The organism is Cupriavidus sp. WKF15, assembly GCF_029278605.1.
Classification (GTDB): Bacteria; Pseudomonadota; Gammaproteobacteria; order Burkholderiales; family Burkholderiaceae; genus Cupriavidus.
Genome location: NZ_CP119573.1, coordinates 678,177 through 1,131,954 on the forward strand (window position 1 = coordinate 678,177; position 453,778 = coordinate 1,131,954).

Consider the following 453,778-nt stretch of genomic DNA (forward strand, 5'->3'; position numbering starts at 1 on the left):
CAAGCATCCCTATGTGTCGCTCTACACGGGACGGGGCTGCAAATCCCGATGCACGTTCTGCCTGTGGCCGCACACGGTCGGGGGGCATCGCTATCGCACGCGTTCGGTCGAGAATGTTCTCGAAGAGGTGAAGTGGATCCGGGACAACATGCCCGAGATCAAGGAGATCATGTTTGACGACGATACCTTCACCGACCTCAGGCCGAGAGCGGAAGAGATCGCCCGCGGCCTTGGCAAGCTGGGCGTGACGTGGTCGTGCAATGCCAAGGCGAACGTGCCTTACTCAACCCTCAAGGTAATGAAGGAGAACGGCTTGCGGCTCCTCCTCGTCGGCTACGAATCCGGCGACGACAAGATTCTCGTCAACGTCAAAAAGGGCCTGCGCACCGATATGGCGCGCCAGTTCAGCGACGATTGCCGCAAACTCGGCATCAAGATCCACGGCACGTTCATTCTCGGGCTTCCCGGCGAGACGCACGAAACGATCAAGAAGACGATCGAGTACGCGAAAGAGATCAACCCCCACACCATCCAGGTGTCGCTCGCGGCGCCCTATCCGGGTACGGTCCTTCACAAGCAGGCGGTCGAGAACGGATGGCTGAATGACAGCAAGGTCATCACCCTCCTCAATGACTCCGGCACCCAGGCTTCGACCATCGGCTATCCGCACCTGTCGCGCGAAGAGATCTATCTTGGCGTGGAGGAATTCTACAAGCGGTTTTATTTCAGGCCATCGAAGATCTGGGAAATCGTGCGCGAGATGCTGATGAGCTGGGACATGATGAAGCGGCGCTTGCAGGAAGGCGTGGAGTTCTTCAAGTTTCTGCGCGCCCGCAAGGCATGAGGCAGCCGTGGCCGGGCGGCACAAGTTGCGGGCCGCCCGGCTGACGCGGGCACCGCGCCGGTCGTCGTGTCGCCGGTAGAATCGGGGCTTTGACCGCCGGGCGGCGCGCCCGGCACGCGCCGGAACCGTACGTGCCCTTCATCCTGCTCGGCCTCGCCCTCATTGGTGCCCTGATCTACGGCTATGTCCGTCTCTACCATGCCGTCGCCGCCGCGTTCGGCGCCCTTGCCGGAGCCGGCGCCGTCGCGCTCGGCGTAGCGCTGCTGGCCGCACTGGTCGCCGACGGCGTGCGGCGCTGGCGTGCCGTCCATGGCGTGCGCATCGGCGGCGAGCGCATCCTGTCGCTCGATGGCGCCTGGGGCAGCCTGCGCGTCGATGCGGAGCGCAAGCTCGGCACGGTGGCAGTGGGCGAGGCCCAATCGCGCTTCATCTTCGCGGACATCGCCGGCGCCGAGCCGGTCGCGGATGCGGGCGCCTGGGCGTTGGCCCTGCGGCTCGAGCACAATGCCCGGCCGCTTTGGCAAATCCCCATGCCCACGCGCACCCGCGCGCGGCGCTGGGCCAAGATCCTCGCGCTCGCGGCGCAGCAGAAGCTCTGACGAAAGCGGGCCCGGCTGGCCCATGGCGGCGCCCCGCGCCCCATTCCCGCAAAACCGCTGGCCTGCGGCGCCGACTCCGTTTAAGATTGCGCGATTATCGAACAAAGCAAGACACAATGGAGACTACCCGCCCCCTCGGCATCGGCCAGGCCCAGGCCGATACGGTCCGCGTTGCCCGCCCCCAGTCCGACCTGCTCGGCAGTTTCTCCGGCGACCCGAACTTCATGCTGTCGCTCGCGCGCGGCCTGACCGTGCTGGAAGCGTTTTCCGAGCGCAAGCGCCCGCTGACGATCTCGCAGGTGGCGCAGCGCACGCAGCTGTCGCGCGCGTCGGTGCGCCGCTGCCTGTACACGCTCGAGCAGCTCGGCTACGTGAGCCAGCAGGACGGGCAGTTCGCGCTGCGCCCGCGCGTGCTGCACCTGGGGCATGCGTATTTCTCGTCGACGTCGATGGTGTCGCTGTCGCAGCCGATCCTCGACAACCTGAGCGCGCGCATCCACGAAACCTGCACGCTGGCCATCCTGGACGGCACCGACATCCTGTACCTGGTGCGCTCGGAAGTGCAGCGCGTGGTCAACTATTCGCTCGGCATGGGCAGCCGGCTGCCGGCCTATTGCACGTCCAACGGGCGCCTGCTGCTCGCGCACCAGCCGGCGTCGGTGCTCGACGGCTTCTTCGAGCATGCGGAACTGCGGCCGCGCACGCTGCAGACCAAGGTGTCGCGCCAGGAACTGGAGAGCTGCTTCGAGCGCGCCCGGGAACTGGACTACGTGATCGTCGATGAAGAGCTGGAACCGGGCCTGCGCGCAATCGCGGTGCCGGTGCGGTCGGCCGCCGGCATCGTGCTGGCAGGCATCAGCGTAAGCGTGCGCGCCGCCAAGGTGACGGAGGCCGAGATGGTGACGCGCCTGCTGCCGCCGATGCGCGAAGCCGCCGCGGCCATCGGGCGGCTCATTACGTCGTGATTACGTCCTGATCACGGCGTGAACAGCCGGGCCGGGCTCGGCATGGCCTCGGTCAGGCCGAAATCCGCGATGCGCTGCGGCAGCGGCCGGCCCTGCGCGCAAACCGTGGCGCCTCAGCCGCGGTGCGCAAGCTCCAGCGAGAACACCAGCCGCTGCAGGAAGTTCTCCATGCGGCCGTCCGGGTTCACGAAGGCGCAGCCGTAATGATGGATGGCGCTGTCGTCGTTGCCGACCAGCCAGTGCCCGACGACCTGGAGGTCGATGTCGACCTTGCCCAGCTCGCGGAAGTCCAGCCGGCAGCGGCTCACCATGGTGCCGACCGGCAGCCGGTCCTCGCCCACGGTCTTGGAGCGCAGGCCCACGCCAGAGAGCGACAGGTCGGCGACATCAAGGGCCAGCACGCTGTTGTCCGGGTTGCGGATTTCGCAGCGGTAGCCTTTGGTCACCAGCGTGCGGGCGCGGAAATGGCGGCGGCGCTGGAAATGGTAGAGCTTCTCGGGAAACTCCACGACGAAGGCAGGGCCCTCCTCGTAGCGTGTGGCCGCCGGGCGGCCGACCATGAAGTTGACCGGCACGCCGCGCAACAGGCCCGAGAACGCGTTCTCGTCCGAGGTCATCAGCGCCTGGCGCTCGGCATCGGCATTGCACCAGTCGAAGATGAAGGTGCGGCTGACCGGATCGATGTGCAGGACCGAGGTCACGAACTGATGGCCGGTGCGCGTGCGCACCGTGATCAGGCACTTCTGCCAGGACAGGTCGCGCAGCACCGTGCCAATCTGCGAGGTGTGGGTCAGGCGGTAGCGCTCGTCGGGCTGCGCCGCGCCCGCCTGCGCATCGATTTCGTCTTGCGCGCCGGAACCGGCTTGGGTGGACTCGGAAGAATCTTGGAGGCTCATGAAATCACGCAACATCAGAATGGCAGCGCCGCACGTGGCAAGGCAGGCGTCGCGGCAAGATCGGCTTGCGCCCGAGCGCCGCATATTAAGGGGACGCTGCATTCGACGGCAAGACTCATGGCATGGGCTTCGGCATTCTGTGGCAAAACTTGAGCACAGACTTTTGAGGGGTAGCGTTCGCGCCGCTTTCGCGCTGCGGCGGGCGGATTCCGCTCACGCAGAAACGGGTACGCCAGGCACGATATAAGCGTCATCGGGGGCCGTGAGCGGCCACGCGCCTATCGCCGCATGCGTGGCACCGTGCCGGTCAAGGCGGCTCTCGAACAGGACGAAGCGCCGCGCCTGCCAGGACGGTACGGCAAGCTCGCGGTGCGCGGCGACCCAGTCGCGCAGCATGGCATCAGGGACCGTGGGGCGGCACCGCGCGAGTGTCAGGTGTGCCCGGAACTGCCGCCGTTCGGGCGCGATGCCCGCGGTCTGCAGGGCATCGGTCATGGCCGCATAGAGCGCGTCAAGCGCGGGACAGGGCGCAAGGCCGGCCCACAGCACGCTGCCCTGCTGACCGCGGAAGCGCCCGGCACCGGCTACGCGCATCGAGAAATCCGCTGCGTGCACCGTGCCGAGCGCGGCGGTAATGCGCTCGGTCTGCCCAGCCTCGCATTCGCCCAGGAAGCGCAAGGTCAGGTGCACCTGCGCCACGGGCGTGGGGCGGATACCGCTTGCCGCCGGGACGAGCCCGACCAGATGCGCCGCCACCGGCGGCGGCGTTTCCACGGCGATGAACAGGCGGGCCACGCCGGCTGCGCTGCCGCGCTAGGCGAGGGCGAGCGCCGACTGCTGCATGATCGGCAGGCGAGCCGCCGCAGCGTGGCTTTCGAGCCGCAGCAAGGCGCGCTTGCGGTCGGTACCGCCGGCATACCCGGTCAGGTCGCCGTCCGCGCCCAGCACGCGGTGGCATGGCACGATCACCGACAGCGGATTGCGCCCCACCGCGCCGCCGACTGCCCGCACGTGGCCATGCGGCAGTTCGAGCTGCCGCGTCAGCTGGCCGTAGGACACCGTCGCGCCGAACGGAATGGTGCGCAGCGCCTCCCACACACGTAGCTGGAAGGCGGTGCCAGCCGGGCGCATCGGCACCGAGAACGCTTCGAGCTTGCCGTCGAAGTAGGCCGCGATCTGCGCGGCCGTCTCGTCGAACACGCGCCCGGCGCTTGCGGGCGTTGCCCCGGGCTGCGCGTCGCGCGGATAGTACTTCTGCCCTTCGAAATAGACGCCCGTCAGGAAGCTGCCATCCGCGCGCAGCAGCATGGCCCCGAGCGGGCTGTCGATCAGGCGGTAGCTGGTCATGTCGTCACCTCGGTATCGGAATTGGCAGGAGTCATGTCCGCCAAAGGTATCACCGCGCCATCGCCCTGCGCTTTCATCGCTTCATAGCGATGCCACAGGTGGACGGCCGCGTACGCGCGCCATGGCGCCCATTGCGCGGTGCGTGCCTGCATGGCGCGTACGGTATTCACGCCGAGCACCTTGCGCAGCGCGTAGTCGGTACCCGGGAACGCGTCGGGCCACCCTAGCGCGCGCATGGCGACGTACTGCGCGGTCCAGTCGCCGATCCCGTCGATCTCGCGCAGCACGGCCACGGTCTGTTCGGGCGCCGCGTGCGGCTCCAGCGGCAAGGCACCACTGGCGACCCGCTGCGCGAGCGCGCGCAGCGTGCGCGCCTTGCCCGGCGACACGCCTGCGCCGGCCAGGGCTGCATCGGACAGCGCGGCCAGCGCTGCGGCCGACGGAAAGCCATGCTGCAACGGCACGCACCCGCCGATGGGCATGGCCGGCGCCGGCAAGGCCTCTCCCGCCACCTGCGCCAGCCGTGCCAGGATGCGCCGTGCCTGCACCACAGGAATCACCTGGCCGATCACGGCGCGTACCGCGATCTCGAAGCCGTCGACACTGCCCGGCAGGCGCATGCCCGGCACGTCGCCAGCCAGCTCGCCAAGATGGCGGTCGACGATGTCGGGCCGGCAGCCCAGGTCGCACAGGCGCCGCACCTTGCCCAGGGTCTGCGGAATCACGCGCGCGAGCGAGGCCGACACGGTGACGCGCAGCACCATCCGCCCGGGCACATGGTCCAGCCGCAGCCAGCCGCGGTGCGCGACGCCGCCGCTTTCCACCGCGAGCGTGCGGGCATAGGCGCCATCGCGCACTTGTTCGATGCCATCCACCGCGCGCACGGCCAGGAAACCCAGCAGCGCCTCCCACGCCAGCGGCGGCCGGTAGCCCAGCTCGAATACCAGCCGGTCGGCCACGCCTTCGGACGTGCGCTTGCGCAAGGCCATCGGCGTCAGGCCGTAGCGGGTGCGCAGCACGTCGTTGAAGCGCCGCACGCTGCCGAAACCCGCTGCCAGCGCCACTTCGGTCACGGGCAGCACGGTGTCCGTCAACAGCCGCTTGGCCAGCAACAGGCGCTGCGTCTGCACGTACTCCAGCACCGACACGCCGAACTGCGCGGTGAACAGGCGGTGCAGGTGGCGTTCGGTCACGCCGATGCGCGCGGCCAGCGCGGCCACGCCGGCATCGGCCATGAAGCCCTCGTCGATCAGCGTGGCGGCGGCCTGCGCGAGACGGCCGGAAAGATCGGCCAGCCCGTGCCCGGGCGCCAGTTCGGGACGGCAGCGCAGGCACGGACGGAAGCCTTGCTTTTCCGCCGCTGCGGCGCTTTCGTAGAAGGTGCAGTTCTCGCGTTTCGGGGTACGCACCGCGCACACGGGCCGGCAATAGATGCCCGTGGATGACACGCCGACGAAGAAGCGGCCGTCGAAGCGCCGGTCGTGCGAGGCCACGGCCTTGTAGCAGGTATCGGGATCGAGTTCCATGCAGGCATGCTACCGCTTCGGGCACGCGCGCACCCGCCGGATTCGGACATTCCCCTGTGGCCAGCGACCGTGCCATGGTGCACAGTCTGAGCCACGGAGTCCGGCTAGAATCACCAGCCTGCGATGTTTCCCGGAGATTCCATGCGCCCAGCCAAACCGCTCCCGCTGACCTGCTCGCTCGCGCTCGCGGGCCTGCTATGGCTGGGCCTGCCGGCGGCGGCCACGGCGGCGCCGGTGGCTTCGGCCGCTTTGGCGCAGGCGGGCGCAAGCGCGGCCGAGGTCACCTCGGTCGAGGGCATCACCGAGTTCCGGCTCCCCAACGGCCTGCGCATCGTGCTGGCGCCCGATGCGGCCAAGCCGACCACCACGGTCAACATGACCTATCTGGTCGGCAGCCGCCACGAGAACTACGGCGAAACCGGCATGGCGCACCTGCTCGAACACTTGCTGTTCAAGGGCACGCCTGCGCTGCCGGGCAAGGCCATCCCGACCGAGTTCGCGCGGCGCGGCATGTCCTCCAACGGGACCACGGCACAGGACCGCACCAACTATTTCGAGACCTTCACCGCCAGCGACGACAACCTCGACTGGGCGCTGCGCATGGAGGCGGACCGCATGGTCAACAGCTTCATCTCGCGCGCGGACCTGGACAGCGAGATGACCGTCGTGCGCAACGAGATGGAGATGGGCGAGAACAGTCCCGCCCGCATGCTGATCCAGCAGATGATGGCCGCCTCGTACCGCTGGCATAACTATGGCAAGGCGCCGATCGGCGCGCGCAGCGACGTGGAGCAGGTCAGCATCGACAACCTGCGCGCGTTCTACCGCCGCTACTACCAGCCCGACAACGCGGTGCTGGTGGTGGCCGGCAAGTTCGATCCGGCCTGGACGCTCGCGCGCATCGAGCGCTATTTCGGCCCGATCGCGCGCCCGGCGCGCGTGTTGCCACCCGAGCATACCGTGGAGCCAGCGCAGGAAGGCGCGAAAGAACTGGTCGTGATGCGGCCCGGCGACAGCGGGCTGGTAGCGGCGCAGTACCACGTCAGCCCCGGTGCCCACCCCGACGCGACAGCGCTGTCGATGCTGACCATCATCCTTGGCGACACGCCCGGCGGGCGCCTGTACAAGGCGCTGGTGGAACAGAAGAAGGCCACCTCGGTCGGCACCTCGTTCAGCGCGATGAAAGACCCGGGCACGCTGCTGTTCATGGCCGAAACCGCGAAGGACCAGCCGATGGCGCCGGCACGCGCGGCGCTGATCACGCAGGTCGAGGGCTTCGCCGAAGCGCCGGTGACGCCCGAAGAGCTGGAACGTGCGCGCGTGCGCATGCGCAATGCCTACGAGCACTACATGAACGACCCGGGCGCGCTCGGCATTGCGCTGTCGGAGGCCATTGCCAAGGGCGACTGGCGCCTGTTCCTGATCGCACGCGACCGCATCGAGACCGTGACGCTCGAAGACGTGCAGCGCGTCGCGCTCAATTACTTCCAGGCGTCGAACCGCACGGTCGGGCTGTTCCTGCCGCAGGACAAGCCGCCGCGTGCGCAGATTCCCGAGACTCCGGACGTGGCCGCGCAGGTGCGCGGCTACCAGGGCAAGCCGGCGCTGGCGGCAGTGCCGGCGTTTGACCCGAGCCCGGCCAATATCGAAGCCCATACGCGGCGCCAGACCCTTGCCAACGGCATGCAGCTGGCGCTGCTGCCCAAGCCCACGCGCGGCGGCGTGGTCAATGGCACGCTGATCCTGCGCATGGGCGATGTGCAGAGCCTGCAGGGCCTGACCACGGTGGGCAGCCTGACGGCATCGATGCTCAAGCGCGGTACCGGCACCATGGACCGCCTGCAGCTTGCCGACCGCATCGAAGCCCTGCGTGCGCGCGTCATGATCTCGGGCGGCTCCGAGCGCGTCATCGTAAGCTTCGAGACCCGGCGCGAGCAACTGCCCGAACTGCTGGCGCTGGTGCGCGACATGCTGCGCACGCCAAGCTTCCCGCAGGCCGAGTTCGACACGCTGCGCAACACCACCATTGCCGAGATCGAAAGCGTGCGCCGGCAGCCGGGCGTGATGGCCTCCGACGCGCTGGGCCGCCATGGCGATCCCTACCCCGCCGGCGACCCGCGCCACGCGTCCACCTTCGACGAGAGCATTGCCGCGCTCAAGGCCGCCACGCTGGACCAGGTGCGCGATTTCCACGCGCGCTTCTATGGCGCCGCCAATGCGCAGCTCAGCCTGGTGGGCGACTTCGACGCCGACGCGGCCACCGCCCAGGCGGGCGAGCTGTTTGGCGACTGGCGCGCGCAGCAGCCGTTTGCGCGCGTGGACAGGCCCTTCGTGCCGATTGCCGCGGCGGACTTCACACTGGCCACGCCCGGCAAGGCCAACGCGGTCTACCTGGCAGCCGAGCCGATCGACCTGACCAGTGACCAACCCGACTACGCGCTGATGCTGATCGCCAACCGCGTGTTCGGCGGCGGCTCGCTGCGCAGCCGCCTGGCCGACCGCCTGCGGCAGAAGGAGGGACTCAGCTATGGCGCATCGAGCTGGGTCAATGTGGGCGCGCTGGACCGCGCCGGCCGCTTCGGCCTGCAGGCGCAATATGCCCCGCGGAACCTGGAACGCCTGCAGCGTGCCGTGGCCGAGGAACTGGAGCGCTTCGTGCGCGACGGCATCAGCGCCCCTGAACTGTCCGAAGCCGTCAGCGGCATCCTGCAGCAGGGCATGGTCAGCCGCAGCAGCGACAGCGCGCTGGCCGACGCGCTGGCCAACCAGCTTTACCTGGGCCGCACCATGGCCTACACGGAGGAGCTGGAGGCACGCCTGCGCGCAGCCACGCCCGAAGCGGTCAACGCCGTGATCCGCAAGTACGTGCAACCGTCCGGGCTGTCGCAGGTCTACGCGGGAGATTTCGGTGCCGTACCGGCTCCCGACGGGGCCGCAGCGGGCGAGGCGCCGGCCGCGCGTCCATAGCCACTGTCACGCAAGCGAAAAGGAGACAGGCCAGAATGGGCCGACGCGCCAGCATCCGGGCGCCGGAACCAGGCACGCCCCTTGCCGTGCCCTGGCGTTGACTGTATATTCGTACAGTATAAGTAGAGACAAGAGGTGTGGATGTCAAACGTGCGGGCTGGCAGCAAGGCGGAGGCGCTCCGGCTTCTCGCCGCGGAAGGAGTGCTGGCGCTGGAGCTGGACTACGAGACCGGATGGCAGGACGCCGTCGAACTCGGCAGGCTCGGGGAAAAGCGCGGCATCAAGGTGCAGTATCGCGGCCAGGAAAGTGTCGCCGTACGCTCGCGCGAAGCGCTGATCGAGGGCCTCGCCAAGGTCAAGCCAACGTTCCGGCAACGTAACCTTTACTGTCAGTTTGACCTCGGCACGCTGACGGACCACGAATTGCTCGACCTCGAAGCCAAGGCCACGCGGCTCGGCGACTACATTCTTGCCGGACACCTGCTGCGGGACGTGGACAGCGTCTGGCCCGCCGAATAACGCCCGGGCGCCGGATCCCGCCGGATCCGAATCCCCCCAAAAACAGGCATGCCGCCAATTGGAATTGGCGGCATGTTTCCTTTATGGCGTTCCGGGCGTGTTCAGTGCCAGATGCGCGCGGCATTGGCCCAGCGCGCGGCGGCCGACTGCGCCAGCGCGCTGCCTGCCACGTCGTGGGCTGCGGCTGCGCCGGAGGTTCCCGCCAGCTGCAGCGCGGTGTGCCATAACACCGCCGACACCAGCGTCTGGCAGTGGCGCCGCTCGCCATGGGCGAGTGCCAGCAGGCGCTCATTGCCGTCGATCACGATAAGGCGGTCCCCGGCCTGCGGCCGCATTTCCAGCGCATACAGGTGGTCGCATTCGCAATGCATGCGCCCGCCGCTGACCGCCACCACGATCGCCCCGGGCAGGGCGATGCCGCTGTCGTGCACGTCTTCACGCAGGCGTTCCAGGTGCGCATGCGCGCGCGGATCGCGCGCTGCCGCCAGGTCGCCGGGCATGGCGCTGAGCGCCATCAGCTCGGCTGGCGACACCGCCAGCGTGTAAGCCGGGAAGTCCGGCCGGTAGGTGGCCACCACGGCGCGCAGGCGACGCGCGCCGCGGCCATCCGGAAGGCTGCCCATGTCGCGTCCCGCTGCCGTGACTGCCATCAGTCGCGCAGCAGGTGCTTGGCAATGATGAGCTGCTGGATCTGCGTGGTGCCTTCGTACAGGCGCAGCAGGCGCACGTCGCGATAGAAGCGCTCGGCCTTGTACTCGGCGATGTAGCCGGCGCCGCCATGGATCTGCACCGCGCGGTCGGCAATGCGGCCCACCATTTCGGTACAGAACATCTTGGTGCACGAGGCCAGCATGCTGACTTCGGGATCGCTCTTGCCGGCCGGCTTGGCGTCATAGCGCTGCGCGCAGTCGCGCATCATCGACAAGCCCGCGTACAGCTCGGCCTGGCTGTCGGCCAGCATACCCTGGATCAGCTGGAAGTCGCCGATCGGCTTGCCGAACTGCTTGCGTTCCTTGGCATAGGCCACGGCGTCGGTAATCAGGCGGTGCGCCATGCCGCAAGCCAGTGCCGAAAGGTGCAGGCGGCCGCGGTCGAGCACTTTCATCGCGGTCTTGAAACCGACGCCGGGCACGCCGCCGATGATGTTGGCGGCCGGCACGCGCGCATTCTCCAGCACCACGTCGCAGGTCTTGGTGCCGCGCTGGCCCATCTTCTTGTCCGGCTTGCCCAGCGAGATGCCCGGGGTGTCGGCCGGCACGATGAACGACGAGATGCCCGACGCACCAGGGCCGCCCGTACGCGCCATCAGCGTGAAGGCGCCCGCGCGTGGCGCGTTGGTGATGAAGCGCTTGGTGCCGTTGATGACGTAGTGGTCACCATCGAGCTCCGCCTTGGTCTGCAGCGAGGCCGCATCGGAACCGGCGTTCGGCTCGGTCAGCGCGAACGAGATGATCAGCTCGCCGCTGGCGATCTTCGGCAGGTAAGCCTGCTTCTGCGCTTCGGTGCCATCCATGAGGATGCCCTGCGAGCCGATGCCGACATTGGTGCCGAACACCGAACGGAAGGCGAAGGCGGTGTGGCCCAGGTCGTACACTACATCGCATTCCTGCGACATCGACAGGCCGATGCCGCCGTAGTTTTCCGGAATGGAGATGCCGAACAGACCCATTTCCTTCATGTCGGCGACGATCTCGGCCGGCACGTCGTCGATCTCTTCGAGCGTGTCTTCGGCCGGCTTCAGGCGTTCGTCGATGAAGCGCTGCACCGAAGCGCGCAGCAGGGCGAAGGATTCTTGGTCAAGGGCCATGGCGGTTCTCCAGTCAAGCCAGTTCGACAGTATGGGCGCAATGGTACGCGCGCCACCTGGTTTGACAATCCATCAGATATTGGACAGATGCGTCAATAAAATTTGACACTCAGGCCCGTATGATCATTAGCAGGCCTGCCACGCCGGTGATGAGGGCTGCAAGCGCGTCGCCGGCGATCATCCCGCCGCCGACCAGCGAAGCGGTGCTCATGTCCTCGGGCATGGACCGGCTGGGGCCGCGCGGGCCGAACCGCGCGGTGAGGCCCGCCACAAGGCCGCCCGCCGCCATCCACGCCGCGGCGGGCAGATTGACGAATCCGCCGAACGACGAGGCGTAGGGAGACGGCAGTAGCACAGCTTCCAGCGCGAAATCGACCGCCCCGCCCGTTCTGCCCGACCGCGCAAAGCGCTGGTACCCTGCATGCGCACGCAGCGCCTTGCGCAGCACTTCCGTCACCAGGCCAATCGCCAACCCGATGACGACGGCAAGGTGCTGGTAGCCACGCGCTTCGGCCAGCCCGCGCAGCACGCCGACAATCTTGTAGGTCATCGCGGAGGTCCAGCGCGCCGGCTGCTGGTCGGCCGCGAGCGTGGTCTGGTCCAGCGCCAGCACCGGATAGGCCTGCAGGAGCAGCCGCGCGAGCGCCACGGCCAGCAGTGCGCCGACGATGATCCCGGCCACCTGGTAGCCGAACTGCACCATGCGGCTGCTGCCGAGGCGCCAGCCGGTGGAACGGTCCTGTTGCATGTCGCAGGCCTCGGCCGTGGACACCAGCAGCACTGTCGCGGCGATCAGGCCGACATGCGGCGCGCGCAGCCCCGCTGCCGCCATCAGGATCACGCACAGCACGAACGCCGACGAGATCGGGTTCTGGTCCACCATGCCTACCGAAATGCCGTTGACCAGCGCGAACACCAGCACCAGCAGCACTGCCATCAGCTGGAAGCCCAGCGGCTGCCCGAACCAGGCCACGCCCGCCACCACCACCGCCGCGCCCCAAAGCAGCACCCATGCCGCCACCCAGCGCATGCCGGGCCCGCTGGCTTGCCGCGCCGCGGGCGCCGCTGCGCTGCGCCACTGTCGCCACGCACGTGCCAGCAGCAGCGAGACGTCGACCACGGCCGCGCCCATGATCATGCCCAGCGCAATCAGGAAAGTGATCTTGCGAAACGGCTCGCCCGGCGCCAGCCAGCCGATCGAGACGAAGTATGGCGTCATGGCCCAGCCCGCGAGGCCACCTGTCAAGGCCGCGATGCCGATGCGCGCGCCCACGATCATCCCGGCCCCCATGGTCGAGGCCGACACATCGAGCGCCGCCAGCGGCGCCAGCCGGGCCACCCAGAGGCCGCTGGCCAGCCCCACCGCCATGCCCCCGGCCAGGCGCGACACGGAACGGCGCAACAGCAGCGGATCGGTCAGCGCGCGCAGGATATTGGCCACCGCCAGGCCGGACGGAAAGGTCAGCTGCATGCGGTCGACCAGCAGCGGCGTATAGAGCATGCCGACGCCGACGCCATACATGCCGATGCACAGCATGTATGCCATCAGCTGCCACAGCGGCGGCTGCGCCAGCCCGAGCCAGCTCATCGCCTGGATCACCACGGCCATGCCGCTCATGCCGGCCACCGATGCCGCCGCGGTCTGGATGTAGTTGGCGCCGTGCCGGCCCGCGGCCCCGTAGCCGCAGGTCACCACCGAGCCAAGGATGCCGGCCAGCACCTGCCCGCCCACGAAGAAGCCGAGCGAGAAGTTCATGTAGGCCGCGGCGATCCCGCCCAGCGGCCCAAGCACCAGCATGCCCGCCGCGCCGAGCAGCAGGTGGTATTGCCAGCTTCCGGGCGCGGGCAGCCAGGGCAGGCGGGGAGCGGCTTCTGATGGGGCGGAAGGCATGGTGGACGGGCGGGTTGCCGGACAAGTGCTTCAGGCAAAGCATAGGCGAGAGACCGGTCCGCCGGGGTTTACACTAGTTTCGTGCGCAACTATTTTGTCGATATAGTTGCGCATACAACTACATCGCAGAGCTTGTCCATGCCAGACCTTTCCGCCCCTGCCAGCGCGGCAATGCCCGCGCCGCCCGCCGTCGAAGCGCGGCCGTGGCCGTCTTCCGTACCGGTGCTGATCGCCGGTGGCGGCCCGGTTGGCCTTGCGCTGAGCGCCCTGCTCGCGCGGCAAGGCATCGCCTCGCTCGTGGTGGAGGCCGACGACGGCTACTGCGCGGGCAGCCGCGCCATCTGCATGTCGCGCCGCTCGCTGGAGATCCTCGGCTGGGTGGGCGCCGACCAGGCCACCGTCGGCAAGGGCCTGCCCTGGGTCGGCGGACGCAGCTACTACCGCGATACCGAAGTGTTGCACTTCAGCATGCCGAGCGAACCCGGCAAGCGCTTCGCGCCGATGGTCAACATCCAGCAGTACTACCTGGAGGCCTTCGCCCACCAGGCCGCGCTGGCCTGCGGCCCGCTCGCCGACGTGCGCTTCGGCGCGCGCGTGGCGGCCGTGCGCCAGGACGCCGACGGTGTCAGCGTGGACATCGAGACCGCGCAGGGCATCCGGCAGGTCCGCGCCCGGTGGCTGGTGGCCTGCGACGGCGGCCGCAGCACCGTGCGCGAACAGCTTGGCCTGCGCATGGAAGGCACACAGTATGAAGGGCGCTACGTGATCGTCGATATCGTGCAGAAGACGCGGCGCGACGTCGAGCGGCTGGCGTGGTTCGATCCGCCGTCGAATCCCGGCTCGACCATCCTGATGCACCGCCAGCCCGACGACGTCTGGCGCATCGACTACCAGATCCGCGACGATGAGGATCCGGTCGAAGCCGTCAAACCCGAGAACGTGCTGCCGCGCGTGCAGAGCCACCTCGACATGATCGGCGAGACCGAGCCGTGGGAACCGCTGTGGATCTCGATCTACAACGCCAAGTGCCTGACGCTCGGTGCGTACCGGCACGGCCGCGTGCTGTTCGCCGGCGATGCGGCACACCTGGTGCCGATCTTCGGTGTGCGCGGGCTCAATTCCGGACTGGACGATGCCGGCAACCTCGCCTGGAAGCTCGCCTGGGTCATCCATGGCCGCGCCGACGCCGCGCTGCTCGATTCCTACTCGACCGAGCGTGTCCATGCCACGCGGCAGAACATCGCCTACGGTGCCAAGAGCACAGAGTTCATGGCGCCGCCCAACTTCGCCTTCAGCCTGATGCGCGAGGCCACGCTGCGCCTCGCGCTCGATCAACCCGCGGTACGCTCGCTGATCAACCCGCGCCAGTCGGCACCCATCGCCTATACAGGCTCGGCGCTCAACGGCCCGACCGACTTCGGCGACGACTGCCCCGGCGCGGCGCCGGGCATGCCCGCGCCGGAAGCGCGCCTGAGTGAAGGGCACCTGACTGCAAGCTTCGGCCAATGCTTCACGCTGCTGTGGTTCGGCGATGGTGCGCCCGTGCCGGACGAACTGACGGCCCTGGTGCAGGCGCATGCCACGAACCTGCAGCTTCGCGTGATCGTTCCCGCCGGCGGTGCGCCGCAGCCCGGCGCATTGGCTGATCTCGACGGCCACGCCCTCGCGCGCTATGGCGCGCAAGCCGGCACGCTGTACGTGATCCGTCCGGACGGCTATGTGCTGGCGCGCTGGCGCGCTCCGCAACCGGAGCCGCTCCGCACCGTCCTCGCCCGCTTCCTGCAAACCCCCGCTGACAGAGCCCGCCATGCAAGCTGAAGAACTCGACCTCGCCTACACCCGCCTCTGCGAAGCCATGGCCGGTGTCGGCCAGGACAAGGCGCCGCTGCTGCTCGCCATGGTCTGCCTGGCCTGATAAGCCGCCAGGACGCACTGGCCCCGGTGCTCGACCTGATCGAAACGGCCGAGGCGCGGGTGTAAAGTCCCGTTTCCCTGCCCGGATCCGATATGAAAGCCCTGCCCCGCCTGGACCAGTTCCTGACCTACCGCCTGCACCAGGTCAACAAGCTCAGCGACAAGGACAGCGCCTACGCCTACCTTGAGCAGTGCGGCCTGCTGCTCAGCGAAGGCCGCTGCCTGGCCGCCATCGGCGCGTTCGCGCCGCTGTCAGTCAATGCGCTCGCGCAGAAAGCCAACCTGACCAAGGGCCAGGCCAGCCGCTCGGCGCAGGCGCTGGTGGAGCGCGGACTGGTCAGCAAGTCCGCGAGCGCGGCCGACGGCCGCGGCGTGGTGCTGGCACTGACGCCGCAGGGCAAGCCGCTGTACCGCCAGGCCATCACGATGATCGCCAGGCGCAACGACGAAATCTTCGGCTGCCTGAGCGAGGCGGAGCAGGCGCAGCTGGGGAACCTGCTCGACAAGCTGGTTGCCCACGCCACGCGGGACGACCAGCCCGAAGACGCTTAACGCCTCAGCCCATCCACGTGCGCGCGCGCCCCATCGCGCCGCGCGGCCTCGGCCACCTCGTTGCTCACCACGGTCTGCCCGATCGGTGCCAGCGCGATGCCGGCCAGCTTCAGGTGCTGGATGGCGAACGGAATGCCGATGATGGTCACGAAGCAGGCAATGGCCGACATGACATGGCCGATCGCCAGCCAGATCCCTGCAAAGACGAACCACAGCACGTTGCCGACCATGCCGAGTGCGCCGGTGCCGATGTCGTCGCGCTGGTTCAGTTCGCGCCGGCTGATCGCCTGCTTGCCGAACGGAAAGAACGTGAAGCTGCCGATCACGAAGCAGGCCTTGCCCCATGGAATGCCAATGATCGAGCAGAAGGCCAGCAGTCCTGCGAGCCACCAGGCCAGCCCCATGAGGACGCCGCCAAGGATGAACCAGAGGAAATTGCCGATCGCGCGCATGCGGGGATTCCGGAAGTGAAGGAGAACTCGATGATACGCGCCGGCAAAAGCGTACCTGTTTCTGCGTGCCTGGCAACAGCGGCAAGGCGCCCGGGATTTCAGCCGCAAATCGCTACGCCGGAAAGCGCAAACGCCACCTGTCCCTGACGCGCGACGCCACGAAGCGTACCTGTTTCTGCATGCGTACCCGTTTCTGCGGGCATGATTCCCGGCCAGGCGTACCCGTTTCTGCGTGCCGGCACGCAAGGCGCATCGGCGCTAGAATGTGCGCCTCTTTGCCTTTTCCGCCGTCGCCGCCCCACGCGGCAGTCCTCCTGCAGTCTCCCCGTCATGAAGCCCGTCCTGATTGTCCTGAACCCGATGTCGCCCCAACACCTCGCCAGCATTGGCGAGCGATTCACCGTGCACTACGCGCCAGACGCCGCCAAGCGCGCCGACGCCGTGGCCACGCACGGCGGCACGACGCGGGCGGTGCTCACGATCGGCTCGATCGGCCTGACAGCGGCCGAGATCGACGCCATGCCGCAGCTGGAGCTTATCTGCGCGCTCGGCGCCGGCTTCGAGAACATCGCGCGCGAACATGCGCGTGCGCGCGGCATCGCAGTGGCCAACGGGGCCGGCACCAATGACAGCTGCGTGGCCGACCACGCCATGGCGCTGCTGCTGGCCACGGTGCGCGGGGTGCCGCAACTGGACACCGACACACGCGCCGGCCACTGGCGCGACGCGCTGCCGCTGCGCCCGAACTTCTCGGGCAAGCGCATGGGCATCGTCGGACTGGGCACCATCGGCCGGCGCATCGCGCGGCGTGGCGAAGGGTTCGACCTGGAGATCGGCTATCACAACCGCATGGCGCGTCCCGACGCGCCGTACCGCTATTTCGACAGCGTGACGGCGCTGGCGCTGTGGGCCGACTACCTTGTCATCGCAACGCCCGGCGGCGCCGGCACGCGTCACCTGGTGAACGCCGGCGTGCTGGCCGCGCTGGGTGCGTCGGGCTTTCTCGTCAATATCGCGCGGGGCAGCGTGGTCGACACTGCCGCGCTCGCGCAGGCGCTGCATGCCGGTACGGTCGGCGGTGCCGGCCTGGATGTCTATGAAAGCGAACCGGCCCCGCCCACGGTGCTGCTGGACTGCCCGAACGTGGTGTTGACCCCGCACATGGCCGGCTGGTCGCCTGAAGCGATCCAGGCCTCGGTGGACCAGTTCCTCGAAAATGCCCGCCGCCACTTTGCCGGCGAGCCGCTGCTGACGCCGGTCTGAAGCGCCTGCCGGCTCAGGCGGCGGGGAAGGTCACGCGCACGCGCAGTCCCGGCGCCGCATCCTCCAGCGCCACTCGGGCGCCATGCGACTGCGCGATCTCGGCGACGATGGCCAGGCCCAGCCCGCTGCCGCCGGTCGGCGCTTCGGGCAAGCGGTAGAAGCGATCGAATACGCGCACGCGCTCGGCCGCCGGAATGCCCGGCCCGTTGTCGCTGACCACCAGCTCCACCTCGTGGCTGCCGGTTGGGTGCCGGACCTGCACGTCGACGCGGCTACCGCGCGGGATGTACGCCAGTGCGTTGTCGATCAGGTTCGTCAGCAGGATGCGCAGGGCATCGGCGTCGCCGCGTATACGGATGGGGCCGCTGTCGGCGTCCATCCCCAGGTCAATTTCGCGGTCGAGCGCGGCCTGCGCCATGTCGGCCACCACCCCGGCGGCCACGCCGGGCAAGTCCAGCGGCTCGTGCGGCAGCGTCACCGCGCCGGGTTCCTGGCGCGCCAGCGTCAGCAACTGCGCCACCAGGTGGGTCAGGCGCTCCAGGCCCTGGCGCAGCTTGCCGAGCGCTTCGCGCCGGGCCTGCGGATCTTCGGCGCGCTCCACCAGTTGCGCCTGCAGCTGCAACGCCGCCAGCGGCGTACGCAGCGCGTGCGCGGCATCGGCCACGAACGCGCGCTGGGTGTCCAGCGCATGCGACAGGCGCGCCAGGAGCTGGTCGAGTGCGGCGCTGAGCGGCGCGATCTCATCAGGCATCGGACGCACGGCCAGCGGCGCGAGCGAGCTGGCGTCGCGGGCCCGCACTTCGGTGGCGATCTCGCGCAACGGCCGCAGGCCGCGGCCTACCGCCATCCATACCAGCCAGGCCAGCAACGGCAGCAGGAGCAACAGCGGCGCCACGGTACGCAGCGCCATGCGCGCGGCCAGCGTGCGCCGCGCGCTCATGGGCTGCGCGATCTGCACCACGGCCGGACCCAGCTGCATGCTGTAGAGCCGCCATTCGCCTTCGCCGGTCGTGACATTGGAGAAGCCCAGTTCCGCCCGCGCCGGCAGGGCCGGATGCGCGTGCGAGAGGTACAGGCTGCGGCCCGAGCCGTCCCAGATATGGATGACCACATCTTCGTCCGCGTGCAGCAGGTCGACACCGGCCCCGCCCTCGACCAGGAACGGCGGCGCCACCGGGTCGGCGAACTGGCTCGGCAGCGCGGCCGCGACCTGCTTCATCTGGTAGTCGAACAGGGCATTGGCTTCCTGGCGGGCCTGCCCGTAGATCAGCACGGTCGCCATGGCGATGCCGACGAGCAGGCCGGCGGCCAGCCACCACAGCAGGGTTCGCTGGATCGAACGCATCAGTGTCCTGCTTCCTCTTCGAGCCGCGGCACGACATAGCCCACGCCGCGGATATTGCGGATCAGCGCGGCGCCGAACTTCTTGCGCAGCGCGTGGATATAGACCTCCACCGTGTTGCTGCCCACTTCGTCATCCCAGCCGTACAAGCGCTCCTGCAACTGCGCCACCGACCAGACCTTGCCCGGGCGCGCCAACAGCGCCGACAGCAGCGAGAATTCGCGCGCGGACAGCCGTACCGGCTCGCCGTTCAGTGTCACTTCCCGTGTCGCCGGATTGAGCGAAATGGTGCCGTAGCTGAGGACCGGCTCGGCCCGTCCTTCGGCGCGGCGCGCCAGCGCGTGCATGCGCGCGGCCAGTTCCTGCAGGTCGAACGGCTTGACGAGGTAATCGTCCGCGCCCGCATTGAGCCCGGCCACGCGGTCCGCCACCGCGTCGCGCGCGGTCAGGATCAGCACCGGCGTAGACACGCCGCGCGCGCGCAGGGCACGCAGCACGTCCAGGCCCGAACGGCGCGGCAGCCCCAGGTCGAGCAGGACCAGGTCATAGCAGGCAGCGTCTCCCGGCCCGCCCGCGGGGGTGGCGGCAGCGAGGCCGGCCTCTCCATCCTGCACCCAGTCCACGGCAAACCCTTCCTGGCGCAGCGCGAGCTTCACGCTGTCGCCGATCATGGCATCGTCTTCCACCAGCAATACGCGCATGTCTTATCCGGTCTGTGGCCGGCCGGCATGAAGCGCATCGGCCAGCGCGCGCGCCAACCCTGGCAGCGCGGGATAGCTGGCGGTGACCACGTACACCGGCAGCTTGTCGAGATAGCCCTGCAAGCGGCCCTTGGCAACGAAACGCGTGCTGAACGCGGACGCCTGCAGCGCTGGCACGAAGCGCGGCAGGATGCCGCCGCCGAGGTACACGCCGCCGAGCGCGCCCAGCACCAGCGCCACATCCGCCGCGACCGAGCCGAGCAGGCCGAAGAATACCGCCATGGTGCGCTCGCAGAGCGGATCGTGGCGCTCGAACGCCCCCGCCGTGACCTGCTCCGGCGTCAGCGGCGCAGCCACGGGCGTACCCGTTTCTGCGGACAGCGCGGCATGGATATGCGACAGGCCCATGCCCGACAAAAGCCGCTCCGCCGACACGCGCCCGAAGGTACGTTGTGCGGCGTGCCAGGCAATCCATTCGTCGTCGGTCACCGGCATCAGTTCGATATGGCCACCCTCTCCGGCCAGTGCCACCGCGACTCCGGCTGCGGACGGCACCAGTCCCGATACGCCAAGCCCGGTGCCGGGCCCCACCAACGCGCGGGGCGCGGTGGCCACGCCCTGGCCAGGCCGCACTTGCACAAGATCGTTCGCGCCGAGGTAAGGCAAGGCCAGCGCCAGCGACGTGAAGTCATTGAGGGCCACCAGCCGCTCCAAGCCCACCGCCTGCCGCGTGGCCTCGATCGAAAAAGCCCAGTCGTGGTTGGTCAGGCGCACCTGGTCGCCCGTGACCGGGTTGGCCAGGCCGATGGCCGCGTAGCGCGGCAGCGCAGCCCCCGCTGCACGCAGCCCGTCGAGGTAGTGGCGCATGGCCGCCTCCAGCGACGCATGGTCGGCCACCTTCAGCGCGGTCACCGTGCCGATCTGCATCGGCGCGGTTTCGAGCGCGAAGCGCACGTTGGTGCCACCCACGTCGCCAAGCAGGCGCGGATAGGTGTCGTCGGCGGGCACGGCGGGAGCAGTCATGGCATCGATCACGCGCGGAAGATATCGAAGCCGCGCCGCTGGTTGGCCAGCACGATGCTGACCGGCAAGGCCGGCGTGGGACCCTGCCTGGCGCGGTCCAGCACTTTGGCCTTCTGCGCGCCGGCGACCGCCAGGAACGACCGCTCGGCGGCCAGCAGCGCGGCCAGGTTCAGCGTTACGCGGACATGGGGCGCGCTCGACGGATGGGTGAGCAGGTAGCCGGGCGTGGGGTCGCTCAGCGCGGCTTGCAGCTCCGGTGCGTCGGGAAAGAGCGACGCGGTATGACCGTCCTCGCCCATGCCCAGGACGATCACGTCGGGCTGGCGGTACGCCTGGTTCAGGCGCGCCACCGCGCGCTCGGGGTCGGCAACCTCCGCGGCGTCGGCGATCAGCGGCACGAAGGCGGCGCTTGCCGCTGCCTCGCGCAGCAAGTGCGCGCGGACGAGCCCGCTGTTGCTGTCGGGATGGTCCGGCGGCACCACGCGCTCGTCGACCAGCGTGACGGTCACCGCCTCCCAGCGCACGGGCCGGTAGCGCAGGCGCTCGAACATCGGCACCGGCGAGCGTCCGCCCGATACCGCGAGCACGGCCCAGCCGTTGGCGCGGATCGCCAGGTCCAGCGCATGGCCGATGGAGATCGCCAGCGCTTCGGCCTGGTCCATCAACGTTGCGTGTTCGAAATCGCGCATGGTCGTGTCTCCGCCTCAGGCTTCCTCATGCCACAGCGCGTCGTCGCGCGACATCAGCGCCGACGAGGCGGCCGGGCCCCACGTGCCGGCGGTATACGGCTTGGGCGGCACGTTGCTCTCTTCCCAGGTGTCGAGGATCGGCTCGACCCAGCGCCACGCCTGCACCTGCTCGTCACGCCGCACGAACAGGCCCAGCCGGCCGCGGATCACGTCGAGCAGCAGGCGTTCATAGGCGCCGGCGCGGCGCACCTTGAACGAGTTGGCAAAATCGAGATCGAGCGAGGTCGGCGTCAGCTCCAGCGTGTCGCCGGGCTGCTTGACCAGGAAGTACAGCCGGATGCTCTCTTCCGGCTGCAGCTGGATCACCAGCCGGTTCTGCGGCGACAGCGTCAGCGGGCGCGGAAAGATGGCATGCGGCACATCGCGGAAATGGACCACGATCTCGGCCACGCGCGACTGCATGCGCTTGCCGGTGCGCAGGTAGAACGGCACCCCTTCCCAGCGCCAGTTGGCGATCTCGGCCTTGATCGCGACGAAGGTCTCGGTACGGCTGTCGGCGGCGATGCCCTTCTCGTCGAGGTAGCCTGCCACCGGCTTGCCGCCGATGGCCCCGGCCCGGTACTGGCCGCGCACGGTCTTCTCCGCAACCTGCTGCGGCGTGATCGGCTTGAGCGCCTTGAGGATCTTGATCTTCTCGTCGCGGATGGCGTCTTCCGACAGGCTCGCCGGCGGCTCCATGGCCACCATGCACAGCAGCTGCAGCAGGTGGTTCTGCACCATGTCGCGCAGCGCGCCGGTCCGGTCGTAGAAATCGCCACGCGTCTCGACGCCAAGCTCCTCGGCGATGGTGATCTGCACGTCCTGGACCCATTCGCGGCGCCACAGCGGCTCGAACAGCGCATTGCCGAAACGGATCGCCATCAGGTTCTGCACCGACTCCTTGCCGAGGTAGTGGTCGATGCGATAGATCTGGTCCTCGGCGAAGAACTTCGCCACGGCGGCGTTGATCGCCTCCGACGATTCGAGGTCATGTCCCAGCGGCTTTTCCAGCACGATGCGCACATTGGGCGTGTTCAGCCCGGTGCGCGCGAGCTGTTCGCAGATCGGCACGAACAGGTGCGGCGCCGTGGCCAGGTAGCACACCACCACTTCAGGATGGCGCGCCAGCACCTTCTCCGCGAGCGCGTCGAAGTGCGCCGGCACGCGTGCATCGGCCTGCACGTAGCAGATGCGCGCCAGGAATGCGGCCCATGAGTCAGGCGGTGCACGGGCCAGGCCCGGGCGCACGCCCTGCTCTAGCGAATCCAGGTAATCCTGCTGGCTGATCGGCTGGCTGCCCGTAGCCAGGATGCGCGCCTGCGGATGCAGCAGCCCGGCATGATGGGCTTCGAAAAGGGATGGCAACAGCTTGCGCCGGGCCAGGTCGCCGGTGCCGCCGAACAGCACCATGTCGAAATCAGGCATGCTCACCGTGGACTCCTTGAAGGATGGCGGTCAGAACACTGCGAGCGCTGCACTGCCCGATGCGGCCTCATGGATTGAGTGTCTGCCCGCGGCGCATAAGTTCCGGGCAGTTTACGTGAGTCGCCGCCGCTTGGCGAGGCGCGCAGGCCACAAGCGTACCCGTTTCTGCGTGCCCGGAGTCCGCCCCGCACGGCGTGCAGCGTGCCGCGAAGTGCGCTAGGCTGGAAGCAATCCCGCAGGAGAAACCTATGCCACGTCACCCAGTGCTCGAACGGGTCACGGCCCGCATCATCGCGCGCAGCGGCCCTTCCCGGCAGGCCTACCTTGACCGTACCCACGCCATGGCGGGACAGAAGGTCGAGCGCGCCCAGCTTTCCTGTACCAACCTCGCGCACGCCATGGCGGCCATGCCGGACCAGGCCAAGATCCGGCTCAAGGCCGACGAAAGGCCGAACCTCGCCATCGTCTCGGCCTATAACGACATGCTCTCGGCGCACCAGCCGCTCGCGGCCTTTCCGCAATGGCTCAAGGAAGCCGCGCTCGAGGCCGGTGGCACCGCGCAGTTCGCCGGCGGCACACCGGCCATGTGCGACGGCGTGACCCAGGGCCAGGACGGCATGGACCTGTCGCTGTTCTCGCGCGATGTGATCGCGCTGGCAACGGCGGTGGCGCTGTCGCACCAGATGTTCGACGGCGCGCTGTACCTGGGCGTGTGCGACAAGATCGTGCCGGGGCTGGTGATGGGCGCCCTGTCGTTTGGTCACCTGCCTGCCGTGTTCGTGCCCGGCGGCCCGATGACCACCGGCATGAGTAACGATGAGAAGGCACATGTGCGCCAGCTCTACGCCGAAGGCAAGATCGGCCGCAAGGAGCTGCTCGAAGCCGAGACACGTTCCTACCACGGCCCCGGCACCTGCACCTTCTACGGCACGGCGAACTCCAACCAGATGCTGATGGAGATGATGGGGCTGCATCTGCCGGGCACCGCCTTCGTCAACCCGAACACGCCGCTGCGCGAGGCGCTCACGCGCGAATCGGCCCGGCAGGCGCTGCGCCTGGTGCACGGCGGCGAACGGTATACGCCCGTTGCCGACGTGCTCGACGAGCGCGCCTTCGTCAACGGCGTGGTCGGCCTGCTGGCCACTGGCGGCTCGACCAACCATACGCTGCACCTGATCGCCATGGCGCGCGTGGCCGGCATCGTGCTGACGTGGGACGACTTCGACGAACTGTCGGCGGCGGTGCCGCTGCTCGCGCGCGTCTACCCGAACGGCAAGGCCGACGTGAACCAGTTCCAGGCGGCGGGCGGGCTGTCGGTCGTGATCCGCGGGCTGCTCGAACTGGGCCTGCTGCATGACGACGTGACGACGGTGGTCGGCCGCGGGCTGGAGGCCTACACGCGCGAACCGGTGCTGCGCGACGGCAAGCTGGAATGGACCGACGGGCCGGCCGCCACGCTCGATGACACCATCGTGCGCGGCGCCGCGCAGCCATTCCTGCCGGACGGCGGCATCAAGCTGCTCGACGGCAAGCTTGGGCGCGCGGTCATCAAGACCTCGGCGGTGAAGCCGGAGCACCAGGTGGTGGAAGCGCCCGCGATCGTGTTCGCGCACCAGGACGACGTGATCGCCGCGTTCAAGCGTGGCGAACTGGAGCGCGATTTCGTTGCGGTACTCCCATGGCAGGGACCCGCGTCATGTGGCATGCCCGAGCTGCACAAGCTCACGCCGACACTGACGGTGCTGCAGGACCGCGGCTTCCATGTCGCGCTGGTGACCGACGGACGCATGTCCGGCGCCTCGGGCAAGGTGCCCGCGGCCATCCACGTCTGTCCAGAAGCGCTCAACGGCGGCGGCATCGCGCGCGTGCGCACCGGCGACATGGTGCGCGTCGACGCGCCCGCCGGCGTACTGACCGTGCTGGTGCCCGACGCCGAGTGGAACGCGCGCCAGCCCGACCGGCCCGACCTCAGTGCCAACCGTCACGGCGTGGGCCGCGACCTGTTCGCGGCGTTCCGCCGCCACGTCAGCGAGGCCGAAGCCGGGGCCTGCACGCTGTTCGCGGATGAGGACGCGCGCATCTAGAACCCATTTCAGAATGAGGAAGGGGCGCGAAGGCTGTTGCCGGGCCGCAGGGCTAGGCGTGGCCGACGCCGCGTGGTCATTCCACGCAAGGAGGCCACAACGACGCCATGCGGCCCGGCAACAGCCTTCCCTTCGGGTTCCATCCAGGCGTGGCGCACGCGTCGTTGCGGGCCTTGACCTTGGAATGACCAAGGCCGGCGGCCCACGCCTAGCCTGCGCCACGCCTGGATGGAACGCGTCCCCTTCCTCATTCTGAAATGGGTTCTTAGCCCGTGCGCCGCAATGGGTTCGCGCGGGGATCCGGCGTCGCAGCGGGCGGCGTAGTCACCGGCGTTGCGCCCGGATCCGGCATGCGCACCTCCTGGATCGGCACGGCGATCTTGCATCCGGCATCCTCGAGCACATGCTTGATGCGCTCATAGAATGCGTATCGCACCGCCCAGTAGTGTTCGTTGGAAGTCCAGCAGCGCAGGTTCAGCGTGATGCCCTGCTGCGTGTAGTTGACCACCATGGCCTCTGCCTTCGGCTCGGGCAGCAGGCGCGGCTCTTCGGACAGCAGCGTGCGCAGCGCGTCGAGCCCCTTGTGCATGTCGCTGCCGAACGCCACGGTGGTCTCGATGTCCATGCGGCGCGTGGGATTCTCGCTGTAGTTCGTGATGGCGCTGCCCCACAGCTTGCCGTTCGGCACGCGCAGGCAGACCCCGTCCGCCGTGGTCAGCTCGGTCATGAACAGGCCGGTCTCGCGCACCGTGCCGGCGACGCCCTGGGCGTCGATGTACTGCCCCACGCGGAACGGCCGCAGCAGCACGAGCATGATGCCGGCGGCAATATTCTGCAGCGTACCCTGCAGCGCCAGGCCGATCGCCAGGCCGGCGGCGCCGAGCATCGCGATGATGCTCGCGGTCTGGACGCCAAACTGCGACAGCACCAGCACGATGGTCAGCACGCGAATCGTCCACTGTAGCGCATTGGCAAGCAGCGGACGCATGGTCTCGTCCACATGGGTACGGCCGAGCGCGCGCTGGATCGCCGCGGCAGCACGCCCCGACAGCCACCAGCCCGCGCTGAGGATCAGCAGGGCGGCGATGCAGTTCATCCCCTGGTGCACGGCCAGCTGCACGAGGTAGTTCCAGGCGGTCTCGATCCTGTTGGCGTCGATGTTCCAGTTCATCAAAAGCGGCTCCTGGTTGTGGGGCGTACCCGTTTCTGCGTGCGTAGGCCGGCATGGGCGCATCGGTGCGAACACCGCGGCGAAGTTAGGAACTGGCCTCTTGATCGCACCTCAATGTCAGATATTCACTGACAAACGGCGCAATTACATAAGCTTTCACTACCCTTAGGAGGACAGATGTAAAGGGATTTGGTTTCCGCCCCCGCCACCAGCGGCGGGCATGATCAACGCGTGCGGGCGGCGCGCCATGCGCCGGGCGTGATGCCGAACGCAGTACGGAAGCGATTGTTGAAATGACTCGCCGAGGCGAAGCCGGCGCGCGCTGCCACCTCGTTCAAGGGCAGGCGTGTGTCGTCCAGCAGCCGCATGGCGCGCTGAAGCCGCGCGCGCAGGATCCACGCATGCGGCGGCATGCCGAAGCTCACACGGAACATACGTGCGAAGTGGTATTCCGACAGCCCTGCCAACGCGGCCAGCTCGCCGAGCGTCGGGTTCTGTTCCGGATGGGCCTCGATCCAGTCGCGCACCGTGCGGCGCGATATGGCCGACAGGCCGCCGCGCCAGTCGGCGCCCGGCCGGTGCGAAGCATGGCTGAGCAGCAGGTGGGTGACGGCGTCGTGGGCGAGCGCGTTGCCGGTCATGCGCGTGTCGGGCGCCTGCCAGTCGAGCGCGGCCAGACGCTGGCCGAGCGCGAACAGGTATGGATCCTGGGCGAAGGTCAGGTCGCGCAGTTTCAGGCCGCGCGGCTCGCGGTCCAGCAGCCTGATGCAGTGCCAGGCTACGTATTCGGGGTCGAAGTAGAGGTGCAGAAAGCGCTGCGTGCCGCCCACGTGCCAGCGCGATTCATGATCGGCGGGCAACAGGCACAGACGGCCCGGAGCGCCAAGATTGCCAGGCTGGTCGAGCCGGTACGTGGAGTGGCCGCCTTCCAGGTATACCGATAGCGTGTGATGCCCCGGCTGCGCATACGCAGTGTTGTCGTGCCGGTTGCGCCACAGTGCCAGGCCCAGTCCGTCACCGAGCGCGGTGGCGCGCTCCAGGGACGCACGCGAGTCCGTCAGCGCATTGAACACCGCATGGTGTCGCAGCGGATCGGTCGCGCTGTAGAGGCTGGTGTCAGGGGCGGCCATGGGCGTCAGGAAAGTGTCCGGTGACTATACGCGATCCCCGGAAGCGCCGCCGCCAAGCCCTGCGTTCGTACGCAGAAACGGGTACGCTCGCGCCCCGGCACTCAGGCCGGGTGATCGTGCAGGCGGTCGCGCCGGGCCAGTGCCGGGAACAGGCGCATCCACAGCGCCACCACCAGCAGGGTGCCCACGCCGCCGAGAATCACCGCACCGATCGGGCCCATCAATGCGGCCGTCACGCCGGATTCGAACTCGCCAAGCTGGTTGGAAGCGCCGATGAAGACCGAGTTGACGGCGCCGACGCGCCCGCGCATGTCATCGGGCGTATCGAGCTGGACCAGCGTCGAGCGCACCACCACGCTGATCATGTCGGACGCGCCGAGCACGACCAGCGCGGCCATCGACAAAGGCAGCCAGTGCGACACGCCGAACACCAGCGTGGCCGCGCCGAACACCGCCACGGCGCCGAACATCACCTTGCCCGCGCGGCGGTTGAGCGGATGCCGGGCCAGCCATAACGCCGTCACCAGCGCGCCGACGGCAGGCGACGAACGCAGCAGCCCCAAACCCCACGGGCCGGTATGCAGGATGTCGCGCGCATAGATCGGCAGCAGCGCCGTCGCGCCGCCGAGCAGCACCGCGAACAGGTCCAGCGAGATCGCGCCAAGCAGCACCGGCCGGCTGCGGATGTAGGCAAACCCCGCAAACAGCGTCTTCACGCTCACCGGCGCGGTTAGCCGCTGCACGGGCTGGCGCAGGGTCAGGCCGGTGACCAGCACGGCGGCTACCGCGAACAGCGTGGCGCTCAGTGCGTACACGACCCCCGGGCCCGCGACATAGGCAAAGCCGCCGATGGCCGGGCCGATGATGATGGCGGCCTGGCCCGCCGAACTGGCCAGCGCCACGGCGCGCGGCAACTGGCGCGGCGTCACCACGCTCGGCAACAGCGCCTGCAGCGTCGGCGTCTCGAACGCGCGCGTGGCACCGATCAGCGCGACGAACAGGAAGATGTGTTCGGGGTTGATCCGCCCCGAGAGGCTCGCCACGGCCATAGCCACGGCGATCAGCGCTTCAAGCGCCTGGCAGGTCCGCACGATGCGCCGGCGGTCGAAACGGTCCGCCACATGGCCCGACATCAGGATCAGCACCACCGAGGGCAGGAACTGCACCAGGCCCACCAGCCCAAGCATGAACGCGTCGCGCGTCAGGTCGTACATCTGCCACCCGACCGCCACGGTGAAGATCTGGTAGCCAATGGTGGTGCACAGGCGCGCGAACCAGAAACGGCGGAACGAGGGGTTGCCAAAGACGCTGTCGGGCGCTTCGGCAATAGTGGCGGCAGGGGAAGACATGGGCGGGAGATCGCCGGCGGCAGGCCGGTCACGGCAACGACACAAGGTGCCGCTTCAGGCGGTCGCGCACGGCCCGCCACGGCAAAACCGTCATTCTACGGCCGGCCACGCGACTGCGTGCATGCAACTGCCGACATTCGCACACGAAATTCTGAACGCTGTTCGGCGGCAGTTCCGGCAAAGCAAAACGGCCCGCATGGCTGCGGGCCGTTTTGCTTTCGAATGGGCAGGCGTCAGACGATCTCGCGCGTTTCCATGAACTGCACGTTCGGGAACTTCTCCTGCGTGAGCCGCAGGTTGACCATGCTCGGCGCCAGGTAGACGTGATCGCCGGCGCCATCGAGCGCCACGTTGTGGCCGGCCTTGGCGATCAGCTTCTCGATCTCGGCCGGCTCGCCCCGGAGCCAGCGCGCGGTCGCGCATTCATGCGATTCGAAAATGGCATCGACGCCGTACTCATGCTCGAGCCGGTGCGCCACCACGTCGAACTGCAGGATGCCGACCGCGCCCAGCACCAGGTCGTTGGACGCGAGCGGGCGGAACATCTGCGTGGCGCCCTCTTCCGCGAGCTGCTGCAACCCCTTCTGCAGCTGCTTGACCTTGAGCGGGTTGTTCAGCCGCGCGCGGCGGAAGAATTCCGGCGCGAACGACGGGATGCCCGTGAACTTGAGGGGCTCGCCCTCGGTGAAGACATCGCCCAGGCGGATGGTGCCGTGGTTCGGCACGCCGATGATGTCGCCCGCGTAGGCCTCTTCCGTGGTGTTGCGGTCCTGCGCCATGAACGTGATGGCGTTGTTGATCGCCACGGTCTTGCCCTGCGACACGTGCAGCAGCTTCATGCCCCGCTCGAAGCGGCCCGAGCAGACGCGCACGAAGGCAATGCGGTCGCGATGGCGCGGGTCCATATTGGCCTGGATCTTGAACACGAAACCGGTGAACTTGGCTTCTTGCGGCCCGACCACGCGCGTTTCGGTGTTGCGTGCGAGCGGCGGCGGCGACAGCTGGCACAGCGCGTTCAGCAGCGACTGCACGCCAAAGTTGTTGATCGCCGAACCGAAATAGACCGGCGTCTGCTTGCCCGCCAGGAACGCGTCCTTGTCGAAGGTGTGGGAAGCGCCGCGCACCAGTTCGATCTCCAGGCGCAGCTCGTCGGCCTGGCTGCCGAGGATGCGGTCCAGCTCGGGGTTGTCGAGCCCGTCGAGGATGGCCGCGGTGCCCTTGTCGCCGTGCGGGTCGAACAGTTGCACCTTGTCGTCGATCAGGTGGTACACGCCGCGGAAGGCCTTGCCCATGCCGATCGGCCAGGTCATCGGCGCGCACTGGATCTGCAGCACCTCCTCGATCTCGTCGAGCAGTTCGATCGGCGAGCGGCCTTCGCGGTCGAGCTTGTTGATGAAGGTGAGGATGGGCGTGTCGCGCAGGCGGCAGACGTTGAGCAGCTTGATGGTCTGCGCTTCCACGCCGTTGACCGAGTCGATCACCATCACGGCCGAGTCGACCGCGGTCAGCGTGCGGTAGGTGTCTTCGGAGAAGTCCTCGTGGCCCGGCGTGTCGAGCAGGTTGACGATGTTCTCTTCGGCCTTGCCCTCGGCAGCCTCGCGGCGGTAAGGGAACTGCATCACCGACGAGGTCACCGAAATGCCGCGCTGCTTCTCCAGCTCCATCCAGTCCGAAGTGGCATGGCGGTCGGCCTTGCGCGCGCGCACTTCGCCGGCCACCTGGATCGCGCCGCCGAACCACAGCAGCTTCTCGGTCAGCGTGGTCTTGCCCGCGTCAGGGTGGGAAATGATGGCAAAGGTGCGTCGACGCGCAATTTCGGATACGAGCGAGCTCACGGCAGCGGATAGGAATCGGGAGGATTGCAGGGCCCGGCATGCGGGGGCCGGCCGGGCAACGGCAAGGACCGCACGCGGGCGGTCGGGCCGGCACTGCGGGCACGCACGAAAGGGAATGGGGCGCTATTTTACCGGTTCGCCGCCCGGCCCGGGAAACGCATCCGCCTGCTGGCCACGCAGGCTGCCGAACTGCAGTGCGTACTGGCGAGTGAGTTCCGCACCGAAGAAAAAGATCTGTGCCGAGTAGTACACCCAGAGCATCAGCGCCACAACCGAACCCGCCGCACCGTAGGACGACGCCACGGCGCTGTTGCCCAGGTAGATGCCGATCAGGCGCTTGCCGACCGAAAACAGCAGGGCGGTGATGATCGCGCCCATGGTGACGTCACGCCAGGCAATGCGGGCATTGGGCAGCATCTTGAAGATCACGGCGAACAGCGCCGTCACCACGGCGAACGAAAAACCTGTGGAAAGCGCGTCCGCGACCGGCGAGAACCAGGATTGCGTCCACAACTGTCCCCAGAAACGATCCACCACGGCCAGCGCGGCGTTGACGATCAGCGATACGAGCAGCATCAACGCCAGCACCAGCACCAGGCTGAACGAGAGCAGGCGCGAGCGCAGCAACTGCTGCCAGCCCGCGGTGGGCGGCACGGGCACGTGCCAGATGTCATCCAGGCTGCTTTTGAGCTCGGCAAAGGCGCTGGTCGCGCCGACAAAGAGGATGCCGGTCGCGATCATGGCCGCCACGCCGCTGCCGCCGGCACGATGCGTGGCTGCCAGGATGCCCTGGATCGCGCTGGCGCCCTGCTCGCCGACCAGGCCCTGGATCTGCTCGAAAATCTCACCGCGCGCCGCCTCGGCGCCGAAGAACAGGCCCGCGATCGAGATCACCAGCACCAGGATCGGAGCCAGCGAAAACAGCATGTAGAAGGACAGCGCGGCGCCCTTGCTGGCCGCGCGGTGGACGAACCAGGATTGCACGGCAGCCGTGACCACGCGGACCGTACGCTGGCCGGTGTGGCGGTCAGGCAGGTAGCGCCGCATGCCCGAGGACGTACGGGATGCATGACCGCCGGGGTCGCGATTCTGGTCATCTGGCAGGTTATGTTCTTCGGCAGCCATGCTCGGGAAACCTTCGCAGCACTACGGACAGAACGCCGCGTCCGCGGCACCGCTCTGTGCCTGGCGCAGCGGACGCGGCCCCTGCGTTCATGATACTGCGCATCGGCGCGCCTTACCGAGCCGGGGCGCCGTCCGCGGAGGGGCCGGGCCGACCTGCTACAGTAAGACAAGGCACGCCTGCCAGCGCCTGTAACGGGCGCCTGCGCCGCAAGGGCTGCGAAAGGAGGCAATGTGATCCACATCCCACCGGGGCGGTCCCTGGCCGCCATCCTGCTGCTTGGACTGAGCCTGGGGGCAGGCGGGTGCGAGCGCAGCCAGCCCGGCCCCAAGCCGATTTCCGGCACCGCAGCGAGCGGCGCCAGCCAATCTCCGGCACCAGCGCAATCCCCGGCACCGGCACGCTGAGCAGGCTTGACCGGGTGGCAAGGCGGGCCGCAAAGCGTACCCGTTTCTGCGTGCCTCGGGTGGCGGCAGGGGTGTAACGCGGGCACTGCCCTGTATCAGCCCTGCAACCGTGCCGGAATCGCCGCGCGTGGACCCTGCGGCCAGTCGATGCCGCACAGGGCGCGGCATTGCGGCATGTGAGTCATACGCACGCTGGCAGCCGCGATGCATGATGTGGGACGCAGGCGTTGCAGCAGCGTAACCAATTCGTCGCCGGCCGCGACGCGGTCCTGTCGGGAGCCCCGCTCACTTGCCTGAAAGCCGCATAGAACAAGCGTTTGCGGCCATTGGCACACTTGTCGCTCTCTGTCCGAAAGGGAGTCGTAAGAAGCCGTAGCGCAATTGCTCACAGATGCAGGAGGGGCCCAGCCATGCGTCATCCGCCAGCACGCATGACGGCACGCCGGCGCTCACACCGGTTGGCGGGACCGCCACCGTCCGTCATGGACCTGTTGTCGTCGCCGCTGCTGCCATATCCGCGATTGCCCGTGCAGCCCGCATCGCCCTGCGCGCTGTGGAGCCGGGCGCTTGCGGTGGCGGCATATCGACGCCGGACGGGACACTAGACCAGGCCACGGCGCGCAGCCCGAGCAGCGCCCAAGCCAGCAGGAACTTGTGCTCCGTCCCCCGGCGGGCACTTTTTTCCACCAAGGGAGGAGCCACCCATGAAAGCCGGATATCTTGCCGCCGCCCTGGCTCTGTTCTCGACCAGCGCCGCCGCGGCCAGCTATGCCTATTTCGACCGGCCCGATAACGCCAGCGCCGACTCGCATGCCGCCGTCAGCAATGACATCTACGTGCGCGGCTTCGGCTGGGCGTGGGGCGAACTGCAGTTCAAGCAGGACCCGGGCGCCGCGACGCCGAGTGAGCGGCAGGCACACGATGGCCTGGACCGCCGCGACACGGCGCCCGGCCGCCACAACAACGGCGGCAGCAATGCACAGCCGCGCAATACGCGCGGCAAGATCAGCATGAACCTGGCGGCCACGTCGGTTGCGGGGCCGCAAGACACGACCGGACCGGGCCATCCGCCACGCGCGCCGGTCACCACTGTTGTGCGCTGACGTGCCGCAGGGCACGGGGAAGGGGGAACCGGCGAGCGGACGTCGCCAGTTCCCCTTTCCCTGGAGCGCCTGAGGCGCGCGACCGTTGCCGAGCGACCGTTAGTGCGACGGGTTCCGGGCTACTCGCCCGCGGGCGGCTGGGTTTCCACGCGGATGTTGTGCTTGTGCATGAGCCGGTATAGCGTCACGCGCGACACGTTCAGCTCGCGCGCGGCCGGCACGACGTGGAAGCCGTGGCTGGCCATGACGCTGCGGATCGCCTCGCGCTCGGCTTCTTCGCGAATGGCATCGAGCGTCTTGCGCGGCAACTCCGTTCCGCCGAGCAGCTGCAGGTCCTCCGCCGTGATCTTGCGGTTGTCGGTCATGACGATGGCACGCCGCACCCGGTTGATCAGCTCGCGCACATTGCCCGGCCACGCGTACTGCATCATCGCCTGCGTAGCGCATGGGGAGAATCCGCGGATGCGCCGGTGCGCCTCGTGCCCATGGTCGGCCAGCACGGCATTGGCCAGCAGCAGGATGTCCTCGCCGCGCTCGCGCAGCGCCGGGATGGTCAGCGTCAGCACGCACAGGCGGTGGAACAGATCCGAGCGGAAGCGGCCATCGCCCTGCGCCGCCACCAGGTCCACGTGCGTGGCCGAGATGATGCGCAGGTCCAGCGGAATGGACTGGTGTCCGCCCAGCCGGGTAATGGTGCCCTGCTGCAGAAAGCGCAACAGCGCGACCTGGCTTTCGAGCGGGAGGTCACCGATCTCATCGAGGAACAACGTGCCGCCCTGTGCCTGCTCGATCCAGCCGATCTTGCGCTGGTTCGCGCCGGTGAAGGCGCCCTTCTCGTAGCCGAACAGTTCCGACTGCACCAGGTGCGACGGGATGGCGCCGCAGTTGATCGCGACGAACGGCCCCTTGCGCCGGCTCGAGGCCTCGTGAATAGCCTGGGCCGCGAGTTCCTTGCCTGTGCCCGACTCGCCCGAAATGAATACCGGCGCTTCGTTATGCGCGACTTTTGCCAGCGAACGGAACATGGCGCGCATCGGCGCGCATTCCCCGATCATGGTGCCGTGCGGCGCCATCTCTGTGGTGCGCCCGTGATGCAGGCAGGCCATGCCGTGCGCATGCTTGAGTGTGTACAGCAGTTCGTCGTGCGAAAACGGCGTACGCACGTAGTCGACACAGTAATCCCGGATCAGGCGGCGAATGCGCTGGTCGGCCAGCCGCGCGTCGCTGGTGATCGCCACCCACGACACGTGCAGGTGTTGCAGGCCCTGCTCCAGCTGCACGAGTTCGGCATCGCTGTATTCGTCCTGCAGGTCGATCACGCCCGCCATGGGGGCGCTCCCGCGCACGATGCGCTCCAGGTCGCGCACCTGATGGATGCGGCGCACGTCCCAGCCCGGGCCGAACTGGGCAGCGGTAAAACCAAAATCCTCATGACGCGACACGACCACGACCTGCGCAGCGCGTGCCGGCGCCTTGCACAGTCGGTCCATAACGATCTCCCGGACGTTGGGCTTATTGTTCATCCCGGTTTCCCGGCGTATCGGCTCCGGCCCTCCCGGCCGGTGCGCTCGCCGCGGACTCGACGTCGGTATCACGAACTGGACTGACTGCGCGCTTGCTCGTCCATGACAGCGAGAGCATCGCTGCCCAGGTGCAGCTGCTCCTGGAGACGGCGTCGGACAGCATCGCGCTCGCGCATCAGCTCGACGCGCGGCGCCTCGGGTGCCTGCCCGGAATACTGGTAGTAGAGGACCTTGTAGGTCTGCTGGCTCAGGATCCATTCCTGCAGCAGCTCGCGCTGGCGGACAAGCTCCGCCTCAAGCAGCCGGTGGCGCCGCAGCAGGTTCTCTACGGCCAGGCGCGCACTCGAGGACAACTCGCCTTCCTCAAGCAATAAGGTCACATCGGACACGGCCGCGCCGTCATGACGGTGCTTGCGGCTCGATGATTCACCTGCGGCTTCTCCCAGTACAGCCCAGGTGCGATGCATGGAACGACTGGCGGACTCGCTGATGGGCCCGATGGCGGGTCGCCGGATTTCTCCTGCGGTCATGATCTGATCCCCGTTGTACAACACCCCCGGCACTACACGTTCGCGTTTACCACTCTTCTGTGTTGAAATTGTTTTTCGCTTGGCGCACATGTGTCCGCGCGCTCTGCTTTGTCTTCGTGGTGGCGATGCCGTATTGCATTACGGTCTGATCGGATGCGTCCCACAACGGGCAGACTTGCCGAAGTTGTATCACGGCGCTCGTCGGCGCCTTCCCCGAATGAACCGGAGTCGAGAAGGGGCGCGTCACGCGCGCCCCCTCTTTGCCACGCCTATAGTTCAGTGCATTTGCATCGGTTTGTCCAGCCCCGAGTGGGGGATGTCCGACCAAACTCATGCCGGACTCATCCTTTGGGATGATGCGCACGAGAAGCGCCCCAGCGTCCTCATCCTGGGCGGCCCGGTGGTTCTGTGGCAATGTAATCGGGCCGCAACTACCCGCAGAAACGGGTACGCTAATTGCCCTCGCGTACGCAGAATTGGGTACGCGACAGAGCCGCAGCAAGCATTCCGGACAGGTAGCGTCTGCGGCCCTGCCGGTATCAGTGCCCAGGCAGATAGTAGAACTTGAAGATAAACACGGCGGCGATGATCCACACCATCATCGGCACTTGACGGGCGCGGCCGGTCAGCAGCTTGAGCACCGCATAGGTGATGAAGCCAAATGCCACGCCGTTGGCCACCGAATACGTAAACGGCATGCCGAGCGCTGTCAGCACGGCAGGCACCACTTCGGTCACGTCGTTCCAGTCAATATCGAGCAGTTCGCGCAGCATCAGGCAAGACACATAGAGCAAAGCCGGCGCGGTGGCATAGCCGGGCACCGTACCGGCCAGCGGCGCGATGAACAGGCAGGCCAGGAACAGGAACGCGACGGTCACCGCGGTAAGGCCGGTGCGTCCGCCGGCCTGCACGCCCGACGCGCTTTCGATATAGGCCGTGGTCGACGACGTGCCCAGGAACGAGCCCGCCATGATGGCGGTGCTATCGGCCATTAGCGCCTTGTTGAGGCGGTCCATGCGTCCGGCCTTGAGCAATCCCGCACGATTGGCAACGCCCATCAGCGTGCCGGTGGCATCGAACAGCTCTACCAGGAAGAAGACCAGCACCACATTCACGATGCCGATCGACAACGCCGCGGACACATCAAGCTTGAACAGGGTCGGGCTGATCGACGGCGGTGCGGAAAACACGCCGTGGAACGTATTGCCCGCGAAAAGGAAGCTCAGCACCGTGGTCAGCAGGATGCCGATCAGGATGGCGCCCTTCACCTTCAGCTGATCCAGCGAAACAATGACGAAGAAGCCGACAATCGCGAGTACGGCCGACGGCTGATGCAGGTCGCCGATGGTCACAAGCGTGGCCGGGCTGGCGGTGACGATGCCCGCGTTCTTGAGCGCGACGATAGCCAGGAACAGACCAATGCCCGCCGTGATGGCCACGCGAATCGAATGCGGAATGCCATTGACGATCATTTCACGCACGCGGAACAGCGTCACCAGCAGGAACAGGCAGCCGGAGATGAGCACGGCGCCAAGCGCGGCTTGCCAGGCGAAGCCCATGCCCTTTACCACGGTATACGCGAAGTACGCATTCAGGCCCATGCCCGGCGCCATGGCGATCGGGTAGTTGGCGTAGAAGCCCATGATCAGCGTGCCGATCGCAGCAGCCACGCAGGTGGCCACGAAGACCGCATCCTTGGGCATGCCGGCATCCCCCAGGATCGAAGGGTTCACGAAGATGATGTACGCCATCGTGAGAAACGTGGTCATTCCCGCGAGGACTTCCGTGCGGACGTCCGTCTGGTGCTCGGACAAGCTGAAAAGCCGCTCCAGCAGGGAGGGCGCGGACTGGCTGATGGCGGGGCCACCCGCCTTGGAGGCGGGTTCCGGTATCGACATGGGAGGTCTCCTGACAGTCTATCGTTACGGCGTCGACGTGCTGCTTGTGCAAGGGGGCACCGGGGCCGGAGTTGCCGTGGCCGTGACTCCGGCCAGCGCGGCCCGTAGTTTGCGGCAAGCCTACTCTGGTGCAGATTGGACGCACATGTGTCTGCGCCGACGCATGAACGACATGCAAAAGGCGTGATGATCCCACAGCGGCAGAATGTGAGGCCAGCCCCGGCTACGGGCCATCCCGAGCTTGACGGTGGCATCGAACCCCCGTATAAATCGGTCTAGATTCAAGCGACGAGGCAACAGTTCATTCGTTAGCCACCGTCTGGTACTTCGGTTGTCCATGGTGTCCTTTCCTTGAGTTCCGTCTAGAGTGGCGCATGCGCCATTCGCTTCTTTTATTTTTTCTGGAAAGCAAATCATGCAAACCGGTATCGTCAAATGGTTCAACGACGCCAAGGGCTTCGGCTTCATCAAGCCGGACGCAGGCGGTGACGACCTCTTCGCCCACTTCTCGGAAATCCGCTCGGAGGGTTTCAAGTCGCTGCAGGAAAACCAGCGTGTGTCGTTCGAAGTCAAGAACGGCCCGAAGGGTCTGCAAGCTGCGAACATCACCCCGCTGTAAGCAGGCACGCGGCGCGTCCAGCGCGCCACGATAAGAAACCCGCCCCTGTGGCGGGTTTTTTTGTGCCCGGAGACGGCCTAGACCCGCCGCCGGCGCCTTTTTCTCCTCTTTCCCGCCAGGCCCCGGACCGGACAGAACTCCCATCTGTCCTAGCGAAATCCTCCGACTGACGGATTCCGCAGAAACGGGTACGCCCTTTCCCATCTCAAAGCTGCCTTAGACGAGGTACTGCAGCGCACAACGCAGAAATGGGTACGCTCCGCGGATCTTTCGTCCGCAGAAACAGGTACGCATTGCCCTTAGCCGATTGCAGGCCCCAATGCCCGGCGCGCAGAAACGGGTACGCATGGGACGAAGATCGCTCCGGACTGGAATCTCCCAGCGTCGCGTAGACGCCTCAGACTCATGCGCCAACGCGCCTCCTTCTGCCCGCAGAAATGGGTACGCGCTTTGCTGCGGCGCGGAATTTCCACATCGAAAGCCCCTTCATTGAGCGCTTCGCAGAATTGGGTACGCCTAATCCGGGGTGTTTTCGTGCCCGTGTGCGCAGAAATGGGTACGCCACGCAGTCGAAGTGGAAAGGATCACTGCCTATCCCAGAACCTGCAACGGCAAGTCGCGCGCAGAAACGGGTACGCACTCGCTATCGAGACAAGATTACGTATACGTCTAAATGTGAGCGCTAGCTTTTACTACATATGGCATTTATAATGGACATTGCGCGAAGGATACTGAAGCAAGGGCGTAGTACCCAACGCAGAAACGGGTACGCAGAGGCGGAACGGAACCGCGCCTGTCTACGCAGAAATGGGTACGCAGACGTCGAACAGGCTGCGGGCCAGGCAATCGCAGAAACGGGTACGCCGCAGAATCAGGTACGCTGAGGCGCCCGACAGCCCCAAAAGAGGCCGAACGCAGAATCAGGTACGCTTTGCCCGCGGACGACGCAGAAATGGGTACGGTTGGGGCGAGAAAGCCGACAGGGATACCCGGGGGGCGAACCCGTTTCTGCGTGAATAACTCGGAGAAGTATACGCAGCAGCGCCTCTTAATGCACATCGCGCCACTTTCATCGCAGAAATTGGTACGCGGCGGTGGCCTCTTGCTGTGGAAAAGCCTGTGGGAACAACAAGTTATCCACGCAGAATCCGGTTCGGCCCCTGCGCTGAAACGGGTTCGGCATTGCGCAGAATCAGGTTCAGCGGTTCGCAGAATCGAGTACGGTTGCCCGCAGATTCGGGTTCGCACGCAGTCAAAATCTGTTTTGAAATCAAGGCCCTGAACGCTCCGTATACGGTTTACAAGTAGTTAACCCGTATCGGTATCGTTTACTTGTAGCCAAGGACTGGCCATCCGTGGACAACCCTCCCGGGTTGCCCACCGAGCGCCAGCCTTTCCTCAACCAGGTAAACACGGCACCTCAAACCAGTCGGCATTCACGTAAACGCCGCAGGAAACGTATACGTACCCGTTTCTGCGTGACAAGGTTTACGGCTTCGCGTACAAAGGCGGGTAATTCGAAGCACGCTAATATGCCCATCAAACGCACCCCGGTCGCCGCGGGGGATCGCTCCGTCCTGGATATGGATGGAGAACCATCCCGCATCATTGTTCCCGGTAACGAGAACAGCCTGGTTCCGTCCGAGAAATTCCAACGTCTGTTCGACGAGGCGCAAGCCATGGAACGCGAGGACGCCTGGCAAAGTGGCGAAGTCGGCTTTCTCAGCCGCGCCAGCGTTCAGGTAACGCTGCCGTATCGCGCGCCGAAGGGTGCGCCGCCGGTATGGACACGTACCAGCGGCAACATTTCGTTGATGATCCAGCCTGGCTACTTCACGCAGCAGCGTTCTGAGCGCGCCAGCAACGGCCGGCAGAAACTCGTTTCCGAAACGGTCTCGCTGGGCTATCCGTATGGCTCGTACCCGCGCCTGATGCTTGCATGGATCGGCAAGGAAATCATGGCCAAGAAGAAGCGCGGAGAGTTCACCGGAACGGTGGAAGACCGACGCATCTCGCTGGGCAATTCCTTGTCGGAGTTCATGTACAACCTTGGCATTCCGATGGCGACGGGTGGCAAGCGCGGCACCATGACGCTGGTCCGGCAGCAGATGATCCGCCTGTTCTCGGCCACCATCGCAATTGTCCAGAACAAATCCACGCCGAGCCAGAACCAGAACAGCAACCACGAGCCGCTGTCAATCGACCGCGTCGGTTACCTGCTGGCCGACCAGCTGTCAACGTGGTGGGATCCGATGCAGCCTGGGCAAGGCTCTATGTTCGAGAGCTTCGTGGTGCTCTCCGAGCCGTTCTTCAACGAACTGGTGAATCGCCCGGTACCGGTCGACATGCGGGCGCTGAAGGCACTGAAACAGTCGCCCTTTGCCCTCGACGTTTACTCGTGGCTGACGTACCGCTTCTTTACGATCCAGCGGCGTACAGAGATTCCGTGGGAAGCCTTGCAAATGCAGTTCGGCACGGAGACCGAGAGCGAGCGGAAGTTCCGGGCGCTGTTCCGCAAGGCACTCAAGGATGTGCTGGTGGTCTATCCCGGCGCCAAGGTCGATGCGGACTCCTCCAAGGCACTGATCCTGCAGCCATCCAGAACCAGCGTCCGCAAGCTGGGCTGAGCCCGGCACCCGGCGACAAAAAAGGCAAGCGCGCGGCTTGCCTTTTTTGCTTTCGGGCGATGGCCACGCAGCAAGCTGCGTGGCGCACGCTCATCAGGCGGGTTTGATGGCCGATGCCTGCAGACCCTTCGGGCCTTGCTTGACCTCAAAGGTCACGCGTTGACCATCCTTCAGCGTCTTGAAGCCAGCGCCCTGGATCTCGGAGAAGTGCGCGAACAGATCCGCACCGCCGTCGTCGGGGGTGATGAAGCCAAAGCCCTTGGTCTCGTTGAACCACTTGACCGTACCGGTTGCCATAGGAATTTCCTTTCGAAGCAAGTTCTTGTACACCACGCAAACAACCGTTCAAGCACGTTGAATTCTCGTAGATACCGAACGGAAGCCGACGAGGTTGACACGACTTGACTCGACTGTAGGGCGCATCATAACCAGATTTGTCCTGGTCTGTCATGTGCGCCGTAAAGCGCACTACAAATACTTTAGGCGGACTGTCTGCCGCATTTCAAGCAGAAATATCAAACATTGGCGGATTTGCGCTTTGTGACGGAAGATGTCTTCTTTGGAAAAGTTACATATTTTTAAAGATTTAGAATTGGGTTGATGCCCCACCGGGATTTGGCTAAAGTGACGCCTAAAGTTAATCGCGCTTTCAGCGCTGAAAGAGAGGTCCTCGTGGCAGCAAAAATCATCACGGTCTTCAACCAGAAAGGCGGGTGCGGCAAGACTACGGTGAGCATGCATCTGGCCGGAACTCTGGGCCTGCGCGGCGCCCGGTCCATGCTGGTCGATATGGACGAGCAGGGCACGGCGACACGATGGGCGGCCCAGGCCATTGATGAGCGTCCCTTTCCGGCCTCGGTTATCGGTCTGGCACCCTCCGGTGGTGCCATGCATCGGGAAGTCCGTAAATTTGTGCAGGACTATGACTACATCGTCGTCGACTGCCCGCCGGCCGTACATTCTGCGGCGCCATCCAGTGCCCTGCTGATTTCAGACCTGGCCATCATCCCCGTGGTACCCTCGCCGCCCGACCTGTGGGCCGCCGTGGCAGCGAAGACGCTGGCGCAGCATGCACAGGTCCAGAACGAGACGTTGCTGATCCGCGTGATGGCGAACATGGTGCAACGGCGCGTGTCGATCGCGCGCCAGGCGATCGAGATCCTTGGCGACGATGGCGAAGTTCCGCTACTGAATTCCATGATTGGATCGCGATCGGCATTCCGCGAATGTCAGGCGATCGGATGCACCGTCCATGGCGTTGCTGGCGCGCGCGAAGCCGTGCAGGAGGTCGACATGATGGTCGATGAAGTGTTGTCTTTGATTGAGCATTAAGGCATGGCTACCAAACTCAAGAGCCTGAAGGCTGGCATGCTGGCCGGAATGGCGGCCGAAAAGAGCCGCAGCGATTCTCTGGACCGCTTTGCACGGGCGGAGGCGGCGATCTCACAGCATCCGAACGGCCTGCTGCAGGCGCGCCAGCAGGAACAGGCACCGTCTTTCAGCGCTGAAAGTGCGGAAACCGAGAGTTCCCGCCCGCTGGTCCGGATTCTCCTGACCCACCTGCATGACAATCCGCTCAACGCGCGCAGGATCTATGACCCTGCCGTGGTGCAAGAGCGCGCTGCGTCAATTGCCACGCACGGGCAGAAGACACCGGGCCTGGCCGCGCCGGATCCGTCCCGTCCCGGCCACTACATCCTGATCGATGGCCACTATCGCAAGCGAGCCCTGGCGTCTGCCGGCAAGCTGGAGATGGAGTGCTTTGTCGAGAATGATCTCAGTGATCTGGATTTCTACCGCTTGTCGTTCATGCTCAACGAGCAGCGGTCGGACCAGTCGGCGCTCGACAACGCGATTGCCTGGCGCCAGCTGCTGGACGAAGGCAAGGTCCAGAAGGAAGAGGATATCTGCGAACTGACCGGCATCTCCGCCGGCACGGTGAACAAGACGCTCGCCTTGCTGCGGCTGCCGGAATCGGTGCTCGGCGTCATGCGCGAGCGACCGAACGCCATTGGTATCGCCGCCGGCTATGAACTGACGCTCTACTTCAAGCTCGCTGGCGAAGATCGCACGCGGGAGCTGGCGACACGCATCATGACCGACGGCTTGTCCAGCCGCGAAGTGGAATCGATCCGCAAGCAGGCGCAGGAGGGCAAGTCGCGCAAGGTGAAGGAAATCAGTCGCCAGTACAAGATTCGTACGGACGGCGGCCAGCTGCTCGGTACCATCAAAGAGTGGGACTCCGGCCGGGTCATGCTTGACGTACAACTCAGCGATCGCAGTGCGCGCGAGGCGCTGGTCGAAGCGCTCAAGACGCGCTTTGGGCTCGACAAGACGCTGCTCTGAGACGGCCGGGCCGCGAGGCCGCCGAGGTCTCACGCATAGGGCGGGGCGGTATGACGGCCCTTGCTCGCGCGGGATTCACGCCGCTGCGGACCGGATCTGCCTGGGCGTGAATGCCGGCAATGTCATTGCCCGCGTCCTCACATAGGCCTTCCATGCAGCCCTCAACAGCTGATCAAGACCACTGGCTCCATAGCCCGCACCGTGGCCCGCGAGGCGCTTTGCGGCGCCACGCCGGGTAGGTGGGTAGTCTGTCGGTCCCAGGAGCGCCGCACCGGAAGGAGGGGAGGCGGTCAGGCCCCGCCGTACCCAATGCTTGCGCAACGATGCGAGTGTATCCGGCGCAATGACGCGGGGTCGCGCCTTTGGGCCATTCCACTGCAGGCAATCTTCAGCGGCATCTATTTGCAAGCCTTCACAGGAAATGCCGGCAAGTTCGCTGAGCCTGAATCCATCCCGGATCAGCAGGCCAGCCGCGAACGCCGCCTGCCACTTCGCCTCTTCCTGCTTGCCCAACCAGTCCAGGAAACCGTCAATGTCGCTGCGCGAGAGCACGCCGCGCCCATCCGACTCGCCGGATGCAACATCGACCGCCGCGGCATCGACAACATTGACGTTTCCCTCGATAAATCCCGCCTTCGACAGCCACGTGAGCAATGCACGAACGACGCGCAGTGCCGCTGTCCGCGAGCTGACACCTAATGGACCCTCGAACGGGCGCCAGTGCACACGATCCCGTGGGCTTGCCGGCCCGCACCAGAACGCGGCTGGCTCAGGAGCCTGCAGGAACGCCGCATAAGTTCGCAGCGATTCCCCGGTTATCTCGGCCAGACGCAGCTGCTCTCGCGCCAGCCAGAGCAGCAACCGTTCAGCTTCCTTCCGGTAACTGGTGCGCGTGTGCGGCGAACGCGGCTTGGCATCCAGCCATTGCCGCACGAGTTCCAGATCGGATTGCCCGGCATCCGGTGACGCGCGCGTGGCGAGAGGGGGTAGCATCAGCTCGAGCGGGACCGGATACGCCATCTGAGGACCAAGGGGCAACGGGACCATGGTGGGGCGCCGGGAGGCTTCGGACGGCGCGATGATATAGGTCCCGATAAGTGCCTTGTTGTTATCTTTTTGAGGGTCACGCTGGGCAATCAGCCATCTCGTAATGACTTCCGCCGACTTCGGGCCGATCCGCGGTACCGCCCGCCACCAACTGCTGCCGCGCGCATTAGCCAACCCGGCGAGATCGGAAATCTTGTGGATGCCCGCGGCCGTGAGGCGGCGGGCCAGATTGGGGCCAAACCACAGTCCGACTTCGTGCCCCGACGACGGCCGGCCTTGTCCCAATCCTTCCAGCGAGGAGAGGGCATCGACCCGGCGGGTCATGCCGACGTCGGACCGCCCCCGCAGCGCCTCGAACATCTCGGCGATCTCGGGACGGTCATGCTGCAAGGCAAACTGTACGAGACGATCTCGTAGCCCCAGGATGCGCGCGATTGCCTGGTGCTCTGTCAGCACATCGTCATCGTCCGGATCCGACAGATAGCGGTTGGCGATGTCGACCGGACGCATGCCTTGCGCGTACGCGCGCACCACAGCGAATTCCGTCCGGGTCAGCTTGGTGGCGGCAGAAGCGCCGTGGTCTTCACTCATCGCTGGTTCTTACGTAAGTGACTGAACTATAACAACTTTATTCAAAGTGGATTTCGAGCAGGGCACTTTTGCGGCGCCAAAGTTAATGTAAATTATTTTTGTGCAAGTCACCACACTTTATTGCCTGCACCTGTAGCAATTGCCGGGCGAACCCCGCAGGATCTTTCACTGATTTCCACTTCCACCCTCAGCGCGAGCCACTCCGGGTGGAAAATTGCGACTTGCTTGACGCCCATTGGCGCACGCAGAAATGGGTACGCTTCCGCTAGGCGGCTTCCGTGCCTTGGCGCGCGGCTGGCAAAGGGATGTGTCTATCCTGATCATCTACGCGGCAGACAGTGTGGCTATGCCCTGTGCCGTCTTCAGGCCGTTCGTCGACCACGAAGACGCGTTTTTGCCTACTTTTGCCGCTCGGGCAAAAGTAGGTCGCCGGCTGCGCCGGCGAAACAGCCGCGCTTGCCAAGCACAGCAGCCCCAATCACGCCGGAGGCAACGCTGTTATGCGCAGCATGTTGGTTCAGGCGGCAAGTCCCACTTCATCCAGCACCAATTCAAGCTGAGCCTTCAGCACCCGAGCAGGCAGAACACGTTGAAGCTTGCGCGATGACGGCGACAAGTGTTGCGCGTTGCCGATCGTGATTCGATAGGACGGTTAGCATTCCTTTGCGGACCACCACCATACCTCCCACGTATCAACCCAATACCCAATCAGTGTTGGACGATCCGCGCGGCACTTGTCTATCCTCGGTGCGCGCCCCCGGCACGAAACGGCAGCGGGATGCGCCCTAGGGGCCGGCCAGCATGTCGGCGTCCCGCAGAAGAACACACCCGGAACGGAGACAAGCAGGCCCCCGCGCCTTCACCACCCCATGCAAGAACCCCTAACCTTCCCCGCCCAAAGCCAGGCGGACCGCGCCCGCAGCGCATGGTCCCTGTCCGCCATCATGGCCGGCTTCCTCGCCGTGCTGATCTCCTATTCCGGCCCGCTGGTGATCTTCTTGCAGGCGGCGCACGCGGCCAACCTGCCGGCCGACATGGTCACGTCCTGGGTGTGGGGCATTTCAATCGGCGCAGGCGTGTCGGGTTTGCTGCTGAGCGGGTGGCTCAAGGTGCCGGTCGTCACGGCATGGTCCGCACCCGGGACGGCGCTGCTGGTGACACTGTTCCCGCAACTGAGCCTGGCGGATGCCGTGGGCGCCTACTTGAGCGCCGCGGCCATCCTGTTCGTGATCGGGATCTCGGGCAGCTTCGACTGGCTGGTGCAACGCATTCCGCGCGGCATCGCGGCGGGCATGATGGCGGGCATCCTGTTCCAGTTTGGAGCAGGCGCATTCAAGGCTGCAGCGACCCTGCCGCTGCTGGCGGGCGTGATGATCGTGACCTACCTCGTGTGCCGGCGCTGGCTGCAGCGCTACTGCATGATCGTGGTGCTAGCGGTTGGTGTCGCGGTGGCCGCGATGCTGGGGCTCACGCATGCGGGCGACCTTCACCTGGCGCTGGCCAGTCCGGTCTTCACCGCGCCGCACTGGTCGCTCGGCGCCACGCTGAGCCTGGCCATCCCGCTTGTGATCGTCAGCCTCACTGGGCAGTTCCTGCCCGGCATGGCGATCCTGCACCTGTCGGGGTACCGCACCCCGGCGCGGCCCATTCTTGCGGTCACCAGCCTCGCCAGCGCGGCGGTCGCGTGCTTCGGCGGCATCACCATCGTGACGGCGGCCATTACCGCCGCGCTATGCACGGGCAAGGACGCGCATGAAGACCCCGCGCGCCGCTATGTGGCCGGCCTCGCCAACGGAGTGTTCTACCTCGTCGGCGGCACGTTCGCGGGCACCATCGTGCTGCTGTTCGATGCGCTGCCGCACGCCTTCGTCGCGGTGCTTGCGGGGCTGGCGCTGGTCGGCGCCATCATGTCCAACGTGATGGAGGCCATCACGCAGGACGATCACCGCGAGGCGTCGGTCATCACGTTCCTGGCCACGGCATCGGGCATGATCATGTTCGGCCTGGGCTCTGCCTTCTGGGGAATCGTGATTGGCAGCGTGGCCTGGCTCATCCTGCATTCGAAACGACGCCAGGCACAGGGCGCAGCCCCGCAAAAGGACGGGATCGGATCAAGGCCGTCTCCTGCCACGCCACGCGCCGCGGCGTCGGCGAACCCAACCCCGGCCACGGAGGACCGGGCGCAATTCTGATCTCCATTGCTCGCCCGCCAGCCCCGACGGGCAAGTGGCTTCTTGAAGACATCTGCCGCTTCCTGGATGACCCCCTCTTCAGCGGGGGGTGGCACGGCGGCGCAAGTCTGCCTACCCCGACCGGGGGGATCCCCTTTCACGGGATTCACGTCTAGAAGCCACGGTTGCTCCACGGCGCACACATTTACGCGCCTGCTACTCCACATACGACCTTGCGCGCGGCAACGTTTCGCGGACCGCGCGCATCATGAGAATTGATGATGGGGAAAACCCGGCGGTGCTGGTCATGTCTTGCTTTCGTCAAGACCGTTTCATATGCTGGTTACCAGAGTTACGTTTTCTTACATCTGAATTCAATGGCGTCTAAGAGCGCCATGCGGGTTGATAAGCGTCGGACAGACGCAAACGGGGCGATTCGACACCTCCAAGGGAAGGGACCTTCAGCCGGACGGACGGGAACACTGATGGCGCTGGAGCTCTGCCGGATCGTAGGGAGAATGCAAGTCGCAGGATAGCGAGGCATTTTCCGACCGCAAGGGCGGGTTGTTGCAGGGCTCGCGCTTGCCGCTACAAGAAAAGAGAGCGGCCATGGCCACAATCCTCTTGATCGAGCCTCATCCACTGCTGCGCCTGGGGCTGCGCCATCTGCTGGCGCAAGCACATATTCCCGGGGACCTGATCGATATCGATCCGCTGGCTCCCATTGAATCCGATCTCTGGCTGCATGACGCCGACCTGCTGGTGTTCGGACTGCCGTCCGAACACGGCAACGGCTGCCCGCAGCTCGCCGAGGTGTGCGAGCGCCTGGCGCCGCAGCGCGTGCTCGTGCTGGCCGAATCACCAGCCGCCGTGCTCGCCACTGCCGCATTGCCCGAGTCCGTGCGCGGCTGCATGCACAAGCACAGCAGCGCTGCGGCGCTGGACGCCGCGGTGCGCCTGGTGCTGGCCGGCGGCGAGTGCTTTCCGTCCCGCATCCAGATGGAAAGCGCGCCCGCTGCCATGAGCGACGCGCTGGTGGAGCATGCCATGCTGTCCGACCCGGCGGCGGCCGACGAGGACCGCAACGTCGTGGCACTGCAACGTGGCCATGGTGTCCTGGCCATGGCGGCGACGCTCCGCGACGATCCGGCACAGCCAGCACCGCGCGCTTTGGCGCCGACGCATGCAGGTACCTACGAAACGCCATCGGCCGGCGCGCACCTGCTCAACATCACCGAGCGGCAGTACGAGGTGCTCGCGCTGCTGGCGCGCGGCTACCCGATCAAGACCGTCAGCCGGATCCTCAATATCTCCGTTGCCACGGCCAAGACGCACGCGTGTACGCTCTACCAGCGGCTGCATGTGCGCAACAAGGGCGAAGCGGTTTACGTCGCGCTGCAGCGCGGGGCCACGCTCAACTGGGCCGGTCCGCCATCGGCTGGCCAGTTGCAGGTCGCTGCGGGCGCGGGCATGGCAGCGGCATAGCGCTGACGGGCGGGCTCTCCTCCGTCTGGCGAGCCTGGCTCATCCAAAAGCATGAGGCGGACGTAGCGGCAGGTTGCTACGTTCCCAGTAAAGGCACCGGCAGGTACATGTGCGCAGCAGCGAGGCATGAGCGCAGCCTGCCCCGGTTCTCCAACGGTGGTATTGCTTTCGCGGCCAGGCCCGCCGCCCCGTACCGTCAATGTCGACCTATCTGATTGCCAGCAACGAAGTGATGTGCCGGGTCCTGGCCCGCCGACTGCAGACGCTCAGCCTGCCCGAGCCGATCCGCTGGCGCGCGCCGCAATGGCTCGACGAAGCCGATGCGTCCATGCCCGACGAGCAAGCCGAAGACCCTGCCGATCTCGCGCTGCTCGATTGCAGCGGTGTCGAAGGCGATCAACGGACGCTGCTCGACCGCCTGCACGCCAGGCTGGCGCCGCGGCGCTGGCTGGTGATCTCCGACCGGCTCGATGCCTCGCTCATGCTGCACGCCGCGCTGCTCGGTGCGAGCGGTTGCCTCGCGGCGCCGGCATCGCCCGAACTCGTGTGCGCCGCCACGGCGCTCGTCTGGGCCGGCGGGCAGTGTTTTCCGCGCACCGCGCTCACGGTGGCGGGCGGCACGCCGCTGTCCTCCCTCGTTTGTCCGGTGGGGACTACGGCCACCGGATGAGGGCAATCCGCGCGCTGCGCGGCTATGCTTGATTTGCCTGCGACAGAAGCTGGTCCCGCTTCAGAGGCCGCCGCCGCGGGGGTGCTAGGGGGTCGTATGGACTGCGGTCTGGAATTCCTTGTCGTGCGCGGCTTCGCCGTGCGCGAAGGGCGAGGCAAGTGGGCATGTTGCTTCGAAATCCGGCTGGCTACGCAGAGCGATGAACCGCTGTTGTACCGCGGTGAATTGCATGGCCGGCAATTTGATTGCGAAGTGGCCGCGGCCGAGGCCGCCCGCGAAGCCGGCGAGCGCGAGGCACGGTTGCGCGTGGAAAGCCTGAAGGCACTTATCATCGCCCAGCACCGGCACAGGCTGCCGCCAACGTTCGTGCCCTGAACCACTGGCGCACGCGCCGCGTGCGCTCCTGTTTATAGCGACTGAAGCCGCGTGCGCGAGGCTGCCGCACTGCCTTGCGACCGGCCTGATGGGACTTCCCGGCGCGTCCGGCACGCCAAAAAAGAAGCCCGCCGACCGGGGGACCATGCGGGCTTTGAACCGTGCAAGGCCCGAAGTGCGCTTGCACGTCCCATCGACGATAGGCAATTGCCATCCCGGCCTCCATCCGCCAGAAGCACCATGCGTGCGGTACCGCGCGCATGGTACTCATCCATGCTTCATCCATGACGGCGGATAGGTCCTGCGCGCTGCGCGAGCCGCCGCGCGCAGGACTGCGCAACTCTGTGCGCCGCCCAACAGACTGGCGGGAACACGGCGCGCAATGATCGGCAGCACGACCGGTCATGAGGCACGGACACGGTCGGGGGAAGGCGCGCAGGACAGGAGGAGGAGATGCACAGACAATCGAACTGCCGGCGCGCTGGCGCTCGCAGTCCTGGCTGTGCGCGCCCGCAAACGCAAAGTCTTGGCACGCGCGGAGGCCAACAGTGTACGGCGACACGAAGATGCGTGGGCGTGGCGGTCCGGGATTGCGCGGTGGAAATCCGGTCTGGTCGCACGTGAACTGCCACGTCGACCTATGGATTGAACTGCTGCATGGCCTGGACCTGCCGCCGGTAGCTGTGCTGCCTTGCACCGTCAGGCAGGCGTTTGAAGCGGACCATTTCACGCAATGCCGGATACCCGAGGCCGATCTCGAGCGGCTGTTCGGCCTGAACATCCATGCGTTGACGTTGTACGACTCGCTCGAGAACCACGTGGCTGCGCAGACCAGCCGCGGCAACATCGTGGTGATGGAAGTCGACAGCAGCCAGCTGCCGCCAGCGCCGGGAACGGCCTACCATCGCCAGCGGACGCTTTCGTGCATCGGCATCGACGTGATGATCCCCGATGCGCTGGCCGTGGGGTATTTCCACTCCGACGGGTATCACACCGCCAGCGGCGAAGACTACACCACGCTCTTTGGCCGGGCGCCTGGCGCACGCAACCCGGATGTCCAGCTCTTCGCCCACGCCGACGTGGTGCGCCGCAATCCATGCACGTACAGCGACGCGTCGTTGCTGCAGGCTTCGCTGGAACTGTTTCGCTTTCACCTGACGAACCGCCCGTCAGACAATCCGGTCAGCACCTTCCGCGCCGCGTTCCCCGAACATCTCGAGCGCCTGATGGCGCGCGGCGAACCCGGCTTCCATCACTATGCGGCCGGTGTACTGCGCCAGCTCGGCGCCAATTTCGAACTGCTCGCGCGCTACCTGCGCTGGCTGGTCATGCAAGGCGAGCAGGTGCCCGACAAGACAGCCGAGGCCTGCTACACCATGGCATCGGAGGCGATGGTCATGCAGTTCCGGCTGATGCGCGCGGTGATCAGCCGCAAGCCGGACACGTGCGAGGATTGCCTGGACCAGCTCGAAGCCTCTTACCAGGCGTGCGTGCCCGTGCTCGCGCGGCATTTCGCGGGGAGCAAGGCGTGACGGTGGCCGTCGTCGCGCGCGCGCACGACGATGCCCGGCTGCCTCGCGTCTTGCGCGTGTCGGGCGACTGGTCATGGCTGGAAACGCTGCCCGGCGCCGCGGACAGCCCGGCCTGCCTGGACGAGCGCGCGGCCTGGCTGCCGGCCCCGGTGCCGGGTACCGTGGCCGACGCCATGCGCGTATCGGGCCGCTGGCGGGATGCCGTGCCCGCCGCCGTGCATCGGCACGATTACTGGTACCGCCTGCGTTTCGCCGCGACCGGGCGCCGGCTGCTGCGCCTGCGGGGCCTGGCTGGTGCGGCGCAGGCATGGGTGAACGGGCGGCCGATCGGCACACCGCAGGCACTGTGCGACGCGTGCGATGCGGAGGTGGACCTGGCTGGCATCAATACCCTGCACCTGTGCTTCCGGGCCAGCGTACCGCGGCTGCACGCGGCGCGCGGCACGCTGTGCTGGCGCGTGGCACCGGCGTTCCAGACGGCGCGTGTCATCGGGCATGCGGCGGCCGAGGGCCCGCCACTGCACGCCGTGGGTTTGCTGCAGCCAGTCGAGATGCTTGAACTCGGCGGCGGCGATGTCCTGGCCGATGCAGCGGTGGACCTCTCTGCCCGGATCGAGCCTGACGCGGGCAGGGTGTCCATGCGCCTGCACTTGCATGGCGAGGCACCGGCGCAGGGGCGACTGAGCCTCCGCGGTGCGGATGGGATTGTCCTCGCACCGCTCTTGCGCAAGGATGCGTTCACGCTGTCGGGCGACGTGCGGCTGGACCATCCCAGGCTCTGGTGGCCCCATACGCATGGCCAACCGGCGCGGTATCGCGTCCTGGCCGAAGCCGGCGGGCAAGTGCTCGATTGCGGGCGGATCGCGTTGCGCAGCGTGCGGGGCGACAGGCATGGAAGCGATCCGCTGCTGCGCATCAACGATGTGCCGGTGTTCTGCCGTGGCGCGCGCCTGGACGCCGGCGAACTGGCCGCGCTCGCATCCTCGCCGCTGGCCACCCGCCATTGGCTGCGTCTTGCGCGCAGTGCCGGCATGAACGTGCTGTATCTCGATCGCGATAGCGCACCGCCCGCGGATCTGCTCAGCGCCTGCGACGCGGCCGGCGTGCTGCTCTGGCGAGACGGCATGAACCTGCCCGATGCGGCATGGTTGCCCGAGATCGCGGGCGTGCCATGCGCGCGCACGCTCGATGCGCTCGGCTTGTCGCACGCGCCTGGCGATCCGTGCTGGAAGGCCGGCGTATGGCATCCGCGCGGCACGCTATGGGATGCCGAGGACGTCCGCGATCGCTACCTGCTCACGCTGTATGGCGTGGATCCGCCGCACCTGCGCCGCAGTGATCCGCAACGCTATCTGCGCCTGTCGCGCGCGCTCGCCGCGGAACTGGCCAGTGATTTCATCGCTGGTTGCCGCCGTGAAGGCGGCGGGTCCGGACTGGCGCTGGTACCGGCGCTGCGCGATGTGTCGCTTGCCAACGGCACGGGTGTCGTGGATGTGCAGGGCCGGCCCAAGTCGGCCTGGCATGCGATGCGTGCCGCGTGCCGCCCGCTGCAGGTCCTGCTCGGGTCCGACGCCGCGGGCCGGATCCGTGCCGACCTGATGAACGAGACCGCGGGTGCGCGGGACCTTTGCCTGAGGGTTTGCTGGATCGCACACGGCAGTCAGGTTCGCGCCGAGTCCGGGCAGGTGCTGCGGCTTGGCGCACATCAGTCGCTCACGCTGATGCCGCACCCGCCGCACGGCGGATCGCCCGAAGCGGGCGACGTCGTGCTGGCCACGCTGTCGGATGCCCGCAGCGGCGAGCCGCTCAGCCAGGCCGCGCATCTGCCGGACCGCCGCGCCGAAGCGCTGCCGCAGGCGGGCCTGCACGCCGAAGTCCTGCAAGACGCGGGTCAATGGTGGCTCGAAATATCGGCCGCGCGTTTCGCGCGCTGGGTGCACATCGAGGATCATGTGCTGCAGCCGGCGCAGGACTGGTTCCACCTCGCGCCTGGCGCGCGAACCCGCATCCGCCTTTTGCATGAAGGCGGCCAAACGTCTCAACCCGGAGTCATGCCCGCCGGCAAGGTGTGGGCGCTGAACCAGGACGATCCCGCCAGCTACGCCGCGTAGCGGCACTACTCACGCGTCCGCGTGCGCGCAGGCAGGCGCCGCGAGCGCGCTGCCTTGCATGTCCGCTTTCCGGCCGACCTACCAATGGATGACGGCGCACCAGCCGTCTGCCTACTGTCCGACCGGCGATCCATAGCGCTAAATACAGACATCAGGCCGGATGCATTGCCGCATGGTTCGGGGCCGCGGCAGTCCGGCTGAGGGGAGACGAATGCAAAGCGCAGGCCTGGCGGGACGGGCCGGCGGCAGACCGGTCCGGTGCGGCCGGGCCCCGTGGCAGACCGGCGGGGCGGGCGATACCGGCAGGTGGATTCTTGCCCGGATACGGGATGGGACAGGGGGTACGAAAATGATCGCGCATCGCTCGGATCTGAATGCCAACTATCTGCTCAATGCATTGCCGCGCAGCGAATGGGAATCGCTGGCGCAGTACGTCGAGCTGGTGCGCCTGCGTGCCGGCGAGTTGCTGACGGATTCGGGGCAACGCATCGTCCATGTGTACTTCCCGACCACGTCGGTGGTGTCGCTGCTGTCCCTGCTGGAAGACGGTGCCACCGTGGAGATTGCTGCGGTCGGCAACGAAGGCCTGGTGGGCGTGCCCGTAGTCACCGGCGGCGACACCATGCCATGCCGCGTGGAAGTGCGCAGCCCGGGCCTGGCCTACCGCATCCCCGCGCGCCTGCTGCGCAGCGAACTGCCGCGCACGCCGACGCTGCAACGGATCACGCTGCTCTATGTGCAGGCCATGCTGACGCAGATCGCGCAGACCGCCGCCTGCAACCGGCACCATTCCCTGAACAAGCAACTGTGCCGCTGGCTGCTGCTGGCGGTGGATCGCCTGAGCTCGAACGAGCTGGCGATCACGCAGCAGGTCATCGCCAACATGCTCGGCGTGCGCCGCGAAGGCGTGACCGAAGCCGCCGGCAAGCTCGAAGACCTCGGCCTGATCCATCACAGCCGTGGCCATATCACGGTGCTGGATCGCTGCGGGCTCGAAAAGCATTCCTGCGAGTGCTACAAGCTGGTCAAGCGCGAATACGACCGCCTGCTGCCAGCGCTGGCGCATGCCTGACGCTGGCAAACGCGCCTGAGCAAGCCTGGCCGGCGCCGCAGCGCATGCTGCGGGTCCGGCCTTCATCGCTTTGAGGAGCAGTGTCCGTGACCAGACTTTCATATGCCGGTGCACCGGCCGACCGGGAGATCCCCCGGCGTGAAGCGCCGCAAGCGCAAGCCTTGCAGGCACGGGCGCTGCTGGATCATATGGGATGGATCGTCGCCGCGGGCGTGGCTGGCGCCGCAATCGGCGGCGCAGTGGCGCTGTCGTCGCCGCCCGAATACCGTGTCCAGGCGCTCGTGCAGGCGGACGGCAAGGATGGCGCCGCGCGCAATGCCGGGCAGGCGCAGCCGGGCGCGCCGCTCGATGCCGGCCTGCTGCGCAGCCGCGCGGTGGTGGCGCCGGTGGTCGAACAACTGCACCTGGACATCAGCGCGAAGCCGGTGCGCGCGCCCTTGCTCGGCGCGCTGGTCGAGCGCTGGTCGACGCCGGGCCAGCCGCGCGGCACCTTTCTCGGCTACGCGTGGGGTGGCGAGCGGCTCCTGCTGGACCGCCTGGCGGTGCCGGAGCGGCTGGTGGACCAGCCCATGCAGTTCGAGGTGCTGCCGGATGGCGGCTACCGCATCCGCTACCAGGACACCACGCTCGTCGAAGGCGTGGCCGGCGAGAATGCCGCCGGCAACGGCGTGGAACTGCGCGTGGCGCGCATCGAAGCCGCGCCCGGCACCCGCTTCCTGCTCACGCGCCATGACCCGGCACGCACCGCCGACGCGATCCGGCAAGACCTTGCCGTCGAGAGCGAAAGCACTGACGGCGGCGGCAGCACGGTCCGCGTCGCCTGGCAGTACCCGGTCCCGGAGATCGCCGCCGCGCTGGTCAACGGCGTGACGCGCGCCTACATCAACGGCCAGGCGGCCCAGCGCCGCGGCGACGCCGCCGACTCGCTTGCCTTCCTGAGCGGCGAATTGCCGCGCGTGCAGGCCGAGCTGGCGCGCGCCGAGGAGGCGCAAAGCCGCTATCGCGCCCGCACCGGTTCGATGCAACCCAGCCGTGATGCGCAATCGTTCCTGAACAGCAGCATGGAGTACCAGCGCCAGATCACCGCGCTCAGGATGGAACGCACCAAGCTGTTGCAGCGCTTCACCACGGATGCGAATGAGGTGAAGACCGTAGACAGCCAGATCCAGCAAATGACGCGCGATCGCGCGGAGATCGATGCCCGCATGCAGAGCCTCTCGGCCTCGGAGCGCGAGTCGGTGGCGCTGGCGCGCGACGTCAAGGTGGCAGAGGACATGTACATGACGCTGCGCAAGAAGGTCGAGCAGTTGTCGCTGATGCGCTCGGACAATTCCAGCCAGATGCGCCTGATCGACAAGGCCATTGCCCCGGCGCGCCCGGTCGGGCCGGGGGCGTGGCCATTCGTGTCGGGCGGCATGCTGCTCGGGCTGTGCCTTGGCGTGGCCGGCGTCGGCGTGCGCCAGCGCCTGAAGCCCTCGGTGGCCACCTCCAACGATGCCGAGGAGCGGCTTGGCATTGCCATGCTCGGCGATGTCGCCTTCAGTGACGAACAGGCGGCACTCGAACGCGAAATCGACGCCAAGCGGCGCCTTGGCATTGCCGCGGGCTTTGCCTTGCACGCGAACGGCCGCCTCGAGGCCCCGCGCGCGGGCACCGCGCTGGTCGATGCATCGGTCGCCGATCCGGCGGACAGCGACTATGCGGAAAGCGAACGGCTTCTCAGGCAGGGGCTGCATGATCATTTCCTGCTCGCCCGGCGCGCGCCGCACTCGCTCGCCGTGGAAGGGCTGCGCAGCTTGCGCGCGGCGCTGCATTTCTCGCTGCGTTCGGCAACTGACGGCGTGGTGGCCGTCACCAGCCCCGCGGTGGGCGCGGGCAAGACGTTCTCCGCGGTCAACCTCGCGGTGCTGTTCGCGGAAGCCGGCCAGCGCGTGCTCCTCGTCGATGCGGACCTGCGCCGTGGAAAAGTCGCCGACTGGTTCGACCAGCCCGCTGAAGGCGGGCTGGCCGAAGTCCTGGCCGGCCGTCTGGCGATTGCCGAGGCCGTCCGCCCGACCGTGATCAGCGGCCTGTTCATTCTCACCCACGGCCAGACGCCGCCCAACCCGTCCGAGCTGCTGATGCTGCCGACACTGGCGGACAACCTGCGCCGCTGCGCGGCCCGCTTCGACCTGGTCATCGTCGACACGCCGCCGGTGATGGCGGTTGCGGACGCGATGCTGATCGCCAGCCTGGCGGGGTCGACGCTGCTGGTCATTCGCGCCGACGTCACGCCGGCGGACCAGGTGAACGAAACCCTCAAGCGGCTGGCCCGCGCGGATGCGCGCCTGGCTGGCGGGATTCTCAATGGCGTGGTGCAACGGCGCAGTAACCGGGCGGATTTCGACAGCATCAATCCGTATCTGGGGATGCCGTTGCCACCGGCCGAGCCGAAGCATCCGGCGCTGGTGCAGGCGAATGCGCCAGGGAAATCCTGAACGGCAGCACGCGCGGCGTACCTGTTTCTGCGTGCCCGCCGTTCGCGTCCCGATCGTGGAAATGCGCTGCAGTCCTGGCTGGATTGGGTGCCGCCGGCCAGGCTGCCATCTCCGGACTGATTCCCGGGACTGACTCTCGCGACGGATCGCTGCATCGGGCCGTCGAGTCGACGCGCGAGCCGGCGTCACGAATGCCCGCAAGGCTGCGCTCGCCGCGCGTCGCTCCAGGCGTGGGCGCCTCTTCGATGGAACGGTCTTGGCTGCGAATTTCCGCACGGCACTCGCTGGCGCGCCAAATGGCAGACCGCGGTTGCTTTGCCGGGCAGGATGCCGGCGTCACTCAGGCCATGCTGGAGCGCAGTCCGATGACGCCGGGCCTTGACAGCCGGAACGAGGGGCTGGCTGCGGCCGCAGGACGGCGGGCAGCGCGTCCCGGCGGCAGGGCGCGCACGGTCGCTATTGCGCGAACCGGATATGTGCGCCGACGTCGTTGTTCGCGGCGTTGGCACCAGCGCCGACCCTGATGGTGTAGTTCCCACCGGTGAGGTCTGTCGTGATCGAGTTGTTCATCAACGTAGAAGCCTTGATTACGCCGACAACGGATCTCGAGCCGAAGCTGTTGCGCGGATAGGAAAGCTTGTTTTCAGAGAAGCTGGCAACCCCGGCGGAAATATTCGGATACGGGTCGCCGAATCCCGGCTTGTGCGTGCTGATGAACGTATTGCCCTCGATGACAATTCTTGCCCCGGCATCGATCGCCTGAAGTCCGACGCCACTGCTCCTGATCGTATTCTTTCTGACGATCGTGTTGACGGTTTTCATGTCGCCAACGCCCTCCGAATAGGCAGGGTAAACGCCGCCGTCCGCAGTGTCGATATCGTTGTTTTCAATGACGGATCCGGGCGCCGACAAGATGACCACGTAAGGATTCTTGGTTCCGGCCGGGCCGACAATCTGCGAGTTTCTGATTGTGACATTCTCGGTGTTCCTGCCGTTGTCGCCACCGACGAATTGCGAGCCCTTGTTATTCAGGAAGCGACAGGCATCGAAGACTATGTTTCCTGTTCGCGCGGTCACGCCATCCGCCGGCGTGCCATCGGGCTCGATATCTACCCCCGCGGCGGGAGCGTGGGTCGGGTAGGAGCCGCCGGTAATACCGGTGTTGCGGAACGAGGAGTTGGTGATCCGGAAGGATCTTGCCTGCATGATGCTCATGCCCTGGCGGGCATTGTTGTACGAATCGACATCGTGGATGGTGCCGTTGAGGTCGGCGGTGAACTCTCCGCCTATAAACAGGCCATCGCAGGCAAAGTGATGGACCTTCAGGTGGCTGAGCTCATAGTTGGAACTCGCGTTCGTCTGGATCCCCTGTGACGACGTTTCACTCAATGATTCGCCTCTCGGCGCAGGTGGCCGCGACATCTTGTCGACGTTGCCGTAGATCTCCAGGCCCGAGACCTTGAAATTGCTGGAATTCCTGAACTCGAACCCGAGCTGGTGCTTGTAGGAATACCAGGATCCGCCATGGTTGTAATCGTTGGTGATCGTGAAGTCCCCCTTGAAGGAAACCACCGATCCCGTACAGCCGATCAGGCTGAAGTTGCTCGCTTTCAGGAACTGGACATTCCTGATCTTGTTCGCCTCGGGACCGCCGGTGACGGCGTAGCGATTGATGTAGTAAGTCCCTTTGGGAAAATAGATGATCTGGCGCCTGGAAAATCTGCGATTGGTAATCTCTGACGCCATCCGCTGGAAGGCAACATAGTCGTCGGTGCTGCCATCTCCCCGGGCCCCGTAGGCGGTGATGGCCTTAACTGTGGCGCCAGGATAGGCGTTCTTCTCGGCGGTCAGAAGCGGGCACGGATCCGAGGCCGCGGAAGCGCTCATGGCGCTCGCCGTCGGGGCAGGGCCGGAGGCTGCCGTTACTGCGCTGGATATGGCGCCGGATGGGGCGCCGGATGGGGCGCCAGAACCCTGCCGGCTCTCATTCAGGCTTCTGGCCGACACCTGGAATCCAGTCTGCGGAAAGTTCGAAAGCAGCGGAAAGGAACAGCCAGCAACGACAGTGACGAAAAGCCAGAGTCGGCTCGACGTCTTTCGATTCTGCGATGGCGTGATCTTCATCTCGGATCCTGTTCAGCTATAAGGCGTACGCGCATGGTCGTGGCGACGGCAACAAGCCAGGCCTCCGGTCCGGTATTGGACAGGGTCAGGCCCGCAACCATTGATTGGCAGACCAGCGATATTTTCGGGCCCGGTCAAGGTCGCCCGATGCTCTTCAGGCCCGCCTTGCCGGTTTTGCGGGCTTTGCCGGCTTCGAGCTGTACTCACCGAGGTACCGGTATTTGCCGAAGTAGTAATGCGACCGGTACCAGCGGCCTTCGATGCGCAGACCATTGAGCAGTACGCCCTTGACCTCGGCGCCGCTCTGCCGGATCGCCCGCTGGGATGCCTGCAGTTCGCGTACAGTGCTCTTCTCGGCGAATGCCACCAGGAAGACGGCGGCGGCCTTGCTGGCCAGGATGCCGGCGTCGGTGGCGGCCAGGATGGGCGGGGTATCGATCAGGACCAGGTCGTAGCGCGTCGTCAGCATGGCGAGCAGGCTCTCCATCGCCGGGCTGAGCAGGACATCGGTCGCGTGCGGCGGCTCGCTGCCCGTCGAGATAAAGTCCAGACCCGGTGCCACTTCCCTTTGCACGACCTGATCAAACGGCGCGCCCAGCAGCAGTTCGGTCAGGCCGGGCGTGCGCTGGACCCCGAAGCGGCGATGCAGCGACCCGCGACGCAGGTCGGCGTCGATCAGCAGCACACGCCGGCCGCTGGCAGCGATCGTAGCGAAATTCGCGCAGATGAAGGACTTGCCGATGCCCGGGGCGGGCCCCGTAATGAGCACGGTCCGGCTCTTGTTGCCGGCCAGCGTGAACTGCAAAGCGGTGCGGAAGCTGCGCAGGGTTTCCGCCACGGGATCGTCCGGCTGTCGCCGCACCAGCACGTCGCCGGCGCCTTTCCTCTGCGTCTGTGCTTCCTGCAGCGAAAACGGGACCGTTGCATAGACGACCATGCCCGTTCTCCGCTCGATCTCGTCGGCGTCGCCTACGCCACCGTTGAAGCTGTGGCGCATGACGACCGCCGCGACGCCGGCGAAGAGGCCGACCACGACCGCAAGCGTGGCGATGACTTCACGGTTGGGGCGAATCGGGTTGACCGGCACTTCCGCCGAGTCCACCAGACGGGAGGTGCCAACCTTGCTGGCCTTCATCAGCCTGAGTTGCTGGATGTCGTTCAGCAGCGACTGCAGCATGTCGGAACTGACCTTTACGTCGCGCATCAGGCGCAGCACGTTCTGCTCGACATCCGGCAGCTTCTGGATGCGCCCCGACAGACCGTTGATCTGGGCGTTGACGCTCGCGATCTGGCTGTCAATCAGCGAGATGATCGGATGGTTGGGCGTGAAGCGTGCGTCCAGCTCCTGCCGTTTGGCCCGAAGCTCTTGCAGCTTGGCCTGGAGCTGGACCGACTGGTTCAGCATCAGCCTGGATTCCTCCGGCAGGTCAACGGTGCCGCGCTGGTTGCGCATGGCGTTGTAACGGCTCTCGGCCGTCTCGACCTGCTGCTTGAGCGCGGGCAGCTGCTGTTCCAGGAAACTCAGCGACTTCTCTGCTTCAGCGGCCTTGCGCAGCACGTTCTGCTCGACATAGGCGTTGCCGATTTCATTGAGCGTGGCGGCAGTCATTGACGGGTCGCTGCCTTCCAGCGCGACGCCGATCACGCCGCTTTGCCTGCCGCGCTCAAGAATCACGAGCTTGCCTTGCAAGCGCGAGATGGCCGTGCTGCGCGGCAGCCGGCGCAGCTCGAACCTGGTGCCGCTACGCGCATCGAGTTCCTTGACCAGCAGGCGGACGGGACCGGCCGGCGTACCGACGGAAAGGGGCTCGCCGACCTTGCCGCTGCCATGGACGTCACCGGCGTTGATCGACACCGAATAGCCTCCATCGCCGGCCGCTGTCAGCTGGATCGTGCGGCCTTCCAGCGACGCAGGCACGTCCAGCACCGGCACGGTGATCGATTCGCTTCCCCACGCGAAGCCGCCCCAACCGAAAAGACCCGGCTTGGACAGTTCCCGGTTAAAGCGCGTGACGCTCTCTCCGATCAGCGGAAAGTAGCGCGGCTTTGCCTCGATATCGAGATTCAAGGCTTCGACGGCTTTGCCAACCACCATCCGGGAGCGCACCAATTCCATCTCCGCCGAAGCCGCCGGCTTGAGATCCAGCCCCGGCGACATCGAGGTGGACAGCTTGCTTGCACCGCCCGCAGGTTGCCCATTCTGCTCCTCCACCTGGAGCACGATGTCCGTGCGGTAGACCGGCGCGGCGATCAGTGCGTAGAGCAAGCCCAGTGCGACGACGATGACGGCGGTGCCGAGGAACGACCAGCGGTACCGGACCAGAATATCGACATAGGCGGTCAGGTCGGCAGACTCGACCTGCTCGACCGGCTCGTCGGTCGCGTCATCCTGCTTGGTGATGATTCTCATGTCGGCCCCCTGTGACTGTCGTCGACGCAACGGCGTCCTTCGGTTCCAATAGCGACGACCAGGCTGAGATTCCCTGCTTGATCATTTCCAGGACAATGCCGAACATCTGCTGCGAGCTTTGGTACGGGTCGGGCACATCGAGATTCATGCCTTCGCACAGCCTGAAGGTCTTGCCGCGCGACTGCGGAAAGCGTTGCTCGAGCGTCTCGCGCTGGAAGCTTTCCATGACCAGTACCAGCTCGGCCGATTCCACCAGGGTGCTGTCGACGGCGCGGGCACGGTGGCCGGCAAGATTGCAGCCCTCGTTGGCCAGCAAGCGCACGGCGCGCGGATCGGCGGCGGCGCCGACCGGCGGCTCGAGCCCGGCCGAGGTCACTTCGAAGCCGGGCAGGGCGCGGTTGAGCAGGACGGCTGCCATCGGGCTACGGCAGACATTGCCGAGGCAGACGACGAGGATGGTTCTGGGCATGCCTGCGTCACTCACTTGATCGTCGCCGCGGTGCCGACCAGGGACGTGGATGGCAGCAGCAGGTTCATCACGCGGCTCCAGCGGACCAGGTCGCGGGCGTCGACATAGACCACGTCCTTCGGCTCCAGCTCGAAGCCTTCGGCAATGGCCAGTGCCGCCGGCGATGACCCGTCGAGGTGGAAAACCTTAGGTTCACCGTCCGAGGCCTTGCGAATGACGAAGATCTGTTCCGCATTGGCCGTGCCCGGATTGACGCCGCCTGCATCACCCAACGCCTCGTTCAGCGTCATGCGGCCGTTGCGCATCAGCAGCGACGTTGGCCTTCCCACTTCGCCGGTCACGAAGATCTTGTTGTCCTCGCGCTGTTCCACGCGCACGATGTCGCCGGAGCGCAACATGATGCGGGCCGGATCGATGCCCTGGGACAGCAGCGCGGGAATATTGACGTACCAGCTGCGTTCACCGCGGGTTACCCGCACGCGGCTGTTGTCCCCGGTGGTATTCAGCACGCCCCCGGCGCGATTGAGCGCCTCGACCAGCGTCATCGGCGCATCGTCGATGGCGAGCATGCCGGGTGTCCGGACTTCCCCGTCGACGTAGACACGCTGGCTGCGATAGCCGAGCACGCGCACGGTCATCTGGGGATCCCGCACGACGCGCGAGAGGATGCGAGCGGTTTCGTCGCGCACCTGGACGGCGGTCTTGCCGGCGACCCTGAGCGTGCCGGCATAGGGAAACTGGATGTCTCCCTGCGCACCCACCACATAGCCCGGCAGGTTGGAGCCACCGGTCGACGCGGGAATCTCGAAGCTCGCGGCGGGGCTGTAGGTCTGGGTCGGGAAGACCAGCTCCGGATGATCCCAGACCACCACCGAGATGATGTCGCCCGGGCCGATCCGGTAAGGCTGCGGCACGCCATACAGCTCTTCGACGTGCTCGTTGGTGGGTTTGATCTTGGTGCGCAGTTCGCGCACGAGGTCGAGCGTGATCGGCGTCACGTTGGGCACCGCGTCGGGGCCGACCGCCTTGACCGGCGCCTTGCTGTCGAAGACCATGCCCGGGGAGGCGGCACAGGCCGTCAGCAGCGCGGTGGTCAACAGGGGCAGCAGGGAGGCTGCGGCGCTGCGGCACCTCGCCATGCTTGTGGGCTGGATGGCACGGTTGCGGAGTGGACTCACGGCGATCTCCTCGCAAAGCGGGCAGGCACAAGACCCGGAACTACGCCCACGATGCATTCATCGTAGGCAGGCCGGCTGAAAGGCTCGGTGCGCTGTCACACATTGTCTTCAGGCGGGGGAGCCTCCTGCCATGTGGAAGCGAAAGCGACACGGCATGGACGGCTGTTCTCCCCCATCGGGAGGGGACGGCCATCTGGACGATGCTGCCGCCCCCGGGCAACGCAGTATCCTGCGGGAACACACGGCCGGGCGCGGCCACGTGTCGGGCCACTCGACTGAGCATAGGCCATCGTCTGGGAGATCCGTCCTGGCAAGGTGCGCGGCAGTGTGCGGGGGACAACAGTGGGTGCGGAGGCCGGGCTGCCAGAATGCCTAGAATCGATGCGGGGATCCAGCGAGCCGGGCACCGGCGCCAGGCGTGGTGGCGGGGACTGAATCTTCCGCGCCAGGAACCGCCATCAAGGCGAGGCGCAGCGCTGGCAATACGCGCGGTCACAGGTAGCAAAAGCGGTATGGCCGGGCCATGCAACGATGCCGGCGCCATTTTGACCGCGTTTCCAACGAAGACTGGCACGCCTGGCGATGACAGGCCGCAAGGCAGGCCCGACGGCTATGCCGGCGATGACGTTACCAATCTTCTTTCCGGGGAGTCCTGGCATGCGTATGCAGATCGCCCGCAATGTGCTCTGGCTGGTTTTCGAGCGTGGTCTGCAGGTGCTGTTTGGCATCGCGAGCGTGGCAATGATCGCACGCGCCGTTGGTCCTGAAGGCTTTGCGGAGTTCCAGTACGCACAATCGCTGGTGCTGATCGCGTCGGCGTTCGCCCTTATCTGCGGCAATGAAGTGGTCATCCCGCGCCTGGTGGCCGACCAGGCGCCAGACGCGCAGCACAGGCTCCTGGCCCACGTGTTTGGCTTGCGCGAGATTGCCGCAGTGGTTGGCTATGTGCTGGTGGCGGTGGTCGTGGCGATGACGGAGGAGGACAAAGTCATCGTCCTGGTCGTCATCATCATCGGCATTCCCATTCTGATGCGCGAGCCCTTTGGCGCGGTCCGGTCATGGCTGCAGTCTCGGACCGACAGCCGCCCGGCTGTGGTCTACGGCATGGCCGGCCTCGTGTTCCGAATGGTGGCGGTCGCGGCGCTCTACCTGGCCGGCATGAATTCCGTGCCGGCCTTTGCCTGGGTGATCGCCGTGGAGTCCGTGCTGTACGCGGCACTGCTGGCGCGCTACTACCGGCAGCGCAGTCCGCGCGGCACGGTGGACTTTGACTGGTCTCTTGCCCGGATGCTGTTGCGCGACGGCACCGTGTTCTGGATGAGCACGATGCTGATGCTGTGCGCGAAGCGCGTCGACCAGCTCCTGCTCAAGCCGCACATTTCCCTGTTCGAGCTGGGCAGCTATGCCGCGTCCATGCAGATTCTGGACAATTTCATGATGCTCAGCGCGATCATCGCCAGCTCGGTGGCGCCGATGATGATCTATGCGCAGCCGACCCTGGCCCTGGTACGCCGCAACGTGCTGCGCGTCACTGCCGGCATGGTTGCGCTGGGCGTGGCCGGGGGCATCCTGATCGCCTACTGCGCGCCATGGATCATTGCGTTGATCTACGGCGCTCACTACGAGGCCGCAGTGACGCTGTTGCGCCTTTCCGCGATGGCATCCGGCCTGGTGTTTGCCGACGCCGCGTTGTCGTTGCTGGTGATCTACCTGCGCCGGCCGAACTGGCTGGTGGAGAAATGGCTGCTGGTGCTTTTCACCATGGTCGTGGTGGACCTCATCGCAATCCCGCGGTACGGTGCCCAGGGCGCGGTCTATGGCTATATCGCGGGCAACGCGGTAGCGGTGATTGCCGGCATCGGCTTCTTCATCCGCTGCCGCGAGCCGGTCGCGGTGGAGCAGGCGGCGTGACTTGCCGGCGCCTGTCACGGTGCCGCGGCGCACGCCTGGCTTGAATGTGAAAGGCCCCAGGAACGTTGACCATGGAATACGCATCTTCCGCGTGGCATGTCATCAGCGCGACGCTCGTACTGCTGGTGGGAGCGCAGGTGACGCTGGTCCTCTGCCGCAAGTTCGGTACCGGGCCGAAGTGGGGGCTCTTTCTCTACCTGTGGCACACGATTTTCTGCGTCTTCTACGCGAAACTGGAGATGGACGAGCGTAGCGACGCGACGGACTATTTCGATGCTTCGCTGTCCCCGTCGCCGGAGTTTTCCATCGGCACGCACGCGGTGAGCTACTTCACGCATATCTTCTCCAGTTACCTCGGCCTCTCATACCTCGGGGTGTTCTTCGTCTTCAACATATTCGGGGTCATCGGCCTGCTGGCGTTCGACGCGGTGTTGCACAGGGTCACCCGGGACCGGAGCAGGTTTCTGCAGTGGCTGGCCATCGTGATCGTGCTGATGCCGTCGATCAGCTTCTGGAGCACAGCCATCGGCAAGGATGGCGTTGCCTTCATGGCGACCAGTCTTGCGTTGTGGGCGAGCATGTCGATGCCGCGCCGCAGCCTGGTGATGGTCATCGCCGTTGCCGCGATGTTTGTCGTGCGCCCGCACATCGCGGCAGTGATGATCGTGGCGCTGGCTGCCTCGATGCTGATCTCGTCCAGGATGTCCCTGAAATGGCGTGTCCTTCTGGCCGGCGCTGCATTGTCCGCCGCTGCGGCGGTTGTACCGTTCGCCATGCATTATGCCGGCCTGGCCGATGGAGCGGACGCAGCCACCATCGAGCAGTACATCCAGACGCGCCAGGGATTTAACCAGCAGGGCGGCGGCGGCGTCGACATCTCCGGCATGTCGCTGCCGATGCAGCTTTTCACCTATGTGTTTCGGCCTCTGCCGGTAGAGGCCCGCGACGTCTTCGGCCTTGCCGCGTCGATGGACAACATGGTGCTGCTGCTGCTCGCCACGCTTGCCATCTGGGGCGCAATCCGGCGGCGGGGAAGCCGCGTAGTGCTGAAGAACCGGCTGTTTCTCTGGATATACTGCTGCGGCACGTCGGTGATCCTTGCCACGACAACAGCGAATCTGGGAATTTCCGTGCGGCAAAAGTGGATGTTCGTGCCGATGCTGGTCTGCCTGCTGATTTGCAGCGTCAGAGAAAGACGGGCCGGGCGCAGTGTGTCCGGCGAGTTCCAGTCGCTGGGAACCCATTTCAAAATGAGGAAAGGGCGCGAAGGCTGACGCCGGGCCGCAGGGCTGCGGCGTGACCGACGCCGCGTGGTCATTGCACGCAATCCAGCCGCAACGAAGCCATGCGGCCCGGCATCAGCCTTCCTTTCGGGTTCCATCCGGAAACGGGTTCTTACGGGTAGGCCGTGGCGTGGTGCGGGGCGCGCTCATACCCGGCATTGTCCAGTCAGGGCAGGACTGCCCTGACGCCTGCGCGGCCTTTCGCGATTTGTTTCTTTGCCGCCATGCCCGCGTGTCTTCGTGCGAGCCGAAGCCCGTGGTTCTCCGTTCCTGCCGCACTCGCCTCTCACAGATGAACGGACCACGGTGACTTGGCGGGCTGCGCCTTTGCCTTTGTATCAAACCGGCGATTGATGCATCTGCGCATTGGCTTCTCGATGGCGAAATGCAGCAGGATCGCAACGCCTACCGTCAGTGCCAGCAGCAGCGTTGCCTGCACGGCCGCCGGCAGGGCGGTCAGGCCTGGCAGCTGCCTGCGCGCGAACGCGAACATGTACTGGGGAATGCGCTGCACAATGTAGAGGCAGTAGGAGACTTCACCTAGGAACACGAGGCTGCGCAGCGACAGGGCGCGAGTGAGCACGTCGTTTTTGTAGGAGAGGGAGAACACCAGCCCGGCTGCACCGGCTACGAACAGCGTATCCACTCCCACCGCGACGCCGGTTGCGCAGACCGCGAGCGACACCAGCGCGCCCCAGGCGTAGCCACCATGATCAGGCACGGCTTCACGCAGTCGGCAGAGCAGCACACCCAGCATGAATTCCGGGACCAGCCGGGCCACGCCCCCGCTGAGCGACAGATGGTCGGGCGACGCCGCTTCCACTGCGGCCAGCACCACCAGGGCCACGCAGCCTGCCAGGAGGATGCGGATCCTGCTGAAGCGCGGCGCCGCCAGGAGAAAGAGCGGGAAGAACACATAGGCGAACCATTCGGCGCTGACTGACCATCCGACATCGTTCCAGCCGTTTCCCCCGGCATACCGCCACGCGCTCAGCATGAACAGTTCCAGCAAGAAATCCGGCGCCCGGTAGCCGCTGGTCCCCACAATCTGCGTGTGCAGGGCATAGTCGCGGACCAGGACCGCAGCGGCGAACGCCAGCAGGCAGACCAGGTATACCGGGTAGATGCGGGCGATCCGGGCCACGATGAACCGCTTCAGGTTCAATGGCTGGCCAGGCGCCGGATCGTAGTTGTAGGCGAGGATGAAGCCGCTCAGGATAAAGAAACCGTCGACACCCAGATAGCCGTGGTCGAAGTAGGTGCTGGTGAAGCCGATATGGAAGAACGCGCCTTCCGGTCCATAGACGGTGAAATAGTGTCTGCACAATACCCATAACGCCAGGAAAAGCCGCAGGCTCGTGAGGGGTTTGAACTGGTTCATCGCAGCCTCCTGCATTGTTCAGGACCGAAGCCGCCTGGCGGCCGGCACGGCGAGGCCTCCGCCCGCATCGCTTCGGTTCCCTGCACCATCGTTGCCGCACGCGGGCCCTGGCAGCGCCGGCGGATGACCTCGTTACGGGCGCGCAGTCCTATTCCTATTCGGCCGGGCTTTTCACGCCCTGGAAGGCTGGCGGCGGATGCAGCTGCGCGTCAGCGCCGCCTTCGGCAAGGACCTGCGGCGCGCCCTGCGGCTGGAAGGCGCGGCTGCCGCCCTCCGCGGCATGGCGCAGCCTGATATGCCGCGCGATGCAGGGCGCGGCATATTTGGCGCCATAGACGAAGCGCAACGCCGGGCCGAAGCTCATGGCCGCCGCGGGCCCCGTGATGTAGAGCCCTGGCACGGCGGATTCGAAGTGGCCCGACAGTTCGGGCCAGCCATCGACCAGTGACAGCGCCTGGATGATCTCCGGCGACAGGAAGGCGTGCTTGGCCACGTCGACCCTGAAGCCGGTGGCCGCGACGACGTGGTCCCCGGTAACGGTGGCCGGACCGTCGCCGCCGGTCACCTGCAGCACGACCCCGCTCTTGTGAACGCTGACGTGCTCGACCGAAGTGTTCATCGACAACTCGACCTTGCCGACTACGCGGTCGCGCAGCCACCACGCGCCGGAGGGTCCGAACGAGGTTTCGGCGATGCGCCTGCGCAGCCGCTGCCCTGCGGCCCGGAACAGATATGGAAATTCCGACAGGACGTACGGATACCAGCCCTGAGCCAACCCGCCTTCGGGACTCAGCATCCGCGAGATCAGGCTGCGGCCGACATCGGGATCCTTGTTCCAGGTAATGGTGTCGCCCCGGATCAGCACGCGGACATGCGCGCCCAGTTCGTTGAACAGTGCCGCCAGCCCAAGGGCGGATTGTCCGCCGCCAACGATGACGATGCGCTTGCCACGGGCCCACGACAGGCTGCCGAATACACCGGAGTGCACGACACCCGGGCTGGGCAACCCCTGCAGTACCGCTGGCATGTACTCGAACCCCTTGAGCCCGAGGGCAACCACCGCACGTCGGGCAATCAGGCAGCTGCCGTCGCTCAGTGACAGGCGAAAGCAACCGTCCTGGCGGCGCAACTCCGTAACTTCCACCGGGCGCACGTGGCCGACCAGCTGCGACTGGAACCAGAGTCCATACTCGATGAATCGTTCAAGCGGCAGGCGCATCCCGATCGGGGCATACGGCAAGTGCATGCGACGGCTGTAGTCCTCCAGCCGGTAGCCGGCACGGGGTGCGTACAGGTCGGAGGCGAAGGCCTCCGAACGCATGAGCATCCCGGGAGGCATGAAATTGCGCCACGCAAACATCGGCTCGCCGAGCACCTGGTGGGGCACGCCAATGTCGCTGAGGTGGGCTGAAATCGACAGTCCGTAGGGGCCGGCCCCGATAATCGCGGTGTCTGTGGTCGAGATCATTGCTGTTCCTGTTGGACCTGGTCGCGGCGCGTGGAAGGAAACCAGCCGTTCCACTGATGAAGGAAGCGGTCGAGCGGCCGGTTCAGGCAGTAGTGACGGATGGCCGGAAGCGGGTCGTCCCAGCGGAAATAGCCATCGAAGGTGCGGGCATCAAGCGGCACCAGGCCGGCCGGGGCCCGACGGATGAAGGTTGCGCGCCAGACCGCGGGGGGCGAGGCCGCGACTGCCGGCAGTTCGGGCAGGCCCAGTTCATGCCGGTACGCCGCGAGCGGGATATTGACCCCGCACAGCGTGGCGATTTCCTCCTGCCAGTCGATCCGTCCTACGGTAGGCTCGATCATCACGAAGCGCCGGTGGTTGTCGTCCCACTTGTATTCCATGCTGCCCATGCCCTCGAAGCCGGCGCACCTGGCGAAGTCCAGCGTGATCCGCTCCAGCTCCGCGTGGGCTTCCGGCGCGGCGACACATACGGCGGTACTGCCGACGTCCGGTGGCCAGCAGGCCAGCTTCCTGCCCGTGAATGCCGCCGCGGTCATGCCGTTCCTGCCGCGGTAGAAGAGCGTGAAATAGATATTGCTCTGCGTGCCTTCGATCCATTCCTGCGCCACGATGCCACCGGGCGTGCGCAGCATGGCGCGGGCGTGGGCCTGGCCCTCGGGCAGCGTTTCCACGCGGACTGCCCGCTCCTTGTTCCCGCTCAGCGCCTGGCGCTTGTCGTCGGGTTTGAGCACGCAGGGAAAGCGCAAGCCAGATAGCATGGACACGTCGAGCTGTCCGTTCATGATGACGGTGCGTGGCACCGGGAAGCTGTTTGCTTCGGCAAAGCAATGGAAGGCCGCCTTGCTGCTGAGCATGCGCACGCCTTGCGCCGACGGCATCCGAAACCGGTACCAGGCCGACAGCTCATCCCGGTTTTCCGAGACGCTGTGGACGGCATCCTCGTCGGTCAGGAACAATACCGGCCGCTGGCCGAGACGCCGGGCCAGCGCGATCATGTCTTCGGTGAAGTCGCGGCCCACGAAGCTGCGAACGATATGCCGGCGGGCATGACGCGACCAGAATGCCGGCGTGCCGTGTCTTGTGTCCACGACGACGACGGGAATGCCGTTGCCTGACAGCGAGCGTACCAATCCAAGCCCGCCGAGTTCGCCGCCGACGACTACGGCCACGGTTTTCTCTGCCGGATCCATCATGCTATTCATCATGATTTCTGGGAAGCGGTAGGCCTTGCACTGCGGCCGGATGGCCGAAAAGGGCAAGAACGGAGCTCGCAAGGTCCAGACGCTCCTGCCTGTCCCGTCGGCACAGGTACCGGGGCTGCGTACCAGACCGACAATGGCAATGTAGATTTGTGCACACGGGTTATCCGTACGGAGACACACACACGCCGCTTCAAGGGGGCACCACGGTCCTGCCTTCGGCACCGGTGCACCGGGTCAGCGCTTTCAGGCTACATCGAAGCCCGCGGGCTTTCCGTACGGGGGCATACACACTCCCGGTTTCCGGCACCGCCGCGCTGCAGCCGGGACCATCGGACGCGGGCCTGTTACCTACCGATGGATGATTCCGCCTAGGCCAAAAGGCTACTGTCGGCGCTGCGCGTCCTGGCGCCAAATGCCGGAAGTGATATTGCGCCCTATCGCCGGGGAGAAAGCCATGTCCTGTCTGTCAACAGGGGCCGCCACGGGAGAGACCCTCGTCATTGTGGTTACCTCGCGCGAGCCCGCGGGTTGGGAGCGGTCCGTGACGCAGCGTCTGCAAGGCTCGGGCACATGCCGGCTAATCGTGCGCACGCTGGATGCAATGAATGATCCGGACGAAGTGCGCGCAGCGGCTGGTGCAGCGCAGGCGCCGCCAATGCGCGCGCCCGTGACCGCCATCGTCGACCTCACCGGCCGCCTGGATACCGACTGGCACCACTACGCCACTGAGGGCATGTGGCGCCTTTGCGACCAGCGCGGGCTTGCTCCGGGCGATCCGCACCACGGGCTGGAGACACATGCCAGTGGTGCGGGCATCCACCTGCAGCTGGTGGCGTGGACGCCGTCGCGCGTGTTGATCGTCGATACCGCGTCCGGCTATGCCGAACCCTGTGAAAAAATCAGTTCTGAACGGCTTGCCGTCATGAGCGCGTCGCTGCTCATCGGTGCCCTGCGTGAAATCCGTGCCCTCGGCGGCCTGAGAGGGCGCCAGCCATGGGAGCCGCGCCGCGGCCGCGTGCCGGCATGGCGGCGCCTGCTCTGGCGCATGCGCGCCGTGGCCGGTCACGCTGCCATCCAGCTCAAGGGATTTCTTCTGGTCGAGCAATGGATGGTGGGCGTCGTCGACATGGCGCTTGCTGACGCGGTGCGCGCGCAGCAGCTGCCGGTGCGATGGCTCGGCAAGCGCGAGCCGTCGTACTGCTGGGCGGATCCGTTCGGGGTGCCCGGCAGGCAGGACGAGATCTATTGCGAGGAGTTCGATCTGCGGCACGGCCTTGGCCGCATCGTCAGGCTGACCCTGGATGCGCACGACGTGCCGTCCCGCGCCGGGGACGTCGATCTTGGTCTGCCCGGGCACCTGTCGTTTCCGTATCTTTTCCGCCACGACGGGGCGCTGTATTGCGTGGCGGAGTCGTCGCAGAGCCGGCGCTGCGTGCTGAACCGCCAGGACGAGACCGGAGGCTGGCAGCAGGTCGCGGTGCTTCTGGAAGACGTCGCAGCGGTCGACCCGACCATCTTCGAGCATGACGGCCGCTTCTGGCTGCTCTACACAGACGTTCAGATGGGGCAGTTCGACAACGTATGCCTGTGCTATGCCGACCACCTGCTCGGGCCCTGGCAGCCACACCCGCAGAACCCGGTCAAGTTCGACCACGGCTCGGCGCGCGCGGCCGGGTCGGTTGTGCGCGACGCAGGGCAACTGCTGCGCGTGGCGCAGGTCTGCAAGAGCGGCTACGGGCAGGCCATCGCAGTCAACCGCATTGTGCATTGCACGCCGGAGTTCTATCGGGAGGAGACGGTGGGGATCGTCAGCCCGAAGGGGGACCGCGTCAACCCGGACGGACTGCATACCATGTCGGACTGGGGCGACCGTACCGTGGTGGACGGCAAGCGCCACCTCTTCCACGCAGGGGTGCTGTGGCACCGGATCGTGGCGCGCGTCGCGCGCGCCTTGCGCCTGCCTGCGCCTACTCGAACCCCATCTCGCGCAGCATCGCGCCATTGACCTTGTGCACGTCATACTTGGTCTCGGCGATCTGGCGCGAGCGTTGGCCCATGCGCACCACCTTTTCCCAGTCCTCGATCAGCTGCAGCATGGCCAGCTCCAGCGCGCCGACGGACTTGACCGGCACCAGGATGCCATTGTCGCCGTCAACCACAGTCTCGCGGCAGCCCGGCGCATCCGTGGTGATAATGGGCCGTCCCATCGCCATGGCTTCCAGCACGGAGCGCGGTGTGCCTTCACCGTAGGAGGGCAGCACGTAGACGTTGCAGCGGGCGATGGCCGGGCGCACGTCCGACAGGCGGCCAAGGAAGTCGACCGTCCCGTCGGCGATCCATGCGTCCAGTTCATCCTGTGCGATGGCATTGGGACCGGTGTCGATCCAGCCCACCAGGCTGAAGCGGGCGTTGGCGCCACGCGCCCGGATGCGGCGCGCGGCCTCTGCATACTCGCGCACGCCCTTGTCGCCCAGGAGGCGGGCGATCAGCAGAAAGTGCGGACCGTCGGCAGGCAGCGGCGCGGCCTGGAAGCTCGCGACGTCCACGCCGGAGCCATTGACGATGCACGAGCGCTTGCCGGCCGGCAGGATCTCCGAGCGGCGGAACAGCGCCTCATCGTCGGGATTCTGGAAAAAGGTCGTATGCGCACGCCTGAGCGCCAGCGCGTAAAGCCGCTGTACCAGCGCGCGCAGCCTGCTTTGCTCACTGCCTTCACGGAAGGCATAGCCAAGCCCCGTGATCAGCGCGAAACGGCGCGGCACGCGCGCCAGCCACGCTGCCAGCAAGCCATAGATCACCGGCTTGATGGTATAGCTCATGACGCAGTCGGGGCGGATCCTGCGCATCAGGCGATGCAGCGCGAGCAGGGTGCGCGCATCGGCCAGCGGGTTCATGCCGGTACGCTCGAGCGCGACGTCATGCACGATCACGCCGCGCGATTCCAACGCGGTGCGCGCTGGGTCTCCCGCCGGCAGGCCGGGCGCGGCCACATGCATTTCCACCCCTTTTTCCTGCAATGCCGCGATGAGCGGGCCGCGAAACGTAATCAGCGACTCGCCGAAGCTGGCGATCATCAGGAAGCGCATGCCAGGCTCCGGTCAGGCGCGGCCGCGTTCACCGGCTCCGGCGACGTCCCGTGCGAACGCTCGTTCTCCAGCCATGCCTGGAACATGAGCACGCACCACAATGAATGCTGCCAGTTGCGCCGTCCGCAAAGATGCTCGGCCCACCGGCTGCGGACCGGCTCCGGATTCAGGTAGCCCTGCTGCCGCAGACGCCGGTCATCCAGGAGATCCTCGGCCCAGTCGCGCAGCGGCCCGCGCAGCCAGGTGTCGATCGGAATGCCGAAGCCCATCTTCGGGCGCTCGATCAGGGAGGCCGGCACATAGCGGTCGAGTACCCTGCGCAGGACCCATTTGGTCGTGTAGCCGCGGGCATCCCTGCGCAACTTGTACGCCAGCGGCAGGCGCCAGGCGAATTCGACCACGCGGTGGTCGAGGAAGGGCACGCGCGTCTCGAGGCTGTGACGCATGGCCGCGCGGTCTACCTTGGCCAGGATGTCGTCCGGCAGGTAGGTCAGCAGGTCCAGCGCCATCATGCGCTCCACCTCGGCCAGTGCGCCGAAGGACTGCGCGGCGCTGTCCAGCAGTGTGGCGGGCTCCATGCCGCCGATGACGAGCCTGTCGGGGCGGGACCACTGGGACACCATGCCGCGGTACAGCTCGGCCCCCGAACGCGCGGCCATGACGCCGGCCCCTTTGTGGATTTTCTCGCCCACACTGAACCAGCGCGAGGCGACGGGGAACGAGGCCGCGATCCGATCGATGCGGTGCGGAGAGAGGCGCGTCAGTCCCCAGGCGGCGGCGGCCCGCATCGGGCTGGGAATGCGCGCGAGACGCTGCCACAGCTCGGCCGTGATCTGGTAGCGGTTATAGCCGCCGAACAGCTCGTCGCCGGCGTCGCCGGACAGCGATACGGTGACGTGCCGCCGCGCCAGTTCGCTGACCAGCAGGGTTGGGATCTGCGATGAATCGGCGAACGGCTCATCATAGGTCGCGGGCAGCCCCGGGATGACTGCCATCGCGTGTTCCGGCGTGACGTACAGCTCCGTGTGGTCGGTGCCAAGATGCCGTGCCACGGCCTTCGCGTGCGCGGCTTCACTGTAATCCGAGCCGTGAAAGCCAATGGTGAACGTGCGGATCGCCTGCGATGACTGGGACTGCATCAGCGCCGCGACCGTCGAGGAGTCGATGCCACCGGAAAGAAAGGCGCCCAGCGGCACGTCCGCCATCATCTGGCGCTTGACGGCGTCGCGCAGCAGCCGTTCCAGGCTGTCGACCGCTTCCCCGGCATCTCCGGTGAAAGGATTGCGCACGCCATCCAGCACCACCGCGGCGCCGGACCAGTAGGGCCGCAGCGCGGGTTCGGGGGCGCGCATCGAGACCGTGAGCAGGTGCCCCGGCAGCAGCTTGGCGACGCCCTGGTAGATCGAATGGCCGCCGCCCACATTGTTGTGGCGCATATACAGGCACAGCGCATCCCGGTCGATGCGGCCCTCGAACGACGGGTGCGGCCGCAGCGCCTTGAGTTCCGATCCGAACAGAAAGGTACGGGCGCTGCCTGTGGCCTGCCAGCCATAGTAGAGCGGCTTTTCGCCGAGCCGGTCCCGGGCCAGCGTGAGCGTGCCGGTGTGCCGGTCCCACAATGCGAATGCGAACATGCCCACAGCCAGCCTGACGGTGGCGTCGACGCCCCAGGCGTCGATGCCGGCCAGCAGCGTTTCGGTGTCGGAGTGACCCCGCCACCGGGGCGCGGCGCCCGCGCGCTCCAGCTCGGCGCGGATCTCCAGGTGGTTGTAGATCTCGCCGTTGAACGCAATCACGTGGCGGCCGCTGGCAGCGGTCATCGGCTGATGTCCGGCCGCCGAGAGATCGACAATCGCCAGGCGCCGGTGGGCCATGCCGAAGGGCTTGTCCGGGTCGCACCAGATATCGCCGTGGTCTGGCCCGCGGTGGCGAATCTGGCTGGCCATGTTGCTCAGCACGGTTGCCCGGCCGGCCAGAGTGTCCGGCAAGCCGCCGAGGAATCCTGCGAATCCGCACATGCTGTTTTTCCGGTTGCGCTCAGGCGCTAAGCGCCTGTTGCCTCTGCACGTACCAATGCATCGCCTCGGTCAAGCCCTCGCGGATGCGGTGAGTGGGCACGTATCCCAGCCGGCGTTGTGCCTTGCCGATGTCGGCCTGGCTGTGGCGCACGTCGCCGGCCCGGAAGGCGCGGTAGACCGGCCCGGTGTCGGCGGCGATACCGTAGGGCCGCAGCCCGTCCCGAAGCAGCTCGAACAGCGTGGTCAGGGTCGTGCGGTCGCCTACCGCGACGTTGTAAACCTGGCTGTCTGCCTCGCGGCTTTCGCTGGTCGCGGCAAGCAGGTTGACCTGCACGGCGTTCGCGACGTAACAGAAGTCGCGGCTGGTTTCTCCGTCGCCGTTGATATAGACGGCTTCGCGCCGCAACAGGGCTGCGATCCATGCCGGAATCACGGCGGCATAGGCGCCGTTGGGATCCTGGCGCGGCCCGAACACGTTGAAGTAGCGCAGGCCAATGGCATGCACGCCGTAGCAGCGGTGGAAGACATCGGCATAGAGCTCGTTGGCGTACTTCGTGACCGCGTAGGGGCTCAGCGGCTTGCCGATGCGGTCCTCCACCTTCGGCAGGCCCGGGTGGTCGCCGTAGGTGCTGCTGCTTGCCGCATAGACGAAGGTCTTGACCTGCGCGTCGCGGGCGGCGACCAGCATGTTCAGGAACCCGCTGATATTGACGCTGTGGGTCGCGACGGGATCTTCCAGGCTGCGGGGCACGGAGCCGAGCGCCGCCTGATGCAGCACGAAGTCCACCGGATACGGCCCGGCGGCGGCTCCCTTGCGCCCGGGCAGGCCAAACAGCATCGCGCTGCGGCAATGCTCCGGGTTGCGGATGTCGCCTTCGATGAACTGGAAGTTCTGCCACTGCCGGGGCGACACCAGTGCCTCGACTTCGCCAAGGTTGCGGCGGTGCCCGGTGGAAAAGTTGTCCAGGCCGACAACGCGCTGGTCCAGGCGCAACAGTGCTTCCAGAAGGTTGCTGCCGATGAAGCCGGCGACGCCGGTGACGAGCCATGTGCGCGGCGTGGCAGCCAGGCGAGACTTGAGGTGCGTATAGACGTTGTCTTGCATGAAACAGTTTCCCGTTACGCAGGTTCCAGAGGGCGTGCCTGGCTACAGGCGTCCGTCGACGTCGCTCCTCGGCAGGATGCCCTTCACGTCGAACAGGACCGCATGCTGCTTGCCGAAGGCCTTGATCGCCCGCACGCCCATGGTGACGAACTGGTGGTGTGCGACCGCCAGCACGATGGCGTCATATTGGTCGAGCCGGGGGGCCTCGCGCAGGCAAGACAGGCCGTACTCGCGCTCGGCGTCCTCGACATTGATCCACGGGTCATAGACGTCGACCTGTGCGTTGTAGCCACGCAGCGTTGTCACGATGTCAACTGCCTTGGTATTGCGCACGTCCGGACAGTTCTCCTTGAAGGTCAGGCCGAGCACCAGGACGCGGCTGTCGAGCACCGGAATGCCCCGGCGCAGCATCAGCTTCACCACTTCATCGGCCACGTGGATCGCCATCTTGTCATTGATACGCCGGCCGGCAAGGATGACCTGCGGGTGATAGCCGACCTCCTGCGCCTTGTGTGTCAGATAGTAGGGATCGACCCCTATGCAGTGCCCGCCGACCAGGCCGGGACGGAACGGCAGGAAGTTCCACTTGGTGCCGGCGGCCCGCAGCACTTCGAGCGTATCGATGCCCAGCTTGTGGAACAGCAGGCTGAGTTCGTTCATCAGCGCGATGTTCACGTCGCGCTGGGTATTCTCGATGACCTTCGCGGCCTCCGCCACGCGGATGCTGCTGGCCCGGTGCGTGCCGGCCACGATGATCTTCCCGTAAAGCTTGTCGATGGCCTCGCTCGCCTCGGGCGTGCTGCCGCTGGTGACTTTGCGGATATCCGGCAGCCGGTGCTCCTTGTCGCCGGGGTTGATGCGCTCCGGGCTGTATCCGCAGAAGAAGTCCACGTTGAATTTCAGGCCGCTGTGCCGCTCCAGCACCGGTACGCAGATTTCCTCGGTGGCGCCCGGGTAGACGGTCGACTCGTAGATCACCACGGCACCCGGCGCCATTGCCCTGGCCGCGGTCTCGCTCGCCAGGATCAGCGGCATCAGGTCGGGGCGCTTGGCCCTGTCCACCGGCGTTGGCACGGTCACGATAAAGACCTGGCAGGCCTTCAGCGCTTCGGGATCGCTGCTGTAGTGCAGGTGGTGCGCGCTGCGCAGTTCGTCCGGACCGACCTCGAGTGTGGCGTCGTGGCCGGCGCGCAGTGCTTCGATGCGTGCGGCATTGATGTCGAAGCCCAGCACCGGCTGCTGCTTGCCGAATTCCACCGCGAGCGGCAGGCCGACGTAGCCCAGACCAATGATGGCGACTTGTGCGTGGGTTAAGTCCATGACCGTGATCTTCCGGGTTGGCGAGCCTGTCGGCGCAGGCAAGCGAGGACAGGCTCGTCGAAATTATCTTGCGCCGGCAGCACGCCGTGCGCGGGGGTTCGTGTCTTGGCGTACACAAGCCGCGTACCCGTGGCGCCCGGGCGTGCGGCGGCTGTGCCGCCCGTGTCATGCCATGCCGGCTTCGCTTGTGCCGGTCTCGCCCGTCTCGCCCGATATGCCGCACAGGAGCCGTTCCCAGCGCGTGGCGATCTCGCCTGGCGCGAACCTGTGTACGTGCCGGCGACCCGCCTCGGCCAAGCGTTTGGCCAGCTCGGGACTGGCGATCACCGCCGCGATGCCGCGCGCGAGGGCGGCGGCGTCGTCGACCGGACTGATCCGGGCGTTTTCATCGTCGGTGAGCATGGCCCTCACGCCCGTCTCGCAGTCGGTCGCGACGATTGGCAGGCCGTACGCCATCGCCTCCACCAGCACCAGCGGGAAGCCTTCATATCGCGAGCTCAGGCACAGTAAGGCGGCGTCCCGGTACACCGACTCGATATCGCTGCGTGCCGGCTCCAGGCGCACACAGGCCTGCAGGCCGAGCCGGTCACGCAGTTGCGTCAGCGGTTCGAGCAGCTCGCCACTGCCCACGATCCGCAGCCGCCAGTCAGGAAAAGATTTCGCGATGGGCACCCACGCCTGCAACAGCACGTCGAAGCCTTTGACCTCGGTCAGGCGGCCTACTGCAACCGCGGTCCGGGACGTGCGCACAGCGGGCTTGGCGGGAATGGGAAATGCCAGGGTATTGGGGATGACCTCGATGTTCTCGCAGTGCAGGTTGCGTACCCATTTGTCGCGATCCAGGTCGGTCAGCACCACGATCCGCCGGCAGGTGCGCGCGCTCAGGCGGCGGGCAAGGCGGCGCACCGGAAGACCCAGGTCCTGGTCGAAGTTGCAGTGCTCCCAGGCAATGCGGTGCACGCCAAGGCCCAGGCATGCCGGCAGGGTGAACAGTGTCAGCAGCGGGTCGACCTCCACCAGCAAGGTAATGCCATGCTGCCTGACGTAGCGGCGAATGCGCGCGACGGTCTGCAGGAAGTGCGTGCGAAACGAGGGCCGCTTGTCAAACAGCGCGTCATGCCGCACCGCGGGGTCGAGCGCAAAGCAGCTATGCGCGTCGCAAAGACTGAGAATGCGGATAGGGTGGCCGCGCCTGGCCAGTGCATTGGCAATGGTAGCCGTCATGCGCTCCGCGCCGCCGAACGCGCCCAGCGTGCCGGTCACGAAGCAGATCGCCGGACCCTTCGTGGTACTGGCTTGCTGATGCCGGCCCGGACTACCGGTATCGCGCTGTTGCATCGGTGGTCTCCACGTGTGGCAACTTGCGGAACAGGACACCCGGGTACGCTATCGCGGCGGGAAGCCGGCATCCGTTCGGCGCCGAACGCAGGCCCGCGCCCGCGCAATCACTGGCAGCGCGCGGTGGCATCGAGCGACTCCATGTGGGTGGCCGCATTGCTGCGGGAGTGTGCCGCGTATAGCTGCAGCCATGCGCGGGCGATGACTTCAATGCTGAACCCGGAAGCGATGTGCTGACGCCGGGCTGCTTCGTCCGCCGCGTCACCACGCCCGCGCGCAAGGGCAGCGCGCATGGCGCTTGCCAGCGCGGCCGTATTCGCGCGTGGGACCAGGCTGGCGGCATTGCCCATCAGCGCCGCGACCCCGGCGGCGTCGGTGGCCACGACCGGGCAGCCGCACGCCAGTGCTTCGCCCACCACCAGCGGCATGCCTTCGATCCGTGACGACAGCACGAACAGGTCCGCGGCGTTCAGCAGCGCCGGCACGTCCCGGCGCATGCCGAGCAACCGTACCTGGCCGCCCAGCCCGTATCCGGCGATCAGCCCTGCCATGGTCTCGCGCAACGGCCCGTCGCCGGCGATCATCAGCAACGTACCGCGCGCGGGAGGCATCTGCGCGAAGGCGTCGATCAGGTCCGCGTGCGCCTTCTCCCATACGAGCCGGCCCACGTTAAGGATGAACCGGTCGTCCGGGCGCAGGCCAAGCGCGGCGCGTGTGGTGGCCCGGGCCTGCGCGCACGGGCGGTAGCGGGCGGTATCGATACCGTTGGGGACCACGATGATCCGCTGTGCGGGCGCCGCGCGGGCCGCGATCATCGCCTGACGGCCTTCTTCGCTGACGTGGGTGGTGAGATCCGACCAGCGGTCGGTGAGGCGGTAGGCCAGCATGCGCAGCGCACCGCCCTGGAAAAAGCTGTGTGCCGTGCAGACGGTGATCGGCACGGGGCACACGCGCGTCAGCATGCGGGCAAACAGGTTGGCGTGAATCATGTGGGCATGGATGATGTCCGGGCGCCATCGCGACACAAAGCGCCGAACCTGCACGAGCGCGGCCAACAACGCCACTGGCGTCTTGTGCATCTTCAGCATCAAGGTTTCAACGCCTTCCGGAAGCGCCACCTCCCTGCCCGGCAGCAGGCTGATCACCGAAACCGCGTGTCCCAGCGACACGTACTGCCGCGCCAGTGCGGCCACCTGCTGTTCCGCGCCACCGAGCTGCAGACAGGTGATGAGCAGCGTAATGCGCATAGGCCTGGCCTGCGTCGCGCGTAGGCTCGGATCCATTCTGGCTCCTTGACGGTGTTGAGGCCGGTGTTGAGGCCGCTGTTGAGGCAGTAGCCGGCACGCTAGCGCTGCGCGTGCGCGGCATCTGTTCGGCGTCGAACGCAGGCCGCAGCACCGCGCCACGCGCGGCCCGCGAACGTTCTGTGGTGCAAGGCACGTTCCGGCCGCCTCGGACGCTTCTCAGGGTCGCGCGAATCAGGTTACATATCCCAGTAGACGACTCACGCGGGGTGAATGGATCATGAAGCGCGCTCTCGATGTTGTCATCGCGTTGGTGGCCCTGGTGGTGCTGGCGCTGCCCCTTCTGATCGTGGTGGCGCTCGTTCGCAGCAAACTTGGCAGTCCGGTTTTCTTCCGGCAAACGCGTGCCGGTCTCAACGGCAAACCGATTGAAGTCATCAAGTTCCGCACCATGACCGACGAGCGTGGCGCCGATGGCGAATTGCTGCCCGATACCGAGCGCATCACGCCGTTTGGCTGGGTCATCCGGCGCACCAGCATCGATGAACTCCCCGAGTTGTGGTGCGTGCTGAAGGGCGACATGAGCCTGGTCGGGCCGCGCCCCTTGCTGATGGAGTATCTGCCGTTCTATACGGCCGAACAGGCACGGCGGCTGCTGGTCAAGCCAGGCATCAGCGGATGGGCGCAGGTCAACGGGCGCAACTCGTTGAGCTGGGAAGAGAAATTCAGGCTCGACGTATGGTATGTGGACCACCAGTCGATCTGGCTGGACATCCGCATCCTGTGGCGCACGATCGGCACGGTGCTCGCCAAGGAGGACATCAGCGCCGCCGGCGAGGTATCGGCAACCCGCTTCGACGTCGACATGAGCCGCAAAGCGCAATAGGCGATCCGGCCAACGCCGCACCCTCGAGGATTGGCAATGCTCAATACCGGATTTTCCCCGTGGCCGAGCTTCAGCCGCGAAGAGGCCCAGGCAGTCCAGCGCGTACTGCTCTCGAACCGCGTCAACTACTGGACCGGTACCGAGTGCCGCGAATTCGAACAGGAGTTCGCCGCGTGGTGCGGCGCGGCGCATGCCATTACGCTGGCAAATGGCACGCTGGCGCTCGACGTCGCACTGCAGGCGCTTGGCATCGGGCCGGGTGACGAGGTCGTTGTCACGCCACGCACCTTCCTTGCCAGCGTCTCATGCGTGGTCAACGCGGGCGCTACGCCGGTGTTCGCGGACGTCGATCGCGACAGCGGCAATATCAGTGCCCGCACCATCGCCGCCGTCGTCACGCCTCGCACGCGGGCGATCATCTGCGTGCACCTGGCTGGCCTGCCTTGCGACATGGAGCCCATCATGGCCCTGGCGCGCGGGCACGGTCTCAAGGTGATCGAAGACTGCGCGCAGGCGCACGGTGCCGTCTACAAGGGACGGATGGTCGGAACCATCGGCCACATCGGGGCTTGGTCGTTTTGCCAGGACAAGATCATGACCACAGGTGGCGAGGGCGGCATGGTCACCACCGACGATCCGGTCTTGTGGTCGCGCATGTGGTCATACAAGGATCATGGCAAAAGCTGGGAAGCCGTGTACGACCGCTCGCATCCGCCAGGCTTTCGCTGGGTCCATGACTCCTTTGGCACCAACTGGCGCATGACCGAGATGCAGGCAGCGATCGGGCGCGTGCAACTGCGCCGCATGGCTGGCTGGCATGCCAGGCGTTGCGCAAACGCGCTGGCATTGTCGGAAGTGCTTGGCGCGTGCGATGCCCTGCACGTGCCGCTGCCACCGGCCGGCGTGGAGCATGCCTGGTACAAGTTCTACGCCTACGTGCGGCCCGAGCGCCTCGCCGAGGGCTGGAGCCGCGACAGCATCATGGCTGCCATCAATGCAGCCGGAGTGCCTTGCTATTCGGGCATTTGCGCCGAGGTCTATCTGGAAAGAGCGTTCGACGGCACCGGATGGCGGCCGGCCGAGCGCTTGCCGGCAGCGCGTACGCTCGGCGAGACCAGCCTGATGTTCCTCGTGCATCCGACGCTGACCGATGAAGAAGTGCGCATGACCGCGCAGGCGGTGCGAAGCGTGATGCGACAGGCAACGCGCGCGGCGGCGTGATGGCGAGATGGCGACATTCCTGTGGGACCACTACCTCTACTTCGGCGAAAGCCGCCTGGCATTGCCGTTGGCCGCCTGGATCGCAGTCTGTTTCGTCGTCGCGGGGCAAGGCTGGCGCGCGTTGCGCTGGACGGCATCGTTTGCCATCGGCGGGGGGCTGATGCTGGCGGCCAAGGCCGCATTCAGCTACACCGGCTGGTCGCTGCCATCGATCGGCGTCTACAGTGCCAGTGGACACGCGATGCTGACGGCGGCGGTGTATCCGGTGTTGCTGACGCTGCTGGGCTCGGTGCTGGGCAGGTACACCGCCTGGCTCGGACTGGCGACGGGGGTCGGGCTGGCCTTGTTCATGCCCGTGGTGCTGGTGACCGATTTTCATCACACGGTCGGCGAGTCGCTCGTCGGGTTGGGTGTCGGCTTTGCCGTTGCCGCGGTGACGCTGTGGCGCTGGCGACCGGTCGGCTTCACTCACGTCGGCGTGACCGTGGCCGTGCTGGTGCCGGCGGCGCTCCTGTTTGATCCGCGCGACGCGGCCGATGACATGCTGGGCGCCATGCGTAGTCGCGTGGTGAAGTGGACCGGCGCCACCGGAGAGTACTGGCGCAGCATCGATCCGGATCCGGCTACGGGAAAGCGGGTCGTCTCGATCGAATTCATGAGGCTGGAAGACTCGTCAGTCCGGTGCAGCCATCGGGGCCATCACCGTCCGCACATGGCTGATTGCCGTGTCACCGAGCTGGGAGCGAGTGCGCGGGCATCGCGACGCAGTCTGCAGGCAGCCACGCGATGCGGTGCGTCCGGAGGGCCCGCCCGCGACGGCGCATCGGGTGCGCACGGCGTCAGCCCGGAGGGCATGGGATGACAGCCGTGAAGCCCGCTGCCGAGTTCGGTTCGTTCTTCCATCTCGATCCTGCCATTCCGCTCGGCGGCGAGCCCTGGCTGCGCCCGGGCGACCTGCTCGCCGGCACCGGACGCGACGCGCTGCGCGCCATTGTGGCGCAAGGGCGCTCGCGCGGCTGGCGGCGCCTGCACGCGCCCAGCTACTACTGCCACGCGGTGCTGGACGACATCGCGCGCGACATCGACGTACGCCTGTATCCGCACGCCCCGTTCGGCGGCCCGGCGCAGCTCTCGCTGGCCGACGACGAGGCGGCGCTCGTGCCCGAATATTTCGGCCTGCGGGCCGGGGTTGACGTGCAGGGCGGCAGCGTCCTGCTCGACCGCTCGCACGATCTGCTGGCCACCTGGTCTTATGCCCGTACGCCGGACTATGTGTTCGCGTCGCTACGGAAGACCTTGCCGGTGCCCGACGGCGGCCTGGTGCGTGCGCTGGCCGGGCAGCCGTTTCCACACGCGCTGGCGCCCACGGCGGCGCATGCGCGCGCCGCCGCCGGCATGGCCGCCGCAATGGCGATGAAGGCGGCTTACCTGGCAGGCTTGCCGGTTGCCAAGGCCGCCTACCTCGCGCTGGCCGGCGAGGCCGAGGCCGCGCTTCGGGGCGATGGCGAGATCTCGGGGCCGACCGCGCTCACGCGCGCGCTGGCATCCGTTGCCGACCTCGGCCGGATGCGGCAGCGCCGGCGCGACAACCTGGCGCTGCTGGGCCAGTGTCTGGCCGGTTTGCCCGCCGAGCTGCAATGGCGGGAAACGCCGGCTTTCGGCATCCTGCTGTGCAGCGATGCCGCGGCACGCGAGCGCCTCCGGCAAGGGCTGATCCGCGCGGACGTGTTCACTGCGGCGCTGTGGCCCATGACATGGTCCGGCGTTCCGCAAAGCGATCGTCTGCTGTCGGAGCGCATCCTGGTCCTGCATGCCGATTACCGCTACAGCGCCCGCGATATCGCGCGCCTCGGCGAGATCATCCTGCGCATTGTCGCCAACGCCGATACATCCGATGAGGACCGATGATGATGAGGACCCATGTGCTGGAGACCTCCAGCACCGAATGGCTTGAGGTACTGGCCCGTTGCCGGCACGACAGCCACCACACGCCGGGATGGCTGCGCGCGTCGGAGCATCAGGACAGCGGCAAGGCGTTCGCGCTGCATGCCACGGACGGCAGTCATGAGCTGTTCGTGCCGCTGCTGCGCCGTGACATCGACGGCGCGGACTGGGATGCGAACTCGCCCTACGGGTATGCCGGCCCGCTCGTCAGCGACGACGCGCCCGCCTCGTTCGTGGACGCGGCGATGTCGGCGGCCATGGCACTGCTGCGCGAGCAGGGCTGCGTCTCGTGCTTTATCCGGCTGAATCCGCTGCTCAACGCGGCGTGGCACAGCACCATCGGCACGCTGCTCGAGCATGGCATGACGGTGTCGATCGACCTGTCCAAGAGCGAGGCCGAACATTGGAAGGAAACGACGCACGGTCACCGGCTGGACATTGCCAAGGCCACGCGCGCCGGTGTCACGGTCCGCCTGGACGAGACCCTGGAGACGCTGCCTCATTTCATCCGCCTCTACAACGGCTCCATGGACCGCTTGCGCGCCGACGGCTACTACTACTTCAACGACGACTACTACCGCACCCTGGCCCGCGAACTCGGCGATCGGCTGCGGCTGTTCGTGGCCGAGGAAGATGGCGTCATCATCGGCGGCAAGACGGTTACGGTGTCCGAATCCGCCGGCATCGTGCAAAGCCACCTGATCGGTGTCGACACGCGCTACATGCATCGGCAGCCCAGCAAGATTCTGATGCACGCGATCCGGCAGTGGGGGCGTGAGCGCGGCCACCGGTGTTACCACCTCGGCGGAGGCCTCGGCGGATCGGCTGAGGATTCCCTGTTCCGTTTCAAACGCGGGTACTCGCCGAATACGCACGTATTCCGCACGCAGCGGATCGTGGTGAATCCCGCCCGGTACCTGGCACTGTGCGGCGGCGAGCCCTCGACGCTGCAGGACCTGAGCGGATTCTTCCCTGCTTACCGCCGCACATAAGGCAAGCAGGGCAGAGCAGGGCAGAGCGGATAAATGGGCTCGGCGGCGAACGACGGCGGCTGCCTTCAGGCGGCTGTCACGCAGGTCGAAGCAGCAGCTCCGAAACCGCGGGCTGTGCCGGCTCAACGCCGGTTGCCCGCCTCCGACGGGCCTAGCGCCGGGGACGCGACCCGGCGCAGCACGGCCTTCCGGGGCACTCTGGCGTCATCCTGCGCGTCCTGGCTGGCCTGGCTGCCCTGAGCGGCTTCGACGGGCACGGCACGGAGCCGCGCGCGCCCGGGTTCGTCCAGGGACGTGTACGGGGCGTACTCCGGCACGATCGCCTGCAGCGCCATCTGGATCCGCAGTTCGTCGCGGCCTTCGCAGGCCGCATGGAGCCGGATCAGCCTCTCGTGCAGTTCCTCTTCTTCCAGGCTTGGCTCCTGCGAGCGCATGATGCGCTCATGGTCACTCGGCGCGACATTGCCGCCGATCAGCAGTTCCTCGTAGAGTTTCTCTCCCGGCCGCAGGCCGACGAACTTGATCTCGATGTCTCCGTTGGGGTTCTTGGCGTTGCGTTCCACCAGGCCAGCCATCTCGATCATCGTCCTGGCCAGGTCAATGATGCGCACCGGCTGTCCCATATCCAGCACGAAGACCTCGCCGCCGCGCGCCATTGCGCCCGCCTGGATCACCAACTGCGAGGCCTCGGGGATCAGCATGAAGAAGCGGATGACATCGGGGTGCGTGATGGTGATCGGTCCGCCTGCTTCTATCTGGCTGCGGAACAGCGGAACCACAGAGCCGGAAGACCCGAGCACATTGCCGAAGCGGACCATCGAGAAAACCGTGCGCGTGCCGGGGCGCGCCGCGGCGGCCTGGAAGATCAGCTCCGCGATGCGCTTGCTGGTGCCCATCACGTTGGTGGGGCGCACAGCCTTGTCGGTCGAGATCAGGACACAGGTCCGCACGCCGAAGCGGTCGGCCATGTTGACGATGGTCTGCGCGCCCAGCACGTTGTTGCGAATGCCTTCGGGCATGTTGCCTTCGACCAGCGGGACATGCTTGTAGGCGGCCGCATGATAGATCGTATCGACCTGTTGGCCCTGCATGGCGGCGGCCACGGCCTTGGCGTCGCACACCGAGCCGATGCGCGCCATCAGCGGCACCTCGGGGAAGGCCCGGCGCAGATCTTGCTCCACCATGTAAAGCGCCCATTCGGAATGGTCGAACAGAATGAGCTTGCGGGGCTGCTGCGTGGCGACCTGGCGGCACAGCTCGCTGCCGATGGAGCCGCCCGCGCCGGTCACCATGACGACCTTGCGGTGCGTGCACTTGGCAAACAGTGCCTCGCGCGGCGGCACGGCGGGCCGGCCGAGCAGGTCCTCGACCTTGACCTCGCGGATCGACTGCATGGTGATCTTGCGGTCCACCAGCTCCAGCAGCGTGGGCAGCGTACGAACGCTCACGGCGTATCGGTGCAGCTTGTCCAGGATTCGCTTGCGCTGCTCCGGCGACAGGGATGGAACCGCCAGCACGACTTCGTCGATGTTCAGCCTCTGCAGCTGCGCTCTCATGCGCGACGTGTGGTACACCGTCAGGTCCGCGAACGTGTGATTGTCGAGCGACTGGTCGTCGTCGAAGAAACAGATGGCCTCGTGGTCGACGCTGGCGCGCATGGCGTTCACGAGCTGGAAGCCGGCCTCGCCGGCACCGAAGATGCCCACGCGCCGGATCGCACGCCCGCGGGGGTTGCGCCACAGTTCGCTGCGCCGCAGGATGGCACGGATCAGGAAGCGCGAGATCACCACATAGGCGAACGCGATGAACCAGTAGATCAGAAGGCCGGCGCGCGGCAGCCGGCTGTCATTGATGAGGAAGGACACGCCGTAGGTCAGCCCGACCATGGCGGCCATGCTGACGCCGGCGGCCCACAGCACCTTGAGGTCGATGTACCGCAACACGGTCCGGTACAGGCCGCTGAACGAGAATACGGGGATCGTGCAGGCCGCGATGAACAGCGGCGGCCAGATGCCGTACTGCACGATCAGCTCGCGGTTGCCGGCGCGCAGCAGCAGGGCCAGCGCGAAGCACAGCGGCAGGGCCAGCAGATCGCCCGTCATCATCAGCGCGATCTTCAGGCGCCGCGGGAGGGAGGTCAGATTCAAGGCGCGCAGGCTTGTCATGGCCGGGCTCCCCGCAATATCAACGCGGCCGGACCCGCCGCCGTGGTCGCTGCAACCCGCATGCCGCACGGACCGCGGCCGGCGGGATCCTTCCCGAGCATCCACATCGGTGTTTCCATTGCACGGCTCTTCTTCCGTTCCGAAGGTGCGGACGCCAGGCAGCGACCGGCTGTCATGCCGATCGCTACCACTCCACGCAGCAACGCCGCATGCATCCGCCTCGCCAAGGTACCGTGTCTGCAGGGCCCGGCACAATCCGGCTACGTGCGCTGCCGAACGTGGATTGGCGTCACATCCCCGGCGCTGGCGAGAGGGCGCTCTGCCTGCGCGGCTAATCGCGTGGAAACGGCATGCGGACGCCGGCCTGGAGACCGCCGTGGCCGGCGCCGCCGGATGCGTCCGGCCGCCGTCGCAGATGCCGCCACAGCCGCTGCGCGGTGGCACAGAACGGCGCAACGCCGCGCCACCCGGCCTGATGCAGCTGATGGGCAAGCTGGTGTGGCAAGGCGAACGCCAGGAACAGCACGGCCTTGCCCCGCCGGTGCTGGCTGTGGCCATAGCGCCAGAAGGTCACGTACAGGCGCGATGCCTCGCAAGCCGCCGCCGGCTCGTCGCGCGCCGGTGGTGTGGCGTGCCGGTTCACGGCGCTTGGCATCAGTTCGATGCGGCAATGGCACTCGTACACGGCGCGGCCCGCCAGGTCGATCTCGTCATAGCCCGCTGCCAGGTCTTCGTCGAACGCAATCTGATCGAACAGCGCGCGCGGAAACACCGTGCTGTGCAGCACCACTGAGCAAAGGCGCTCGCCATAGCGGTAATCGAGCGCGGGCCGGCCCAGGAAGGTCGGCTTGCGCGGCCTGCCTCGCTCTGCGCCGCACAGGTCGGTGCCGGTGAGGATCAGCGGCGCTGCCGGCGCACCGGCGCTTGCCTGGTGAATATGATCATCCGCGATCCGCTCGCTCATCTGCTGCAGGAATGTCAGTCCAAGCAGCGTGCGATCGTCCAGGATGAGGACGTGCGTGCCGGTCGCCGCGCGCACGGCGCGGTTGCGATTGGCCGCACATGCGCGCCGTGGTCCTTCCAGGTACGTGACATCGGGAAACTCGCCGCGCATCATCTCGCGGGTTTCGTAGTTGCTGCTGTCATCGGAGACGATGAGCTGTTGCGGCGGCGTGGTGGATTGCGCGACGGACTGCAGCGTCTGCCGCAGGCCATCCGGATTGTCGCGCGTGCAGACGCACACGGAAAACGTGGGCAGGAAAGTGCTGGCAGGCATGGCTGACCCCCTCGGTCCCCCGGGGCAGCACCGGCCCGTCTTTTCATGCGGGCTCGGCGCGTACAGTGGCGTTCAGATCGTCGGGCTCGCGCCCTCGTAGACGGCCGCATCACCGTGGCACGCGACCACGGGCCGCATGCTGCTGTCGCGCGTCACGCGCTCGTCGCCACTCACCCATTCGAGCGTGGCGCCGCGCTGCAAGGCGGCGTAGACGGCTTCACCCTTGTTGCGTACCTTGAGGCGCTGGTAGAGCGTGCAGGCATGGCTCTTCACCGTGGCCACGGAGATGTTCAGCATGCGGCTGACCGTCTTGATCGGATAGCCGCGCGCCAGCAGCACCAGCACCTCATACTGGCGCGGCGTGATCTTGAGCATCTCGGCTTCGTCGTAGCTCGGTTCGGCCTCGGCAAGCGGTTCGGCCGGGCGTGCGTTGCCCGACAAGGGCAGGCCAGGCTTGAGTCCGGTGAGATCGCGTACCGCAACGCTGCTGCGCAACGCGCTGCGCGGCGCGCTCGCACATGTGGCAAGCGAAAGCTGTTCGGGCGCTGCAGCGGCCGGCAGCGGCGCGGCGGATGCGAGCGATTGCGTGACCGGCAGGGCCGGGCGCGATGCCGACGGCAGCGTGCCGGTCTCCGCGCTGAACAGCAGGCCTTGCACGGAGGAAACCGCGAGCCGGATGGCGGCCTCGATGACTGCCAGCGATGCCGATTTGGGCAGACATCCACATACGCCACGCGCGCTGTCCGCATCAGGCATGTGCAGCGGCAACTGATCGGCGAGGATCAGGATGCGCTGGGGCGAGAGCATCTCGCGGGCGACCTGCAGTTGCGACCATCCGATGCGTGTGTCGGCGGGCATGCCGAAGACCAGCAGGTCCGCGTCGTGCGGGACATTGTCGTGCCGCCCGAGCTCTTCAGGCGCGAGCGCTGCGACGTGACCGGAATCCTGGACGTTCTCGAGCATCTGCAACAGCCCGAGACGGAGCAGAGGATGCTCCTCGATCAGCAAGGCATTCATGTTTCACTCCCCGTTACTCGGGAGGGAATGCGGGTGCTTTGCGTATGGGGAGGCATTGCATGGCAGGCGGACGCGCGCTATCTGCGGCCCGCTGACTGCCCTGACCCCCCGTGCTTCCATGTCCGGCCTGTCCCATTCTCTGCTCGGAACTTGTCGGCGGCTGGAAGATGACCCGAACCCGAACCCGAAACTTGCTCGCTCCAAAATCGGCTTAAAACCATCTTATGGGGTGGTGGTATGGATTGCAAGCAAGGCTAATCGGCAGGAAACGAAGTGGGAATGAAGCAGGCTTCATAATACCGGCCCAAAATCCCTCCATTTGGCGGGACCATGTGGTGAGAGCGACATGCCAGCTAGCGCTAGCGACCGTATCACAACTGAGACATCACTTGGCAAAATGGTTGCAGGCATGCAACCGATCTGATTATTCCGGGGCTTGCTGTGCCGGTTTTATAACCCCTTCGGGGGGTAATAGAAAATCAATGGCCATTTAGTGACGCAATTATGAAACGTCCTTCCTTGAATGCGTTTCTGAATATCTGCGGTGCTTGATGCGCATCGCCGGACACGCGATCTAGTGCTTCTGGATGAGGCGATTTGCCACCTCGGGATGAGGCCGGAGCAGCGTGCGGCACGGCTGCTTCGGCGACTTGCCACCAACCTGGCGGCCCTCGTCAGTCGGACCGGGCCAGCAGGCCCCATGTCTCAGCGCTCAGCGCTCAGCGCGCCCAGTAGCCGGGTCGCATGACCCAGCCGCGCGGGCTCTGCACCCAGCGATCCGGCACATAGCGGTACCCGGGGCGCTGCGCCTGCCAATAGCCGGCGCGCCAGTCGTAGTGGCCACCACGGGAGACCCAGTGGCCGGGTACCCATGCCTGGCCCGGCCGTGCGGGCGGGCGCGGCTCGTAGCGCGGCGGCGGCGGGTGGCCATAGGCGTAGGCACCGGGACCGTCGTGGGCTTGTGCGGGCGTGAGCAGGCCGAAGGCGCTTGCGGCGGCGAGGACGGCTGCGGCGAGAAGGAGCTGGCGTTTCATCTTGGTTCTCCTGGTGTCGGGGTTGGCGGACCGGGCGGTATCGATCAGTAGCGGTCGTGGTAGTAGTGGTAGCGAGGCGGCGGACCGCCACGCGGCGGTACGACGATGCAGGCGGAAAGCAGCGCTGCGGTGGTGGACAGGAGGACGGCCAGGCAGAGGGCGCGATTCATGTCGGGCTCCGGATCGTTTGTGTTGAACACGGCTTCAATGTAGCGACGCGACCCCGCACTGGGTGCTTGCACTTGTAAGCCTGTCTCACATGACGCATGCGTGGCGCGGCGCCCGGGACTGCTTCGGGGTGTCGCCGGAAAAGCCTGGTGGCACAAGGGCTTGCCGGCGGCGTGCGGGTCTGGCCGACAAGGCTGCCAAGTCCGTGCAAGGGATAATGCGGCGTTACATCGGAAATAGATTTCGCAAAGGATCTTGGCGCGGCCCGCCTTTGCGGCGAGGCCTGCCTGCCAGGGGGGCGGCTGCGCAGCGTACGCAGAATTGGGTACGCTGGGCCCTTCGTGCCTCACGTTGGCGCAACCTTTCCCTGGTCCGGTGCCGCGCATGGCAGGGAAGGCGTCAGGGCGGTGGCACAAAGCTTGCGCCGGTTGCGGCGTTCCCGGAACGTTGCTTACCGCCACACCCCGGTCAACCAAGCAGGAGGCGTCATGCCGGTCGTGCTCATCGTGCTGGCCCTGCGTATCGTGCAGGGGATGACGCCAGCGGCGGGCGCGCTGTTCGCGCTGCCACCAGGCAACGAGCCCGATCCGGCCGATGTCAGCGCGGTCATCGAGCAGGCCATGCCGCATTGAGCGGCGGACCGGCGGCGTGCGGTGTCATTCCGGGACACTCCCTCCACCCGACAACGGAGAAGTCATGAATCGCAGCGATGTTACCGACCTCATCATCGAAGCCAAGGTCAGGCGCGGCATCACCTGGGCCCAGGTGGCCGAGCGCGTGGGCAAGAGCAAGGAATGGACAACTGCCGCCTGCCTCGGGCAGATGGTGTTCGACGAGGCCGGCGCGCGCGCCGTGATGGAAATCTTCGATCTGCCGCCCGAGGCCGAGCCCTGGCTGCGCACGGTGCCCTACAAGGGCTCGCTGCCGACGCAGGTGCCCACCGATCCGCTGATCTACCGCTTCTATGAGCTGATCAGCGTCTATGGCACCACGTTCAAGGCCTTGATCCATGAGGAGTTCGGTGATGGCATCATGAGCGCGATCGATTTCCGCATGGACCTGCGGCGCGAGCCCGACCCCAATGGCGACCGCGTGCACATCGAGATGTCGGGCAAGTTCCTGCCGTACAAGACCTATTGAGCGGCCGGCTACGCCGGACGGGCCGCGACGCCGGCCATGGACCTGGCGTAGCGCGCGGGATCCAGGCGCATGGTGAGTGCCGCCACGAATGCCACGCAGCCAAGGTGGTACCGCCATCCCGCCGCGAAATCGCCGGTGTGCGAGTGCAATGCCGCGGTGATCCACGGCGCCAGCGAGGCCAGCAGGAAGCCGCCGCCCTGCATCAGTGCGCTCAGGGCGCCCGCGCCGTCGGGGTCCGGCAAGTGGTCAAGGGCCACGACCAGGTACAGCGCAAAGCAGCCGCCCAGTCCCGCGCCGCCGATGGCAGCCCAGGCGTAAGGCGACCATTCGGGCCACAGTGCCAGGCCGGCAAAGCCTGCGGCCTGCATGGCCAATGCCGCGGCCATCCACGCGCGGCGGTCCTGGCGGCTGGCTGCAAGCGTTGGCAGAAGCAGCGCGGCAGCGGCCTGGGCCACCGCCATCACCGCCACCAGGCTGCCGCTGCGCGCCACGCTCCAGCCATGCTGCTGGTAGAACGGCGCCAGCCATGCCACGAGCGAGGCATAGCCGCCATTCATGGCGCCGAAGCAGGCCATCAGCATCCAGGTGCGGCGGCGGCGCAGCAACTGGCTGGCCGGCCGGTGTACGGCGCGCGCTGCCGGCAAGGCCGCGGCCGCTGCCGGGAGGGCCCGCCAGGCCAGGCCAAGCGCTGCCGCGGCCGGCAGCGCCCACCAGGCCAGGCTCTGCTGCCACGAACCGGACAGGTCCGCGATCAGCGGGGCAAGTTGCGCCCCGAGCGCGCCACCGCCCATCAGCGCCGCCGAATACACGCCCATGACCGGGGCCACGCGCCGTGGGAATTCCTGCTTGATGATGCCGGGGTACGCTGCCTGCACCACGGCCACGCCAAGACCGCACAGGGCCGCGGTGGCGACCAGGAATGCGCCGTCCATGGCGAGGGCGCGCAGCGCCGATCCCGCGCAGAGCATGGCCAGCGCGGCCAGCACGGCGCGGCGCGCCCCCAACCGATGGCGGATGGCCGGTGCGGCAAACGCGCCGGCACCCATCAGCAGCATGGGCAGCAGCGTCAGCCATGCCATGCCTTCATAGTCCAGGCCGGTGCCCGCACGGATGGTGGCGGCCAGCGGGCCGACGGCGGTCAGGAACGGCCGCAGGTTCAGGCCGATCGCCACGACCGCGGCCAGGATCAGCCAGCGCGGCGGCGCATGGCGCGGTACGTCGAACGGCATGCCGTCAACCGCGCGGCGGGCGCGCACCGTAAAGCTCCACGGCGGAGATATCCACGCGCACCCGTTGCATCGGCAGCGGCGGCGGCACCAGGGGCAGGCGCAGGGCCCGGTAAGCGGCTTCGCTCGACAGGCCATAGGGGGCGGCGTCGTCATTGTCGAAGGCGTAGTAGACGGCCTGCACGCCGGCCATCGTCATCGCCGCAAGGCACATCGAGCACGGATGTCCGCTGGCGTAGACCACGCTGCCGCGCAGGTCCGGGCGGCCCAGCTTGCGCGCGGCGGCACGCACGGCTTCCATCTCGGCATGCGTGGTGGGGTCGTGGCTGTGGATGATGTCGTTGACGCCAGTCGCCACGACGTCGCCGTCGATGGCGAGCACGGCGCCGAAGGGGCGGCCGCCGCGGTCCCGATTGGTCAGGGCCAGGCCGACCGCCTCGCGCATGAGTTGTTCGTGGGTTGCCATAGCGTAGATAAAGTAAGCGCCGGCTTACAGCGGAGGCGCACTGCAAGGGCAGCCTGCGGCAAGGTGGCGGAACCAGGGGAAGCCGACAATCTACGCCGTGCCTTGGCGATTGGGAAATTAAATGATGAAATCCACGGTAGTGGAAATCCAAATACCTGATCGCCGTGCATGACGCCTGCCTGGACCCCGCGCTGTTGCAGAGCTTTGTCGCCGTTGCCGAAAGCGGCAGCTTCACGCGTGCGGCGCAGCGCGTCCACCTGACCCAGTCGACCGTCAGCCAGCAGGTGCGGCGCCTCGAAGATCAGCTCGGTTGCGAACTGCTTGATCGGAGTGGCCGCTACGTCACCACTACACCCGAAGGCGAGCGGCTGCTGGGCTACGCGCGGCGCCTGCAGCAGTTAATGACGGAGGCCGTGGAGCAGGTGCGCCAGATCTCAGGCCAGGGCGAGATCCGGCTGGGCGTGCCGGAGGACTTTGCGGCGCAGCCGCTGACCGCGGTACTGGCCGGGTTTGCTGATACCTGGCCGGGCATCCGGCTGGAGGTGACGAGCGGACTCAGCCATGAGCTCTGGCAACGCTTCCAGGATGGCGAACTGGACCTGGCGCTGGTCAAGCAGCGCGTCGGCCATGCGCCCGGCGTGGCATGCTGGCCGGAGCCGCTGGCGTGGATCGACAGCCGCACGCGCCCGGCCGTGGCGCGCGACCCCGTGCCGCTGGTGGCCTTCCCGAGCGGCGGCCTTTACCGGGGCGAGATGACGCACGCGCTCGACGCCAGCGGACGCCGCTGGCGCATCGGCTTCGTCAGCGCCAGCCTGGCCAGCATCAGCGCGGCCGTGGCGGACGGCCTCGGCATCAGCCTGCTGCCGCGCCGGCTGGCATCGGCGCCGCATCGCCTGCTCGACGACCAGCCGTGGCTGGGCACGGTGCCGGCCATCGAACTTACCTTGCATGCCCAGCCGGAGCCTTCCGCCGCCGCGCGCGACATGATGGAGCGCCTGGTCGCGCTGTGCGACCAGGCCATGGGCGTGAACGCGGCGCCGCTTAGCTGAAGAGTTCGCGGAAATACTGCGTGCAGGTGCCGGCCTGGCGGAAGGTGTAGGGCAGCTCGGCCATGGCGGCGGCTTCGAGCGAGCCGAACGGAATGTCCGGGTCGTTGTCGAGGCGGGCAAGGTCTTGTTCCGTGCTGGTCGGGTGCTGCGAAGTCATGTCAGGCTCACTGGTGGCGCGGCCGTACCGGCCGCCTCGAAGGTCCTGGCGGGGGTGCCGCCTGACAAGCATCCTAGCGGACATGGCCGCGTCGATCAGCCTGCCGCAGCGCAACACACTGTTGCCACCATGCTTCCAATGCGCAGCGGCTCCATGCCGGGGGAGCGCGATGCCCCGGACGGACTATAGTGGCTGAGGGGTTTCCGTCCCACCCCATGTGCGCACCATGCGCCCACCACGCCGACCCTCCTGCAGGAGCGTGCCATGCCAATGCCGCCGTGCTTTGCCGACCGACGTGAGGCCGGCCTCTACCTGGGGCGCCACCTGGCCGAACTCGGTGTCGGCCAGCCGCGCGATGGCGAAGCCGCCCTGGTGCTCGCGCTGCCGCGCGGCGGCGTGCCGGTGGCGTACGAAGTGGCGCGTGCCATCGGCGCCCGGCTCGACGTGCTGCTGGTACGCAAGATCGGCGCGCCGGGCTATCCTGAGCTGGCGCTGGGCGCGGTCGTGGAAGGCGATGCCGGACGTGACCCGCACACTGTGGTCAACGACGATCCATGGGTGCAGCGCACCGTCGAAAGCGGAGCCTTCGCTGCCGAACGCGGGCGCCAGATCGACGAGATCGTGCGGCGCCAGCAGCGTTACCGTAACGGCGCGCCGTTGCCGCGCCTGGCCGGGCGCACGGTGATCGTCGTCGATGATGGCGTGGCGACCGGCGCCACTATGCGGGCCGCGCTCGAAGGCGTGCGCATGGCAGGCGCCGCGGAGGTGATCGCCGCCGTGCCGGTGGGATCCGCCGACGGCCTGGCCAGCCTGCAGGCCGCCGCCGACCGGGTCATCTGCCTGAACACGCCGGCGAACTTCGGCGCGGTTGGCGCCTTCTACCTGGACTTCACCCAGACCAGCGACGACGAAGCCCTGGCGCTGCTGCGCGACGCGGCGACATAGCCTGCGTGAGCGCCAGACCGGCGCGTCAGCCGCGTGCCAGCCTGGATTTCAGGTGCGGGATCAGGCCGCCCGCGTCCAGGACCTCGCGCAGGAACGGCGGCACCGGTTCGCAGGCGACTGTGGTGCCATCGTCCAGCCGCAGCACGGCGTGTTCCAGGTCCACCCAGGCCTGCGCGCCATCCGCCAGGCGGCTGGTGTCCGCACAGACCAGCACCGCCAGGCCCAGGTTGATGGCATTGCGGTAGAAGAGCCCGCCAAACGACGGCGCCACCACGGCCCGTACGCCCAGGTGACGCAGCGCCTGCGGCGCCTGCTCGCGCGAAGAGCCGATGCCGAAGTTGGCGCCTGCTACCACCACATCGCCCGGACGCACGTGACCTGGGAAATCCGGGCGCAGGCTTGCGAGGCAATGCGCGGCAAGGACTTCCGGCGCCGCCTTCATCAGTACCGCCGGGGCCATGGCGTCGGTGTCGATGTTGTCGCCGAAGCGCCAGATGCGGCCGGCGCGCGCGGGAACGGAAGGTTCGGTCATGCGGAAATCCTGGTTCAGAGCAGGGTACGGGGGTCGGTGATGCGCCCGGTTACGGCGCTGGCCGCCACCGTCAGCGGCGAGCCGAGCCAGACGGCGCTGCCGGCGTCCCCCATGCGCCCGGAGAAATTGCGCGCCGTCGAGGCAATGGCGCGGCTGCCCGCGGGGAAGCGCGCGGCGCCATAGCCGGCGCAGGCGCCGCAGGCATTGGGGAGCAGTTCGGCGCCGGCCTCGGCCAGGATGGCAAGCGTGCCTTCGCGCTGCGCCTGCTGCTGGTCGCGCGCGGAGGCGGGTGCCACCTGCAGGCTGACGCCCGGCGCCACGCGCCGCCCGCGCAGGACCTGCGCGGCCATGCGCAGGTCGTCGAGCTTGGCGCCGGTACAGGCGCCCAGGTAGGCGATCTGCACGGCCTCGCCGGCGGCCTGGTCTACCGGCGCGCTGTTGGCTGGCGAATGGGGTGCCGCCACCTGCGGCGCCAGGGCGCCGGCATCGAAGCGATGGGTGGCCAGCAGCGCTGCGCCGGCATCGGTGCGCCAGTGTTCGAGGTCGATGTCAGCCAGGGTCTGTGCCGGAACGCCTGCGGCGGCGAGCCAGTCCAGCGTGACGGCATCGGGCGCTACCAGCCCGGTCTGTGCGCCAAGCTCCGCACTCATATTGGCCAGTGTCATGCGTTCGTGCATGGAAAGCGCCGCCACGGCGCTGCCTGCGTACTCGATGGCTTCGTAGCGGCCGCCGCCCAGCCCCAGCCGCGCGCACAGGAACAGCATCATGTCCTTGGCGCAGACGCCGGGTGCCAGCGCGCCGTCCCATTGCAGCCGGATGGTCTGCGGCACGCGCAGCCAGATTTCGCCCGTGGCCAGCACGCCGGCCATCTCGGTGGCGCCCACGCCGAACATGTAGGCGCCGAACGCGCCGCCGGTCGGGCTGTGGCTGTCGCCGCCGACGATCAGCCGGCCGGGCAGCACATGGCCATGCTCGGGCAGCACGACGTGGCAAATGCCCTCGCCGTCGATCAGGTGTGCGCCGCTGCGGCGCGTCCAGTCGCGCGTGAAGTGCAGGATCGCTTCGGCGGCCGGGTCGCTGGCCGGGACGAAATGGTCGGTCACCACCACGTAGCGCGACGGGTCCCACACGGTCGCGCCAAGGGTTTCCAGCAACGGCGCAACACGGCGCGGACCGCTGGAGTCGTGCGACATCGCAAGGTCGACCCGGCATATCGCCAGCGCGCCCGGTTCGACATGTTCCTGCCCGGCCGCGCGTGCCACCAGCTTCTGGGCCAGCGTGGCGGGACGGGGGGACGCGGATACCGCAGCCACGTTCATTCCGGGGTGGCTCCCGAATACTTCACCACCGCGGCCCAGCGCTTCACGTCCTGCTTTACGAACGCGCCAAACGATTCCGGCGTGGTGCCGAGCGGCTGGGCGCCGTCCGCTTCCAGCCGTTTGCGCACGGCTGGTGTCTCCAGGCCCTTGTGGGCAGCCTGGTAGAGGGCCTGGGTCACGTCCGCCGGCAGCCCGGCCGGGCCGAACAGGCCGAACCAGGCGCTGGACTCGAAGCCCTTGACGGTGGCGCCGATCGGCGCGGCGCCGGGAAACTGCGGCAGCGGCGCAGGGCTGGACACGCCCAGTACCTTGAGCTTGCCCGCGCGCACATGCGGCAGGACATTGAGCGTGCTGGCGAACATCAGGTCGCACTGCCCGGAGAGCAGGTCCGTGATGGCCGGCGCGGTGCCCTTGTACGGGATGTTCACGATGTAGGTATGCGTCATCATCTTGAACATATCGCCTGCCAGGTGCACCGACGAACCGACCGAGCCGATGGCGAAGTTCAGCTTGCCGGGCTGCGAGTGCGCCAGCTGGATCAGTTCGGGCACGTTGTTGGCGGCCAGCCGCGGGTTTGCCACGAGCACGCTGGGCACCGTGGCCACCAGCGTGACGGGCGTGAAGTCATTGACCGGATCGAAGGGCAGCTTCTTGTAGAGCGTCGCATTGATGGTATGGCTGGTGAAGCTCATCAGCAGCGTGGAACCATCGGGCGTGCTCTTGGCGACCAGGTCGGCGGCGATGTTGCCGCCGGCGCCCGGGCGATTCTCGACCACGACCGGCTGCCCCAGCTGGTGGGACATTTCCTGGGCGATCGTGCGGGCCAGCGTGTCGGTGGTGCCGCCGGCCGGTGCGCCGACCAGGATGCGGATGGCCTTGCCGCCGGCGATCTGCGCATAAGCCGCCATCGGGACTGCCCACAGCGCCAGCACACAGGCACCTGCGGCGCCGAGAAGGCGCACGCTCAGGGAACGTCGGCGGGGCGGCGTGCGCGGACGGAACGACGGCATGACGGCAGCTCCTTGCGGAAAGTGATCACGAGTGCGCAGTATCGCCCGGGATCACGCCGCGTGGGCCATCCCGTTGCCGAGACAGGCCGTTCACGGGGCCGCGATGACTGGATGTCAGTCCCGCAGGCCGGGACGGGTTTCGTTCTCCACCCAGACGTTGGTGCTGTCGTCACCGGCCGGGGACAGCTCCATGCGGTACTCGTAGCGATCCGGCCGGTACTGCCCGAGCAGGAACTGGATCGGGCGGCCGTCGACGTCCTTGACCACGCGCCGGACTGCCAGCAAGGCACCGCCAACCGGTACGTCGAGCAGCGGAGCGACCACCACGTCGGCCAGGCGCGCCGACAGGACCTGGCTGGCGCGGCCAAGGCGCACGCCGCTGCCTTCCAGCAGGCGCAGCACCGGCTGCTCCTCGAGCGCCTTGCGTGTGATCCGGCGGCCCAGTTCGGCGGGCAGGTAGACCGTGATATGCGAGAGGGGCCGGTTGCGGTAGTGCCGCACGCGGATGATCTTCACCACCGGATCGCCGGGCGAGAGGTCAAGCGCCTCGGCCACTTCCGGGGTGGCGTGGACCTCGTCGATCGAGATCACCTTCACGGCCGTCTTCTGGCCCATGTCGATGATATTGTCGAGCAGGCTGGCGCTGCGCTCTTCGGTCGTCGCGACCGGCTTGACCGGGTGCGGGTTGACGAACGTTCCGAGCCCGCGGTGCCGGCGCACCAGCCCTTCCTGGACCAGCCGGTCGAAAACCCGACGCATGGTCACGCGCGACGCGTGGAATTGTTTGGCCAGGTCAATTTCGCCCGGCAGCGGTCCCTGGCCGAAGCGGCCTTCGACGATCTGCTGGCGCAGTACCACGTAAATCTGGTGATACAGGGGAACGACGGCTTCGCTCATGGTTTCGCTTGCGGGGATATGACAAGTCTGTAATGCCTCTAATGTACTGTAAATCAGACATAAGTCCTAGATAGAGCGTGCAATGAGCGGATTTCGGTACGGCGTGGCGGGAGATCTGTTGCAACGGTGCACCTGTGCCTGGCAAGCCTGGCTCCCGGCGCTCGCTTGAAGCGGCAATGTCTGCCCTGCGCCGCTGCCACAGGGCTTCGCGGCATGCGGCCCCAAGGCGATATCTGACGTGCCGCCACCCCCGGCAAGGACAACCGGCCAGTGCATCGCCGGCCACCCTGTTTCAGGGCCGATACGCACTCAGGCGCATCGGACATTTCCCGAGCGTTTCACTAACTCATTGAGAAATATGAGGTTCTGTCAATGTGCGAAAACCCACCAAGCAGGCAGGCGGGACTCCGTGTCACAGCGGTGTGACATGTCGCTTGCGATGCACTGTAGCGAATGCGGGGAAGGATCGTCCAAGGTACCCGAAAGTTCCGGGGAAATGTCTGGCAACGCCTTGTCCGGCAAGGGATTGCCCATTCGAGTGCAGAAGCTGGCACCGATTATGCGCAAGGGAAGTCTGGTTTGGCGCTGTGCCGGACCGAACCTCTGGCCATCGTTCGGGATGAGCGTTGGCGGAGGCTGAGCCGCAGTGTGAAATTCTCCTGGGAGCTTCATATGAAAAAGACTTTACTAGCGTCGGCGATCGCCCTGGCCTTCGGCTTTGGCAGCCAAGCAATGGCGAACCCCACAACTACCGCGGGCGATAGTGGCACGACCAACACGCAGAACGCGACTGCCAACTCGACCCAGGGCGGTGGCGGTGCCCAGGCGAATGAGAATTCACGTTCGGTGAATGTGAACGTGAGTGGCAATACCACTACCAGGACGTCGAACCGGACTTCGAACCGGACCATCAGCCGCGCTGATCAGGACATGACCGGTTATGGCAATGCCGCCGCCGCGAATGGCGGCACTGCCCAGGCCAACTTCTCGAATTCATTCAACCACAGCAAGGCGCTGGCGGTCAGCAGGCTGCAAGGATACGTTTCCAATAACTCGTTTGCCGGCGTGGGCAACCAGGCCTGGAACACCGGCACTACCAGTGCTGGCACAGGCGGAGCCGGCGGCGCCGGCACCGGTGGAGCCGCTACTGGCGGTACTGGTGGGCACGGTACTGGCGGAAATGGCGGCAACGGCGGCAATGGCGGAAACGGTGGCAGTGGCGGTAGCGGCGGCCTGAATGGCAGTGCCACGGCCGGAAACGTGACCAATGGCAGCGCTACGGCGGGCACCGGTGGTGCCGGTGGAGCAGCAAGCGGTACGGGCGGTGGCGGTGGCAGCGCGACCTCGCACGGCGGTAACACGCTAAGTGCGGCAGGCAGCAGTGGTGCCGGCGGCGGCAGCGCAGGTTCCACGGGTGGCGGTGCTTTGAGCGCATCCCTCGGGGCTGGTGGCCGCGGCGGTAGCGCCCTTGGCGCAAGCGTCGGCTTGGGCGGTGGCGCCGGTTCGGCGGGTGGTGGCTCCACGGCATCCAGTGGTGCGGGTACGGGCAGCTCTGCGGGTTCGGGCGCCGGCGGCGGAGCGGGTGCAACCGGTGGTGCGGGCGGCGCGGGTAGCTCGAGTGGCACGGGCGGCGCCGGCGGTGCTGGCAACGCATCGGCAGGCGCAACCGGCGGCGGAGCGGGCGCAACCGGTGGTGCTGGCGGCGCGGGCGGTGCAGCGACGGCTAGCGGCACAGGCGGCGCTTCCACCAGCAATGCCGGCGCTGGCGGCGCACAGGCGAGCATTGGCGGCACTGGCGGCGCCGGCGGTACCGCCACCAACGGCAGCGCTTCCAGCACAGCCTCCAACGGCAGCGGCGGCGCTGGTGCTGCGGGCGCGGCAGGTGCTGTAGGCGCTACCGGCGGTGCCGGTGGTGTCGGCAACGGCGCTACTGGTACTGGCGGCACTGGTGGTACCGGCAATGGTGCGGTTGGCGGTGTCGGCGGTGCTGGCGGATATATCCAAGTGAGTGCCGGCTCGTTCCAGATGCAAAACGTCATGACCAGCGTGGGTCAGACGGCTGCTGGCATCATGATCGCCACGCAGAACAACGGTGCCGGGTCGATGGTGCAGCACAGCGTCAACATGCAGGCCAACCTGAATGTCGGCAAGTGAGGTCTGAGCGGCGCGGTCCGGCCTGTTGTACGCATGGCAGGCCGGATGGCGCCGGTGAATGGCTTCACGCGGCCAGGAGCTGGTATCGCCGGGGTGCGGTTCGCGCCGGAATGATGCCAGTCCCCTGGTAAGTCAGCCTGTGAGTATCGCCGTGACCGGCCGGATGGGGACCGGTCGCGGCGAGCAACAAGGAGACGCACCATGCGAGCGATTCGCACCGCAGTCGCCGTCCTGGCGACAGCATTCGTGGCTTGGCCGTTCGCGCAAGCCAATGCGGATCCGATGGCGGACGCTGCCTCCGCGGCAGCGCAGGCCAGCGGGGCCGGCGCTGCCGGCATAGGAACAGCAGCCGTTGCAAAGACGGATTTGGGCATGGGTGCCAAAAGCAATCCGTTCGGCGCGAGCGCAGTGGCGATTGCGAGTGACAAGCTTGATGGCGTGCGTGGCGGCGCGGAACTGGTCGTCAACGACATGCGCCTGCACGGCACGGTCGCGGATAACAGCGTCGTCAACCCGATATCCGGCAACAATATCGTCTCGGACGGCGCGTTCGCCAGTGCGGCCGGCATACCGACCGCCATCCAGAACAGCGGCAACGCCGTGCTGATCCAGAACGCGACCATCATCAACGTCCAGTTCAAGTGATGACGATGTTTCGACGGGTGCTGGGGGCCATACCGTTTCTGCTGGCATTGAGCGGGACGTCGCCCGCGCTGGCGGACCGTGTCGCGATATACGGGCCGGTTGGCGAATACTACAGCGTGCCGGTGACCAGTCTGCGCGAGGCGCGCTTCAAGACTACGGTCCGGCAGCAATACGATTTCAGTTGCGGGTCAGCGGCGATAGCGACGCTGCTGACCTTCCAGTACGGCGAACCCATGACCGAAGAGCTGGCATTCGCCAACATGTTCGTCAATGGCGACCAGGACAAGATCCGGCGAGAAGGCTTTTCCCTGCTGGACATGAAGCGTTTCCTGGAATCGCGGGGCTATCTGGCCGACGGCTATGAGCTGCCCCTGTCCAAGCTCGAGGAAACGCAGATCCCCGCGATCGTGCTGATCTCCGAAAGCGGCTACCACCACTTCGTGGTCGTCAAGGGGGTCAAGGGCGACCGCGTGCTGATCGGCGATCCCGCACGCGGCACGCGCGCCATTTCGCGCGAGCATTTCGAGAGCATCTGGGAGAGCCAGTTGCTCTTCGTGATCCATAACCGTACCGAACGGGCGCGGTTCAATCTTGCGGCCGACTGGCGCGTCGCGCCAATGGGCCCTTACTGGATGGGAGTCAACCGGGACAGCTTGTTCTTCACCGTCATGCCAAAGCATGGCGCCAGCGATTTCTGAGGAACACATCATGCTCGAGACATCCGCCTCATTCCCCGGCCCGGCCGCAAGCCGATGCGGCACGGCGGGGCAGGCCACCGTAGTGTTGCTGCTCGGCGCTGGCATGGCCTATGCCGGTACCGTGCATGCTGCCGAACCATCCGTGCCGGACCCGCTCGATGCGGGCGCAGTCCCGGCGCAGGCAGCGCTCGCCCGCGGCGACGACGCACAGCCGGACAACCCTGTTGCAGCCGCGCGCGGCAGCATGGCGGGCTGGAAGCCCGTCGCCCGGGAACAGCTCGAAGAAATGCGGGGCGGGTTTGACGCTGGCGGGCTGCAGGTTTCGTTCGGCATCGAACGCGCGGTTTATATCAACGGTGCCCTGGTGGTGGCGACCAGCCTTAATATTCCGGATGTGGGCAGGATCACGACGGACCAGGCCGCCCGCCTGGCCTCGACCCTTGGGCCATCGATCGTCAGCGCGGTTCAGGGCGCGACCAATAGTTCGGTGGCCGCGGCGGCCGGCGCGGGCGCCAGTGCAGACGGAAGTGCCGGCAGCGCCGGCGCCACGGCCACTGCCAGTGCGGCCGGTGCCAGCAGTAGCTCGGCCGGAAGCCCGGGGGCGAGTTCTTTGGCGACCGGCGCGGCCGGTGCATCGGGCTCGCCTGTGACGACGATCGCCACCAGTACAGGCCAGGTCATCACCAATGGGGCGATGACCATTATCCAGAACGGTCCGGGCAATACTGCGAACGTGGGAGCGCTGGCGGGATCAGCGGGCACCGTCATCCAGAACTCGTTGAACAACCAGAGCATCCGGAGCGTGATGACAATCGACGCAGGCGTAAATACACTGCAGGCGTTCCGGTCACAGCTGGCCAATACAGCGCTGAACAGCGCGTTGCTGCGGGCAGCCAGCATGAGGTAGTCGTAGCGAAGGCATGGCGCAGTGCAGGTAGCGGACTCCTGCCTAATCAGTCCGCCGTCCGGGGGAGGATAGACGTCATGAATAAGCGGTCGATGCAGAGCATCCGGAACGCTGGATGCTCGACGTTGCTATTGGTCGGAGGGCTGGCACAGGCCCAGACCTCTCCAGATGCAGGGCCATCGCCTGCTCCGGGCATCGAAGCCCTGCAACACCAGTTGACCGAGCAACAGGGCCAACTGGAAGCCATGAAGCGGGCGCTGGCCGAGCAGGACGCTGTCATTAAGGAACTGCGCAGCGTCATCGGCGACGATGTCCTGGCAAGAAAGCGCGGCGGCGCGGGGCCCGGCATCACGGGTGGGGACAATGCGACCAATGCCGCGACAGCCGCGGCAGCCTCCAGCGCCGCGCAGGGTGCCCCCAATCCCGTCAATACGCCCCAGCAGGTTGTGGGCCAGCCGCAGCAGGCTCCCGTGCAAGCCCAGCAGGGGCAGCAACCCCAGCAGGGCCAGCCGCAACAGGGGGAGTCGGCGGACTCGCAGGTGGCCGGTGTGGACGAGCCCGTGGGCCGCCCGCCCGAGCGTGAGACGCGGCCGCCCGAAATCGCGCCGATCACCGACCAGCCCGGCGTGCTGACAGGCGAAGGCAAGCTGGTGGTGGAACCAGGCTTCCAGTACGGCTATTCATCCAATAACCGCGTAGCGCTGGTCGGCTACACGGTGATTCCCGCCATCCTGATCGGGCTTGTCGACGTGCGCGAAGTCAAGACCACGACCTACCTGGCGTCTGTGGCGTTGCGCTACGGCATCACCAAGCGACTGGAAATTGAAGCGAAGGTGCCATACGTCCACAGCTCCGGCTCCACAGTCAGCCGTGAGATATTCACGGGCACGGCGGTCGACAATGTCTTCAACGCAGCTGGCAGCGGTCTTGGCGACGTGGAAGCAACTCTGCGTTACCAGCTCAACTACGGCAATGAAAAGATGCCGTACTTCATTGGCTGGCTGCGCTACAAGTCCAACACTGGCAAGGATCCGTTCGAGGTCGTCACCGATTGCGTGACGCGCTGCGTCGGCAACGCGACTGGCACGGGCCTGCCACTGGGGCTGCCGACCGGCACGGGCTTCCAGGCCATCCAGCCGGGCGTCACGTGGCTGTTGCCGACCGACCCGGCGGTGTTCTTCGGCACCTTCAGCTACCTGCACAACTTCGCGCGCGACAACGTCAGCCGTACCGTGCTCAACGGCGACAAGGAGTTCCTGGGCAAGATCGCCCCCGGGGACATCTTCGAGTTCAGCTTCGGCATGGGCCTGGCGCTCAACGAGCATGCCTCGTTCTCGATCGGCTACGACCAGGCCATCATCTGGCCGACCAAGCAGAACGGTCAGACGGTGCCGGGCTCGGTGCGCGTGACGCAGGGCACGCTGCTGGTGGGCTATTCCTATCGCTTCAACAACCGCTACACGCTGAACCTCTCGGTGGGCGCGGGCCTCACGCGCGATACGCCTGATCTGCAGGTCAATGTACGTCTGCCGATCACATTCTGACGCGCGACCCAGGGCGCTTGTGACGCGTGCGACGGACGCGCGCGTCACATCGCCAGACCCGGCGGGAAAGCTGTCTTGCACTCACCGCATGAACGGCGTACAAAGAAACAACCCCCGTCCCACAGACGGTATCCCCACTTCCGGGACGGCCTGAAAAAGGAGACAGACATGCGCAAACGCATCTTCTGGTTGTTGCCCGATCTGGTCAGTGCCCGACGCACCATGGACGACCTGCTCCTGGCCCGCGTCGAGAACAGCCACATCCATTTCGTGGCGCGCGACGGGGCCGACATGACAGGCCTGCATGAAGCCAACCTGTTCCAGACTTCCGACATCATCCACGCCGCAGAAATGGGGCTGATGGTGGGTGGCGGCGTGGGTCTGGTGGCCGGTGCGGTCGTAGCCATGTTCCCGATCGTCAGCGACACTCCGCAGTGGGGGCTGGTTGGCGTGCTGGCCGTGCTCGGCGCGGTATTCGGTGCCTGGTCTGCGAGCATGATCGGCAGCTCGGCGCCCAACAGCCGCCTGCGCGCGTTCGAGAAGGACATCGAAGCGGGCAAGATCCTGCTGATGGTCGACGTGCCGCGCGGCCGTGTCGAGGAAGTCGAAATGCTGCTGCAGAAGGCCCATCCGGAAGCCGCGTTTGCCGGCCTGGATCCGGCCGTGCCGGCCTTCCCCTGACGCCTCCCGTCCTGCCGCGCCGAACGTAAGCGACAGTCCTTCCGCGCCTTCGCGGCGCGCCTCGATGCGCGTTTGCACGCGCGTCCCTGCATCACACCTGCACCGGGAGCCGGTGAAGGTGTGATGCCGCAGCAACACCCCCTGATCCGCCGTTTGCCCCGATACCCTGCTTCGGGTAATTTGCGAAACGTTGCGTCGACGCCGTCCGCGTGATTCACCTGCCGGAGGCGCCGGCGACAGCGACGCTACAACGAGAGCACGCCATCAAGGCGGGAGGGGTCAGGATGATGAAGGCAACATGGTTTGCGTGCGGCATGCTGGCCGCCACGCTGGGGTTCGCCGCGCCGGCGGCATTCGCGGAGCAGGGTGTCAGCAAGACCGCGATTCGCATCGGGCAATCGGCTGGCGTGAGCGGCCCGGTCGCAGGTTCGGTCAAGGAGCAGATCGAAGGCGCGCAGGTCTACCTGCGCGCGGTCAATGCAAACGGCGGCGTCGCGGGACGCCGTATCGAGCTGGTCACGCTGGACGACGGCTTTGACGCGAAGCGCACGCCGGACAATGTGCGCAAGCTGCTGCAGGACGAGAAGGTCTTTGCGCTGTTCATGGTGCGCGGCACGCCGCAGAACGAAAGCATCCTGCCGATCATCGCGGCCGAGAAGGTGCCGCTGGTGGCGCCGCTGACCGGAGCGATCACGCTGCACCGCCCGGTCAACCGCTACGTCTTCAACGTGCGGGCCAAGTACCAGGATGAAGTCGCGCGCGCGATCAACCACCTGGCGACCTCGGGCATGACGCGCATCGCCATCGTCTATGCCAGCGACGGGTTCGGCAAGGACGTATTCGAGGGCTTCAACGTTGCGCTGCAGGCGCGCGGCGTGCAACCGGCCGCGTCCGCCAGCTTTGCCCGGCCGATGGGCGACATCACGCAGCAGGTGGCGGCGGTGAACAAGGCCGATCCGCAGGCGGTGCTGGTGATCGGCTCGGGTTCGGAGGCCGCGCGCGTGATCCGCGATATGCGCAAGGCCGGCAGCCAGGCGCAGTTCGTCACGCTGTCGAACAACGCAGCCGACTCCTTCATCAAGGAACTCGGCCCGGATGCCCGCGGGCTCATCATCACGCAGGTCGTACCGGGCATGAACTCGAGCCAGATGTCACTGGCCAGCGAGTACCGCAACCTGGCGCGGCAGCAGAACGTGGACCCGAGCAACGCCGGCATGGAGGGCTTCATGTCCGCGAAGGTACTGGTGGAAGGGCTGCGCCGCGCGGGCCCCGACCTGACCCGCGAGCGCCTGGTCGCGGCGCTCGAGAACCTGCGCGACTACGACCTGGGCGGCATTCTCATCAGCTACAGCCCGGCCCGCCACACGGGGTCGTCCTTTGTCGAGATGTCGATCGTCTCGTCGACGGGCAAGCTGATCCGCTGAGTGGCCCTGGCGGGGCGTACCCGTTTCTGCGTGGTGCTCCGCCTGCCTTGCAGGCCGCGCCAGAAGGGCCGCGGCAGCATGGCCAAAGCCCCTGAAGCGTACCCGATTCTGCGTGCGCTCAGCCCCGGCGCCGGCCGTATTGCTCACGCAGGCAATCGATCATGGCCGCCGCCGCGGCCGAGTCGCCACGCTCGCGCAGCCGCACCAGGCAGATATCCCTGACCAGAGACGGCATCTGCAGCGGCCGGATAGCCAACCCCTCGCGCTGGAACTGGAACAGGGCCAGCGACGGCACCACGCTCACGCCAAGCCCGGCTTGCACGAGGGCGGCGACCGTGGCCAGGTGTTCCACTTCCATCACGCTGCTGAGCTTCAGCGGATGCAGCGCGGCATCCAGGTGCTGGCGCACGCTGCTGGTCCGCGACAGGTGGATGAAGGGCTGGCCCGCCAGCATCTGCGGCGTGATGCGGCGCTTGCGCGCCAGCGCGTGCGTCGCCGGGCAGACCAGGTGGAAGGTGTCGTGCACGAGCGGCTCGACGCTCAGGTCGTCGTCCTGGGCCGGCGCCGGGGCCAGCGCAAAGTCGGCGCGGCCGCGCCGGACCATATCGATGCAGCCGTCGGCCAGCTGGTCGAAGAGCTCCAGCGCAATGCCCGGGTAGCGCTGGCGGAAGGCCGCCAGCAATGGCGGCAGGTCGCCGCCGGCAATCGACGGCAGCGCCGCGATGCTGACGCGGCCCTTGCGGCGCTCGGCGTGGGCGCGCAGGTCTTCGAACGCGGCTTCGAAATCGGCCAGCAGGCGCCGCGCGGTTTCCTCGAAGCGCACGCCGTCGGCGCTCAGCTCGACGTGCCGCGTGGTGCGTTCGAACAGGCGGCTGCCGGCCTGCTCTTCCAGGGTCTGGACCAGCGCGCTGAACGCCGACTGCGACAGGTGGCACGCACGCGCGGCGCGCGTGAAGTTGCGATGAGTGGCCAGCGCCACGAAGGCGCGCAGGTGCTTGACGGAGAGATTCATGGCGGTCCCGCCAGATTCATCTGATAAATCACTAGATTAATCCAAATAATCCATTTTTTGGTTGATTGAAGCGGCCCTAGAATGACCTGGAACACCGATTCAACCGCCCCAGACACCATGACCGCTCCCTTGCTGATCGGCTCCGGCGCCGGCTTCTCCGGCGACCGCACCGATGCCGCCCTGCCCGTCGTGCGCACCCTGATCGCGGCCGGCGGACCCGCCGCGCTGATCTTCGAGACGCTGGCCGAACGCACGCTGGCGCTGGCGCAGCTGGCCCGGCGCAGCGACCCCGCGGCTGGCTACGAGCCGTTGCTCGATGCCTTGCTGACGCCCGTGCTCGGACTCTGCCTGGCCAATCGCATTCCGATCATCGGCAACTTTGGCGCGGCCAATCCGCGCGGCGCGGCGGCGCGGGTGCGCCAGCTTGCGCAGGAGCTTGGGTTGCCGGCGCCGCGCGTGGCCGTGGTGGAGGGCGATGACCTGTCGCACGCGGCAGGCCGCGCGCTGTTGCGCGATATCGTCGGGCCCGGTTTTCCCGAGACGCGCTTCGTCTGCGCCAATGCATATATCGGCGCACGCGGCATTGCCGATGCGCTGCAGGCTGGTGCGCAGGTGGTGGTCTGCGGCCGCGTGGCGGATCCTGCGCTGGCGGTGGGCCCGGCCATGGCGCACTTCGGCTGGTCCTGGCAGGACTGGGACCGGCTCGCGGCGGCCACCATGGCAGGGCATCTGCTCGAGTGCGGCGCGCAGGTCACCGGCGGCTACTTCGCCGATCCCGGCAGGAAGGACGTGCCGGACGTCCATGCCGTGGGCTTCCCGATCGCGCAGTTGGACGAAGCCGGCGCCATCGAGATCTTCAAGGCCGCAGGTACCGGCGGCTGCGTGGACCTGCGCACGGTCAAGGAGCAGTTGCTGTACGAGGTCCACGACCCCGCAGCGTACCTGACGCCTGACGTGGTGGCCGATATCAGCGCGGTGACGGTCGCGCAACTCGGCCCCGATCGCGTCGCGGTGCGCAATGTGCGCGGCCATGCGCGGCCGGAGCAGCTCAAGGCCAACCTGTTTTTCCAAGGCGGCTGGATGGCGGAAGGCGAGATCTCCTACGCAGGCCCGAATGCGGCAGCGCGCGCGCGCCTGGCCGCCGATATCGTGCGCCGGCGCATGGCGCTGCTCGGGCATGACGTGCCCATCCGCTTCGACCTGATCGGCGTGCTCAGCGTGCTCGCCGACGATGCCGGCCGGATGCTGGCGCAACCGGGCCCGCACGAAGCCGCCGCCGAGGACGTGCGCCTGCGCGCCGCGCTGGCGCATGAGGACGCCGCGGTCGCGCAGGCACTGCTGCGCGAGGTCAATGCGCTGTATACGTGCGGCCCGGCAGGCGGCGGCGGCGTGCGCACGGCACAGCGCGCGCGGCTTAACGCAATGTCCTGCCTGGTCCCGCGTGATGCGGTGACGCCGGGCCATACCTTCATCGACTGAGCGGAGTCCCGACATGACCGCCACTGCAACGCTCTACCAGTTCGCCCACGGACGCACCGGCGACAAGGGCAACCGTTCCAACATCAGCGTGATTGCCTATGACGCCCGCGATTTCGGTCACCTGGTCGAACACGTGACCGAGGACGCCGTGCGCGCGCTGTTCCGCGACCGCCAGCCGACAGCTGTCACGCGCTATCTCGTGCCGTCGCTGCAGGCGATGAACTTCGTCATCGACGGCGTGCTCGACGGCGGCGTCAACGACGCCCTGAATCTCGACGCGCATGGCAAGGCGCTGTCGTTCCGCGTGTTGCAGTTGCAGATCCCGTTGCCGCCGCGGCTGGCCGCGCCGGCCACCTGAGCACAAGCTTGCACGCTTCTACATCCGATAAGACCCCTCAACAGGAGACACTTATGCCTGGCATCCACAGGATCCTTACCGCTGCCGTATTCGCCCTGTCCGCGCTGCCCGCGGCGCAGGCGCTCGCCGAGTATCCCGACAAGCCGATCCGCTTCGTCGTGCCATTTGCGGCCGGCAGCGCGACCGACCAGCTGGCCCGCGCGATCGGGCAGGCCGTGACCGTGGACAGCAAGGTCACCGTGGTGGTGGACAACAAGCCCGGCGCCAACGGCTTCATTGCCGCCACCGATGTCGCCAAGGCCAGCGCCGACGGGTATACGGTGCTGATCACCACCAACACCACGCACGCCGCCAACGAGCACCTGTTCCACAAGCTGCCGTATGACCCGGTCAAGGACTACACGCCGGTGACGGCGCTGGGCCGCGGCGGCCAGATCATGGTCGTGAACCCGCAGCTGCCGGCCAAGACCGTGGGCGAGTTCATCGCGCTGGCGAAGAAGCAGCCAGGCAAGCTCAGCTTCGGCAGCGGCAGTTCGTCGTCGCGCATCGCCGGCGAGCTGTTCCAGCAGATGGCGCATGTCGAGCTGCTGCACGTGCCTTACAAGAGCAACCCGCTGGCCGTGACCGACCTGCTCGGCAACCAGATCCAGATGATGATCACCGATACCGCCACCGGCCTGCCGCAGGTCAAGAGCGGCAAGCTGCGCGCGCTCGGGGTATCGGGCAAGACCCGCTCGCCACTGGCGCCCGATGTCCCGACCATCGACGAGGCGGGTGTCAAGGGCTATGAGATGAGCTACTGGTTCGCGGCGTACGCGCCGGCCGGCACGCCGCCCGCGGTGGTCAACAAGCTCAATGCCATGCTGGTGAAGGCCGCGCGCAGCGACACCGCCGCGAGCTTCTACCAGGGCACCGGCACGGAAGTGTTTACGAGCACGCCGGCGGAGCTGGCCCGCTTCCAGCAGCAGGAATCGGCCAAATGGGGCCGCATCATCAAGGCCGCGAATATCCAGCCTGAATAACGGAAACGCGGATTGCGCCTGCAACGGGGCCATCGGCCCCGTTTGACTTACGCAGAAGTAGGTACGCTTTTGCACTGGGGCTAACCGCTGGCCCTTGTCGCGCCTTAAGATACGCGTTCGGCTGGCTGCCGCGGCAAAACTTCCGCGACAGCCCGGCCATGCCAGCCGCTTGCCCCGAGAACGCGAATCAAAACAGGAGCGTGACATGAAGCCGCCGAATGCCTTGACCCATCGACTTGCCGGTGCCCTCGTTGCCGGGGCGGCCCTGGTTGGCACGTTGTTGCCACCTATCTTGCCCGCCGCGCATGCCGCGCCGCCGGCGCAGGTCAGGACGCAGGCGCCGGGGTACTACCGCATGATGGTGGGCCAGTTCGAGGTGACGGCACTCTACGACGGCTACATCGACCTGGATCCGAAACTCTTCAAGTACACCAGTGCGCGCGAAATGCAGCGCCTGCTGGCGCGCAGTTTCGTGGCATCGACACCCGGCATGCAGACGGCTGTCAATGCCTATGTGGTGAATACCGGCAGCCATCTCGTGCTGGTCGATACCGGCGCTGCGGGCTGCTTCGGGCCGACGCTGGGCCAGGTCGTCACCAACCTGCGCGCGGCCGGTTACGAGCCGGCGCAGGTCGACACCGTGCTCCTTACGCACCTGCACGGAGACCATGCCTGCGGCCTCGTTTCCGGCGGGCAGGCGGTGTTTCCCAACGCCACGGTATACGCCGACAAGGCCGACGCCAGCTACTGGCTTGGCGATGCCAACGCCGCCGCGGCCGGCAAGGACAGCCAGGCGCTGTTCGGCATGGCGCGCGATGCCGTGGCGCCATACCAGGCCGCCAGCCGCTTCCGCACCTTTGACGCGGTCACGGGTACGGAGCCGGTGCCGGGTGTGCGCACGGTAGCCGCCTACGGCCACACGCCGGGGCATACCGGCTACCTGTTTACCTCGGGCAAGGACAGCCTGCTGCTGTGGGGCGACATCGTCCACAACCATGCGGTGCAGTTCCGCCGGCCTTCCGTGTCGATCGAGTTCGATGTCGACAGCCACGCCGCGGCGATCACGCGCAACCGGATCCTGGCCGATGCGGCAAAGGGCAGGTTGTGGGTCGGCGGCGCGCACCTGCCGTTTCCGGGCCTTGGCCACGTGCGCCGGGACACGGCCGGCTATGAGTGGGTGCCGGTGGAGTTTGGCCCGATCCGAGAGGACAGGCTTGCACCGCAGCGCTAATTCAGGTTCGTGACGTAGCTGGCAAGGTTGCGGATATCGTCATCGCTCAGGTTGCGCGAGACGCTGGTCATATTGCCCGCGTCATTGGTGCGCCGCCTGGCGCGGAAATCTTCGAGCTGCTTGACGATATAGGCGTAGTGCTGCCCCGCCACGCGCGGGATCTCGTTCTGGCCCGAGAACCCGCCAAGGTGGCACATGGTACACAGCACCTCCTCGGCTTTCTTGCGCCCCGCATCGACGCGCGCGGCGTCGACCTTGTAAGTGGAAGGCAGCGGCTTCTGCGCAGCGAAATAGTCGGCCAGGTCCTGCATGTCCTCGCGCGAGAGTTTCGCGGCCACTGGCGACATATCCGAGTTGCTGCGGCGGCCTTCCTTGAAGTCGCGCAACTGCAGGTATATGTAGCGGGAATTCTGGCCGGCCAGCTGCGGGTGGGCCGGATCGGTCGAGTTGCCTTGCGGACCGTGGCAGGTCACGCACACCTGGGCCTTGGCTTGTCCGGCGGCGGCGTCCGCGCGGGCCAGGCCGCTCATGCCGCCGGGGCACAGCAGCAGGCCCAGCGCCAGCAGCAGCCCTGACGGGAGGCTGCGGCGCGCTGGGATCAGGCATGAGATGACGCGTTGCCCGCGTTGGGCGTTATTGCACTGCAAAGACGAAGATGCTGTTGCCGCGCTTGAAGTCGATCTGGGTATTGCCGCCCGCGGCGACGGCGATGTATTGCTTGCCGCCGACCATGTAGGACACCGCCGGCGCATTGACACCCGCACCGCACTGGTACTCCCACAGCTTCTTGCCCGTCGCCGCGTCAAAGGCGCGGAACAGGCCATTGCCCTCGCCGTTGAACACCAGGCCGCCCGCGGTGGCCAGCACGCCTCCGATCAGCGGCTGATCGGTCTTGAAGTCCCACTTCACCTTGCCCGTATCGATATTGACGGCCGACAGCTTGCCCCACTGCTGCTCGCTCGGGATCGTCTTGAAGGCGCCGCCGAGCCACAGCTTGCCACCGGGATACGGCACGTCTTCAACCTGGTATGTCATCGGCTGGTGCAGGTTGGCCGCATAGGCGAGGCGCAACTTCGGGTTGAACGCCATCGGCGACCATTCGACGCCGCCATTGGCGCCGGGCAGCATGCGCGCGCCAGCCGGCGTCGGCAGCGTCCACATGTTTTCCTGCGGCACCATGGCTTCCGAGAAGCGGATCAGGCGCCCGTCGCGGCGATCATGCACATAGACGTGACCGGTCTTGCCGCCGTGGATCACGCCGGGAATCATGGCACCCTTCTCGTCGCGCACGTCGACCAGGATCGGTGGGCTGACCGCATCGAGGTCCCAGACGTCATGGGCGATATATTGCGAGTGCCACTTGTAGGCGCCGGTGTCGAGATCGATGGCGACCATGGAGTCCGTGTACAGGTTGTCGCCCGGACGGATGGCGCCGTACAAGTCAGGCGACGGGTTGCCCACGACGAAGATCACGAGCTTGTTGGCGCGGTCCACGGCGGGCGCCATCCACACGCCGCCGCCCAGCGTCTTGTAGAAGCCGCCGCCCTTGTCGGCCAGCATCTTCTTTTCGGCGGCGATATCGCGCTTCATGTCGCGGCCGGTCGCGTCCTTGGTGGCCCAGACACCTTCATGGCCCTTCTCGGGAATCGTGTAGAAGGTCCACAAGAGCTTGCCGTCGTTGGCGCTGAACGCCTTGACGAAGCCGCGGATGCCATATTCGCCGCCATTGGTGCCGATCAGCACCTTGTCGTCGATGACGACCGGCGCCATGGTTTCCGAATAGCCCAGTTCAGGATCGGCGATCTGCGTCTCCCAGAGCAACTTGCCGGTCTTCGCATCGAGCGAGACCAGCTTGGAATCGAGCGTGCCCATGTAGAGACGGTCGCCGCTGATCGCCACGCCGCGGTTGTTCGGGCCGCAGCAGAAGGTCGTGACCGGCCCCATTTTGTGCTTGTAGTGCCAGAACTCCTTGCCGGTCACCGCGTCGATGGCGTAGACGTGGTTATAAGACGTGGTGAGGAACATCACGCCGTTGACGACGATCGGCGCGGTCTCCATCGACTCCATCACGGCGGTCTGGAACACGAACGCGGGCCGCAGCCTGGCAACATTCTTCGTGTTGATCTGGCTGCCGGCGTAGTAGCGCGTCTGGCCGTACGAGCCGTTGGAATGCAGCCAGTCGTTGCTGTTGGTCAGCGCGCCGTCGAGCTGTGCCTGGGTGACGGGACGCAGCGCGCCGGACATTGGCGATCCCGGGGTGGTCGCGCCGCCCTGGATCTCTTCGGCGCCGTGCGCGGCGGAGGCAACCAGGGTCAGGAACAGCAGGGAAAGGGCATGCCGGGAGAGACGAGGGACAGAGAGCATGGGACGCTCCTTTTTCGATTTTTGTAGCCCCGGCGCGCCTGTCTCGTGCGCCGGTCGACGGCGCTCAGTCGGACATCAGCGCGGCGCACAAACTAGCCCGGCCGCGCAACGAAGTGGTCCGAGGTGAGGGCAGTATAGGTAAGAATGTGCACAAGACAACCAATAACGCGCGGGGTTATGCGCCGCGGGTGCAAGTCGCGCAATCCTCCCTGCATTGCAGCATTTCACGCTGCGCTTGAATTTGGCTCTTCGCTGGAGGGAGATGATGGGTTGTCGTGCTTGGCAGGCGCCGCTGTTTCGCCGGCTACGCCGGCGAAACAGCGTCGCCTGGCGGCTGGCCATCAACGATGCACTTCTTGTTTTCGAGCGGCTTTGGTTTCGCGATGCTTGGTTGCCCGTTCGAGCCTGCTACGCATAGTGATTCAGAACCAGTGCCTGCGATAACCGGCTTGTGTACGATCCCCATGTAGGGCTCGGGTACAGCGTTCCAATAGCGTCAGTGGTAGGACGCCTACGGCTGCGCTGCGCGCGCGTCCTAGTCGGTCTGCGACGGGCATCGTCGTCGCCCGTGCCAACGGTTCGGTTTCTCTGCTTCGCTGTGGCGCGGTTTGCCTGCGGCCTGGGTGCTCAGACTAGGGCTCTGCGCGTAGCGCAGCCGAAGGCGATTACACGATGTCGGTTGCAGCAGGGACCACGGACAGTTTCGGGGCTCGTTCAATCATTGCTTGAAAGCCTACCGGCGGGACCTATCCGGAAATTTGTGTACGAGGCATATCATGAGAGGTAATGACCATGGATATGCCGATGAAGAAGAAACGTACGGTGGCGTCTCAGGCAGCGGCCCGCGGGCCGCTGCCTGCCTTGCCTGACGGCTTGCTTGATGAGTTGGTTAAAGGGCCGATGACGCCCGGCGAGGTCCAGGATCTGATGCTGGCGTTCAACAAGGCCATCATCGAGCGGGCGATGAGCGCCGAGATGAGCATGCATTTGGGCTACAAGCCAGGCGAGCCCAAGCCGGCCGAGCAGTCCAATGCGCGTAACGGTCTGAGCGGCAAGACCGTGATCACCGACCGCGGCCCGGTGCGGGTCGAACTGCCACGCGACCGCGATGGCAGTTTCGATCCGGTTCTGATCCCGAAGCACGAACGGCGCTTTACCGGCTTCGATGAGCGCATTATCGCCATGTACGCGCGCGGCATGAGCGTGCGCGAGATCCAGGCGTTTCTGGCCGAGAGCTACGGCACCGAAGTCTCCCCGGACTTCATCAGCTCGGTCACCGACGAGGTCATGGCCGAGACCATCGCCTGGCAGAACCGTCCGCTTGAGGCCATGTACCCGGTCGTGTTCTTCGACGCGTTGCGGGTCAAGATCCGCAGTGACGGCATCGTCAGCAATAAGGCCGTGTATCTGGCATTGGGAATCCAGGCAGATGGCCAGCGCGACGTGCTGGGCCTGTGGGTCGAGCAGACCGAAGGCGCCAAGTTCTGGCTCAAGGTCTTCAATGAACTCAAGAACCGAGGCTGCCAGGACATCCTGATCGCAGTGGTCGACGGCCTCAAGGGGTTGACGGAGGCCGTTGCCACGGCCTATCCCCGCACGACGGTGCAGACCTGCATTGTGCATTTGATCCGCAACAGCCTGGAATACGCCAACTATAAGGACCGCAAGGTGCTGGCACAGGCGCTGCGTCCGATCTACAGCGCGGCCAGCGAACAAGAGGCCGGGCAGGCGCTGCAGGACTTCGCCGACGGCCCGTGGGGAGCCAAGTACCCGATGATCGTGCAGTCGTGGCGACGCGCCTGGGAGCACGTCATACCGTTCTTCGTGTTCCCGCCCGACATCCGGCGTGTGATCTACACCACGAATGCCATTGAGAGCTTGAACATGCAGTTGCGCAAGATCATCAAGACCCGGGGCCACTTCCCTTCGGATGAAGCTGCGATCAAGTTGCTGTGGCTGGCGCTGCGCAACGTGCTGACCAAGTCCGTTCGCACGACCTATGACTGGAAGTCCGCCATGAATCAGTTTGCTATTCTGTATGGCGAGCGATTTACTGCCGCTCGAAGCTGACAGAATTCAAAACCGCCTCGCACACAAAAATACGGACAGGCCCTACCGGCGGACGCGCACCACGCGGCAGGCAGCCAGGCACACTCTGAAGCCCATCCCCGTACAACACCCGCAGCACACTACGATCAATATTCGCCCGCTAGGGCAAGTAAACGCGCTTTTTGGTTACTTTTTGTCGCTCGGACAAAAAGTGACTCGCCGGCTACGCCGGCGAAACAGCGGCGCCTGCCAAGCACAACAACCTCAACCTCAACCCCAACCCCAACCCCAACCCCAACCCCAACCCCAACACCAACACCAACCCCATCCCCACAACCCAGCAATGAACCTTGAATTTGTGCTTTGCGCACACCAAACTTAGCGGCAGCCGCACCGGCCGCAGCCGCAAGGAGCCGCAGATGAACCGCGCAGTGCAGAGAGTTTCCATGATGGGGCTGTGCCTGCTCGGGGCACTGTGCCTGCAGGCAACCGTCCGGGCCGAGGACGACGTCAGCCTGAATGCCCGGCTGCTGGCTTCAGCCCGCGCCGGCGACGAGGCCGGCGTGCGCAGCGCGCTGCAACAAGGCGCCGCGGTCGATTCGCGCAACCGGATCGGCGACACCGCGCTGATTACCGCCGCCAAGCGCGGGCTGACCGGCATGGCGCGCACGCTGGTCGATCACGGCGCCAATGTCAGCCAGCCCAACCTCCAGGGCGTCACGCCGCTGATGGCGGCAGCGTTTGGCGGCTACCCGGACATCACCGCGATGCTGCTGGAGCGCCACGCCGACCTCAACGCGACCGACCGCATCAGCAAGACGGCCATGGTCTACGCCGCCGGGCAGGGGCAGGTGGCGGTGGTGAAGCAATTGCTCGATGCCGGCGTGGACGTCAACGCGCGCTATCAGCATGGGCTCACGGCGCTGATGTGGGCCGCCGGCTACGACAAGAGCGAGGTCGTGCAGCTGCTGCTGGCGCGCGGCGCCGATGCCGCCCTGCAGGACGACCGCGGGCTGACCGCGCGCGCCATTGCCGACCAGGCAGGCGCCAAAGCCGCGGCGGCCGTCATGGCTGCGCGCCCGTAGCGGCCCGGCAGCATGGCGTGTCAGGGTGCGTCGATCGAACCGACGCTCTTCGGATAGGTCACGACACCCCACGCGAGCGGCACCCCGTCGACCTGCTGCACCGGCTGGTAGCTGCGCGCGTCGAACACCTGCACGGCATTGGAACGCCCGCACGCCACCAGCAGGCGCGCGTCGTCGGGCGTGAAGCTGAAGTGCCAGCAGCGCTTGCCCACGGCGATATCGGCCAGCGGCGCGTAGCTCTGGCCGTCGAAGACCTGCAGCGTGTCAGCGCGCGAAGCCGCCACGAACACGCGGGCGCCGCTGCGGTCGAAGGTGATGCCATAGGGTCCGGTGCGCGTGGGTACGGTGCGCAGCACGCGGTAGTCGTCGGCGGCCAGTACCAGGAATGCGTTGGCAGATTCCAGCGTCACCACATAGCGGCTGCCGTCGGGACTCGCGCGGATGCCGCGCGGACGCGAACCGGCAGGCATTGGCAGGCGTTGCAGCTGCCGGCCGCTCGCCTTCTCGTAGACGGTGACCGTGTCGTCGCCTTCATTGGTGACCAGCATCAGCTGCCCGTCGCGCGAGAACTCGATGCCCTCGGTTTCCAGGCCGCTGCGGATGGTGCGCGCCACGCGCCAGGTGCGCAGGTCGACCACGGCGATTTCGGCCGGCAGCGGCTTGTCGTCGTCGTGCTTGCCGGCGTCCTTGGGAGCTGTCGGTGTGCCAGGCTTCCCCGGTGGGCCCGGCCGTTCGCCGGGCTCGTATGTGACGAAGGCCTGATCGCCGGCCACGCGCACGAACTCCGGGTTCTGGCCGATCGGCACGCGCTTCACCTCCTTGCCGGCGGCTACGTCGATCACGGACATGTCGCCGCTTTCCTTGTTTGCCGTCAGCAGGTATTTGCCGTCCGCGGTAAGCCCGAGCCCGCGCGGTCCCTTGCCCGCGATGACCGGGCCTGGCAGGCGTTCCATGCGCTCCAGGTCGATTACGGCAATGCCGCCGCTCTCGGAGGACACATAGGCCTGCGCCGCGCGGGCCTGGCCCGTCGTGGCCAGCAGGGCGGCAAGCGCCAGCAGTGCGGCGGCACGCATGGAGGGGGATGTCGATGTCATGGCGGCTCCTCTAAGCAAAATCGAGACGACACCGGCGCGTCAGCGTCCGTCCCACTCGTAGCGAACGCCAACCAGGAACAGGCGCGGCGCGCCGGGCGCGACAAAGCGCTCCACCGGAACCGCGGCGCCAGGCTGCAGCAGCGTTCCACCCGGGAACAGGTTGTAGCCGGCCTGGCCATAGGTGGCGTAGCGCCGGTCGAACACATTGTCGATGCGGCCGTAGACCTGCCAGCGTGGCGAGAACTGCCAGCTCGCGCGCAGGTTCAGCAGCAGGTACCCGCCAGTATCGGACAGGCCCGGGTTCTGCGCACTCAGCGCACCGTCCTCGTTGCCGGCGACAGGCCGCGACGATGACACCAGCAGGTCGCCGCCCACGCTCAGCGTTGCCGTGGCGCGCCAGTCGGCGCCGAGCCTGAAGCTATGCAGTGGGATGCCCGCCATGCGGGTGCCGGGCCGCACCATCACGGGCGCGGCGAACGGTGTATGCAGTGCGCCCTGTGCCTGGTAGGTGGCCTGTGTATAGCTGTAGCCCGCGCGCAGGGTAAGGCGTCCGAGGCGCTGGCGCAGGCCCAGCTCCACCCCCTGGTTGCGGGTCTTGGGGAAATTGGAGAAAAAGCCCAGCGGGCTGAACGGGGAGCGCTGGAACAGGATGTCGTCGCGATTATCGCTACGGTACAGCGCCAGCGACACCTCGGTGGCATCGGCCGGCTGCCAGCGGCCGCCGAACTCCAGCGTGCGCGTGACCACCTGCCGCAGAAACGGGTCCGCCTGCAGGCCGGTGGGCAACTGGCAGGCGTTGGCGGGATCGGCGCAACCGAGTTCGATGGCCGTCGGCATGCGCGTTCCCTGAGAAGCCGAGCCGAACACCACGAGCCGGTCCAGCAGCCGATGCGTCAGTCCAAGGGACGGATTGAGCCGCGAGTACGTGAAGCCTTCATCCGATTGCGTGGGCAGACTGAGCAGCGTATGGCGGCGGCCCTGGTTCCAGCGAGCCGCCAACGTCAGGAAGGTCCCTTCGAGCAAGCGGATGGTGTCGGTGGCGAACAGTCCGACAGTGCTGTCGCGCCCGTCCAGCGCGGCCCGGGTGACTACCGGCGCGCCGGCATCGGCCACGGCATTGCGTGCATCGTCAAAGCTCGCTTGCTGCGTGGTCTGCGTGTAGTGCGACCGGTTCAGGTCGAGCGCCGCACCCAGCGCGAAGCGGTGCGTGTCGCCGTCATGCGACCATTGCATCGATGCGCCATAGCTGGTCTCTCGCACCGTGGCGCTGTTGAGCACGGCATTGGCCGGCGCATCGCCGGCCTCGCATTGCGCGCTGCCGCCCTGGCCCTGGCCCTGGCAGTCGAGTACGGTGTCGAGGTAGGCGTCGCTGATGTCGCCGCTGTTGGCGCGGGTGCGGGTCTGGCGCAGGTAGAGCGTCAGCTGCAGCTGGTCCTGCGCGTTGAACTGGTGCGCGCCATTGAGTGCCACTTGCAGCGACCGCGACCGCGTCACGTCAGGCGCGGTGTAGATGGCGCGGCGGTCGGCGGCATAGAGGCTGTCCGGCGCCAGGCCATTGCCGGTCAGCCTGCTGTTGCTGCCCAGCACGCTCACGTTCCACTGTGTGCCGCTGGTGGAGCGGCCCAGCTTGAAGAAAAGGTTGCCCAGGTCGCTGTCGGAACGGTCGCGCCAGCCGTCCTCGCGCCATCCGGTGCCTGCCATATAGGCATGCCAGCCGTCACCGAGCGCCTTGCCGGCGCTGACATCGAGCCGCGCACGACCGTAGCTGCCGACGCTCAGGTCGGCTTCCACCCCGGGGTGGGTCTCGCCGGACTTGGTCTGCAGCGCGATCGCGCCGCCCAGCGTATTGAGCCCATAGAGCGGATTGCTGCCCGGCACCAGCGTAATGGTGCTGAGCGCGGCCTCGGGGATGGCGGCCCAGTGGATCACGTCGCCCAGCGCCGCGTTCTGACGCACGCCGTCCAGGTACAGCGACAGTCCCTGCGCTGACCCGAGCGTGGGGGAAAGCCGGTAGCCGCGATAGAGAATGTCCTGGGCGAACGGATTGCCCTGTGCGTCGTTGACGACCACGCCGGTCATGGTCTCTGCCAGGAAGGCTGGCAGGCTGGGTGCCTTCACGCGTTCCAGGTCGCCGTCTGTCGCGGTTTGCGCATTGCCGGCAAAGGCCTGGCGCTCAATGGTGAAGCCCGGCAGCGGGGTAGGCGCCACGACGGTGACTTCACGCAGGTTGTGGACCTGGTCGGCCGCCGCTACGTTGTTGTCTTGCTGCGCTGCCGCAGGCCATGACGCAGGCATTGCCAGGGCACCCAGGCAAGGCACGATCCCGAGCGGACGAGTACGGCAATGGCATCGGGCCATGGAGTTCCCTGTCGCGCTGCGTCGCGCGGGCATCGGTTGCGGGCTGGACGTGGATGACTGCGAGTGGCGCAAATGCTACCTAATCTAGTTCAGGGGGCAGGTACTGCCAAGTTGCGGTGGCTGTCGGTCCGCTGTTTTTTGCCTAGAGTTTTCAGGCGGCCTCGGGTTGCGCCCGGTTGCCGCGTCCCGACTCGCGAATCAGGAGGAATCGCCGATGCCGACCACCGAAACTGATGTCGATCCCGGCCGCCGTCGCCTGCTTGGCGCCGCTGCCACCGCCATGCTCGCCCTGTCCGTGCCGAACCTCGGCGCGTGCGCGCAGGGCGGCGGTGCCGGCGGCGGGCAGCCGGTGCGGATCGGCGTGATCGGCTCGGGGCGGATCGGCGGGACGATCGGGGGCTTGTGGGTGAAATCGGGCCATCCGGTGTTGTTCTCCTCGCGGCATCCCGAGTCGCTGAAGACGCTGGTCGACGAACTGGGTCCGCTGGCGCGCGCGGGCACGGTGGCCGACGCCCTGGCATTCTCGGACGTGCTGTTCCTGGCCACGCCTTACAAGGCGCTGCCGGAACTTGGCCAGGAGAACCCCGGCGCCTGGCGGGGCAAAATCGTGCTGGATGCGACCAATGCCTTCGCCCAGCGGGACGGCGCCATTGCCGACGAGGCACAGCGCAACGGCATCGGCATCACCACGAGCAAATACCTGGCGGGTGCGCGCGTGGTGCGCGCGTTCAATTTCATGGGCGCGACCAACTTCGCCAGGGAACACCATCGCGAAGGCGAACGCATCGCCGTGCCGATTGCCGGCGATGACCCGGCCGCGTTGCGCGTGGCGCAGCAGCTCGTGCGCGATGCGGGGTTTGAACCGGTGGTGGTGGGGCCGTTGGCCAGCGCGGACAAGTTCGCGCCCGGCGGGCCGCTGTTCCGTCAGATCGGCAGCGTGGAGGAAATGCGCAGGAAGATGGAGGCGCAGTAGGCGAGGCGCCGCCTGGGTTGGCAGGCCGCGGCGACGAGGGCTCAGGGCCGGCGGCGCTCCATGGCCACCATCGATGGCGTGAAGCCAAGCTGGCCGAAGAATGCGGCTTCGGACGAGCGCGCCGCGCGCAATACCCACGTGATGTCGGGGTCGTTGCCCATGACCTGGCGTACCAGCGCCCGCCCGATGCCCTGGCGGCGATGACTGGGCGCGACCACCACCATGGACAGGAAGCCATCGGACACATCATCGCAAAGCGCGCGCGCGAAGCCGATGATTTCGCCCTTGTCGACGGCCACGACCACGTGCTGCGAATTGGCGACAAGGCGGGCGAAGCGCTCGGCGCTGCCTACGCGGTTGTTCCAGCCGTTGGCGATCAGTAGCTGCCTGGCGGCTTCGACCTCTCCAGGCAACAGATTACGGATTTCCATCGGCGGCTCCCCTAGCAATGCAGCAAAGCATGTACGGCCCTCGCCGCCCCCTGCCAGGGATGCCGCGAGTCGAGTACGGCACGGGAAACCCGGCCGCGCAATTGGCGGAGTGTAGCGAGCGGGGACAGACACGTCAATTTGCCGGCGCACTTACGCGCTGGCCACGCCGCCGGCGCTGCAGCGCGGTATCATGGCTTCCATGAACGCCCCGATCTTCTCCTCTGCCCACCCGGCCGATCAGTTGGCCGAATTTTCCGACGCCGATGCGGCGCTGGCACGGATTCGCGAGATCTACAACGCTTCGGTCGCCGCCGTGCGCGCGCGCTTCGACGCGTTCGCCAGCGGCAAGCCGCTGCCGTCGGCGGCCCACGCGTGCTACCCGTACCTGGGCATCTCCGTGAATATCGAGACCATGGTGACCGACAGCCGGCCGTCATGGGGCACGGTGGCCTATCCGGGTGTCTATGGCACCACGGTGACGCGCCCGGACCTGCTTGCCGATTACTATCGCGACCAGATCGAGCGGCTGATGCGCTACCACCGCGTGCCCGTGGTGGTGGGCCTGAGCCGGCGGCCGATCCCGTTGCCGTTCGTGATCGAGGCTTCCACGACCGACATCAGCTACACCCAGGCGCGCGAACTCGAAGTGTCCTTCGTGCTGCCGGAACTGAGCCGCATCGACGATTCCATTGCCAACGGCACGTTCGAGCCGGTGCCGGGCGAAGCGTGGCCGCTGTCGCTGTTCCCGGCCGAGCGCGTGGACCTGGCCTTGCAGCGCCTGTACCACTACACCGGCACCGCGCCACAGCATTTCCAGCGCTTTGTGCTGTTCACCAACTACCAGCGCTACGTGGACGAATTCATCGCGCTCGGCCGCTCGCTGATGGCCAGCAGCGACGGCGGCGGCTATGCGCGCTTCGTCGAACCTGGCGACGTGGTGCAGGAGCTTGGCGCCGCCGAGCCCGACGACGCCGCCCGCCCGCGCGCATTGCCGCAGATGCCGGCCTATCATCTGGTGCGGGACGACAAGCTGGGCGTGACGCTGGTCAACATCGGCGTGGGCCCGTCCAATGCCAAGACCATGACCGACCACCTGGCCGTGCTGCGTCCGCACTGCTGGATGATGGTGGGCCATTGCGGCGGCCTGCGGCGCTCGCAGCAGCTTGGCGACTATGTGCTCGCCCACGCCTATGTGCGTGACGACCACGTGCTGGACCACGACTTGCCGCCGTGGGTGCCGGTGCCGCCGATCGCGGAGATCCAGGTGGCGCTGCAGGAGGCGGTGGCGCGCGTGACCGGCCTGTCCGGCGGCGAGATGAAGACGCGCATGCGCACGGGCACGGTGGTGTCGACCGATGATCGCAACTGGGAGCTGAAGTCCAAGGCGCTATATGCGCGCTTCAACCAGTCGCGCGCGATTGCCATCGACATGGAAAGCGCGACCGTGGCAGCCAACGGCTTCCGCCTGCGCGTGCCCTATGGCACCTTGCTGTGCGTCTCGGACAAGCCCCTGCACGGCGAGCTGAAGCTGCGCGGCATGGCCAATGCGTTCTATCGCCAGCGAGTCAGCCAGCATATGACCATCGGGCTGGAGGCGGTTCGCATCCTGCGCGAGAACGGCGTCGAGCAATTGCATTCGCGCAAGCTGCGGAGCTTCGACGAGCCGGCATTCCGTTGAATGACTGGCCGGCCCTGTCCGGCGGACATCGCAGCGATAAACGAAAAAGGCCAGCGCCCGATGCGCTGGCCTTTTTCGTTGGGGCAGGGCCCGCTCAGAACCGGTAGCCCACGCCCATGCTGAACAGCCATGGGTCCAGGTTGACCTTGGAGACATTGACGCCGCCGGCCTTCACGTTGCTGGCCAGCCAGACCTTCTTGACGTCGGCGTTCAGGAACCAGTTCTTGGTCAGCTTGTAGTCCATGCCGATCTGCAGGGCGGGTGCCACGCTCCAGTTGTCGAGCTGCAGCGTATTGCCGGCAATGTCGGCGCCCCAGATGCGCGTGAAGTTCAGGCCCGCGCCCACGTATGGCCGGAAGGTGCCTTCCGGCAGGAAGTGGTACTGCACCAGCAGCGTCGGCGGCAGGTGCTTGAAGGTGCCGATCTTGTTGCCATTGAGGTAGACGTCCTGCTTCTGCGGCACGGTGAGCACCAGTTCCGCGGCGATATTGCGCGTGAAGAAGTAGGTGACGTCGAGTTCGGGGATCCACTTGTTGTTGACCGTGATCGCGTCCGACGGTACGCCCAGCGCGGGAATGGCATCCGACTTGTCGGCCATGTCGAGGTAGGTGGCGCGCAGGCGCACCATCCAGTTGCCCTGGGTCTCGCCATCGGCGGCGATGGCGGGCGTGGAAACGGCGCCGAACATGGCAAGCGCGGCGATAGCGGTGCTGGCGACCCGGGTCCGGAGAGAGATCTTGTTCATGGTCTATTGCTTTGGTCTGGTAAGAAATCGCAGCCAGTTTGGCCGAGCGGCCCCGGCAGGACATTGACCGAAGACAAGCCAGACCCTATCGGCAGTAGGGTCGTCGCAATGGCGCCACAGCGCGGCATGCGCAGTGCGGGCTGGCCCTGGCTGCCCACGATGCGCCTTCTAAATACATGCGGATTTATTCGTGGCGCGGCTGCAGGGCTCGCCTTAACCTTTGCGTCATGCCGCGGTCGCGGCTGGTTCCAGGCATGTCGTGGGCGTCCGCAAGGGCGTCTTTCCGGGTGTGTCCCGTGGGGGCGGGACACACCGGTTTTCTTTCGTCCTTCGCCGGATTGCGGGAATAGAGAAGAGTTGGAGTTTGACGTGCTTGGCGGGCGCCGCTGTTTCGCCGGCGTAGCCGGCGACTTACTCTTTAGCGACAAAAGGGTAAGCAGAAAAGCGCGTCGCCTGGCGGCTGGCCATCAACGATGCGCTCCTTGTTTTCAAGCGGCTTTGGTCTCGCGAAGCTTGGTTGCCCGTTCGGACCTGCTACGCATAGTGATTCAGAACCAGTGCCTGCGATAACCGGCTCTTGTACGATCCCCATGTAGGGCTCGGGTACAGCGTTCCAATAGCGTCAGCGTGGGACGCCTACGGCTGCGCTGCGCGCATGTCCTAGTCGGTCGGCCACCGGCATCAACGTCGCTGGCGCGGCGCTTCTTCCCTTCGCCGTTTCGGTTTTCGGTTCTTCGGTTTTCTCACTGAGCCGCGCGCAGCGCAGCCGTAGGCGTCCCACCGATGGCGCGGTTAGGAGGGGCCACCAAGTAATCCGGGTTCGCTCATCTGACGCGTCTATCCTGATCATCTACGCGGCAGGCAGTCTGGCTATGCCCTGTACCGTCTTCACCACCTCAGGCCGTTCGTCGACCACGAAGACGCGATTTTGCCTACTCTTGCCGCTCGGGCAAAAGTAGGTCGCCGGCTACGCCGGCGAAACAGCAGCGCCTGCCAAGCACGACAACCCCATCATTACCCATTCCCCACAATCCGGCGAAGAACTTTTTTTTCCGGTCTCGTGCTGCGCCCCCATCGAGCCCGGTGGCGATGCACCTCGTTCCTCACCAAGCCCATTGTCCTGATCGACACCGTTGCCAGCCATGGCTCCGGGAATGTCCTCTGAGCCGAAGGAACGGGATGGTTGTCGCTCCCTGTGACCCTCAATCGCGCAGAACGCGTCCCCTGCGGGCGCAGCTCTAGGCCAAAGGATGAAGGTTCGCCATATATGTACGGCGGCGCTCAATCGTCTGGCCGGTACAGCGCCGTCGCCGTTGCGCATAGGCTGGTAGCTCGGGAAAAACAGCACATGACAATGAAGGAATCATCATGAAGTCTGGAACCTGGCTTAGCGGGCTCGTATGCGCGGCGGCGGCATTCCTCGTAGCGGCGTGCGGGGGAGGGGGCGGAGGGGGCTCGGGCGGTGCGACGCCAGCGGCGGCGCCTGCCGTCAACTACGCGGCAAAACTGAACATTACCTCGGCCGAGGTTGGCGTTGGCCGTACGGTGACCGTCAGCGCGGTGGCCGTCGACAGCAATGGCAACGACGTGACAGCCTCGACCAGCTTCGCCTGGACTTCAGTCGATACCGCCGTGGCCTCCGTCGTGGGCAGCACGGCTACGGTCGGCAACGCTGTGGTCACCGGCGTCAATCCCGGTACGACCAGCGTGCAGGTGGTGGCCACGGTCAGGGCCGCGGACAATTCCACGGTGCAACTGCCGGTGCAGTCCGCGACCATTACCGTGGTCCCGGCCTCGGCCACGACCTATAGCCTGTCGGTCCCGAACACCTCGTTATCGATGACCGACGGCCAGACGCTGCCGGTCAAGGTAGCGCTGGTCGACAACAACGGCAACGACGCATCGGCAAGCGGCAGCGGCTGGACCTGGTCCAGCAGCGGCACCGCGGTACAGGTCACGCCGAACCTGAACAGCGCGACGCTCAAGGCCAGCAACAGCTCCACGACTGCGGCCGCCACGGCCAGCGTGTCGGTGTCGGTGACGGCCCCGGATGGCCGTCTGCTCGGCGGCGTGATCTTCGTCACCGTGCAGAAGAATGGCACCGCGACGTACCGGGTGGTCACCTCGCAGTACGGCGAGCCGGTCAATGCGCTGCAAGTGCTCAGCACCTATCCGGCCAGGTTCAGCGCGCGCGTGCTGCGCAACGACGACCAGGACGTGACCGCGGACTTCGACGGTACCTGGACATACGTGCCGACGTCGTCGAGCCTGTCGGCTGCGCAAGACGCGGGTACGCATGACGTGACGGTCAGCACCAGCCTCGCCAAGGGTGTCGGTCCGGTGCAGGGCACGCTCACGGTGACGGCGGTCAGCACCAGGTTGGCGGCAAGGCCCACGGCCAGCCTGAGCGTGGTGGAGAACCCCGAATGGGCGCTGATGCCTGATGTCCAGCAGCCGCTTACGCTGCTGATGATGATCCCCACGCCCATCCCGGTCACCGTCGGCCTCAAGCACTTCGGCGACGACCAGCCTTCGAGCGCCTGCGCCGGCTGGACCTGGATCCCCGCCGGACCGGTCACGTTGTCGCCCGGCACCGCTGACAACCAGAAGGTCGTGTCACCGACGGCCACCGGCGACTTCACGCTGACCGTCAGTTGCACCAAGGTCTCGGACGGCAAGCTGATGACTGCGAAGCTGGTCGGTACCGTCAAGTAGCGAGAACGCGGGCTTGTCGTCCCGCGGCCCGGAACGCCCTCCGCAGGAGGGCGTTCTGCGCTTCCGGCGTAACGGAGGGAGTGGCGTGGATGCCAAGCGTACCCGTTTCTGCGTGCTTGCCAGGCAGCCGTCCCGGCGCCTTTTCGTTGGCATCGCCACGTGCGCTTCTATGTGCCTGCGGAACGCGAGAACATGCAGGCTTGGCCCGCCGCAGGGTGGCAAGCGTACCCATTTCTGCGTGCAGGGGCGCAATGGATCCAGCCCGCTTATGACGCGCGCAATATGGGTCTATGGGGGTACATGCACGAGGTGCAGAGGGCGGTCGCGGACGCGACCAAAGGGTACGAGCGTACCCGTTTCTGCGTGGAGATCCGAAGTGGGAAAGCAGGCGGCAGAGCGCCCGAATCAGCGCTTGCGCACCAGCCGGATGACCTGCTCGGCGGGTTTGTCCGGCGTACCCTGGGGGCTTGCGGTGTTGGAGGCGCACGTATTGCAGCCGCCGTCATCGCAGCCGCTGGCGCAGCCGGCCGCGGCCTGCGGGGCCAGCCGGCGCACCAGGCCCGCGCGCCAGCCGGTGGCGGACGCGCCGCCAAGATACGCGGCCAGCACGGCCTTGATGCGTTCGCGCGTGCGCGGCGCGTAGCGGGCCGCCACCGACACCGCGCATGCCAGCACGATCAGCGGGACCAGCAGGGATTCGACGGCGTGGTAGAGGCTCATGGCGTCAGCTGAACAGCAGGGCGACGCGGTAGGTAATGAACGCGGCCAGGTATCCCAGGCCGGCCAGGTAGGCCGCCGAAGCCGCCATCACCTTCCACGAGTTGGTCTCGCGGCGGATCACCGCCAGCGTGGAAATGCATTGCGGCGCGAACACGTACCAGGCCAGCAGCGCCAGCGCCGTCGCCAGCGACCACTGCTGGGCGATCATCGGGGCAAGCTGCGCCGTCACTGCGTCTTCGCTGCCGGACAGTGCGTAAACCGTCGCCAGCGCGCCCACGGCCACCTCGCGCGCGGCAAGGCCCGGCACCAGCGCAATGCAGATCTGCCAGTTGAAGCCCACCGGCGCGAAGACATGCTCCAGCGCCTTGCCGATCATGCCCGCAAAGCTGTAGTCGATGGCGGGGCCCGTCGCGCCTGCCGGCGGAGCCGGGAACGTGGCAAGGAACCACAGCAGCACGGTCAGCGCCAGGATCACCCTGCCGACGCGTGCCAGGAAGATACGGGCACGTTCCCACAGCCCCAGTGCCACGTCGCGCGGGTTGGGAATGCGGTACGACGGCAGCTCCATCAGCAGCGGATGGTCGGTGCGATCGTGGCGGAAATACTTGAGCGCGTAGGCCACCGCCAGCGCGCTCACAATGCCTGCGACATAGAGTGCGAACAGCACCAGCCCCTGCAGATTGAACAGGCCCATTACCGTGCGTTGCGGGATGAATGCGCCAATCAGCAGCGCATAGACCGGCAGCCTCGCCGAGCAGGTCATCAGCGGCGCCACGAGGATCGTGGTGAGCCGGTCGCGCGGATCCTGGATGGTACGCGTGGCCATGATCCCCGGGATCGCGCACGCGAAGCTCGACAGCAGCGGAATGAAGGAGCGGCCCGACAGCCCCGCGCCCATCATCAGCCGGTCCAGCAGGAAGGCCGCGCGCGGCAGGTAGCCCGATTCCTCCAGCGTCAGGATGAACAGGAACAGGATCAGGATCTGCGGCAGGAACACCACCACGCTGCCCAGGCCGGCGATCAGGCCGTCGACCAGCAGGCTCTTGAGCATGCCGTCCGGCAGGTGCGTGCCGACGATCTCGCCGAACCAGTGCACGCCGGCTTCGATGCCGTCCATCAGCGGCGCGGCCCACGAGAACACCGCCTGGAACATCAGGAACAGCAGTACGGCCAGCAGCAGCAGCCCCAGCACCGGATGCAGCACGATGCGATCGAGCTGGTCGTCCAGCGCGGCGGTACGCGCGGGCATCGACACGGCGGCCTGGAGCAGCCGGTTGACCTCGGCATGCACGTCGAGGTCGTCGGCTGGCGGCAATGCCGGCGGTGCGGGCGGCAGCGCACCATCGAGCACGCTGAGCAGCGCCGCGGCGCCTTCGCGCTTGATCGCCACGGTCTGCACGACCGGCACGCCAAGCGTGGCCGCGAGCTTGTCGCGGTCGATATGAATGCCGCGTCTCGCAGCCGCATCGCTCATATTGAGCACCACCACCATGGGCAGGCCCAGGCGGCGCAGCTCCAGCACGAACCGCAGGTGCAGGCGCAGGTTGGTGGCGTCGACCACCGAGACCAGCAAGTCGGGTTTCGGCTCGCCGGGGCGCTTGCCCATGCAGATGTCGCGAGTGATGGCCTCGTCGAGGCTCGCCGCATGCAGGCTGTACGCGCCCGGCAGGTCCAGGATGCGGACCTGCCGGCCGGCCGGCGAGACGAAGAAGCCTTCCTTGCGTTCCACCGTCACGCCGGCATAGTTCGCCACCTTCTGACGACTGCCCGTCAGGCGGTTGAACAGCGCGGTCTTGCCGCAGTTGGGATTGCCCACCAGCGCAATACGCAAGGCGGAAGAAGAGGGAGCTGCAGACATAGTCGAGGGAGAACTCAGGCGCTGCGTTGGGCAGCCTTGGTATCAGGCTGGCCGGCGGCCTCGCTGGCCGGCGCAATGCTGGTAACGGTGGCGCTGACGACTTCGACGCCGATGCGCGCTGCCTCGGAGCGCCGCAGCGCGAAGCGCGTGAAGCCGACCTGCGCGACGAGCGGGTCCATGCCGAAGGGGCCAAAGGCGATCACTTGCACCTGTTCGCCAGGAACGAAGCCGAGTTCGCGCAGGCGGCGCGCAACGGGGTCGCCGGGCGTGGCATCGTCCACCGATTGCACTACGGCGGGCGTGCGCCGTGGAAGTTCAGACAACTGCATCATGCTTCCAGTCGGAAGGCACGGACTGCTGCCGAGCACACGGCGCATTCCCGCCAGGGTACGTAAATGAAAATCGTTTTCATTGTATCTCAATTCCACGGCAGCAATGCCATTCCGGCGGACGGGGCGGGCACATTCCGTAGATTTGCCAGTACGCGCAAAGCCGCTATTTTGCCTTGCCGGCTCAGCTAGTGGGACGGGCTTGTGCGTACTTCCGCTTGCCTGCCACAGCCTTGCTTATGCGGGATGCTTGTCCTGTTGATTACTGCATTTGTGTTATTGGTGAGACAAGGCCCCGGCGTTAAGCTGCTCTTACGCTGAACACCCCGTTCCACGCGTACTTCACAAGCCACCAGCCTTTGGGCAGGTGGCTTTTTTCTTTGCGGGGCGAAATCAGTTCAGGGCCTGCGCCGCCTGCGTCGCAGTGGCCGCGCGCACCATCGCCACGAAATGGTCCCGGGCCGGGTGGTCCGGCGCGGCCTTCCATGCGCAGTAGACCTCGGACGGCACCTCCGCCGCGTCCGCCAGCGGCCGGAACGCCGCTCCGGCCATGCCGGATCTTGCCAGTGCGGCCGGCACGACGGCCACGCCCATCCCTTGCGACACCAGTGACACCACCGACAGCCAGTGACGGACCTCGTGCCGGATCTGCGGATAGAAGCCGCGCGCGGCGCACATCTCGAAAATCCGGCTGTAGTAGTCCGGCGACGCCTTGCGCGAGAACAGCACGAACGGCTCGGCGCGCAGGGCGGCCAGCGCCACTTCGGCCTGTGCCGCCAGCGCATGGTCCTGCGGCAGGCAGCAGACAAAGGGCTCGCGATGGACCAGCACGGCGCCGAGTTCGTCTGGCAGGCGTCCCGTGTGGACGAAGCCGGCGTCGAGTTCATCATGCAACAGGGCGTCGATCTGTTCCTGCGAGTTGAGTTCGGTCAGCGCCACCTGAATACCCGGAAAGCTCGCCTGGAAGTCGTGCAGGTGCTGCGGCAAGCCCCGGTACAGCATCGACCCGACAAAGCCCACGCGCAGCCGCCCGACCGCGCCGGCCTCGATGTCGCGCGCCAGCACGCGTGCCGCCTCGGCCTGCGCCAGCAGCGCCGTGGCCGATTCGCGAAAGGCCCGCCCGGCCGCCGTCAGCCGCACGCCCCGGCTGTCGCGCTCGAACAACCTGGCGCCGACCGAGGCCTCGAGCTGCTGGATATTGAGCGACAGCGGCGGCTGCGAGATGGACAGCCGTTTGGCCGCGCGGCCGAAGTGCAACTCCTCGGCCAGGACCAGGAAGTAGCGCAGGTGTCGGAATTCCATGCCGATACAAAAAACATATTGATCAAGCCAATTTTAGAATTAGACGCGAATCCATGGGAGTCCAATAATGGCGCAAACAGGTCCGCGGCTGGACGGCGGATCAGGCCCATCCAGGAGACCTTCTATGACCAGTCCTGTGCGTCATACCGCACCCCAAGCCCAATCCATTGCATCGCAGGCTGAGCACCCGGTACCGGATCGCCAGGGCGGCAGCCTCTATACCGCCGACCCGGACCTGCGCGCGCTGCTGCCGCTTTACCTGCCGGCGGACCTGCTGAATGTCCTGCAGCCGCACCTGGAGCGCATGGGCGAACTGGCCGGCGGCGTGTTGGACGAGTTGGCAATGATCGCCGACCAGAACCCGCCCACGCTGACCCACCGCACCCGCAGCGGCATCGACCAGCAACTGGTGCACAAGCATCCCGCCTACGTGGAACTGGAGCGCGTGGCGTTCTCCGAGTTCGGCCTGGCCGCGGTCTCGCACCGCGCCGGCGTGTTCGGCTGGGACAATCCAATGCCGCCGGCGGCTAAGTACGCGCTCACGTATATGCTCGTTCAGGCGGAATTTGGCCTGTGCTGCCCGCTGTCGATGACCGACTCGCTCACGCGCACGCTGCGCAAGTTCGGCGATCCGGCGCTGGTCGAGCGCTTCCTGCCCAACCTGACCACGCAGGTCTTTGAAGACCTGTTCCAGGGCGCGATGTTCATGACCGAGCAGGGCGCGGGCTCCGATGTGGCCGCCACCGCCACACGCGCGGTACGCGACCCGCAGGCCGAAGGCGGCTGGCGCCTGATCGGCGACAAGTGGTTCTGCTCCAACCCCGACGCCGCGCTGGCGATGGTGCTGGCACGCGTGGAAGACGAAGCCGGCAACGCCGTGCCCGGTCACAAGGGCGTGTCGCTGTTCCTGCTGCCGCGCAAGTTGTCCGATGGCAGCGACAACCGCTACCGCATCATCCGGCTCAAGGACAAGCTCGGCACGCGCTCGATGGCCAGCGGCGAGATCCGGCTGGAAGGCGCCAGCGCGTATCTCGTCGGCGAGCCGGGGCGCGGCTTCGTGCAGATGGCCGACATGATCAACAACTCGCGCCTGTCCAACGGCGTACGCGCCGCCGGCCTGATGCGCCGCGCGCTGACCGAGGGCCTGTTCATCGCCCGCGAGCGCAAGGCCTTCGGCAAGCGCCTCGAAGACATGCCGCTGATGCGTCGCCAGCTCCTCAAGCTGACGCTGCCCACCGAGCAGGCGCGCACCATGGTGTTCCAGACCGCCGAAGCGCTGCGCCGCGCCGATGCCGGCGAAGCGGACGCTTACCCGCTCATGCGTATCCTGACGCCGCTGATCAAGTTCCGCGCCTGCCGTGACGCGCGCAAGGTCACTGGCGACGCCATGGAGATCCGCGGCGGCTGCGGCTATATCGAGGAATGGAGCGACCCGCGCCTGGTGCGCGATGCCCACCTCGGCTCGATCTGGGAAGGCACCAGCAATATCGTCGCGCTGGACGTGCTGCGCGCCATCCGCCGCGAAGGCTCGCTGCCGGCGCTGCGTGCGCACCTGGCAGGCCTGCTGGCCGACACGCCGCTGCATGCCACGGCCCGCGCCACCTTCGAGTCCGCCATCGAGCGCGCCGCTGCCTTTGCCGCGAGCGCGGCCGAAGCCGGCGCCGACGGCGACCTGCTGGCCCGCCAGGCGGCCTCGGGCCTGTACCACGTCACTACCGCCGTGGCGATGGCCTGGGAAGCCGGGCGCATCGGCTCGGTACGCCGCATGCGGCTGGCGCAACTGGTGCTGCGTCACCGCGTGCTGCCGCAGGACCCGCTGTCCGCGCAGGCCGAGCCGGAATGGCTGGCCGAAACCGTCGCGCCGCCGGCCGATGGCGTGGTGCGTGCCGCCGGCGCGGTGGATCAGGTCAACGTGTTCTGACCTTTTCCTGAACTTCCAAAATCCTTAGCCCCTGACGGCACCGCCAAACGGTGCTGTCCACCGCATTGCCCGACGTTCGCCCGGGGCAATGCGAGACGACTCATACCAGGAGACAAGCCATGCAATTCTGGCACCGCATCGCGGCGATCGCCGCCTGCACGCTGTGCGTCAGCGCCACCCCCGCCTTCGCGCAGAAGGACTATCCCTCCAAGCCGATCATGATGGTCGTGACCTATCCGCCGGGCGGTCCCACCGACGCCATGGCGCGCACGCTGGCCGCGGCCCTCAAGACCAGCCTGGGCCAGCCCGTGGTGGTCGAGAACCGCGCCGGTGCCGGCGGCAATATCGGCGCCGAAGCCGTCGCGCGTGCCGAGCCGGATGGCTACACGCTGATGTTCGGCACCTCGGCGCCGCTCGCCATCAACGTCAGCCTCTACCGCAAGATCAACTACGACCCGGTCAAGAGCTTCGCGCCCGTGATCCAGATCGGCCAGCTGCCGAATGTGCTGGTGGTCAACCCAAGCGTGCCGGCAAAGAACGTCGGCGAGCTGATTGCCTATGGCAAGGCGCATCCGGGCAAGCTGAGCTACGCCTCGTCGGGCAATGGCGCGTCGTCGCACCTGGCGGGGGTGCTGTTCAACAACCTCGCGGGGACCGATTTCCAGCATGTGCCATACAAGGGTACGGGGCCGGCGCTCAATGACCTGCTCGGCGGACAGGTCAGCATGACCTTCACCGACGTGCTGACCGCGCTGCCGTTCATCAAGAGCGGCAAGGTGCGTGCGCTCGGCGTGACCACCAAGGCGCGTTCGCAGGCATTGCCCGATGTGCCGACGGTTGCGGAGCAGGGCGTGCCCGGCTTCGACGTATCGGTGTTCTTCGGCGTCGTAGTGCCGGCCGGCACGCCCGCACCGGTGATCGCCAAGCTGAACCACGCCTTCGCCGAAGCCCTGCAGAAGCCTGACGTGCGCAAGACCCTGCAGGCGCAGGGCCTGGAGTTCGCACCGTCCACCACGCCCGAGCAGCTCGGCGGTTTCGTGAAGTCCGAAGTCACCAAGTGGCGCACCGTCGTGCAGAAGTCCGGCGCGCAACTCGACTGACAAGGAGCCATGTCATGACGCAATCCAAGACGGGCGCGCTGGCCGGCATCCGCGTGGTCGACCTGTCGCGCATCCTGGGCGGCCCGTTCTGCGGCCAGATCCTCGGTGACCACGGCGCCGACGTGCTGAAGATCGAACCGCCGCAGGGCGACGACACGCGTACCTGGGGCCCTCCGTTCAGGGACGGCGTAGCGTCGTACTACTTCGGGCTGAACCGCAACAAGCGCGTGATGAAGCTCGACCTCACTGCCGAGACGGACCGCGGCGTGCTGCTCGCGCTGCTCGAAGACGCGGACGTGCTGGTCGAGAATTTCAAGACCGGCACCATGGAGAAATGGGGGCTCGGCTATGACACGTTGTCGGCTCGCTTCCCGCGGCTGGTGCATTGCCGCGTCTCCGGTTTCGGCGCGGATGGTCCGCTTGGCGGTTTGCCTGGCTATGACGCCGCCGTGCAGGCCATGGCTGGTCTCATGAGCATCAATGGCGAAGCGGATGGCGCCGCCTTGCGCGTCGGGCTGCCTGTCGTCGATATGGTGACCGGCATGAACGCCGCGCTCGGCGTGCTGCTGGCGCTGCAGGAGCGCGAGCGCAGCGGGCGCGGGCAGTTCGTTGAAGCGGCGCTCTATGACTCCGGCCTGTCGCTGCTGCATCCGCATGCGGCGAACTGGTTCATGAATGGCAAGACGCCGGTGCGTACCGGGAATGCGCACCCGAACATCTATCCGTACGACACTGTTGCCACGGGCACGGATCCGATCTTCCTTGCCGTTGGCAATGACCGGCAGTTCCGCATCCTGTGCGAGTACTTGCAGGTGCCTGCATTGGCGGATGACGAGCGTTATGCCACGGCTGGCGCGCGCTCGGTCAATCGCGTTGCCTTGAAGGCGGAGCTGGAAGCGCGGATGCGTGAGCTGGACGGCAAGGTCCTGGCCGATACGCTGGTGGCCGCGGGCGTGCCGTGCGCGCCGGTGCTGTCGGTGCCCGACGCGTTGCAGCATCCGCATACCATGCATCGCGAGATGGTTGTGGAGATGGAAGGCGGCTATCGCGGACTGGGCGCACCCGTGAAGCTGAGCCGGACGCCGGCGACGTATCGGTTTGCCCCGCTGACGGAAGGAGACCAGTTCCTGCCGAAGGAGGATTGAAGTGAACAGGGGGCGCTGTGGACCTATCCGGAAATTTGTGTACGAGGCATATCATGAGAGGTAATGACCATGGATATGCCGATGAAGAAGAAACGTACGGTGGCGTCTCAGGCAGCGGCCCGCGGGCCGCTGCCTGCCTTGCCTGACGGCTTGCTTGATGAGTTGGTTAAAGGGCCGATGACGCCCGGCGAGGTCCAGGATCTGATGCTGGCGTTCAACAAGGCCATCATCGAGCGGGCGATGAGCGCCGAGATGAGCATGCATTTGGGCTACAAGCCAGGCGAGCCCAAGCCGGCCGAGCAGTCCAATGCGCGTAACGGTCTGAGCGGCAAGACCGTGATCACCGACCGCGGCCCGGTGCGGGTCGAACTGCCACGCGACCGCGATGGCAGTTTCGATCCGGTTCTGATCCCGAAGCACGAACGGCGCTTTACCGGCTTCGATGAGCGCATTATCGCCATGTACGCGCGCGGCATGAGCGTGCGCGAGATCCAGGCGTTTCTGGCCGAGAGCTACGGCACCGAAGTCTCCCCGGACTTCATCAGCTCGGTCACCGACGAGGTCATGGCCGAGACCATCGCCTGGCAGAACCGTCCGCTTGAGGCCATGTACCCGGTCGTGTTCTTCGACGCGTTGCGGGTCAAGATCCGCAGTGACGGCATCGTCAGCAATAAGGCCGTGTATCTGGCATTGGGAATCCAGGCAGATGGCCAGCGCGACGTGCTGGGCCTGTGGGTCGAGCAGACCGAAGGCGCCAAGTTCTGGCTCAAGGTCTTCAATGAACTCAAGAACCGAGGCTGCCAGGACATCCTGATCGCAGTGGTCGACGGCCTCAAGGGGTTGACGGAGGCCGTTGCCACGGCCTATCCCCGCACGACGGTGCAGACCTGCATTGTGCATTTGATCCGCAACAGCCTGGAATACGCCAACTATAAGGACCGCAAGGTGCTGGCACAGGCGCTGCGTCCGATCTACAGCGCGGCCAGCGAACAAGAGGCCGGGCAGGCGCTGCAGGACTTCGCCGACGGCCCGTGGGGAGCCAAGTACCCGATGATCGTGCAGTCGTGGCGACGCGCCTGGGAGCACGTCATACCGTTCTTCGTGTTCCCGCCCGACATCCGGCGTGTGATCTACACCACGAATGCCATTGAGAGCTTGAACATGCAGTTGCGCAAGATCATCAAGACCCGGGGCCACTTCCCTTCGGATGAAGCTGCGATCAAGTTGCTGTGGCTGGCGCTGCGCAACGTGCTGACCAAGTCCGTTCGCACGACCTATGACTGGAAGTCCGCCATGAATCAGTTTGCTATTCTGTATGGCGAGCGATTTACTGCCGCTCGAAGCTGACAGAATTCAAAACCGCCTCGCACACAAAAATACGGACAGGCCCGGCGCTGTCCACGGCTGCATGGATCGCATAGATGGCACCCCTGAATCAAGCTCACTGCGTCTTGAGGTCCGCAAACAGTACCGATGCCACGCTACCGAGCCGCGCGAAGCGCAGCCGAAGGCGATGATGCGATATCGGTGTTAGCAGGCGGCCACCGCTACATGGGGATCGTACAAAAGCCGGTTATCGCAGGCACAGGTTCTGACTCACTATGCGTAGCAGGTCTGAACAATAGCCAAGCCTCGCGAGACCAAAGCCGCTCGAGCCATAGAAGCGCATCGTTGATGGCCAGCCGCCAGGCGACGCGTTCTTTGCCTACTTTCTGTCGCTCGGACAGAAAGTAGGTCGCCGGCTACGCCGGCGAAACAGCAGCGCCCGCCAGGCACCAAAACCTTCAAAACAACGTATACCCCCCATCAATCACAAACGTATCCCCCGTGTGATACGCAGAAGCCGAACTCATCAGATACACCGCAATCCCGGCGAAATCAGACCCCTCCCCCCATCGCCGCATCGGCACGCGCTTCCCGACCATTTCCTGAAACGTCGCATTGGCCTGCGCATTGCTGGTCATCTCAGTCTTGATCCACCCCGGCAGCACGGAGTGCGCGCGAATCCCCTGCCGCGCATATTCCACCGCAAGCCCGCGCATCATGGAAATCAGCCCGCCCTTGGTCGCCGCGTAATGCTCATTGCGCGCAGCACCCTCAATGGCCGCAACCGAGGCGGTGCCAACCAGCACCCCGCCATCTCCCTGCAAGAGCAACTGCCGGGCCGCCGCGCGCAGCGTAAAAAACGCCCCATCCAGATTGACCCGCAGCACGCGGTGCCAATCCTCCGTACCCATTTCTTCGAAGCGCGTGCCACGCGCCGAGACCCCGGCATTGGCGAAACAGCCGTCGATGCGACCCAACGCGGCGAGCGTGCCATCCATGGCAGCGGCGACGGAAGATTCATTGCCGACATCGCAGATCGCGGTATGAACCTTGCGTCCATACTGCGCCAGCCGCTCGGCGGCGGCGGCATTCTTCTGCGCATTAGTGCCCCAGATCGCGACATCGGCGCCGGCCTGGGCCATGCCCTCGGCCATGCCGAGGCCGATGCCGCCATTACCGCCGGTCACCAGGGCCACCTTGCCCGTGAGGTCGAAGGGAGTGAAAGGCATGATCTGTCTCCTGTGAGGATGGATGAGCCCGGCCCTTGTCTGCGGGCGGATCAGATCATGCTAAGAGGCCGCCTTGCCGGCGGGCATCGTCGGATACGACGAAACCCGCCCGCGGCCGGAGAGGCTTAGCCCGGGATCATCCCCGGCAGCACATAGGCCTGGACCACGGTGATGATGCCGATGATCACCGCGAACAGCAGGCTGTGCCTGACGGTGAAGCGGAACAGTTCCGACTCCTTGCCCACCAGCCCGGTCGCCGCGCAGGCCACCGCGATCGATTGCGGCGAGATCATCTTGGCCGTCACGCCGCCCGTGGTGTTGGCCGCCACCAGCAGCGTGTCGGACACGCCGATCTGGTGCGCCGTGGTGTTCTGCAGCGAGCAGAACAGCGCGTTCGACGACGTATCCGAGCCCGTCAGGAACACACCCAGCCAGCCCAGGAACGGCGAGAAGAATGGGAAGGCCGCGCCCGTACCCGCCAGCAGCAGCGCCAGCGTGGAAGACATGCCCGAGTAGTTGGCCACGAACGCAAACGCGAGCACCAGGCCAATCGACAGGATCGGGCGCGCCAGTTCCACCAGCGTCTCGCCGAAGGTCGACACCAGGTCGCGCGGCTTCATGCGCAGCAGCACGGCCGAAATCAGCGCGGTCAGCAGGATGGCGGTGCCGACGGCCGACAGCAGGTCGAGCTTGAGCACGGCTTCATACGGCTTGGGCGATGCAACGATCGGCGCGGCCTTGATGACCAGCTGGTCCAGCCCCGGCACCTTGAACTTCAGCACCGTGCCCGCCAGCGCGCCATTGCCCGCGAACAGCGCCTTGAACGGCTGCAGGCTCCACACCGTGACGATGGCCGTCAGGATGCCGAATGGCGCCCACGCACGGATCGTCTGCGCAGCGGTGTAGGGCGACTTGCGGTTGCCACCGGTCTGCACACCGTTGCTGAAGCCGCCGCCACCAAACGCCGACATCGCCATGGTGCCGCCGCCCACATTGCCGCCCGCGCGTTGCGAGGCGGTGCGCGGCTTCCACACCTTCAGGAACGCCGCCAGCGACACCATGCTGACCAGCGCCGAGGTGATATCCGGCAGCTCAGGCCCGATATGGTTCGACGTGAAGTACTGCGTCACGGCAAAGCTGCCACCCGTCACCAGCGCCGCCGGCCATGTTTCGCGCACGCCCTTGGCGCCATCCATCATGAACACCAGCCAGAACGGCACCGCCAGCGACAGCAGCGGAAGCTGGCGGCCAGCCATCGCGCCGATGTGCATGGCGTCGATGCCCGTCACCTGCCCGGCCACGATGATGGGAATGCCCATCGCACCGAAGGCCACCGGCGCGGTGTTGGCGATCAGGCAAAGCCCTGCTGCATAGAGCGGATTGAAGCCCAGCCCGACCAGCAGCGCTGCCGTAATGGCCACGGGGGCGCCGAAGCCGGCCGCGCCTTCCAGGAACGCGCCGAACGCGAAGCCGATCAGCAGCATCTGCAGGCGCTGGTCATCGGTGATCGACAGCACCGAAGCGCGGATGACGTCGAACTGCCCGGTCTTGACCACGATCTTGTACAGGAACACCGCGGTCACGATGATCCATGCAATCGGCCACAAACCATAGGCAAAGCCGAATCCCGCTGCCGCCAGCGCCTGCTGCGCCGGCATGCCGTAGGCGAAGATCGCCACGGCCAGTGAAAGCAGCAGCGTCACTGCTGCCGCGACATGGCCCTTCAGGCGGAAGACCGCCAGGGCTACGAAGAAAAACAGAATGGGAATGGCTGCCGCCAGGGCGGACAGCCACAGGCTGCCCAGCGGCGTGTAGATCTGAGTCCAGGGTTGCATGCTCGGTCTCCTACTTCAGTGGTGTTTCGGGTGTTGTTTGTTGTTCGGCGCCCTGGCCGACCCGTCTGTCGCGACGGTGTCATCGCTCTCCGGCAGGCGGGAGAGCGATGGAGCCTGCCGGTTTCTTACTCCGGCTGGCCTTTTTCCTTCAGCAGATCCGACAAGCTTCGCGCCGCAGGCGTCAGTGGCGTGCGATGCTGCGTCCACCCCATCTGCTTCGCCGGTGTCAGCGCACGCAGGCGCGTCGCTGCCCAGCGGAACATGCGGTAAGCCTTCGGATGCGAGAACGCCCCGCTCCAGAAGCGCCAGATCAGGTGCTCGCCGCGGCTGTACTTGGCGCCCTGGCCACGCAGCGGATGAGCGACCTGCTCCTGCGGGTCGCGGTTGGCTTCCGTGCGCAGGCGCACCAGCAGTTGCGGGATCGGGATGCGCACCGGGCAGACCTCGCCACATGCGCCGCACAGGCTCGATGCGGTGGGCAGGTCGGCAGTCGCCTCCAGCCCCAGCAGGTGCGGCGAGATGATCTTGCCGATCGGTCCCGGATACGTCGTGCCATAGGCATGGCCACCGATGCGCGTATAGACCGGGCAATGGTTCATGCACGCGCCGCAGCGGATGCACTGCAGCGTCGCGCGCAACTGCGCGTCGGCATAGGCCTGCGTGCGCCCGTTGTCGAGCAGCACCAGGTGGACCTCGCGCGGGCCATCGCGTTCGCCTTCGCGGCGCGGGCCGGAGATCAGGTTGAAGTAGGTCGTGATGGCCTGGCCCGTGGCCGAGCGCGTCAGCAGGCTCGACAGCGGCACGATATGTTCAAGCCGCGCCACCACCTTCTCCATGCCCATGATGGCGATGTGCACGTCCGGCACCGTGGTCGACAGGCGCCCGTTGCCTTCGTTCTCCACCAGCCACAGCGTGCCCGTATCCGCCGCCGCGAAATTCACGCCGGACAGGCCGATATCCGCCTCGACGAACGCCTGGCGCAAGGCGCGGCGGCCGGTCTGGATCAGCGCGTCCACATCTTCGGTATAGGGCGTGTCGGGGATGTGCTGCTCGAACAGCGTGGCGATATCGCCCTTGGTCTTGTGGATCGCCGGCATGACGATGTGCGAGGGCTTCTCGCCGGCAAGCTGGACGATGTACTCGCCCATGTCCGACTCGATGCAGTCCACCCCGCGCTCGGCCAGGTAATGGTTGAGCTCGATTTCCTCGCTGGCCATCGACTTGCCCTTGATCACGCGGCGTGCCTGCTTCGATGCGGCAATGCGGTGGATGATCGCGTTGGCCTCGTCGGCGGTCTCGGCCCAGTGCACCTGCACGCCGGCGGCGGTCAGGTTGCCTTCGAGCTGCACCAGCAGGTCGGGCAGGTTGGCCAGCGCGTGCTGGCGGATCGCCTCGCCAAGATCGCGCAGGTGTTCCAGTTCGTCGGCATCCGGGAACTGCGACCGGCGCTTGCCCTGCAGGAAATCCATCGCGCCGCGGAAGCTCTGGCGCAGCTTGGGATCGTCCAGCGCCTCGCGGGCGCGTGCCTTGAAGTCCTGGGACGGGACGAAGTGCAGCGTGCTTTCGCTCATGCCTGGCTCCCCGCGTTGCTGTCATCGACAATCACCACCCAGAGCTGGCGCGGACCATGCGCGCCGTAGGCCAGGGTTTGCTGGATATCAGAAGTCTTGGAGGGGCCCGACACCATCACCAGGTTCGTGGGCATGCCATCGCGCCAGCGTTCGGCGCGCGCGGCCGTGTGCAGGTCCGCATGCAGCGTGGAGGCATGCACCAGCGCCACATGCAGCGGCGGCACCAGCGACACCGTGCGGGGCGAGCCGGCGTCCGGCGCCAGGATCAGCGTGCCGGTGGCGGCAATGCCGGAGCGCGCGACCGTGAAGCCGGCATCGACCGTATCGAACAGCTCGGCCTTCCACTGCTCGATCGGACGGTCATAGCCGATGGCGTCGACGTGCGTCGGCAAGGCCTGCTTCAGCGCTGCGCCCGCGGCTTGCGACGGGTCCAGCAGCAGGCGCCGCACGCCGGCATGCGCGAGCTTCTCCGCGAGCAGCGCGGGCCATGCCGAAGCCGTGGTGCGCCAGACCTCGGCGTGCGAGGCCTCCAGCCCGGCCTGCATCGACGCAATGCGTGCCTCGAGCCCGTTTGCAGCGGGTGCGCGTTCGGCGTAGTGCGCGTCGATGCGGCCATCGATTTCCGCCGTGGTGGTGGCACGGGTTGCCGGCGCGGCGGCGCGCAGCCGGCCCAGCATGCGTTCGCGTGCGGTGAGCGCGGTCATGCGGCACCTCCGGTACGGCGCCACAGGAAACTGGCAAGGTGTTCGACCTCCAGCGGCGCGCCGTCATGCGCGGCCGTGTGGCCGATATTGAGCAGGCAGCCGCAATCGGCCGATACCAGCCGGTTGCAGCCCGTGGCGCAGGCCGAAGCGACCTTGTCGCGCACCATCGCGCCGGAGATATCCGGATGCTTGAGCGAGAACGTGCCGCCAAAGCCGCAGCATTCGGATTCACGCTCGTGTTCCAAGCGCGTCACGCCGGGCAAGGCATCGACCATCGCCACGCCATGGGCGCGCGTACCCATTTCTCGACGGGCGCCGCACGAGGTATGAAGCACGATGCGCTCTGCCGCGTGACCGCCCGGCAGTGCCTGGCTGAAGTCGACCTTGAGCACGTGCAGCAGGAATTCGGTGAGTTCGTAGATACGCTCGGCCAGCGCGCGGGCCTTGGGGCCGGCGACGGGGTCGTCGGCAAACAGCTGCGGCCAGTGGTGCCGCATCATGCCGGCGCAGGAGCCGGACGGGACGATGACGGGCCACGGCTCGCCGAACAGATCCAGCTGGGCGCGTGCCACGTCGCGGGCCTGGTCGGGAGTGCCGCTGCTGTAGGCCGGTTGTCCGCAGCAGCTCTGCGCGCGCGGAAAGTGCACGGTCAGCCCTTCGCGCTCAAGCAGCCGCACGGCGTCAAGGCCGGCCTGTGGCACGAACAGGTCGACCAGGCAGGTCGCAAACAGGTAGACCTGCGCGGGGGCAGTGGTGGGGTATTGCCTGTCCTTCATGTCTCGCTCCGCACGCGCTGGAATCGCACGTTCGGGCGCATAATTCCCGCTTCCGCGCTACAGTACAAATTGGTTGGACCACTTTGCGTGGGGATCACATCGGCCAACGCCGACGCTCAGGGCAAGTCAGGAAGGGAAAACGAGATGGCAACAGGGACGCAATTGCACGCAGGCGGGCGCGGACGCGTCGAGGCGGTCATGCGGCGCATGGAAACCGCCTTGCTCGACGGCACCTGGCCCGCGGGCGCACGGTTGCCTGCCGAGCGCGTACTGGCCGAGCAATACGACGTGGCGCGCAATACCGTGCGCGAAGCCATCCAGCGCCTGGCAGCGCGCGGGCTGCTGCAAAGCCGGCGCGGCGCCGGCGTCTACGTGACCGACAAGTTGCGCTCGGGCATCGCCTCGCCGTGGGGCCAGCTGGTGGCCGACCATCCGGCGCTGCGCGATGACATCCTGGAATTCCGCCGCGTGCTGGAAGGCGCCACCGCCTACTTCGCCGCGTTGCGCGGCAGCGATGAAGACCGTGAACGCATCCGTGGCCTGATGGCGGAACTCGAACGCGCGCGCATGGCTGACGACAAGCAGGCCGAGGCGGAGGCCGACACCCGCCTGCACGATGCCATCGCGCAGGCCTCGCACAACACCATGTTCCTGCACCTGCATACCAGCGTCATCAGCATGCTGCGCGAACACATCACCATCAGCGGCACCGGGCTGCGCGAAGAGGGCGAGGCTACTTCAGCGCTCCTGCTGCTGCAGCACCGCACGGTGTGCGACGCCATCTGCGCGCGCCGGCCGGAAGAGGCGCGCACGGCCATGCAGACGCATATCGATTTTGTACGGACGTGGGTGGAGAGCGGAGGCGGGGCGGATAAGGGGATGGATTAGCCGGCAGAAACGCCGCACGAAGCGAAGCCACATGGACATGCGGGAGAGCGGCTAAAGCCGTGCGTCGTACAGCCACTTCCGAATCTTCGTGGCCTTGATCTTCCTGGCGTCCGGGTGGCCGGGGTTGATGAGCACGTTCGTTTCTTCCGGGACGATTACCGACGGGACCACCAACAATGCGCTCTTCCCCAGGGCAAGCCACTCGTCCCCGGCGTCGAGGCTCACCTTGCCAGCGGGTTCCGCATCCCAGCCTACGGCCGGCTTGAACGTCAGGCGCCCATCCCACACTTCATCCGGCACCTCGATCCGCACCAGATAGCGGTTGAGCGGGAGACCGTCATCGATCAGATGCACAACGGTCTCGAGGCATGCCAGCGCGATATTGGTCGACGTGTATGCCACGGCATTGCCCTTGCGATTCCACCGTCCGCCCGAGACCTTGGCCCCGGTGCCGCTCAGGTCATGGGCCTCGTAGGTCGGCGTATCCGTGCGCGATCAAGCCCGGGATCACACCAGGCCGGCGTTAGACAGCTCACGCTTCAAATAGGCATAGAAGATCGGCCCCGCAATCACGCCCGGAATGCCATACAGCGTCTCCATCAGCAGCATCACGATCAGCAGCTCCCAGGCGGCCGCCTGGATGCGTGCGCCGATGATGCGGGCGTTCAGGAAATACTCGAGCTTGTGGATCACCACCAGGTAGAACAGCGACGCCACCGCAATCGGCAGCGACACCGACAGTGATGCCACCACGATGGCTGTGTTCGAAATCAGGTTGCCCAGCACCGGCAGCAGCCCGACCACGAAGGTAATGACCACCAGCGTTTTCGACAGCGGCAGGTGCACGCCGAACAAGGGCATCACCACCAGCAGGTAGATCGCCGTCAGGATCGTATTGATGGTCGAGATCTGGATCTGCGCGAAGATGAACTGCGCAGAAGCCTGCTGCAGCGAACGGGCCCGCGACACCAGCGCCGTCGCCAGCGGTCGGCGGTTGGGGCGCGACACTGCGCGGTAGAGTGCCACCATCGCGCCGATGATCATGCCGATGATGATATGCAGCAGCGTGCGCAGGACCTCCGCCCCCAGCTTCTGCGCCATCTGCGCGTGTTCGCGCAGCCAGTGGATCAGGGTGTTGGCCAGTTCTTCGACGGTACTTGGCAGTGCGCCGCTGACCCAGTTGGGCAATTGGCCGCGGGACTGATCGATGATGTCCGCGACGTGGTCCAGCAGCGCGTCCAGCGTGCCCTCGCCGCTGACGAAGCGCACCAGCGCCCAGATGCCGAGCGACAGCGCTACCAGGATCACGAGTGACAGGATGGCGACTGCCAGGGCGTCGTGCCGCTGGTTCAGGCGCTTCAGGCGTGGGGCCAGGACGTCGACCAGCGAGTACAGCAGCAGGCCGGAGAGCAGGGCGGCGACAAGATTGGCCTGGAGCACCGTCCACAACGCCAGGGCGGTGAGGAGGTAAGAGGCGCCGACCACGGTGAACCAGGCTGCGGGGAGCAGGCGGGGGGTGGGGGGCGGGGGTTGGTGAGGCATCTGGCTCTCCGGCGTATGTGTTGCCCCTGCGGCATTCGGCGGACTTGGTGCGCGAGGCTGCTGGCGGGAGCGCTGGAGGTTGATTTTCGGGGCTAGATTGAGACTAGGCAAGCACCTCGATATGTCGCTGATCGTTTCCAGCCATGAAAGGACAAGTGGCATGGCTAGACTATCCGCCATTGTCGGGAAGAGCCGACTGCTCACGGCAAACGACCGAGCGCATAGACCTTGCGCTTTACCAGCTTCCGTAGTGCCGGACGACACCCCGCCAGAACGCGTCCGCATCCTTGGCAAGGGTTGTCTGTCCCGCCTTGGGAGTCGCGTTCGCCGCCGCCTGTACCATGACCAGCTTCAATTCGGGATCGATCAGGATCATCTGGCCGTACACACCGAGCAGGGCAAAGCGCCGTTTCTCGCCGGGGAATATCCAGAACTGGTAACCATAGCCATAATAGGCAGTTGCCTTGCCGGGCCGGAATGCTTCCGGAATTCGCCGCGAATCCGTGCTATCCAGCAAATATTCCCTCGGCACAATCTGCCTCTGTTGCGGATCATCCGGGCGGACACCGTTGTTCGCCAGGACAATGCCCAAGCGCCCATAGTCCCGTAGTGTTGCATTGAAGTTCCCCGCCGCCCGCTCCATCCCTGTACCATCGGCCCGCCAAAGCGCGGAGTTTTCCGCCCCGATGGGCTGCCACAGGCGCGGCGTCAGGTATTCGCTGAGCGTCATGCCTGTGGCGCGATGCACGACTGTTGCGAGAATATCGGTCTCGGCACTCGAATAAGAGAATCGCGTGCCTTGAGGCGCCTCCCGCTCGGTGATGAGCCTGGCGGCTGCCTCCGCACCCTCGCGTTGAGCCGCCCGGGCAAAGCGCGCCAGATCGTCGTGGCCGTCGTAGTTCTCGGTGAAGCGCACCCCCGACGACATGCGCAACAGGTTGCGGATCGTGGTGCCGCCGTACAGCGTGCCGGCCAGCTTGGGGGCGTAGCGTTCGGCGAGATCATCCAGCGAGTCGATTTTTCCTTCCTGGAGCGCAAAGCCCACTGCCAGGGAGGTAATCGACTTGGCCATCGAATTGGACAGAAACCGCTGCGACGGCTGACGGTCATACTGATACCGCTCCACCTGAATCACGCCATCCTTGATAATCAACAGGCCCATGATTCGTTGGCGAGCCAGATAGTCGTCAATCGTCAGCCGTTTGAGATGATCGACGTCCCAGCGGATGGACGGTTCGCTGTCGCTGCGCGACAGAACCATCGGCGCGACGCTTGGGGCAAGCACATTCATCTTGATGCCCGAAATGTCACCCAGCGCGGAAAACGAGCCCACCCTGACGGACTCGTCGTAGGAGAAATTCCCAAGTGTTCCGAGCGGATATCCCTTGGCTTTACCTAGCCTGTCTTCGTCAGGCGCGGCGTTCGCCGAGTTTGCGAGCGCGACCACAAACAGGGCAACGGCAAATTTTTGGTTCATCGCTGAATTGCGGGGCGGGTTGGGGGGAAATTTTATGTATAGAGGGGATTCATTGTGCTTGGCGGGGGCGTTTTTCGCTAGCGTCCCCGGGGCTGCGGTGATGATTGGGGCGTCGCCCTTGGCAGACGCTGCTGTTTCGCCGGCGTAGCCGGCGACCTACTTCTTGTCCGAGCGACAAGAAGTAGGCAAGAAGCGCGTCGCCTGGCGGCTGGCCATCAACGATGCGCTCCTTGTTTTCAAGCGGCTTTGGTCTCGCGATGCTTGGTGCTCAGTTCAAGCCGATGCCGTGCGACAACACCTCGTGCGCCCACTTCACCGCCTCGCGTGCCGGCGCCTCGCCCGTCGACTCTACGCGTTGCGCGAGCCTGAGCACCCGGTCGCGGATACCAGCCACTTCGTCGCGAAGGGCTGAATCGTCGACGCCGCCGAGGTATTCCCGGGCGCAACTTACGATGCCACCGGCATTGATGAGGAAATCGGGCGCGTAGAAGATGCCGCGCCGATGCAGGGTGTCACCTTCGGCCAGTGAAGCGAGCTGGTTGTTTGCGCCGCCGGCGATGATCTGGAAGCGGCAGCTTTCGGCCACGGCCGGGGTGATGACGGCACCCAGCGCACAAGGAGCAAATACGTCGACATCCGCGCCCGTGATGGCTTCCGGCGATACGACGCGTGCGCCAAATTGCTGTTGCGCCTGCGTCGTGCGCCCGGCGTCAATATCCGCCACGGTCAAGGTCGCGCCCGCCTCATGGAGGCGGCGGCAGAGTTCCCAGCCTACCGAGCCCAGTCCCTGGACGGCCACGGACAGCCCCGCGAGCGACTTGCGGTCCAGGCGGTACTGCGCCGCCGCCTGAATACCGACGAACACGCCGTAAGCCGTCCACGGCGAGGGGTTGCCACCGAATCCGCCGTCGCGCGGCATGCCGCTGACGTAGCCGGTCTCGGCCTGGACAGCGCGCATGTCGTCCACCGTCGTGCCCACATCTTCAGCCGTGATATAGCTGCCTCGCAGCGACTCCACCATGCGGCCGAATGCGCGGAAGAGCTGCTGGCGGTCCGTCTGCGCCGGCGAGCGCAGGATCACGGCCTTGCCGCCGCCGAACGGCAGCCCGGCGAGCGCGTTCTTGTAGGCCATGCCCTGCGACAGGCGCAGGGCGTCGGACAGCGCCTCGGTCTCGGCGGAATAGGCCCAGTACCGGCAGCCGCCGAAGGCGGGGCCCAGCCTCGTGTTGTAGATGGCGATGATGGCCTGCAGGCCGGATTGCGGATCCGTGGCGAGCGTCACGCGCTCGTGGGACAGGCCTTCGCCGGTGCCGAACAGGCGGACAGCGGCTGCGTGGGTACGATCGTTCAACTTCTTCTCCATGACGTGTGGAATGCAAAGCTGTAGCTCTGCCTTCCTTGGCACACCGCCTGGGTTGCAGTGCGGTGCGGCTTTGATGGGCGCGGAGCCCCCATCGTGTTCGGCTTTGGGCGATTGTGTCGCGCCAGCGCCGGGTTGGCATCTTACCGAGATCCTAGGTACGGAAGGGGCTGGGGTTTTCGCTTACTCCAAGGTCGGCCTCGACATCCATTCACCCGTTCTTGACTTGGCAAACGGTGGCGTCCATGTAGGCGCTTACGGCCGGCCCTGCGTGCTACCTGGCGCTACCGTGCAGCACCGCGTTGCGGCGCGCGTACAGGAAGTAGACCGACAGCCCGATCCCGAGCCAGGTGAGGAAGGCGATCCAGGTCAGCGCTTGAAGGTGCGCCATCAGGAACAGGCAGAAGCCCACCGATAGCAGCGGAACCACCGGCACGCCGGGACAGCGGAAGGCCCTCTTCAGTTCGGGACGGGTCCGGCGCAGCACCAGCACCGCGATCGAGATCAGCGTGAAGGCGGAGAGCGTGCCGATATTGATCAACTCGGCCAGCACATTGAGCGGCACAAAGGCGGCGATCATCGCGAACACGATGCCGACGGTCCAGGTGGCAAAGAACGGCGTGGCGTGCAACGGGTGCACCGACGACAGCTTGGCGGGCAACAGTCCGTCGCGCGACATGGCAAAGATCACGCGAGTCTGGCCAAAGGTCATTACCAGGATCACTGTGGTCATGCCGAGAATAGCGCCCAGGTCGACAAAGCCGGCCACCCAGTTCTGTCCTGCGTACTGCAACACCAGGGACACGGGATGGTCGATGCCGGCGAACTTGGCGAAGGGGACGACGCCAGTCATGATCGCCGCGACTATCACGTATAGCACTGTGCAGACCGCCAGCGAGCCGATGATACCCACGGGCAGGTCGCGATGCGGATTTCGCACTTCCTCGGCGGCCGAGGTCACCGCATCGAAACCGATGAAGGCGAAGAAAACCAGCGCTGCCGCATTGAAGATGCCGGATACCCCGAACGGCGCGAATGGCTGCCAGTTGGCCGGCTTGACATGCCAGACGCCGACCGCGATGAACAGCACCACCACCGCAATCTTGATCGCCACCATCACGTTATTGAGTCGGGCCGACTCCCGCACGCCGCAGGACACCACCCAAGTGGTGATTAACATGATCAGGAAAGCCGGCAGGTTGAACAAGGTGTGCACGCCTGGCACCGCCCCCGGCGCTGCCGTCAGCGCCGCCGGTAAATGCAGGCCGAAACCCGCCGCCAGCGACTGGAAGTATCCCGACCAGCCCACCGACACCGCCGAGGTAGCCAGGCCGTATTCGAGCAGAAGGTCCCAGCCGATCATCCAGGCGATGATCTCGCCCAGAGTCGCGTAGCTATAGGTATAGATCGATCCCGACACCGGGATGGCGGAGGCGAACTCGGCATAGCACAGCGCGGCGAAGCCGCAGGCCATGGCCGCAATGACGAAAGACACGGTCAGCGCCGGGCCGGCGGTCAAAGCGCCGGTGCCGGTCAGCACGAAGATGCCGGTGCCGATAATGGCGCCGATGCCCATCAGCACGAGGTCCATCGGACCCAGCACCTTCTTCAGGCCGCCAACGTGGCGGTCCGCCAGCATGGCGTCAATGTCTTTGGTTCGGAACAAGCTCATACAGGGGTCTCCTTCATGTGCTGCCGAGCGATCGCACGGGCCCACGCCGGGGATGGCGACGAGTCATGCGGGCGCGATGGCATCCGGGGAGCGTGCTGCCGGATCGGCGGCACGGCTTGCCGGCACGCAGGTCGCGCACCGGTCCCGGTATTTGTGGGAATTACCCGGACCGCTCAGGCCGCGGGGACAGACATCAAACCGAAACAACGCGGCGCATACGGTCCTCCGATTCCTTGCACGCCGCTGATATCAAACACGCCGGTCTCAATCGACGTGATGAACCCATCCGAGCGGGGCGACGATACGCGGCCAAGGCTTCGCGCAAGTTGGCGATAGTGAGGTAATCACGATGTCTGTCTCCGCATGTTTCTATTGTTCGGGGGAGTGTAGGAAGCGCCCGCGCCATCGTAAAATCAAAAAATCCAAGACCTGATATCCTCAAAACGAATAGCGTAAGGCTCCGATCTGAATGCAGGGTTCACCCTTCCATAGCGAGGATCGTTTGCGGCTTCTCGGAAAGTAATGCGGGCTTGGGACTCCGCCCCCCGCTTACTGCTGCAGTTGTGCTTGAGCCAGGCTGACAATCCGCAGCGCTTCTGAAAAGACGCCATCAAGATTCTTCCCGCTCTCAGTATTGGGTCGGACCTTCAGGGGCGTCGCTTGTCACCTAAAATATTGTCAAGGTGTCACGTAACCTGGCACGCCGCCAACGCGAACTTCTGGAGACCGTTAGAACCACGTCACAATCACTGATGGGTGGTCTATGGTGCTATCACTTCGCTATTTTGGAGTCTTGGGATTCTGCGCTTTGTTCACGGCTTGCGGACAGATTCCGACCAAGCATGCTGCGTGCAGAGCTGATTCCTGTCGCCCTCGGCACGAGCACGAGATGTTGCAATCCGGTGAGGCGTCGTGGTATTCGGCAACGTTCCAGGGGCATTCGACCGCAAACGGTGAACGCTACGATGGCGGCGCATTGACTGCCGCCCATCGAACATTGCCGCTCGGCAGCTATGTGCGCGTCAGATCGTTGGCTACCGGAAAGTCGGTTGTGGTTCGCATCAACGATCGTGGACCATACGTCAAAGGCCGGATTATCGATCTCTCTTACGCTGCGGCGGAAGCCTTGGGTTTGCCAGACGCGCGGTCGATGCGCGTGCAGATTGAACGTTGATTGTCTGCTTTGGGCGGCCGTTTTCTGTCATTCGTATTAGGGCGCGTTACACATCGCCCCATAACACGTTAGGGCCTCACAGACAGCACTGACCTCAACCGAAGGACCGAACGATGACGAAATACCTTATCTCCTTTCCTGGAAGGGCGATGAAAGTCCTCGCCGAGGACTTTGCCCCCGTGGGCGAAGCTGCGCGCGAGGTCGTGCGCGAGGCGAAGGCTGCAGGCGTGTACGTGTTCGGTGGTGGTATCAATGAGGATGTCGCACCACTCATGGTCGCCGCAGACGGCACGGTCACAAACGAAACCTATCCCCAGACGAAGGAGTTCGACGGCGGCTTCTGTGTCCTGCAGCTCCCATCGCGCGAAGCCGCCATCCTGTGGGCTGCAAAGATCGCAAAAGCTTGCCGCTGCTCGCAGGAACTCCGCGAGTTTGGGTATGACCCCGAGAGCTGACGGGCAGGGTCCGTACCCGCTGCGATCGATGACACGGCACCAGCGCACCCGTGGGCGGGTGGCCGACGTCAGAGTCCGGCCAGGAAGCGACGTGCGATGTCGCCCCGACCGTGCCATTCAGACGACCGCTTCGCCACCGAGCGGCACAAGCGCGCGCGTGTTCTACGTTCCGGATATGCACTGGTCTGACTTGGGGTTAGCGAAGCGTGCGGCCATGCAACACGGCGAACACATTATCGAAGGCCAAGTCGCAGGTGAATCGCTGGCCGGTCTTTGATGGCAAACGCGGAAGCCCTTCTTCGGAATAGAACTTACGTGCAGACGCATACTCCTGACGAAAGACAGAAGTGCGGCCTATGGCCGCAAAGCGGTGCGTCTTAAGGTGGATTGCTTCGTGGATGGCTTTGGCCGAGGCTCGCTACTTCCCTTCGTCCGGCACGTTGTACATCTCGCGTAGCTGGCTAGCGAACGGGCGGATCGCCTCCAGGCATGCGGCGCTGTTGTCGCCTTCCATGGTTGACAGACTCCAGTTGCAGCCGCTGGCATCCGCGGCATGCCAGAACACGTCGCCAAAGCAAGCGCCCTCGCATTCCGAGAATTTTGCCTGTTCCGCACGAAGCATGGCGCGCAGTTCGGCCTTGTTCTTGACCTGTCTTGACATGGTGTCTCCCCTTTCTCTTTCGATCTGAGCCTGTGGCATGGCCGACGGGCTACCTCGCCTTGACGGAGGTGGACATGCCGTCGATCGCGTCCCTGGCTGATGACAAGGCCAGCGCGATGGCAGCATGCGGGGCGCTGGCAAAATGCTGGATCATGGGTGGCAGCCGTCTGCGGGATCCCATTCCTGTACTCACCTGCGTGATCGTTACGGTAGCGAGGAAGCGCGGCTGAACCAGGTCGCCGCCGAGGACCGCACCGGGGGCGTGACGCACCCTTGCAGATACCCTGAAGCCTTTGTAGATTGCGTTGTTCTGAGACATGTTGGTCTCCTTTCAACGTTGAGCATACGCGGATATGCCTTGATGTGTCCGATTTACATTCGGTGACAAGGTAGCAATGTCATCGCGAGCCTTTGCCTCTCCGTAGTCCAGCGCCGCATCGACGCTGTGAAAGTAGTCGGTGCCGTCGATGAGATCGAAGGAATGTGCGCTGGGAAGATCGCCTCTGATGGGCCGGCAATCCGTACGAGCAAGCGAGTAGCGCACTACGTAGCCAACCGCTCCGGCCAACTGGGTGGGACCGTGGTGTTGCTCCGCTTCGATCAACACTTCATATTCACCAATCGTGGCGCGTCGTTGCATATCTGACCTCCGCTCTCGGCCTCCGCTCATTCATCCGGCCCAAGAATAACGTCCACGGCGGCCCGTCCTGCCAGCTCCGCCACCAGGTAAACCCAACGTCTGGAGTACGGCCCGCCAAAGACTTTGATTCGCTTGCCAATCGCTGCAACGCCTGGCGGACTCATGGGTCCCTCAACCTGGAACCAGACGTCGAACATGTCCTTGGACGCCAGATTGAGATCGACATGGATATCGAACCCACGGTACTCCGTCACGCGATCCATAGCCATCTTCAACCTTCCAGGAGGAGTGAGTTTTTCAACGTAATACCACGACCAGTAGGGATTGAAGTTGATGTGAGTCCGGAGCAGTAGGATCCAACCATAGGTACGTGGGGATTCGGCCGCCAAACTTCTTTCTCGCTCAGGCCGCGCAACATACGTTTCCGGGGACGCATCGGCACGGCCGATCCGAAGCGGCAGTCATAGCCATCTGAAATTCGGCATCAGGTCACTATGCTCGTCGACCCCGACGCCGCCCAGTTCGTTGATGATCTCCTTCAGGGCTTCCTTCGATCGCGAATCGCAACTGGCGATCATCAGCAACTGGCCCGGTGCCATTTGCGCATTCTGCCGCCACAGTGCAAGGCGGCCAATCCTGGCGCCAACCAATCCGCCGACCCACCATCCGATCATCGCGCCAAGCATGACAGCACCAACATACGCAACGGCAGTGGCACTGGCGCCGGCGGAAACGCCGTATCTGAAGATGACAAGCGCGCCGACGATCGCGCCGACGAAGATTCCTGTGATCGCCGCCTCTTCGCGGTACGTGGTCTGACCGACGTCGATCCTCGGCAGTCCGTCGACGGGCTGATTGTCGCGCTGGACAAACCACGGCCCTGCGACGAGTGTCGGGGTACCGGCCAGATCGCCCAGTCGCGCTTGTGCAAGTCGCGCGGTGGCCTTGTCTCTCAGACTGAAATACAGCAGCGTACGCATGAAATTACCTCACGCAATCTCAGTTTCCATTTCCGGCGAGCCGGCGGATGCTTGCTTGATGGCTGCGGCCCATGCTCCTGATGGCCCTGGTGCGGGTGCAGGACGGTGACCGCAGGTCTGGCCAGCCTTCGTTGACAGCACGATCCCAGTCAATCAGCAGCATATTTGCCTGATGCCACCGGGACGCTGCCAATCGCATGACTCCGAATCGCTGGGTGTTTCCCTTCGGCGGCCTGCCCATCGGGCGGTCGCGTAGAAGGCGTGTGACATGTATGGCCCGGTAAGTGGTCTCTGCAGATTCTTTCGGCACGATATGTTCCTTCATCGCTTGCCAGGCTGAAATAGTGATGGCAGTGTTGAAAAATGGTCACCGTTATGGGCACCGATCTTCCATTGCCAGCGGGTAATCATCTCCACCCATATCGCATTGCTGGAAATCGTTACGGCATCGTCATCACGATGAGAGCACGGCTCCGCCAGTCTGAAACGCGGAAGCGCAGGAGCAAAGGCGGAGACCAGCTTCGCGAATGGTCTTGCGGAGAAGAGTCTCCCTCGCCAGACATCGGTTGCATCAATCCCGGCGAATGACTGACTGACTTGACTACTGGGGGACTGGGCGAACGGCGGTCGCCGCGCGGCATCTTGCATGAATTTTCCAGGGATCCCCGTGAGTGACTTCAGGAGTCACCAGTCCTAAGACGTCATCGAGGGGGAAGGCCCGGAAACGAGTGATAGGCGAACCAGAAGCACCTGGCTACTGAAACGCTGCTCCTATCAGTATAGGGGGGCGATGCACACCGTCCTAACCCGCTTACAAATTGATCAGGCAGGCGCTGCGTCGCACCTGCGGTGCCCGCTGATGCAGACCTTTCGCCCGCTTCCGGCGCTACACTGAAATGGTGGCCAGAGCCGTTCACGCGGCCGGCACCATTTCCGCCCCCATGTCGACACAAGGTCAGCAATGAACCGTCTTAGGTACTCGGTGAACCTGTCCTATGAGATCCTGGATCCCACAGGAGACTTTCTGTTGATTGTCGAAGCTGCGAAGACCGCAAGACAGTCCGTTGTCTCCGAGCGTCTGGCGCTCACGCCACCGGTTGAAGCCGATCGGTACACGGATCCACTCTGCAACCGCCTGCTCAGGATACGTGCGAACAAGGGCCCGCTGGCCATCCGCTATGAAGCTGTGGTGGACATCGATCATCGCCTGGACGATGGTATGTCACTCACGGAGGTACCCGTCGCCGAACTCCCCTTCGATGTCCTTTCGTACCTCGCACCGAGCCGGTATTGCGAATCCGACCGCATGATGGAGTTCGCCATGCGCGAGTTTGGCGGCATGCGCCCCGGCTATTCGCGCGTGTATGCGATTCGGGAGTGGGTGCGCAACCATGTGCGCTTTCTTTCGCGATCCACCAATGAGCGCACCTCGGCGATCGATACGATTGTCGAGCGCACTGGCGTATGCCGGGATTTTTCCCACCTGATGATCGCGATCTGCCGCGCCCTGAGTATTCCCGCCCGTATGTCCAGCAGCGTGGACTATGGCGCGGACCCCGCCATGGGTGCGCCGGACTTTCACGCGGTGGTCGAGGTGTTCCTGTCGGGCGGATGGTACCTGCTCGACCCCTCGGGGGTATCCATTCCGACTGGCCTGCTGCGCATCGGCACCGGCCGCGATGCCGCCGACATTCCGTTTGCCGCCATATTCGGCAAGGTCGAGTCGAAGCGGCCCTTTATCGAAATCCAGCCAATGGCCGACCCGGCTGCCGGGATTGGCCTGCCGCTCGCAACGACAAGCGCCATCTCCACCTGGTAAGCGGCATTAGCGCGCTTCGCCTTTCATCCCTTCCATTTCCATGGCGGCGTTCCAATCCTCGTATGCCGCAATCGGTTCCATGGCCTCGTCGACGAACGATGACGCGCGTTCCGCGGCAGCCGACGGCCCCAGAAGAACATCCTCCCGATCACCATCCTCGGCCTTCGGCGGCAGCAACATGTCTTCGAGCATCCCGCGTAGTTCCGGGATATCCCATGGCTTGCCAAACCTCGTTTTTCTGTTCTGATAGTGGCGAACCTCCGAGTCTTGCTCGGCGGTAGGTGGCAGAACTCGGAATGTAGGGCCTGTGTCGGGTTGGATCATGGTGTGCCTCCCTCATCGGTCGGCATTCGTTGAATGCAGAGGTATCGCCCCCGGTCATGCCGACGGCTTCGCGCTACCGTCTCACGGACACTGTTCTGATGCAGCTTCCAGCCCCTATGCGGCGCAGTGTTATCGAGCAAAAATGCACAGAGGTGGTCCCGTGGGCGTGTGTGTTTCATTGCTGGACACCTCACCTAAAACGCTGATGTTGCCAGTCTCTGCCGCCTCTGGCATGGATGACTATGGGTTCTGTCCTACATGCGCCGTGTCGTTGGGCGCACGTTGCTAGGCAGGCCGCCAGGCAGTTATCTCACCCAGCCCGTTGTCCGGCACGCGACCAATTCCCTTCAGGGAGACGTCTATGCAACGTCCTATCCTTAGGGGGATTCAGTCGGGAGACGTCACGTGCTTGACGTTAAGACGGAGCTTCGGGATCTCGAAATGAGCACCCGGCATATCACTGAGGGACGCCAACGCATTCGCCGCCAGATTGCCCTTGTACGAGAGTTGCGCGCGGACGGTCATGACGTCGCCATGGCACTCCAGCTCTTGGACGCTCTGCGAGGCTCAGTGTCTGCCCAGCGAGAGCATCGAGCGCTGATCGTGAAGGTGCTAAATGACCATTCCAGACTGCGGCTTGGCGTTGCGCTAGCCGAGGGGGCGTTCGAGCCTGCGCCCAGGCGGAGATAACACAGACTCCACCGGGGGAGCCTAGCGAATCACTCCGCCCATCGATTTCCCGTACTGAGCGTGCCCATACGGTCTACTCAGACTCGGCGACATCGCTGACGACACCAGCGTTTGTACCATCTGGCGTTCTCTGTCGAGAAGGGTCGCCTTGGTCCCTTATGGTAACCATCCTGATCCCGAGCGGATTCCGACATAGGGCCATCTATCGTTCGGCGGGGAACTGCAACGTCTAGACGGTGCTGGGCGGACGCTTGCCTCGTGACCGTTGTAGCTTGAAATCCGCCGTTGGGACGGCGACGGGTCGAATGGCCGCAAGGGGTCGCAGATTCACGGCTGGCATCTGACCGCGACCGACCAGTTCCGGCGTTCGCCGGCGAGCGTGGGCTGACACTCAAGCGTCAGCTCGCGACAAACTGCAGACGTCGGCCGCTGTCTATCTCCCGCATCAGTTCCCTGGTTTTAGATGCTCATGCTCAGTACCGTTCCGCACGAATGAGCGAGGAGTCTAGCCTTGTGTTGCCTAGACCACTAAAGCAACGTCGGGGAACTCTTATGCTTGAAAAGTCCATTCAGGGCTTCAAGCAAGGAGGATGATCATGCGCATGCTTCTCAACATACGAATTCCCCACGAGCCATTTAATGCCTTCGTGCGCGAAGGCACCATTGGGGAAGTGATGGCGAGGATACTAGAAGAAACAAAGCCGGAAGCCGCCTATTTCACCGAGCAAAACGGAACACGCGGAGCCATCCTCGTCGTCAACCTCGATGAGCCGTCGCAGATTCCTGCGCTCGCAGAGCCGTGGTTTCTAATGTTCAACGCCGACTGCGAGTTTCGCGTAGTGATGGCTCCGGAAGACCTGAAGAAAGCCGGGTTAGAGAATCTCGGATCGAAGTGGAAATAGCAAGAGTTGGGGAGTTGCATGAGTCTAATTAGGTGGACGACCGTTAGTTAGGAGTTATCTCCCTCGAAGCGGTGACAGATCGAAGGCTCGGAGCGGGGCGGCAAGCGACTAGCGGCCGCCCTAATGGCCAAGGGCACTGCCCGGCCATGAGCCGTCGCTCGTCAGCACGTCGTAAGGACATTCCGACGTCAATTCAGCCTCGCTAGCGGCCATTGCACTCCGGAAGACGGAAGCCGCTTCCTAGCTCAGACCTTCGTGGAGGCTGCTACCCACGACGCGGTAGACGCACAGCAAACGCAGTCTCTGCCTGGTCGGACCGAACCTCAATTGATCCCTGATGGGCTTTGGCAATTTCGCTCGCAATATAGAGCCCGAGCCCGAGGCCGCGCGGGTTGTTGTCTTCCTGATTTGGGCCTCTGCGCAGCGGCTCGAAAATCCGGTCCAGCGTCAGCCGGTCAATGGCAGGACCGCTGTTGATAACCTCTAGACAGACTTCCGCATCGAGACCGGTGACTGCAATGCGGACCGGCTTGTCCGGCGCGCCGTACGCTATCGCATTGAGCACCAGATTTGAAATCAGTTGCTGCAGGCGCACGCCGTCCCAAACACCCAGTAGGTCGCCGCTTACCTCAAGATCGATGCGGCGGTCTGGATTGGCGGCACGCAACTGGTCTACGGTATCGCCAACCAGGTTAGCCAGGTCGACTTCATCAGGCGCGATGTTGATGCCCAAGCCGAGTTTCGTTCGGTTGAAATCGCACAGATCATCCAAAAGCGCGTTCATGCTGGCACCGCTTCGAATCAGTCGGGTTGCCGCTTCTGATACCTTCTCCCCGGCGTTCAGCGCGGCCAGGTATTTAGCGGTCATCTGGATGGTCTGGAGGGGACTTCGCATATCGTGCCCAAGCATGCCGAGCAGCAGATTGCGAGACTGCTCTACCTCCGCATCGAAAAAATCCACCGATTCTGCGATTGCCTGATCGATCGCTTCGTTGAACCGGACCATGTCGTCCAAGTCGTCGGCGACCAACTGAAATTCGTCTAGCCACAAGCGCAGCACGCTGGCGCGAAGAGCGCGGTACTCGGCAACCAGTTGGTTAATGCTGAAGCCACCACGCGCCCGCATGACGGCGTGCGTCTGCGCTGCAGTTTCCGGCGCGTCGGGCAGTGTGGGGGCCCGCCCCAGTGACTTTTCGCGCTGAGCGTCCCTCGTTTGTGAGGTTGATAGATCCTTGGCAATGGCCTGCAGGATCTGCGGTGCGCTGTCGCGTAGGGCGAGAGAGTTCAGGCACGTGCAGCCGGCAGCAACGTGGTGGCAAAGGCCTCCCATTCCGCCAAAATGTGCTCCATGTCCCGCAAAATGAAATCAGCTAATCGCATGGCAACCAAGAGGAATTGAAGACCTACATTTCAGCAGAATAGGAGTTTGGCTCCTGCTGAGGCAACGTCGCCACTTAGGCACACGGTCATTACCTCATGAAGTGATGGAATCTTGGGGAAAAGCCTAGGAACGAAATCAGTGCGACTGCTCTAAATTCTTCCTGGATTTGTGCGGCGCAGCAATCGAGGGCCGGCCTCCCGAAGCCATCCCAACCGGACTGTGTGGTGCGCGAGGCATGCCCTCGCGACCAGGCCCATGCGGACCCAGCGACGCATTCCAGAGTGGCCAGCGCTTGACATCTCGGCCGGCGCGAACTTTGCTTGTGATAGGAAGCGGCTCTCCAGTTATCGCCCATGTCCTTGCAGACGCCCCCGGCCCGTACCTGGGCCCTCCACTGCACCCTCTTTCGGGGGCAGACGCCGCCGCGCGCCTGCCTGTACCTGCTCGCGGACCTGCGCCGGGGCGTCGCGCTGTCGGCCATACTGGCCGAGCAGCCGCTAGGTGGTGCCTTGGCCGCATGGCTGGAGGCGGCCGCGATCGGCAGGCCCCCGCCACGGGCGCTGCAGTCGACCGAGCTGCCTTCGGAGCAAGACCGGCGGGCTCTTTTCGCCTGGATTATGGCCTACGACGTTGTTCTAGAGCCGCAGAATCTGGGTGGGCGTTTCTGGAAGCCAGTTGATCAACTCTTGCAGTCGGCGTGGGAAAGCCTTGGTCTGGCGCCCGGCGCAGTCGGCGAGATGCCGACTTGGTCCGGCGCGCAGCAGGGGCTGGACCGCTGGTTTCGCGTACATTGCCAGCACCTCAGCGGAGTGTGACCGCGTGCAGGAGGCGTCTGCGATATTGGCGACCCGATGGTGGGGGTGGCGGTAGCCGCTGCAGGTCCTGAGCACCCGGCGGGGGCCGCATCCGGTGGAAGCAACAGCGGTGAAAGAGATGTTCAAGGAAGCGCGGGTGCGCAACATGTGGGCAGAGACCGGCCACCACCTGTCACTCGCAATTCGAAACTTAACGACCAGAGTGCGCCAGACATCGGTCGCTGACCGCCTCAGCGAAGTGCCTTTCACGATCACCATTCATCGGGCCACTAGACACTTGGCTCTCATGAGGTAATCAGAGCATTGGCTCAGAATCGCCCCCTCGAAATCAGGGATGCCATGTCGTAGGCCGGACGGTCTGATCCCGGGAGCCGGAAATTGCATAGGACACTTCCTTTCCGGCGGCCAGCATCAGATCCACATACTCCGCCAACTTATCTCGCGTCAGCCGACTAATGGGCCCTGAGATGCAAAGAGCCCCGGCCAAAGTCCAATTGATTCCGAACACCGGGACAGCCAGGCTCGAAACTTCAGGCTCCCGTTCGCCCATTGAAATGAAATAACCATCTTTGCGAATGGCCTCGTATGGCTCGCCGCTTTCGCCTGCGAATGCCCGCAACACTCTGCCCGGCGCTCCGGTGAGAGGAAGCCTTTCCCCGACGCGCACGTGGTGCCGCACCGCGCCCGGTCCTTCGACTCGCACCAGGCAGGCCCGAGTGTCTCCCTCCCGGACATAAAAGGCCGCGCTTTCGCGTGTTTCGTAGGTAATTCGCCTGAGCACGGGCTCCACCGTTTCATTCACGCGAAACGCAGCCTGATAGCGCGCGCCCAGCCATCCTGCGGCCGCTCCGAGGCGCCATTGGCCATCTTCGCGTTGGACCAGGTACTCGCTTTGCGCCAGTGTCCGCGCCGTGCGCAGCACGGTCGATTTGCCCATCCCGACCCGTCGGCTCAACTCCGACAGGGTCAACGAAGCGTCATCGGCAGAGAAGGCCTCGAGAATTTGCAAGGCACGGGTGACCGCGATGATTGTGTCTTTATCCGCACCTTCCGGCACCTGTTCCGGCTGAGCATTCCGTTTCATGGCACATGTTCCGCTATGGACAACGCAATTGTATAGCACGGAACAGCCATCTATAGTCAAGGCACAAATACAAGGCTTCGATTGGAGACACCCTTGAAGATCATCCTTCGCGTTCTGGCCGCCTGCACCATGGCTGCAGTGCCTGGCCTTCCTGCGTATGCCGCAGACACCTATCCGGCCAAGCCCATTCGCCTGATCGTTCCCTTCCCACCGGGCGGCGCGCCGGATACCTTCTCGCGCGAAATTGGCCAACAACTGAGCCGGGATCTGAAGTGGACCATCATCATCGACAACAAGCCAGGTGCTGGCGGCAATCTCGGCGTCGAGGCTGCGGCAAAAGCGTCGCCTGACGGCTACACGCTGGTATTCGGCCAGACCAGCAATCTTGCCATCAACCCGTCGTTGTACAAGAAGCTGCCGTATGACCCAGCGAAAGATCTGACGCCCATCGGCTTGATTGCCTCCGCACCTCTCGCGATTGTTGCCAACAACAGTTCACCATACAAGAACCTGGCCGACGTGCTTGCCGCCGCGAAAGCCAAGCCAGGCACGGTAACGTTCGGCACGCCGGGCAATGGTACGGTCGCACACCTCGCCATGGAACTCCTGCAGAAGCAGGCCGGTGTGAAGATGCAGCATATTCCATACAAGGGTGCATCGCAGGCTCTCACCGACGTTTTGAGTGGCCAGGTAGAAATCTATATTGGCTCCGTCCCTACGGTGATGGGTCAAATCAAGACGGGCAAGTTGCGCGGAATCGCTGTGACCTCTGCGAAGCGTTCGCCGCAATTGCCTAACACGCCCACCGTAGCGGAAGCCGGCGTGAAGCAATTTGACGCGGACACATGGTTCGGCCTGCTTGCACCCGCCGGCACCCCGGCACCCGTCGTCGCAAGACTCAACGCTGAATTGAATCGAGTACTCCAGGTCCCGGCCGTTCGTTCCAAGATCGAGGCGGAAGGCGGACAGGTCTTGGGCGGTAGTACCGCAGCATTTGCAGGCCTATTGCAAAAGGATCTTGCTCGCTGGCGAGTCGTGGTCAGAGACTCGGGCGCGACCATCGATTAACGCCTCGGCGCGCGCCCGCGCGCCGGATTCCACTTTCGCAGTTTCACAATCCGTCGGTTGGCTTGCCAACTGCGCGGCTGGATTCACTCGCAGATTTTAGGAGCAACTATGTCGGCAACCCAACAACTCCCTGATGTCATCCGTGATTTCGAACGCGTTTCGTCCGATATCGTCAAGCAGGCGTCCGAGTACGCGTCTTCGATCTTCGCCGATGTAGCGGGACGCCGCGGCGGCCTGCACGGGCGGATCGCACCACTGAGCCAAAAAAGCAAGTTCTGCGGTCCGGCTGTCACCGTGGAAGTTCGCCCGGGCGATAACCTCATGATTCACGCCGCCATGGCGCTAGCTCAACCAGGCGACGTCATTCTCGTCGATGGCAAAGGCGACCAAAGCAGCGCGCTGATGGGCGCAATCATGGTTAATCAGTGCATTGCACTCGGTGTCGCGGCCGTCGTCCTGGACGCCGCTGCGCGTGATGCCGAAGAGATCATCGAGACTGGCTTCCCGATGTACTCTGTAGGACTGAATCCCAACGGGCCTACCAAATTCGTACCCGGCCGCGTGAATCATCCGATTCAATGTGGCGGCGTTACGGTGCGCCCGGGAGACCTGGTCATCGGCGATGCAGACGGCGTGGTCGTCATCGAGCGCGAAAAAGCCCCGGCTCTGATTGAGGAGGCTGCAAAGAAGGTAGCGGCGGAGCGCAAACGCATCGAAGGTATCAAGTCTGGCGAAGCACTGCGACCATCCTGGCTGGATGATGCCCTGCGTGCCGCAGGTGTCCTGAAGGCTGGGGAAACGCTGTGAGTACGCCGGACAAGCCCGTAATCGTCGTGACCGCGGCGAACATTGCGCCACAGGCAGTCGCGCTGCTGTCCGACTTCGAACTGGTCTATGCAGGAAAAGCGGCAACCGAAGAAGAGACCGCAGAACTTTGCCGGCGTTACGCGCCTGTGGCTATCATCGTCCGCACAAGCAAGGTCGGCGCCATGGCGCTCGACGCGGCGCCGTCGATTCGCGTCCTGTCAAAGCACGGAAGTGGCATCGACAACATCGACCAGGAAGCTGCGAAGGCTCGTGGCGTCAAAATCGTGGCCGCGACAGGCGCAAATGCGGCAGCAGTGGCCGAACAAGCGCTGGCGCTAATGCTAGCCTGCGCAAAATCGGTGGTGAGCCTAGACCAGCGCACACGCAACGGCCATTGGGACAAATCGACGCATCAAAGCCTCGAACTGAAGGGGCGCACGCTCGGACTTGTAGGCCTGGGGGCGATCGGCCGACGTTTCGCACAGATGGCGAATGCCATGGACATGAAGGTCATTGGATATGACCCTTATGCCACCGATCTGCCGGCGAAAATCGAGCACGTCAGCCTCGACACGATCTGGCGAAATTCGGACGTCATATCGTTCCATTGTCCACTGACCACCGAGAATCGAGGACTCCTCAACGCGGATAACCTGGCCAAATGTAAGGATGGCGTTATCGTCGTCAACACCGCGCGCGGTGGACTCATTGAAGAAGGCGCGCTTCTGGCAGCGGTTGAGAGCGGCAAAGTGGCCGCAGCAGGCCTGGATTCGTTGCAGCAAGAACCGCCGCCCGCCGATCATCCCTTCTTCAGAAACAGCAAGTTCATCATCAGCCCGCACATCGGCGGCGTAACGAGCGATGCCTTCGTCAACATGGGTGTTGCCGCCGCGACAAACGTACTGGCTGAACTCTTTAAGCAGGGGTAAGGAGCCGACATGAGCGAGGCATCCCAGCGCCGGTGGCAGCGGAAGCCGGCCGGCAGCAATTGGGGCGAATTTGGACCGAACGACCAGCGCGGACGCATGAACCTGGTGGATCGCGCCAAGGTACTGCAAGGCGTCGCAGAGGTACGCGAAGGCATTACGTTCTGCCTTTCGCTTCCCCTCGATTACCCCGGCGGCCAAACTATGAACATGCGTCGGCAGCCACCGCGGCGCTTCGCAGTCCTTCGGGATGGAAAGAGCGCCGGGCAGCAGGGTTTCTGCTGGTCGTACCGTTCCGAGGATCCCGATCTGACGGACGTGGTCAATGACGATGTCGTGCTCATGAGCCTGCAGTATTCAACGCAGTGGGACAGCCTTGCACACGTAGGCAGTCATTTCGATGCCGACGGTGACGGCAGCGACGAAGCTGTCTTCTACAACGGCTTTCGGGCCGGCGAGGACATCAGAGCCGGTGTCGAGACTCAAGCGCCCGAGGCGTGGGCAAGATACGAAAACCCGGAAGCCGGAGCGTTGAGTATCGCCGTCCTTGCTGAGCACGGTGCCCAAGGCCGCGGCGTCATGATCGACATCGAGCGCCACATTGGGCGTAAACGACAGGCTGTCGGCTACGACCAGCTCATGCGCATTCTGGAAGCAGATAACGTAACCGTCGAGTCGGGTGATATGGTCTGCCTCCATACCGGGTTCGCCGACACATTGTTATCGATGAACAAGTCGCCCGATCTCAAGGTACTCCACGAATCCGGCACCGGACTGGATGGCTACGACGCGAAGCTGCTCAATTGGATCACCGACTCGCGCCTGGCATGCCTGCTGGCAGACAACCCCGCCGTGGAGCTGGTTGTGCCGAAACCGCTGACGCCTTCCCCCATTCGCGGGCCAAGATTGCCGCTGCATGAACATTGCCTGTTCAAGAATGGCATTCACCTCGGCGAGCTGTGGCATTTGACACCATTGGCATACTGGCTGCGCGAGAACAATCGTAGCCGCTTCCTGCTGACCGCGCCACCTCTGCGCCTTCCCGGCGCAGTAGGTTCGCCGGCGACCCCGATCGCGACGGTCTAGTACACAACTACAACATTCTGGAGACGAGAAAATGTTCAAGTCCGTTACCGGCGCCATTGCCGGCCTCACACTGCTGTGCGCCACCACGTGTGCCAGCGCCGCCTATCCCGATCATCCAATCCGTCTCGTCGTTCCGTATCCCGCAGGCGGCGCTGCCGACACGGTCGCCCGCATCGTAGCTGCGCCTCTGGGTACCAAGCTGGGTCAGACCATTGTCGTAGACAACCGCCCCGGTGCAAGCGGTGTGATCGGTGCCGGCGCGGTCGCCAAGGCTGCGCCGGACGGCTACACCCTGCTACTGGATGCTACGGCTCACTCGGTCAACCCTAGTCTGCAACCGAAGCTTCCTTACGATACCGCGAAGGACTTTGCCCCCATCTCCCTGGTGGTACTAGTGCCAAACCTTTTAGTGGTTCCTCCAAACTCTCCATTCAACTCGCCCAAGGATATCGTGGCGCGCGCAAAGGCTACGCCTGGAAAGCTCACCTATGCGTCCGCGGGCTCCGGCACCGCACAGCATCTGGCAGCAGAGCTGTTCCGTCAACAGTCTGGACTGACTATGCTTCACGTTCCCTACAAAGGGGGTGCACCAGCCTTGAGTGACTTGATGGGTGGCCAGGTGGACATGATGTTCAGCAACATGGCAGCGTCTTACCCACTGGTCTCTGGCAAGAAGTTGAAGGTACTGGCGACCACAGGCGCAAAGCGCTCCACCACGTTGCCCGATGTACCCACCATCTCGGAATCCGGACTTCCCGGCTACCAGGTGTATGAGTGGAATGGCTTGTTCGCGCCTGCTGGCACATCTGCGGAAATCATAGAAAAGATCAACAAGGCAACAATCGAAGTCTTGGCACAACCCGCAATCAAGGAACGTCTCGCGGCAATCGGCGCGGAGGCTTCTGGTGATAAGCCACAAGAATTTCGAAAGTTCCTTGATGCGGAGCGCGCAAAATGGGCGACAGTCATTAAACAGGGCAATATTCGCCCGGAATGATGTTGGGTCTGGAGAACGTACTGCGCGGAGTGTCGATGGCCGCTACGTAGGTCCTTACGGCCATTGGCATCGCCGTGCCAACGGCCGAGAAGGTCGGTAGCGGACCGCGGTAGCTGCTGTGGCCAAAACAACTGTTGACCTCCTTGCGCCGACCGATTTCACGACCTCCGCCGCGCTAGCGATAGACGAGCACGGGAATCTTGCTGTGAGTCAGTACCTTCAACGTCTCGCTCCCGATCAGGATCCCCTGCACGCCGCGCCGCCCATGAGACGCCATCACAATCAAGTCGCAGCCCTTGTCTTCGGCCGTCTTGATAATGGCCTCATAGGGATGATCGCTAGCGACATAGGTAGTCTGACAATCCACGCCGCTAGCGCGGGCTTCTCGCGCAAGACTATCCAGATACTGGGTCGCAACCTTCAGTGCCTCGTTTGCATACTCCTCGCGGGTATTCGCCAACATTTCAACGTGATAGCTCATCAGATGGTAGTCCGGACAGACGCGCACCGCGGTGACGCGGGCTCCCATCTCTCTCGTCAATGCGATTCCCTTGTGGAAGGCCGATTCGGCCAAGGGTGAGCCATCGACTGCCAGCAGAAGATGTTTGAACATGTCGTCCTCCTCGCCTGCCGCGCGCTAGAACGAAATGCCGCTCGGCTGCGCTACGGCCAATCCGAGCGACAGAGCATGGAGAGCAGGAGCCACGGTAACGACGTACCGACTGTCTCCGAACGCCCACCATCTGACTCGAGTATAGGTGGCGAGATGGGCACGTCAACGCGCGACGGATCCCCCTTGACAATGCTCGATACCGCAATGCAGCAAGCCCGAATCTGAAACGTAAGGTGCCGCTGCGTCCTGATTTTGGTTTGCTGGCTGGTACACGCGGCAGTAGAATTTTTGCGGACCACGCTGCTCTTTCTCCGGCATCAGACAACTCGCGTACCGGATACGAATTCGCCAAATGCCCGTGCAGCCTCCGATTCATTTGAACGGGGTAACCAATGAGGGAAGCCATGTACCAGCAGACATACGATCCACTCGGGAACGTGTTTCTTTCCACAGCGGTGGCAGCGATTCCAATCCTTGTGCTGCTGTACTTCATCGCCCTGCATCGGCATCGTGACCCGCACGGCAACGTGCACCTCGGCATCTCCGCACCCTATGCGGCGTTCTATGGCGTCATCGCGGCCTTCCTGGTTTCCTGCATCGTCTTCAGGATGCCGCTTGCCTCGGCGGCATCAGCGTTTGCGCTCGGATCCCTCTCCGGCTTCCTGGGAATCATCTGGATCGTTCTCGCCGCAATGTTCCTGTACACGATGACGGTGGTAACCGGCAAGTTCGAGATTGTGAAGGAGTCCATCATCCATATCTCGTTCGATCGGCGGCTGCAGTGCGTGCTGATTGCGTTTTCATTCGGGGCGATCATCGAGGGAACCTCGGGCTTCGGGACACCCGTGGCAATCGCCGGTGCGGTGATGGTGGGCCTGGGATTCAAGCCCTTCCAGTCCGCTGTCCTGAATCTCTTGGCCAATACCGCGCCCGTCGCGTGGGGCGCGATTGGCACGCCGATCGTCACGCTGGCGGCGGTGAGCGGGCTGGACCAAGTCACGCTGTCTGCCATGGCCGGCCGCCAACTGCCTTTTGTCTCGATCCTGGTCCCCTTCTGGCTTGTTGCCACGTTCGTGAAGATGGAAGGCGGCACCTGGAAGGAGGCATTCGAAGTGTGGCCGGCAGCGCTGTGCGCGGGGGCATCGTTCGCCGTCATGCAGTGGTTCGCGTCAGGGACCAACGAGTTCCACCTGATGACGGACGTGGTCTCCGGCGTGTTTTCGGTCATCTGCACCGCACTCTTTCTGCGCTTTGCCTGGCATCCGAAGACACGCTTCCTGCTCAGGGCCGAGCGCGAGGCGCTGGCCGCGGCCGGTAAGGCCAGTGCGACAGCCCCGGCCGACAACACCGAATGGAAGTACGCTTACACGACACGCGAGACAGTCTATGCGTGGCTGCCCTGGGTGATCCTGATCCTTTGCTGTGCCATCTGGGGCATGCCAGAGTTCAAGAAGTACCTGAATAACCTTTTCTCCTCGGTCACGTTCTCTACGACATTGCTCGGCTCACCTTTCTCAGGGACGCTCTCGCTACCCGTCTGGGACATGCCTGCGCTGCACAACCTGGTGCAGAGGATGCCGCCGGTGGCGCCAGTCAATGCCAAGCCGGAGGTGGCAAGGTTCACCATCAACTGGCTCTCTGCCGCCGGGACCGGGGTGTTCGTCGCGGCGATCCTGTCCGGCCTGGTCCTCGGGCTCAGTGCGGCACAATGGAAGGCGGCCTTCCGCCAGACCCTCCAGCGCATGAAGATTCCAGTCCTGGTGATCGCACAAGTCCTCGGACTCGGGTTCCTGACGCGGTACGCCGGTACGGACGCCGTGCTCGGCCTCGCGTTCACCGGCGCCGGCTTCCTGTATCCCTTCTTTGCCGCCTACCTTGGCTGGCTCGGCGTCTTCCTGACGGGCTCCGACACGGCTTCCAATGCCCTATTCGGCAGCCTGCAGCGAATCACTGCCCAGCAACTCAACTTGAACCCGATCCTGATCGTTGCCACGAACTCGACCGGCGGCGTGATGGGGAAAATGATCGACGCGCAGTCCATCATGGTGGCCTGCGCGGCATGCTATGACGAACCAGAGGAGAGGTCGCATGCGCTTGGACCAATCTTCCGCACCATTTTCTGGCACTCCATCGTCGGAGCCGCGGTGATTGGCCTGATAGCGCTTCTGCAAGCCTATATCTTCCCAGGGATTATTCCGGTAGCACCACTCGGCAAATGAAACGTAAGGAGCAGATTCGGCAAAGGCCAGCCCGCGCCCCGTTATCGGGTCGCATTCACATTTTCGGAAGTAACCTGCCGACGAGCGGGCGCGGCCAGTCTCGGGCATCGCCCGCCGCCGGCGTCAGCCCTTCCCCAGGATTGTCACTGCCTTGTTCGCATCGTCGAGCGAGTCCACCGACACGTAGGCGACAAGCAGATCGAATCGGCCGCGCTGCTGGTGCCAGAAGTCGCCGAGGCAGCGGTGGTGCCAGTGGCCGACGAAGTCAAGGGGAAGGTTCCCGACCTCTATGTCTCGCTCAAGCCGGGACTGGCGCCCTCCCAAAAGATCGCGAACAAGGTCGCGGCCTCGGTGTCCCAGATCGGCGCGATTGCGCGTCCGCATCGCGTCGTCATTGTTCCTGACATGCCCAAGACACGCTCAGGCAAGATCATGCGCCGCGTGCTGGCGGCGATCTCCAACCACCAGGATCCAGGTGACGTGTCAACGCTTGCCAATCCGGAGATTGTAGAGAAGATCAGGGACCTGACGACCTTGTCGTAGAACGGAAGCACATGAAGACCGTGGCGAGGAGTACGCATGGACGCACCTCCTATCGGCTGGCTGAGTACGGCCATCTTCTGCCGGTCACCAAAGAACTGAGTTGGACATTCAACAGTCGGCTTCGATCGGTAAGCGGACGTCCGGTGGCCGGGCATGTATCTCAAGGGATCGGCCTTTGCGGTTGTTCGCCCTCGATGGGCCCCCGACCACGGAGAATGTCTGCTTCCAGGTCAGCTCATTGCTCGCGAGATGACCGATCCATGGAATCGCAATTCGATGCGACCACCGTTTGCTGGATTGCCTACTGTATAACCCGATCCGCGCGCTTGAGCACCTCAGGCGAAACCGTCACGCCGATTTCGCGCGCCGTTTTCAGGTTCACGATGAGCTCATAGCGCTTCACCGTCTCCACGGATAGAGCGCCAGGTTTGGCGCCCTTCAGCACCTTGTCCACGTAAGCTGCCATGTGCCGGATTGCCTCGGTTTGGCTTGCTCCATAGGAGACGAGTCCCCCAGCCGCTACCCTAGACGGGGCAAATAGGGTGGGGAGTCGATTCTTCGCTGCCAGATCCACGACTTCCTTCGCGTGAACGCCCAGTATCGGTTCCTCAAGTACCAGCAAAGCATCCGCATGTTGCTGCTTGATGGCGGCGAACGCTCCTTCCAGATCCGGATTCGGTCCTGCCACTCTGAGTCGCTGCGGCTGCAACTCGAGCGTCCGTGCTTGTCCCTCGGCCGCGTTAATCAAAGCCTCGGAGACGCCTTGATCTCCCAGGATCGCCACACGCTTGAGCCCGGGGACAACTTGCTTTAGAAGTTCGAGCTGTTTCGTAGCTTGCTGCGGGTCAAAGGATGTAACGCCGGTGAGATTTCCGCCAGGTCGCTCCAGATTTGGTACGAGGTGGTCCGCCACCGGATCGACTACGACCGAGAACACTATTGGGATGTCGGTAACCGATTTCTTGGCCGCGCGCGCCGTTACGGCACCTGTCACGGCAAGGACATCGATTTTAAGGCCCACCAGCTCGGAAAAAATTTCAGGGAACCGCTCATAGTGCCCCTCAGCGAATCGCGGCTCGATGACGATGTTCTTCCCGTCGATGTAGCCTAAATCGGCAAGACCTTGCCGGAATGCGTCGAAGAGGGGTAGGGAACGGCCCTGGGGTGCGAGAAACCCAACTCGCGGGATTTTAGCGGGCTGCTGTGCTTCCGAAGGTGGGAGTACGAAACTCAAACTCAGCGTAAGAACCGTGAGCATTCGCTTCAACATTCGAACCTCCTTGTCGAAGGAATTGCCAGCAAAGGCGAGTCGCCGCAAACGACGTCGCGGCGGCAGGAGGAACAAGAGACCATGAAACGATACGCCTGAGTTTGGTCTGCGGTCAATGCGAGGGTAGGTTTCATCCGCGTGAACCGAGTCAGCGGCGGTCGCACGGTTTGATAGGACTTTCCGCTTTCCGCTACCCCACCCATCAATTGCTGTCGGTACTTGGCAGCAGAGTTCGCTGCATCGGAATAATGCTGCTTATGAGGAGGTTTTCATTCTCATCGAAAAAGGTTTGCCGACACGAGTTTCACTCAAAACCTGTCATCGCTGCCATGAGTGGCCAAAGGACTGCAGAGGATCGACTCCGGGCATAGGGCGCTCAACCGGTTGAATCCACACCGACGACTTGCCGCCGGGCAGGAAGCCATGGACGACCGTTGGACGCCGCAAGCCGCCGTTAATGTGGAGGAGGCTGGAACGGCGGTCGTGGGTCGGACTCTGCCCCTCGCCATCTATTGACGACACCCTCCCGCGCAAATCGTGAGGGCGCGTACTATCAAGCTATTTACTTCCCCGCCAACGCGGGGAATTGCGGGTTCGTCACAACCTGCTTGAGCAGTTCCTGCACGGCGGGGCCGAAGGCATCTGCCACGTTCTTGCACGCGCCGGCAGCGGTCCAACTCGTGTCGAACGGATACTTGACAGAGACCTTATAGCCCTTGTCGGCAGTCGACTTCACGGCCATCGTGATCTGCCAGTACGCCGGGGACACCGAGCTGAAACTCAGTTCTTCGATGCGCCCGTCGATCGGCGCACCTTTCACGTCATAGGCTTGAGCCATCAGGAGTTCTTCCTGGAACGCATCCTTGATGTACTGCGATGGTGTCTTGCCCGGCGCCACCTTTACCGGACCATTCAGGCGGCACAAGGGGCTCTCATCGACGCCCGGCGCAAGACCGACCTCGGCGACGCTGACCTTCTTCGGCTGAAGGCTTTGCTGGATGGCAATGACATTGGCGGCGGACGCCTTGTAGGGAATCGAGTTCGTGGTCTCGCAACCAGTCAATACGATGCCACTGGCGAGAATGGTAGCAACCAGCGCAATTCTGCTTTGATTCATATATCCCTTCGCATGTGTTAAAGGCTCGACGGTATGCGTGCCCGCTACGATAAACGGATAGCAGCCAGGATTCCCTAATCCCACCTTAGAGGGGGCGACGCTGCATTCTTCGTATGCCGAAGCCTGGAGCGCCGCAATGCGAAGTTTCCTATCGACGCTTTCCAAACCGATAGCCAAACTTCCCCAGTCATCGCATCACCGATGACCGGGTGTGGCAACCCGAACCGCTCCGATCGACGCCTATCGTGTATGGTTTTTTCGTACACGCTCGCCTCATCAATCCATGGCGGGCCGGATGGGGCAGCCGCAAGGCTGGCCGGTTTTTCGATCGGAGCACCGGCATTGCCACCCCCGTTATCAGGCCCGCCACCCCTCATGTCGCAATGACGGGATGGCCTCTCAACTGCATTTCAGGAGGTCACAATGTCCACCGGCAATACCACAGCGCGCAGTCATCTCACCCCAACCCCAGCGTCGACTTCCCTCGACCTCTCGTCCGCCCTGAACCGCCTCAGCGCCAGCCTCTCCAGCATCCTCTTCCTTCTCGAAGTCCAAAGCGATCACTCGGAAGAAATCCACGGCACCCACTGCCTGCTGGTCATGGTCAAATCCCAGCTCGATCAGCTCTCGGCCGAAGTTTGCTTGGTTGACTGATTTGGCAGTGCGAACCATCGGCACAATTCGCACTGCCGATGGTTCGCCCGATGCGGTTGCAGCCGGGTCCCGATCCGGTCATCCCGTCGCCAGCTTCTTCCCGTTCACCGCAATCTCCTTCCTGAACAACTCCGCCATAGTCTCCGCCGCCAACGACAGCGGCGTATCCCGCAGCGTCAGAATCCCCAGCGTGATCGGCGGCAACGGCATCCGCAACGGCACCCGACTGACTTGCTGCGCATAGGGTTCCACGCCGAGCAGGCCGGCCGGACAGGAAAGCAGCGCATCGCTGCGCGTCATCAGGTTCCAGCTCACGCCAAAGGTATTGGCCTTGATGATGCGTGTCGGCACCGGAATACCCGCCTCCCGCAACTGGTCGAGCATATAGGTGTGGTGACTGCCCGGCGACAAGTGCATCAACCATTCGCAATCGAGCAGTTCTTCCCATTCGGTCGCGTGTTCGAGCGGATGGCCACGGCGGCAGGCGACCATGATCTCCAGCGTCTGCAGCGGCTCGAAGGTGAACTCGCTGCCGATGGCCTGCTGTCCCGGCGCGGCGACGGCAAAGTCGACGGTGCCATCGCGCAGCGCGGGCAGTACCAGCGGCATCATGCCTTCTTCCAGCGTGAGCTCGGCCAGCGGCATGCGCTTGCGGAAGGCGCGGATCACGTCGGGCAGCAGGCTCAGGAAGACCATCGGCGTGACCGCTACCGATACGTGCGCCTGCTTGCCGCCCTGCAACTGGCGGATGTCCTGCCGTGCCAGGGCAAGCTGCGCCTGCGCCAGCCGCGCCCGCAGGGTGAGTTGGTGACCGCATTCGGTCAGCGTCACGCCGCGCGAGCTGCGCACGATCAGCGGCGCATCCAGGTCCTGTTCCAGTTCCCGGATGGCCTTGGTAATGGCGGCCTGGCTCAGGTACAGGCTGCGTGCCGCGCCGCGGATGCTGCCGGTCTCCACCAGGCTCAGCCATGCCTTCAGGTGATGGTCCTTCACGTTGTCTCCCTCGCTTCCCGTTCCGTGAGCCGGGATGTCTTGCGCTTGCTGGCGATGTGACGACAACCCTGAGTTGTCACCATCAAGAATTTAGCGTCTTTTGGCTTTCATTCTATCTGCGTAGCCTTGTTGCGAAACCCATGCCAATGCAAAGAAAACAGCGAGGAGACACATGGAGAAGACGCGCACCCCGACAGAACGACCGGTCGTCACCCGTTTCGCAGTACGGGCAATGGCCGCCCTGGCGATATCAGCCCTATGCACCGCGCCGCTGCTGGCCCGGGCCGAGTGGCCGGAGCGGCCGCTCAAGATGGTGGTGCCCTACGCGGCCGGCGCGGGCGCGGACGTGGCGCTGCGCCCGATCGCCGAGGCGATGGGCCGCGAACTGGGCAAGCCGGTGGTGGTCGACAACCGGCCCAGCGCCGGCGGTATCGTCGGGACCCAGCTGGTGGCCACGTCCGCTGCCGACGGTTACACCATCGGCTACGGCAATATGGTCACGCTGGCCGTCAACCGCACCTTTTACACCAAGCTTCCCTACGATCCGGAAAGGGATCTCGCGCCGATTGGCCTGGCCATCGGCAACGCCTATGTGCTGGTGGCGCGCAAGGACCTGCCGGCCAACAACCTTGCCGAGCTAATCGCATACGCGAAGCAACGCCCCGGCAAGGTGGTGATGGGGTCGCTGGGCATCGGCTCGGGCGCTCACCTGGCGGGTGAGCTGGTGCAGGGCAGTACCGGCATCAAGATGCTGCACGTGCCCTACAAGAGCGGCGCGCAGGCACTGGGCGACATGGTCAACGGCCAGGTCGATGTGATGTTCGACAACGTCTCGGGCATCCAGCAGTTCATTGCCGGCAAGCAGATCAAGGCGCTGGCCGTGACCAGCCTGCAGCGCGTGCCGGTGCTGCCGCAGGTGCCCACCATGGACGAGAGCGGCATCAAGGGCTTCGATGTGGTGGCCTGGGGCGGGCTGGTGGCGCCGGCGGGCACGCCCATGCCCGTCATCCGCAAGCTCAACGCCGCGCTCAACAGGGCCCTGGCAGATCCCGCCGTGGTCAAGGCGAATGCCGCGCTGTCGATCGAGGCCATGCCCTCGACGCCCGAGGCGTTCACCAGCCTGATCCGCAGCGAGGTGCCCCGCTGGGGCGCCACCGTCAAGCGCGCCGGCATCAAGGCCGACTGATTGCACGCTTGCCGCCGCGCCGGACCGGCGCAGGCGTCATCGAATCCATCACATCCACAACCACAACGGACCATTCATGAGCAACGAACTGTGGCGCCTGAGCGCCGTCGATCTCGCCCGGCATATCGCCTCCCGTGAAATCTCGTGCCGCGAGGCGGCGGCAAGCTGCCTGGCGCGGCTGGACGACGTCAACCCCCGCCTCAACGCGGTGGTCGAGGTGCTGGCCGACGAAGCCCTGCACGCCGCCGCCGAGGCTGATGCCATGCTGGCACGCGGCGAGCCGGTGGGCCCGCTGCACGGCGTGCCCGTGACGATCAAGGTGAACGTGGACCAGGCGGGGCGCGCCACGACCAATGGCGTAGCGGCCTACCGCAGCACCGTGGCCACTGCCGACAGCCCGGTGGTCGCCAACCTGCGCAAGGCGGGAGCCATCATCATCGGCCGCAACAATACGCCGGCGTTCTCGATGCGCTGGTTCACCGACAACGCCCCGCACGGCCGCACGCTCAATCCCTACGACGCCACGCGTACGCCCGGCGGCTCCAGCGGCGGCGCGGCGGCAGCGGTGGCGGCCGGCATCGGCCCGCTCGCGCACGGCAACGACCAGGGCGGATCGATCCGCTATCCCGCCTATGCCTGCGGCGTGGCAGGCCTGCGGCCGAGCTTCGGGCGGGTGCCGGCGTTCAACCCGTCCCAGTCGCGGGAGCGCACCATCGGCATGCACATGACCTCGGTGCAGGGGCCGCTCGCGCGCAGCGTGGCGGACCTGCGCCTGGCGCTGGCGGCGATGTCCGCGGGCGATGCCAGGGACCCATGGTGGACGCCCGCGCCGCTGGATGCCGCGCAGCCGGCCAATGCCCATCAGGCGGGTACAAGAGTCGCAGTATGCACCTCGCTGCCGGGCTACCGCGCCGACCCCGAGGTCGCCGCGGCGGTCGCGCAGGCGGCACGGTGGCTGGAACAGGCCGGTTATACGGTCGAGGAAGCCGCCCCGCCGCGCTTCACCGAGGTAACGGAGCTGTGGCTGGCACTCACCATGAACGAGACCAAGGCCAGCGTACGGCAAGCCGTAGAGAACGATGGCGATGACGCGATCTGCCGTGCCTTCGGCAGCATGTACCGGCTGGCCCCGGATCTGGATCTCGTGGGCTATATGGACGCGCTGGCCCTGCGCTCCAATCTGCTGCGCGACTGGCAACTCTTTCTTGCGCAATATCCGCTGCTGCTGATGCCGGTCTCGTGGCAGCGCCCGTTCGCGGTCGACGCGGACCAGCAGGGCGATGCCGCCATGCGCGAAATCCTGGATGCGCAAAGCCCGCTGCTGGCGCCGGCCATGCTCGGCCTGCCGGGCTTGTCGGTGCCGACCGGCATGGCAGGCAGCACGCCGATGGGTGTGCAACTGGTGGCGGGGCGCTTCCAGGAGGCGCTTTGCCTGGCGGCTGGCGAGGCCATCGAACGGCGCGCAGGCTGGTCCGGGCTGGCTGAGATGCGGGCGTAACCGGTCCTGATCGAGGGAGCGCTCTGTGTTCGGGCGGCATCGGATGTGTTGATGGGGATGCGGCGCAGCCATTGATCGGGCGCTTGGCTCCGCCGCGGCCTTCTCCTATACATTCAGATGTTGCCGCGCAGGAGGTGCCCATGCCGCTCGTTGTCCGACCTGCAAACGCTGATGAACTGGTACGCGCCGAGGAGCTTGTTACCCGCAGCATCAACGACCTGACCGTCCGCCACGGTTTCGGGCCGATTGCCACGTCGCGGTCTCCGGATTTCCAGGCGTTCTGTCTCAGGGACGATCCACGCGGCGTGTGGCTGGCCGAGGACGATGGCGAGATTGCCGGCTTTGCGCTGAGCTGGGTTTCCGATCGGCTCTGGTTCCTGGCCGAACTGTTCGTTGCTCCCGGCAGGCAAGGACAGGGAGTCGGCAACGCGCTGCTGGACCGCACCATGCAGCATGCGAGCCAGGCCGGCGCGACCGAAAAGTGCCTGATCACCTTCGCCTTCAACGTTGTGTCCCAGGGCCTGTACGTGCGGCACGGCTTGCTGCCGCGCGTGTCCATCCTTTTGTGCACCGCCGAACGTGAGTCATTGGTGCGCCACGCGCAGGATCCCGCGCTTCGCACGACGCCCATCCAAAACACGGCTGCCGATTTCGAGATGCTGCGCGGTCTCGATTTTGCAACGCTGGGTGTTTCGCGAGAGAAGCACCACCGGTACCTGCTCGCTAATCCCATGGTGGAAGGCATATTCTTCGAAGACGGCGGCGAGCGCGTCGGCTACGCATACGTTGCCGCGACGGGCCACATCGGCCCGTTGGCGGTCATGCATGCGCCCGCGATGCCCGGCGCGTTCCGGGCGGCGCTGGCGATGGCCATCGCCAAGGGTGCCCCGCAGATCTCCGTGTTCGTTCCCGGGACGAGCGAAGCCCTGGCGATCGCAGCGAGCCAGGGAATGCGATTCACGCTGCCGATGGTGCTGATGTCGTGGCGCGAATTCGGCGACTGGACGCGCTATCTCCCGCGGAACCCCGGCTTCATGTGAGGCGGCATTAGCAGCAACTACAGAGCAGGAGTGGCGCGTCGGTCGTCGAACGTCTCTCGAGCAGTTCAACTCGCAACCCGTGGGAGTAACAGGCATGGTCGCAGTCAAATTCGACGATCTTTCCATGGCTTTGGACTTCGTTAGTTCTGCTGCGCCAATGGATCACAACGCGTATGTCTCACTCGATACCGGTCAAGTCTATTGGACTTCCGATTTCGACGACGACTTCGACGACGAGATTCCTGACGACCTTGAAACTTCGGACCGCTACCTTCGCATAAAAACGAGCTCGATCTTGGAAGAAATCTCGCCCTCCGATTTGTCGCACAAGAGTTGCCTGAGTGTTATGAACAGGTTGAAGCATTCTTCCGACGGTCACGCGCTTACGCTTGCTTCAAAGATATGCTGGCGCGCAAAGGCATTCTCGAACGCTGGTATTCGTTTGAAGCCGACTCTGTCGAAAGAGCGCTGAGGCAATGGTGTGCTGAGAACGGTCTGGAGATTCTGGAGTCGTAGCGCCAGTTAGACATAACGCAATGCGGAGCACGCACGCGCCGCCCAGTACGCACCTACTTTAAGCCAAGCGTGAACGGAAGCAGCAGCGCATTCACCAAGAGCAAGCCATAGGCGATCACCATGGCCGCCGGGATGGCGGATTTTGGTCCATCATATGTGCGAGCGCTACGGCGCGTCCACAGGAATCCCGCGCCCATGCCCAGGATGGCAAGGCCGGAAAACAGACTCTCCAGCACAAGCGTGGCCGGACGCAGATTGCCCGGGCTACTGTCGACGCTCTTTGCAGAGCGGCGGGCATCCGCTCCCCAGTCAGCCGGTCTTTCAGAGACGGCGGCGGCGATCGGGCGAGCGGGCTCGATGGGCACTGGCTTGACCGGCGTGACAAGCGGCTCAGTCAACGTCGGCGCTTCCTGGGCGTGCTGTGTCGGCGTAGTAGCCGGCGCCGGCTCACGCCTGACCGGGTCTGGTGTAGCCGTAGCGGCGGGGTGCGGTGAGGCCGGCCGGCCCGGTGTGTTCCGCATTGCATCCCGGTCCCGCCAGAACTTGGCGAACATGCTTTCCAGGCAGCGTGCCGAGTCGCAGGCATCACGCCGCGCGCGCCATGCCGCAATGTCAGCGTCCTGAAGGGTGCCTTTGCGCAACATCCGCTGCTGCTCGGCGTAGATACGCTCGTAGCGCCCCGACAGCGTGGCAGAGTCGCAGATCAGGTGGTGCTGCTGGCGCGTGCGCGGGCGGGCGCCGTCGGTGGCAAGCGTGCATCTTGTTCCGGCGCCTTCCGGGTCCTCGCAGTGAACCGAAGATCCCCCGGCAGGTGACTTACAGGCAATGTCCGAGGCCCGCGCGCCGCTGACAGCGGCAAGGCCAATGGCGAAGCCAATGGCAACCATCGCGGCCACGCGCGCTATGACCCTCTTCATGTTGATTCCCCATCGAAGCGGCCCGAGGCTTCCAAGCTAGTCAAAAGTCGTCGGCTACCCAAGTACGCATTGCAATGCGCGTGGGGTAGGACACTTACTGCTGGTTCATCGAGGGAAAAATGCTCGCTGTCCGTCTCTTGCCGGCGCAATCCGGCATGTGTGGCGGGCCTGTCGATGTGACGTCCAGGCTGGCCATGGACTTACCCGCATTTAGTGCAGAGTAATCCTTGCCCGCAGTGAGCAGGAATGTTCGGATCACTTGGCCAGCCAACCGGGGACTTTGATCGCGCAGGCAAATTGGTCCTGCGCGTACTAGCTTCTACGGATCTCGTTAATCTCTGCGGCCTCGAGCTCCGCGCTGAATTCCCCATCCCTGGTAGCAATCAATGCCTTCGGCGCCAGGGGAATCAGCGGCAGGATCAGCGCGTACACCACCGTGGTTGCGATCACGCAGTAGGTAAATCCGTGCGTCGCGTCGCTATTGTAGATCCAGGATCCCAACAGATCGCCGGCGCGCGCCGAGAGCGCCAGAACGCCATCCACCAGCATCATCAGGGTTCCTTGCAGGCCCGGCGGACAGGACCGGATCGCTAGATCGAAGTACGCCGCCGTGGCGATACCGCCCATCAATCCTATCGGCGCCGCCAGGACAAGGGCGAGATCGGCCGAATGAATGAATGCCAGCGGAATCATCTGTGGTATCGCGATGATCGTTCCCCACCACAGCAGCTTGTCCAGCGATACCCGCTTGCACAGATAGCCATACAGCAAGAACGTTGGAACGAAGGCGGCGGCAAAGATGCCGTTGTAGTACGAGTAAATCGCATCCGACGCATGCAGCGTATTGCTCAGGTAGAACTGCAGCGGCGTGGCCGCGCCCGGCGCAAAATTCCATAGAAGGCAGATGAGAACCGCCGGGTAGACGGCCTTATGCTTTGCCAGCCGCCTGACATTCCCCAAGAAATCCGTGCTGCTGGCCTGCGGCTTCTCATAGAGATGGCCGAAGACCGAAGCGGGCTTCCATAGTGCCAGCACGGCAATCAACAGATTGAGCGACGCGACAAGGAAGAAGGCGTCCTTCGCGGCAAGATGGTCGGACACATAGCCGGAGGCCAACGCGCCAGCAACAACCGGAACGGAGCTGATCACATTCAACAGGGCGCTCAGGCGTCCGGACATGAGCTTTTCCTGGCCAACCAGGGCGACCAGCCCCTGGTACGCCGCGGCGACAAACCTGGACGAGACCATGGCCAGCATCATGCCGGCGAGCAGTCCGGCATATGAGAAGCCTGAAAACGCCATCCAGGCGAGTGCGGCCGCGGTCGCGGGAGCGAAGATCAGGAAGAAGCCGCGATCCCGCAATCCCAGCGGGTTCCATTGGTCACGCGCCAGGCCAAAGGCGAATGCCACGTACACGGGGATGCCCGTCAGCAGGCGGAATGTGGAGATCTGCGTCGCCGTCGCATGCAACTGGTTCTTGAGTATGTAAGAAGCCTGAATATCGATCAGGGCGCCGCCCGGCGTAGCCAGATAGATGAACAGGGTCATCCAGCCGAAGTACTGCAGGGTCCGGTAGCTGCCTTCAGCACCATTGCGACCGGAATCTGCGGGCATGTTCATATTCTCCGGACTGTCGGCGTGCCGGCCCGTGCTAGGCGAGCCACCCCAAGGCATCGGCGAGCGAGAGCACGGTTGTGCGTGAATCGAATGCCGTTGAAAAAAGATGATCGTGCACGACCTGGTCCGGGTCGTAGCAGCAGTCCTTGACGGTGAGCAAGCGGAAGTCCGCATCACTCGCATACGCGACCGACGACAGCACAACACCGGTCGACGCAATGCCCGCCATGATCAGCGTATCGATCCCCTGGGCGGAGAGCCTCACCTGCAGGTCGGTGCCAAAGAACACGCTGGCACGATGCGCGATGATGAGAGGCTCCGTGGCCTGCCGGCCGAGTTCCGGCGAGATCTGGTCGTCGACGAAAAGCCCCAGCTCCTTGATCCCCTGTCCGTTCCGGTTCAACGGGCTGACTTCCGGGTAGCCCGGACTGAAGTGGATCTTGGCGAAATAGACGCTGACGCCCCTTGCCCGTGCGGCGTCGCACAGTCTGCGCGTATTGGAGAGCAGGGTGGGGGCGACTGACGGGAATAGCGCCATGATGTCGGTCTGGTAGTGCATGACCACCAGGGCGGTTTGCGCCGGAACCAATGCCGGCAGCTGCGTGGTCACACCGCGCGTATCGGCGGCGCTTTCCATGTCCTGTTGATGGGCTGCCGAATCGACGGGGCGAAGTTCAACGGGTGGCGACATAGGGCTTCCGATGAAGAGTGACGATCGACTCTACCATGGCGTGACCCCGGCTCTCCGTCTGTTCGGAAAATAGTGCCGCGGCGCGGCATTGGAATACTCCGGCCCCTTGCAAAGGACTTCTTGCCATCCGGCCAGTTAGGGAGGGCCTTGCACTGCAGCCACTGCGCGCCGTGGCATAGCCTTTGTTGGCCTGGAGCTGGCGCGTTCGATCCGCCTCAACGCCGAGCTGTGGGCGAGGGAGATGACCCCTAATGCAAATGCCGCAACTTCTCCGGATTGCGCACCACATAAATCGCCGCGATCTTGCCGTCCTCAATCTCCAGCGCCGTCGTTTGCAACTCTCCATCCGACTCCAGCGTGACAAAGCCAGGCAGGCCATTGATAAACACCGCGCGCACGAAGGTCGAGCCCAGCTTCTGAAAGAGCTTCGACAGCTGCGCATGCACGCGCATCACCTCGTCGAAGCCAAGCACAGGGTGGCCGATTGCCGGGCGCTTGCCGCCGCCGTCCGCATGCAGGCTCACGTCGGCGGCCAGCATGGCGCCGAGCGCGCTCATGTCGCCGCTGCGTGATGCGTCGAAGAACGCCTTGGCGAGTTCGAGACCACGCTCCTTTTCGACCTGGAAACGCGGGCGCGATTCCCGTACATGGGTACGCGCCCGCGCCGCGAGCTGGCGGCACGCGGCCGGCTCGCGCTGGATGGTCTTGGCGACTTCGTCGAACTCCAGCCCGAAGACATCGTGCAGCAGGAACGCCGCGCGCTCGAGCGGCGACAGGCGTTCGAGCGCTAGCATCAGCGGCAGCGTGACGTCTTCCTGCTCGTCTTCCTCGAGCACGGGATCGGGCAGCCACGGCCCGATGTAGGTCTCGCGCTGGTGCCGCGCGGACTTGAGCTGGTCCAGGCACATCCGCATGACCATGCGGCGCAGGAACGCCTCGGCCACGCGCACCTCGGCGCGTTCGGCGTTCACCCAGCGGATATAGGCGTCCTGCACGATGTCCTCGGCATCCGCGACGGAACCGAGCATCCGGTACGCGACCCGGATCAGCTTGCGCCGCAGCGGCTCGAAGCTCGCCGCGGCATCCGTGAGGTTGGCGTCCGTCATCCGGCAAAGGCCTTGGCCGCCGCCTTCGCCGCCGCCGGATCGACCCACAGGCCGAAGCCGACCGCGAGGCGGTTCCAGCCGTTGATGACATTGATCATGAGCGTGAGCTTCACCTGCTCTTCCCTGGAAAAATGGTCATTGAGCGCCGTGCGGGCGCTGTCGAGCGCATGGCCTTCGGACAAGCGGGTCAGCGCCTCTGTCCAGCCGAGCGCCGCACGTTCGCGGTCGGTGTAGCAAGGCGCCTCGCGCCAGGCGGACAGCAGGTAAAGGCGCTGCTCGGTTTCGCCCCTCTCGCGGGCGTCCGCGGCATGCATGTTAATGCAGTTCGCGCAGGCGTTTATCTGCGAGGCGCGCACTTCGACCAGCGAGACAAGGCTCGGCTCAAGGCTGCCCGCCACGGCGAGCGATGTGCCCATCCAGGACTTCATCTGGGCGGGGGCGGCGGCAAACGGGTCGAGCTTGGCAGTCATGTTGAATCTCCTTTCAAGGGTTACGACGACATGACGAGCCAGCCCCCGCGGGTGTGACATCGGCGAAGAAATATTTTTCCGGACCCCACTTTTCCCCTCTTCAGGGCGGTCGGATTCGATGGCCGGCACCATCGGCCGTCGCGTTTTGGGCGGGAACCGGCTCGAACCGGCGCAAGACGCCGCGCGTGCCGCCAGCTAGCGGGGCAGGGACTCCTGCAAGCCAAGCAGGTTCTGCGGCGCTACGCGGATCAGCCCGCCCCGCGGGCTGTCGATATCGGCGATCAGCGCGAGCGAAAGCGCCACCGTCAGGGGCATGATCAGAAGCAGCCCGATCCGCGCCCGCGCGGTCCTGGCCCCGTAGCCCTGCATTACGCTGCTGAACACGGCGATGGCGATCATCAAGCCCCAGGCCGCCACCGGAATGCGGTTTCGCCATGCCGCTTCCGCATACCCTTGCGAGTTGATCACGTCATTCATGCCGCCGACCACCAGCCCGGTGATCGGGGTTGGCGTCTTCCGCGCGGCGTCGCGCGTGACCTTCCACATCTCGTCTTGCAGCTGGGCGGTGGCGGCGCCGATTTCCTGCAAGTCCTGTCCGCCGCGCGCCACGTAGTAGCGAATGCGTTGGTCCAGATAGCGGGCCAGCAGTTTCCTGGCCTTGTCGCCGCTTTCCGGCTCCATCAGGTCGGCCCGAAGGTATTCGGTGCCGATAGCGTTGGCTTCCTCTTCTTCCAGGTTCTTGCGTTGGTCGTAGCGCCCCACCGCCATCGACAAGGTAAAGCCGATCAGCAGGGCCAGCAGTGTCAGCGTGGCGCCCTGGACGATGCTGAAGTCTTCGCGGCTTTCGTCGGCAATGGGCCTGATGCGGCGCAGCACCAGCGCGCCGGCAGCCGTAGCCATGGCCAGCAGGACCAGCAACAGGACGAAGAGGATGGCCGGATATCGCAAGAGCTGGCTCATATCAACCCAGAAGGAGGAAGGCGTGAGCCGGACTTTCACGGCGAGGCGGGAACGAACCGGCTCCGCAATGCGGCACGGTCATTCTATGGACACTCGCTTCGGCCAGGGCGGTGCCACGAAAATTTTCAGTGTCAAAGCTAAGTTGAAATGTCCGGGCGCCAGCAAAGTTGAAATGTCCGGTTGTCCGGCGTCTTTTCAGCTTGTTTGTTCAGTCTTTTGAGGTTCCCGTAGGGCGGTGGTGCTGGCCTGACACGACGGAGTCCAGCTCAGGGTGGGGCTGTCATTCCAGCAGGGCGGATTTGAATTCCCAGGAGTAAGCGGAAATCAGTTCTCAGTTCCGTTAAGCGGCCACGGTTGCTGCTGTAAGCGTTTTAGCGCTTCCAACATGTCGTTCTGATCCAGCGAGCGCTGTGACTTCTTGCCTGGCGGTCGCCCACGCTTGCGGACAACGCCTTCGGTGGCAGGCAAAGAGAGAGATCGCGTGTTGTCGCGTTTCTCCTGAACGTACTGCGCCAGTTGCAATACGTGCCCCAGCCGCTTGTTATCCACGATTGCCCCCTGATCGACTTCCGACAGCTTGTCGTAGATGGTGTAGGGCAGGGCGACGCCATTCGCGCGTGGCTCGATCCTGCCGTCGGGGTAGTGGTAGACGTCGATATAGCGACCGGCGAGCTTGCGGTGCTCGGGTGTATCTGCCAGCAGGTAGAGCATCTTGTCGTACTGGATCGTCAGGCTCTTCGAGACGCAGCGTGGTTCGCGCCAGGCGAAGATCAGATCCAGGTTCTCATCCGGTCGCAGCGGACGATGCGCGTTATGGCTGTTACGCGGGACCTTGGCGAAGCGCGCGTTGTAGTCCGCGATGAATTCGGGCATGAAGGCGTTGGCAGCTTCCATGGTGCTGATATTGCGAAGGCGCAGCTCCTTGACCAAGCGGTCCTGCAACGTCAGGTGGGTCCGTTCGACGCGGCCCTTGGCCTGGCTGCTGTTGGCGCAGATGCCCTCGATGTTCAGCTCGAACAAGGCCCGGGAAAACTGGGTATGGCCATCGCCGCCGGTGGCATTCGGCTTGTTGACCCGGAAGACGCTGGCCTTGTCGCTGTAAAACGCCACCGGCTTGCCATGGCGCTCCAGGTAGGCGCGAGTTGCAGCGAAGTATGTGAACGTGGCCTCGGAATGGGTAAAGCGCAGTTCCATGATCCGGCTGGTGGCGTCGTCGACATAGACCAGCAGCGTGCAGGCCGCAGCGCGCTCCTCAAACCAGCGGTGATCGCAGCCGTCGATCTGAATCAGCTCGCCATAGCAGGCACGGCGGTTGCGCGGCTGGTAGACCTTCGGCGGCCGCTGTTTGCGCGGTATCCAAAGCCCAGATGCCGTCATCAGGCGGCGGATCGTTTCCTTGGACAACGTGAGTCCATGGCGTTCGCGGAGCTTCTCGCAGGCCAGCGTCGGCCCGAAGTCGGCGTAGTGTTCCCGGATCAGGCCCAGCGCCGCGGCTTCGCGGTCGGCCGACAGCCGGTTGTTGCTCGGACGGCCGCGCTTGCGGGTCACGAGTCCCGACGGACCTTCTTGCCGGTAGCGCTCCAGCAACCGCCGCAACTGCCGGTCCGTGATCTCCAATCGTTCTGCGGCCACACCGGGCCGTAACTGACCATCCACAACCGCCTGGACGGTCTTGAGCCTGTCTAACTCATGCATGCTGACTGTAATGACCTCGGATTTAGCCATCCTCTGGCGTCTCCATCGTGTTCAACCGGGGCAGGCTAAATAACACGAATGGACCGCTCAGGCGGACATTTGAACTTTGCCAAAACCGGACATTACAACTTTGCCGCTACATTCAGTCCTTGGAAAAAATCATTTATGTCCACGACGCATGCTCGGTCGAGCGGTCTGCCGGCGCGCAGGGCGGTAAAGAGTCTGGCGTGCTACTGCCCGGCACCGGCGATTGCGGCAGCGGTGGCCGAGCAGCTTCGCTGTCGATAGTGGCGATCCGCGCCTCTATCAGGCGAAATCCGGCGGACGAAACCGGGTCATTGCAACCCGGCCACGCACAGGCAGCGCCATCAACGCTACGTCGGGCTGCGTCCCGCGCGGGCCGCCTCGATCGCGGCGATGTCGATCTTGGTCATGCTCATCATCGCTTCAAACGCGCGCTTGGCCGCGGCGCGATCGGGGTCGGTGTAGGCCGCGGTGAGCGCGCGCGGGGTGATCTGCCACGACAGTCCCCACCGGTCCTTGCACCAGCCACAGGCACTCTCCTGGCCACCGTTGCCGACGATCGCATTCCACAGGCGATCGGTTTCAGCCTGGTCGTCGGTGGCGATCTGGAACGAGAATGCCTCGGAGTGCTTGAAATGCGGGCCGCCGTTCAGCCCCAGGCAGGGAATGCCGGCGACGGTGAACTCGACGGTCAGCACATCGCCCTCCTTGCCGTCGGGATAGTCGCCCGGGGCACGGTGCACAGCCTGGACCGCACTGTCTGGAAATGTCTTGGCGTAGAAGTTCGCGGCGTCGAGCGCATCACCGTCATACCACAGGCAGATCGTGTTCTTGCTGGTCATCTGTGTCTCCTGAAGGGTCGAATACCGGCATCGCAGCCGTCCGACAATGCGGATTGTCCACTTTCCGACGGGCCCGGTCAGCCGGATATGGCGGATGCAGCCGAAGGGTCCGGGTCTACATAGGGCAGGCCGGGAACGTTTCAGTTCCGCGTTGATTGCGGCCCGACCCGGATGACGTGCAGCTTTCTTCCCTTGCAGGGGTCGGAGACCGCGCGCAGTACTGCGAGCGCGCGCTGGAAGGGGGACGGGCGCGGCGTCATGTCCTGGCGCTTAAGCGGGGATCCGGTCAGCCATGCTGCTTCGCCCCGAGCGTGTCGCGCTTGATCTTCTTCGCGAGCGACCACTTGTGGACTTCGGTGGGGCCGTCATAGATGCGGAACGCGCGCAGTTCACGGAAGGCCTGCTCGACGATCGTGTCGCGCGCCACGCCGTTGCCGCCCAGGATCTGCACGCAGCGGTCGGCGACGCGGAACAGCGCTTCCGACACGGCCACCTTGGCCATCGAACTTTCGCTGGTGCCCGCCGATCCCGTGTCGAGCACGCCCGCGCACCAGTCGATCATCAGCGCCGCCTGCTGCAGGTCGATCAGGTTCTCCGCGAGCATGAAGCCGACGCCCTCGTGGTCGATCAGCAGCTTGCCGAACGCCTTGCGCGTGGTGGCGTAGGCCCGTGCGATCTCGTCCGCGCGCGTGACCGTACCGAACCAGCGCATGCAATGCGACAGCCGCGCCGGCGACAACCGTACCTGCGCATAGCGGAAGCCTTCGTCGACTTCGCCGAGCACCTGGCTGGCCGGCACGCGCAGGTTGTCGATCACGACCAGCGCATGGCCGCCCGGCATCGAGCTGTCGATGGTGTCGAGGATGCGCTCGGTGCGAATGGCGGGGTGGGGCAGGTCGACCAGGAACATCGTCGCCTGCGCGCGCTCGCCGTCGCCGGTACGCGCCATGATGATGCCGACCTTTGCGCCTTCCGCGCCGGTAATGAACTTCTTGCGGCCATTGAGCACCCAGTCGTCGCCGTCGCGAACCGCGGTGGTACTCAGCATCGACGGATCCGATCCTGCGCCGCCTTCCTCCGCGGGTTCGGTCATGAAGAACGCCGAGCGCGCGTCGCCGCGCACGATCGGGTCAAGGAAGCGCGCCTTCTGCGCGGCGGATGCCACCTTGCCGAGCAGGAACATATTGCCCTCGTCGGGCGCCATGGTATTGACGGCGACCGGGCCGAGCGGCGACAGGCCCGAGCGCTTGAGCACGGCGGCCGTTTCGCGCTGGTCCAGGTGGCTGCCGTCGGCCAGGATATGCGGCGTCATGACGCCTGCCGCGCGGGCCTTGGCGCGCAGTTCCTCGACCAGTTCGGCGGTGGGGCCATGCGCGGTGCAGCGCGGATCCCGCTCGTAAGGCGCCACGACATCGCGCACGAATCGCTCGACGCGGTCCGCGATCTGCTCGCTTCGTTCGGTGGGACAGGGTGTAAACATGGGTGCCATTCCCTCAGAGTGTGTTGACCAGGTGGCCGCCGTCGACGGCCAGTACGGCGCCCGTCATGTAGCGCGAGGCATCGGACGCGAGCAGCAGCAGCGGCCCGTCCAGGTCCTCGAGCTGTCCGAGACGGCGCTGCGGAATGCGGCGGATCAGCGCCTTGCCGGCGTCGGTCTGCCAGAAGTCGCGGTTGAGTTCGGTATCGATGTACCCGGGGGCGATGGCATTCACGCGAATGCCATGGCGCGCCCATTCCAGTGCGAGCGTCTTCGTCAGTTGCACGACGCCCGCCTTGGACACCGCATAGGACACCACGCCACCAGCCTGCCGCAGCCCCAGGATCGACGCCACGTTGATGATGCTGCCGCCACCGCGTTCGCGCATGCCCGGGGCCAGTGCCTGCGCCAGGAAGAACATGCCTTTGAGGTTGGTGTCGAGCACCGCATCCCAGTCTTCCTCGGTATGCGTGAAGGCCGGCGCTTCACGTACCAGCCCCGCGTTGTTGACCAGGATGTCGATGGGCCCCGCGGTGTCCACCAGTGCGGCGCGGGAAGCGGCGCTGGTCACGTCGAGCGCCACGCAGTGCGCGCGCCCGAATTGTTCCACCTGCTTCGCCACCGCTTGCAGCGCATCGGTGCGCCGTGCCGCCAGCACCACTTCGACGCCGTGCGCGGCCAGCCGTTGCGCAAAGTGCGCTCCCAGCCCGCTCGATGCCCCCGTGACCAGCGCCCGCTTGCCAGCCAGGCCAGGCAACGTCTCCCCCATCGGTATCTCCATCCGTTTGCATAACAGGACCGGATTGTAGGATGATTTCATCCCATGTCAACGGTGTCGAACCCTGATGTCCGGCCAATCCATTAGAATCGCGCCCGTGCCAAGAACGACCTCTCCCTCCCCTGAAATGTCCAGCGATACGTCCGTTGCGTCCGGCCTGGCGGGCCGCAGTGCGTCCGACACGGTGTTCTTCGGGATCGTGAACGGCCTGGAGCTGGGCGGTTTCGCGCCCGGCCAGCGGCTGGTCGAAACCGACCTGGTGGCGCATTTCGGCGTCGGCCGCAATTCCGTGCGCGAGGCGCTGCAGCGGCTGGCTGCCGAGGGCATCGTCGACCTCCCGCGCCATCGCGGCGCGATCATCCGCCGGCTGAGCCTGCAGGAAACCCTGGACGTGCTGGATGTCGCGGAGCGCATGACCGGACTGCTCGCGCGCGCCGCCACGCGCGGCCGCGGCAACCGCGGACTGGCGCAGGCGTTGCGCGCTTCGGTACAGGGACTGGTCGCGGCGGAGAAGGCCCATGACGTGGAGGCCTTTTCGAGCACTCGGCGGCACTTCTATCGGACGCTGCTTGAAATGGGCGACAACCGCGAATTACGGCGTCTGTTTCCGACCATCCACATGCCGATCGTGCACGCGCAGCACCGGCTCGCTTCGCTGCCGCGCATGCGCCTGGACGACTACCGCCGCATCGCCACGGCCGTGCTTGCCGGCGACCCCGATGCGGCCGAGGCGGCCGGCGCGGCGCACGTGCAGAACGTGCGCAGTGCGATCCTGGAGAGGCAGCCGGCTGAGATGGCCGGCCAGGACTGAATGCTTCGGGTTGAAGCGAGCCGGCTTCATTAACCTTGATGAGTTATGGGCAAGGCCAGGCGCAGCCCGCATACTAGCCCCGCATCCAGGAAGCGCCCACGGGCGCGCTCTTGTCCAACACGAGAGACATTCGCTGCAACTTCAGTCATCCGACGGCAGCCGGTACGAAGGCAGTGTGGACCGCGCCGCCGCACGTTTCCGCGGGGGAGGGTTATGTTTATCGGATTCAAGGCAGTGCCGGGCATCATGGTGCCGTTCCAGTACGACACGCTGCTGGTGGCGCTGTCTTTCCTGATCTCGGTGTGCGGCGCCTACGTCGGGCTGCGCTGGTCGCGCCGCGTGCGGGGGCCGGACGGCCGGCTCGACATCGACCGCCTGTTGTGCGCCACAGCCAGCCTTGGCGGCGGCGCGGTCTGGTCGATGCACTTCATCGGCATGGCGGCCTACCAGACGCCGACCAACCGCGAGTTCGACATGCTGCTGACCCTGCTGTCGCTGCTGGCCGTGACGGTGCCGGTAGGTGCCGGGCTTGCCATCGCTTCACTGCCATACGGCAACCGCGCCGACAACGCCGTCAAAGGCGGCGTGCTGACCGGTCTCGGTGTCGTCGCCATGCACTACACCGGCATGGCGGCCATTCACTCGAATACACAGTTCGACTGGAATCCCTTCCTTGTCGCGCTGTCCGTCCTGATTGCCGTGGTGGTGTCGGTGATCGGCCTCTGGCTGGCAACCACGGTCAGGACCGGGCCGCTGCAATTCGGCGCCGCCCTGGTGATGGGCCTTGCTGTGTGCGGCATGCACTATACGGGCATGTCGGCCGGCAACATGATCTGCACCAGCCCGTCGTACTCGCCGGATCTCTTCGCGATCGAGGGCGGAAACGTCGGTTACGTGGTATTCGCCATGGCACTGGTGCTGCTGATGATCACGCTGGTCATGGAAGCCACCCGCAGCGGCCGCATCGCACGTGCCGTGCAGGCGCGGTCGCGCTGAGGAACGGCCTGGCTGCTGCCCCTGCATACCCTCCGGCTAGACCAGCGTGACGTCGGCGTCGCCCGACGCGACCTCGATCACCTGCACGCTGGCCGTGGCCGGCTGTGCCGGCGCCGTGGTGCCTTCCAGGGGCTTCATCACGTGGAAGGCGCAACTGAGCCTGGCGGGGGTGAGCGTTACCAGGGCATAGCCTTCGGCATTGGTTTCCACGTGCCGCAGCCACGGATTGAACGTGCGCAGTGTGGCATTGAGGGCGTTCACCAGGGTGCTGCCGGCGTTGCTGTAGATGAGCTCGTGCAGCGCCGCGAACGCCTGGTCGTTGTCGACCCTGGCGCGCAGCCGGCTCAGCAGCGTGTTGCTCGACACCCCGGCCGTGACGAGGTCGACCATCACCGGCGCCGGGCTCGCGGCATCGTAGTCGTCCATCACCTGGCCGGCGAAGAAGGCATGGATGTCGCCACTCAGCGTGACGACGTTGCGTACGCTGTTGGCCTTCAGGAAGGCCATCAGGTTCTTGCGCTCGGCGTTGTAGCCGTCCCACTGGTCCGCGTTGATGATGATGCGGTCAAGCAGTTCGATCGACGGCAGCCGCTTGTCGATGAAGGGCTTGATGGTGGCGTCGAAGGTGGCATCGTTGATGCCCACGCGCGACACCACGTTGCGCAGTGCGGGGTATGTGAGCCCGGCAAGCGTGCCCGCCGCCCTGGCGCCGCGCAGGTCGCTGATCAGCGCGTTGGTCATGTCCGTCACCAGCGGCGCCAGCACGCCGTTGAGCTGCGCGAGCCCCTTGGCGATCAGGTCGGCAAGCGCCTTCACGACATCCACCTGCATACGCAGCATCGCCAGTTCGTTGCCCCACAGCTTCCATGTGGTATTCGCGCCGCCGACGCGGTCCTGCCACCAGGCGCGCTGGGTGTCGCCCAGCATGGACACGGGCGTCAGCGTATTGCCGGCGGCGGCGATCTTGGCGGCTTCGGCCGCGGCCAGTTTGTCGGCCGGCACGAAGGAGCGCGCGCCTACGGCACCGCCCGTCGACTGCTCGGGAATGATATGGTCGGCGCGGTACAGGCGTTCGTCGGTCATCAGCAGCGTGGCCAGGTTGCCGAACGTGAACGACCGGTAGATCTGGATGTTCTGGAACGACGGATTGTTCAGGTCGATCGTGACGTCGGCTGGCAGGAACTCGAACCACGCCTGGTTGGCGCTGCGCCGCCGCGCGGTGCGCGGTGTCGCGTCGTCGTCGGCGCTGTACGTCTGGCGGTCCTGCCAGCAGTTGTCGGAGAACTCATGGTCGTCCCAGATGGCGATCACCGGGAAGGCCGCGTGCAGCGCCTGCAGGCGCGGATCGCTGCGATAACTGCGGTACAGGTAGCGGTAGTCGGCCAGGGTGGTCGCGTAGATCGAACCGTCCGGCAGTACGGTGCCATCCGGCAGTTTCAGTACGCCATGCCGGTCCTCCACGTTGCCGTTGCGCGAGCCGCCGGGCACGGTCTCGTAGATGTAGTCGCCAACGTGGACGATGAAGTCCAGGTCCTGCCGGACCAGCTCTTCCATGCCGGCCCAGTGATTGACGTTCCAGTCCTGGCAACAGATAAAGGCAAAGCGCAGTTGCGACAACGGCGTGCCGGCGGCCGCGGCGGTGCGCGTGCGGCCGACCGTGCTTGGGCGGTTGCCGAGCAGGAAGCGGTAGTAGTACTGCGTGGACGCCGACAGGCCTGTGACCTTGTTGCGCAAGGTGTAGTCCCAGTCGGGCAGCGCGGAAAGGTGCTGGTTCACCAGCAGCGTGCTGAAGTCCTGCTGCAGCGACACCTGGAGCCGGACCTGCACCGGCCGCTGGCCGTTGCTGCCGTCCACTCGCGTCCATACCACCACGCTGTCGGGCTTCGGGTCTCCGGAGGCGACGCCATGCAAGAAGTTGAAGTTCTCGGGACTGCCGGTGTCGGCGGGTTCCGAGTCGGAGCCACCGCCGCCGCACGCGGCGAGCCCGCCCGCAGCCACGGAAACAGTCATGAAACTTCCCCACTTGAGGAACTGGCGGCGGTCCATGGCGCTTCTCCTTATTGATCCCGCATGGGTGGCATCTGGATACTAGGAACCGATTGGCAGAGCCGCTGTCGGCGCGCCGCCGACATCGCTATAGGAAAAGGATGACGCAGGCGCATGGTATGTCCCGAATGCCAGGTTTAGCGCGGCTCCGCTGTGCAATATCGCGTCATTCCGGACACGAGGCGGGATGGTGTCTGCGCCACGCCACGGCGGCAGTTGCCCGGGAACGCGAAGGACTATAGTAGCCATACTGATTCCGATGGCGAATGCGGCATGCAATCTCCTGGTCACAGCCCCGGAGCCCCCGGAGCCCCCGGAGCCCCCGGAGCCCCCGGAGCCCCCGGAGCCCCCGGAGCCTCCGGAGCCTTAACTCATTTCACTCATGGCATTCCTCCACACGGTCGGCCAGCACCGCCACGTCTTCGCCGACCTGCGCACGCTGCTGGCCAAGGCCAGTCCCGCCCGTTCAGGCGATTGCCTTGCCGGCATTGCCGCCGCGAGCGAGGAAGAGCGCATGGCGGCGCGCATGGCGCTTGCCGACGTGCCGCTTTCGCAGTTCCTGTCCGAGGCGCTGGTCCCCTATGAGAACGACGAGGTGACCCGCCTGATCGTCGACAGCCACGACGCCGGCGCGTTCGCGGAGATCGCATCCCTCACGGTCGGCGACTTCCGCAACTGGCTGTTGCTGCACGAGACCGACGGCGCTGCGCTCGCCCGCGTGGCGGCCGGCATCACGCCGGAGATGGCCGCGGCGGTGAGCAAGCTCATGCGCAACCAGGACCTGGTCGCGGTCGCGCGCAAGTGCCGCGTGGTGACGCGCTTTCGCAGCACCGTGGGGCTGCCCGGCCGCCTTTCGGTGCGGCTGCAGCCGAACCATCCCACCGACGACCCCAAGGGCATTGCGGCCTCGATCATCGACGGCCTCATGTATGGCTGCGGCGATGCGACCATTGGCGTCAATCCGGCCTCGGACAGCCTCGGCGCGATCGTGTCGCTGCTGCGCATGATCGACGACCTGCGCTGCCGCTTTGACATTCCCACGCAGTCCTGCGTGCTCACGCACGTCACCCACACGCTGCGGGCGATGGAGCAGGGCGCGCCGGTGGACCTCGTGTTCCAGTCGGTGGCTGGCAGCGAGCGCGCCAACGCGGCGTTTGGCATCAGCTTGCCGCTGCTGGCCGAGGCGCATGACGCCGCGCAAGCGCTGGCACGCGGCACCGTGGGCAACAACGTGATGTACTTCGAGACCGGGCAGGGCAGCGCGCTGTCGGCCAACGCCCACCATGGCGTGGACCAGCAGACCATGGAGGCGCGCGCCTATGCCGTGGCGCGGCGGTTCTCGCCGCTGCTGGTCAATACGGTGGTGGGCTTTATCGGCCCCGAGTACCTGTATGACGGCAAGCAGATCATCCGCGCGGGGCTCGAAGACCATTTCTGCGGCAAGCTGCTCGGCGTGCCGATGGGCTGCGACGTCTGCTATACCAACCATGCCGAGGCCGACCAGGACGACATGGATACGCTGCTGACGCTGTTCGGCGTGGCCGGCATCAACTTCATCATGGGCGTGCCGGGGGCCGACGACATCATGCTGAACTACCAGAGCACGTCGTTCCACGATGCGCTGTATCTGCGCGAGGTACTCGGCCTGCGGCCCGCACCGGAGTTCGAGGCCTGGCTGCGGCGCATGGGCATCGCCGATGACAGCGGACGCCTGCTGGAGCCCGCGGATCGTCAGCCGCTGCTTGAACTGGCGCATTCGCTGTAGCCGCCGACACGACCGCCGCCATGACCAGGCTCCCGTCCCCCCCGTCTCCCCCGTTTCCCGTCATGCAGGACAACCCCTGGCAGCAGTTGCGCCAGTTCACGCGCGCGCGCATTGCGCTTGGCCGCGCCGGGCACGGCCAGACCACCGATACCGTGCTGGCATTCGGACTGGCCCATGCACAGGCGCGCGACGCGGTGCACCTGCCGCTGGACTGTGCGGCGGTCGAAGCCGCACTCGGCCAGGCGGGGTTTGCCAGCGTGCCCGTCCACAGCGCGGCACCGGACCGCGCGCACTACCTGCGCCGGCCGGACCTGGGCCGCAGGCTCGACGAGGCCAGCCGCGCGCGCCTGTCCGGCGCACGTCCCGGTGCTGCGCCCGATGTGGTGTTCGTGATTGCCGACGGCCTGTCCGCGCTGGCCGCGCAGCGCCATGGCGTGCCGCTGCTGTGCGCCGTGCGCGAACGGTTGCCGCAAGGCTGGACCGTGGCGCCGGTCGTGGTCGCCGAACAATCGCGCGTGGCGCTTGGCGATGAAGTGGGCGAGTCGATGGGCGCGCGCCAGGTCGTGATGCTGATCGGCGAAAGGCCGGGGCTGAGTTCGCCCGACAGCCTGGGCATCTACCTGACCTATGCACCGCGCATCGGCCGCACGGATGCGGAGCGCAACTGCATCTCGAATGTGCGGCCCGAAGGGCTGTCCTATGCGCGGGCGGCCGAGCGGCTGGTATTCCTGCTGCACGGCGCCGCCGCGCTTGGCGGCTCCGGCGTGGCGCTCAAGGATGACAGCGCGCATGCGCTGCCGGGCGATGCGGACGGCTAGCGCGACGCGCCACGGAATGGCTGAGCGCAACGGCAACGTCATGACACGGAGAGCGACATGCAAGCCGACACCAACCTGCAGGCCTGGCTGGAAGCGCACGCCGCCAATGGCGTGACGACGATTGCCGCCTACGTCAGCGCGGCCCGTGAGGCGGATCTGCAGTACGACATCCGCCTGCGCAGCAGCGGGCGGGGCAATTCGTCGGCTGTCGCGCAGAGCGGCACGGTGCACGTGACGCAGAACCAGCCCAGCCAGGTGTCGTCGATGGCGGTGACGCCCGTATCGGGCGGCAAGTGCGAAGTGGACCTGACGGTGCGCGAGGGCAATGCGGTGGTGGGCCGCTACACGCTCGACTGCAGCGCAAAATGACCACGGCCGGCGCATGGCCGGCCGTTGCGGTCGCCAGGTTCGCGGCTACATCATGCGCCGCGAGAAATGCCCCTGTTCGGCATCCGACATCAGTTTCGAGAACTGGTCCATGCTCATGTGCACCAGTTCCTGGTGGTCGCCCGCTTCGAAGTAGACGTCGGGGTGTTTCATCAGGCTGTCGTCGACATAGGTCTGCATGCCATACGCCATGGCCACGGGCGGGATCGCGCCGAGGTCGCAGTCCTTGAAGACTTCGCGGATCTCGTCTTCATGCGCCAGCACCAGCTTGCGGCCGGTCTGCTCGCACAGCGCGGCCATGTGCAGGTGATGGCTCGACGGGATCACGGCAGCGACGTAGCCGTTCTCGTCTTCCAGCAACAGGGTCTTGGCCAGGCGGTCTCCGGGTATGTGCGCAGCCTCTGCAGTGGCCATGCTGCTGAGGGTGTAGGGGTGGTGGACGATGTCGTACTGCGAATTCTTGCTGCTCATGCAGCTCGCCAGCGTACTTGCGAGGGCCATGATTGCTCCTCTGGATGCGAAGGCCGGCACCCCCCGGGCACCGGCAGGACCAAGGGTTTTCCTTGTGTACCTACTATAGACCGTGAGGTCAGCCCTGGCGTGGCGCGGGGGTATCGTGCAGCCGCGGCCACACGGCCTGGAGCTCGGTCTTCAGGAAGGTCAGCAGGCAGCGCGTGGCCAGGGTCTGGTAGCGGTTGGGCATGGTCAGCATATAGAGCTTGCTGCCGAACACGCTGATGCGGTAGCCGTCCAGCAGCGAAGTGAGCGTGCCGTTGGCCAGTTCATCGCCGATGGCGTAGATCGGGAAGAGGCCAATGCCCAGCCCGGCCATCACGGCGTCTTTCAGGAAGGCGAAGTTATCGGAACTCAGCGTGAGCTCCAGCACCACCTGCTCGCGCGTGGTGCCGCCTTGCGGTGGCGTGCCGGACACCTTGAGCTTCTGGCCGACCGGTGATGCGCACACGACGGCGTGTCCATCGAGCTCGGCCAGCACCCGCGGCGCGGGATGCGCGGCCAGGTAGGCCGGTGCGCCGCAGACCACCCAGTCGACCTCGCCGATCTCGGTGGCCACCACCGAGTCGGGTGGCGTGGAGATGATGCGCAAGGCCACGTCGACGTCTTCCGACACCAGGTTGTGCACGCGGTTGTCGAACACTACGTCGAGCAGGATGTCGGGATAGCGCTGCTTGAACTGCACCAGCAGCGGCGACAGCATGGTATGCCCGAGCCCGGTCGGCACCGACAGGCGCACATGGCCCTGCAGGCTCTTGCCCATATTGCTGATCAGCGCATTGGCCGCCGCGACTTCCCCCAGGATGTTGCGCCCGTGCTCGTAGAGCCCGGCGCCCACGGGCGTGGGTTCGACGTGCCGCGTGGTCCGCCGCAGCAGCTGCACGCCAAGCTCTTCCTCCAGCGCCTTGAGGTGGTAGCTGACGTTGGCCCGCGTCATCTTGAGCTTGCGCGCGGCGGCGCTGAGGTTGCCGGCGTCGACGATATCGACGAACAGGCGCAGGGCGTTGAGATCCATGGGGGAGACAGGCAGTTCAGGGCGCGGGCCGCCGGCGGCGGCATCCGCACCCGTATATTGCCACGCGCCGGCGGCGGCACCCGCCGCGGGGGCCGCGCTCAGTGCTCGTGATGGAGGTATTTGGCCTGGCGCGGCAGGCGCAGGCTGACCAGGAAGGCGATCACCATCATCGCGGTGACATACCAGTAGAACGCGGTTTCGTGGCCGATCGACTTGAGGCCCAGCGCGACATACTCGGCCGAGCCGCCGAAGGCCGCGTTGGCGATCGCATAGGCCAGGCCAACGCCCAGCGCCCGTACTTCAGTGGGGAACATCTCCGCCTTCACGATGCCGCTGATCGACGTATAGAAGCTGACGATGGCCAGCGCCACGCAGATCAGCACGAACGCCAGTTCGGGGCTCGATACCGTGCGCAGCGCGGTCAGGACCGGCACCGTGGCGAGCGCACCCAGCGCGCCGAACAGCAGCATGTTGTTGCGCCGGCCGATGCGGTCGGACAGGGCGCCGAACACGGGCTGCATGCACATATACAGGAACAGGCATCCTGTCATCACGTAGCTGGCGGTCTTGATCGACATGCCGGCGGTGTTGACCAGGTACTTCTGCATGTACGTGGTGAAGGTGTAGAAAATCAGCGAACCGCCGGCGGTATAGCCGAGTACGGTGAAGAAGGCGGCCTTGTGGTTGCGGAAGATCTCCGCCACGCTGCCCGCCTCCTTGCTGCCGCGCGTGGCCGCGGACGAGGTCTCTTGCAGCGTGCGGCGCAGGAACAGTGCCACCACCGCCGTGATGGCGCCGACCACGAACGGAATGCGCCAGCCCCAGGCCTTGAGTTCCGCTTCATCGAGCAGCTGCTGCAGGATCACCACGACCAGCACGGCCAGCAACTGGCCGCCGATCAGCGTGACGTACTGGAACGACGAAAAGAAGCCGCGCCGCCCGCGCAGTGCCACCTCGCTCATGTAGGTCGCGGTGGTGCCGTACTCGCCGCCCACCGAAAGGCCTTGTATCAGGCGTGCCAGCAGCAGTAGCGCCGGTGCCCAGTTGCCAATGCTGCCATAGGTCGGCAGGCTCGCGATCAGCAGCGAGCCGAAGCACATCATCAGCACCGAGATCAGCATGGAGTTCTTGCGGCCGTGGCGGTCGGCAATGGTGCCGAACAGCCAGCCGCCGATCGGCCGCATCAGGAAGCCGGCCGCGAACACGCCCGCGGTGTTCAGCAGTTGCGCGGTGGGGTCGGCCTTGGGGAAGAACGAGGGCGCGAAGTAGATGGCGCAGAAGGCGTAGACGTAGAAGTCGAACCATTCGACGAGGTTGCCGGAAGAGGCGGCAACGATGGCGAAGACGCGCTTGCGCACCTCTTCGGGCGAAGGCGCGGCGGCCTGGTTGGGCGTGGCTGTGAGATCGGTCATTGTTGTGTTTTGCTATCAGGGGGCGGCGATGCAAGGGGGCTGGCCGCAATCAGCACTGGCAGCAGGATGGCTCGCGCCGGTTGGAATGCCGCCGGGTTCCGGGGTGGGGCGGCAGGGGAGGAGGGCGAGGGCATCTGGCCCGTGCTGACGGCGTGAATCCGCGCAACTGCGGCGCGTTAAAGGCTGAGAGCCTACCCCGATCAGGGGCTGCTGCACACCCCGGCATGTCGCGGCAATCTATTGCATTGCAACATTTGTTACGTGGCGATGAGGGCTCGCGGGCGATTGTCCCGCTGGCTGGACACACTGTCTTGGCGCAAGCGCCCCCCGGGGAATGGTGATGACCGACTTGAAAGCCGCGTGCCAGTGGACAATGATGGGCCTGAGCGTCCCCAACTCCCATGCCGATGACCCATTCCCCGCGCAACTGGCTGTGCCTGATCCTGCTCGTGGCAAGCGGGCCGTCATGGGCGCAGGACCTGGTCGAATGCAGGCGCATCGACAAGGACCAGCTTGCCTCCGCCAGCACCGAGACGCTGCTGTTCCTGCGCTGCCGCGCGCGCCGGATTTCCTACGAGGCACCGCGGCTCAAGGGTGTGTCGCAGCGCGTCAAGGACGACGTGATGTTCGCGTGCCTGGACCAGGCCGACGCGGTCGAGCACCAGTTGCGCGTGCGGCATGGCTATACGCGCGAGTCGCTGGCGCGCGAACGGTGTGAATAGCGGCTCGCCGCCATGACACCGCGATGCTCATGCGAACCCGCCATTGGCCCGCAGCACCTGCGCATTGACCCAGTCCGCATCGGGCCCTGCCAGGAATGACACCACGGCGGCAATGTCCTCTGGCGTGCCGAGCCGCTCCAGCGGCGGCAGCTTCGCCATCTGCTCGATCTGCGCCTGGCTTTTGCCTTCCAGGAACAACTCCGTCGCCACTGGGCCCGGCGCCACCGCATTCACCGTGATACCGCGTCCGCGCAGTTCATTGGCCAGCACGCGCACCAATCCTTCCACGCCGGCCTTGGACGCGATGTACGGGCCATAGCCAGGGAACGAGCGAGCGATCACGCTGGTCGACAGCGCGATGATGTGCCCGCCGGCGCCGAGGCGGCTCGCTGCCTGTGACAGCACCAGGAACGTGCCGCGCAGGTTGGTGGCAATCACGCGGTCGAACGCTTCCAGGTTTTCCATCGAGATGTTCGCCATGGGCAGCACGCCGGCGCAGTTGACCACGACATCGACACGGCCGAACGCTGCCTGCGCGGCATCGAACATGCGCGTCACGTCGTCGGGCCGCGCCACGTCCGCCCGCACGGCGATCGCGTTGCCGCCGCCTTCCCGGATGCCGGCGACAGTGGCCTGCGCCTGCGCGGTGTTGCCTGCATAACCCACCGCCACGTCAAAGCCGTCGGCGGCCAGGCGCAGCGCGATGGCGCGTCCGATGCCGCGCGAGGCGCCGGTGACGATGGCCGCCTTGCGGCCGGTGGTGGAATGGCTTGCGTCCATGATGCCCTCCGTGGGGGCCGGGGAATGCCCCAGCGTGGTTTCGATGGAGCTATGATGGACGTTGATGCTGGCTGGATAAATACCAGGAAACCGAAAGGATTCTCCAACCAGCGCCAACAATTCCGGCCCGATGGGCGGCCATTTGTGCCGACTAATGCTCCTTATGGATCGACTCGACACCCTGCGCCTGTTCACCCGCATCGTCGAACTGGGCAGTTTCACGCGGGCAGCCGGCGCGCTGGATATCCCGCGGGCGACGGCCACGCATGCGATCAAGGAAATGGAAGCTTCGCTGGGCGCGCGCTTGCTGGAGCGCACCACGCGCCAGGTACGCCCGACGGCCGATGGCCAGGCGTTCTATGAACGCTGCCGGCGCATCCTGACCGAACTCGAAGATGCCGAGGCGGCGCTGAGCACGTCCACGGCCAATCCGCGCGGCACGCTGCGGCTGGACCTGCATGGCGTGCATGCGCGCGAGATCATCCTGCCGCGCATCGCGCAGTTCCGGCAACGCTATCCGCAAGTCGCGCTGGTGATCAGTTCCGGCGACCGGCTGGTCGACCTTGTACGGGAAGGCATCGACTGCGTGGTGCGCGCGGGGCAGCCGCGCGACTCCTCGCTCGTGGTGAAGCGGCTCGCGCTGATGCCGGAAGTGATTTGCGCCAGTCCGGACTACCTGGCGCGCTTCGGCACGCCGCGCCATCCGGACGAACTCGCCGCGCATCGGGCGGTCGGGTTCTTCTCGGCGAGCCACGATGTCCGCTACCCGCTGACACTGACCGTGGATGGCGCCGTCACCGAGTACAAGCTGGACAGCGAGGTATCGGTCAATGACGCCGAGAACTACACCGTGTGCGCGTTGTCTGGTTGCGGCCTGATCCAGGTGCCGCGTTTTCGCGTGCAGCCCCATCTCGATGCGGGCCGGCTGGTGCAGGTGCTGGCCGACTGGCCATGCCCGGACCTGCCGGTGTCCGTGCTTTACCCATACCACCGGCAGCTGTCGCCGCGCGTGAGGGTTTTTGTCGACTGGGTCCGGCAGGTGTATGCGGAGGTGTTTGGGTAACGGCGCAGCCAATATCTACGCGATCTACCAGCAGCGCCACCAGCTTTCGTCGCGTATCCGGCTGTTCGTGGAATTCCTGGCGCTGAAGTCCAGCGAGTTTGAAAAGTAGGGCGCGATCACGCGATCACGCCAGTTCGCTGCCGCAGGCTGGCTGCCCTGCGTACAATGCGGGGCTCGACTCCTGGGATGATGTCCGTGAAGAAAACCGACCTGGAAAAAAACAAGGGCCTGAAGATTGCCAACAACATGAAGCAGGCAGGCGCCAATCGTGCCGGCTCCCTGCCGAAGACGAAGGGCCAGCAGAATGCCGGCAAGACCGGATTGCTCGGCAAGCTGTTGGGCAAGGCGCTGCCGCCGGAGAAGGCGGAGGACTGAAGTGCAGGCTTCGGCGCGTGGGCGTGGATGCGCGGCGGGCCGTACTCAGATTACTCAGACCGGCCCGGCGCCGCGTGCAGCCCGGGCCAGCGCCAGCGCAAGCCGGGCGCCGACTTCGGCATTGTGTTTCACCAGCGCGATATTGGTCGCCAGGCTGCGGCCGCCCGTGAGCGCCTTGATGCGCGCCAGCAGGAATGGCGTCACGGCCTTGCCCGTGATGCCTTGCGCCTGCGCCTCATCGAGCGCCTGCTGCGTCCATGCGTCGATGTCCGCTGACGGCATCGCCGCCGCTTCCGGCACCGGCGTGCTCAGCAGCACGCCGCCCGCTAGCCCGAGATCCCATTTTGCGCGGATAAAGCGCGCCTGTCCGGCGGGATCATCCAGCCGGTAGTCCGCGCGAAAGCCGCTGTCGCGCGTGTAGAACGCCGCGACATTGTCCTGTTCGCAACTGAGCACGGGCACGCCATGGGTTTCGAGATATTCGAGCGTGAGCCCGATATCGAGGATCGACTTGGCGCCCGCGCACACCACGGCCACCGAGGTCCGCGCGAGTTCCTGCAGGTCGGCCGAGATATCGAAGGTCTCCTGCGCGCCGCGGTGCACGCCGCCGATGCCGCCGGTCACGAATACCTCGATGCCGGCCAGCGCCGCGCAGATCATCGCGCCCGCCACGGTGGTGGCGCCAAGCTCGCCGCTGGCCAGTACGGCCGGCAAGTCGCGGCGGCTCACCTTGTGCGCTTCACCGGAACGGCCGAGCCGTTCGAGTTCATCGTCCGACAGGCCAATGCGGATGCGCCCGTCGATCAGCGCGATCGTCGCGGGCTCGGCACCCAGAGCGCGGATCACCGCTTCGACCTCGCGTGCCGTGCGCACGTTTTCCGGGTAAGGCATGCCGTGCGCGATGATGGTCGATTCCAGCGCGACCAGCGGGCGCCCGGCGGCACGCGCGGCGGCCACGGGCGCGCTGAAGGTCAGCCAGGAATGGGCGAGGTTGGAATCCATGTCGGTGTAGCTTCACCGGGTTGCGGGGGATGGGTGATTATGGGGGTTGTCTTGCCTGCCAGGCACGTTGCAACAAGAATCTGGCCTCCGTTGCATAAATCCGTCCGCGTAATCGACATGGACATGGTGATCCAGCCTACGGCACCGACCTGTCGACCGCACCGGCTTTCATACTGCCCTGCGATGCCTTGCGAAACTGCGCATAAGGCACTCCCCGCTCCGGATGCGCAGTTGTTTCATCGATGACGCGCTCGACATCGGGAACCTCGCGTAACGCGGCCATGAACTGCGCCATCGGAAAGTCCGGTGCCACGCAGCCCTGGACCAGCATCCAACGCTGCCACACCGTCACCCACAAGGTACTCTGTCGCCATCCCGGCAGGTTGGCCGACAGCCATTGCAGCCGGCGGCGCGTGCTGTCGGCAATCTCCTCGTCGTAAGCGAAAGCGTTTGGCAGGCGGCAGCGCCCTTCCAGCCAACAGTGGTTGCCGTGTTCGACGCGGTGATGGGATTCTCGCTTCCACTCGGCTTCATTCACGCGCGGGCCGGCGGGTTCCGGGCAATCGGGAATTGCAGCGGAGACCTGGAAGAACGGGTCATGACCACGGTTCTGCAGGTCGTCCTCGGCATGAATGCCCGGCGTCACCAGCATCAGTGCGCACAGCATGCCGCAGTAGTCGAACTTCATCGATGTCCTCCTGACCGCCGGTGCTCTCGCATTCCGCCACTGTTCAGCGACCGCGGGGAAAGAATGGGCCTACTTGCCGCTGCGCTTGCCACCGATTCCGACCTTGCCGCGTCCGACCTTCCGATGCGGTACACAGGGGCGCAGCCTCTTTCTGGAGCCAGCCGTCAACGTGACGTGCTCCGCAGGGTAGCGGGTTGTTCTATGCAGCGCGACCTGATAAGCAGGATGGCCCGGATCTATGCGCTTGATAGCTGGCATGGTTGGCGCCTCCTCAAAGAACTCTGGTTCGAAAAGGTACGGAGTGAAAGAGATAGTCAGAGGTAGCCGCCCTGAAGGCACAGGGCGTGATCTGATGGCGGATGGGACATCGCATCGTCGGGTGCGATGCCCGTCTCCATGCCCTACACCTCCCTGGTCATACCCTTCAGGTCAATCCACGCGGCAAACTGTTCCTCAGTCACGTGACCGGACGCGATCGCCGCCTCGCGCAGCGACAGGTTGCGCTTGACCGCCAGCTTGGCGATCTCGGCGGCCTTGTCGTAGCCGATATGCGGGTTGAGTGCGGTCACGGGCATGAGCGAGCGTTCAAGCAGCTCGGCAATGCGCTCGCGGTCTGCTTCCACGCCTTCGACCATGTGTTCGGCGAAGCTCGACGCGGCATCGGCCAGCAGGGTCACCGACTGCAGCAGGCTGTAGACGATCACCGGCTTGTACGCATTGAGTTCGAGCGTACCCAGCGCATTGGCCAGCGTGACCGTGGTGTGGTTACCGATCACGCGGCAGCACACCATCGCCAGCGCTTCAGCCTGCGTCGGGTTGACCTTGCCGGGCATGATCGACGAGCCCGGTTCGTTGGCCGGCAGCTGCAGCTCGGCAAAGCCGGCGCGCGGGCCGGAGCCGAGCAGCATGAAGTCGCGCGCGATCTTCAGGAACGAGGATGCCGTCGTGTTGAGCGCGCCGGACAGGTCGGCCAGCGCATCGTGCGCGGCCTGCAGCGCATAGCGGTTGGGCGCCGGCTCGAACGGCAGGCCGGTGTAGTCGGCCAGCGCCCGCGCGAAGGCAGCGGCAAACCCGGGCGGCGCGTTCAGGCCGGTGCCCACTGCCGTGCCGCCCTGCGCGACGGGCATCGCGCGCAGCATGGCCTGCTGCAAGCGCGACTGCGCGTCGGCCACCTGCGTCATGTAGCCCGAGAATTCCTGGCCCAGGGTCAGCGGCACTGCGTCCTGCAGGTGCGTGCGGCCGACCTTGACGATGTCGGCGAACGCATCCACCTTGCGCGCGAAGGTCTGCTGCAGCAGCTCCAGCGCGGGCAGCAGCTTCTGCTGGATCGCGCGCGTGGCGGCGATGTGCATGGCCGTGGGGAAGCTGTCGTTGGACGACTGGCTGGCGTTGACGTGGTCGTTCGGGTGCACCGGCTTCTTGCTGCCTACCTGGCCGCCCAGCAGCTGGATGGCACGGTTGGAGATGACCTCGTTGAGATTCATATTGGTCTGCGTGCCCGAACCGGTCTGCCAGACCGACAGCGGAAACTCGTCGGGCCACTGGCCTTCGATCACTTCGCTGGCGGCGTGTTCGATGGCGCCGGCCAGTTCTTGCGGCAATACGCCCAGCTCGCGGTTGGCGCGCGCGGCGCATAGCTTGAGGACGGCGAACGCTTCAATCAGCGCGGGTGGCATCTTTTCATTGCCGATGCGGAAATTCTGGCGCGAGCGTTCGGTCTGCGCCCCCCACAGGTGATCGGCGGGGACTGGCACATCGCCGAGACTGTCTTTTTCAATGCGGGTGGCGGAGGAAGACGGTGCGGACATTGACAAGCTCCTGGCAACGGGGAGAGAGGGAGACCGGTCATGACGCGGCATGGCCGCCTATGGCCGTCCTCTAGGATAGTGCTTCATGGTTTCCGGCAGTTTCGCCATTCCCCTGCCGCCAGCATGCTTATCGCCCGGCTCGGGTTCTTCTTCATGGTGGCGCGCATGGGCAGCCTGACCCCGGCCGCCAGGCGCCCGGGCCTGTCGCAGCCGATCATTCACGGCGCAGATCCGCGCACCGGAAGAGGCCGATGGCGTCGAGCCGGCCGGTTGGAAAGCGCCGGGCCCGCTAGCAGAGATCGCGTGATGCGGCCGGCCCGTTCCTGGCGCCGGCCCGTGGCATGCGACGGCTAGGCCGTCATCTTCAGGCAGGCTTCCATGCAAGCCGCGCAGGCGCGCGCGCACTCCTGGCAATGATCGGCGTCGTGCCGCTCGCACTCTTCCTTGCACCACTTGCAGACTTCGGCGCAGTCCTCGCAGACGAGCGGGGCGAATTCGCTGTTGCGCAGCATATAGGACGCGGCCAGTTGCGCAATGCCGGCGCAGTCCATGTCCAGCGCGATGCAGCGCGCCATCTTGCGCACGTCGGGCTCTTCCAGGCATGCCGCGGCGCACTTGAGCGCGGCGGCGGCACAGGCATTGCAGGCGGCAATGCAGTCGGCGTAGCGGCGGGCGTTTTCCTGCACGGTGGGTCGGATCATGGGAGCGTCCTCCTTGGGGGGATCGGTGACGGGGACAGGTACAGACCCGCGGCGGTGACGGCAACGGCGGTCGCGGGCAACCGTTATCCACAATAGCAGGCGCGCACGCGTCCTGCCGGGAAGGGTTTGCTGCACAGCAGTGATCTACAATGCCGCCTGCGCCGCACAACCGATTACGGGAATGGTCATGGCGGTGGCACTTGCCCCCCTTGGCCGTGCTCTAATCGGAAAGACGGCATTCCACAAGCGGCAGGAAAGGACGGACATCATGGGCGAGGCAAAACGACGGGGTACGCCCCAGCAGCGGGCTGAAGAAGCGCGTGCGAAGAAAGAGGCCTTGCGCCCGGCGCAACTGGTCTGCGGCCACTGCAAGACTGCTTTCCAGGAATTTGACGAGCTGGACGTGCCCGGGCTGCCCGGCATCGACGCCGTTTTCGGCGGGCAGTGCCCGGCCTGCGGCAACGACGTGGTCGTCTTCAAGGGCGAGTCGAACGCCGTGGCCGAGGCGATGATCGCCTGGCAGAAGATGCTCGGCGCCGACGCGCAGCTGGGCTACCAGTCCAGCGACGGCCGCCATGTGTCGTATGAGCCGGGCAGCGATGGCGGCGAAGATCCCGGTGGCGCGGGCGGCACACCGCGCGGCACGGTTCACTGAGCGCTGTCGACGGTGACCAGTTCCGGCGGGCCGATCTCGTAGCGGCCCCGTCCGGCGCCCTTGGCGCGGTACAGCAGCACGTCGGCCAGGCGCATCAGTTCGCGGTCCTGGGTCGGGCCGCCGTCGTACAGCGCCACGCCGATGCTGACGTCGATGTCGGCGAAGGTGCCTTCGAAGTGAAAGCGCTGGCCCACCGCGCACAGGATCGCGGTGGCCACGCTGCGGGCGGCGGCCGCGTTGCCGACGCCTTCCAGGATCACCGCGAATTCATCGCCGCCAAGGCGCGCCACCGCGTCCTGCTTGCGCACGCAGCCCAGCACGCGCTTGGCAAAGGCCTGCAGCAGCAAGTCGCCGGCGGCATGCCCGTGGATGTCGTTGACGGCCTTGAAGCGGTCCATGTCCAGGTACAGCAGCGCCATCCTGCCGCCGGTTTCGCGGCAGTTCGCCATGGCATGCTGGAGCCGGCTTTCGAACGCGCTGCGGTTCAATAGCTGCGTCAGGTGGTCCGTGCTGGAAATATGCGACAGGCGCATGGTCTCGAGCTTGCGTGGCGTAATGTCCTGCACGTGGATATGCACGCCGACCACTTCGCTGCCGTCCGCGCTCCATTCGGGGCGGTAGCTGGTTTCCATGCAGCGGTACTCGGGATCGTTGTCTTCGGACTCGAATGTCACCACGGCCCCGGCCAGTGCGCGTTGCAGATAGGGCTGGGCCCTGGCATAGCGCGTTTCGCCCAGCACCTCGCGCACGGTCTTGCCGCGCAGTTCCTCCGGTGTCAGGCCGAAGGTGTGTTCATAGGCGATGTTGTTGAACACATAGCGCTCGTCCGTATCGATAAAGGCCAGCAGCGACGGCAGCGTGTCGGTCACGGCGCGCAGGCGCCGCTCGCTGCGGCCCAGTTCCTGGCGCCGGTCGCGCACGTCGCGCATGAGGCGGGTGAACGCGCGCGCCAGGTCGCCGATCTCGTCGCGGTGCTGCCGCGACGGCAGGCGTTCGAACGCGGACAGGTCCGAAGCACTGTCCCTGACCACCTCATGCAGCCGCGTGAGCGGCGTCAGCAGGTAACGCACGGCCAGCCAGATGGAGGCGGCCACCAGGACCAGCGCCAGGCCGGCCAGCATCAGCAGGCGCTCCTGCATGCGGTGCAGCGGTGCGTAGGCCTCGCGCGCGGGCAGCAGCGCCACGAGTTCCCAGCCCGTGGTCGACATCAGGTAGCGCGAGACCACCGGGCGCGTGGGCGTCAGGAATTCGAACAGCGCGGCGCGGTCGTCCTGGCCGCAGGTATCGCCGATGGCGCGGGCGGGCTGGCGCGCCTGCGCCGGGTCGGGATGCTGCACGTAGACGGGGCGGCTGCCCGCCGAGACAAGGCAGTAGAAGCCAGTGGTTCCCAGCCGGTTGTGCAGTACCTCCACGAGGAAGTTCGAGCTCGACAGGTCGAGCCAGCCGCCCACCAGGCCGGCAAACTGCCCTTGCGCCGAAATGACCGGCACCGCCACCATCACGCCAAGGCGGTCATTGATGCGCCCCCGGATCGGTGGGCTGACCACCGGCGTGCGCGTGCGTGCCGCTTCGCGGAAATAGCCGCGGTCGCCGACCTCGGCGAACACCCCGCCGTCGCCCAGCGCGGTGCCGCGCGCGTCGACCACCATCAGCGCGTTGAACGCGCCGGGAACCGGGACGGCGCGCCGGACCTGCATCATTGCCTGGGCCAGTGCGGCGTGCCCCTGCGCGCCGCGCGCCGTGGCAAGCAGGCCGCCAAGCTGCCCCGCCTGCTGCGTCAGCAGCATGATGCGGTCTTCCATGGCGGTGTCGAGCTGGTCCGCGGACAGCTTGACGATCGAGTCCTGCTCGTCCTGGAGCACGTCATGCAGGTCGCGGTGCGCCGCGTGCAACGACGTGAGCACGATGCCGGTGCCGAACACCGCGGCCAGGACCGTGGTGATCAGCGCGATACGCGCTTTCAGCGTGGGCAAGAAGACGGGCATGCGGGGGCGAGGTTCGGAAATCGGCTTGCCGCGCGGGGCCGGGTCCGGGCAGGCGGGGCGCTCGGCGGAACGCCAGCGGCACAACCCTACCATACCCGGCGCGGTCACGGCAGGCAGGCAATGTGCGGGGATTGACATAGCCGGCACGCTGGACTTGCGGACGGCTGTCCTTCTTCATGGCGGGATGCGTGTGGATCCGGACTGTGCGCGCAGGGGCGCGCCAAGGTATAGTGCCCCGTTGCCTGCAAGGCGCGGGCGTGCGCCGCGCGGCCTTCCACGAACTCCGTCCGCCATGAAACTGCGTTTGCCATCGTCCGCCGTGCCCGGCTTGCTCGCGTTGCTGGTTGCCGCGGGTGGCACGCTGTTGACGGCCACCGCCTGGCAGCAGGCGGCGCAACCGGAGCAGCACCTGGCGCAGCAGCGCTTCGACGCGCTGCTGGCCGATACCACGGCCGCGCTGCGCGCGCGGCTGCAGGAGAACGACCAGTTGCTGCGTGGCGTGGCCGCGCTGATGACGGCCAACCCGGCCACGTCGCGATCCCAGTGGCGCAACTACCTGTATGCGGCGCAGTTCGACGAGTTGCCGCCCGGCACGCAAGCCGTCGGCTATGCACCGGTGGTCCGGCGCGACGGCGTCGCTCGCCTGGCCGCCGCCGCCCATCGCGACGGCCTGTCCGATTTCAGCATTGCGCCCGCGGAGGTGCGCGATGTCTACGTGCCCGTCTTCTATATCGAGCCGTTGGCCGGGCGCAACGCCCGGATGCTGGGTTTCGACATGCTGTCCGAGCCGGCGCGCCGTGCCGCGCTGGAGGCCGCGCGCGACAGCGGCGAGCCGCGCGCCACCGCGGGGCTGGAGCCGATGCGCGAGGCCGAGTCCGCGACGCACCAGCTGGGCGCGCTGGTGGTCCTGCCCGTGTATGGCAGCGGCGAGGCGCTCAACAGTGTCGAAGACCGGCGTGCGGCGGTCATTGGCTATGTCTATGCGTCGCTGCGCCTGGGCGACCTGATGCGCAGCGTAACGGGGCGCGCCGCCGACGAGCTGGTGCTGTCGCTCCATGAAGGCCCCGCCAGCGCGCACGGCAAGCTCGTGTCGGGCGATCTCACCGATGGCGAGCGCCGTGACGACGGCCATCTTCCGATGCTCGCCACCGACCGGCAGTTCGACTACGGCGGACGGACGTGGACCTTGCGGGCGGCATCCCGCCCCGCGTTTGAAGCGGTCCACGGCACCGACCGTGCCCGCATGACTGCCGCCGCTGGCGCGCTGGCCACGCTGCTCATGACGCTGCTGACCTTCATGCTGGCGCGCCAGCGCGCGGCCGCCAGGCAGGACGCCCTGGCAGCCGACAGCCGCCGCGCCGCCGACCATGCCATGCTGCAGGCATGCATGGCGTTGGCTTCGGACGGATTCCTGGTGACCGATGCCGAGGGCAAGGTGATGAGCGCGAGCGAACGCGCGGCGCATTGCTTTGGCACGAGTGCCGACGAACTGCGTGGCCGGGCGCTGGCCGATCTGGTGCCGGGGGTTGCCGGCATTGCCATGGCGTCGGTAGCGCCGTCCGGGCAGGCCACGGCCCAGCGCGAGCTCGAGGGCGTGCGCGCCGACGGCAGCCGCTTCCCGCTGCGGGCCGGCATGGCGCGACTGTCCGGCAAGGGGTCCGGCGAGCCCGCCCGCTCGCTCTGGATCCTGACCGACCTCGATGAACTGTGGCGCGCGCGCCAGCAGGCCGCCGTGCAGGCCGGCCGCTACGCGAGCCTGGCCGACCACGCGCCCATGTGTGTCATCACCTTCGATGAGGACGGGTGCATCACCGGCATCAACCGCGCGGGCCGGCACATGCTCTGGTATCCGGAAACCGATCCTGGCGCCGGTATGCGCTACGTCGACCTGTACGTGGCCGACGAACTGGCCGAGCGCGCGCGCGAACTCTCGCGCGAGCTCGGGGAATCCGTCGCGCCGGGGCTGCCGGCGCTGGTGGCGAAGGCGCGCCTCGGGCTGGTGGACGAGCGCGAATGGACGTGGCTGCGCAAGGGCGGCTCGCGCCTGCCGGTACAGGTGACGTTGCGCACCTTGCCCGCCGAAGAAGGCCAGCCGCGCGAGTACCAGGCCATCGCCTGCGACCTGACCGAACGCCACCGCGTGGACGAGTACATCCGCCACCTGGCGCTGCATGACGCGCTGACGGGCCTGCCCAACCGCGCCGAACTGACCGAGCGCTGCGAAGCGCTGCTGCTGCACGGGCGCCGCCACGGCGAGCGCGTGGCCCTGCTGCTGCTCGATCTCGATCACTTCAAGCACATCAACGAATCGCTGGGCCATCCGGTCGGCGACGACGTGCTGCGCACCATCGCCGACCGCCTCAAGGCCGCGGTGCGCCAGGGCGACCTGGTCGCGCGCATGGGCGGCGACGAGTTCGCCGTGGTGCTGAGCGGGCTGCGCCAGGACAGCGAGGCCGAACTGGCTGCCTCGAAGATCCTTGCGCGGGTGTCCGAGGAGCTCGAGATCCACGGGCAGCGGCTGCGGGTGACGCCGTCGCTAGGCATCGCGATGTTCCCGACCGACGGCGAATCGCTGACCGACCTGCTCAAGTCGGCCGATGCCGCCCTGTACGCCGCCAAGCAGGGCGGCCGGGCGCAACAGCGCCGCTTTTCCAGCGAGATGGGCGAAGCGGCGCTGGCCCGTCTCACCATCGAGGGGCTGCTGCGCCGGGCGCTCGACGAAGACGAGTTCACGCTGCGCTACCAGCCCATCGTCGACGCCACCACGCTGGCCGTGGCCGGCGTGGAGGCGCTGATCGCCTGGCAGACGCCGGAGCGCGGCACGATGTCGCCGTCCGAGTTCATCCCGATTGCCGAGCAGTGCGGCCTGATTGGGGCGCTGGGCGAATGGGCGCTGGCCACGGCCTGCCGCGAGATCCAGGCGCTGCGCGTAGCGCTGGGCCGCGATATCGAGGTGGCCGTGAACATCTCGCCGCTGCAGTTGCGCCAGGCCGGGTTTCCCGACGTGGTCGCGCGCTGCCTGCAGCAGACCGGACTGCCGCCGGCCAGCCTGGTCATCGAGGTCACGGAGGGCATCCTGGTCGATGGCGGCGAGACCACCATCGACACTTTCCACCGGCTGCGCGAACTGGGCGTGCAGCTGTCGATCGACGACTTCGGCACCGGTTACTCGGGCCTGCACTACCTGACGCGGCTGCCGATCAACCGGCTCAAGATCGACAAGTCCTTCGTCGATGACGTCGCCACACCCGGGCATGACCAGGTCGTGGCGGCGGCGATCATCACGCTCGGCCACCAGCTGCACCTCAAGGTCGTGGCCGAAGGCGTGGAGACCATGGCGCAGTTCGAGTTCCTGCGTGCGCAGGGCTGCGATGCGCTGCAGGGCTATCTGTTCTGCCGCGCGGTGGGACCCGACACGCTGCGCGAGGTGCTCGACAGCGGCTTCGAGCGCATGCTGCCGGCCGATGCCTGGCGCGACGGCGCTGCGGAGCCCGCCGGACGCGCCACCCACCCAAGAATCAGCCGGTAGCCGGGCGTCTTCAAGAGCACGCAGAAACGGGTACGCCGTGGTGGCAAGGAAACGCCGCAATGGCGGCGCAAGGGAAATCAGGCCTGAGTCGTAGAGGGATTGCCGACGGCTTCCGCGCCGGGCGAGTGCAGTCGACGGTAGAGGTCGTCGATGCGTTCACGGCTGGCGCGCAATTCTTCGCGGCCCTGCTCGGTGAGCAGGTAGACGCGGCCGATGCCGTCGCGCAGCACACTCTGCAGGTAGCCTTCCATCTGCAAGGCCCGCAGCAGCGGCCGCACCGTGCCGATATCGACCTGGAAGCCATATTCCATCAACATTTCTGCAAGCATGGCCACGGTAGCCGGGACTTCCATGGCGAACTGCAGGACGTAAACGCGGGCGAGCAAGCCCAGGAACTGTCGTTTCATGTGGCAGGCAACGCGGGACGGGGAAGGCCGGTTGACGCAAGGTTGGCAATGTGAAGCATGCGCGGCCGCACGGACGTCACAACAACTTGCTGGCATGCCGGCATGGCAAGCTTGCGCCTGCTTCCGGCAAAAAAGAAGCCGCCAGTTGCCTGGCGGCTTGTCGGGAATGCGTCGGAGGGGTCAATTAACTCTGGCGCAGACCAGATTTTAATTTGATCGAAGTCCGCTTGTCACGCGCCTGTCGCATATTCCCCCCTAGCGAGGGGTATGACTGAAAGCCAGCTGCAAGGTCATGTAACGAACTCGCCACCAGATCGACCAATTTCCGCGACGAACCGGGGTGATGATCGAATTTTGTGATCATTTTGCCGCATCTCGGCCATCGGCCAATGCCTGGTGCGCCGCCATGGACAGGTCCGAAAACGGCTTGCGGCAGAGCCGGCGCGGACGTCTAATCCGCCCATGCCATGGCAAGTCACCCAACCATGAAACCCGCCGATCTCATTCGCCTGCTTTCGCTGGCCGCTCTCTGGGGCGCCAGCTTCCTGTTTATCCGCATCGGGGCGCCTGTCCTGGGACCCTTGCCGACCGCCTTCGTGCGGGTGCTGATTGGCGCGGTCACGCTTGCCGCCTGCCTGCCCATGCTCGGCTTGCGCTGGGATATGCGCGGCAAGTGGCGGGCCGTGCTCACGCTGGGAGCGGTGAACTCCGGCATCCCGTTCGTCATGTACGCCATCGCGGCGCTGTGGCTGCCGGCCGGATACTCGGCCGTGTTCAATGCGATGACGCCGCTGATGGGTGTGCTGATTGGCGCGCTTTTCTTTGCGGAGCGCCTGACGCGCGCCAAGGCGGCCGGCGTGGTACTGGGCATTGCTGGCGTGGCAGTGCTCACGCGCACCGGGCCTGTGGCGTTTTCTGTGCAGGTGCTGTTTGGTGCAGTGGCCTGCCTCGTGGCGACGGCTTGCTATGGTCTGGCCGGCTTCCTGACCCGACGCTGGATCACGGAACGTGGCGGGCTGGACAGCCGCCTTGTGGCCGCCGGCAGCCTGGTCGGGGCCACGTTGTTCCTGCTGCCGTTCAGCCTTGGCGCGCTGGTCCGGCACAATACGCTGCCCGATGCCGGGACCGGGGTCTGGGCCGCCATGCTGGGGCTCGGCGTGGTCTGCACGGCGCTGGCCTACATTCTTTATTACCGGCTGATCGCCGACCTGGGCCCGGTGCGTTCCCTGACGGTCACCTTCCTGATCCCGCCCTTCGGCATGGTATGGGGCGCCTTGTTCCTGCACGAATCGCTATCGTGGGCGCACCTGGCGGGCAGCGCCTTGATCGGTGCCGCCGTTTGGATGGTGCTGCGCCCGCCTCGGCCGGTGCCGCGGCCGGAGCCGGCGCGCGGCTGAGCTTCAGCTGCCGGGAACGACGTTGTAGCGCTCGCGCGCCAGCATCACCACGCGCCGCGCCTGGCGCAGGTTGCGCACGGCATCGGCTTCGGTGCGCTCGGGGAAATCCACCTCGGCGCTCCAGTTGCAGCCGGTGTGGTCCGGCCGGTGCACGCACATGGCGCGCAGCTGGCAGTCCTGGCAACCCGGTTCCTGCCGCAGGCAGAGGTTGAGCAGGCGCTTCAGTTCGGACAGGGGCTTGGTCAGTCGCTCCACGGTCGGCTCTGCTAACGGCGCGCCACGCGTGTCAGCCGGCCGGCTGCTCGGCCCGGCATTGCGGGCAGATGCCATACAGCACCAGCATGTGCTCGCGCAGCGCGAAATCGTTGTCGGCGGCGACCTGGCGCTGGCGCTGCTCGATCCGTTCGTCGCGGAATTCCTCTACGCGTCCGCAGTTCATGCAGATCAGGTGATCGTGGTGGCCGCCTTCATTGAGTTCGAACACGGCGTGGTCCGACTCGAAGCTGTGGCGCAGCAGGATATCGGCCTGGACGAGCTGGTTGAGCACGCGGTACACGGTCGAAAGCCCGGCGTCGTCGTCCTGGGCGAGCAGGATACGGTAGACATCTTCGGCGCTCAGGTGGCGCCGCTCGCAGGTACGGAACACGTCCAGGATACGCACGCGGGGCGACGTAGCCTTGAGGCCGGCGCGCTTGAGGTGGGCAGGATCGGACTTCACGGTTGGCATGGCATGCGGCTGCGAGCGCCGTCGGCGCACGGCGTTGGGAAATCTGCGGAAATCGGGCTGGAAGACGTCCGGAACGCCCTTGCGGTGCGTCCCGGACGTGGCGCCGTATCTGCACGGCGCGCGGAATAAAAAGGCGGCCTGGCTTGTCGACGGATGACGCGATCGGGAAAGCGGGGTCTGGTTGCTTTCCCGACCATCCGGCGACTGGCTACTGCCAAACGCTCCGCGTTACGGAGCGGTCCCCACAAAAGTCGGTAACAGGATGCCGCCAGGTGGCGACGATCCGGAAATTCTCTCCGGCGGGCCTGCTCGTTCCACCGCGTACCGCGGCGGTGCCAGGCTGGCCGGCTGGTCTGGACGGCGTTGCTGTGTCGTCAGACAGTGATGTGATAGTAAATGGGAATCGATCTCATTACAAGGGGAATTTTGAGTTTTTTGCCGAGGAGGATTTTCAGGCAGGGTCGCGCTTGCCCGGTCCGACAGCGCCTGCTGTGAGCACGGGACTAGAGTGCGTGCTGCTTGTCGGGTTCGCTGACCTCGACTAGCCTCCTATCCATGTCGATTCTTCGCTGCGCTGCGATACCCATTTGATGCCACAACGCTCGACCCCCCGATATGGCAAGGCGCTGCAGCGCCTGCGCCAGGTCTTTTCCCCGTTGAACCTGGGGGCGGCGGCGTGGCTGATTGCAACATGGGCGTTTGCGGCATTTCAGCTCGTGAGCGAGCGGGACCGCTTGCTGCACGACGCCGCGCAGCGTACCCAGGCGGAGGCCCAGGCGTTCGGCGCGTACTCGAAATCCAGCATCCTGCGGCTGTCCGAATTCCTTCTCGACCTGCGGGCCAGCTGGCTGGCCGGCCAGCCGGGGTTTATCGACATGGTGCATGAGCGGGAGAACCTGGTGGTGGACCTCTCGTTCCAGGTGTCGGTGATCGACAAGCATGGCCTGCTCATCTATTCGTCCATCGCCCCGCCCGTTCCTGGCGAGAAGGTCGACCTGAGCGGGCGCGAGCATTTCCGGGTCCATCAGGACGCGGGCGGGCGCGACATGCTGTTCATCAGCGACCCGGTGAAGGGCAAGGTCTCGCGCAAATGGTCGATCCAGTTCACGCGCCCCATCCTGCGCGCGGGCAGCTTCGACGGGGTCATCGTGGTTTCGGTCAGTCCGGAGCAGTTCGCCAGCTTTGCGCAGACGTTCACCAACCGCGGTGGCGAAGTGGCGTCGGTCATCAAGACTTCTGGCCAGGTCATTGCGCGTGTGCCGGCGTTGGAGGGCACGCTGGCCAGGGCAGTCAGTAACCGGCCGTACCTTGCCAGCGGGTCGCCCCCGTCCGGTAGCTACCGGGCGATGTCGGGCTCCGAAGGCGTGGAGCGGGTCTTCGGCTATTACCGTGTGCCGGAGTTCGGGCTTAATTTCGTAGTGGGCGAGTCGGTCGGCAAGGTGCTGGCGCCCTACGAGGTCTATCGCCGCATTGCCCTGGCCGGTGCCATGGCTTCCACGCTGCTGCTTGGCCTGCTGTACTACAGCCTGCGCCGCTCCATGGCGGAGCGACGCCGCCATATGGAGGAGATGCGGCTGGCTTCGCTGGTCTATTCGTCCAGCAGCGAAGCCATGGTGGTGACGTCGCTCGACGGCACCATCATCGACGTGAATCCGGCCTTTGCCGCCGCCACCGGCTATACAGTCGAGGAGATCAGGGGCCGCTCGGGCTATAGCGTCAGTGGGTCAGGCAATGCGACAGGGCTGGTCGAACGCCTGCGGGCCACCGTGGCAGCCAAGGGCAGCTGGAGCGGCGAACTCTCGATCCGCCGCAAGGACGGCAGCGAGTTTCCCGCCTACCTGACCGTGGATACCTACCTGGCCCACGCGTATGGCGAGCGCCGCCGCGTTGCGCTGATCCATGACATGACCGAGAAGCGCCAGGCGGAGGAAGTCATCCGGCACCAGGCGAATTTCGATGCGCTCACGGACCTGCCCAACCGCCGCCTGTTCTTCGACCGGCTGGAGCAGGAAATCGAGCGTTCGCGCGCCAAGCAGGATGAGCTGGCGCTCCTGTTCATCGACCTGGATCGCTTCAAGGAGGTGAACGACACCCTCGGCCACGACCAGGGCGACCTGTTGTTGCTGGAGGCGGCGCAGCGCATTGCGGCATCGGTGCGCGCGTCGGATATCGTGGCGCGGCTGGCCGGCGACGAGTTCACCGTGATCCTGCCCGCGGTGGGCGATGCCGGCGTTGCCGGGGACATTGCCCAGGCGATCCTGGAGCGGATTGCCGCGCCTTACCGCCTGGCCGGCGAACTGGTGGTGGTGTCGGCCAGCATCGGCGTGGCGACCTGGCCCAAGGACGCCGACAACGCCGAGGCCCTGCTGGTGTGCGCCGACCAGGCGATGTTTGCCGCCAAGGAGGAGGGCCGCAATCGCTGGAAGGTCTTCACCCAGGCGCTGCTGCAGGCGGAGCGGGAGCGCCTGCGCATCACGCAGGACCTGCGCACGGCGCTGGCGTCCGGGCAGTTCGCGCTGCACTACCAGCCCATTGTCAATCTGCGCACGGGCAAGGTCTGCAAGGCCGAGGCCCTGATCCGCTGGGACCATCCGGTGCGCGGGCCGATCCACCCGGCCGATTTCATTGCCGTTGCGGAGGAATCCGGCCTCATCATCGACATCGGCCGCTGGGTGCTGACGGAAGCGCTGGACCAGCTTGCGCGCTGGCAGGTGGTGTTTGGCAAGGACTTCCAGATCTCGGTCAACAAATCACCCGTGGAGTTCTGCGCGCCCGCGAACGGGCCCGAGTCCTGGTCCAGCATGATCGAGCGCAGGAACGTGCCGGTGGGCAGCCTTGTCATCGAGATCACCGAAGGCTCGCTGATGGAACAGAACGCCGATGTCATGGACCAGCTCTCCCGCTTCCAGGCGGCCGGCATCGAGATCGCGCTCGACGACTTCGGCACCGGCTACTCGTCCTTGTCGTACCTGCGGCGCCTGGACATTGACTACATCAAGATCGACCAGTCCTTCATCCGCTCGCTGACGCGGGGCCCGGACGACGTGGCCTTGTGCCGCGCCATCATCAGCATGGCGCATGCACTGCGCATCCGCGTGATAGCAGAGGGCGTCGAGACCGAGTCGCAGCGCGACATCCTGGTGGCTGCCGGCTGCGACTACGGCCAAGGCCACTTCTTCTGTCCGCCGGTGGATGCCAGCGCGTTCGAGGCCTTCATGAGCGCTGTGACTTGAGGCGGGCGGCGTTGTTCGGTGCTTGTACTGGGGTTGCTCGATCCTGCGGCTAGGCGGCTGCCGGCGTCTCGCGCGGCAGTCCCAGGATCCATTCGCGAAACGTCTCGAGCGCTTCCGACGGTGGCTGGCCCTCCGGGTAGGCAAAGTAATAGCCCTGCTGTTCATCGAGCACGCCTTCCACGGGTACCACGAGTTCTCCACTGCGCAGTTCGCGTTCGACCAGCAACCGCGGCGCCAGGCCGATGCCGAGCCCGGCCGCTGCGGCGGCGGTCATCATGGTGAACAGTTCGTAGCGCGGCCCGCGCGAGGCGGCAATGCTGTAGTCCCAGCCTTGCGCCGCATACCAGTCGCGCCACGCGTGGGCACGCGTGCTCAGGTGCAGGTGGCGGCAGCGCGCCAACGTGGCTGCGTCGGGGACGGGGTTCTCCTCGAGGAAGGCCGGGCTGCAGACGGGCACCACGCCGCCTTCGCGGAAGATCATGCCGCCGCGCGTGCCGGGCCAGAACTGGTCGCCGAAGTAGATCGCGGCGTCATAGGCGCACTCCTGGAATGCAAACGGCTGCGAGCGCGCGCTCAGGTTGACCGTGATGTTCGGGTGCCGGCGGGCAAAGTCGGGCAGGCGCGGGATCAGCCACTGCGTGGCGAAGGTCGGCACCACCGCCAGTTCCAGCGTGTAGCCCATGACGCGGCCCACGGTGATTTCCAGCGTGTCGCGCTGCAAATGGTCGAGATGGCGGCGGATGCGCGCCGCGTACTCGCGGCCCGTGTCGGTCAGCACCAGGCGCCGGCGCACGCGCGTGAACAGCGCCACGCCCAGGCGCTGCTCCAGCATCGCCACCTGGCGGCCCACGGCGCTTTGCGTCAGCGCGAGTTCGCCGGCCGCGCGCGTGAAGCTGCCCAGCCGCGCCGAAGCCTCGAAGGCCTGCAGCGCGCCGAGGTTGGGGATGTCGTTTCTCATGGGGATTGATGCGGGGATGACAGCGGGCGGCGCGGGGGGCGACCAGTATAGCGCCCGCGCCGGAGCGGGTCTTCGTGCGCCGCACGCACAATGTTGTGCGGATTCCGCGCTTGTCCGCGCCACCGCGGCGCCACTATCCTGCCCCGGCCACTCACGCATCCCGCAACGTTCCCATGCATCCAAATATCGCCACACTGCTGTCCGCCAACCTTGGCGAAGCCCGTAGCCGCCACCTCCTGTCGCTCGTCAGCGTGCCCGATGGCCTGCCGGCCGATGCCGAAGGCCGCGCCACGCGCGCCCAGATTGCACAGGCCCTGAACATGGTGCTGTTCTCGGGCATCCTCGACCGGGTGCCCGCCGGCCGCGCCTACACCGACGATGTCGCCGCCGCCGGCGGCAAGGTGGTCTTCGACCACGGCGCGCTGCGCACCGTCAAGTGGCGCGACAATGGCGCGCTGCCCGAAGGCGAGGCCGCGTTCACGCGCCTCCTGCGTCCGCTGGGCTACCGCCTGAACGGCACCTATCCGCTCGACCGCATCGGCATGACGGGGCGCTCCTATGCCCACGCCGACGCGCCCGAAGGAATCGCCCAGTTCTTTGTCAGCGAGTTCCATCCGGAGCGCTTCAGCGAAGCCTTCCGCCAGGCGGTCAGCGGCGTGACCGGCAGCTCGGCCGATCCGCTCACGGCGCGCGCCCAGACGCTGCTGTGGCAACTGGAGCGCGATGGCGTGCTGGCGGTTGCCGATGGCGCCGAACTGATTGGCCTGCTGGTGCCGTGCTTCGAGCGCCAGCACGACGTGCCGCGCCTGGCCGACTTTGAGACCCTGCTGCGCGAATCGGCCGAGATGGCGTGGATCGCCACTGAAGGCAATGCCTTCAACCACGCCACCGACCGCGTCGACGACGTGTTCGCGCTGGCCGAGCAGCAGAAGGCGCTGGGCCGGCCGATGAAGGAGAAGGTGGAAGTCTCGGGCAGCGGCCGCGTGAAGCAGACCGCGTTCCGGGCCGGCACCGTGCGCCGCCGTTTCATCGGCGCGCAGGGCGAGAGCGTCGAACGCGACGTGCCGGGGTCGTTCTATGAATTCATCACGCGCGACCGCTTTGCCGACACGCCCGCGGACAGCGCGCGTTATGACCTGGGGTTTGACGCCGGCAATGCGCAGGGCATTTTCAAGATGACAGCGGCGGCCTGACGGTGAGATGGGAAGGGTTCTTTGCTGGATTGCGGGGAGTGGGTAAGGATGGGGGGTGTCGTGCTTGGCATGCGCCGCTGTTTCGCCGGCGTAGCCGGCGAGTCACTTTTTGTCCGAGCGACAAAAAGTAACCAAAAAGCGCGTTTACTTGCCCTAGCGGGCGAATATTGATCGTAGTGTGCTGCGGGTGTTGTACGGGTATGAGCTTCAGAGTGTGCCTGGCTGCCTGCCGCGTGGTGCGCGTCCGCCGGTAGGCTTTCAAGCAATGATTGAACGAGCCCCGAAACTGTCCGTGGCCCCTGCTGCTACCGCCATCGTGTAATCGCCTTCGGCTGCGCTACGCGCAGAGCCCTAGTCTGGGCACCCAGGCCGCAGGCAAACCGCGCCACAGCGAAGCAGGGAAACCGAACCGTTGGCACTGGCGACGATGATGCCCCGCGCACACCGACTAGGGCGCGCGCGCAGCGCAGCCGTAGGCGTCCCATCACTGACGCTATTGGAACGCTGTACCCGAGCCCTACATGGGGATCGTACAAGAGCAGGTTATCGCAGGCACTGGTTCTGAATCACTATGCGTAGCAGGTCGAACGAGCAACCAAGCATCGCGAGACCAAAGCCGCTTGAAAACAAGGAGCGCATCGTTGATGGCCAGCCGCCAGGCGACGCGCTTCTTGCCTACTTCTTGTCGCTCGGACAAGAAGTAGGTCGCCGGCTACGCCGGCGAACCAGCGGCGCCCGCCAAGCACGCCAGCGCTGCCATCGCGGCCTTTGTCCTTGGCGTAGCCATACCAGCCACTACGCCACCCGCTTCGCATTAATCACCGCCTCCGCCACATTGCCCGGCGCTTCGGCGTAATGCTTGAACTCCATCGTAAACGTCGCGCGGCCCTGCGTGAGCGAGCGCAGCGACGTGGAGTAGCCGAACATCGTCGCCAGCGGCACCTCGGCGCGCACGACCTTGCCGCCGCCGCCAGCGATCTCTTCCATGCCGTGCACCATGCCGCGCCGTGACGAGAGGTCGCCCATCACATTGCCGGTGAATTCTTCAGGCGTTTCCACTTCCACCGCCATCATCGGCTCGAGCAGGATTGGCCTGGCGCGCTTCATGGCCTCGCGGAAAGCCATCGAGCCGGCCATGCGGAAGGCATTCTCGTTCGAATCCACGTCGTGGTACGAACCGAACACCAGTGTGGCCTTCACATCGACGACCGGATAGCCGGCCAGCACGCCGGCAGTCAGCGTTTCACGAATGCCCTTGTCCACCGCCGGAATGAACTCGCGCGGGACCACGCCGCCCTTGATGGCGTCGACGAACTCATAGCCGCCGCCGTGCGGCATGGGCTCGACGTTGAGCACCACGTGGCCGTACTGGCCGCGTCCGCCGGACTGCTTGATGAACTTGCCCTCGACATCCTTCACCGCCTGGCGGATGGTTTCGCGGTAGGCCACCTGCGGCTTGCCCACCGAGGCCTCCACGCCGAACTCGCGCCGCATGCGGTCCACCAGGATCTCCAGGTGCAGTTCGCCCATGCCGGAAATGATGGTCTGTCCGGATTCCTCGTCGGTCGTCACGCGGAAGGACGGGTCTTCCTGCGCCAGCCGGTTCAGGGCGATGCCCATCTTCTCCTGGTCCGCCTTGGTCTTCGGCTCCACTGCCTGCGAGATCACCGGTTCCGGGAAGCTCATGCGTTCCAGGATGATGACCTTGTTCGGGTCGCACAGCGTGTCGCCGGTGGTGGCTTCCTTCAGCCCGACCGCCGCGGCGATATCGCCGGCGCGCACTTCCTTGATCTCCTGGCGCACGTTGGCATGCATCTGCAGGATGCGCCCCAGCCGCTCGCGCTTGGCCTTGACCGGGTTGTAGACCGTGTCGCCGGAATTGACCACGCCCGAGTACACGCGGAAGAAGATCAGCTGGCCGACGAACGGGTCGGTCATGATCTTGAACGCGAGCGCCGAGAATGGCTCGTCGTCGCTCGGATGGCGCTCGGCCTGGCGGTCGTCCTCGGTATGGCCGAGAATGGCGGGCACGTCGGCGGGCGAGGGCAGGTAGTCGATCACCGCGTCCAGCATGCTCTGCACGCCCTTGTTCTTGAAGGCGCTGCCGCACAGCATGGGCACGATTTCGTTGGCGATGGTGCGCTTGCGCAGGCCCTGCTTGATCTGCGCCTCGGAGAGCGGCTCGCCGGCCAGGTATTGCTCGAGCAGCTTCTCGTCGGCCTCGGCGGCGGCCTCGATCATCTTGTCGCGCCATTCCTGGGCGATCGGCAGCAACTCGGCCGGGATGTCCCGGTACTCGAAGCGCACGCCCTGGCTCGCATCGTCCCAGACCACGGCCCTCATCTTGACCAGGTCGACCACGCCCTGGAAATGGTCTTCCGCGCCAACCGGGATCTGGATCGGCACGGCGCGGCCCTTGAGCCGGTCGGCGATCTGGGTCTGCACGCGGAAGAAATCCGCGCCGACGCGGTCCATCTTGTTGACGAACGCGATGCGCGGCACGTTGTACTTGTTGGCCTGGCGCCAGACCGTCTCGGACTGCGGCTGCACGCCGCCGACCGCGTCATAGACCATGCACGCGCCGTCCAGCACGCGCATGGAACGCTCGACCTCGATGGTGAAGTCGACGTGCCCCGGCGTGTCGATGATGTTGATGCGGTGCTCGGGGTAGTTGCCGGCCATGCCCTTCCAGAACGCCGTGGTGGCCGCCGACGTGATGGTGATGCCGCGCTCCTGCTCCTGCTCCATCCAGTCCATGGTCGCGGCGCCGTCGTGCACTTCCCCCAGCTTGTGGTTGACGCCGGTATAGAACAGGATGCGCTCCGTCGTCGTCGTCTTGCCGGCGTCGATATGGGCACTGATGCCGATGTTGCGGTAGCGCTCGATTGGGGTTTTGCGGGACACGGTGAACTCTCCGGGATGACACCAATGAAATAGAGTAGCACCTGCCGCGGAACCCCGTTTGTCCCTGCGCGCGGAAGGGGCAGCCGTCGGGGGCCATGCATGCGTGTTGTCGCCAGCAGGCGGCAAGCCGATGAATCCGAAGCCCTGGCGGCCTATAAAAGCAAGGAAATTGCTGCGTCGGCAGGAGATTCATCTGCATTGCGGTCCCACCGCATATCGGCGCCGGAGCGCCTGCCTATACTTGCCCGCTCGTGCCCCGCGTCTATCTCCTGCGGGTGACAGTCTTCCGGCGCCCGTACGCCTTCCTGACCGATGCCGACCCAGAGAGACAGACACGCAAGCATGGCTACCGTCCTGATCGTTGATGATCATCCTGCATTGCGGCTGGTGATGAGATCGCAGCTTTCCCAACTGCTCGGCATGGAGCATATCCTTGAAGCCGACAATGGCCAGTGCGCGATCGAAGCCGTGCGCCGGCACAAGCCGGACCTGGTGATACTTGACCTCGACATTCCGCGCATCGGCGGCCTCGATGTGGCCACCCGGGTGCGCGACATCCATCCGGCGGCGCGCATCCTCGTGGTGACGGCGCTGGATCCGGCCGTGTTCGTGCCGCGCGCGTGGCAGGCCGGCGCGCAGGGCTTTGTCAGCAAGACGCAGGACATCCGCGAGATCCTGCGCGCGGTGGAGTCGGTGATGGCGGGCTATACGGTCTTCCCGGCGCTGGCACGGCGCAATGCCTTCGGGCCGGCCTTGTGCGGCGACGATGAAAGCCTGCGACGCCTTTCCGACAAGGAACTGGTGGTGCTGAAAATGCTGGCGCGCGGCATGTCGTACAAGGACATCGGCCGCGAACTCTTCATCAGCAACAAGACGGTCAGCAGCTACAAGGCACGCATCATGGCCAAGCTGCGGGTCGGTTCGCTGGTGGAACTGGTCGACTTTGCCCGACGTTGCCGGCTCGTCCAGTAAGGCGGGGACCAAGCTCAAGGAATTTGAACGTCCCATGCAGCCACGGGGCGTGCACGTTGGCGCCGCCGCTGGCAAACTGTCGCTCTGACCAATGTTCGAGATCAAGGCGGGGAGACGGCTGTGGGCGAGTTGCAGACCATGCTGGAAAACCATGGGCTGATGCTGGTGTTCCTGAACGTGCTGGCGGAACAGGCGGGCCTGCCGATTCCGGCGTATCCGATGCTGTTCGTGGCTGGCGCGCTGGGGGTGCAGGAGACCGGTCCGTCGATCGGCGCGGTGCTGGCGGTCGTCATCGCGGCCTGCCTGATCGCGGATACGGCCTGGTATTTTGCCGGCCGCAAGCTGGGCCAGCCCATGCTGCGCACGATCTGCAAGGTGTCGATTTCGCCAGATACCTGCATCCGGCAGACCCAGTCGATCTACCTGCGCGTGGGGCCGCGCTCGCTGGTGTTCACCAAGCTGCTGCCCGGCGCCGGCGCGCTGTCCACTGCCATGGCCGGCATGACGGCTACGCCGCTGCCGGTGTTCCTGTTCTACGACGCCATCGGCGCGCTGGTCTGGTCCGGCTCCGCCGTGCTGGTGGGCGTGGTGTTCAGTGATTTCGTCGACGCCATCCTCGCGGCATTCAGCGCCTATGGCCACGTGGCGGTGCTGGTCTGCGTAGGCGCCCTCGCACTGTTCGTGGCCTGGCGCTGGTGGTGGCGCTTCCGCCTGCTGCGCCGCACGCGACGGGTGCCGCGCATGACGGTGGATGAACTCGAGGCCCGCCGCCGCGCCGGCACGTTGCCGCTGGTGCTGGATGTCCGCGCGCACGGCGCCGCGCCCATCGAGCGCATTCCGGGTGCCCTGGTCGTCGATATGCACGGTTCGCTCGACGCCTTGGGCAGCCAGCTCGAATCGAAGGATATTGTCGTCTACTGCGCCTGTCCGCACGAGATTTCGGCGGCCATCCTGGCCGAGCGGCTCAGGGCCGCCGGCTACCGACAGACCTGGGCCCTGGCGGGCGGCTTCGACGAGTGGAAGCGCCTGCATGGCACCGAATCGCCGCCACACGCGGAGGAAGCCGCCAACGACGCGGCGGCCGGCTGAGCCGCCGCGCCCCGGGGCGTCCTAGCGCGTGCCGGCGGTCTGGAACACCGACAGGTCCGGGTAGACCGCGCGGATCTTTTCCCACTCGGCGGCGTTGAAGAACTGGCACTTGCCTGCGCCAAAACGCTTGCCCACTTCCACGCAGAAGCGCACGGCCTCCCCAATGTCGATTTCGTGGTTGGCCGAGGTGGCGCTGCCCGATACCACCGATTGTGCCGTCACCGCCACGCCGACCACCGGCGCGCGCGTGGCCACGTGGGGCTGCATGATGCTGTTGAAGTGGTACAGGCCGTTGTGGTACGGCGTGATGTCCTGCTGCGAGATCGGGAACGTGACGGCCGGGCAGCCGGTGGTCGATTCCATTGTCGCAACCAGGTCCGGGCTCACGCGCAGGATGTAGCCCTGCATGGCCGTCGGCGAAATGGCGAAGCCGCGGTGCTTGATGATGCTGTTGCCCTTGGAGGCATCGATCGACAGGATCGCGTCCATTTCCGGCAGCACCTGGTAGTTATTCATGGTGTCGGATGACACCGGCATGCCCATGAACGGCACCGGGTCGTGTGGCTGCATCGAGACATTGGTCGACAGGTGCGTGGTCACGATGACGTCGCCGGCCAGGTGATCGCCACGCGCCTTCATCTGTGCGAGCTTGAGCGCGACGGCCAGGCAGCCGATCGGGCCGTCCGCGTCCGAGACCAGCCCGACCAGTTCAGGCCGTGCGCCAATGGCGCCGTTGCGGCCGATCACGCCCAGCGTGGGCGCCTGGCCGCCGCCGCGCTTGCCGGCGGTGCCCGGAATCACGATGGTGATGAAGTCGCTGGTATTGGCGGTATTCTCGGGCGGGGCGTTGTGCACCGTGGTCACTTCGACCGTCACGCCGGCTTCGGCGTAGGGCGCGAACAGGTCCCGGACCACAGCGCCGTTGGCGTTAGGGCTGTCCAGGGCTTCATGAATGACCAGCGTCTGCTGCAGGGCCATGGTTTTCTCCAAGTGAAATTCGAGGGATGGCGCGCACGCGAGCGCACGCGGCGTGGGTGAATCCGTCAGAACTGATGGCGCAGTCCGACCATGACGGTGGTCTGGTTGTCGCGGCCGTCGAGGCGGCGGCCGCTGTCGCCGGTCCAGCTGGTGGTGGTGTTGCCGAACAGGCCGGACCAGTCGCCGTGCACCCAGTCATAGGCCACGGCCAGGTAGGCGTCGGTACGCTTGCTGAACGCGTAGTCGGCCACGCCATAGGCGGTGGTGCGGTTGCCGCTGAAGTTGTCGGCGCGGGTGCGGTTGTGCATCACGCTGCCGGTCAGCGTCACGTTGCCGGTGATGGGGTAGCTCGCGCCGACGGTGAAGAAGTCGTCGCGGCGGCTGCCATTGAAGACCGAGTTGATGGCCGCGCGGTTGGTCGGCGTGGGCGCGGTCGACATGCTCGTGATGGTCGCCGTGTCGGTGCCGCCGCGCGAGGAATCGAAGCCGCCGTCGCGGTCGCTGTAGATATAGGTGGCGAACAGGTTGCCGCGGCCCACCGTGCCTTTGAGGCCGGCCATGTAGATGCGCGCGGCGCGGCTCTGGACGTCGCGCGTCTGCTGGAAGTCGCCGATCGCGGTGATCGGGCCGGCCGCGTACCTGAGGCCCAGCGACACCGACGAGCTGGCCGAGCCCTTGCCGGCGGTTTCGCCCAGCGCGTACTCGGCGATTACCGAGACCGGGCCGAAGTTGCCGGTGTAGCTGACCGCGTTGTCGTAGCGCTGGCCGGTCAGGTAGACCATCCACGAGTTGGAGGGCGCTGCGCCGACGCCGAGCGGGTCGACGTAGTACAGCATGGTGTTGGCCGTGGTGTACTGCCGGCCCATGGCCAGCTCGCCCCACTGGTTGCCGATCTTGACGTAGGCCTGGCGCCCGAACAGCTGGCCTTGCTGGTCAAGCTTGCCGGTGTCTGCCAGGAAGCCGTTCTCCAGCACGAAGCCGGCCTTGAGACCGCCGCCGAGGTCCTCGCTGCCGCGCAGGCCGAAACGGCTGCCCGACAGGAAGCCTTCGCCGCCCTGCTGCAGGCCCAGTACTGCGTCGCCAGCCGGGTTGGAATGCGTCTGGTACGTCAGCGCGCTGTCGACGACGCCATACAGCGTCAGGCCGGACTGCGCCATGGCGGCGGCGGGCAGGCTCAGCAACAGCGGCAGGGCCGCGCGGGTGGCGCGGCGGATCGGTTGGCTCATTGTGGTTTCTCCTCCAGAGGGTAAAAGGGTGTCCGCGCAGGCGGCGGATCACCGCGGCCGGCGTCGGTAGTCGTCTTGTTCGAATTGGCCGGGCACCGACTGCCCGGCAGGTTCAGCGAGGCGTGCGCTTGGCGCTCAGCAGGCAAAGCCCGGCCAGTCCTGCATGCCGGCCGGACCGGTGATGCGCGACAGCGGGAACGTCTCGCCTTCGCGGATGGTCTCGACCTGGCCTTCGGCCGGGAACCACAGCGCATGGCGCTCGCCCAGCACGGTGCCGCTGGTGCCGTCGCTGTACAGCGCCGAGCCCTCAGGCAATGCGAACACCTGCTCCGGCGCGTTGATATGCAGGAACTCGGCCAGCCGCTCTTCGCGGCTTTCGCCGTTATGGCCAGCCGGCTTGCCGCCGATGAAGTGCGGGTTGATCTGGAACGGCACCAGGCCCAGCGCGCGCAGCGACGGCGGCTGCACGATCGGCATGTCGTTGGTGGTGCGGATGGTCGGGCAGGCGACGTTGCTGCCGGCGCTCCAGCCCACGTACGGCGTACCGGCGCGGACCCTGGCGCGGATCGCCTCGACGATGCCGGCGTCGTACATGCGCTTGAGCAGCGCGAAGGTGTTGCCGCCGCCCACGGCGATGGCCTCGGCCTCGTTCACGGCGCGCAGCGGGTCGGCGCTGTGGTGGATCGATTCGAGCGCGTAGCCGAGCCGCTCGAACACAGGCTTGACCATGCCTTCGTAGGTATCGAAGCTGAACGTCACGCCCGCGAACGGCACGAACAGCACCTTGCGCGCTTCCTTGCGCAGCAGCGTGTGGATCTGCTCGCCGGCATGCTCGAGGTAGCCGAGGTTGTCCTTGCGCGAGCTGCTCATCAAGAGGATGCGTTGGGTCATGTCTGTTTTCCTTGAGGGATTCGGTTCGGGGTTCAGGCCAAGGCAGCGCGGATCAGCGCGGCGACGCGGTCGATTTCCTCGTGGGTATTGAAGTAGTGCAGCGACACGCGCGCCATGGTCGATACGCCATAGCGCGCCAGGATCGCGTCGGCCATGAAGTTGCCGGCTTCGATGATGCATTGCTGCGCTTCAAGCGCGGCGACGATGCGGGCCGGGTCCACGCCGCGCACGTTGAACGGCACGATGCCGATGCGGTTGGCCACGTTGGCCGGGCCGTACAGCTCGAAGCCCGGGATCGACGAGAACTTCGCCACCGCGTATTCGGTCAGGTCGCGCACGCGTGCCTCGATCGCGTCGATGCCGATCTGCATCGCGTAGTCGATGGCCGTGCCCAGGCCCAGGATTGCCGGCACGATCGGGCAGCCCGCCTCGAAGCGGCGCGCACCGGCGACGAAGGACAGCGCGCCGGTGGCGCGGTCATAGGCGCCGTTCCACCAGCCGGCCAGGGCCGGCTCGAGCTGCCCGATCAGCGCGCGGCGCACGTAGAGGAAGCCCGAGCCCTCGGTCGCGCGCAGCGCCTTGCGGCCGCAGCCAGCCAGGAAATCGCAATCGAGTTCGGCCACGTCCGAGCGCAGCATGCCGACACTTTGCGCGGCATTGACCAGCGACAGCACGCCGTGCCGGCGCGCCACGGCGCAGATCTGCGTGGCGGGCTGCACCGCGCCGGTGGAGTTGGGCAGGTGCGAGAACGTCAGCAGGCGCGTGCGCGGCGTGATGGCCGCGTCAAAAGCTTCCGGCGACAGCAGCCCTTCGGCATTGGCCGCCACCATCTTCACCACGATGCCGTGGGTTTGCTCCAGGCGGCGCCACGGCAGCAGGTTGCTGAGCATTTCAGTGTCGGCCACCAGCACTTCGTCGCCGGCTTGCCAGGCGATGCCGCGCGCGACCAGCGAGATGCTTTCGGTCGCATTCTTGGTGAAGGCGATCTCGTCGGCCGCCGCGGTCAGCAGCGCGGCCAGCTTGCCGCGCACGGCGTCCACGCGTGCATAGGTTTCCTTGCGGAACGCCGGCAGGTAGATGCCCACGTGGCCGGTATCGAGCAGGTAGCTGCGCACGGTGTCGAGCACCGCATCGGGCGGCAGCGATGCCGCGGCCGTGTCGAGGTAGATGGTGGAAGCCGTCAGCGGGGTGCCGGCGCGGATCGCTTGGATATCCATGGAACGTCTCAGGTAATGCAGGGGGAGTGGTGTTACTTGCGCAGCTTGGTGACCGAGCCGATGAAGCTGAACAGTGCGTCGCCCGCGATCACGCCGCCGGCAAAGGCGCTCATCTCGGCGATGTGCTGGTCGCCGCGCAGGCGCTGCAGCACGAAGCGGATCAGCAGGCCGGCCAGTACCGCCCAGCCGGCCAGCGGCGAGGCGATCAGCATGCCGGTCGAGAGCAGGATGCCGAGCTGGCGCCTGGAGCCGCCGATCAGTTGCAGCAGCGCGCCGGGAATCGCCCAGATCACGAGGTTGCGCGCGATTTCCGCCGAAGAGCCGGCCTTGATCGACGCCGCATAGACACGGTCCACCGGCGGGATCAGGTTCTGCGCGAAGAAGCTGCCGTGGAATACGAGCACCACGACCGCGGCCACGGCGAAGCCGATCATCGCGGCCAGGAACTGCTGCTTGCGGCCAGCCAGTTCGGCTTCCATGTCGCGGCCTTCGCCACGCAGCAGGTAGCCGGTCTTGAGGTCATAGCCCATGTCGGCAAAGGCCGGGCCGGTGGCGGCCGAGAAGCCCACCAGCACGGCCAGGGCCGTCGGCGGGAAGCCGATCAGGATGCCGATGGTCAGCGTGATCAGCGCCACGGCGAAGGCCGGGAACCAGCCCGAGTGCATCGCGGCGATGCCGACGATCAGCTCGTGCACGTAGGCGGCGAACGCGGCGTACAGCACGAACACGACCAGCATGCCCAGCGACATGTCGGACACGTGGCCGGCCAGCAACGAGATCAGCAGAGCGATGGCCAGGTAGACCAGGAAGCCGCCCGACAGGATGCGGCTGGCGCGCGAGGCGGGCACTTCGATCGTACGTGCGCCGGCGGCCGGCGCATGGCGCGCACGGCGGATCTCCATGGCCACCTGGAACAGCGCCACGATACCGGCGCCGATCATCAGGCCGTGCGGGATATACGCCTTGGCAATGTCGACGCCGGTCAGCGCTACCGAATAGCCGCGCACCAGCAGGCCGATGCCGAACATGGTCAGCGCCGCCAGGTTGCCGAGGAAGGCCGCGCCGAACGCGGACATCGGCACGCCGAGCCACGCGCCGCCCACGCCCACGGCAATGCCCAGGCCCAGGAACGCCGCCTTGCGTCCGCCGCGGTCGCCAGCCCAGATGGCTTCAGCGGTGGCAATGCCGGCGGGCCAGGTGCCCGTGGCCGGGAAGATCTTGCTGCCGAACAGGAAGTACAGCATGGCGCCGTCGACGAACATCGCGACCACCGCGCCGATCAGCATCGGCGTGGCCAGCTCGGGCATGCCCATGGCGTACGGCACGCCGATCGGGATCATCAGCGAGTTGGCCGCGCCGAACGTGGCCGACGAGATCGCCGTCTGCACCAGGTTCTGGCGCTCCAGCACGCGGAAGCGCCGCGTGACCTCGAGCGGGATGCGCGAGAACACGATGGCGATCAGCGCGCCGATGATCGAGGTGTTGGCCGAGATGCCCAGCGACACGATCAGCTGCATGCCGATCATCGCGCCGAAGACGGACAGCACCACGGAGACCAGCAGCAGGAACGGCTCCGTGAAGCGCGATCTTGCCGCTGGTTGCGCCGCCCCCGGCGCGTTCAGTTCTGTTTGCATAGGCGTCATGTCCACCTTCCTCCCTAGTGTTGTCTCGTTTCGCGCGCCTCGCCAGTTCCGCTGGCAGCCCGCCATGTGTTGTCAGCGCAGGAACCCTGTCACCGGCCCGATGGTGTCGCGTGCGGCCCGCAGCGCATCGAGCAGGCGCGGCAGGGCGTGTTCGTCGAGCCGCTGCAGCGGTCCGGCAATCGCGAGCGAGCCGATCACGGCACGCGTATCGCGGCTGTACAGGGGCACCGCGAGCCCGGCGACGGTGGCCGCCGATTCCTCGCAGGTGTAGGCCCAGCCTTCGGCACGGACCCGTACCAGGCGTGCTTCGAATTCTTCCTGCGCCAGGCCCGCGCGTTGCGCCACGCGCTGGCGCAGCGCTTGCGGCTGGAAGGCCAGGATCGCCTTGGCATGGGCGCCCGCGTCGAGCGCGAAGCGCTGGCCGACCTCGATCGAAAAGCGCAGCTGGTGCTGGCTTTGGGCGATGTCCGTGCACAGGCCCTCGTCACCGTCCAGCCACGACAGGAATACGGTTTCGCCGCTCTGCCGCGCCAGCGCTTCCAGCGCGGGCTGCACCACCTCGGCCGGCGTAAAGGTCTTGCGCATGACCTGGCCCAGCTCGAACCAGCGCAGGCCCAGGCCATAGCGGCCGATGGCGTCCTGCACCAGGAAGCCATTGGCGGCGAACGTGGCCAGCACGCGATGAACCACGGCGTGATGCACGCCGCTTTCGCGCGCGAGTTCGCGCACGCCCCAGCTTGGCTGGCGCGCATTGAAATGGGTCAACAGCGCCAGCGCGCCATCGAGTGTCTTGAGCATTCCGATTGCCTCGTGTCTCTTAAATAGAGACAACGTCTCTAATACAGAGAAATGCTAGGCGTCCGTGGCCTTACCCAACAATCAGGGTTAACGCGAATGCGCGTGGATGCCGGCATGTACGAGCCCTTGGCGTCTCATCCCGGAGGACCATGACGAGCGGCCTATACTTGGCGCAGACCCTTCGCCACGGAGGTGTGCATGCCTGCAGAAGACCCCGGATTCGACGACGAAGCCGCCCGGATCGCGCAAAGGCGCCGGCAGCTTGGCATTCCGGCGCGGCCGGGCGCGGACACGCGCAACTGGGCCCTGGCGTTGTCCGGCGGCGGCATCCGCAGCGCCACCTTTTGCCTGGGTGTGCTGCAGGCCCTGGCGGGCACGCCGCTACGGCAGGCGGAGGAACCCGAGGGCGCGGAGCCCGGGGCACCAGCCCCGCCGGCCTCCCTGCTGCCCCAGTTCGACTACCTCTCGACGGTCAGCGGCGGCGGCTTCGTGGGCGCCTTCTTCACCAGCCTGTTCTTGCCGGGGCGCCTGCGCCGCGGCACGAACCCGGTGCAAGCGGCGGCCGATGCGTACCACACGTTGCAGTGCGAGCCGCCCGGGCGCATCCGCACATCGGTGTCGTATGCATCCGACCCGGGCCGTGGCGCCGTGGCGTGGCTGCGCGAGAACGGGCGCTACCTGTCTCCGACCGGCGCGGGCGACAACCTCTACGCCGCGGCGCTGGTCCTGCGCAACTGGCTGGCCATGCATTACGTGATCGGCAGCGCGCTGCTGTTCCTGCTTGCCGCGCTGGCACTGGGCCAGTACGTGGCCACGGGCATGTCATATGGCCTCGGCCGCTATGAGATGGACCTGCTGCATGACGCGCGCCAGGCGTTCAACCAGGGTGAATGCGTGATCTGGTGGAGCGCCTTGCTGTGGTTGCCGCTGGGCACGGTGCTGCTGTTCGCCGCGCCGCCCGGGCTGGCCTACTGGATGGTGTATCCGCGCGCCAGCGATCCGCAGGCCCCGGCGCGCTTCCTCAGCCCCGGCCCGGTCGTCGCCACGCTGGTGGCGGTCTTGCTGCTGCTGGCCGCGCGCTGGGTCGTGTGGCTGGGCCCGGGGCTGGTGCTTGCCTGCATGCTGGCGGCGGCGGGCGCGCTGACGCTGCTGGCCGTGCTGTGCTGCCTGGCCATGCTCGTGCCGGCGCCGCGCGCGGTATCGGACTATCGCGTGCGCGCCACGCGCGCCTTGCGCAGCGCACTGACGCTGACGCTGTGGCTGCTGGCGCTGGGCGTCGCGGACACCGTCGCGCGCACGACCTTCCTCTATGCGTTCATGGCCAGGTCGTCATGGAGCGCCGGCGTGCCGGCGGGCGTACTGGCCGCGCTGGTCTGGCTGGTGCGCTATGCAGCCGGCCTGCGCGACGAGGGCAGGCAGGACAGTGCCGACACGCTGTGGCGCGCGCTGATGGCGCACCTGCCCGTCTCGCTGCTGGCCGGGGCACTGGCCGCGCTGCTGGCGCTGCTGGTGTATGTGCTGTGGTCGTGGCTGGTGCTGTACGTGCGCTGGAACGGGCGCGAGCCGGTGGACTGGCTGGTCTATGGCAATGCCTATACCGGCCCGGTGCTTGCCGTGCTGGTGCTGGTGGCGTTGCTGCTGGCGCTGGTGGCGGGGCGCTTCACGGGCTTCCTGAACCTGTCGACGCTGCAGCCGTTCTACGCCGCGCGGCTCACGCGCGCCTACCTTGGCGCCTCCAACGGCGAGCGCTTTGTCCCGCATGCGCCTGGCTGCCAGGGGCGCGAGCGCTTCAGCGTGGCCGAGCCGGTGCCAGGCGACCAGCTCAGCCTGAACGCTTATTACGATCCGCGCGTGCTGGCGCCGCTGCACCTGATCAACGTCACGCTGAACCAGACCGTCGACCCGGCCGAGCAACTCGTGCAGCGCGACCGCAAGGGCAAGCCCCTTTGCCTTGGGCCCGGGCTCAGCGTGGTCCAGCCCGGGCCGGCGCAGGCGCTGCCCTCCGATGCCTATGCGCGCTTTCTCGTCGACGGGCGTCCGTGCTGTCCGGACCTGCCGCATCCGGGGACGGCAAGGGTCGCCGATGCCCGCACGGTTGGCGACTGGATCGCGATCTCCGGCGCCACGCTGTCAACCGGTGTCGGGCGTGCCACCACGCTCGGGACTTCGCTGCTGATGGGGTTGGCCAACCTGCGGCTGGGGACGTGGTGGCCGTCCTACCTGCAGGACGGCGCGCGCCACGCGGGCGCAGTGCCTGCCACGCAGCGCCAGCCCGAGCGTGCCACGCATCCGGTGCTGGCGCGCTTCAGCGCGTTGTTCCGCACGCAGTATTGCCTCGGTTGCGAACTTGCCGCGCGTTTCCACGGCATGCGGCGCGGCTGGCAGTACCTGTCGGACGGCGGGCACTTCGACAACACTGGCGTGTACGAATTGCTGCGCCCAGGCCGCGATGTGTCACTGATCGTGCTGTGCGATGCCGGCGGCGATATCAACTACCGCTTTGGCGACCTGGCCAACCTGATCCGGCTCGCACGGATCGACCATGGCCTGGAAATCGTGGTGGATACGGAGGCCGCCACCACGCATCCGGTACTGAGCAGGGTGTTCGGCTTGCCGGAAGACTTTGGTCCGGGGGGCCAAGGCGCGGCGGCGGGCAAATGCGCGGTGCTGCTCAATGTGTACCGTGCCGGTCCCGGCGCGGCGCCGCGCGATCCGGTCTGCCGCATCGTGCTGCTCAAGCCGCGCCTGGCGGACTGGGCACCGGCCGACGTGCGGCAGTACGGCGCGGACCATCCGGCCTTTCCGCAAGAGGCGACCTCCGACCAGTTCTTCGACGAGGCCCAATGGGAAAGCTATCGCGCGCTGGGCCTTGCCATCGGCCAGCGCGTGTTCGACGGTGCCGTGGGACAGGCGTTGCTGGCCGGCTGAGCGGCGTTCAGCGGCGGTTCAGTGGCGGATCAGCGTACGAAGCCGATCACGTCCTCGAGCCGGCCGCTGGCATCGCGCAGAGCCTCGAGCAGGCGCGGCACCGCCTCCTCGCCAAGCCGTTGCTGCGGCCCGGCAATGGCCACCGAGCCGATCACCGCGCTGTGGTCGCGCGACCACAGTGGCAACGCCAGCCCCGCTACGCTCGCCGCCGCTTCCTCGCGCGTGTGCGCCCAGCCCTGCTGGCGCACCTCGGCCAGCTGCGCTTCGATGGTGCCGCGGTCGAGCGTGGTGTGCGGCCCCATCTTTTCGATGCCCTGGCGGTAGACCTCGTCGCGGAACACGTCGTCCTGGTACGCGAGCATGGCCTTGGCGTGCGCGCCGGCATACAGCGGGAAGCGCTCGCCCAGCTCGATCGAGAAGCGCAGCTGGTGCTGGCTCTGCACCAGGCCCACGCACAAGCCCTCGTGGCCATCGAGCCACGACAGGAACACGGTCTCGCCGCTCTGCGCAGCCAGCTTTTCCAGCACCGGGCGCACGATCTCGTCGGGCGAGAAGCTCTTGCGCACGACCTGGCCCAGCTCGAACAGGCGCAGGCCCAGCGAATACTTGCCGGTCGCCGCGTCCTGTACCAGGAAGCCGTTGGCCGCAAAGGTGGCCAGCACGCGGTGCACCACGGCGTAGTGCACGCCGCTGTGCTTGGCGAGTTCGCGCACGCCCCAGGTGGGCTGCCGCACGGTGAAGTGGGTCAGCAAGGCCAGCGCGCCGTCCAGTGTCTTGAGTGTCATACCGATTTCCTGCTTCGCATGGGGCAGCATGGTACGGGACAAGCAGCGCTGCGCTCAATCCTTCCCGGCCCGAAAGCGCCGCGCCGATAACCACGCCGCCGGTAAGGCCGCGTGGCGGCCGCCAGCACGATTGCCGGGGGCTAACTAAGATAGCGGACGTTTTCGATTCCCCCGCGCAGCGGCCGGCCACTGTGCCCGCCGCCGCGCCAAGGCAGCTCCCATGACGACTCCGATCCCGTATTCCGTCCTCGACCTGGCCCCCATTGCCGAAGGCAGCGACGCCGGCCAGGCCATGCGCAATGCGCTCGACCTCGCGCAGCACGCCGAGCGCCTGGGCTACCGCCGCTTCTGGCTGGCCGAGCACCACAATATGCCCGGCATCGCCAGTGCCGCGACCGCCGTGCTGATCGGCTACGTGGCCAACGGCACGCGCACGATCCGCGTGGGCTCGGGCGGCGTCATGCTGCCCAATCATTCGCCGCTGGTGGTGGCCGAGCAGTTCGGCACGCTGGCCTCGCTCTATCCGGGCCGGATCGACCTGGGCCTGGGCCGCGCGCCCGGCACCGACCAGGCCACGGCGCGCGCGCTGCGCCGGCAACTGTCGCACGACACGGCCGATACGTTTCCGCAGGACGTGGAAGAACTGCAGGCCTATTTCGATGACGTGCGCCCCGGCCAGCGCCTGCGCGCCGTGCCCGGCGCGGGCCTGAAGGTGCCGCTGTGGCTGCTCGGCTCGAGCCTGTTCAGCGCGCAGCTGTCGGCGGCGATGGGCCTGCCGTTCGCGTTCGCCTCGCATTTCGCGCCGGGCTTCATGCGCCAGGCCGTGGACCTGTACCGGCGCACCTTCCGGCCATCCGCGCAGCTGGAGCGGCCCTACGTGATGCTCGGCCTCAATGTGTTCGCGGCCGAGACCGGCGACGAGGCGCGGCGCCTGTTCAGTTCCTTGCAGCAGCAGTTCCTGGCGCTGGTCCGCGGCACGCCGGGGCAGTTGCGCGCGCCCGTGGACGATATCGAGTCGCTGTGGACCGAGAGCGAGGCGGATCATATCCGCCGCTCGCTCGCCTGTTCCGTGGTGGGGGATCCGGACGCGGTGCGCGCCGGCATGCAGCGCTTTGTCGATGACCTGCGCCCGGATGAGCTGATGTTGACGGGCCAGGTCTTCGACCACGCCGCGCGCCTGCGCTCGTTCGAGATCGCCGCCGACGCGGCGCGCGCGCTGACGACGGCGGTCTGAAGGGGGCGCCCTCGACGGATATCAGGCGTTTGCGAGCCGGAACGCCGCGAGCGCCTGGATCATGCGCTGGCCCTGTTCGCCCGCGCGGCTTGGCTGAGAAGGTCCTGTCCCCCGGCACTGGAATGCCGTCTGGTGCACATATTTGCCGCGACGATGACGCCGGTTTGCACCGCCCCGACCGTGTCGGATACAGTAGCCGGCACAGGGTCGCGCAATGACGCGCCCGGCTCGCCAGTTCGCCAATGTGCCGCCCGCGGCGCACGCCGCGAAGACGACAAGGAGACAGCGATGGACCTGCGGCAACGCGAGCACATCGAGACGGTAGTCCACACGACCAGCTACCTGCCCCCGCCCGCCCTCCCCGCGGACCGGCCCACGCACGATGCCGTGATCCAGAACTCCTGGCGGCGCTGCGTGCACCAGTACGGGCTGGATCCGTCGCGGATGCAGGAAGCCCGCATCGTGCCGCAGACGCGGCTGCGCGAACACCAGCAGCGCATCGATGACTTCGCCCGCATTGCGCGCCACGGGCTCGAGAGCCTCTATGCCCAGGTCGCGGGCCTCGGCTACGTGGTGCTGCTGACCGATGCGCAGGGCGTGACCGTCGACTACATCGGCGATGCGCGCACCGATGCCGACCTGCGCCATGCCGGCCTGTACCTCGGCGCGGAATGGAGCGAGCGCGGCGCAGGGACCTGCGCGGTCGGTACGGCACTGGTCACCGGCGAAGCCCTGACCGTGCACCAGGCCGATCATTTCGACGCCACCCACATTCCGCTCACCTGCACCGCCGCGCCGCTGTTCGATACGCACGGCAACCTGCACGCGATCCTCGACATCTCCGCGCTGACTTCCCCGCATGCCAAGGACAGCCAGGGGCTGGCGCTGCAACTGGTGCGCATCTACGCGGCGCATATCGAGAACGCCAATTTCCTGCGCGCGCATCACCGCGACTGGATCCTCAAGCTCAACGTCGCGCCGGAGTTCGTCGATGTCAATCCGGAGTACCTGCTCGCGCTGGACGACGGCGGCCGCATCGTCGGGCACAACCACCGCGCGCGGCGGATGCTTGAAGGCGAGCTGGCCGCCGGCACGGTGCTGGGCCAGTCGTTCGAGACGCTGTTCAACGCGCGGCTCGAAGACCTGGGCCGCTTTGTCTATTCCCGCCCGAGCGAACAGCGCCTGGTCGCGCTGAACCGCAGCGGCGGCCTGCTATACCTGAGCGTGATGCCGCCCGCCTTGCGCTGGCAGGCCAGTGCCGCGCAGGAACGGCCAGCGCAGCTGCCGGAGCCGCTGGCGGCACTGTGCGGCGGCGATTCCGCGCTGCAGCAGCAACTGCAGCGCGCGGCGCGCCTGGTCGATTCGCCGATCAACCTGCTGATCAACGGCGAGACCGGCAGCGGCAAGGAGTACCTGGCCAAGGCCCTGCACCAGGCCAGCGTGCGCCGCGGGCAGCCGTTCGTGGCGGTGAACTGCGCGGCGATTCCCGAAACGCTGATCGAGAGCGAGCTGTTCGGCCACCTGCCCAACAGTTTTTCCGGCGCCGGGCCGCGCGGCAAGCGCGGACTGATCCAGGAAGCCGATGGCGGCACGCTGTTCCTCGACGAGATCGGCGACATGCCGCGCGAACTGCAGTCGCGGCTGCTGCGCGTGCTGGCCGAGGGCGAGGTGCTGCCGATCGGCGCGGCGCGCCCGGTGCCGGTCCGGCTGCGCGTGATTTCCGCGACCCATCACCGGCTGGAGGACCTGGTCGCGCAAGGTCGCTTCCGCGAGGACCTGTTCTACCGGCTCAACGGCGCGCGCTTTGCGCTGCCGCCGCTGCGCGAGCGCACGGACCTCGAATGGCTCGTACAGAAGATGCTGGACGATGGCGGCCAGCGCGGCATCACGCTGTCGCCGCAGGCGCGCGATCGGCTCTGCCACCACCGCTGGCCCGGCAACCTGCGCGAGTTGCGCAACGTGCTGGAGTACGCGCGTGCCGTCTGCACGGGTGGCTACATCGAAGCCCACGACTTGCCCGACGGACTCGGTGCTACCACGACCGCATCCGCCATGCCGGCGTTGCCTGCCACGCAGGACGACGCGCGCCAGTTGCCGCCCGAGGGCATGCTGCTGATGCAGTACCTGCGCGCGTCGGGCTGGAACCTGAGCGCGGTGGCGCGGCAGATCGGCATCAGCCGCATGACGCTGTACCGGCGCATGGAGCGCTTCGGCATCCAGTCGCCCAACCGCCGCGACGGCGACCCGCCGACGCCGTAGCGCTGCCACCGATACGGTTGTCCAGCGCTGTACACCTGCGCTGTGACACCTGTCACACCGTGAACGCCGCCGGCACCGCCCGCGCGGCGGCCTTAGCCGCGTTTCCTGCGGGTTATCCCGCAATTTCCCCCGTCTCTGCCTCACTGCAGCCCTGCCGGCGCGTGCTGGCACAGCCATTGCAATCTGCCTGTCACCACAACGACAACACAGGAGACAGGCCATGGGGCAAGCACGGTCCGCCGGTGCGCCGCTGGTCGGCATCATCGCCAACCCGGTTTCGGCGCGCGACATCCGCCGCGTGATTGCCAACGCGAACAGCCTGCAGCTGGCGGACCGCGTCAACATCGTGCTGCGCCTGCTGGCCGCGCTGTCAGCCTGCGGCGTCGACCGCGTCATGATGATGCCGGACCGCGAAGGCCTGCGCGTCATGCTCGAGCGCCACCTGACCCGGCATCAGGGGCCGGACGCCGGGCTGCCGGCGGTGGAGTACATCGGCATGCCCGTCACCGCGCGCGTCGACGATACCCTGAACGCGGCGCGCCATATGGCCGATGCCGGCGTGGCCGTGATCATCGTGCTCGGCGGCGACGGCACGCACCGTGCCGTGGTGCGCGAATGCGGCGGCGTGCCGATCGCCGGGCTGTCTACCGGCACCAACAATGCCTACCCGGAAATGCGCGAGCCGACCATCACGGGGCTGGCGGCGGGGCTGTACGCCACCGGCCAGATTCCTGACAGGCAGGCACTCGCATCAAACAAGCGGCTCGACATCGTCATCCGCGATGCCGATGGCGGCTTCCGGCGCGATATCGCGCTGGTCGACGCGGTGATTGCCCGCGAGCATTTCATCGGCGCACGGGCGCTGTGGAAGGCCGACACGCTGGCCGCCGTGTACGTGGCGTTCGCCGATCCGCAGGCCATTGGCCTGTCCGCCATCGCCGGCCTGCTGGAACCGCTGGGCCGGCGCGAGCCCGGCGGCCTCGCGATCGAGCTGGCCGCGCCGGGGCAGGGCGAGTTCGAGCTGCGCGCGCCGATTGCCCCCGGCCTGCTGTGCCAGGTATCCGTGGCCGGCTGGCAGCACCTGGAACATGCCCGGCCGCATCGCGTGCGCCAGCGCGCGGGCATCGTCGCGCTCGATGGCGAGCGCGAGCTGGCCTTCGGCCCCCACGACGAAGTCACCATCACCCTGCATGAACACGCCTTCCGCAGCATCGACGTGGCGGCATGCATGCGCTACGCCGCGCGCGAGCGGCTGATGCGCAGCGCAGCCGTCACGCATTGAGCAAGCACGTATCAAGCAAGCCGTACCACCCCAACCAAGGAGACAACCATGAGCGCCAGTGCCATGCAAACCGGCCCCAGCGGGCTGCCACTCGACAAGGAGACGCTGCTGACGGTGTATCGCAAGATGCGCACCATCCGCGAATTCGAAGAACGCCTGCACGTGGACTTCGGCCGCGGCGACATTCCGGGCTTCGTGCACCTCTACGCGGGCGAGGAAGCCGCCGGTGTCGGCATCCTGCACCACCTGAACGACGGCGACCGCATCGCCAGCACGCACCGCGGCCACGGCCACTGCATCGCCAAGGGGGTTGACCCAGTGGCAATGATGAAGGAGATCTACGGCAAGAAGGGCGGCTCGTGCAACGGCAAGGGCGGCTCCATGCATATCGCCGATCTGTCCAAGGGCATGATGGGCGCCAACGGCATCCTGGGCGCGGGCGCGCCGCTGATCTGCGGCGCCGCGCTGGCGGCCAAGTTCCGCGGCAAGGGCGAGGTCGGCATTACCTTCAGCGGCGATGGCGCGTCCAACCAGGGCACCTTCCTCGAAAGCCTGAACCTGGCCGCCGTGTGGAACCTGCCGGTGATCTTCGTGATCGAGAACAACGGCTACGCGGAGTCGACCTCGCGCGATTACGGCACCGCGGTGGACAGCTACGTGGATCGCGCGGCCGGCTTCGGCATTCCCGGCGTGACGGTGGACGGCACCGACTTCTTCGCCGTGCACGAGGCCGCCGGCGAAGTCATCCGCCGGGCGCGCGAAGGCGGCGGGCCGGCGCTGCTGGAATGCAAGATGGTCCGCTTCTACGGCCACTTCGAAGGCGATGCGCAGACCTATCGCGCGGCGGGCGAACTTGATGACATCCGCGCCAACAAGGACTGCCTGAAGCTGTTCTCGCGCACCGTGACGCAGTCCGGCGTCATCACGCGCGAGGAACTCGACACGATCGACCGGGAAGTCGCCGCGCTGATCGAGCACGCCGTGCAGGAAGCCAAGGCCGCGCCGCTGCCGGGGCCGGAAGACCTGCTGACGGATGTCTACGTGAGCTACTGAATCGCTGCCAACCCGACACAGCTACCCAATCATCAGGAGACAGAACATGGCTCGCAAACTGAGCATCAAGCTGGCGATCAACGAGGCGATCGACCAGGAAATGACGCGTGACCCCAGTGTGATCATGCTGGGCGAGGATATCGTCGGCGGCGCCGGCGCGGACGGCGAGAAGGACGCCTGGGGCGGCGTGCTGGGCGTGACCAAGGGCCTGTACGCCAAGCATGGCGACCGGCTGCTCGATACACCGCTGTCCGAATCGGCCTACGTGGGGGCGGCCATTGGCGCGGCGGCCTGCGGCATGCGGCCCATCGCCGAACTGATGTTCATCGACTTCATGGGCGTGTGCTTCGACCAGATCTTCAACCAGGCCGCCAAGTTCCGCTACATGTTTGGCGGCAAGGCCGAGACACCGGTGGTGATCCGCGCCATGGTCGGTGCGGGCTTCCGCGCGGCCGCGCAGCACAGCCAGATGCTGACGCCGCTGTTCACGCATATCCCGGGCCTCAAGGTGGTGTGCCCGTCCACGCCGTATGACACCAAGGGGCTGCTGATCCAGGCCATCCGCGACAACGACCCCGTGATCTTCTGCGAGCACAAGAACCTGTACGGGCTCGAAGGCGACGTGCCGGAGGGCGCCTACACCATCCCGTTTGGCGAGGCCAATATCGCGCGGGACGGCAAGGACGTGACCATCGTCGCGTACGGGCTGATGGTGCACCGTGCGCTGGAGGCCGCGGCAACGCTGGCGAAGGAGGGCGTGGAAGCCGAAGTCATCGACCTGCGCACGCTGTCGCCGCTGGACATGGACACGGTGCTCGAATCGGTCGAGAACACCGGGCGGCTGGTGGTGGTGGATGAGGCCAGCCCGCGCTGCAATATCGCGACCGACATTTCGGCGCAGGTGGCGCAGCAGGCGTTCGGCGCGCTCAAGGCCGGCATCGAGATGGTCTGCCCGCCGCATACGCCGGTGCCGTTTTCGCCGACGCTGGAAGACCTGTATATCCCCAGCGCCGCGCATGTCGTGGAGGCGGTGCGCAAGACCATGAAGGGAGGTAAGCACTGATGGCCGCGGCAATAACCCCGATCGTGATGCCCAAGTGGGGCCTGTCGATGAAGGAAGGCACCGTCAATGCCTGGCTCGTCGACGAAGGTGCCCAGATCTCGGTGGGCATGCCGATCCTCGATGTGGAAACCGACAAGATCGCCAATGCCGTCGAGGCGCCCGACGCCGGCACCCTGCGCCGCAAGGTCGCTGGGGTGGGGGACGTGCTGCCGGTCAAGGCCTTGCTTGGCGTGCTGGCGTCAGCGGAGGTGAGCGATGCGGAAATCGATGCCTATATTGCGGCTTACGAAACGCCGGCGGACGACGGCGACGAGGAGGAGGCCGGACCTGCGTACCAGTATGTCGACGTCGACGGCATCCGCGTCCGCTACGCCCGCAAGGGTGACGCGGAGCAGGCCGTGCTCTTCCTCCACGGATTTGGCGGTGATCTGGACAACTGGCTGTTCAACCTCGACGCCTTCGCCGATGCGTACACCGTGGTGGCGCTTGACCTGCCCGGTCACGGACAGACGTCGCCGCGGCTCGCGGGCACGACGCTGGCGGAGATGGCCGGCTTTGTAGCACGCTTCCTGGACGCGGCAGGTATCGACGCAGCGCACGTAGTGGGCCATTCCATGGGCGGCGGCATCGCCGCGCAGCTTGCCGTGGATGCGCCGCAGCGCGTGCTGTCGGTGGCGCTGGTTTCGCCGGCGGGCATGGGCGACGAGATCAACAACGGCTATACCGAGGGCTTTGTCAGCGCGCAGTCGCGGCGCGAGCTCAAGCCCGTGATCGAGCTGCTGTTCGCCAACCCGGACCTGGTCAGCCGGCAGATGCTGGACGACCTGCTGCGTTACAAGCGGCTCGACGGCGTGCAGGAATCGCTGTCGGCGCTCGGCGACAGCCTGTTCGCGCAGGGCCGCCAGCGCGAACAGCCAGGGCAGCGGCTGGCCGATACCGGCAAGCGCACGCTGGTGGTCTGGGGCGCGCAGGACCGGATCATTCCCAGCGCGCACGCGCAGAACGCGCCGGCCGGCGCTACGGTGAAGGTGTTCGACGATGCCGGGCACATGAGCCAGATGGAAAAGGCCAGCGATTTCAACGCGCTGCTGCGCAAGCACCTGGCCGGCTGAGGGCCATGGCGCGGACGGGAAGTTGCAGCACCGTCCGCGCCATCCTTCTCTTTATGGATAGCGTGACGAGCCCGTGTGTCATACGCGAGCGGCTCCGTTGCGCGCTACTAACACCGTATTGCCATGACCACTGACCTCAAGAACCGGCTCAGCCAGATCAACCGCCAGTTTTCGGCGCTCGGCCAGGCGCAGCCTGCCGCGATGAGCGCCTTCCAGGGGCTGATGAAGTCCGCGACGCAGGAGGGCAGCCTGCCCGCTGCCGTCAAGGAACTGGTTGCCGTTGCGCTGGCCGTGCAGAAGGGCTGCGACGATTGCGTGCTGTTCCACACCAGCCAGGCCGTGCGCCATCACGCCACGCGGGAGCAGCTTGCGGAAGTGCTCGCCATCAATATCGAGATGGGGGGCGGGCCTGGCGCCATGTATGCGTCAAAGGCGCTGGCCTACTTCGATGCACTGAACGCATAGTGTCATGTCTGGCGCGGCCGCCTGCTATCGTGTGGCAGATCACTGCGCCAGGTCGAATCCCATGACATTTGCGTTCATCGAACCCCATCCTTCCGAGGACGACCCGCTGCAGGCCGAACTTGCGCTGCTGGATCTTGCCGCGCAAGGCAGCCAGGCCGCCCAGTTGTGGGAGGCTCCGGTTTCACTGGTGGTGCCGCGCAGCTACCTGCGATACGAGCGGTTCGAAGCCGCGCGCGACAGGTTCGCGCGACGCGGCTGCCCGGTCTGGCTGCGCATGTCGGGCGGCGGGCTGGTGCCGCAAGGGCCGGGCATCCTGAACCTGAGCCTGGCGTACAGCGTGGACGGGCCACCCGGCGCGCTGAGCGAGGCGGTGTACCTGCATCTGTGCGAGGTCGTCGGGCGAGCGCTGCGTACGCTTGGCGTGGAGACCCACTGGCAGGCCGTGAACGGCTCGTTCTGCGACGGGCGTTTCAACCTTGCCTGGGGCCCGCCGGGTCAGGCGCGCAAGATCGCCGGAACGGCCCAGTACTGGCGCCGCGCGCCCGCTGCCGCGCAGGCGCCGGATGGCCAGCGCCATCTGGTGCTGGCGCATGCGGTGCTGCTCGTCAGCGCGGACCCGGTCTCGATCACGCAGCGTGCCAATGACTTCGAGGCTGAGGCCGGTACCGGCCGACACTACGATGCCGACAAAGTGGTCAGCGTGCAGCAGGCCATGGGCGCGGCCGACGAGGATGGCGCGGGGCTGATGGAGCAGGTCCTTGGAGCACTGAGGGCGAGCGTGGCCGTCACGCCGCCGCACGCATAGTGCCTACGGTGCGGGCAGGAAGCGCAGGTCGCCATACCAGGCACGCGTGGCGGTGCCGGTGTTGTCGGTATCCGTGAGCAGGCCGTAGCCGGTGATCTTGCCGGGCGGTTCGTGGAACACCTGTTCGTAGTCCTGCGCGACATTGCGGCGCAGGGTCTGCCACTGGCCCGCGTCGCCGGGCCGGCCCGAGACCACGATCATCTGCACGCGGCCTGTGTGCGGATTGGGAATGACGCTGCCGGGCGCCGCCGTGGTCGACCAGATATACATCAGCGTGGCATAGGGCAGGTCTTCGCCGCCCAGGCGCTTGGCCAGCTGCATGCTGGCGCGTTCGCCGAACGAGAGCTTGTGCTTGTCGCCGTCGAAGAAGAACACCAGCCTCGCGGGGGCATCCTCCTTGCGGCCTTCACTGTTGTTGGCGCCTTCGATGGGGGCTTGCGCCTTCCAGCGCCAGGTGGCGACCGGGGTGCGGCTCAGATCGATATTGCCCTCGTGCATCAGCGCCGAGGCCGAAGCGCTTGCGTCGGCTTGCAGGACGGTCGTATTGCCATCCGCCACCAGGCTGTAGCGGGTCATGGTCTTGCCGTGGATGACCGGCAGGTTCTTCCAGTCAGGCGGCAACTCGGCGCCCGGACGCAGTGCCGAGAATGCGATGCCAGGCTGGTCGCCCTGCGCGGGCAACGCCGGGGTTGCCAGCAGCGCGGCGCCACATAGCAAGCTGCGCAGCAGCGCTACCGCATGCCTGTGCGCGCGCCAGATTGACGAGGTCGGCATGGAGGAAGCACTCCGATAGCTGGGCATGGCTGCATTGTAATGAGATGGGGCGCTTTCCGTTGGCGCGCTGGGCCATGCCCCGAACCATCTGCGAGTGGGCGCGCGACGTGGTGGCCGCTGCCATCGCGCTTGTGCGACTGGCGGTGCGAACTGGCGCGATGCTGCACGCAGCCTGCAAAAAAATCGCGGCCCGCACAGGGGCCGCTAATCGGGAATGCGAGGAGGTCAGTTTCCTCAAGAGGCGTTATCGGCGCAACGGCGCGCAGGTAGACCCCTCTTTGGTAGGGAGGTTGCCCTGGCTCGTATTCCGGTCATGCAGTCAGGTAGTGGGGGCCTGTCGGAGGCCTATTGGCGTCACGCTGCTTCTGCACGTTCGCCATCAGTTCTGCGTGGGCTGCATCGAGCCAGTCGATGCGATGCCGGACAGGGTCGTTGGGCGAGAGGTCGCATGCGGGAATCTCGCGCAGGAAGTAGCGCACCATGTTTCCGGCGCGTGCGGGCACTGGCATCATCCCCAGCAACTGGTGCCTGGCCAGCAGGCGCCGGCTTGCCGCGTGCCGCAGCCCTGACCACGCGGTACGACCGAGCGCAATGTATAGCGCGTCCGGGCGCATCTGCCGGATAGCGCCGAGGAAGTGGGTTTCGAAAGTTGCGCGCAGCATGGGCGTTGCAAGCAGGTCTTCGAGCGTGCCACCGAAGGCGAGTCCGCGGCGCGTCGTGGCAAACGGTAGAAGGGCCAGTGGCTGGAACTGGTCGAAGCCCTCATTCCACAGCGCAGCGGCATGAGGCAGTCCCACCAGTTCCGGCGCGCGGAAATGGTCAAGCATCCGAATCAGGTTGGGCCGGATCAGTTGTCCGCCGAGTTCCACGCGGCGCTTGTTTTCACGCTGGATCACGCGGCCGGGCGTGCGCGCCTGCAGCAACTCCTCGGTCACCGTGGCGGCGAGCCGGATATGGGTATGCCCGGGCGTCGTGCTGACCAGTACCAGGCGTGCGCCCGGATTGAGATGCTCGTGCGGCACGTACGTCATCGTGTATGTGCCGTCCTGCTCGACCAGAATGGGTTTGGCGATCAGGCCCGTGGCTCCCGTGCGCCGGATCTGGGCGCAATACTCTTCGATGAAATTCGTCAAGGTGTCCCCGCTCCACAGCGATAAAGGTGCTGCCTTCTTCTTTTTTCTTCATGGTAAGACGTGTGGCCGGGCACCGACAAAGAACAATATGCCGATTTAGCCGCTCGTAGCCATGAGCTTGGTGGGGCAGCGAACAAAGGCGACGCTGTCGGTCATCTGCCGTTTGCGCCGCCTTGCCGGATGGCTCGCTTGCTACCGTACCGCGTGGTGTGGGTCAGGACGATGACGCAATCAGCTGGAGAGCGTCGTGTCGATGACGATCTCTGCCGACAATGATTTATGCACCGGGCACTTGTTGGCCACGCGCAGCAGGTCGTCAAGAATCCTGGCATCGAGCTTGCCAGTGACACGGACTTCGCGCTTCATCGCATAGCGACCGTTGGCTTCCTCGTGGGTGACGGACGCATGAATGGATTCCACCTCATAGTTCTTGCGCTTGGCATAAAGCTGGAGCGTGAGTACGGTGCAGGCGGCAAGTGCCGAGTCCAGCAGGTCATGCGGGCTCGGGTACTGCGGGCTGCCGCCGGCGGAAGCATCCAGGTCAGCCTGCCAGTTCGCGTTGCCGTTGGTCAGATTACAGATAGTGCTGCCCTGGCTCGGCTGCCATGTCGCTTGGATAGTCATCGAACGTCCTCATCCTTGATAAGGGCCGGAGTGCGGCCCGGGAGTAAGGATTCTATACAGCCTCCTGCGGCCCGATCTTCGTGATACTCAAAAAGCACTTTTCGAGCTCGCCGAATTATTTCGCCAGACGACTTGCCAAGGCTGAGCGGCTGGCGTAGTATTCGCCCCCTCGCAACACAACGCGGCGCTGCAAGGCAGACGCAGCAAGGGTTGCGGGTCGATCGGGTGGTTCGGCAGCGCGCAGTTGGCGCAGCGAACCGAAGCAAAAAAGATTGCTGACCCTGGTTGACGAAGCGAAGAAAGTTCTGCATAATTTTCCTTCTCTGCTGCTGACAACGCAGCGCGCTGAACGGCAAAGCCGGCGGCGAAGTTCTTTAACAATCAAACAACCGATAAGTGTGGGCGCTGGGTAGCGGACGCACGAGGTCTTCGGACTTCGGAGTTTCAAAAGTTATCAGTGCTCGCACAGCAAAACGTGACTGGATTTTCGGATCTGGTCAGTCAGTTTTCTGAGAGTGAGCGACCGCTCGAAAGAGCGAGGACCTTCGGGTCCACACAGAGATTGAACTGAAGAGTTTGATCCTGGCTCAGATTGAACGCTGGCGGCATGCCTTACACATGCAAGTCGAACGGCAGCGCGGGCTTCGGCCTGGCGGCGAGTGGCGAACGGGTGAGTAATACATCGGAACGTGCCCTGTCGTGGGGGATAACTAGTCGAAAGATTAGCTAATACCGCATACGACCCGAGGGTGAAAGCGGGGGACCGTAAGGCCTCGCGCGATAGGAGCGGCCGATGTCTGATTAGCTAGTTGGTGGGGTAAAGGCCCACCAAGGCGACGATCAGTAGCTGGTCTGAGAGGACGATCAGCCACACTGGGACTGAGACACGGCCCAGACTCCTACGGGAGGCAGCAGTGGGGAATTTTGGACAATGGGGGCAACCCTGATCCAGCAATGCCGCGTGTGTGAAGAAGGCCTTCGGGTTGTAAAGCACTTTTGTCCGGAAAGAAATCCTCTGCCCTAATACGGCGGGGGGATGACGGTACCGGAAGAATAAGCACCGGCTAACTACGTGCCAGCAGCCGCGGTAATACGTAGGGTGCGAGCGTTAATCGGAATTACTGGGCGTAAAGCGTGCGCAGGCGGTTTGATAAGACAGGCGTGAAATCCCCGGGCTTAACCTGGGAATGGCGCTTGTGACTGTCAGGCTAGAGTGCGTCAGAGGGGGGTAGAATTCCACGTGTAGCAGTGAAATGCGTAGAGATGTGGAGGAATACCGATGGCGAAGGCAGCCCCCTGGGACGTGACTGACGCTCATGCACGAAAGCGTGGGGAGCAAACAGGATTAGATACCCTGGTAGTCCACGCCCTAAACGATGTCAACTAGTTGTTGGGGATTCATTTCTTCAGTAACGTAGCTAACGCGTGAAGTTGACCGCCTGGGGAGTACGGTCGCAAGATTAAAACTCAAAGGAATTGACGGGGACCCGCACAAGCGGTGGATGATGTGGATTAATTCGATGCAACGCGAAAAACCTTACCTACCCTTGACATGCCACTAACGAAGCAGAGATGCATTAGGTGCCCGAAAGGGAAAGTGGACACAGGTGCTGCATGGCTGTCGTCAGCTCGTGTCGTGAGATGTTGGGTTAAGTCCCGCAACGAGCGCAACCCTTGTCTCTAGTTGCTACGCAAGAGCACTCTAGAGAGACTGCCGGTGACAAACCGGAGGAAGGTGGGGATGACGTCAAGTCCTCATGGCCCTTATGGGTAGGGCTTCACACGTCATACAATGGTGCGTACAGAGGGTTGCCAACCCGCGAGGGGGAGCTAATCCCAGAAAACGCATCGTAGTCCGGATCGTAGTCTGCAACTCGACTACGTGAAGCTGGAATCGCTAGTAATCGCGGATCAGCATGCCGCGGTGAATACGTTCCCGGGTCTTGTACACACCGCCCGTCACACCATGGGAGTGGGTTTTGCCAGAAGTAGTTAGCCTAACCGCAAGGAGGGCGATTACCACGGCAGGGTTCATGACTGGGGTGAAGTCGTAACAAGGTAGCCGTATCGGAAGGTGCGGCTGGATCACCTCCTTTCCAGAGGCGCGCGTTCTGCGTGTCCAGTGTCCACACTTATCGGTTTGTTTGCTGTTACAGCCAAGGGTCTGTAGCTCAGGTGGTTAGAGCACCGTCTTGATAAGGCGGGGGTCGTAGGTTCAAGTCCTACCAGACCCACCAAGTTATCCGAGGGGGATTAGCTCAGCTGGGAGAGCACCTGCTTTGCAAGCAGGGGGTCGTCGGTTCGATCCCGTCATCCTCCACCATCACTCTGCCGAGTGAGCACGGATACCCTGGATTTGGTGGTCAAAGGAAAGCATTCACTGAGTGCTTCCCTTTGGCATTGCCAAGCGATCGCAAGATCGGCTGTTCTTTAACAATATGGGATGTAGTAAAGGTGTCGCGCGAGCGTTGATGAGACGCTGCAGTACCAACGCGATACCGGGTTGTGATTGTATCAACCAAAGTATTTAAGTGATCGAAAGATGACTTGGAATACGGCACAAATGCGAGAACTCACCTGTAGCGAAGGTCTCACTGAGACACACTCGTTATAGGGTCAAGCGAACAAGTGCATGTGGTGGATGCCTTGGCGATCACAGGCGATGAAGGACGCGGTAGCCTGCGAAAAGCTTCGGGGAGCTGGCAAACGAGCTTTGATCCGGAGATGTCCGAATGGGGAAACCCGGCCCGTATGGGTCATCGCTGGCTGAATACATAGGTCAGCGAAGCGAACGCGGCGAACTGAAACATCTAAGTAGCTGCAGGAACAGAAATCAACCGAGATTCCCAAAGTAGTGGCGAACGAAATGGGAAGAGCCTTGTACTCTTTAGCAGTGTTGTTAGCAGAACGGGATGGAAAGCCCGGCCATAGCAGGTGATAGCCCTGTATGCGAAAACAGCGTTGTGGAACTAGGTGTACGACAAGTAGGGCGGGACACGTGAAATCCTGTCTGAAGATGGGGGGACCATCCTCCAAGGCTAAATACTCGTGATCGACCGATAGTGAACCAGTACCGTGAGGGAAAGGCGAAAAGAACCCCGGGAGGGGAGTGAAATAGATCCTGAAACCGCATGCATACAAACAGTCGGAGCCTGGAAACGGGTGACGGCGTACCTTTTGTATAATGGGTCAGCGACTTACATTCAGTGGCGAGCTTAACCGATTAGGGCAGGCGTAGCGAAAGCGAGTCCGAACAGGGCGATGAGTCGCTGGGTGTAGACCCGAAACCAGATGATCTATCCATGGCCAGGTTGAAGGTGCGGTAACACGTACTGGAGGACCGAACCCACTAACGTTGAAAAGTTAGGGGATGAGCTGTGGATAGGGGTGAAAGGCTAAACAAATCTGGAAATAGCTGGTTCTCTCCGAAAACTATTTAGGTAGTGCCTCGTGTGTCACCTTCGGGGGTAGAGCACTGTCATGGTTGGGGGGTCTATTGCTGATTACCCCGCCATAGCAAACTCCGAATACCGAAGAGTGCAATCACGGGAGACAGACATCGGGTGCTAACGTCCGGTGTCAAGAGGGAAACAACCCAGACCGCCAGCTAAGGTCCCCAAGATTGGCTAAGTGGGAAACGAAGTGGGAAGGCTAAAACAGTCAGGAGGTTGGCTTAGAAGCAGCCACCCTTTAAAGAAAGCGTAATAGCTCACTGATCGAGTCGTCCTGCGCGGAAGATGTAACGGGGCTAAGCCAGTCACCGAAGCTGCGGACGCACAGCAATGTGCGTGGTAGGAGAGCGTTCCGTAAGCCTGTGAAGGTGTCTTGTAAAGGATGCTGGAGGTATCGGAAGTGCGAATGCTGACATGAGTAGCGATAAAGGGGGTGAAAGGCCCCCTCGCCGTAAGCCCAAGGTTTCCTACGCAACGTTCATCGGCGTAGGGTGAGTCGGCCCCTAAGGCGAGGCAGAGATGCGTAGCTGATGGGAAGCAGGTTAATATTCCTGCACCGTCGTATGATGCGATGGGGGGACGGATCGCGGAAGGTTGTCCGGGTGTTGGAAGTCCCGGTCCCTGTAGTGGAGAAGGCGCTTAGGCAAATCCGGGCGCGCAATTCAAGGCTATGGGGCGAGCGGCTTTATGCTGCGAAGCAATTGGAAGTGGTTCCAAGAAAAGCCTCTAAGCTTCAGTCATACGAGACCGTACCGCAAACCGACACAGGTGGGCGAGATGAGTATTCTAAGGCGCTTGAGAGAACTCGGGAGAAGGAACTCGGCAAATTGGTACCGTAACTTCGGGATAAGGTACGCCCTGGTAGCTTGACTGGCCTGCGCCAGAAGGGTGAAGGGGTTGCAATAAAATGGTGGCTGCGACTGTTTAATAAAAACACAGCACTCTGCAAACACGAAAGTGGACGTATAGGGTGTGACGCCTGCCCGGTGCCGGAAGATTAAATGATGGGGTGCAAGCTCTTGATTGAAGTCCCGGTAAACGGCGGCCGTAACTATAACGGTCCTAAGGTAGCGAAATTCCTTGTCGGGTAAGTTCCGACCTGCACGAATGGCGTAACGATGGCCACACTGTCTCCTCCCGAGACTCAGCGAAGTTGAAGTGTTTGTGATGATGCAATCTCCCCGCGGCTAGACGGAAAGACCCCATGAACCTTTACTGTAGCTTTGCATTGGACTTTGAACCGATCTGTGTAGGATAGGTGGGAGGCTTTGAAGCGTGGACGCTAGTTCACGTGGAGCCGTCCTTGAAATACCACCCTGGTTTGTTTGAGGTTCTAACCTTGGCCCGTGAATCCGGGTCGGGGACAGTGCATGGTAGGCAGTTTGACTGGGGCGGTCTCCTCCCAAAGTGTAACGGAGGAGTTCGAAGGTACGCTTGGTACGGTCGGACATCGTACCTAAAGTGCAATGGCAAAAGCGTGCTTAACTGCGAGACCGACAAGTCGAGCAGGTGCGAAAGCAGGACATAGTGATCCGGTGGTTCTGAATGGAAGGGCCATCGCTCAACGGATAAAAGGTACTCTGGGGATAACAGGCTGATACCGCCCAAGAGTTCATATCGACGGCGGTGTTTGGCACCTCGATGTCGGCTCATCTCATCCTGGGGCTGTAGCCGGTCCCAAGGGTATGGCTGTTCGCCATTTAAAGAGGTACGTGAGCTGGGTTTAAAACGTCGTGAGACAGTTTGGTCCCTATCTGCCGTGGGCGTTGGAATCTTGACGGGGGCTGCTCCTAGTACGAGAGGACCGGAGTGGACGTACCGCTGGTGTACCTGTTGTCTCGCCAGAGGCATCGCAGGGTAGCTATGTACGGAAGAGATAACCGCTGAAAGCATCTAAGCGGGAAACTCGCCTGAAGATGAGGATTCCCTGGCGGCTTGACCGCCTTGAAGGGTCGTTCGAGACCAGGACGTTGATAGGCTGGGTGTGGAAGCGCAGTAATGCGTTAAGCTAACCAGTACTAATTGCCCGTAAGGCTTGATCCTATAACCAGTGTGTTTTAGCCTGGTGAGTGGAAAATCGCCTTGTGCCGATACAGCACAACCCGAAGACTACAAAGACTACATCCCGAATTGGTGACGCTGACCCACCTGTCAGCGCCACAACCCCTTATGCCTGGTGACCATAGCGAGTTGGAACCACCCCTTCCCATCCCGAACAGGTCCGTGAAACGACTCCGCGCCGATGATAGTGCGGATTACCCGTGTGAAAGTAGGTCATCGCCAGGCTCTTACAATGCAAAACCCCTCGACAGCGTGTGCTGCGAGGGGTTTTTGCTTTTTGGGTCTCGCTCGGTGAAGATCCCAGACCTACTTTCGCGGCCGTTTGACTGGCCGTAAGATCTCATTGATCTCATCCCGATTCTGCATTCATGTCCATTGAGCGCCCGTGGTACCTCTATCTGCTCGAATGCACGGGCGGCTCGATCTACACCGGCATCACCACCGACGTGGCACGCCGCTTCGCGCAGCATCTGGTCGGAAAAGGCGCGAAATATACGCGATCGCGCAAGCCGCTGCGGGTGCTGGGACAGATTTCCTTCTCGTCGAAATCAGAGGCGCTGAAGGCGGAACTGGCCACGAAGCGTATGAGTTCCGCGCAAAAGATCGCATTTTGTGCGACGCTGGACCAACCAGAGTCATGAAAGAAAAAAGGCGTACGCCGCAAGGGCGCACGCCTTTTTGGATTGTCAGCTTCCGCTGATCAAACCACCGTCAACGTCACTTCGATATTTCCGCGCGTAGCATTCGAGTACGGGCAAACCTGGTGTGCCTGCTCGACCAGCTTTTCCACGGCTTCGCGCTCGAAGCCCGGGACCGAGATCTTCAGTTCGGCCTGGATGCCGAAACCCTGAGGAATAGGGCCGATGCCAACAGAGCCTTCGATGGATGTGTCTGCCGGCAGCACGATCTTCTGCTGTGCGGCCACATGGCGCATTGCCCCAATGAAGCAGGCCGAGTATCCGGCCGCAAACAGCTGCTCTGGATTCAGGCCGTCGCCCTTTCCGCCCATTTCCTTCGGAAGCGCCAGCTTGGTGTCGAGTTGGCCATCGGACGTGACGGCACGGCCATCGCGACCACCGGTGGCGGTGGCATGGGCGGTATAGAGGACTTTTTCGAGTTTCATGAGAGCTCCAGGGTAGTGTGGCCCGTCAGGGCAGATGAGCATTCGCCTCACGCGGCTGCTCAGGAATCGGTGCGCGCCTGTTCCAGCGACGACCGCAACGCATGCAGGCGCTGCGTCAGTGACTGGATCTCATCGATCCGGCACTGCGTGGCGCACAACAATTTTTCCGGAATGCCGGCCGCCGCCTGCCGCAAGTTGCGGCCGGCTTCGGTCAAGGCCACGATCACGCGGCGCTCGTCCGCGGCATCACGCGTGCGGCTCACCCGTCCCGCGCTTTCCAGCCGTTTGAGCAGGGGCGTCAGCGTACCGGAATCCAGCGCGAGGCGCGTACCAAGCTCGGATACCGTGAGCGTTTCATGCTCCCACAGCACCAGCATCACCAGATATTGCGGATAAGTGAGTCCAAGCTCATCCAGCATTGGCTTGTAGACTTTGGTCATCGCCAGCGATGTCGAGTACAGCGCGAAGCACAGCTGCCGGTCCAGCAGCAGCCAGTCTTCTTTCGGGTCAGTGATCGTGTCTTCCATGTCGATATATTAGACACAATTTAATTGTGTGCAAGATAAATTTCAAGCTTGGCAGAAAGTGATGAATGAGGCTGCCGTGGCTTTAAGGATGTCTTAAGTCTCGCTGGTTAGCATCAACCTGTCGCGCCACATCGCTACCTGCAGCGGCGCATGAGTATTTCTGGGAAAGGAGATTCCATGATTCGCCAGACCATCGCACGTACCGCCATTGGTTTTGCCGCGCTTGCCGCAATCGGTGGTGGCTATGCCTACTTGCAGAAGGAAGTCATCACGCCGGGGTACGCCGCGTCCACGCCTGCCGCCGCGGCCGCGCCGGCGCAGTCCGTCGCCGTAGCCACGCCGATGGACTTCTCCGGCATTGTCGATCAGTACGGGCCGGCCGTGGTCAACATCAGCGTTACCGCACGTGCGCAACGCACCGCGATGCAGACGCCACCGGGAATGGATCCCGATGATCCCCTGTTCCAGTTCTTCAAGCGGTTCGGGCCGCAGTTCCAGGGTCCGCAAGGCGGGCAGCAACTGGTAAAGGGCCTGGGCTCGGGCTTTATCGTCAGTCCTGACGGGCTGATCCTGACCAATGCCCACGTGGTGGACGGCGCGCAGGAGGTCACCGTGAAGCTGACCGACCGTCGCGAGTTCAAGGCCAAGGTGCTTGGCACTGATCAGCAGACCGACGTGGCGGTCATCCGTATCGATGCCAAGGACCTGCCCGTAGTCCGGCTGGGCGATCCGTCGCGTGTGAAGGTCGGCGAGCCCGTGCTGGCCATCGGCTCGCCCTACGGATTCGAGAACACCGTGACGGCGGGCATTGTCAGCGCCAAATCGCGCTCGCTGCCTGACGACACCTACGTCCCGTTCATCCAGACCGACGTTGCCGTGAACCCGGGCAATTCCGGCGGCCCGCTGTTCAACCAGCGTGGCGAGGTGATCGGTATCAACTCGCAGATCTATAGCCAGACCGGCGGCTACCAGGGTCTTTCGTTCGCCATTCCGATCAACGTGGCGACCAAGGTCGAGCAGCAACTGGTCGCGCATGGCAAGGTCACGCGCGGCCGCCTCGGCATCTCGGTGCAGGAAGTCAACCAGGCGCTGGCGCAATCGTTCGGCCTGCCCAAGCCATCGGGCGCGTTGGTCAATTCGGTCGAGCCCGACAGCCCTGCGGCGAAAGCCGGCCTCAAGCCCGGCGATGTCATCGTGCAGCTCGACAATGAGGTCATCGACCACTCGGGCGATCTGCCGGAGCATGTTGCCGATATCAAGCCGGGCACCGACACGACGGTGAAGGTCATCCGCAAGGGCCAGCCCATGACGCTGTCGGTGAAGGTAGGCGCCGCCAAGGACGAGGTGGTCGCGCAGAAGGGCGGCGACAACCAGGCCGGTGGGCGGCTCGGACTGGCCGTGCGGGCGCTGACGCCCGCGGAGAAGCGCCAGAGCGGAATTGAGGGCGGGCTCGTCGTGGAAGACGTAGCCGGTCCGGCCGCGCGCGTGGGCATCCAGCCGGGCGACGTGATTCTGTCGCTCAACGGCACGCCGATCGCTTCGGCGGATCAGCTGCGTGCCCTGGTGGCCAAGTCCGGCAAGCAGGTAGCACTGCTGGTACAGCGCGACGAGGCGCGCATCTTCATTCCGCTCGACCTCGGCTGACGCCTCGCAAGCGTTTACCGGCAAGGCTTCCGGGTCTTTGGGTCGCCGTATACCGGGGGTATACGGCGACGTTTACCGACGGTATACGCACCGTATACGAACTGCGTATACGACCCGCGAACCCTTGCCGGAAGCCGGTTTCCGCGCAAGGAAGGGCTTACAGAAAGCGCGACAGCAGGTATGATCTCGACTGCGATGCACGAAGCATGCGGCGGCACGGCCCGCCGACCCTGGTTCCTGCTCAATCGACAGAACAAGGAAGTCTATGCAGTTGGATTTCACCCGAGCCATTACACCGGGTCCCGAGAGAGCGCGGCGCATTACGCCGACCGCTCAATCTGCGCCGAGCCCCCGGCGGCGCAAGAAGGAAGCGCCCCCGCACTGGGAGCGCGGCTACCGTTCGCACTTCTACCGCAACGAGCGTGGCGAGAAGCTAGGCGAGGTTCGCCTGTCCGACCGCGGCGACGTGCCGGTGGTTTATCACTGGGCGGCCGGCAATTACTCGGGCGCTGAAGGGTCGCTGGTCCATGCGCGTGCGCGCGTGGAAGAGACCATTGGCTTCGGCATGCGCCAGCTTTCGTTGTTCTGACTTCTGATTTTCCTCCGGTGGCCACGTCGATGGCACCGTCCCACGTAGCGCGTCAGTCCAGACGGCGCTGCAGCAGCATGTACACCGCAGCGGTCAGCGCCAGCACCGCAATCAGGCGGTAGAGATCCTCGCAAGCAATCAGAAGGGACTGTTGTTCCAGCAGACCGCCAAGCTGAACCAGCGCGCCATGGTGTGCCTGCGCGTCATCCAGGCCACGAGCGGCCAAAGCGGCCTGTACCGACTGCATCCATAGCTGGGTTTCCGCTGTCCGTTGCCCGAGCGCGTGCACCAGGCTGTCATGCACGGCGAACTGCCGGTTCTGCAGCAACACGGCACCGATGGCCGACGCAAACGAGCTGGCGATCTGCCGCATCAGGTTCTTGCTTCGGTATCCGTGCGCGAATTCTTCTCCGCTCAGTGAGCGGAATGTCAGGCCAGCGATGGGGATGATGACCATCACGCCGAACAGGCCCTTGCCGACGAGGCCCCAGGCCAGCGCGGGCGGCCCCGCGTCCGGCGGCATGCGAGAGAACCACCATGCGGTGGCGGCCATCAGCAGGAGCCCGGTCACCATCAGCGGCTTCTTGCGCGTCAACCGCGATGCGTATCGCAGGTAGACCATGACCCCAGTCAGGCTCACCAGCGCGGCAAAGGTATTGAGCCATCCGGTGGTGGCAAGCGGAATCCGCAGCGCCTGCTCGGCGTAGATCGGAAACACGTAGGCACTGAGGTTGTTGATCATGTAGTACACGAAGTACATCCCGATGCCGGCGAGGTAGACGGGATTATGTAGTGCCCGCAGGTGCAGCACCGGCGCCTCATGGTGCCACTGATGCAACAGGAACGCGGCCAGCAGGCCCAGGCCGGCGGCGGCTATCAGCGCCAGCCGTATCGGGTGGGAAAAGATGTCGAAGCGGGCCTCGGTCATGGCGGCCTGTAGCGTGACAATGGCCGCGCCAAACAGCAGCAGCGGGCCGAGCGTTGGGCTTGGGGCCGGCCGGCGCGGCTCCGCATCGGGCAGCAGTACCCAGGCGCCGAGGGTGGCGAGCGCGGCAAACGGCAGCGCGCCATAGAACACGTCCTGCCAGACGCCGTTGTCCACCAGTTCTGCCGCGAATGCCGGTCCCAGCGCGCTCGCCGTGAAGATGCCCGTCATGAAGATGCGGCTCGCGCGCGGCCGGTCTGCCGGGCCGAACAGGACCGCGACCAGGATGCGGCAACTCGTGAACAGCGCGCCGCCGCCAAATCCCTGCACGAAACGGGCGCCCACGAGTTGCGCGAGAGAATGGCTGGTGGCGGCGCCCAGCGTGCCGGCCATGAAGACCAGCAGCGCGCCGGTCAGGTAGTAGCGGTAGCCGAAGCGGCGCGACAGCCATTGCTGCTGGAGGATCATGAGCATGCTGCCGACGGCATAGGCCGCCTGCGCCAGCGCGAAGCTGCGAGGATCCGCGTCGATGCCGCCCATGATGTGGCTCGACGCGAACACGAACATGATGTTCTCGAGAAATTCCACGCCGGTGGCGAGCGCCAGCAGCATCATCAGCAGCGTCTGGCGCTGCCGGTGGCTGAGCCACCGCAGCCAGCGCATGCCCAGGCGCAGCTGCCAGAGCGGTTGCCAGCGAGATTCCGGGTTCATGGCTGCAGGGCTTGCAGGCTCTGGTGCAGGCGGTTCAGCACGCGGGTGCTCGCGGCCAGGCCGCTTTCGCCTACCGGCGCCCAGGCTTCGGCATAAGCCGCGTGCACCAGCGGCAGGGCGCGCTCGAGCAGGCGCCGACCGGTCGGGGTGAGCGTCAGTTCCAGCGCGCGGCGATCCTGCGCGGAGGCCCGGCGATGCACGAGACCGCGCGCTTCCAGGCCATCGAGCAGCCGGGTCATCTGCGTGCGCGTGGCGTCTATGGTCGCGCCAAGTTCGGACGGCATGCTGGGCTGCCCCTCGTCGACGGCGAGCATGCTCAGGACCAGGTACTGGCTCATGTCGAGATCGAACGGCGCCAGCGTCCGGTTGATGTGATCGCGCAGCAGGCGCGCGGTGCGAAGCAGCAGGCGCGACGCCAGGATCAGGTCGCGCGGAGCATCCGGGTGGGCCGCGCTGAAACGTTCGATACGTTGCTCAAAGGACATGGTGCGGATCACCCGGATGCCGGCTTGCCAGCCCAGGTGATTTCGTTCGAGATAATTACAAATGAAATTATATCAAACGGAATGAATCTCGCCGGCGGCGGTGCGCCGCCCGTGCCCTATGCGAAGGCTGGACGATACGCGGCGCGAGCCTGCGCGCAGGTTCGCGACTGCCGCCGCCCGGCGTGCTTCCGGCATCGCACCGTAGCGCAGGCCGATATAGTTGGCGATGAATGCATGGATTGCCGGTGCCGCGTGGGGCAGCCCGGCCGCGACGCGTTCGGCGAAGGCCTGCGGACCCTCGGCCGCGCCGCGCTCGAAGCCATGGCGCGCCAGCATGCGGCACACCTTCGCATAGCACGCGTCGACCGGGTCCTTCCGCCGGCGTAGCAGCCATAGCGGCAGCAGTGCCAGCAGGCTGAGCGCGGCCAGTCCGTATGCGAGAAGTTGAGCGAGGCTGATGCCCGGCAGCCAGTCGCCGAACAGCCGCTCTTGCTGGCCGCGGTCGTACTGCAGGATCCAGCGCTGCCAGGTGTAGGTCAGCCCGTCGTAGGCCCAGCGCAGGTTGCGCAACCAGCCGGCTTCCTGGCCCGCTGACCAGACAGCGGAATCCCGGCCGCCCAGTGCCGCATCGAGCCCCTGTTCGACGCGGCTGGGGGCCACTGCGCTGGTTGGATCGACGCGCACCCAGCCGCGCCCTTCCAGCCAGACCTCGGCCCAGGCGTGGGCGTCGGCCTGCCGCACGATGTAGTGGCGTCCGATCGGATTGTACTCGCCGCCCAGGTAGCCGGCCACTACCCGTGCCGGCACGCCCGCCGCGCGCATCAGGAAGACGAAGCTGCTGGCATAGTGTTCGCAGAATCCGCGATGCGTCTCGAACAGGAAGCTGTCGATCTGTTCCGCGCCCAGCGGCGGTGGCCGAAGCGTATAGCCGAACGGCGCCGAGGCGAACAGGTGCAGGGCTGCCTGCACGCGCTGCAGCGGTTCGGCATAGCTGCCGGCCCATTGCGCGGCCAGTTCGCGTGCGCGCGGGTTGCCCGGCGGCAGGCTCAGGGCCAGTGCCCGCGTGCGCGCGGACAGGGGTTCTGGCGAGGATCCAAGGGTGGAGCGCGCCCGGTAGCGGATGCGTTGCTCCACCGGCATGTCCAGGAAATACTCGCCATCCGCGGAGACCCGGGCGTTGACGTTCGATGACACCGCCACGCCGCGGTCCAGCGCGAACAGCCAGCGCTGCTGGCTTGGCTCCAGCGTGATGGTGTAGTCGACGCTGCCGGCCTGCTGCGACTCGGCCTGCGGTGGGGCGGCAGGTAACATCGCCTGCTGGCGTTGCGCGACGGGCAGCCAGCTTGCGCCGTCGAACTGCCACAACACCAGAGCCCGCCAGTAGAGGGCACCCGCGGGCAGCGCATTGCCGTCGATCTCGGCGCGCAGCGCGATTTCCGGCGAGCGTACGAGTTGCCCGACGCTTCCCGGCCGCATCACATTGCTGATGCCGGTCCGCGTCGCCGGCGCCGATTCCGGCAGGCGCCACAGCGGATGTTCCAGTCGTGGAAACAGCACGAACAGCAAGAGTGTCCACGGCAGGCCGATCAGCGCCATGCGGCCCAGCAGCGGCCAGATCGCCAGCCGGCCACGCGCTTCAGGGTGATGCAGCAGCAGCCAGTTGCGCAGCACCCACGTCCCGATCGCCACGCTATACAGTGCCAGCCAGAATGGCTGGTCGGACAGGTACAGCGTCAGCAACAGGTAGAACGACAGCTGCGCGACCAGGGTCGCGTCCGCAAGGCTATGGCATTCCAACAGCTTGAGCACGACAAAGGCGCCCAGCAGGGCGACGGCCAGGTCGCGCATGGTGCCGCCGCCGTCCTGCCAGATCAGCGCGGCGGCGAGGCCCAGCACCAGCACGGCCGCCACGCCCAGCACCACCCTGGATGGCAGCGGTGCTTGCCTGTGCCATAGCAGCCAGCGCCAGCCCAGCAGCGCGAGCAGCAGCAGGCTGACCGCCACAGGCAGCGTACGCGCCTGCGGCGCGAGGACCAGCGCGAGCTGGCCGAGCAGGACGCCGTGATCCCGGTGCGCCAGCGGCCGCGCCTGCGTGCTCATGCCGGGCCTGCGCTTGCGCCATGTGGCGCGCGCCACAGTGCCAGGGCTTCCAGGCAGGCGCGGCGATGGCCCGCGCCGTGTCCGGGCCGGATGTCCACGCCGGGCAGGCGCAGGCCGACTTCCGTTTCATCGCTTGCCGCGAGCAGCCAGGCACATAGCCGGGACAGCCGGGCCTCGGCCGGCATGCCCGGTGGCAGGGCGCGCCAGTCCAACCAGCGTGTCGGCCGCGCCGGTGAATCTCCCGCGCGGCTCATCCAGCGGCCGGTGCGCGCACTGTGCTTCCAGGCAATGCGGTGCAGCGGGTCGCCGCAGCGGTACTTGCGAAGCTGGTCGATGCCTTCGTCAGTGACGTGGCCGCTGGTATTGCCGTCTTCGCCAGGGTCCAGGGCTGCCATCGGGGGCAGCGGCGGTGCGGCGGACTCTGGCGCCGGGAAGACCAGCACAGACAGGCCCAGTTCTGCATAGCCCCAGACCCGCAGCAGCCCGAACGGAAAGCGGCTGGAGAGCGTGATGCGTGGCAGGCGCAGCCAGCCGCGCTGCACGGCCGGTACGAGCAACGTCAGGGTGCCGTCGCTGGCGGCGTCCAGCGTGATACCGGGGGCCGCGACCCCGGGCATGGCCACTACGCTGGCTTCAATGCCGATGCGGGCCTGCGCGTCAGCGTTCGACAAGCGCAGCGTGAAGGCCGCGTCCTGCCCGGCGAAGGCCTCTTGCGCGGGAGCATTGGGATCGGCGGTGACGGACAGGTCGAGCAGGTTCCGATACGCCGTCCACATGCACGCCATGCCGATGCCTGCCAGCAGGAACGTCAGCCCGAAGCCGAGGCTGAGGTTGTAGTTCAGCGAGGTCAGCAGCATCGCCAGCAGCAGTACCGCGAAACTGAGGCCGCTTCGGGTGGGCAAGATGTAGAGGCGCCGGCGGTCCAGCCGCACCTCGCGTTGCTCGGGCACGCGCGGGGGCCGGAACCAGCGGCGCCGATACGGCCCGGCGCCGGCCTGCGGCAGCGCGGCATGGCGGGCTGCCGCGGACAAATCGCGCGGCATGGCCGTCAGGGAATGGGCACACTGGCCAGCAACGCGGCCAGGCTGTCTGTGCCGGCTCGCGCGCCGACGGGCGCCAGGCGGTGCGCCGCCACGGCGGTGAAGACCGCCTGCACATCTTCGGGCAGCACCATTTCGCGTTGCTCCAGCAGCGCCCATGCCCGCGCGCAGGCCAGCACCGCCAGGCCCGCGCGCGGCGACAGCCCAGCCGCAAAGGCGCTGCTTGCGCGCGTGGCCTGGACCAGCGCCAGCACGTAATCGACCAGCGCGGGGCTGGCATAGACCTGTGCCGCGGCATCCTGGAATGCCAGCACCTGCGCGGCGTCCATGACCGGCTCGTCCTGCGGCGGCGCGGAGCCGCCCAGGTACAGCACGCGTTCGAACGCGGGGTCGGGATAGCCCAGCGACAGCCGCATGGTGAAGCGGTCCAGTTGCGACTCGGGCAGCGCGTGCGTGCCGAGCTGTTCGAGCGGGTTCTGCGTGGCGATCACGAAGAATGGCGATGGCAGTGCGTGGGTGGCGCCGTCATACGTGACCTGGCCTTCGGCCATGGCTTCGAGCAACGCACTCTGGGTCTTGGGCGGGGCACGGTTGATCTCGTCGGCCAGCACCACCTGCGCGAAGACCGGCCCGCGATGGAAGCGGAACTCGCCCGAGTCGCGCACGAACACCGAAACGCCGATCAGGTCGGCGGGCAGCAGGTCGCTCGTGAACTGGACACGCTGGTACTGAAGCCCCAGCGTGCGGGCCAGCGCGTGCGCCAGCGTGGTCTTGCCGACGCCGGGCAGGTCTTCCAGCAGCAGGTGGCCGCGCGCCAGCATGCACGCGAGTGCCAGGCGAATCTGGCGCGGCTTGCCAAGCACGATGCGGCCAAGCCGGGTCTGGGCTTCGGTGAGCGTAGCGACGATCCGGGGGCGAGCAGTCACGTTGGCCTCGGGCTGGGAGACAGGGGAATTCGCGCATTGTAGCGGCGTGCGTCTTGCACGGCACAGTCTGTTTCCGCACGAAGACGGCCGATGTAGGGCCGCATGCGCCCGCCAGGCCGGGCGAGGTCCGCCGGGTTCTGGCATCATCATCGTATTGGCTGTGCCTTGGCCTGAATCTCCCTCTGCCGCGATGACCTCCCCGCTGGACGCTGTCTCCCTCCCGCCTGCCACTTCCACCGAACCCGATCCCGCCGCGCTGCAGCGCCTGGCCGAGGCGTTTCACAAGGATGGTTTCATCGTCCTGCGGGGCTTTGCCCCCGAGCAGGCCTGCGCCGCGCTTGAGGCGGTGACGCGCACCCACCTGGCCGCGGTCATCCCGCCCGTCGAGTTCGAGGCCGACCTCGGCTACCCGGGGGCGCCGGCCAATCGCGATGCCGCAGGTGGCGGTACCGTCAGGCGCCTGCGGCAGGCTTACGGACGCGACCAGGTGTTTCGCGATTGGGCGACCGACCCGCGCCTGACCGCCGTGGTGCAGGCCCTTCTCGGCGAACCCGCGCGCATCACGCTGGCGCATCACAACTGCGTGATGACCAAGCATCCGCACTACGGCAGCCAGACCGGCTGGCACCGCGATACGCGCTACTGGTCGTTTATCAGCCCGGAGCTGGTGACGGTGTGGCTGGCGCTGGGCGACGAGGACGAGAGCAACGGCGTCCTGCGCGTCATCCCCGGCTCGCACCGGGCGGTGCTGGAGCCTGGCCAGCTCGACCCGGCCGAGTTCCTGATCGAAGCCCACCCGGCCAGCCAGCCCCTGTTGCAGGGCGCCGCATCGCTGGCGCTGCATCGCGGCGACGTGCTGTTCTTCGACAGCCGGCTGTTCCATGCCGCGGGCCGGAACAGTTCGAATGCGGTGAAGCTGTCGGTGGCGTTCGCCTACTTTGGCGCGAGCAACCGCCCGGTGGAGGGCACGCGCTCGGCGGAGTTCGGCAGCGTCGAACTGTAGCGACAGCGCTAGCGGCCCCGGCGCAGGGGGCTGTGCCGCTCAGGTGCGCAGGCCGACCAGTCCGGAGATCTTGCCGGCCGCTTCGAGCAGCGAGGGCAGGAAGCGCTCGAGCATTTCCGCGGCGCTGGTGCGGTTGGCCTGCCCGCTGATATTGAGGGCGGCAATGGTATGGCCGGCTCGGTTGCGGATAGGCGCGGCCAGCGACACCAGTCCCTCTTCCAGTTCCTGATCGTTCAGCGCCCAGCCGCGCGTGCGGATTTCGGCGATGACGCCCTTGAGCGCGTCCGGATCGATGATGGTGCGGCTCGTGCGTGCGCGCAGGTCGGTATTGCGCAGCACGCGGTCCAGCTCGTCATCGGCCAGGCCGGCCAGCAGCACGCGTCCCATCGACGAGCAGTAGGCCGGCAGGCGGCTGCCGATCGACAGGTTGATGGTCATGATCTTGCGCGCCGGCACTCGCAGCACGTAGACGATCTCGGTGCCATCGAGCACGGAAATCGAGCAGCTTTCGTGGACCTGCTGCGAGAGCGCCTCCATGATCGGCTCGGCCAGGTTCCAGAATGGCATCGAGGTCAGGTAGGCGAAGCCGAGATCCAGGATCTTGGGCGTCAGGCGGAACAGCCGGCCCTCTGCCTGGACATAGCCCAGGCCCACCAGCGTCAGCAGGATGCGGCGCGCGCCGGCGCGCGTCAGGCCGCTGGCCTGGGCGATTTCCGTCAGGGTCTGTGCCGGGTGTTCGGCGTTGAAGGCGCGGATCACGGACAGCCCGCGTGCAAAGGACTGCACATAGCTGTCGCTGGGCTTTTCAGGTGTGGCGGCGGAAGTGGCGGCGGTTTCCGCGGCGGGTCTGGGGTCGGCGGGACTGGCCATCTGTCTGGCACCGGCACGGTCGCCGGAAGTGGCACGCAAAGGCCGAAAGGGTAGAGGAAATACGCCGACTGCGCCAGTGCAGGCCGAAGCACGTGCTGGCGGCGCCCGCTTGGGGCGCCGCCGCCATGCTGTCTCCTGCACCGCGATGCGGTTGGGCGTCTTAGCGGAAGCTCTTCTGCAAAAGGACGAAGACGGCCATGGCCACGCACAGCGCCGCGAACCCGTGAAGCATGTCAATGCCGGCCAGCAGCGTTGCCTGCCGGTCGATTTCGAGCGAGATCCTGGCCAGGCTGGACGCGGACAGCGCGTCCGGCATCTGCAGCGCCGGAGTGAAGCGCGTGACGTGCTCGACCAGGTGGGTGCGGTGCGCGGCCAGGCCGTCCTGCATGAAGACGCTGGCCAGGCCCGTGCCGGAGGCCGAGGCGATCTGCTTGCAGACGTTCTTGAACTGGTATGCGTGGGAGAAGTCCTCGACCGGCAGGTCGAGATAGGTCATCGACGCGACCTGCACCATCAGCAGCACCGGCGTCAGGCCTTCGAGCAGTACCACAGGCACCAGCGCGTAGTCGGGCGCGCCGGGCATCAAGGTGTAGGACAGCAGCATGGCCGCGCACGCATAGACGACAAAGCCAATGGCGATCACGCGGCGCTTGCGGAAGACCAGCGCCATGCCGAGCGTGATCATCACCGCGCCGATGGTCGAGACTGTGCCGCTCGTCGAGAGCAGCATGCAAGTGGTGCGGAAGGTCAGGCCCAGGCCGCTTTGCGTGAGCGTCGGCAGCAGGAACGCCCAGGCGGACGAGAGCAGGTAGTACAGCGTGTAGAAGCCCAGCCCATACAGGTACTGGCGCCCGGCCAGGCGCGAGAAGTCGATCCACGGGTCCGGATGCCGGTACAGGCGCCAGCCGCTGAACGCAAACAGGCCCACGCCGAGCAGCGCGGCCAGCGGCATCTGGGGCGAACTGAAGAAGCGTGTGTAGCGCATTTCCTGCAGCGTGTGCAGGAACACCAGCGCCCCGAGCGCCGCCGCGATGGCCGCCGGCCAGTCCAGCGTCGACACGGGCGGATGCGGATCGCGCGGTGCGCGCGTGGGGTAGGTGGCGATCACCGACAGCAGCACCGGCAGCGAGATCCCGGCCTGGAACAGGAAGACCGCGCGCCAGCCGATGTCGTCAAGGAAGATGCTGGTCAGCCAGGGCGTGATGGCCAGCATTGCAAACGCGCCGCCGCCAAAGCGCAGCATCAGCGGTGCGCGCTCGGCCGGCGTGGACACCAGTTGCACCAGGATGCGCGAGGCCGCAAACAAGCCGCCCGCGCCGAGCCCCTGCACTGCCTTGCCGGCAATCAGCCCGCCCGGGCTGGCGGCCTCGGCGCACAGCAGCGAGCCAGCGATGAAGACCAGCAGTGACGCAATGGTGAAGCGCTTGTACGTGGTGCGGCGCGCGATCTGGTCGAGCACCATGTTCATCAGCACCGCGGTGGCGGCATAGGCCGAGACCGCGTACAGGTAGTCTTCGGGCGCGGCGCCCACGCCCCCCTGGATGTGCTGGCTGGCCACGCCCATCATCAGCGTCGAGGAGAAGTCGATGCCGGTGACCAGCCCGAGCGTCAGCCCGAACAGAGACAGGCGCCAGTGGCCCATCTCGGGGTGGCTGGCGATCTGCATGAGGGGTCGTTGGGGGGCGGCGGCAGCCATGGTGACCTGGCCTTTGGCGTCAGGAACGCCGAAAACTGCGGGGACAGACGTTTGTGGTTGCATCGCTAAAGCATAATGTCGCCTGCTGTCCAGAACTACAGCTTGTCAGGGAAACATTGTCCGGTGAACGAAACAATTCAGTGGAATGATTGGGAAGCGTTCTGCTGCGTGGTCGAGCAGGGCACATTTACGGCCGCGGCGGAGCAGCTCGATTGCCCGAAGTCGCGCGTGTCGGCGGCCGTGGCGCGTCTGGAGACCGCGATCGGCGCCAAGCTGCTGGAGCGCACCACGCGCCGCATGCGGCTGACCGACGCGGGCAGTGCGGTGTACCGCGACGTGGCGCCGCTGTTCGCGCGGCTGCGCGAGATCCGCCAGGAAACGCTCGCGCGCGAAGAGCGCGTGCAGGGCGTGCTGCGCATTGCCACGCCGTATGAGTTCGGCGCCCAGCAGCTGGGCGGCATCATCTGCCGCACGCTGGCGGCACATCCGGCGCTGGATGTCTCCGTGGAAATCACGCAAGGACTGGTCGATCCGATCCGCGACGGGTTTGACGTGGCGTTCGTGATCGTCGACGCCGACCTGCCCGACTCCGGCACGGTGGCGCGCCGCATCTACCACGTGGAGCGGGGGCTTTTCGCGGCGCCCGCGCTGGCGGCCAGCCTGCCGCCGCTCATGCGCCCCGAAGACCTGGCCAATCTGCCGACGCTGACCACGCCGGGCGATACGGTATGGGAATTCCAGCGCGACGAGGAGTGCATCACGGTGCCGATCCGGCCGCGCATGCAGACCTTCAACGCGGAACTGCGGCTGCAGGGCGCGCTGGCGGGCCTGGGCATTGCCAAGTTGTCGGTGAACTATTGCGAGGCGGAAATGGCGCAGGGCAGGCTGGTGCGCGTGCTGCCCGAATTCCCGCTGCCGCCGCTGAGGGCGTTTGCGTTGCTGCCAGACCGGCGTTTGCAGCCGCGCAAGGTGCGGGCATTCATGGAGGCGATCGAGTCGATGCTGGAGCCCGAATTCGACCAGGACCCGGAGGAAGGTGCCAGCCCGGCGTTCTGACCGGGCCGGAGATGCGGGGGGCTTTTAGTTCAGCAAAGGGGCTCAGGCGCCTTCGGTGAAGGCATCACGGGCTTCGGTGACGGAGCGGGCGCCGTCCGTGTACGGGTCGCGCTTGCCGAGGTTGGCGCCGTCAGTGAACGGATCCACCTTGCCCAGCTTCGCGCCGTCGGTGTACGGGTCCACCTTGCCGAGCTTGGCGCCGTCCAGGTACGGGTCGACCTTGCCCATGCGGGCGATGCTGCCATCCAGGCGGGCCAGGTCCGAAACCGGCGCGGCAGCGTGGGCGCCGGAAGCGGCGGCCAGCGTCAGGCCGAGCGCGCAAAGAACGGATGTGGCAAGGTTGCGGCGTTGTGCAAGGGTCTTCATGATCGTGTCCTTCTTTGTCAGGGTTTGTGGCGTCAGCCACCTTGACCTGTAATGTAGGACTTCGAAGCACTCGGAAAAAGGGTCAATCCTCGACACACTGTCCAGTGCGCTGGACAATGTCATGGGGGCGTCATCGGGGTGGATCCATGGACCCGCGTGCTTGCATCAGTAGTGCATGCCGAACACGCCCACGCTCAGCCTGGCAATGATCATCAGCAGGATCTGCGCGATCACGAACAGCACCAGCGGCGATATGTCGAACCCGCCCAGGCGCGGTATCACCCGCTGGATCGGGCGCAACAGCGGGGCCGTGAGGTGGTTGATGGCGGGCGTGACGGGCGAATGCGGGTTCACCCACGACAGGATCGCCATCAGCAGCGTTACCCACATCACCAGGCTGATGCCCCACTTGAGTACATAGAGGACGGCGGCCAGCAGCAGCATGGGCAGGAATGCAAGCAGTTCGCCGCCCGTGAGCGCCGCCACCAGCAGCAGAAACGCCAACGCGGTCAGCCAGGCGCCGATCACCGTGGCCCAGTCGATGCCGCCAAGCCCGGGAATGACCCGGCGCAATGGCCGCACCAGCCAGTCGGTGACCTGGAATACCCCCTGCGACACCGGGTTGCGCGTAGGCAGGCGGGTGATCTGCATCCACACGCGCAGCAGCAAGGCCATGCCGAACAGGGTAAAGACGGTATCGAGCAAGAAGAGGGCGATTTCCGTGAACATCAGTCAGGTTTCCGTGGCGGTGGGAAAGGTGTCTGCAACCGCACAGATTCTGCCATAGCCGGATGCCGGGACGGCGCGGCTTCGCAAACCGCGCTGTGGCGGGACTGCCCCTATAATTGCGTCGGTCCGAATCCTGCCGACTGCCGTCCCCTGCGCGGACGCGCGGTTTTTCCGTCTTACCTGCCCATGCCCAGCAAGTCCGCCTCCGCGAAACCATCGCCGCTCAGCAAGCCGGACTTCGAGGCGCTATCCGACTTCCGCTACCAGATCCGGCGCTTTCTCCGCTTTTCGGAAGACGCGGCACGCAATGAGGGCGTGACCGTGCAGCAGTACCTGTTGATGCTCCACATCCGCGGCTGCCCCGGCAAAGGCTGGGCGTCGATCGGCGAACTGGCCGAGCGGCTGCAGGCCAAGCAGCACGGGGTGGTCGCCCTGGTGAACCGCTGCGAGGCGGCCGGCCTGGTCAAGCGCAAGCTCAATAGTGAAGACCGCCGCGTGGTCGAGGTGCACCTGCTCGCCAAGGGCGAGCGCTGCCTGAACCGGCTGGCCATGCTGCACCGGACCGAACTGGAATCGTTGCGCGGGACCTTCCGTGTGGCGCGCATCACTGCCTTCAACGACGACGAAGCCGAGCGCGACTGAGGCCACCACACCTTTGTCGGCAGCCACGTCGTTACAGCCGGTTACCAATCAAGATTCGTGGTGACACCCATCGGGGCTGCGCTGGCCCTAGAATCGCGCGCATTCCCAACACGCGAATTCGCAGGAGCCGTTTACATGTCCATCCCCTTTCGTTCGGTTGTGCTTGCGGTGCTCGGTGCCGGCGCGCTGGCCGGTTGCGTGACTGCGCCTTATGGCGGGTACGCAGGTGGCTATTCGGGCGGATACTCTGGCGGCTATGGTTCCTACAGTGGCAGCACTGCCGCCACCCAGGCGGGTTATCCGCAGTCGTCCTACCCGCAGGCCCCATATCCGCAGACCTCTTATCCCCAGCAGGGATATCCGCAGGCAAGCTATCCGCAGCAGCAGGGCTATCCGCAATCGGGCTACCAGCAGGGGTATCCGGCTGACAGCGGCTACGGCAACGGCGGCGCCGAGCAATATGGTGTCCGCTACGGCTGGGTGGAGAGCATCGAGGTCGTGCAGGGGCAAGCGCCCTCCACGAGCGGCGCCGGCGCGGTGGTCGGGGGCGTCGTGGGTGGTCTGCTGGGGCACCAGGTCGGTGGCGGGCGCGGCAACACCGTGGCCACCATCGGCGGCGCGGTCGTCGGCGCGCTGGCCGGCAATGAAGTGGAAAAGCGCGGCAGCGCCGTGGCGCCTGCCTATCGGGTGCGGGTCAGGACCAATGACAATGGGTACCTGACGGTGACGCAGGCTAATCCTTATCAGCTTCGTAATGGGGATAGGGTGAAGGTGGAGAATGGGGTGGCGGTGCCTTATTGATTGATTGGGGGGCTGGGGGTGTCGTGCTTGGCGGGCGCCACCACGATGCCCCGTCGGCTACGCCGGCGAAACAGCGGCGCCTGCCAAGAACCACAACCCACTAGCTACCCCCCTCCCCAAATAACCCGGCATAATCCTCCCGCAACTTCCGCTTGAGCAGCTTCCCCGCCGTATTGCGCGGCAGGTCTGCCACGAACACCACCCGCTTGGGCACCTTGAACGGCGCAAGCGCATTGCGCGCATGGGCAATCAGCGTTTCCTCGCTGGCCGTGGAGTCACGCTTGAGCACCACGCACGCGGTCACGGCTTCCACCCACTTCGGATGGGACAGCGCGAACACCGCCACTTCGGCGACGGCGGGATGGGTGTACAGGCATTCCTCGACCTCGCGGCTTGAGACCAGCACGCCGCCGGAGTTGATCACGTCCTTGATGCGGTCGACGACATACAGGTAGCCCGCCTCATCCATATAGCCAAGATCGCCCGAATGGAACCAGCCACCGGCAAAGGCCTCGTTGGTCTGCTCGGGCTTGTCCCAGTACTCGGTCAGCAACTGCGGCGAGCGGTGCACGATCTCGCCGAGCGTGCCGGGCGCGACATCATTCATCCTTTCATCGACGATGCGCGTTTCCACGTTGAGCACCGGCCGCCCCGCCGAGGCCGGGCGCGCCGCATGCTCCTCGGGGCCGAGCACCGTGGCGAGCGGTCCGATCTCGCTCTGTCCGTAGCAGTTGTAGAAACGCAGCGCCGGCAGCTTGGCCTGCAATTCCAGCAGCACCGGCACCGGCATGATCGAGGCGCCGTAATACGCCTTGGTCAGCGTGCCGAGCCGCGCGGGCTCGAAGTCCGTGTGCCGCAGCAGGGCGATCCACACCGTAGGCGGCGCGAAGAAGCTGGTGATGCCTTCTTCGTGAATCGTGCGCAAGCAAAAGCCGGCCTCGGGGCTTTCCGCGATCAGCGTCGTTCCGCCGCACAGCAGCAGCGGCATCAGGAACACGTGCATCTGCGCCGAATGGTAGAGCGGCAGCGCCGCCAGCGAATAGTCGGCGGCCCGCACGTCGCAGGCCGCGATGGTGCTCACATACTCGGCCAGCAGCGCACGATGCGTGAGCACGGCACCCTTGGGCGCCGACGTGGTCCCCGAGGTGTACAGGATCTGCGCCGGCATGTCGTCGGTGAGCGTATCCAGCACCGGTGCCAGCGTGCCGTGCGAGGCCGCCACCAGGACGTCGCGCTCGCCGCCTCCGTGCAAGGTGCCACTCACGCGGCAAGGCAGGCCTTGCACGCGCTCCGCGAGCGACGGATCGGCGAAGATCGCGCTCGCGCCCGACTGCGTGACGATGTACTCGGCCTCGGCACGCGTCATCGAGAAATTCACCGGCACATGGATCAGGCCGGAACGCAGACAGGCCAGCCACAGCAACACGTACGCATCGGAATTCTTGCCGAAGGCCGCGACACGATCGCCGGGACGCAGGCCCCATTGCGCGAGCGCACCGGACACGCGCGCGGCGGCCTCGTCGAGCTGCCGGTAAGTCCAGCTGCGTGCAGCGAAGCGGATGGCGGTCTTGTCGGGGCTGCGCCGTACGGCGCGGGCCACGGCATCGGGGATGGTGTTGCGCAGGGCGCGCTGCTGCTCTGACTGCATGGTGGTCTCCGTTGTAATGGTTTGGATCCAGCAAGTCTTGAAGCTCGACAGCGCAGCATACGGTTGCGGCGCGCCCGTGGCAAGGCGGGCCCCTCCGGCGAGGGGCCCGGCGCGCTTACAGCGACTGGGCCAGGAAGGCCAGCGCGCGGCCGTGCGCGAGCGCCGCGCTGCGCTGGTCGTAGCTTGCGCGCGCCCAGCAGTTGAAGCCGTGGTCGGCGCCTTCGTAGACGAACACCTCGGTGCCGCGCTTGCCGGCCACAGCGGCGCGCACGTTGGCCACCGCATCGGGCGTGATATGCGCGTCGAGCGCGCCATAGTGGAACTGCACCGGCACGTTCAGCCCGCTGGCTTCCTGCAGGTTGTTCTGGATGCCGCCGCCGTAGTAGGGCACGGCGGCATTGACCAGCCCGCGCGCCGCACTCAGGTAGGCGAGCAGGCCGCCAAAGCAATAGCCCACTGCAGCCACCTTGCTGCCGGCTCCGGTCTGCGCGCGCAGCGCGCGTACGGTCGCGGCGATGTCGCGTACAGTGGCTTCGACGTCCACCGACTTGCGCAGCGCCATGGCGCGTTCCATGTCGGCGCCGGCGTAGCCGAGTTCGACGCGCGGGGCGTCGCGCCAGAACACGTCGGGGGCGAGCACCGTGTAGCCGTCGGCCGCATACTGGTCGGCCACGGCGCGGATATGTTCATTGACGCCGAAGATTTCCTGCAGCAGCACGATGGCGGGGCCATCGGGCTGCACGCCCGCGGGCGGCAGGCTCAGGTAGGCGTCGAAGCTGCCCGCGTCGGCGTCGACGCGGATCCATTTGCTGTCGGGAATGGCTGGCATGACGGCTGGCTCCAATTGAATCGGGAGTGGGCAAACCGCAAGTTTGCCACCGCCGGCCGAATCATGCCGAGAGCACTTCAGTACGCCGACGACTGCTGATAGCGCGTGTTCCAGTTGTCGGTATAGGCCTTGACCACGGCCGCGTCGCCGCGGATCAGCATGCCGTTCTCGGCGTTGCGTTCCTCGGCGGACTTGGTGAAGTTGAAGGAGCCGGTGAACACGGCCTGGTCGTCGAAGACCATGACCTTGTTGTGGGCGATCGCGGGCTTGGTGTCGATGACGACCGGGATGCCCGCATGCTTGAGGAAGGTCGCGCTGGTGTAGCGCTCGCTCACCTGGCTCTTGTCGAGGATCACGCGCACGTCCACGCCGCGCTTGTGCGCCTGCGCCACGGCCTCGGCGATCGGCTTGCTGGTGAACGAGTAGGCCTGGATCAGCAGCCGCCGGCGCGTGCCGCGGATGGCGTTGACGAGCAGGTCCTGGCAGCTCACGCCGTCGGGAACGAAGCACAGGGTGTAGCCGCTGCCCGAGGCGAACGGCCTGGCGTTGACCGGCCTCGCCGACGCGTCCGGCCGGGCGCTCTGGCCTGGCATGGCCGGCAGCTTGGTCATGGCCTCGTTGAAGGTGCTGCTGATGGTATCGGTAATGCTGTCGAGCGCCGAGGTGGAGCGGGCCTGGGCCAGGCCGGTTGCGCATGCGGCGAGCAGCAGGGCGGACAGGGCCGCGTGCTTGAATCGGTGGGTCACGGTGCTATTCGGTTCGGGGACGGGGGCGCCGCATCGCCACGCCGCGCAGCCATGCGGGCCCGCAGCGTAGCAGCAGGCTTCACACCGGACAAGCCGCGCGTGTGTAACAGTCCTTTTCACCGCATGCGTCTACTGGGTTTTCGCCGTGGGCCTGCCTATGATGGATGGAACCGCGCCGGGTACCAGCCGGCCAAGGAGAGGGGACATGAGCGACCATACCTACAAGCTCGTCGAGATCGTCGGCTCGTCGCCCGACGGCAGCGACCAAGCCATCCGCAATGCCATCGCCAAGGCAGGCGAGACCATCAAGAATATCGACTGGTTTGAAGTCGTCGAAACGCGCGGCCATATCGCGGACGGCAAGGTCGCCCATTTCCAGGTGACACTGAAGATCGGCTTCCGCGTGAGTTGAGTGCGCCCGGCTAGGCCGGCAGCTCGTGCCGTTCATGGCAGGCGGATATCCTTTCCGTCGAGTGCGATTCGCCGACCAGTTCCTTGTCGTATTCGCCGAGCAGCTCGATCGTGGTTGCCCTGCGATGGTGATCGTTGATGACGTCGCGTGACAGGTCCCGCGAAGCGTGGGACCGCTTCTACATCCTCGATGAACGCAATGAACCGCGGGAAGTGGCCGACCGCAGCGAATGGTCGCGCTGGATGGAGGACAACGATCCCGTGTTCCGCCGTACCGTGCTGGAGGCCAGCGGCAGTACGGTGACGACGCGCTTTCGCGGAGTATCCGAAGCGGCGCCGGTGGACACGCCGCTGTTCATCACGCGTGTGGCCGGCATGGCGGACGCCGCGGAGAACCGCAGCTATGGCGCCCGCTCACTGCAAGCGGCGCTGGCGCAGCACGAACGGATCGTGCAGAAGCTGCTGCACGACGAACGCGTGCGCAAAGACCCGGAGTGACCTGGCCACTGCCGCCTGAAGGAAGAACGGTGTCCGTCCCGCGGTGTCCAACCTGAATCGGCGGACCACAAGCGAGGGCGCCAAGGGAGGATCACCATGCATGACGCGGCCTTCGTACACGCCCACGCCGCCAATGCCCGCTGGCAGGAGGCGCTGGCCGATTGCAACATGCAACTGGAGGCCCAGCTTGCGGTGCAGCAGGCGCAGCACGGCAATGCCGTCGCGCTGACGCTGGGCTGGTGCTACCTGAGCGATTACTACGCACCGGCGGCCGAGCGCATTCTCGCTGCGCTGCAGCAGGAGTGGCCCGGCGTCGCATGGGTCGGGACGTCCGCGGTCGGTGTCTGCGCCTGCGGGGTCGAGTACATCGACGAGCCGGCCATGGTGCTGATGGCGGCGCCGCTGCCACATGATGCCTTCCGCTTGTTCTCCGGGCGCAAGCCGCTGCCGGCGGCTTCATCCGGCTTCACGCCGCATGCCGCGCTGGTGCACGCGGAAGGCTCGACGCCTGACCTCCAGGACCTGCTGCACGAACTGAGCGAACGCATTGCCACTGGCTATCTGTTCGGTGGCTTGTCGTCGGCACGCAACCGGACGCTGCAGATGGCCGATGGCATCTACTCGGGGGGCTTGTCGGGCGTCTTGTTCGGCCCCCGGGTCGGCCTGATCTCACGCGTGACCCAGGGCTGCCAGCCGATCGGCCCGGCGCGTGCCGTGACGCGGGCGGACCGCAACCTGCTGTTCACGCTGGATAACGAACCCGCGCTCGACTGCGTCCTGAAGGACCTGGGGCTGGAGCGCGATGCAACCGCGCAGGATATGGCCGAAGCGCTGTCAGGGACGCTGGCCGGCCTGAGCGCGGGTGCGGATGACACCCCAAGGCTGCCCGGCATGTTCGGCGCCGAGACCCTGGTCCGGCACCTGATCGGCCTGGACGTGCAGCACCGCGTACTGGCGCTGGCGGACGTGGCAGAGCCGGGCATGCGGCTCGCGTTCTGCACGCGCAACCCGGCCGCCGCGCGTGCCGACCTGGTGCGCATCGCCACGGAGATCCGCGCCGAGATCGAGAGCGGCACCGCGGGGCGGGCGCTCGGCGTGCTCTATATCAGTTGCTCCGGCCGGGGCGGGCCGCATTTCGGCGCGCCCAATGCCGAGTTGCAACTCGTGCGGCGCGCGCTTGGCGATATGCCGCTCGCCGGCTTCTTCGCCAACGGCGAGATCGCGCGCGATCACCTGTATGGCTACACGGGTGTGCTGACGGTATTCACGGGAGCGGCAGGGGCCTGAAGCCGCGCGCGACCCGCATGCGGCCCGCGCAGTTATGATGCCGGCTGTACCGCGTGCCGCTGTGCCGGACACGCCACCCTCACATACCAGGTATCCACATTGCGTTTCCTGCATACCGCCGACTGGCATCTCGGGCGGCTCTTCCATGCCCGCAGCCTGCTTGAAGACCAGGCCCATATCCTCGACCAGTTTGTCGAACTGGTGCGCGCCGAGCGCCCCGATGCCGTCCTGATCGCCGGCGATGTCTATGACCGCGCCGTACCGCCCCCGGAAGCCGTGGCGCTGCTGGACGACGTCCTGGCTCGGATCGTCCTGGAGGCGGGCGTGCCGGTGGTGCTCATCGCAGGCAACCATGACAGCGCGCAGCGGCTGGAATTCGGCGCGAGGCTGATGCAGACCCAAGGCCTGCACGTGGCCGGATGCACGTCCGCCACGCCCGCCAGCGTGTCATTGCACGATGTGCACGGCGAGGTGCGCGTCTATGCGTTGCCGTATGCCGAACCGGCCGTCGTGCGCGACGCACTGGGCGCCGAGCTGCCGACGCATGAAGCCGCCCTTTGCGCGCAGCTCGATGCCATCCGCGCGATCCATCCGCCCGGCGTGCGCTCGGTGGTGGTGGGCCATGCCTTCGTCGTGGGCGGCGCGGTCAGTGAATCGGAGCGGCCCTTGTCGGTGGGGGGCAGCGGTGCGATCGCCGCGCAGGCATTCGACGGCTTTGACCTGGTGGTGCTGGGCCATCTGCACCGGCCGCAGACGATCGACGGGCGGCTGCATTATGCCGGTTCACTGCTGAAGTACTCGCTGTCGGAGTGCAGCCATGAAAAGTCCGTGTCGATGATCGACCTTGGCGCCGACGGCAGCGTACGGATCACGCCCATGCCGCTGCGGCCGCTGCGTGACCTGCGCATCGTCGAAGGCGAACTGGCGGGGTTGATCGCGGCTGCCGCCGATGATGCACGGCGCGATGACTATATCTATGCGCGCCTGACCGACACCGGCGCCCTGCTGGACCCGATGGCAAAGCTGCGCCAGGTCTATCCCAATGCGCTTGCGGTCGAGCGGACTGTGCTGGCGCGCGCCGGTGTGGCTGGTGAAGCCGCGCGGCGACTGCGCGAACAAAGCACCGGCGAACTGTTCGCGAGCTTCTTCCGCGAAGTGGCCGATGCCGAACTCGATGACGGCCAGCGCATCGCGCTGGAGCAGGTGCTGGCCGGCATGGCCGCCGCGCAGCGGGAGTCGGCATGAGGCCATTGCACCTGACCATGAAGGCCTTCGGACCGTTCTCGGGCACCGAGGTCATCGATTTCACGCAACTGGGCGAGCAGGCCTTCTTCCTGATCCACGGCCCCACGGGTGCTGGCAAGACCACGCTGCTCGACGCCATCTGCTTTGCGTTGTATGGCGACACCTCGGGCGGCGAGCGCAGTGCGCAGGCCATGCGCAGTGCCAATGCCGTGGCCGGCCTGCGTACGGAAGTCGTGCTCGAATTCAGTCTCGGCGCACAGCGCTACCGCGTCGTAAGGTCGCCCGCGCAGGAGCGGCCGAAGCAACGTGGCGAAGGCATGGTTACCGAGACCGCCAGGGCACAGCTTGATGCATGGGAGGGCGATGGCTGGGTCAGCAAGGCCGGGCAGCCGGCCAAGGTCAGCGATGCCATCCGGGAGCTGTTGGGGTTCGACAGCGCGCAGTTCCGCCAGGTCATCGTGCTGCCGCAGGGGCGCTTTCGCGAGCTGCTGACGGCCAGTTCGCAGGCGCGGCAAGGCATCCTGGAACGCCTGTTCCGCACCGAGCTGTACCGGCGCGTGGAAGAGCAGCTGAAAGGCGAGGCGGCCGGCATCCGGCGCGATGCCGAGCGCATCGTCGACCAGCGTCAGGCACTGCTGCGGCAATTCGACATGGAATCTGCCGATGCCCTGGCCCAGGGCATTGCGCAGTTGCAGCAGGAACTTCAGGACCTGCTGCAGCAGGAGCAGGCCGTGCGCGCCGCCCGGGCCGCCGCGCAAACGGCGTTGCAAGGCGGGGAGCAGGTGGCGGCGCGGCTGCGCGAACGTGCCGACGCGCAGGCGGCCCATGAGGCCCTGCTTGCCCGCAAGGCGGCAACCGACGAACAACGCATGCGCCTGCACACGGCACGACAGGCCACGCAGGCGTGGCCTGCCATCCAGCATCTGGAAGCTGCCCTGCGCGACCAGCAGGCCGCGCAGATGGCAGCGGAGCAGGCGGCCGGCGCCCGGCGGCAACAGCAACTGGCGGCCGCGCAGGCAGGCGAGCGGCTGCAGGCCGAGCTTGGGCGCGGCGAGGTGCGCCAGGCCGAGCAGCGCCGCGTGATGGAGCTCGAGGCCCTGCTGCCGCGCGCGCGCCAGCTTGGCAGCCTGCGCCAGTCGCTGGAGGCCGCCGGGCGACAACAGACCGACGCCGTCGCCGCGCGCGACCGGGCCGCACAAGCGCTGGCGCACAGGCAGGCGGAACTGGCCACAGCTGAAGCCGACCAGCGCCAGGCACAGGTGCTCGCGGCACAGCTCCAGACCCTCGGCCTGCAGCTGCAGGCGGCCCAGACGCGCGCGAGGCAGATTGCCCGATACCGGCAGACCGGACAGGCCGCGGCGCAGGCCCGCGACGAGCTGGCGCGCCGCGATGCGGCCGCTGCCCGCGCGGCCGCGCATCGTGACGCGATGCGCACGGCGCTGACGACGACGGAGTCAGACTGGCGCGCCGGACAGGCCGCACGCCTGGCTGCCGTGCTGGCGACGGGCGAGGCGTGTCCGGTTTGCGGCGGCACCGACCATCCGGCGCTGGCACAACACAGCGGGCAACTGGTATCGGACGATGCGCTCGAGCAGGCGCGAGTCGCCTCGCGCGAGGCCGACGACGTCGCATTGCGCGCGGCCAACGCCCGGCACACCGCGCATGCGGAAGTGGAGCGGCTGGCCGCGCTGCTCGCGGAGGTCGCAGCCGATATCGGCGATGCCGCGCTGCAAGCGGTGGAAGCCACGGCACAGGATCTGGCCGTACAGACCGCGGGGCTGGAGCGGGAGCTTGCAGCCGCGCAGGCATCGGCTGTCCGGCTGGAACGCATGCCCGCGCTCATCGACGAGCGGCGGATCGCGCTTGCCGCCGCCGATGATGCGCACCGCGGAACGTGCGCCACGGTGGAATCCACGGCGCAGTCGCTTGCGCAATTGCAGGGAGAGTGGCGGGCGGGATGCGCGCAATTGCCCGAAGACGCGCGCGATCCCGAAGCCATCGAGGCGGGCCTGCAACAGGCCCGCGCGCAACTCGCCGCGCTCGCTGCCGCGCTGGAGGCAGCGCAGACGGCCGACAAGCAGGCCGCCGCGGCACTGGCCGGCGCCGAGGCAGCCAGCCAGTCGGCCCTGGCCGTGCAGGCGCGCACAGGCGAACGCCTGCAGGAGGCCCGCAACGCGGCGGACGCCATGCTGGCCGCAGCAGGCTTTGCGGACCTGTCGGCCTTCAACGCGGCCCGGCTGGATGCCGCGGCCATGCAAGCCCTGGACGATGCGGTACGTACGTACGACGAAGCACTCGCGGTGTCCGCGCACGGTGTGTCGCGCGCCATCGCGGCGGCCGAGGGATTGTCGGCGCCGGATCTCGATGGCCTGCGCATGGCGGCGTCGACCGCCACCGCCGCCGTTGAAGGCGTCGTCCGGCAACAGGCCGATCGCGCGCGCATGCGCGACAGCCTGCTGCAATGCCATAGCCAGCTCGACGCACTGGCGGCCGCAAACAGCGAGATCGAAGCGCGCTACGCCATTCTCGGACGGCTCGCGGAAGTCGCCAACGGGAACAATCCGCGCCGCATGACCTTCCAGCGCTTCGTGCTTGCCACGCTGCTCGACGAGGTGCTGGAAGCCGCCTCCGTGCGCCTGCTGGCAATGAGCCGCGGCCGCTACACGCTGCAGCGCGTGCGCGAACAGGCCGACCAGCGTTCGGCGGGCGGGCTCGACCTCGAAGTGTTCGACTACGACACCGGCGCGGCGCGGCCGGCCAATACGCTGTCAGGCGGCGAAGGGTTCCTGGCTTCGCTGTCGCTGGCGCTGGGACTGGCCGATGTGGTCCAGTCGCGCGCCGGCGGCATCCAGCTCGATACGCTGTTTGTCGATGAAGGCTTCGGTACGCTCGATCCGGAAAGCCTGGACTTTGCCATCCGCACATTGCTGGACTTGCAGCAGGCGGGACGGCTGGTGGGGATCATCTCGCATGTCGCGGAACTGCGCGAACGCATCGACGTGCGGCTGGAAGTCCGGCCTGGCACCGCGGGTAGCCGGGTGGTGCTGCAGCTGCCCTGATCGGGGAGCCGGTTCAGGCCGCGAACACCTTCTGGCAGCGGATGGCCATGATCTGCGCCTCGAAGGCCCGGGCAGCAAGGCGCGGCAGCCGCACGCGCGGGCGTGAGGGCGGCGCTTGCAGGGCCGGCCCGGCAGGCAGAACGTCCAGCATCCAGACTTGCCGCGTGGTCCGCAGGATCCGGGCAAGTGCAGCCTGATGATCCTTTTGAGTCCGGGAAGGGTTGGGGCTGGCGAAGGCGCGTGCCATGATGTCGGATTCCTCCTTGTGTTCTGGTCCGTCCGGCCGCGATGGGCGGGACTGGTTCTGGTGCAGACTTGCCTTGGCGTGCCGGGTGGTCCGGTGGCGGTCGTCTTGTGGCATGTCTTGATAAAAGGATAGGCAGGAGCGCGCGGCGGCCGTATCGCTACCGGGCCGATTGTGGCGTCGGCTCCGTCCTACAGGGGGCTCGTGGACGGCGGAGGCGTGCCGCTGTGTACGACTTGCGGCACGCGCTGCCCTGATTGACCGATTACCGGACAAGCTGTTTGCCGTTGCCTTGACCCGCGTTTGTCGCGAGGTGTACTCTGTTCATAGTGCGAATTCAAGTTCGCAATAAGAACAAATTCAAGCACTTCTGTTGGAACCCGTCATGGCTAGCGCGCTGTCACCGGTGCTTGCGCCAGACGCCCGTCCGGCAGGGATTGCCCGGAGACAGTTTTTGCGCGCCGCCCCCTTGCGGCCGGTCCCGGCACCTGCCAGACCCTCATCCCGGACTGGAACGCAAGTGATCAACAAGATATACGACTCGGTGGAAGCGGCGGTGGCCGGCATCCACGACGGCGCCACCATCCTGATTGGTGGCTTCGGCATGGCAGGCATGCCGGCGGAACTGATCGACGCCCTGATCGCCCAGGGTGCGCGCGACCTCACCATCGTCAACAACAACGCCGGCAACGGCGACACCGGCCTGGCGGCGCTGCTCAAGACCAAGCGCGTACGCAAGATCATCTGCTCGTTCCCGCGCCAGACGGACTCCTATGTGTTCGATGCGCTGTACCACGCCGGCGAGATCGAACTGGAGCTGGTGCCGCAGGGCAACCTGGCCGAGCGCATCCGCGCGGCCGGTGCCGGCATCGGCGGTTTCTTCACGCGCACGGCCTACGGTACGCCGCTGGCCGAAGGCAAGGAAACCCGCATCATCGATGGCCAGGGCTACGTGTTCGAGAAGCCCATTCACGCCGACTTTGCACTGATCAAGGCCGACAAGGCCGACCGCTGGGGCAACCTGACCTACCGCAAGACCGCCCGCAACTTTGGCCCGATCATGGCCATGGCCGCCAAGTGCCCCATCGTGCAGGTGAGCCACCTGGTGGAACTGGGCGAACTCGATCCGGAGCACATCGTGACGCCGGGCCTGTTCGTCAAGCGCGTGGTCAAGGTCTGAGCGAGAAGGAGAGCGAACATGCAAAAACTGACCCGCGACCAGATGGCCGCCCGTGTGGCCAAGGACATTCCCGAGGGTGCCGTGGTGAACCTCGGCATCGGCCTGCCGACGCTGGTGGGCAACCACCTGCCCGCCGACAAGGAAATCCTGCTGCACAGCGAAAACGGCCTGCTCGGCATGGGCCCCGCGCCGGCGCCGGGCGAGGAAGACGGCGACCTGATCAATGCCGGCAAGCAGCCGGTGACGATCAAGGCCGGCGGCTCGTACTTCCACCATGCCGATTCGTTCGCCATGATGCGTGGCGGCCACCTCGATTTCTGCGTGCTGGGCGCGTTCCAGGTTTCCGAGAAGGGCGACCTGGCCAACTGGCACACCGGCGCAGCGGGCGCCATCCCCGCCGTGGGCGGTGCGATGGACCTCGCCATTGGCGCCAAGCAGGTGTTCGTGATGATGGAGCACCTCACCAAGCAGGGCGAAAGCAAGATCGTGCCGCAGTGCACCTATCCGCTGACCGGCATCGGTTGCGTGACGCGCATCTACACTGATCTGGCCACCCTCGACGTGACCGCCGACGGGCTGGTTGCGCGCGACCTGGTGGAAGGGCTGAGCTTCGACGAACTGCAGCGCCTGACCGGCGTGACCCTGATCCAGGGCTGACCACTGACATCAAGACCGAGAGAGAGACATGACCGAAGCCTTTATCTGCGACGCCATCCGCACCCCCATCGGCCGCTACGGCGGCAGCCTGTCCGCGGTGCGTCCGGACGACCTGGGCGCGGTGCCCCTGAAGGCACTGATGGCCCGCAACCCGAATGTGGACTGGAAGGCCATCGATGACGTGATCTATGGCAACGCCAACCAGGCCGGCGAAGACAACCGCAATGTGGCACGCATGTCGGCGCTGCTGGCGGGCCTGCCGCAGGACGTGCCGGGTGCCACCATCAACCGCCTGTGCGGTTCGGGCATGGACGCCACCGGTACCGCCGCGCGCGCCATCAAGGCCGGCGAAGCCACGCTGATGATCGCCGGCGGCGTGGAAAGCATGAGCCGCGCCCCGTTCGTGATGGGCAAGGCGACCAGTGCGTTCTCGCGCGATGCGCAGATCTTCGACACCACCATCGGCTGGCGCTTCATCAACCCGGCGATGCGCGCGGCGTATGGCGTGGACTCGATGCCCGAGACCGCCGAGAACGTGGCCACCGACTACAAGATCGGCCGCGAAGACCAGGACCTGATGGCGCTGCGCAGCCAGGAAAAGGCATCGCGCGCGCAGGCCGACGGCACGCTGGCGCAGGAAATCACGCCGGTGACCATCGCGCAGAAGAAGGGCGACCCGATCGTGGTCGAGCGCGACGAGCATCCGCGCGCCACCAGCATGGAAGCGCTGGGCAAGCTGCGCGGCGTGGTTCGTCCTGACGGTACCGTGACCGCGGGTAACGCCTCGGGCGTGAACGATGGCGCCTGCGCGCTGCTGCTGGCGAGCGAAGCCGGCATCAAGCAACACGGCCTGACCCCGCGTGCGCGCATCGTCGGCATGGCAACCGCCGGCGTGGCACCGCGCGTGATGGGCATCGGCCCGGCACCGGCCACGCAGAAGCTGATGAAGCAGCTGGGCATGACGCTGGACCAGATCGACGTGATCGAACTGAACGAAGCGTTCGCCGCGCAAGGCCTGGCCGTACTGCGTGAACTGGGCATCGCCGACGACGACAAGCGCGTCAACCCGAACGGCGGCGCGATCGCACTGGGCCACCCGCTCGGCATGAGCGGCGCGCGCCTGGTGACCACCGCGATGTACCAGCTGCACCGCACCGGCGGCCGCTTCGCGCTGTGCACGATGTGCATCGGCGTGGGCCAGGGCATCGCCATGGTGATCGAACGCGTCTGACGCTACTGGTGTCGCTAATGCGCCGCGTCCGCATGGGCGCGGCGCAACATCGTCTCCCTCCCGTGAAGGAGCCATGCAGCCGGGCCGACAGGCTCGCCGGTCCGGCCGCAGGCATGGATTGAAGTTGCGGTTGTTTGCAAGGCCTGGCCCCGCGAGCGGCCGGTGCGGAGTTGAAGATGTCTCTTCCCAACGCCACGATCGTCACCGGCGCCAGTTCCGGTATCGGGCGCGCCATCAGCGAAATGCTGCTGGCGGACGGCACCACCCGGGTGGTCAATATCGACTACACGGAGCCGGGCTGGTCGCACCCCAACATGACGTTTTTCCAGGCTGACCTGACCGATGCCGAGGCGACGCGCGCCGTGGCGCAACAGGTCACCTCGCAGTTCGCGGTCACGCGGCTGGTGAACAATGCCGGCGCCACGCGCCCCGGCACGGCCGACACGGCCACCGTGGCCGACCTCGACTATGTCGTCGGCCTGCACCTGCAGGCGGCGATGCTGCTCACGCAGGCCTGCCTGCCGGCCATGCGCGCCGCCGGGTTTGGCCGCGTGGTCAACATGGCGTCGCGGGCAGCGCTGGGCAAGCCCGAACGCGTGGTGTACTCGGCCACCAAGGCCGGCCTGATCGGCATGACGCGCACGCTGGCCATGGAGCTTGGCGGTGACGGCATCACCGTGAACGCCGTGGCGCCGGGCCCGATCGCCACGGAGCTGTTCCGCAAGAGCAACCCCGAGGGCAGCGAGCAGACCCGACGCATTCTGGCGAGCATCGCCGTGAAGCGCATGGGCACGCCGGAAGATGTCGCGCGCGCCGCGCTGTTCTTCCTGTCGCCCGACAATGGCTTTGTCACGGGCCAGGTCCTCTATGTCTGCGGCGGTACCACGCTGGGCGTGGCACCCGTCTGAGCAGCAGGATCATCTCAAGCATTCACAAGAAGAGACGTAAATCAAACGTCATATCAAGATGTGATCCTTTCGGTCGCAGCTTGCACGAAGACAGCGCCACCGCGCTGTCTTCTTCCAGGGCAGCAATCACGCTATCCAGCATTCGCCCGCGACCGGCACCATGCGCGCGCGGGCCACAAGGACAACCGGAGTAAACCGATGAGACTCGATTCCCAGACTTCCACGACCCGCCGCCGCCTGCTGGCTGCCGGCGTTGCACTGGCCACCTGCATTGCCGGCTTTGCCGGCGCCGCGCATGCGCAGGGTGGCTACCCGACCAAGCCGATCACGATGATCGTGCCGTTCTCGGCCGGTGGCACCACCGATATCCTGGCTCGTATCGTCGGCCTGCAGCTGGGCAAGGCGCTCGGCCAGCCCGTGGTGATCGACAATCGTCCGGGGGCGGGCGGCAATATCGGTGCATCGCTGGCCGCCAAGGCGCCGGGCGATGGCTATACGCTCTTCATGGGTACCATCGGGACCCACGCCATCAACCAGTCGCTGTACTCCAAGCTGCCGTACGACCCCGTCAAGGACTTCGCGCCGATCAGCCGCGTGGCGATGGTGCCGAACCTGGTGGTGGTGAACCCCAAGGTGCCGGTGAACAACATCAAGGAACTGATTGCCTACGTGAAGGCCAACCCGGACAAGCTGTCGTACGGTTCGTCGGGCAGCGGCTCCTCGATGCACCTGTCGGGCGAGCTGTTCAACTCGATGACTGGCCTGCACATCCAGCACGTCCCGTACAAGGGCAGCGCGCCTGCCGTGAACGACCTGCTGGGCAACCAGATCGGCCTGATGTTCGACAACATGCCGTCGTCGTATCCGCACGTGAAGGCCGGCAAGCTGCGCGCCATCGCCGTGACCTCGGCCAAGCGCTCGCCGGCGCTGCCGAACGTGCCGACGGTGGCGGAATCGGGCGTGCCCGGCTATGAAGCCACCTCGTGGTTCGCGCTGTACGCCACCGGCGGTACCCCGCAACCCATCATCGACCGCCTGAACGCCGAAGTGGTGAAGATCCTCGCCATGCCGGAAGTGAAGAAGCAGATGGCCGACCAGGGCGCCGAGCCCAATCCCGAAAAGCCGGCCCAGCTCGCTGCGTTCATGAAGTCCGAGACCGCGAAGTGGGCGAAGGTGGTGAAGGCTTCGGGGGCGACGGTGGATTGATTTCTGTCTGCCTCTGTTGCTTTTGCAATGGTGGAAAGCCGGTTCCTAGTCTTACTGTGTCACAAACGTAGTCGAACGCTAACGGCGGCGCAATGCGGGCAATGTCCCAGGGCGCCTGCGAGTGCGACGCTCAACTGAAGGCGCAGCGTCCTGATCGAGTTCGGCACGTGACGCTGCGCGCGCCGGACTTCCCCGAGGAACGTAATCTTCGGGAATGGCAGGCACCTGGCATTCGATGAAGTTTTTTTTACCGCCGGCGCTGCTGCCGGCTTTCAGTCGCTGCGCCATCAGGAAGCCATACGCGGCGATGCTCAGGCTGGCGTGGTGGTGAAAGCCCCGCCAACCCCGCCCCTCATAGTGGCCCAGGCCGAGGTCCTGCTTGAGATCTTGATAATCGCGCTCGATGCGCCAGCGCATGTGCGCAGCGCGCACCAGATCGTTCAGTGCCGTGGTTTCGGGCAGCGTGGACAGGTAATACTTCTCAGGCTCGGCCTGATCTGCGGGCCACTCGATGAGCAGCCACTGCTGGGGCAGCAGACGCGCCTTGCCCACGTTACCCCCGGCGCAGCGTACCCGCAGCGCCGCAAAGCGGCCCGTCAGGCGCTCGTTGCTGCCTTCGCGCCAACTGATGTTCTGGAATGCGCTGTCGGACAAGGACTGCGCCAATGCCTTGACACTCACCGGCTGTCTCTTGGCGGTGCGCCGTGGCATCACCGGTGGACGGCCCATGCCGCTGTAGGGCTTTGGCGGCAGGGGCTCCACCCCCGGTGGCCAGACCACCACGGCCGAGGTGATCCCGACCACGTAGGGCAAGCCCAGATTGGTCAGCCCTTGACGAAACGCATAGTCGATCCCGTAGCCTGCGTCGGCCAGCACGCAGTGCTTGGGTGCTCCTTCAGAGAGCAGGCCCCGTATCTGTTGCAGGGCAATTTGAGGCTTGGTCGCAAACTCGATGTGTTCGGGAATCCCGGCCTTGAGTCTGCGCTCGGCATCTTCGGCCCAGTTGCGGGGCAAGTACAGTTGCCAGGCCACCGGTAGGCTGCCTTGTTCGCAGGCCAGCGAGACGCTGACGGCCACTTGGCAGTTGTCCTGCTTGCCCAGCACCCCGCAGTATTGGCGTGTCACGCCCACCGAGTGGACGCCCTTCTTGGGAAAGCCCGTGTCGTCAACGATCCACCAGCCGCCAGCGCTGAAGTCCATATGCGGCACCACCCACTGCGCCACGCGATTGAGCAGTTGCTGGTCACTCCATTGGGCCTTGGCGACAAAGTGATGCAGGGCTTGGTGCCGGGCGCTGGCGCGCAGCGGATCAACGCGGGCGGCCATGGGTTCGACGCTCTTGCGCGACAGAGGCAGCATCAGACCGGTGCAATACCCAGTCAATCCTGCGTGACGGTCGGCATGACCCAACCCTTCAGCCAGGTGAGCCATGTATCGATCGAACTCTTTGGATATGCCCATGGCACCTCCCATCAAAGGGAAAAATGATGGGCATATCATGCCTTAATTTTTATGACACAGTAAGACTAGGGGACCGGCTTTTTTGTTGTCTGGGGGTAACACCAGGGCCCTGCGCATCGGGTCCCCGACTTGACTCTTTCCGCGTGTAGCGAAAGGAACCCGCAGGCGCCAGTCAGGGCAAGGCCTTGCCGAGATAACGCTCAAACCACTGCGCCGCCAGACGAGCGACCGATTCCAGCGCGCCGGGCTCCTCGAACAAATGGGAGGCGCCGGGCACGATCACCAGCTTCTTCTGGCATGTCAGCTGGGCAAAGGCCGACTCATTGCGTTCCAGCACACTGACATCGAGCCCGCCGACGATCAGCATGGTCGGCGCGGCCAGCTTCGTGAGCGCCTCGGGGCCCGCCAGATCGACCCTGCCGCCGCGCGAGACGATGGCGCCGATCGGGATTTGCGACCGGCTTGCGGCACGGATCGATGCGGCCGCGCCAATGCTGGCGCCGAAATAGCCCAGCCGCGGCGGGGTGCCTGGCTGCCGTGCCACCCAGCTTGTCGCCTGTGCCAGCCGGGAGGCCAGAAGGTCGACGTCGAAGCGGATGGCCTGCACCTGGTCTTCCTCGGGCAGCAGCAGGTCCATCAGCAGCGTTCCCATGCCGCAGCGATTGAGTTCGGCGGCTACATGGCGATTGCGCGGGCTAAGCCGGGAACTGCCCGTGCCGTGCGCAAACAAGACCAATGCGCCGGCGCCCGGCAGCAATGTGAGGATGCCTTGCAAGGTCACGCCGCCAGCCGGGATCTCCACCTCGATGGTATCTGAACTGCCTCGCATGCCGCTGCCCTCCAGCAAATGGGGCCTTGCGGTGCATCGCGTTGCAATCGGCCCCATCCCAGTCCACTATAGGGCGGGCGTGGCGGCGAGGCCAGCGGCCATGTGCGGGTCTGCTGACGCGCGCCATCGACAAAACCCCGACAACACCCCACATCGATCCCCATGGATCAGGAGAGACTATGAAGACCCTGTTTCTGGTCCGGCATGCCAAGGCAAGTCACGATGACCCGTCCTTGCCCGACCGTGAGCGCCCCCTGGAGGATCGTGGCCGGCACGACGCTCCGGAAATGGGCAAGCGCCTGGCCGACCGCAAGGTAAAGCCCGACCTGCTCATGTCGAGTCCGGCCCTGCGCGCGCTGACGACAGCGCAACTGGTTGCCGACGAAATCGGCTATGAGCGCAAGGACATCGTGGTCGATGACCGGCTGTACGCCAGTAGCGCCGCCGACCTGCTGGCCGTCGTTCATGAGCTCGACAATACGCTCGGCAGTGTGATGCTGTTCGGTCACAACCCTGAGTTCACAGACCTTGCGCATCGTCTGTCGGCCGAGATCACCGACATGCCTACCTGCGCCGTCGCCAAGTTCCGCTTCGACACGAAGGCGTGGGAGGATGTCGGCGACATCACTCCCACTAAAGTCTTGCTGAACTCGCCACGGAAATAGTCCTTCAACCGGGAAGTTTCAGATGGCAGAGCTGGCAGAAAAAAACCCGCAAAGAAACTCGCGGGTTCAATCCATAGCCGCAGATGGGCCTGGAGGAGACAACCACAGAAGAACTTGCAGGCCCGGGGCGTTCAGCCCAGGCAGTATTTGACGACCTGCTCCTCGACACCGACAAAGCGCACCAGCTGGCGCAGGCCGCTGGCGTATTCCTTTATATGGTGGCCGTCCGGCGTATCCGCCAGCCGGTAATAGACCGGTGCGCGCGCCGGCAACACCGCGATCCCGTTCGCCGGAAGCTGTCCGGCATCCGCCTCCCAGGCGACGTCACGGTCTTCTGCAAGATCGTGTCCTTTCATTTCAATTGGCTCCGGTGACAGAGCGCGAGCAGGGTGGGGGCGATGCCAGTCGCGCGCAGACAGGTAGTAATGTTCGCAATGTATGCCATGCTTCGCAAAAATGCCATTCAGCATTTTTTAATTCTGAGCGGCATGTTTTCAAAATTGTCAGTTTTGTCGGTTCGCTGGCAATTGTCGTCTCGTTGAAACATCAGGTGGCAAGCGCTGGCGCGCAGCCCGCCGCTATCACGCAAAGCCTTGCGCTACCATAGCGCGGTTCCCCGAGGAGGCTGCGGTTGCACGCTTTCCGGCCTTCAATCGCCAGCATGGCTACCTTTCCAGCCGAATGTCGACACAGCACGCCCTGTTGATTTCCCTGATCGAGAAACCGTCGTCCGGTTATGACCTGGCGCGCCGGTTTGATCGTTCCATTGGCTATTTCTGGCACGCGACGCACCAGCAGATCTATCGCGAACTTGGACGCATGGCCGACCACGGCTGGATTGCCGCCGAGGAATCCGACCAGGGCGGCGACGCCAACGGCAACGCCGCGGTCAATAGCGAAGAGAAGAAGAGCCGCAAGAAGGTGTACCACGTGCTGCCAGCCGGGCGCGACGAACTGGTGCGGTGGGTGCTGGAGCCCGGCGCGGGGCTGGACCAGCGTGAAGAGATCCTGGTCAAGCTGCGCGCGGATGCGGCGATGGGCCCGCTGGGCCTTGCCGACGAAATGCGCCGGCTGATCGCGCTGCACCAGGCCCGGCTGGAAACCTACCAGGCCATCGAGCGCCGGGATTTTGCCGACGCGCGCCGGGACCGCGGACAGCAATTGCGATTTGCGCTGCTGCGCCGGGGCATTCGCTTCGAACAGGATTGGGTGGCCTGGGGCAACGAATTGATGCCCCTGCTGGCGAAGCCGTCTGGCAACGGCCAGGACTGAACCACCGCTTTTCGCTTTTACGTCAGGCGACGTCCGCGATTTGCGCCTGCGCCGCGCCGGCAGCATCCGGCAGGCCGAGGCGGCGGCGCGCCAGCGCATACTCCTCGGCGAAGCGGCGCACCAGTTCGGCGGCCGGCACGACGCGCTTGATGGCGCCCACGCCCTGGCCTGCGCCCCAGATGTCCTTCCACGCCTTGGCGCTGGCCGAGCCGAAATTCATCTTCGACGGGTCCGATTGCGGCAGGGCCGCCGGGTCCAGGCCCGCGCGCTCGATGCTGCCGCGCAGGTAGTTGCCATGCACGCCGGTGAACAGGTTCGAGTAGACGATGTCGTTCGCGGTGCTGTCCACGATCATCTGCTTGTAGCCGTCCTGGGCGTTGGCTTCCTGCGTGGCGATGAAGGCCGAGCCGATATAGGCCAGGTCCGCGCCCGCCGCCTGTGCGGCCAGGATGGCGTCGCCGCTGGCAATGGCGCCCGACAGCAGGAGCGGGCCGTCGAACCATTCGCGGATTTCATGCAGCAGCGCAAACGGTGACAGCGTGCCGGCGTGGCCGCCCGCGCCCGCGGCCACGGCCACCAGTCCGTCTGCACCCTTTTCGATGGCCTTGCGTGCGAAGGCGTTGTTGATGACGTCGTGCAGCACGATGCCACCGTACGAATGCACCGCCTCGTTGACTTCGGCGCGCGCGCCCAGCGAGGTGATCACGATGGGCACCTTGTAGCGCACGCACAGCTCCAGGTCATGCTCGAGCCGGTCATTGGACTTGTGCACGATCTGGTTGACGGCAAACGGCGCGGCCGGGCGGTCCGGGTGCTTGGCGTCGTGTTCGGCCAGCTCGGTCGTGATGCGGTCCAGCCATTCTTCCAGCTTCGGCGCAGGCCGTGCATTGAGCGCGGGGAAGGAGCCGACCACGCCAGCCTTGCACTGGGCAATGACGAGATCCGGGTTGGAGATGATGAACAGCGGCGAGCACACGACCGGCAGCGAAAGCCGGTTCTTCAATTGGGCGGGAAGGGACATGCGGAAATCTCCTCGGTGGAAACGGGCGGGGATAGAGCAGTGACGGGGAGGCGGCTTCAGGCCGCCCCGGTAAGTACTTGCTTCTGGCTGGCCAGGCGTGCGCCCATGGCGGCGCCGAGTGCCTGCAGGCCGCTCAGCGGACGGATCATGACCTCGAACTCGGCGATCTTGCCCGCCGCGTCGAAGCGGATCATGTCGATGCCCTTGAGCTGCTTGCCGTCCACGTTCGCGCTGAATTCGAGTACTACGCTATGTCCGTCTTCGCTGACGAAGCTGCGGTAGTAGCGGAAGTCCTGGAAGACCTGGTTGACGGTGGTCAGTACCAGCACGATGGCGTCGCGGCCCGGGTACGGCGTGTGGGCCACCGGCGAACGGAACACCACGTCGTCGGCCATGATGTCTCCGAGCCGTTCGAAGGCATGCGTGGCGAGCATCTCGTGCCAGGCAGCGAGGGTCGGGAGGGCATTCGGAATCAGCGCAGGGGTGTTCATGATTGTTGGTCTCCTCGTTCGTTGTCCATCGGACGGCCATTACTATGCAACCAGTTGCACTAACGGGCAAAAGGTAGCACGAGGAAGTCGCTCTCGCAAGCATGGGCTGCCTCGCGATGGTTCCGCCCGCCCGGCCAGTGACGCCTTGACTACAATAAGCGCATTGCCGTTACCTATTGCCGGAGAGTCAGTGACCACTCAGCGCAGCGAGCCCAGCGCGGACGGACCGCAAGCCGCCTTGTTCGATGCCGACCTGGCCAGCTGGCGCAGCCATCCCGAGCGCGCATTCGATGGCTGGCTGGCGCGCAATGGCTTCCGCCACGGCACCAGCGTGGTCTATCGGGCCATGTGGGGAAAGCTGCTGCGCTGGTCCGCCGAACGCGGCCTGGCGCCACTATCCTGGTCGGCCGGCCAGATCGGCGAATTTCTGGACGAGCAGGATCTTCACAAAACTCATCGCTATCGATATACCAGACTGATCGAGAGAATCTATAACCACCTCGCCCATCTGCAGGAAGGCCTGCACAATCCGGCCAGCCAGGCGGTGCGCGCGCACCTGGCCGAAGGCGAAAATGATCCGACCGCCTTCCTGCTGCCCGGCGAGCGCGATTTGCTTATCGCGCGCGTGCAGGGGCCTGCCGGCGAGGCTGTGCCCGTTGGGGCCGAGGCTTCGCCTACGGAATGGAAGCGCGCTCGCGACGTTGCGCTGGTGGCGGTACTGCTGGGTGCAGGGCTGAAAGTGGGCGAAGTCCGTGCGCTGCGCATCCGGTCCATCGACAGGAGCCACACAGGCCGCGTGGTGCTGCACATGGCCAAGCCCGAGTCTGGCCGCACCTATGACGCGCCGCTGTTTGCATTCGCCCATGGGCCGTTGATGGCCTGGCTCTCCCTGCGGGAGGCGTCCGGCACGCTCGGCGAACTGGTGTTCCCGGCCATGCCCAGCGGGCGCCCGATGCATGCCGCATCCGTATACCGACGCGTGGAGTTGCTGCTCGATCAAGCCGGGGTGCTGTCGGCGCGCAGTGAACGGGCATCGCCGCAGACGCTGCGCAATACCTGCGGCGCTATGCACTTCGAGGCGGGCGCATCGCCGCCGACGGTTGCACAGTGGCTCGGCATGCGCGATTTCGAGTCCGGCTGGCGGCTGCGTGCCGCACATGAGGCGTGGGCGGCCCGGGCGGGGCTGTTGTCGCCTGGTAGTGCCCCGGGCGGCTGAGCCTGGTGCCCGCTGACGCGGCTGCCAGCGCGCCCGTGTGAGTGATAATGGCGAGTCTTCCGGCAATTGCGCCGCGGCCTGCGCTCCTCGCTACCGACTGCCCGCCGTGGCCGATCTTCGCCCGTCCTTTGTTTATGCTTACCGGATTCCCATGACCCAGACTTTGCTTCTCACCGGCGCCACTGGCTATATCGCTTCACATACCTGGGTGGCGTTGCTCAATGCCGGCTACAAGGTGATCGGCCTCGATAATCTATGCAATAGCAGCCGTGTGGTGGTGGAGCGGATCGCAACGATTACCGGTCAGGCGCCGCATTTTGTCGAAGGCGATGTCCGCGACCGTGCGCTGCTGGATCGCCTGTTTGCCGAACACCATATCTCCGGAGCCATCCATTTCGCGGCGCTCAAGGCGGTTGGCGAATCCGTGAGCCAGCCGCTCGAGTATTACAGCAACAACCTGGACGGCCTGGTTACGCTGTGTGCCGCCATGCGCGATGCCGGAGTCAAGCAACTGGTGTTCAGTTCGTCGGCCACGGTGTATGGCAATCCCCATGCCGTACCGATTCTCGAGGATTTCCCGCTTTCGGCAACCAATCCGTATGGACAGACCAAGCTGATGGGCGAGCAAATCCTGCGCGACCTGGAAAAATCGGATCCGGAGTGGCGCATTGCCTACTTGCGGTATTTCAATCCGGTCGGCGCGCATGAAAGTGGCCTGATCGGCGAAGACCCGCGCGGTATCCCGAATAATCTCATGCCCTATGTCGCCCAAGTGGCCGGCGGCCGGCGCGAAAAGCTGATGGTATTCGGCGGCGACTATCCGACGACGGATGGCACCGGGGTTCGCGATTACATCCATGTCTGCGACCTCGCGGACGGACACCTGGCGGCTCTGGTTTGCCTGCGTGAGCGCGGACAAAGCATGACGGTCAACCTGGGCACGGGCCGCGGCTACAGCGTGCTCGAGGTGGTGGCCGCATACGAACGCGCCAGCGGGCGCCCCGTGCCCCATGAGATCGTAGCGCGCCGGCCCGGGGACATCGCATCGTGCTATGCCGACCCGACTTTGGCTCACCGGTTGCTGGGCTGGCGCGCGCGCCATGATCTCGATCGCATGTGCGAGGACTCCTGGCGCTGGCAGTCGACCAACCCCAACGGGTTTGACGCCTGAGACCCTTGGGCGTACCCGTTTCTGCGTTGCCGCGGTGAGCGGCAGTCGCTGCAAGTAAAAACGCCACGGAGATTTCCGTGGCGTTTTTGTTGCGGCTATAGCGAGGGAATGTCAGCGGATCAGGAAATCGTCCACCGATTTGCCGGCCGCCAGGGCCTGGGTCAGCCAGCCCGGGCGCTTGCCGCGACCGGTCCAGGTGTTGCCGGCGCTGTCACGATAACGCACGGGCACCTTCCGGTTGGTGGCTTTCTTGCCGACCAGGGTCTTCACGCCAAAACCGAGATCTTCTGCCGTCAACCCATATTGGTCGATTTTTTCACGAATATCGGCAATCACTGCAGCCTGCTCACGCGCCTTGATTTCCTCGGCCTGCTTTTGCAGTTCGTTGATTTTCTGAACGATTTCCTGATAAGTCGCCATTTGATCCTCGGGTATCGGGGGGGTGCGGAATGTCGAAAAGCATTATATCGGGCTAACCTACGACTGCAAATCCTTTATGCACCCTGGCCAGGCAAAAATAGGAAGATTCTCCAGCGATTTTGCCATGAACTTTTCCCGTCGCGCCTTGTCACTCCGCAGTTTGGGCGTGCCCATGCTGATTGGGTTGGCGCCGGCAGTATGCCGAAGCGGTCAAATCGGTCTCTCGTTTCTCACGGCACATTGTGGTGCGCGCCGATGGACTTTTGCTGAAGCGCAAAAACACATAATCCAAGGCGGTTCTGGAAGAACTGCCGAAAATGCCATTTCCCGCGGTGTCCGATAACACGAAGAGCAGGGTCACGTGGCGTATGTTCGACATTTGAGGGCGTGGCGTCGGGTATTGGAGTCCGCTTAAGAACCAGGTGTGCCAGCCGTTATCCGGGCAGGGCGGATCGTCGGGGCGTCAGTCCGCCGTACCGGGACCAGGGGGGTGGGTCCTGCAGACTGGCTACCGTCGCACTCATCATGTCATTTGAAAACAATATTCAGATCAAGACCCTGCTCAGGGGCGCCATGGCCGCGCTGTCTCTGTTGCTCATCCTGATGGGCGGGGTAGGGCTGCATGGGATTTCACAAAGCAATGACGCACTGAAGGAGACATACTCGAACCAGCTCGCTTCCACGATGGCACTGAGCGATGCCATGCTGGCCTCGACGCGCATGCGCCTGGCGCTTGACCGCAGCGTGATGCTGGGCGAGCAGGATGACCCGAAGGTCAGCGTCGACCGCTCAAAGGTGTTTGTCGAGGCAGCGGATTCCGCCTGGAACCGGTATATGAGCCTGCCGCAAGACGAGCAGGAAAAGGCGCTCGCCAGCGAGCTGGCACGCAAGCGCGCCGCGTTCATGGCGCAGGGCATCGAACCACTGCAGCAGGCGGCCCTGGCGGGAAACAAGGAAGAGGCAGCGCGCCTGGCCATCAAGGTCCTGCCCGACCTGCAGCGCGCCATGTCCGCGGCGCATGAGCCCCTGCAAAAATTCCTGATGATGGCCGGTCAGGCCAATTTCGACGGGGCGCAGGCGCGCTTCGAGCGAATCCGCGTGCTTTCGATCGTGCTGATCATTGCCGGACTTGCGCTTGCGGGTCTGTGCACGGCAACGCTGAACCGCGCCATCGTCCGCCCGGTGGAGGAGGCGCTGAAGGTGATGGAGCGGATCGCGCGCGGCGACCTGACCTCGCGCATTACCACGGTGTCCCGGAACGAGGTCGGCCGCATGATGCAGGCGCTGGCTGCCATGCAGGAGAGCCTGCACAAGATCGTTGCCGAAGTGCGCGTGGGAGCGGACTCAATGGCCTCGGCAACCGAGCAGATCTCTACCGGCAACCTGGACCTGTCGCAGCGTACCGAGGAACAGGCCTCGTCGCTCGAACAGACCGCGGCCAGCATGGAAGAGCTGACCACGGTCGTGCGGCAGAACGCCGACAACGCCCGTCAGGCTGGCGTGCTGGCCGGCGAGGCTTCGCAAATTGCCCTCAAGGGCGGGGACGTGGTGGGCCGCGTGGTCGACACCATGAACGAGATCAACGGCGCATCGCGCAAGGTGGTCGAGATCATCAGCGTGATTGAAGGGATTGCGTTCCAGACCAACATCCTCGCGCTCAACGCCGCCGTCGAAGCGGCCCGCGCGGGCGAGCAGGGCCGCGGCTTCGCGGTGGTGGCCGGCGAGGTGCGCAGCCTGGCGCAACGTTCGGCGACGGCAGCCAAGGAGATCGAGGCACTGATCAGCGAATCCGGGCAGCGCGTGGAAAGCGGTACGCGTCTGGTGGCCGAAGCTGGCCAGACCATGGGCGAGATCGTGCAGGCCGTGCGCCGGGTTACTGACATCATGAACGAAATTGGTGCAGCCTCGCAGGAGCAGACCAGCGGCATCGAGCAGGTAAACCAGGCGGTCACCCAGATGGACCAGGTGACGCAGCAGAACGCCGCGCTGGTTGAAGAAGCCGCGGCGGCGGCCGGGTCGCTGGAAGAGCAGGCGCGCAAGCTGAAAAGCGTGGTTTCGGTCTTCAATCTGGGCGCCGCAGCCGGTACAGTCTCGCAGCCCGCCGCGAACGCGTTGCAGGCAGTCCGACCCAAGCCACGTGCGGCGGCGGTCGCGGCACGGCCGGTCCGGGTGGCCCCTGCTGTTGCCGCACAGGGCGGATCGGACGATGACTGGAGCGCTTTCTAGTACGGATGCGGTATTGCCTTGTTCACATCGCGTCCGCAAAGTGCCATGATGCGGGGTTTGCCCCGCATCGCCCGACCGTTCGCGCATTCTTCTAATTACAGCGCAATCGCATGATCGCCTTGAGTACCGCCCTTTTGCTGCTGGCCGCCCTGCTCGGCGTGGCCGCCGTTCTCGGCGGTCGCCAGGCCCGGGCGGGGGCTGGCGGCAGCCGCCCGTTGCGTACGCTGTCGTGGTTTGCCGCGTTGTCGTCGCAACTCACCGTGGGGCTGCCGTTCGTGGTGGTGATCGGCGCCGGTGGCGTGCCGGCGGCCAATGAGACGGCGCAGATGGCGGGAGCTTTCGCCGTCGCGGCGGCGGCTACCTCGGCGGGCAAACTGCTGTTCGACTGGCTCAAGCAGGGCGCCCGGCTCTGGCGCGGCGCGGCGATTGCCTCGGCGCTGGCGGGCGCGGGGCTGGTGGCCGTGGCCGGTACCCGGCTTGGCAGGGTTTGCGGCACGGCCTCCATGACCGCACGTGCCTGCATCGATGCCGCGGGGCTGCCGCATCCGGCCTGGCTGGCCGGTGGGCTGACCGCGCTGTGCGCGGTGATGTTCCTGGTCCACCGGGCGCAGTCGCGCGGGTGGGTCGCGGGGCCCAGGCGCAATGAGCCCGGCGTCGCCGACGATCTGTCGGATGACGCGGCGGGCGCGCTGCGCGTGGTCGAGTCTCGGCAAATCCGGCGCAGCGGCCGCATACCCGGGCGCCTGGTGGTGCGCCCCGGCGCGCGCGGCCAGGGCACCGTGGCCGAGTACAGCGTGGCGACCGCCATGCCGGATCGGATCGCCTTCGGCCGCTGGCTGGACCAGGCCATCGCGCAGGCGCGGCTGGCCGAAGGCAGCTGTGCCGTGCTGCTGATCCATGTTGCGGACTTCCGCGAAGTCGACGAAGTCTTCGAAGTGCGTGCCGACGACATCCTGGCGCAGGACGCCGGCGCACTGGCGCAGGCCGCGCTGGAGCCCCATGATTTCCTGGCCAGGCTGGCGCGGGACGAGTTCGCGGTCGGCGTGCCGGAGCTGGTCCACCACGGCCGCGCCCAGGAGCTGGGCTCGCGCGTGCTTGGCTCGCTGGCCGAGTTCGTGGCGGCACGCGGCCTGCAGATGCAGATCGGCGTGAATATCGGTATCGCCATCTATCCGCGCGATGCCAACACATCCGAGTCGCTGATGCAGGCGGCCCGCGTGAGCCTGAGCGAGGCCCGCGAAAGCGGCTCCAACCAGGTGCGCCTGTTCAACAGCGCGGCCGGCGAAAGAGCGCGCCGCACCCGCGTGATCCGGCGCGACCTCTGGACAGCGATCCAGGACGACGTGCTGTCGCTGCAGTTCCAGCCCAAGTTCGATGCCCGGCGGCGCATCCTGGTCGGCGCCGAGGCGCTTTGCCGCTGGCGCCACCCGGCGCTGGGCCAGGTCAGCCCGGCCGAGTTCATTGCCGTGGCCGAGCAGTCGAGCCAGATCGACAAGCTGGACGACTGGGTCATCGCGAGCGTATGCCGGTATGTGCGGCAGTGGCAGGACGCCGGGCTGCCGCTGGTGCCGGTGGCCATCAATGTATCGGGCCTGCGCTTTGCCAGCCGCAACTTTCCGCAATACCTGCTCGAGCAGATTCACCAGCACGACATCCCTCCCTCGGCGATCACGCTCGAAATTACCGAGACCGCGGCCATGAAGGACATCGGCAAGTCCCTCGAAACGCTGGCCGAGCTGCAATCGCTCGGCATCCAGGTGGCGCTGGATGACTTCGGCAGCGGCTATTCCAGCCTTGGCTACCTGAAGCGGCTGCGCGTGGGCACGCTGAAGATCGACCGGACGCTGATCGGTGGCCTCGATGCCGACACGCAGGGCCGCGCCATCGTCGGTTCCATGGTGGCATTGGCCCACGAACTGCGCATGAAAGTGGTGGCCGAAGGCGTGGAGTCATTGTCGCAGCTCGACATCCTCAACGAGATGGGCTGCGACGAGGTGCAGGGCTTCCTGCTGTCGCTGCCGCTGGACGCGGCGGGATTCGGCGAGGCGCTCGAACAGAAGGCCGCAGCCAAGGAAGTGCTCGCGGTACGGTGAGGCGCGGCGCTGCACCGGCTGCCTTCTTTTTTGGTTCTTCGCCGGAATGCGTGGAATGGGGGATGATGGGGTTGTCGCTCTTGGCATGCGCCGCTGTCTTGCCGGCGTCGCCGGCGAAACAGCGGCGCCCGCCAAGCACGACAACCCCATCCCCACCCATTCCACGCAATCCGACGAAGGCCCCCTTTCTTCTCAAGCCCGCACGCCAGCCTGCCGATAACCACATCGGCAGGCTGCCATCGCCGGGATGGCGATCGATAGCAGTCCGCGCCGGCCTGTCCGCCGCCGGTTGCGCCATGCCCCTGTCGGATCCAGCCGCCATGCGCTTTCGGAGTCGCCATGCCTCCCAGGTCAGTCCCCAGCATCCTCGTCGTCGACGATTCGCCGTCCCTGCGCCGCATGATTGCTGCATGCCTGCGCGCCGGCGGCTATGAGGTGACCGAGGCTGCCGATGGCGACCAGGCGCAGGCGCTGGCCATGGAGGCCAGCTTCGACATGCTGCTGACCGACCAGATCATGCCGGGCATGGACGGATTAACGCTGATCCGCAACCTGCGCGCCACCGAGCGCTATGCGGGTATTCCCATCCTGATGCTGACTACCGAAGCCGACGAGCGCATCCGCGTGCAGGCACGCGACGCCGGGGCTTCCGGCTTCCTGCCCAAGCCGTTCGATCCCGAGCAGCTGATGGCCGCGGTGGCTGCGCTGGGCAGCTGAATGGCAATCCCCTACTAACGAAGGGGGCGGATTGTCTCGCGTAGCCCTTCAGGCTCTCGCCGGGCTGCCGTAAATAACGGGGGACAAAGTGAAAGTCCCCGTGCCGCTGCCGCCTGCATGCTGTCGGCGGGCACGAGTAACCAGCAGCCAAGCGGGGGGCAAGCAAGGATGAAGCATATCGACAAGGTGGAAGGCGCCGGCGAAGAATTCCTGACATTCACGCTCGGCCGCGAGGAATACGGCGTAGACATCCTGAAGGTCCAGGAGATCCGTGGCTACGAGTCCGTCACGCAGATTGCCAATGCGCCCGACTACATCAAGGGCGTGATCAACCTGCGCGGCAAGATCGTGCCGATCATCGACCTGCGCATCAAGTTCCGCCAGGACAAGGTCAGCTACGACCAGTACACCGTCGTGATCATCGTCGACCTCAGCGATCGCACGACCGGCATCGTAGTCGACGGCGTGTCCGACGTGCTGACGCTCTCCCCCGACCAGATCAGGCCCACGCCGCATTTCACGAGCGAGCTTGCGACCGACTATATCCGCGGGCTGGGCTCGGTCGACCAGCGCATGCTGATCCTGGTGAACATCGAGAAGCTCCTCAACACGGAAGAGCTCGCCGCGCTCGAAACGCTGTCCTGAGCAAGCCCCGAAGTCTTGCTTGCACCGGCCGCGGGCGCCTGGCCCGCCAGGCCCGGCCAGCGTTACCGGCACCCACCCGGTGCAGTCGCCCCCAAACCGCTTTGAGTTATGCCGCAGTCGCGGCAGTAGTGCCCGAAGCAAGCCGTTATTGTCATTCATGCGAAACAACCAACCCGTCACGCAAAACGAATACAAGCTTTCTCCCGACGATTACCTGATTTCGCGTACCGACCTGAAGGGCCGTATCACCTTTGCCAACCGCACGTTCGTCGAGGCGAGCGGCTTCAGCGCGCAGGAACTGATGGGCGCGCCGCACAACCTGGTACGACATCCCGACATGCCGCCGGAGGCGTTTGCCGACCTCTGGCAGAACATCCAGGCCGGCCGCTCGTGGGTGGGCGTGGTCAAGAACCGGCGCAAGAATGGCGATTACTACTGGGTCAGTGCGACGGTAACGCCAACCCATGTCGATGGCCGGCTGATGGGCTACACCTCGGTGCGCTCGATGGCGACGCCCGAGCAGATCAAGGCCGCGAGCGCCGCCTATGCAAGCTTTCGCGAAGGGCGCGCGCACGGCCTGGCCATTCGCGAGGGCGCCGTGGTGCGCACCGGCCTGGCCGGCCTTTTCGGCCGCCTCACGCGCCTGAACCTGCGCCGGCGCATCCTGTGGTCGCAGGCCGGCGGCCTGGTCTGGTTCCTGGCCGCGCTGCTGGCTGCCGAGGCTTTTGGCGGCGCCGCCGTCGCATCCGTGCGCCCATGGCTGTGGGGCGGCTTCGCACTGGCCGTGGCCACTGCCTTTGTCACCGGCACGATGCTGCTGTCGCGCGTGCATCGTCCTGTGAGCGAGATGCTCGATTTTGCGCTGCGCATGGGCGCGGGCGACCTCACGACCAGTTTCGAACACCGCGCGGGCGACGAGGTCGGCGCGCTCGCGCAGGCCATGCAGACCATGCAGCGCAGCCTGCTGTCGGTCGTGCACGAGATCCAGGAAGGCATGGCCAGTATTTCGACAGCGACCCGTCAGGTGGCCGCGGGCAACAACGACCTGTCGCAGCGCACGGAGCAGCAGGCGGCATCGCTGGAAGAAACGGCGTCGAGCATGGAAGAGCTGACCAGCACCGTGCGCCAGAACGCGGACAACGCGCGGCAGGCGAGCGGCCTGGCGGCGAACGCATCGGAGACGGCGGTGCGCGGCGGCGAGGTGGTCGGGCGCGTGGTGCACACGATGGAAGAGATCAACGAAGCGTCGCGCAAGATCGTCGACATCATCGGCGTGATCGAAGGCATTGCGTTCCAGACCAACATCCTGGCGCTGAACGCGGCGGTGGAAGCCGCGCGGGCAGGCGAGCAGGGCCGCGGCTTTGCGGTGGTGGCGGGCGAGGTGCGCAGCCTGGCGCAGCGCAGCGCGAACGCGGCCAAGGAGATCAAGGGCCTGATCGGCGACACGGTGGCGCGCGTGGACAACGGCACGGCGCTGGTGGGCCAGGCCGGGACGACGATGGACGAGATCGTGCAGGCAGTGAAGCGCGTGACGGACATCATGGGCGAGATCAGCGCGGCGTCGGCGGAGCAGAGCTCGGGCATCGAGCAGGTGAACCAGGCGGTAGCGCAGATGGACGAGGTGACGCAGCAGAACGCGGCACTGGTGGAACAGGCCGCGGCCGCGGCCGGCGCGCTCGAAGAGCAGGCCGGGCGCCTGCGCGACGCTGTGGCTACGTTCCGCGTCAGCATGCAGGCAGAGGTGCGTCCGCAACGGCCGCGGCGCACCGACAAAGCGCAGGCGCCCAACCTGGCGCAGGCGTGAGATTGGCAGGACGCCCTGGCCGTGGCGGATCGCGCGCCGACGGGACGGGACGTACCCGGATCATTTCATATAAGGGGGTTCTATGCATTGGTTCAATCAGCTACGGGTGACGACCAGGTTGGTAGGGGGATTCTTGGCGGTTTCCGTGATCGGTGCCGTCATGGGCCTGCTTGGTGTTATCAATATGGGCCGCATGGCCGAGTGGACCGACAAGATCTACAACAACGACCTCCAGGCGTTGAAGGCGGTGCAGGATGCCAATATCAACCTGGTCTACGCCAGCCGTGCGCAGATCGCGCTGCTGTCGGCCTCTACCATGGGCGAGCGCTCTATGGAGAAGGAGCAGATCGTCAAGTCGCTTGGTCTGATGGACGAGCGAATCAAGCAAGTGGCCAGTAGTGTCACGCTGTCCAAAGGCAAGGCACTGCTCCAACAGTACGAAGCGCTGTCGCCCGCTTTCCACCAACGCATGAGCAAGTACGTGGAACTGGTCAGCAAGCAGCCGCTCGATACCTCGCAGTTCGAAAGCACCGTGTTCTCCGAAAGCGCCGAACTGCTCAAGGACAGCCGCGCGCTGGAAGACATCATGGCGCAGATGGTCAAGCGTCGGGATGAGCGCGCTCGCGGCAATATGGAGGAAGCGCACAGCGTCTACGCGAGCACTCGCCTCTGGATGCTGGCCCTGGTGCTGGGCGGGCTGGCCGTGTCGGTGGTATTCGGGCTGTTTCTTGCGCGCGCGCTGTCGCGCCAGCTTGGCGGCGAACCGGGCTATGCCGTGGATATTGCCAAGCGCATTGCCGACGGCGACTTCTCGGCCGAGGTGAAGACGCGTGCCGGTGACCGCGACAGCCTGGTCCATGCGATGAAGCAGATGCAGCAGCAGCTCTCGGGCATGGTGCGGGACTTCAAGGAGTCGGCCGAATCCATCGCAACGGCCTCGCGCGAGATCGCCGCGGGCAACAACGACCTGTCGCAGCGCACGGAGCAGCAGGCGGCATCGCTGGAAGAAACGGCGTCGAGCATGGAGGAGCTGACCAGCACCGTGCGCCAGAACGCGGACAACGCGCGGCAGGCGAGCGGCCTGGCGGCGAACGCATCGGAGACGGCGGTGCGCGGCGGCGAGGTGGTCGGGCGCGTGGTGCACACGATGGAAGAGATCAACGAAGCGTCGCGCAAGATCGTCGACATCATCGGCGTGATCGAAGGCATTGCGTTCCAGACCAACATCCTGGCGCTGAACGCGGCGGTGGAAGCCGCGCGGGCAGGCGAGCAGGGCCGCGGCTTTGCGGTGGTGGCGGGCGAGGTGCGCAGCCTGGCGCAGCGCAGCGCGAACGCGGCCAAGGAGATCAAGGGCCTGATCGGCGACACGGTGGCGCGCGTGGACAACGGCACGGCGCTGGTGGGCCAGGCCGGGACGACGATGGACGAGATCGTGCAGGCAGTGAAGCGCGTGACGGACATCATGGGCGAGATCAGCGCGGCGTCGGCGGAGCAGAGCTCGGGCATCGAGCAGGTGAACCAGGCGGTAGCGCAGATGGATGAGGTGACGCAGCAGAACGCGGCACTGGTGGAGCAGGCCGCGGCAGCCGCGGGCTCGCTCCAGGACCAGGCCGGCCGCTTGCAGACGGTGGTTGCCACATTCCGCCTGGCGGCGGACGGTACGCCCGCTGCGGCCCGCCTGGAGCAGGCGTCTGCGGTCCGGACGGCAGTCCGGCCGTCCGGCAAGGCCCGGCCGCAACCAGCGCGCAAGATTGCCTCTGGCAAGGAGGGCGCGGCAGCCGCTGCGACGGCACACGATGCCGCCAGTGAGCCGATGACCCAGCCGGCCGCAGCTGTCCACGCGGCACCGCGCCCGGCCGTGCTTGCCGCCGCGGATAACGGAGACTGGAGCGCATTCTGAGCCCCGGCGGGCGGCAATCCGTTGCAACGGATTGCCGCCCGTCTTCGCCTTCAAAGCCATGAAAACCAATATCACCCTGGCCTTGTCGCCAGACGACATGGCCAGGCTGCGCAGGGATTACGACGACTTTGTCAGCCTGTCGACCGGTTTTGACAAAGACTTCCTGCCGCCTGAGTTCAATGACTTCCTGCGGGCGCGGCTGATCCAGCACGATGGTCCGTTGACCGAGCGTGCGGTCATGCGCTTGCTGGCCAGCGGCGAGTATGGCTGGGCGCGCAAGGTGTTCGACAAGCAGCTGCCCAATGCCCTCTCGTCGCTGATGCGTGATGCGCGGCGTTTTGGCTTTGGCCTGGCCGTCCAGTCGGACTGGACACCGCAACAGCGGTACGAACATGCGCGGGAATGGGCCGCGCAGGTGCTGGCCGAATGCGGTGCCGATGCAGCATTTACCGATGCGCTTGCTTCCCAGGTTGCCGCTTCGGCAGAAGACGTCAAAGTGCTGGAGGAGCGCATGCGCACGCCGGCATGGGTGCTGGCGGAAAGCCTGAGGCAGCGCGCCTATGACCTGATGTACGCGTTGCAGACTGAGGAAAACGAGACACTGGGGCGTTCGCGCGTCGGAGAGTTGCGGGCCACGCTGACGCTGGCCCTGCAGTATGGGTCGATCCAGCTCGATGAAGCCAACCGCGTACTCGAACAGGCTGCGCGCGCGCGACCTCATCTGTTCCAGGAGACGCCCGACGATGTCTTTGCGCGGCTTGCCGCGTGGCTGCGGAGATTATTCAGTTCGCCGCATTCCAGTTCGTCAATAGTGGAATCCCGCTAGACGACGCGCTGTCAGCGAATGCAATGACTTAACCGTTGCAGTGTTGTGTTACATCAAATGTTGCAAGGCCGATTTGTTACAAAATTCGGTCAGCCATGTATCTTTCGTGCGACATTGGGGTTTCCCCCGCGTAAGTAGGGATTGGCATTGCGGGCGGATTGCCGATATAAACGTAACAGTTTCACTTACACTCTGTAACATTTGTAACGAATTGGTGCCGAGCAGTGAGTGCAATCGGGCTGAAGTTCCTTTTGTCGTACGTAGTACCCGTCTGATACGCATGTAAACGATCTGGTCGCCGGCAGCCCCCTACAGGGACGCCGGTAAGCGCCGGACAAGCGCAAGGCGGGTTTTTGGTAGCGGGGAAAAATTGGAAAGCAGTGAAGTTCTCCAGGAGATCAGGGAGGTCAACCTCGCCTATCTGCTGCTCGCGCAACGCCTGGTGCGGGAAAACCAGGTCGAAGCCATGTTCAGGCTTGGTGTCAGCAAGGAAATCGCGGACATTCTCGCCAAGCTGACGTCGGCGCAACTTGTGAAGCTCGCGGCATCGAACATGGTGCTGTGCAGGTTCCGCTTTGACGACCATGCGCTCCTGTCCACACTCACCCACACGGCCAAGAGCCACGATATGCAGCAGATGCACGCTGCGATCCTGCTTGCCCGTCAGCCTGTGGAGTCGCTCAATTGACCGCGCTCCTGCAGGCCCCTGCGGCGCGCAGCATTGCCTGCGCGCCCGTCCCCAGCCGCAAGAGCGTACTTCAGGATGCCAACCAGACCCAGCTCGCCATCGAGCTGATCGGCCTGGGTGCGCGCCTGCAAGTGCTTGAGGCCGAGACCACGCTCTCGCGCGACCGGCTGATCCGCCTCTACAAGGAGCTGCGCGGCGTTTCACCGCCCAAGGGCATGCTCCCGTTCTCGACAGACTGGTTCACGACCTGGCTGCCGAATATCCACTCGTCGTTGTTCTTCTCGGCGTACCAGTTCATGGTGCAGGAAGGCGAGACCGTGGGTATTCGCGCCGTGGTGGCCGCGTACCGGCTGTATCTCGAGCATGTTTCGCTGCTCGGCGGCGAAATAGTCTTAAGTTTCACCCGTGCCTGGACGTTAGTACGGTTTTTCGAGAGCAATATGCTGCAGCTTTCCAGTTGCACGTGTTGCGGCGGAAAGTTCGTCACGCACGCCTATGAGCCGCACGCGAACTTCGTGTGCAGCCTGTGCCGTCCGCCATCGCGTGCCGGGAAGGTGAAGAAGCCCTCGAAGAACGCCGCCGCCTTGCAGACCGAAGCCTGATCCTGGTTGAGGTCCGCCTGGCTGGCAAGCTGCGCAGCACCGGCGGACCGGATCTCCAGTCCGCCCGTGCAACGGGCAATCGTGCGTGACTGACGCGCTTTTTTGACGGGGATCCGATCGTGCTAGTAGTTCTTGGCTATATCGTCGTGGTTGCGGCGGTGCTTGGCGGTTATGCCATGACCGGCGGCCACATGGGCGCGCTGTATCAACCGGCGGAGCTTCTGATCATCGGTGGCGCGGCCATCGGTGCATTCATCGCCACCAACACCACCAAGGCCCTCAAGGCAACGCTCAAGGCGCTGCCTGGCCTGTTCAAGAGTTCCAAGTACAAGAAGGAACTGTACCTGGACGTCATGTCGCTGCTGTACGTGCTGCTGTCCAAGGCGCGTCGCGAAGGCATCCTGTTCCTCGAGAAGGAAATCGCCGACCCGGCTGCGAGCAGCGTGTTCAGCCAGTACCCGCGCATCCTGTCCGATCCCGTCGTGATGGAGTTCCTGACGGATTACCTGCGCATGATGGTCAACGGCAACATGAATGCGTTCGAGATCGAGGCCCTGATGGACCACGAGATCGAAACCTTCCGCCACGAGGCCGAGATTCCCGCTCATGCGCTGTCGCGCGTCGGCGACGCGCTGCCGGCCTTCGGCATCGTGGCGGCGGTGATGGGCGTGGTGCACGCGCTGGCTTCGGCGGATCTGCCGCCGGCCGAACTCGGCGCGCTGATCGCCCACGCCATGGTCGGTACGTTCCTGGGTATCTTGCTGGCCTACGGCTTCGTTTCGCCGCTGGCATCGCGCATCGAACTGCAGGTGTCGGAGAACGTCAAGGTCTACGAGTGCATCAAGGTCGTCCTGCTGGCTTCGCTCAATGGCTACGCGCCGCTGGTTGCCGTTGAGTTCGGCCGCAAGGTGCTGTACTCCACGGTGCGGCCGTCGTTCCTGGAGCTGGACGACCACGTCCGCGAAGTCAAGAGCCTGAGCTGATCCTGCCGAGCCAACGTCATGAGCAGCGCAAACGATATGCGTCCTATCATCGTCCGCAGGGCGAAGTCGCACGCCAGGCCACATGGCAACCACAGCTGGAAGATTGCCTACGCCGACTTCATGACGGCGATGATGGCGCTCTTCCTTGTGCTGTGGCTGCTGTCCAGTGCCAACAAGAAGACCCTCGAAGGGATTGCCGAATACTTCCGCATGCCGTTGAAGGTGGCGGTTGTCGGCGGTGAGAAAAGCAGCCAGTCGCCCAGCGTGATTCCGGGCGGCGGCCTGGACGTGATGCGCAAGGACGGCGAAGTCGCGCGTGCGCACGACAACGACCCGTCCGCCGAGCAGCGCCGCAACGAGTTCCAGGAGGCGCAGCGCCTGCGCGCGTTGAAGCACCGGCTCGAGGAGATCATCGAGAACAACCCGATGCTCAAGCAGTTCCGCCCGCAACTGCTGCTCGACATCACCAGCGAAGGGCTGCGCATCCAGATCCTCGATACGCAGAACCGCCCGATGTTCCGTACCGGCCGCGCAGAGGTGGAGCCGTATATGCGCGCCATCCTGCGCGAGATCGGTCCTGTGCTCAACGAACTGCCCAACAAGGTCAGCCTTTCCGGCCATACGGATGCCGCCAACTATTCCAACGGCGAGCGCACCTACAGCAACTGGGAACTGTCCAGCGATCGTGCCAACGCCTCGCGCCGCGAGCTGGTTGCCGGTGGCATGCAGGAAGGCAAGGTGCTGCGCGTGCTGGGGCTGGCGGCCACCATGCCGCTGGACAAGAGCGACCTGCTGGCACCGGTGAACCGGCGAATCAGCATCGTGGTGCTGAACCAGAAGGCGCAGGCCAGGTTCGAGGCGGAGAACGCCAGCGCAGCGGAGGTCACGGTGCAGGCCCAGGCCGGCAAGGCCGCCAGCGCGATGCAGGAAGGGTTGGCCGCGTCCGCACCGGCGGCGCCGAAGGCAAAGATGGAATGATGCATCGCTGCCTTGCACGGCAGCGATGCTTAGCGCAGTAACCAAGTGAGTCAGGACGCCAATGTCTGTCGATATCGATATCACACAGTTTTACCAGACCTTCTTTGAAGAGGCGGAAGAACTGCTCGTTGAAATGGAGCAGTTGCTGCTCGGCCTGGACATCGAGTCGCCCGACCCGGAAGACCTCAACGCGATCTTCCGTGCCGCGCACTCGATCAAGGGCGGCGCGGCCACCTTCGGGTTCGCGGCGCTGACCGAAACCACGCATATCTTCGAGAACCTGCTGGACCGTACGCGCCGCCAGGAACTGGCATTGTCCAGGACCATCATCGACACCTTTCTGGAAACCAAGGACGTGTTGCAAGATCAGCTCAACGCCTACCGAAACGGTACCGAACCCGATCCGGAAACGCTGGCGCGCATCTGCGCCGTGCTGCAGCAGCTTGCCCAGGAGGCAAATGGCCAGGCCGCACCCGCACCGGCACCTGTCGCCGCGGCTGCACCCGTGGCGGCGCCCGCCGCTCCTGCTGCCGGCGGTGGCCTGAAGGTCCGGTTGATCAAGGTGTCCGCCGCCGACCAGGCGCTGCTGCGCGAAGAGCTTGCCAACCTCGGCGAGATCACCGGCCAGCAGGAAGAGAACGGCGAACTGGTGATCTGGCTCAACAGCCAGTGCGGCGCCGACGACATCATCGCGGTCTGCTGCTTCGTGATCGATGCCGACCAGATCGTGGTCGAGGCGGCCGGCGCATCGGCTGCGGCCGCCGAGCCGGCAGCGGCGCCCGCCGCGGCACCGACGCCGGCTCCGGCCGCACCGGCAGCCGCCGCGCCGGCCGCACCCGCGGCCAAGGAGAAGGAAAAGGCCAAACCGGCCGCCGCCGCCGCGCACAACCAGGAATCCGGTTCGATCCGCGTGCCGACCGAGAAGGTCGACCAGATCATCAACCTGGTGGGCGAACTGGTCATTACCCAGTCGATGCTGGCGCAGACCGCGTCCTCGCTCGACCCGGTGCTGTTCGACCGCCTGTTCTCCGGCATGGGCCAGCTCGAGCGCAATGCGCGCGACCTGCAGGAGGCCGTGATGTCCATCCGCATGATGCCGATGGACTATGTGTTCTCGCGCTTCCCGCGCCTGGTGCGCGACCTGGCCGGCAAGCTCGGCAAGCAGATCGACCTGGTGACGTTCGGCAAGGCGACCGAGCTCGACAAGAGCCTGATCGAACGCATCATCGACCCGCTGACCCACCTGGTGCGCAACAGCCTGGACCACGGCATCGAGACGCCGGACAAGCGCGTGGCCGCGGGCAAGAACCCGACCGGCCAGCTGATCCTGTCCGCGCAGCACCATGGCGGCAATATCGTGATCGAGGTAAGCGACGACGGCGGCGGCCTGAACCGCGAGCGCATCCTGGCCAAGGCGATCCAGAACGGCCTGCCCGTGTCCGAGAACATCAGCGACGAGGAAGTCTGGCAACTGATCTTCGCACCGGGCTTCTCGACGGCCGAAGTGGTCACCGACGTGTCGGGTCGCGGCGTGGGCATGGACGTGGTCAAGCGCAACATCCAGGAAATGGGCGGCCATGTGGAGATCAGCTGCCGTCCGGGCCTGGGCACCACCATCCGCATCGTGCTGCCGCTGACGCTGGCGATCCTCGACGGCATGTCGGTCAAGGTCGGCGAGGAAACCTTCATCCTGCCGCTGAACTGCGTGATGGAGTCGCTGCAGCCCAAGTCCGAGGACATCCATACCGCGGCCAATTCCGATCGCGTCATGCATGTGCGCGGCGAGTACCTGCCGCTGCTCGAGATGCACCGGGTCTTCAACGTCGCCGACGCACTGCAGGAGCCGATGCAGGGGATCGCAGTGATCCTGCAGGCAGAGGGCAAGCGCTTTGCGCTGCTGGTGGACCAGCTCATCGGCCAGCACCAGGTCGTGCTGAAGAACCTCGAAACCAACTACCGCAAGGTGCCATGCATTTCCGCCGCCACCATCCTGGGCGACGGCAGCGTGGCACTGATCGTCGATGTCGGGGCGCTGCAGCGTACCGGCGTGCGCCGGCAGGAACCTGCGCTGGCGCAGTAATCGTCCAACCAAAGGAGAACTAGACATCATGGCCGGCATCGGACAGATCGATACCCCCGGAAGCGAGGCTTCGGGCCAGGAATTCCTGGTCTTCACGCTGGGGACGGAAGAATACGGCATCGACATCCTCAAGGTGCAGGAGATCCGCAGCTACGAGACCGTCACGCGTATTTCCAGCGCGCCCGACTTCATGAAGGGCGTGACCAACCTGCGCGGCGTGATCGTGCCCATCGTCGACCTGCGGTTGAAGTTCCGCCTGGGCAACGTGCGCTACGACCACCAGACCGTGGTGATCATCCTGAACGTGGCGGGCCGCGTGGTGGGCATCGTCGTCGATGGCGTGTCCGACGTGCTCACGCTGACTGGCGACGCCATCAAGCCGGCGCCGGAATTCGGCGTGTCGGTGTCCACCGAGCACCTGACGGGTCTGGCCACGGTCGAGGGCCGCATGCTGGTGCTGATCGACATCGAGCGCCTGATCACCAGCCCGGAGATGGAACTGATCGAAGCCGAGGCCGCCTGAGCGGCGCGCCCCCGCAGCGATCCGCAGCCTGTAGCGTTACCAAGCATTGCCACGCGAACCCATGACGCCCAATCGTACCGCCGCCAGCCTTCTCCAGGGCGCGACCGCCGCCACCGCGACGGCAGCAGCCCTGCGGCGCGACGAGTCGCGCGATTTCCTGCTGACGGAGCGCGACTTCGATAAGATCCGCGCGCTGATCCACCGGCGCGCGGGCATTTCGCTGGGCAGCCACAAGCGCGAGATGGTGTACTCGCGCCTCGCGCGGCGCCTGCGCGCGCTGCAGCTGGCCGACTTCGCCAGCTACCTGGCGATCCTGGATGCGGACGACGCCTCGCCGGAGTGGGAGTACTTCACCAACTCGCTCACCACCAACCTGACGTCGTTCTTCCGCGAGGCGCATCACTTTCCCTTGCTCGCCGAGCACGCCAAGAAGACCGGCAGGCCCTACAGTGTCTGGTGCTGCGCGGCATCGACGGGCGAAGAGCCGTACTCGATCGCGATCACGCTGGCCGAGGCGCTTGGCGACCGGGCGGCGATGGTGCTGGCCACCGATATCGACACGCAAGTACTGGCCAAGGCACGCGCGGGTGTGTACTCGGAAGAACAAGTCGCGCGCCTCTCGCAAGAGCGGCTCAAGCGCTTCTTCCTGAAAGGCACCGGCCAGCGCGCCGGCTCGGTCAAGGTCAAGCCTGACCTCGCGTCCGCCATCACGTTCGAGCCGCTCAACCTGCTCGCGCCTGACTGGGGCATGCGCGAGCGCTTCGACGTGATCTTCTGCCGCAACGTGATGATCTACTTCGACAAGCCGACGCAGGGCCGCATCCTGGAACGCTTTGCGCCCTTGCTCAAGCCGGGCGGGCTGCTGTTCGCCGGCCACTCGGAGAACTTCTCCTACGTCACGCGCGCGTTCCAGCTGCGCGGGCAGACCGTGTACGAACTGGCGTCGGACGCCGCGCGCGCAGGAAGGTCCTGATGCGTACGCCCCATCTGCCGGAAGCCATTGCCACGCGCAAGTACTTTGACCGCGAGTTCGATCGGCAGGCTATCAAGCTGCTGCCGAACGAGTACTACGTGACCGGCGAGGACGTGGTGCTGACAACCGTGCTTGGCTCCTGCGTGGCCGCGTGCATTCGCGACGAGAAGGCCGGCGTTGGCGGCATGAACCATTTCATGCTGCCCGATGACGAGGGCGGCACCGCGGACCGCATGCTGTCCGCGTCGATGCGCTATGGCTGCTACGCACTGGAAGTGCTGATCAACGAGCTGCTCAAGATGGGCGCGCGGCGCGAACGGCTGGAGGCCAAGGTCTTCGGCGGTGGCGCAGTGCTGGCCAACATGACCACGCTGAACATTGGCGACCGCAACGCGGATTTCGTGCTGCGCTACCTGAAGACAGAGGAGATCCGCGTCGCCGCGCAGGACCTGCGTGGCCCGCATGCGCGGCGCGTGAGCTATTTCCCGGTCACCGGCCTGGCTCTGGTGCGGCGCCTGACGCGCCAGGACGACCAGGTCTCGGTGGAGCGCGACGAGCGCGCGCTGGCGCGTGCCATCGCCACGTCCGGCACGGCGCCGGCACGCGGCGGAGAGTTGTTTGCGCGCGCTTCGGCAACGCGCGTGTCCTCCTGAACGAACCGAAAGTACAACAGATATGACTGCCGCCAAGATCAAGGTGCTGTGCGTGGATGATTCCGCGCTGATCCGCAGCCTGATGACGGAGATCATCAACAGCCAGTCCGACATGGAGGTGGTCGGGACTGCCCCGGATCCGCTCGTGGCACGCGAGATGATCAAGCGCCTGAACCCGGACGTGCTCACGCTCGACGTGGAAATGCCTCGCATGGACGGGCTGGATTTCCTCGAGCGGCTGATGCGCCTGCGTCCGATGCCGGTGCTGATGGTGTCATCGCTGACCGAGCGTGGGTCCGAGATCACCATGCGTGCACTGGAGCTGGGCGCGGTGGACTTCGTCACCAAGCCAAAGCTGGGCATCCGCGACGGGCTGATGGAGTACACCGACACCATCGCGGACAAGATCCGCGCCGCGTCGCGCGCACGCGTGCGCCAGGCACAGGTGCCCGAAAGCGGCAAGGCCGCGCCCGCGCCGATCCTGCGCAGCCCGCTGCTGTCGACCGAGAAGCTGATCATCCTGGGTGCGTCGACGGGCGGCACGGAGGCGATCAAGGACTTCCTGATGCCACTGCCGCCGGACAGCCCGGCGGTGCTGATCGTGCAGCATATGCCGGCTGGCTTTACGCGCTCGTTCGCGCAGCGCCTTGACGGTCTGTGCCGCATTACGGTAAAGGAAGCCGAGCACGGCGAGCGCGTGTTGCCGGGCTACGCCTACATTGCGCCCGGCGATTCGCACTTGCGCCTGGCACGCAGCGGCGCCAACTACGTGGCCCACCTGTCGCAGGAAGCGCCGGTCAACCGTCATCGTCCGTCCGTGGACGTGCTGTTCGACTCGGCGGCCGAGCATGGCGGCAAAAACGTGATCGGGGTGATCCTGACCGGCATGGGCAAGGATGGCGCCAAGGGCATGCTGCGCATGCGCGAAGCGGGAGCCTACAACCTGGCACAGGATGAAAGTACCTGCATCGTGTTTGGCATGCCGAAGGAGGCGATTGCCGCTGGCGGCGTGCATGAAGTGGTGCCCCTGCACTCGATGACCCAGCGCGTGATGGCGCGGCTGGCCACCTACGGGACCCGCGCGCAACGGGTCTGAGATAGCGGGTCCGGACCGGACCTGATAAACCAACGACATTCCACCACTGCATCTACCGGAGCCTTCAAAGTGGACAAGAGCATCAAGATCCTTGTGGTCGACGACTTCCCGACCATGCGTCGGATCATCCGCAACCTGCTCAAGGAACTGGGCTTCAACAACGTCGAGGAAGCCGAGGACGGCGCCGCCGGCCTGGAGAAGGCCAAGGACGGCAGCTTCCAGTTCGTGATCTCGGACTGGAACATGCCCAACATGGACGGCCTGAGCATGCTGCAGGCGATCCGCGCCGACGCTGCCATCGGCAAGACCCCCGTGCTCATGGTGACGGCCGAGGCCAAGAAGGAAAACATCATTGCCGCGGCGCAGGCCGGCGCCAACGGCTACGTGGTCAAGCCGTTCACCGCCGCTACGCTGGACGAGAAGATCACGAAGATCTTTGAGAAGCTGGGCGGCTGAAGCCAGGGAGCGCCTCATGACTCCGACTATTCCGAATGATTCCGCCGAGCAGCTGATCCATCGCATCGGCAACCTGACGCGGATGCTGCGCGACAATATGCGCGAGCTCGGCCTCGACAAGGAAATCGAGCGCGCCGCCCAGGCCATTCCCGACGCACGCGACCGCCTGAACTACATCGCGGCCATGACCGAGCAGGCGGCGGAACGCACGCTTAACGCCGTGGAGCTGGCACAGCCGATCCAGTCCGGCCTCGAGCAGCAAGCCGAAGCCCTGGACAAGCGCTGGGACGCGTGGTTCGAAACGCCGGTGGAGCTGGCCGACGCACGCACGCTGGTGCTCGACACCCGCGCCTTCCTGACCGAGGTGCCCAAGCAGGCCCGCGCGACCGGCACGCACCTGCTGGACATCATGATGGCGCAGGACTTCCAGGACCTGACCGGCCAGGTGATCAAGAAGATGATGGACATGATCCGCACGCTCGAGCATGAACTGCTCCAGGTGCTGATCGAGAACGTGCCGAGCGAGCGGCGCACGGAAGTGCAGACGGCCACGCTGCTCAACGGCCCGCAGATCAACCCTGAGGGCAAGGCGGATGTGGTGTCCGACCAGTCCCAGGTGGATGACCTTCTGGCCAGTTTGGGCTTTTGACGGCGCCGCCTGGTTCCTCCCTCTCCCGCAAGCGGGAGAGGGAGCACCCAACTGGTACGGGTAAGGTCCGTCGTTATCTGACGCGTCCTCGCAGCCCGAGCGGTGCGGCTCTCTTCTTCTCGAGCTAAAGTCGGCCTGCACGGCTGCCGTTAACTTCCCGCCGGTGCTCATTTTCCAAACAGCACCGAAATCCCCCGCCTTTTCCCCTGAATGCCCACACGGGCACGCTTCGATAATCCTCGCTGACCCATGGCGGCTATTGCGTGCCGCCCTGACCGTCCTGTCACGGAGCGTGGATGTCCGAAGAAAGCGATCTCGAGAAGACCGAACCCGCCTCAGCCCGGCGCCTCGAAAAGGCGCGCGAGGAGGGGCAGGTCGTTCGCTCGCGCGAGCTGGCCACGTTCATCATGCTGATGACCGGTGTGACCGGCCTGTGGACGCTCGGCGGCGTGCTGGGCCGCACGCTGGACGCAGTCATGCGGCAGTCCCTGCGCTTCGAACCTGCCACCGCGTTCGATACCTCGCGCATGCTGTCGCGCTTCGCGAATGTGATCTGGGAAAGCCTGCTCGCATTCCTGCCCTTGCTGCTGCTGTTCGGCGTGGCTGCCCTGGCGGCGCCGTTGCTGACCGGAGGCTGGACCTTCTCCACCAAGGCGCTGGCGCCCAACTTTGGCCGCATGTCGCCGCTCTCGGGCCTGGGCCGGCTGTTCTCCGAGCATTCGCTGGCGGAACTGATCAAGGCCATCGCCAAGTCCTTGCTGGTTGGCAGTGTCGGCGCCTGGGTGGTGTGGCACCGGTTGCCCGACGCCATCGCGCTGATGAACGCGCCGGTTCAGGAGGCACTGCTGCACATGCTGGACATGGTCCTGCGCTGCTGCCTGCCGGTGGTGCTGTCCCTGCTGATCGTGGCCGCCATCGACGTGCCATGGCAGTTCTGGGAGCACTTCAAGAAGCTGCGCATGAGCAAGGAAGAGGTCAAGCAGGAGAACAAGGAAAGCGAAGGCGACCCGCATATCAAGGGCCGCATCCGCCAGCAGCAGCGTGCCATGGCGCGGCGCCGGATGATGGCGGAAGTACCCAAGGCCGATGTCGTGGTCACCAACCCCACGCACTTCGCCGTGGCGCTGCGCTATGAGGAAGGCCGCATGGGCGCGCCGCGCGTGGTGGCCAAGGGTGCCGACGAAGTCGCCGCGCGTATCCGCGAACTGGCGGCCGAGCACCGCATTCCGCTGATGTCCGCGCCGCCGCTGGCGCGCGCGCTGCACCGGCACGTGGAACTGAACCAGGAAATCCCGGCCGGCCTCTACACCGCCGTGGCCGAAGTCCTGGCCTGGGTCTATCAACTGAAACACTGGCACTACTCGCAGGGCCCGCAGCCGTCGGCGCCCAGCGATCTCCTGGTGCCCGATGAACTAGCCGTTCCGGAAAGCCGCGCATGAACGCTCTGAACTCCCTGTTGAAACTGCCGGGCCTGCGCAACGCCGGCCAGCTGAAGGCGATGACCGGGCCGCTGCTGATCATCATGATCCTCGGCATGATGGTCCTGCCGCTGCCGGCCTTTGTGCTGGACCTGCTGTTCACATTCAATATCGCGCTGGCCATCATGGTGCTGCTGGTCAGCATGTACACGCAGAAGCCGCTCGATTTCGCGGCTTTTCCGGCGGTGCTGCTGTTCACCACGCTGCTGCGGCTGTCGCTCAATGTGGCTTCGACGCGCGTCGTGCTGCTGGAAGGCCATACCGGCCCGGACGCGGCCGGCAAGGTGATCGAGGCATTCGGCCACTTCCTGGTCGGCGGCAACTTTGCGGTCGGCATCGTGGTGTTCGCGATCCTGGTGGTGATCAACTTCATGGTGATCACCAAGGGTGCGGGCCGTATTGCCGAGGTGGGCGCGCGCTTCATGCTGGACTCCATGCCCGGCAAGCAGATGTCGATCGACGCCGACCTGAACGCCGGCCTGATCAACGAAGAGCAGGCCAAGAAACGCCGCGCCGAAGTCGCGCAGGAGTCGGATTTCTACGGCGCCATGGACGGCGCCAGCAAGTTCGTGCGCGGCGACGCCGTGGCTGGCCTGCTGATCATGTTCATCAACGTCGCCGCCGGCATGGTGGTGGGCATGGTCCAGCACGACCTGGACTTCGGCACCGCCGTGCACAACTACACGCTGCTGACCATCGGCGACGGCCTGGTCGCGCAGATCCCGGCACTGGTGATCTCGACCGCGGCCGGCGTGATCGTATCGCGCGTGTCGAACGAGCAGGACGTGGGCGAACAGCTCACAGGCCAGCTCTTTGCCAACCCGCGAGTGCTGTACCTGACCGCCGGCATCATCGGCATGATGGGCATCATTCCCGGCATGCCCCATATCGCCTTCCTGCTGCTGGCCGGCGGCATGTTCTGGGTGGGGCGCCATCTGGCGCGCCGGGCGGTCGCCGCCGAGCAGACCAAGCGGCGCGAGGAGCGCGCGCCTGCGGCCGTCCAGGAATCGACGGAAGCCAGCTGGGACGACGTCACGCTGGTGGATCCGCTCGGCATGGAAGTGGGCTATCGCCTGATCACGCTGGTGGACCGTGCGCAGGACGGCGAGCTGCTCGGCCGCATCAAGAGCATTCGCAAGAAGGTGGCGCAGGAGATCGGCTTCCTGGTGCCGGTCGTGCATATCCGCGACAACCTCGAACTCAAGCCGAACGCATACCGCATCACGCTCAAGGGCGTAGAGATCGGGCGTGGCGAAGCCATGCCGGGCCAGTGGATGGCGATCAACCCGGGGCAGGTCAGCGGCACACTGCCAGGCGCGGTCACGCAGGATCCCGCCTTCGGCCTGCAGGCGGTCTGGATCGACGCCGGCATGAAGGAGCAGGCGCAGGCCTACGGCTACACGGTAGTGGATGCCAGCACCGTGGTGGCCACGCACCTGAACCACCTGATCCACATGCACGCCGCCGAACTGCTGGGCCGCCAGGAAGTGCAGATGCTGCTCGACCGCATTGCCAAGGAAGCGCCGAAGCTGACCGAGGACCTGGTGCCCAAGACCATCTCGCTCACGGCGCTGCAGAAGATCCTGCAGAACCTGCTGGACGAAGGCGTGCCCATTCGCGACATGCGCACCATCCTCGACGTGATTGCCGAGCATGCCCCGAAGATCGGCGACCCTAACGAGCTCACCTCGCTGGTGCGCCAGTCGCTGGGCCGGGCCATCACGCAGCAGCTGTTCCCCAATGGCGCGGACCTGCAGGTGATCGGCCTCGATGCGGGCCTGGAGCGCGTGCTGTCGCAGGCCTTGACCAATGGCGGTGGCATCGAGCCGGGGCTGGCCGATGCCCTGCTGCAGCAGACCCAGGGCGCCGTCGTCCGGCAGGAGCAGATGGGCCTGGATCCGGTGCTGCTGGTGCCGTCGCAGCTGCGGCCGCTGATGGCGCGCTTCCTGCGGCGCACCATGCCGCAGTTGAGGGTGTTGTCCCATGCTGAAGTGCCGGACAACCGCAACATCCGCATTACTGCAATGATCGGCGCGTGAGGAACGCAAGATGAGCGTAGCGAAATTCGTCGCGGCCAACGGCCGTGAAGCCATGCGCAAGGTGCGCGAAGCCATGGGCCCCGACGCCGTGGTGCTGTCCAACCGCACCATCGATGGCGGCGTGGAGATCGTCGCCATGCGCGATACCGATCTCAGTGCCGCATCGGCCGGTGCGCAGGTCTACGTGGCCCCCGAGCCGGTTGTGGCAGCGGCTGAGCCGGCTGCCATCGGTGACCTGCGCGGCGAGCTGCAGTCCATGCGCGCGTTGCTCGAACGCCAGCTGGCGGGCCTGGCTCCGGCGGCCGCTACCGCAGCAGTGGCCGCGGGTGACCCGCTGCGCGAATCGCTGTTCGCGTGGATGGTCGGAGCTGGATTCTCGGCGCAGCTCGCGCGCACGCTGCTGGCGAGGTTGCCGGTGGGCTGCGACCGGCCGGCCGCCATGACATGGATTCGCGCCGAACTCGCCAGCAAGGTGCCTGTGCTCGGCAATGAAGACGCCTTGTTCGACCAGGGCGGCGTGCTAGCGCTGATCGGGCCTACCGGCGTGGGCAAGACCACCACCACGGCCAAGCTCGCGGCGCGCTACGTGCTGCGCCACGGCCCCGAGCGCCTGGCGCTGCTGACCACTGACAGCTTCCGTATCGGCGCGCATGAGCAGCTGCGCATCTACGGCGACATCCTGGGCGTGCCCGTGCACGCGGTGAAGGATGCCGCCGACCTGCGCTTCGCCCTCGCGGCGATGAAGGACAAGCACCTGGTGATCATCGATACCGTCGGCATGAGCCAGCGCGACCGCAACCTGTCCGAGCAGATTGCCATGCTCGCGGGCGTGCAGGCGCCGGTGCAGCGCGTGCTGCTGCTCAACGGCGCCAGCCACGGCGACACACTCAACGAAGTGGTGCATGCCTACCGCCATGACGCCATGCCGGAAGGCGGCGGCGTCGACGGCTGCATCATCAGCAAGCTGGATGAAGCCACGCACCTGGGCTCCGTGCTGGATGTGGTGATCCGCCACCGCTTGCCGGTGTTCTACGTATCCACCGGCCAGCGCGTGCCGGAACACCTCGAACTTGCGAATGGCGCCGCGATGGTCGAGCGCGCCTTTCTCACGCCGCGCCGCGGTTCCGTGTTCGCCGACGCCGACGCCGCGCGCAGGCAGGCAGGCGGCCTGGAGGACGCGCCGGCCCGCCAGGGCGGAGCCGACGACGTGCTGCGTTCGCTGACCGACAGCACGGACGCGCTGAGCCAGTGTGTAAGCGAGCTCAGCGCCGCGCAGCATGGCTTCGACCTGGCACGCCAGCTATGGCAGCAGCGCGCGGCCGATGCGCCCACGCTGCGACCGATGGCGCAGCAGGTGCGCGAGGCCGTCTGCCGCGACGTGAACCGCGAGTGCGACCAGTTCGTGCTGTCGCTGGCCGCCACGCTGCAGGTGCCGGTGCCCGGGCGCCGTGCGCCGCAGTCGATGCTGCATACGCTCTGGCTTGGCGATCGCACCGGCATGCCGCTGGCCGCGACGGTCACGCCTGCCGGCCGCGCCGGCCAGGCCATGGGTGAAGCGGACGCCGAGGCTGCCACGCTGCGCGCCACGCTTGGCGCGGCCCGGCCTGTGGTCCATCTCGTCGATGCGCTGCCGGCGGGTGCTACGCTGGCGCGCTGGCACCAGTCCGGCGAACGCTGGGTGGCCGCCGCGCGCAAGACCGCGCGTGTCCTCTGCGGCGGCTCGGCCTGGAAGCTGGATGCCCTGGCGGACACGCTGACGTTCCACGCCGTGGGCGAAGTCCCGGTGCGCGGCCGCGAAGCCGTGCAGTGGCTGGCAACGGCTGATGTGCGCGTGCCGGAAGGCCCCGTGCGCGGCCGCGGCGCGCCGGAAGGCGGCATCGATGCGCATCTCGTGATCGCGAGGACGGTCGACTACGCCTCGGGCGAGCTGCTCGAGACGCGCTACCTGCTGTGCGATCCGCAACTGTCGGGGCAGGCCGCTCATGTTGCGCGCTGGTCGCTGTGGGCTGACAGCGCTGAAGCCCAGCTCCGCACGCTGCGCCATGCGCTGGATCATTTTGCGCAAGATGGCGAAGGCGCCAGCGCTGCTGGTGGCGGCCTGGCCGCGCTCCAGCTCGGGCTGACCGCACTGCGCCTGGAACACTCGCCGACGGCCACCGCACCGGCCTTCCTGGCTCGCCTGGCAGGCCGGACTGGCACGCGTCAGCCGGGCAGTGCGGCGGTGGCCGGCCCGGTGCTGAACGAAGGCATGGGCCGGCTGCTGGCCTTGCTGGACGTGCTGGAGAACTATCCGGGGCGACAGTCTGTCGACACCGCCGTCACCCCTGACGCCGTCGACAACGCCGATGCCGGTGTTGCCGCCGGTTCCGCGGAACCGGTGGTGCCATCACAGGACGATGCGATGACCGGGCTGCCCCAGCTCATGGCTCCGGGAGTGCCGTCGTGAGTACGCTCGCGATGGACCAGGCGGAGAGCCTGCGACGCATGCTGGCGCCGCGCGTGATGCGCCGGATCGCCGTGGTGGGCAGCGAACAGGGTGCCGGCGCGACCACCATTGCATCGGGCCTGGCGCAGGCATTGGCGATGCAAGGCGAACGCGTGCTGCTCGTCGATGAAGCCACGGCAGGCCACGCCGTGCGGCTCTCTGGCGCGGAACCCGCCGGAACGCTCGCGGACGTGCAGGCGGGACGCCTGACGCTGGAGGCAGCGCTCGGCGTGCGCCCGGCCGGTGCTGTCGCGGTGCTGCCGGCTGGCCAGGCATTGCCGAACGGGGCCCAAACCATGGCTTCGCTGTCCGGCTTTCGCACTGTGCTGCTCGATGCCGCGACGGATGCCGATGGCGCGCTCTCGGCGCTGGCCGGTGCCGCACACAATGTGCTGGTGGTGATGCGCCCGGAGCTGGCCTCGATCACCGCGGCCTATGCCTGCATCAAACGCCTGCACCATCTGTACGCGTGCCGGCATTTTCACCTGATCGTCAACATGGTGGCCACCGAGGCCGCAGTGCAGGCGATTACCGGGAACCTGGCACGCACGGCGCGGCAATACCTGGGCGTCGAGATCAGCAGTGCTGGCTGGCTGCCGGCGGATCCGCTGGTGACCCGCAGCGTGCAGCTCGGGCGCTGCGTGGTCGAAGCCTACCCGGCCGCGCCAGCCACGACCGCGTTGCGCCGGGCCGCCAGTGGTGTCGGCGCATGGCCATTGCGCGCCGAGCCGGCCGCGCCGGCGGCACAAGCAGCCGTGGCGGCCTGACGTCATGACCGTTCGCAACAGACAACGCCCCTGACTCGCCGGCCCACCGCGCGGGCAGGCTTTGCAAGCAAGCATTCACGAGAATTCCACCATGTACACGATCCAGGGAAAGCTCGAACAGGCCGACGTGGTCAAGACCCACGCGCAGCTGGTGCGCCGCATCGCGCTGCAACTGGCCGCCAAGCTGCCGGCCAGCGTGCAGATCGATGACCTGATCCAGGCCGGCATGATCGGCCTGCTCGATGCTGCCAAGCGCTATGAGGACACGCATGGTGCGCGTTTCGAGACCTACGCCAGCCAGCGTATCCGCGGCGCCATGCTCGACGAGGTGCGTGCCAACGACTGGCAGTCGCGCAGCCTGCGCCAGTTCACGCGCCGCATCGAACGCACGCAGCGCGGCCTGGAACAGAAGCTGGGCCGCGCGCCGCTGGATTCGGAAGTTGCGCAGGAACTGGAGATGCCGCTGGGCGAATACCAGACCGTACTCAACGAGGTCTATGGCTGCCAGCTCCTGCACTATGAGGACTTCGAGCGCTCCGGCGAAGAGGACTTCCTCGACCGCCACCTTGGCGTCAGCGAAGACGGCAATCCGCTCACGCACTTGATGGAGAACGGCATGCGCGAAGCGCTGATCCGTGCCATCGACCGGCTGCCCGAGCGCGAAAAGCTCGTGCTGTCGCTGTGCTATGACCAGGAACTCAATTTGCGCGAGATCGGCGCGGTGCTCGAGGTGACCGAATCGCGCGTCTGCCAGATCCGCGGACAAGCCATCACACGCCTGCGCAACCAGTTGCGCGGGCTGCTCTGATGCGTAGCCAGGCGGCCATCGGGCGGGTTGTCATGCATGCCATGGCGGCCGCGCTGGCTGCGGTCGCCACCGATGCGCGGGCGGCACCCGAGGCCGGCACGCGGCATACCTGGAGTGCGTCGGTCAACGGACCGGCGCTGTATGGCCGTGGCCAGCGCACCGTTTCTCCTCCCATCCTGCCGAGCGGCAACCTGCCGCAAGCGGAGGGCGTCATCACCTCGGTACGCTGGCGCTACAGCTTTGTGGGGACACCTCCTGCGGACCTGCAGGCGTATCTTTGCAATGCCCAACGCTGCGTGATGCTGCCGCAGTCGGAGGGCCAGACCGATGCCTTCGATGGCGACGACGCGACGCAGGGCTTTGTGTTTGCTTTCCGGTTGCCCGGACAGGGTGCGGTAGCACCGGTACTGCAGGGCAAGAGCAATCAGGTGATCGTGGGATTCCGGTAGGAAAGACTGCCCTCTGGCCTTCCGGCAGTGCGACGGTTCGGCGGCGGGTACCACGCCGGCGCCGGTGTGACGCCCGGGCCCACATCACATTAGCCTCCTGCCCCAGCCCGGAATGTTCTGTTTCCATGCCTCCGATCATTCGGTAGCATGTCGCCATGCTGTCTCGTGACAGTGTTCACGGCTCTTCGTAGCCACTTCGTAGCCAATCTCTTCCGTCATGATCCCATCGGATCCTGCAGGGCGTTGCCTCCTGCCGGGAGGGCCCGGTCACTGGCTTCAGTCGGCAATGTGCTGCGGACACGGCTGAATGCATTGGAGGAAGAAATGGAAAGTCAAGTTGCCGACGTGCTGATCATCGGCGCCGGACCCGCGGGCTCCGTGGCGGCCGGGCTGCTGCGTCGCCAGGGTATTGGCGTGCTGGTGCTGGAGAAGGAAACCTTCCCGCGGTTTTCCATCGGCGAGAGCCTGCTGCCGCAGAGCATGGAATACATTGAGGCGGCCGGCATGCTGCAGGCCGTAGTGGAAGCCGGCTTCCAGTACAAGAACGGTGCCGCGTTCGCGCGCGGCGATCGTTATGTCGATTTCGATTTTCGCGACAAGTTTTCGCCCGGCTGGGGCACCACCTACCAGGTACAGAGGGCCGACTTCGACCACGTGCTGATCCGGGAAGCGCAGAAGCAGGGCGCCGAAGTCCGCTTCCGGCACCAGGTGACCGATGTGGATGTGTCGGGCGCGCAGCCGGTGGTGACCGCGCGCGATCCCGACGGCAACAGCTATCGCGTCACCAGCCGTTTCCTGCTGGATGCCTCGGGGTTCGGCCGTATCCTGCCACGGCTGCTGCAGCTTGAATCGCCGTCGGGCTTTCCGGTGCGCAGCGCCATCTTCACGCATGTCGAAGACCGCGTGATGCCAGGCACGTTCGACCGCAACAAGATCCGCGTCGGCATTCATCCGCGGCATGTCGACGTCTGGTACTGGACCATTCCGTTTTCGAACGGCCGCTGTTCGTTGGGCGTGGTTGCGGAGAAGGCTTTCCTCGACGGCTATGCAGGCAGTGACACGGAACGCCTGCAGGCGCTGGTGAACGAGGATCCGGCCCTGGCGGGCCTGCTGGCCAATGCGGTCTGGGATACGCCTGCGCGCCATATCGCGGGCTACGCGGCGAACGTGAAATCGTTGTGGGGCAAGGGCTATGCACTGCTCGGCAATGCGGGTGAATTCCTGGATCCGGTCTTTTCCTCGGGCGTGACCATTGCATTCAAGTCCGCAAGCCTGGCAGCCGGATGCATCGCACGCGAGTTCGCCGGAGAGACCGTGGACTGGGAGGCTGAATATGCGCGGATACTGAAGTCAGGCGTCGATTGCTTCCGTACGTTTGTCGATGCCTGGTACGCCGGGAGTTTCCAGAAGCTCGTCTTTCATCCCAATGCGACGCCCGAGGTGCGCCGCATGATCTCATCCGTGCTGGCCGGTTATGCGTGGGATCGCTCGAATCCGTTCGTCAGGGACCCGCAGCGAGGGCTCGGCGTGCTCGGGCAGTACTGCGACGACTGAACGCCGCCGGCTTCAGCCGCTGGCCAGGCTAACGCCGCCGACGCCGGCGGCTGCCTTGCCATTCTTGCCGTACAGCCCCGAATCGCCGCCGCTATGCTGGCGCAGCACGTTGATCGCTTCGCGCGTGTGGTCCAGATGCGCGGAAACAATCGCGCCATTGAGCTGGTTGCTGTCGCGCGCGCCGCGCGCGGCGAAGATCAGCTTGCGCCAGGCATCGCCAACTGCCGGGTCGATATGGCGGCCGAGCAACTGGCCCTGCGGGCCGGGGCGCAGTCCGAGCGCGCCCATCTGGGCTTCGCGCGCGGCAACCTGGCGCGAGAGTGCCTGACCCAACTCCACCTTGCGTGTGAGCAGCCCGCTCAGGGACTGGAAATCACCGCTCTTGAGGGCTTCGCGCTCTTCAGTGAGCAGTTGGCCGAACGCCGTGACGGCTTCGGTTTCTTTCTGCAGGCTCTGGATCAGGGGCTGGCTCATGGCTGGCGGGTATCAGTGGACGTCGCCCTGGCCCAGTTCGCGCAAGGTGGCGAGCAGGCCATCGGCGATCTTGCCCGGGTCGATCCTGATCCGGCCTTCGGCGATGGCCTGGCGGATCTCTTCGACCTTGGCGGTATCGATGTCGTCATCGGTTTCGTTGGCCAGGCGGCTGCCGATTTCACGGACCTGCGCGGCCAGCGGGCTCACGCTCACGCCGCTCGAGGTGGCGACGGGAGCACTCTGTCCGGCCTGCGGCCGCACAGTGCTGTCCGCAGCCGGGGCGTCGGCCGGCCTGGACGAGGTGGAGTGGTTGATCTTCACGGGCGTTCCTTGCTGGGTTCCATTGTCATTACGGACGCCTTGGCGAAATCTTTAGGGAAATCTCGCTACGACGGCAGGATTGGCACGCATTGTCGCACGCCGGCCAGCCCCGCATCCCAGTGTCCAGCGGTGCACTTTCAGCCGGTCACTGCAGGACGACGGTGTCGCCGCTGCGCACCAGGCCGCTCACGACTTGCCCATTGCGCAGGCGGATCTGCACCGAATTGCCAATGGCCGCATCGGCCAGTACCTTGCCTTCACTGGTGATCTGGAAGGCGTCGCCCTCCACTGCGACGGTGACCGTCTGCCCCGACTTCACGGCAATCGACTTCTTCAGCAGGTCGCTGCGCATCGGCGAGCCCGCCGCGATGCGGTTGGCGGTCACGGCGCCGACGACCTGGGCCGGATCGGTGATCACAGCCCGGGGCAGCGTGGACAGGTCGCCCTGGCGCACTTCCAGGTCCGCCGGCGTCACCGGCTCGCCGGGGCCTAGCGCGCGCACGGCGACGTAGTAGTCGGACAACACCGACACGCGTGCCTGCATATAGCGAATCCACGGCCGCTCACCACCGCAGCGCACGCCTACCGAGACGCGGCCCCACGGCGAAGTGCCCGGCGGCAGGAACGGGTCGGGCGATACGCACTCCGGCGCGCGACCGCCTGACGGCGGCTGTACCTGGACGCTGGCCTTGCCTGGCAGGCCGGCAGTCTGGCGCAGCAGGAACTGCTCGACCGATGCGCGCACCGGGTCTTCCGGGAATGGATTGGTCGCTTGTGCGGCGACCGGGTTGGCCTGTGCCGGCGCGGCCATGGGCGCGCCGGCCATGGCCGACAGGACGCCTCCTGCCAGCAGGGCCAGCGCCGGCCTGATGGCGGCGCGATCGATTTTCTTCATGTCTTCATCCCAGCAAGGACGATGTGCGGCAGTCACGCGCCGATTCAGCCGGACCCGCGGCCGCACGCAAGGAAACGGGTCCCATTGTAGGTAGGCGGCGCCAGGCAAGCCCTGCGAATTGCATGGATTTCCCGTCCTTATTCATCCGATTGGCGTGACAGGGGTGAACCTAAGATGCGATCCCTGAAGAAGGTCGCCCTTCGTCGTTTGCCTGAAGTTTGCTCCACACGGAGATGCTTACATGATTGACAGACTCGACGCGGCATTTCGCTTCCAGCAGGAAGCGCTGAGCCTGCGGACCCAGCGGCAGTCGGTGATTGCCTCCAACATCGCGCATGCCGATACCCCCGGCTACAAGGCTCGCGATTTCGACTTTTCGAGCACGCTGGCGCAGACCATGGAGCGCGGCCACCGTCCTGAAGGCGTGTCGTTGTCGACCACGTCGGTGCGCCACTTGCCGGCGCAGGCCCCCACCCGCGACGACGCCGATCTGGCCTACCGTATTCCGCTGCAGTCGAGCGTCGACGGCAACACCGTCGAAATGGATACCGAGCGTGTCGCCTTCGCCGACAACTCCGTGCACTTCGAGTCGAACCTGACCGTGGTGAGTTCCAAGATCAAGACCATGCTGGCCGCAATCCAGCAGTAAGCGCCGGAGAAACGCATGCCAGCAATGAACATCTTCGACGTCGCGGGTTCGGCCATGGCTGCGCAGTCGCAGCGCATGAACGTGACCGCGTCCAACCTGGCCAACGCCGACAGCGTGGTCAGCCCGGACGGCCAGGCCTACCGTGCCAAGCAGGTCATTTTCGGCATGGCGCCCACGCCGGGCCAGAGCGACGTGGGCGGCGTACAGGTGCGAGGCGTGATGGAAGACCCGTCTCCGCCGCGCATGGTGCACAACCCCACGCACCCAATGGCCAACGCCGACGGCTACGTGGTCATGCCCAATGTCAACCCGGTGGAGGAGATGGTCAACATGATCTCGGCCTCGCGTTCCTACCAGGCGAACGTAGAGGTGCTGAACAGCGCCAAGAACATGATGCTCAAGACGCTGACCATCGGCCAGTAACGACAACGGAACACTTCAACGCGACATGACTACTACCTCTTCGGTCAACGGCACCAGCAGCACCTCGAGCATCAACAGCACGCTCCAGAGCGGCAGCTCCAGCGCGGCGGATCTGCAGAACAACTTCCTCACGATGCTCGTGACGCAGATGAACAACCAGGATCCGCTCAATCCGATGGACAACTCGCAGCTGACCTCGCAGCTGGCGCAGATCTCCACCGTGAGCAGCATGCAGACCATGAACGCGACGCTGAACCAGCTGCTGAGCCAGGTCAGCGCCAGCCGCGCCATGGATTCCGCGGCCCTGATCGGCCGCACGGTGATGGTGCCTGGTTCGCACGTGTCGGTGAAGGACGGCGTAACGGGCCAGATTGGTGTCGACCTGCCTTCCACCGCCGACTCCGTCACGGTCAGCGTGCTGGACCAGGGCGGCAATGTGGTGCGCACCATCGACATGAAGGGGCAGGTTGCCGGTGTGCACGACATCACCTGGGACGGCAAGAACGATGCAGGCGCGCTGGTGGCCGACGGCGACTACACCTTCAAGGTCAGCGCCACGGCCAACGGCAGCTCGGTGCAGCCAGTTGCTCTGGTCTACGGCAAGGTCCAGAGCATCAGCGGCGATTCGTCCGGCGTGCTGGTCGACGTCGGCAATGGCCAGACCGCGGGCGTGAACGACGTCCGCCGCATTCTCTGATTTCGGGCGGTCCGCGCAGGCGCGCGGCCAGCGTAACGACACTTAGACATATAAAGGATCTACCATGGGTTTCGGTCAAGGTGTAAGCGGCCTTAACGCCGCCGCATCCAATCTGGACGTGATTGGCAACAATATCGCCAACGCCAACACGGTCGGCTACAAGCAGTCCTCCGCGCAGTTCGCAGACGTCTACGCCGGTACCAAGATCGGCCTGGGCACGCGCGTGAACTCGGTGGTGCAGTCGTTCAACCAGGGCAATATCGAGGCCACGGGCCGCTCGCTCGACGTGGCTATCACCAGCGGCAGCGGCTTCTTCCGCCTGACCAACTCGGACGGCTCGGTCTACTACTCGCGCAATGGCCAGTTCCAGCGCCAGGACGACGGCCGCCTGACCAATATGCAGGGCCTGCAGGTCACCGGCTACCCGGCGGGCGTGACCCCGGGCGGCGGCGTGCAGCCGCAGCCCCTGGTGATCAGCAATGCGCAGATGAACCCGCGCGCCACTTCGACCATTACCTCGCAGTTCCAGCTGGACTCGCGTCTTTCGCCGCCGACAAACGCGTTCGCGACGACGCCCGCCAACCCCGCCGCGACGCCTCCGACAGCAGCGGTGATGCCGACCAGCGACATGTTCAACTACAGCACGGCAATGAACGTCTACGACTCGCTGGGGAACAAGCAGCAGGTAACAGCGTATTTTGCCAAGGTCGCGAACGGCGCCGTCACTAATCCGGGACCTCCTCCTGTGACTGCGCCGGCTGTAGCCGGTGGCACTGACTGGCAGATGTACATGGTCGACACGAGCGGCAATGTCTTGAGCGGCTCGCCGGTCACGCTGTCGTTTGACAGCGCGGGGGCCCTGAAGTCACCCGCTGCCGGCGCAACCAGCATCACCATGCCGGCAGGAACCGGCGCCACGACGGGGCTGCAGGCCAAGATCGATTTCACGGGCACTACGCAATATGGCTCCGACAATGACGTCAAGCAGCTGAGCCAGAATGGCTACACCTCGGGCAGCCTGCTGGGCTACTCGGTGAACGCCGACGGCAGCATTACCGGCAACTACTCGAACGAGCAGACCCAGTCGCTGGGCACCATCGCACTGGCCGCCTTCGGCAACGTGGAAGGCCTCAAGCCCGAGGGGGACAACGTGTGGTCGGCCACCAACGCATCGGGCCAGGCCCTGCTGGGCGTTGCGGGCGGCAGCCTGGGCACGCTGCGCTCCAATGCCGTGGAAGCTTCCAACGTCGACCTGTCGGGACAGCTGGTCAACCTGATCGTCGCGCAGCGCAACTACCAGGCCAACGCGCAGACCATCAAGGCGCAGGACACGATCATGCAGACGCTGGTCAATCTATAACTCCGACTGCCTGAGCTGAATCGCTGCCATGGACCGCATGATCTACACCGCCCTGTCGGGCGCCAAGCAGATTCTCGACCAGCAAGCCGCCGTGTCGAACAATCTGGCCAACGTCTCGACGCCGGCATTCCGCGCGCAGATCAATATGTACCGCGCAGTGCCGGTTGTTGGGCAGGAATCGCCCACGCGCGCCTTCACGCTGACGTCGACGCCCGGCGCCGACATGCGCGCGGGGCCGCTGACCTATACCGGGCGCCCGCTGGATGTCGCCCTGCAGGGCAACGGCTGGCTGGCGGTACAGGCGCGCGACGGCAGCGAAGCCTATACCCGCGCGGGCTCGCTGCAGGTCGCGCAGGACGGGCAGGTGCAGACCAGCAACGGCCTGCCGGTCATGGGCGACGGCGGCCCGCTGTCGGTGCCGCCGGGTTCCCAGGTCACCATCGGCAGCGACGGCACCATCACCGCGCGTGGCCCGGGCGAGGCCTCCGCGGGCCTGGCGCAAGTCGGCAAGCTGCGTGTGGTGAATCCGCCGGCGGACTCGATCGCGCGCGGCGATGACGGCTTGTTCCGCCTGCGGCCGGGCGCGCAGCCGCTGGAGGCCGATCCGACCGTGCGCGTGGTATCGGGCGCGCTGGAAGGCAGCAACGTCAATCCGACCGAAGCCATGGTCGACATGATCGCCAATGCCCGCCGCTTCGAGATGCAGATGAAGATGATCACCGGCGCCGACACCAACGACCAGCGCGCCAACCAGTTGCTCTCGACCAACTGAAGCGGCCGCGCCGCCCACCCGTGAACATATGACGCGCCGTTGCCCGCGGCGCCACGCAGGACACCAAGGAACAACATGATCCGCTCTCTCTGGATTGCCAAGACCGGCCTCGATGCGCAGCAGACGCAGATGGACGTGATCTCGAACAACCTCGCCAACGTCTCCACCACCGGCTTCAAGCGCGGGCGCGCGGTGTTCGAGGACCTGATGTACCAGAACATCCGCCAGCCCGGCGCCCTTTCATCGGATCAGACCACGCTGCCTTCTGGCCTGCAGCTGGGCACGGGCGTGCGCCCGGTCGCGACGGAACGCATCCACACCCAGGGCAATCCGCAGCAAACCGGCAATGCGAAGGACGTGGCCATCATCGGCCAGGGCTTCTTCCAGGTGGCGATGCCTGACGGTACCACGGCCTACACCCGCGACGGCTCGTTCCAGGTGGACCAGAACGGCCAGATGGTGACAGCCAGCGGCTTCGTGATCCAGCCGGCCATCACGATTCCGGCCAATGCCACGTCAATGACCATTGGTCGCGACGGTACAGTGTCCGTGACCCAGCCGGGCTCGAGCAACAACGTACAGGTTGGCCAGCTCCAGCTCGCGACCTTCATGAACCCCGCGGGTCTGGAAAGCATGGGCGAGAACCTGTATGTGCAGACCGATGCCTCCGGTGCGCCGAACACCACCGTGCCAGGCCTGAACGGCTCGGGCACGCTGCAGCAGAACTACGTGGAAGCTTCCAACGTCAATGTCGTGGAAGAGCTGGTCAGCATGATCCAGACCCAGCGCGCCTACGAGATCAACAGCAAGGCCGTGCAGACATCCGACCAGATGCTGCAGCGCCTGACGCAGATGGGCTGACGGAGGTACCATGGCCAACATGCTTTCCCGCCTGGGCGCGCGCGTTCTGTATTGCCTGGCCGGCCTGGCATTGCTGGCCAGCGGCGGCTGCGCGCTGATGCCGCGCGAGCCGCTCGTGCAGTTGCCGACCACCGCGCGCGCCGAACCGCGCCCGATGGGTCCGGCAACCGGATCGATCTTCGCGTCCTCTTATGCCGGCAACCCGCTGTTCGAGGACCGCAGGCCGCGCAATGTGGGCGATATCCTGACGATCGTCATCACCGAGAACGTCAACGCCACCAAGAATTCGGGCAGCAATGCGAGCCGCACCGGCAGTACCTCGCTGGCATTCGACGCCGTGCCCAAGGCGCTGGCCGGCTTGTTCAGCAGCAGCTCGAACGCGAGCATCAATGGTGCCAACGCGCTGAAGGCCAGCGGCGGCGCCAGCGCGGCCAACACCTTCAACGGCACCATCACCGTGACCGTGCTGGAGGTGCTGCCCAACGGCAATCTGGTGGTGTCCGGCGAAAAGCAGCTCGCCATCAACCAGGGCGCGGAATTCATTCGCTTCTCGGGCGTGGTCAACCCACGCACCATCACCGGCGACAACGGTGTGCTGTCTACCCAGGTGGCCGATGCCCGCATCGAGTACACCGCCAAGGGTTACATCGACGAAGCACAGAACATGGGCTGGCTGCAGCGCTTCTTCCTCAATGTCTCTCCGTTCTGATCCGTCCATGTCCGCTCCGATGCTTGCCCGTTTCCTGTCGAGCCTGCTCAAGGCCAGCGTCACTGCGCTGGCCGTGGTGGTGGCGTTCGGCTTTGCCGCCAACTTTGCCCGTGCGGAACGCCTGAAGAACCTGGCGACGTTCCAGGGCGTGCGCGACAACCCGCTGGTGGGCTACGGCCTGGTGGTCGGCCTGGACAATACCGGCGACCAGACCATGCAGACGCCGTTCACCACGCAGAGCCTGACCAACATGCTCTCGCAGCTCGGCATCACGCTGCCGGCCGGCAAGAACATGCAGCTCAAGAACGTGGCGGCGGTCATGGTGACGGCCACGCTGCCGGCCTTTGCCCAGCCGGGCAGCCAGCTCGACATCGTGGTGTCGTCAATGGGCAATGCCAAGAGCCTGCGCGGCGGTACGTTGCTGATGACGCCGCTCAAGGGCGCGGACGGGCAGGTCTATGCCATTGCGCAGGGCAATATGCTGGTCGGTGGCGCCGGTGCGTCGGCCAACGGCAGCAAGGTGCAGGTCAACCAGCTGGCGGTCGGCCGCATCGCCAATGGCGCGATTGTCGAGCGTGCCGTCGCGGCATTCCAGCCAGACGGCGGCATCATCAACCTCGAACTCAAGGACACGGATTTCGGCACGGCCGAGCGCGTGGTGGAGGCCATCAACCGCTCCATGGGCGGCGGCGTCGCCGCCGCGCTGGACGGGCGAGTGGTGCAGGTGCGCGCACCGGCGTCGCCCGCGGCGCGCGTGGGCTTCCTGGCCCGCATCGAGAGCATCGACGTCACCCCGGCCAAGGCCGCGGCCAAGGTCATCCTGAACGCCCGCACCGGTTCCATCGTGATGAACCAGGCCGTGACCGTGGAAGACTGCGCCGTGGCCCATGGCAATCTCTCGGTGGTGATCAACACCCAGCCGGTCATCAGCCAGCCCGCGCCGTTCAGTAACGGCCAGACCGTGGTGGCACCGGTGTCGCAGATCGACATGAAACAGCAGGGAGGATCGCTGCAGATCGTGAAGGCCGGTGCTTCGCTGGCGGCCGTGGTCAAGGGCCTGAACGCGCTGGGCGCGACGCCCGCGGATCTGCAGACCATCCTGGAGGCGATGCGCGCCGCCGGAGCGCTGCGCGCCGAGCTGGAGATCATCTGATGGACAGCGGCATCTCCGCGCAGGCGGACCTTTCGCAGCGCTTCGCGCTCGACACGCAGGGTTTCGAGGCGCTCAAGCAGAGCGCGCGCAATGGCTCCGACACGACTACGCTGCGCGCGGCAGCCAAGCAGTTCGAAGCGGTGTTCACGCAGATGGTGCTCAAGAGCATGCGCGACGCCACGCCGCAGGACGGCGTGTTCGACAGCGAACAGGGCAAGCTCTACATGTCGATGCTGGACCAGCAGCTGGCGCAACAAATGTCCTCGCGCGGCATTGGGCTGGCTGAGGTGATGGTCCGGCAACTGGCGCGAGCCACCGGCGCGCAGGTTCCGCAGGGCATGATCGGTGCCAACGCGGCACCGGGTGCAACGGGCACTGCCGCGGCCGACGCCGAGATGGCGCAACTGCTGGACAGCCGCGGCGCAGGCGCCGCCGCAGCGGATGGCGATGTGCCCGCGATTGGCACCGTGGTGCCGGGCACGAGCTGGAATCCCATGGCCGGCCTGCGTCAGTACCGCTCGCAAGGTGATGACGGACAGGGCCAGGGGCAGGGCGAAAGCGGCATCGGGCCCTTGCCTGACGATGCGCCGGCCCACGTCACCGCCTTCGTCGCGCGCATGTCGGGCCCCGCCGAAGCGGCATCGCGCGCCAGTGGCGTGCCGGCGCGGCTGATCGTAGGCCAGGCTGCACTGGAATCCGGCTGGGGCCGGCGCGAGATCGCGCACCCGGACGGCAGCACGACGTTCAACGTCTTTGGCATCAAGGCCGGGGCGAACTGGAAGGGCCGCGTGGCCGAAGTCACGACCACCGAGTATGTCGACGGCCAGCCGCAGAAGGTGCGTGCGCGCTTCCGCGCCTATGGCTCGTACGAAGAAGCCTGCGCCGACTACGCGCGCTTGCTGACCAACAATCCGCGTTACTCGGCGGTGGTGTCGGCAGGCTCGGCCGATGAAGCGGCCCATGGCCTGCAGCGTGCGGGCTACGCCACCGATCCGGCTTACGGGCAAAAGCTCGTGCAGATCATGAAGAAGGTGTCGGCATAAGTCCGTCGCGGGGACGCCATCAGGCCGCTATCCGCCTGGCGTCCGGATGGTCCTAAAGTCTCCCGCCCGGATTGCCGATAACTAGCACATTCCCTGCCGCCGTGCCGATGTGCCGGAGGCATCCAACAGCATCCGGGGTCAGAGCAACATGTCTCTCTTCAGCATTGGTCTTTCCGGCCTGAACACGGCGCAGAACGCGCTGACGACGACCAGCCACAACTTTGCCAACTCGGCCACTGAAGGTTACACGCGGCAGAACACCATCGTGGCATCGTCGGGCGGCCAGTACACCAGCCAGGGCTTTTTTGGCATGGGGTCGAATACCACCACGGTGATGCGCGTCTATGACGAGTTCCTGACCGGCCAGCTGCGCGGCGCGCAGTCGGCCAGTTCGTCGCTGTCGACCTATTCCGACCAGATCAGCCAGATCGACAACCTGCTGGCAGACCAGAAGGGCGGCCTCGCGCCGCTGATGCAGAAGTATTTCGCCGCGGTGCAGGCCGTGGCCGACACCCCCGCGGATCCGGCGGCACGCCAGGGCATGCTGTCGGCCGGCCAGGCACTGGTGGGCCAGATGCGCGCGGCCAGCAATTACTTCGATCAGCTGCAATCGGGCGTAAACACGCAGGTCGGCTCCGCTGTCGATCAGATCAATGCCTATACCAGGCAGATCGCCAACGTCAACGGGGAAATCACCAAGCTCAAGGCAGCATCCGGCGGCCAGCCGCCCAACGACCTGCTGGATCAGCGCGACCAGGCCGTGGCCGAGCTGACCAAGCTGGTCGGCGCCAAGGTAGTGGTGCAGGACGGCGGTACCTACAACGTATTCGTCGGCAACGGCCAGCCGCTGGTGATGGGCACGGATTCCTACGGCCTGAAGGCGATTGCCTCGGCGGCCGATCCGAACCGTACGGTGGTTGGCTACACCCTCCCCAACGGCGCGGTGTATGAAAGCGAGGCCGGTACCATCACCGGTGGTTCACTGGGCGGGCTGCTGCAGTTCCGGACCGAAACGCTGGACTCGGCACAGAATGCTATCGGACGTCTGTCGCTGGCGATCGGCCAGTCCTTCAATGACCAGCACAAGCTGGGCATGGACCTGAACGGCGACATCGGCACGGACATGTTCAAGCTGGGCTCTGCAACCACGCTGCCCAATGCCAACAACACCGGCAGCGCGCAGGCGCAGGCCAGCATTCTCGACACCTCGCAGCTGACCACCAGCGACTACACGCTGAAGTTCGACGGCACCAACTACACCATCACGCGCCTGTCGGACAAGCAGGTCACGACGTCGGCGACCATGCCGGTCACGGTGGATGGTTTTACCGTGCAGCTGACCGGTACCATGAACCCGAACGATTCGTTCGTGATCCAGCCGACCCGCAATGCGGCAGCCGGATTCGACATGGCGATCACCGACCCCGCCAAGATCGCGGCGGCATCGCCCGCACGTGCCGACGCCGCCAGCACGAACATTGGTACCGGCAAGGCGTCGCTGAGCAAGGTCTCATCGCCTTTCAGTCTGCCGGCCAGCCCGATTACTGCTACCTACGTCGGTCCCGGCTATACGTTCAGTGACGCCTCTGGTCCGGTCACGCCGAGCAGCACGGTCGTCAATGGCTCGAACACTGAGTACACGATCAATGGCCTGACCTTCAGCTTCGGCGGCACGCCAAATGCCAACGACAAGTTCACGCTGTCGGCGAACACTGGCGCAGCGTCCAACAATGGCAACGCGCTGGCGCTGGCCAAGCTGCAGAACGCCAAGACCATCGGCGGCGGCGTGTCGAGCTTCAACGATGCCTACGCCCAGCTGGTCAATGACGTCGGCACGCGCGCCAAGTCCGTGCAGATCGCCTCCACCTCGCAGGACAGCATCACATCGCAGATTCGCACGGCGCAGCAATCGGTGTCGGGGGTGAACATGGATGAAGAAACGGTTTCCATGCTCAAGTTCCAGCAGCTCTACCAGGCCAACGCCCGGGTGATCCAGACGGCCAGCACGCTGTTCGACACCATCATCGGCATTGGCCGGTAAGCGGACCAGATCAAGAATTCGAGAAGGAACAGACAATGCGCGTCGCAAGCTCCACGCTCTACCAGCAAGGCCTGGCCTCGATGAACATGCAGCAGTCGTCGCTGCTTCACATCCAGCAACAGCTCGGCACTGGCCGCAAGGTACTTAACCCCTCCGACGATCCGGTTGCCGCTACGCGCGCGCTGACCACTTCGCAAGCCAGTGCGGTCAACGGCCAGTACGCCACCTCGCGCAAGCAGGCCAATATTGCGCTGGGCATGGGGGAAAACACGCTTTCCACCGTGACCACGGTGACGCAGAACATCCAGACGCTGCTGGTGCAGGCGGGCGACGGTACGCTCAGCGACGTGGATCGCGCCTCTCTGGCCACTGCACTGCAGGGCCAGTATGACCAGCTGCTGGGCCTGGCCAATGCCGATGACGGCAATGGCCAGTACCTGTTTGGCGGCACCATGTCGGGCTCGCCGCCGTTCGTTCAGGGTGGCGGCGGCGTCCAGTATGTCGGCAATACCGAGCAGCAGCAGTTCCAGGTAGACGTGGCTCGCCAGATGCCGGCCGGCAGCAACGGTCGTGCAGTGTTCCAGAGCGTGCAGGGCTCGGCCGGTTATGTGCTCAAGGGCAGCGGCAATACGAATACCGGCACTGCCAATACCGGCAACGCCACCTACGGCCAGGTATCCACGACCGACCCGACCAATCCGCTTTACGGTACCGCGCTCACGCTGTCGTTCGACGATAGCAGCGGCACGATGCAGTACACCATCAAGGACGCCTCCGGGACCGCGGTGGGCGGTACGCCGCTGAACTATAGCGAGCCCGCACAGATCGCCGTTGCCGGCATCACGTTCACGGTCAAGGGGACGCCGCAGAGCGGCGATACCATCTCCATGCAGCCGGCGAGCCAGGCTGGCACCGACATGTTCGCCAACCTGAAGTCGGTGATCGACGCCCTGAGCAAGCCGACGCCCGCCGCGGCCGATTCTGCCAACCTGTCGAATACCATTGCCACCGGCATCCGCCAGTTCTCCAATTCGCTGGACAATGTGCTGACCGTGCGTGCGTCGGTTGGCTCGCGCATGCAGGAGCTGGATGCGCTGGACACGATTGGCACCAACCGGGACCTGTCGTATTCCGCGACCCTGTCAAGCGTTCAAGACCTGGACTATGCTGCAGCGATCACTGAATACTACCAGCGCCAGACTGCGCTGCAGGGTGCGCAGCAGTCGTTCATGCAGATTCAGGGGATGAATTTGTTCAAGTATCTGTAAGTCGGGAGCGGGGCGGGGAATCTGATGCACGGACAATAAAGTCGTAGAAACCGCGACAATAAAGTCTGAGATCCGGCTGTCAGAAAAGCTCGGTTTTGCTTGCCCCTACTCGGTTTGATGACTTTATTGTCAGCGGATACATCACTTTGGTTCATCACAAGTGCCCTTTGCCTCGTGAGCCTGATGCCAGCAGGGATATTCTGACGGCTCGAAAGGGTGCTCCGGCTGGCGTCGGCTCTTGTTGACGGTACTGAAAGCAGGGGGCCGGTGGCCGTCGGTATCCGACCCTTCTCTGTCATAGGACTTGGGGAATGAGGGTGACCATTACGTAGGCCGCGGCAACCACCAGCATGGCCCCAGCAAAGGCCGAGTAGTACTTAGCCCCATGGTGCGGCGGATGGGAGTGAAAGTGATGAACAATATGCTTCATTTGCATTCTCCCTGACCAAATTGCACACGATTGGAGCGTAGCCCCGCTATGGCAACTGACCAAGCAACCCTCATACCATCTGTTGCCTACTCGCCCGATTTAACCGCCGGAGAAGACATGCACCTAAGCGCTGCCGTACCAGCCCAAAGCTTTCAATGATCTGGTAGAGGCCGTACCCGGCCGGATCTGACTTCGACCCTCCGTCAGGCCGCCCGTCTAAGACCGACCCTGAGCGGGCATTGGAATGACAAGTCGTACCACCAACAAAAGTCACCTCGAGGCGTCGCCCTGAGATTTCACCCAGAGGCGGCCTTTTTCATTGCTGACTCAGATCCGCGTAGTGCAGCGCTTATAGTCAAAAAATGATTATTATTAGAAATTCCCGTCCCGATGAGGGCGAACGCGCTGTTGAAATTTGGCGCCGCGCGGTTGATGCTACTCATGACTTTCTGTCCCAAGAGGATCGCCAAGCCATCGACGAAATGGTTTGCGACTTTCTGCCAAAAGTTCCGCTTTGGTTCGCTGTGGATGCGAATGATTACCCATTGGCACTTATGTTCATCGACAACGGACATATGGAGGCCTTGTTCGTTGACCCCGCTTGCCGCGGGACGGGCATTGGTAGCGCGCTCGTTCGTCACGGCCTTTTGCTTCACCCCAAAATGACAACTGATGTCAATGAGCAAAACGCTCAAGCATTGGGCTTCTACGAGAAAATGGGCTTCAAGCCCACAGGTCGTTCTTCGCTTGACGGGCAAGGGCGACCATACCCAATCATTCACCTGGAATATATCGGCGTCTGAAGGGCTGCTTCTGGCCGGTCGCGGTCGGCCGCCCGCCAGATGGCGGGCCTCCAGGACTGAGCGAATTTGCTTCGCCGCCAATGGATATGCGCATCGCCGTCAATAATGAGGGAGACTTGGCGTTATTGCGCGAGGAAATTAACGATCGCGCCCACGGTAGCTTGTGGCTGCTCTTCCATTAGCCAGTGCCCGGCATTGGGAATGACCAGTTCCTGCACGTTGCTGGCAGTATTTCGCATGACTATCGCTTCATTCTGGCCAAAGGACTTCTCGCCGCCGATTGCCAGCACAGGCATGCTCAGCTTGGTCGCCAGCGATTTCTGATTGTCCTCGGCGTCCTGCGGAATCGACAGGAATTGCGCAAATGCGGAGTGCATTGCGCCCGGGCGCGCATAGAGCCGCGCATAGTGAACCCGCGTTGCTTCGTCGATCTTCGAGGCATCCCCCGCGAATTCGTTCCAGAACCTGTCCAAGTAGATTCGCTCGCGGCCTTTCACCAGCCGCTCCGCATCGGGGCCGCCGAAAGAGAAGTGCCAGAGGGCGGGCATGCGCACGATCTGTTCCCACGGTGGAACACCCGGCACCGGGGCGTCCATCACGACCAGCCGCTTTGTCTTGTCCGGATAGTGCGCCGCATAGGCAAATGCGACCATGGTGCCAATGTCGTGGCCGACCACGTCCGCCTGATCGATATTCAGTTGCGTCAGCACTGACCGAATGTCGCCAGCCTGCGTGCGCTTGTCATAGCCACCATCAGGGTGTGACGACAGCCCCATTCCACGCAGATCCGGCACCACCACGGTATGTGTGCGTGCCAGCTCGGCAGCCAATGGCGCCCACATGTCGCCAGTGTCGCCGAACCCATGCAGCAATACCACCGCCGGCCCGCTGCCACCTACACGCACAAACAGGGTCGCCCCGTCAGTCCGGATATTCTGCTGGCGGAAGCCTGGCGGGTACGGCTTGACCTGTGCCTGCAAAGGCTGGGTGATGGCAAGCATGAGGGCGACGGCAGCAAACAGTTTTCGCATGGTTTTTTCTTCTCTGAAGTGGTGCGGCCTGGGTCGATTTGGGAAGGAGCCATTCTGGATGGGCCGAATGGATGTGCGCTACGCGAACGCTCCTAAAGCGTAGTCCACGCCGCGCGCGGCGCAAGCACAGACCAAAAAATGATTTTTAATCCACCATCGAAGGCTTAATGTGAGGGCGGTCCCCTGTAATAACCCGCCGCTGGCAGCTAACTGCCGCTACGCCGTGCCGCTACGCCGATAGTCATCGTCCAGCACCGTCAAGGACGGTGCTGACCGGGCGGTTATCTTCATCTCGCGCAGGTAGTGCCTTCTCGGTGTCCCGTATTGTCAAATGAGTGTCCCGGAAAATCAAATGCGGGACGACGTCTTCGCCAATACTGCTTGGCAAGCCTCCCTAGGGAATGATTCGCCTGTCCAACGCGCCTTAGCCCCCCGGTGTTAGGCGTCAGTGAAGCCTGAATGGCCTTCCGCAGTCGGCAGTCCCGGGACCCTCGTAGATGCTCTTCCTGTCATTACCATGAACTTTCTTGACGGACACCTGTTCCCCGAAAACCAGCAACCGCTGATTATCACGGCTGCGCCTTACGCTCCCTCGTGGATGCCATCGGACTTTCCCGAGGACATCGCCGTCACCATGGAAGAGCAAATCCAGAAAGCGGTGGATTGCTACAACGCGGGTGCCACCGTACTGCACCTGCATGTACGGGAACTCGATGGCAAAGGCTCCAAGCGTCTGTCCAAGTTCAATGAGCTGATCGCTGGCGTGCGCGCCCGTGTACCGGAGATGATCATCCAGGTCGGCGGCTCGATCAGCTTCGCTCCGGAAACGGAAGGCGCGGCTGCAAAGTGGCTCTCTGACGACACGCGCCACATGCTGGCCGAACTCGACCCGAAACCCGACCAGGTTACGGTTACCGTAAATACGTCACAGATGAACATCCTCGAGCAGTTTGATCATCGCGACATCGTGGGCAGTTCCATGGAAGACCCGGCGGTCTTCAATGCCTACAAAGAGATGACCGTGCCGGCGCAGCCGGGCTGGGTCGAGGAGCACGTCCGCCGGCTGAGCGCGGCGGGGATCCAGAGCGCGTTCCAGTGCTACAACATCAACAGCTTCGAGTCTGTGGAACGACTGATGCGCCGCGGCATCTACCAAGGCCCGCTGGTCCTGAACTGGGTCGCGATTGGCGGGGGCATGGACTCGCCGAGTATCTATAGCTTGGCCAATTTCGTGCGCGCCGTGCCGGATGGCGCTGTTTTGACGGTGGAAAGCTCGGTACTCAACGTGCTCCCGGTGAACACGATTGGTATTGCGATGGGGCTGCATGTGCGCTGCGGTACCGAAGACACGCTCTGGAACCAGACCCGTACCGAGAAAATGGGTACGGTGGCCCAGATCGAGCAACTGGTGCGTATCTCGCAAGAGATGAGTCGCCCGATCGCGACCGCCCAGCAAGCGCGCGAAATGTGCAAGATCGGCGTGTTCTATGACACGGTGGAGGAAACTCTGCAGGAAAACGGCTTCGCGCCCAATCGCAATGGCGCGCAACAAGGCTTCCTGAGGAAGGTGGCCTAACCAAGCGTCAGTCCTGAGGAGGCTTCGCCTCCCAAAGCACAATTCTTGCGCGCCAGTCGCGCGATCGTCCGGACGGGCCATGCTGGCGCCGTCCGGCTTCGGCGTGGCATTTCAGGTAATGGAACCATGAACAACCCAGAGACTCTTTCCATTGTTGTTGGCGGCGAGCAAACGGTGATCCGCATGTATCACGCCCTCGACCGACAAGACTATCCTGGTGTATCTGCGTGCTTCATGCCAGATGGCATTTGGGATCATGGCAGTCATGCACTGCTCGGGCGAGAACAGATCCTTGCTTCCCTGGGCAAGCGGTCCGCAACGCTGTTCACTCGACACTATGTCAGCAATTTTGTTGTCCTGGAGCAGGGCGGATCCGTGGCTAAGGTGGCCTTCGGTCTGACCGTCTATCGCTCCGACACGGGTGCAGCGCCAACGCTCCCCTTGGACAAGGTGGTGCCGGCCCTGTTGGCTGACGTGGAATGCGAGTTGACATGCAGTGACCGTGGAGATTGGCTCATCAACCGCCTCGCACCTCGGATCACCTTCGCCGCGCGCGCCGCGTCCTGATGCCCAGCGTGGGCGGCCACGCCAGCTTGTCCATCGTGCCCGCCCACAGCTCACCCCGACTGCGCCAGCCGCCGTCGGCGCGTATGACGTCGCATGTGCGGCCGTTGCCGGCGACTGAAAATTATTGGATCGGAATGCCCGACCGGCCCGGAACGGCAGGGTTGGCCGCGATCTTGAGGGGAGGGTCTCAGAACGACCCATCGCGGTCAGACGGTCAACACGCAATCATCTGCTTTTGGAAATCACGTCACTCATGTATTTATTCAAATCGCGAAAATCCTGAACGGTCCAGGAGTGCGGCGCCAGCTTTACGCCGTTCTCCCTCAAAGTTCTCGGAATCAGGTCCCCGTTCGGACGAAGTATTACCGATGAAACAATGACGCCCGGATAATCATTGAGTCGCTTTTTGAACGCAGCAGTTGTGAGATCAGGCGTGGGGGGATTGCTTTTCTTGGCCAATGGCCCCGTGCCCTTGATATCTGCGCCGTGGCACATCGCGCATCTCTGTGTGTAAAGATTTTTCCCGTTGATGTTTTGCGCGAAGGATAGTGATGGTTGAGTCAACACCAACGCTCCTAGCGAAGCGATGAATAATTTTCTTGCTTTCATTAGGCCTTGTCGTATCACGCAGATTGCCGGGCTGGGGAGTATAGCTCGTAAGCGCGGAATGGCCGCTCATGGCCGGCTCAGGCCGTAGCCCGCCGCCAACACGAACCGGCAACGAACGGACATAAGGGATGTTCTGATGTTCCAACTTCGTTGAAGGTGCAGGAACTGGAGTGGTTGCTCGATTCGAGGCAACAGTCACTTCACTGAAGCGATTCCGGGCGAGCCGACTGGGAGCCGCTGGCCTATAGAGACGGCCACCCCAAAAAGGACCAGAATCGTCATCATGGGGCCGCGGATGACCGGCGGCCGCTACATCGTGCCGACGTCACCTTCAGGGCGGTCCCATCGGATTCTTGTATCGCTGTGTATCAAGCTGGAGTCTGGCTACTTGCGCTGACAACCCGCGTCGCAAGGCACTACAGACCAGATACACCGGTCACCTTAAATGCAGCAGTGGCGCGACAGAAACAGCCAGCGGAAGTGCTGGCCAGACCTGCGCCGCCCTCACCTGCATAGGAGGCCATCATGCGCATCAACAGGCGCTTTTTATTGTCCGGCGGCACCTTGGCCGCCACACTTGCCGCCATGGGCGGCTGGCGTGCGCTGGCCGGCGGCGCGGCGATTGCTGGCGAGACCCGCAAGGCAGCGGAACGCTTCGAGGTCACCATGAGCGACGAGGCGTGGCGCCGGAAACTGTCCCCGGCCCAGTACGCCGTGCTGCGCAACGAGGGCACGGAGCGACCCTTCAGCAGCCCGCTCAACGGCGAGCATCGCAACGGCATCTTTGCCTGTGCCGGCTGCGAGCTCGACTTGTTCTCCTCGAAGACCAAGTTCGACAGCGGGACCGGCTGGCCCAGCTTCTGGGCACCGCTGGAGAATGCCGTGGGTACCACCGAGGACCGTACCTTCGGCATGCTGCGCACCGAGGTCCATTGCCGGCGCTGCGGCGGTCACCTGGGACATGTCTTCGACGATGGCCCGAAGCCGACCGGCCTGCGCTATTGCATGAACGGGGTCGCCATGACATTCCGGCCCGCCGCCTGACGACTTCCGTGAAGCCCTCCCTGTCGACACGTACAGAACCATGCTGCTCCTGATCCTTGCCTATCTCGGCGGTGCGCTCACCATCCTGAGCCCCTGCATCCTGCCCGTACTGCCGTTCGTATTCGCACGCGCGGACCAGCCGTTCGCGCGCAGCGGCCTGCCGCTGCTGGCCGGCATGGGTGTCACCTTCGCGCTGGTGGCCACGCTGGCGGCCGTGGGCGGCGGCTGGGTGGCGCAGGCCAACCAGTACGGACGCTGGCTCGCCATTGCGCTGCTGGCCGTGTTCGGCCTGACGCTGCTGCTACCGCAGCTTGCCGAGCGGCTGATGCGCCCGCTGGTCAGCGCAGGCAGCCGCCTGTCCAACTTCGCGCAAGCCGATGGCCGTGCAGCCAGCCCGGCCTCATCGTTCCTGCTGGGCATCGCCACTGGGCTGCTCTGGGCGCCCTGCGCGGGACCGATCCTGGGCCTCGTCCTGACCGGCGCGGCACTGCAAGGCGCCAACCTTGGTACCACGCTGCTGCTGCTGGCGTATGCGGCCGGCGCGGCGACGTCACTGGCGGTGGCCCTGCTGATCGGGGGACGGGTGTTCGCGGCCATGAAGCGTTCGCTCGACGCTGGCGAATGGATACGCCGCGGCATTGGCGCCGCCATGCTCGTCGGCGTGGTGGCGATCGGGCTGGGTCTCGATACCGGCGTGCTGGCGCGTGTCTCGACGATTGCCACGGGCGGACTGGAGCAGCACCTCGTCAACAGGCTGGCCGGCAACAAGGCCGCCGACAAGCAGGACGGCACGATAATGACGAGCGCGAATCCGAAAGGCGCGGTGCCGGGCGACGCCAGTGGGGGCGCGATGATGACGCGTGCCGGGGGCAGGGCAGCGGCGCTGCCGGTCGAAGGCCTGTTCCCGGGACTCAACGGTGCCGTCGAATGGCTGAACTCCCCTCCGCTGACTGCCGAGGGCCTGCGCGGCAAGGTCGTGCTGGTCGACTTCTGGACCTACTCCTGCATCAACTGCCTGCGCACGCTGCCCTACGTGAAGGCGTGGGCCAACAAGTACAAGGACCAGGGGCTCGTCGTCATCGGCGTCCACGCACCGGAATTCGCGTTCGAGCGCAATATTGACAACGTGAAGAGGGCCTCCCGCGAGCTCGGCGTGACCTATCCTGTGGCGATTGACAACAACTTCGCCATCTGGCGCGCCTTCGGCAACCAGTACTGGCCCGCGCACTACTTCATCGACGCGCAGGGCCGAATTCGCTTCCACCATTTCGGCGAAGGTGAATACGAACACTCGGAAGCCGTGATCCGCCAACTGCTGGAAGAAGCCGGCCACGCCGATGTGGCGAAGATCGCGATGGCCATGCCGGCCACGTTGAACGACAAGACCGGCAGTGGGGTGCAGATGGCGGCGGACAACGGTGCGATACGATCGCCGGAGACCTATGTTGGATACGAACGCGCGGAGAACTTCGGCTCGCCTGGCGGCGCGGCGCATGACCGGCCCAAGGACTACACGGCGCCCGCGAAGCCCGACCTGAATCAATGGGGCCTTGCCGGCAACTGGCGCATCGGCGCAGAGCGCGCCACGCTTGACCGCCCGAACGGACGCATCGTCTACCGCTTCCACGCACGCGACCTGCACCTCGTGCTCGGTCCGGCCCAGGACGGCAAGCCGGTCAGGTTCCGCGTGACGATCGACGGCGCCGAGCCAGGCACGTCGCACGGCACCGACACCGCGCCGGATGGAACCGGCGAGGTCACCGCCCAGCGCCTCTACCAACTGGTGCGGCAGGACGGCGAGATCAGGGACCGCACGTTTGCCATCGAATTCCTCGATCCCGGCGTGGAGGCTTATGCCTTCACATTCGGCTAACCTTTTGAACCCAAGGAGATTCACATGAACGCGATCGCAACACTGCAGCGCTTGACGCGCTTCACAACGCTTAGGCTGATGGGTGTCTCCATGCTGGTGGCGGCTGCCGGAATCTGGGGGCGGCCCGCATTATCCGCGGAGGATGCGGTACGCATTCCCGCCCCCTCGCAGGACGAGAAGCCCGGTGATGCCCACATCGAGACGGCCGTGTTCGCGGGCGGCTGCTTTTGGGGTGTGCAGGGCGTATTCGAGCACGTGCGTGGCGTGACGCGTGTGACATCAGGCTATGCTGGCGGCGCGGCCAGCACGGCGCAGTACGAGAAGGTTGGCTCAGGCACGACGGGCCACGCGGAATCCGTCGAAATCCGCTACGACCCGGCGCAAGTCAGCTACGGCAAGCTGCTGCAGGTCTTCTTCTCGGTGGCACACAACCCGACCCAGCTCAACTACCAGGGGCCCGATCACGGCACCCAATACCGCTCCGCGATCTTTCCGGTCACGCCGGCGCAGCGCGCGATTGCCGAGGCCTATATTGCCCAGCTTGGGGCAGCCAAGTCGTTCCGCGCACCGATCGTGACGCGCGTGGAGGACTACAAAGGGTTCTACCCGGCGGAAGCCTATCACCAGGACTTCCTGACGAAGAATCCGCGCCACCCATACATCGTGATCAACGACCTGCCCAAGATCGGCAACCTGAAGCAGATCTTTCCCGATCTCTATCGCAATGACCCGGTGTTGCTGAGCAGATCGGGGGCCTGAGACTGGGGTACGGGGCGCAACGCGCCTCAGGCGCAGGTCGTACCTGCTACGCATGTCTCTCCGCGCCATATAGCATGCGATGCGGCGTCGCGATGAGGCAGTGACCATCAGCTAACTGGGCTTCTGGCTCTCGGCAATTCGAACTCCCTCGTCCATGATCGCATTGCCATGCAGCGTGAACAGGTCGGCACGCCCGCCCGCGGTGGCGTGCAAGGGCAGGCCCGTGCGGATGCGCACTAGTGTTCGACCAGATTCTCGATGCGGATCGGCAACTCCCGCACTCGCTTGCCGGTTGCGTGAAACACCGCGTTAGCCACGGCCGGCGCCACGCCCACCAGCGCGATTTCCCCCAGTCCCTTTACGCCTAGCTCGTTTACATGGGGATCGACCTCGTCGACAAAATGCGCTTCGAGCGCCTGGATATCCAGGTTGACGGGCACGAGGTAATCCGCCATATGGGCATTCACGGGCCGGCCATCGCGCGCATCGAGGGCAGTCCGCTCCATCAGCGCCATGCCGATGCCGCCGACCATCCCGCCCGTGCACTGGCTGGCTGCTAGCCGCGGATTCACGATACGACCCGCGCCATAGGCGCCGACCACGCGCCGGACGCGGATCGTACCGACATCGGGATCGATTGCGACTTCCACGAACACCGCACCGAAGGCATGCATGGAGAAGCGGCTGCGCAATTCGGCATCGGGACCCGCCGTGGCACTGGCTTCAATGCCGCCATCGGTGCGGCCTGCGCGCGCTTGGCGCAGGTCCAGCGCCGCCATGCAGGCGAAGCGCACGGCGGAGCCGACCGAAGCGAGGGTCATGGAGCCGCCATGTGGCGGGGTGGGCGGGAAATCCGAGCGGCCAAGGCTGAAGCGCACGCTGTCCATTGGCAGCCCCAGCGTCTCGGCGGCGATCTGCGTGATCGAGGTGTAGGTGCCAGGTCCCATGTCGCTGGCTGCGGCTTCCACTTCGGCGGTGCCATCAGCAAGCAGGCGCACGCGGGCGCTGGCCTGGCCATGGAAGACCGGGTAAGTGGCACAGGCCATGCCCCAGCCGATGCGCAGGCGGCCGTCTCGCATCGAGCCGGGCGCCAGCGTGCGGCGGGCCCAGCCGAACGCGTCGGCGCCGCGCTCGTAGCAGGCAAGCATGGAGCGGCTGGAGAAGGGCAGTTGCAGGCCCTCGTCGAGCCGGGGTTCATTGCGACGGCGCAGCTCCAGCGGATCCATCTGGAGGGCATGGGCCAGCTCGTCCATTGCGCATTCCAGCGCAAAGACGCCCGTGGCTTCGCCCGGACCCCGCATATAGGTCGGTGTGCTGATGTCCAGTGGCACCAGCCGGTAGCGCGTGCGCACATTAGGGCAGCTATACAGGAAAGGCGTCACCGCTGTGAGCGCTTCGGTGAACTGCTCATAGCGGCTGGTTTCACCGGTGCCTTCATGCACGATGCCGGTCAGCCTGCCCTCCGGCGTCGCCGCCAGCGCCACGCGCTGGACCGTGCGTGGCCGGTGCCCCGCAAGATGAAAGGTTTGCCGCCTCGACAGCACCAGCTTGACGGGCCTGCCGACCTCGCGCGCGGCGATCGCCGCCAGCGTGACATGCGGCCACGTGCGCAGGCTGGTGCCAAAAGCGCCGCCGATAAACGGGCAGATGACGTGGACATTCTCAGCCGGGATGCCGAAGATCGCCGCGATCTCGGCCTGCTCGTTGACCACAAACTGGCTCTTGCTCCAGAGCGTTAGCCGCTCGCCTTCCCAGGCTGCAATGGTGGCATTCGGCTCGATCGGCAGGTGATTTTCACGCGCGGCATCGTAGCTGGCATCGATGCTGACCGCGGCTGCCGCCAGCGCACCGTCAGGGTCGCCGCGTACCCGGTCGGCCGAATGGGGGCCTGGCTCGCGTGCTTCGTCCGGCACCACGGCTTCGGCACGCTTGTCGAGCGGGTCGGAAACAGGTGTTTCCTCGGCATAGCGAATATGCAGCAGGCAGGCTGCGTGCTCGGCTTGGTCCAGGGTCTGTGCCACGACCACGGCAACCGGCTGGCCGTAGAAGCGGACATGATCGTCCTGCAGGACATGGAGACGTTCGCCGTGTGCCGGATCGATAAAGCCTTTGTGGGGCGCATACGCCAGTTTCGGGGCGTTCTCATGGGTCAGTACCGCCAAGACCCCTGGCAGCCTACGCGCCGCTTCCGTGTTGAGCTCGACTACTCGTCCCAGTCCGATCGAAGCGCCCACGATGACCGCATAGGCTTGCCCGGGTTGATTGAAGTCAGCGGCATACTGCGCCCTGCCGGTCACTTTGGCGCGCCCGTCGATGCGGGCATGCGGTTGGCCGATATGGTTTGCGCTCGTCATCTGGTTTCTCCTGCGAGTTCGAGGGCCCGGACCACGGTCCGTTGCAGCAGCGCAACCTTGTATCGGTTGCCGGGCAGAGGAGCGGCGTCTGCGATCGTAGTCACCGCGGCCGCCTCGAAGCTCTCGCGCGTCGGCGCTTTGCCTTGCAAGGCGACTTCAGCAGCACGCATGCGCCACGGCCTGGTGCCGACGCCACCGCATGCGAGGCGTGCGCCCTGGATCGCGCCATCACGAACCTCGAAGGCTGCCGCGGCCGATACCAGGGCAAATTCATATGAGGCCCGGTCCCGCACCTTTAGATAACGCGCATTCCGTGCATAAGGGAGCGGTGGAACCCTGACCTCGACGATGAGTTCGCCGGGCTCCAAGGCGTGTTCGAGATGCGGCGTGGTCCCGGGCAGCCGGTAAAGGTCTTCCACGGGGAAGTGGCGTGACCCGTTTGGGCCATGTACATAGACCACCGCGTCCAGTGCGACCAGTGCAACCGCAAGGTCGGACGGATGTGTTGCCGAGCAATGGTCGCTGACGCCCAGGATGGCATTGCCCGCATGCAGGCCGTCGATGGCCGCGCAACCGCTGTCCGGGGTGCGCTTGTTGCAGGCCGCATCGAGCATGCGGAAGTAAGGACAGCGCACGCGCTGGAGCAGGTTGCCACCGATGCTGGCCATGTTGCGTAGCTGGGGCGAGGCGCCCTCGAGCAGCGACTCGGCAATCACCGGATGGAGGCGGCAGACATCGGGATGCGCAGCGACATCGGACATGCGGGCCAGCGCGCCGATGACCAGCTCGTCGCCCTCCACGCGGATATGGCCAAGCGGCAGTGCGTTGATGTCGACCAGCCGCGTGGGCTGCTCCACGTGCTCCCGCATCAGATCCACCAGCGTGGTGCCGCCGGCGATAAAGCGCGCCCCACCCGCGGCGGCGGCCAGCGCTTCCGCTTCCGAGCTGGCCTTCTGCAGTATGAACGGGATCATGGCTGCTTCCTCCCTCCAACTTCGGCGACCGCCGCGACGATTCCCGGGTAGGCCCCGCACCGGCAGATGTTGCCGCTCATCCAGAAGCGCACCTCCTCGGGCGAAGTGGCATGACCCTCGCCAATGCAGGCTACGCCCGACATGATCTGGCCGGCCGTGCAGAATCCACATTGAAACCCGTCGTGCGCGATAAACGCGGCCTGTAGCGGATGCAATTCGCCGTCGACCGTCGACAGGCCTTCAATCGTGCTGACGTGCGCGTCATTACAGATGGCGGCAAGCGCAAGGCAGCTGTTGATCCTGCGCCCGTTCACCAGCACCGTGCAGGCGCCGCATGCGCCCTGGTTGCATCCCTTCTTCGTGCCCGTGAGATCCAGGCGCTCGCGCAGGACGTCGAGCAGCGATTCGCGCGGGTCGATATCGAGGCGATGCAGCGTGCCGTTGACCGTCAGGTTTAGCGGCACGCGGGTAGAGCCGTGGTCATCGCCAGGCTGTGGCTGACTGCCTTCGGAACGAACAGAACTGGACATAGTCGACATTCCTCTTTGCATGGCCCAAGGAACTTGGGCGATTGGGGACAAGGGCGTCGTCCGGTGCCTGCACCAACCATGGGAACGCTCGGCGGGAAATGAACTGCAGCGACACCCCGGGGCGCGAATCCTGCAAGTCACTACAGGCTTCGCCGGGCCCTGGCCCACATCGGGAACCGAAAGGTGTGTGGCGGTCACGCACTGGTGGACAGTCGTGGCCTGCTACAGGCACCGGTGGTCATTGCAACGAAACGCCGTCTCATTGCCACGGGCGATTCCTTGCGTTGACGGATTGGATAATAGGTACGAAAAGAGAGCCTCGCTGGCATTTCCTCGCCTCAAGCGGCAGCCACTCAAGAGCGGCGCGCAAAGCACGCCAGGAAAGATGCGAACGGAGAAAAGCGGCTTGACTCGGCCCATCTCTCCCGCGTTGCGGAAACCGAAGTCCTTGACCTGCGCAACATCAAGCGCAGACCTCATTAGCGGGTAAGGGAACGACGTCACCGTCGCCCCCTCCCCAAAGAACCGTACGTGCGAGTTTCCCCGCATACGGCTCGCGCATGGCTAAAGCACCGTTGCCCGGCGCCGGCCTTTCCATACAGCACAAGACCTTCGCATACGTCATATCGTTGGCCCATCTCATTGCTGAGGCGGAGGCGCTGAACTGCCGTAAAACAACGACAGTCTCTTCCAAGCTGCCCCGCGTTGGACCGCAAATACTGGTTCGCGACAGCCACACCTCGCGCAAGTCTGCACCCTTTCAGGTCGGAGCAAAGTTTGAACTCCTATCCGGACGATTACAGTCTGGCATTCGCTTTTTGCGCGTTCTCTTACCCGCTTCCCCAACAGCTTCCCTCACGGGTCGCTTGCCAACGATTCGATGTTCTAAATGTTGGCAGAGAATCGGGCTTACCACGTTCCCGTTCTTGCCGACCTCGGCGATACCTCCAGCCCGAGGACTGTCCGTTTAGCGCCCGCCTATCCCACGGCAGCCCTGATGACGACGTGCCCCTACTGATCAAAGGAGCAACCAGCTGCTTACCTTTTGGTCAGGGCCTACCAGCCGCTTTGGCCCATCGGAATTGACGCGGTTTATCAGCGATTCACATCTGTTGCGCATGCGGAAATTTCCTAGTCCCTACACCGCGTTGCGGCTTGCAGCGTCGCCACCATTCGTCGCCGAATCATGACGTCTTTCGACGGGTACATTGTCCCCGGAGCTTCAGACCCGACGATTACTCATCACGCCTGTCCAGGTAGGAGACTGCTGGTCGTACAGCAGGTCACAGCACACTAGTACCGTATGTGACAAGACAAGAACGAACTTCGCTGCCCGCTGAAACTTGACTACCGACACGCCGCGGGCAAGCAGCACGTGTCGCACGATCAGCGATCCCCTAACCATTGGGAAGTTTGCCTGATCAACGTAACGCTACGGGAACTCTTCGAGTGGATGTGCCAGGGGGGACTACTCTCTGCCGGCGAATGGCTGTGGTCTGAGTGATCCAAGGTATGCGACCAGCGCGTTCATGTCGGAGGCGTTGATATTTTTGTACCAATCGAACGCCATGGGCGGTTTGTAGTGAGCGCCGTTCTTGCCTATGCCGCGAATGGCCAGGGCGATCTCTGTCTTATTCCAACCCTTTAGGCCACTTTCATGCGGAGTCAGATTGCGCGCAACACTCTCGCCCCAGGGTCCCTTGAACACTTGGCCGCCGGCGCCTAGACGCGTGAGCTGAAGCATTCCCTTTTCATCGCGCGGCGTGTGACATTCCATGCAATGCCCGATATTGGCGAGGTACTCCCCGTACTTGATCGTTTCCTTAGGGGAGGGGGCACGAATGCCCTTCACGGCCGGGCCATAGTTCGGCGGCAATGGGATGTTGTACTTGGACTTCTCGACGGCGTTCTTCACGGGTGGCTGCACCCTCAAATACGCAATGATCGCTGCCAAATCGGCATCAGACATGCGCCGGTAGAACTCGATTGGCATAGGCGGACCGATAATGCTCCCGTCCGGTCGAATGCCTTCACGGATCGCCTTGCCAAGCTGAGCATCGGTCCATTTTCCGATGCCAGTCTCAGGGTCAGGGGTAATGTTGGGCGCGTAGGCCTTAAACGGCGGCTCGTCGAAGACCATGCCGCCAGACAGGCCCCTGGAGAAGATCGGCTCGCCCTTCTCACCTCGAGCGATATGGCAATTGCCGCAAGCCACCACGCCCTCCATTAGGTATTTTCCCCGCGCGATCCGCGCTACGTCCTGGCCGCTGCTTGTACCAATTTGAGCCATCAGGAGCACACCTGTGGCCATCCGGAATAACGTCCCCATGATTCCCCCTGCCTATAGGCTATAGCTAACCTGCGCTGAGTACCTTCACCGGAGTATCAGCAATTCCTGGCTGAATGAAATCCCCCGAATAGGGGAACATGACCAAAAGATGGCGGACTGATCATGCAGGATTCGAATCGGCGATGAGTGAGGATTCAACCCTAAGCCATCCAGGGCGATCGGCGCTGCTTGTAGGTCCGCAATTCGGGGCTCCGCTTTGTGTGCGGACCTAGGCGTCGGCAGGGCTGCCGGGCATGGGTCGGTGCCCATTTTCTTCGATCGCTCTGATCTGAGTCTCGCGACCGCCCCGCTTACGCCATCTCCGCCACCTCGCCCACGGGGGCCTCCTGCACCGCCACCTGCGCCGGCGGCCGGATTCGGAACCAGATCGCATACATCGCCGGCAGGAACACCAGCGTCAACAGCGTGCCGGCGAGCGTCCCCCCGATCAGCGTATAGGCCAGCGTGCCCCAGAACACCGAGTGCGTGAGCGGGATGAAGGCGAGGATGGCCGCCACGGCCGTCAGTAGCACCGGCCGGGCCCGTTGCACGGTAGCCTCCACCACCGCGTCGTACGGCGACAGTCCCTCCTTCAGGTTGCCCTGGATTTGCCCGATCAGGATCAGCGTATTCCGCATCAGGATGCCGGACAGCGCCACCAGCCCCACGAGCGCATTGATGCCGAACGGCTGGTGGAAGAGCAGTAGCGTCGGGACCACGCCGATCAGGCCGAGCGGACTCGTCAGGATGACCATGACCATGCCCGCCATCGACCGCACCTGGAACATGATGATCAGCAGCGTGATCGCCAGCATGATGGGGAACAGCGGCGCCAGCGCCTTGTTCGCCTTGCCCGATTCCTCGATGGAACCGGCCATCTCGATGCGGTAGCCCGAAGGCAGCGTCTGGATGACCGGCTGCAGCTGCGCCAGGATGGCCTTCGATACGTCGGGCGGCTGCTGGTTGTCAGCAATGTCGCCCCGCACGGTGATGGTCGGCGTGCGGTCGCGTCGGCGCAGGATGGGATCTTCCATGCGCACGTCCACCGTGCCGACCTGCGAGAGGGGAACGCGCTCGCCGTTGGCGCCGATCAGCGTAAAGCCGGCGATGCGCTCCGGGTCGAGGCGGATGTCGCCCGCGGCGCGCGCCACCACCTGCACCGAGCGGATGTCCTCGCGCACCTCGGTCACCGGCACGCCGGTCAGCAGGAATTCAAGCTGCTGCGCCACGTCGTGGGAGGTCAGGCCGACCGCCTGCAGCCGGTCCTGCTGGAGCGTAAAGTGCAGCCCCGGCACCCGCGGGCCCCAGTCGGTGTTGACGGTGCGCATCAGCGGGCTCGCGTCCATCACGCCCTCTACCTGCCTGGCGATGGCGCGCAGCTTGTCGGGGTCCGGACCCATGACGCGGAACGCGACCGGGAAGGGCGAGTAGGGCCCGAACACCAGTTGCGTCACGCGCACCCGCGCGCCTGGAGAAAGGCCTTCGGCGATGGCTTGGCGGAGCCGGCCCTTGAGCACGTCGCGTTCTTCCTGGTTGTCGGTGCGCACCACGATCTTGGCGAAGGACGGGTCCGGTAGTTCCGGCGACATCGCCAGGTAGAAGCGCGGAGCCCCCTGGCCGATATAGGACGTCACGATCTTCGCTTCTGGCTGTTTGTCGAGCCACGCTTCCACCTTCTCCGCCGCGGCGCTGGTCTGTTCGATGGACGTGCCGTAGGGCATCTGCACCTCCACCAGCACCTCGGGACGATCAGAGGTCGGGAAGAACTGCTTGCGCACGGCGCCCATGCCGACCACGCTCGCGGCGAACAGTCCGACGACGATTGCCGCGACGACCCACTTCCGCCCGATGACCCTCCCCAGCAGCCCACGAAAGCGCTGGTAGTTCGGCGTGGCGTAGATGGCGCCATGGCCGCCTTCCACCTTCGTCATCTCGGGCAACAGCTTCACGCCGAGATAGGGCGTGAAAACGACCGCGACGATCCACGACGCGATCAGCGCGATCCCCACGATCCAGAACTGGTTGCCGGTGTACTCGCCTGCGGAAGACTTCGCGAAGCCGTTCGGCATGAAGCCCACGGCGGTGACGAGCGTGCCGGACAGCATCGGCGCGGCCGTATGGCTCCAGGCATAGGCCGACGCCGCGATCCGTCCATACCCTTCCTCCATCTTCACCACCATCATTTCGATGGCGATGATGGCGTCGTCCACCAGCAGTCCGAGGGCCAATATCAGGGAGCCCAGCGTGATGCGGTCGAAGTTCTTTCCGGTCGCGGCCATGACCACGAAGACGGCGGCCAGCGTCAGCGGCACGGCCGCCGCGACCACGATACCCACCCGCCAGCCCATGCTGACGAAGCTCACCACCAGCACCACGATCAGCGCGGCGAAGAACTTGACCATGAACTCGTCGACGGCCGACTTGATGTTGACGGCCTGGTCCGTGACCTTGCTCAGTTCCATGCCCAGCGGCAGCTCGGCGTTGACCTTCGCCACTTCCGCGTCGAGCGACTTGCCGAGGTCGAGGCCGTTCCAGCCGTCGCGCATCACGATGCCGAGCAGCAGCGCCGGCTCGCCCTTGTTGCGCACGACGAAGGTGGCCGGGTCCTGGTAGCCGCGTTCGACGGTGGCGATGTCAGACAGCTTCAGCGTGCGGCCGTGTGCCACCACGGGGGTGTCGCGGATGCGTTGCAGCTTGTCGAACGCGCCGTCGAGCCGCACGAAGACCTGCGGCCCGTCAGTGTCGATGGAACCCGCGGGAGTGAGCACGTTCTGGCTGTTGAGCGCGGCGAAGATGTCCTGCGGCGTCACGCCGAGCGTGGCCAGCCGGTCGTGCGAGAACGACAGGTAGATGCGCTCCGCCTGCTCGCCGATGATGTTGACCTTCTTCACGCCGGCCACATGCAGCAGGCGCTGGCGGATGGTCTCCGCCTCGCGTACCAGCAGCCGCTGCGGCTCGCCCCTGGCCTTCAGCGCGAAGAGGCCGAAGGTCACGTCGGAGTATTCGTCGTTGATGAGCGGGCCGATGACGCCGGCCGGCAGGGAACGCGCCTCGTCGCCAAGCTTCTTGCGGGCCTGGTAGAACTCCTCGGGGACTTCCTTTGGCGGCGTGCTGTCGAGCAGCGTGACGGTGGTGAACGCCAGTCCGGGCCTTGTGTAGGTTTCCGTGCGGTCGTAGTAGCGCAGTTCCTGCATGCGCTTTTCCAGCTTTTCCGCGACCTGGTCCTGCATTTCCTGCGCCGTCGCGCCGGGCCATGCCGTGATGAAGATCATCGACTTGACGGTGAATGGCGGGTCCTCCGCGCGGCCGAGCTGGAAGAAGGCGAAGAAGCCGGCGACCGAGATGAGGAGGATCAGGAAGAGGGTGACAGCACGCTCGCGCACGGCGAGTGCCGAGAGATTGAAGCCACTCATTGCTGCCCCCGCACACCGTTGCGGCCTTTACCGTCGGTGGCGGCTTCGGCCACCTTCACCTCCGACGCCAACCTGACCTGCTGCCCTTCGTTCAGCAGGTGAGCCCCCAGCGCCACCACGCGGTCGCCGGGCTGGATCTGGCCCACGACCCGCGCGGCATCGTCGCTGATGGCGCGCACGGTGACCGGCCGCCACGTCACGTGCGCCGGGGTGCCGGTGAGCACCCAGACGCCGGGGCCCTTGCCCGGATCGTGGAGCGCGCCGATGGGAACCTGCAGGCCGGATTGCGCCGCTTCCTGCGGATCGGCCACCTGCAGCGTGACGGTGGCGCCGAGCGGCGCATCGGTCAATGCACCGCCAAGGACGTAGCGCGCCTCATAGGTGCGGGTCTGGCGGTCGGCGGCGTCGGAAAGCTGGCGCAGGGTCGCGGTGACTGCCATGCCGTCCTTGCCGTAGAGCGTCGCGCGGGCCGTGGAGCCTACCGGCGGCCGCAGGGTTTCGGGCAGATGGATGATGGCCTCACGCTGTCCGGCGCGGGCCAGCCGCGCCACCACCTGTCCGGCATTCACGACCTGCCCGGGTTCGGCGAGGGTCTCGACCACGACGCCGTCGGCATCGGCCAGCAGCACAGCGTAGTCGGACGCGTTGCGCGCGACATCGGCCTGTGCCTCTTCCGCCCTGAGCTGCGCCCGCGCCGAATCGGCGGAGGCCTTGATCTGGTCATAGGCAGATGCCGATACCGCCCCGGCCGCCACGAGGTCGCGGTAGCGCTCCTCGTCAGCCGCCAGTTGCGTGGCGCGCGCCTTGGCGGCGGCCACGGCTTCCTGCCGCGCGCGCGCCGCCAGCTTCAGGTCGACGGGATCGAGCCGCATCAGCGGCTGGCCGCGCTTCACGGACTGGCCAGTGTCGACCAGGCGCTCCAGCACCTTGCCCGACACGCGGAAGCCCAGGTCGCTCTGCACCCGTGCGGCGACGATCCCGGTGAAGGCGCGCCGGGCGGCTGACGCGTCCTGCACGTTTTCCACCCTCACCAGCGGCGCTTGCACGCGGGGATCGGGCTGGGGCTTGCCGCCGCATGCCGCAAGTGCGAGCGGCAGCAGGCACATGGCCGCCAACGCAGGAGCGCTGGTGACGGCGTGGGTGACGGTGGATGCGGAAAATCGGCGCTGAAGCATGAAGGCCCTCCATACAGATGGCCTTCACTGTAGTAACAGTGACCAATTTAGTCAATGGTCACTATCGGTTTTCGCGCCCCGGGATCTGCGCGCACTTGGAGCGATCAGGGTGCCAGGCTTCGCAAGATCAGGTTGCTGAGCTGCGCCGGCGCCACTTCGACGAAGTCCAGGTTGTGCTGGAGTTGTAGTGGGTCGAGGTAAGGCTTCATCACGAGATAGATGGCATGAGCCGTTTCGTCGAGCGGCGTCTTGCGCTCGAACTCACCCGACTCGCGCCCCTCGCGCACGATCTGCAGGATCAGTTTCTGCATATGGGCATCGTAGGCACGGGCCGAAGCCCACTGTTCCTCGCAGGCCACCACGGCAATGGCGTACAGCTTGCGGTCCTGGAAGAAGAGCCGGCTGCCAGCCTCCGCCAGCGTGCCGAAGAGGCGTCGCAGCCGCTCGGAGGCCGAGTCAGCGCCGGCCACCGCCTCGTCCACAGCCTGCCTCATCTGGTTGAGGCAATTGCTGCAGATCGCCTCGCCGATTGCCTGCTTGGAGTCGAAGAACTTGTAGACGTAGGCCTTTGAGAATCCGATGGCCTTGGCCAGGTCGGACACCGTGGTCTTTTCGTATCCGTAGAGGCTGAAGTGCTCGGTGGCAGCCTCCACGATCTGGTTGCGCACGCCGTGGTCCACGGGACCGCGCATCTGGGGGGTGATGGGTTGGGTATCGGTCATGTCGTGAGCTTACACGTTGAATCGTCATTGACAAAGAGTGACCAGTTTGTATTATGGTCACAAGTCACGCAAAGAGTTCGACTATGTTATTCCGGCAGCCCATGCAGTCCCGACGCCTCCCTTCCCGTTCCCGATCACTCACTCGCCTGTCCGGCCTCGTTACCGCCGTGACTACTCTGGCGGCGCTCGCTGGCTGTGCCGTCGGCCCCGACTACCGCAGGCCCGAGGTGCCTACCGCCGACCGTTTCCTTGGGCAACGCGACGTGGAGCAGCGCCGGGCCGCCACCCGGGCGGATCTCGAAGTCTGGTGGGAAGGGTTTGGCGACCCCCAACTGACGCGCTTCGTGCGGCTGGCACTCGACCAGAACCTCGACCTGGCGGCGGCCTCCGCACGGGTCACGCAGGCCGGAGCCGGACTGCGCTTCGCCACGGCCGCGCTACTGCCCTCGGGCGGCGTCAGCGCCCAGGCCGCGAAGCAATACCAGTCCGTGGAGACGCCGCTGGGCCGGGTGCTGAATGCGACGCCAAACTTCGACCGGCATGGCAGCCTGTACGAGGCCGACCTCACCGCCAGTTGGGAGATCGACATCTTCGGCGGCCTGCGGCGGGAGCGCGAGGCGTCGCAGGCGGAGTACCAGGCGTCGGAGGCCGGGCTGGCTGCCACCCGCGTGGAGGTGGCGGCACAGGCCGCCGACACCTATGTGACCATCCGTGGCTTGCAGGCCCGGCTGTCGATCGCGCGGCAGCAGGTGGATACGCAGCGGAAGCTGGTCTCGACCGTCAGGCTGCTTTACGCCAAGGGACTGGCCGCCGCGCTGGAGGTGCAGCAGGCGGAAGGCGCGCTCGCGCAGGTGGAGGCCACGATTCCGGAACTTGAATCCGGACTCGACGCTGCGCTGAACGCGATGGACGTGCTGCTCGGCAACCCCCCGGGCACTTACCGCGCCGAACTCGCCGACATCAAGGCGATCCCGGCCGCGCCACGGATCGAAGCCACCGGCACGCCTGCAGACCTGCTGCGGCGGCGCCCCGACCTGATCGTGGCGGAACGCCGGCTGGCGGCGTCGAATGCCCGCATCGGCGCCGCCATCGCCGAGTACTACCCGAAGGTCTCGCTCAGCGGGCTGCTGGGCAGCGCGACAACCGTGGCCAGCGGCAACCTGTTCTCGGCTGGTGCCAACCAGGCTGCCGGCGTGGCCGGGCTGCGCTGGCGACTGTTCGACTTCGGGCGCATCGGGGCGCAGATCGACCAGGCGAAGGGGCAGGAGGCCGAGGCGCTGGCGGGCTATCGGCTGGCCGTGCTGCATGCGTCGGAGGATGTCGAGAATGCCTTCACGGCGCTGGTCAAGCGCGAGGAACAGACCAATACCCTCGAACGCGGGGAACTGGCGCTCCGGCAGGCGCGGAATTCGTCGTTCGCGGCCTATGAGAAGGGCGTTGTCCGCCTGATCGAGGTGCTGCTCGCCGACGAGAACCTGCTGAAGACATCCGATGCGAAGGCGCAGGCCGAAGCGCAGTCAGCCCGCGCGGCCATCGCTGCATTCAAGGCCCTGGGCGGGGGCTGGCAGGCGGCTGCGGCGCCGTCGGCGCCGGGGGGTACAGTGCTGTAGGCGATACGCCAGTCGGCGTGCCGGCGCAAGAGTATGAGACCGGTTCCGCGCTGGAGAAAGCTACCCAGGTGCTGTCGCTGCGAGACGGTATAGTGCGCGATTTCCGGTTCGTCCGCTGGTTCGACCACCCGGCGCCGCCGCCAGCCGGCTGCCGTGGTGCCCGCGCGGTTGCTTGGGCAGCATCATGTCGCCTTCTACCGCGGCTATCTCGAAGGGGTGGAGCTGGCCCGCCCGGCCGACCGCTACCTGGAAGCCGGGCTCGACCTGCGCCTGGCCGGTGCCACCGTGGCGTGGATCGAGGCGGAACTGGCGCGCGGCGTGCGGCGTCTGTCGACCCGACAGGCCGCTGGAATTCAGGCACTTTCCCGCTCAACCAGAGCCTTGGCGATGAGTCTTTGTAACCTGGCGCGACAACCCCTTGTAGGGCAGATGCTGGCCTTGCGGGAGGCAGCGTCTGAATAGCGGTCCGGACGGTTCGAAAATGCCCTGCGCGTCCGCAAATCAGTCGATGGTTGCGCCCGACTGCTTCACCACAGCCCCCCACTTGGCGCTCTCCGTCTTGATATAGGCGCCCAGTTCTTCCGGTGTAGAACCGACCGGCACGATGCCGTCGGTCAGAAAGCGCTGGCGCAGATCCGAACTCTTGATCAGCGCGGCGATTTCGCTGCTCAGGCGCGCAACGATCGGCTTCGGAGTGCCGCGCGGCGCCAATAGCGCGTACCACACATTGGAGTCGTAGCCGGGCACGCCGGCTTCGGCGAGGGTGGGAACGTCAGGCATCGACACCGCCCGATTTGCGGTCGATACGGCCAGTACTCGCAGCTTGCCTGCCTTGATCTGCTGGGCCGCGAGCCCGTAGCTGGCAAACATGGCGCTCACCTGGCCGGCCAGCAGCGCTGGCATAGCCGGCCCGGCGCCCTTGAAGGGAACGTGCACAAGGTCGATGCCGGCCTTCGATTTCAGCAATTCCATTGACAGGTGCGGACCGCTGCCGTTGCCCGACGATCCATACGTGTACTTGCCCGGATTGGCCTTGGCCAGCTTGATGAATTCGGCCAGATTATGCGCCGGCACCGACGGATGCACCACCAGGAAGTACGGCGCCGAAGCCAGCAAGGATACTGGCTCGAAATCGTTGACAGGGTCGTAGGGAAGTTTGCGGTACAGGCTCTGGTTGACGGCGAGTTGCGCAGTCAGCGCCAGTACCAGGGTATAGCCATCGTTGGGCGCCTTCGCCACCATGTCCATACCGATATTGCCGTTGGCGCCGCCGCGGTTATCCATGATGAAACGCTGTCCGGTACGCTGTGAAAGATACTGAGCCAGCGGCCGTCCGACGATATCCCCGCCGCCGCCAACGGCATACGGCACAATCACGCGAACGGGCTTGTTTGGATAGGAGTCGGCTTGCGCGCCATGCGCCGCCGCAGCGGCTGCATATAGCAGCGTCATTGCGACAAGTCTTCCCAGTTGTTTGGCGGCTTGGAACATTGCATGGTCTCCGTTTATGTATGATTTTGATGCGGTCAGTTGAGCCAGCCGCTTGCCCGGATTTTTTCGAGGACCGCTTCGACGATTGCTGGCGCCAGCCCAACATAAGTGGACGGGTCCAGGAGCTGCCTGAGTGATGAGGGATCCAGGGCGTCGCGGACCGCGGCGTCGCGCAACAGGGCCTGCTCGAAGGTGATGCCAGCCTCCATCCCTTGCATGGCGGCGGCGTAGACCAGCTCATGCGCGCTTTGCTTGCCGACTTTCTCGGCGAGTGCGAACATCACCCGCTCCGACATCAGGAAGCCACCGAGCAGGTCCAGGTTGGCCCGCATCCTGTCAGTGTTTACCGTCAGGCCGGACAGCGCCTGATGCATCATTTCCAGCATGGCCGCCGTCATCATGCAGGCCTCGGGAACCGCTTTCCACTCCATCCGCACAGCGGCTACATCGCGCTCGTGCTCGACCATCTGTGCATCGTGCATCATCGCCACGCTGTAGCGGATGGCGCGACTCAGGGTGACAACCGTCTCCACAACTGCGGGATTCCGCTTATGGGGCATGGTGGATGAGCCCACCTTACCTTCGTTGAAAGGCTCAGCTACTTCGCCAACCTCGTCGGCCTCCAGGTTCATGATCTCATTGGCGATCTTGCCCAGCGTCGCGCCAAGCAGTCCCAGCACCCCGACATACTCGCCAAGCCGGTCCCGCGCAGGCTGCCAGCTTATCTCTGCCACATTCAATCCCAGGCGCGCCATGACCCGCTTTTCCAGCTCGATGGCGTGCAGGCCGAAAGACGCCTTAGTGCCAACCGCCCCAACCATCTGGCCGACAAAGGTGCGCGCCTCCAGCGCGACCAGTCGTTCATTGTGGCGGCCAAGTTCCGCCAACCATATCGCACATTTATGGCCAAAGGTGATGGGCAAAGCCTGTACCGAATGTGTGCGGCCGGTCATCGGGGTATGCTTGTGCGTGTCGGCAAGCAGGTACAGCACCCGCGCCACCGCAGCCAGGTCTCGCGTCAGGAGGTGGTGCGCTTCCCGGACCTGCAACATCATGCCTGTGTCGTATACGTCCTGAGACGTCGGGCCGAAATGCACGAACTCCCCCGCTTCGCTGCCGCATTGGCGCTGCAGGGCGCGCACCGCCGGCACCAGCGGGTGTTTGACGCGGCGAACCTCCATGGCAAGCTGGTCCAAGTCGAAGTGTGCGACCCGCGCCCGCGCGGCAATTTCCCGTGCCGCGGCCCTTGGGATGATCTCCAGCTCTCCCTGTTCCAGCGCCAGCGCCGCCTCGAAATCCAACCACTTCCGCACCCGGTTCTCTTCCGAGAACACGGCGCGCATCTCGTCCGTGCTCCACATATGCTGCTGAAGGGCCTGGTCGAAAACACTGCTTGTCATTGCTGATGCCTTCTATCGTGGAAAGGGGATAGCAGTCATTCTGGGTCGATCAAACCATTCTGTAAAATGACATGTTTGGAGACATTCATTACCAAAATGGCATGATATGACGCTGCAACAACTTCGCTGCATCCAGGCCGTGATCGACAGCAAGCTGAGCGTTTCGGGCGCTGCGGAAGCACTGCACACCACGCAGCCTGCGGTCAGTAAGCTGATCCGTGCGCTCGAGAACGAGATCTGTATAGAGTTGTTCGTGCGTCGCGGAAACCGGCTGGTGGGCCTCACCGATGCAGGGCAGGAAGCGGCAGCGCTTGCCAGGCGCGTCTTGAACGGCACGCGCGCGTTGTCAAACCTCGCGCGTACGACCCAGACGATGAACCGTGGAACGCTGCGTATCGGCACTACGCACATCCATGCCCGGTATGCGCTGCTCGACGTTATCAAGAGGTTCCGATGTGCCTTTCCGGAGGTCGATCTGGAACTGGCGCAGGGCACACCCACGGAAATCCTGCGATGGGTCAGCGAAGGCGCCGTAGACCTTGGCATCTCCACACTGCCGGAAAGCACGCCCGAGGGCATTGTCACGCTTGATGCCTATCCGATCCGCCGCTGCCTGATCGTTCCCCGCGGTCATCCTCTGTTGCGACTGAAGAAGGTCACGCTCGAGGACATCGCGCAATACCCGCTGGTGGCTTATGACGAGCGCTTCAATTCAGGCTGGAAGGTGCTGCGCGAGTTCGAGCGCCATGGGCTCTCCCCACGTGTAGTGGTCAGGGCCACCGATGCCAATGTCATCAAGGCCTATGTTGCTGCCGGGCTGGGGGTTGCCGTACTCCAGCAAATGGCGCTGGAGCCAGACAGGGACACTGACTTGGCGACGATCGAGACCGACGGCATATTCCCACAATCGATGGCGGTCATCAGCCTACGTGCTGACCAGTTCGTACGGGGCTATATGCAAGCCCTGATCGACATGCTTTCGCCGAGCGGTGCGGCCCGAGCCGAAGGTCGAGCCTAGCAGATGCTCTCGCGGCAACGCCGGCGAATTGATGCATTCATCATCCTTTCAGACGATCGCCGTAAGTATTGGCGTTTTGAGCGCAGTGTCCGTGTTCCAACTAGGCACTCGTGCTCCTTGCGACTTCAGGCACCAACTCATGAAGTCGAGAAAGAACGAGTCGTGCCGCCCGGGACAACGGATGATGTCGCGTGACGCCCATTGCAATGGTCCGTGGCAAGCGCGGCTCGACAATCTCGACGGCGGACAAGCGCCCGGTGGCAACTTCGTGAGCCACTGCGAGGATTGGAAGTATTGTCAAAGCGCCACCCGAAAGCGCAACCTCCTTCATCGTATTCAGCGATTCGACTTCCAGCGCCACATCCAGCGAGATGCCGAGCTGACGCGCGTGCTGGTCGAGAATCGATCGCAGCCCGTTGGGGGCCGGTGGCAGGACAAGCGGAAGACCATCGAGCTTGCGGAACGGCACCGTCGGTACCCCGGCGAGCGGATGCCCGGGCGCGCAGATCAGGTAAGTGGCGACCTCAGCAAGCACGTCTTCTCCCTGGCGGGGCCCGGGACCATAGCGGTTGATGACCGCCAGGTCCAGATGGCCCGATTCCAGTTCCTCGTCGAGTTGTCCGCTGAAGCCTTCGGCCACGCGCAGCCGGACACCGGGCGCCGAGGCGCGCAGATTCTCGAACAGCGCCGGTATCAGGCGCGGCGCCATTGACGGCAGCACGCCGATCCTCACCTGTCCGAACGGGACGCCCGCCGCGTCCTTGACCTCATCGCGCAGCCGTGCCGACTGGGCCAGCACCAACTGGACATGCGGGAAGATCCGCTGGCCGAATTCCGACAGCACCACGCCGCGGCCGGTCCGTTCGAACAGCCGGTCGCCCCATTCCGCCTCAATCTGGGCAATGGTGCGGCTCACCAGCGACTGGGCGATCCCTAGCGAGCGTGCCGCACGTGACAGCGATCCCACTTCGGCCACCAGCGCCACGGTTTCGAGCTGTTTCAGGTTCACCCTGGCGCTCCATCCAAAAAGTCTATATCAGGTATCGACGATTCTACTCTTTTGAGTTGGCTCAGGACTCCATACACTGAGGCATCCCTCCTGGCAGAGAGGGCTTACGAAAACATCTGGAGACAACATGCCGTGCTTTTCCGCTGTGCTTCGCGCATTCCGGCGTCCGTTATGCGCCTTGCTGGTCGCTGCCACCCCGGCCGCCTTTAGTGTCCCCGCTGCCGCCTCGACCGGCTATCCCGCCAAACCGATCCGCCTGGTCGTGCCGTTTCCCGCCGGCGGACCCACTGACGCGATGGCGCGACTGATCGGCCAGCACCTGTCGCAGCAGCTTGGACAGCCTGTGTTGGTCGACAACCGCGGCGGCGCCGGCGGTACCATCGCCACCGAGGCCGCCGCGCAGGCAGCCCCCGACGGCTATACGCTCTTCTTTTCCACCACCGGTACCATGGCCATCAACCCGTGGCTCTACCGATCGCTGAAGGTGGACCCCCTCAAGTCGTTCGATGCCGTGGGCTCGGTGGCGTCCACGGTCAACGTGCTGGTGGTGCCGAACAACCTGCCGGTCGGCAACATCAAGGAACTGATCGCACTGGCAAAGCAGAAGCCGGGCACGCTGACGTTCGGCTCGGCCGGCAACGGCAGCTCCAACCATCTGTCCGGCGAACTGTTCAAGTCGATGGCCGGCATTGATATCGTCCATGTGCCGTACAAGGGCTCGGCCGCGGCGTTCACTGACTTGCTTGGCGGACGCATCTCGATGATGTTCGACACCGTATCGAGCCAGGGGCAGTACATCAACGCGGGCAAGGTCAAGGCGCTAGGCGTGACCGGCGTGACCCGTTCGGAAGCGCTGCCCAAGGTGCCGACGATTGCCGAGGCTGGCCTGCCGGGCTTCGACGTGACGATCTGGTTCGGCCTGTCGGCACCGAAGGGCACCACGCCGGACGTGATCCGCCGCCTGAACAGCGAACTACAGGCCGTGCTGGCGCAGGCAGACGTGCAGAAACAGCTCGCCGCGCTGGGCGCCCGGCCGCTGCCGGGAACGCCGGCCGAGTTCTCGAAACTGATCCAGCATGACGCGGGCAAGTGGTCGCCGGTGGTCAAGGCATCGGGAGCGACCCTTGACTGAGACCACTGCAACCTTCGACGCCCTGTTCTCGCCGGCATCGGTGGCCGTCATCGGCGCCTCGGACAACCCCAACAAGGTGGGCGGACGACCGATTCACTACATGCGCACCTTCGGCTTTGCGGGCGAGGTGTTTCCGGTCAACCCGGCGCGCGAGGTCATCCAGGGCTATCGTGCATACCCCGATCTTGATGCGATCGGCAAGGCGCCGGACGCCGTCGTGATTGCCGTGTCCGGCGAAGCCACGCTTGGGCAGGTGCGCAAGTGCGGCGCCGCGGGCGTCAAGGCTGCCGTCATCATGGCGTCGGGTTTTGCCGAAACGGGCGAGGCGGGACGCCAGCGGCAGCAGGAACTGGTGGCGGTGGCCAATGCCAGCGGCATGCGGCTGGTGGGCCCGAACGCGCAAGGCACGGCCAACTTCGCCAGTGGCGCGGTGCTCAATTTTTCGACGATGTTCATGGAGGTGGCGCCCCAGGACGGCCCGATCGCGATCATCAGCCAGAGTGGCGCGGCGAGCGTCATGCCTTATGCATTGCTGCGCCAGGCTGGCTACGGCGTGCGCTACCTGGTGGCGACGGGCAACGACGCCGATCTCGACGCCTGCGCGATGACCGCGGCCGTGGCGGCGGACCCCGATGTGCGGTTGATCCTGGTCTACCTCGAATCGGTGTCCGACCCTGCCCAGCTCGCCCGCGCGGCGGAAGTGGCCCGAGCGCGTGGCGCCAGCATCGTGGCGATCAAGGCCGGCAACAGCCAGCGCGGTGCCAAGGCGGCGGCCTCGCATACCGGTGCGCTGGTCGGCAACGATGCCGCGATCGATGCCTTCCTGGCACGTCACGGCATCTGGCGTGCGCGTGACATTGGCGAACTGGTCCGCGCGGTGCCGCTGTATTTGCAGCAGCGCGCCCCGGGGCAGGGCCGCACGGTCGTGATGAGCCATAGCGGTGCGGTGGGTGTGATGGCGGCCGACCTGGCCGAACGGCACGATCTGCCGCTGACCGAACTCCAGCCGGCAACGCTGCGCGAGCTGGGCGCGATCCTGCCCGAGTTCGGCACGGCCAGCAATCCGCTCGACATGACAGCGGCGCTGCTGGGCAAGGCCGACATGTTCCCGCGCGTGCTCCAGGCGCTGGGCGCCGATCCGCAGGCCGACATGGTGATGGTTGGCATTCCGGTGGCGGGTCCCGGCTACGACGTCGAGGCACTGGCGCGCGACGCCGCCGCCTTCAGCGCGGGCCAAGCCAAGCCGTTGGTGGCCAGCGCGACGCAACAATCGGTCCGCGAGGTCTTCGTGCGACACGGCGTGCCGGCCTTTGTCACCGAAGCCGATGCCGTTGCAGCGCTTGCGCAGTATGTCGCGCATCATCGGCTGGCCGCGGCGGCAACGGTGACGGAGACGGCGTCGACCTGGCCTGACGCGCAGCGCCTCAACGGCAGCGGCTTGCAGGACGAAGCCCGTAGCCTGGCCTTGCTCGCCGAAGCCGGCGTACCGATCGTGGCGCACCGACTCTGTGACAGCGTGGATGCGGCGGTAGCGGCGTTTGACGCGCTCGGCGGGGTGCCGGTGGTGGTCAAGGGCTGTGCGGCGGACGTCCCGCACAAGAGCGAGCACGGCCTCGTGCAGCTTCGACTGACCGATGCCTCCGGCGTGGCCCGGGCGGCGCAGGACTGCCTCGACACGCTGCAGCGGCTGGGCGTGGAATCGCCACGGGTAATTGTGGCGACGATGGTCAAGGGCCGTCATGAGTTTGCGCTGGGGGTCTCGGTCGATCATGTGTTCGGGCCGCTGGTGATGATCGGGGAGGGCGGCACACTGCTCGAACTACGCAAGGACGTCGTGACCCTGCTGGCGCCGTTCACGGCCGAAGACGTCAAGGCGGCCTGCGCAAGACTGCGCCTGGCGCCGCTGTTCGATGGCTATCGCGACATCCCGGCGCTTGATCTCGACGCGCTGGCAGCGTCCGCAGTGGCGCTCGGCGACTGGGCATTGTGTCACCGTACTGCGCTGGCATCGGTGGATATCAACCCGCTGATGGTGATGGCTGCCGGTGAAGGGGTCATGGCGGTAGATGCCGTGGTGGAACTCAAGTGGAATTGAACATGGAAACTGTACGCGTCGAACGGGATAACGACATTGCCATCGTCACGCTGAATCGCCCGACCAGAATGAATGCGGTCAATGACGCCTTGCGCGGCGAGTTGATCGAAGCCCTTGGCCGGCTCAACGCCGAGCCTTCGGTGCGCGCCGTCGTGCTGGCCGGTGCCGGCGAGCGGGCGTTTTGTGCCGGACAGGATCTTGATGAGGCGGCCACGGTGACCTGGCAACAGCTCGTGCCCTGGCTGAATCGGCAACGGGCGATGTACCAGGCCGTACGCGACCTGGAGAAGCCCTGCGTGGCCGCCGTGCGGGGTGTGGCGGCAGGCGCGGGTTTCCAGCTTGCGCTGTGTGCGGACTGGCGGCTGGCCACACCAGACAGCCGCTGGGGGCAGCCGGAGGTCAAGGCAGGCCTGGCGAGCATCGTCGGATCCTACCTGATGACGCTGCACGTGGGGCACACCCATAACGTGCAGATGTCGCTCTCGGGCGATCTGGTCAGTGGCCAGCGCGCCTTCGATATCGGTCTGGTGACGGCACTATGCGGCGAGACCGAACTGATGGCGCAGGCGCTCGCGCAGGCCAGATCGCTCGCGGCGCTGCCGCCGACCGCCGTACGCCTGTCCAAGCAGCGCTTTCGCGCCATGACGCAGCCGGGATTCGATGACGCCTGTGTCGCCGGAATCCGGGCGCAACTCGAATGCTATGCCGACGGCGAACCGCAGCGCGTGATGGCTGCGTTCCTCGACAAACGCAACACAAGGGAGTCGCAGTGAAGCAATTTGCCCAACATTATATAGACGGCGCACGTCGCCCGATTCGAGCCGGCGAGTCAATTCGCGTCTACGATTCGGCGACCGAAGCCCCGTTGGCCGATGTCAGTCTCGGCACCGCGGGCGATGTGGCCGAAGCCGTGGCGGCGGCCGCGCGGGCGCAGCCTGGCTGGCAGGCGCTGGGCGCAGCCGGACGGGCACCGTATCTGCGCGCGCTGGCCGACGTGCTGGAAGACTGCGCGGCGGAGCTGGCCAATGAGATCTCGCGCGAAGTCGGCATGCCGCTGAAGCTGTCGCGTCGGATCCAGGTCGATGCACCAATCGCGGCGTGGCGCGCCACGGCGGCGCTGGCGGACACGTTCGCCTTCGTCCGGACGATCGGCAATTCCCGCGTGACGCTGGCACCGGTCGGGGCGGTAGCCGCTATTACGCCGTGGAACTACCCGCTGCATCAGATCACGGCCAAGGTGGCGCCGGCGCTGCTGGCCGGCTGCACGGTGGTGCTGAAGCCGTCAGAGCTGGCCCCGGCCGTGACCGAACGGATGATGGCCGCGTGCGAGCAGACGAAGCTGCCGCCGGGCGTCCTGAATCTCGTGTTGGGCGGCGCGGCGGTCGGCGAGGCGCTGGTATCGCACCCCGACATCCAGATGGTGTCGTTCACCGGCTCCACGACTGTCGGCCGCAAGGTCGCCGCGCAGGCGGCCGGCGACATGAAACGTGTGTCGATGGAACTGGGCGGGAAGTCCGCGTCCGTCGTGCTGCCGGGCGCGGATCTCTCCAGGGCGGTCAAGGCGACGGTCAACTCATGTTTCCTCAACTCGGGGCAGACTTGCAGCGCGACTACCCGGCTGATCGTACCCCGCGAGGACTACCCGCAGTGCCGGCAACTGCTGGCGGAGGCGGCAGCAGCGATGAAGCTTGGCGATCCCGCCGATGGTGAAACCCGGATCGGCCCCTTGCTATCGGCGCACCAGCGTCAACGCGTGCAGGCGCATATCGCCGAAGCGGAGCAGGCAGGCTTTGATCGGATCGCCGGCGGTGTCGATGTGCCGGTGCCGGCGACCGGCTATTTCGTCGCGCCGACCATCTACGGCAACGTCGCACCCGACAGCCGGCTTGCGAATGAGGAGGTCTTCGGACCGGTGCTGGCGGTGCTGTGCTATGACAGCGTCGACGAGGCGATCACCTTGGCCAACAGCACGCGCTACGGGCTGGCAGCAAGTGTCTGGGCTGGCGATGACGGTGCTGGCGAAGTGGTCGCCAACGGGCTGCGGGCAGGGCAGGTGGACGTCAACGGCGCCCGGTTCAATCCTGCAGCACCGTTCGGCGGGTTCGGCATGTCCGGCGTCGGGCGGGAAGGCGGCGTGTATGGGCTGGAGGAGTTCCTGGAACCGAGATCCGTTCAGCTCCCTTAGTACGACATCGAAAGGAATCGCAACATGTACAGTCAGATTACCGTTGCTCGCGCCGGAAACAGCGAGCGGATCGCCGTGGTCACCATGAACCGGCCGGACAAGCTCAATGCGCTGACCAAGGTCATGGAGGCCGAACTGCGCGACGCCATGGAGGCCGTCGATCGCGACGACGACGTCCGCGTGGTGGTGCTGACCGGGGCAGGCAAGGGCTTCTGCGCCGGCATGGACATCAACGAGCTCGAAGTGCTGCCACCGGGCGATATCCGCGCCGCTCAGTGGATGCGCCCGTTCGACATGAACCGGCGCGCCGACTACCAGACCCGCTATGGCTACTTCCCGGCCATGCGCAAGCCCGTGATCGCGGCGATCAATGGCGCGGCAGCGGGGCTGGGGCTGGTGTTCGCACTCTACAGCGACATGCGCTTTGCCAGTGCCGACGCCGCATTCAGTACCGCGTTCGCGCGTCGGGGCTTGGTTGCCGAGCACGGCATCTCCTGGCTGCTGCCGCGCGTGGTCGGCCCCGGTCGTGCGGCCGACCTGTTGTACTCGGCGCGCAAGGTGCTGGCTGACGAGGCGCTGCGGATCGGCCTGGTCGACCGTGTGGTGGATGCGGACGCCCTCATGGCGACCACGCTCGACTATGCCGACGACTTGGCCGAGAACGTTTCGCCCCGATCCATTCGTGTGATGAAGCGGCAACTGTGGGAGCAGCCGTTCCAGTCATTGGCCGAAGCCACACGAGTCGCCAATGCCGAAATGTTCGAAAGCATCCAGAGCGAGGATTTTAGGGAAGGGGTTGCGCATTTCCTCGAGCGCAGACCTGCCCAATTTTCCGGCCGGTGACCGGCAATCGGTCCCATGCGCGGCGGCAAGACCCCGCTTCTGCGCATGTTTGCTGACCTCGAAGCTCGACCGTCTCTGACCGACCCGTCACAGCCGTTCTCACTCCACTCTGCGTGACGACCGAAGTTTGGGCCGAAGCCGCTGCCCGCAGTTTGGCGGTTCCTTCGGGCGAATCAAACTGGCCGGGAGGGGCGTTGATAGCTGATTCCGGGCCGCCACTGGCCAGTTTGATAGCGTGACGCATATTCAGTAATTTTGAATAACTATGACAGCGATACGTCATTTTCTCCGGGGTGACGGTCGCTATAGTTCTGCACATGGACAGCGCAGCAACCTCCGGCAAGCAAGCAGAGAGCCGGATGCGCCGTCCGATAATACCTCAAACTTATTGAATTACCATTTATATACCGGAGAACATCATGTCGAACGCCAAACTGCAAGTCCTGACCCCGCGCAACAGCCAGCTCATCATCATCGACCATCAGCCCCAGATGGCCTTCGGCGTGCAGTCGATGGACCGCCAGACCATGAAAAACAACGTCGTGGGCCTGGCCAAGGCAGCAAAAATCTTCGACGTGCCGACCACCATCACCACGGTGGAAAGCGATTCGTTCTCGGGCTACACCTACCCCGAACTGCTCGACGTGTTCCCGGGCAAGCAAACGCTGGAACGCAGCTCGATGAACTCGTGGGACGACCAGAAGGTGCGCGACGCGCTGGCCGCCAACGGCCGCAAGAAGATTGTGGTCGCCGGTCTGTGGACCGAGGTCTGCAACACCACGTTCGCCCTGAGCGCGATGCTCGAAGGCGACTACGAGATCTACATGGTGGCCGACGCTTCTGGCGGCACGACGAAGGAAGCACACGACTACGCGATGCAGCGCATGATTCAGGCCGGCGTGGTGCCGGTGACCTGGCAGCAGGTCATGCTGGAGTGGCAACGCGACTGGAAGAACCGCGAAACGTACGACGAGGTGATGGCCGTGGCCAAGGAGCACTCGGGCGCGTACGGCATGGGCGTCGACTACGCCTACACGATGGTGCACAAGGCCGCCCAGCGCACGCAGACGCCGCACCAATCGATCGCTCCGGTGCATGCGCCGGTGACTGAGTACTGATATCCACGGTCGGTGGCGCGGCATTGAGAACCGGGCCACCCTGAATAAGCGCAGGCGAAGGGTGGCAACCGCTATGGCACGCAATCACAAATTCGGTCGTAAGCTGGAAATGGCCGCGGTCGCCTTCGCGACGGGATTTTCAGCTCACGGGCACACCTCGTCGTCCCTCGGGGTACTGGCTGGAACGCTGGCGGTTTGCGCCCTGGTCGCACGCAGCGCGTTCAACAAGCGCTCGCCGACGGCGGGCCTGGTGTTGCTGCCCCAGACATGACGATCAACGTCGCGGTGCGCGTTCAAAAGAGAAATCAATCATGACCAAGCAGTATCCGACCTTCGTCGATCTGTTCGCCCAACTTGGGCTACCCACCGACGAAGCCGCCATCGGCGAGTTTATTGCCGCACACTCACCTTTACCGCGCGGCGTCGAGTTGTGCGAGGCGTCATTCTGGACACCATCTCAGGCAGCATTGCTGCGAGACGAATTCATGGATGACGCTGACTGGGTACCCGTCATTGACCAACTGAATCTTGCGCTGCGTAGTACCGCCTGATCTTTCGGCATCTCAAACGCGTGGCGCAAGCGTAATCGGAAAAAATCCGCGGTGGTACAACGGACATCCGAACGACGGCGAACGCAGCGACCAAGCGGCTCTTCATGGCCGGCAGGAGTCAGTTTTCCCAAGGGTCGAAGAAATCCTGCGGCGACGGGCTGTAGCCGACCCATAAGGACATTCGGGTTTTCTGGATAGCAGCCATTCGTTCTAGATGCCCCGCTCGGCCTTTCCCGCAGTTCCGCAGACAGCTCTTAACGTTCCTTGGCTAGACTTTCGGCCTGTCGCCGGACCCTGGCAAGCATACGCCGTCGGATTAACCCGCTGACGGGACGGATGATGTACCAGTAGGGAGCAAATCGGCGACGAACTGCCGCAGTTGGACAAAACACCCGGGTCTCCGTGCTCAGCAAGGATGCGCCTGACGTATCGGCATCTACGTTGAAGCTCATGACGAGCTGGCAGACGTCCTGTCTGACGGTCGTCTTGAAGGCTTCGGCGGACCCAATATCTAGCAAACCGTAATCTGCCCGCCAGAACGCTCCGGTCAGCCCGAACGCTAGTCCGGAGTCTCCCTCGCGACCAAGAAAGGTGAAATCGTCGAGATCAAGCGGGGGGCTGCTCGACCGGTTCATAAGTCGTGAGGGCAATTCACGCAGGCCGATGGCTAGTCGTACAAGAGGATCGTGTTGCGCACGTTGGCGAGTAACGCAATCCAGAATAACGTTCGCCGGGGCGTTTACGAGGGCAGTGTGTCGCTCGCGGAAATCATAATGAGGCAGAAAAACGTCGATCAGAGGCATTTATATTTTTCCGCTCGTCTGCAATTCAATCCACGAAGAAAATTGTTTGCCATCCACACGTCGATTGTCAGCGATCTAGGCGTCCGTGTCGACGGGCCGTTCATGGCCGGTTCCGGTCACGCGAGGAGAGGGCGCCAGCCGGAGCTTCCCAGCCCCGGAGCGGGCGCCCCGCACCGGCACCGGCGGTGCCTGCGTGAACGAGTTGGCTACTTCACCGGAGTCAGGACTGGCGCGCCCTTGTTCTTGAGCAGGAGCACGACGAACTTGGCTGGCCGTGTGGAACTGGCGTTGCGCCCGACAGTATGGATATCGTCCGGGCCTTCGTGGAATGTGTCCCCGGGCTTGAGGGTCACCTCCTTTCCACCCTTGAGGCCCATGACAATGCTTCCCTCGAGCACATAGACGAAGGCATGTGCGTCATGGCGATGTACAGGATCGACCGAGCCAGGCGGATATTCCACGACGATCATCTCGACTTCCTTGCCCGGATACTCGGGCAACGGTTCCGAGCGCAGCGGCGTGACATGGGCTTGCGGTGCGGCCATGGCCGGTTGCATGGCTGTGAGGCAGGGCAACATCAGGGTTGCCGCCAACAACCCGATCGCTTTCATGGCGTTACTCCCCTCGAGCCTGCGCCAGCCACTGATCGAGACCGATGCGGCCGATCCGCGCGTCGCCGAGCGGCACGAGCGACAGTTCGTCGACGTGGCCGCCGTAGTACCGCGCATCGCGATCCGTCACGACCGGGCGAGTGTCGCCTACCGATTTCAGGTAACGCGCGATGATCTCCGCAAAGGGCGCACGATCCGGGCCGGCGATGTCAATGGTGCCGTTCAGTGGCGCCGCGAGCGCGACCTGCGAGAGGATGGCCGCGATGTCGTCCGCGGCGATCGGCTGGAACAGCCCGTCGCCGACGCGCACGGTGCCGCTCTCCGTGCTGAAATCCGCGATGCCGCCAATGAATTCCATGAACTGCGTGGCGCGCACGATCGTGTATGGCACGCCGGCCGCTTCTATCGCCTCTTCCTGCGCGACTTTGGCGGTGAAATACGCATTCTCCGGCATGCGGTCGGTGCCGACGATCGACAGCGCGACGTGATGGCGCACGCCCGCGGCCACTTCTGCTTTGCCGAGATTGCGCGCCGACGTACGGAAGAAGTCCAGTACCGCCTGTGGCTCCCATGATGGCGCGTTCGTCACGTCCACCACGACGTCCGCGTCGATGAGAGCGTTGCTCAGGCCTTCTCCCGTCACCGAGTTGACGCCGGTGCGCGGGGATGCGGCGATCGCCTGATGGCCTGCCTCCCTGAGCAGGGTGACAAGACGTGAGCCGATCAGGCCCGAACCACCGATTACGACGATCTTCATGGCAGTTTTCTCCAGCTGAGAGTAGATGAAACGCGCGGAGCGCTTGGTGCGGCGGCATCGCGTGAAAAGTGCCAGTCACCGTTGCCTTGCCTGAAGTCATTGTGGAACTATCATGCCCTATACAATAGGGCCAAGAACTAACGATATGACTAGTCCAAGTTATTGCTGTGCTTCCTTGCCGGCAAGCCTGCCATGACCGCACCCGCATTGGCCATCGAAATCGATCGCCGGAGGTCCTTGCCGATCTATCTGCAGATTTGCGAGCGTTTCAGGACGGCGATCGCGGCAGGGCATCTGCGCCCCGGCGATCGCGTGCCCGCGCTGCGCGGCCTCGCCACGCAACTGAATACGGCGCGAGGCACGGTCGAACTGGCCTATACGATACTTGTCGACGAGGGCTATCTGCAGATGCGTGGTGCGGCGGGCACGTACATATCGCCTTCGCTACCGGCGTCAGTGGTCCGTTCGACACGTAGACAGGACCGCCAGAACGCGCCCGGCGCGCGACTCGCTGAAGGGGCGGACGCGGCGAAGGCGCCGGAAGCGTCTGATCAGCCCATGCCGCGCCAGTTGCCGATCAGCGTCGCCATGAGCGGCGAGCCGCGGCCGTTGCAGCCGGGCCTGCCAGCGCTCGACGCGTTTCCGCGCAAGATATGGAGCCGGCTGGTTTCACACCGTGCGCGCAGTGGCGAACGCACGATGCTCGCCTACCCGGATCCGGCGGGCTATCGGCCACTGCGCGAACACATTGCCACCCATCTGGGTCTGTCGCGAGGCATAACATGCCTGCCCGAGCAGGTGTTCGTTACCACTGGCTACCGCGCGACGCTCGAACTCGTCTTGCGCAGTCTTGCGAGCCCGAGCGATCGCATATGGTTCGAGGATCCCGGCTATCTGCTCGCGCGCAACTTTCTGGCCGAGACCGGTGTGCAACTCGTCCCGGTTCCCGTCGATGACGAAGGGATCAATGTCGAACGCGGCATGGAACTGGATCCCGAGGCGCGCTTCGCACTGGTCACGCCATCGCATCAGAGCCCGCTCGGGCATACGCTGTCGCTCGCCAGGCGTATGACGTTGCTAAGCTGGGCGGAAAAGGCGTCTCGCTGGATCATCGAAGATGACTATGACAGCGAGTTCCGCTATCTGGGCCGGCCATTGCCGGCCCTGAAAAGCCTTGACCGGCATGATCGCGTGCTCTATTGCGGCACGTTCAGCAAGGTGATGTTCCCCGGTTTGCGGCTCGCATATGCGGTGGTGCCGGAGCGCGCGGTCGAGCGCGTTACGCGGGTAGCGTGCAGCATGAATGCCGGCTCGCCGACGCTACTGCAGGCAACCCTGGCGGATTTCATTGAACAAGGGCATTTCGCGCGGCATGTGAAGCGGATGCGGGCTTTGTATGCACAGCGGCGCATGCTGATCTCGCACGCGCTAAAGGATGCATTCGGCGAGCGGATGAATGTTGAATTGCCACCGGGCGGAATCCAGTTCGCGGTGCAATTCGCCGATGGCGTCCATGGCCCCGTCGATGATGTTGACGTTGCCTGGCGTGCTCGGCAGGCTGGGCTTGCGGTGCTGCCACTTTCGATCTGGTATGCGAACGGCCGTCTGCGGGGAACACCGCGCGGCCTCGTGATGGGCTTCGCGAACATCCCCGATGCGGGCGAAGCGCACCGTCTCGCGCGTACGTTGCGCGCATGTCTTGATGGCTGACGTGTGGGGCACGTACATGCCTGCTCTGGGTCCAGGGCGACTGCCGCCCATGAGTGTGCGGGTGGCAACGGGCGGCTACCGACCCCTTCCGGTCGTTCTCGACCGGAGTACGAACGACTGAGGTACTGTGCAATGCGGTCATCGCGGCCAATCGACTCAGTTCCTTGGCGTTATTGGCGCCGGATAATTTCGGCCTGTCGGGACCGTGGTAACAACAGACCCCGAACGACGGCCTATGGGGTTCGCGTAGTATCTTGCTACGTTCATGACCGTGATCGCCCTTGTGCAAATCCGTGGCGCGATTGCACGCCGAGATAACACACCATGCGGATTCCTCCAGTGAAGGCCATCATCGCCTTCGAAAGCGTTGCCAGGACCAAGAGCGTCAGCCGTGCATCGGAGGAACTGGGCCTGACGGCGTCCGCCGTCAGCCATCAGATCAGCAACCTCGAGGAGTCGCTAGGCCAGGCGCTCTTCTTCCGTCAGGGACGTGGACTCGTCCTGACGCCGGTGGGCGAGCAGTATCTCCGTGACGTTACCGGAGTACTCGCTGACCTGAATCGCGCGACGGAGCGTGCCTCCAGCCCGGCCAACATCGAGATCCTGCGGGTCCATTCCAGTCCCAGCTTCGGACTGATGTGGCTGTTGCCGCGGCTGGAGTCATTCCAGGCCGACAACGGTGATATCCAGTTGAACTTGTCCTGTTCCTATGAAGACGTTTCCTTCACCGGCGGGTACTACGACGTGGATATCCGCCACGGTTATGCGCATTGGCGCGATGTCGAGATCAAGACCCTGCGCCGCGAGACCATTGCCCCGCTCGCGTCCCCGGCGTACCTCGACAAACATCCCATTGCCTCGCCGTCCGACCTGCTCGCGCAGCGGCTCATCTATTCGGAAACCCCGCTTGTTCAATGGCAGCAATGGCTTGCCAGATTCGGCGTCGCGGCGGGCCGCAAGACCTTCGATTTCACTTTCGATCGCTCCTACATGTCCCTTGAAACCGCGGCGCTGGGACTGGGCGTGGCGCTGGAAAGCACGCTGCTGGCATCGGTCATGATTCGCAAGGGTGAACTCGTGCCAGTGTTCGACGACGACCTTGCCATCGAAGTTGGCAGTCACCACCTCGTCTATCCCCGGCAGAACGCTGACCTGCCGCGCGTGGCGCGCTTCCTAGCCTGGATGGATCGCCAGTTGCCGAACCCTCGCTGAGCAGAATTGGCGTGATTAAATGCCTTATGCGCAACTCAGCGGAGTGTGCGTCGTTCCTTTAGCTGAAAATTTCTCAGCAATTGCTGAATCAGACTGCGTTGATCGGCAGGCCGCCAGCGACAAAACTCGACCTAACAAAATTCAATGTCGAAGGAGACAAAGATGCTGGTCGAGAACAATGTAGTCATCATCACTGGCGCGGCCTCGCCGCGCGGCATCGGCAAGGCCACCGCCAAGGCCTTCGCCGCGCAGGGCGCCACCGTGGTCATCCTGGACCTGCGCCTGGAAGACGCCCAGGCCGCCGCCGGCGAGTTGGGCGACCAGCACCTGGGCCTGGCCTGCGATGTGACGGACAAGGCCGCTTGCGAGCGTGCGGTGCAGGCAGTGCTGCAGCGGTACGGGCGCATCGACGCCCTCGTCAATAACGCCGGCATTACCCAGCCGGTGCGCACGCTGGATATCCAGGCCGCCAATTACGACGCCGTGCTCGACGTGAACCTGCGCGGCACCCTGTACATGTCGCAAGCGGTGCTGCCGCAGATGCGCGCGCAGCAGCGCGGCAGCATCGTGTGCATGTCGTCGGTCTCGGCGCAGCGCGGCGGCGGCATCTTCGGGGGCCCGCACTACAGCGCCGCCAAGGCCGGCGTGCTGGGGCTGGCGCGGGCCATGGCACGCGAGTTCGGGCCGGACGGCATTCGCGTCAATTCGATCACCCCAGGCTTGATCCAGACCGACATCACCGGCGACAAGCTCACGCCCGAGATGCGCGCCGACATCATCAAGGGCATCCCGCTGGGCCGCCTGGGCAACGCCGCCGACGTGGCCAACGCCTGCGTGTTCCTGGCGAGCGACATGTCCGCCTACCTGACCGGCATCACGCTCGACGTCAACGGCGGCATGCTGATCCACTAAATTCAAAAGAAGCCGCCCGACAGAGGCGGAACCTTCAATAGCCGGGGCACCGCAGCGCGGCGCCAACAGGCAGGAGACAACCGATGAAGACCAAATACGCGGCTTCGCCCCTTGGCGGCGAAGCGACGCTGCACGCCGATTCCGCCACCTTTGAGACCCGCACTTACGCCAAGGTGGTGAAGCGGCTGATCCCGTTCCTGATGCTGTGCTACCTGGGTGCCTATCTGGACCGGGTCAATGTCGGCTTTGCCAAGCTGCAGATGCTGAGCGACCTGCAGTTCAGCGAAACCATCTACGGCCTGGGCGCCGGCATTTTCTTCCTTGGCTACTTCCTGTTTGAAGTGCCGAGCAACGTAATCCTGCACAAGGTCGGCGCCAAGCGCTGGCTGGCGCGCATCATGCTGACCTGGGCGGTGATCTCGGCCTGCTTTGCCTTTGTCACTACGCCGACCCAGTTCTATGTGCTGCGCTTCCTGCTTGGCGTCGCCGAGGCCGGCTTTGCGCCGGGCGTGATCCTGTACATGACCTACTGGTTCCCGTCGGAGCGCCGCGCCAAGGCTTTGTCGATGTTCTTCATGGCGATTCCGCTGGCCGGCATTGTGGGCGGGCCGCTGTCGGGCTGGATCCTGCATGCCTTCCACGGCATGGGCGACCTGGCTGGCTGGAAATGGCTGTTCCTGCTCGAGGCGCTGCCCTCGCTGTGCCTGGGCGTGGCCATCCTGTTCTACCTGGACAACGGCATCGAACAGGCGCACTGGCTGAACGACGCCGAGAAGGCGCTGCTCAAGCGCAATATCGAAGGCGACAATGCGCAGAAGATCGAGCACATGTCGATCCGGTCGTTCATGGGCGACCGCCGCCTGTGGCTGATGGCAGCGATCTACTTCTGCGTGGTGCTGGGCCAGTACGGGCTGACTTTCTGGCTGCCCACCATCATCCGCAAGGCCGGCGTTGCCGATCCGCTGTGGGTAGGCATCTACACCGCGCTGCCGTACCTGTGCGCCATCGTGGCGCTACCCCTGGTCGGCATGAGCGCAGACCGCCGCCGCGAACGCCGCTTCCACCTGATCGTCCCAATGGTGATTTCCGCTGCCGGGTTCGCCACCTTGCCGCTGCTGGGCAGCGTGAGCGCATCGCTTGTGTGCCTGTGCATCGCCGCAGCCGGCATCCTGGCCTCATCGTCGCAGTTCTGGGCTCTGCCCACTGCGCTGCTGGGCGGCATGTCGGCCGCAGCCGGAATCGCCGCGGTCAACTGCGTCGCCAACCTCGCCGGCTTCTTCTCGCCCGCCATCGTCGGCTGGCTCAACGACCTGACCGGCAAGTCCACCGCCGGGCTGGTGTTTATCTCGGCCACCGTGGTCTTCGGCGCCATGCTGGTGTTCCTGGTCCCGGCCAGGTCCGTGAATCGCTGATGCCCCTTTCTTGAAACACCAATCGATTGCAGGAGACACCATGCAACAACCAATCACCGACAAGGCCGTGTCCTTGCGGGAACGCGCCTACCGCATCCGCCGCAACGCCTTGCTGATGGGCGAAGTCCAGGGCCAGGGCTATATCGGCCAGGCGCTCGATATCGCCGATGTGCTTGCCGTGGCCTACTTCGACGCCATGCGCTATCGCCCGGATGACCCCGAATGGGAAGGGCGCGACCGCTTCCTGCTGTCAAACGGCCACTACGCGATCGCGCTGTATGCGGCGCTGCTGGAAGCTGGCATCCTGCCTGCGGAAGAGCTGGAGACCTATGGCAGCGATGACAGCCGCCTGCCGATGTCGGGCATGGCCAGCTACACCCCCGGCATGGAAATGTCCGGCGGATCACTGGGGCAAGGCCTGACCATCGCGGTGGGCCGCTGCCTGGGCCTCAAGCGCAAGGGATCGGAAAATTTCGTCTACACGCTGTTCTCCGACGGCGAGCTGGACGAGGGTGCGATCTGGGAGGGCATCCTCTCCGCCGCGCACTGGAAGCTCGACAACCTGATCGCGATTGTCGACGTCAACAACCAGCAGGCCGACGGACCCTCCACGCAGATCATGGCGTTCGAGCCACTGGTGCCCAAGCTGGAAGCCTTCGGCTGGTTCACGCAGCGCGTGGACGGCAACGACATCGACGCCGTGGCCGCCGCCTTCCGCGCGGCGCGCGAGCATCGAGGCGCGCAGCCGCGCATGATCGTCTGCGATACGCGCATGGGGTGCGGTGTGCCATTCCTCGAACAGCGCGAGAAGAACCACTTTATCCGCGTGGATGCCCACGAATGGCAACTCGCACTGCAGGCCCTGGAAGCCGGGAGACAAGCATGAGCAATACCACCGCCACCAACGCCAAGCCGAAGCTGAAGACCTCGGCAATGATCGCGTCCATCGCCGGCGAAGGGCAGGCCACCAAATCCGCCCCTTTCGGCCACGCGCTGGTCGGGCTGGGCCGCCAGAAGCAGAACGTGATTGGCATGACCGCCGATCTCGGTAAATACACGGATCTGCATATCTTTGCGCAGGCGTTCCCTGAGCGCTATTACCAGATGGGCATGGCCGAGCAGTTGCTGATGGGTGCTGCCGCCGGCTTTGCGCATGAAGGGGCACAGCCATTCGTCACCACCTATGCGGTGTTCGCCACGCGCCGCGCCTATGACTTCATGCACCAGACCATCGCCGAGGACAATCTCGATGTGAAGATCGTCTGCGCGCTGCCCGGTCTGACCACCGGCTATGGCCCCAGCCACCAGGCCGCCGAAGACCTGGCGCTGATGCGTGCCATGCCCAACATGACCGTGATCGACCCGTGCGATGCCATCGACATCGAACAGATGGTGCCTGCCATCGCCGCGCACCGGGGACCAGTGTACGCGCGCCTGCTGCGCGGCAACGTTCCGACGGTTCTGCATGAGTACGACTATAAGTTCGAACTGGGCAAGGCTAAGCTGCTGCGCGATGGGGCCGAGGTGCTGGTGATTTCGTCTGGCATCATGACAATGCGTGCGCTCGAGGTGGCCAAGGCACTGGAGGCTGACCGCATCGGCGTGGCCGTGCTGCACGTGCCAACCATCAAACCACTGGATACCGAGACGATTCTGCACGAGGGCAAACGTCAAGGCCGTCTCGTGGTGGTGGCCGAGAACCACACCGTGATCGGCGGCCTCGGCGAGGCTGTGGCCACCACGCTGATGCAAGCGGGTGCTGTAGTGCCGTTCCGGCAGGTTGGTCTGCCGGATGAGTTTCTGGACGCAGGGGCGCTCCCAACGCTGCACGATCGCTATGGCATATCGACGAACGTGATGGCTGAATCGATTCGGCAGTGGATCAAGTAGGGATCGGGTGCGGGCGCCTTGCGCAGCTTCACTAGTACGGCGGCTTCGCAAGCACATCAAGAGGGAAGGGCTGAAGTAGAGCAGACTTCAGCCTTTCGGATAGATCGGCCCTCGCCGCTAGATTGAGACGGAAATCTGGGCGGATCGCCCGCCTGGCATATCCGTCACGCTCCAAAATGGTCTCATTCTGGATCAGCCAGGTGCCTCTTGTGACGCTTGAAATTCCGCTCGCTCGTTACTATTTTATTTTTGCTCAGGCAGTCGCGACGTCGCGCTGCGTGTTTCTGTTTGTTTGCCGGCAGCCAGGCAGGTGAATGGGAGCGCGTGATGCCCATCCCTCCTTGCTGCATTGAAGGAGGTTACGACCATGAGTGAAGCATTCTTCGGAACCGACTTGTTCAGTGAACTCGATCGCCTGCAAAGGCAAATGACGTCGCTGTTCGGCGGCTTTCCTTCCAGCATCCGCGCTGGACGCTTCGGCGCATTTCCTGCAATCAACATCGGCGCGACGGACGACTCCATCGAGATCGTTGCTTTTGCGCCCGGAGTGAAGCAGGAAAATCTCGAAGTCTCGATCGACAGGGGCTTGCTGACAATCAGCGGCGAACGCCAATCCGTCTGTCCGGACGACACGTCGGAGGCCCGACGCTACGCACAGGAGCGCTTTGTCGGCACCTTCCGCCGGGTGATCGAGCTTCCTACCGACGTAGATCCCGACAAGGTGCAAGCGCGCTACGCCAACGGCTGCCTGTCGGTCACCGTGGGCAAACGCGAGGCATCGAAGCCGCGAGCGATCACCGTCCAATAACCGGAAGGAGACTGCCATGAACGATTCTTCGCAAGTCGTCGAACGCGATCCGGGCGCCGTGGCGCAACCCAGGGACGACAAGGCCGCACAGGGCACGCGGCCCGTCACGCTACTGCCGGCGGTGGACATCGTCGAGGACAGCAGCGGCGTTACGCTTTGGGCCGACCTGCCGGGCGTGACCCGCGACAAGCTGCAAGTCAGCGTCCACGACGGCAGCCTCCACATCGAGGCGGAAGCCGTCGTGCCGACGCCGACCGGGTTACGTGTGCAGCATGCGGAAATCCGTCAGCCACACTTTGCCCGGGCCTTCGCGCTGAGTCCGGACCTGGATTCAACGCAAATCGGCGCTCAGTTGCAGGATGGCGTGCTGAAGCTGACCATTCCCCGCCGCGAGGAAGCGCGTCCGCGACGCATAACCGTCAACGTAGCGTAGGGACTTTCATGACGCGTCATGCGCCATTGCTGCCGCAGCGCATGACGCCTTCGACACTCGATGATCCTCAATCGGAGCCGCGACATGAAAACGGAACTCAAGTGGAACCCCTTCAAATTCCTGCGGAAGACAACTGCCGACAAACCGGCCGCCAGTGAAGAGGCGTCCGGCACCGTCCCACCACGGCACCGGGTGCCGGAATGGCCGGACGTCTCGCGTTTCTTCTCCGGCGATCCTTGGCGTGCCATGAGCGAATTCCTGCATGAACCTCTCGCCAACTTCAGCGGCCTGGACCGCTGGTTTGGCGACTTCAGCTCGTCGCGCTTCCAGCCTCGGATCGACGTCGTCGACGACGGCGCGGCACTTCGGATCACTGCCGAATTGCCCGGCATCGAACGCGAGGAGGTGCAGATCAGCATCGAGGATGGCGCGCTAGTGCTGAGGGGCGAGAAGAAGCAGGATGTTCAGACGGAGGAAAGCGGATGCTATCGCCTTGAGCGCGCGTACGGCGCCTTCATGCGTAGCATTCCCTTGCCGGACGGGCTTGACCTGGACAACGTCGAAGCCCGATTTGACCAAGGCGTTCTGACGCTGCGCTTGCCTAAGAGCGACACGTCATCGTCCTCCGTGCGCAAGATCAACATCCAATGAACCGCTGAGACCTATTACATAGCAGAGGCCTCTCATGGAATTCGATACTGACTGGATGACACTGGGCAAGCATCGCGTGCGGCTTTTATGCGTGCGTGGTTTTCCGACCGAAAAGACGCGCTGCGTGGCGGAGGTCGCACGGCTTGCAATTGAGCACAACCTGAGCGCGGCGGCACGCCTGCTCGAGGTAACGGCGGTCGGGGAAAGTGCCTACACGATTAGTATTGGCACGACCTTCCCCAAGGATAAAGACGCCGCCCTGCCTCTTGAGGTTGCATTGGCCACAGTGTTCGGCCTGAAGCCCGATCGGATCAGCATGGAAATCACGGTGGTCAATCAGGCCGAGGTGGACTTGCATTTCGGCGTCTACGAGCGGATGTTGGCGGAAAAGGTCGGCATCGTCGCGCCGATACATTGACTTATCGAATTGCCATGTGCTGCTGTGATCGGGTGCAATGGTTGACGGCGGCCAAGCAGAGTTCTTCGGCCCGGGAAAGTGGTGCGTCGTCATGGTCCATCTCACGGGCCGAAACCGAGTGAATCGACGTTGGGAACCGATTTACTAAAACTTTCTGATTTAAGGCGTCCGAGGCAATTTTTCGAGGAGGAAGAAAAATGCTCGAAAGATCGCAGCTTGATCAAGCAATCGATCAGATCCACGCGCTCTATGCGGCATTGAGCACGGTTTTGGCGTCAGGCCTCACCGATGAGACCAGAGGCTTCGCCGAAGAGATCTTAAGAGATGCGCGGCCATTCCTCGACGCGCAAGAGCGAAGCACTTAGGCGTATCAAACGGCCGGCGCGAGCCGGCCTTTTTTTACGGAAAGAGCCCTTGCTAGCCAGCTCGTGATCCGTCTCGAGTCCAAGGCGAGATAGGCAAACTCGGTCGTCAGGCTCGGATGCCCTTGTACTGTCGTCGCATCGGGGCAGTCAGTGCGTCGCGGGATCCCCCGCTCCTATTGGCCAGCCGGCGCCTGGTTGTTCCGAACGTTCGACGCCGCACACTGCGAGCTCGCGTGCGCTTACGCGGTGAGCCCCCCGTGGAGTCGAATCGCCTAAGCTATTGTCAGGACAACAACGCCTCGTGAAGGGATCGGTTTGTGCAATCCAGTTAGCGCCATGCTGTGCACTCATGGGCTCAGCATGCGTGCCGACTGGGCAGAACTACCTTTAGATGTTCCGTACGGAACGGGCGCAATATGCAGTGAAATTGTCCAGATTGAAATTATAAATCGGGAGGGGGACATGGTTTCCAATTCACGTTTCGTGCGCAGAGCCCTGCTGGGGCTGTTATCCAGTGTGTTGTCGGTCGTCGCGACCGCCGCCACGCCTACCGAGAACGTCCGCGATGGCAAAGAGCCAGCGCCAGATGCAGACGGCGTGATTCCACAAAAGATCGTGCACCGGACGGCTCCCCCGATAGGGGTGACCATTAATCCGTTTGGTAAGACGCCTCCGTCGGCGTCCATGGGCTACCAGCCGCCTGCCGGTGGTACGAGCTCCAACGCCTATCCGATCCAGTACTACGGCGGTCCGGTCATGGCTTCCATCAGTAAGGTGGTTCTAATCTGGTATGGCAACTGGAATCAGAGCAACAGGACCGATACTCCGACAGGACAGCAGATCATTCGGAACGCGATCTACGGCTTAGGCTACGACGCAGGTATGCAGAATAGCTATGGCTCGTATGCCGATTACTCTGGCGTCACCACTGGCGCCAATGGTATCGGCGGATTCGGGCAGTACACGCAGTCGGTGGCAGGGGGGGTGACGCGCGTGGCGTCTACGACGATCCTCGAGTGCACGCAGCCGACCTCTTTGACCTACGGCGGGAGGACTTTATCGGATTCCGCCGTCCAGTCGCTGGTGAAGGCTGCCGCGAAGTCCTCATGTTCTGGAGGTACGCCCGATGCGAATGCAGTCTATCTAGTGTTGTCCTCGTCTGATATCCGGGAATCCTCCGGATTCCTGACCAAATACTGCGGCTGGCACACCTACACGACAATGTCGACCCCTTCCGGGAACGCGGCAATCAAGTATGGCTTCATCGGCAATCCCTCGAAGTCGATCGGCTCCTGTACTTACCAGACCACCAGTTCGCCCAATAACAACCCCGGCGTGGATGCTATGGTGTCTGTGATCGCCCATGAGCTGGACGAAACCGTCACCGACCCGGAGCTCAACGCTTGGTACAACGCCCTGGGCAGCGAGAACGGTGACATGTGCGCTTGGACCTTTGGATCCAGTCAGGCTCTGCTGTCCAACGGCTCCTACTACAACGTGACTTTGCCGGTGCCGACCACTCCCGTCGTCCCTGGCAACTACAGCGGTCAATACCTGATCCAGCGCGCCTTGGGGGTCAATAATTCGGCGTGCTATGTCAATGCCAACCCGATTATCCAATGAACCGATCGCGCTTCCAGAGGGTCCTATCACCCTTGCGGCGGGTCGACATGGCCCTGGAGTTGACCGACCACCCGCGTGCGCGCATAGGCATGTCGCAGCTACTGCGGCGATGCGGCGGGCAATATGAGGGCTTGTGCGGAACCAAATGGCTCGGAACAACCCTTCTCTGCCGCTGGCGTCACCTGCCGTATAAACGTAGGCCGGACGCGCATTTTTGCGCTTCCTCCCAGAGGCGCTGCGTTAGAAGCCCCGCATCTTCCTCACGCGCCATTGCCGCCGCTTCGCCCGCCCAGAGGATCGAAAAATCACTGTATCCGCCTTTTTCGTACGCGAAGCGAAGCGGATCGACTGCACCGGTTGCCAGTGGAAACGTTGGTGCTGCTGCGCTCATCGGCCCTTGCTCGCGCATGAAGCGCGTCAACAATCCACGTGCCGGGCGACCCGTGTAAAGATTGGTCAGCCGCGTCATGTCGTCACGCGCAGAGCGCAAGGCTGCGCGGTGAATGCCGGACCTGCCAGCCTGAGGCGTCATCAAGTAGGCCGTTCCTAACTGCACTGCACTCGCACCAAGAGCAAAGGCTGCCGCAATCCCCCTGCCGTCCGCAATCGCGCCGGCTGCGATAACAGGGACACCCACTGCGTCCACAACCTGCGGTAGCAGCGCAAATAACCCGGGCTGCGCGTTGATGTCGGTGGTGAGGAACATGCCTCGATGGCCGCCGGCCTCTGCGCCCTGCGCGATGATGGCGTCGACACCGCGACTCTCAAGCCAGCGCGCCTCTTCGACCGTCGTCGCAGAAGACAGAATCATTGCACCGGTATCCCTTGCCCGCGCAAGCAAGCGCTCGTCGGGGAGCCCGAAATGGAAGCTGATCACAGGTGGACGGCATTCTTCGATGACTTCGCACATCGACTCGTCGAAAGGCGCTCTGCCAGGTCCTCTTTGGGCAGCCGACAGACCGAGACCGACTTCCCTGTAATAGGGCGCGAGCAATTCGAGCCATTTCGCGTCACTCTCCTCATCCTGGCTCGGCGAGACGTGGCAGAAGAAATTGACATTGAACGGCGCCGACGTTTCCGCGCGAATTAAAGCGATCTGTTCGCGTAGTTGCGCCGGAGTGAGCGCTGCACAAGCAAGGGAACCCAAGCCACCCGCCTCGCTGACGGCAATAGTGAGAGGGCTCAGAGAACCGACCATCGGAGCTTGAATAAGAGGAATGCGGGAAGAGAGCTTCATTGTTGTTAGCGTGCGCGATCACGGGAGTCTGTTTTCTGCTGCTGCAGCGTGACATACTGTCTCAACGCGGTTGCCGGCTGGGTCAACCAGGAACGCTGCATAGTAGTGAGGGTGGTAATGAAGCCTTAAGCCGGGATTCCCGTCTGAGTTCCCGCCCGCCGCGAGTCCTGCATAGAAAAAAGCATCCACATGCTCACGAGACGGGGCCTTGAAACACCAGTGTCGTTTGTTCGACCCTATTTCTGTGGGGTCAAGATAGACTGCTAAGAAGGTCGATGCCGTATCTTGCGCAGAGCAACGCTCGCCGTAACCGAGTGCAGCGGGTCGGTCATAGACCTTGCATGCACCCAATGCTGTCATGATGGCATCGTAGAAGCGCCGCGCTTCCTGAATATTCGGAACACCGATGGACACATGATCAAGTAATTGCATCGTATGTACTCTCATTGAACTCGCGCCAAAGGCATGGATCGCTGCTTGTTCACCGTGGAGTTGCTATTCCTTGGCTGCTCCAAAACATGCTGCATCCAGAGCGGCTTCCAGCATCCTCCGCGCGTCGTCGCGCCGCTTGCCTGCGAGGCGCTCGGATCCGACGCTCCGTTGCTCAGGGTCATCGACGAGCATTGCATGAATGTCGGCTACCGTCCGAATGCCCCCGCGACTGCCCCATTGGCCCTCCGGAATCTCCGTAGGGAAAACCCAGACGCGCATTGCAACGTCCTCGAACGCGCCATTTTCAGCACGAGCCACGGCCTCTGTGATTGCCCTAACGAGTTTCTTGCGCGACTCGTCGGTGTATTGCCCCTCAGGCACGGTAGGAATGATCCGGTAACGCGGCAACTTCGATAGCTCTCCACCAACGTACACGGCCTCAGGCCGATGAAGATTGAGCACGGTGACGCTCTGCGCAATCCGGTTGTCACGATCGTAGCCTTCCGCTTCGATCAGGATGTTCGACAGTTCCTTGAATAGGCGGGCCTCCGCGTGCGGGGTCAGGGCATCTGCAGGGATCAGCACGTCGATCATTGGCATCGTATTTCTCTCTAATCAGTTGTGTTGATGACGCGATCTTCAGGGTTTACCGGGCACAACGGGAGTGGCAGAATTGCCATTCTTTATGGCATATCGGACACGCGGTGACAACTATCCGGATCTGGGTCTATGACGGAATTCTGGCCTCTGGTGTCGCTGGGCCCATTGACGTTTTCAATGCCGTCAATCATTTGAGCGGTCACAGGTCCACACGGGAGGGCGGTCGTTCCCCAAAATTCAGTTGGCGAGTCGAGTCAATTGACGGCCAACCGGTCAAGGCCGCTTCGGGGCAGATCATTCCGGTGGATGGCAAGATCGATGGGCGCAAGCGCGCAGAAGCAATTTTGCTAACCGCTCCATTTGTCCCCGACATGGACGCTTTCCTTGCTCGCGAGGATCTGTTGAACACTCTGCGATCTGCCATACGTAGCCAGCACAAGGCCGGTGCGGTGGTCGCCGCGTATTGCACTGGTAACTATCTGCTTGCTGAAGCCGGGTTGCTCGACGGCCGCGTTGCAACAACACACTGGGAGAAGTCCGCTGACTTCGCACGGCGTTATCCGCGCGTAAGACTTCGGGTTCAGGAAGTTCTGACCATGCAGGACAGGATTATCTCGAGTGGAGCCGTGACGTCGTATCTCAATCTAGCGGTGCGGCTGGTCGAAATATTTGCTGGCGAGAAACTCGCCGCGATGACTGCAAAGACGCTATTGATCGATACGAACAGGACCGCCCAGGCTTCATATGCGAAGCTCATCGGCGAACATGGGCACGCAGACTCGCTCGTTGCGCGCGCACAGGAGCATATGGAGGCGACGCTCGAAGACGGGCTTCTGCTAAGCGAACTGGCCGCATATCTCGCAGTCAGCGAACGAACACTGAGCCGGAGATTCAAGCAGGCCGTAGGGGTGTCGCCGTTGGCATATCTACAGAATCTCCGCATCGAAGTCGCAAAGGCATTGCTTGAGTCACGACCAATTGGTGTTGACCTGGTTAGCCAGCGCGTTGGGTACGGCGACGTGAGTACCTTTCGACAACTGTTCAAGCGTAAAACCGGACTCTCGCCCCGGGAATATCAACTCCGGTTTGCGCGTACCTCCAGTCCGGTCCACGCATGTAGCTGAAGGTCGCATTCCGGTTCGAAGCCCGGAGTATGCGGAAACCTGGCCATGAAAGTCGATCACCGTGGTTGTGCCATTTCCGGCTGGCGGCGGTGCCGATCTGGTGGTTCGCTCTGGCGCTATTACATCAAGGCACACAAGATTGCCGCCATTGCCGTGACCGGACCACGGAAGCTGCTGTGAGCGTCAACGACGGTTTGAGATAACTAATTGATCTGTAAGCGGTTTCCACGATTGTGACGTCCAGCACAGTTGTTCATAGGGAACCGTTTGGACCATCTGCACTCCATCGCACCGCGCACCATCGCGGCGCACGATGCCCGCTTTGCGGGCCGCCAGGCAATTCAGGGTGATGTTCGCGCCCCTCTTTGGTTACAAATCTTGCATACAAGCATGGCATACCACTTGCTCATGTGGTTGCCGTGAACGCTACGACTGAAAACTCCCCTGCTGACATTGCCAATCGCATCACGGAGGCAATGCTTGGCCAGAAGCTGCTCCCCGGCTCCCGCCTTGGCGAGCAGGAACTTGCCACGTTGTTTGGCGTGAGCCGGACGCTGGTGCGTGAAGCATTGTCGCGGCTGGCGGCGCGCGGCATGGTAACCGTCAGCGCGCGACGCGGCTGGTTCCTGGTGGAACCCGGCACTGACGACATCCGCTCGGCGTTCGACGCCCGCCGCATTATCGAAACCGGGTTGCTGCGCGAAGTCAGCCCGGATCGGCCGGCGAGTGCGCAGGCTATTCATTCGCTCAAGGTTCATATCGCGCGCGAAAAGGCCGCGCTCCATGGCGACGACGCCAGCATGCGCAGCTTCCTGCTGGGCGATTTTCACGTTTGCCTGTGCGCATCATTGGGGTATGGCCTGCTGGTGGATACGCTGCGTGACCTGACCGCGCGTACGACGCTGGTGGCCAGTCGCAACCAGTCCGCCGCCGATGCCGGCCGCTCATGCGGCCAGCACGAAGACATCGTCAATGCGCTTGCGCAAGGCGATGGCGCGCTGGCCGCGCGGCTGATGGCCGAACACCTTGGCGAGGTGCATACGAGTCTCGATGCCGTTGGCCCTGCCGATCCGCTCGCACACCTGCGCCGCGCGCTGGCACCCGTCGATTCGGCACGCGTTCCGCATTCCGCATCACCCGCCGCGGAAGTTTCCGCGGATCACCCATTCCCATCCCGAACCTGAGGAAACACGCGATGTTCCATGCCCTGTCCCAATCCAAGTTGTCCCGTCGCGGCCTGATGTGTGCACTGCTGGCCGGTTTTTGTGCGGCTGTGCTACCGGCGCAGGCCGATACGCTCGCCGACATCACCAAGGCCGGCGTACTGCGCGTGGCCGTGCCGCAGGATTTCCCGCCGTTCGGCTCGGTGGGGGCCGATATGGCTCCGCAGGGTCTCGATATCGACGTGGCCGCGCTGGTGGCAAAGAAGATGGGTGTAAAGCTGCAGCTGGTGCCGGTGACCAGCACCAACCGTGTGCCGTATCTGCAGACGCGCAAGGTAGACCTGGTGATTTCGAGCATGGGAAAGAATCCCGAGCGCGAGAAGGTGGTCGATTTCTCTGAGGCCTATGCGCCGTTCTTCAACGGCGTGTTCGGGCCGGCGGATCTTGCCGTAAAAAGCGCGGCCGATCTGGCGGGCAAGACCGTTGGCGTCACGCGCGGTGCCGTGGAAGACCTGGAACTGAGCAAGATCGCGCCGGCCAGCGCGAACATCAAGCGCTATGAAGACAACAACGCCACGATCTCGGCCTTCCTGTCGGGGCAGGTGCAACTGATTGCTACCGGCAACGTGGTGGCCTCGGCGCTGATCGCCAAGCATCCGCCCAAGGCGCCCGAGACCAAGTTCCTGATCAAGAATTCACCGTGCTTCATCGGCATGAACAAGGGCGAAAAGGCGCTGCAGGACAAGGTCAATGCCATCCTGGCCGAAGCCAAGAAGGATGGCTCCCTGAACACGCTGTCGATCAAGTGGCTGCTGCGTCCGCTACCGGCGCAGCTCTGACGCGTACCGTCCGGAAGCAAGCATGGCTTACTCGTTCGAATTCGTGTCGGTGCTGGATTACACCGACGTGTTGCTGAAAGGCATTGCGGTCACGGCGCAGCTCACGCTGACGGGCGGCGTGCTTGGCGTGGCCGTTGCGGTGGCTGGTGCCTGGGCCAAGACCCAGGGCCCCGCCTGGCTGCGCGCGATGGTCAGCACCTATGTGGAGCTGATCCGGAATACGCCGTTCCTGATCCAGCTGTTCTTCATCTTCTTTGGTCTGCCCAGCCTGGGCGTGCACCTGCCTGAAATGGTGGCGGCATCGCTGGCGATGGTTATCAACCTGGGCGCCTACGGTACGGAGATCGTGCGCGCCGGCCTGGTGGCTACGCCGCGCGGGCAGTTCGAAGCCGGCGCCAGCCTGGCCATGTCACCGTTCCAGGTGTTCCGGCATGTGGTGCTGCGCCCCGCATTGCAGAAGATCTGGCCGGCGCTGTCGAGCCAGATTGTCATCGTGATGCTGGGGTCCGCGGTCTGTTCGCAGATCGCGGCGCAAGACCTGACCTATGCGGCCAATTTCATCCAGGGACGCAACTTCCGCGCTTTCGAGGTGTATCTGGTCAGCACCGCGATCTATCTGCTGCTCGCCATCTTGCTGCGTCAGCTACTCCGCGGCATTGGCCGCCAGCTTTTTGCGAGGAGCGCGGGATGATCGAGTTTTCGTTGTGGGATATCGTCCGCAACCTGCTGCTGGCGGCGCGCTGGACGGTGCTGCTGTCATTGGTCGCGTTTGTGGGCGGTGGCATCGTTGGCCTGCTCGTGCTGTTGATGCGTACCGGCAAGCGCCCGATGGCACGGCGTCTGACGCAGGCCTATATCGAGCTTTTCCAGGGCACGCCGCTGCTGATGCAGCTGTTTCTCGCCTTCTTCGGACTTGCGCTGTTCGGCATCGAGGTGCCGGCGTGGCTGGCCGCCGGGGTGGCGTTGACGCTGTGGACGTCGGCCTTCCTTGCCGAAATCTGGCGCGGCTGCGTGGAAGCCATACCGCGCGGCCAGTGGGAAGCCTCAGGCAGCCTGGCCATGAACTACGTACAGCAGATGCGTCACGTGATCCTGCCGCAGGCCCTGCGGATTGCCGTGGCACCGACCGTTGGCTTTGGCGTCCAGGTCATCAAGGGCACGGCGTTGGCGTCGATCATCGGCTTCACCGAGCTGTCCAAGGCGGGCACGATGATTGTAAATGCCACATTCCAACCCTTTACCGTATATGCCGCCGTGGCACTGATGTACTTCGCGCTGTGCTGGCCGCTTTCGCAATACAGCAAGATGCTGGAGAGGAAATTCCATGCCGCTCATCACCATTGATCAGGTTCGCAAGTCGTTTGGCAGTAACGAGGTCCTGAAGGGCGTATCGCTTTCCGTTGAGCCAGGCGAGGTCATCGCCATCATCGGCAAGAGTGGCTCGGGAAAGAGCACGCTGCTGCGTTGTATCAACGGGCTGGAGAGCATTGATTCAGGTGCCATCACGGTGGCGGGCGCCCACCTGGCTGACAGCGAGCTGCAATTGCGTGCACTGCGGTTGAAGGTGGGTATGATTTTCCAGCAGTTCAATCTGTTTCCGCACCTGAGCGCCGGCCGCAACGTGATGCTGTCGCCGATGATCGTCAAGGGCGTGCCGGAGGTCCAGGCCCGTGAGCTGGCCGAGCTGAACCTGGCACGGGTCGGGCTTTCCGCGAAGTTCGATGCGTATCCGGACCAACTGTCTGGCGGACAGCAGCAACGTGTCGCCATCGCCCGCGCGCTAGCCATGCAGCCGATCGCGCTGCTATGCGACGAGATTACGTCGGCGCTGGACCCGGAACTCGTCAACGAGGTACTGCAGGTGGTGCGGGGACTGGCCGCCGAAGGTATGACGTTGCTGATGGTGACGCATGAGATGCGCTTCGCGCGCGAGGTGTGCGATCGAGTGGTATTCATGCATCAGGGCAAGGTCCACGAGATCGGCGCGCCCGATGAAGTGTTCAGCCAGCCACAGACGCCCGAACTGCAACAGTTCCTTGGGATGGTCGAGGCCTGACAGGCTACGCAACAGCCCGCGCCGAGGGCTTCATCTCGCGCTGATCTGGGCCCACGTTGATCGTTAAGCCGCGGGGAACAGGCAGTACCTGCTCCCCGCTCATCACGCGGCGATCAGTCCCCGGCGCGCTCGGGGACCGGTAGCTGTACCCACTCCTTATAGAAGGCCTCGATGTCCGGCTCGAAGTCATGGATCACCGGATACCATGGCGTGGGCGCCTCGACGTCGTGCATGGTGCCGCAGGCCGGGCAGTAGTACTCGCGATATACCTGCCACTGGGTGTCCGGGGCCATCAGCTTGGGGTAGACCTCCGTCATTGCTTCCTCGGTGTCGCGCACGTAGATCGAGGCATGCAGCTTCCAGTTCTCGCGGTAGTCGCAGAACTCGTGGCCGCAGTCGCACTTGACCACCCACTTCTTGCTCGCGGCCGATTGCACGATAAACATGTGCGGGCCAAGCGGGAGCACGATGCGGTCCGGGAAGCTCACCTTGGCTTGCAGGGCCGCCAGGTACTGCTCGAAGCGGCTGTCATCCTTGGGCATCGAGAGCATGCGGAAGGTGGTTTCCCAGTCCAGGGAACCTTCGACGAGGTGGGCAACCTGTTCATTGGTGTAGGCAGACATTGTTCAGCTCCTGGATTCGGTGATTACTCTTCGACCTGGACGACGGTGGTGACGTCGGGCAGCAGGGAGAGGTCCATGCGGTGCTTGGCGCCGTAGGACGGCACGCCCAGTTCTTCCTCCGGCAACTGCCAGTCCGCGGGAAGATTCCAGAATTCCTTGAATTCCCGCGTGAACTTCTCCGACAGTGCGAAGCTGGTGGCAAACATGTGTTGCACCTGCACGGACGCGTGCTTGTTGAGGATGCGTTCGCGCTCTTCCTTCATCCATTCGCGGGTTGGCAGGGAGCGGGCCAGGCGCTCCTTGCGGATCTCGGCACGGCGGGCCTGGGTCTTGCCTGCATCGACCGTGAACACGCCCTTGGCGTCCTGGGTGAAGACGGCGCCATAGACCTTCTGGGCATACTCCGGCAGCAGGAATTTCTGGTTGAGGTCCGCCTCGATGGCTTTCGGATCCCGATCGATCGGATCGCCGAAGCCCGGGCCCCCGCGCAGGTAGTTGAGGTACAGGTCGTGGTTGGCGTAGCAGTCCTCGGTGGTGATGCACTGCTTGTCACGCTTGACCACGGCAGTGGCATCGATGTGGCGCTCGTAATCCGGCTTGCCCGGATCGATGTCGCCGCCCAGAGGCAAGGAATCGCCAATGGCGATGCGCTTGTCCAGCCCTGTCTTGTGTGCCTCAAAGCGGTAGCCGGTGGCGGAAGGGTAGCCGCCCATCATGCCCCAGTCGCTGTTCATGAACCCGTTGCCCATGAAGAACATGGTCCAGTCCTGGGCGTTCCACACCATGCGCAGCGTCTCGAAGCCGCAACCGCCACGGTACTTGCCGTAGCCACCGGAGTTGGCCTTGACGTTCCGGCCGAGGTAGAGCAGAGGCTCTGCCATCTCCCAGATCTCGATATCGCCCATATCGCCTTCCGGGTTCCAGATGGCGGCGGCGTGGTTGAGGCCGTCCTTGACAGCGCAGGCGCCCGTGCCGCACGAACTGGCCTCGAAGCTGTTGACCGCGTGGATCTCGCCGTCCTGGTTGATGCCGCCACCCTGCAGCCAGTTGGAGGTGTTGGCGTTTCCGGCGTTGACCTCTTCCAGATAGCCACGGCTGAAATAGGACTGGGACAGGCCGCGCCACAGCGCCGCCCAGCCGGAGACCAGGAAGTGCCAGGCGTAGGCGTGGCCGGTGCGGCGGTCATCCGGATTGCACCAGGTGCCCTTTGGCAGGCGAAACTCGGTGGCGAAGTAGGCGCCGTCGTTGATGCGCTGTGTGGGCACCAGGGTCTGGCACATCATCACCCAGATTCCGGAAGTGAATGCGACCTGATGGGCGTTGAAGGTGTGCCAGCCCCAGCGGCTCGCGCCCTCGAAGTCCAGGCGCCACTTGCCGTCCGGCCTGATGGTCATCTCCACCGGCGAGTGCATGATGGAGTCCAGCTTGGCGAAGGCGTTGGAGACCTGCACGTCGTCATGCTTGTAAGGCACGTCGACAAAGGAGACCTTGCGGTACTTGCCTGGCAGGGTCATGGCCTTGATGCGGCTCTGCAGTCCGCGGCGGCCTTCTTCGATGACCTCGAAGGCAAACTTCTCGTAGGCTTCGATGCCGTCGGCGCGGATCACTTCCTCCACCAGCTCGCGGATCATGTGGCAGCCGGCGATGCGGGTCTTTTCGTCGAGGATCCAGTACTTGGGCGTGCGCACCGAGCGCTGGGACTCGTGCAGCCAGTCACGCAGCGGCTCGTCGTTCACCCCGGTCTTGCGGCAGGTGATCATATAGCCGTCGCCGAAGCGCTGGGTCTGGCCGGTGGACATCGAGCCCGGCGTCACCGAGCCGGTGTCGATGACGTGCGTGACGCCGCCGACCCAGCCGATCAGCCGGCCTTGCCAGAAGATCGGGACGATGGTGGCGATATCGCAGGGGTGGACGTTGCCGATGGCGCAGTCATTGGTCGTGAACATGTCGCCGGGATTGATGCCGGGGTTGGCTTCCCAGTTGTTCTCGATCATGTACTTGATTGCCGCGCCCATGGTGCCGACGTGGATGATGATCCCGGTCGAGGTCAGGACGCAGTCGCCGGCGGCGTTGTAAAGCGTGAAACAGAGTTCGCCTTCCTGCTCGACGATGGGGCTGGCGGCGATCTTCTTGGCGGTTTCGCGAGCGTGTACCAGGCCGCCCCGCAGCTTGGAGAACAGCTTCTCGTAGCCGATCGGGTCGCTGTCCCGGAATTCCAGCTTCCTGAGGCCGTTGTAGTGGCCGGTGGCCTTGGTGCGGTCAATGATGCCGTCGCGGTACTGCTTGAGCGTCTGGCCGTTCTGCAGCAGGTCGGCGAAGCCGACTTCTTTATTGCTCATCATGTTCATGGCTTGTCTCCTTACTTCACTTCCTTGAGATGGAACAGGCGGTGCTTGTCGATCGTGGTTGCGAAGCCGTCGGGCACGACGAAGGTCGTGGCGTCGGATTCGATGATGGCGGGACCCACGATGTGGTTGCCGGCCTTGAGGGCTTCCATCTTCCAGAGCGCGGCATCCACCCACTTCTTGTGGCGGTAGAAGGGACGAGTACCGAGATAGGCTTCCTTAGGCGGCGTCGGGCCGGCATCCGGGTCTTCCGGCAGCACCGGCTTCTGGGTCACGACGGTGCCGCGCAGGATGGCGCCGGTGATCGAGAAGCCCAGTTCGGGCGAGCGGGCGGAACTCGCATAGACGCGGCCGTAGGTGTTCTCGAAGGCCTCGACGATCTGGTCCCAGTCGGCCGCGGTGGCGGCGCTGGTCACCGGCGAGACGATCTCGAGGTCATTCAGCTGGCCCATGTACTGCATCTTGTAGCCGGGAATCAGCAGCACGTCCTCGGGCTTGTAGCCGTTGAGGACAAATTCGTCGATGACCTTGACGGCCAGTTCAGACCAGGCTTCCTGCAGGCTCTTGCAGGCGGCTTCCTTGTCGGTGTCAGGCGCGTGCTGCGCAACGCCAAGGTCCACCGACTTGTCGTAGCGGTACTCGAAGTCGGCGCAGGCGCAGCCGAAGGCCGAGAAGCCGGCCGCCCAGGCCGGCACGACGACGTCCTTGAAGCCGACACCCTCGGTGTAACCGTAGGTGTGCACCGGACCGGCGCCGCCGTAGGAGAAGCAGGTGAAGTCCGCCGGGTTGTAGCCCTTGGCACTGATGTTGGCGCGCAGGTACTCGGAGAGAGTGAGGTCGAGCAGTTCGATGACGCCGGCGGCGGCATCCTCGACCGACAGGCCGAGCGGGTCGGCGATCTGCGCCTTGATGTGGTCGCGGGCGCGCTGCACGTCGAGCTTGATGGCACCGCCCAGGAAGTTGTCCGGGTTCAGGTAGCCGAGCACGACATGGCAGTCGGAGACGGACACCGTGTCGAGGCCGCTTTCCGGCCAGCAGGTGCCCACGCGGTAGCCGGCGCTGTCGGGGCCGAGCTTGATCGATTTGCTGTAGGGGTCGAGGCGCACAAAACTGCCGGCGCCGGCGCCGACCGAGTCCATCGCCACCAGGGGCAGGGACAGCACCAGACGGGCCATGTCGGGATCGGACTTGATGGCGAAATTGCCCTTGGTGATCAGGGCCACGTCGAAGCTGGTGCCGCCGATGTCGGAGCAGGCAATGTTCTCGTCGCCCAGGTACTCGCCCAGCAGCTTGGAGCCGATGACGCCGCCGATGGGGCCGGAAACGATCGTGCGCGCGAGCTCCTTGGCCTTCCAGCTGATGGTGCCGCCGTGCGTGGCCATCACGCGCAGGTCGAATTTGGCGCCGTGCTTCTTGAACCGGTCGCTCACCTTCTTCAAGGTCTGGCGCGAAGGCTCGGCACCGTAGGCCTCGAGGATGGTGGTATTCATCCTGTGGCTCTCCTTGCGCGACGGGTAGTAATCCACCGAGGCGAAGACCGGGATATCCGCCTTCAGCTTTTTCAGCTCCTCGCGCACGATGTCACGGGCGCGCTGCTCGCTCGATTCGTTCTTGTGGGATTGCAGCAGGCAAATGACGATGGCTTGTGCGTTGGCCTCTACCAGTTCCCGCGTAGCCTGGCGGACTTCTTCCTCACGCAGCGGGATCACGACCCGCCCCTGCACGTCGGTTCGCTCAGTGACGCCACGCGTGCGCGAGACGGGAACCAGGGGTTCATCGTAGCGGTGAGTATTAAGGTGGATACGGTCCTCCAATGCATAGCCCAGATAGCTCTGCAGGGCGCGGCCCATGGAATGAATCTGCTCGAAACCGCGGTTGCAGATGAGGCCGACAGCGAGGCCCTTGCGCATGAGGATGCGGTTGAGCATGGCCGTACCGGAATAGACGCAAGTCACCAGTTCGGGATAGACGTCGTCTACGGTCCGATCCCAGTGGGCGAGGGCATCTTCGGAAGAGTTGTAGATGGCAAGGGATTCGTCGCCAGGATTGCTCTGCGCCTTGCCTACCACGAAGCGGCCATCGGAGCGCACGAAGAATGTGTCGGTCATCGTGCCACCGGCATCGATGCCCATCACCTGTACTGTGGACTGCGGTTGCATACTGCCTCCTGTCATTAGTGTCGTCATGGTGGGATGTCCCACAACCCATCCATGGCAAAGCCTGTGCCAGGCGTGGCTGGCACTCGGGAGCAGCCACGCAAGACGATTGAAATCAACGAGTTGCCGGTATTCCTCGGACACTTCGCTGGTCGCCGGGAGCCTGCTGTCGCTGTCCGGATTCCAGACGTCGCGAGCAGCGGTGTCTGGGAATCGGACGTTTTCTGGCCAGCGATCGACGCAACCGTCGTTTGGAAGTCCAAGCACTGACGGTTGTCCAACGCCCCTGCGTGGACATGCAGGCCTGCCTGCCCGTCACTGCCGCGATGGGCATTGGCTTGCCACTGTGTCGCGACGCCTGTCGCTTGTAGCGCTGGCACGCGCTATGCACGGCTCTCGTGCGGATAGCAGCGTGACGCGGTGAAGACCATGAAGAATTCAGCGAAGCCAGTACGACGGATTGTCGAAGCGGATGCCGACACGGACTTGGCGATCGGCGCCCACCTCGTTGCCGATCGGCTTTGGTACACGCATCACGGCGTCTACGCGGGAGCCGGGAAGGTTGTGCATTACGCGGGTCTGTCGCGGTCACTACGTCGCGGCCCGGTGCACGAAGTCACGCTGGCGGAATTCGCGCATGGGCATCCGCTCTGGGTCCGGCAAAGTCCCGGCGCCATGTTCGCGGGTGTGGAAGCTGTGCAGCGCGCCTACTCCCGCATCGGCGAGGATCGCTATCGCTTGATTTCGAATAACTGTGAACACTTCTGTATGTGGTGCTTGTATGGCGAGAGCCGCAGCGAGCAGATCGACGTATGGAGGTTCTGGGCAAGCGATGTGGTTGCGGCCGGGTTCAAAGTTGTCAGGCTGCTTTCGATCGCAATCTCGGGAAGTCTGTCCATGCTGCATGCAGTGTCCCGATTCGGCTGCGAGGGCCAGGCATTCGCGAACTCAACGCAATCCACTTCCTGAGCCCGCGCGCTGGAGCATCGGACAAGACCCATGGCGAGTCGGCACGGAAGGCCTCTCAACATGGCGCGCGCTGTCCGGTTTCCGGACACCTGAAGCAGCAATGACCGGAAACCGGACACTTCCCTATTGGCATGCTGCAAAGCACAAATGCTTGATCTAAAAAGAGATTGTTGACTTGATGATGGCGCGCGGATACGGTTACTCCAGTCAACTGGAGAGCGACCGTCCAATGGCGTTTTCACATTGCGGCACCCTGATTCCCCGAATCGGCGACGAGTCCGTCGTGGCTTCCGCCTGGGAGCGTTTTGTGCAGCACCAGCCGCTGGAAGTGGCAGGTGTGCGCAGCGTCGTCCTCGCGTCGTGGCAGCGGTGTCGTTCGGAGGCCGTAGACCCTGCCAGGCACTCCGCACCAGGGGCTGCTGCCGAACGTGTCCGCCAGTTGCAGCGGCAGAACCGGGAGCTCTGCGAATCCGCGCGTCCGGCACTCGAGAGCCTGCGCGATATCCTGCGCGAATGCGGCACGCTGATCATGCTCTGCGACCCAGGCGGAACCGTACTCCATCTCAATGGCGAGACCAGGGCCCGCAGCGTTGGCGAGGGGATCAACCTGGCCACCGGTGGCTGCTGGAACGAGGATGTCATCGGCACCAATGCCATCGGCACCGCGATTGCCACCGCCGCTCCGGTCCAGATCCATGCCGACGAGCATTTCTGTCTGGACGTGAAGCGCTGGACCTGCGCCGCGGCCCCAATTCTTGACCCCTTTAGTCGCACCCTGTTGGGGGTCGTGGATGTTTCTGGCGTCAAGGAAACCTTCCATGGCCACACCCTGGGCCTGGTAGTGACTGCCGCCAGGCAGATCGAAGGCGAACTCGCCCGCCGCGATGTTGCTCTACATGAGCGTCTGCTGACCCGCGCCATTGATCATTTCATCCGTTACGCCAGCGACTACGTGGTGCTTGTCGACAGCCGTGGGCGCATTGTCCGTACGAATGGAAATGCGCAGGCGGCGCGGGAGCGTTATGAAGTGCGCCTGCCCTCGGAAATCGGCAGCCAGGTGCCAGGACTCAACCTTGCACAGTCCGAAATCGATCGGTCCTGCCAACGCCCGGAATGGCTGCGTCCCGAATGGCTGCACTCAGTGAAGGACCATGACGGCGTGCTCGGTACGGTGCTGGTGATCCCGCTCGGGACGCGCCAGAGTCGAACCGCGATATCGCTGCCCGCGGCCACAGTCACAGCCAGGGCACCCGCGGCAGGAAACGATGCGTTTGGTGAAATCATAGGGCGAAGCGAGGTGCTGGAGGCGACCAAGGCACGCGCGCGCCGTATCGCCCCTCTGGATCTTCCGGTACTGATCCTGGGCGAGACCGGCGCAGGGAAGGAGCTCTTTGCCCGAGCCCTGCATCGGGCAGGCAACCATCCAGACGGTCCGTTCGTTGCCGTCAATTGCGGCGCTTTTACCCGTGAACTGCTGGCCAGCGAACTCTTTGGCTATTCCGAAGGCGCCTTTACAGGTGCCCGCCGTGGTGGCCTTCCCGGGAAGTTTGAGCAAGCCGACGGGGGCACGCTCTTCCTGGACGAGGTCGGGGAGCTGCCACTTGATATGCAGCCACACCTGTTGCGCGTGCTGCAGGATGGTGTCGTGGTCCGACTTGGCGATACCCGCGAACGGCGTGTCGCGGTGCGCATCGTCGCAGCCACCAACCGTGACCTGCAGAAGGAGATCGCTGCCGGGCGCTTCCGCGAAGACTTGTACCACCGCCTCTGCGTGGTCAGCCTGCCACTGCCGCCGCTGCGCGATCGACCTGGCGATATCGAGGCAATCATCGCGCATTTCAACAGCCAACTCGCGCGCAAGTACGGCTGTGAGCCCAAGCAGCTTGAACCCGCGGTGCACCAGGCGCTTGTGAGCCATCGTTGGCCGGGCAACATACGTGAATTGCAGAATGTCTTCGAGGTGATGTTTGCGCTTGGCGAGGGCAACACCATCGATACTTCTCTGCTACCCCCGAACATCGCTCAGACGGCAAAGGAGTCACTTCCCATATCAACCGCGACGCGGATACCCGGCTCGTTCGGCCGGCTTGAGGAATTGGAGAGACAAGCGATACTTGACGCGATTGCGAATGCCCACGGAAATATGTCGATGGCCGCCCGGACTCTCGGTATTTCGAGGAGTACGTTGTACGTAAAGCTGGCCACGATTCGGACTGAGCCTGGCACGATTGGTCCCGCGGTGCCCATTTCCTCTCCCGGGGACTCGCCTTTGCGTAAAAGCGCAATGAATCGACCGGCCGGGAAGCCCCACAAGCCCAACAAGCCATGAAGCCGGTAGGAGGCGTCGCCCGTCAGCAAGTTGGGCAAACCTTAAAAAGGACTCTGTATATTGCTGCACTGGTCTATTGCCTGATAGTGGTGTGGGTGTATGTGCGCCAAGACCACTTCATCTACTTCCCGACAACAACCGAGGCGTCGCTGTGGCGGGAAAAGGCCGTGCATGCCGGGGCTCAGATCATTCCAGGCGTGAACGCGATTGTGGTGGAACCTCCAGTGGTCGACGCATCGACGAAAACAGCCCTTTTCTTTCACGGAAACGACAGCGATGCCTTCGAGCGCCTTAGCCTGACCAAGGTCTTCAATGCCCGGAGGTACCGCCTTGTCCTGGCAGAGTATCCCGGGTATGGCCCTAACCCGGGCAATCCGTCACAGGCCACCATTGTTCCCTCTGCGATAGCCTTGATGCGTGAGATTACCCAGCGTTGGCCTGGCCGCGTGACGCTGGTGGGTGAGTCTTTGGGGAGTGGTGTGGCGGCACAAATTGCCGCTGCCATGCCTGAGAGTGTAGGTAAGCTGGTGCTCATCACGCCGTTCAGCAGTCTGCGAGAAACAGCGGCCCAGAAAATGTGGTTCGTTCCAGTCAGCCTGCTATTGAAATCCCCGTTTGATTCCAGTGCGGCGCTCAAGAACTATCACGGGCTTTCCTCCGTGGTGGTCGCTGGTCAGGACGAGGTGGTCGGCCCTCAAGCGGGATTAACACTTCAAATGCAGCTCGCCAGCCAAGGGCCGTCCGATTTACTTGTGTTGCCCCAGGCGACACACAATACCTGGTTGTCTGGCCTTACCGAGCAGCAGTGGGACCGGCTGCTACGGATCACACCTCAATAAGGTCTTGTGGTTACGCAGCAAACGCCGTGTGAGGGGGCCATCGCTCATTAAAGGAATTCCTTGCGCAAATCGACACTGCAGCGCTCGCCGATTGCACTGTAGTTCTGCGCCAGCCAATGCTCGGCCTCATTGCGCCCCTGATCGCGCAGGTGGCAAAGAAAGTCCCAGTCCGCATTGAACTTGCTGGACACGCTGAGCGCCGTCATGGTCTGGTCCGAGCGGATTGCATGGATCAGCATTTCCTTCATCTCGGTCCGGTCTATCTTGCCGTCCTGGATGAGGGTGGTGACGAAGCTGATCGCACGAAGCTCGCGGATCAACGAAGAGTTGAAGCTGACTTCGTTAATGCGATTGAGAATCTCTGCTGCAGTCTTCGGCACGCCCTTGCGAACGATCGGGTTGATATGGACGATCACCACATCTCGTGTGCTGCAGTGATAGATCAGCGGAAAGATCGCAGGGTTGCCGACATAGCCGCCGTCCCAGTAGTACTGGCCGTCGATCTCCACAGCCTGGAACAGGGACGGCAGGCAGGCCGAGGCCAGCACCGCCTTGAGACAGATTTCCTCGTGCGAGAACAGGCGCACCTTGCCGGTCTCGACATTGGTGGCGCACAGGTAAAGCTGGATCGGGCAATCCCGGCTCAGGACGTCGAAATCGACATGGTGGACAAGAACGTCGCGCAGCGGGTTGAGATTGAAAGGATTGAACTGATAAGGGGAGAGTACGCGCAGCAGCAGGTCCGTCAGCAGATACATCGGCGAGCTGTCGAGCCCATAGCCGCTACGCATCCAGATCTCCCATGGCAGTTTGCGGAACGGGCTGTAGATCAGCGCGGTGCTGGAAACGTCATGCCAGAAGTTGTGCAGGGCGGTGCGAGCGCCAGGCGGCCCACCCTTGAGCAAGCCGTAGGCGAGTACCACGGCATTCATTGCGCCGGCGCTGGTGGCACTCACGCCTTCGATGGCGAGCCGCTTGTCTTCGAGCAGGCGGTCAAGTACGCCCCAGGCAAAGGCGCCATGGGCGCCCCCGCCCTGCAAGGCGAGCGCGATGGGCTTCACGAAGTCATCGGCTTCACCTGCATGGCGCGTTCCCGGGTTGGCAGACATGTCGCGACCCTCTTTCCAGGCAAACTCCGAGGTCAGCTTTCCTGCTCATAACTGTAATGGCCGGAGAGCCTGCTTGCAGGATTTCGACGTCGTTTCAAGCCGGCGCCGAGGTTGGCTTCGGAGCGCGACTGTCTCATTAGATCGCTTTCGCCTCGCCGCACGCCTTAAACGCAATTAATCGCCAGGATCGAGGGCCAACAACCAACCAGGGCCAGTAGTCGAGCGGCGGCGCGCCGATCCCCACGCTGGGGCCGTGTTCGCGGCACTCGGGAGGAGTCTGGGCAGGTCAGGTCAAAGACGAAGAAACTCTGACCAGCCTGCAGACTACGCAAAGTTGCTGAGGTAACATGCCCTCGTCCGGTGCGAGAGCCCACGTGATAGAGACCCAACCAATGCGCCAGGCCAGCCTCCCCAATTGCCGCCCGTCCTGGGGCACAAGTGTTATTGCTTTGATGACGCTCATCACGTGCCAAATTGCTGGAGCGAATGCCGGACCACCCCTGCTTCGTTGTGAAATCAGCCAAGGCGGCGGCAATCCTCGCGTCTTCGAGTTCAAGCAGGCTGCCGACCCTTATTCCGTGAAGTCCGTCGATATAGACGGACATTTTCGTTTCAAGGCAGTCATGGTTGGAGCCAGGGCCACTGCCTACATCAAGCTCTACACCTACTACCAGGATTCGGATCGGTACATCCTGCTGCATGAGGCCAAATACGTCCCTCGTGCAGCGCCTTCTCACTCTGACTCGACCGGCTCCTTCACGGGTATCAACTATCTCTATTCACCCGTTCTTGGAAGGGAACTGCAATATAGCTGCATGCTGACGGGGACGGCATAGTGCGGGAGGGCACGTCGGGCCGTGCAATCGCGCGATTCCTTGTCGCGGGTCTCCTCTACCTCGGCGTCGCGGGACAAGCCGCTGCGGACGACGCGCCCGCCGCCCCTGTGGTCTCGCTTGCCTTTGTCGGCGACATCATGCTCGACGGGATTCCTGGTGGTGCCATCAAGGCGGGGCGTAATCCCTTTGCGTACTTCGCACGAATCCTGGATTCCGCGGATATCCGGATTGGTAATCTTGAGTGCGTCATTGCCTCCAGGGGCCGGGGCCGCCCGGAGCGCAAGCCGTTCACGTTTCGTGCCAATCCAGATGCGGTCAATGTACTGAAGGGCCATTTCACCGCGCTCTCCCTCGCCAACAACCACACTGGCGATTTTGGCCGCGCCGCCTTTTCCGACATGCTTGATCTTCTCGAAGCGCAAAAGATCTCATTTTTCGGAGGGGGGCGAAACCTGGCCGAGGCACATGCACCGCTTCTGATCGAGCGTAACGGCCTCAGGATTGCTCTCCTTGGCTACAACGAAATCTTCCCGCGGGGCTTCGAAGCCGATCACGATACGCCTGGGCTGGCCTGGAGCGAAGATGAACAGGTGATCGCCGACATCCGGAATGCACGAAGCGTCCACCATGCGGACCTCGTCATACCATTCATGCATTGGGGGATCGAGCACGAGCATCATGCCAGTGCACGCCAGCGCCAGCTCGCACGTGCGATGATCGACGCGGGCGCCAACGCAGTCATCGGCGGGCATCCGCACGTTACCCAGGACATCGAGCAATACAAGGGAAGCCCGATTTTCTATAGCCTGGGAAACTTTGTTTTTGACGGCTTCAAAGACGAAGACAACAATACCGGTTGGTTGATCCGGCTCGAAGTGGACCGGAGTGGGGTACATCGTTGGCAACTCTATGTGGCACGTACCGACCGCGAGGGCATTCCCCACCCTGTATCGCCAAGGCCCCGTTCATGCTGGCAAAGAGGGCAGGGGATGAAGACAGTGTGCGGGGACAGCGGGGACTGATCCGAATGGCGCAGATTGCTGATTTTCATTTGACGGTACTTTGGGGGCTTAAATAGAAAAAGGTCCGGTCTGTCGGCTGTGGACGCGCTGAGCCATCCAGCGCCGGTATTGACGGACGCGGCAGCCGCGGCACGCGTTGGACAGCCGCTGCAGGATCAGCGCGCGCAGCGGTGACAACCCGGGATCCGTGGCCCGAGAATCGTACGCTGCTGCCGCCCGACCTGGCGCAGTGGAAGCATGGCTCGTTGATTGAAACGCTCCGCAGCAAGGTGCAGGACATCGAGGCGCTGCAGGCGCGGCTCGCGCAAAGCAAAGCGCACCTTGTCGCGCTTTTGGCGGAGATCGAGGCGAAACCCGAGGAAATCGACTGCGCCACCAATGCCAGGAGGGTGCTGTCGCGGATGCGATCCGGGGAATTGGAAAGCCCGGCCCTGGCGACCGGCGATGTCACTACCCTTCGCAAGGCGAGCCGGCGCCGGTCGCTCAGGAAGGGCTAATGGATCGCCGGCGAGCCTGTACCACAGCGGGGCCAGGGCGCCTGGCATGCGCGGCAAGCCAACATGAACTTCGGTAAGGGCAGAGAGATAACAGATGAATCTGGAGGTTAACCACCAGCCGGTCAGCGTCGAATGCGACCCGGCCACCCCCTTGCTGTGGGTGCTGCGGGACCACCTGAACCTGACGGGCACGAAGTTCGGCTGCGGCGTCGCGGCTTGCGGCGCGTGCACCGTGCATCTGGATGGCGCGGCGGTGCGGTCCTGCGTGCTGCCCGTGGCGGCGGTGGCCGGCAAGCGCATCACCACGATAGAAGGGCTGGCCAGCGCGCCGGGCAAGCGCCACGCACTGCAGCAGGCCTGGATCGACGAACAGGTGCCGCAATGCGGCTACTGTCAATCGGGCATGCTGATGGCGGCGGTGGACCTGCTGGCCCGGCAGCCCGACCCGAGCGATGCCGACATCGACGCGGCCATCACCAACCTGTGCCGCTGCGGCACGTATCCGCGCGTGCGCACCGCCATCAAGCGTGCAGCGAAGGCGCTGCGGGAGGGCCGCGCATGAACACCAGCGCAACGACCCCACGCCGCGGACGGCGCCGGTTCCTGCTGGGGTCACTCGGCATTGGCGGCGCGCTGGTGGTGGGCTGGGGCGTGATGCCGCCCCGCAGCCGGCTTGGCGATCCCGCAGCGTTCCCTGAAACGTCCGGCCAGGTTGCCCTGAACGGCTGGATCAAGATCACGCCGGAAGGTAACGTCATCCTTGCCATGCCACGCGTGGAGATGGGGCAGGGCATCCACACCGCGCTGTCCATGCTGGCCGCCGAGGAGCTCGATATTCCGCTGGCGCGGGTGAGCATCGAGTCATCACCCATCGAGCGCGTCTACGGCAATGTCGTCGTCATTGGCGACAGCTCGCTGCCGCTGCATCCGGACGATACCGACAAGAGCTGGGTGCGCGCCCTGCACTGGATCATGGCCAAGAGCGCGCGCGAGATCGGCCTCATCATCACCGGGGGCAGCAGCAGCGTGGCCGACGGCTGGCAGCCCGTGCGCGAGGCTGCCGCAACCGCGCGCGCCACGCTGGTGGAAGCGGCGGCGCGCGAGTGGGGTGTGCAGGCGGGACAGGTCACGGTGCAAGAAGGCCAGCTCATTGGACCGGGCGGCAGGCAGATGCCTTTCTCCGCGGTCGCGCGGAAGGCGCGCGAGATCGCGCCGCCATCGAACGTAACGCTCAAGCCGGCTGCGCAGTACCAGCTGATTGGCAAGCCTGCGCCGCGCAACGATATCGCGGGCAAGACGGATGGCAGCGCACGCTTTGCCATCGATGCGCGGCCGCCCGGTATGTTGTACGCGGCTGTCGTCATGTGTCCGGTGTTTGGCGGCAAGCTCAAGAGCTTCCAGTCGAAGGCGGCGCTTGCCATGACTGGCGTGCGGTATGTCGTGCCGTTCGACGGCATGGCGGGCGGCGCGCCGGGTGTGGCCGTGGTGGCCGACCACTACTGGCAGGCACGCCAGGCCATGGCGGTGCTCGAACCGGTCTGGGACAAGGGGCCGCATGCGACGCTCGATTCGGCCGGCATCCGGCAACAACTCATCGGCGCGCTCGACAGCGGCGAGGGCGGGGGCGGCTTCACCTATCGTTCGCTGGGCGATGGCCTGAAGGCCTTTGACAAGGCGCCGGGCGCGACCATCGTCGAGGCGGAATACAGTGCGCCCTACCTGGCGCATGCCGCCATGGAGCCGATCAACTGCACGGCGCAGGTGACGAAGGACCGCGTGCAGCTCTGGGCGCCGACCCAGGTGGCCACGCTGGCGCAACTGGTCGCCGCACGGGCCGCGGGTGTGAGCCGGGACCAGGTGCATATCGACATTCCGCTCATTGGCGGCGGCTTCGGACGGAGACTGGAGTCGGACTTCATTGGCCAGGCCGTGTCGATCGCCACCAAAACAGAGGGCCGCCCGGTACAGGTGATCTGGTCGCGCGAGGACGACATCCGCCACGACTTCTATCGCCCGCAGGCCATCGCACGGCTGAAGGCCCGCGTCGAGAACGGCAAGGTGACGGCCATCGCCTCGCGCAGTGCCGGGCAGTCGATCCTGGCCGGCGAGCTGGAGCGACTGTTCGGCGCGCCGTCGCTCGGCATCGACCGCTACACAGCCGAGGGCCTGTTCGACCTGCCGTACGAGATCGAGCATGAGCACATTGCACACGTGGCAGTTGATTTGCCGGTGCCGGTCGGATTCTGGCGCAGCGTTGGCCACTCGTACACTGGCTTCTTCCTGGAAGGCTTCCTGAACGACGTGGGGGCCGCCGCCGGGCTCGATCCGCTGGCGATGCGGCGCGACTTGCTCAAGGCGCACCCGCGCGAGCTGATGGTGCTCGACACCGTAGCGCGGGCGGCAGGATGGAACCAGCCGCTGGCACCGGCCGCGGACGGCGCACCGCGTGCGCGCGGGCTTGCGCTGCACAACTCGTTCGGCTCGGTGGTGGCACAGGTAGCGGAGGTATCGCTCAAGGACGGCAAGCCGCGCGTGCATCGCGTTGTCTGCGCCGCGGACTGCGGCACCGTGGTCAACCCCGACATCGTTGCGCAGCAGCTGGAAAGCGGGATCATCTTCGGGCTGACTGCGGCGCTGTACGGCCAGGTCCAGATCAAGGACGGGCAGGTCGTGCAGAGCAATTTCCCCGACTACCCGGTGCTGAGGATGGCGGAGTCGCCGCTGATCGAGACCCACCTCGTGCCCAGCACGGCCGAGCCAGGCGGGGTCGGTGAAATCGCCGTGCCGCCGATCGGACCGGCTGTGGCGTATGCCATCGCCCAGCTCACCGGCAAACCGGTGCGGGAGCTGCCGATGGTGTAGGCAGTGGGCTCCTGGCGGAGGCCACTCATCGACTCTCCGGCGGCCCGACGGCGTAAGGGGACCGCTAGCTTCGCCGCGGGAATTCCAATTGTTCTTTCGCTCAGTGAACGTTCATTGGTAACAGCACCATCTGCTTTCCCTGCAGGTGCAGCCGGTCCTGGATCTCGCCAGGCGTCTGGTTGTGCAGCCATGACGTCAGGAAATTGACGTGGCGGAAGATGAGTTTGCTGGCAAAGCAGACGCTATTTGGAAACTCTGTTGTCGCCCCATCCACGAGCCGCATGAATTCCATGACGGGGTTGGTCCCGAATGCCGCGCGGGAGTCGGCCGCCAGTCCGTGCCGCTGGCAGGTGGCCACGTAGTACTGCAGGGCTTCTCCAATCGTATGCTGCAGACGGTGCAACGATTCCTGGCCCTCGTAGCTCTGCGCATCGACTTCGCCAACCGCAAGGAATATGAAGTTATGGAAGTGGCCGGGGAACAGGCGTTGGATCCAGAGCAGCGCATGCATGCTCACGCCGCGATGCTTTCCCACAAGAACAATCGCAGTTGGCTTGCCCGGGTCGAGCGGCAGAATCCGCGCCGGGTCAACCGCAGGAGGGCTGCCTGCGAACATCGCATCGGCGTGGGAAAGTTCCGCTCTGGTCGCCATATAGTGACGCTTCACCAGGACGCAGAGCGCGATCACGATGCCCGTGACCAACAAGGTAAGCCAGCCGCCAGAGGTGAACTTTTCGATCACGGTGACAGCGAGAATCGAGGCGGTAACCGTCAGGCCCAACAACGACAGGCCGAATCGGACGATCCAGCGCGGCTCCTGCTTGTGGCCCCACCAGTAGATGCACAGGCCAAGCAGGGACAGGCTAAATGTCAGGAACACATTGATGCTGTAAAGCACCACAAGCACGGCGACCTGGCCATGCGTCCAGAACAGGATCAGGGCGCTGGCCATGCCCATTACGATGATGCCGTTCTGGCGTACCAGGCGTGTGGACAGATCCCTGAAGTGGCGTGGAACCCAATGGTCGCCAGCCATGTTCGACAGCACCGCGGGCCCATCCAGGAATCCGGTCTGGGCGCCCACCAGCAGCAACCCCGCCTCGAACGCCAGCACGGCTGCCAGAAGTGCATGGCTTGCCGTCGGCGAGCCGAGGCCGAAGCTGTCGATGACGTGCGCGAATACCACGGCGTTTAGCGTCTGGCCTTCGACCGGGGCGGCATGCCACAGCATATACAGCAGGATGATGCCGCCAGCCGTGAAGGCCAGCGATGTTGCCATATAGAACATCGTCCACTTGCCGTTGGCGACACGAGGCTCGGCAAGCATGTTCACGTTATTGGAAACAGCCTCGAGCCCGGTGTAGGTGCCGCCGCCCAGAGAAAAAGCTCGCATCAGAATGGCCAGCATGGCGACGGGCCCCAGGGCCTGGGAGATCGTCGATGCCTCGCTGGCGGCATCGGGCACCACGCGGCCGAGGTTGCCGGCATGGGCAACGACGCCATACACGATAAGCCCGAAATGCAGCACGACAAAGCCCATGAAGATGGGCAGCAGGACAAGGATCGATTCCTTCATGCCGCGGAAGTTCAGTACCGTCATGATGACGACGATCGCAATCTCGGTTGTCAGCTTGTAAGGCTGGGCACCGAGCGGCAGCAGGCTATAAAACGCATCGACACTGCTGGCAAGGGACGTCGCCACGGTCAGAACGTAATCGACCAGCAGCGCAGCTCCCGAAACAAGCCCGGGACGGGGCCCCAGCAATGCTGTGGCGACGCGATAGCCACCTCCGCCGGTGGGAAACAACTCGATGACCTGGTTGTAGCCGACCGCAATGATGAAAACCGTGGTGGCCGTGGCAAGCGCAAGGAAGATGGCCAGCGGTGTATGGCTTCCGAGTGCCAGGAACGCTTCCTCCGGCCCGTAGCAGGAGGAGGACAGGCCGTCCGCGCCGAGCCCGACCCAGGCGAGCACGGGGGCTACCGCAATGGCATGGCGCGTGGCGGGCGCGAGAGGGTCAAGCGGCTTGCCGGCCAGGTAAGTCCACCATCTGGATGGTTGCGCCATAGTCGTTCCCCTAGCCAGCGAGCCACGAGAGGCGGGCTGAACGCAGTACCGGCATGTCATGAGCCAGGGAGGGCACATTCAGTCCTGCGACTACTGTAGGCGCGCGGGGACGTCGGCCCAAGCAAGCAAAGCGCTGGAGGAGCAATGCAGGAGAATTTTTATGGGATCTTTATCCCCGGCGGATACTTTTTGACGCAGGTCGTACGGCCCCTTGCGTACTCTTAAGTCAGGGTAATTGGAGGTTGTCTCGTCGCCTCCAGGTTTCGCAACAGGATGAAGGTCAGAACATGATCAAGATACTTGTACCGGTAGACGGTTCGGAGTGTGCCTTAGCGGCGGTGCGACATGCCGCGTTCCTGTTCCGGGAAGGCAGCATTTCCGAGGTGGTACTGCTGAACGTGCAAGCCCCTCTTGAACGCAGTCGGGCGAGCGCATTTCATTCGTTTGCCGAGCTAAGGGAGTACGAATGCCGTCAAGGCGAGTCCGCGCTCTCGCGGGCTTGCGAGATCCTTGAGGATTCCGGCGTGCGCTATAGCGCGATCATCGGCTTGGGAAATGCCGCAAGAACGATTGCCAGCGCGGCGGCGTCGACCCAGTGCGACAGTATTGTGATGGGTGCGAGCCTCTGGTCGCAGATCAAGGCCTGCATTGGGGGCGGGCTGCCCGCGAAGGTCATGCGCAGGACGTCCGTGCCCGTGACGGTTGTGAAGTCTTCCCGCGCCGCGGGCACGATCGATCTTCCACGGCCTGCGGCATCGCCGCGTCAGCATCCCCGTCCTCAACTTGTCGTTTATCCAGCGGCGTATTGATCCAGGGCGCAATCGTTCGGTGAGCGGCTGCCGCAGTTGCGCGCGGGGTGTGCCTTTTGGTGCGCAAGCCTTTTCTATGAGATGCCCAGCCGGTGACTTCGCAATGTAGTCTGTCCGTCGGACCGGGCAGTATACTTTCGACTTTCGCCACGCACCCAAGAATTACCCATGAGCGCTCTACCCTCCTGCCCGAAATGTCATTCCGAGTTCACCTATGAAGATGGGGGTCTCTATATCTGCCCGGAATGCGCTCATGAGTGGTCGGCGCAGGCCGTGGCGCTGGCCGAAGCGGAAGTCACGGTTTATCGCGATTCAGCGGGCAACGTATTGCAGGACGGGGATACCGTCACGGTGATCAAGGATCTCAAGCTGAAGGGATCGGCCGGCGTGATCAAGATGGGCACCAAGGTAAAGAACATCCGGCTGGTCGGCGGTGACCACGATATCGATTGCAAGATCGATGGCTTCGGTGCCATGAGCCTGAAATCGGAGTTCGTCAGGAAGGTGTGACGAAGGCAGCGGTGCCCCTGGCTGGCAGCGATGCCTGCCCCGGGCAGTAGCGCTTAGGGAAGGGAGTATATTAAGTGCCGAACGAGATACTTCCGGAGGTCTGTTTGAAAAGAACTTGCAAATTGGCCGCGGCGGCATTAGTATTCGCTCCCCGCTCGCAGAGGACCGCGTAGCGGGCGAAGACTTCCTGGCAGCAACTCAAAAACGAGCCGCTTTCCAGAATGAAGAATTTCTCAGAAATGCTTGCATAATCGCTGAAAGTTCTTTATAGTCTTGCTTCTTCGCTGCTGACGAAAAAGCAGCGACGCAAAACGGCAAAGCCGATTGCGAAGTTCTTTAACAAACAGACAACCGATAAGTGTGGGCGCTTGATGACGGATGCGAAAGACTTCGGTCTTTTAGCTCAAAAGTTATCAGTGCTCGCACAGCAAAACGTGACTGGATTTTCGGATCTGGTCAGTCAGTTTTCTGAGAGTGAGCGACCGCTCGAAAGAGCGAGGGCCTTCGGGTCCACACAGAGATTGAACTGAAGAGTTTGATCCTGGCTCAGATTGAACGCTGGCGGCATGCCTTACACATGCAAGTCGAACGGCAGCGCGGGCTTCGGCCTGGCGGCGAGTGGCGAACGGGTGAGTAATACATCGGAACGTGCCCTGTCGTGGGGGATAACTAGTCGAAAGATTAGCTAATACCGCATACGACCCGAGGGTGAAAGCGGGGGACCGTAAGGCCTCGCGCGATAGGAGCGGCCGATGTCTGATTAGCTAGTTGGTGGGGTAAAGGCCCACCAAGGCGACGATCAGTAGCTGGTCTGAGAGGACGATCAGCCACACTGGGACTGAGACACGGCCCAGACTCCTACGGGAGGCAGCAGTGGGGAATTTTGGACAATGGGGGCAACCCTGATCCAGCAATGCCGCGTGTGTGAAGAAGGCCTTCGGGTTGTAAAGCACTTTTGTCCGGAAAGAAATCCTCTGCCCTAATACGGCGGGGGGATGACGGTACCGGAAGAATAAGCACCGGCTAACTACGTGCCAGCAGCCGCGGTAATACGTAGGGTGCGAGCGTTAATCGGAATTACTGGGCGTAAAGCGTGCGCAGGCGGTTTGATAAGACAGGCGTGAAATCCCCGGGCTTAACCTGGGAATGGCGCTTGTGACTGTCAGGCTAGAGTGCGTCAGAGGGGGGTAGAATTCCACGTGTAGCAGTGAAATGCGTAGAGATGTGGAGGAATACCGATGGCGAAGGCAGCCCCCTGGGACGTGACTGACGCTCATGCACGAAAGCGTGGGGAGCAAACAGGATTAGATACCCTGGTAGTCCACGCCCTAAACGATGTCAACTAGTTGTTGGGGATTCATTTCTTCAGTAACGTAGCTAACGCGTGAAGTTGACCGCCTGGGGAGTACGGTCGCAAGATTAAAACTCAAAGGAATTGACGGGGACCCGCACAAGCGGTGGATGATGTGGATTAATTCGATGCAACGCGAAAAACCTTACCTACCCTTGACATGCCACTAACGAAGCAGAGATGCATTAGGTGCCCGAAAGGGAAAGTGGACACAGGTGCTGCATGGCTGTCGTCAGCTCGTGTCGTGAGATGTTGGGTTAAGTCCCGCAACGAGCGCAACCCTTGTCTCTAGTTGCTACGCAAGAGCACTCTAGAGAGACTGCCGGTGACAAACCGGAGGAAGGTGGGGATGACGTCAAGTCCTCATGGCCCTTATGGGTAGGGCTTCACACGTCATACAATGGTGCGTACAGAGGGTTGCCAACCCGCGAGGGGGAGCTAATCCCAGAAAACGCATCGTAGTCCGGATCGTAGTCTGCAACTCGACTACGTGAAGCTGGAATCGCTAGTAATCGCGGATCAGCATGCCGCGGTGAATACGTTCCCGGGTCTTGTACACACCGCCCGTCACACCATGGGAGTGGGTTTTGCCAGAAGTAGTTAGCCTAACCGCAAGGAGGGCGATTACCACGGCAGGGTTCATGACTGGGGTGAAGTCGTAACAAGGTAGCCGTATCGGAAGGTGCGGCTGGATCACCTCCTTTCCAGAGTGTGCATCCCAAGTCGAGCGTTCACACTTATCGGTTTGTTTGTGGTTTCAGCCTGGGCTGAAGCCAAATGCAAGCGCTTAAATCTGAGCGCTTGCATTTGGCATTTGCCAAGCGATCGCGGGTCTGACCTGCGGATCGGCTGTTCTTTAACAATATGGGATGTAGTAAAGGTGTCGCGCGAGCGTTGATGAGACGCTGCAGTACCAACGCGATACCGGGTTGTGATTGTATCAACCAAAGTATTTAAGTGATCGAAAGATGACTTGGAATACGGCACAAATGCGAGAACTCACCTGTAGCGAAGGTCTCACTGAGACACACTCGTTATAGGGTCAAGCGAACAAGTGCATGTGGTGGATGCCTTGGCGATCACAGGCGATGAAGGACGCGGTAGCCTGCGAAAAGCTTCGGGGAGCTGGCAAACGAGCTTTGATCCGGAGATGTCCGAATGGGGAAACCCGGCCCGTATGGGTCATCGCTGGCTGAATACATAGGTCAGCGAAGCGAACGCGGCGAACTGAAACATCTAAGTAGCTGCAGGAACAGAAATCAACCGAGATTCCCAAAGTAGTGGCGAACGAAATGGGAAGAGCCTTGTACTCTTTAGCAGTGTTGTTAGCAGAACGGGATGGAAAGCCCGGCCATAGCAGGTGATAGCCCTGTATGCGAAAACAGCGTTGTGGAACTAGGTGTACGACAAGTAGGGCGGGACACGTGAAATCCTGTCTGAAGATGGGGGGACCATCCTCCAAGGCTAAATACTCGTGATCGACCGATAGTGAACCAGTACCGTGAGGGAAAGGCGAAAAGAACCCCGGGAGGGGAGTGAAATAGATCCTGAAACCGCATGCATACAAACAGTCGGAGCCTGGAAACGGGTGACGGCGTACCTTTTGTATAATGGGTCAGCGACTTACATTCAGTGGCGAGCTTAACCGATTAGGGCAGGCGTAGCGAAAGCGAGTCCGAACAGGGCGATGAGTCGCTGGGTGTAGACCCGAAACCAGATGATCTATCCATGGCCAGGTTGAAGGTGCGGTAACACGTACTGGAGGACCGAACCCACTAACGTTGAAAAGTTAGGGGATGAGCTGTGGATAGGGGTGAAAGGCTAAACAAATCTGGAAATAGCTGGTTCTCTCCGAAAACTATTTAGGTAGTGCCTCGTGTGTCACCTTCGGGGGTAGAGCACTGTCATGGTTGGGGGGTCTATTGCTGATTACCCCGCCATAGCAAACTCCGAATACCGAAGAGTGCAATCACGGGAGACAGACATCGGGTGCTAACGTCCGGTGTCAAGAGGGAAACAACCCAGACCGCCAGCTAAGGTCCCCAAGATTGGCTAAGTGGGAAACGAAGTGGGAAGGCTAAAACAGTCAGGAGGTTGGCTTAGAAGCAGCCACCCTTTAAAGAAAGCGTAATAGCTCACTGATCGAGTCGTCCTGCGCGGAAGATGTAACGGGGCTAAGCCAGTCACCGAAGCTGCGGACGCACAGCAATGTGCGTGGTAGGAGAGCGTTCCGTAAGCCTGTGAAGGTGTCTTGTAAAGGATGCTGGAGGTATCGGAAGTGCGAATGCTGACATGAGTAGCGATAAAGGGGGTGAAAGGCCCCCTCGCCGTAAGCCCAAGGTTTCCTACGCAACGTTCATCGGCGTAGGGTGAGTCGGCCCCTAAGGCGAGGCAGAGATGCGTAGCTGATGGGAAGCAGGTTAATATTCCTGCACCGTCGTATGATGCGATGGGGGGACGGATCGCGGAAGGTTGTCCGGGTGTTGGAAGTCCCGGTCCCTGTAGTGGAGAAGGCGCTTAGGCAAATCCGGGCGCGCAATTCAAGGCTATGGGGCGAGCGGCTTTATGCTGCGAAGCAATTGGAAGTGGTTCCAAGAAAAGCCTCTAAGCTTCAGTCATACGAGACCGTACCGCAAACCGACACAGGTGGGCGAGATGAGTATTCTAAGGCGCTTGAGAGAACTCGGGAGAAGGAACTCGGCAAATTGGTACCGTAACTTCGGGATAAGGTACGCCCTGGTAGCTTGACTGGCCTGCGCCAGAAGGGTGAAGGGGTTGCAATAAAATGGTGGCTGCGACTGTTTAATAAAAACACAGCACTCTGCAAACACGAAAGTGGACGTATAGGGTGTGACGCCTGCCCGGTGCCGGAAGATTAAATGATGGGGTGCAAGCTCTTGATTGAAGTCCCGGTAAACGGCGGCCGTAACTATAACGGTCCTAAGGTAGCGAAATTCCTTGTCGGGTAAGTTCCGACCTGCACGAATGGCGTAACGATGGCCACACTGTCTCCTCCCGAGACTCAGCGAAGTTGAAGTGTTTGTGATGATGCAATCTCCCCGCGGCTAGACGGAAAGACCCCATGAACCTTTACTGTAGCTTTGCATTGGACTTTGAACCGATCTGTGTAGGATAGGTGGGAGGCTTTGAAGCGTGGACGCTAGTTCACGTGGAGCCGTCCTTGAAATACCACCCTGGTTTGTTTGAGGTTCTAACCTTGGCCCGTGAATCCGGGTCGGGGACAGTGCATGGTAGGCAGTTTGACTGGGGCGGTCTCCTCCCAAAGTGTAACGGAGGAGTTCGAAGGTACGCTTGGTACGGTCGGACATCGTACCTAAAGTGCAATGGCAAAAGCGTGCTTAACTGCGAGACCGACAAGTCGAGCAGGTGCGAAAGCAGGACATAGTGATCCGGTGGTTCTGAATGGAAGGGCCATCGCTCAACGGATAAAAGGTACTCTGGGGATAACAGGCTGATACCGCCCAAGAGTTCATATCGACGGCGGTGTTTGGCACCTCGATGTCGGCTCATCTCATCCTGGGGCTGTAGCCGGTCCCAAGGGTATGGCTGTTCGCCATTTAAAGAGGTACGTGAGCTGGGTTTAAAACGTCGTGAGACAGTTTGGTCCCTATCTGCCGTGGGCGTTGGAATCTTGACGGGGGCTGCTCCTAGTACGAGAGGACCGGAGTGGACGTACCGCTGGTGTACCTGTTGTCTCGCCAGAGGCATCGCAGGGTAGCTATGTACGGAAGAGATAACCGCTGAAAGCATCTAAGCGGGAAACTCGCCTGAAGATGAGGATTCCCTGGCGGCTTGACCGCCTTGAAGGGTCGTTCGAGACCAGGACGTTGATAGGCTGGGTGTGGAAGCGCAGTAATGCGTTAAGCTAACCAGTACTAATTGCCCGTAAGGCTTGATCCTATAACCAGTGTGTTTTAGCCTGGTGAGTGGAAAATCGCCTTGTGCCGATACAGCACAACCCGAAGACTACAAAGACTACATCCCGAATTGGTGACGCTGACCGAGTGTCAGCGCCACAACCCCTTATGCCTGGTGACCATAGCGAGTTGGAACCACCCCTTCCCATCCCGAACAGGTCCGTGAAACGACTCCGCGCCGATGATAGTGCGGATTACCCGTGTGAAAGTAGGTCATCGCCAGGCTCTTACAATGTAAAACCCCTCGACAGCGTGTGCTGCGAGGGGTTTTTGCTTTGGGGCGGCGGCTCGCGCAGTTTTGACGCTACGCTGACTTGATCCGCTCGATTTCTTCTTCGACGTCGCGCAAGCGGTCTTTCCCAAAATAGATCTCGTCATTGACGAAGAAGGTTGGCGAGCCGAAGGCGCCGCGCTCGAATGATGCTTGTGTGTTCTTTAGCAGCATTTCCTTGATTTCCGGATCGCTTATCCGTCCAAGCAGGCGCTCGGCATCGAGGCCGGCCTCGCGCAGCACGGTTGCGATCGTTGCAGGATCGTCCATCTTCTTTTCCTGTTCCCACATCGCCGAGAACACCGCATCGACATAGCGCTCGAAGCAGCCCTCGAACCGGGCCGCGACCGCGCCACGCATGATTTGCAGGGTGTTGACGGGAAAATGCGGGTTGAACCGGTAAGCAGTGAGTCCGTGCTTCGTGACAAAGCGCGTGATTTCCAGCTGACCGTACTCCGGCTTGTTCTTGATGCCCGCGAAGGCTTCACCTGGCGAGCGGTTGCCCGTCAGCCGGAACAGGCCTCCCAGAAGGACCGGCACATACTCGAACTTCACCCCGGTGCGCTGCTCGATGGACGGGATGACCTTGTGAGAGAGGTACGAATTGGGGCTGCCAAAATCAAAGTGGAACTGCACGACGGGGGTATTCATTTGATGTCACTCCAGTGTGGCGTTCTTCAACCAGTCACAAGGCATTACCAGGCCTCGATCCAGGGGCGCAGGTCGAGTTCGTGGGTCCACGCGTCGCGCGGTTGCTGGTGCAGCATCCAGTAGGTGTCGGCGATGTGCTCGGGATTGAGAATGCCGTCGCGATCCTTCAGGGCGTAGCGCTCGGGGAAGGTCTCGCGGATAAACTCGGTATCGATGGCGCCATCGATGATGGGATGGGCCACGTGAATGCCCTTGGGGCCAAGTTCCTTGGCCATGGATTGCGCCAGCGCGCGCAGTCCGTGCTTGGCCCCTGCAAACGCGGAGAAGCCCGCCCGGCCGCGCAGGCTGGCCGTCGCACCGGTGAAGAAGATGGAGCCGCGGCCGCGGGGTGCCATTACCTTTGCCGTCTCGCGTCCCATCAGGAAGCCGGCAAAGCACGCCATTTCCCAGACCTTGTAGTAGACGCGAGCGGTCGTTTCCAGGACGTCGAAGCGGACATTGGCACCGATGTTGAAGACCGCAATCTCGATCGGCGCGATGTTCGCCTCGATGTTCTGCACCAGCGCCGTCATTTCCTCTTCCTTGCGCGCGTCCGAGCCGAAAGCATGGGCGACGCCGCCTTCGGCTTCGATCTGGGCGACCAGGGGCGCGAGCTTGTCTGCATTACGCCTTGTGACGCACGCGATATATCCCTCGCGTGCAAAGCGGCAGGCAATGGCGCCGCCCGTCGCATCGCCTGCGCCGACGACGAGGATGGCCTTCTTTTCACTCATGGTGTCTCCTTGTAAATATTCTGCGGAATAACAAACTGCATTGCGGGTCAGTATGGATTTCACCTTTGCGAGTGTCAACGAGGAGCTCTTAAGATGCCGGAAGATTTGTCATCTTGTGGACTGCATATCGAGCTTGTAGACTGCATAGCGGTTCATTGGAGCGGATCCGGAGACACGGCGAGTGATCCGAGCGCTGGTTCGGCTTCCGCGGCACCCAACGGAAAACCGCCCAAGGGTGATATGAAGAAGCGGCCGCAAGCGTGCGAGGCAATCGCGCAAGGAAAATCAGCATGGCAACAGAATTGAAGCAAGAGGAGTTGAGCCGCGCATTGGCCACGGACGTCAACGACGCCGAGCAAGAGGCCCGGGGCGACGAGAGTCAGGACCGGCATTTCGTCACGGCGCTGGCGCGGGGCCTTGAGGTACTCAGCTGTTTTCGCAGCGGAGACAGCTTCCTTGCCAACCACGAGATTGCCATGCGCTGCGGGCTGCCGAAATCGACCGTCACCCGGCTCACCTATACCCTGACGAAGCTCGGCTATCTGCATCTCGTTCCGGACAGCGGAAAGTACCGGCTTGGCACGGCGACGGCCGCGCTGGGCAGTTCCATGCTGGTCAATCTTGACGTGCGGCAGGTGGCACGACCGTACCTGAGGTCATTGGCAGCCGAAACCGGCGCGGTCGTGGCGCTGACGACGCGCGACCGGCTCTCGATGCTGTATCTCGAGTGCTGCCGCAGCACGTCGATCGTCACCCTCAGCCTGGATGTCGGGTCCCGCATTCCACTGGGAACCAGCGCGTCGGGGATGGCTTTGCTGGCAGCGCTGCCAGCGAGCGAGAGGGCCGACCTTATGGAACGCATCCGGGACCTGGATCAGGGCAACTGGCCGCACACCGAGCGCGGCATCCTGAAGGCGATCGAGGAATATCGCGCCACGGGATGCGCGACCTCGGCCGGCAACTGGATCAGGGAGGTCCATGGTATTGCCACGCCACTATGGCCGGGCAGGGGGCTGCCCTTGATGACAATCAGCGTGGCGGGGGCAGCGGGGTATTTTCCCGTTGCACGCCTGCACGAGGAGATCCGCCCGAAGCTTCTGGATACCGTCAGGGAAATCGAACGGAATCTCGGGCAGCGCCCGGAAGCGCCGGCTCCGATGCCGTAGCGCTGCGCGCCTCGGTTCAGCGCCACCGGGCAGGCCGTCCCGTCGGAGGGGCGCCTGCGGGGCACGGATATGGGCTTCGGCCCACCTCACCGGAGCGCGCTACAGAACCTCATGGTAAGGTTGCCGAGATGCGCTCACAGACTTCAACTGGTGATAGCTGGGCGCCACTTATTTGCTGTCTGGAGAATGACGCAGCGTGGGTGATGCGAAACAGAATACGCGGCATACGCTGCTGGCCGAGAAGGTGGCGATCAGCCGGGCCTTGCGCCTGAGCGTGCCGCCAGAGGCCAGGCCCGCGCCGGTCAGCAGGCAGGAGTGGCTGCGGCAGCGCAAGGAGCAGCTGCGGGCTGCCCGCGCCGCTGCGAAGCAAAGGCGCGAACTGCTCAAGGCGGAAATCCTGTCGGCCGCGCGCGATATCGCCCGTGAGGAGCGTGTTGCCGCGCGGCTGGAGGCTGATCGCCTGAAGGCCAATGCGAAGAGCGAGCGGACCTACGCACGGGAGGACGAACGCGCTGCCGCCAAGTTCGAACGCGGGCAGCCCGCCCGTGCGGCGTCAAAACGAAAGACGCTTGCCAAGGAGAAGCGCAAGCTGGTCTCCTACACTGACCTGCTGCGCATGCGCGGGTGAACAGGGCAGGTCAGGTCGCGCAGATCGGCTCGGAGCCCACGTCTTCATTTTCCGTCAGGGACTCATGCACGGTGAGCGCCAGCAGACCCCGTTGGAGATCGTCGATCAGGTCCTGCGGGTCCTCAAGTCCCACATGCAGACGCACTGCCTGTCCCTGGTAGGGCCAGCGTGAGCCGGTGCATCCCTTGCCCGGGGTGAACGGGATCGCGAGGCTTTCATAGCCACCCCAGGAAACACCTAGTCCGAAATGATCGAGCGCGTCGATGAAGGCCGCGAGCGACGCCTTCGAATTCGTGCGCAGCACCGCCGAGAAGAGGCCGCAGGCGCCGGTAAAGTCGCGCTTCCATAGTGCATGTCCCGGGTGGGATGGCAATGCGGGATGCAGGACCGCCTCGACCTGCGGCTGACGCTCCAGCCATTGCGCGACGTGCAGCCCGGATTGCCAGTGACGCTGCAATCTGACGGCCAGGGTACGCAGGCCGCGCAGGGCCAGATAGATGTCATCCGGGCCGGCAGTCTGCCCCAGGTCATGCGTCGTCTGCTTGACCAGGGGCCAGGTGTCCCGATTGCAGGTCACCACGCCGAGCATGGCGTCGGAATGGCCCACGATGTATTTCGTGGCGGCGTGGATCGAGACGTCGACGCCGTGCGCGAATGGCTTGAAATAGAGTGGCGTCCCCCAGGTGTTATCCATGACGACATAAGCGCCGTGCTTGTGCGCCGCCGCGGAGATGGCGGGTATATCCTGGATGTCGAGGGTCTCGGAGCCGGGCGATTCCACATAGACGACGCGGGTATTGGGCCGGAACAGGGCCTCGATCGGCTTGCCGTCAACAGGATCATAAGTCTCGACTTCGACGCCGAAGCGCGCCATGACGCGCTCCAGGAAGGCGCGTGTCGGCGAATAGGCGCTGTCGCTCACGAGGACATGGTCGCCTGCCGACAGCAGGGCGGTCAGCGCCGTACTGATCGCGGCAAGGCCCGAAGGAAAGACCAGCGATCGGTGTCCACCTTCAAGGGCGGCCATGGCTTCTTCGAACGCATGGGTCGTGGGTGTGCCATAGCGGCCATAAGTAGTGGCCCCGGGTTCTTCCGCGGCGCGCGCGCGCTTCATCTCTTCCCATTCGGCCATCGACCCCGCGAGGATGGTCGATGCCCGGAAGATCGGGGTGTTCACTACGCCGCCAAAGCGCTCCGGGTGGCGGCCGGCACAAACGAGTTGGGTGCTTTCCTTCATAGGATCTCCATGGATGTTCGATGCGGCATCGGTATTGCAAGTGCCGCCGGGATGTCTGATACGCAGGCGGACGGCTAGAGTGGGGCCGCCTGGAGCGCGTCGCGATAGGCGAACAGCGCCGGAGCGCCGCCGGTATGCAGGAACAGCAGCGGACCGTCGCCATCGAAGCGTTTGCGCATCACGCCGTCGAGCAAGCCGGCCATCGCTTTCGCCGTATAGACAGGGTCGAGCAGCACGCCCTCCGTGCGGGCCAGCAGGCCGATGGCATCGAGCGCAGCCTGGTTGGGTTCGCCATAGCGGGGCAGGAAGTATTCGTCCCACAGTTCGAGCCGAAGATCCGCTGGCACTTCGATGCCGAGCAAATCCGCCGTTCCGTCGATCAGGCCCGCCACCTTGGGTGCCTGTGCCGCGACAGTTCGCGAGACGGTGATGCCGATGACTTGTGCATCGGGCATGGCATGGGCCAGTGCCAGCGCAAGCCCCCCGTGGGTTCCGGCACTCCCGGACGCCAGCACGACGGCAGAGAATGAAATGCCCATCGCTTCGGCTTGCTGCGCGAGTTCCAGGCCGGCCTGTACATATCCCAATGCGCCAAGCGGATTGGATCCGCCGATCGGGACGATGTAGGGCTTGTATCCGTCGCTACGCAGCCGTTCAGCCAGCGCTTGCAGCTGTGCGTCGGCGTTGTCGAGCGTGGCAACCGGCTCAGCGTGCGCGTCGAACAGGTCGAGCAGCAGGCGGTTGCCGCTGTGCAGGTAGTCGGCGTCGGTGGTGCCAGTGGGATTTTCCAGCAACGCGTGGCAGCGCAGTCCGAGACGGGCTGCGACGGCGGCTGTCTGCCGGACATGATTCGACTGAATCGCGCCGGCAGTCACTAGCGTATCGGCACCGTGGCGCAAGGCATCGGCCGCCAGGAATTCAAGCTTGCGCAGCTTGTTTCCGCCAAAAGCGAGTGGCGTGGTGTCATCGCGCTTGATATAGACATCGCGACCGAGCATGCCGGACAAGCGCTCGAGCTTCTGCAGGGGGGTGACCGCGCCAACCAGTTCGAGGCGTGAAAATGAAGCAATGCGATCCGAGATTTTCATGGGTTTGGACTCTGGGGAGGTAAACCAGGCAAGGCGGATGCCGCCAGGGGAGCGACTCCCCGACTTCCGTCTTCATGCCAGCCAGCACGCCTGCATCAGTGCAGGATCTTCGCCAGGAACTCCTTTGCACGGGCTGACTTGGGATCGCCGAAAAAGGCTTCCTTGCCTGTGTCCTCGACGATGGCGCCGCTATCCATGAAGATCACGCGGTTGGCAACCTTCTTCGCGAATCCCATTTCGTGGGTGACGCAGATCATCGTCATGCCTTCGCGAGCGAGTCCCGTCATGACGTCGAGCACCTCGTTGATCATTTCCGGGTCGAGTGCCGATGTGGGTTCATCGAACAGCATGGCGACAGGATCCATCGACAAGGCGCGTGCGATGGCAACGCGCTGTTGCTGTCCGCCGGAAAGCTGCGCGGGGAACTTGGCGGCATGCGTTTTCAGGCCGACGCGCTCCAGCAGCCTCAAGCCCTTCTCGCGGGCCTCGTCCTTGCCGCGCTTCAGTACCTTGACCTGCGCCAGCGAAAGGTTGTCGAGAATGCTCAGGTGCGGGAACAGCTCGAAATGCTGGAACACCATGCCGACCCGCGAGCACAACTGCGCAAGGTTGATCTTCGGATCCCCGACGCTGACGCCGTCCACGCTGATCCGGCCCTGCTGGAACGATTCCAGCCCGTTCACCGTCTTGATCAGCGTTGACTTGCCGGACCCCGACGGGCCGCAGATGACCACGACCTCGCCTTTCTCCACACGCGTGCTGCATGTATCCAGCACCTTGAACTGACCGTACCATTTCGATACGCCTTCGAGGGCAATCATTGTCTTGTCTCCTGCTTGCAGTTTGTGGTTGTAGTGCTTTGGCGGAGCGCGGGATCAGCGTGTCACGCGCAGCGTCAGCCGCGCCTCGATGCGCCGCTGCACCCACGACAGTCCCGTGCTGAGCAGCCAGTAGATGGCTGCCACCGACAGGTACAAGGGAAGCGGCTGGAACGTGGAGGCAATGATCTCCTGCGACGATCTCAGCAACTCGGTCACGGTGATGACCGACACCAGCGAGGTGTCCTTGATCAGGCTGATGAGCGTGTTGCCGAGGCTCGGCACGGCCAGCCGCAAGGCCTGCGGGCAGACGATGTAACGCAGCGTCTGCAGATGGCTCAGCCCGAGGCTGTGCGCCGCGCTCCATTGCCCGCGGCTGATGCCCAGGATCGCGCCGCGCATGCTTTCCGAGAGGTAGGCGCCGGCGTTGGCCGTGAGGGTCAGGATGCCCGCGCTGGTCGGGTCCAGCGAGATGCCGAGGTCCGGCAGGCCATAGTAGACGACGAACATCTGCACCAGCAGCGGCGTACCGCGCATGACGCTGACATAGGCGCGTGCAATGCCGCTAAGGACAGGGCTGGCGCTGATGCCCATGATGGCGACAACGATCCCGACCAGCAGGCCGAAGACCATCGAGGCCAGGGCAAACTTCACGGTGATCGCGGCGCCTTGCAGGAGCAACGGCGAGGCATGAATAATCAGATCAAAAGGGCTCATGGTGCGATCCATTGCTGTGGCCAGGCACGCCCGCGCCTGACGGGACGGGCGTGTTGTCAGGCGTGGCGGTGATTACTGTGCGAGGGGTTGGCTGGCATCGGTGCCAAGCCACTGAACGGACAGCTTGCGCAAGGTGCCGTCCCGCTGCAGCGCGTTGAGGGCGTCGTCAATCGCCTTGGCGAACCTGGGATTGCCCTTGCGATAGGGAATACCCATCTCCAGCTTTGTGCCGGCCAGCAGCGCGCCGGTACGTAGCGGCAGGTTCGCGTTCTTGATCAGGTACGGCAGCATCAGGCGATCATTGAGCGCGGCATCGATGCGGCCGGCCGCGAGATCGCGCAGGTTTTCCGAGGTGCCCGGATAGGTCTGCACCTGGATGCCCGACACCGATTTCGCCAGGTCGGCGTAGTTGCTGCCCAGCGTGACGCCGACGGATTTGCCCTTCAGCGCTTCCAGGGACCCGAACTCGCGCTTGTCGTCGCTGCGCTGAAGTACCTGCACCGCGGAATAGACGTAGGGCTGCGTGAAATCGAGCGCCTGCCTGCGTGCCGGCGTCATGCTGACCTGGTTGACGATAACGTCGAACTTGCCGGCCTGCAGGCCCGCGATGATGCCGCTCCACTCGGTGGTGATGAACTGGACCTTGAGGCCCATCTTGTCCGCCACCGCCCGGGCCACCGCGACGTCGAAGCCATCGAGCTGGCCCTGGGCGTTCCGATAGCCGAACGGCGGGTACGTGCCCTCCATGCCGACCTTCAGGACGCCGCTGGCCTTGACGGTATCGAGCAGGTCTTCAGCCTGTACGGCAGGTGCGGTGAAACCGAGGACGGTCGCCAGTAGCGCGCCTTGCAACAGCGATTGCAGCAGCTTCATGCCTTGTCTCCAATGTGGTTATAGGTATTGTCGAAGGGCAGCATCAGTGCCCGACAGGTTCTGTGAAACGACGACTTTCCTGATCGGTAACGGGCGCCCCCGCCGACCTCGAGACCGGCGTCTTGTCGAGACGCTGTGTCGTCCAGGCCGTGAGGGAAATCGTAGTGATCCGTCAGGGGAAAAAACTTTCAAAAGACAGCGAGGCGAAGCCTGCTCGTGGAATATTTTTCTCCGCATATCGGGATAAAGACAACGGAGTTCCCGGTATCCGGAAGGAAGTGCAAGAAGCCTCTCCCACTGGCAACGGCTTCGCTATCCGCGCTCAGCCAGCCGGGCGTGCTACGCCATATTGCGACGACAGGTATCGACGGATCTGGTCGGGGGAATCGATGAACCGGGTCTGGCCGACCATGCGGACCTCCACGCTGTCGTCGACCAGCGCGCGCCCGGCGCCGATCACCAGCACAGGGGCGGACTGGTTGGCTTCGCCGATCAACTCGACAATCGCCTGGCGCGGCCGCGGCGCATCGATGTACTCGACATCGATTTCGCTGCGCAACTGCGGGAAGAAGCTCAGCAGGCCTTCGACTGCAATGGCATCGCCGCAGTAGAAGGGGCCTTCCGAGCCTTGATAGAAGCCAGGGCGGAGCATCAGTAGCTTGTCTTTCACGTTGTCTCTCACTATGGATTGAAGGTTGAAGTTGGTGGTGTACGCAGTTCCCGATGTTTGCCGGGCCGCCAACCACCGGACAAAGGATAGGGTCGGGTAGGTAAACCCACTAGTGGCACGAACGACAATTAACGTCCGGATCATGCCAAAATGCGCTGCAGGGTGAATCGCGTGAAAGATGGCGCGCTGATCTCCCCGCCAGGTGGTCTCAATCGCTACTTCAATCGATCTCTTTCGTGCCAGGAAACAAAGCGCAATCCAATGCCAAAGGCGGGTTGGTAGCCGTCGTCGTCTACGATGGCCTGAGCCTTTTCGAATACGGCAGCGCCGTTGAAGTATTCGGTCTGCCCCGGCCGGAAATGGGCAACGAGTGGTATCGCTTCGCGACATGCTCGGCCGATCCCGGGACGTTGCGCGGGGCGGGTGGCATCCAGGTGCAGGCCGACGGCGGTCTGGATCTGCTGTCGAAGGCGAATACGATCATCATTCCCGGCTGGCGCGGGATCGAAGCCGAAGTGCCGGAGGCGCTTTGCCGCGCCTTGCGCAAGGCGAACAAGCGCGGGGCGAGAGTCATGTCGATCTGCACCGGCGCTTTTGTATTGGCCGCCGCGGGATTGCTCGACGGCAAGCGCGCGACTACGCACTGGCGTCATGCGGCAGCACTCGCGCAGCGGTATCCGCAAGTGCGGGTGGAGGCGGACGTGCTCTACGTCGATGCCGGCGATGTCCTGACTTCCGCCGGAAGTGCCGCGGGAATCGACCTGTGCCTGCACCTGATCCGCCGGGACTTTGGTCCGCGCGCTGCCAATCAGGTCGCACGCCGGCTGGTCATGCCTCCGCACCGTGAAGGCGGTCAGGCCCAGTACATTGCGGAGCCGGTGTCGAAGCGCAGCAGCGCTTCGCTGGCCCCGCTGCTGGATGCGGTGCGCGCAACCCTTGGAGAAGACTGGCCGATTGTCAGGATGGCGGAGCAAGCGGCCATGAGTGCCCGCACCTTCCAGCGCCACTTCGTCAACATGATGGCCATGCCGCCGGGGGAGTGGCTGCTGATCGAACGGATCAGCCGTGCCAGGGTATTGCTCGAAGAGACCGGTTTATCGCTGGACGATATTGCGGTGCAAGTGGGCTTCGGCGCCGCGGCCGCATTGCGCAATCATTTCCGCACAAGGCTTGGAACGAGTCCCGGTGACTACAGGCGGCGTTTCAGTGCCTCCGAAGAGCATTGATTCCGGCAAACAGCGGGCCAGGCTTCCGAAGTGACGGCCGTGGGGCTTTGCGGTGTCGGGGCGCAGACGTCACCCCGCAGACGTTACCCAAGCGTGCCGCCCAGCTTCGCGCTGATGGCCTGCGCCGCCCCGCGTACCGTGGGAATCAGCGCGCGCAAACGTGCCTCGTCGGTGGAATCGGCGGTGCCCGTGACGCTGACGGCGGCCACGGTCTTGCCGCTGGCATCGCGGATCGGTACCGCGACACAGCGGATGCCCGGAGCGTTTTCTTCCAGGTCGAATGCGTAGCCGCCTTGCGCGTAGGCGTGCATGCCGGCCAGCCAGGTCTCGAGCGGCAAGTTGATGTTGCCGCGCTCGGCATCGTACTGGTAGCGCTTGCGCCAGGATGCCTCGCCTTCGTCGAGGATCAGCGCCTTGCCGACACCGGTCGAGCAGACCGGCTTGCGTCCGCCGATGCGTGAGTTGACGCCGATCGGCCGCTGGGCGTCGATCTTGTCGAGATAGATGATCTCGTCGCCGTCGAGCATGGCCAGGTGAACGGTATCGCGCGTCTCATCGGCAAGCTGTTCGATGTTCTGCCGTGCGCTGCGGGCGATGTCGGAATCGCGGTAGGCGGCGAAGCCAAGCTCCAGCAGGCGGGCGCCCAGGCGATAGCCGCGGCGCGGTTCGAACTGCAGATAGCGGGCCTGCACCAGTGCCGAGGCCAGGCGATGCGTGGTGCTGAACGCCACGCCGGTGCGGTCGGCGATTTCCTGCACGGACTGGCAGCCGTCGGCAACGGCGTCGACCACATCCAGTCCGCGAAACAGCGTCTGGCTGGCCAGGGTTCGATTGGGGTTTGGCGTTCTTGACATGGCATGAAGTGTAACGCCGCTGGCGGGCGACCCACCAGCGGTGCAACGCTGCTTGCCTTAGGCGTGCTTGAGCAGGTCCAGCGCGACGTCGACGATCATGTCTTCCTGGCCGCCCACCATGCGGCGCTTGCCCAGTTCGACGAGGATGTCCACGGTCTTCAGGCCATACTTGTTTGCGGCGACTTCGGAGTGGCGCAGGAAGCTCGAATAGACGCCGGCATAGCCGAGCGCCAGCGTTTCGCGATCCACGCGCACGGGGCGGTCCTGCAGCGGGCGCACGATATCGTCGGCGGCGTCCATCAGCTTGTACAGGTCGGTGCCGTGCTCCCAGCCCAGGCGCTCGATGGCGGCGATGAACACTTCCAGCGGCGCATTGCCCGCGCCGGCGCCCATGCCGGCCAGCGATGCATCGATGCGGTCGCAGCCTTCTTCCACGGCCACGATCGAATTGGCCACGCCGAGCGACAGGTTGTGGTGGGCGTGGATGCCCGTATGCGTGTTCGGGTCGAGTACCGCCTTCAGCGCGCGGAAGCGGTCGCGCACGTCCTGCATGCCCAGCGCGCCGCCCGAGTCCACCACGTAGATGGTGGTGGCGCCGTACGACTCCATCTTCTTCGCTTCGACAGCGAGGTTCTCCGGCGTGGTCATGTGGCTCATCATCAGGAAGCCCACGGTGTCCATGCCGAGCTCGCGTGCGCGTTCGATGTGCTGGCGCGACACATCGGCTTCCGTGCAGTGCGTGGCCACGCGCACGATGCGCGCGCCGGCCTTGTAGGCGTTTTCGAGATCGTGGATCGTGCCGATGCCGGGCAGCAGCAGCGTGGCAATCTTCGCGTGTTCGATCTCGCCCGCGACCGCTTCGATCCATTCGAGATCGGTGTGGGCGCCGAAACCATAGTTGAAGCTGGAGCCCTGCAGGCCGTCGCCGTGCGCCACTTCGATCGAATCGACGCGTGCCTGGTCCAGCGCGCGGGCGATGTCCTTGACGTTCTGGATCGAGTACTGGTGGCGGATGGCGTGGCTGCCATCGCGCAGCGTCACGTCGGAGATATACAGTTTCTTGCCGGGATTGAAAGCCATGGCGCGTCTCCTCAGGCGTTCAGAGCGCATTGCGCCATGCGTTCGGCAGTGGCGAGTGCGGCGGAGGTCATGATGTCGAGATTGCCGGCGTAGGCGGGCAGGTAGTGGGCCGCGCCTTCCACCTCCAGGAACACCGAGGTCTTGAGCCCGCTGAAGCGGCCCAGGCCAGGAATGTTGAGCGGTGCATCGGATGCAATCACATCGAACTGCACCTTCTGCTTCAGCCGGTAGCCCGGCACATAGGCCTGCACGGCGGCGGCCATGTCGTTGATCGACGCCTCGACTTCCGTCTGGCTGGCGGCATCGCTCAGCACATAGACCGTGTCGCGCATGATCAGCGGCGGCTCCGCCGGGTTCAGCACGATGATGGCCTTGCCCTTGGTGGCGCCGCCGATCACCTCGATGGCCTTCGACGTGGTCTCGGTGAACTCGTCGATGTTGGCCCGCGTGCCGGGTCCGGCCGACTTGCTGCTGATCGACGCGACGATCTCCGCGTAGTGCACCTTCGCCACGCGCGATACCGCGGCGACCATCGGGATGGTGGCCTGTCCGCCGCAGGTGACCATGTTCACGTTGCGCGCGTCGAGACGGGCTTCGAGGTTGACCACGGGCACGCAGTACGGGCCGATGGCCGCCGGCGTCAGGTCGATCATGCGGATGTCCGGCTTCACTTCGCGCAGCCGCGCGTCGTTCCTGACGTGGGCGCCCGCGCTGGTGGCGTCGAACACCACGTCGATGTCGCGGAAGACGGGGAGGTTCAGCAAGCCTTCCACGCCTTCATGCGTGGTGGCCACGCCCATGCGGGCCGCCCGCGCGAGGCCGTCCGAGGCCGGGTCGATGCCGACCATTGCCCCCATTTCCAGGTGTTTGCCGTGGCGCAGGATCTTGATCATCAGATCCGTGCCGATATTGCCCGATCCGATGATCGCGGCCTTCAGTTTCCGATTTGCCAATGGAGCCTCCGTCTTCGGGCCGCCATGGCGACGGACCCGCTTTTTGTGAAGTGCTGTCTGTCGCAGGCCAGGACATCGCCGATCCGGTCCGGGTTTGCCCCTGCGCTGCGACGCAAGATTACTCCTCGCTCTCTTAAATATCAACATATAAGATTTGATCTCATATATTGAGAAAAAGATGTGGCGAATTGCGCGCAGAGGACGGCTACCAGGGGGGCATATACTGCGGCATACGAATCGCACCACCAGACCCATCACCCCGGTGGCAGCCAGCTTCGACACGATCAACAGGAGCGTTCATGCTTTCACCCATGTTCCACGCGCTGAGAGCCGCGTCGGTTGCGATGCTGCTGGCCGCGGCATCCTCGGCAGTGTTTGCCGCGCCGGCGGATGGCAAGCCGCTTGTGCTGGATACCCAAAGCGGCATCAGCGATGGCAAGCGCGGCGGCACCGGGCTGCAGACGGGCCCGCTCTCGCCACGTGACGCGGCAGGATCGCACCCCGGCATGACACCCGACGCGTCGCAGTATCCGGTCGTCGTCGCGCCATACATCGAGGTGCCGGTCGGTGGGTCTAGGCCCCCTTATCCGGCGCCGCGTCCGAGACCGACGCCACACACGCCGTAACCCGGTAACCCGGCACTTTGATGACCGCCTGCCAGCCGAGCGGGCGGTTATTCGACTGAAGCGTCTGCGGGCCGACGTTGCGGCTTCCTTGCTGGAACCTTCCACCATGCCGGCAGCATGTCCTGCACCTCGGGACGCGCGTAACGGTCATCGATCAGCCACACCACGCCGCGGTCCTCGCGGGTGCGGATCACGCGGCCGGCGGCCTGCACCACCTTGCGCAGGCCCGGATACAGGTAGGCGTAGTCATAGCCATGGCCCGCGCCGAAGGCGGCTTCCATGCGCTCGCGCAGTTGTTCGTTGACGGGGTTCACCTGGGGCAGGCCCAGCGTGGCCACGAAGGCGCCGATCAGCCGGTCGCCGGGAAGATCAACCCCCTCCGAGAACACGCCGCCCAGTACGGCGAAGCCGATGCCCCGGCCGCCCGGCGCGAACGCATCGAGGAAGGCGGCCTGGCCGGCCTCGGTCATGCCGCGTGCCTGCGACCACGTCGGGATACCGGGATGGAGTTCGGCCAGCAACGCCGCCGCCTGCTGCAGGTAATCATGGCTGCTGAAGAACGCCAGATAGTTGCCGGGGCGCTGCGCGAACTGGTCGGCCATCAGCGCGACGATGGCCGGCAGCGAACGTTGCCGGTGGGCATAGCGCGTGGAGATATGGCGCGCCACGCGCACGTCGAGCTGCTCCGCCTGGAATGGCGATGGCACCTCCACCCACACGGCACTGCCTGGCACGCCCAGCAGGTTGCGGTAGTAGTCGGCCGGCTGCAGCGTGGCCGAGAACAGCGTGGTCGAATGCGCGCCCGCGAAGCGCGGCGCGAGGTACGGCGCGGGCAGCAGGTTGCGCACGCACAGCGCGGCATCCACGCCGCTGCGGTGGCGCGGCGCGCGCGTGATATCGAACAGCGAATGCTTGCCGCCGTACTCCGTCATCTGCTCGGACAGGCGCAGGAAGTGCATCGCATCGAAATAGAAACGCTCAAGCGTGACGTCGTGCCGCTGCGGATGCTCGCTCATGTCGTCGATGATGGCGGTGCATAGCCGGGCCAGTGCCTCGATGAAAGCGGCGGGTTCTTCATCGCAAGTTTCGTAGGCGGCCTCGCCGGATCTGGCGAGCGCGTTCCATTGCCGGTAGACCCGGTTCATGTCGCGCTTGAGCGTGCCCGGCGCCGACAGCCGCACGCCGCGGAAGGCGGCGTGGTCGAGCGTGGCCGTGTACATGGCGCGGCCGCGTTCGACCAGGTTGTGCGCTTCGTCCACCAGCACGCTGACACGCCATTCGTTCAGCGCGGCCAGCGCATACAGCATCGCGCTGCGATCGAAATAGTAGTTGTAGTCGGCCACCACCAGGTCGCTCCAGCGGATCATCTCCTGGGCGAGGTAGTAGGGGCAGACCTCGTGCGTGCGAGCGATCTCGCGCACGGTGTGGCCATCGAGCAGCGCGGCATGGCTGGCGGCGTCGCGCGCGGCGGGCAGGCGGTTGTAGAAGCCTTTCGCCAGCGGGCATGAGTCGCCATGGCAGGCCAGGTCCGGATGCTCGCACGCCTTGTCGCGTGCCATCAGTTCCAGCACGCGCAGCGGCGCGTCATCGGCCCGGCGGCGCAGCTGCGCGGTGGCCTGCAGCGCAACCGCGCGGCCCGTCGAGCGCGCGGACAGGAAGAAGATCTTGTCGATGCGCTGGGTGGGCATGGCCTTCAGCGCCGGAAACACCGTGCCGATCGACTTGCCGATGCCGGTGGGTGCCTGCGCCAGCAGCGTGCGTGCGCTGGCGTTGGCCTTGTAGACCGATTCGGCCAGCAGGCGCTGCCCGTCGCGGAAGGTGGCGTGCGGAAAGGCCAGTGCCTGCAGCCCCGCATCGCGATCGCTGCGATGGGCGATTTCCCGTTCCGCCCACTGCATGAAGCGGCGGCAGCTGTCTTCGAAGAACGCACGCAGCGCCGCAGCGTCGCAGCGTTCCTTCAGCACGCGCTCGCGCTGGCTCAGGATGTCGAAATAGACCAGCGCTACGTCGATCTGCGCGAGCTTGCGCGCTTCGCACAGCAGCCAGCCGTAGATCTTCGCCTGGGCCCAGTGCAGGGCCTGGTGGTTGCGCGGAATCTCGGCCTTGTCGCCGCGTACCGTCTTGATTTCCTCGATGCGGTTGGCCACGGGATCGTAGCCATCGGCACGGCCACGCACGCGCAGGCCTTCGAACTCGCCCGACAGCGCTACCTCGGACTCATAGCCAGGCCCGCGGCGGCTGGTGACCACGCCGTGGCCTGCCACGCCTTCCTGCCCGGTGGGCGAGGGCGTGAAGCGCAGGTCGAGGTCGCCCGCCTTGGCCGTGAATTCGCATAGCGTGCGAACGGCGACGGTATAGCGCAGCGGATCGGGTGGCGTGGCGGACAAGGCGCAGGACGGGGGAAATTGCGGGGCTGTATGAATATACAGTGATCCGGAACCCGCGGAAACATGCCCTCAGCGTATTCCCCGACCGGTGCATCGCCTTCGCGCCCTAAGCAAGTTTCCGTCGATATAGTGACTTACCATATTAACAACACATACAAATCATGCACTTACGACGATTGTAATTAAAGATTACGTATCCTATACTCCGGCCGGTTGCGCGACCCCTTAAACAAAACGCCTCAAATCGAAGGACACAAGGACAAGGAGACCCCGTCATGCAATCCACGAGCACCGCCACGACGCTGGCGATTCCGCGCAGCAGCGTGCGCTGGAAGATCTTCCTGATGATGCTGCTGCTGGTGGCCATCAACTACATCGACCGGGCCTCGCTGTCGGTGGCCATGCCGCTGATCGCGAAGGAGTTCGACCTGAGCCCCGCCATGCAGGGGCTGATCCTCAGCTCGTTCTTCTGGACCTACGCCTTCATGCAGGTGCCGGGCGGCATGCTGGCAGACAAGTACAAGCCGCGCATCGTGATCGCCTGCGCCACGGTGTTCTGGGGCTTCTTCCAGGCGATCGCGGCGGCCTGCACCAACGCCACCTCGCTGATGCTGACCCGGCTCGGGCTCGGTGCCGCCGAAGCGCCGATCTACCCGGCCGGCGGCAAGCTCAATGCCATCTGGATGACCAGGAACGAGCGCGGCCGCGGCGCCACGCTGCTGGATGGCGGCGCACCGCTGGGCGCGGCGCTTGGTTCGCTCATCATCGCCGGGCTGATCAGCGAACTCGGCTCGTGGCGCATGTCGTTCGTGGTCGCCGGCGTCGGCACCGTGCTCGCTGGTTTCGTGGCCTGGTGGTACATCCGCAATTCCCCGCGCGAACACCGTGGCGTCAATGAACAGGAAGCCCGTCATATCGAGGACGCGCTTGCACTGGAGCACAGCGCGGAGCCGGCCAACCTGAGTGGCCGTTCGCTCGACTTCTTCAAGTACCGCTCGGTGTGGTGCATGGCCATCAGCTGGATGTGCTTCAACGCCGTGTTCTACGGCCTGCTGACCTGGATGCCCACCTACCTGAGCAAGGCCCGCGGCTTCGACCTCAAGCAGATGGGCGGCGCCAGCTTCCTCATCTTCTTCGCGGGGTTTGTCGGCGAACTGATCGGCGGCTGGATTGCCGACAAGTGGAAGGAAGCCGGAGGACGTCCCAACGTCGTGATGCGCACGCTGTTCGGCATCGCCGCCGTGGTGGCCACGGTGTCGATCTTCTCGGTGGCCTACGTCACCGACCCCGTGATGGTTGTGGTGCTGCTGTCTTCCACCCTGTTCTTCCTGCGCTGGTGCGGCCTGTTCTGGTCGGTGCCGTCGATGCTGGGCACCCGCAACAAGGTCGGCTTCCTCGGCGGCGTGATGAACCTGGGCGGCAATATCGCCGGCATCAGCGTGCCGATCATCGTCGGCCTGATCGTGCAGGCCACCGGCTCCTACTTCCTGGCGCTGATGTTCTTTGCCGCCTGCGGGGTCGGCCTGCTGCTCGCATCCACCAGCATCGACTACGAGAAGAAGATCCCGGTCTGACGGCGAAGTCCGGCAAGCCAAGTCCGGACGTCCGCAGATACCTGTCGGCCGTGCCCTTTGCGCAGAGGAGGCTGCGCCAAGGGCCGGCACAGCCGCACCGCGCCAATCGCCTCCATTAGCGCATCGATAAGAACTTTCAAACAAGGAAAACATGAGGCTCAAACTAATCGCCATTTCCGCTGGTCTGCTTGCATCGGCTGGCGCCTGTGCCCAATCCAGCGTGACGCTCTACGGCGTCGTTGACGCCGGTATCGAATACCTGAATAGCGTCCCGAATGCAGCCAAGGCCAGTTCCAGTCTGGTGGCCATGCAATCGGGCAACCAGTCGGGTTCGCGCTGGGGCCTGCGCGGGTTAGAGGATCTGGGCGGCGGCCTGAAAGGCATCTTTACGCTGGAGAGCGGCTTCAACACGGATGACGGAAAAATGGCCCAGGGCGGTCGGTTGTTCGGTCGCGCCGCGTACGTAGGCTTGCAAAGCCGGTGGGGCCAGTTGACCCTGGGACGCCACACGGCTCCGTTCTGGGATTTCTCCGGCGCCTTCGACCCGATGGGCAACGCTGGCCGTTTCGCCATCGGCGCACAGGATCCGTTCATGCTTGGCCAGCGTGCGGACAACTCGGCCAAGTATGTCGGCACCTTTGGTGGCCTGACTGTGACTGGCCTGTACAGCTTCAACTACAACAACGCGGAAGTCCCCGGCAATTTCACCAATGGCCGCGAGTACTCGCTGATGGCCGTGTACGCCGCCGGTCCGTTCTCGGTCGGCGCCGTGTATGACCAGACCAACCAGTCGTCTGCCGCCGCACTGACCAGCAACCAGCTGATCCGTCGCGCGGCGCTTGCCGGCACCTATGCATTCGGCCCGGCCAAGCTCTATGCCGGCTACCGCTATGCGCGCTCGTTCAATGGCGCTTCCCTGCCCGGGACTGCCGGTGCTGCGAATACCTATGCCAACCTTGCCTGGGCTGGCCTGGGTTATCAACTGACACCGTCCTTCTCGCTGACCGGCGCCGCGTACTACCAGAATCTTGCCAACGCCCACGTTGGCAACCCCTGGCAGTTCGTGGCCACCGCCGACTATCTCTTCTCTAAGCGCACCGACCTGTACGCATCCATGGCGTACGCGGTGAATAGCAATGCACGTTCGGCGCTGGGCGTGAACGGGTTCAACGATGTGCTCGGCGCATCGTCAAGTGAACAAGTGGTGCCGGGCAAGAACCAGTTCGGCGCTGTCGTGGGCATTCGCCACAAGTTCTGAGCGGTCACGAGCTTGCGCAATCAGCCCGGTTTTTCCGGGCTTTTTTTGGTTTATCGCCGCCCTGCGCGATCGAGATCCTTACCTTCGTATGCTTCCATCCATTCGCTCAAAGATTCAGGCCATTTCCACCGGCATCGTCGTGACCGCACTGGCGCTGACCGCTGGCGTGACATACGTCATCGTTCGTCACAGCAATCTCGAAACGATTCAGCAAAATCTCGACGCCATCGCGACAGGCCATGCACTGGCTCTCGATGAATGGGTGGCGGCAAAGTCGACGATGGTGGCTGCCGCGGCCGGGCAAATTGCACCCGGCGACCCGCACGGCTTGGTTCAGCAGCTGCAAAAGGCCGGCGCATTCCCGATTACCACGGCTGGCTGGAAGGACAAGTCCTTCGTGTCCAGCAAGGACCGGATGCCGGAGGGCTTCGATCCCACCGCCCGCCCCTGGTACAAGGAGACTGTGGCGGCAGGGAAACAGATTGTGTCCCGGCCATACGCCGATGCTGCGAGCGGCAAGCCCTTCGTCTCGTTTGCCGCACCGATCCTGCGCGACGGCGCCCTGGATGGCGTGGTTTCGGCTGTCGTGTCGCTCGATGGCGTGCGCGACGTCGTTGCCGCAGTTCATCCGACCCCGCAGAGCCTGGGCTTCGTGGTGGACAAGGACGGAACCATCCTGGCGCACCCGCAGGACAAGTACCTGCGCAAGCCGGCGGCCGAGCTGTCGCCGGCACTCACGCCGCTGACCCTGGCATCGCTGGCGAAAGAGACGGCTCCGCTTGAGGTGAAGCTGGATGGCGTGTCAAAGCTGCTGCGCGCCAAACCTGTTCACGGCACCGACTGGCAACTGGTCGTTGCACTCGACAAGGCAGAAGCCACGGCTGCGCTGGACAGCGTGGTCAAGGCCTCTGCCATCGCCATCGTGCTGCTGGCCATCGCTGCAGCCGCGCTTAGCGGCGTACTTACCGCTCAGGCATTTCGCCGGCTGTCCGGCGTGCGGGACGCGATGAACGAGATTGGCTCCGGTGACGGGGATCTGACGCAACGCCTGCCTGCCGCGGGCCGTGACGAGGTCACGCAGATTGCCGTCTCTTTCAATACCTTTGTCGAAAAACTTGGCGGCGTGCTGTTGCGGATCCGCCATGGCAGCGAGTCCGTCAGGATCGCGACCCGGGAGATCGAGGCCGGCAACCAGGACCTGTCGCGGCGGACCGAGATGGCGGCCAGCAATCTGGAGGAGACGGTCGCTTCGCTGTCCGAGCTGACGGGTTCGGTGCGGCGCTCCGCCGAGGCGACGGAGCAGGCCACGCGCCTGGCATCATCCGCCAGCGAGGCCGCCGCGCGAGGGGGTTCGGTGGTTTCCGACGTGGTGGCGACGATGGAGGAGATTGCGCAGTCTTCCGTCAAGATCGTGGAGATCATTGGCGTGATTGACGGCATCGCCTTCCAGACCAATATCCTGGCATTGAATGCGTCGGTCGAAGCGGCACGCGCGGGCGAGCACGGCAAGGGCTTTGCGGTGGTTGCGAACGAAGTGCGCAGCCTGGCCCATCGCTGCGCGACGGCCGCCAAGGAGATCAAGGCGCTGATCGAGGCTTCGGATGTCAGCGTCCAGTCGGGGGCGCAACGAGTGCAGGCAGCGGGCGAGGCGATGAACGAGATCGTCGACGGTATTCGTCAGGTCACTGCGTTTATTGCCGAGATCAGTACGTCCATGGGTGAGCAGGCCACGGGCATCAGCCAGATCAACCAGGCGGTTGAACAGATGGAGCAGGCAACGCAGCAGAATGCTGCGCTGGTGGAGCAGGCTGCAGCGGCTTCTTCGCTATTGAATGAACAGGCTCATACGCTGGCGGAGGCGGTTGCAGAGTTCAGGCTCGGTGAGGGGGGGAGATAGTAGGGGGGTGGCTTGGGGGTTTGGCTTGTCGTGATTGGCAGGCGCCGCTGTTTCGCCGGCTACGAGCCTGTCAGATTTTTAGTGTGCCGAGGTCATGAGACGATTACGGAAACGTCCAATGACCGACACGACAGTGAACAAGAAGAGCAAGAACCCGAAGGCACCGAAGCTGTTTCCCGATGAGCTGATCGATCAACTGCTGGCCCAGGTGCAGAGCAAGGATGCCGAGTCGATCCTGGGCGAATCGGGCTTGGCCGGCCAGCTCAAGAAGCAGTTGGCCGAGCGTATGCTCGCCGCCGAGTTGAGTCACCATCTGGATAACGAGGCCGAGCAAGGCAAGACCGGCAACCACCGCAACGGCACCAGCCCCAAGACGGTCCTGACGCCCAACGGCGAGCTGAATCTGGATATTCCGCGCGATCGGCAGGCGACGTTCGAGCCCCAATTGGTCGGCAAGTATCAACGCCGGCTGCCTGGCTTCGACGACCACGTCATCAGCATGTATGCGCGCGGCATGAGCGTGCGCGAGATTCAGGGCCATCTGCTGGAGCTGTACGGGCTGCAGGTATCGCCCGATCTGATTTCCACGGTCACCGACGAGGTGCTGGCTGACGTCGAGCAATGGCAGCAACGCCCGCTCGAGGCCATGTATCCGATCGTGTACTTTGACGCGCTACGACTGAAGATTCGCGACGAAGGCACGGTCAAGAACAAGGCGGTCTATCTGGCGCTGGGCATCCGCGCCGACGGCCGCAAGGAAGTGCTAGGTCTGTGGATCGAGCAAACCGAAGGCGCCAAGTTCTGGCTGAAGGTCTTCAACGAACTGAAGAACCGCGGCTTGCACGACGTCCTGATCGCGGTGGTCGACGGCTTGCGCGGCTTCCCCGAGGCGATCGAGGCGGTCTATCCGGCCGCGCAAATCCAGACCTGCATCGTGCATCTGATCCGCAATTCGCTGAATCTGGCGAGCTGGAAGGACCGTAAGCCGTTGGCTGCCGCGCTCAAGCCGATCTATCAGGCCGCCACGGCCGAGGCGGCGGCCGCAGCGCTCGACACCTTTGCGGGAAGTGAGTGGGGACGCAAATTCCCTACCGTCGCGGCCATGTGGCAGCGCCAATGGGAACAGGTGATTCCCTTCTTCGTCTATCCGCCTGAGGTGCGTCGAATCATCTATACGACAAACGCCATCGAGAGCATGCACATGCAGTTGCGCAAGATCGTCAAGAATCGCGGCCACTTCCCCAGCGACGAGGCCGCCAGCAAACTGCTGTATCTGGCCTTGCGCAACATCGAAAAGGATTGGAAGATGCCACCTATCACCTGGCGGCAAGCAGTCAATCAGTTCGCCATTCTGTTTGGCGAGCGATTCACCTCCGCCATGAGCTGAGATTTTTTAACCGACCTCAGCACACAAAATTCCTGACACCTCCCCGGCTACGCCGGCGAGACAGCGGCGCCTGCCAAGCCCGCCAACCCAAGACCCTTCACTTCGCCGTCGGCATCGCAAACTCAGCCCCACGCGTCATATCATCCGGCCACCGCTGCATGACACTCTTCTGCCGCGTGTAGAACCGCACGCCTTCCTCGCCATACGCATGCATATCACCGAACAGCGAGCGCTTCCAGCCGCCAAAGCCATGCCAGGCCATAGGCACGGGGATCGGCACGTTGATGCCGACCATGCCGACCTCGATGCGGCGCGCGAACTCGCGCGCGACCTGGCCGTCGCGCGTGTAGCAGGCCACGCCGTTGCCGAACTCATGGTCGTTGACCAGCTTCACAGCCTGCGCGAAGTCGTCCACGCGCACGCATGACAGCACGGGGCCGAAGATCTCTTCCTTGTAGATGCGCATCTCGGGGGTGACGTGGTCGAACAGCGTGCCGCCCGTGAAGAAGCCTTGCTCGTGCCCCGGCACCTTGTAGTTCCTGCCGTCGACCACCAGCTTCGCGCCTTCCTCCACGCCAAGCGCAATGTAGTTCTCGATGCGTTCGAGCGCCTGCCCGGTGACGACCGGGCCCATCTCGGCGGCGGCATCCATGCCGTTGCGGATCACCAGTTCGCGCGCACGGGCCTCCAGCTTCGGCATGATCTTGTCGGCTACGTCGCCGACCAGCACCGCGACCGAGATCGCCATGCAGCGCTCGCCCGCGGAGCCGTAGGCCGCGCCGATCAGGCCATCCACGGCCTGGTCGATGTCGGCGTCCGGCATCACCACCATGTGGTTCTTGGCGCCGCCCAGTGCCTGCACGCGCTTGCCCAGCCGCGCGCCGGTCTCGTAGATGTAGTTGGCGATCGGCGTGGAGCCGACGAAGCTCACCGCCTTGACATCGGCATGATGGAGCAAGGCGTCGACCACGGTCTTGTCGCCCTGCACGACATTGAACACGCCATCGGGCAGTCCGGCCTGCTTGAGCAGCCTGGCCATGAACAGCGACGCCGACGGGTCGCGTTCGCTGGGCTTCAGCACGAAGCAATTGCCTGCGGCGATGGCCACCGGGAACATCCAGCACGGCACCATGCACGGGAAGTTGAACGGCGTGATGCCAGCCACGACGCCCAACGGCTGGCGCAGCGTCCAGTTGTCCATGCCGGTCGAGACCTGGTCCGTGAAGTCGCCCTTGAGCAGCTGCGGAATGCCGCAGGCGAACTCGATGATGTCGATGCCGCGACTGACTTCGCCGGCCGCATCGCTCAGTACCTTGCCGTGCTCGGCGGTGATGATGGCGGCCAGCTCGTCCTTGTGCTGGTTCATGAGCTCCAGGAACTTCAGCATGACGCGAGCGCGGCGGATCGGCGGGGTGTCGGCCCACTTCGGGAATGCCGCCAGCGAACTGGCCACGGCGGCATCGACATCCTCTGCCGTGCCGAGCCGGACCTGCCGCGCCACGGCACCGGTCGCCGGATTGAACACGGCCTGCGAGCGCGTGCCCGAACCCGCGTAAAGATCGCCGGAAACGAAGTGGATCACGTCTGCGGAATCGCTGTAGGGCGCCGTCATGGGAATCTCCTGTGCTGGTCTGGCGGCCTGCATCGCCCGCCGTGTCTGGGAATGGGGCGAGTGTATGAAGACCGGCGAGGCACGGGTAGCTGCCCGATGCCGAACTCACTGTTCAGGATTTTTAGCTACTGGCATGCTATAGATACGAACGATTGACGACGCGGCGTGACGAAAAGGGAGCCTGTACATGTCGAAAACCAAGGTTGAGGACCTTTGGGAGCACCTGCACTGGCTGGTTGTGCTGCAGCAGCAGGGCAGTTTCAGCAAGGCCGCCGCGCGCCTCGGCGTCAGCAAGGCCTCGATGAGCCAGCACATTGCCGATCTGGAAAAGGCCGCCGGCATCACGCTCGTGCAGCGCACCACGCGCAGCGCGACGCTGACGGACGCCGGCCGGCAACTGGTCGATTCGATGCGCGGCGCCTTCGAGCAGATCGCCTCCGGCTACGCCAATGTCCGCGACCTGGCGGGCGCGCCGCGCGGCTTCCTGCGCGTCACCGCACCGGTGGCGTTCTCAAGGCAGCAACTGGTGCCTCTGCTGCCCGGATTCCTGCGCCGCTATCCACAGATCCAGGTCGAGCTGGACATGTCGGACCGCCTGCGCCCGCTCGCGCAGGAGGGCTTCGACATTGCCGTGCGGCATACATCCACGCCACCTGAAACCCACGTCGCCTGGACGCTGGCCGCGACGCGCACGGTGCTGGTGGCGAGCCGTTCCTATCTCGGCACAAGAAGCGCGCCCGAATCGCCCGAGGCACTGGCCGATCACGCCTGCCTGCACTATCCCCGCCGGCAGGGCACCGCCACGTGGACCTTCGTGCGCGGGGCTTCCGGCGCGGGCGCCGGGCACGGTGATCCGGTCACGGTCCCCGTGGCCGGCCCGCTGGCGGTCAACAACAGCGAGGCCTTGCGCGACGCCGCCATGGAAGGCCTTGGCATCGCGCTGCTGCCGGACTTCAGCGCGCAGTCAGCGCTGGCAAGCGGAAGGCTGGTCGAACTGCTGCCGCAATGGCGCGCGACCGGGGCATTCGGGGACTGGCTCTATGCCATCCGGCCGTATTCCGCGCACGCGTCGCGCGTCTCGCAGGTCTTTGTCGAGTACCTGAGGGAGTCGTTCTCGCAGGGCTTCGGGTCGCGCCCGCCGGCCCAGGTCTGACGGCCAGGCCGGCATCATGCTCAGCGGATCATTTCCCTGGCATCCCCGACCAGCCGCCGCTCTTCCTTCAAGACGATCGTATACGCCTCGCCGGACATCGACTCCAGGCCGGTCCTGTCGATGACGATGATGCGGCCGCGCGTATGTTCGATCAGCCGCAGGTTCTGCAGCTTGCCCATGGCTTCCGTGACGCCTTCGCGGCGCACGCCGAGCATTTCGGCGATGCGCTGCTGCGTGATGCGCAGCTCGTTGCTCTGGAGCCGGTCCAGCGTCTGCAGGATCCAGCGGCAAAGCTGCTCCATCAGCGTGCGGTGGCAAATGCAGGCGGCGGTCTGCCCCACCTGCGTGAGCAGCAGTTGCATGTACCGCATGACCAGCCGCTGCATCTGCGGCAGCCGCGGATACAGGTCGCGCAGGTCGCCGGCCGCTACGCGCCAGCTCGTGCCCGGCTGGCTGACTTCGCACCGCTGCGGCATGGATTCCGCGCCGGTCAGCGCGGGCAGCCCGACCAGGCCTTCGTTGCCGACCGCCGCCAGTTCCACGCTGGAGCCGTCCGCATGGAGCGACAGCAGCGAAACCACGCCTTCTTTCGGAAAGTAGACGTGCCGCACGCGCTGGCCGGCATCGCAAAGCAGCTGCCCCGTGCGCAGTGTCACGGCTTCCAGATACGGCTTCAGTGCCGCCCATTCCGATTCCGGAAGCTGACGCAACAGTAGGTTGTTGCCACCTGTCCTGTAAGTGTCCATCCCGCGCTCCCCGTATCCCACGTTGCAAAAATTTCGAAGGGTCCTTGCCGGTCTGGTGCCGGCCCGTGGGCACATTAAGCGCGTTCTGTACGAGGACGAACATTGGCTGAAGGGCTTAGGCGCCTGGTGTGGGATGAGACAGATGAGCCCCAGCCATAGGGTTGAGGCGGCTCGCCAGCCGGTCAGCTTCCGCATGCATGGATCAAAAACTCCCGCAGCGCATCGGCCGGCTTGTCCAGCTTGCGTCCTGGCTGCCACAGCATGCCGACCTCCATGTCGGGCACCGCGTCCGCGATCGGCCGTGCGGCAATCTGCCGGCCTTCCAGCGACCACGGGCGGTACACCATGTCGGACAGCACGGTGACGCCAAAGCCGTGTGCGACCAGCCCGCGCAGCCCCTCCATCGAGCTGGTGCGGAACGCGATGTTCGGGGCCAGCTTGCGGCTGCGCCAGTACCGCAGCGTGGAAGATTCGGCCTCGTCCACCGTAATGAGGATGTACGGGTAGGCCGCGATATCGCGCAGCGAAGGGCGTTCGATCGCCAGTAGCGGGTGCGTGGCCGAGGTCCAGAGCTGCCGCCGTGACCGGATCAGCGTGTGACGGGCAAAGCGCTGCGGCCGTTCCAGGTTGGAGAGCAGGCCAATCCCGAGCTCGATATCGCCGGACAGAACCGCGCGTTCGATCTCGGGGCGGTCCATGTCCAGCAAGTCGAGGTCGATGTCGGGGTAATTGGTGCGAAAGCGCGCCAGCAGGCCCGGCAGGAAGTAGCCCAGCACCGTATAGGACGCCGCCAGCCGCACGCTGCCTTTCAGCCCGTAGACCTGGAATCGCGGCTCGCGCAGGGCATCCTCGACCGAATCGAGGATCTGCCGCGCATGCTGGTGGAACAGGTGGCCTTCGGCGGTCAGCGCCACGCCGTGGGGCAGGCGGTCAAAGAGGCGTACGGCCAGCCGCTGCTCCAGTGTCAGCACCGCGTTGGTAATGGCCGATTGCGACACATGCTCGGCCGTCGCGGCCATTGAGAACTGGCCCGTTTCCGCCGCCGCGACAAAGTAGCGGAACTGCCGCAATGTGATTTCCTTGGCCAGCCGTTCCGGCGTTTCGCGCGCTTTTGCCATGGTGGTCTCCCGGTATTCGTTTCTCGGATATCAGCTCTCGGATTTCATGATTTTACGATAGCGATGACGCTTCCTACACTGCCGGAATAACTTCGACATCCCCCGGAGAGAGACACCCATGAATGCCCCGCTGCCACAAGCTCTGCGTGAGGCGCTGGCCAACGCCAGCCTGGACGACAAGTACACCCTGGAGAAAGGCCGCATCTACCTGAGCGGCACCCAGGCGCTGGTGCGCCTGCCCATGCTGCAGAAGGCGCGCGACCGTGCCGCCGGCCTCAATACAGCTGGCTTTATCTCCGGCTACCGGGGCTCGCCGCTGGGCGGCGTCGACCAGGCGCTGTGGAAGGCCAAGGCTCACCTGGCCGCCAGCGACGTGGTGTTCCAGCCCGGCGTCAACGAGGATCTTGCCGCCACCGCGGTCTGGGGCAGCCAGCAGGTCAACCTGTTCCCCGGCGCCACGCGCGACGGCGTGTTCTCGATGTGGTACGGCAAGGGGCCGGGCGTGGACCGTTCCATGGACGTGCTCAAGCACGCCAACTCGGCCGGCTCGTCGCGCCATGGCGGCGTGCTGCTGCTGGCCGGCGACGACCACGCGGCCAAGTCCTCCACTGTGGCGCACCAGTCGGAACACGTGCTGCTGTCCGCCGGCATTCCGGTGCTGTACCCGTCCAACGTGCAGGAATACCTCGACTACGGTCTTCATGGCTGGGCCATGAGCCGCTACTCGGGCCTGTGGGTGTCGATGAAGTGCGTGACGGACGTGGTGGAATCGACGGCCTCGGTCGATATCGATCCGGAGCGCGTGCAGATCGTCCTGCCCGAAGATTTCGCGATGCCCGAAGGCGGCCTCAACATCCGCTGGCCCGATACGCCGCTGCAGCAGGAAGCACGCCTGCTCGACCACAAGTGGTATGCCGCGCTGGCCTATGTGCGGGCCAACCGGCTCAACCGCGTCGTGCTCGATTCGCCCAACGCGCGCTTCGGCATCATGACCGCGGGCAAGGCCTACCTGGATGTACGCCAGGCGCTGGCCGACCTTGGCCTGGACGACAATACCTGCCAGCGCATCGGCATCCGCGTCTACAAGGTCGGCTGCGTGTGGCCGCTGGAGGCGCACGGCGCGCGCGAGTTCGCAACCGGCCTCGAGGAGATCCTGGTGGTCGAAGAGAAGCGCCAGATCCTCGAATACGCGCTGAAGGAAGAACTGTACAACTGGCGCGAGGACGTGCGGCCAAAGGTCTATGGCAAGTTCGACCAGCGCGGCAACGACGGCGGCGAGTGGTCGGTGCCGCGCGGCAACTGGCTGCTGCCCGCGCACTACGAGCTGTCGCCGGCGCTCATCGCCAAGGCCATTGCCCGGCGCCTGGAGCATTTCGACCTGCCCGAAGAAGTGCGTGCGCGCATCGCGGCGCGCGTGGCGCTGATCGAGGCCAAGGAGCGCGAAGCCGCGCAACCGCGGCTCGCCGTCGAGCGCAAGCCGTGGTTCTGCTCGGGCTGCCCGCACAACACCTCCACGCGCGTGCCGGAAGGCTCGCGCGCGCTGGCCGGCATCGGCTGCCATTACATGACGCTGTGGATGGACCGCAATACCGACACCTTCAGCCAGATGGGCGGCGAAGGCGTGGCGTGGACCGGCCAGATGCACTTCACGAACGACAAGCACGTATTCGCCAACCTTGGCGACGGCACGTACTTCCATTCGGGCCTGCTGGCGATTCGCGCGTCGATCGCGGCCAGCGCCAATATCACCTACAAGATCCTGTTCAACGACGCCGTCGCGATGACCGGCGGCCAGCCCATCGACGGCGTGCTGACGGTGCCGCAGATCGCCCACCAGGTCCTGGCCGAGGGCGCGAAGAAGCTCGTGGTCGTTACCGACGAGCCCGAGAAGTACGGCGACGGCGGCATGCTGCCAGCCGGCGTCACGGTGTTCCATCGCGACCAGCTCGACCAGGTCCAGCTCGACCTGCGTGGCACCGCGGGCGTCACCGTGCTGATCTACGACCAGACCTGCGCCACCGAGAAGCGCCGCCGCCGCAAGCGCGGCACCTATCCGGACCCGGCCCGGCGCGCCTTCATCAACGACGCGGTCTGCGAAGGCTGCGGCGACTGCTCGGCCAAGTCCAACTGCCTGTCGGTGGAGCCGCTGGAGACTGAACTGGGCACCAAGCGCAAGATCAACCAGTCGTCCTGCAACAAGGACTTCTCGTGCGTCAACGGCTTCTGCCCGAGCTTCGTCACCGCCGAGGGCGCGCAGGTGCGCAAGCCTGCCGCCGCGGGCGGCAAGGGCACGGGCGCTGATTTCGACGCGCTGCCGCTGCCTGTGCTGCCGGCGCTGGAGCGTCCTTACGGCGTGCTGGTGACCGGCGTTGGCGGCACCGGCGTAGTTACCATCGGCGGCCTGCTTGGCATGGCCGCGCATCTCGAACGCAAGGGCGTGACGGTGCTGGACATGGCGGGCCTGGCGCAGAAGGGCGGCGCGGTGATCAGCCATGTGCAGATCGCGCCGAGCCCGGCGGAGCTTCACGCCACGCGCATCGCCACCGGCGACGCGCGGCTGGTGATCGGCGGCGACGCCATCGTCTCGGCTTCGGCCGAGGTGCTGTCCAAGGTTCGCCACAACGTGACTGCTGCGGTCGTCAACAGCGCCAACACGCCGACCGCGGACTTCATCAAGAACCCGAAGTGGAAGTTCCCTGGCACGAGCGCGGAACAGGACCTGCGCGCCAGCGCGGGCGACGCGTGCGCCTTCATCGACGCCAGCGCGTGGGCAGTGACGCTGCTCGCCGATGCCATCTACTCCAACCCGCTGCTGCTCGGCTTCGCGTGGCAGAAGGGCTGGATTCCGCTGCTGCGCGACAGCCTGCTGCGGGCGATCGAACTCAATGGCGTGTCGGTGGAAAAGAACCGCCTCGCGTTCGAATGGGGACGCTATCTCGCGCATCATGGCGAGGCGGCGGTGCGGGCCATGTTGCCGACGGCGCCGCGCGAGCAGGTGGTCGCCATGCCGCAGACGCTCGACAACCTGATCCGCCAGCGCGAAGCGATGCTGACCGATTACCAGAATGCCGCCTATGCGGGCCGCTACCGCGATGCGGTCGAGCGTATCCGCGCGGCCGAGCAGAAGCTTGGTGCTGCCCGCAAGCTGGCGCTGACCGAGGCCGTGGCGCGCAACCTTGCCAAGCTCATGGCCTACAAGGACGAGTACGAGGTCGCGCGTCTGCATGCCGATCCTGCCTTCCTCGACAAGCTGCGCGCGCAGTTCGAAGGCGAGCCCGGCCGCGACTACCAGCTCAACTTCTGGCTGGCGCCGCCGCTGCTGGCCAAGAGTGACGACCAGGGCCGCCTGCTCAAGCGCCGCTTCGGCCCGCGCACCATGACGGCGTTCCGACTGCTGGCCCGCCTGAAGGGTTTGCGCGGCACCGCGCTCGATGTATTCGGCAAGACGGCCGAGCGCCGTGCCGAGCGGCAGCTGATTGCCGACTACCTGGCCATGGTCGGCGAGTTCGCGCAATCGCTGAGCCACGACCGGCTCGACACCGCGATTGCACTGGCGTTGCTGCCTGAGGACATCCGCGGCTTCGGCCATGTGAAGGAAGCCAGCATGCACGCAGTGGCTGCCCGGCGCGAGGCGCTGCTTGGGCAGTATCGCGAAGGCGCACGTCGGGCCGCGTGACGCAAGCCTGCCGCGGCGTTGTCGGGCAGATCGAAATGCAAGGCTGTCGTGGTGCATGAAAAAACCCGCGCTCCATCATGGAGCGCGGGTTTTTTTCTTCTGCGCGCCAGGCCGCCGCCATGCGCTTACCGCGCCTTGACCTGGCTTGCCCGGATATCCGATTCCAGCGCGAACACCACCAGCATGCCGCCCAGGATCGAGAGGTTCTTCAGAAAATGGTTGAGCTGGTTCTGGAACGTTGCGGCATCCGCGCTCCAGAAGCCATGAAAGACCAGGCTCACCGGCACCAGGAACACCGCCAGCGCCAGTGCGCCCCACCGGGCATTCCAGCCGGTGATGAGGGTCAGGCCGCCGCCGATCTCGATCACGATGGTCAATACCAGCAGGACGCTGGCCAGCGGTAGTCCGGCACTCGCCATCCAGGCCGCGGTGCCTGCGAAGCCACCAATCTTGAGGATGCCGGAAACCAGGAAAATCACGCCGAGCAGGGCGCGGCCGGCGGGGTACAGTCGGGAGATGCTGGGGGTCATGACAATGCTCCAGAGTGGATAGGTTCGCCGGGAGTGCATGAAATTCATTGAAGGATTCGGTTTCCCGGTGCTGATGGAATAGTAGGTGGGAACGTGGCGCCATTTGCAAGGGGCAATGAAATCAGTTAATCAAAAATTTTGATGAAATGGGCGGTGGTGGGGCAGCAGAGGCGTGCGATTTCCCAGGCACGGTGAACTAGAATTTTCAGGCGGGCCCGCGCCGGCATCCGCCTCCCGTGTGGCGTGACAGATTCTTGATGAACCTGGCCGGCGTCGGCAGCGGACGGCATGCGTGCGGCCGAAACCCTGATCGGACCCCAAATGGAAGACGACTCGATCCCTTCACAGAGCCTGCTGCCGCAGGCAGCCAATATCGACGCTCCCCCCGCCCCGGACGCCCCGACCACACGCGCGAACGGCAACGCCTTATATGTCAACCGCGAACTGAGCCAGCTCGAGTTCAACCGCCGCGTGCTGATGCAGGCCGCCGATCCCGACACGCCGCTGCTGGAACGCCTGCGCTTCCTCTGCATCTTCAGCAGCAACCTGGACGAGTTCTACGAGATCCGCGTGGCGGGCCTGAAGGAGCAATGCCTGGTCCAGTCGCCGGCCAGCGGACCCGATGGCCTTTCCCCGCAGGCGCTCTATGATCTGGTGAACGCCCGGGTGCGCGAGCTGGTCGCGCTGCAGTACCGGATGCTCAATGAGGTCCTGATTCCCGCGCTCGCCGCCGAGCAGGTCTGCTTCCTGCGGCGGCCGTCCTGGAATGCCGTGCAGGCGGAATGGATCCGCGAGTATTTCTTTAATGAGCTGATGCCCGTGTTGACGCCGATCGGGCTGGATCCGGCGCACCCCTTCCCGCGCGTGCTCAACAAGAGCCTGAATTTCGCCGTGGAGCTGGAAGGCAAGGATGCATTTGGCCGCCGCTCGGGCAACGCCATCGTGCAGGCGCCGCGTGCGCTGCCGCGCGTCATTGCCTTGCCGCCGGAGGTGGCGGGCTGCCGGCACGGTTTCGTCTTCCTGTCATCCATCCTGCATGCGCATGTCTGCGAGCTCTTCAACGGCATGACGGTGCGCGGCTGCTACCAGTTCCGCGTGACGCGCAACAGCGAGATGTTCGTGGACGAGGAAGAAATCAAGAACCTGCGCGAAGCGCTGCAGGGCGAGCTGCCGCAGCGGCATTTCGGCGATGCCCTGCGGCTCGAAGTGGCGGACAACTGCCCGCCGCCGGTGACCTTGTTCCTGCAGCAGCAGTTCGGCCTGTCCGCCATGGAGGTGTTCTCGGTCAATGGGCCCGTCAACCTGGTGCGGATGCTGCAGGTGCCCGAGCAGGTCGACCGCCCCGATCTCAAGTACCCGCCTTTCCGGCCCGGCTTGCCAAAGGGATTGCAGCCGCAAACCGACATGTTCCGCGCCATCCGCGAAGGCGACATCCTGCTGCATCACCCATTCCAGTCATTCGCGCCGGTGGTGGACTTTGTCCGCCAGGCGGCGCAGGACCCGGACGTCGTGGCGATCCGCCAGACCGTCTATCGCGCGGGCCATGACTCAGTACTGCTGTCCGCGCTGATTGATGCGGCGCGCAAGGGCAAGGAAGTCACGGCGGTGGTGGAACTGCTCGCGCGCTTCGACGAGGAAGCCAATATCGGCTGGGCCGCGCAGCTCGAAGAGGCCGGCGCCCATGTGGTCTACGGCGTGGTCGGCTACAAGGCGCACGCCAAGATGGTACTGGTGGTCAGGCGCGAGGGCGGCCGCCTGCGCCGCTATGCGCACCTCGGTACCGGCAATTACCACAGCCAGACCACGCGCTTCTACACCGACTTCGGGCTGATGACCTGTCATCCGGAAATTACGCAGGACGTCGCCAATGTCTTCGGCCAGCTGACCGGGCTCGGGCAGATCAGCAAGACCGCCCATATCTGGCAATCGCCGTTCACCATGCACAAGTCCCTGCTGCAGGCCATCCGGCGCGAGGCCGAACATGCGCGCGCAGGGCGCAGGGGCTGGATCATCGCGAAGATGAACGCGCTGCTCGAGCCGGGGCTGATCCAGGCGCTCTACGATGCCTCGCGCGACGGCGTGCGCGTCGACCTGATCGTGCGCGGTGCCTGCGCCTTGCGGCCGGGCGTACCAGGGCTCTCGGAGAACATCACCGTGCGTTCCGTGATCGGCCGCTTCCTCGAACATTCGCGGATTTTCTACTTCCATAACGACAAGGCCGAGGACGTGATGCTCTCCAGTGCGGACTGGATGGACCGCAACCTGTTCCGGCGCATTGAAATCTGCTTTCCGGTCCTGGACGCGCGTCTCAGGAAGCGTGTGATCGCCGAAGGCCTGAAGCCCTATCTGCGCGACAAGCACGATGCCTGGGAAATGGAAGCGGACGGCAACTACCGGCGCCGGCGCTCGCGGCAGGGGGAATCCGCGCAGGACTTCCTGCTGGCGAGCCTCACCTGAGCACCACCCGCCTGCCGCGACACTACGGTCGCGCTGTCCGACTCCGCGCCGTGCGCGCCTGACCCTGGCAGTCTCCACACTCGGGCACGTCACCCGTCCGGGGGATATGTGCCACATTCTTGCCGCGGCTTCCGCTGCCCACGCAATGCCGTATCGATTCCCTGCACGAAATGCTGACACACCGCAAGGTGTCCCCACGCTGCAGTCCTAGAATGTCTGCCGACCTCTTCCCGAACCCCGTGGAAGACACGTCACCCGACAGATACGACGCACGCTTCCCGTTTCCCTCGCCGGCATGGTCAAACGACAACGCCTCAAGAGGCGGTCCCATTTCCATCTCATCGCCTAAACGCCGCTGAGCCCGGCTGACTCCCTGCTTTCGGTCCTGCTTTCCACTGATCCGCAAGCGGTGGTTCGTCCGGATTGCATCAGCATTGTCTGAAGAATCGAATTCCTTCTATATCCGGTCGCGATGTGCCAAGCCTAGACTTTTCCACGCTTTTGCCAAGATCCGCGCTGGCAGCAATGGGCTCGCCGGCGCAGGGGAGATGACCTATGCGATGAACATGGAGTTCGCATCGGCACAAGCCGGGGCGCATGCCAGCCAACGGCGGATGCCACGCCGCCGGCCGGCACGGCACTGACCGGTCAGATCGAGACGCCAGCGCGGTACCCGGCGTACCGCGCTGGCTTGCGTTGGCCGCGCATTCTTGTCACCCGTAAGGAAGCCATGGAAACACAGGGAAACCGCTTGAGGCTGCATATCGGTCAGGCGCTGTCGGCCGGCGCGTTGTGCCTGCTCCTGCTGGCCGAAGCGGCGCAGGTCGGCTACGAGGAGGGCGGCGTGGCGGGTCGTGACATCGCCACGGAGCCAGCGTCGTGGCTGCTGGTCCGTGACGCATGGCCGCTACTGCTGCCCGCCCTGGGGCTGAGCCTGCTCCTGGCGATCGGCTATGTGCGTATGCGCCGGCTGGCCGCGCAGCGCATGAAGGTGGAGGCGAAGCTCTCCCATGAACTGGCGCTGAAGGAAGCCCTGCTTGCCAGCCTGCCCGGGCCCGTGGCAGCGAAAGGCCCCGATCTGCGCTACATGGACCTCAATCCGGCGTTCGAGCGCTTCTTCGGCATCCGGAAAGCGGATGCGGTGGGCAGGCATGCGCTGGAAGTCGAGCACCTGCGCGACCGGATGAGCGGCGAGCTGCTGGCCCTGCAGGACGAAGCCATGCGGACCATGGCGCCACGCCACAAGCATCTGCAAATGAAGAACGCGGCAGGCGAGTTGCGGCGCGTGAAGTTCTGGGTCTCGCCGTTCCGCAACCCGGATGGCACACCGGGCGGCATCGTCACCATGCACTTCGACGTGACGGAGATCGATGAAGCGCGCGAGCGCGCGCAAGAGTTCGAGCGCAGGTTGAAGGACGTGATCGACAGCCTGCCCGTGACCGTGTTCCAGAGCCGCTTGCGAACCCGTGACCTGGACCAGAACTGGGAGGTGACGTATGCCGCCGGCGATGGCGCGGGGCTTGGCGTCGATACCGCCTCCGCGCTTGGCGCTGGCTCGCCGGAGCAAGCCGGCGTCTGCCCGGAGGACCATCCGCGGCTTCGTGCCGCGATCCTGGAGAGCGCGCGTTCATGCCAGCCGCTGGATATTGTCGGGCGCCTGAAGCGGGAGGCGGAACTGCGGTGGATCCAGGCCCGCGCCACCCCCAGGCGGGAGGGGGTGTTCACCGTGTGGAATGGCGTGATCCTCGATGTCACCGACCAGCATCGCCAGGCCGACGCGCTGCAAGAGGCCAAGGAGGCGGCCGAGTCCGCGCTGCGTGCCAAGGAGGGATTCCTTGCCATGATGAGCCATGAGATCCGTACGCCGATGAACGGCATCCTGGGGCTGGTCGAACTGCTGCAGAACACAGGGCTGGCGCCCGAGCAGCAACGCCTGCTCGCGCTGGCGCAGGAATCTGGCCAGGCGCTCGCGCAGATCCTCGACGATATCCTGGACTACGCGAAGATCGAAGCGGGCCGCCTGGCGATCCTGCCGGCGCCGCTGGACCTGCGCGACCTGCTGGACAGCGTCTCGTCGCTGCTGATGCCGCAGGCGCAAAAGAAGGGCCTGCAGCTGCGCCTGTACGTCAGTCCGGAGGTTCCCGCCACGGTACGCGCCGACGGCATCCGGATGCGTCAGATCCTCTTCAATCTGCTGGGCAATGCCATCAAATTCACCGACCACGGCAGCGTCGCGCTGCGCGCCACGATCGAGGCATGCACGGATGAAACCGCGACCGTGCTGGTAGAGGTGCAGGACACCGGCATCGGCATTGCAAAGGCAGACATGGGCCGGCTCTTCACGCCATTCGTGCAGGTCGAGCGCAGCTCGACGCGCCGCTTTGGCGGCACCGGGCTCGGGCTCGCCATCTCGCGCAGCCTGGCCGCCATGATGGGCGGCAGCCTGGCGCTGTCCAGCGAGGAAGGCACGGGCACGACGGCGGCACTGCGCGTGCCGTGCACGATCCTGTGCCAGCAATACGAACTGCCCTTGCTGCAGCAGCGCAAGGTGGCCGTCCGCGTTCGCGACCCGGACATCGCGCAGGCGCTCCTCGCCCATGTCCGGACCGCGGGCATGGTCCCGCTGGCGGAGCATGATGAGGCAGCGCAGGCGGCTGTCGTGCTGGCCGATGCGGACCCGCTGCCGGCGCTCAGCGGCGACAAGCGCCTGGTCCTGGTGACGACAAAGTGGAAGCAGCTCGGCTTCGGGGCCGATCAACATGGCAGCGTGCGACTGAGCGCGAATCCGCTGCGGTGGGCCGCGTTCATCGGCGCGGTGGAACGAGCGCTGGAACGCCAGGCGTCGCCGGCCGTCGCCGGGGAAGCCGGCCCCACGCAAGCGGCAGCCGCTTTGCGCGCGCCGAGGCGCTGGCGGATCCTCGTGGCCGAAGACCATCGTATCAACCAGGACGTCATCCGGCAGCAGCTCGTGCGGCTTGGCCACCTGCCGACGGTGGTGGATAACGGCGAGGCCGCGCTGCAGGCGTTGGGCTCTGGCGAGTTCGACCTCGTGCTGACGGACTTCCACCTGCCGGTGATGGACGGCTTCGCGCTGACGCAGGCCATCCGCAACAGCCGGGACGCCGCGCTGCACACGCTGCCCGTGGTGGGCATTACCGCGACCACGGCGCCGGACGAACACCGGCTTGGCTTCGACTCTGGCATGAATGCGTGCGTGCTGAAGCCGGTCACGCTGGCCTCGCTGCAGGAAGGCCTGTCCCGCGCGATGGACGCACGCGGCAGCGCGCGCGAACCGATCGGGGCCGGGCCGCGGCGGGCCGGCGGCACGGGCATCCCTGCTTTCGATGCCACGCGCTTGCGGCGCGAAAGCCTGCTGGAGGTGCTTCATGCGGGATCGGGCGACGCCGGGCTGCAGGACTGCATCGCGGCGCTCGCGGAGGATCGGGAGAGATTGGTCGATTGCCTTGCCAGGGGAGCGATCGGCGAACTCAAGCCGTGGTGCCACCGCATGCGCGGCGCACTCTCGGTGTTCGGCCACCCACACCTGGACGAAATCATGGATCGCTTTCAGAAGACCGTGCAGTCGGGCGCCGCGGCGCAGGTGCGCGCCGCCGGCCAACCGGTGCTGGATGTCATCGCGTACCTGATCGAAGCGCTCGGAACCGACGCCGGTGCGGCGAACGACGGTGCCGCCGGCCGCGTTCAGGGGCCGGTGAGCTGCCGCGACTGTGCGCGTCCGGATGATGCATGCCCTGGCGGCAATTCCGGTGGCGACCTTGTATCTGGAGTAGAGGAATAGCGATGGTAATCAGAGTCGTGCTGGCGGACGATCATCCGCTGATCATTTTCGGGGTGCGGCAGACGCTGGCCGCGGCGGCAGGCATCCGGGTCGTGGCCGATGCGCCCAATCCCCGGGCGCTGATGGAGCTGTTGCGCAACGTGCCGTGCGATGTGCTGGTGACCGACTTTTCCATGCCTTGCGGCGCCATGCCAGATGGCCTGACGATGCTGGCCGCGCTGCGCACCCGGTTTCCTCACGTCAGGGTGGTGATCCTGACCATGCTGGAGAACCCGGGACTGATGGCCAGCATGCAGGACGTTGGCGTGCTGGGCATCGTCAACAAGCGTGACGACCTGTCGGAACTGCCGGAGGTGATCGCGGCGGCGTACCGGCGCAGGCGGATGCTCGGTACCTCCGTGCGCGAGGACATGAAACGCTGGGAACAACAGACGTTGCAGCGGCATGCCAGGCGCAGCCTCAGCCTCAGCCCGCGTGAAATGGAGGTTGTGCGCATGTACGTCAAGGGCATGACGACGACTCAGGTGGCGCGCTACCTGCATCGCAGTGTCAATACGGTTAGCACGCAGAAGAGCAACGCCATGCGCAAGCTGGGGTTGTCTAATGACGCGGAGCTGTTTGATTATGCGCATGAGCATGGGTTGAAGTCGTGAGGGGGGAATGCGCGTTGTCTGGATGGGTTTGGATGTCGTTCTTGCTCGGACAAAAAGTGACTCGCCGGCTACGCCGGCGAAACAGCGGCGCCCGCCAAGCACAACGAGCCAGTCCCCACCACAAAGCCCCGCCGGCCACGCCGGCGAAACAGCGGCGCCTGCCAAGAACGACAGACCCCACCCCTTAGCCATTCCCGCAAAGGCCCTTTTTTACCAGTGGAAGCCGGCACCGATCGTCGCGCCGACATTGCCGCGCGAATTGGTGGTCACGCCTCCCTTGAACACCCACTTGCCAGAGTCTGAGAGCGCCGACACCCCCAGTGCAAGCGCGGACTGGCCGCTGTAGGTGCTGCCGGCCAGCGCGACCATGCCCTTGCCTGGCAGTACCGACTGCGGCAGCCCCGCCAGCGCCATGGCCGAGGCGGCGCCCGCGTTGGCGTCGCGCTGCACCCCGTCGATCCGGTTGTTCAGGCTGTTGATGGACTGGGTGTTGCCGCCAACCTGCTGGTTCAGGTTGGCAATGTCCTGCGTGTTCTCGTCTACCTTCTGGTTGGTCGCGTACAACTGCGAGCCGTTGACCGCGTCGGTGCTGCCTGCACTGATGCGGCCGGCAGCGACGTTGGTCACGGTGCGCTCGCTTCCGGCCGACCCGACGCTGACCGTGCCGGCCGCGCTGCCGCCGGCG

393 protein-coding genes, 2 tRNA genes, 6 rRNA genes and 2 pseudogenes (2 of these 403 only partly in view) are annotated in these 453,778 nt (G+C 65.1%); 221 read left to right on the plus strand and 182 right to left on the minus strand.

What is annotated here, in order from left to right:
- The 3 genes from hpnJ to CupriaWKF_RS20485 form a co-directional block, all read left to right on the plus strand.
- Nucleotides 1–844, plus strand: the 3' portion of a protein-coding gene (gene hpnJ / locus CupriaWKF_RS20475; RefSeq protein WP_276102592.1) for a hopanoid biosynthesis associated radical SAM protein HpnJ. It extends 578 nt beyond the left edge of the window; only the last 844 of its 1,422 coding nucleotides appear in the window; its start codon lies beyond the left edge, outside the window; it ends in the stop codon at nucleotides 842–844.
- Nucleotides 845–975: 131 nt separating this feature from the next.
- Complete coding sequence (locus CupriaWKF_RS20480; RefSeq protein ID WP_276102593.1) at nucleotides 976–1,443, plus strand: hypothetical protein; 468 nt, start codon at nucleotides 976–978, stop codon at nucleotides 1,441–1,443.
- Between the two features lie 116 nt (nucleotides 1,444–1,559).
- A complete protein-coding gene (locus tag CupriaWKF_RS20485; protein ID WP_276102594.1) occupies nucleotides 1,560–2,408 on the plus strand; it encodes an IclR family transcriptional regulator C-terminal domain-containing protein in 849 nt (282 codons plus the stop codon).
- 113 nt (nucleotides 2,409–2,521) lie between these two features.
- Here the strand turns inward: CupriaWKF_RS20485 and CupriaWKF_RS20490 are convergent, their stop codons facing one another.
- The 4 genes from CupriaWKF_RS20490 to CupriaWKF_RS20505 all read right to left on the minus strand — a co-directional run bounded on the left by CupriaWKF_RS20490 (nucleotide 2,522) and on the right by CupriaWKF_RS20505 (nucleotide 6,177).
- A complete protein-coding gene (locus CupriaWKF_RS20490) occupies nucleotides 2,522–3,304 on the minus strand; it encodes a flagellar brake protein (protein WP_276102595.1) in 783 nt (260 codons plus the stop codon).
- Nucleotides 3,305–3,517: 213 nt separating this feature from the next.
- Entirely contained in the window at nucleotides 3,518–4,099 is a 582-nt protein-coding gene (gene thpR / locus CupriaWKF_RS20495; protein ID WP_276102596.1) for an RNA 2',3'-cyclic phosphodiesterase, read from the minus strand.
- 18 nt (nucleotides 4,100–4,117) lie between these two features.
- Nucleotides 4,118–4,651 (minus strand): methylated-DNA--[protein]-cysteine S-methyltransferase, encoded by a 534-nt coding sequence (locus tag CupriaWKF_RS20500; protein WP_276102597.1) that lies wholly within the window; start codon nucleotides 4,649–4,651, stop codon nucleotides 4,118–4,120.
- Nucleotides 4,648–6,177: an AlkA N-terminal domain-containing protein gene (locus CupriaWKF_RS20505; protein WP_276102598.1), complete on the minus strand. Its 1,530-nt coding sequence runs from the start codon at nucleotides 6,175–6,177 to the stop codon at nucleotides 4,648–4,650. Before CupriaWKF_RS20505 ends, CupriaWKF_RS20500 begins: the two co-directional genes overlap by 4 nt.
- Before the next feature lie 141 nt (nucleotides 6,178–6,318).
- Between CupriaWKF_RS20505 and CupriaWKF_RS20510 the strand changes: the two genes are divergently transcribed.
- Together CupriaWKF_RS20510 and CupriaWKF_RS20515 are read left to right on the plus strand one after the other, a co-directional pair.
- Entirely contained in the window at nucleotides 6,319–9,144 is a 2,826-nt protein-coding gene (locus CupriaWKF_RS20510) for a pitrilysin family protein (protein WP_276102599.1), read from the plus strand.
- Nucleotides 9,145–9,285: 141 nt separating this feature from the next.
- On the plus strand, nucleotides 9,286–9,663 hold the full coding sequence (locus CupriaWKF_RS20515) for a PHA-granule associated protein 4 (RefSeq protein ID WP_276102600.1): 378 nt from the start codon (nucleotides 9,286–9,288) through the stop codon (nucleotides 9,661–9,663).
- Nucleotides 9,664–9,764: 101 nt separating this feature from the next.
- Here the strand turns inward: CupriaWKF_RS20515 and CupriaWKF_RS20520 are convergent, their stop codons facing one another.
- The 3 genes from CupriaWKF_RS20520 to CupriaWKF_RS20530 all read right to left on the minus strand — a co-directional run bounded on the left by CupriaWKF_RS20520 (nucleotide 9,765) and on the right by CupriaWKF_RS20530 (nucleotide 13,361).
- The gene (locus tag CupriaWKF_RS20520) at nucleotides 9,765–10,286 is read right to left on the minus strand and encodes a hypothetical protein (protein WP_276102601.1); all 522 of its coding nucleotides are present in this window, start codon (nucleotides 10,284–10,286) and stop codon (nucleotides 9,765–9,767) included.
- A gap of 26 nt (nucleotides 10,287–10,312) precedes the next feature.
- Nucleotides 10,313–11,470 (minus strand): acyl-CoA dehydrogenase family protein, encoded by a 1,158-nt coding sequence (locus CupriaWKF_RS20525; RefSeq protein ID WP_276102602.1) that lies wholly within the window; start codon nucleotides 11,468–11,470, stop codon nucleotides 10,313–10,315.
- A gap of 109 nt (nucleotides 11,471–11,579) precedes the next feature.
- Nucleotides 11,580–13,361 (minus strand): OPT/YSL family transporter, encoded by a 1,782-nt coding sequence (locus CupriaWKF_RS20530; RefSeq protein ID WP_276102603.1) that lies wholly within the window; start codon nucleotides 13,359–13,361, stop codon nucleotides 11,580–11,582.
- Between the two features lie 138 nt (nucleotides 13,362–13,499).
- Here CupriaWKF_RS20530 and CupriaWKF_RS20535 point away from each other — a divergent pair, with 138 nt between their 5' ends.
- Complete coding sequence (locus CupriaWKF_RS20535; protein WP_276102604.1) at nucleotides 13,500–15,179, plus strand: FAD-dependent oxidoreductase; 1,680 nt, start codon at nucleotides 13,500–13,502, stop codon at nucleotides 15,177–15,179.
- 189 nt (nucleotides 15,180–15,368) lie between these two features.
- Nucleotides 15,369–15,827, plus strand: a complete 459-nt coding sequence (locus tag CupriaWKF_RS20540) for a MarR family winged helix-turn-helix transcriptional regulator (protein ID WP_276102605.1) — start codon at nucleotides 15,369–15,371, stop codon at nucleotides 15,825–15,827.
- Here the strand turns inward: CupriaWKF_RS20540 and CupriaWKF_RS20545 are convergent.
- Nucleotides 15,824–16,279 (minus strand): YccF domain-containing protein, encoded by a 456-nt coding sequence (locus tag CupriaWKF_RS20545; RefSeq protein WP_276102606.1) that lies wholly within the window; start codon nucleotides 16,277–16,279, stop codon nucleotides 15,824–15,826. The genes CupriaWKF_RS20540 and CupriaWKF_RS20545 overlap by 4 nt on opposite strands.
- Nucleotides 16,280–16,609: 330 nt before the next feature.
- Here CupriaWKF_RS20545 and CupriaWKF_RS20550 point away from each other — a divergent pair, with 330 nt between their 5' ends.
- A complete protein-coding gene (locus tag CupriaWKF_RS20550) occupies nucleotides 16,610–17,542 on the plus strand; it encodes a 2-hydroxyacid dehydrogenase (protein ID WP_276102607.1) in 933 nt (310 codons plus the stop codon).
- 13 nt (nucleotides 17,543–17,555) lie between these two features.
- On the opposite strand, the gene CupriaWKF_RS20555 is transcribed toward CupriaWKF_RS20550, so the two are convergent.
- From CupriaWKF_RS20555 to zwf, 5 genes are read right to left on the minus strand one after another with little or no spacing between them, the layout of a single operon-like run.
- Nucleotides 17,556–18,887, minus strand: coding sequence for an ATP-binding protein (locus CupriaWKF_RS20555; RefSeq protein ID WP_276102608.1), 1,332 nt, complete (start codon nucleotides 18,885–18,887; stop codon nucleotides 17,556–17,558).
- A complete protein-coding gene (locus tag CupriaWKF_RS20560) occupies nucleotides 18,887–19,585 on the minus strand; it encodes a response regulator transcription factor (protein WP_276102609.1) in 699 nt (232 codons plus the stop codon). Before CupriaWKF_RS20560 ends, CupriaWKF_RS20555 begins: the two co-directional genes overlap by 1 nt.
- 3 nt (nucleotides 19,586–19,588) lie before the next feature.
- The gene (locus CupriaWKF_RS20565; protein ID WP_276102610.1) at nucleotides 19,589–20,608 is read right to left on the minus strand and encodes a glucokinase; all 1,020 of its coding nucleotides are present in this window, start codon (nucleotides 20,606–20,608) and stop codon (nucleotides 19,589–19,591) included.
- Between the two features lie 8 nt (nucleotides 20,609–20,616).
- Nucleotides 20,617–21,297: a 6-phosphogluconolactonase gene (pgl, locus tag CupriaWKF_RS20570; RefSeq protein WP_276102611.1), complete on the minus strand. Its 681-nt coding sequence runs from the start codon at nucleotides 21,295–21,297 to the stop codon at nucleotides 20,617–20,619.
- A gap of 15 nt (nucleotides 21,298–21,312) precedes the next feature.
- The gene (gene zwf / locus CupriaWKF_RS20575; RefSeq protein ID WP_276103338.1) at nucleotides 21,313–22,761 is read right to left on the minus strand and encodes a glucose-6-phosphate dehydrogenase; all 1,449 of its coding nucleotides are present in this window, start codon (nucleotides 22,759–22,761) and stop codon (nucleotides 21,313–21,315) included.
- Nucleotides 22,762–23,009: 248 nt separating this feature from the next.
- Here zwf and edd point away from each other — a divergent pair, with 248 nt between their 5' ends.
- On the plus strand, nucleotides 23,010–24,845 hold the full coding sequence (gene edd / locus CupriaWKF_RS20580; RefSeq protein ID WP_276102612.1) for a phosphogluconate dehydratase: 1,836 nt from the start codon (nucleotides 23,010–23,012) through the stop codon (nucleotides 24,843–24,845).
- Between the two features lie 265 nt (nucleotides 24,846–25,110).
- Here edd and CupriaWKF_RS20585 read toward each other — a convergent pair whose 3' ends face one another.
- The 5 genes from CupriaWKF_RS20585 to CupriaWKF_RS20605 all read right to left on the minus strand — a co-directional run bounded on the left by CupriaWKF_RS20585 (nucleotide 25,111) and on the right by CupriaWKF_RS20605 (nucleotide 31,377).
- On the minus strand, nucleotides 25,111–26,016 hold the full coding sequence (locus CupriaWKF_RS20585) for a mechanosensitive ion channel family protein (protein ID WP_276102613.1): 906 nt from the start codon (nucleotides 26,014–26,016) through the stop codon (nucleotides 25,111–25,113).
- Nucleotides 26,017–26,240: 224 nt separating this feature from the next.
- Complete coding sequence (locus CupriaWKF_RS20590; protein ID WP_276102614.1) at nucleotides 26,241–27,146, minus strand: AraC family transcriptional regulator; 906 nt, start codon at nucleotides 27,144–27,146, stop codon at nucleotides 26,241–26,243.
- A gap of 101 nt (nucleotides 27,147–27,247) precedes the next feature.
- Nucleotides 27,248–28,495 (minus strand): MFS transporter, encoded by a 1,248-nt coding sequence (locus tag CupriaWKF_RS20595; protein ID WP_276102615.1) that lies wholly within the window; start codon nucleotides 28,493–28,495, stop codon nucleotides 27,248–27,250.
- Nucleotides 28,496–28,728: 233 nt separating this feature from the next.
- Nucleotides 28,729–30,330 (minus strand): peptide chain release factor 3, encoded by a 1,602-nt coding sequence (locus CupriaWKF_RS20600; protein WP_276102616.1) that lies wholly within the window; start codon nucleotides 30,328–30,330, stop codon nucleotides 28,729–28,731.
- Between the two features lie 123 nt (nucleotides 30,331–30,453).
- Nucleotides 30,454–31,377, minus strand: a complete 924-nt coding sequence (locus CupriaWKF_RS20605) for a YihY/virulence factor BrkB family protein (protein ID WP_276103339.1) — start codon at nucleotides 31,375–31,377, stop codon at nucleotides 30,454–30,456.
- Between the two features lie 1,187 nt (nucleotides 31,378–32,564).
- On the opposite strand from CupriaWKF_RS20605, the gene CupriaWKF_RS20610 reads away from it, so the two are divergent.
- A complete protein-coding gene (locus CupriaWKF_RS20610) occupies nucleotides 32,565–32,963 on the plus strand; it encodes a hypothetical protein (RefSeq protein WP_276102617.1) in 399 nt (132 codons plus the stop codon).
- Between the two features lie 119 nt (nucleotides 32,964–33,082).
- On the opposite strand, the gene CupriaWKF_RS20615 is transcribed toward CupriaWKF_RS20610, so the two are convergent.
- From CupriaWKF_RS20615 to CupriaWKF_RS20625, 3 genes are all read right to left on the minus strand, one after another.
- Complete coding sequence (locus CupriaWKF_RS20615; RefSeq protein ID WP_276103340.1) at nucleotides 33,083–34,453, minus strand: sigma-54 dependent transcriptional regulator; 1,371 nt, start codon at nucleotides 34,451–34,453, stop codon at nucleotides 33,083–33,085.
- A 101-nt stretch (nucleotides 34,454–34,554) separates the two neighbouring features.
- A complete protein-coding gene (locus CupriaWKF_RS20620; protein WP_276102618.1) occupies nucleotides 34,555–35,016 on the minus strand; it encodes a hypothetical protein in 462 nt (153 codons plus the stop codon).
- Between the two features lie 539 nt (nucleotides 35,017–35,555).
- On the minus strand, nucleotides 35,556–36,914 hold the full coding sequence (locus CupriaWKF_RS20625; protein WP_276102619.1) for an NCS2 family permease: 1,359 nt from the start codon (nucleotides 36,912–36,914) through the stop codon (nucleotides 35,556–35,558).
- Between the two features lie 415 nt (nucleotides 36,915–37,329).
- Between CupriaWKF_RS20625 and CupriaWKF_RS20630 the strand changes: the two genes are divergently transcribed.
- Together CupriaWKF_RS20630 and CupriaWKF_RS20635 are read left to right on the plus strand one after the other, a co-directional pair.
- Nucleotides 37,330–37,533 carry a cold-shock protein gene (locus tag CupriaWKF_RS20630; RefSeq protein ID WP_035875195.1) on the plus strand — a complete coding sequence of 68 codons (204 nt, stop codon included), beginning with the start codon at nucleotides 37,330–37,332 and terminating at the stop codon, nucleotides 37,531–37,533.
- Between the two features lie 1,532 nt (nucleotides 37,534–39,065).
- A complete protein-coding gene (locus CupriaWKF_RS20635) occupies nucleotides 39,066–40,160 on the plus strand; it encodes a replication protein RepA (protein WP_276103341.1) in 1,095 nt (364 codons plus the stop codon).
- A 93-nt stretch (nucleotides 40,161–40,253) separates the two neighbouring features.
- On the opposite strand, the gene CupriaWKF_RS20640 is transcribed toward CupriaWKF_RS20635, so the two are convergent.
- On the minus strand, nucleotides 40,254–40,457 hold the full coding sequence (locus tag CupriaWKF_RS20640; RefSeq protein ID WP_042880443.1) for a cold-shock protein: 204 nt from the start codon (nucleotides 40,455–40,457) through the stop codon (nucleotides 40,254–40,256).
- 375 nt (nucleotides 40,458–40,832) lie between these two features.
- Between CupriaWKF_RS20640 and CupriaWKF_RS20645 the strand changes: the two genes are divergently transcribed.
- Together CupriaWKF_RS20645 and CupriaWKF_RS20650 are read left to right on the plus strand one after the other, a co-directional pair.
- Complete coding sequence (locus tag CupriaWKF_RS20645; protein WP_276102620.1) at nucleotides 40,833–41,492, plus strand: ParA family protein; 660 nt, start codon at nucleotides 40,833–40,835, stop codon at nucleotides 41,490–41,492.
- Between the two features lie 3 nt (nucleotides 41,493–41,495).
- Nucleotides 41,496–42,506: a ParB/RepB/Spo0J family partition protein gene (locus CupriaWKF_RS20650; protein WP_276102621.1), complete on the plus strand. Its 1,011-nt coding sequence runs from the start codon at nucleotides 41,496–41,498 to the stop codon at nucleotides 42,504–42,506.
- Nucleotides 42,507–42,581: 75 nt separating this feature from the next.
- On the opposite strand, the gene CupriaWKF_RS20655 is transcribed toward CupriaWKF_RS20650, so the two are convergent.
- Entirely contained in the window at nucleotides 42,582–44,144 is a 1,563-nt protein-coding gene (locus tag CupriaWKF_RS20655; protein ID WP_276102622.1) for a phage integrase family protein, read from the minus strand.
- 869 nt (nucleotides 44,145–45,013) lie between these two features.
- Here CupriaWKF_RS20655 and CupriaWKF_RS20660 point away from each other — a divergent pair.
- The 8 genes from CupriaWKF_RS20660 to CupriaWKF_RS20695 all read left to right on the plus strand — a co-directional run bounded on the left by CupriaWKF_RS20660 (nucleotide 45,014) and on the right by CupriaWKF_RS20695 (nucleotide 56,037).
- The gene (locus tag CupriaWKF_RS20660) at nucleotides 45,014–46,336 is read left to right on the plus strand and encodes a benzoate/H(+) symporter BenE family transporter (RefSeq protein WP_276102623.1); all 1,323 of its coding nucleotides are present in this window, start codon (nucleotides 45,014–45,016) and stop codon (nucleotides 46,334–46,336) included.
- Between the two features lie 588 nt (nucleotides 46,337–46,924).
- On the plus strand, nucleotides 46,925–47,800 hold the full coding sequence (locus tag CupriaWKF_RS20665) for a response regulator transcription factor (protein ID WP_276102624.1): 876 nt from the start codon (nucleotides 46,925–46,927) through the stop codon (nucleotides 47,798–47,800).
- A 199-nt stretch (nucleotides 47,801–47,999) separates the two neighbouring features.
- Nucleotides 48,000–48,470, plus strand: coding sequence for a DNA-binding response regulator (locus CupriaWKF_RS20670; RefSeq protein ID WP_276102625.1), 471 nt, complete (start codon nucleotides 48,000–48,002; stop codon nucleotides 48,468–48,470).
- Nucleotides 48,471–48,566: 96 nt separating this feature from the next.
- The gene (locus CupriaWKF_RS20675; protein WP_276102626.1) at nucleotides 48,567–48,845 is read left to right on the plus strand and encodes a hypothetical protein; all 279 of its coding nucleotides are present in this window, start codon (nucleotides 48,567–48,569) and stop codon (nucleotides 48,843–48,845) included.
- A gap of 548 nt (nucleotides 48,846–49,393) precedes the next feature.
- The gene (locus CupriaWKF_RS20680; RefSeq protein ID WP_276102627.1) at nucleotides 49,394–50,377 is read left to right on the plus strand and encodes a DUF1839 family protein; all 984 of its coding nucleotides are present in this window, start codon (nucleotides 49,394–49,396) and stop codon (nucleotides 50,375–50,377) included.
- Entirely contained in the window at nucleotides 50,374–52,488 is a 2,115-nt protein-coding gene (locus CupriaWKF_RS20685; RefSeq protein ID WP_276102628.1) for a hypothetical protein, read from the plus strand. Before CupriaWKF_RS20680 ends, CupriaWKF_RS20685 begins: the two co-directional genes overlap by 4 nt.
- Before the next feature lie 349 nt (nucleotides 52,489–52,837).
- Entirely contained in the window at nucleotides 52,838–53,560 is a 723-nt protein-coding gene (locus CupriaWKF_RS20690) for a Crp/Fnr family transcriptional regulator (protein WP_276102629.1), read from the plus strand.
- A gap of 86 nt (nucleotides 53,561–53,646) precedes the next feature.
- Entirely contained in the window at nucleotides 53,647–56,037 is a 2,391-nt protein-coding gene (locus CupriaWKF_RS20695; RefSeq protein ID WP_276102630.1) for a polysaccharide biosynthesis tyrosine autokinase, read from the plus strand.
- A gap of 456 nt (nucleotides 56,038–56,493) precedes the next feature.
- Here CupriaWKF_RS20695 and CupriaWKF_RS20700 read toward each other — a convergent pair whose 3' ends face one another.
- The 4 genes from CupriaWKF_RS20700 to CupriaWKF_RS20715 all read right to left on the minus strand — a co-directional run bounded on the left by CupriaWKF_RS20700 (nucleotide 56,494) and on the right by CupriaWKF_RS20715 (nucleotide 62,179).
- On the minus strand, nucleotides 56,494–58,161 hold the full coding sequence (locus CupriaWKF_RS20700; protein ID WP_276102631.1) for a right-handed parallel beta-helix repeat-containing protein: 1,668 nt from the start codon (nucleotides 58,159–58,161) through the stop codon (nucleotides 56,494–56,496).
- A 154-nt stretch (nucleotides 58,162–58,315) separates the two neighbouring features.
- On the minus strand, nucleotides 58,316–60,571 hold the full coding sequence (locus CupriaWKF_RS20705; RefSeq protein ID WP_276102632.1) for a polysaccharide biosynthesis tyrosine autokinase: 2,256 nt from the start codon (nucleotides 60,569–60,571) through the stop codon (nucleotides 58,316–58,318).
- Nucleotides 60,546–61,040: a low molecular weight protein-tyrosine-phosphatase gene (locus CupriaWKF_RS20710; protein WP_276102633.1), complete on the minus strand. Its 495-nt coding sequence runs from the start codon at nucleotides 61,038–61,040 to the stop codon at nucleotides 60,546–60,548. Before CupriaWKF_RS20710 ends, CupriaWKF_RS20705 begins: the two co-directional genes overlap by 26 nt.
- An 11-nt stretch (nucleotides 61,041–61,051) precedes the next feature.
- Nucleotides 61,052–62,179: a polysaccharide biosynthesis/export family protein gene (locus CupriaWKF_RS20715; protein ID WP_276103342.1), complete on the minus strand. Its 1,128-nt coding sequence runs from the start codon at nucleotides 62,177–62,179 to the stop codon at nucleotides 61,052–61,054.
- A gap of 696 nt (nucleotides 62,180–62,875) precedes the next feature.
- Between CupriaWKF_RS20715 and CupriaWKF_RS20720 the strand changes: the two genes are divergently transcribed.
- Both CupriaWKF_RS20720 and CupriaWKF_RS20725 read left to right on the plus strand, forming a co-directional pair.
- Complete coding sequence (locus tag CupriaWKF_RS20720) at nucleotides 62,876–64,129, plus strand: oligosaccharide flippase family protein (RefSeq protein WP_276102634.1); 1,254 nt, start codon at nucleotides 62,876–62,878, stop codon at nucleotides 64,127–64,129.
- Between the two features lie 71 nt (nucleotides 64,130–64,200).
- Nucleotides 64,201–65,403 (plus strand): hypothetical protein, encoded by a 1,203-nt coding sequence (locus CupriaWKF_RS20725; RefSeq protein ID WP_276102635.1) that lies wholly within the window; start codon nucleotides 64,201–64,203, stop codon nucleotides 65,401–65,403.
- Between the two features lie 295 nt (nucleotides 65,404–65,698).
- Here CupriaWKF_RS20725 and CupriaWKF_RS20730 read toward each other — a convergent pair whose 3' ends face one another.
- The 3 genes from CupriaWKF_RS20730 to CupriaWKF_RS20740 form a co-directional block, all read right to left on the minus strand.
- Nucleotides 65,699–66,793 (minus strand): acyltransferase, encoded by a 1,095-nt coding sequence (locus CupriaWKF_RS20730; protein ID WP_276102636.1) that lies wholly within the window; start codon nucleotides 66,791–66,793, stop codon nucleotides 65,699–65,701.
- 154 nt (nucleotides 66,794–66,947) lie between these two features.
- Nucleotides 66,948–68,261, minus strand: a complete 1,314-nt coding sequence (locus CupriaWKF_RS20735) for an FAD-dependent oxidoreductase (protein ID WP_276102637.1) — start codon at nucleotides 68,259–68,261, stop codon at nucleotides 66,948–66,950.
- On the minus strand, nucleotides 68,258–69,463 hold the full coding sequence (locus CupriaWKF_RS20740; RefSeq protein ID WP_276103343.1) for a carboxylate--amine ligase: 1,206 nt from the start codon (nucleotides 69,461–69,463) through the stop codon (nucleotides 68,258–68,260). Before CupriaWKF_RS20740 ends, CupriaWKF_RS20735 begins: the two co-directional genes overlap by 4 nt.
- A gap of 454 nt (nucleotides 69,464–69,917) precedes the next feature.
- Between CupriaWKF_RS20740 and CupriaWKF_RS20745 the strand changes: the two genes are divergently transcribed.
- Nucleotides 69,918–71,468 carry a hypothetical protein gene (locus CupriaWKF_RS20745; RefSeq protein ID WP_276102638.1) on the plus strand — a complete coding sequence of 517 codons (1,551 nt, stop codon included), beginning with the start codon at nucleotides 69,918–69,920 and terminating at the stop codon, nucleotides 71,466–71,468.
- On the opposite strand, the gene CupriaWKF_RS20750 is transcribed toward CupriaWKF_RS20745, so the two are convergent.
- From CupriaWKF_RS20750 to CupriaWKF_RS20775, 6 genes are all read right to left on the minus strand, one after another.
- Nucleotides 71,431–72,549, minus strand: a complete 1,119-nt coding sequence (locus CupriaWKF_RS20750) for a glycosyltransferase family 4 protein (RefSeq protein WP_276102639.1) — start codon at nucleotides 72,547–72,549, stop codon at nucleotides 71,431–71,433. The two genes, CupriaWKF_RS20745 and CupriaWKF_RS20750, sit on opposite strands and share 38 nt — an antisense overlap.
- Nucleotides 72,537–74,567 (minus strand): asparagine synthase (glutamine-hydrolyzing), encoded by a 2,031-nt coding sequence (gene asnB, locus CupriaWKF_RS20755; protein ID WP_276102640.1) that lies wholly within the window; start codon nucleotides 74,565–74,567, stop codon nucleotides 72,537–72,539. The genes CupriaWKF_RS20750 and asnB overlap by 13 nt, the downstream gene beginning before the upstream one ends.
- 19 nt (nucleotides 74,568–74,586) lie before the next feature.
- Nucleotides 74,587–75,672 (minus strand): NAD-dependent epimerase/dehydratase family protein, encoded by a 1,086-nt coding sequence (locus tag CupriaWKF_RS20760; RefSeq protein ID WP_276102641.1) that lies wholly within the window; start codon nucleotides 75,670–75,672, stop codon nucleotides 74,587–74,589.
- Between the two features lie 42 nt (nucleotides 75,673–75,714).
- The gene (locus tag CupriaWKF_RS20765) at nucleotides 75,715–76,992 is read right to left on the minus strand and encodes a nucleotide sugar dehydrogenase (protein ID WP_276102642.1); all 1,278 of its coding nucleotides are present in this window, start codon (nucleotides 76,990–76,992) and stop codon (nucleotides 75,715–75,717) included.
- A gap of 165 nt (nucleotides 76,993–77,157) precedes the next feature.
- A complete protein-coding gene (locus CupriaWKF_RS20770; protein ID WP_276102643.1) occupies nucleotides 77,158–78,330 on the minus strand; it encodes a glycosyltransferase family 4 protein in 1,173 nt (390 codons plus the stop codon).
- Between the two features lie 107 nt (nucleotides 78,331–78,437).
- Nucleotides 78,438–79,613 carry a glycosyltransferase gene (locus CupriaWKF_RS20775; protein ID WP_276102644.1) on the minus strand — a complete coding sequence of 392 codons (1,176 nt, stop codon included), beginning with the start codon at nucleotides 79,611–79,613 and terminating at the stop codon, nucleotides 78,438–78,440.
- Between the two features lie 241 nt (nucleotides 79,614–79,854).
- Between CupriaWKF_RS20775 and CupriaWKF_RS20780 the strand changes: the two genes are divergently transcribed.
- Genes CupriaWKF_RS20780 through CupriaWKF_RS20800 form a run of 5 tightly spaced genes read left to right on the plus strand, consistent with a single transcriptional unit; the run spans nucleotide 79,855 to nucleotide 84,617 of the window.
- Nucleotides 79,855–80,460, plus strand: a complete 606-nt coding sequence (locus CupriaWKF_RS20780; protein ID WP_276102645.1) for a sugar transferase — start codon at nucleotides 79,855–79,857, stop codon at nucleotides 80,458–80,460.
- A gap of 36 nt (nucleotides 80,461–80,496) precedes the next feature.
- Nucleotides 80,497–81,681: a DegT/DnrJ/EryC1/StrS aminotransferase family protein gene (locus CupriaWKF_RS20785; RefSeq protein ID WP_276102646.1), complete on the plus strand. Its 1,185-nt coding sequence runs from the start codon at nucleotides 80,497–80,499 to the stop codon at nucleotides 81,679–81,681.
- A 7-nt stretch (nucleotides 81,682–81,688) separates the two neighbouring features.
- Nucleotides 81,689–82,543, plus strand: coding sequence for a phosphatase (locus CupriaWKF_RS20790; protein ID WP_276102647.1), 855 nt, complete (start codon nucleotides 81,689–81,691; stop codon nucleotides 82,541–82,543).
- Nucleotides 82,540–83,589, plus strand: coding sequence for a hypothetical protein (locus CupriaWKF_RS20795; protein WP_276102648.1), 1,050 nt, complete (start codon nucleotides 82,540–82,542; stop codon nucleotides 83,587–83,589). Before CupriaWKF_RS20790 ends, CupriaWKF_RS20795 begins: the two co-directional genes overlap by 4 nt.
- Nucleotides 83,586–84,617 (plus strand): GNAT family N-acetyltransferase, encoded by a 1,032-nt coding sequence (locus CupriaWKF_RS20800; protein WP_276102649.1) that lies wholly within the window; start codon nucleotides 83,586–83,588, stop codon nucleotides 84,615–84,617. Before CupriaWKF_RS20795 ends, CupriaWKF_RS20800 begins: the two co-directional genes overlap by 4 nt.
- Before the next feature lie 122 nt (nucleotides 84,618–84,739).
- On the opposite strand, the gene CupriaWKF_RS20805 is transcribed toward CupriaWKF_RS20800, so the two are convergent.
- From CupriaWKF_RS20805 to CupriaWKF_RS20825, 5 genes are all read right to left on the minus strand, one after another.
- Nucleotides 84,740–86,782, minus strand: a complete 2,043-nt coding sequence (locus CupriaWKF_RS20805) for a nucleoside-diphosphate sugar epimerase/dehydratase (RefSeq protein WP_276102650.1) — start codon at nucleotides 86,780–86,782, stop codon at nucleotides 84,740–84,742.
- Between the two features lie 331 nt (nucleotides 86,783–87,113).
- The gene (locus CupriaWKF_RS20810) at nucleotides 87,114–88,058 is read right to left on the minus strand and encodes a glycosyltransferase family 2 protein (RefSeq protein ID WP_276102651.1); all 945 of its coding nucleotides are present in this window, start codon (nucleotides 88,056–88,058) and stop codon (nucleotides 87,114–87,116) included.
- Nucleotides 88,059–88,130: 72 nt separating this feature from the next.
- A complete protein-coding gene (locus CupriaWKF_RS20815; protein WP_276102652.1) occupies nucleotides 88,131–89,075 on the minus strand; it encodes a LuxR C-terminal-related transcriptional regulator in 945 nt (314 codons plus the stop codon).
- Between the two features lie 719 nt (nucleotides 89,076–89,794).
- Complete coding sequence (locus CupriaWKF_RS20820; protein WP_276102653.1) at nucleotides 89,795–90,109, minus strand: hypothetical protein; 315 nt, start codon at nucleotides 90,107–90,109, stop codon at nucleotides 89,795–89,797.
- Nucleotides 90,110–90,153: 44 nt separating this feature from the next.
- Complete coding sequence (locus CupriaWKF_RS20825; RefSeq protein ID WP_276102654.1) at nucleotides 90,154–90,279, minus strand: hypothetical protein; 126 nt, start codon at nucleotides 90,277–90,279, stop codon at nucleotides 90,154–90,156.
- A 486-nt stretch (nucleotides 90,280–90,765) separates the two neighbouring features.
- On the opposite strand from CupriaWKF_RS20825, the gene CupriaWKF_RS20830 reads away from it, so the two are divergent.
- Entirely contained in the window at nucleotides 90,766–90,909 is a 144-nt protein-coding gene (locus tag CupriaWKF_RS20830; protein ID WP_276102655.1) for a hypothetical protein, read from the plus strand.
- 64 nt (nucleotides 90,910–90,973) lie between these two features.
- Nucleotides 90,974–91,417 (plus strand): cyanase, encoded by a 444-nt coding sequence (gene cynS / locus CupriaWKF_RS20835; protein ID WP_276102656.1) that lies wholly within the window; start codon nucleotides 90,974–90,976, stop codon nucleotides 91,415–91,417.
- 8 nt (nucleotides 91,418–91,425) lie between these two features.
- On the opposite strand, the gene CupriaWKF_RS20840 is transcribed toward cynS, so the two are convergent.
- The gene (locus tag CupriaWKF_RS20840; RefSeq protein WP_276103344.1) at nucleotides 91,426–92,646 is read right to left on the minus strand and encodes a cyanate transporter; all 1,221 of its coding nucleotides are present in this window, start codon (nucleotides 92,644–92,646) and stop codon (nucleotides 91,426–91,428) included.
- A 4-nt stretch (nucleotides 92,647–92,650) separates the two neighbouring features.
- Nucleotides 92,651–93,088 (minus strand): nucleoside deaminase, encoded by a 438-nt coding sequence (locus CupriaWKF_RS20845; protein WP_276102657.1) that lies wholly within the window; start codon nucleotides 93,086–93,088, stop codon nucleotides 92,651–92,653.
- A gap of 185 nt (nucleotides 93,089–93,273) precedes the next feature.
- On the opposite strand from CupriaWKF_RS20845, the gene CupriaWKF_RS20850 reads away from it, so the two are divergent.
- A complete protein-coding gene (locus tag CupriaWKF_RS20850; RefSeq protein ID WP_276102658.1) occupies nucleotides 93,274–94,158 on the plus strand; it encodes a LysR family transcriptional regulator in 885 nt (294 codons plus the stop codon).
- On the opposite strand, the gene CupriaWKF_RS20855 is transcribed toward CupriaWKF_RS20850, so the two are convergent.
- Nucleotides 94,151–94,315 (minus strand): hypothetical protein, encoded by a 165-nt coding sequence (locus tag CupriaWKF_RS20855; protein ID WP_276102659.1) that lies wholly within the window; start codon nucleotides 94,313–94,315, stop codon nucleotides 94,151–94,153. The genes CupriaWKF_RS20850 and CupriaWKF_RS20855 overlap by 8 nt on opposite strands.
- Nucleotides 94,316–94,579: 264 nt before the next feature.
- Between CupriaWKF_RS20855 and CupriaWKF_RS20860 the strand changes: the two genes are divergently transcribed.
- Nucleotides 94,580–95,260: a phosphoribosyltransferase family protein gene (locus CupriaWKF_RS20860; RefSeq protein WP_276102660.1), complete on the plus strand. Its 681-nt coding sequence runs from the start codon at nucleotides 94,580–94,582 to the stop codon at nucleotides 95,258–95,260.
- 25 nt (nucleotides 95,261–95,285) lie between these two features.
- Here CupriaWKF_RS20860 and CupriaWKF_RS20865 read toward each other — a convergent pair whose 3' ends face one another.
- The 4 genes from CupriaWKF_RS20865 to CupriaWKF_RS20880 all read right to left on the minus strand — a co-directional run bounded on the left by CupriaWKF_RS20865 (nucleotide 95,286) and on the right by CupriaWKF_RS20880 (nucleotide 99,018).
- Nucleotides 95,286–95,792 (minus strand): 3-isopropylmalate dehydratase, encoded by a 507-nt coding sequence (locus CupriaWKF_RS20865; protein ID WP_276102661.1) that lies wholly within the window; start codon nucleotides 95,790–95,792, stop codon nucleotides 95,286–95,288.
- Between the two features lie 14 nt (nucleotides 95,793–95,806).
- Nucleotides 95,807–97,111, minus strand: a complete 1,305-nt coding sequence (locus CupriaWKF_RS20870) for a 3-isopropylmalate dehydratase large subunit (protein WP_276102662.1) — start codon at nucleotides 97,109–97,111, stop codon at nucleotides 95,807–95,809.
- On the minus strand, nucleotides 97,108–98,121 hold the full coding sequence (locus CupriaWKF_RS20875) for a tripartite tricarboxylate transporter substrate binding protein (RefSeq protein ID WP_276102663.1): 1,014 nt from the start codon (nucleotides 98,119–98,121) through the stop codon (nucleotides 97,108–97,110). Before CupriaWKF_RS20875 ends, CupriaWKF_RS20870 begins: the two co-directional genes overlap by 4 nt.
- 114 nt (nucleotides 98,122–98,235) lie before the next feature.
- Nucleotides 98,236–99,018, minus strand: coding sequence for a GntR family transcriptional regulator (locus CupriaWKF_RS20880; protein WP_276102664.1), 783 nt, complete (start codon nucleotides 99,016–99,018; stop codon nucleotides 98,236–98,238).
- A 672-nt stretch (nucleotides 99,019–99,690) separates the two neighbouring features.
- On the opposite strand from CupriaWKF_RS20880, the gene CupriaWKF_RS20885 reads away from it, so the two are divergent.
- The 7 genes from CupriaWKF_RS20885 to CupriaWKF_RS20915 all read left to right on the plus strand — a co-directional run bounded on the left by CupriaWKF_RS20885 (nucleotide 99,691) and on the right by CupriaWKF_RS20915 (nucleotide 107,071).
- Complete coding sequence (locus CupriaWKF_RS20885; protein WP_276102665.1) at nucleotides 99,691–101,172, plus strand: hypothetical protein; 1,482 nt, start codon at nucleotides 99,691–99,693, stop codon at nucleotides 101,170–101,172.
- Between the two features lie 201 nt (nucleotides 101,173–101,373).
- Entirely contained in the window at nucleotides 101,374–101,817 is a 444-nt protein-coding gene (locus tag CupriaWKF_RS20890; protein WP_276102666.1) for a hypothetical protein, read from the plus strand.
- Complete coding sequence (locus CupriaWKF_RS20895) at nucleotides 101,817–102,515, plus strand: C39 family peptidase (protein WP_276102667.1); 699 nt, start codon at nucleotides 101,817–101,819, stop codon at nucleotides 102,513–102,515. Before CupriaWKF_RS20890 ends, CupriaWKF_RS20895 begins: the two co-directional genes overlap by 1 nt.
- A gap of 10 nt (nucleotides 102,516–102,525) precedes the next feature.
- Nucleotides 102,526–103,422 (plus strand): flagellin, encoded by an 897-nt coding sequence (locus tag CupriaWKF_RS20900; RefSeq protein ID WP_276102668.1) that lies wholly within the window; start codon nucleotides 102,526–102,528, stop codon nucleotides 103,420–103,422.
- Between the two features lie 77 nt (nucleotides 103,423–103,499).
- Nucleotides 103,500–104,966, plus strand: coding sequence for an acetate kinase (locus CupriaWKF_RS20905; protein ID WP_276102669.1), 1,467 nt, complete (start codon nucleotides 103,500–103,502; stop codon nucleotides 104,964–104,966).
- A gap of 168 nt (nucleotides 104,967–105,134) precedes the next feature.
- Nucleotides 105,135–105,647, plus strand: a complete 513-nt coding sequence (locus CupriaWKF_RS20910; protein WP_276102670.1) for a DUF1269 domain-containing protein — start codon at nucleotides 105,135–105,137, stop codon at nucleotides 105,645–105,647.
- A 287-nt stretch (nucleotides 105,648–105,934) separates the two neighbouring features.
- Complete coding sequence (locus CupriaWKF_RS20915) at nucleotides 105,935–107,071, plus strand: ABC transporter substrate-binding protein (RefSeq protein WP_346348632.1); 1,137 nt, start codon at nucleotides 105,935–105,937, stop codon at nucleotides 107,069–107,071.
- A 118-nt stretch (nucleotides 107,072–107,189) separates the two neighbouring features.
- On the opposite strand, the gene CupriaWKF_RS20920 is transcribed toward CupriaWKF_RS20915, so the two are convergent.
- Nucleotides 107,190–108,083, minus strand: a complete 894-nt coding sequence (locus CupriaWKF_RS20920) for a LysR family transcriptional regulator (protein ID WP_276102672.1) — start codon at nucleotides 108,081–108,083, stop codon at nucleotides 107,190–107,192.
- A gap of 117 nt (nucleotides 108,084–108,200) precedes the next feature.
- On the opposite strand from CupriaWKF_RS20920, the gene CupriaWKF_RS20925 reads away from it, so the two are divergent.
- From CupriaWKF_RS20925 to CupriaWKF_RS20940, 4 genes are all read left to right on the plus strand, one after another.
- Nucleotides 108,201–109,562, plus strand: a complete 1,362-nt coding sequence (locus CupriaWKF_RS20925; RefSeq protein WP_276102673.1) for an acyclic terpene utilization AtuA family protein — start codon at nucleotides 108,201–108,203, stop codon at nucleotides 109,560–109,562.
- 13 nt (nucleotides 109,563–109,575) lie between these two features.
- Entirely contained in the window at nucleotides 109,576–109,920 is a 345-nt protein-coding gene (locus CupriaWKF_RS20930) for a hypothetical protein (RefSeq protein WP_276102674.1), read from the plus strand.
- 53 nt (nucleotides 109,921–109,973) lie between these two features.
- Entirely contained in the window at nucleotides 109,974–110,942 is a 969-nt protein-coding gene (locus tag CupriaWKF_RS20935) for a tripartite tricarboxylate transporter substrate binding protein (RefSeq protein ID WP_276102675.1), read from the plus strand.
- Between the two features lie 205 nt (nucleotides 110,943–111,147).
- Nucleotides 111,148–112,173, plus strand: a complete 1,026-nt coding sequence (locus CupriaWKF_RS20940) for an MBL fold metallo-hydrolase (RefSeq protein WP_276102676.1) — start codon at nucleotides 111,148–111,150, stop codon at nucleotides 112,171–112,173.
- Here the strand turns inward: CupriaWKF_RS20940 and CupriaWKF_RS20945 are convergent.
- Complete coding sequence (locus CupriaWKF_RS20945) at nucleotides 112,170–112,703, minus strand: c-type cytochrome (protein ID WP_276103346.1); 534 nt, start codon at nucleotides 112,701–112,703, stop codon at nucleotides 112,170–112,172. The genes CupriaWKF_RS20940 and CupriaWKF_RS20945 overlap by 4 nt on opposite strands.
- A gap of 103 nt (nucleotides 112,704–112,806) precedes the next feature.
- Nucleotides 112,807–114,537, minus strand: coding sequence for a PQQ-binding-like beta-propeller repeat protein (locus tag CupriaWKF_RS20950; RefSeq protein ID WP_276102677.1), 1,731 nt, complete (start codon nucleotides 114,535–114,537; stop codon nucleotides 112,807–112,809).
- An 804-nt stretch (nucleotides 114,538–115,341) separates the two neighbouring features.
- Here CupriaWKF_RS20950 and CupriaWKF_RS20955 point away from each other — a divergent pair.
- The gene (locus CupriaWKF_RS20955; RefSeq protein WP_276097757.1) at nucleotides 115,342–116,607 is read left to right on the plus strand and encodes an IS256 family transposase; all 1,266 of its coding nucleotides are present in this window, start codon (nucleotides 115,342–115,344) and stop codon (nucleotides 116,605–116,607) included.
- Between the two features lie 398 nt (nucleotides 116,608–117,005).
- Entirely contained in the window at nucleotides 117,006–117,671 is a 666-nt protein-coding gene (locus CupriaWKF_RS20960) for an ankyrin repeat domain-containing protein (protein WP_276102678.1), read from the plus strand.
- Nucleotides 117,672–117,691: 20 nt separating this feature from the next.
- On the opposite strand, the gene CupriaWKF_RS20965 is transcribed toward CupriaWKF_RS20960, so the two are convergent.
- Both CupriaWKF_RS20965 and CupriaWKF_RS20970 read right to left on the minus strand, forming a co-directional pair.
- Nucleotides 117,692–118,765, minus strand: coding sequence for a beta-propeller fold lactonase family protein (locus CupriaWKF_RS20965; protein WP_276102679.1), 1,074 nt, complete (start codon nucleotides 118,763–118,765; stop codon nucleotides 117,692–117,694).
- A 39-nt stretch (nucleotides 118,766–118,804) separates the two neighbouring features.
- Nucleotides 118,805–121,060, minus strand: a complete 2,256-nt coding sequence (locus CupriaWKF_RS20970) for a TonB-dependent receptor (RefSeq protein WP_276102680.1) — start codon at nucleotides 121,058–121,060, stop codon at nucleotides 118,805–118,807.
- Nucleotides 121,061–121,337: 277 nt separating this feature from the next.
- On the opposite strand from CupriaWKF_RS20970, the gene CupriaWKF_RS20975 reads away from it, so the two are divergent.
- Nucleotides 121,338–122,096, plus strand: a complete 759-nt coding sequence (locus tag CupriaWKF_RS20975) for an NADPH-dependent F420 reductase (RefSeq protein ID WP_276102681.1) — start codon at nucleotides 121,338–121,340, stop codon at nucleotides 122,094–122,096.
- A 41-nt stretch (nucleotides 122,097–122,137) separates the two neighbouring features.
- Here CupriaWKF_RS20975 and CupriaWKF_RS20980 read toward each other — a convergent pair whose 3' ends face one another.
- Nucleotides 122,138–122,527, minus strand: a complete 390-nt coding sequence (locus tag CupriaWKF_RS20980) for a GNAT family N-acetyltransferase (protein ID WP_276102682.1) — start codon at nucleotides 122,525–122,527, stop codon at nucleotides 122,138–122,140.
- A gap of 190 nt (nucleotides 122,528–122,717) precedes the next feature.
- Here CupriaWKF_RS20980 and CupriaWKF_RS20985 point away from each other — a divergent pair, with 190 nt between their 5' ends.
- A complete protein-coding gene (locus CupriaWKF_RS20985; protein WP_276102683.1) occupies nucleotides 122,718–124,205 on the plus strand; it encodes an AMP nucleosidase in 1,488 nt (495 codons plus the stop codon).
- Between the two features lie 94 nt (nucleotides 124,206–124,299).
- Here the strand turns inward: CupriaWKF_RS20985 and CupriaWKF_RS20990 are convergent, their stop codons facing one another.
- A complete protein-coding gene (locus tag CupriaWKF_RS20990) occupies nucleotides 124,300–124,950 on the minus strand; it encodes an OmpW family outer membrane protein (protein ID WP_276102684.1) in 651 nt (216 codons plus the stop codon).
- 1,368 nt (nucleotides 124,951–126,318) lie between these two features.
- On the opposite strand from CupriaWKF_RS20990, the gene CupriaWKF_RS20995 reads away from it, so the two are divergent.
- The gene (locus tag CupriaWKF_RS20995; RefSeq protein WP_276102685.1) at nucleotides 126,319–127,665 is read left to right on the plus strand and encodes a hypothetical protein; all 1,347 of its coding nucleotides are present in this window, start codon (nucleotides 126,319–126,321) and stop codon (nucleotides 127,663–127,665) included.
- 405 nt (nucleotides 127,666–128,070) lie between these two features.
- On the opposite strand, the gene CupriaWKF_RS21000 is transcribed toward CupriaWKF_RS20995, so the two are convergent.
- From CupriaWKF_RS21000 to CupriaWKF_RS21015, 4 genes are all read right to left on the minus strand, one after another.
- Nucleotides 128,071–128,385, minus strand: a complete 315-nt coding sequence (locus CupriaWKF_RS21000; protein WP_276102686.1) for a DUF6587 family protein — start codon at nucleotides 128,383–128,385, stop codon at nucleotides 128,071–128,073.
- A gap of 4 nt (nucleotides 128,386–128,389) precedes the next feature.
- Nucleotides 128,390–130,243 carry a ferrous iron transport protein B gene (feoB, locus tag CupriaWKF_RS21005; protein WP_276102687.1) on the minus strand — a complete coding sequence of 618 codons (1,854 nt, stop codon included), beginning with the start codon at nucleotides 130,241–130,243 and terminating at the stop codon, nucleotides 128,390–128,392.
- A 14-nt stretch (nucleotides 130,244–130,257) separates the two neighbouring features.
- Nucleotides 130,258–130,572 carry a ferrous iron transport protein A gene (locus CupriaWKF_RS21010; RefSeq protein ID WP_276103348.1) on the minus strand — a complete coding sequence of 105 codons (315 nt, stop codon included), beginning with the start codon at nucleotides 130,570–130,572 and terminating at the stop codon, nucleotides 130,258–130,260.
- A gap of 393 nt (nucleotides 130,573–130,965) precedes the next feature.
- Nucleotides 130,966–131,874, minus strand: coding sequence for a LysR substrate-binding domain-containing protein (locus tag CupriaWKF_RS21015; protein WP_276102688.1), 909 nt, complete (start codon nucleotides 131,872–131,874; stop codon nucleotides 130,966–130,968).
- 124 nt (nucleotides 131,875–131,998) lie between these two features.
- On the opposite strand from CupriaWKF_RS21015, the gene CupriaWKF_RS21020 reads away from it, so the two are divergent.
- From CupriaWKF_RS21020 to CupriaWKF_RS21035, 4 genes are all read left to right on the plus strand, one after another.
- Nucleotides 131,999–133,795: an acyl-CoA dehydrogenase family protein gene (locus tag CupriaWKF_RS21020; RefSeq protein ID WP_276102689.1), complete on the plus strand. Its 1,797-nt coding sequence runs from the start codon at nucleotides 131,999–132,001 to the stop codon at nucleotides 133,793–133,795.
- 119 nt (nucleotides 133,796–133,914) lie between these two features.
- Nucleotides 133,915–134,895 carry a tripartite tricarboxylate transporter substrate binding protein gene (locus tag CupriaWKF_RS21025; RefSeq protein ID WP_276102690.1) on the plus strand — a complete coding sequence of 327 codons (981 nt, stop codon included), beginning with the start codon at nucleotides 133,915–133,917 and terminating at the stop codon, nucleotides 134,893–134,895.
- A gap of 14 nt (nucleotides 134,896–134,909) precedes the next feature.
- Entirely contained in the window at nucleotides 134,910–136,040 is a 1,131-nt protein-coding gene (locus CupriaWKF_RS21030) for a CoA transferase (protein ID WP_276102691.1), read from the plus strand.
- An 81-nt stretch (nucleotides 136,041–136,121) separates the two neighbouring features.
- On the plus strand, nucleotides 136,122–137,387 hold the full coding sequence (locus CupriaWKF_RS21035; RefSeq protein WP_276097757.1) for an IS256 family transposase: 1,266 nt from the start codon (nucleotides 136,122–136,124) through the stop codon (nucleotides 137,385–137,387).
- A gap of 437 nt (nucleotides 137,388–137,824) precedes the next feature.
- On the opposite strand, the gene CupriaWKF_RS21040 is transcribed toward CupriaWKF_RS21035, so the two are convergent.
- The 5 genes from CupriaWKF_RS21040 to CupriaWKF_RS21060 form a co-directional block, all read right to left on the minus strand.
- Nucleotides 137,825–138,595 carry an SDR family oxidoreductase gene (locus tag CupriaWKF_RS21040; RefSeq protein WP_276102692.1) on the minus strand — a complete coding sequence of 257 codons (771 nt, stop codon included), beginning with the start codon at nucleotides 138,593–138,595 and terminating at the stop codon, nucleotides 137,825–137,827.
- Between the two features lie 125 nt (nucleotides 138,596–138,720).
- Nucleotides 138,721–140,430 carry a lactate permease LctP family transporter gene (locus CupriaWKF_RS21045; RefSeq protein ID WP_276102693.1) on the minus strand — a complete coding sequence of 570 codons (1,710 nt, stop codon included), beginning with the start codon at nucleotides 140,428–140,430 and terminating at the stop codon, nucleotides 138,721–138,723.
- A gap of 125 nt (nucleotides 140,431–140,555) precedes the next feature.
- A complete protein-coding gene (locus CupriaWKF_RS21050; protein ID WP_276102694.1) occupies nucleotides 140,556–142,001 on the minus strand; it encodes a LutB/LldF family L-lactate oxidation iron-sulfur protein in 1,446 nt (481 codons plus the stop codon).
- Nucleotides 141,998–142,705: a lactate utilization protein C gene (locus CupriaWKF_RS21055; RefSeq protein WP_276102695.1), complete on the minus strand. Its 708-nt coding sequence runs from the start codon at nucleotides 142,703–142,705 to the stop codon at nucleotides 141,998–142,000. Before CupriaWKF_RS21055 ends, CupriaWKF_RS21050 begins: the two co-directional genes overlap by 4 nt.
- Nucleotides 142,702–143,481, minus strand: coding sequence for a (Fe-S)-binding protein (locus CupriaWKF_RS21060; protein ID WP_276102696.1), 780 nt, complete (start codon nucleotides 143,479–143,481; stop codon nucleotides 142,702–142,704). The genes CupriaWKF_RS21055 and CupriaWKF_RS21060 overlap by 4 nt, the downstream gene beginning before the upstream one ends.
- 144 nt (nucleotides 143,482–143,625) lie before the next feature.
- On the opposite strand from CupriaWKF_RS21060, the gene CupriaWKF_RS21065 reads away from it, so the two are divergent.
- On the plus strand, nucleotides 143,626–144,369 hold the full coding sequence (locus CupriaWKF_RS21065; RefSeq protein ID WP_276102697.1) for an FCD domain-containing protein: 744 nt from the start codon (nucleotides 143,626–143,628) through the stop codon (nucleotides 144,367–144,369).
- Between the two features lie 51 nt (nucleotides 144,370–144,420).
- Here the strand turns inward: CupriaWKF_RS21065 and CupriaWKF_RS21070 are convergent, their stop codons facing one another.
- The 5 genes from CupriaWKF_RS21070 to CupriaWKF_RS21090 all read right to left on the minus strand — a co-directional run bounded on the left by CupriaWKF_RS21070 (nucleotide 144,421) and on the right by CupriaWKF_RS21090 (nucleotide 150,420).
- The gene (locus tag CupriaWKF_RS21070) at nucleotides 144,421–144,828 is read right to left on the minus strand and encodes an RES family NAD+ phosphorylase (protein WP_276103350.1); all 408 of its coding nucleotides are present in this window, start codon (nucleotides 144,826–144,828) and stop codon (nucleotides 144,421–144,423) included.
- 48 nt (nucleotides 144,829–144,876) lie between these two features.
- Nucleotides 144,877–145,911 (minus strand): hypothetical protein, encoded by a 1,035-nt coding sequence (locus CupriaWKF_RS21075; RefSeq protein WP_276102698.1) that lies wholly within the window; start codon nucleotides 145,909–145,911, stop codon nucleotides 144,877–144,879.
- Between the two features lie 235 nt (nucleotides 145,912–146,146).
- The gene (locus tag CupriaWKF_RS21080) at nucleotides 146,147–147,388 is read right to left on the minus strand and encodes a serine hydrolase (RefSeq protein ID WP_276102699.1); all 1,242 of its coding nucleotides are present in this window, start codon (nucleotides 147,386–147,388) and stop codon (nucleotides 146,147–146,149) included.
- A 268-nt stretch (nucleotides 147,389–147,656) separates the two neighbouring features.
- A complete protein-coding gene (locus CupriaWKF_RS21085) occupies nucleotides 147,657–148,751 on the minus strand; it encodes an amino acid dehydrogenase (protein ID WP_276102700.1) in 1,095 nt (364 codons plus the stop codon).
- A gap of 271 nt (nucleotides 148,752–149,022) precedes the next feature.
- A complete protein-coding gene (locus tag CupriaWKF_RS21090) occupies nucleotides 149,023–150,420 on the minus strand; it encodes an amino acid permease (RefSeq protein ID WP_276102701.1) in 1,398 nt (465 codons plus the stop codon).
- 889 nt (nucleotides 150,421–151,309) lie between these two features.
- Between CupriaWKF_RS21090 and CupriaWKF_RS21095 the strand changes: the two genes are divergently transcribed.
- Nucleotides 151,310–151,594, plus strand: a complete 285-nt coding sequence (locus CupriaWKF_RS21095) for a septal ring lytic transglycosylase RlpA family protein (protein ID WP_276102702.1) — start codon at nucleotides 151,310–151,312, stop codon at nucleotides 151,592–151,594.
- A gap of 113 nt (nucleotides 151,595–151,707) precedes the next feature.
- Entirely contained in the window at nucleotides 151,708–152,049 is a 342-nt protein-coding gene (locus CupriaWKF_RS21100) for a YciI family protein (RefSeq protein ID WP_276102703.1), read from the plus strand.
- Nucleotides 152,050–152,467: 418 nt separating this feature from the next.
- Here CupriaWKF_RS21100 and CupriaWKF_RS21105 read toward each other — a convergent pair whose 3' ends face one another.
- The 6 genes from CupriaWKF_RS21105 to CupriaWKF_RS21130 form a co-directional block, all read right to left on the minus strand.
- Nucleotides 152,468–152,710 carry a hypothetical protein gene (locus CupriaWKF_RS21105; protein ID WP_276102704.1) on the minus strand — a complete coding sequence of 81 codons (243 nt, stop codon included), beginning with the start codon at nucleotides 152,708–152,710 and terminating at the stop codon, nucleotides 152,468–152,470.
- A gap of 49 nt (nucleotides 152,711–152,759) precedes the next feature.
- Entirely contained in the window at nucleotides 152,760–153,029 is a 270-nt protein-coding gene (locus CupriaWKF_RS21110) for a GTP cyclohydrolase (protein WP_276102705.1), read from the minus strand.
- Nucleotides 153,030–153,041: 12 nt separating this feature from the next.
- Complete coding sequence (locus CupriaWKF_RS21115; protein ID WP_276102706.1) at nucleotides 153,042–153,350, minus strand: hypothetical protein; 309 nt, start codon at nucleotides 153,348–153,350, stop codon at nucleotides 153,042–153,044.
- Nucleotides 153,351–153,376: 26 nt separating this feature from the next.
- On the minus strand, nucleotides 153,377–153,613 hold the full coding sequence (locus CupriaWKF_RS21120; protein ID WP_276102707.1) for a hypothetical protein: 237 nt from the start codon (nucleotides 153,611–153,613) through the stop codon (nucleotides 153,377–153,379).
- 198 nt (nucleotides 153,614–153,811) lie between these two features.
- Complete coding sequence (locus CupriaWKF_RS21125; RefSeq protein ID WP_276102708.1) at nucleotides 153,812–154,330, minus strand: hypothetical protein; 519 nt, start codon at nucleotides 154,328–154,330, stop codon at nucleotides 153,812–153,814.
- Between the two features lie 321 nt (nucleotides 154,331–154,651).
- A complete protein-coding gene (locus CupriaWKF_RS21130; protein WP_276102709.1) occupies nucleotides 154,652–154,978 on the minus strand; it encodes a hypothetical protein in 327 nt (108 codons plus the stop codon).
- A gap of 313 nt (nucleotides 154,979–155,291) precedes the next feature.
- Between CupriaWKF_RS21130 and CupriaWKF_RS21135 the strand changes: the two genes are divergently transcribed.
- Nucleotides 155,292–156,149, plus strand: coding sequence for a transglutaminase family protein (locus tag CupriaWKF_RS21135; RefSeq protein ID WP_276102710.1), 858 nt, complete (start codon nucleotides 155,292–155,294; stop codon nucleotides 156,147–156,149).
- A 6-nt stretch (nucleotides 156,150–156,155) separates the two neighbouring features.
- Here CupriaWKF_RS21135 and CupriaWKF_RS21140 read toward each other — a convergent pair whose 3' ends face one another.
- Nucleotides 156,156–156,473: a hypothetical protein gene (locus tag CupriaWKF_RS21140; protein WP_276102711.1), complete on the minus strand. Its 318-nt coding sequence runs from the start codon at nucleotides 156,471–156,473 to the stop codon at nucleotides 156,156–156,158.
- Nucleotides 156,474–157,759: 1,286 nt separating this feature from the next.
- On the opposite strand from CupriaWKF_RS21140, the gene CupriaWKF_RS21145 reads away from it, so the two are divergent.
- The gene (locus tag CupriaWKF_RS21145; protein WP_276102712.1) at nucleotides 157,760–158,065 is read left to right on the plus strand and encodes a panthothenate synthetase; all 306 of its coding nucleotides are present in this window, start codon (nucleotides 157,760–157,762) and stop codon (nucleotides 158,063–158,065) included.
- A gap of 265 nt (nucleotides 158,066–158,330) precedes the next feature.
- Here the strand turns inward: CupriaWKF_RS21145 and CupriaWKF_RS21150 are convergent.
- Nucleotides 158,331–159,445: pseudogene (locus CupriaWKF_RS21150) on the minus strand (sensor histidine kinase).
- Nucleotides 159,446–159,799: 354 nt separating this feature from the next.
- On the opposite strand from CupriaWKF_RS21150, the gene CupriaWKF_RS21155 reads away from it, so the two are divergent.
- On the plus strand, nucleotides 159,800–160,261 hold the full coding sequence (locus tag CupriaWKF_RS21155; RefSeq protein WP_276102713.1) for a hypothetical protein: 462 nt from the start codon (nucleotides 159,800–159,802) through the stop codon (nucleotides 160,259–160,261).
- Between the two features lie 328 nt (nucleotides 160,262–160,589).
- On the opposite strand, the gene CupriaWKF_RS21160 is transcribed toward CupriaWKF_RS21155, so the two are convergent.
- A complete protein-coding gene (locus CupriaWKF_RS21160) occupies nucleotides 160,590–161,345 on the minus strand; it encodes an IclR family transcriptional regulator (RefSeq protein ID WP_276102714.1) in 756 nt (251 codons plus the stop codon).
- 93 nt (nucleotides 161,346–161,438) lie between these two features.
- Here CupriaWKF_RS21160 and CupriaWKF_RS21165 point away from each other — a divergent pair, with 93 nt between their 5' ends.
- The 5 genes from CupriaWKF_RS21165 to CupriaWKF_RS21185 all read left to right on the plus strand — a co-directional run bounded on the left by CupriaWKF_RS21165 (nucleotide 161,439) and on the right by CupriaWKF_RS21185 (nucleotide 166,229).
- Nucleotides 161,439–162,413, plus strand: a complete 975-nt coding sequence (locus CupriaWKF_RS21165) for a tripartite tricarboxylate transporter substrate binding protein (protein ID WP_276102715.1) — start codon at nucleotides 161,439–161,441, stop codon at nucleotides 162,411–162,413.
- A gap of 108 nt (nucleotides 162,414–162,521) precedes the next feature.
- Nucleotides 162,522–163,220 carry an RraA family protein gene (locus CupriaWKF_RS21170; protein WP_276102716.1) on the plus strand — a complete coding sequence of 233 codons (699 nt, stop codon included), beginning with the start codon at nucleotides 162,522–162,524 and terminating at the stop codon, nucleotides 163,218–163,220.
- Nucleotides 163,217–164,149: a hydroxyacid dehydrogenase gene (locus tag CupriaWKF_RS21175; RefSeq protein ID WP_276102717.1), complete on the plus strand. Its 933-nt coding sequence runs from the start codon at nucleotides 163,217–163,219 to the stop codon at nucleotides 164,147–164,149. Before CupriaWKF_RS21170 ends, CupriaWKF_RS21175 begins: the two co-directional genes overlap by 4 nt.
- 9 nt (nucleotides 164,150–164,158) lie before the next feature.
- Nucleotides 164,159–165,232 (plus strand): cyclase family protein, encoded by a 1,074-nt coding sequence (locus tag CupriaWKF_RS21180; RefSeq protein WP_276102718.1) that lies wholly within the window; start codon nucleotides 164,159–164,161, stop codon nucleotides 165,230–165,232.
- A 31-nt stretch (nucleotides 165,233–165,263) separates the two neighbouring features.
- Nucleotides 165,264–166,229, plus strand: a complete 966-nt coding sequence (locus CupriaWKF_RS21185; RefSeq protein WP_276102719.1) for a tripartite tricarboxylate transporter substrate binding protein — start codon at nucleotides 165,264–165,266, stop codon at nucleotides 166,227–166,229.
- 175 nt (nucleotides 166,230–166,404) lie between these two features.
- On the opposite strand, the gene CupriaWKF_RS21190 is transcribed toward CupriaWKF_RS21185, so the two are convergent.
- Nucleotides 166,405–166,842, minus strand: coding sequence for a universal stress protein (locus CupriaWKF_RS21190; RefSeq protein WP_276102720.1), 438 nt, complete (start codon nucleotides 166,840–166,842; stop codon nucleotides 166,405–166,407).
- 404 nt (nucleotides 166,843–167,246) lie between these two features.
- Here CupriaWKF_RS21190 and CupriaWKF_RS21195 point away from each other — a divergent pair, with 404 nt between their 5' ends.
- The gene (locus CupriaWKF_RS21195) at nucleotides 167,247–169,061 is read left to right on the plus strand and encodes a lactate permease LctP family transporter (protein WP_276102721.1); all 1,815 of its coding nucleotides are present in this window, start codon (nucleotides 167,247–167,249) and stop codon (nucleotides 169,059–169,061) included.
- A 219-nt stretch (nucleotides 169,062–169,280) separates the two neighbouring features.
- The gene (locus tag CupriaWKF_RS21200; RefSeq protein ID WP_276102722.1) at nucleotides 169,281–169,604 is read left to right on the plus strand and encodes a hypothetical protein; all 324 of its coding nucleotides are present in this window, start codon (nucleotides 169,281–169,283) and stop codon (nucleotides 169,602–169,604) included.
- A gap of 301 nt (nucleotides 169,605–169,905) precedes the next feature.
- On the opposite strand, the gene CupriaWKF_RS21205 is transcribed toward CupriaWKF_RS21200, so the two are convergent.
- Nucleotides 169,906–170,874 (minus strand): ABC transporter substrate-binding protein, encoded by a 969-nt coding sequence (locus tag CupriaWKF_RS21205; RefSeq protein WP_276102723.1) that lies wholly within the window; start codon nucleotides 170,872–170,874, stop codon nucleotides 169,906–169,908.
- Between the two features lie 562 nt (nucleotides 170,875–171,436).
- Nucleotides 171,437–172,156: a hypothetical protein gene (locus tag CupriaWKF_RS21210; RefSeq protein WP_276102724.1), complete on the minus strand. Its 720-nt coding sequence runs from the start codon at nucleotides 172,154–172,156 to the stop codon at nucleotides 171,437–171,439.
- 258 nt (nucleotides 172,157–172,414) lie between these two features.
- Between CupriaWKF_RS21210 and CupriaWKF_RS21215 the strand changes: the two genes are divergently transcribed.
- Nucleotides 172,415–172,645: a DUF1484 family protein gene (locus CupriaWKF_RS21215; protein WP_276102725.1), complete on the plus strand. Its 231-nt coding sequence runs from the start codon at nucleotides 172,415–172,417 to the stop codon at nucleotides 172,643–172,645.
- A gap of 78 nt (nucleotides 172,646–172,723) precedes the next feature.
- Here the strand turns inward: CupriaWKF_RS21215 and CupriaWKF_RS21220 are convergent, their stop codons facing one another.
- On the minus strand, nucleotides 172,724–173,638 hold the full coding sequence (locus tag CupriaWKF_RS21220) for a LysR substrate-binding domain-containing protein (RefSeq protein WP_276102726.1): 915 nt from the start codon (nucleotides 173,636–173,638) through the stop codon (nucleotides 172,724–172,726).
- 172 nt (nucleotides 173,639–173,810) lie between these two features.
- Here CupriaWKF_RS21220 and CupriaWKF_RS21225 point away from each other — a divergent pair, with 172 nt between their 5' ends.
- The 4 genes from CupriaWKF_RS21225 (at nucleotide 173,811) to CupriaWKF_RS21240 (ending at nucleotide 177,834) form a co-directional block, all read left to right on the plus strand.
- On the plus strand, nucleotides 173,811–174,824 hold the full coding sequence (locus tag CupriaWKF_RS21225; protein WP_276102727.1) for a tripartite tricarboxylate transporter substrate binding protein: 1,014 nt from the start codon (nucleotides 173,811–173,813) through the stop codon (nucleotides 174,822–174,824).
- A gap of 76 nt (nucleotides 174,825–174,900) precedes the next feature.
- The gene (locus tag CupriaWKF_RS21230; RefSeq protein ID WP_276102728.1) at nucleotides 174,901–176,322 is read left to right on the plus strand and encodes an amidase family protein; all 1,422 of its coding nucleotides are present in this window, start codon (nucleotides 174,901–174,903) and stop codon (nucleotides 176,320–176,322) included.
- Between the two features lie 140 nt (nucleotides 176,323–176,462).
- On the plus strand, nucleotides 176,463–177,362 hold the full coding sequence (locus CupriaWKF_RS21235) for a GNAT family N-acetyltransferase (RefSeq protein WP_276102729.1): 900 nt from the start codon (nucleotides 176,463–176,465) through the stop codon (nucleotides 177,360–177,362).
- A 94-nt stretch (nucleotides 177,363–177,456) separates the two neighbouring features.
- Entirely contained in the window at nucleotides 177,457–177,834 is a 378-nt protein-coding gene (locus tag CupriaWKF_RS21240; RefSeq protein ID WP_276102730.1) for a hypothetical protein, read from the plus strand.
- 97 nt (nucleotides 177,835–177,931) lie between these two features.
- On the opposite strand, the gene CupriaWKF_RS21245 is transcribed toward CupriaWKF_RS21240, so the two are convergent.
- The 10 genes from CupriaWKF_RS21245 to CupriaWKF_RS21290 all read right to left on the minus strand — a co-directional run bounded on the left by CupriaWKF_RS21245 (nucleotide 177,932) and on the right by CupriaWKF_RS21290 (nucleotide 188,446).
- A complete protein-coding gene (locus tag CupriaWKF_RS21245) occupies nucleotides 177,932–178,765 on the minus strand; it encodes a GntR family transcriptional regulator (RefSeq protein ID WP_276103352.1) in 834 nt (277 codons plus the stop codon).
- A gap of 342 nt (nucleotides 178,766–179,107) precedes the next feature.
- Complete coding sequence (locus CupriaWKF_RS21250) at nucleotides 179,108–180,409, minus strand: MFS transporter (RefSeq protein WP_276102731.1); 1,302 nt, start codon at nucleotides 180,407–180,409, stop codon at nucleotides 179,108–179,110.
- 37 nt (nucleotides 180,410–180,446) lie between these two features.
- A complete protein-coding gene (locus tag CupriaWKF_RS21255; RefSeq protein ID WP_276103355.1) occupies nucleotides 180,447–181,049 on the minus strand; it encodes an isochorismatase family cysteine hydrolase in 603 nt (200 codons plus the stop codon).
- Between the two features lie 302 nt (nucleotides 181,050–181,351).
- Complete coding sequence (locus CupriaWKF_RS21260) at nucleotides 181,352–182,209, minus strand: sigma-70 family RNA polymerase sigma factor (RefSeq protein WP_276102732.1); 858 nt, start codon at nucleotides 182,207–182,209, stop codon at nucleotides 181,352–181,354.
- Entirely contained in the window at nucleotides 182,206–182,679 is a 474-nt protein-coding gene (locus CupriaWKF_RS21265) for a carboxymuconolactone decarboxylase family protein (RefSeq protein ID WP_276102733.1), read from the minus strand. Before CupriaWKF_RS21265 ends, CupriaWKF_RS21260 begins: the two co-directional genes overlap by 4 nt.
- A gap of 195 nt (nucleotides 182,680–182,874) precedes the next feature.
- Nucleotides 182,875–183,639 carry a hypothetical protein gene (locus CupriaWKF_RS21270; RefSeq protein ID WP_276102734.1) on the minus strand — a complete coding sequence of 255 codons (765 nt, stop codon included), beginning with the start codon at nucleotides 183,637–183,639 and terminating at the stop codon, nucleotides 182,875–182,877.
- Between the two features lie 324 nt (nucleotides 183,640–183,963).
- Complete coding sequence (locus CupriaWKF_RS21275) at nucleotides 183,964–185,364, minus strand: ISNCY family transposase (protein ID WP_276101523.1); 1,401 nt, start codon at nucleotides 185,362–185,364, stop codon at nucleotides 183,964–183,966.
- Between the two features lie 344 nt (nucleotides 185,365–185,708).
- A complete protein-coding gene (locus CupriaWKF_RS21280; RefSeq protein WP_276102735.1) occupies nucleotides 185,709–186,200 on the minus strand; it encodes a VOC family protein in 492 nt (163 codons plus the stop codon).
- 286 nt (nucleotides 186,201–186,486) lie between these two features.
- Nucleotides 186,487–187,680 (minus strand): acyl-CoA dehydrogenase, encoded by a 1,194-nt coding sequence (locus CupriaWKF_RS21285; protein WP_276102736.1) that lies wholly within the window; start codon nucleotides 187,678–187,680, stop codon nucleotides 186,487–186,489.
- A gap of 13 nt (nucleotides 187,681–187,693) precedes the next feature.
- Entirely contained in the window at nucleotides 187,694–188,446 is a 753-nt protein-coding gene (locus CupriaWKF_RS21290) for a glucose 1-dehydrogenase (protein WP_276102737.1), read from the minus strand.
- A 136-nt stretch (nucleotides 188,447–188,582) separates the two neighbouring features.
- On the opposite strand from CupriaWKF_RS21290, the gene CupriaWKF_RS21295 reads away from it, so the two are divergent.
- Nucleotides 188,583–189,266 carry a GntR family transcriptional regulator gene (locus tag CupriaWKF_RS21295; protein WP_276103356.1) on the plus strand — a complete coding sequence of 228 codons (684 nt, stop codon included), beginning with the start codon at nucleotides 188,583–188,585 and terminating at the stop codon, nucleotides 189,264–189,266.
- A 213-nt stretch (nucleotides 189,267–189,479) separates the two neighbouring features.
- Complete coding sequence (locus CupriaWKF_RS21300; protein ID WP_276102738.1) at nucleotides 189,480–190,262, plus strand: MHYT domain-containing protein; 783 nt, start codon at nucleotides 189,480–189,482, stop codon at nucleotides 190,260–190,262.
- 36 nt (nucleotides 190,263–190,298) lie between these two features.
- Here the strand turns inward: CupriaWKF_RS21300 and CupriaWKF_RS21305 are convergent, their stop codons facing one another.
- Nucleotides 190,299–192,308, minus strand: a complete 2,010-nt coding sequence (locus CupriaWKF_RS21305) for an alkaline phosphatase D family protein (protein WP_276102739.1) — start codon at nucleotides 192,306–192,308, stop codon at nucleotides 190,299–190,301.
- Between the two features lie 382 nt (nucleotides 192,309–192,690).
- Here CupriaWKF_RS21305 and CupriaWKF_RS21310 point away from each other — a divergent pair, with 382 nt between their 5' ends.
- From CupriaWKF_RS21310 to csgH, 3 genes are read left to right on the plus strand one after another with little or no spacing between them, the layout of a single operon-like run.
- Complete coding sequence (locus tag CupriaWKF_RS21310) at nucleotides 192,691–194,073, plus strand: ethanolamine ammonia-lyase subunit EutB (protein ID WP_276102740.1); 1,383 nt, start codon at nucleotides 192,691–192,693, stop codon at nucleotides 194,071–194,073.
- 20 nt (nucleotides 194,074–194,093) lie between these two features.
- Nucleotides 194,094–194,891 (plus strand): ethanolamine ammonia-lyase subunit EutC, encoded by a 798-nt coding sequence (gene eutC / locus CupriaWKF_RS21315; RefSeq protein ID WP_276102741.1) that lies wholly within the window; start codon nucleotides 194,094–194,096, stop codon nucleotides 194,889–194,891.
- A gap of 57 nt (nucleotides 194,892–194,948) precedes the next feature.
- Nucleotides 194,949–195,260: a curli-like amyloid fiber formation chaperone CsgH gene (gene csgH / locus CupriaWKF_RS21320; protein WP_276102742.1), complete on the plus strand. Its 312-nt coding sequence runs from the start codon at nucleotides 194,949–194,951 to the stop codon at nucleotides 195,258–195,260.
- A 45-nt stretch (nucleotides 195,261–195,305) separates the two neighbouring features.
- Here the strand turns inward: csgH and CupriaWKF_RS21325 are convergent, their stop codons facing one another.
- The 3 genes from CupriaWKF_RS21325 to CupriaWKF_RS21335 form a co-directional block, all read right to left on the minus strand.
- Entirely contained in the window at nucleotides 195,306–195,779 is a 474-nt protein-coding gene (locus CupriaWKF_RS21325) for a YbaK/EbsC family protein (protein WP_276102743.1), read from the minus strand.
- Nucleotides 195,780–195,867: 88 nt separating this feature from the next.
- Nucleotides 195,868–196,806: a LysR family transcriptional regulator gene (locus CupriaWKF_RS21330; RefSeq protein ID WP_276102744.1), complete on the minus strand. Its 939-nt coding sequence runs from the start codon at nucleotides 196,804–196,806 to the stop codon at nucleotides 195,868–195,870.
- Nucleotides 196,807–196,904: 98 nt separating this feature from the next.
- Nucleotides 196,905–198,218 carry an MFS family transporter gene (locus CupriaWKF_RS21335; protein WP_276102745.1) on the minus strand — a complete coding sequence of 438 codons (1,314 nt, stop codon included), beginning with the start codon at nucleotides 198,216–198,218 and terminating at the stop codon, nucleotides 196,905–196,907.
- Nucleotides 198,219–198,625: 407 nt separating this feature from the next.
- Here CupriaWKF_RS21335 and CupriaWKF_RS21340 point away from each other — a divergent pair, with 407 nt between their 5' ends.
- Nucleotides 198,626–198,940 (plus strand): hypothetical protein, encoded by a 315-nt coding sequence (locus CupriaWKF_RS21340; RefSeq protein WP_276103359.1) that lies wholly within the window; start codon nucleotides 198,626–198,628, stop codon nucleotides 198,938–198,940.
- A gap of 27 nt (nucleotides 198,941–198,967) precedes the next feature.
- On the opposite strand, the gene CupriaWKF_RS21345 is transcribed toward CupriaWKF_RS21340, so the two are convergent.
- A complete protein-coding gene (locus tag CupriaWKF_RS21345; protein ID WP_276102746.1) occupies nucleotides 198,968–199,720 on the minus strand; it encodes an SDR family oxidoreductase in 753 nt (250 codons plus the stop codon).
- A 163-nt stretch (nucleotides 199,721–199,883) separates the two neighbouring features.
- Between CupriaWKF_RS21345 and CupriaWKF_RS21350 the strand changes: the two genes are divergently transcribed.
- Complete coding sequence (locus tag CupriaWKF_RS21350; protein ID WP_276102747.1) at nucleotides 199,884–200,783, plus strand: LysR family transcriptional regulator; 900 nt, start codon at nucleotides 199,884–199,886, stop codon at nucleotides 200,781–200,783.
- 186 nt (nucleotides 200,784–200,969) lie between these two features.
- Nucleotides 200,970–201,158 (plus strand): hypothetical protein, encoded by a 189-nt coding sequence (locus tag CupriaWKF_RS21355; RefSeq protein WP_276102748.1) that lies wholly within the window; start codon nucleotides 200,970–200,972, stop codon nucleotides 201,156–201,158.
- A gap of 54 nt (nucleotides 201,159–201,212) precedes the next feature.
- On the opposite strand, the gene CupriaWKF_RS21360 is transcribed toward CupriaWKF_RS21355, so the two are convergent.
- The 3 genes from CupriaWKF_RS21360 to fumC form a co-directional block, all read right to left on the minus strand.
- Nucleotides 201,213–202,160 (minus strand): pseudouridine-5'-phosphate glycosidase, encoded by a 948-nt coding sequence (locus CupriaWKF_RS21360; protein WP_276102749.1) that lies wholly within the window; start codon nucleotides 202,158–202,160, stop codon nucleotides 201,213–201,215.
- Nucleotides 202,161–202,296: 136 nt separating this feature from the next.
- The gene (locus CupriaWKF_RS21365) at nucleotides 202,297–202,848 is read right to left on the minus strand and encodes a BON domain-containing protein (protein ID WP_276102750.1); all 552 of its coding nucleotides are present in this window, start codon (nucleotides 202,846–202,848) and stop codon (nucleotides 202,297–202,299) included.
- A gap of 401 nt (nucleotides 202,849–203,249) precedes the next feature.
- The gene (gene fumC / locus CupriaWKF_RS21370) at nucleotides 203,250–204,656 is read right to left on the minus strand and encodes a class II fumarate hydratase (protein ID WP_276102751.1); all 1,407 of its coding nucleotides are present in this window, start codon (nucleotides 204,654–204,656) and stop codon (nucleotides 203,250–203,252) included.
- A 123-nt stretch (nucleotides 204,657–204,779) separates the two neighbouring features.
- Between fumC and CupriaWKF_RS21375 the strand changes: the two are divergent.
- Nucleotides 204,780–204,918 (plus strand): annotated as a pseudogene (locus CupriaWKF_RS21375) (LysR family transcriptional regulator); the annotation flags it as partial.
- Between the two features lie 88 nt (nucleotides 204,919–205,006).
- Here CupriaWKF_RS21375 and CupriaWKF_RS21380 read toward each other — a convergent pair.
- Nucleotides 205,007–205,357 (minus strand): four-helix bundle copper-binding protein, encoded by a 351-nt coding sequence (locus CupriaWKF_RS21380; protein WP_224081108.1) that lies wholly within the window; start codon nucleotides 205,355–205,357, stop codon nucleotides 205,007–205,009.
- 268 nt (nucleotides 205,358–205,625) lie between these two features.
- On the opposite strand from CupriaWKF_RS21380, the gene CupriaWKF_RS21385 reads away from it, so the two are divergent.
- Nucleotides 205,626–206,012, plus strand: a complete 387-nt coding sequence (locus tag CupriaWKF_RS21385) for a hypothetical protein (protein WP_276103361.1) — start codon at nucleotides 205,626–205,628, stop codon at nucleotides 206,010–206,012.
- Here the strand turns inward: CupriaWKF_RS21385 and CupriaWKF_RS21390 are convergent.
- Nucleotides 206,006–207,997: a diguanylate cyclase gene (locus CupriaWKF_RS21390; protein ID WP_276102752.1), complete on the minus strand. Its 1,992-nt coding sequence runs from the start codon at nucleotides 207,995–207,997 to the stop codon at nucleotides 206,006–206,008. The two genes, CupriaWKF_RS21385 and CupriaWKF_RS21390, sit on opposite strands and share 7 nt — an antisense overlap.
- A gap of 292 nt (nucleotides 207,998–208,289) precedes the next feature.
- Between CupriaWKF_RS21390 and CupriaWKF_RS21395 the strand changes: the two genes are divergently transcribed.
- Nucleotides 208,290–211,526, plus strand: coding sequence for an EAL domain-containing protein (locus tag CupriaWKF_RS21395; protein ID WP_276102753.1), 3,237 nt, complete (start codon nucleotides 208,290–208,292; stop codon nucleotides 211,524–211,526).
- Between the two features lie 77 nt (nucleotides 211,527–211,603).
- Here the strand turns inward: CupriaWKF_RS21395 and CupriaWKF_RS21400 are convergent, their stop codons facing one another.
- Nucleotides 211,604–211,933 (minus strand): PadR family transcriptional regulator, encoded by a 330-nt coding sequence (locus tag CupriaWKF_RS21400; RefSeq protein WP_276102754.1) that lies wholly within the window; start codon nucleotides 211,931–211,933, stop codon nucleotides 211,604–211,606.
- A 485-nt stretch (nucleotides 211,934–212,418) separates the two neighbouring features.
- Here CupriaWKF_RS21400 and CupriaWKF_RS21405 point away from each other — a divergent pair, with 485 nt between their 5' ends.
- Nucleotides 212,419–213,330: a DMT family transporter gene (locus CupriaWKF_RS21405; RefSeq protein ID WP_276102755.1), complete on the plus strand. Its 912-nt coding sequence runs from the start codon at nucleotides 212,419–212,421 to the stop codon at nucleotides 213,328–213,330.
- A 3-nt stretch (nucleotides 213,331–213,333) separates the two neighbouring features.
- Here CupriaWKF_RS21405 and CupriaWKF_RS21410 read toward each other — a convergent pair whose 3' ends face one another.
- Together CupriaWKF_RS21410 and fur are read right to left on the minus strand one after the other, a co-directional pair.
- Nucleotides 213,334–213,585: a hypothetical protein gene (locus CupriaWKF_RS21410; RefSeq protein ID WP_276102756.1), complete on the minus strand. Its 252-nt coding sequence runs from the start codon at nucleotides 213,583–213,585 to the stop codon at nucleotides 213,334–213,336.
- A 31-nt stretch (nucleotides 213,586–213,616) separates the two neighbouring features.
- Entirely contained in the window at nucleotides 213,617–214,057 is a 441-nt protein-coding gene (gene fur, locus CupriaWKF_RS21415) for a ferric iron uptake transcriptional regulator (RefSeq protein ID WP_276102757.1), read from the minus strand.
- 590 nt (nucleotides 214,058–214,647) lie between these two features.
- Here fur and CupriaWKF_RS21420 point away from each other — a divergent pair.
- Complete coding sequence (locus tag CupriaWKF_RS21420) at nucleotides 214,648–217,290, plus strand: EAL domain-containing protein (RefSeq protein WP_276102758.1); 2,643 nt, start codon at nucleotides 214,648–214,650, stop codon at nucleotides 217,288–217,290.
- Between the two features lie 49 nt (nucleotides 217,291–217,339).
- Here the strand turns inward: CupriaWKF_RS21420 and CupriaWKF_RS21425 are convergent, their stop codons facing one another.
- Nucleotides 217,340–218,248, minus strand: coding sequence for a LysR substrate-binding domain-containing protein (locus CupriaWKF_RS21425; protein ID WP_276102759.1), 909 nt, complete (start codon nucleotides 218,246–218,248; stop codon nucleotides 217,340–217,342).
- A gap of 173 nt (nucleotides 218,249–218,421) precedes the next feature.
- Here CupriaWKF_RS21425 and CupriaWKF_RS21430 point away from each other — a divergent pair, with 173 nt between their 5' ends.
- Entirely contained in the window at nucleotides 218,422–219,441 is a 1,020-nt protein-coding gene (locus CupriaWKF_RS21430; protein ID WP_276102760.1) for a DUF1338 domain-containing protein, read from the plus strand.
- Between the two features lie 795 nt (nucleotides 219,442–220,236).
- Here the strand turns inward: CupriaWKF_RS21430 and fusA are convergent.
- On the minus strand, nucleotides 220,237–222,345 hold the full coding sequence (fusA, locus tag CupriaWKF_RS21435; protein ID WP_276102761.1) for an elongation factor G: 2,109 nt from the start codon (nucleotides 222,343–222,345) through the stop codon (nucleotides 220,237–220,239).
- Nucleotides 222,346–222,687: 342 nt separating this feature from the next.
- Between fusA and CupriaWKF_RS21440 the strand changes: the two genes are divergently transcribed.
- Together CupriaWKF_RS21440 and CupriaWKF_RS21445 are read left to right on the plus strand one after the other, a co-directional pair.
- A complete protein-coding gene (locus tag CupriaWKF_RS21440) occupies nucleotides 222,688–223,317 on the plus strand; it encodes a response regulator transcription factor (RefSeq protein WP_276102762.1) in 630 nt (209 codons plus the stop codon).
- 120 nt (nucleotides 223,318–223,437) lie between these two features.
- Nucleotides 223,438–224,406 carry a DedA family protein/thiosulfate sulfurtransferase GlpE gene (locus CupriaWKF_RS21445; RefSeq protein ID WP_276102763.1) on the plus strand — a complete coding sequence of 323 codons (969 nt, stop codon included), beginning with the start codon at nucleotides 223,438–223,440 and terminating at the stop codon, nucleotides 224,404–224,406.
- Between the two features lie 21 nt (nucleotides 224,407–224,427).
- Here CupriaWKF_RS21445 and CupriaWKF_RS21450 read toward each other — a convergent pair whose 3' ends face one another.
- From CupriaWKF_RS21450 to CupriaWKF_RS21475, 6 genes are all read right to left on the minus strand, one after another.
- Nucleotides 224,428–225,384 (minus strand): DUF1177 domain-containing protein, encoded by a 957-nt coding sequence (locus tag CupriaWKF_RS21450; protein ID WP_276102764.1) that lies wholly within the window; start codon nucleotides 225,382–225,384, stop codon nucleotides 224,428–224,430.
- A 65-nt stretch (nucleotides 225,385–225,449) separates the two neighbouring features.
- Complete coding sequence (locus CupriaWKF_RS21455; protein WP_276102765.1) at nucleotides 225,450–226,610, minus strand: porin; 1,161 nt, start codon at nucleotides 226,608–226,610, stop codon at nucleotides 225,450–225,452.
- A 135-nt stretch (nucleotides 226,611–226,745) separates the two neighbouring features.
- A complete protein-coding gene (gene pepE, locus CupriaWKF_RS21460; RefSeq protein WP_276102766.1) occupies nucleotides 226,746–227,501 on the minus strand; it encodes a dipeptidase PepE in 756 nt (251 codons plus the stop codon).
- Between the two features lie 32 nt (nucleotides 227,502–227,533).
- Nucleotides 227,534–228,718 (minus strand): aminotransferase class V-fold PLP-dependent enzyme, encoded by a 1,185-nt coding sequence (locus tag CupriaWKF_RS21465; protein ID WP_276102767.1) that lies wholly within the window; start codon nucleotides 228,716–228,718, stop codon nucleotides 227,534–227,536.
- Between the two features lie 32 nt (nucleotides 228,719–228,750).
- A complete protein-coding gene (locus CupriaWKF_RS21470) occupies nucleotides 228,751–230,361 on the minus strand; it encodes an OPT/YSL family transporter (RefSeq protein WP_276102768.1) in 1,611 nt (536 codons plus the stop codon).
- A 72-nt stretch (nucleotides 230,362–230,433) separates the two neighbouring features.
- Nucleotides 230,434–231,159: an IclR family transcriptional regulator gene (locus tag CupriaWKF_RS21475; RefSeq protein WP_276102769.1), complete on the minus strand. Its 726-nt coding sequence runs from the start codon at nucleotides 231,157–231,159 to the stop codon at nucleotides 230,434–230,436.
- A gap of 198 nt (nucleotides 231,160–231,357) precedes the next feature.
- Between CupriaWKF_RS21475 and CupriaWKF_RS21480 the strand changes: the two genes are divergently transcribed.
- Nucleotides 231,358–234,087: a hypothetical protein gene (locus CupriaWKF_RS21480; RefSeq protein WP_276102770.1), complete on the plus strand. Its 2,730-nt coding sequence runs from the start codon at nucleotides 231,358–231,360 to the stop codon at nucleotides 234,085–234,087.
- A gap of 29 nt (nucleotides 234,088–234,116) precedes the next feature.
- Here CupriaWKF_RS21480 and CupriaWKF_RS21485 read toward each other — a convergent pair whose 3' ends face one another.
- Nucleotides 234,117–234,872 (minus strand): IclR family transcriptional regulator, encoded by a 756-nt coding sequence (locus CupriaWKF_RS21485; protein WP_276102771.1) that lies wholly within the window; start codon nucleotides 234,870–234,872, stop codon nucleotides 234,117–234,119.
- A 220-nt stretch (nucleotides 234,873–235,092) separates the two neighbouring features.
- Between CupriaWKF_RS21485 and CupriaWKF_RS21490 the strand changes: the two genes are divergently transcribed.
- The 8 genes from CupriaWKF_RS21490 (at nucleotide 235,093) to CupriaWKF_RS21525 (ending at nucleotide 244,145) form a co-directional block, all read left to right on the plus strand.
- Complete coding sequence (locus CupriaWKF_RS21490) at nucleotides 235,093–236,106, plus strand: LLM class flavin-dependent oxidoreductase (RefSeq protein ID WP_276102772.1); 1,014 nt, start codon at nucleotides 235,093–235,095, stop codon at nucleotides 236,104–236,106.
- Between the two features lie 288 nt (nucleotides 236,107–236,394).
- Nucleotides 236,395–238,365, plus strand: a complete 1,971-nt coding sequence (locus tag CupriaWKF_RS21495; RefSeq protein ID WP_276102773.1) for a sigma-54-dependent Fis family transcriptional regulator — start codon at nucleotides 236,395–236,397, stop codon at nucleotides 238,363–238,365.
- Between the two features lie 220 nt (nucleotides 238,366–238,585).
- On the plus strand, nucleotides 238,586–239,647 hold the full coding sequence (locus tag CupriaWKF_RS21500; protein WP_276102774.1) for an NAD(+)/NADH kinase: 1,062 nt from the start codon (nucleotides 238,586–238,588) through the stop codon (nucleotides 239,645–239,647).
- Nucleotides 239,648–239,695: 48 nt separating this feature from the next.
- Entirely contained in the window at nucleotides 239,696–240,700 is a 1,005-nt protein-coding gene (locus tag CupriaWKF_RS21505) for a thiamine pyrophosphate-dependent dehydrogenase E1 component subunit alpha (protein ID WP_276102775.1), read from the plus strand.
- A gap of 46 nt (nucleotides 240,701–240,746) precedes the next feature.
- Entirely contained in the window at nucleotides 240,747–241,763 is a 1,017-nt protein-coding gene (locus CupriaWKF_RS21510) for an alpha-ketoacid dehydrogenase subunit beta (protein ID WP_276102776.1), read from the plus strand.
- Entirely contained in the window at nucleotides 241,763–242,875 is a 1,113-nt protein-coding gene (locus CupriaWKF_RS21515) for an acetoin dehydrogenase dihydrolipoyllysine-residue acetyltransferase subunit (RefSeq protein ID WP_276102777.1), read from the plus strand. Before CupriaWKF_RS21510 ends, CupriaWKF_RS21515 begins: the two co-directional genes overlap by 1 nt.
- 123 nt (nucleotides 242,876–242,998) lie before the next feature.
- Nucleotides 242,999–243,340 carry a carboxymuconolactone decarboxylase family protein gene (locus tag CupriaWKF_RS21520; RefSeq protein WP_276102778.1) on the plus strand — a complete coding sequence of 114 codons (342 nt, stop codon included), beginning with the start codon at nucleotides 242,999–243,001 and terminating at the stop codon, nucleotides 243,338–243,340.
- A 61-nt stretch (nucleotides 243,341–243,401) separates the two neighbouring features.
- Complete coding sequence (locus tag CupriaWKF_RS21525; protein ID WP_276102779.1) at nucleotides 243,402–244,145, plus strand: lipoate--protein ligase family protein; 744 nt, start codon at nucleotides 243,402–243,404, stop codon at nucleotides 244,143–244,145.
- A gap of 3 nt (nucleotides 244,146–244,148) precedes the next feature.
- On the opposite strand, the gene CupriaWKF_RS21530 is transcribed toward CupriaWKF_RS21525, so the two are convergent.
- The 3 genes from CupriaWKF_RS21530 to CupriaWKF_RS21540 all read right to left on the minus strand — a co-directional run bounded on the left by CupriaWKF_RS21530 (nucleotide 244,149) and on the right by CupriaWKF_RS21540 (nucleotide 246,676).
- Complete coding sequence (locus tag CupriaWKF_RS21530; RefSeq protein ID WP_276102780.1) at nucleotides 244,149–244,919, minus strand: DUF3047 domain-containing protein; 771 nt, start codon at nucleotides 244,917–244,919, stop codon at nucleotides 244,149–244,151.
- 311 nt (nucleotides 244,920–245,230) lie between these two features.
- Nucleotides 245,231–246,052 carry a hypothetical protein gene (locus tag CupriaWKF_RS21535; protein ID WP_276102781.1) on the minus strand — a complete coding sequence of 274 codons (822 nt, stop codon included), beginning with the start codon at nucleotides 246,050–246,052 and terminating at the stop codon, nucleotides 245,231–245,233.
- Between the two features lie 231 nt (nucleotides 246,053–246,283).
- Complete coding sequence (locus tag CupriaWKF_RS21540) at nucleotides 246,284–246,676, minus strand: OsmC family protein (protein WP_276102782.1); 393 nt, start codon at nucleotides 246,674–246,676, stop codon at nucleotides 246,284–246,286.
- 564 nt (nucleotides 246,677–247,240) lie between these two features.
- Between CupriaWKF_RS21540 and CupriaWKF_RS21545 the strand changes: the two genes are divergently transcribed.
- From CupriaWKF_RS21545 to CupriaWKF_RS21570, 6 genes are all read left to right on the plus strand, one after another.
- Nucleotides 247,241–248,772 (plus strand): 16S ribosomal RNA (locus CupriaWKF_RS21545).
- Between the two features lie 64 nt (nucleotides 248,773–248,836).
- A tRNA-Ile gene (locus CupriaWKF_RS21550) sits at nucleotides 248,837–248,913 on the plus strand.
- Between the two features lie 10 nt (nucleotides 248,914–248,923).
- Nucleotides 248,924–248,999: transfer RNA gene (locus CupriaWKF_RS21555), tRNA-Ala, on the plus strand.
- A 291-nt stretch (nucleotides 249,000–249,290) separates the two neighbouring features.
- A 23S ribosomal RNA gene (locus CupriaWKF_RS21560) occupies nucleotides 249,291–252,171 on the plus strand.
- Between the two features lie 129 nt (nucleotides 252,172–252,300).
- Nucleotides 252,301–252,414 (plus strand): 5S ribosomal RNA (gene rrf / locus CupriaWKF_RS21565).
- The 16S, 23S and 5S rRNA genes sit together here with 2 tRNA genes alongside, the layout of an rRNA operon.
- A gap of 143 nt (nucleotides 252,415–252,557) precedes the next feature.
- Nucleotides 252,558–252,830: a GIY-YIG nuclease family protein gene (locus tag CupriaWKF_RS21570; RefSeq protein WP_276102783.1), complete on the plus strand. Its 273-nt coding sequence runs from the start codon at nucleotides 252,558–252,560 to the stop codon at nucleotides 252,828–252,830.
- A 59-nt stretch (nucleotides 252,831–252,889) separates the two neighbouring features.
- Here CupriaWKF_RS21570 and CupriaWKF_RS21575 read toward each other — a convergent pair whose 3' ends face one another.
- Both CupriaWKF_RS21575 and CupriaWKF_RS21580 read right to left on the minus strand, forming a co-directional pair.
- Nucleotides 252,890–253,312: an organic hydroperoxide resistance protein gene (locus tag CupriaWKF_RS21575; RefSeq protein WP_276102784.1), complete on the minus strand. Its 423-nt coding sequence runs from the start codon at nucleotides 253,310–253,312 to the stop codon at nucleotides 252,890–252,892.
- A 59-nt stretch (nucleotides 253,313–253,371) separates the two neighbouring features.
- Nucleotides 253,372–253,839, minus strand: a complete 468-nt coding sequence (locus tag CupriaWKF_RS21580; RefSeq protein WP_276102785.1) for a MarR family transcriptional regulator — start codon at nucleotides 253,837–253,839, stop codon at nucleotides 253,372–253,374.
- 177 nt (nucleotides 253,840–254,016) lie between these two features.
- Between CupriaWKF_RS21580 and CupriaWKF_RS21585 the strand changes: the two genes are divergently transcribed.
- Together CupriaWKF_RS21585 and CupriaWKF_RS21590 are read left to right on the plus strand one after the other, a co-directional pair.
- Entirely contained in the window at nucleotides 254,017–255,483 is a 1,467-nt protein-coding gene (locus CupriaWKF_RS21585) for a DegQ family serine endoprotease (protein WP_276102786.1), read from the plus strand.
- Nucleotides 255,484–255,748: 265 nt separating this feature from the next.
- Nucleotides 255,749–256,072, plus strand: coding sequence for a hypothetical protein (locus tag CupriaWKF_RS21590; RefSeq protein ID WP_276102787.1), 324 nt, complete (start codon nucleotides 255,749–255,751; stop codon nucleotides 256,070–256,072).
- A 52-nt stretch (nucleotides 256,073–256,124) separates the two neighbouring features.
- On the opposite strand, the gene CupriaWKF_RS21595 is transcribed toward CupriaWKF_RS21590, so the two are convergent.
- From CupriaWKF_RS21595 to CupriaWKF_RS21615, 5 genes are all read right to left on the minus strand, one after another.
- Nucleotides 256,125–257,708: an MFS transporter gene (locus CupriaWKF_RS21595; protein WP_276102788.1), complete on the minus strand. Its 1,584-nt coding sequence runs from the start codon at nucleotides 257,706–257,708 to the stop codon at nucleotides 256,125–256,127.
- Nucleotides 257,705–258,193, minus strand: coding sequence for a MarR family transcriptional regulator (locus CupriaWKF_RS21600; RefSeq protein WP_276102789.1), 489 nt, complete (start codon nucleotides 258,191–258,193; stop codon nucleotides 257,705–257,707). Before CupriaWKF_RS21600 ends, CupriaWKF_RS21595 begins: the two co-directional genes overlap by 4 nt.
- Nucleotides 258,194–258,265: 72 nt before the next feature.
- On the minus strand, nucleotides 258,266–260,293 hold the full coding sequence (locus CupriaWKF_RS21605; RefSeq protein ID WP_276102790.1) for a DUF3488 and DUF4129 domain-containing transglutaminase family protein: 2,028 nt from the start codon (nucleotides 260,291–260,293) through the stop codon (nucleotides 258,266–258,268).
- A complete protein-coding gene (locus tag CupriaWKF_RS21610) occupies nucleotides 260,290–261,336 on the minus strand; it encodes a DUF58 domain-containing protein (RefSeq protein ID WP_276102791.1) in 1,047 nt (348 codons plus the stop codon). The genes CupriaWKF_RS21605 and CupriaWKF_RS21610 overlap by 4 nt, the downstream gene beginning before the upstream one ends.
- A 5-nt stretch (nucleotides 261,337–261,341) precedes the next feature.
- On the minus strand, nucleotides 261,342–262,259 hold the full coding sequence (locus CupriaWKF_RS21615; RefSeq protein WP_276102792.1) for a MoxR family ATPase: 918 nt from the start codon (nucleotides 262,257–262,259) through the stop codon (nucleotides 261,342–261,344).
- A gap of 190 nt (nucleotides 262,260–262,449) precedes the next feature.
- Here CupriaWKF_RS21615 and CupriaWKF_RS21620 point away from each other — a divergent pair, with 190 nt between their 5' ends.
- Complete coding sequence (locus tag CupriaWKF_RS21620; protein WP_276102793.1) at nucleotides 262,450–263,262, plus strand: phytanoyl-CoA dioxygenase family protein; 813 nt, start codon at nucleotides 262,450–262,452, stop codon at nucleotides 263,260–263,262.
- Between the two features lie 39 nt (nucleotides 263,263–263,301).
- Here the strand turns inward: CupriaWKF_RS21620 and CupriaWKF_RS21625 are convergent, their stop codons facing one another.
- Together CupriaWKF_RS21625 and CupriaWKF_RS21630 are read right to left on the minus strand one after the other, a co-directional pair.
- Nucleotides 263,302–264,132, minus strand: coding sequence for an IclR family transcriptional regulator (locus CupriaWKF_RS21625; protein ID WP_276102794.1), 831 nt, complete (start codon nucleotides 264,130–264,132; stop codon nucleotides 263,302–263,304).
- A gap of 160 nt (nucleotides 264,133–264,292) precedes the next feature.
- Nucleotides 264,293–265,798 (minus strand): MFS transporter, encoded by a 1,506-nt coding sequence (locus tag CupriaWKF_RS21630; RefSeq protein ID WP_276102795.1) that lies wholly within the window; start codon nucleotides 265,796–265,798, stop codon nucleotides 264,293–264,295.
- A gap of 153 nt (nucleotides 265,799–265,951) precedes the next feature.
- Here CupriaWKF_RS21630 and CupriaWKF_RS21635 point away from each other — a divergent pair, with 153 nt between their 5' ends.
- Nucleotides 265,952–266,884 carry a LysR family transcriptional regulator gene (locus tag CupriaWKF_RS21635; RefSeq protein ID WP_276102796.1) on the plus strand — a complete coding sequence of 311 codons (933 nt, stop codon included), beginning with the start codon at nucleotides 265,952–265,954 and terminating at the stop codon, nucleotides 266,882–266,884.
- A 42-nt stretch (nucleotides 266,885–266,926) separates the two neighbouring features.
- Here CupriaWKF_RS21635 and CupriaWKF_RS21640 read toward each other — a convergent pair whose 3' ends face one another.
- Complete coding sequence (locus CupriaWKF_RS21640; RefSeq protein WP_276102797.1) at nucleotides 266,927–267,250, minus strand: hypothetical protein; 324 nt, start codon at nucleotides 267,248–267,250, stop codon at nucleotides 266,927–266,929.
- 165 nt (nucleotides 267,251–267,415) lie between these two features.
- The gene (locus CupriaWKF_RS21645) at nucleotides 267,416–267,979 is read right to left on the minus strand and encodes a YggT family protein (protein WP_276102798.1); all 564 of its coding nucleotides are present in this window, start codon (nucleotides 267,977–267,979) and stop codon (nucleotides 267,416–267,418) included.
- Nucleotides 267,980–268,165: 186 nt separating this feature from the next.
- Here CupriaWKF_RS21645 and CupriaWKF_RS21650 point away from each other — a divergent pair, with 186 nt between their 5' ends.
- The gene (locus tag CupriaWKF_RS21650; protein ID WP_276102799.1) at nucleotides 268,166–268,621 is read left to right on the plus strand and encodes a MarR family winged helix-turn-helix transcriptional regulator; all 456 of its coding nucleotides are present in this window, start codon (nucleotides 268,166–268,168) and stop codon (nucleotides 268,619–268,621) included.
- Between the two features lie 135 nt (nucleotides 268,622–268,756).
- Nucleotides 268,757–269,422: a glycine zipper 2TM domain-containing protein gene (locus CupriaWKF_RS21655; RefSeq protein ID WP_276102800.1), complete on the plus strand. Its 666-nt coding sequence runs from the start codon at nucleotides 268,757–268,759 to the stop codon at nucleotides 269,420–269,422.
- Nucleotides 269,423–269,522: 100 nt separating this feature from the next.
- On the opposite strand, the gene CupriaWKF_RS21660 is transcribed toward CupriaWKF_RS21655, so the two are convergent.
- From CupriaWKF_RS21660 to CupriaWKF_RS21670, 3 genes are all read right to left on the minus strand, one after another.
- A complete protein-coding gene (locus CupriaWKF_RS21660) occupies nucleotides 269,523–271,070 on the minus strand; it encodes an acyl-CoA synthetase (protein ID WP_276102801.1) in 1,548 nt (515 codons plus the stop codon).
- 115 nt (nucleotides 271,071–271,185) lie between these two features.
- Nucleotides 271,186–271,899, minus strand: coding sequence for a dienelactone hydrolase family protein (locus CupriaWKF_RS21665; protein ID WP_276102802.1), 714 nt, complete (start codon nucleotides 271,897–271,899; stop codon nucleotides 271,186–271,188).
- 77 nt (nucleotides 271,900–271,976) lie between these two features.
- Nucleotides 271,977–272,645: a phospholipase D family protein gene (locus CupriaWKF_RS21670; protein WP_276102803.1), complete on the minus strand. Its 669-nt coding sequence runs from the start codon at nucleotides 272,643–272,645 to the stop codon at nucleotides 271,977–271,979.
- A gap of 205 nt (nucleotides 272,646–272,850) precedes the next feature.
- On the opposite strand from CupriaWKF_RS21670, the gene CupriaWKF_RS21675 reads away from it, so the two are divergent.
- From CupriaWKF_RS21675 to CupriaWKF_RS21695, 5 genes are all read left to right on the plus strand, one after another.
- A complete protein-coding gene (locus CupriaWKF_RS21675) occupies nucleotides 272,851–273,057 on the plus strand; it encodes a dodecin (RefSeq protein WP_276102804.1) in 207 nt (68 codons plus the stop codon).
- 137 nt (nucleotides 273,058–273,194) lie between these two features.
- Nucleotides 273,195–273,554 (plus strand): hypothetical protein, encoded by a 360-nt coding sequence (locus CupriaWKF_RS21680; protein ID WP_276102805.1) that lies wholly within the window; start codon nucleotides 273,195–273,197, stop codon nucleotides 273,552–273,554.
- 96 nt (nucleotides 273,555–273,650) lie between these two features.
- Nucleotides 273,651–274,841: an FIST N-terminal domain-containing protein gene (locus CupriaWKF_RS21685; RefSeq protein WP_276102806.1), complete on the plus strand. Its 1,191-nt coding sequence runs from the start codon at nucleotides 273,651–273,653 to the stop codon at nucleotides 274,839–274,841.
- A 99-nt stretch (nucleotides 274,842–274,940) separates the two neighbouring features.
- Entirely contained in the window at nucleotides 274,941–276,086 is a 1,146-nt protein-coding gene (locus CupriaWKF_RS21690; RefSeq protein WP_276102807.1) for an exonuclease SbcCD subunit D, read from the plus strand.
- Nucleotides 276,083–279,145, plus strand: a complete 3,063-nt coding sequence (locus tag CupriaWKF_RS21695) for an SMC family ATPase (protein ID WP_276102808.1) — start codon at nucleotides 276,083–276,085, stop codon at nucleotides 279,143–279,145. Before CupriaWKF_RS21690 ends, CupriaWKF_RS21695 begins: the two co-directional genes overlap by 4 nt.
- Before the next feature lie 13 nt (nucleotides 279,146–279,158).
- Here the strand turns inward: CupriaWKF_RS21695 and CupriaWKF_RS21700 are convergent, their stop codons facing one another.
- Nucleotides 279,159–279,392: a hypothetical protein gene (locus CupriaWKF_RS21700; RefSeq protein ID WP_276102809.1), complete on the minus strand. Its 234-nt coding sequence runs from the start codon at nucleotides 279,390–279,392 to the stop codon at nucleotides 279,159–279,161.
- A 517-nt stretch (nucleotides 279,393–279,909) separates the two neighbouring features.
- Between CupriaWKF_RS21700 and CupriaWKF_RS21705 the strand changes: the two genes are divergently transcribed.
- The 5 genes from CupriaWKF_RS21705 (at nucleotide 279,910) to CupriaWKF_RS21725 (ending at nucleotide 284,571) form a co-directional block, all read left to right on the plus strand.
- Nucleotides 279,910–280,569 carry a 3-oxoacid CoA-transferase subunit A gene (locus CupriaWKF_RS21705; RefSeq protein ID WP_276102810.1) on the plus strand — a complete coding sequence of 220 codons (660 nt, stop codon included), beginning with the start codon at nucleotides 279,910–279,912 and terminating at the stop codon, nucleotides 280,567–280,569.
- Between the two features lie 18 nt (nucleotides 280,570–280,587).
- Nucleotides 280,588–281,226 (plus strand): 3-oxoacid CoA-transferase subunit B, encoded by a 639-nt coding sequence (locus CupriaWKF_RS21710; protein WP_276102811.1) that lies wholly within the window; start codon nucleotides 280,588–280,590, stop codon nucleotides 281,224–281,226.
- A 28-nt stretch (nucleotides 281,227–281,254) separates the two neighbouring features.
- Nucleotides 281,255–282,457 (plus strand): 3-oxoadipyl-CoA thiolase, encoded by a 1,203-nt coding sequence (gene pcaF / locus CupriaWKF_RS21715; protein ID WP_276102812.1) that lies wholly within the window; start codon nucleotides 281,255–281,257, stop codon nucleotides 282,455–282,457.
- Between the two features lie 176 nt (nucleotides 282,458–282,633).
- On the plus strand, nucleotides 282,634–283,365 hold the full coding sequence (locus tag CupriaWKF_RS21720) for an SDR family oxidoreductase (protein WP_276102813.1): 732 nt from the start codon (nucleotides 282,634–282,636) through the stop codon (nucleotides 283,363–283,365).
- A 198-nt stretch (nucleotides 283,366–283,563) separates the two neighbouring features.
- The gene (locus tag CupriaWKF_RS21725; protein ID WP_276102814.1) at nucleotides 283,564–284,571 is read left to right on the plus strand and encodes a tripartite tricarboxylate transporter substrate binding protein; all 1,008 of its coding nucleotides are present in this window, start codon (nucleotides 283,564–283,566) and stop codon (nucleotides 284,569–284,571) included.
- A 78-nt stretch (nucleotides 284,572–284,649) separates the two neighbouring features.
- On the opposite strand, the gene CupriaWKF_RS21730 is transcribed toward CupriaWKF_RS21725, so the two are convergent.
- Together CupriaWKF_RS21730 and CupriaWKF_RS21735 are read right to left on the minus strand one after the other, a co-directional pair.
- Nucleotides 284,650–286,032 (minus strand): IS701 family transposase, encoded by a 1,383-nt coding sequence (locus CupriaWKF_RS21730; protein ID WP_276102015.1) that lies wholly within the window; start codon nucleotides 286,030–286,032, stop codon nucleotides 284,650–284,652.
- Nucleotides 286,033–286,204: 172 nt separating this feature from the next.
- On the minus strand, nucleotides 286,205–286,861 hold the full coding sequence (locus tag CupriaWKF_RS21735; protein ID WP_276102815.1) for an alpha/beta hydrolase: 657 nt from the start codon (nucleotides 286,859–286,861) through the stop codon (nucleotides 286,205–286,207).
- Between the two features lie 179 nt (nucleotides 286,862–287,040).
- Here CupriaWKF_RS21735 and CupriaWKF_RS21740 point away from each other — a divergent pair, with 179 nt between their 5' ends.
- Nucleotides 287,041–287,526, plus strand: coding sequence for a histidine phosphatase family protein (locus tag CupriaWKF_RS21740; protein ID WP_276102816.1), 486 nt, complete (start codon nucleotides 287,041–287,043; stop codon nucleotides 287,524–287,526).
- Nucleotides 287,527–287,657: 131 nt separating this feature from the next.
- Here the strand turns inward: CupriaWKF_RS21740 and CupriaWKF_RS21745 are convergent, their stop codons facing one another.
- Complete coding sequence (locus CupriaWKF_RS21745; protein ID WP_276103156.1) at nucleotides 287,658–287,882, minus strand: hypothetical protein; 225 nt, start codon at nucleotides 287,880–287,882, stop codon at nucleotides 287,658–287,660.
- A 325-nt stretch (nucleotides 287,883–288,207) separates the two neighbouring features.
- Between CupriaWKF_RS21745 and CupriaWKF_RS21750 the strand changes: the two genes are divergently transcribed.
- Complete coding sequence (locus CupriaWKF_RS21750) at nucleotides 288,208–288,798, plus strand: PadR family transcriptional regulator (protein ID WP_276102817.1); 591 nt, start codon at nucleotides 288,208–288,210, stop codon at nucleotides 288,796–288,798.
- 22 nt (nucleotides 288,799–288,820) lie between these two features.
- On the opposite strand, the gene CupriaWKF_RS21755 is transcribed toward CupriaWKF_RS21750, so the two are convergent.
- Together CupriaWKF_RS21755 and CupriaWKF_RS21760 are read right to left on the minus strand one after the other, a co-directional pair.
- The gene (locus CupriaWKF_RS21755) at nucleotides 288,821–289,819 is read right to left on the minus strand and encodes a nitronate monooxygenase family protein (protein ID WP_276102818.1); all 999 of its coding nucleotides are present in this window, start codon (nucleotides 289,817–289,819) and stop codon (nucleotides 288,821–288,823) included.
- Between the two features lie 56 nt (nucleotides 289,820–289,875).
- Nucleotides 289,876–290,310 (minus strand): nuclear transport factor 2 family protein, encoded by a 435-nt coding sequence (locus CupriaWKF_RS21760; protein ID WP_276102819.1) that lies wholly within the window; start codon nucleotides 290,308–290,310, stop codon nucleotides 289,876–289,878.
- A 190-nt stretch (nucleotides 290,311–290,500) separates the two neighbouring features.
- Between CupriaWKF_RS21760 and CupriaWKF_RS21765 the strand changes: the two genes are divergently transcribed.
- Both CupriaWKF_RS21765 and galE read left to right on the plus strand, forming a co-directional pair.
- A complete protein-coding gene (locus tag CupriaWKF_RS21765) occupies nucleotides 290,501–291,526 on the plus strand; it encodes a site-specific integrase (protein ID WP_276102820.1) in 1,026 nt (341 codons plus the stop codon).
- 151 nt (nucleotides 291,527–291,677) lie between these two features.
- Nucleotides 291,678–292,697 carry a UDP-glucose 4-epimerase GalE gene (galE, locus tag CupriaWKF_RS21770; protein ID WP_276102821.1) on the plus strand — a complete coding sequence of 340 codons (1,020 nt, stop codon included), beginning with the start codon at nucleotides 291,678–291,680 and terminating at the stop codon, nucleotides 292,695–292,697.
- Nucleotides 292,698–292,808: 111 nt separating this feature from the next.
- On the opposite strand, the gene CupriaWKF_RS21775 is transcribed toward galE, so the two are convergent.
- Nucleotides 292,809–293,117, minus strand: coding sequence for an H-NS histone family protein (locus CupriaWKF_RS21775; protein WP_276102822.1), 309 nt, complete (start codon nucleotides 293,115–293,117; stop codon nucleotides 292,809–292,811).
- 525 nt (nucleotides 293,118–293,642) lie between these two features.
- Between CupriaWKF_RS21775 and CupriaWKF_RS21780 the strand changes: the two genes are divergently transcribed.
- The 25 genes from CupriaWKF_RS21780 (at nucleotide 293,643) to CupriaWKF_RS21900 (ending at nucleotide 322,589) form a co-directional block, all read left to right on the plus strand.
- Nucleotides 293,643–295,343, plus strand: a complete 1,701-nt coding sequence (locus CupriaWKF_RS21780) for a methyl-accepting chemotaxis protein (protein ID WP_276102823.1) — start codon at nucleotides 293,643–293,645, stop codon at nucleotides 295,341–295,343.
- 110 nt (nucleotides 295,344–295,453) lie between these two features.
- Nucleotides 295,454–297,436 (plus strand): bifunctional diguanylate cyclase/phosphodiesterase, encoded by a 1,983-nt coding sequence (locus CupriaWKF_RS21785; protein ID WP_276102824.1) that lies wholly within the window; start codon nucleotides 295,454–295,456, stop codon nucleotides 297,434–297,436.
- A gap of 339 nt (nucleotides 297,437–297,775) precedes the next feature.
- A complete protein-coding gene (locus CupriaWKF_RS21790; RefSeq protein WP_276102825.1) occupies nucleotides 297,776–298,153 on the plus strand; it encodes a response regulator in 378 nt (125 codons plus the stop codon).
- Nucleotides 298,154–298,321: 168 nt separating this feature from the next.
- Nucleotides 298,322–298,798, plus strand: coding sequence for a chemotaxis protein CheW (locus CupriaWKF_RS21795; RefSeq protein WP_276102826.1), 477 nt, complete (start codon nucleotides 298,322–298,324; stop codon nucleotides 298,796–298,798).
- A 157-nt stretch (nucleotides 298,799–298,955) separates the two neighbouring features.
- Nucleotides 298,956–300,602 (plus strand): PAS domain-containing methyl-accepting chemotaxis protein, encoded by a 1,647-nt coding sequence (locus CupriaWKF_RS21800; RefSeq protein ID WP_276102827.1) that lies wholly within the window; start codon nucleotides 298,956–298,958, stop codon nucleotides 300,600–300,602.
- Between the two features lie 82 nt (nucleotides 300,603–300,684).
- On the plus strand, nucleotides 300,685–302,502 hold the full coding sequence (locus CupriaWKF_RS21805) for a methyl-accepting chemotaxis protein (RefSeq protein WP_276102828.1): 1,818 nt from the start codon (nucleotides 300,685–300,687) through the stop codon (nucleotides 302,500–302,502).
- Nucleotides 302,503–302,560: 58 nt separating this feature from the next.
- The gene (locus CupriaWKF_RS21810; RefSeq protein ID WP_276102829.1) at nucleotides 302,561–303,328 is read left to right on the plus strand and encodes a DUF4088 family protein; all 768 of its coding nucleotides are present in this window, start codon (nucleotides 302,561–302,563) and stop codon (nucleotides 303,326–303,328) included.
- A 370-nt stretch (nucleotides 303,329–303,698) separates the two neighbouring features.
- Nucleotides 303,699–304,016 (plus strand): flagellar transcriptional regulator FlhD, encoded by a 318-nt coding sequence (flhD, locus tag CupriaWKF_RS21815; protein WP_211950543.1) that lies wholly within the window; start codon nucleotides 303,699–303,701, stop codon nucleotides 304,014–304,016.
- On the plus strand, nucleotides 304,013–304,618 hold the full coding sequence (gene flhC / locus CupriaWKF_RS21820; RefSeq protein WP_276102830.1) for a flagellar transcriptional regulator FlhC: 606 nt from the start codon (nucleotides 304,013–304,015) through the stop codon (nucleotides 304,616–304,618). Before flhD ends, flhC begins: the two co-directional genes overlap by 4 nt.
- Nucleotides 304,619–304,737: 119 nt before the next feature.
- Nucleotides 304,738–305,601, plus strand: coding sequence for a flagellar motor stator protein MotA (gene motA / locus CupriaWKF_RS21825; RefSeq protein WP_276102831.1), 864 nt, complete (start codon nucleotides 304,738–304,740; stop codon nucleotides 305,599–305,601).
- Nucleotides 305,602–305,619: 18 nt separating this feature from the next.
- On the plus strand, nucleotides 305,620–306,579 hold the full coding sequence (gene motB, locus CupriaWKF_RS21830; RefSeq protein WP_276102832.1) for a flagellar motor protein MotB: 960 nt from the start codon (nucleotides 305,620–305,622) through the stop codon (nucleotides 306,577–306,579).
- A gap of 61 nt (nucleotides 306,580–306,640) precedes the next feature.
- Nucleotides 306,641–308,659 (plus strand): chemotaxis protein CheA, encoded by a 2,019-nt coding sequence (cheA, locus tag CupriaWKF_RS21835; protein ID WP_276102833.1) that lies wholly within the window; start codon nucleotides 306,641–306,643, stop codon nucleotides 308,657–308,659.
- 28 nt (nucleotides 308,660–308,687) lie between these two features.
- Nucleotides 308,688–309,182 (plus strand): chemotaxis protein CheW, encoded by a 495-nt coding sequence (locus CupriaWKF_RS21840; protein WP_211950538.1) that lies wholly within the window; start codon nucleotides 308,688–308,690, stop codon nucleotides 309,180–309,182.
- 61 nt (nucleotides 309,183–309,243) lie between these two features.
- Nucleotides 309,244–310,155: a CheR family methyltransferase gene (locus CupriaWKF_RS21845; RefSeq protein ID WP_276102835.1), complete on the plus strand. Its 912-nt coding sequence runs from the start codon at nucleotides 309,244–309,246 to the stop codon at nucleotides 310,153–310,155.
- Nucleotides 310,155–310,808: a chemoreceptor glutamine deamidase CheD gene (cheD, locus tag CupriaWKF_RS21850; protein ID WP_276102836.1), complete on the plus strand. Its 654-nt coding sequence runs from the start codon at nucleotides 310,155–310,157 to the stop codon at nucleotides 310,806–310,808. The genes CupriaWKF_RS21845 and cheD overlap by 1 nt, the downstream gene beginning before the upstream one ends.
- Nucleotides 310,809–310,830: 22 nt before the next feature.
- Nucleotides 310,831–311,904, plus strand: coding sequence for a chemotaxis response regulator protein-glutamate methylesterase (locus tag CupriaWKF_RS21855; RefSeq protein ID WP_276102837.1), 1,074 nt, complete (start codon nucleotides 310,831–310,833; stop codon nucleotides 311,902–311,904).
- A gap of 114 nt (nucleotides 311,905–312,018) precedes the next feature.
- A complete protein-coding gene (gene cheY / locus CupriaWKF_RS21860; RefSeq protein WP_049796571.1) occupies nucleotides 312,019–312,360 on the plus strand; it encodes a chemotaxis response regulator CheY in 342 nt (113 codons plus the stop codon).
- A 16-nt stretch (nucleotides 312,361–312,376) separates the two neighbouring features.
- On the plus strand, nucleotides 312,377–313,009 hold the full coding sequence (gene cheZ / locus CupriaWKF_RS21865) for a protein phosphatase CheZ (RefSeq protein WP_276102838.1): 633 nt from the start codon (nucleotides 312,377–312,379) through the stop codon (nucleotides 313,007–313,009).
- A gap of 296 nt (nucleotides 313,010–313,305) precedes the next feature.
- The gene (gene flhB / locus CupriaWKF_RS21870) at nucleotides 313,306–314,448 is read left to right on the plus strand and encodes a flagellar biosynthesis protein FlhB (protein ID WP_276102839.1); all 1,143 of its coding nucleotides are present in this window, start codon (nucleotides 313,306–313,308) and stop codon (nucleotides 314,446–314,448) included.
- Complete coding sequence (gene flhA, locus CupriaWKF_RS21875; protein ID WP_276102840.1) at nucleotides 314,445–316,526, plus strand: flagellar biosynthesis protein FlhA; 2,082 nt, start codon at nucleotides 314,445–314,447, stop codon at nucleotides 316,524–316,526. The genes flhB and flhA overlap by 4 nt, the downstream gene beginning before the upstream one ends.
- 10 nt (nucleotides 316,527–316,536) lie before the next feature.
- Entirely contained in the window at nucleotides 316,537–318,972 is a 2,436-nt protein-coding gene (flhF, locus tag CupriaWKF_RS21880; protein WP_276102841.1) for a flagellar biosynthesis protein FlhF, read from the plus strand.
- Nucleotides 318,973–318,983: 11 nt separating this feature from the next.
- A complete protein-coding gene (locus CupriaWKF_RS21885; protein ID WP_276103157.1) occupies nucleotides 318,984–319,778 on the plus strand; it encodes a cellulose synthase operon protein YhjQ/BcsQ in 795 nt (264 codons plus the stop codon).
- A gap of 91 nt (nucleotides 319,779–319,869) precedes the next feature.
- Nucleotides 319,870–320,586 (plus strand): RNA polymerase sigma factor FliA, encoded by a 717-nt coding sequence (locus CupriaWKF_RS21890; protein ID WP_276102842.1) that lies wholly within the window; start codon nucleotides 319,870–319,872, stop codon nucleotides 320,584–320,586.
- Between the two features lie 41 nt (nucleotides 320,587–320,627).
- The gene (locus CupriaWKF_RS21895) at nucleotides 320,628–321,035 is read left to right on the plus strand and encodes a flagellar protein FlhE (protein WP_276103158.1); all 408 of its coding nucleotides are present in this window, start codon (nucleotides 320,628–320,630) and stop codon (nucleotides 321,033–321,035) included.
- A 324-nt stretch (nucleotides 321,036–321,359) separates the two neighbouring features.
- The gene (locus CupriaWKF_RS21900) at nucleotides 321,360–322,589 is read left to right on the plus strand and encodes an NAD(P)/FAD-dependent oxidoreductase (RefSeq protein ID WP_276102843.1); all 1,230 of its coding nucleotides are present in this window, start codon (nucleotides 321,360–321,362) and stop codon (nucleotides 322,587–322,589) included.
- Between the two features lie 12 nt (nucleotides 322,590–322,601).
- On the opposite strand, the gene CupriaWKF_RS21905 is transcribed toward CupriaWKF_RS21900, so the two are convergent.
- From CupriaWKF_RS21905 to flgA, 3 genes are all read right to left on the minus strand, one after another.
- Nucleotides 322,602–323,063, minus strand: coding sequence for a flagellar protein FlgN (locus CupriaWKF_RS21905; protein ID WP_276102844.1), 462 nt, complete (start codon nucleotides 323,061–323,063; stop codon nucleotides 322,602–322,604).
- Between the two features lie 12 nt (nucleotides 323,064–323,075).
- Nucleotides 323,076–323,384 (minus strand): flagellar biosynthesis anti-sigma factor FlgM, encoded by a 309-nt coding sequence (flgM, locus tag CupriaWKF_RS21910; protein ID WP_276102845.1) that lies wholly within the window; start codon nucleotides 323,382–323,384, stop codon nucleotides 323,076–323,078.
- A 145-nt stretch (nucleotides 323,385–323,529) separates the two neighbouring features.
- Complete coding sequence (flgA, locus tag CupriaWKF_RS21915) at nucleotides 323,530–324,279, minus strand: flagellar basal body P-ring formation chaperone FlgA (RefSeq protein ID WP_276102846.1); 750 nt, start codon at nucleotides 324,277–324,279, stop codon at nucleotides 323,530–323,532.
- Between the two features lie 241 nt (nucleotides 324,280–324,520).
- Between flgA and flgB the strand changes: the two genes are divergently transcribed.
- From flgB to flgL, 11 genes are all read left to right on the plus strand, one after another.
- Nucleotides 324,521–324,928 carry a flagellar basal body rod protein FlgB gene (gene flgB / locus CupriaWKF_RS21920; RefSeq protein WP_276102847.1) on the plus strand — a complete coding sequence of 136 codons (408 nt, stop codon included), beginning with the start codon at nucleotides 324,521–324,523 and terminating at the stop codon, nucleotides 324,926–324,928.
- Nucleotides 324,929–324,943: 15 nt separating this feature from the next.
- Nucleotides 324,944–325,351: a flagellar basal body rod protein FlgC gene (flgC, locus tag CupriaWKF_RS21925; protein ID WP_276102848.1), complete on the plus strand. Its 408-nt coding sequence runs from the start codon at nucleotides 324,944–324,946 to the stop codon at nucleotides 325,349–325,351.
- A 25-nt stretch (nucleotides 325,352–325,376) separates the two neighbouring features.
- Nucleotides 325,377–326,048, plus strand: coding sequence for a flagellar hook assembly protein FlgD (locus tag CupriaWKF_RS21930; protein WP_276102849.1), 672 nt, complete (start codon nucleotides 325,377–325,379; stop codon nucleotides 326,046–326,048).
- A 64-nt stretch (nucleotides 326,049–326,112) separates the two neighbouring features.
- Entirely contained in the window at nucleotides 326,113–327,408 is a 1,296-nt protein-coding gene (flgE, locus tag CupriaWKF_RS21935) for a flagellar hook protein FlgE (RefSeq protein WP_276102850.1), read from the plus strand.
- Between the two features lie 28 nt (nucleotides 327,409–327,436).
- Nucleotides 327,437–328,180, plus strand: a complete 744-nt coding sequence (flgF, locus tag CupriaWKF_RS21940; RefSeq protein WP_276102851.1) for a flagellar basal-body rod protein FlgF — start codon at nucleotides 327,437–327,439, stop codon at nucleotides 328,178–328,180.
- 75 nt (nucleotides 328,181–328,255) lie between these two features.
- Complete coding sequence (gene flgG, locus CupriaWKF_RS21945) at nucleotides 328,256–329,041, plus strand: flagellar basal-body rod protein FlgG (protein WP_276102852.1); 786 nt, start codon at nucleotides 328,256–328,258, stop codon at nucleotides 329,039–329,041.
- Between the two features lie 10 nt (nucleotides 329,042–329,051).
- On the plus strand, nucleotides 329,052–329,750 hold the full coding sequence (gene flgH / locus CupriaWKF_RS21950) for a flagellar basal body L-ring protein FlgH (RefSeq protein WP_276102853.1): 699 nt from the start codon (nucleotides 329,052–329,054) through the stop codon (nucleotides 329,748–329,750).
- Nucleotides 329,734–330,903 carry a flagellar basal body P-ring protein FlgI gene (locus CupriaWKF_RS21955; protein WP_276102854.1) on the plus strand — a complete coding sequence of 390 codons (1,170 nt, stop codon included), beginning with the start codon at nucleotides 329,734–329,736 and terminating at the stop codon, nucleotides 330,901–330,903. Before flgH ends, CupriaWKF_RS21955 begins: the two co-directional genes overlap by 17 nt.
- Nucleotides 330,903–331,946 carry a flagellar assembly peptidoglycan hydrolase FlgJ gene (flgJ, locus tag CupriaWKF_RS21960; RefSeq protein WP_276102855.1) on the plus strand — a complete coding sequence of 348 codons (1,044 nt, stop codon included), beginning with the start codon at nucleotides 330,903–330,905 and terminating at the stop codon, nucleotides 331,944–331,946. The genes CupriaWKF_RS21955 and flgJ overlap by 1 nt, the downstream gene beginning before the upstream one ends.
- A 148-nt stretch (nucleotides 331,947–332,094) precedes the next feature.
- A complete protein-coding gene (flgK, locus tag CupriaWKF_RS21965; RefSeq protein ID WP_276102856.1) occupies nucleotides 332,095–333,987 on the plus strand; it encodes a flagellar hook-associated protein FlgK in 1,893 nt (630 codons plus the stop codon).
- Nucleotides 333,988–334,022: 35 nt separating this feature from the next.
- A complete protein-coding gene (gene flgL / locus CupriaWKF_RS21970) occupies nucleotides 334,023–335,255 on the plus strand; it encodes a flagellar hook-associated protein FlgL (RefSeq protein ID WP_276102857.1) in 1,233 nt (410 codons plus the stop codon).
- A 295-nt stretch (nucleotides 335,256–335,550) separates the two neighbouring features.
- Here flgL and CupriaWKF_RS21975 read toward each other — a convergent pair whose 3' ends face one another.
- On the minus strand, nucleotides 335,551–335,685 hold the full coding sequence (locus tag CupriaWKF_RS21975; protein WP_276102858.1) for a hypothetical protein: 135 nt from the start codon (nucleotides 335,683–335,685) through the stop codon (nucleotides 335,551–335,553).
- 362 nt (nucleotides 335,686–336,047) lie between these two features.
- Between CupriaWKF_RS21975 and CupriaWKF_RS21980 the strand changes: the two genes are divergently transcribed.
- Nucleotides 336,048–336,488, plus strand: coding sequence for an acetyltransferase (locus CupriaWKF_RS21980; protein ID WP_276102859.1), 441 nt, complete (start codon nucleotides 336,048–336,050; stop codon nucleotides 336,486–336,488).
- Between the two features lie 122 nt (nucleotides 336,489–336,610).
- On the opposite strand, the gene CupriaWKF_RS21985 is transcribed toward CupriaWKF_RS21980, so the two are convergent.
- Complete coding sequence (locus CupriaWKF_RS21985; RefSeq protein ID WP_276102860.1) at nucleotides 336,611–337,519, minus strand: alpha/beta hydrolase; 909 nt, start codon at nucleotides 337,517–337,519, stop codon at nucleotides 336,611–336,613.
- A gap of 517 nt (nucleotides 337,520–338,036) precedes the next feature.
- Here CupriaWKF_RS21985 and CupriaWKF_RS21990 point away from each other — a divergent pair.
- Both CupriaWKF_RS21990 and CupriaWKF_RS21995 read left to right on the plus strand, forming a co-directional pair.
- The gene (locus CupriaWKF_RS21990; RefSeq protein ID WP_276102861.1) at nucleotides 338,037–339,095 is read left to right on the plus strand and encodes a 3-keto-5-aminohexanoate cleavage protein; all 1,059 of its coding nucleotides are present in this window, start codon (nucleotides 338,037–338,039) and stop codon (nucleotides 339,093–339,095) included.
- Nucleotides 339,096–339,221: 126 nt separating this feature from the next.
- The gene (locus CupriaWKF_RS21995) at nucleotides 339,222–339,662 is read left to right on the plus strand and encodes a nuclear transport factor 2 family protein (RefSeq protein WP_276102862.1); all 441 of its coding nucleotides are present in this window, start codon (nucleotides 339,222–339,224) and stop codon (nucleotides 339,660–339,662) included.
- Nucleotides 339,663–339,887: 225 nt separating this feature from the next.
- Here CupriaWKF_RS21995 and CupriaWKF_RS22000 read toward each other — a convergent pair whose 3' ends face one another.
- A complete protein-coding gene (locus CupriaWKF_RS22000) occupies nucleotides 339,888–340,271 on the minus strand; it encodes a cytochrome c (protein WP_276102863.1) in 384 nt (127 codons plus the stop codon).
- Between the two features lie 525 nt (nucleotides 340,272–340,796).
- On the opposite strand from CupriaWKF_RS22000, the gene msrB reads away from it, so the two are divergent.
- The 3 genes from msrB to msrA are packed head-to-tail and all read left to right on the plus strand — an operon-like array spanning nucleotide 340,797 to nucleotide 343,947.
- Nucleotides 340,797–341,315, plus strand: coding sequence for a peptide-methionine (R)-S-oxide reductase MsrB (msrB, locus tag CupriaWKF_RS22005; protein WP_276102864.1), 519 nt, complete (start codon nucleotides 340,797–340,799; stop codon nucleotides 341,313–341,315).
- 40 nt (nucleotides 341,316–341,355) lie between these two features.
- Nucleotides 341,356–343,188 (plus strand): cytochrome c biogenesis protein DipZ, encoded by a 1,833-nt coding sequence (locus CupriaWKF_RS22010; protein WP_276102865.1) that lies wholly within the window; start codon nucleotides 341,356–341,358, stop codon nucleotides 343,186–343,188.
- 24 nt (nucleotides 343,189–343,212) lie between these two features.
- Nucleotides 343,213–343,947, plus strand: a complete 735-nt coding sequence (msrA, locus tag CupriaWKF_RS22015) for a peptide-methionine (S)-S-oxide reductase MsrA (protein ID WP_276102866.1) — start codon at nucleotides 343,213–343,215, stop codon at nucleotides 343,945–343,947.
- Between the two features lie 236 nt (nucleotides 343,948–344,183).
- Here the strand turns inward: msrA and CupriaWKF_RS22020 are convergent, their stop codons facing one another.
- From CupriaWKF_RS22020 to CupriaWKF_RS22050, 7 genes are all read right to left on the minus strand, one after another.
- Nucleotides 344,184–346,301 (minus strand): xanthine dehydrogenase family protein molybdopterin-binding subunit, encoded by a 2,118-nt coding sequence (locus CupriaWKF_RS22020; RefSeq protein WP_276102867.1) that lies wholly within the window; start codon nucleotides 346,299–346,301, stop codon nucleotides 344,184–344,186.
- A complete protein-coding gene (locus CupriaWKF_RS22025) occupies nucleotides 346,298–347,275 on the minus strand; it encodes a xanthine dehydrogenase family protein subunit M (RefSeq protein ID WP_276102868.1) in 978 nt (325 codons plus the stop codon). The genes CupriaWKF_RS22020 and CupriaWKF_RS22025 overlap by 4 nt, the downstream gene beginning before the upstream one ends.
- On the minus strand, nucleotides 347,272–347,805 hold the full coding sequence (locus CupriaWKF_RS22030; protein ID WP_276102869.1) for a (2Fe-2S)-binding protein: 534 nt from the start codon (nucleotides 347,803–347,805) through the stop codon (nucleotides 347,272–347,274). Before CupriaWKF_RS22030 ends, CupriaWKF_RS22025 begins: the two co-directional genes overlap by 4 nt.
- 1,468 nt (nucleotides 347,806–349,273) lie before the next feature.
- Nucleotides 349,274–350,134 carry a c-type cytochrome gene (locus CupriaWKF_RS22035; protein WP_276102870.1) on the minus strand — a complete coding sequence of 287 codons (861 nt, stop codon included), beginning with the start codon at nucleotides 350,132–350,134 and terminating at the stop codon, nucleotides 349,274–349,276.
- A 311-nt stretch (nucleotides 350,135–350,445) separates the two neighbouring features.
- On the minus strand, nucleotides 350,446–353,547 hold the full coding sequence (locus tag CupriaWKF_RS22040) for an efflux RND transporter permease subunit (RefSeq protein WP_276102871.1): 3,102 nt from the start codon (nucleotides 353,545–353,547) through the stop codon (nucleotides 350,446–350,448).
- The gene (locus tag CupriaWKF_RS22045) at nucleotides 353,544–354,722 is read right to left on the minus strand and encodes an efflux RND transporter periplasmic adaptor subunit (RefSeq protein ID WP_276102872.1); all 1,179 of its coding nucleotides are present in this window, start codon (nucleotides 354,720–354,722) and stop codon (nucleotides 353,544–353,546) included. Before CupriaWKF_RS22045 ends, CupriaWKF_RS22040 begins: the two co-directional genes overlap by 4 nt.
- Before the next feature lie 104 nt (nucleotides 354,723–354,826).
- Entirely contained in the window at nucleotides 354,827–355,444 is a 618-nt protein-coding gene (locus tag CupriaWKF_RS22050; protein WP_276102873.1) for a TetR/AcrR family transcriptional regulator, read from the minus strand.
- Between the two features lie 101 nt (nucleotides 355,445–355,545).
- On the opposite strand from CupriaWKF_RS22050, the gene CupriaWKF_RS22055 reads away from it, so the two are divergent.
- Together CupriaWKF_RS22055 and CupriaWKF_RS22060 are read left to right on the plus strand one after the other, a co-directional pair.
- Nucleotides 355,546–357,054, plus strand: a complete 1,509-nt coding sequence (locus CupriaWKF_RS22055; protein WP_276102874.1) for an efflux transporter outer membrane subunit — start codon at nucleotides 355,546–355,548, stop codon at nucleotides 357,052–357,054.
- A 168-nt stretch (nucleotides 357,055–357,222) separates the two neighbouring features.
- Complete coding sequence (locus tag CupriaWKF_RS22060) at nucleotides 357,223–357,516, plus strand: hypothetical protein (RefSeq protein ID WP_276102876.1); 294 nt, start codon at nucleotides 357,223–357,225, stop codon at nucleotides 357,514–357,516.
- 39 nt (nucleotides 357,517–357,555) lie between these two features.
- Here CupriaWKF_RS22060 and CupriaWKF_RS22065 read toward each other — a convergent pair whose 3' ends face one another.
- On the minus strand, nucleotides 357,556–358,545 hold the full coding sequence (locus CupriaWKF_RS22065) for a tripartite tricarboxylate transporter substrate binding protein (protein ID WP_276102877.1): 990 nt from the start codon (nucleotides 358,543–358,545) through the stop codon (nucleotides 357,556–357,558).
- Between the two features lie 35 nt (nucleotides 358,546–358,580).
- Entirely contained in the window at nucleotides 358,581–359,945 is a 1,365-nt protein-coding gene (gene purB / locus CupriaWKF_RS22070; RefSeq protein ID WP_276102878.1) for an adenylosuccinate lyase, read from the minus strand.
- Nucleotides 359,946–360,051: 106 nt separating this feature from the next.
- Here purB and CupriaWKF_RS22075 point away from each other — a divergent pair, with 106 nt between their 5' ends.
- Nucleotides 360,052–360,963, plus strand: coding sequence for a LysR substrate-binding domain-containing protein (locus CupriaWKF_RS22075; RefSeq protein ID WP_276102879.1), 912 nt, complete (start codon nucleotides 360,052–360,054; stop codon nucleotides 360,961–360,963).
- A gap of 100 nt (nucleotides 360,964–361,063) precedes the next feature.
- Here CupriaWKF_RS22075 and CupriaWKF_RS22080 read toward each other — a convergent pair whose 3' ends face one another.
- Entirely contained in the window at nucleotides 361,064–361,972 is a 909-nt protein-coding gene (locus CupriaWKF_RS22080; RefSeq protein WP_276102881.1) for a LysR family transcriptional regulator, read from the minus strand.
- Nucleotides 361,973–362,099: 127 nt separating this feature from the next.
- On the opposite strand from CupriaWKF_RS22080, the gene CupriaWKF_RS22085 reads away from it, so the two are divergent.
- The 8 genes from CupriaWKF_RS22085 (at nucleotide 362,100) to CupriaWKF_RS22120 (ending at nucleotide 369,896) form a co-directional block, all read left to right on the plus strand.
- Nucleotides 362,100–363,104 (plus strand): tripartite tricarboxylate transporter substrate binding protein, encoded by a 1,005-nt coding sequence (locus CupriaWKF_RS22085; RefSeq protein WP_276102882.1) that lies wholly within the window; start codon nucleotides 362,100–362,102, stop codon nucleotides 363,102–363,104.
- Nucleotides 363,097–365,199, plus strand: coding sequence for an acetate--CoA ligase family protein (locus tag CupriaWKF_RS22090; protein WP_276102883.1), 2,103 nt, complete (start codon nucleotides 363,097–363,099; stop codon nucleotides 365,197–365,199). Before CupriaWKF_RS22085 ends, CupriaWKF_RS22090 begins: the two co-directional genes overlap by 8 nt.
- 2 nt (nucleotides 365,200–365,201) lie before the next feature.
- Nucleotides 365,202–365,972, plus strand: a complete 771-nt coding sequence (locus CupriaWKF_RS22095) for an enoyl-CoA hydratase/isomerase family protein (protein ID WP_276102884.1) — start codon at nucleotides 365,202–365,204, stop codon at nucleotides 365,970–365,972.
- Nucleotides 365,969–367,384, plus strand: coding sequence for an aldehyde dehydrogenase family protein (locus tag CupriaWKF_RS22100; RefSeq protein WP_276102885.1), 1,416 nt, complete (start codon nucleotides 365,969–365,971; stop codon nucleotides 367,382–367,384). The genes CupriaWKF_RS22095 and CupriaWKF_RS22100 overlap by 4 nt, the downstream gene beginning before the upstream one ends.
- Before the next feature lie 24 nt (nucleotides 367,385–367,408).
- The gene (locus tag CupriaWKF_RS22105; RefSeq protein ID WP_276102886.1) at nucleotides 367,409–368,227 is read left to right on the plus strand and encodes an enoyl-CoA hydratase; all 819 of its coding nucleotides are present in this window, start codon (nucleotides 367,409–367,411) and stop codon (nucleotides 368,225–368,227) included.
- 419 nt (nucleotides 368,228–368,646) lie between these two features.
- On the plus strand, nucleotides 368,647–369,345 hold the full coding sequence (locus CupriaWKF_RS22110) for a hydrolase (protein ID WP_276102887.1): 699 nt from the start codon (nucleotides 368,647–368,649) through the stop codon (nucleotides 369,343–369,345).
- Nucleotides 369,346–369,418: 73 nt separating this feature from the next.
- Entirely contained in the window at nucleotides 369,419–369,616 is a 198-nt protein-coding gene (locus CupriaWKF_RS22115) for a hypothetical protein (RefSeq protein ID WP_276102888.1), read from the plus strand.
- 40 nt (nucleotides 369,617–369,656) lie between these two features.
- A complete protein-coding gene (locus CupriaWKF_RS22120) occupies nucleotides 369,657–369,896 on the plus strand; it encodes a DUF2789 domain-containing protein (protein WP_276102889.1) in 240 nt (79 codons plus the stop codon).
- Nucleotides 369,897–370,150: 254 nt separating this feature from the next.
- Here CupriaWKF_RS22120 and CupriaWKF_RS22125 read toward each other — a convergent pair whose 3' ends face one another.
- The 3 genes from CupriaWKF_RS22125 to CupriaWKF_RS22135 form a co-directional block, all read right to left on the minus strand.
- Nucleotides 370,151–370,699 (minus strand): hypothetical protein, encoded by a 549-nt coding sequence (locus tag CupriaWKF_RS22125; protein ID WP_276102890.1) that lies wholly within the window; start codon nucleotides 370,697–370,699, stop codon nucleotides 370,151–370,153.
- A 206-nt stretch (nucleotides 370,700–370,905) separates the two neighbouring features.
- Nucleotides 370,906–371,310, minus strand: a complete 405-nt coding sequence (locus CupriaWKF_RS22130; RefSeq protein ID WP_276102891.1) for a cupin domain-containing protein — start codon at nucleotides 371,308–371,310, stop codon at nucleotides 370,906–370,908.
- Nucleotides 371,311–371,314: 4 nt separating this feature from the next.
- Entirely contained in the window at nucleotides 371,315–372,067 is a 753-nt protein-coding gene (locus CupriaWKF_RS22135; RefSeq protein ID WP_276102892.1) for an SDR family oxidoreductase, read from the minus strand.
- Between the two features lie 192 nt (nucleotides 372,068–372,259).
- Between CupriaWKF_RS22135 and CupriaWKF_RS22140 the strand changes: the two genes are divergently transcribed.
- The 12 genes from CupriaWKF_RS22140 to CupriaWKF_RS22195 all read left to right on the plus strand — a co-directional run bounded on the left by CupriaWKF_RS22140 (nucleotide 372,260) and on the right by CupriaWKF_RS22195 (nucleotide 383,501).
- Nucleotides 372,260–373,777: a PLP-dependent aminotransferase family protein gene (locus CupriaWKF_RS22140; protein ID WP_276102893.1), complete on the plus strand. Its 1,518-nt coding sequence runs from the start codon at nucleotides 372,260–372,262 to the stop codon at nucleotides 373,775–373,777.
- A 324-nt stretch (nucleotides 373,778–374,101) separates the two neighbouring features.
- Nucleotides 374,102–374,989 carry a LysR substrate-binding domain-containing protein gene (locus tag CupriaWKF_RS22145; RefSeq protein WP_276102894.1) on the plus strand — a complete coding sequence of 296 codons (888 nt, stop codon included), beginning with the start codon at nucleotides 374,102–374,104 and terminating at the stop codon, nucleotides 374,987–374,989.
- Nucleotides 374,990–375,151: 162 nt separating this feature from the next.
- Nucleotides 375,152–375,901 carry an SDR family NAD(P)-dependent oxidoreductase gene (locus CupriaWKF_RS22150; RefSeq protein WP_276103160.1) on the plus strand — a complete coding sequence of 250 codons (750 nt, stop codon included), beginning with the start codon at nucleotides 375,152–375,154 and terminating at the stop codon, nucleotides 375,899–375,901.
- 83 nt (nucleotides 375,902–375,984) lie between these two features.
- Nucleotides 375,985–377,313 carry an MFS transporter gene (locus CupriaWKF_RS22155; protein WP_276102895.1) on the plus strand — a complete coding sequence of 443 codons (1,329 nt, stop codon included), beginning with the start codon at nucleotides 375,985–375,987 and terminating at the stop codon, nucleotides 377,311–377,313.
- A gap of 40 nt (nucleotides 377,314–377,353) precedes the next feature.
- On the plus strand, nucleotides 377,354–378,199 hold the full coding sequence (locus CupriaWKF_RS22160) for a transketolase (RefSeq protein ID WP_276102896.1): 846 nt from the start codon (nucleotides 377,354–377,356) through the stop codon (nucleotides 378,197–378,199).
- A complete protein-coding gene (locus CupriaWKF_RS22165) occupies nucleotides 378,196–379,203 on the plus strand; it encodes a transketolase family protein (protein WP_276102897.1) in 1,008 nt (335 codons plus the stop codon). The genes CupriaWKF_RS22160 and CupriaWKF_RS22165 overlap by 4 nt, the downstream gene beginning before the upstream one ends.
- 367 nt (nucleotides 379,204–379,570) lie before the next feature.
- On the plus strand, nucleotides 379,571–380,011 hold the full coding sequence (locus CupriaWKF_RS22170; protein WP_276102898.1) for an Hsp20/alpha crystallin family protein: 441 nt from the start codon (nucleotides 379,571–379,573) through the stop codon (nucleotides 380,009–380,011).
- A gap of 16 nt (nucleotides 380,012–380,027) precedes the next feature.
- Nucleotides 380,028–380,444 carry an Hsp20/alpha crystallin family protein gene (locus CupriaWKF_RS22175; protein WP_276102899.1) on the plus strand — a complete coding sequence of 139 codons (417 nt, stop codon included), beginning with the start codon at nucleotides 380,028–380,030 and terminating at the stop codon, nucleotides 380,442–380,444.
- Nucleotides 380,445–380,528: 84 nt separating this feature from the next.
- Nucleotides 380,529–381,095, plus strand: a complete 567-nt coding sequence (locus tag CupriaWKF_RS22180) for an Hsp20/alpha crystallin family protein (RefSeq protein WP_276102900.1) — start codon at nucleotides 380,529–380,531, stop codon at nucleotides 381,093–381,095.
- A gap of 34 nt (nucleotides 381,096–381,129) precedes the next feature.
- Entirely contained in the window at nucleotides 381,130–381,513 is a 384-nt protein-coding gene (locus CupriaWKF_RS22185; protein ID WP_276102901.1) for a hypothetical protein, read from the plus strand.
- A gap of 197 nt (nucleotides 381,514–381,710) precedes the next feature.
- Nucleotides 381,711–381,878 (plus strand): hypothetical protein, encoded by a 168-nt coding sequence (locus tag CupriaWKF_RS22190; RefSeq protein WP_276102902.1) that lies wholly within the window; start codon nucleotides 381,711–381,713, stop codon nucleotides 381,876–381,878.
- 462 nt (nucleotides 381,879–382,340) lie between these two features.
- The gene (locus tag CupriaWKF_RS22195) at nucleotides 382,341–383,501 is read left to right on the plus strand and encodes a hypothetical protein (protein WP_276102903.1); all 1,161 of its coding nucleotides are present in this window, start codon (nucleotides 382,341–382,343) and stop codon (nucleotides 383,499–383,501) included.
- Nucleotides 383,502–383,679: 178 nt separating this feature from the next.
- Here CupriaWKF_RS22195 and CupriaWKF_RS22200 read toward each other — a convergent pair whose 3' ends face one another.
- From CupriaWKF_RS22200 to CupriaWKF_RS22210, 3 genes are all read right to left on the minus strand, one after another.
- The gene (locus tag CupriaWKF_RS22200) at nucleotides 383,680–384,738 is read right to left on the minus strand and encodes a nitronate monooxygenase (protein ID WP_276102904.1); all 1,059 of its coding nucleotides are present in this window, start codon (nucleotides 384,736–384,738) and stop codon (nucleotides 383,680–383,682) included.
- An 18-nt stretch (nucleotides 384,739–384,756) separates the two neighbouring features.
- Nucleotides 384,757–385,170 (minus strand): VOC family protein, encoded by a 414-nt coding sequence (locus CupriaWKF_RS22205; RefSeq protein ID WP_276102905.1) that lies wholly within the window; start codon nucleotides 385,168–385,170, stop codon nucleotides 384,757–384,759.
- Nucleotides 385,171–385,233: 63 nt separating this feature from the next.
- Nucleotides 385,234–385,770: a Tautomerase enzyme gene (locus tag CupriaWKF_RS22210; RefSeq protein ID WP_276102906.1), complete on the minus strand. Its 537-nt coding sequence runs from the start codon at nucleotides 385,768–385,770 to the stop codon at nucleotides 385,234–385,236.
- On the opposite strand from CupriaWKF_RS22210, the gene CupriaWKF_RS22215 reads away from it, so the two are divergent.
- The 7 genes from CupriaWKF_RS22215 to CupriaWKF_RS22245 all read left to right on the plus strand — a co-directional run bounded on the left by CupriaWKF_RS22215 (nucleotide 385,764) and on the right by CupriaWKF_RS22245 (nucleotide 390,952).
- Nucleotides 385,764–386,894 carry a helix-turn-helix domain-containing protein gene (locus CupriaWKF_RS22215; RefSeq protein ID WP_346348625.1) on the plus strand — a complete coding sequence of 377 codons (1,131 nt, stop codon included), beginning with the start codon at nucleotides 385,764–385,766 and terminating at the stop codon, nucleotides 386,892–386,894. The two genes, CupriaWKF_RS22210 and CupriaWKF_RS22215, sit on opposite strands and share 7 nt — an antisense overlap.
- A 45-nt stretch (nucleotides 386,895–386,939) precedes the next feature.
- Complete coding sequence (locus CupriaWKF_RS22220; protein ID WP_276102907.1) at nucleotides 386,940–387,074, plus strand: hypothetical protein; 135 nt, start codon at nucleotides 386,940–386,942, stop codon at nucleotides 387,072–387,074.
- A 239-nt stretch (nucleotides 387,075–387,313) separates the two neighbouring features.
- Complete coding sequence (locus CupriaWKF_RS22225) at nucleotides 387,314–388,078, plus strand: GntR family transcriptional regulator (RefSeq protein WP_276102908.1); 765 nt, start codon at nucleotides 387,314–387,316, stop codon at nucleotides 388,076–388,078.
- A 56-nt stretch (nucleotides 388,079–388,134) separates the two neighbouring features.
- Complete coding sequence (locus tag CupriaWKF_RS22230; protein ID WP_276103162.1) at nucleotides 388,135–388,896, plus strand: transporter substrate-binding domain-containing protein; 762 nt, start codon at nucleotides 388,135–388,137, stop codon at nucleotides 388,894–388,896.
- A gap of 22 nt (nucleotides 388,897–388,918) precedes the next feature.
- The gene (locus CupriaWKF_RS22235; protein WP_276102909.1) at nucleotides 388,919–389,587 is read left to right on the plus strand and encodes an amino acid ABC transporter permease; all 669 of its coding nucleotides are present in this window, start codon (nucleotides 388,919–388,921) and stop codon (nucleotides 389,585–389,587) included.
- Entirely contained in the window at nucleotides 389,584–390,240 is a 657-nt protein-coding gene (locus CupriaWKF_RS22240) for an amino acid ABC transporter permease (RefSeq protein ID WP_276102910.1), read from the plus strand. The genes CupriaWKF_RS22235 and CupriaWKF_RS22240 overlap by 4 nt, the downstream gene beginning before the upstream one ends.
- Nucleotides 390,221–390,952 carry an amino acid ABC transporter ATP-binding protein gene (locus tag CupriaWKF_RS22245; RefSeq protein WP_276102911.1) on the plus strand — a complete coding sequence of 244 codons (732 nt, stop codon included), beginning with the start codon at nucleotides 390,221–390,223 and terminating at the stop codon, nucleotides 390,950–390,952. The genes CupriaWKF_RS22240 and CupriaWKF_RS22245 overlap by 20 nt, the downstream gene beginning before the upstream one ends.
- Nucleotides 390,953–391,065: 113 nt before the next feature.
- Here the strand turns inward: CupriaWKF_RS22245 and CupriaWKF_RS22250 are convergent, their stop codons facing one another.
- The 3 genes from CupriaWKF_RS22250 to CupriaWKF_RS22260 are packed head-to-tail and all read right to left on the minus strand — an operon-like array spanning nucleotide 391,066 to nucleotide 396,079.
- Complete coding sequence (locus tag CupriaWKF_RS22250; protein ID WP_276102912.1) at nucleotides 391,066–391,575, minus strand: acetone carboxylase subunit gamma; 510 nt, start codon at nucleotides 391,573–391,575, stop codon at nucleotides 391,066–391,068.
- 23 nt (nucleotides 391,576–391,598) lie between these two features.
- Entirely contained in the window at nucleotides 391,599–393,923 is a 2,325-nt protein-coding gene (locus CupriaWKF_RS22255) for a hydantoinase B/oxoprolinase family protein (RefSeq protein ID WP_276102913.1), read from the minus strand.
- An 11-nt stretch (nucleotides 393,924–393,934) separates the two neighbouring features.
- Nucleotides 393,935–396,079, minus strand: coding sequence for a hydantoinase/oxoprolinase family protein (locus CupriaWKF_RS22260; protein ID WP_276102914.1), 2,145 nt, complete (start codon nucleotides 396,077–396,079; stop codon nucleotides 393,935–393,937).
- Between the two features lie 426 nt (nucleotides 396,080–396,505).
- On the opposite strand from CupriaWKF_RS22260, the gene CupriaWKF_RS22265 reads away from it, so the two are divergent.
- The 3 genes from CupriaWKF_RS22265 (at nucleotide 396,506) to CupriaWKF_RS22275 (ending at nucleotide 400,213) form a co-directional block, all read left to right on the plus strand.
- A complete protein-coding gene (locus CupriaWKF_RS22265; RefSeq protein WP_276102915.1) occupies nucleotides 396,506–397,045 on the plus strand; it encodes a lecithin retinol acyltransferase family protein in 540 nt (179 codons plus the stop codon).
- Between the two features lie 178 nt (nucleotides 397,046–397,223).
- Complete coding sequence (locus tag CupriaWKF_RS22270; RefSeq protein ID WP_276103163.1) at nucleotides 397,224–399,374, plus strand: sigma-54-dependent Fis family transcriptional regulator; 2,151 nt, start codon at nucleotides 397,224–397,226, stop codon at nucleotides 399,372–399,374.
- The gene (locus CupriaWKF_RS22275; RefSeq protein ID WP_276102916.1) at nucleotides 399,371–400,213 is read left to right on the plus strand and encodes an alpha/beta hydrolase; all 843 of its coding nucleotides are present in this window, start codon (nucleotides 399,371–399,373) and stop codon (nucleotides 400,211–400,213) included. The genes CupriaWKF_RS22270 and CupriaWKF_RS22275 overlap by 4 nt, the downstream gene beginning before the upstream one ends.
- 47 nt (nucleotides 400,214–400,260) lie before the next feature.
- Here CupriaWKF_RS22275 and CupriaWKF_RS22280 read toward each other — a convergent pair whose 3' ends face one another.
- Nucleotides 400,261–401,322, minus strand: a complete 1,062-nt coding sequence (locus CupriaWKF_RS22280) for a patatin-like phospholipase family protein (protein WP_276102917.1) — start codon at nucleotides 401,320–401,322, stop codon at nucleotides 400,261–400,263.
- A gap of 392 nt (nucleotides 401,323–401,714) precedes the next feature.
- Between CupriaWKF_RS22280 and CupriaWKF_RS22285 the strand changes: the two genes are divergently transcribed.
- The 5 genes from CupriaWKF_RS22285 (at nucleotide 401,715) to CupriaWKF_RS22305 (ending at nucleotide 406,539) form a co-directional block, all read left to right on the plus strand.
- Nucleotides 401,715–402,158, plus strand: a complete 444-nt coding sequence (locus CupriaWKF_RS22285; protein WP_276102918.1) for a hypothetical protein — start codon at nucleotides 401,715–401,717, stop codon at nucleotides 402,156–402,158.
- A 137-nt stretch (nucleotides 402,159–402,295) separates the two neighbouring features.
- Nucleotides 402,296–403,180 (plus strand): CapA family protein, encoded by an 885-nt coding sequence (locus CupriaWKF_RS22290; protein WP_276102919.1) that lies wholly within the window; start codon nucleotides 402,296–402,298, stop codon nucleotides 403,178–403,180.
- Nucleotides 403,181–403,350: 170 nt separating this feature from the next.
- On the plus strand, nucleotides 403,351–403,677 hold the full coding sequence (locus tag CupriaWKF_RS22295) for a hypothetical protein (protein WP_276102920.1): 327 nt from the start codon (nucleotides 403,351–403,353) through the stop codon (nucleotides 403,675–403,677).
- Between the two features lie 94 nt (nucleotides 403,678–403,771).
- Entirely contained in the window at nucleotides 403,772–404,239 is a 468-nt protein-coding gene (locus tag CupriaWKF_RS22300; RefSeq protein ID WP_276102921.1) for a (2Fe-2S)-binding protein, read from the plus strand.
- A complete protein-coding gene (locus CupriaWKF_RS22305; RefSeq protein WP_276102922.1) occupies nucleotides 404,236–406,539 on the plus strand; it encodes a xanthine dehydrogenase family protein molybdopterin-binding subunit in 2,304 nt (767 codons plus the stop codon). Before CupriaWKF_RS22300 ends, CupriaWKF_RS22305 begins: the two co-directional genes overlap by 4 nt.
- A gap of 100 nt (nucleotides 406,540–406,639) precedes the next feature.
- Here the strand turns inward: CupriaWKF_RS22305 and CupriaWKF_RS22310 are convergent, their stop codons facing one another.
- The gene (locus tag CupriaWKF_RS22310) at nucleotides 406,640–408,607 is read right to left on the minus strand and encodes an APC family permease (RefSeq protein ID WP_276103164.1); all 1,968 of its coding nucleotides are present in this window, start codon (nucleotides 408,605–408,607) and stop codon (nucleotides 406,640–406,642) included.
- A gap of 287 nt (nucleotides 408,608–408,894) precedes the next feature.
- Between CupriaWKF_RS22310 and CupriaWKF_RS22315 the strand changes: the two genes are divergently transcribed.
- From CupriaWKF_RS22315 to rrf (CupriaWKF_RS22335), 5 genes are all read left to right on the plus strand, one after another.
- The gene (locus tag CupriaWKF_RS22315; RefSeq protein WP_276102923.1) at nucleotides 408,895–409,416 is read left to right on the plus strand and encodes a universal stress protein; all 522 of its coding nucleotides are present in this window, start codon (nucleotides 408,895–408,897) and stop codon (nucleotides 409,414–409,416) included.
- Between the two features lie 168 nt (nucleotides 409,417–409,584).
- A complete protein-coding gene (locus CupriaWKF_RS22320) occupies nucleotides 409,585–409,926 on the plus strand; it encodes a zinc ribbon domain-containing protein YjdM (protein ID WP_276102924.1) in 342 nt (113 codons plus the stop codon).
- A gap of 523 nt (nucleotides 409,927–410,449) precedes the next feature.
- Nucleotides 410,450–411,981 (plus strand): 16S ribosomal RNA (locus CupriaWKF_RS22325).
- A gap of 336 nt (nucleotides 411,982–412,317) precedes the next feature.
- A 23S ribosomal RNA gene (locus tag CupriaWKF_RS22330) occupies nucleotides 412,318–415,198 on the plus strand.
- Nucleotides 415,199–415,326: 128 nt separating this feature from the next.
- A 5S ribosomal RNA gene (gene rrf, locus CupriaWKF_RS22335) occupies nucleotides 415,327–415,440 on the plus strand.
- A 79-nt stretch (nucleotides 415,441–415,519) separates the two neighbouring features.
- Here the strand turns inward: rrf (CupriaWKF_RS22335) and CupriaWKF_RS22340 are convergent.
- Entirely contained in the window at nucleotides 415,520–416,137 is a 618-nt protein-coding gene (locus CupriaWKF_RS22340; RefSeq protein WP_276102926.1) for a 2-hydroxychromene-2-carboxylate isomerase, read from the minus strand.
- Between the two features lie 44 nt (nucleotides 416,138–416,181).
- Nucleotides 416,182–416,910, minus strand: a complete 729-nt coding sequence (locus CupriaWKF_RS22345; protein WP_276102928.1) for an SDR family oxidoreductase — start codon at nucleotides 416,908–416,910, stop codon at nucleotides 416,182–416,184.
- 290 nt (nucleotides 416,911–417,200) lie between these two features.
- On the opposite strand from CupriaWKF_RS22345, the gene CupriaWKF_RS22350 reads away from it, so the two are divergent.
- Nucleotides 417,201–418,076, plus strand: a complete 876-nt coding sequence (locus CupriaWKF_RS22350) for an IclR family transcriptional regulator (protein ID WP_276102929.1) — start codon at nucleotides 417,201–417,203, stop codon at nucleotides 418,074–418,076.
- 196 nt (nucleotides 418,077–418,272) lie between these two features.
- Nucleotides 418,273–418,704, plus strand: a complete 432-nt coding sequence (locus CupriaWKF_RS22355) for a hypothetical protein (RefSeq protein ID WP_276102930.1) — start codon at nucleotides 418,273–418,275, stop codon at nucleotides 418,702–418,704.
- A 10-nt stretch (nucleotides 418,705–418,714) separates the two neighbouring features.
- Here CupriaWKF_RS22355 and metC read toward each other — a convergent pair whose 3' ends face one another.
- The 6 genes from metC to CupriaWKF_RS22385 form a co-directional block, all read right to left on the minus strand.
- Entirely contained in the window at nucleotides 418,715–419,941 is a 1,227-nt protein-coding gene (gene metC / locus CupriaWKF_RS22360; protein WP_276102931.1) for a cystathionine beta-lyase, read from the minus strand.
- 74 nt (nucleotides 419,942–420,015) lie between these two features.
- Nucleotides 420,016–421,029 carry a D-cysteine desulfhydrase gene (locus CupriaWKF_RS22365; protein WP_276102932.1) on the minus strand — a complete coding sequence of 338 codons (1,014 nt, stop codon included), beginning with the start codon at nucleotides 421,027–421,029 and terminating at the stop codon, nucleotides 420,016–420,018.
- Nucleotides 421,030–421,124: 95 nt separating this feature from the next.
- The gene (locus CupriaWKF_RS22370; RefSeq protein WP_276102933.1) at nucleotides 421,125–421,850 is read right to left on the minus strand and encodes an amino acid ABC transporter ATP-binding protein; all 726 of its coding nucleotides are present in this window, start codon (nucleotides 421,848–421,850) and stop codon (nucleotides 421,125–421,127) included.
- A gap of 54 nt (nucleotides 421,851–421,904) precedes the next feature.
- A complete protein-coding gene (locus CupriaWKF_RS22375) occupies nucleotides 421,905–422,564 on the minus strand; it encodes an amino acid ABC transporter permease (protein ID WP_276102934.1) in 660 nt (219 codons plus the stop codon).
- Between the two features lie 72 nt (nucleotides 422,565–422,636).
- Nucleotides 422,637–423,437: a transporter substrate-binding domain-containing protein gene (locus CupriaWKF_RS22380; protein WP_276102935.1), complete on the minus strand. Its 801-nt coding sequence runs from the start codon at nucleotides 423,435–423,437 to the stop codon at nucleotides 422,637–422,639.
- 322 nt (nucleotides 423,438–423,759) lie between these two features.
- On the minus strand, nucleotides 423,760–424,107 hold the full coding sequence (locus CupriaWKF_RS22385) for a DUF3088 domain-containing protein (protein WP_276102936.1): 348 nt from the start codon (nucleotides 424,105–424,107) through the stop codon (nucleotides 423,760–423,762).
- A gap of 236 nt (nucleotides 424,108–424,343) precedes the next feature.
- Here CupriaWKF_RS22385 and ftrA point away from each other — a divergent pair, with 236 nt between their 5' ends.
- A complete protein-coding gene (gene ftrA / locus CupriaWKF_RS22390; RefSeq protein ID WP_276102937.1) occupies nucleotides 424,344–425,333 on the plus strand; it encodes a transcriptional regulator FtrA in 990 nt (329 codons plus the stop codon).
- A gap of 83 nt (nucleotides 425,334–425,416) precedes the next feature.
- Here the strand turns inward: ftrA and CupriaWKF_RS22395 are convergent, their stop codons facing one another.
- Genes CupriaWKF_RS22395 through CupriaWKF_RS22405 form a run of 3 tightly spaced genes read right to left on the minus strand, consistent with a single transcriptional unit; the run spans nucleotide 425,417 to nucleotide 428,160 of the window.
- Complete coding sequence (locus CupriaWKF_RS22395) at nucleotides 425,417–426,187, minus strand: IclR family transcriptional regulator (protein WP_276102938.1); 771 nt, start codon at nucleotides 426,185–426,187, stop codon at nucleotides 425,417–425,419.
- A 57-nt stretch (nucleotides 426,188–426,244) separates the two neighbouring features.
- On the minus strand, nucleotides 426,245–427,267 hold the full coding sequence (gene dmpG / locus CupriaWKF_RS22400; protein ID WP_276102939.1) for a 4-hydroxy-2-oxovalerate aldolase: 1,023 nt from the start codon (nucleotides 427,265–427,267) through the stop codon (nucleotides 426,245–426,247).
- A gap of 11 nt (nucleotides 427,268–427,278) precedes the next feature.
- On the minus strand, nucleotides 427,279–428,160 hold the full coding sequence (locus CupriaWKF_RS22405) for an acetaldehyde dehydrogenase (acetylating) (protein ID WP_276103165.1): 882 nt from the start codon (nucleotides 428,158–428,160) through the stop codon (nucleotides 427,279–427,281).
- A 359-nt stretch (nucleotides 428,161–428,519) separates the two neighbouring features.
- Here CupriaWKF_RS22405 and CupriaWKF_RS22410 point away from each other — a divergent pair, with 359 nt between their 5' ends.
- Nucleotides 428,520–428,846: a hypothetical protein gene (locus CupriaWKF_RS22410; protein ID WP_276102940.1), complete on the plus strand. Its 327-nt coding sequence runs from the start codon at nucleotides 428,520–428,522 to the stop codon at nucleotides 428,844–428,846.
- Nucleotides 428,847–428,893: 47 nt separating this feature from the next.
- Here CupriaWKF_RS22410 and CupriaWKF_RS22415 read toward each other — a convergent pair whose 3' ends face one another.
- Nucleotides 428,894–431,233, minus strand: a complete 2,340-nt coding sequence (locus CupriaWKF_RS22415; protein WP_276102941.1) for an ATP-dependent DNA helicase — start codon at nucleotides 431,231–431,233, stop codon at nucleotides 428,894–428,896.
- Between the two features lie 275 nt (nucleotides 431,234–431,508).
- On the opposite strand from CupriaWKF_RS22415, the gene CupriaWKF_RS22420 reads away from it, so the two are divergent.
- The 4 genes from CupriaWKF_RS22420 to CupriaWKF_RS22435 all read left to right on the plus strand — a co-directional run bounded on the left by CupriaWKF_RS22420 (nucleotide 431,509) and on the right by CupriaWKF_RS22435 (nucleotide 437,349).
- A complete protein-coding gene (locus CupriaWKF_RS22420; protein ID WP_276102942.1) occupies nucleotides 431,509–432,807 on the plus strand; it encodes an MFS transporter in 1,299 nt (432 codons plus the stop codon).
- A gap of 151 nt (nucleotides 432,808–432,958) precedes the next feature.
- A complete protein-coding gene (locus CupriaWKF_RS22425) occupies nucleotides 432,959–434,065 on the plus strand; it encodes a porin (protein WP_276102943.1) in 1,107 nt (368 codons plus the stop codon).
- 88 nt (nucleotides 434,066–434,153) lie between these two features.
- A complete protein-coding gene (locus CupriaWKF_RS22430; RefSeq protein ID WP_276103166.1) occupies nucleotides 434,154–435,962 on the plus strand; it encodes a methyl-accepting chemotaxis protein in 1,809 nt (602 codons plus the stop codon).
- 118 nt (nucleotides 435,963–436,080) lie between these two features.
- A complete protein-coding gene (locus CupriaWKF_RS22435) occupies nucleotides 436,081–437,349 on the plus strand; it encodes an IS256 family transposase (RefSeq protein ID WP_276098122.1) in 1,269 nt (422 codons plus the stop codon).
- A gap of 97 nt (nucleotides 437,350–437,446) precedes the next feature.
- On the opposite strand, the gene CupriaWKF_RS22440 is transcribed toward CupriaWKF_RS22435, so the two are convergent.
- A complete protein-coding gene (locus CupriaWKF_RS22440) occupies nucleotides 437,447–438,961 on the minus strand; it encodes a CoA-acylating methylmalonate-semialdehyde dehydrogenase (protein ID WP_276102944.1) in 1,515 nt (504 codons plus the stop codon).
- A 187-nt stretch (nucleotides 438,962–439,148) separates the two neighbouring features.
- On the opposite strand from CupriaWKF_RS22440, the gene CupriaWKF_RS22445 reads away from it, so the two are divergent.
- Nucleotides 439,149–440,114: a LysR family transcriptional regulator gene (locus CupriaWKF_RS22445; RefSeq protein WP_276102945.1), complete on the plus strand. Its 966-nt coding sequence runs from the start codon at nucleotides 439,149–439,151 to the stop codon at nucleotides 440,112–440,114.
- Nucleotides 440,115–440,134: 20 nt separating this feature from the next.
- Here CupriaWKF_RS22445 and CupriaWKF_RS22450 read toward each other — a convergent pair whose 3' ends face one another.
- Both CupriaWKF_RS22450 and CupriaWKF_RS22455 read right to left on the minus strand, forming a co-directional pair.
- Nucleotides 440,135–440,860, minus strand: a complete 726-nt coding sequence (locus CupriaWKF_RS22450; protein ID WP_276102946.1) for a Crp/Fnr family transcriptional regulator — start codon at nucleotides 440,858–440,860, stop codon at nucleotides 440,135–440,137.
- A gap of 182 nt (nucleotides 440,861–441,042) precedes the next feature.
- Nucleotides 441,043–441,978 carry a LysR family transcriptional regulator gene (locus CupriaWKF_RS22455; protein ID WP_276102947.1) on the minus strand — a complete coding sequence of 312 codons (936 nt, stop codon included), beginning with the start codon at nucleotides 441,976–441,978 and terminating at the stop codon, nucleotides 441,043–441,045.
- A 118-nt stretch (nucleotides 441,979–442,096) separates the two neighbouring features.
- Here CupriaWKF_RS22455 and CupriaWKF_RS22460 point away from each other — a divergent pair, with 118 nt between their 5' ends.
- Entirely contained in the window at nucleotides 442,097–445,654 is a 3,558-nt protein-coding gene (locus CupriaWKF_RS22460; protein WP_276102948.1) for an indolepyruvate ferredoxin oxidoreductase family protein, read from the plus strand.
- Nucleotides 445,655–445,779: 125 nt separating this feature from the next.
- On the opposite strand, the gene CupriaWKF_RS22465 is transcribed toward CupriaWKF_RS22460, so the two are convergent.
- Nucleotides 445,780–446,184 carry a DoxX family protein gene (locus CupriaWKF_RS22465; protein WP_276102949.1) on the minus strand — a complete coding sequence of 135 codons (405 nt, stop codon included), beginning with the start codon at nucleotides 446,182–446,184 and terminating at the stop codon, nucleotides 445,780–445,782.
- A 321-nt stretch (nucleotides 446,185–446,505) separates the two neighbouring features.
- On the opposite strand from CupriaWKF_RS22465, the gene ppk1 reads away from it, so the two are divergent.
- The 3 genes from ppk1 to CupriaWKF_RS22480 all read left to right on the plus strand — a co-directional run bounded on the left by ppk1 (nucleotide 446,506) and on the right by CupriaWKF_RS22480 (nucleotide 453,093).
- The gene (gene ppk1 / locus CupriaWKF_RS22470; protein ID WP_276102950.1) at nucleotides 446,506–448,641 is read left to right on the plus strand and encodes a polyphosphate kinase 1; all 2,136 of its coding nucleotides are present in this window, start codon (nucleotides 446,506–446,508) and stop codon (nucleotides 448,639–448,641) included.
- 730 nt (nucleotides 448,642–449,371) lie between these two features.
- On the plus strand, nucleotides 449,372–452,440 hold the full coding sequence (locus tag CupriaWKF_RS22475) for an ATP-binding protein (RefSeq protein ID WP_276102951.1): 3,069 nt from the start codon (nucleotides 449,372–449,374) through the stop codon (nucleotides 452,438–452,440).
- 2 nt (nucleotides 452,441–452,442) lie between these two features.
- Nucleotides 452,443–453,093, plus strand: coding sequence for a response regulator transcription factor (locus CupriaWKF_RS22480; protein ID WP_276102952.1), 651 nt, complete (start codon nucleotides 452,443–452,445; stop codon nucleotides 453,091–453,093).
- A gap of 210 nt (nucleotides 453,094–453,303) precedes the next feature.
- Here the strand turns inward: CupriaWKF_RS22480 and CupriaWKF_RS22485 are convergent, their stop codons facing one another.
- On the minus strand, nucleotides 453,304–453,778 hold the 3' portion of the coding sequence (locus tag CupriaWKF_RS22485; protein WP_276102953.1) for a YadA-like family protein. Its footprint extends 3,170 nt past the window's final position; 475 of the gene's 3,645 nt are visible here — the last part of the coding sequence; its start codon lies off the right edge, out of view; the stop codon is at nucleotides 453,304–453,306.

Bases quoted from the DNA above. Each gene is read 5' to 3' on its own strand.
- CupriaWKF_RS21630 (WP_276102795.1), bottom strand. From the start codon at position 265,798: ATGCAGATCGCCAGCCACCCCGAGATGGGCCACTGGCGCCTGTCTCTG.
- CupriaWKF_RS21325 (WP_276102743.1), bottom strand. From the start codon at position 195,779: ATGGCCCTCGCAAGTACGCTGGCGAGCTGCATGAGCAGCAAGAATTCG.
- CupriaWKF_RS21655 (WP_276102800.1), top strand. From the start codon at position 268,757: ATGTCCATCCCCTTTCGTTCGGTTGTGCTTGCGGTGCTCGGTGCCGGC.
- CupriaWKF_RS22055 (WP_276102874.1), top strand. From the start codon at position 355,546: ATGCAGTCCCGACGCCTCCCTTCCCGTTCCCGATCACTCACTCGCCTG.
- CupriaWKF_RS22010 (WP_276102865.1), top strand. From the start codon at position 341,356: ATGCTGCTCCTGATCCTTGCCTATCTCGGCGGTGCGCTCACCATCCTG.
- CupriaWKF_RS20640 (WP_042880443.1), bottom strand. From the start codon at position 40,457: ATGGCAACCGGTACGGTCAAGTGGTTCAACGAGACCAAGGGCTTTGGC.
- CupriaWKF_RS21995 (WP_276102862.1), top strand. From the start codon at position 339,222: ATGAACAACCCAGAGACTCTTTCCATTGTTGTTGGCGGCGAGCAAACG.
- CupriaWKF_RS20970 (WP_276102680.1), bottom strand. From the start codon at position 121,060: ATGCCTGCGTCATGGCCTGCGGCAGCGCAGCAAGACAACAACGTAGCG.
- CupriaWKF_RS21345 (WP_276102746.1), bottom strand. From the start codon at position 199,720: ATGGACGCAAGCCATTCCACCACCGGCCGCAAGGCGGCCATCGTCACC.
- CupriaWKF_RS21605 (WP_276102790.1), bottom strand. From the start codon at position 260,293: ATGAGCACGCAGGCGCGGCCGCTGGCGCACCGGGATCACGGCGTCCTG.
- CupriaWKF_RS21665 (WP_276102802.1), bottom strand. From the start codon at position 271,899: ATGCCAGCCATTCCCGACAGCAAATGGATCCGCGTCGACGCCGACGCG.
- CupriaWKF_RS20690 (WP_276102629.1), top strand. From the start codon at position 52,838: ATGATCGCGCATCGCTCGGATCTGAATGCCAACTATCTGCTCAATGCA.
- flgK (WP_276102856.1), top strand. From the start codon at position 332,095: ATGTCTCTCTTCAGCATTGGTCTTTCCGGCCTGAACACGGCGCAGAAC.
- CupriaWKF_RS22290 (WP_276102919.1), top strand. From the start codon at position 402,296: ATGCTCGACGGGATTCCTGGTGGTGCCATCAAGGCGGGGCGTAATCCC.
- CupriaWKF_RS22125 (WP_276102890.1), bottom strand. From the start codon at position 370,699: ATGCCTCTGATCGACGTTTTTCTGCCTCATTATGATTTCCGCGAGCGA.
- fur (WP_276102757.1), bottom strand. From the start codon at position 214,057: ATGCCAACCGTGAAGTCCGATCCTGCCCACCTCAAGCGCGCCGGCCTC.
- CupriaWKF_RS22365 (WP_276102932.1), bottom strand. From the start codon at position 421,029: ATGAAAATCTCGGATCGCATTGCTTCATTTTCACGCCTCGAACTGGTT.
- CupriaWKF_RS22435 (WP_276098122.1), top strand. From the start codon at position 436,081: ATGACCGACACGACAGTGAACAAGAAGAGCAAGAACCCGAAGGCACCG.
- CupriaWKF_RS21475 (WP_276102769.1), bottom strand. From the start codon at position 231,159: ATGCTCAAGACACTCGATGGCGCGCTGGCGCTGTTGACCCATTTCAAT.
- CupriaWKF_RS20670 (WP_276102625.1), top strand. From the start codon at position 48,000: ATGTCGACCTATCTGATTGCCAGCAACGAAGTGATGTGCCGGGTCCTG.
- cheD (WP_276102836.1), top strand. From the start codon at position 310,155: ATGCGTACGCCCCATCTGCCGGAAGCCATTGCCACGCGCAAGTACTTT.
- CupriaWKF_RS21975 (WP_276102858.1), bottom strand. From the start codon at position 335,685: ATGAAGCATATTGTTCATCACTTTCACTCCCATCCGCCGCACCATGGG.
- CupriaWKF_RS20940 (WP_276102676.1), top strand. From the start codon at position 111,148: ATGAAGCCGCCGAATGCCTTGACCCATCGACTTGCCGGTGCCCTCGTT.
- CupriaWKF_RS21905 (WP_276102844.1), bottom strand. From the start codon at position 323,063: ATGAGCCAGCCCCTGATCCAGAGCCTGCAGAAAGAAACCGAAGCCGTC.
- galE (WP_276102821.1), top strand. From the start codon at position 291,678: ATGACCCAGACTTTGCTTCTCACCGGCGCCACTGGCTATATCGCTTCA.
- CupriaWKF_RS20800 (WP_276102649.1), top strand. From the start codon at position 83,586: ATGATGATGAGGACCCATGTGCTGGAGACCTCCAGCACCGAATGGCTT.
- CupriaWKF_RS21025 (WP_276102690.1), top strand. From the start codon at position 133,915: ATGCAATTCTGGCACCGCATCGCGGCGATCGCCGCCTGCACGCTGTGC.
- CupriaWKF_RS22320 (WP_276102924.1), top strand. From the start codon at position 409,585: ATGAGCGCTCTACCCTCCTGCCCGAAATGTCATTCCGAGTTCACCTAT.
- CupriaWKF_RS22000 (WP_276102863.1), bottom strand. From the start codon at position 340,271: ATGAAAGCAAGAAAATTATTCATCGCTTCGCTAGGAGCGTTGGTGTTG.
- CupriaWKF_RS21225 (WP_276102727.1), top strand. From the start codon at position 173,811: ATGGAGAAGACGCGCACCCCGACAGAACGACCGGTCGTCACCCGTTTC.
- CupriaWKF_RS20655 (WP_276102622.1), bottom strand. From the start codon at position 44,144: ATGAGTGAAGACCACGGCGCTTCTGCCGCCACCAAGCTGACCCGGACG.
- CupriaWKF_RS21530 (WP_276102780.1), bottom strand. From the start codon at position 244,919: ATGCCGACCTCGTCAATCTGGCGCGCGCACAGGCATGCGGTAGCGCTG.
- CupriaWKF_RS21035 (WP_276097757.1), top strand. From the start codon at position 136,122: ATGAAGAAGAAACGTACGGTGGCGTCTCAGGCAGCGGCCCGCGGGCCG.
- CupriaWKF_RS21955 (WP_276102854.1), top strand. From the start codon at position 329,734: ATGTCTCTCCGTTCTGATCCGTCCATGTCCGCTCCGATGCTTGCCCGT.
- CupriaWKF_RS20930 (WP_276102674.1), top strand. From the start codon at position 109,576: ATGACCGCCACTGCAACGCTCTACCAGTTCGCCCACGGACGCACCGGC.
- CupriaWKF_RS22340 (WP_276102926.1), bottom strand. From the start codon at position 416,137: ATGAATACCCCCGTCGTGCAGTTCCACTTTGATTTTGGCAGCCCCAAT.
- CupriaWKF_RS21620 (WP_276102793.1), top strand. From the start codon at position 262,450: ATGACCTCCCCGCTGGACGCTGTCTCCCTCCCGCCTGCCACTTCCACC.
- CupriaWKF_RS22095 (WP_276102884.1), top strand. From the start codon at position 365,202: ATGGAAACTGTACGCGTCGAACGGGATAACGACATTGCCATCGTCACG.
- CupriaWKF_RS20880 (WP_276102664.1), bottom strand. From the start codon at position 99,018: ATGAGCGAAGCCGTCGTTCCCCTGTATCACCAGATTTACGTGGTACTG.
- CupriaWKF_RS20545 (WP_276102606.1), bottom strand. From the start codon at position 16,279: ATGCGCGCGATCGGCAATTTCCTCTGGTTCATCCTTGGCGGCGTCCTC.
- CupriaWKF_RS21735 (WP_276102815.1), bottom strand. From the start codon at position 286,861: ATGCGAGGCAGTTCAGATACCATCGAGGTGGAGATCCCGGCTGGCGGC.
- CupriaWKF_RS22135 (WP_276102892.1), bottom strand. From the start codon at position 372,067: ATGAAGATCGTCGTAATCGGTGGTTCGGGCCTGATCGGCTCACGTCTT.
- CupriaWKF_RS20945 (WP_276103346.1), bottom strand. From the start codon at position 112,703: ATGAGCGGCCTGGCCCGCGCGGACGCCGCCGCCGGACAAGCCAAGGCC.
- CupriaWKF_RS20980 (WP_276102682.1), bottom strand. From the start codon at position 122,527: ATGGAAATCCGTAATCTGTTGCCTGGAGAGGTCGAAGCCGCCAGGCAG.
- CupriaWKF_RS20745 (WP_276102638.1), top strand. From the start codon at position 69,918: ATGTCCTGTCTGTCAACAGGGGCCGCCACGGGAGAGACCCTCGTCATT.
- CupriaWKF_RS20885 (WP_276102665.1), top strand. From the start codon at position 99,691: ATGAAAAAGACTTTACTAGCGTCGGCGATCGCCCTGGCCTTCGGCTTT.
- CupriaWKF_RS21335 (WP_276102745.1), bottom strand. From the start codon at position 198,218: ATGACCGATCTCACAGCCACGCCCAACCAGGCCGCCGCGCCTTCGCCC.
- CupriaWKF_RS21645 (WP_276102798.1), bottom strand. From the start codon at position 267,979: ATGTTCACGGAAATCGCCCTCTTCTTGCTCGATACCGTCTTTACCCTG.
- CupriaWKF_RS22020 (WP_276102867.1), bottom strand. From the start codon at position 346,301: ATGACGAGCGCAAACCATATCGGCCAACCGCATGCCCGCATCGACGGG.
- CupriaWKF_RS21285 (WP_276102736.1), bottom strand. From the start codon at position 187,680: ATGTTTACACCCTGTCCCACCGAACGAAGCGAGCAGATCGCGGACCGC.
- CupriaWKF_RS21440 (WP_276102762.1), top strand. From the start codon at position 222,688: ATGGCTACCGTCCTGATCGTTGATGATCATCCTGCATTGCGGCTGGTG.
- csgH (WP_276102742.1), top strand. From the start codon at position 194,949: ATGCAAGCCGACACCAACCTGCAGGCCTGGCTGGAAGCGCACGCCGCC.
- CupriaWKF_RS22160 (WP_276102896.1), top strand. From the start codon at position 377,354: ATGCAACAACCAATCACCGACAAGGCCGTGTCCTTGCGGGAACGCGCC.
- CupriaWKF_RS20830 (WP_276102655.1), top strand. From the start codon at position 90,766: ATGCCGGTCGTGCTCATCGTGCTGGCCCTGCGTATCGTGCAGGGGATG.
- CupriaWKF_RS22035 (WP_276102870.1), bottom strand. From the start codon at position 350,134: ATGGGGACGTTATTCCGGATGGCCACAGGTGTGCTCCTGATGGCTCAA.
- CupriaWKF_RS21465 (WP_276102767.1), bottom strand. From the start codon at position 228,718: ATGGATATCCAAGCGATCCGCGCCGGCACCCCGCTGACGGCTTCCACC.
- CupriaWKF_RS20560 (WP_276102609.1), bottom strand. From the start codon at position 19,585: ATGCGCGTATTGCTGGTGGAAGACGATGCCATGATCGGCGACAGCGTG.
- zwf (WP_276103338.1), bottom strand. From the start codon at position 22,761: ATGCCTGATTTCGACATGGTGCTGTTCGGCGGCACCGGCGACCTGGCC.
- CupriaWKF_RS22310 (WP_276103164.1), bottom strand. From the start codon at position 408,607: ATGGCGCAACCATCCAGATGGTGGACTTACCTGGCCGGCAAGCCGCTT.
- CupriaWKF_RS20760 (WP_276102641.1), bottom strand. From the start codon at position 75,672: ATGCAAGACAACGTCTATACGCACCTCAAGTCTCGCCTGGCTGCCACG.
- CupriaWKF_RS20995 (WP_276102685.1), top strand. From the start codon at position 126,319: ATGAAGTCTGGAACCTGGCTTAGCGGGCTCGTATGCGCGGCGGCGGCA.
- CupriaWKF_RS20770 (WP_276102643.1), bottom strand. From the start codon at position 78,330: ATGCAACAGCGCGATACCGGTAGTCCGGGCCGGCATCAGCAAGCCAGT.
- CupriaWKF_RS20965 (WP_276102679.1), bottom strand. From the start codon at position 118,765: ATGACATCGACATCCCCCTCCATGCGTGCCGCCGCACTGCTGGCGCTT.
- CupriaWKF_RS21990 (WP_276102861.1), top strand. From the start codon at position 338,037: ATGAACTTTCTTGACGGACACCTGTTCCCCGAAAACCAGCAACCGCTG.
- CupriaWKF_RS20565 (WP_276102610.1), bottom strand. From the start codon at position 20,608: ATGACTGCTCCCGCCGTGCCCGCCGACGACACCTATCCGCGCCTGCTT.
- CupriaWKF_RS22280 (WP_276102917.1), bottom strand. From the start codon at position 401,322: ATGTCTGCCAACCCGGGAACGCGCCATGCAGGTGAAGCCGATGACTTC.
- CupriaWKF_RS21080 (WP_276102699.1), bottom strand. From the start codon at position 147,388: ATGAACCAAAAATTTGCCGTTGCCCTGTTTGTGGTCGCGCTCGCAAAC.
- CupriaWKF_RS22175 (WP_276102899.1), top strand. From the start codon at position 380,028: ATGAACGATTCTTCGCAAGTCGTCGAACGCGATCCGGGCGCCGTGGCG.
- purB (WP_276102878.1), bottom strand. From the start codon at position 359,945: ATGACAAGCAGTGTTTTCGACCAGGCCCTTCAGCAGCATATGTGGAGC.
- CupriaWKF_RS21775 (WP_276102822.1), bottom strand. From the start codon at position 293,117: ATGGCGACTTATCAGGAAATCGTTCAGAAAATCAACGAACTGCAAAAG.
- CupriaWKF_RS21385 (WP_276103361.1), top strand. From the start codon at position 205,626: ATGGGCGAGGCAAAACGACGGGGTACGCCCCAGCAGCGGGCTGAAGAA.
- CupriaWKF_RS21350 (WP_276102747.1), top strand. From the start codon at position 199,884: ATGGATCGACTCGACACCCTGCGCCTGTTCACCCGCATCGTCGAACTG.
- CupriaWKF_RS20630 (WP_035875195.1), top strand. From the start codon at position 37,330: ATGCAAACCGGTATCGTCAAATGGTTCAACGACGCCAAGGGCTTCGGC.
- CupriaWKF_RS21505 (WP_276102775.1), top strand. From the start codon at position 239,696: ATGAGCGCCAGTGCCATGCAAACCGGCCCCAGCGGGCTGCCACTCGAC.
- CupriaWKF_RS20605 (WP_276103339.1), bottom strand. From the start codon at position 31,377: ATGCGGCGCTACCTGCCTGACCGCCACACCGGCCAGCGTACGGTCCGC.
- CupriaWKF_RS20775 (WP_276102644.1), bottom strand. From the start codon at position 79,613: ATGGATCCGAGCCTACGCGCGACGCAGGCCAGGCCTATGCGCATTACG.
- CupriaWKF_RS21725 (WP_276102814.1), top strand. From the start codon at position 283,564: ATGAGACTCGATTCCCAGACTTCCACGACCCGCCGCCGCCTGCTGGCT.
- CupriaWKF_RS21490 (WP_276102772.1), top strand. From the start codon at position 235,093: ATGACGACTCCGATCCCGTATTCCGTCCTCGACCTGGCCCCCATTGCC.
- CupriaWKF_RS21195 (WP_276102721.1), top strand. From the start codon at position 167,247: ATGTACCAGCAGACATACGATCCACTCGGGAACGTGTTTCTTTCCACA.
- CupriaWKF_RS21525 (WP_276102779.1), top strand. From the start codon at position 243,402: ATGACATTTGCGTTCATCGAACCCCATCCTTCCGAGGACGACCCGCTG.
- CupriaWKF_RS20715 (WP_276103342.1), bottom strand. From the start codon at position 62,179: ATGGCGAGGTGCCGCAGCGCCGCAGCCTCCCTGCTGCCCCTGTTGACC.
- CupriaWKF_RS21800 (WP_276102827.1), top strand. From the start codon at position 298,956: ATGCGAAACAACCAACCCGTCACGCAAAACGAATACAAGCTTTCTCCC.
- CupriaWKF_RS22075 (WP_276102879.1), top strand. From the start codon at position 360,052: ATGACGCTGCAACAACTTCGCTGCATCCAGGCCGTGATCGACAGCAAG.
- CupriaWKF_RS21900 (WP_276102843.1), top strand. From the start codon at position 321,360: ATGGAAAGTCAAGTTGCCGACGTGCTGATCATCGGCGCCGGACCCGCG.
- CupriaWKF_RS21745 (WP_276103156.1), bottom strand. From the start codon at position 287,882: ATGAAAGGACACGATCTTGCAGAAGACCGTGACGTCGCCTGGGAGGCG.
- CupriaWKF_RS22395 (WP_276102938.1), bottom strand. From the start codon at position 426,187: ATGTCAAGAACGCCAAACCCCAATCGAACCCTGGCCAGCCAGACGCTG.
- CupriaWKF_RS21310 (WP_276102740.1), top strand. From the start codon at position 192,691: ATGGCATTCCTCCACACGGTCGGCCAGCACCGCCACGTCTTCGCCGAC.
- cheZ (WP_276102838.1), top strand. From the start codon at position 312,377: ATGACTCCGACTATTCCGAATGATTCCGCCGAGCAGCTGATCCATCGC.
- CupriaWKF_RS21085 (WP_276102700.1), bottom strand. From the start codon at position 148,751: ATGGAGAAGAAGTTGAACGATCGTACCCACGCAGCCGCTGTCCGCCTG.
- CupriaWKF_RS22210 (WP_276102906.1), bottom strand. From the start codon at position 385,770: ATGCCAATGATCGACGTGCTGATCCCTGCAGATGCCCTGACCCCGCAC.
- CupriaWKF_RS20550 (WP_276102607.1), top strand. From the start codon at position 16,610: ATGAAGCCCGTCCTGATTGTCCTGAACCCGATGTCGCCCCAACACCTC.
- CupriaWKF_RS22065 (WP_276102877.1), bottom strand. From the start codon at position 358,545: ATGTTCCAAGCCGCCAAACAACTGGGAAGACTTGTCGCAATGACGCTG.
- flgF (WP_276102851.1), top strand. From the start codon at position 327,437: ATGGACCGCATGATCTACACCGCCCTGTCGGGCGCCAAGCAGATTCTC.
- CupriaWKF_RS20740 (WP_276103343.1), bottom strand. From the start codon at position 69,463: ATGAATAGCATGATGGATCCGGCAGAGAAAACCGTGGCCGTAGTCGTC.
- CupriaWKF_RS21330 (WP_276102744.1), bottom strand. From the start codon at position 196,806: ATGGATCTCAACGCCCTGCGCCTGTTCGTCGATATCGTCGACGCCGGC.
- flgE (WP_276102850.1), top strand. From the start codon at position 326,113: ATGGGTTTCGGTCAAGGTGTAAGCGGCCTTAACGCCGCCGCATCCAAT.
- CupriaWKF_RS22245 (WP_276102911.1), top strand. From the start codon at position 390,221: ATGCCGCTCATCACCATTGATCAGGTTCGCAAGTCGTTTGGCAGTAAC.
- CupriaWKF_RS21380 (WP_224081108.1), bottom strand. From the start codon at position 205,357: ATGATCCGACCCACCGTGCAGGAAAACGCCCGCCGCTACGCCGACTGC.
- CupriaWKF_RS21485 (WP_276102771.1), bottom strand. From the start codon at position 234,872: ATGACACTCAAGACACTGGACGGCGCGCTGGCCTTGCTGACCCACTTC.
- CupriaWKF_RS21610 (WP_276102791.1), bottom strand. From the start codon at position 261,336: ATGCCGCGCGATTTGTCCGCGGCAGCCCGCCATGCCGCGCTGCCGCAG.
- edd (WP_276102612.1), top strand. From the start codon at position 23,010: ATGCCACGTCACCCAGTGCTCGAACGGGTCACGGCCCGCATCATCGCG.
- CupriaWKF_RS22165 (WP_276102897.1), top strand. From the start codon at position 378,196: ATGAGCAATACCACCGCCACCAACGCCAAGCCGAAGCTGAAGACCTCG.
- CupriaWKF_RS21660 (WP_276102801.1), bottom strand. From the start codon at position 271,070: ATGCAGTCAGAGCAGCAGCGCGCCCTGCGCAACACCATCCCCGATGCC.
- CupriaWKF_RS21115 (WP_276102706.1), bottom strand. From the start codon at position 153,350: ATGCAACGACGCGCCACGATTGGTGAATATGAAGTGTTGATCGAAGCG.
- CupriaWKF_RS22265 (WP_276102915.1), top strand. From the start codon at position 396,506: ATGAAGAATTCAGCGAAGCCAGTACGACGGATTGTCGAAGCGGATGCC.
- CupriaWKF_RS20530 (WP_276102603.1), bottom strand. From the start codon at position 13,361: ATGCCTTCCGCCCCATCAGAAGCCGCTCCCCGCCTGCCCTGGCTGCCC.
- CupriaWKF_RS21420 (WP_276102758.1), top strand. From the start codon at position 214,648: ATGCCACAACGCTCGACCCCCCGATATGGCAAGGCGCTGCAGCGCCTG.
- CupriaWKF_RS20520 (WP_276102601.1), bottom strand. From the start codon at position 10,286: ATGGGCAGCCTTCCGGATGGCCGCGGCGCGCGTCGCCTGCGCGCCGTG.
- CupriaWKF_RS22195 (WP_276102903.1), top strand. From the start codon at position 382,341: ATGGTTTCCAATTCACGTTTCGTGCGCAGAGCCCTGCTGGGGCTGTTA.
- CupriaWKF_RS20925 (WP_276102673.1), top strand. From the start codon at position 108,201: ATGACCGCTCCCTTGCTGATCGGCTCCGGCGCCGGCTTCTCCGGCGAC.
- CupriaWKF_RS22405 (WP_276103165.1), bottom strand. From the start codon at position 428,160: ATGATCAAGATCCTGCGCCACGGCAAACACCTGGAAATGGGGGCAATG.
- CupriaWKF_RS21275 (WP_276101523.1), bottom strand. From the start codon at position 185,364: ATGGCTAAATCCGAGGTCATTACAGTCAGCATGCATGAGTTAGACAGG.
- CupriaWKF_RS21255 (WP_276103355.1), bottom strand. From the start codon at position 181,049: ATGGAAAGCGCCGCCGATACGCGCGGTGTGACCACGCAGCTGCCGGCA.
- CupriaWKF_RS22120 (WP_276102889.1), top strand. From the start codon at position 369,657: ATGACCAAGCAGTATCCGACCTTCGTCGATCTGTTCGCCCAACTTGGG.
- CupriaWKF_RS22315 (WP_276102923.1), top strand. From the start codon at position 408,895: ATGATCAAGATACTTGTACCGGTAGACGGTTCGGAGTGTGCCTTAGCG.
- CupriaWKF_RS21470 (WP_276102768.1), bottom strand. From the start codon at position 230,361: ATGACGCCTATGCAAACAGAACTGAACGCGCCGGGGGCGGCGCAACCA.
- CupriaWKF_RS22465 (WP_276102949.1), bottom strand. From the start codon at position 446,184: ATGACCCCCAGCATCTCCCGACTGTACCCCGCCGGCCGCGCCCTGCTC.
- CupriaWKF_RS22085 (WP_276102882.1), top strand. From the start codon at position 362,100: ATGCCGTGCTTTTCCGCTGTGCTTCGCGCATTCCGGCGTCCGTTATGC.
- CupriaWKF_RS21600 (WP_276102789.1), bottom strand. From the start codon at position 258,193: ATGTCCTTTGAGCAACGTATCGAACGTTTCAGCGCGGCCCACCCGGAT.
- flgA (WP_276102846.1), bottom strand. From the start codon at position 324,279: ATGAAGAAAATCGATCGCGCCGCCATCAGGCCGGCGCTGGCCCTGCTG.
- CupriaWKF_RS21185 (WP_276102719.1), top strand. From the start codon at position 165,264: ATGTTCAAGTCCGTTACCGGCGCCATTGCCGGCCTCACACTGCTGTGC.
- CupriaWKF_RS21755 (WP_276102818.1), bottom strand. From the start codon at position 289,819: ATGTCCCTTCCCGCCCAATTGAAGAACCGGCTTTCGCTGCCGGTCGTG.
- CupriaWKF_RS20660 (WP_276102623.1), top strand. From the start codon at position 45,014: ATGCAAGAACCCCTAACCTTCCCCGCCCAAAGCCAGGCGGACCGCGCC.
- cheY (WP_049796571.1), top strand. From the start codon at position 312,019: ATGCGTCGGATCATCCGCAACCTGCTCAAGGAACTGGGCTTCAACAAC.
- feoB (WP_276102687.1), bottom strand. From the start codon at position 130,243: ATGTCTGCAGCTCCCTCTTCTTCCGCCTTGCGTATTGCGCTGGTGGGC.
- CupriaWKF_RS21495 (WP_276102773.1), top strand. From the start codon at position 236,395: ATGGACCTGCGGCAACGCGAGCACATCGAGACGGTAGTCCACACGACC.
- CupriaWKF_RS21760 (WP_276102819.1), bottom strand. From the start codon at position 290,310: ATGAACACCCCTGCGCTGATTCCGAATGCCCTCCCGACCCTCGCTGCC.
- CupriaWKF_RS20585 (WP_276102613.1), bottom strand. From the start codon at position 26,016: ATGAACTGGAACATCGACGCCAACAGGATCGAGACCGCCTGGAACTAC.
- CupriaWKF_RS21015 (WP_276102688.1), bottom strand. From the start codon at position 131,874: ATGGAATTCCGACACCTGCGCTACTTCCTGGTCCTGGCCGAGGAGTTG.
- CupriaWKF_RS22455 (WP_276102947.1), bottom strand. From the start codon at position 441,978: ATGGCAAAAGCGCGCGAAACGCCGGAACGGCTGGCCAAGGAAATCACA.
- fumC (WP_276102751.1), bottom strand. From the start codon at position 204,656: ATGTCCGCACCGTCTTCCTCCGCCACCCGCATTGAAAAAGACAGTCTC.
- CupriaWKF_RS21265 (WP_276102733.1), bottom strand. From the start codon at position 182,679: ATGACTGCCAAGCTCGACCCGTTTGCCGCCGCCCCCGCCCAGATGAAG.
- pcaF (WP_276102812.1), top strand. From the start codon at position 281,255: ATGACCGAAGCCTTTATCTGCGACGCCATCCGCACCCCCATCGGCCGC.
- CupriaWKF_RS20890 (WP_276102666.1), top strand. From the start codon at position 101,374: ATGCGAGCGATTCGCACCGCAGTCGCCGTCCTGGCGACAGCATTCGTG.
- CupriaWKF_RS22420 (WP_276102942.1), top strand. From the start codon at position 431,509: ATGCAATCCACGAGCACCGCCACGACGCTGGCGATTCCGCGCAGCAGC.
- CupriaWKF_RS21500 (WP_276102774.1), top strand. From the start codon at position 238,586: ATGGGGCAAGCACGGTCCGCCGGTGCGCCGCTGGTCGGCATCATCGCC.
- CupriaWKF_RS21140 (WP_276102711.1), bottom strand. From the start codon at position 156,473: ATGATCCAACCCGACACAGGCCCTACATTCCGAGTTCTGCCACCTACC.
- CupriaWKF_RS20700 (WP_276102631.1), bottom strand. From the start codon at position 58,161: ATGAAGATCACGCCATCGCAGAATCGAAAGACGTCGAGCCGACTCTGG.
- CupriaWKF_RS20610 (WP_276102617.1), top strand. From the start codon at position 32,565: ATGAAAGCCGGATATCTTGCCGCCGCCCTGGCTCTGTTCTCGACCAGC.
- CupriaWKF_RS21885 (WP_276103157.1), top strand. From the start codon at position 318,984: ATGGACCAGGCGGAGAGCCTGCGACGCATGCTGGCGCCGCGCGTGATG.
- CupriaWKF_RS21840 (WP_211950538.1), top strand. From the start codon at position 308,688: ATGGCCGGCATCGGACAGATCGATACCCCCGGAAGCGAGGCTTCGGGC.
- flhB (WP_276102839.1), top strand. From the start codon at position 313,306: ATGTCCGAAGAAAGCGATCTCGAGAAGACCGAACCCGCCTCAGCCCGG.
- CupriaWKF_RS21405 (WP_276102755.1), top strand. From the start codon at position 212,419: ATGAAACCCGCCGATCTCATTCGCCTGCTTTCGCTGGCCGCTCTCTGG.
- CupriaWKF_RS20840 (WP_276103344.1), bottom strand. From the start codon at position 92,646: ATGCCGTTCGACGTACCGCGCCATGCGCCGCCGCGCTGGCTGATCCTG.
- CupriaWKF_RS20895 (WP_276102667.1), top strand. From the start codon at position 101,817: ATGACGATGTTTCGACGGGTGCTGGGGGCCATACCGTTTCTGCTGGCA.
- CupriaWKF_RS21450 (WP_276102764.1), bottom strand. From the start codon at position 225,384: ATGGCCCTGCAGCAGACGCTGGTCATTCATGAAGCCCTGGACAGCCCT.
- CupriaWKF_RS20920 (WP_276102672.1), bottom strand. From the start codon at position 108,083: ATGAATCTCTCCGTCAAGCACCTGCGCGCCTTCGTGGCGCTGGCCACT.
- CupriaWKF_RS20675 (WP_276102626.1), top strand. From the start codon at position 48,567: ATGGACTGCGGTCTGGAATTCCTTGTCGTGCGCGGCTTCGCCGTGCGC.
- CupriaWKF_RS20780 (WP_276102645.1), top strand. From the start codon at position 79,855: ATGAAGCGCGCTCTCGATGTTGTCATCGCGTTGGTGGCCCTGGTGGTG.
- CupriaWKF_RS21160 (WP_276102714.1), bottom strand. From the start codon at position 161,345: ATGAAACGGAATGCTCAGCCGGAACAGGTGCCGGAAGGTGCGGATAAA.
- CupriaWKF_RS21020 (WP_276102689.1), top strand. From the start codon at position 131,999: ATGACCAGTCCTGTGCGTCATACCGCACCCCAAGCCCAATCCATTGCA.
- CupriaWKF_RS21280 (WP_276102735.1), bottom strand. From the start codon at position 186,200: ATGACCAGCAAGAACACGATCTGCCTGTGGTATGACGGTGATGCGCTC.
- CupriaWKF_RS22445 (WP_276102945.1), top strand. From the start codon at position 439,149: ATGTCGAAAACCAAGGTTGAGGACCTTTGGGAGCACCTGCACTGGCTG.
- CupriaWKF_RS21400 (WP_276102754.1), bottom strand. From the start codon at position 211,933: ATGAAACGACAGTTCCTGGGCTTGCTCGCCCGCGTTTACGTCCTGCAG.
- CupriaWKF_RS22250 (WP_276102912.1), bottom strand. From the start codon at position 391,575: ATGTCTGCCTACACCAATGAACAGGTTGCCCACCTCGTCGAAGGTTCC.
- asnB (WP_276102640.1), bottom strand. From the start codon at position 74,567: ATGTGCGGATTCGCAGGATTCCTCGGCGGCTTGCCGGACACTCTGGCC.
- CupriaWKF_RS20485 (WP_276102594.1), top strand. From the start codon at position 1,560: ATGGAGACTACCCGCCCCCTCGGCATCGGCCAGGCCCAGGCCGATACG.
- CupriaWKF_RS21300 (WP_276102738.1), top strand. From the start codon at position 189,480: ATGTTTATCGGATTCAAGGCAGTGCCGGGCATCATGGTGCCGTTCCAG.
- CupriaWKF_RS20905 (WP_276102669.1), top strand. From the start codon at position 103,500: ATGAATAAGCGGTCGATGCAGAGCATCCGGAACGCTGGATGCTCGACG.
- CupriaWKF_RS22190 (WP_276102902.1), top strand. From the start codon at position 381,711: ATGCTCGAAAGATCGCAGCTTGATCAAGCAATCGATCAGATCCACGCG.
- CupriaWKF_RS20705 (WP_276102632.1), bottom strand. From the start codon at position 60,571: ATGAGAATCATCACCAAGCAGGATGACGCGACCGACGAGCCGGTCGAG.
- CupriaWKF_RS22240 (WP_276102910.1), top strand. From the start codon at position 389,584: ATGATCGAGTTTTCGTTGTGGGATATCGTCCGCAACCTGCTGCTGGCG.
- CupriaWKF_RS22235 (WP_276102909.1), top strand. From the start codon at position 388,919: ATGGCTTACTCGTTCGAATTCGTGTCGGTGCTGGATTACACCGACGTG.
- CupriaWKF_RS21040 (WP_276102692.1), bottom strand. From the start codon at position 138,595: ATGCCTTTCACTCCCTTCGACCTCACGGGCAAGGTGGCCCTGGTGACC.
- CupriaWKF_RS22110 (WP_276102887.1), top strand. From the start codon at position 368,647: ATGTCGAACGCCAAACTGCAAGTCCTGACCCCGCGCAACAGCCAGCTC.
- flgB (WP_276102847.1), top strand. From the start codon at position 324,521: ATGATTGACAGACTCGACGCGGCATTTCGCTTCCAGCAGGAAGCGCTG.
- CupriaWKF_RS20505 (WP_276102598.1), bottom strand. From the start codon at position 6,177: ATGGAACTCGATCCCGATACCTGCTACAAGGCCGTGGCCTCGCACGAC.
- CupriaWKF_RS21095 (WP_276102702.1), top strand. From the start codon at position 151,310: ATGTTGCAATCCGGTGAGGCGTCGTGGTATTCGGCAACGTTCCAGGGG.
- CupriaWKF_RS21650 (WP_276102799.1), top strand. From the start codon at position 268,166: ATGCCCAGCAAGTCCGCCTCCGCGAAACCATCGCCGCTCAGCAAGCCG.
- CupriaWKF_RS21855 (WP_276102837.1), top strand. From the start codon at position 310,831: ATGACTGCCGCCAAGATCAAGGTGCTGTGCGTGGATGATTCCGCGCTG.
- CupriaWKF_RS21740 (WP_276102816.1), top strand. From the start codon at position 287,041: ATGAAGACCCTGTTTCTGGTCCGGCATGCCAAGGCAAGTCACGATGAC.
- CupriaWKF_RS21795 (WP_276102826.1), top strand. From the start codon at position 298,322: ATGAAGCATATCGACAAGGTGGAAGGCGCCGGCGAAGAATTCCTGACA.
- CupriaWKF_RS22130 (WP_276102891.1), bottom strand. From the start codon at position 371,310: ATGAAAGCGATCGGGTTGTTGGCGGCAACCCTGATGTTGCCCTGCCTC.
- CupriaWKF_RS20535 (WP_276102604.1), top strand. From the start codon at position 13,500: ATGCCAGACCTTTCCGCCCCTGCCAGCGCGGCAATGCCCGCGCCGCCC.
- CupriaWKF_RS20635 (WP_276103341.1), top strand. From the start codon at position 39,066: ATGCCCATCAAACGCACCCCGGTCGCCGCGGGGGATCGCTCCGTCCTG.
- flhF (WP_276102841.1), top strand. From the start codon at position 316,537: ATGAGCGTAGCGAAATTCGTCGCGGCCAACGGCCGTGAAGCCATGCGC.
- CupriaWKF_RS21895 (WP_276103158.1), top strand. From the start codon at position 320,628: ATGGCGGCCGCGCTGGCTGCGGTCGCCACCGATGCGCGGGCGGCACCC.
- CupriaWKF_RS21055 (WP_276102695.1), bottom strand. From the start codon at position 142,705: ATGACCGCGCTCACCGCACGCGAACGCATGCTGGGCCGGCTGCGCGCC.
- CupriaWKF_RS21090 (WP_276102701.1), bottom strand. From the start codon at position 150,420: ATGAGCTTGTTCCGAACCAAAGACATTGACGCCATGCTGGCGGACCGC.
- CupriaWKF_RS21780 (WP_276102823.1), top strand. From the start codon at position 293,643: ATGTCATTTGAAAACAATATTCAGATCAAGACCCTGCTCAGGGGCGCC.
- CupriaWKF_RS21455 (WP_276102765.1), bottom strand. From the start codon at position 226,610: ATGAGCCAACCGATCCGCCGCGCCACCCGCGCGGCCCTGCCGCTGTTG.
- CupriaWKF_RS22045 (WP_276102872.1), bottom strand. From the start codon at position 354,722: ATGCTTCAGCGCCGATTTTCCGCATCCACCGTCACCCACGCCGTCACC.
- CupriaWKF_RS22480 (WP_276102952.1), top strand. From the start codon at position 452,443: ATGGTAATCAGAGTCGTGCTGGCGGACGATCATCCGCTGATCATTTTC.
- CupriaWKF_RS20625 (WP_276102619.1), bottom strand. From the start codon at position 36,914: ATGTCGATACCGGAACCCGCCTCCAAGGCGGGTGGCCCCGCCATCAGC.
- CupriaWKF_RS20860 (WP_276102660.1), top strand. From the start codon at position 94,580: ATGCCAATGCCGCCGTGCTTTGCCGACCGACGTGAGGCCGGCCTCTAC.
- CupriaWKF_RS21685 (WP_276102806.1), top strand. From the start codon at position 273,651: ATGCATGACGCGGCCTTCGTACACGCCCACGCCGCCAATGCCCGCTGG.
- CupriaWKF_RS21180 (WP_276102718.1), top strand. From the start codon at position 164,159: ATGAGCGAGGCATCCCAGCGCCGGTGGCAGCGGAAGCCGGCCGGCAGC.
- CupriaWKF_RS22460 (WP_276102948.1), top strand. From the start codon at position 442,097: ATGAATGCCCCGCTGCCACAAGCTCTGCGTGAGGCGCTGGCCAACGCC.
- CupriaWKF_RS21585 (WP_276102786.1), top strand. From the start codon at position 254,017: ATGATTCGCCAGACCATCGCACGTACCGCCATTGGTTTTGCCGCGCTT.
- CupriaWKF_RS21390 (WP_276102752.1), bottom strand. From the start codon at position 207,997: ATGCCCGTCTTCTTGCCCACGCTGAAAGCGCGTATCGCGCTGATCACC.
- CupriaWKF_RS20955 (WP_276097757.1), top strand. From the start codon at position 115,342: ATGAAGAAGAAACGTACGGTGGCGTCTCAGGCAGCGGCCCGCGGGCCG.
- CupriaWKF_RS21365 (WP_276102750.1), bottom strand. From the start codon at position 202,848: ATGAAGTTCGACTACTGCGGCATGCTGTGCGCACTGATGCTGGTGACG.
- CupriaWKF_RS22150 (WP_276103160.1), top strand. From the start codon at position 375,152: ATGCTGGTCGAGAACAATGTAGTCATCATCACTGGCGCGGCCTCGCCG.
- CupriaWKF_RS22025 (WP_276102868.1), bottom strand. From the start codon at position 347,275: ATGATCCCGTTCATACTGCAGAAGGCCAGCTCGGAAGCGGAAGCGCTG.
- CupriaWKF_RS21515 (WP_276102777.1), top strand. From the start codon at position 241,763: ATGGCCGCGGCAATAACCCCGATCGTGATGCCCAAGTGGGGCCTGTCG.
- CupriaWKF_RS22205 (WP_276102905.1), bottom strand. From the start codon at position 385,170: ATGCAATTACTTGATCATGTGTCCATCGGTGTTCCGAATATTCAGGAA.
- CupriaWKF_RS21425 (WP_276102759.1), bottom strand. From the start codon at position 218,248: ATGAGAAACGACATCCCCAACCTCGGCGCGCTGCAGGCCTTCGAGGCT.
- motB (WP_276102832.1), top strand. From the start codon at position 305,620: ATGAGCAGCGCAAACGATATGCGTCCTATCATCGTCCGCAGGGCGAAG.
- CupriaWKF_RS21050 (WP_276102694.1), bottom strand. From the start codon at position 142,001: ATGAGCGAAAGCACGCTGCACTTCGTCCCGTCCCAGGACTTCAAGGCA.
- CupriaWKF_RS20510 (WP_276102599.1), top strand. From the start codon at position 6,319: ATGCGCCCAGCCAAACCGCTCCCGCTGACCTGCTCGCTCGCGCTCGCG.
- CupriaWKF_RS22275 (WP_276102916.1), top strand. From the start codon at position 399,371: ATGAAGCCGGTAGGAGGCGTCGCCCGTCAGCAAGTTGGGCAAACCTTA.
- CupriaWKF_RS21290 (WP_276102737.1), bottom strand. From the start codon at position 188,446: ATGGGGGAGACGTTGCCTGGCCTGGCTGGCAAGCGGGCGCTGGTCACG.
- CupriaWKF_RS21135 (WP_276102710.1), top strand. From the start codon at position 155,292: ATGAACCGTCTTAGGTACTCGGTGAACCTGTCCTATGAGATCCTGGAT.
- CupriaWKF_RS22375 (WP_276102934.1), bottom strand. From the start codon at position 422,564: ATGAGCCCTTTTGATCTGATTATTCATGCCTCGCCGTTGCTCCTGCAA.
- CupriaWKF_RS21845 (WP_276102835.1), top strand. From the start codon at position 309,244: ATGACGCCCAATCGTACCGCCGCCAGCCTTCTCCAGGGCGCGACCGCC.
- CupriaWKF_RS20720 (WP_276102634.1), top strand. From the start codon at position 62,876: ATGCGTATGCAGATCGCCCGCAATGTGCTCTGGCTGGTTTTCGAGCGT.
- CupriaWKF_RS20665 (WP_276102624.1), top strand. From the start codon at position 46,925: ATGGCCACAATCCTCTTGATCGAGCCTCATCCACTGCTGCGCCTGGGG.
- CupriaWKF_RS20990 (WP_276102684.1), bottom strand. From the start codon at position 124,950: ATGAACAAGATCTCTCTCCGGACCCGGGTCGCCAGCACCGCTATCGCC.
- CupriaWKF_RS21000 (WP_276102686.1), bottom strand. From the start codon at position 128,385: ATGAGCCTCTACCACGCCGTCGAATCCCTGCTGGTCCCGCTGATCGTG.
- CupriaWKF_RS20975 (WP_276102681.1), top strand. From the start codon at position 121,338: ATGCCGACCACCGAAACTGATGTCGATCCCGGCCGCCGTCGCCTGCTT.
- CupriaWKF_RS20620 (WP_276102618.1), bottom strand. From the start codon at position 35,016: ATGACCGCAGGAGAAATCCGGCGACCCGCCATCGGGCCCATCAGCGAG.
- CupriaWKF_RS21680 (WP_276102805.1), top strand. From the start codon at position 273,195: ATGACGTCGCGTGACAGGTCCCGCGAAGCGTGGGACCGCTTCTACATC.
- CupriaWKF_RS21750 (WP_276102817.1), top strand. From the start codon at position 288,208: ATGTCGACACAGCACGCCCTGTTGATTTCCCTGATCGAGAAACCGTCG.
- CupriaWKF_RS20750 (WP_276102639.1), bottom strand. From the start codon at position 72,549: ATGCGCTTCCTGATGATCGCCAGCTTCGGCGAGTCGCTGATTACGTTT.
- CupriaWKF_RS22040 (WP_276102871.1), bottom strand. From the start codon at position 353,547: ATGAGTGGCTTCAATCTCTCGGCACTCGCCGTGCGCGAGCGTGCTGTC.
- CupriaWKF_RS21590 (WP_276102787.1), top strand. From the start codon at position 255,749: ATGCAGTTGGATTTCACCCGAGCCATTACACCGGGTCCCGAGAGAGCG.
- CupriaWKF_RS20490 (WP_276102595.1), bottom strand. From the start codon at position 3,304: ATGAGCCTCCAAGATTCTTCCGAGTCCACCCAAGCCGGTTCCGGCGCG.
- CupriaWKF_RS21155 (WP_276102713.1), top strand. From the start codon at position 159,800: ATGTCCTTGCAGACGCCCCCGGCCCGTACCTGGGCCCTCCACTGCACC.
- CupriaWKF_RS20805 (WP_276102650.1), bottom strand. From the start codon at position 86,782: ATGACAAGCCTGCGCGCCTTGAATCTGACCTCCCTCCCGCGGCGCCTG.
- CupriaWKF_RS21510 (WP_276102776.1), top strand. From the start codon at position 240,747: ATGGCTCGCAAACTGAGCATCAAGCTGGCGATCAACGAGGCGATCGAC.
- CupriaWKF_RS20820 (WP_276102653.1), bottom strand. From the start codon at position 90,109: ATGAAACGCCAGCTCCTTCTCGCCGCAGCCGTCCTCGCCGCCGCAAGC.
- CupriaWKF_RS21395 (WP_276102753.1), top strand. From the start codon at position 208,290: ATGAAACTGCGTTTGCCATCGTCCGCCGTGCCCGGCTTGCTCGCGTTG.
- CupriaWKF_RS20900 (WP_276102668.1), top strand. From the start codon at position 102,526: ATGCTCGAGACATCCGCCTCATTCCCCGGCCCGGCCGCAAGCCGATGC.
- CupriaWKF_RS20960 (WP_276102678.1), top strand. From the start codon at position 117,006: ATGAACCGCGCAGTGCAGAGAGTTTCCATGATGGGGCTGTGCCTGCTC.
- eutC (WP_276102741.1), top strand. From the start codon at position 194,094: ATGACCAGGCTCCCGTCCCCCCCGTCTCCCCCGTTTCCCGTCATGCAG.
- flgL (WP_276102857.1), top strand. From the start codon at position 334,023: ATGCGCGTCGCAAGCTCCACGCTCTACCAGCAAGGCCTGGCCTCGATG.
- CupriaWKF_RS21215 (WP_276102725.1), top strand. From the start codon at position 172,415: ATGTCCACCGGCAATACCACAGCGCGCAGTCATCTCACCCCAACCCCA.
- CupriaWKF_RS20815 (WP_276102652.1), bottom strand. From the start codon at position 89,075: ATGAATGCCTTGCTGATCGAGGAGCATCCTCTGCTCCGTCTCGGGCTG.
- flgH (WP_276102853.1), top strand. From the start codon at position 329,052: ATGGCCAACATGCTTTCCCGCCTGGGCGCGCGCGTTCTGTATTGCCTG.
- flhA (WP_276102840.1), top strand. From the start codon at position 314,445: ATGAACGCTCTGAACTCCCTGTTGAAACTGCCGGGCCTGCGCAACGCC.
- msrB (WP_276102864.1), top strand. From the start codon at position 340,797: ATGCGCATCAACAGGCGCTTTTTATTGTCCGGCGGCACCTTGGCCGCC.
- CupriaWKF_RS21010 (WP_276103348.1), bottom strand. From the start codon at position 130,572: ATGCAGTTGTCTGAACTTCCACGGCGCACGCCCGCCGTAGTGCAATCG.
- CupriaWKF_RS20590 (WP_276102614.1), bottom strand. From the start codon at position 27,146: ATGGCCGCCCCTGACACCAGCCTCTACAGCGCGACCGATCCGCTGCGA.
- CupriaWKF_RS22450 (WP_276102946.1), bottom strand. From the start codon at position 440,860: ATGGACACTTACAGGACAGGTGGCAACAACCTACTGTTGCGTCAGCTT.
- CupriaWKF_RS22155 (WP_276102895.1), top strand. From the start codon at position 375,985: ATGAAGACCAAATACGCGGCTTCGCCCCTTGGCGGCGAAGCGACGCTG.
- CupriaWKF_RS22140 (WP_276102893.1), top strand. From the start codon at position 372,260: ATGACCGCACCCGCATTGGCCATCGAAATCGATCGCCGGAGGTCCTTG.
- CupriaWKF_RS21065 (WP_276102697.1), top strand. From the start codon at position 143,626: ATGGCAACAGGGACGCAATTGCACGCAGGCGGGCGCGGACGCGTCGAG.
- CupriaWKF_RS21060 (WP_276102696.1), bottom strand. From the start codon at position 143,481: ATGAAGGACAGGCAATACCCCACCACTGCCCCCGCGCAGGTCTACCTG.
- CupriaWKF_RS21295 (WP_276103356.1), top strand. From the start codon at position 188,583: ATGTCCAGCGATACGTCCGTTGCGTCCGGCCTGGCGGGCCGCAGTGCG.
- CupriaWKF_RS21120 (WP_276102707.1), bottom strand. From the start codon at position 153,613: ATGGATCGCGTGACGGAGTACCGTGGGTTCGATATCCATGTCGATCTC.
- CupriaWKF_RS21230 (WP_276102728.1), top strand. From the start codon at position 174,901: ATGAGCAACGAACTGTGGCGCCTGAGCGCCGTCGATCTCGCCCGGCAT.
- CupriaWKF_RS21810 (WP_276102829.1), top strand. From the start codon at position 302,561: ATGAAAACCAATATCACCCTGGCCTTGTCGCCAGACGACATGGCCAGG.
- CupriaWKF_RS20525 (WP_276102602.1), bottom strand. From the start codon at position 11,470: ATGGCCCTTGACCAAGAATCCTTCGCCCTGCTGCGCGCTTCGGTGCAG.
- CupriaWKF_RS22145 (WP_276102894.1), top strand. From the start codon at position 374,102: ATGCGGATTCCTCCAGTGAAGGCCATCATCGCCTTCGAAAGCGTTGCC.
- pepE (WP_276102766.1), bottom strand. From the start codon at position 227,501: ATGACCCAACGCATCCTCTTGATGAGCAGCTCGCGCAAGGACAACCTC.
- CupriaWKF_RS20935 (WP_276102675.1), top strand. From the start codon at position 109,974: ATGCCTGGCATCCACAGGATCCTTACCGCTGCCGTATTCGCCCTGTCC.
- CupriaWKF_RS21360 (WP_276102749.1), bottom strand. From the start codon at position 202,160: ATGGATTCCAACCTCGCCCATTCCTGGCTGACCTTCAGCGCGCCCGTG.
- CupriaWKF_RS21250 (WP_276102731.1), bottom strand. From the start codon at position 180,409: ATGCCCGCAGATTCCGGTCGCAATGGTGCTGAAGGCAGCTACCGGACC.
- CupriaWKF_RS20865 (WP_276102661.1), bottom strand. From the start codon at position 95,792: ATGACCGAACCTTCCGTTCCCGCGCGCGCCGGCCGCATCTGGCGCTTC.
- CupriaWKF_RS21430 (WP_276102760.1), top strand. From the start codon at position 218,422: ATGCATCCAAATATCGCCACACTGCTGTCCGCCAACCTTGGCGAAGCC.
- CupriaWKF_RS21480 (WP_276102770.1), top strand. From the start codon at position 231,358: ATGCCTGCAGAAGACCCCGGATTCGACGACGAAGCCGCCCGGATCGCG.
- cynS (WP_276102656.1), top strand. From the start codon at position 90,974: ATGAATCGCAGCGATGTTACCGACCTCATCATCGAAGCCAAGGTCAGG.
- CupriaWKF_RS21675 (WP_276102804.1), top strand. From the start codon at position 272,851: ATGAGCGACCATACCTACAAGCTCGTCGAGATCGTCGGCTCGTCGCCC.
- CupriaWKF_RS20650 (WP_276102621.1), top strand. From the start codon at position 41,496: ATGGCTACCAAACTCAAGAGCCTGAAGGCTGGCATGCTGGCCGGAATG.
- CupriaWKF_RS21355 (WP_276102748.1), top strand. From the start codon at position 200,970: ATGATGTCCGTGAAGAAAACCGACCTGGAAAAAAACAAGGGCCTGAAG.
- CupriaWKF_RS21245 (WP_276103352.1), bottom strand. From the start codon at position 178,765: ATGGTTGCCATTGGCTTCGCCATTGGCCTTGCCGCTGTCAGCGGCGCG.
- CupriaWKF_RS21890 (WP_276102842.1), top strand. From the start codon at position 319,870: ATGTACACGATCCAGGGAAAGCTCGAACAGGCCGACGTGGTCAAGACC.
- CupriaWKF_RS20795 (WP_276102648.1), top strand. From the start codon at position 82,540: ATGACAGCCGTGAAGCCCGCTGCCGAGTTCGGTTCGTTCTTCCATCTC.
- CupriaWKF_RS22185 (WP_276102901.1), top strand. From the start codon at position 381,130: ATGGAATTCGATACTGACTGGATGACACTGGGCAAGCATCGCGTGCGG.
- CupriaWKF_RS22115 (WP_276102888.1), top strand. From the start codon at position 369,419: ATGGCACGCAATCACAAATTCGGTCGTAAGCTGGAAATGGCCGCGGTC.
- msrA (WP_276102866.1), top strand. From the start codon at position 343,213: ATGAACGCGATCGCAACACTGCAGCGCTTGACGCGCTTCACAACGCTT.
- CupriaWKF_RS21130 (WP_276102709.1), bottom strand. From the start codon at position 154,978: ATGCAAGATGCCGCGCGGCGACCGCCGTTCGCCCAGTCCCCCAGTAGT.
- CupriaWKF_RS20615 (WP_276103340.1), bottom strand. From the start codon at position 34,453: ATGGACCGACTGTGCAAGGCGCCGGCACGCGCTGCGCAGGTCGTGGTC.
- CupriaWKF_RS21580 (WP_276102785.1), bottom strand. From the start codon at position 253,839: ATGGAAGACACGATCACTGACCCGAAAGAAGACTGGCTGCTGCTGGAC.
- CupriaWKF_RS21240 (WP_276102730.1), top strand. From the start codon at position 177,457: ATGGTCGCAGTCAAATTCGACGATCTTTCCATGGCTTTGGACTTCGTT.
- CupriaWKF_RS21030 (WP_276102691.1), top strand. From the start codon at position 134,910: ATGACGCAATCCAAGACGGGCGCGCTGGCCGGCATCCGCGTGGTCGAC.
- CupriaWKF_RS22345 (WP_276102928.1), bottom strand. From the start codon at position 416,910: ATGAGTGAAAAGAAGGCCATCCTCGTCGTCGGCGCAGGCGATGCGACG.
- CupriaWKF_RS21700 (WP_276102809.1), bottom strand. From the start codon at position 279,392: ATGGCACGCGCCTTCGCCAGCCCCAACCCTTCCCGGACTCAAAAGGAT.
- CupriaWKF_RS22260 (WP_276102914.1), bottom strand. From the start codon at position 396,079: ATGCAACCGCAGTCCACAGTACAGGTGATGGGCATCGATGCCGGTGGC.
- CupriaWKF_RS22220 (WP_276102907.1), top strand. From the start codon at position 386,940: ATGAAAGTCGATCACCGTGGTTGTGCCATTTCCGGCTGGCGGCGGTGC.
- CupriaWKF_RS22105 (WP_276102886.1), top strand. From the start codon at position 367,409: ATGTACAGTCAGATTACCGTTGCTCGCGCCGGAAACAGCGAGCGGATC.
- CupriaWKF_RS20870 (WP_276102662.1), bottom strand. From the start codon at position 97,111: ATGAACGTGGCTGCGGTATCCGCGTCCCCCCGTCCCGCCACGCTGGCC.
- CupriaWKF_RS22370 (WP_276102933.1), bottom strand. From the start codon at position 421,850: ATGATTGCCCTCGAAGGCGTATCGAAATGGTACGGTCAGTTCAAGGTG.
- CupriaWKF_RS20910 (WP_276102670.1), top strand. From the start codon at position 105,135: ATGCGCAAACGCATCTTCTGGTTGTTGCCCGATCTGGTCAGTGCCCGA.
- CupriaWKF_RS20595 (WP_276102615.1), bottom strand. From the start codon at position 28,495: ATGTCTTCCCCTGCCGCCACTATTGCCGAAGCGCCCGACAGCGTCTTT.
- CupriaWKF_RS22230 (WP_276103162.1), top strand. From the start codon at position 388,135: ATGTGTGCACTGCTGGCCGGTTTTTGTGCGGCTGTGCTACCGGCGCAG.
- CupriaWKF_RS21790 (WP_276102825.1), top strand. From the start codon at position 297,776: ATGCCTCCCAGGTCAGTCCCCAGCATCCTCGTCGTCGACGATTCGCCG.
- CupriaWKF_RS21125 (WP_276102708.1), bottom strand. From the start codon at position 154,330: ATGCGTACGCTGCTGTATTTCAGTCTGAGAGACAAGGCCACCGCGCGA.
- CupriaWKF_RS20730 (WP_276102636.1), bottom strand. From the start codon at position 66,793: ATGAACCAGTTCAAACCCCTCACGAGCCTGCGGCTTTTCCTGGCGTTA.
- CupriaWKF_RS20855 (WP_276102659.1), bottom strand. From the start codon at position 94,315: ATGACTTCGCAGCACCCGACCAGCACGGAACAAGACCTTGCCCGCCTC.
- CupriaWKF_RS21540 (WP_276102782.1), bottom strand. From the start codon at position 246,676: ATGACTATCCAAGCGACATGGCAGCCGAGCCAGGGCAGCACTATCTGT.
- CupriaWKF_RS21100 (WP_276102703.1), top strand. From the start codon at position 151,708: ATGACGAAATACCTTATCTCCTTTCCTGGAAGGGCGATGAAAGTCCTC.
- CupriaWKF_RS21270 (WP_276102734.1), bottom strand. From the start codon at position 183,639: ATGAGCCAGCTCTTGCGATATCCGGCCATCCTCTTCGTCCTGTTGCTG.
- CupriaWKF_RS21260 (WP_276102732.1), bottom strand. From the start codon at position 182,209: ATGACGGACGCCAACCTCACGGATGCCGCGGCGAGCTTCGAGCCGCTG.
- CupriaWKF_RS21110 (WP_276102705.1), bottom strand. From the start codon at position 153,029: ATGTCTCAGAACAACGCAATCTACAAAGGCTTCAGGGTATCTGCAAGG.
- CupriaWKF_RS21730 (WP_276102015.1), bottom strand. From the start codon at position 286,032: ATGGGCATATCCAAAGAGTTCGATCGATACATGGCTCACCTGGCTGAA.
- CupriaWKF_RS22200 (WP_276102904.1), bottom strand. From the start codon at position 384,738: ATGAAGCTCTCTTCCCGCATTCCTCTTATTCAAGCTCCGATGGTCGGT.
- CupriaWKF_RS20765 (WP_276102642.1), bottom strand. From the start codon at position 76,992: ATGGACTTAACCCACGCACAAGTCGCCATCATTGGTCTGGGCTACGTC.
- CupriaWKF_RS21170 (WP_276102716.1), top strand. From the start codon at position 162,522: ATGTCGGCAACCCAACAACTCCCTGATGTCATCCGTGATTTCGAACGC.
- CupriaWKF_RS20725 (WP_276102635.1), top strand. From the start codon at position 64,201: ATGGAATACGCATCTTCCGCGTGGCATGTCATCAGCGCGACGCTCGTA.
- CupriaWKF_RS22030 (WP_276102869.1), bottom strand. From the start codon at position 347,805: ATGTCCAGTTCTGTTCGTTCCGAAGGCAGTCAGCCACAGCCTGGCGAT.
- flgG (WP_276102852.1), top strand. From the start codon at position 328,256: ATGATCCGCTCTCTCTGGATTGCCAAGACCGGCCTCGATGCGCAGCAG.
- CupriaWKF_RS20915 (WP_346348632.1), top strand. From the start codon at position 105,935: ATGAAGGCAACATGGTTTGCGTGCGGCATGCTGGCCGCCACGCTGGGG.
- CupriaWKF_RS22380 (WP_276102935.1), bottom strand. From the start codon at position 423,437: ATGAAGCTGCTGCAATCGCTGTTGCAAGGCGCGCTACTGGCGACCGTC.
- CupriaWKF_RS21595 (WP_276102788.1), bottom strand. From the start codon at position 257,708: ATGAACCCGGAATCTCGCTGGCAACCGCTCTGGCAGCTGCGCCTGGGC.
- CupriaWKF_RS22440 (WP_276102944.1), bottom strand. From the start codon at position 438,961: ATGACGGCGCCCTACAGCGATTCCGCAGACGTGATCCACTTCGTTTCC.
- CupriaWKF_RS20500 (WP_276102597.1), bottom strand. From the start codon at position 4,651: ATGACCAGCTACCGCCTGATCGACAGCCCGCTCGGGGCCATGCTGCTG.
- CupriaWKF_RS20710 (WP_276102633.1), bottom strand. From the start codon at position 61,040: ATGCCCAGAACCATCCTCGTCGTCTGCCTCGGCAATGTCTGCCGTAGC.
- CupriaWKF_RS20790 (WP_276102647.1), top strand. From the start codon at position 81,689: ATGGCGACATTCCTGTGGGACCACTACCTCTACTTCGGCGAAAGCCGC.
- pgl (WP_276102611.1), bottom strand. From the start codon at position 21,297: ATGCGCGATTTCGAACACGCAACGTTGATGGACCAGGCCGAAGCGCTG.
- CupriaWKF_RS22050 (WP_276102873.1), bottom strand. From the start codon at position 355,444: ATGACCGATACCCAACCCATCACCCCCCAGATGCGCGGTCCCGTGGAC.
- CupriaWKF_RS20825 (WP_276102654.1), bottom strand. From the start codon at position 90,279: ATGAATCGCGCCCTCTGCCTGGCCGTCCTCCTGTCCACCACCGCAGCG.
- CupriaWKF_RS21340 (WP_276103359.1), top strand. From the start codon at position 198,626: ATGACCCATTCCCCGCGCAACTGGCTGTGCCTGATCCTGCTCGTGGCA.
- CupriaWKF_RS21075 (WP_276102698.1), bottom strand. From the start codon at position 145,911: ATGCCTCACCAACCCCCGCCCCCCACCCCCCGCCTGCTCCCCGCAGCC.
- CupriaWKF_RS20785 (WP_276102646.1), top strand. From the start codon at position 80,497: ATGCTCAATACCGGATTTTCCCCGTGGCCGAGCTTCAGCCGCGAAGAG.
- CupriaWKF_RS22430 (WP_276103166.1), top strand. From the start codon at position 434,154: ATGCTTCCATCCATTCGCTCAAAGATTCAGGCCATTTCCACCGGCATC.
- CupriaWKF_RS21640 (WP_276102797.1), bottom strand. From the start codon at position 267,250: ATGAAGACCCTTGCACAACGCCGCAACCTTGCCACATCCGTTCTTTGC.
- CupriaWKF_RS20950 (WP_276102677.1), bottom strand. From the start codon at position 114,537: ATGCTCTCTGTCCCTCGTCTCTCCCGGCATGCCCTTTCCCTGCTGTTC.
- CupriaWKF_RS22305 (WP_276102922.1), top strand. From the start codon at position 404,236: ATGAACACCAGCGCAACGACCCCACGCCGCGGACGGCGCCGGTTCCTG.
- CupriaWKF_RS22475 (WP_276102951.1), top strand. From the start codon at position 449,372: ATGGAAACACAGGGAAACCGCTTGAGGCTGCATATCGGTCAGGCGCTG.
- CupriaWKF_RS20540 (WP_276102605.1), top strand. From the start codon at position 15,369: ATGAAAGCCCTGCCCCGCCTGGACCAGTTCCTGACCTACCGCCTGCAC.
- dmpG (WP_276102939.1), bottom strand. From the start codon at position 427,267: ATGGCTTTCAATCCCGGCAAGAAACTGTATATCTCCGACGTGACGCTG.
- CupriaWKF_RS21805 (WP_276102828.1), top strand. From the start codon at position 300,685: ATGCATTGGTTCAATCAGCTACGGGTGACGACCAGGTTGGTAGGGGGA.
- CupriaWKF_RS21205 (WP_276102723.1), bottom strand. From the start codon at position 170,874: ATGTTGAAGCGAATGCTCACGGTTCTTACGCTGAGTTTGAGTTTCGTA.
- CupriaWKF_RS20810 (WP_276102651.1), bottom strand. From the start codon at position 88,058: ATGCCTGCCAGCACTTTCCTGCCCACGTTTTCCGTGTGCGTCTGCACG.
- CupriaWKF_RS21190 (WP_276102720.1), bottom strand. From the start codon at position 166,842: ATGTTCAAACATCTTCTGCTGGCAGTCGATGGCTCACCCTTGGCCGAA.
- CupriaWKF_RS20555 (WP_276102608.1), bottom strand. From the start codon at position 18,887: ATGCGTTCGATCCAGCGAACCCTGCTGTGGTGGCTGGCCGCCGGCCTG.
- CupriaWKF_RS21930 (WP_276102849.1), top strand. From the start codon at position 325,377: ATGACTACTACCTCTTCGGTCAACGGCACCAGCAGCACCTCGAGCATC.
- CupriaWKF_RS21145 (WP_276102712.1), top strand. From the start codon at position 157,760: ATGCGCATGCTTCTCAACATACGAATTCCCCACGAGCCATTTAATGCC.
- CupriaWKF_RS22410 (WP_276102940.1), top strand. From the start codon at position 428,520: ATGCTTTCACCCATGTTCCACGCGCTGAGAGCCGCGTCGGTTGCGATG.
- CupriaWKF_RS22285 (WP_276102918.1), top strand. From the start codon at position 401,715: ATGCGCCAGGCCAGCCTCCCCAATTGCCGCCCGTCCTGGGGCACAAGT.
- CupriaWKF_RS21720 (WP_276102813.1), top strand. From the start codon at position 282,634: ATGTCTCTTCCCAACGCCACGATCGTCACCGGCGCCAGTTCCGGTATC.
- CupriaWKF_RS22350 (WP_276102929.1), top strand. From the start codon at position 417,201: ATGGCAACAGAATTGAAGCAAGAGGAGTTGAGCCGCGCATTGGCCACG.
- CupriaWKF_RS21695 (WP_276102808.1), top strand. From the start codon at position 276,083: ATGAGGCCATTGCACCTGACCATGAAGGCCTTCGGACCGTTCTCGGGC.
- CupriaWKF_RS22270 (WP_276103163.1), top strand. From the start codon at position 397,224: ATGATGGCGCGCGGATACGGTTACTCCAGTCAACTGGAGAGCGACCGT.
- CupriaWKF_RS21045 (WP_276102693.1), bottom strand. From the start codon at position 140,430: ATGCAACCCTGGACTCAGATCTACACGCCGCTGGGCAGCCTGTGGCTG.
- CupriaWKF_RS21570 (WP_276102783.1), top strand. From the start codon at position 252,558: ATGTCCATTGAGCGCCCGTGGTACCTCTATCTGCTCGAATGCACGGGC.
- CupriaWKF_RS20515 (WP_276102600.1), top strand. From the start codon at position 9,286: ATGTCAAACGTGCGGGCTGGCAGCAAGGCGGAGGCGCTCCGGCTTCTC.
- cheA (WP_276102833.1), top strand. From the start codon at position 306,641: ATGTCTGTCGATATCGATATCACACAGTTTTACCAGACCTTCTTTGAA.
- CupriaWKF_RS21520 (WP_276102778.1), top strand. From the start codon at position 242,999: ATGACCACTGACCTCAAGAACCGGCTCAGCCAGATCAACCGCCAGTTT.
- CupriaWKF_RS21625 (WP_276102794.1), bottom strand. From the start codon at position 264,132: ATGGCCAGTCCCGCCGACCCCAGACCCGCCGCGGAAACCGCCGCCACT.
- CupriaWKF_RS22170 (WP_276102898.1), top strand. From the start codon at position 379,571: ATGAGTGAAGCATTCTTCGGAACCGACTTGTTCAGTGAACTCGATCGC.
- CupriaWKF_RS21305 (WP_276102739.1), bottom strand. From the start codon at position 192,308: ATGGACCGCCGCCAGTTCCTCAAGTGGGGAAGTTTCATGACTGTTTCC.
- CupriaWKF_RS22425 (WP_276102943.1), top strand. From the start codon at position 432,959: ATGAGGCTCAAACTAATCGCCATTTCCGCTGGTCTGCTTGCATCGGCT.
- flgC (WP_276102848.1), top strand. From the start codon at position 324,944: ATGCCAGCAATGAACATCTTCGACGTCGCGGGTTCGGCCATGGCTGCG.
- CupriaWKF_RS20985 (WP_276102683.1), top strand. From the start codon at position 122,718: ATGGCTTCCATGAACGCCCCGATCTTCTCCTCTGCCCACCCGGCCGAT.
- flgJ (WP_276102855.1), top strand. From the start codon at position 330,903: ATGGACAGCGGCATCTCCGCGCAGGCGGACCTTTCGCAGCGCTTCGCG.
- CupriaWKF_RS21235 (WP_276102729.1), top strand. From the start codon at position 176,463: ATGCCGCTCGTTGTCCGACCTGCAAACGCTGATGAACTGGTACGCGCC.
- CupriaWKF_RS21980 (WP_276102859.1), top strand. From the start codon at position 336,048: ATGATTATTATTAGAAATTCCCGTCCCGATGAGGGCGAACGCGCTGTT.
- CupriaWKF_RS20845 (WP_276102657.1), bottom strand. From the start codon at position 93,088: ATGCGCGAGGCGGTCGGCCTGGCCCTGACCAATCGGGACCGCGGCGGC.
- CupriaWKF_RS20735 (WP_276102637.1), bottom strand. From the start codon at position 68,261: ATGATCTCGACCACAGACACCGCGATTATCGGGGCCGGCCCCTACGGA.
- CupriaWKF_RS22180 (WP_276102900.1), top strand. From the start codon at position 380,529: ATGAAAACGGAACTCAAGTGGAACCCCTTCAAATTCCTGCGGAAGACA.
- CupriaWKF_RS22255 (WP_276102913.1), bottom strand. From the start codon at position 393,923: ATGAACATGATGAGCAATAAAGAAGTCGGCTTCGCCGACCTGCTGCAG.
- CupriaWKF_RS21785 (WP_276102824.1), top strand. From the start codon at position 295,454: ATGATCGCCTTGAGTACCGCCCTTTTGCTGCTGGCCGCCCTGCTCGGC.
- CupriaWKF_RS21575 (WP_276102784.1), bottom strand. From the start codon at position 253,312: ATGAAACTCGAAAAAGTCCTCTATACCGCCCATGCCACCGCCACCGGT.
- CupriaWKF_RS21105 (WP_276102704.1), bottom strand. From the start codon at position 152,710: ATGTCAAGACAGGTCAAGAACAAGGCCGAACTGCGCGCCATGCTTCGT.
- ppk1 (WP_276102950.1), top strand. From the start codon at position 446,506: ATGGAAGACGACTCGATCCCTTCACAGAGCCTGCTGCCGCAGGCAGCC.
- CupriaWKF_RS21985 (WP_276102860.1), bottom strand. From the start codon at position 337,519: ATGCGAAAACTGTTTGCTGCCGTCGCCCTCATGCTTGCCATCACCCAG.
- CupriaWKF_RS21710 (WP_276102811.1), top strand. From the start codon at position 280,588: ATGCAAAAACTGACCCGCGACCAGATGGCCGCCCGTGTGGCCAAGGAC.
- CupriaWKF_RS20875 (WP_276102663.1), bottom strand. From the start codon at position 98,121: ATGCCGTCGTTCCGTCCGCGCACGCCGCCCCGCCGACGTTCCCTGAGC.
- metC (WP_276102931.1), bottom strand. From the start codon at position 419,941: ATGAAGGAAAGCACCCAACTCGTTTGTGCCGGCCGCCACCCGGAGCGC.
- CupriaWKF_RS22300 (WP_276102921.1), top strand. From the start codon at position 403,772: ATGAATCTGGAGGTTAACCACCAGCCGGTCAGCGTCGAATGCGACCCG.